The organism is Nocardia sp. NPDC006982, from assembly GCF_042869435.1.
Taxonomy (GTDB): Bacteria; Actinomycetota; Actinomycetes; order Mycobacteriales; family Mycobacteriaceae; genus Nocardia.
The window spans coordinates 1-461,373 of sequence record NZ_JBIAFV010000001.1; the positions used below are offsets into that span (position 1 = coordinate 1).

Here is a 461,373-nt window from a genome sequence, read left to right on the forward strand (position 1 = left end):
GTCAAGGATGCCGAGTGGATCGCCAAGCTGATCGAGCACGGACTGGTGCGGGCGAGTTTCGTTCCGCCACCACCGATCCGGCAGCTGCGGGATCTCACCCGCTACCGCACCGAGGTGGTGCGCGAACGCACCCGCGAGGCGCAACGGCTGCACAACCTGCTCGAGGACGCCGGAATCAAGCTCACCACAGTGGTTTCCGGCGTGCTCGGCAAATCCGGACGCGCGATGCTGGAGGCGTTGATCAGCGGCGAACGCGACCCGCTGGTCTTGGCCGAGCTGGCACTGGGCCGCCTACGCAGCAAGCATTCCACGCTGATCGAGGCGTTGACCGGCAGGTTCGACGACCATCACGCGTTCCTGGCGCGAGCCATGCTCGACCGCATCGACGCCGCCACCGCCATGCAGGCGCGGCTCACCGCGCGCGTCGACCGGTTGATCGATCCCTACCGCCGCCAGATCGAGCTGCTGGCAACGATTCCCGGCGTCAGTCCGACCACCGCGGAGGTGATCCTTGCTGAGATCGGCGCGGACATCACGCAGTTCCCTAGCGCCGGGCACCTGGCCTCCTGGGCGGGGATCTGTCCGGGTAACCACGAATCCGCCGGCAAGCACACCTCCGGAACCACCCGCCCGGGAGATCCCTGGCTCAAGGGCGTGCTCGGTCAAGCCGCGATCTCGGCCGCCCGCGGCAAGGACACCTACCTCGCCGCCCGCTACCGACGACTACTGGTTCGCCGCGGCCGCCGCAGAGCCCTTGTCGCGCTGCAGCATTCGATGCTCATCGCGATCTGGCACATGTTCACCGACGATCTGCCCTACCGCGACCTCGGTGGAACCTACTTCCTCGACCGCACCACCAAGACCACCGCCCCACCACCCTCGCGGCGCGGTCGATCCGCGAGAACGGCACGCTGGCGCTGCCGTTCGGGACCGGACGCACCTCGCCAGTCGCTGCCGACGACGTCGCCCAGGTGGTCGCAACCATCCTGCGCGATCCTCGGGAGCACGCCGGGAAGGTGTACGAGCTGACCGGACCACGGACGCTCGACATGACCGAAGTAGCCGAGGAATTCTCCAAGGCACTCGGCCGCAGTGTGACCTATCAGGACGTTCTCCTGCAATGGTGGCGCACAGAGGTACTCGCGAACGCGGGCCTGCCACAGCACACCGAGCAGCACATCGCGACCATGACGCAGCTGCACCGCGCGAACCGTTACGACAGGGCGACCATCGACGTCGAGCGCATCACCGGGAAGCGGCCCCTGACCGTCGAGGAGTTCGTCGCCGTCCGCAAGGACTTCTACCTCGGCTGACTGCCCGTCACCGACCTGCGAACAGCTCGGCGGCCGTCGGCGGGTCCGCTCCGCGGCGGCCGCAGGTCAGCGCTGCGACCATGGTGGCCTCGTCGAGAATGGCGGTGAGCACGTGCTTCGGGATGGCACGCAGGGCTTCTCGGTATGCGGCGCCGAGCAGATGGTGATCGCGCAGACCGGCGAGAATGCCTGCCGTGAATGCGTCTCCGGCGCCGACCGTGTCGATCACCTCGACGGGGCGGCCGGGGCGATGGATGGGAGTGGCGTCTGTAGCAGTGGCGGCAAGTGCGCCGTCGGGGCCCAGTGTCACGATCACGAGAGCAGGGCCGCGGGCGGACCAGTCGGCGACCACCTCCTCGGGGTTGCGGCCCGGGTACAGCCAGGACAGATCCTCGGCGCTAGCCTTCACGATGTCGGCACAGGCGATCATGGCGTGTACTCGGTCCAGGATGTTGTCGCGAATCATCAACTGCGGGCGGAAATTCGGGTCGTAGCTGATGGTGGCGGTAGACCGGGCACGGTCCACCAGGCGAGTCAAGGCGTCGGCGCCAGGGGGCACGGTCAGCGCCAGTGAGCCGGTGTGCAAGGCCAGCACGCTGCCGTCGAGAGCGGTGGACAGTTCGGAGTCGGTCCACTGCCAGTCGGCCGTGCCGTCGACGCGAAAGTCATAGTGCGCCATGCCATCCCGGTCGACATCGACGATCGCCAGTGAGGTCGGCTCGGTGGCTTCCACAACATGATCGAGGGCGACGGCGTTGTCCCGCAGGTGGTTTCGGATGCGATGGCCCAGCGGGTCGCCGCCCAAGCGGGCCAGCATCCGAACCGGCACGCCCAGCCGGGCCAAGCCGACGGCCACGTTCGCGGGGCTGCCGCCGGGCACCGCCTGGAAGCGATCGGGGGCGTCGGCGAGCACCAGGTCCACCAGCGCCTCCCCCGCGACCGCGATCAGGCCGCGCTCGGCCACGGCCTCAGTGGTGGACACGGTTGTTGTCGATCTCCGCACCGGCCATCGCGCCGGTCATGATCGCCACCGCATCGGACATGGAGAATTCGTGCGGGCGGATCACCGCGACTCGGCGGCCGAGCCGCTGGATGTGCACCCGGTCGGCGATCTCGAACACGTTCGGCATGTTGTGGCTGATCACAATGACGGCCAAGCCGCGGTCGCGAACCTCGCGGATCAGATCCAGCACCATACCGGTCTCCTTGACACCCAGCGCTGCCGTTGGCTCGTCCATGATTACCACGTGCCGCGCGAAGGCCGCGCCGCGCGCGACCGCGACACCCTGGCGCTGGCCGCCGGACAGTGTCTCCACCGCTTGCTTCATAGATCGGATCCCGATCTTCAGATTCGACATGTGCTGCTGCGATTCTCGCACCATGCGATCCTTGTCGATCATCCGGAACACCGAGCCGAGGATGCCGCGGCGCCGCAGTTCCCGGCCCAGGAACAGGTTGTCGGCGATATCGAGGGCCGGTGCCACCGCCAGCTCCTGATAGACGGTCTCGATACCGGCACGGCGGGCGTCGGTCGGGCGCCGGAAGCGCACCCGTTTGCCGTCGAGCAGGATCTCGCCCTCATCCGGGATCAGCGCCCCGGACAGCGCCTTGATCAGCGAGGATTTCCCGGCACCGTTGTCGCCGATGACCGCGAGGATCTCGTTCGGCAGCAGGTCGAAATCCGCGCCGTCGAGCGCAGTGACCTGACCGTAGCGTTTCACCAGACCCTTTGCCTGCAGCACCGGCTGTACCGCGGCCTGAGCTCCGTCGCCTGCGGTGGTGGCGTCGCCTGCGGTGGCTGTCTCGCTCATTTCTGCCTCCTGCGGTTGAGCTGGTCCACGGCCACCGCAGCAATCACCAGGATGCCGGTGATCAGCGTCTGGTAGATCGACGGCACCCCCGTCAGTTGCAGGCCGTTACGGATGATGCCGACGATGAGCGCGCCCAGTAGCGTGCCGATCACGCTGCCGCGTCCGCCGAACAGGCTGGTGCCGCCCAGTACCACGGCGGTAATCGAGTCCAGATTGTCGGTCTGGCCGGCATTCGGGTCACCGACGCCGGTGCGGGCCACCAGCAGCAGCGCCGCCAAGCCGTAGATCAGGCCCGCGACCGTGTAGACGGCGAGAAGCACACGGCGGGTGTCGATGCCGCTGAGCCGCGCCGCCTCCGGGTTATTGCCTACGGCGTAGACGTGCCGCCCTGCCGCTGTCAGCCGCAGCCCGTACCAGGTGATCGCGAACAGCACCAGCATCGCCACCGACCCGTAAGTGATGTCGGTCTCGCCCAGCGGAAATGTCTTGTCGAAGAACGTGAGTGCGTCCGGCAGACCCGAAATCGTCTGTTCCTGCGAGTAGATGTGGGTGAGCGCGAACGCGATGCCATACGTGCCGAGAGTGACGATGAACGGTGGCAACTTGATCAGGCTCACCAGCGTGCCGTTGAGCAACCCGAACGCGGCCGTCAGCGCCAGCCCGAGCAGAATCGCCAGTGGCACAGGCAAACCCGTGTCGACGGCTAGCTTGGTGATCGCGATGTTGCCCAGCGCCATCACCGCACCGTTGGACAGATCGATACCGGCGGTGAGGATGATCAGCGTCTGGCCGATCGCCAGGGTGCCGACCACCATCACCTGCTGCACGATCAGCGAGAAGTTGTCACCGGCCAGGAACCGGTCGGACTGGGCGGTGAAGTAGACCACCGCGATCAGGATCGCGATCACCGGTCCGACGTTCGGCACCGACAGAATCCGGTTCAGCGCTGAGTGTTTCGGCTCCGGCGGCGCGGGAGACGTTGTAGTTGCAGTCATGCGAATCCTCGCTCGTCGACGAAATCAGGTGGACCGGGCCGAGCGCACACCGGGACAACGAGGGCCGTCACCATCCCGGCATACGGCGCAGCTTCATTCGCCGTCCCGGCCTGCTTTCCGGCTGGGGACGGGGGTTCTCAGCCCCAGCAGTTGTCCAGGCCGTACTGCACGTCCTTGGAGTCGACGCCGGCCTGCGGCTTGGCGGTGATCAGCGTGACGCCGGTGTCGGTGTAGCCGCTGGTCTTGTTGCCGTTCTTGGCGTAATCGACGATCGCCTGCACGCCCGCACTGGCCATCTTCAACGGGTACTGCTGCGAGGTCGCCGCGATCTTGCCGTCGCGGACCGCCTGCACGCCGGTGCACCCACCGTCAACGGAGACGATCATCGCCTGGTTCTCCTTGCCGGCGGTCTTCAGCGCGGTGTAGACACCCAGCGCGGACGGCTCGTTGATGGTGTAGACCAGGTTGATGTCCGGATCCTTCTGCAGGCAGGTTTCCATCGCCGTCTGCGACTTCGCTTGGTCGCCCTGAGCGGGCTGCGCACAGACCACGTTCGGGGCGGTGACGTACTGCGCCAAGTCCTGAGTGGCCTGCGCGGCGCCGTAACCGGACAGGAATCCGTTGTGCCGCAATACGCCGACGGTCACGCCGGGGTTGAGGTCGATCATCGCGATCTTCACCGGCTTGTCACCCTGGACGGCCTTGGCATAGGTGCCGATCAATTGGCCTGCGGTGAAATTATTGGTGGCGAACAGCGCGTCGACCGCACTCTGGGGATCGGTCGGGGTGTCCAAAGCGATCACTTCGACACCCTTGGCACGGGCCTTCTCAACTGCGGGGACGATCGCCTTCGTATCGCTGGCAGTGAGCAGGATGCCCTTGGCTCCCGCATTGACCATGTTCTCGATCGCCGTCACCTGGCTGGCGTTGTCACCGTCGAACTTGCCTGCGGCGGTGAGCAATTTGACGCCAGCGGCATCGGCCTGCTTCTGGGCACCCTCCTTCATCTTCACGAAGAAGGGGTTGGTGTCGGTCTTGGTGATGAGCCCGACGACGACCTGCCCGTTGTTGCTGTTGCTCGACCCCTTGCCGCAGGCGGCGACGGAGAAGGCCAAGGAGGTGACCGCGAAACAGACGGCGGCGATGCGGACGACACGAGAGGACATCGGTGTACTCCTGCAGGTACTACTTAGACAACGTTGTCAGAGACCATATAACGTGATCTACGCCACGTCTAGAAGTTTCTTCTAGCATATTTGACGGTTCTCGGATCGAACACGAGCGAACGGAGAGGGCTGCTATGTCAGCGTTGTCAGAATCCCAGGCGCCACGCCGGGGCGCCACCATGCGCGATGTGGCGGCGCTGGCGAGGGTGAGTATCAAAACGGTGTCGCGCGTGGTCCGCGGCGAAGGCGGCGTTTCGCCGGAACTGGCCGCGCGGGTCACCGATGCGGCAACCATGCTCGACTATCGGCACAACCTGGCGGCCAGCACGTTGCGCGGGCACGGCCAGAAGACCGCCGCGATCGGTCTGGTACTGATGGATGTCGCGAACCCGTACGCCTCGGCGCTGCACCGGGCGGTCGAGGATTTCGCGCACAGCCGGGGCACCCTCGTCTTTGCGGTGAGCAGCGACGAGAACCCGGCCCGCCAGCGCGAGGTGCTGGACGCCCTGCTGTCCAGACGAGTGGATGGGCTGATCGTAATGCCGGTGGGCACCGATCACGGCTCTCTGCTGCACGAGCAGCGTCGCGGTACCCCGGTCGTATTCGTGGACCGCATGCCGGCCACCACCGAAATCGACAGCGTCACGGTCGACAACCGCACCGGCTCCCGCCTTGCCGTCGAACACCTGGCCGCCGCAGGCCACCGCCGTATCGCCTATCTCGGTGACCTGCATACGATCTGGACCGCTGCGGAACGTTACGCCGGCTACATCGAGGGCCTTGCCCACACCGGCATACCCCTGGATCCGGACCTGATCTGCGCCGACCTGCACTCCGCGGCGGCCGCCGAGGCCGCCGCTGGGGCGCTGCTCGACCGCCCGGACTGCCCCACCGCCCTGTTCGGCGCCCAGAATCTGGTGACCGTTGGTGTGCTGCAAGCGATCCGGAAGCGTGGCTTGCAAAACCGGATTGCCGTTGTCGGTTTCGATGATCTGCCGCTGGCCGAACTGCTGCAGCCAGCACTCACCGCCATCACCCAGGATCCGGCGACGATCGGCCGCGTCGCCGCCGAAATCCTTTTCGCCCGCCTGGATGGTGACGACGGCCTCCCCCGCCACGAGGTGATACCCACTCGCCTACTGGTCCGCGGTTCCGGCGAGATCTCTGCAGACCTTCGGTCACCTCACAGTCAATAGCCAGGACATGCTTCATACTCATTGCACAGCTGGTGTATATAACCGACGAATATGCGATTCCGGTAATCACCGCGCACGGGGACCAGATCGCAGCGCTGACACATTTCCCATCCGACCGGGCCCTCCCGGGGCTCGGCCTCCCAGCGATCCTGCCGCCGCTGACCACTAAGTATTTCACAAGCGCCTGAGCGCATTCCGACCGGTCCGATAACGGAGGTGTCGTGTAGCCGACCAGAATGGGACCTCATTCAACCCCGCCGTCGATTACACGGACTTCGCGCGAGTCCCCGAAGCCGATTACCTTCTCAATCGTCAACGTTCCCTAGGAAATTGCTGTTCAGCGCCGGGCATCGTGATACCGTCACGCCGCCGCAATTTGCCGATGACCAGCAGTTTTCGGTGTTGCAGGAGGTTGGCGTACTGGTCGATACCCCCTCCGGACACTTAACTGTGGCATTTATGCCCCCAAAATCGGGTCCGGGCATCGCCTGGACACTCTGTCCTGGTCGTACACCGCCACCTGCGGTTTTGCTTCGTTCGGTGGTGGTCGATGTGACCGATGACACAGTATTTCCGCTGATCCCTTCCTTCTCCTCCGTCGGGCTCGTCGGTGGCGATGGCTGCGGAATCGGTGCCGGTCTGCCGATGGCGATCGTGGAGCAACCACCAGCACACACTGCGGTGTACAGCGTGCGGCCGGTCGACACCAACGGGCGCGTGGTCGACAAAGCCGTTCTGCGAGTGCTGGATTGGCACCCCGGTGACCTGTTGTCCTGGCGGATCGCTGGGGGGTTGATCGTGATCACCCGGCCCGGCTACGGCCGCCGCGGGATCACCAAGCATGGGCATCTGTCCTTGCCCGCCCATGCCCGGCGCGCCGCGGGCATCCAGCATCACGACAGGGTCCTGTCGGCCGCCGATCCTGATCAACGCCTGCTGGTGGTTTTCCCACCGCATGTCCTCGACGAGATGGCCGCTCGCCGCTTCTGCGAGGGGGTGGGCCGGTGAGCGCGCGCAGCGACGCCGACGTCGCCGCTGTCCGGATGATGATGGACCGGCTCGATCTCACCGTCGCCGAGCTCGGCGACGACACCAGTGCGGCCACAAGCGTTCCGACCTTCGGGGATTACATCCCTGTCGTCCGGGACAGCATGCCCGCGAGCCGGACTCGCGACCACTACCAGACATATTGGACGAAGATTCTTGCCCAGCCGGGGTGGGCCGACCGGGCATTGAACGAGCCGACTGCCGTGGAGTTGCAGGGGCTGTGCGAGCTGATCAAGACCCAGCGACTGATCCGCCGCAACGGGCGAGACGGCCGTGAAGTCGTGCGCCACGTCATCGACGCGTTGCGCCGGGTCTACAAGCACGCCGAAGACAACCGGATCATCGACCTGACGGGACCCCGTGATTTGGTCCACCTGACCGAAATCATGGGGTCAGGTCAACACCACTCACGCAACGTAGGCGCCACACCTGTCGCGAACGGCTACAGTTTCGCGAAAGTCGTTGAATTGCAACAACTCTGCTTCAAACCAACGCGCAGCTGAGATCAACGGTTCGCTAACTACAGTTCCGGTCCCTCGACTCCGTGATCAGCTGCAATACGGTGCGCTCGAGGTAGTGGGCATCTGGGTGGAGCGTTAGCTGGACGAATCGCGAGCCCGGCGCGCACACTGGCGCAATGCAGGCTGCCTACAAGAGCGCACGTGGTCAGCACGCGGTCCAGCGGTGGTGCGCGGAGGCCATATCGCGAGCGAACTTTCCGCTGACCACTACGGCCATCGATACCAGCGTGGGACGGCTTCAGCTCACCTCTGCTGGAACCGGAAGACCACGAATCGTGGTAGTGCCGGGCACCGGATTCAATGCCGCAGTGGCCTTGCCTTGGCTCCAGGCGTTTTCGGCCCATTGGTCGACTGTGATCGTGGATCTTCCCGGTCAACCCGGTCTCAGCGACCCGCGCCGACCACGCCGAGACCGGCTGCCCTGGTACGGCCGGGTGCTCGATGAAATTCTGATCGTCGCACGGCTGGATGACGTTGTGCTGGTGGGTAATTCGCTGGGCGCGGCAGTGGCTCTAGCCGCTCGCTCGGCTCGTATCACAGCACGAGCATTGATCTCCCCTGCCGGCTACATCCGACTTACCGTGAACCCGAAAGTCGCTGTGGCTTCAGCCATTTGGATGCTACATCCGAGCACGGAACACACACGCGAGATGCTGCGGTGGTTCGTCGCTCCCGGCGAGGAACCACCCGAAACCGAGGTGGAATGGATGACTCTTATGGCCACCAACTGTCGCACCACTCTAGCCCCACCACCTCTGCCAGCAGATTTGCTGGCCGACCGCGCTAATAGGCCCTGCGTGGTCGCTGTCGGCGAGCACGATCGTTTCCTGCCACCTCGCCGGCTGGCACCGGCAGTCCAGCGCACCATGAACGTCGACCTGCACATCATCGCCGGCATGGGTCACCTGACCACCCCTGCCCACCTCGACGAGGTGGTGACACTAGTAGCCGAGGTTGCCGCCCCGCGGCCGGGCGGCGCATGAGCGGGCGGACTCGCTCGCCGTCCACTCCGGCAGGTTACCCAGCGGTTCGGCCGAAGAGTTTGGCCACGTCGGTGACCGTTTCCGGTTCGGCGAGCACCAGGATCTCGTCACCGGCGTGCAGCACGGTGTCGGCGGTGACGGTGACCAGCCGCCCATGCCGGATCAGCACGCTCACCCACAGATCATCCGATGGGAGGTCGTTGACGGTGCTGCCATCGGCCGTCGACCCCGGAGCAATGGTGAACCGGTGCAAGCTGTTCGGTTCCTCTTCGAAGCGGGCGTTCATACCCCAGGGGCGTGGGTTGACCGATACCAGGGGAATGCCCAGGCGGTGGGCCATGGCAGACACCGCGCCGCCCTGCACGACGACGGAGAACGCGACGACGACGAAAATGATGTCGTATGCGCGCGCAGCGTCGGGCACACCGGCCTGAAGGATGAACACGCCCAACAAAATCGGTACTGCGCCCTTGAGGCCGGTCCAGCAAATGAACAACCGCTCGCCACCGGTGAGATCGGTGCGCCACAGCAGGATTGCGACCAGCAGCGGGCGAATCACGATGGCCAGCAATGCCGCCAGGCCGAGCCCGACCCCCAACGCGTTGCCCTCGGTGATCCCGTGTGGGCCGGTGATCTGGATAGTCAAGCCCAGCATGACGAAAGCGATGATCTCGGCCAGATTCGCCAACGCGGAGTGAAACCGCTCGATCTCGACCTTGTACGGGGCACGTTGGTCGCCGACCACGACGCCCGCAACCAGCACCGCCAAAAATCCGGACCCATGGGCGATGGTGCTGAGCGCGTAGATGGCGAATACGCACATGAGCACGCGCACCGAATACAACCCGGCCGCGGGCAGCAGGATGCTGCGCATAAACCAGAGCAGCCCCAACCCGCCGATTACGCCGATCGCCGCGCCGATGACCAGCTGCGTTGTGAATGACCAGGCGACGGAAACAGCTGCGGCGCCGGTGAACTGACTGGTGCTAAGCAGCACGACCAGCAGCGCGATGCCGACCGGATCGTTGGCACCGGATTCACCCTGCAGCAGCACGCCGCTGCGTCCACCGATCTGCCTGCGACCGAGCACGGAGAACACCACGGCTGGGTCGGTTGGTGACAGCGCGGTGGCCAGCAGCAGCGCGATGCGCCAGTCCAGGCCGAACAGCAGATGCGCGGCCGCGGCAACCGCCAGCGCGGTAAGCAGGGTGCCGGTCGCGCCGAGCCATAGGATGGCTCCCGCGTTGGCACGTACTCTGCGCCAGCCGAGCTGCATACCGCCGTCGAAGAGGATGACCACCAACGCGATGGTGACCACCCGCTCCACCTGCAGGGTCGGTACCTCGGCCAGCGGTGTCCAGATATCGGAGGCCACGGCGGCTCCGATCAGGAACAACGCCGGCGCCGGTATGGGGAAGCGGTCGACGAAACGGTGCGAGAGCACGGCCGCGAGTCCAACCGCGGCGATGATGAGCAGCGCGATCGCGAAGGGCAGCACATCGTTCATCGGAGCCGACCGATGCCTTGCAGTGCCACCGAGTACTCCTTCTGGTTCCGGCGATGAAATATGCGTCGCCGACCAGACTTCCCGGCACACCCGTACCAACCTTAACGGTCCGGAATCGTGCTGTGGCAGCGAATTTCCGCCGGGACAGTGGATATGCTCGTGCCGCCCGGCTACGGGGCGCGATCAGCATTGCCTGCGTAGCGGATCAGCATGTCGACCGGGTCCAGCGTGACCAGGCCGTTGGTGACGATCTCGTCGATCTGCGGCAGGAACCGTTGGATGCTGTCCTCGGCATCGACGATGATGATCGCCACCGGGAGGTCCTTCGACGGGGCGAAGAAGCGGCGGCTGTGAATGCGGTAGGTGGTGCCGTAGCCCTCCATCCCGCGAAACACCGACGCCCCCGCCAGTCCGGCCGCGTGGGCACGCCGCACGATCTCCCGCCACACCGGCTCCCGGTGCCAGGTGTCACCGACGAAGATCGACAGCCGCAACGCCTTGCCCACAACCCGCATTCGCGCTCACCCTTCCCGGACACCCGATGGGCCCGCCGCAGCCCTGCGGACAACCCTTTACCGCGTGCTTCGATCCAACTCCCCGCTCCGGTGCGTAATCAAGGAATTCGAACCCCGGCCGCGAGTGCCATACGCCTTCTTCACAGGCCCTAGACCTCCACACCCGCGGTGATCAGAGCGCCATCCCGGACCACCATTCAGCACTGCTCCCGACGCATGGTGGTGCTCGGTCCCGGCGGCGGCCGCCCGCCAGGCCGATCCCCATCGACAGCTAGACCACCAGGAATGACGCACGTGCTGTCACCCACGGCGCCAACGGGAGTCCCCCGGTCGGGTGCGGGCTTTCTCCTACTCGACCACAAATGGACAGCGGGACAACGGAGATCATTTCATTCCCTTACCGACTTCCTTGCGGACAGATTCCTGATAGATGTCGGCATAGGTCCGCGAGTCTTTTATCAGGTCATCGCAGAAAGCCGCGACATCACTGCCGACGAGTTCCATGACTCCTTTGTCGGCTGCGACCCCTTCCTCGAAGAAATCGATAATCCCTGAGAGCAACCTCCCGTCGACCAGCTCGACTGGCCCGACCTTGAAAAAGTACTTCTGAATCTCCTTGTAGACAATTTGATAATCCGGTGGGAGCGCCTTGACCCGCGTCATGTGCGCCCGCCACTCCCTCTTACCTTCGATGATGTCGCGGATGCCCACTTTATCCTCCTAACCAGCCCAGTTTCTTCGCAACGTTCTTGTTCAGCTGCTCGCGCCATTTGTCGCGATAACTCTTGGCGCCTTCTTCGCCGGCAATCGCCGCACAGAAGCCTTTGATGTCGTCGCCCAGTGCCTCATGGACACTCTGACCATCCGACGCTGTTTCCTCGAGCAGCCCCAGAGTGCCGTCGAGAATCGGCATCAAGTTGCGACCCGTGAAGCCCGAGTAGGGGAAGAGATGGATCTTGATCTCTTCCCACGCCGCTTGATACTCGGCCGGGAGGGCCTCGGCCCGAGCTTCGAAGGCTTTGTATTCCCTGGTGAGATCGTTGCCTGTGATTGTCTCCCAGAAGTTCATTTCTCGTTTTCCTTGAGCTCATTGATGCGCGATGAGACGTATTCCCATTTCGCCCAGAATATCGCGAGTTCTTTGCGTCCCACGTCGTTGAGTGCGTAAAATTTGCGCGGCGGCCCGACTTCGGAAGGTCGTTTGGAAACATCGACCAATCCGTTTTTCTCCAACCGCAGCAGGATGGCGTAGATCGTCCCTTCGATGACGTCTGTGAAACCGAGTTCATTCAGTCGGCGCGTGATGGCGTAACCATATGTCTCCTCGGTGTCGATGATCTCGAGGACGCAGCCTTCGAGCGTTCCTTTCAGCATCTCCGTCAAATTGTCCGTAGCAACCCCTCCTTCGATGTAGATGCACTACTCAGCGTTACTTACTACCACTAGACTGTAACACAGAGTAGATGTCGAGACACTCCCCCGCCCCGCTCGGAGGGGTTCGTCGCGGAGCGGCCCTCGATCGCAGTGGAGGGTAGGCGGCGGTGCGCACGACGGTCTCGGGGAGCGCGCTCATCGGGCATCGGCGGCGAGTTCGATCCCGCACCTCGATCGGCGTGTCGGCCAAACACTTCCCAGCCTCCAAAGATTGGCCCGGAACAGCGCTTACTTGCGGTCACATATGTCCGAGACCGGCCACCTGTCGATCCCGGCGAGATCCCGACCCGTGGTTCCGCTTGGTCGAACCCTGGGCCCCGTGACGAATCATGAGGTGCTCACCGCGTAGGACTAGCCAGAGATCCGCGGTCCGCACCAGGCCGAGGGTATGTCGATCCGGGCCGTCGCCCGGGGCTCTGCAGATCTCGAAGAACACCGTGAATAGGGTCCCGGCAGTGCGCGAACCGCCGAAATATCGGCGCGGGCCGCGTGGTTCGGCGGTGGACGCGTTCGAGCCACAGACCATCTGTGGTTCATCCCCACCTTGGAAGTGTTTGCGGCCGTTGCGCTTTTCTCGCTCACCTATGCGCTCGACCGCGCCGTTTACCGAGGCACCTTCACCATTCCGTCTTGGATCATCGGCGGCACCCCCGACGCGGACCGGCAGATCCTCACCCGCCACCGCCGCGGCGATCATCACCGTCGTCGGTGTGGTCTTCTCGATCACGATCGTCGCCCTGACCCTGCCTCGACCCAGTACGGGCCGCGGATGCTGCGCAACTTCATTCGCGATCGCGGCACCCAGCTCACCCTCGGCACCTTCGTCGCGAGCTTCGTCTACGCGATCGCCGCGCTGGTGTCGATCGGACCACGATCCAGCGGAAATGGCCGGTACAGCTACACCTCGACTCGCGAACCCATGATCACTGTCCGCTCCCCCGGCAGGCCGAAGTACTCGGCGGCATCGGCGGTGATGTAGGAGGTGGCGATGAACAGGCCCTTGCGCCATTGCGCCATTGTGGGTTCGGTCCCCTTCTTCAGCTCGATCTTCGACAGGAAGTAGGAGGCGTCATCGACCGATATCCGGCCCTCGGTCTTCGTAGGGTCGAGCAGACGCAGCGTATTCGGGACGTTCGGTGTCTCCATGTATCCGAAATACGCGTTGACATGGATGATTCCGTCCTCGGTGTAGCCGAGCGGATCGATCTCGGTCCGCTCGGCGTCGGGCACCCGCGGCACCGGCAGCGTGATGATCGACAGGATCACCACGTGCTCGTGCAGCACGCGGTTGTGCTCGACATTGGCCCGCATCGCCAGCGGCGCGGTCTCCTTGCCACGGTTGAGGAATACCGCGGTACCGGGGATCCGTATCAGCGACGGCCGATAGTCCGGCAACTGGTCGATGAATTCGCGCAGCGGTCCCTCCGCCCTTTCCCGTGCGCGGGTGACGACTTCACGACCGCGTGCCCAGGTGGTCATCACCGTGAAGGCGGTGAGCCCGATCAGCAGCGGCAGCCACGCCCCATGCACCAACTTGGTCATGTTCGCGGCCAGGAACATCACGTCGACCACCAGCAAGGGGATGGCGCCGAGCAGGATGAGCCACAACGGTGTGTACCACTTGGTGCGGGCGATGTAGAAGAACAGCAGGGTGGTGATGGTGATCGTGGCGGTCACGGCCATGCCGAACGCGAATGCCAGCGCCGCCGAGCTGCGGAAGGCGAAAACCAGCGTGATCACCGAGACCATCAGCACCCAGTTGATCCAGGGCACGTAGATCTGACCGATCGTCGACTCCGAGGTGTGCGCCACCCGCAACCTCGGCAGATAACCGAGCTGCGCTGCTTGCGCGGCCACCGAGAACGCGCCGGTGATCACCGCTTGCGAGGCGATCACCGTCGCGGCGGTCGCCAACAGCACCAGCGGCAACCGCGCCCAGCCCGGAGCGAGCAGAAAGAACGGGCTGCCTACCGCACTCTCGTCGCCGAGCAGCAGCGCGCCCTGTCCGAGGTAACTCAACGTGCACGCGGGCAGCACCAGCCCCAACCAGCCGCGAGTGATCGCCTTGCGACCGAAGTGCCCCATATCCGCGTACAGCGCCTCGGCACCGGTCACCGACAATACGACCGCGGCCAACGCGAAGAAGGCAATCCCGAAGTGCCCGAACATGAAACTGATGGCATAGGTCGGCGACAGCGCCTTCAGGATTTGCGGATGATCGGCAATACCCACCACCCCCAACGCGCCGATCGCCACGAACCAGACGATCATCACCGGCCCGAAAAGTCGACCGACCGCCGCGGTGCCGCGTCGCTGCACAGCGAACAGCCCGACAATGATCACCACCGTGATCGGCACGACCAACTCTTCCAACCCCGGCTGGACGACCTTCAACCCCTCCACCGCGGATAGCACGGAGATCGCCGGGGTGATCATGGAGTCGCCGAAGAACAATGCGGCACCGAAGATACCGAGCCCGGCCAACAGCACGGCGACCCGACCACCCGCTCCCCCACCCAGTCGCCGCAGCAACGTTATCAGCGCCATGATGCCGCCCTCGCCGTCATTGTCGGCACGCATCACCAGCAGGACATAGGTCAGCGTGACGATGATCATCACCGACCAGAAGATCAGCGACACAACGCCGTACAGGTTGGCAGTACTGATCGGCACCGGATGTGGATCGTCCGGATTGAACACGGTCTGGATGGTGTAGATCGGGCTGGTGCCGATATCACCGAACACGACCCCCAGCGCACCGACCACGACGCCGGCCCGGACACTGCCACCACCCGATAGGTGATTCGACGGACTGACTTCAGTCGCTGTACTCATGGTGCGCTCCTCATTTGCTGGTCCGCACCATATCGTGCCGTGTTCGCCGCGGGGACGCGGTAACGACGCCGCGGCTCGACAACGGGCTATCGACACAGCTGGCGACCGCGTCTATGGCACGGCGATCACGCGCAGCGCAGCGCCAACTTGCCGCGTGCGCCGATGACGGCTGCGATCAGCTCGCTCGCACTCGGTCCGCGAGGGCGTCGCGGAGCGCCACGACGAAGCGGTGGCTGACCAGCGCGCGCAGGGAATCGAGATCGTCGGGCCGGTCGAGCATCAGATCGTCCCTTCGTGGGGCAGAGGACAGCAAACGACGCTAACTCGGTTGAATGGCCAGGTGAGACCGTCTTGATGCGCTTCTTCCGGTGTGTTGGCAATTTTTACGATATTCCTACGGCTTCGCCGGACTCGGCGTGTCGCGAGGGACTTACGCTCATTCATCGTGGTTTCACCGATCGACATCGCTAAGCGAGTTGTGCTGGGACGCCCGTTTCGCAGCGATCGGCTCGGTGAGACGTTGCTTCCGAAGCGACTGGCGCTACCCATCTTCGCCAGCGACCCGCTGTCCTCAGTCGCGTACGCGACACAAGAGATCCTGCTCATCCTCACCCTCGGCGGGCTCAGCTACCTGTATTTGACGCCGTGGGTGGCCGGTGGTGTCGTGGTGCTGCTCGCGGTGGTCGCGCTGTCGTATCGCCAAGTGGTGCAGGCCTACCCCTCCGGTGGCGGCTCCTATGAAGTGGTCGCCGAAAACCTCGGCCCGATCCCCGGTTTGGTGGTCGCGGCGGCGCTGCTGGTCGATTACGTGATGACCGTGGCGGTATCGGTCGCGGCGGGCGTGGACAACATAATCTCCGCGGTCCCCGACCTGAACCCGCACCGGGTATTGATCGATATCGGGTTCATCGTGGCGCTGACCGCGATGAACCTGCGCGGGGTCCGCGAATCCGGCCGCGCGTTCGCGGTGCCGACCTACGGATTCGTGGTGGGTGTGCTGGCGATGGTCGCCATCGGACTGGGTCAGGCGCTGCTAGGGCACGCACCGGTCGCCGAAAGCGCACATTACGAAATCCGTGCCGAGCATGTCGGTTTGAGTGCCGCCGCCGTGGCTTTCCTCGCGCTGCGGGCATTCTCGTCCGGCTGTACCGCACTGACCGGTGCGGAGGCTATCTCCAACGGAGTGCCCGCGTTCCGCAAACCCAAGGCCCTGAACGCGGCCCGCACCATGACCGCGATGGGTGTCATCGCCATCACCATGTTCTCCGGAGTGACCGCGCTGGCAATGATCTCCCACACCAGGGTCACCGAAAACACCTGCGACCTCATCGGATTCCCTGGCGACTGCCACACCGACGCCCAGAAGACCGTCATCGCGCAGATCGCCGCGGCCGTTTTCGGCAATAGCAGTATCGCCTTCTACTACTTGATGGTGACCACGGCGCTGATCTTGATCCTGGCGGCGAACACCGCCTACAACGGGTTTCCGCTGCTGAATTCGATTCTGGCCCAACACCGGTACATGCCACGCCAACTGCACACCCGCGGTGACCGCCTGGCCTACTCCAACGGCATCATCCTGCTCGCGGTCGTTGCGGCCGGACTCATCTATGCCTTCGACGGGCAGACCACCCGGCTCATCCAGCTCTACATCGTGGGCGTATTCACCTCGTTCACACTGTGCCAGACCGGCATGGTCCGGCACTGGAACCGCGAACTACGCAGCGCCACAACCTCGGCGGAGCGACTACGCATCCACCGCGGCAGGCTGATCAACGCGTTCGGGGCCTGCTTCACCGGTGTCGTCCTCGTCGTCGTCATGATCACCAAATTCAGCCACGGCGCCTACCTCGTCGTGATCGCGATGCCACTGCTGGTGCTGGCGATGTACCTCATCCATCGCCACTACACGAAAGTGCGCGCCGAACTCGACATCGACCCCGACGACACCCCCACCCTGCCGGGCCGGGTGCACGCCATCGTGCTCGTCTCCGGCTGGCACAAGGCAACCCAGCGCGCCGTGCAGTTCGCCCGCGCCACCCGCCCCGACACCATCACCGCCATCACCGTCAACGTCGACGACGCCGAAACCCGCGCCCTGGCCCAGGACTGGGAACGCCAAGACGTCGCCATCCCACTGACCGTGGTCGAATCGCCCTACCGCGAGATCACCCGCCCCGTCATCGACTACATCAAACGGGTGCGCCAATCCCGCCCCCGCGACGTCGTCAGCGTCTACATCCCCGAATACGTCGTCGGACACTGGTGGGAGAACCTGCTCCACAACCAGAGCTCACTGCGACTCAAAGCACGACTGCTGTTCGAACCCGCCGTCATGGTCACCAGCGTGCCCTACCAACTCCGCTCGTCCCGAACCCACGACACATCCAAGATCGCACACAGTCCCGGCGAAATCCGCCGCGGAATCACCCACCCGAACTGACAAAGGCACCCGCACACTATGCGCGGCGGTGAAACGGGCTCTGTCGGGACAGGTTCCAACGCAGCGCGAACCTCCGTGCTTGCCACGACACGGGGGTTCGGATCATGTCCTTCCAGCCTGTTCACCGGATGCGAGACTGCGGCATCAGTGCGTTGATGGCGGCGAAGTAACTCATCACGCGGCGTCGAGGGCTGCGCTGATCTTGTGGACCATCTCGACCATGGTGGGACCGGGCTTGCCCTGGTAGACGTGCTGGGCGGCTTCGATGGCGACGAGGACGGTGCTACGGAAGTTGTCGGCCTCTGCCGGAGCCTGCTCGGCGAGCAGGCTCATCGCTGCGGTCAGGGCGGGTAGGACCTGGTCGGCGAGTTCGGCTACAGACTTGCCGACCAGCTTCACAGGCTTCGACTTCTCGGCAAGCACGTGTCCGACCAGGCCGGTCGCGGAGCCCAGAGCGAGGGAGCCGTCGGTGGCGATCTTGTGGGGTTTGCCAGTGGCATCGGCGGCGACCAGCAACGAGACGGCGCCGTTGGCAGCGGTGCGCAGGGTCAGCTCGTCCTGGGCGGTGAGAGTGATGGACATGGTTGCGTGCTCCTGCAAATGTGTTGTGGTGCAACTCGATTGAATGGACCGACGGTGGAAATCGGTCGGGTTGGTCCGCGGGTATCTGGATCTGCTGAGGGCGGGGTAGGTCGTGGGCGCCGGGCGAAGGCCGCAGCCTGGCTGGTCGTGAACCCGCTGGTCATGCCCTCAGCGATCCGTGCGGTCGAGGTCGGCGACCTCACGCACGGCGTCAGCGACCGCGCGGAAGTCCTTGCGCAGGATGTGGTCGTGGTTGCTGGCAACCTTGGCGCTCACCTCGAGGTTGGGATTGCGGGCGCATACCGCATCGAGGCTGGCGCGGATCTTTTCCTGCTCGTCACCGTGGCTGCCGAACGACGCCCCGGACGCGAGCACGTATCGCGTCGGGACGGTGATGTTGTCCAACACGGGGGCCAGGTTGGCCTCGCGGGAGATCTTGCCGAGTTCGATGTTGCACTCGGCCTGCTGCGCGGCGCTCATCCGCGGGGTCAGACCGGTTGGGCGCAGTAACGGTGTGATCCAGCTCAGCCGCTTGAACAGCTTGCGGATCCGCGCCTCCATGGCGTCGTCGAGCCAGTCGTAGGGTTCGGCGCCCTCGACCAGGACCGCACCCAGCGCACGGTCGGGATTGCGGCGGGCCCAGTGCGCCGCGACGAACGCTCCGTAGGACCAGCCCACCACCAGCGCCCGGTCCACACCCCTGGCCGCGAGCACGGCGTCGACATCACGCACGCACGCCTCGAAGGAGTAGTCCGCCGACTTCCGCGATTTCTTGCCGCGGGCCCGCTCGTCGTAGGTGATGTGCCGAAACCCAGACCCGAGGTCGGCGAGGACCCGCCGCCAGTAACCTTGCGTGGCGAACTGGCCATTGCAGTAGATCACGGGGACACCGGGACCGCCGGTGTCGGTGACGGCCAGGGCCGTGTCGTCGACCGGCACCATGCCGGTCCAGGTCGAGTTGTTCGCTGTGCTGCTCATGTGAACTACTCTCGCCAGCCTGGCTGACACCGTCCTGACACCAACCTGACACCCCCACTGACACAGTATTCGACCTGGTCAGAGCAGCACTTTTGCAGACCGGCAGCGCTCGAAGGCTGCGGTACTCAAACAATTCCAGCGCCCGCGCACCCGCGCGGGACTGCGCCGCATCCGCCGCAAGCACGTCCGCAACACCTCGGTGCCACTCATGCTCGCCCGCGGTACCCCCACTCACATCGTCGCCGCCTGGCACGGCCACGATTCCGCCATCGCGCTATCTATTTACAGCGACCTCTACTCCCACCCCGACGTGGCCGCGTGATTCGCGACCATACTGTCAAACCGCCCGATGTGACACCGAGGGCCAATCCCCCTGTTGCAACTGCTCGCATAGAGGCTGTTGATCGAGCTTCGCACTGCCAATAGCTCTATCAGCGTCAAGGAAGTCGCAGGTCAGCGGCATACATCAGGTTGGGGATATGGGTCAGCTCCCCTTCCGGACACAGACAGTGCGCCAACGTGTGGCCGTGGGTTCGTCTCGGCCGTAACCGCGTGGTCGTGATGGTTGTAGGTCAGTTTCAGTCCGAGTTCTCGGTAAACTTCCAGCTTGTCGCCGGGGTCGGCTGCCCGCAGAATCGCCAGGAGCTCACCCAGTGCATCCACCAGTTGACGGATTTCGTCGCGGCTCATTCGTTGAGCAGGTATGGCGCGACTCGTCGCTGCCGTGAGTTGAGCGGCCAGGACCGCACGTTCGCGATGTATGTCGCTGCTCCACGCGGCGACCATCGCTGGGTCCGCACCGGCCTCGAGTGCGGCGCGGTGTCTGGCGAGTTTGCGGTCGCATTCGGCGATCGATCGGCGTAGTGGGTCCGATGTTGCCGTCGTATCGGGTTGCGTGGCCGCTAACTGAGTCAGCGTGTATTCGACCCTTGCGGGTTCGAAAACCTCTGCGAGCCAACGGTCGATGGGGTCGATCAGCATGTCTTCTTTCAAGAAGACATTGGTGGGGTGTTCGAGGCTGTTGGCGATGGCGTATTCCTGTGGATAACGGCACCGGTAGAAGGCCGCGCCGTGGAACCAGTTCCCCTGCATCTTCCGTCCGCAGGTCTCGTGGGTCATGAGGCCCTTGAACGTGTAGGGGTGGTTGTAGAACCGCGACTCGGTCAGCGATCGGGCGGCCCCGTCTCCCGCACGATCAGCACCACCCTCCTCACGGAACTCGCGATCGAATGTAGGTCTCTTCTCCGCCATCCGACCTTTCCTCAATGGTCCGGCCTCCATGATGCGAGGGGAATCGCCCACCAGCTCGTTGCCGGACACCATACCCAGCGCACCCCACGGATGCATCCACCTGACATGGCCGGGACTCCCTCGGATAGACGTGACCGTCCACCTGTTATGAGCAGACCAAACCGACTGGCCGACAGTATATTTCGCGCGCTCGTGATTGAAAAGGGTTTCAAAATTCCTGAAGCATAATAGAATTCGTGACCAAATGAACTTTGTCGCGCCCAAGTCTCCACACACAGCACCGGGGGTGCGGCAACCGCAGATAGGCAGCGACCTCGGCCCCCTCATCAGCCGAAAAGGTAGGGAGCCGGGGTCGTTGCGGCTGTTCGGAACGCACCGGTCATCGCGTACTGGTGAGATCGGGCACTGTGCCCTGGGTACGGCTTCGGGAATTCACTTTGCGGCTCGGGCTGGGGTCAGGAACCCCAGTGGCCCGTGGTGACCGAGCTCGACTGGGTGCGCCGCGCCGGCCCGGAAATCGAGCCCGCCGCGACTCGCGGCAATCATGTTGCACTACAGCCATTTCGAGGATGTGGGTTACTGTCCTGCGGACCCGTGTGCTTGCGATCCAGCTGCTCGGGCGGTCATGTCGTACTCCGGAATCGAGGCAAGCGAATGAACCACAAGCTCTGGTTGCTCGGACGGTCTGTCACGGTCGGCGCTCACATTCTCGGTGAGAAGTTGTTTCGGCCGAAAGCCCGTGACCTCGAGGACGTCCCGGTATCCGGTGAGACGCTGACCCCGCAGTGGCTGACGGCCGTCCTGTGCCGCGATATCCCCGATGCCGAGGTGCTGTCGTTCGAAACCTCGAGCGGCAGCCGCGGAACATCCACTCGTGTCGCGATTCGTGTCGAGTACAACGAGGCGGGCAAGCAGGCGAGCTTGCCGACCGATCTCTTCGCGAAGACCACGACGGCCTTCTCCCAACGCATCCTGCTCGGTGGCGGGAAGATGATCGACGGCGAGACCCGGTTCTTCAGGGATTTTCGGCCCCGGGCCGACATCGAGGCTCCGTTCGGCTATTGGGGCGCAGCCGATTCGGCGTCCTGGCGATCGATCGCCCTGATGGAAGACATCGTCTCGACCCGTGGTGCGCAGTTCATCGAGCCGACCGCCCCAATCGCCCGTGACCAGATCGAAGACCTGGTGCGCAATCTCGCTCGGCTCCACCGCACCTTCTGGAACCACCCGTCGATCACGGACCTCAAGACCACGACCGAGGCACTCCAGGCATACCTTGCCGCCATCGACATGAAAAAGCGTTGCGAGGTCGGTCTGCGCCGCGCCGGGGAGGTGGTTCCCCAGGTTCTGCACGGCCAGAGCGAACGCCTGTGGGCCGGTGTCGAGCGTGCGATCGACAAGGCGACGAACGAGCTGCCCCAGACCCTGCTGCACGGTGACCCGCACATCGGACAGACATACCGAACCGGCACGGGGCGAATGGGATTCGTCGACTGGCAGGTCGTGATGCGGGGAGGCTGGGCGCACGACTTCGCCTACACCGTCATCTCGGGATGCGAGCCCGAGGACCGGCGCGCCTGGGACCGGGAACTGTTGGCGGCCTACCTGGACGAACTCGGAACCCTCGGCGGCGAAGCGCCATCCTTCGACGACGCATGGCTGGCCTACCGGCAACAGTCCATGTTCGCTTACGCGGCCTGGGCGTTCACCATCGGCAGGGCAGCCTATCAACCCGAGATGCAGCCCGTGGAGACCTGCTTGACGCTTTTGAAGCGCATCACCACGGCCATCGACGATCACGATTCGCTGCACGCCCTCGGTGTCTGACACCGACTTGCCGCCAACCGATCTCGCGCCCGGGCGGCGGCCCGGCCGCGCATCGGAGGCGAAAAGCGAACTGTGGAGCCAATTTTCCCGTGCGTTGATGATTGCCGTCCATGGGCGCTATATCATCGACCGGTTCCGGCGCAGACCCGGTAACTCGCTCCAGTGCCGTGTCCGGGCAGAGAGCGGTAGTTCAGCAGTCAAGTAGTGCATACGAATCCGTTTGGAGTTTTGCCCTTGAGTTTGCCGCAATCCCAGGCCCCCGCTCAGTCGTGCCCGGTCGTCCACGGCTCGCCAACCGATTCCGACGACCCGCGGGTGCCCATGTACTCGCCCGAGTTCGCGGCCGATCCACATCATGCCTATCGCGAAATGCGTAGGCGCTATGGATCTTTGGCGCCGGTCGAGTTGGCGCCCGGCGTACCGGCCACCTTGGTGATCGGCTACGGCACCGCAGTGCGGATCCTCAATGATCCCGAACACTTCCCCGCCGACCCACGGGCCTGGCAGAAGGACATTCCCGCGGACTGCCCCATTCTTCCCCTGCTGGAGTGGCGGCCCATGGCCAGTCGCAGCACCGGGACCGAGTTCACCCGCTACCGAGGGGCGATCACCGCCAGCATCGACGAGATCGACCTGTACGCCCTGCACGCGGTCGTGGAGAGGCTCGCAATCCCGCTGATCAACTCCTTCTGCCAGGACGGGTCCGCCGACCTGATCCGCCAGTACCTGTACCCGTTGCTGTTCGAAGTGGTGAACTACCTGCTCGGCTGCCCGCCGGAGATCGGCGGACAGGTCGCCGCCGGTACGGCTGCACTGCTCGAGGGTGTCGACGCCGAGAAGGGCAATCAAATGCTCGGGGAGGCGCTGATGAGCCTGGTGGCACTCAAACGCGCCGACCCCCAACGCGACATCACCTCGGTGCTGCTCCAGCACCCCGCCCAGCTGGACGACGTCGAAGCCTCGCACCACGTATCACAGGTCTACGGCACCGGGATCGAATTCGAGCTGAACCTGATCGCGAACACCTTGCTGCTGATCCTCACCGACGAGCGCTTCGGCGAAAGCTTCCTCGGCGGCAACCTGTCCTCCCGCGATGCCCTCGACGAGGTCTTGTTCAACGACCCGCCACTGGCGAACCTGCTGATCACCTACCCACGCCACCCGATCCTCATCGACGACGTATGGCTACCCGCCCACCAGCCCGTCGTCATCAGCATGGCCGCCTGCAACAACGACCCCGCGATCCGCACCGGCGACCTGACCGGCAACCGCTCCCACCTTGCCTGGGGCCTGGGCCCGCACGCCTGCCCGGCGCGCACCCTGGCCTACCTGATCGCGCAGGAGGCCATCGACCAACTACTCGACGCACTGCCGGAGATCGAACTCGACCTGCCGAATCAGACACCCAACTGGCGACCAGGACCCTTCCACCGGGCGCTGACCGAATTGCCGGTCACCTTCCCACCCACCGCTCCGCTGAAATACCAAGGGCAGTCCCCTATCTAACAATGGGATAGCCGCGAAACGAGTCCTTACCGCTTTCCGGACCGAGCTGTCCGGTAGCCGGGTTGGGTTTTGATCTGTTGTTCCCGACAGGCACGCGACGCGGCGCACGCGGCCGGCGTGAGGGTCATGGGATCCCGTTCGCTTTCCCAGGTGTCGTCGAAGCGACCCCGATTGGTGAACTGTATTGCGCAGCAGGCACTATCGACCCATTGAGTGACCGACGAGATCCACCCGCCGAGCGCCGGTCTGCTGCCGGATGTCGGCAACCTTGTCGGCCACCGCCTGCGTCGACTCCGAGATCGCCTCTGTCCCACTGGGATTCCCGAGCAGCACCATCGCAAAGGCGTAGTAGCCCTGCGAACCGAGCCATGCCCGAGACTTTCCAGCGTCCCTGGTCCGCGGCGATCCCCCCGATCACCAGCACCGGATCCCGGTCGCCGCCGGACGCGACAGCCGCCGTGGTATGCGCTGCGACCAGTCCTACTGCCACGCGTTGCACATCGGATTGGCCATCCTCGGTGTAGGGATAGCCTGGGCCTATGCGGCACCTCATGTCGCCGGAACCGGGATCGGCGCTTGGGATCTGCCGTTGCCGTTGCCGTTGCTGGTGGCCGGTGCGGGAATGGGCATGATCTTCGTCCCACTGTTCGGCATCATCTCCGGCACCAGTATCGCCGGTCCGGTGCTGGCATATTGGCTTACCCGGCACGGCTTCTCGGTCACCGTCGTTGAGCGTGCGCCGACGCTGCGCAAGACCGGTGGCCACGCCGTCGACTTGTTCGCGCCCGCGATGAACATCTCGGAGCTGATGGGTGTGCTGTTCCGCTACATCTACAAGCATGGCCGCAACCACTGCGCCTCCCATGCCATCGACGATCACAGAATATCTGCCGAATCCCGGCAGGTTTGGCGCATGCGCCCGATGCCGTCGATCTCGAGATCGATCACATCGCCGGGGAGCAGGTAGGGGAAACGGCCGGAGAGGGCTACCCCTTCGGGGGTTCCGGTATTGATGAGGTCGCCGGGTTCTAGGACCGCGTACTGGGACAGGTGCCAGACCAGGTACGCGACGTCGAAGATGAGGTCGGCCGTCGAAGAGTCTTGGCGCGGTTCACCATTGACCCACGAGCGCAGGCGCAGGTCCTTCGGGTCGAGGCGATCGGCGGGGATCAGGGCGGGGCCGAGGGGGTTGAAGGTCGCGCAGCACTTGCCCTTCGACCATTGGCCGCCGGATTCCTCGAGCTGGAAGCGGCGTTCGGAGACGTCGTTCGAAATGGTGTAGCCCGCAATATGTTTCATGGCGGTGTCGGGGGACCCCAGATAGCTCGCCCGGCGGCTGATCACCACCGCCAGCTCGACCTCCCAGTCGGTCCGGTCGGACCCGCGCGGGATCATCACGTCGTCGTACGGCCCGACCACGGTATTGGGTGTCTTGAAGAAGACCACCGGTGTACGTGGCGGTTCCGCTCCCGATTCAGCGGCGTGCGCGGCATAGTTCATGCCGATGCACCAGACGGCCTGCGGGCGCGCGATCGGTGCGCCGATGCGTTGTCCGGTGAGGTCGATGGGCGACAGCAGGCCCTGTGACAGCGCCGCCGCGGTCTTCGATATGCCGTCCGCGGCGAGGAACGCGCCGTCGATATCCGGTGTCAGTGTGGACAGATCATAGGTTTGAACGCCGTCGACCACGACCGGTCGCTCCGCGCCGACCGCGCCGATCCGCTGCAATTTCACGCACTAGCTCCTTTATTGGTGGGTTCCGCCTCATCGGCGGACAGCCGGTATACGCGCCGCGCCGTCGTGGACAACACCTTGACGCGATCGTCCGGGGCAAGTCCGCCGAGGACCTGGACAGTGGCCCGCCAGACCTCCGCATAGGATGCGGCGGTCAGGGTGAACGGCCAGTCCCCGCCCACCATCAGCCGATCCGGCCCGAACACCGCCAGCGCGTGATCGACGTACGGCTGCCAATCGGCGGCTGTGAATCCGGGCTTGGACACCGTGGCCAGGCCGGAGATCTTCGCCACCACATTGGGTTGCTCGGCCGCGGCGGCCAGCAGATCCGCCCACGGCTGCCAGTCGCCGGACGCGATCGGCGGTTTGCCCAGATGGTCGAGAACCACTGTGAGCGTGGGATGTTCGGCCGCCACCGCCAGCACCTGCGCCAGCAGATCGGAACGCTCGGCCACCGCGTCGAAACTCAGACCGGCCTCGGCGAGCATGGCCAGGCTGTCCGAAACCTCGGCTCGCAGTAGCCAGGTCGGATCCGGGTCACGGTGGATCAGGTGCCGCACTCCGACGTACTCGGGCCGCCGCAGCCGGGCCAGCTCGAAGGCGGCCCGCCTGGGTTCGTGCAGCGGCAGCCAGCCGACCACGACCGCCGGGCGGGGGGCGTGCGCCGCCGCGTCCAATAGCGCACGATTCTCGGCCAGTGAATCGGACGCCTGCACCAGCACCAACCCCGCGATATCGTGCTCGGGCAGTTGCGGGTCGAGGTCGTCCAGCGTATAGGTGCGAAACAAGACATCGGATGTATTTGTCAGCCAGTCGTATTCGACATGGAATTTTCCACCTCGAACGTCCCAGACATGCACATGTGCGTCTACAGTCATCGGAGGCATGTGTTCACATTCTCGAAAGTGAAGGAACCGGTTTGTCGGTCACCGACGATGCGATTGCGAAGATCAAGGCGATGATCGTCTCGGGCGATCTGACGCCCGGATCGAGGTTGCCGCGTGAGGCCGATCTGGCCGCCGAGCTCGGGGTGTCGCGCAGTTCGCTGCGAGAGGCGGTGCGCGCCCTCTCGCTGGTGCGAATCCTGGACGTGCGCCAGGGCGACGGCACCTTCGTGGCGAGCCTGGAGCCGAATTCGCTGCTGGACGCCATGAGCTTCCTGCTGGAGTTTCATCAGGACGACTCCGTGCTCGACATCCTGGGCGTGCGGCGGATTCTGGAGCCCGCCGCGACCGCGCTGGCGGCGCAGCACATGACCGACGAGGAGATCACCCACCTGCGCACCCTGGTCGAGCCCGGCAGTGCGTCGGTGACCGATCTGGTCGCGCTCGACCTGAGCTTCCACGCCGCCATCGCCACTGCTTCCGGCAATAAAGTCCTTGCCTCGCTGCTGGATTCGCTGTCCATGCCGACCACGCGCGCACGGATCTGGCGTGGCGTCACCGAGGAGGGCGCGTTCGAGCGCACGGTCGCGGAGCATCGCGGCATCTGCGACGCGATCGCCGCGCATGACCCGCAACTGGCGCAGGCGCGGGCGCTGGCGCATGTGGCCGGGGTGATGGAATGGCTGGGCCGGGCGGTGGAGTGAGCGGCTCATCGCGGTGCTCGATTCACCACAGCGCCTGATCCTCTAGCTCGGACCAGAGTTCTTCCGGCACAGGCAGATCGAGCATGGCAATGCTGTCATCGATCTCCGCGCGAGTACCGGACCCGAGCACGATCGCCGTCACGGCGGGATGCCGCCGCGGGAACTGCATGGCCGCCGCCCGCAGTGGCACACTGTATTTCGTGCACCGCCGCTCCAGGTCCCGCGCGCGGGTGACGACGGCGGATTCCGCAGTGCGGTAGTCGAAGGTGGCCTGCCGGAAGGGATCCGCCAGCACTCCGCTATTGAGCACCCCGGCGACGAGCACCTGGATCCCACGTTCCGCACATTCGGGCAGCAGTTGCTGCTCGGCTCGGCGGTCCAGCAATGAGTACCGCCCGGCAATCATGACGGTGTCGATGGCCGACTCCCGCACGAACCGCAATGCGGTCTCGACGTGGTTGACGCCGATACCGATTCCAGCGGTCAGCCCTTCGTCCCGCATCCGTTCCAGCTCCGGCAGTGCCTCGCCCAGGGCTTGGTCCATATGCGCCTCGGGGTCGTGTACGAGCATCCGATCGACCCGATCCAGCCCGAGCCGAATCAGCGATTGCTCCAGCGACAGCCGTACGCCTTTCGCCGAATAGTCCAGCCGCCGTGACCGTTTGGGCGCACCGTAGAACTCATCGGCCCCGTCGGGCGCGTCCGGGTCGTCGTACAGCAACCGCCCCACCTTGGTGGAAACCGTAAACTCCGAACGGTTTCGCTCACGCAGGAACCGGCCGAGGCGCTCCTCGCCGAGCCCGCCGCCGTAGTGCGGTGCCGTATCGAAACTCCGAATCCCGGCCGCCCACGCCGCTTCCAGCGCCTCCTGCGCCGCGTCCTCGTCGACCGAACGGTACAGCCCGGCATACCCCGCACCACCGAGCACCACCTCGGCGCGCGGTCGCGGGTTCAGCTCCCAGATCACCGGCAAACCGGCCTCCGGCGCCGAATAGTCGTGGGGGACATCGGTGAACCCGCTCATGCGAGCCTGCCAGGCGATATTCACCGGCAAACCAGCCAGTTCGGCCAGTAGCTTGTCATAGCTGTCGCAGTCGATGACATGGAACAGATCCAACCCGCTGCGCCAGATGGTCCAGCCGGTCGCACCAGCGGCGCGAATGGCCGCGACGAGGTCGGCCGGTACCGCGCGATGGGCGGCCTCGTACTCGGCCCCCGCACCCGGTTTCAGTCTGGTGTGCAAGGCGATTCGCATGCTCACTCCTGCCGCCGTCCGCTGGCGATGCGAGTGATGACCAGGGCGACGAGGATGAGCGCCCCATTGATGAACTTCAGCGAATCCGCGCTTACCCCGCCGTAGGACAGCAGCTTCTGGATCAGCGTGAGAATCAGGATTCCGAAGAACGCGCCCACCACCGACCCGCGCCCGCCATTGAGTGACACGCCGCCGATAACGCAGGCGGCGAACACATTGAAGATCATCCCGTCGCCCTGGCTGACCTGGACGCTGGCGAACTGCCCGGAGTAGATGAGCCCGCCGACCGCGGCCAGCACCCCGGCGATCACCAGCACGGCGATGACCACCCGATCGGTGCGAATACCGGCGGCTCGCGCCGCGGCCTCATTGCCGCCGACCGCGTACAGTGCCCGCCCGGCCGTGGTGTAGTTCAGCACCAGATATCCGATCACGAACAATGCCAGGGCGATGAGCACGTTCGCCGGCAGGCCCAGAACTCGTGCATTGCCGAGCCATTCGACCGAGTCCGGAATCTTGGTCAAGGTGAACCCGGACGTGAGGAAGGTCAGCAGCCCGCGCAGGGCGATGAGCATCGCCAGCGTGACGATGAACCCGTTGAGGCCGAAGCGCACGATCAGCAGGCCGTTGACCACACCGACCGCCGCGCCCACCAGTAGTGCGATCGGAATGCTCATCCACGGCGACGCCCAGGTGAACGCGCCGACCTCGGTGGTGCCCATGGTCACCCAGATGGCCACCCCCGGCGCGAGGCCGAAGGTGGATTCCAGCGAGAGGTCCATCCGGCCGACCACCAGCACCAGCACCTCGGCCAGCACCAGCAGCGAAATACCGCTCATGGTGCTCAGCACATTGGTGAGATTGGCTGTCGAGACGAAGTTGGTATTGATGAAGTATCCGACCACCAGCGCCAGCAGAATCGGCGGCACCAGCAGCAGATCGCGGAATGCGCTCCAGCGCACGTGGATTCGCGCCCGGTGCGGCGGGGCCGCGGTGGGCGCACCGGGTTCGGTCGCGGTCCGGGTCATAGCAGTCCTTCCATGGCGGTGACGAGCTCGCGGTCGTTCCAGCCCTTGTCGAAGCGGGCGGTGAGCCGTCCCTGCACCAGGACCAGCACTCGGTCGGCATCGCGCAGATCGTCGAGTTCGTCGGAGACGACGAGGACGGCGGTGCCGCGATCGGCGGCGGCGCGCACCACCGCGCGCAGAGTTTCCTTGGAGCGCACGTCGACTCCCGCGGTGGGGGTGATCAGCACCAGCACTCGCGGTTCGGTGGCCAGGGCACGGGCGAACACCACCTTCTGCTGATTGCCGCCGGATAGTTCGGCGACGCTCTGTTGCGGGCTCTCGGTCTTGATATCGAGTTCCGCAATGGCGGTGCCCGCCAGCACATCTCGGCTGCGCCGTGACAGCAGGCCGAACGGGCCGAGCTTGTGCGGCACGGTGAGGGTGGCGTTGTCGGCCACGCTCATGGACAGGATCAGCCCTTCCTCGTGACGATCGCGCGGCACGAATCCGATCCCGGCCTCGCGCGCCGCCCGCACCCCGCCGCCGCGCAGCGGCCTGCCCGCCACCAGTACCGATCCGCCTGCCGCCCTGCGTAATCCGACAATGGTCTCGGCCATCTCGATGCGTCCGCTGCTGCCGCCGCCGGCCAGTCCGACGATCTCACCTGGGCGCACGTCGATGTCGATCTCGTCGAATTCGCCGACGCGCGTGAGCTTCTCCACCTTCAATGCCGGTGCGCGGGCGGCGTCGGGGACCTGTCGTGGCACCGCGGTTTCCAAATCCGTCGAATCGCCGGTCATGGCGGCGATGAGCGCAGGCTTGGCCAGTTCGGCGACCGGAGCCGTGACGATATGCCGGGCATCGCGGAAAACCGTGACGTCGGAGCAGATTTCGTAGGTCTCGTCGAGATGATGGGAGATGAACAGAAAGGTCACGCCCTGTTGCTGGAGGTCCCGAATCCTGGCGAACAGGCGCTTGATGGCGGGACCGTCCAGCTGTGCGGTCGGCTCGTCGAGAATGATGAACCGCGCGCCGTGCGAGAGCGAGCGCGCGATTTCCACCAGTTGCCGATGCTCCACCGACAGCTCGCGGGCGAGCGTATCCACCGAAACCGGCACCGACCAGGTATCCAGCAGCTCCCGCGCCCGCGTCCGCAGCGTGCGCCAATTGACCAGGCGCCCACCGAAACCCTGCCGATTGACGAACAGATTCTCCGCCACCGACAGGTCGGGAATGATCGTGGAGTGCTGGTAGACGCATGCCACGCGGGACCGCCAGGCATCCCGGTCGGCGGGCGCAGGCGCCGGGTGACCCTGGAAGCGCACCTCCCCCTCATCAAGAGCTGCGAGTCCGGTCAGAATCGACACCAGGGTCGACTTCCCGGCGCCGTTTCGCCCCACGAGCGCATGCGTGCGGCCAGCGGTGACGCGCAATCCGACGCGATCGAGCGCGATATTGCGGCCGAACCGCTTGGTCACCCCGATCGCCTCGGCCACCGGTGGACCATCCGGTTGTTGCTGTGAAACTATCTCGGGCACTGCGGTTTCCATCGCTAGGGTGTCGATCCGTTCAGCGCCCGCGGCCCCACAGCGCGGGATCGGTGCTCGCCACCGTGTCCATATCGCCGACCTTGCCGCCGGTGCGGGTCACGACCGGCGCCGGGAGCTGATCCTCGAGCTGGCCGCCGCCGGTGTCGACAATGGTCGAGCCGTGATCGGTCGGACCGGGAGTGAACTTCTTACCGTCCACGGCCGCTTTCGCGTACATCGCGGCGTACTGCGCGTACATATCGGCGGGTTGCGAGACGGTGGCGTCGATATCGCCCGCGTCGATGGCGTCGAGCTCGGCCTTGATGCCATCATTGGACACGATCGAAATATGACCCGGCTGACCGGCTTTCACGAGTTTGCCGGTACGCTTGAGCAATGCCAGCGTCGACTGCAGGAATGCGCCGCCGGCCTGCATGTAGATGCCGTTGATATCCGGATCGGTGAGCAGCTTGTCCTGCAGGCCCGAGGTGGCCTTGTCGGCCTTCCACTCGGTGGGGATTTCGATCACCTTGATATTCGGGTATTTCGTCCGCATGCAGTCGGCGAACGCCTGGGAGCGGTCGCGGCCGTTGATCGAGGCCAGATCACCCTGGAATTCCACGACTTTCCCGGTACCGTGCAGGGTTTCGCCGAGGTAGGTGCAGGCGTTCGCACCGTAGGCCCGGTTGTCGGCCCGCACCACCATGTACGCACCGCCGCTGTCGGGGCGAGTGTCGACACTGATCACCGGCACGTTCCTACTGGCGGCGGCGGTGAGCGCCGGTTTCGCGGCGGCGGTGTCCTGCGGCGCCATGATGATCGCCTTGACGTCCTTCGAAAGCAGCGTGTCCACGTTGGATTTCAACCGGTTGGAGTCATTGTCGGAGGAGGTGTTCTCGAGCCTCACCCCGGCCGCGGCGGCCTTCGGGCCGAGATACCCGGCGTACGCGCTCCAGAAGTCGGTGTCCGAGCGCGGCTGGTCCGCGCCGACCAGTACACCGTTGTCGGCGCCCTTCCCGACGGCCACGGCGGGACCGCCGCCGGAAGTCTGTTCGCGGGAACAGGCCGCCACGGCGACGACCAGTACGGCGGCTACTGCCGCGCCGATGATCCTGGTGTTCATGAAAGTTCGTGCTCCTTCGCCGAAACCTGGTGTACTGCTGAGAAGGTGGTCGTCTCCAGCCATGCCGCGCCGGTGGGAAAGGTGTAGTCGCGGAGCGAGTCCGGGAGCATCTCGGCGCTGAAACCTGGTGTGCGCGGGGTGAGATAGCGTCCGTCGGCCACCCGGACGGGATCGCGGAAATGCTCGTGCAAATGGTCGACGTATTCGATGGCGCGGCCCTGCATGGTGCCGGAGATGGCGATGTAGTCGATCATCGCCAGGTGCTGTACCAGCTCGCACAGCCCGACCCCGCCGGCGTGCGGGATGACCGGAACCCCGAACTTGGCCGCCAGCAACAGGATTGCGATATTCTCGTTGACACCGGCGACACGGGCGGCATCGATTTGCAGGATGTCGACCGCGCCCGCCTGCAGTAGCTGTTTGAACAGGATGCGGTTCTGGCCGTGTTCGCCGGTGGAGATCGGCACCCCCGCGACACGGCGGCGAATCTCGGCGTGGCCCAGGATGTCATCGGGACTGGTGGGTTCCTCGACCCAAGACAGCCCGGCGGGAGCCAGCCGCGAAATCCATTCTGCCGCTTCATCGACGCCCCAGCGTTGGTTGGCGTCGACGGCCAGGCCGATATCGGGTCCGATGGCGTGTCGCGCGAGCATGACCCGGCGCACGTCCTCGTCTGGATCGCGGCCGACCTTGATCTTGATGGTGCCGAATCCGTCGGCGACCGCTCGCTGGGCGAGGCGGGTCAGCTTGGCATCCGAGTAGCCGAGCCAGCCGGCGGAGGTAGTGTAGGCGGGATATCCGGTGGCCAGCAGGCGTTCGGTGCGTTCGGCCCGGCCCGGTTCGGCCTCGCGCAGGATGGTCAGGGCCTCGTCGGGGGTGAGGGCGTCGGTCAGGTAGCGGAAGTCCACCTGCGCCACCAGGTCTTCCGGACTCATCTCCGACACCAACTGCCACACAGGTTTTCCCGCGCGTTTGGCGGCGAGGTCCCAGGCGGCATTGACGACCGCGCCGATCGCCATGTGCATGGCGCCCTTCTCCGGGCCCAGCCAGCGCAGCTGCGAATCATCGGTCAGGCTACGCGCGAAACCGCCCAGATCGCCGGTGATCTCGTCGACCGAGCGGCCCACCACCAGATGATCGAGGGCCTGGATAGCGGCCTGCTGCACCTCATTGCCGCGCCCGATGGTGAACGCGAAGCCGTGGCCGTCCGGGACCGCCGCATCGTCGGTGCGCAGGATCACGTAGGCCGCTGAATAGTCGGGGTCGGGGTTCATGGCATCCGAGCCGTCCAGTTGGGTCGACGTCGGGAACCGAATATCCAGCGTGTCCAGCGCCGTAATGAAGGCCATGCGTGATCCTTGCTGTCAGAAGTGATCTGGGTCACGACTATACATCCGATGTCTCGGAACGCAAGGGTTGTTGATCCCGGCTAATTCCCAGGAAATAGGCCGAATGCAGGGTTCCGTTCGCCGAGTGGTGTTATCTTCCGAAGCTGTAAACATCGGATCAGTGCACGGATGAGGTCGGTATGACTTACGGGGAGTTGGACGGGTTGACCGCCGTGGTGACGGGCGGCGGATCCGGCATCGGCCGGGCGATCGCGACCGCATTCGGCCTCGCTGGTGCGCGGGTGGCCGTGCTGGATCTGCGGCCGGGCCCACCGGTCGGACGCGATGGCCTGGCGTTGGCATGCAATGTGTGCGAGGACGATTCGGTGCGCGCGGCCATCGAGACCGCCGCCGACGCATTCGGCCGCCTGGACATCGTGGTCAACAATGCGGGCATCGGTGCCCAGGGAACCGTCGAGGACAATACCGACGACGAGTGGCAACGCGTCTTGGACGTGAACGTGCTCGGTGCCGTGCGGGTTTCCCGTGCCGCTTTACCTCACCTGCGCCGCTCGCCCGCCGCCGCGATCGTGAACACCTGCTCGATCGCCGCCACCACCGGCCTGCCGAACCGCGCGGCCTACAGTGCCAGCAAGGGCGCGATCCTCGCACTGACGCGCGCCATGGCGGCCGATCACCTCTCCGAAGGAATTCGAGTCAACTGCGTGAATCCGGGCACGGTTGACACCCCTTGGGTGCAACGCCTGCTCGCCGCTGCCCCTGATCCTGCCGCGGAACTCGTTGCGCTCCAAGCGCGTCAGCCGCACGGCAGGCTGGTCAGCCCCGAAGAAGTCGCGGCCGCCGTGTTGTATCTCGCCGGACCACACGCGGCTTCGACCGCCGGCGTCATGCTGGAAGTAGACGGCGGCATGCACTCACTCCGGCTGCGTACGCCCAATGGCCGCCCGAATATCGCCGAGCAACAGGAGAATTCGATCCGGTGACCGAACGCCGCATCCCGAAATACCGTGACCTCGCGCCGTTGGTGAAGTTCGAGCGCCCCTTCGGTGGCCTCGACCACAAACTCGCTCGCGCCCAAACCATCTGGGACCTGCGCGAGTTGGCTCGCAAACGCACACCCAAGGTCGCCTTCGACTACACCGACGGCGCCGCCGACGCCGAAATCAGCCTCCAGCGGGCCCGACAAGCCTTCCAAGACATCGAATTCCGCCCAGCCATCCTCCGCGACGTCGCCGACATCGACACCAGCACGACCATCCTCGGCAAACCCTCCCAACTGCCCTTCGGCATCGCCCCCACCGGCTTCACCCGCATGATGCACACCGCAGGCGAAGTCGCCGGCGCCCGAGCCGCCGCCCGAGCCGGAATCCCCTTCACCCTCTCCACCATGGGCACCACAGCCATCGAAGACCTGGCCGCCGCCACCAATCCCCAGGCCCGTAACTGGTTTCAGCTCTACATGTGGAAAGACCGGGACCGCTCCCTGGCCTTGGTCGACCGCGCCGCCACGGCAGGCTTCGACACCCTGGTAGTCACAGTCGACGTCCCAGTAGCCGGCGCCCGCCTCCGCGACGCGCGCAACGGCATGACCGTCCCACCCTCGATAACCCTCACGGGCGCCTTCGACGCGATCCGAAAACCCCGCTGGTGGTTCGATTTCCTCACCACCGAACCCCTGGCCTTCGCCTCCCTGGACCGCTGGTCCGGCACCGTCGCCGACCTCCTGGACGCCATGTTCGACCCCACCGTCGACTTCGACGACCTGACCTGGATCCGCGACCGCTGGCCGGGGCGAATCCTCGTCAAGGGCGTCCAAACGGTCGACGATGCCAAACGCCTCGCCGCCCTGGGCGTAGACGGCATAGTCCTTTCCAACCACGGTGGCCGCCAACTGGATCGAGCCCCGGTCCCCCTACACCTCCTCCCCTCGGTGGTCCACGAGGTAGGCGACGACCTCGAAATCCACCTGGACACAGGCATAATGCACGGCGCCGATATAGTCACCGCGCTAGCCCTGGGCGCCCGTTTCACCCTGATCGGCCGCGCCTATCTCTATGGCCTGATGGCCGGAGGCGAATCAGGCGTAGATCGCGCCATCGACATCCTCCGCACTCAGCTCACACGCACGATGAAACTCCTGGGCGTCGGCTCCATACAAGAACTCGAACCCGCCCACGTCCGCCTGCTTTACCAGCGCCCGAGGTAATCGGCACCGCTCCGCGATGCCCGACGACTCCGGTGCTAGCGCGACGGCACGTTTGAGCGTGTAGACCGCAGTGGCATTGTGCGCGAGTTGCCCGTGCGTACGGGCTAGTTGCGGACTCGGAACTTCAGGTGAAGTACGCCCTCGCCATGGATGATCAAGTGCGGATCTTCCAGTCGGTGTTGACCGTCGATGCTGCCGAAATAGGGCTTGCCGGAACCGAATACGACCGGTACCACGTCCATCGCTACTTCGTCGACGAGGCCGGCGGCGAGGATCTGGCCGCCTACCTCGCCGGCGTTCACGGCGATGGTTCGGTCGCCGGACAGTTCGCGGGCCTTGGCTACCGCAGCGGTCACGTCGTCGACGAAATGGTAGGAGGCTTCGGGGTGCCAGCCTTCGGGTTTGGGACGGTGTGAGACGACAACCACGTGATCGCCTGCGGGCGGGCGGCCTTCCCAGCCGTTCACCAGGTCGAAGAGGGTGCGGCCCATGATGATGGTGCCGATCGATTCCCACATGGCGCGAACGTATTCGGCTGAGGCGGCGGAGACCTTGAAGCGGCTGCCGGTTCCGGAATGGTCGAACTTTTCGTCGATGCCGGCCGTGATGGGCGTGTCACCGTTGAAGTACCAGTCGTGCAGCGGGCCGACGTCGTCGTTCTTGTCGGCGATGAAACCGTCTACCGAGACGACGTTGTGCATGATTACGGTACCCACCGATGCTCCTCGAGGCTCGTGCGTTGTCCTATCCGATCTTGTCGGGCGCGGCGCGGCGCGGCTTGTAAAAAATCAATCGGCGGGCATCGGGCCGAGATCCGGCGGGAAGCCTCGATCGACAGGGAACCGGCGACGCAGGGCCAAGTATTCGGTCGGGGTACGGCCGGTGAAGGCCCTGAACTCACGACTGAAATGCGCCTGGTCGAAGTAGCCCGCCGAGTGCGCCACCTCCGCCCAGTCGACCGGGCGCTCGGCGTCGATGGACACGATGAGCTGCGCGAATCGGTAGATCCGCGCCATAGGCTTCGGGGTGATCCCGACATGTGACTTGAACTGTTCGGCAAGGTGATTGCCGCTCACGCCCATCGCGTCCGTCAACGCGCCGACCGGCACCGTGCCGTGCGAGGTCGCCAACCTGGTGCCGGTGTGCCGGACCAGGTCGAGGCCCCGCGGCCAATCCTCGGGCAGCCGCGAACGCAACTCCCGCTCCACCACCCCGAGCATCTCATCGGCAGACGTGCCATCACCGACCTGATTTCGGATTCGCTCCACCGACCGTTGCCAGACAGCATCGACCGGCACCCATCGGTCCCGCAGTTCGCTCGCGGGCATACCGATGAACGGCGAGAGCCCCCAGGGCTTGAAATGCACCCCCACAACCCGCACCCAGTCGGCATACTCGACCACGAACCGCCTGGTCCACACGCCCATGAACCATCCATCGACCAACAGGGCGGGCGCCACCGAGGAATCCGAATCCCACAGCCGAATCGGCCCACCCAGGTTGAGAAACAAATGCGCAGACGGCATCGGCGGCACGTTCATCCGTCGGTGCCGCGGCATCCCCGTCAGGCAGTAGATATCGTCGATGAACCGATCCACCGGCGGCGCAGGGACTCGGCCGACGTAGCGCATAGGGCCAGTTTTGTCGAAGTCCGCCCACGGCGCTATCCGGCTTGTGCCAGATGGACCCCTTTGGTGTCCGCAATCTTCCACGACTCGCGACCATCGAGTCGCCCATGGCCGCCGCCTCTCCACGACAAGCCGTTCACGATTGGCGACGAGGCTCAGCACTGGCTCGAAGTCTCGCGTTCTCCTGTAGACAATCGATTAGCTAATTAGCATAATGGCTAAGTGATCGAGACCGATGTCATCAAGGCGCTCGCCAATGACAAGCGCCTCCAGGTTCTGGAGTGGTTGCGTCATCCCGTGCGGCACTTCCCGCCGCAACGTGACGGTGACCTGGTCGAGGACGGGGTGTGCTCGTTGTTCATCGCCGAGAAGCTCGGGGTGAGTCAGCCGACGTGCGGCGAGCACCTGCGCGTGCTCTGCCAGGCGGGCTTGATCCGCGGCAAGAAGATCAAACAGTGGGTCTTCTACCAGCGTGACGAGGACCGTATCGCGGAGATCAAGGAGATGTTGAGCGGTGAGTGGTGAGCAGGGCGGCGGTCTGTACGCGCGGCTGATAGCCGAATTGGATTCCGGCGGTGCGCGATACCGCGTGCTGGAGCATCCGCCCGAAGGCCGCACCGATCTGGTCAGCGCGTTGCGTGGTCACGATGCGGGCCAAGCGGCCAAGTGTCTGGTGGTGATGGTCAAGGCGGGCAAGAAGAACACCCGCTACGTCCTGGCGGTGGTGCCCGGCGACGCCCAGCTCGACCTAGGGGCGATCAAGGCGCTGCACGACGGCACCTACGCCGGATTCGCGAGCAAGGATCGGGCCGAGGAGCTGGCCGGCTCGGTCAGTGGCACCGTTCTCCCGTTCAGCTATCACCCACACCTACACGTCGTCGCCGACACCGGACTCCTGGCACTTCCCGAATTGTATTTCAACGCAGCGCGGTTGGACCGTTCGATCGCCCTGGCCACCGACGACTACCTCCGCCTGGCCAACCCCCGGATCGCCGACATCGCCACCGCGAACTGAACAGTCAGGAGTTCCGTGTCCCGGCCCGATTTCGGCTACCAAATCAATTATGAGCCAATGTTTTCCGCGTTGCAGACGATGGATGTCCAACAACTCATCGAGCAAGTCGATCATCCCTGGTACAACCAGACGCTGATCCAAATCGGCGACGTGGTGGTGCGACTCGGAGTGATGCAAGCGAATTCCATTGGCACAAGCACGACGCGCAAGACGAGTTCTTCTTCGTCCTCGATGGCCTGTTCCGGATCGAGTTGGAGAACTCCGCGCCCGTCGACCTGCGACCGCGGCAAGGTTTCACCGTGCCAGCCGGGCTTCTGCACAAACCGATCGTCCCCGTCCGTAGCGCGGTTCTCAGGATCGAGCAGTCGGGCGTGAACGCGACTGGCGACTGAAACCTCTCCGCCAGACAGAGCACCCTGACAGCATCGGGAGTTACGTTTCGTCGAGGCCCGCCTTCATGGCCCCCATGCGGCGTGGACGTTATGCGACTCGCGGATCAGCGCCGCGATCCTGCGCCGCAGCCTTCGCAATGAACGCGCTCCATCCGGCGTACCCCCGCGAGGTGCCGTGCAGGTTCATCCCGCCCGCCGGATAGTTGGCGAAGGATTCTCAGCAGACGCCTCCGGCGGCGACGATGTTCTGTCCAGTCACCCACCGTGCACTCTCGCCGGCGAGGAACGCGATCACCTCGGCGACGTCCTCCGGCTGGCCGACTCGTTTGAACGCGGACATTCCTGCGGCTACCTCCCGGTCCCGGTCCGGCAGCAGGTCGGTGTCGGTGAATCCGGGAGAGACGGCGTTGACGGTGATCTGACGCTCACCGAGCTCGCGGGACAGCACCCGGACGAACTGCTCGATCGCGCCTTTGCTGCCGAGATACAACGACAACTGGTCGAACAACAGCCGGGTGCCGCTGGTCGAGGTGACGACGATTCGGCCGCCGTCAGGCAGCCGTCGGGCAGCTTCCTGCAGGCAGAAGAAGACGCTCTTGGTATTCGCGTCGAAGATCCGGTCGTAGTCCGCCTCGGTGCATTCGATGAGGGGCTTGATCAGTGCGTCGGCCGCGTTGGCCACCACGATGTCCAATGTTCCGAAGGCCGCTTCGGCCTCGTCGAACAGCCGGGTGACCTCAGCCGGTCGGGACAGGTCGGCGCCGACGGCGATCGCCTTACCGCCGCTGTCGACGATCCTGCCGACCACTTCCTTGGCCAGCCCCTCGTTGGTCCGGTAGCCGATCGCCACCACCGCACCCCGCGCGGCCAGCTCCAGAGCAGTCGCACGACCGATCCCGCGGGACGCCCCCGTCACCAAGGCCACTTTGTCCGCTAGAGAAGATGACACCGATTACTCCTGTCCATCGTCATGTGCTTCGCCGATTGTGCTGGTCATCGTCGAAGCTGAACAAGGCCTTCTTGCGCATCGGATGATGCGTTCCCGGCAACGATCGCACCGAATGCCTCGACCAGCGGGTTGGTGTCGGTACAGCGCCGCAGCAGGACACGTTCAACCGGTGGCAGATCGGCGATCGGAACCAAGTTCACCGCGTGGCCGACGGCTCGAACCCCGAATCCGGCGACCGTGATATGCACCGCCCGAGCCGTGCTGACGAGCAGCGCGGTGTGTTGGAAACCGACGGTGCTGACAGCGCGGTCGAGTTCCCGGCCGGACGGCGTCACCACCGGAACGATCGCGCGCCGCAACGTCGAATTCAACCCCGTCTCCATCCGAGGAATCGGCCAGTCGACCACCTCGTCGGTGAATATCTCGGCCCGCTCGGCAAACCGATGATGGCCCGCGACCGCCAGCATCCGCGCCTGTTCGTCGATCCGCGCCGCGACGGTCACACCGTGGACCTGCTCCGGCGGACGCCAGGTCACCAGCAGATCGACCGCGCCCCGCCGCAGCGGCTCGTAGGGATCGCTGAGCGGAACCTCCACCACGGTGACCGAGCACTCGGGAAACCGAAAAGCGAACTCGCGCATCCCCTGAGCGAACACTCCGTCAGCAGTGAAGGTGTGATACCCGATCCGCAATTCCTCCGTGCGCCGCGTGCCCCGCTGGAACTCCACCAGCAGATCGTTCAGCCGCGCATATGCAGGTCCCACATCAGCCAATACCTGCCGCCCCAGCGCCGTCAGCGTCACCTGCCGACTGGTCCGCTCGAACAACGCCCCACCGATCCGCCGCTCCAACGCCGCCACCAACCGGCTCACCCGCGACTGCGACAACCCCAACCTGGCCGCGGCCCGGCCGAAATGCAGCACCGCCGCCACCGCGAGGAAAGCCTCGAGTTGCTGCGGATCGAACCTGCGCCCCGCGGAAACCTGTAGATCATCCCGGTCCACGACATCGAGTATGTGGCCGCCCTTCGCGATCTCACCCTACGTGTTCCCACCCTGGGCAAATTCAGATCGTCCTCCCGTGGAGTGACCGGCCGATGTACGCACGGATCAACGCTCAATTCACCAACGACATCTTTGGTTGCAACGCAACCACCGCGACGAGGTGAGCAGAGCAGGAAATAATACCGTGGTGGAAACCTTGACGTCGCATCCTCTGCGACGTCTGCGCGGGCACTGCCGGGCCAGAGGCGATCAGGCCGTGACTGGCTGTATCTCCTGGGCGGACCGCGCGTCGTAGGCGTCGCGTGCGTTCAGGACGGCATTGATGTTCTCCTCGGACCAGGCGCGGATCGCGCGCATCAGCGAGGTGACGCTCTCGCCCAGCCCGGTAGCCGCATATTCGACCTTTGGTGGAATGGTCGGGTAGACCGTGCGGGTGACCAGGCCATCCCGCTCCAGGGTGCGGAGGGTCTGGGTGAGCATCTTCTGGGTGATGCCGTCCAGGCGACGCCGCAGTTCGCCGAAGCGCATCGGGCCGCCGGCCAGTGCGCCCATGACCAGCATGGTCCACTTGTTGGCGAGTACGTCCAGGATCTGGCGGGAAGGACAGGCAGCCAGGTAGGCATCTGCGCCGCCGTAGAAGCGCAGGTTGTCGGTAGTACCCATGAGGTACCTATATACCTTTGAAGTGCCTTCTGTTCAACGGTTACCGGCTTGCCGAGGATAGGGACATCCCGAACCACTATCCGAGCAGGAGTACGTGACGATGCGCGCGATCACCCAGAAGACCTTCGGCGGCCCCAAAGTTCTGGAGCTCGTCGACGACGCGCCCAAGCCGGCGCCTGGACCGACGCAGGTGCTGGTCCGAGTCAGGGCGACCAGCGTCAACCCCGTGGAACTGTTCGTCCGCTCCGGCGGCTTCCGATTGCTGGGCGAGCCGCCTTTCGTCCTGGGCTGGGACGTCTCCGGGGTGGTCGAGCAGGTCGATCCGGGTGTGCACCGGTTCAAAGTCGGCGACGAAGTCTACGGGATGCCGTACTTCCCAGCCGCGGCCGGGGCGAACGCCGAGTACCTGGTCGCCCCCGCGCGGCAGCTGGCTCGCAAACCCGCGGGGATCAGCCACGAGCAGGCCGCGGCGCTGCCGCTGGTCGGCCTGACCGCCTGGCACGCATTGGTGGAGATCGCGCAGCTGCGGCCAGGGCAACGGGTACTGATCCACGGTGCGGGCGGCGGGCTCGGGCACGTTGCGGTGCAGCTGGCCAAACACCTCGGCGCGCACGTGGTTGGCACAGCGAGCGCGGCCAAGCACGACTTCCTGCGCGAGTTGGGTGCGGACCAGCTCGTCGACTACCAGACGCAGGACTACACCGAGGTACTCCGCGACGCACCGGTGGACGTGGTGTTGGAGACTCTGGGCGGCGGGAACGCCGAGCGTTCCTTCGGCGTGATGCGGCAGGGTGGCGTGCTAGTGACGGCGGTGGAGCGGCTCAGCACCACCCTTCCCAAGCTGGCGGAACAGGCCGGCGTACGCTTCGCGGCGGTCGGCGTGGAGCCGGATCCGGCCGGCCTGGAGGCACTAACCGAGCTGGTCGAGGCGGGGAAGCTGCGGGTGCACTTGCAGCAGGTTTTCCCGCTGGAGAGGGTGGCCGAGGCGCACGAGGTGCTGGCCGCCGGCGGCGTGCAGGGCAAGCTTGCGATCGCGGTCTAAAAGGACCGCGTGAGGTGTGATCAGGCATCGGCGTCCTCTTCTCGATGACGGCATGTTCAGATCTCCCAGGCTCTCTACAGCATTCCCGGTGATCTCGTCGGGCAGCGGCTTTCCGCCCGCGCCGACTCGCAGACGGTGAAGCTCTACTTCCGTGGTGAACTGATCAAAGTCCACCCCAAGGTTGACCCCGGTCGCCGGCAGACCGATCCGGCTGACCTGCTCAGCGATCTCACCGTATATGCGATGCGTGATCTGAATACGTTGCAGCGCAAAGCATTCGGTCACGGTGCTTATGTCGGTGCCGCAGCCGCTTTACCTGGCAATCGACCGTCCCTGGTCCACTCGAGCCTGGCAATCACGCCAGTGCGTAAGGCGAGACGCCACGAATGGCGCTCGTGCTGAGAGCGGGTGGCGCCGCAACGGAAGACTGGCGCGCACCCTGGTGGGCGGCTTACGAGGCACGGCCCGTTCCGGTCGTTGTCACCAATCGATCATTCCACGCCGGTTCATACGAATGGGCGTACCGATGCCAGGTGGTGCTAGCCGGTGACAAGACCGGCTTTCTGAAGAAGGGCACTAAATCCGCTGGTGTGCAACGGCAGTACTAGCCCACGCACGTCACTACCTTCTGCAGCTTTGACATCCATAGGGGCATCGAACTCGCGGTCCGCTACCTCACCACTATCCACATCACCGCGATCAACCAATGGCTCCGATCCGCGTGAGGACGGGCCGACAGGCGCGCGCTCACATACTCCGACACAGGCCCTGGTACCGCCACATCATCCTGGACATGCTCGCCTACGCCTTCCTCGCCGTCACCGACCCAAAAGCCCATGCGGGCTGGGCCGGATCACAGTCGCCGAAATCCGCCGTCTCCTGGCGGTGATCATGCACCCACCCGCACACCCTCACTCTCACCCTGGCCGCCATGGTGAAATCCGCTCTGGTGCATGCCATGTCAAATCGACTCCGAATGCCTGCCGGACCTGGCGTCAATTGGCTACGGTGGAACACGTTTGCCGAGAAGATAATTGGCAAATTTAGATCGGCCACTCCCAGGGAGGGGCTCGACATCGGGTGCGGCTGGGGCAGCGAGTCTGGTACTGGAACTGTTATCCCGGACTGACCTGCGATGTACCGTCGAACCTCTACCAGTTCTCCTTCGCCCCGAAGCCGAACCGGCTCAGAATGTTCGCCACCGGAGCGCAGATCCAGCACTATCACCGCGACGTGGTACGGCGCTTCGGCCTGGAAGAGCACCTCGAGGTGAATGCTGAAGTCGTTGCCGCCGAATTCGTTTCGGATGTCTGGCGCGTCCGTCTCGCCGACGGACGAGAGCTCGCGGCCGACTTCCTCATTGCCGCAACCGGCGTGCTACACCACCCGAACACACCCGACATTCCGGGATTGGACCGGTTCGGCGGGAACGTCGTGCACACGGCCCGGTGGACGACTCGGTTAACACCACCGGAAAACGCATCGCCGTCATCGGATCCGGTTCCACCGGAGTACAGATCGTCTCCGCACTGCAATCCGCCGCCGCGCGACTCACCCAACTGTCCTGCACCCCGCAGTGGGTGCTGTGGGGCCCCGACGGACCTGCGGCAACCCGCAATCCTCAGCGCCGCGCTCGGTGCGGCACCGACCGTCAACCGCGCCCTCTACAACGGATTGCTCTGGGGCTCCGGCATTCTCGCCGATATCGCAACCAAACCGAGCTGGCGGCGCTCACTCGTGCAGTCCTACGCCACAAGCTCCCAACGCCGAACTGGTAACCGAGGCCATCACCGAAGTGACCCCGACCGGAATCCGCACCGCCGACGGCCGTCACCACGACCTCGACGTCATCGTCCTCGCCACAGGCTTCCACCCCCACAACTACATGCGCCCGATGAACCTGTGCGGCAGAGACGGCCTATCCATCGACGACGCCTGGAACAGAGGCCCCCGCGCCTACCGCATGACCGCAATCTCCGGCTTCCCCAACATGTTCACCGTCCTCGCCCCGAACTCCCCCACCGGCTCCATCTCCCTGCAATACTCCGCCGAACTCACCGCCCGTTACATCGTCGGATGGCTGAACCGATTCCGCGACCGCGAACTCACCACCTTCGAAGTCACCGAAGAAGCCACCGCCCGATTCAACGACCTAGTCGCCGCCGCCCTCGGCCCGACCGTCTGGAACTCCTGGTATTTCACCGCCGAAGGCACCATCGACCTGTGGCCCTTCGACCGCAAAATCATCGCCGCCGCCGCCGCCGCCGTCGCCGTCGCCGTCGCCGAAATGATCCAGGTGCTGCGCCCCGAAGGAAAACTCATCCTCGTCGACCACATTCCCGTTCATCGGCGGCCGCGAGGTGGGCGCAGCAAGTCAGCGCGGTGGCGTTGTCGGCGGCCAGCACCCGGGCCGAGTCGGCCACTGGCCGACGGAATCGCGCACCTGCAGGGACACGACTCGCGCGTTGCTGTGGTTCGTCGACGGGGTGGCGCGGAAACCCCGCAGCCGCAGGCTGTTGGACACCGCGAAAACTGGAGAAGGCCATCGCGGTTGCGGCTGTCAACGGGTTCAGCAGTCCGAGCGCGGCCAACGGAAGAGCGGCGGCCTCGCCACCTCATCGAGGATTGGGCGTCAGGCATTGCGGGGGTAGCGGAAACCAGCGCAGCGCTTCGAAGTGCGATGGGAGGCCGGTGAGACCATCGGGGACCTCCTCGGGGCGGGCCTCGACCAGAGTGCGGGCCTCGTGTAAGTGTTCGGCCAACGCGGCCTCGTCGAGGGTCTCGTCGTCCGTCGAGTAGTGCAGAGCGCCAGCACTGTCGTAGAAGAGATCTGTCAGGCGCAACGGGGGCTGGTGAGTCCCCCCACGGTGGCGCCACAGGCCGGTGTCCGGACTGAAGATGTAGTCGGTGAGGAGACGGTGGCCGAATGAGGCCAGTAACTCCACGGCCTCGATCAGATAGTCGCGCACGGTGTCGGAAATGAAGTAGTTGAAGTTGATCCGTGTCCAGCCGGGTTTGATGCCCTCGCAACCCAAGGCGATTTCGTCTCGGTAGGCGCGCGAATTCTGCGGATCAATGGCCAGGAGCCGATGCCCGTACGGGCCTGCGCAGGAGCAGCCGCCGCGAGCTTGGATGCCGAACAAGTCGTTGAGCAGGGCTACGACGTAGTTGTGGTGCAGGTAGCGATCCACGCCTGAACGGACTCGGAAGGACACGATGGACAGTCGTCGGGCATGAGGGTGGCCCAGGATTTCGATGTTCGGGTGATCGCGCCACCGGGCAAAGGCATGACGCCATAGCCGCTGTTCCCGTTGCTCGATGAGGTCGGTACCGACGGCGTCTTTAAGTGCGAAGACCAGCCCGGCGCGGATCGACTCGATGATCGCCGGGGTTCCGCCCTCTTCCCGGGCAACAGGATCATCGAGGTATCGGTGCCCGATCGGGTCCACAAACGCCACCGTGCCCCCTCCCGGCACGGTGGGCACGGCGTTGCGCACCAACTCACGACGGACCACGAGGACGCCAGGAGTCTGGGGCCCGCCGACGAACTTGTGCGGCGAGAGAAAGATCGCATCCTTATGGTCGCCCCGACCAGGAGCGCTCTCCCGCACCCGGATCGGAACATAGGGACCGGCAGCAGCGAAGTCCCAGAAGGACAACGCGCCGTGCTCATGAAGCAGGGTGGCGATCCGATCGGTGTCCGACAAGACGCCGGTGACGTTGGAGGCGGCAGAGAAGCTACCGATACGCAGAGGTCGGTCCGCGTAGTGGATCAGCCGGTCCGCGAGTTGTCCCTGGTCGATGTGACCGCCAGCGTCTTCGTCGATCACGACCAGGTCGGCGATGGACTCCCGCCATGGCAACTCGTTGGAGTGGTGTTCGTAGGGGCCGATGAACACCACCGGCCGCTGCGACTCGGGTACCCGCCCACCCCACCGGTAGTGCCCGGCCAGCCCTGACGGTACGCGGAGTTCGAGAATGCCAACCAATTTGTTCACCGCCGCCGTTGCCCCGGACCCGCAAAAGATCACCAGATCGTTCTCGGTGCCGCCAACCGCGTCGTGGATCATCTGGCGTGCGTCCTGCCGCAGCCGTGAGGTCTGCAATCCGGTACCAGAGCTTTCGGTGTGGGTGTTGGCGTATCGCGGTAAGACTTGCCTGCGGATGAAGTCCTCGAGAAAATCCAGTGACCGCCCGGAAGCGGTGTAGTCGGCGTAGGTGATCCGGCGTCGGCCATAGGGTCCGTCCAAGACCTCGCCTTCACCGATAACCCCTTGCCGAACCCGCTCGAGCAAGGGTGAGGTGGGGACCGGCGCCGCCCAGACGTCCGCGTTCCCGGTCACCGTATCCATGCGGTGCCTTCCTTCTGCCGCGGCTAGCCAGCGCCCCGGATACAGCCAGCGTGCCCCTGGGCCATGCGCCGCGCCAGGGCCATTGGTCTTCTAGGACACGCGAGCCGAAGAAGTGGCCCAGCGGTGGGAAGGTGCTTCGACGAATTCGCCGCCGTAACGATCTCATCGAGGACCCTGGATGCCCTCAAATGCGGGCCGCTACCGCCCGCCGCTCGGAGAGATCCACCACCACCTGGGTAGGTACCTCTCAGCCGTGGAGGCTTCCACGAACAGCGGATACCGCACAGTGCATCGCCGAATACGAGCCCCGGAACACCTGTACCTGACACACACCGTCGAGGGCGAACCGCGGGGGCTATTTTCGACGCGATTTATCAATTCGATGCCTGGCTCGGTGGTGGCGACATCTGAGGACGGCTATGCCACAGGCTCTGGCAGGCGCCGTCATCCACGCCCACCTCACCGAGCCCCCGCCCAGACCCACTGTCCAACGTCCAGAAATACCTCCGATCTCGATACCATCGTCGGCACTGCGCTGGCGAAGGCACCCCCGCCCGCTACCCGACCTGAACGAGCCTCGCCCACGCCGCGGAGGATCAGCTGAGTCCGGCGGCGCGGCCTGCGCGACCGGAGAGGACGGCGAACGCGTCGCGTAGTGACTGCGGGCCGATGACCTCGATCTCGGTGTCGAACCGTGCCAAGGTTGCGGCGAGGGCTGCCCAGGACCAGGAACCGGCGAGCAGTCTGGTTCGGGTGGGGGTGAGTTCCTCGACGATACCGTCGCCGGCGAACGGGATCACCTGTGCGGCAGGGATATCCAGGATCACCTCACCGCGGCACGGCCAGATGTTCACGGTTTCGGAACCCTTGAATCGGGCCGAGAGGAAGGCGGCGATATCACCGCCCGGCACCGTCCGGGGTGTGAAGCGCGGTCCGTTGGGGACGCGGAGGGTCATGCGGTCGGCGCGGTAGATCCGCCAGTCCCCGCGCTCCGGATTCCATCCGATTAGGTACCAGTGTCCGTTCCGGACGACGAGGTGGTGGGGCTGCACCCGTCGCGGCGGCCGGAGACCGGCGTCGTCCGTCCGCACCGGAGGCTCGTAGTCGAACCGTACCTCCTCGCCAGATCGGATGGCAGCGCTGAGGGCGAATAGCACGTGGGTATCGGCTTGGGGATCGGCTCCTCGCTCAGCGGATTCGACCGCGCTGATCTCGAGTGAGTCGACGCGCTGCCGCAAGCGGGACGGCAGGACCTGACGGACGGTAGCGAGGGCCCGCGCGGCGGACTCTTCGATACCCGCACCCGTCCCGGCCGCGATCCGCAACGCCACGGCCAGCGCGACCGCTTGATCGTCGTCGAACAGCAGCGGCGGCAGTTCGCTGCCCGCCTCGAGTCGATAACCACCCTCCGGTCCCTTGACCGCCCGGACGGGGTAACCGAGCCCGCGGAGGCGATCGACGTCGCGCCGCACCGTGCGTTCACTGACACCCAGCCGCCGAGCGAGCAGACCCCCTGGCCAATCGCGGCGGACCTGGAGCATCGACAGCAGCGAGAGCAGGCGGCGGGAGGTCGCCGTCGAAGAAGCGTTCGGCATGTCGGCCAGACTGCCATGAGAAGCGGACATTCCCTGACCGCTACCGATGCCAGAGTCGCCCTCGTCGCCGGAACCCTCCGGCGCGAACCAATTTCCGAAGGGACTGGATCACTATGTCGGTAAACGCTGTTGCCCACCTGAACTTCCACGGACAGGCCCGTGCGGCCCTGGAGTTCTACCAGTCGGTGTTCGGCGGTCAGATCACCATCGCCACCTACGGCGACTTCGGGATGCCCGCAGGGTTGCCCGACGCCGCCAAGGTGGTATTCGGACAGGTCATTGCGGACAACGGCTTCCGGGTCATGGCCTACGACGTGCCCGGCGAGAACGAACCGGCCGCACCGGCCGCTCCCACGACCCGCCGCGAGAACGGCGCCACCCTCACCTCGGAGCCGTTCTTCCTGTCGGTCCGCGGCGAGACCACCGACGAGGTCGGCGCGCTGTGGGAACGTCTCGCGGACGGTGCGACGGTCATCGAGGAATTCGGCCCGGCGCAGTGGGCACCCGCCTCCGGAATGCTGTGCGATCGCTTCGGCATCACCTGGATCCTCGACGTCGCGGCCGAGTACACCCCGGTCTGAGCGTCCACGCTGCTCGGGGTGCGAGCGGAATCCGGTCGCACCCCGGCTCCACTGTCCGGCGCGACACTCGACACAGGAGACACCCCACAACGCGCGGAAGATCTTGGTATCAGCCGATTTTCGACGGCGCCATCACAGCTGCAGCAGTTTCCCATTACCAAGCCCGCGACGACTGCACCGGCTACAAACCCGCCCTCACCCCCGGCCAGGTCCAGCAGCTACGTGTGCAGCCGCCGCCCAGGTATGGAACACAACGGTAACAGCGAGCGTGCGAGGGCGCAGACAACCTTCGCCAACCCACCCCCCGCCAATTTCATCGAACTGCACACACACGGCATCGAACTGCTGCGCCTGATCCTGGCCGGCGTATTCGACCTGAGCACGACAACTCGCCAGTTCCTGGAAAGTCACGTAGCGACGCCGGGCAGGAATCCGTTGTCGTCCACCCCGGTCGGGTGCTGCACCCCGGCTGTCATGCAGACCATCCGCGCATGTTCCAGCGCTACCGGGTCGACCCCGCGGGTGACGACGAGATAGTCACGCATGACGGTCCCGTGCCGGTTCTCCTCGGCGGTCCACCGCCCCACCCAGGTGTGCCCCAGGCGCCGTCGGGTCATCGCCACGCGCACCTCGCGCGGCGCGGTTGCGATTGTCGGTGAGGCATTCGATCAGCACCGCGACACCATTGGGGCCGTAGCCCTCGTACATGATGGTCTGCCAGTCGGCGCCGCCGGCCTCTTCACCGCCGCCGCGCTTGCGGGCACGCTCGATGTTGTCGTTCGGAACCGACGACTTCTTCGCCTTCTGGATGGCGTCGTACAACGTCGGATTGCCCGCCGGGTCACTGCCACCAGTGCGGGCCGCCACCTCGATGTTCTTGATCAACTTGGCGAAGAGCTTGCCGCGCTTCGGTGCGGCACCGACCGTCAACCGCGCGGTGACCACGGCCGCGATCGGTGCGGCGGCGGCCAGGAACACCAGTGGCGCGACCACGGCTCGCGGTCCTGACCCGCCGCGACGGCGACCGACGCATGGGGCCGCCGGACGCCTATCACCGCGGGTACGACACCTACGGCCCGAACTAGGGTGATGGAAATCCGTGATGAATCGCCAGATTTCCGTGGTACCCGCATGGGCGCGGCGACGGTGTTCGATACGACGTCACGTGGCGCGAGGTTGCCTCGCGGATGTAACCCGTTGGTCACCGAATTGCCTTCGGTCAACGAGTGTCGCTCACCCACCGCGAACGGCCTCGTTGATCGGCGGCCTGCGTCCGACGCTGCCGAGGGGGCGAGTCGGCCTGGTCAACCAGGATCGCTGGCGAATCCGTTGTTCTTGCTGGCGCATTCTGCCGACACCGGTAGCTGTCCCTTGACTGTGATCGGGTGTTCACGATATGTTCGTGAACATGAGTTCACGGATATCTCTGCAGTGCAGGGAACTGACCAAGGCCTATGGCGGGAAGGTCGTTGTCGATAGCGTCTCCTTCGAGGTCTTGCCGGGCATGATTACGGCTTTTGTCGGAGCGAATGGTGCAGGCAAGACGACCACGATGCGAATGCTGATGGGATTGGTTCATCCCACCAGCGGGCGTGCGCTGGTTGACGGGTGCGCATATCGCGACCTTGCTGAGCCGCGGCGACATGTCGGTGCGGTACTGGATGGGCCCGGCGCCCATCCGAATCATTCGGCACGCACTCATCTGCGGCTGATCGCGCGAGCTGCCTCCCTCCCCCTTGGTCGCGTCGACCAAGTTCTGGAGGAAGTCGATCTCACCGCCAGTGCAGGCCAGCGTTGCGGAACCTTCTCGTTGGGCATGCGACAGCGGCTTGCTCTTGCATCAGCATTGCTCGGTGACCCGTCCACGCTTGTGCTCGACGAGCCCCTCAACGGACTCGACCCGCCCGGGATCCTCTGGATGCGCGGCTTGCTGCGCGACATGGCGGCGCGTGGACGTGCGGTGCTCGTGTCCAGCCACCTGCTGAATGAGGTCGCGGAAATCGCGGACAAAGCTCTCGTTATCAGCGGCGGCAAGCTGGTTGCCGACGCGCCGATCACGGAGCTGTTGTCCAGAGGCGAAAAGGTTGTCGAGTTGCGCACAGGACGTCCGGACATTGTGCTCGATACGGTTCGTGCGCGCGGGCTGTCCGTCCAACAGGACGGAGACCTATTAACGCTCAAAGGCATGTCCGCTGAAGAGGTCGGGCAACTGGTTTCGGAGCTAGATGCCGGTCCGATCCGCTGGCTAGGCGAACGAGCCGGAAGTCTTGAAGACGCTTACTTCGATCTTGTCGCGGCCGACGGTAAGGGGTCCCGGTCATGAAGTCGGTTTTGAATGCCGAACTGCGGCGGGCCTGGACGAGTCCGTCGAACTGGTGGCTACTGCTGGCCACAGTCGCTGTGGGTGTCCTCGGAACTCTCGCTCCCCTGCTGACAACCGACCCACAACCAGCTGTCCTCCTGGCCGAGGCCAAGATCAGGGAAGCGATGCACGGTGCCGCAGGAGGCGCTGTGCTCGTCGCGATTGCCGGCATCATCGCCATGGCCGGGGACTGGCGCTTCGGCCAGGCTACGCAATCTTTCTTGACGACACCGCGACGGTCGATTGTCGTATGGGCGAGAGCGATCGTGTACAGCGTGGTCGGTATCGGGTATGGGGTTATCGCCAGCATCGGCGCAACCCTTACCGCATACATCTGGTATCAATCACACGACGTGGCGTTTCCCTTGGTTGGTTCTACCGTCTGGCTTACGATCACCGGCTGCATCGCGGTCGCCACGCTCTTCGGTGTCCTCGGTATCGGCATCGGTGCCGTCTCCCGTCAGCAAACAGTTGCCATAGTTGCGACCCTGGCATGGATGGTTTTGGTCGAACCAGCCCTTTTTCAAGCTTCACCAAAATTATTCCGCTGGTTGCCGGGAATGGCCGCACTGAGTCTGCGCGGTATGCCGAGCCCTGAACTCCTCCCAGTATTTCCTGCGACATTGGTGGTTGTCGGAATTGTCGTAGGATCTTTAGTGCTGGGAATGCGTCTCGTGAATCGTGATGATGTCAGTGCGTAAACGGTCGGCCGACGCTACCGCAGAACTTCGGGCAACACTGATCGAGCATGCGCGGGCTCTGGTCGTGCGCGGTGGCCCGCATGCGCTGACGTTACGTGCGTTGGCCAACGAAGCGAACTGTGCACTGGGACTGCCGTACAAATTGTTCACCGACCGCACCGAGATCGTCACTGAGGTCATCCGCTCGGATCTTTTTCGATTCGTCGCTGCTCACGAAGAACTGATTGATCGTGCTGACACTGCCACAGTCGCTGACAACATATTGTGGTTCACTGAGTTGATTATCGGCTCTCCATCGGTCGCCTTGGCCTCCGATGTTTTCACGGACGAGAAGTTGGCCGAGACCGTACAGGCTGTGGTCGCCGAAGTGGCGCCCAACTTGCGCGGCTTCGAAAAGCCCATCGCTGACTATTTGAGAGCCGAGCAACGTTGCGGTCGGGTCGATGCCGATGTCGATGTCGATGCCTTCGGGTTCCTTATAGCTGGTGCAATGCACAACTTGGTCGCGTCGGGGCCGATGTACCCGCGACCCACCCCCGCCCAATTGCAGCACTACATTCAAGCTGTTACCGACAAGCTAGGAAAAGGTGAGAAATGATGGGAAAATCGGATCCCCAGGAAAAGAGTCCGCAATCCAATAATGGCGAAATGCCGCTTCGGCAGAAGCTTGTTATTGCGCTTGCCATTGTGATACTCGTTGTCGTCGGAGTTGTCTTGCATCTTGTTGGTATCTTGCCTCCGGGGCAGTGACCGGGATGCGGTTGCCCAGGGGTCGGCAAAAATTATCTTCAGCAGCAGTGGATCAGGAGTATTAAGCCATGGCAGTAACTTTGATCAATCCGAAGGGGTTGCCGAAGCCGGTCGGATATCATCATGTTTCGATCGCTACCGGTTCGAAACTGATTTTCTTATCCGGCCAGGTTGCCCGCGACGCCGAAAATCGTCCAATCGGTGCCGGCGATCTCGGAGCGCAGGCCGAACAGGCCATTATCAATATTGCAGCAGCTCTTTCCGAAGTCGGCGCCTCATTCGATGATATAGTAAAGCTGACTATCTACGTAGTCGATTGGTCGCCGGACTTGATGCCCGCACTCGGTGGCGGCATAGCCCGAGCAGCGCAAAAGCTCGGCATCAACCCCTCCACACCCAGTACTTTGCTGGGTGTTACCGCGCTCGCCGAGCCCGACCTGCTGGTCGAGATCGAAGCCACCGCCGTAATCGAATGACAATGACGCCAGCATGCAGCGCCGCCGCGGCAAGGCGCCCCGCCAATCCGAATGCGATATTCCGGCTGATCGGGCCGAGGAATAGCACGAGTGCATCCAGGGCTGCTCGCAGCACTGCCGATGGCAGCTTTCCAAGGTAGGACGAGTGAAAGGACGCGGTGCGGGCGAGTGTTGGTGAACAACGCCGCGATCGACTTCATCGGAGCCTTGGAAGAACAGGAAGAAACCGATTACCGCAGGCTGTTCGAGGTCAATTTCTTCGGCGCCGTCGCCCTGACCCGCGAAGTCCTCCCCGGCATGCGTCGTCGTCGCACGGGTGTCATCGTCAACGTCTCCTCGATGGACGGCCTAGCCAGCTTGCCCGCGAATGGCTACTACTCGGCGAGCAAGTTCGCGCTGGAGGGCTTCACCGAGGCCCTCTGGCAGGAGATCGAACCGCTGGGACTACACGCCTTGGTGATCCAGCCCGGTTCCTTCCGCACCGGTATCGAGCACCGCACGAAAGCCTCGGGCCAGGCGATCGAGGACTACGCGGCCACAGCCGGCGCCTTCCGAGGCATCTTGGACCGCCTTACCCCCGAAATGTTTCCCGGAGACCCGGAGAAGGCCGCCGAAGCCATCTACGCGGTCGCGACGTCGTCCCAGCCCCGTCACTGGGTCGTCCTGGGCAGTGATGCCCAGCGCCGGATCGGAGCCAAGCTCGATCAACTTCGAGCTGAGTTCGACGCGGGCAAGGACCTCGCGCTCAGTACCGACTTCCCGGGGAGCGCCGACAACGCCGTGCTTTGAATTGGTGAACCCCGGGAACACACGCACAGTCGACTGCATAGCGCCGTTCGTCGCCGTCCAGGGACTGGGCTGCTGATACCTCGCCGCTTCAGCGGGGAGGTCCCGGGGAGCCTCGCGGCGGTCGTCTAGAGGATGCTGCGGCACTATAACGACAGCCCGGGACCGGCTATACGAGTTCATGGTTGAATCGTCCGCGCTGGCATACACGTTGGCGCGGGTAGGCGAGGGATTCCTCTACAACGACGCGGTTGCTGATATGCACGGTGATGTCGAGCACCTGCAGCAGGTGCAGCGAATTCTGCTCGGAACGCCGAGTTGACTACCGTGAATACAGTCGGCGCCGTACCCACGAGCGACTTGGCATACGCTGCCCCGGCCCTACACTCGACCACGCTCCCCCTGGCCAACATGATCGTCTCCAACGTGCCCGGACCGCAGATACCGTTGTACGCCGCAGGAATTCGAGTGGCCGGGACCTACCCCATCTCCGTACTCACCGACCTCTCGGGCCCACTCAACATCACCGTCATGTCCTACAACGGCCGCCTCGACTTCGGCATCCTCGCCAGCACCGGCACCATCCCGGACGTCTGGAACATCGCCACCTACCTACAAGAGGCACTCACCGAACTAGTTCAATAGCCGCTCCTGCTTCGATGTCGTCGCGGACTTGGTCGAGGTGGGCGAGGATGCCGTCGACGGCATCGGCGCCGAGCAACCATCCACGCGTGCTATCGGATGATGAGGGTTTGCCGAATCTCGTCCGAGCCGAACCAGTCCGCGCTGAACCGCAGCGCAAGTTCGGCGTCGAATCGTCGGCACGAGAAGATGTTCAGATAGGCCCGACCCAGCTTCTCGCTGAAATGCCCTACGACGCTGGAGGTCTCGATCAACTGCACCAGGGTGTAGCCGGAGGTGGCCGGATCGTTGTGGCCGAAGTGCTCGATTATCGGCTCACCGTAGGGATGCATCTCGATGAGCCTGACGAGTTCGCGGGCGTAGCCCCGAATTGTTTCGGCGTCACTGATCGCCTCCGGGGCGCAGCCGCCGAGGTCCAGGATCAGTTCCATCCCGAAGCTCATCGCGCCCGCGCTGTCGTGCCGCCACCGGCGGGCCATCAACGCTCCCCGAATTCGTAGGCGACGAACGTCTGGGTGTCGAGCGTGCGCATCCGCGGATCGCTGTAGCGCCCCAGAATTCGCAGTGAGGACGCCAGCACGGCCTTCTCGTCGACATTGAACGCGCAGTAATCCATGAGCGCGACGCCACCAGCGTGGCGCTGCGGGGCGGACATGGCCTCGAGCATGGCGGCGAAGCCACCGCGTAGGTCTGGCCGGACACCGATGAAACCGATGTACCACAACGTGCGGGCCGCATAGTGCTCCGGATAGTTGCATCGGAAATAGGCGGGCGAGATGAGCGGCCACGCGTCCAGGTCGTTCGTCGAAACACCGAGCCCGACAATGGTGTTGTCGTCGTCGAAAAGTAGGTATTTGGCGATCCGCTCATCACCCATAACGTCGACGAACTCGTCGCGGCGCATGAGATGGCGCTGCGCCGCCATTGTGTTGATCTCGGTGAACGTTTCACTGTAAAAGGTCCACGCCGCGTCGCGGTCGGGCGTCGGACCTATTGCTGGCGTCTCGATGATTTTCACAGTCTTGCTTTCGCCGAGATTTCGGACAGAAGTGCGCTTCCGCCCATTCAGGTAGGGCTGAACGCTATCGGCGGCGGGCTCGGCGGAAAAGAGCCAATATCGTCGAACTGCGCTGGGCCAGGCATGCGGTGCGCGGACCCCCGGCGCTGTTCCTATCAGGACTCGTGGAACCGCAGTTCACCGTCAAATCGCCGCTAGGCGTGGCAGTCCCAGCTTCGCTGCGCGGTCGCCCGGTTCCCCTGCAGCGCGGTGTGCAGCAGGTCGAGCGCGTGGTCGACGTCGGTCGCGGCGATGGCCCCGTATCCGACGATAAGGCCGTCGGGACCGTCGCCCATGCGATACCGGGAGATCGGGAAGATCCCGACGCCGTCCGCCCGCGCGTGAGCCGCGACGGCAGCCGCGTCGACACCGGGCTGGGTCCACGCCGACACGTGCAGGCCCACCGCCGACGGAATGACCGTCAGCAAGTCAGCGAAGCGCGTGGTCAACAGTTCGACTATCCGGTCGTGGCGGGCCTGGTACTCCCGGCGCATCCTCCGGATGTGTTTGGCCAGCATCCCTTCCTCGATGAACCCGAGAAGCGCGGCCTGCGCGGGCTGCGGCGAATGCCAGTCGGTCACGTACTTCGCGGCGCGCAATGCCGCGAAGAGCGGCGCGGGAGCGGCGAGGAAACCGATCCGCAGCACCGGAAGCATGACCTTGGAGAACGTTCCCACGTAGATGACCCGGCCTGCGGGGTCGATGCTGTGCAGCGGCTCGAGCGGACGGCCACCGTAACGGAACTCGGTGTCGTAGTCGTCCTCGATCACCACCACGTCGCGGCTACTCGCCCACTCCAGCAGCGCCCGCCTGCGCTGGGCCGACATCGGCATGCCGAGCGGAAACTGATGCGACGGGGTGACGTATACGATCCGCGTGTGATCGGGCAGCAGGTCGACCCGCATGCCCTCCGAGTCCACGTCGACCCCCACGACGTCGGCCCCGAGGCTGCGAAACAGCTCCCGCACAAGCGGATAGCACGGATTCTCGATCGCCACGCAGTCGCCCGGTCGCAGCAGCACCCGCCCCACCAGGTCCAGCGCCTGCTGGATGCCCTGCGTGATGATGATGTTGTCCGCGGTCACCTGCACGGCGCGCGAAACTCCGATGTGCCGGGCGATGGCCGCCCGCAGCGCGGGCAGCCCCGCCGGATCGATGGGCATTCCGGTGCCGATCGATGATGCCCGGAACGCCTGCGAGGTCAACCGCCGCCACGCCTCATACGGAAACAGCCGCACGTCCGGGATGCCGGGCCGTAGGTCGTACGGCGGCGCGTCGGTGAAGAAGCTGGGCGCGGGCACCCTGATGTCCGCCCACGACGGCGACGGGTGGACCACCGCGACCGATGTGGGCGCGGCCGGGTGACGCCGCTGCCGCGCGACCATGGCGCGCACGAAAATGCCTGCGCCGACCCGGCTTTCGGCCAGACCGTCGGCGACAAGTCGGTCGTAGGCGCCGGTCACGGTATTGCGCGATACCGCCAGCCTGCGCGCCAGTTCCCGGGAAGGCGGCAACGGTTGGCCCGGCACCAGCCGCCCGTCCAGCACGGCGTCCTTGATCTGCCGGTATATCTGCCCGCCGAGGTCGCCGCGGCCGGCGAGGCTCACGTGCAAGTCCACGGTCGGCCTCAGCAATGGGCCAACAACGGAACACGGGCCGGGCCGGGGGCCCGCCAAGCCTGCCCGACGTCGTGCGGGGCAAGCGACAGCCCCGCGATCACGGGTGAATCCAGCCGAGCATGCCTGAAGGTAATCAGGCGTGCGGGAACGGCGCAACTTCTCCGCTATGACGATAGTGCCGAATGTGAAATTCGACGATTCCCTAACGCCGCGGGTGGCGCGACCCGCCCGCTACCAACGGTGGTCGCGGAGTAGGTCCAGGTCCACGGGCGACCGCGGGCACCAGATACGGAGCTACGCTGCCCAACTTCTCACAGGTTTCCTCGAATTCCCGGTCCGGCCGCGACTGGGCCACGATACCGGCGCCCGCGCGCAGCCACGCCGCGTTCTCGTCCTGGTACACCGCCCGCAACACCAGGGTCGCCTCCAGTGCGCCGGTTTCCGAAAGTGTCACCACCGCACCGGAATACAGTCCGCGGGCAGCGTCGTGGCGGAACACGGCGTCGACGCCCGCCCGCTTCGGAATGCCGGACGCCGTGACCGCCGGGAACAGCGCGTCCAGCGCATCCCACCGGGTCCGGTGCCGGGCGAGCCTGCCGCGCACCGTGGAGGCCAGATGCTGGACGCTGCCGCGCTCGCGGACCGTCATGAAGTCGGTCACCGCCGCGGAACCCGGTTCGGCGATGGCGCCGATCTCAGTGAACGACGTTCGCACCGACACGGCGTGTTCCACGATCTCCTTGGGGTCCGACTCCAGCTCATTGCGGGCGGCCAGGTCTGCCGCGACGCCCTGCCCCAGCGCCCGGGTACCCGCCAGCGGTTCGGTGGTGACGACACCATCGTCGTCGACCGACGCCACCAACTCGGGGCTGAATCCAGCCGCGGCCAGCCCACCGAGCCGCAGCAGGAACGACCGGGCGGGTGTGTTGTGTGCCCGGCCCAGGCGGTAAGTGGCAGGCAGGTCGACCCGGAAGGGCAGCTCGACTCGGCGAGACAGGATCACCTTCTGGTAATCGCCCGCGGCGATCTCCGCGACAGCCGTCGCGACCCGTGCACGGTAGCCGCAGACGTCGATGCGCACGTCGACCGGATGCGGTGTGGGCAGCGGCTCGGCCGGTGAGCGCAGCAGTTGCTCGATCACCTCGACGTCGGCGGCGGCCGCGCCGTCGACGGTGACCTCCGATTCGGTGACCGTCACCTCGATTCGCGGAATGATCATGTGTGCCAAGCTGGTTCGCTCGGTGAGGTACCGTTGCGCGCCGAACGCATCGGCGCAGAACTCGAAGGCGATCCAGCCGTAGGCGGTGCCCGAGGCTCCTGCGCCGCAGGCCACCCGCAGCGAGTCGAACCCTCGCTCCAGCGCGTCCACGGGTCTGCCGGTCCAGCGTTCGCGAGTGGCCCCTCCGGCTGCGCTCACCCGCAGCTCGTCGGTGTCCAGCTCGACCCGGCCGAGCGGGTCGGCGGCGAACACCCATCGACCGGGCAGCTCATAGACGACGTGGTCACCGAAGCGGCCGGAGCCGGCCAGCCGCGACACCGCGGTCACGGGATCGACCGCGCTTGTTATTCGGACGGATTCCGGGGTGGTCACATGGTTCTCCATCTTCAGGAATTCGGGTCCGCACCGAGCATGCGGTCGACGAGTTCGCGGATATTCGCCAGTGATGTCAGCGAAGCGACCTCGGTCTCCGGAATCGCTATCCGGTAGCGCTCCTCGATGCGTGTCGCGAGCTCGAGTTCGAGCAGCGAATCGACGTTCCATTCGTCGACGAAGTTTGTGTGGTCACCGATTTCGGTCGCGGGCACTTCCAACACGCGCGCCACCAATTGCCGCAGGTCCTGCGGGTCCACCCGCTCGGGGATGCTTCTTGTCATCGTTGCTCCAGCTCGAAATCGCGGTTTCCGACGCTGCGTCCGACCGGAACGGATGCCGCCGCATGCGGTGCGCGCAGGTGTAGGGTCATGACCTCGCCGCCGTCCTGATCGCCACAGGTGGCGTACACCGGGTTCCGGTCGCCGCCGTCGAACTGCGCCACCGCCACCACGCACTGGAGCACTCCGAGCGCCCCCGAGCACTCCCCGAGCCGTCGGGTCAGATCCAGGACCCGAATCGGCGAACCGAATTCCGGCGACACATCCGCCGCTGTCAGCCACAATCGCGGCGGCCGGGCCGCCGTGCGGATGGCGGCGACCACCTGATCGACACCGTCGCTGTGGTAACCACCGCCGACCGACGCCCGGACGATTGCCTGCCGATTCGCCGCGTGCGCTACCGATTCGAGGACCACCGCTGCGGCTCCGTCGAGGACCCGCCGACCTGGTCCGAACAATCTGCGCACCGGTCCGGTGTCCGGTTCGACCCCGACGACGACCGCAGCGTCGGCCCGGCCGGCCCCGATGAGCGTCGCGGCCCACAACAGTGCGTCCAACCCGCTGGTCCGCCCGCTGCACAGGGTGATATTCGGTCCGCGCAGCCCGTGCCGGATCGCGATCCACCCGGCGATGGCATTGGACGACACGTGCGGCAGACCCAGCGGACTGAGTGCGGCACTGGACTGCTCGGCGATCCGGTCGGTGAACTCGCAGACGCTGTCGAGGTTGCCGAAGTTGGAGCTGACCACGGTGGCTGTCGTCGTGTCCGCGCGATCGGTCGAGTCGGTGGCCAGGCTCGCGTCGGCGAGCGCCTGCTCAACCGCACGCAGCGCCAGTCGCGAGGCGCGGTCCTTGTGTCGCATGTGCCGTCCCGTGAGGTCGGGTGCCGGCCCGGCTCCCGGCTCGATCGGATCGGTCGACAGCAGATCGGCAGCGGTCTGCAGGCCCGTCACGGCGAGGCCGACTCCGGTGACCACGGTTGCCCGGCTCGTCATCGCGTCCCCTTCCCGATCATGGCGACCGCATTGATGCCACCGAAACCGAACGCGTCGATCTGCGCGACGGCCGGGTCCGCCCGCACGACGTCGCGAGCCAGATGCAGCCCGGCCGCCTCGGCGATCGGATCGGTGAGACCCAGAATCGGTGGCACCATCCCGCGACGCATGGCAATGGCCGCGACGATCAGACTCAGCAGCCCGGACCCGCCGAGCGTGTGGCCGGTCATCGACTTGATCGCGGTCATCACCGGTGGCGCGGTGGGCCCGCCGAACACATCGGTCAGCACGGACGCCTCGACGGCATCGTTGAGTTGCGTTCCGCTGCCGTGCAACATCACCAGGTCTACATCGGCGGCGTCGATGCGGGCCCGTTCGTGGGCGTCGGCGATGACCGCGCGGATGCTCTCCCGGTCCGGCGCCGTGGCATGGCGGGCGTCGCAGTTCATGCCGACACCGAGCAGGCGTGCGTGTAGTGCGGTGTCGGTCCCGGCCCGGCGCACGACGACTGCCACCGCGCCTTCGCCCATGATCATGCCCGCGCGTGCGGCGTCGAACGGACGCAGCGCCTGCGGCGTCCTGGTCTGAACGCGGTCGATGGTGCCGAAGGCGCTCTCGGTGATCGAGTCGGTGCCCGCGACCACCACGGTCTCGGCGAGGCCCAGTTCGATCATGTCGGTCGCCATTCCCAGCGCATACAGCGAAGCGGCACAGGCACAGGCAACGGTGTGCACACGTCCGACCTGGGGAAGGTTCCGCAAGGCGGCAGAGAAGTCGAGTCGATCGGGATCGAGCACATCCCCGGTCTTTCCGCCGGTTTTTCGCCACCAGAGTTCGGCGGACCGCTGTTCCCGCAGGGTGGTTCCGACCACCACCGGATACCGCTCGGCAGCGGCCGCGAGGCCCGCGTCGGCCAGCGCCGCCTCGATCACGGCGCGCAGCCACTCGGTGGCGCGGAACGGCCGGTCGCCGTCTGCCGTGCGGTCGTCGACCTCGTACGCGTGGCACGTCCGGTATTTCGCCACGTCGAACGCGCGCAGCTTCGAGAGTCCGCTCCGCCGTGCGCACAGCGACTCGAAGATCGCTTCGGGCGTCTCACCGATGGACGCAATAGCCGCCATCCCGGTGACATCCCACGGCATCAGTTCGCTCCGATCGCCCGAAGCCGGTTTCGCGCGAGCTTGCCGGTCCACGTCGTCGGCAGCGCATTGACCAGCTCGATGCGGCCGGGCCGCTTGAACGACGCGAGTTCGGCACGCAGACATGCGATGACAGCGCGACGGACGGCACTGGGCTCCCGGTCGCCGTCCGCGACGACGAAAAGCACCGCCTGCTGCAGCCCGTGGTCGTCCGACACCCCGACCACGGCGCAATCGCGGACGCCTGCGACCGCGCGGGCGACACTCTCGATCTCGGCGGGTGCCACCTTGTAGCCGCCGAGATTCAGAAAGTCGTCGGCTCGACCGATGTAGTGGATCGGGCCGCCGCGGGCGCGCCGGACAATGTCGCCGGTGTACGCGCCGCCGTCGGCGAAGGTTTCCTGGGTCGCCTCCGCCCGGTCGAGATACCCGGCCGCGACGGATGGGCCCGCGATGTGCAGGCGGCCTTGCACCTCGTCCCCGTCGAGAATCTCGCCGTCCTGGTCGCGCACCGTGACCCGCACTCCGGGAACGGGCCCGCCGATGGTGCCGGGACCGGGTTCGGCGGGTGTCGTTGCCAGCATGATGTACAGCGCTTCGGTCGTCCCGAGACTGTTCACCAGCGGAACCCCGAGTCGCCGCATGACCCGTTCGCTCAGGTCCGCGGGCAGCGCTTCGCCCGCCGAGACCGCCAAGCGCAGCCTGCTGCCGGAGCCCTCGAACGATTCGGCCAGCGCGGCGTAGAGGCGCGGCACCGAGAACAGCACGGTCGGACGGTGGCGGCGCAGCGCGCTCGCCACGACCTGGGCGTCCACCCCGCCGTTGAGCAGCACGGTCGTCGCACCCGCGCGCCGCGGTAATAACAGGGAATTGCCGAACCCGTACGCGAACGAGAGTTTGGCCGTCGACAGCACGGTGTCGCTGGGAGCCAACGCGGCTATCCGCCCGAACCCGGAGGGCACCCACTGCAGCGCGCTCGCCCGATGCGCGACCCCCTTCGGCACGCCGGTGCTGCCCGAGGTGTACTGCAGCAGGGCTTCCTGATCGGGCAGCCACTGCTGCTGCGGCGGTAGCGCGGCCCGCTCGTCGGAGCGCCGTTGCCGCAACACCGACTCGCGGATGTGGTCCCCGTCGAGCTGCCCGATATCCGGCAGCACCGCGGCAAGTCTGTTGCGACGCGTCCTGGGGACGTCGACGTATCCGAACTCAACCCCGGCGTCGGCCGCGATGAACCCGATCTCCTTGTCCGACAGCGCCGGATTCACCGGGACCGCTGCGCACCCGTGCCACCACAGCCCGAGCACCGCCACCACCGTGGCAACCGAGTCGTCCGCCAACACCATGGCGCGGGTGCCCGGCACGACTCCATTGTCGGAAAGCAGATTCGCGAATGCGCCCGCAGCCTGGAACAGCTCGGTGTAACCCACCTCGCCGAGATCGGAATCGATATAGGCGGGCGCGTCTTTTCCGGGCGAATCGAGGTGCCTTCCGACGAAGAATTCGACGAGGTTCACCGGTGCACCCCACCCGAGCCCTCGACGACCGCCAACGCGTCGCCAAGTGAATCCAGGCGCGCGATCGAACCGTCCGAAAGCGTAACCGAGAATTCGCGTTCTATACGGGCGAGTATTTCGGCCTTTTCCAGCGAGGAAGCGCCCAGATCCTCGTAGAAATGCGCCCGCACGTAGACACCATCGACATTCATCTCGAGCACTTCGGCCGTAATGGCGCGAAGCCTGTCACAATTACTGCCGCCGTACCACTGTTCGGATCCGACCATATTGATATCCTGACGATTATTCTTTCCAGCATGGACGAGGCACTCAGAACTCGGTCGTGCACCGGGTCGGGCGGCGTTTTTTCCCGGGGCGGTGGACAAGAATTCGCCCGGCCGGTCCGTATTTCTTTCCTCGTACGGATGCACCATATATTTCCGAACCTGCAGGGAAAAGTGCCAATATCGACGAACCGCAGTGGTCCAGTCGCGTGCCGATGAACGCGAGGGCCCCGGTTGGAGGCGATGTCGCCGCGATCAACGCCGAGTAGTCGCAGCCGAGGTCACAGCAGCGAGCGGACACACTCCGCAGATCGTCCTGGCCGACCTGTCGCGACTCGCGGAGCTGCTTCCGCTGCTTGATGGCATCGGCTCCGGCGCGAGTGGTGGACGTAGCCTCCGCCGGGCAGCAGGAGATCGCCCTCGACGATCCGACCCCAAACCACGACTACGACGTGTACACCGTCTACTGCCGCGCCGAGCTGGCGATGATCATGGCGACCATCGAGTACGCCGAGGAACTCGCCGGGACCGGAGTCACGGTGAACGCCCTGCACCCGGCCACACTCGTGGCGACGACCATGGTGCTGGAATCTGGAGTCACGCCGATCAGCACGGTGGCCGAGGGCGCGGACACCACTCTCCGGCTGATCTGCGATCCGGGCCTGGCGCAGACGACGGGCCGGTATTTCAATGGCACGTTCCAGACCGATAACCGGTGTATTCCATCTATTCGTGGCGCGGATCAGCAGCCAACTCCGCCGTGACAGGCGTCATCGCCTCACGGCGCGTCCGCAGCGGATCGCCGTCATCGGTCATCGGCCGGGTGTGAGCCAAGAGCTCCGACTGTCGCACCGTTCACATCGCCCCTGGTATGCAACGACTCTGGACGGTGCGCATGCTTTCCATGACGCGAGGAACGCGTTGGCTCTCGGGCAAGTCGAATACGGGTGCGAGGACCTCGTAGGCACCCTCGAGCGCCACGTTCGATCCGGATAATCGCTGGGTCGGCTCGAGCTACTGCTTCATGGCCGTAGGAGGGTTCGTGGGCCGGGCCGGTGCGATACCCCTGCACGGCACCGAGCGCGAATAACTCGGCATTCGGTGATCGCCGAGGATTCGGCAGGTCGTGCCGATGTGGCACATCATCTTTCGTGGGTCGGAAGTGCGATGGTTATTCGCGGCGTGGGTGGTCGGGGTGTGGGTTGTTGATCACCTCCCGCGACCACGGCGTCGTCCCGCCCGGTGTTGGGCTCCGTGGGGTCTCGCCCGGTTCATGTGGTCTATTGCCGATCGAACCGCCCGGGATCCGGCTGCCCTGGCTCGGCTCCGAATCGCCGCTTCGCGCAGGTGGCTGATTCGGCTTCGCCCTCGGCGTGGTCCACGGTGTCAGCAGTACCAGGTCCTGCTCGCTCGCGATGACATCCGCGGATCCACGCTGAGCATCCGCCCGCGAATCGTGCTCATGTGGCCTGCTACCGATCAGGCCACGCCGACGTCCCGAAGCCGGTGGATCATCCTGCGGCGGGAGATCGACCTCGAGGTCGGGCGTGACCCGCGGTGGCCGCTTGGTGGTGACGTACTCATGAATCACCCACTGCGGCGAACCGACCGCCACCCCATGAATGTCCGCCTCCGCGAACCCGACAGCAAGCGCCTCCTCATCGTTGAATACGGTCTTGGCTTCATTACCGAAGGCGTACTCGGGCAGCCGGGCGAACCAGGTCCACCAGTGCTCGTCGACCAAGCCGAGCCTCGACAACTGTGAATAGGTCTGCCCCAGCACCTGTCGCAGGTTCTCCGAGAGCCCCTCCTTGGCATCGATCGCATGGATGAATTCGTGGACGGCATCGTGGTGGAATGGTCTGTCGCCGATCGGATTGATCCCGTCTTCACGCGATCGGATGCCCGAGATGGGACCCGGGTCGGTTGCCCGTGGCGCGATGTGCCACCGCAGTATGGATCCTCCTCGGCGGTGTACGGGTTGTTCCGACGCTGGCAGCTGGGTGGGGTGTGGCTGGTGATCTGGCAGTTTCCGTGTGCGTCAGCTGGTCGTTTTCAGCCGTAAGGCGTCGATCATGAGGTCCAGTAGCCGCTCGGTTTGCTCGGCGGAACCGCCCGTCGTGGTGAGAAGAATTCCGAGGAGCATCACCGTGATGTCCTCTGGTTCGACATCGGCACGCAGTGAGCCGGCTTCGGCTCCGCGGGCCAGCATGGTGGCAATGGCCGCGGTGATGCGTTCCCGGGTTGCCGGTACCGCGATCCGCCCTGAGGCCCAACCGGCACGAAGCGTGTCGGCCATGCCGCGCTTGGTCGCGACGAAGGCGGCGTATTTCCCCATCCACGCACGCAGTGCCGCATCCGGGGGCCGCTGCTGCAGCAGGACCGCGACGCTGTCGGTGACGTCGTCGAGTTCCGCGGCGTACACGGCTTCGGCCAGGGCTTCACGGGTGGGGAAATGGCGATACAGGGTGCCGATGCCGACACCGGCGTCGGCAGCGATGCTCTCCAGTGTCACGGTGTCGCCGGCATCGGCGAACGCAGCCCTGGCGACCTCGACGAGTTTGTTGCGATTGCGCTGTGCGTCGGCACGGGGAGCGCGAGCACCGCGAGGCTTGTTCGCGGGGGACGTCGGATCGACAGTACTCAATTCGGAGGCACCTCCGGTATAGTTGCAAAAGCGGAGTATCCTCCGCTTCACCTATCGTCTCATGCGGGGAGGACTCCCATGACCGCGAACACCACGCCCCTCACCAAGGTCGCTCCCTCCGGCGTGCCGCGCCCCGGAGGGGGCGCGACGCTCGGCGACCACACGGTCTCGCGCATCGGATACGGCGCGATGCAGCTCGAACGCCTGCACGCCGACCGCGACGCCGCGATCGCGGTGCTGCGCCGTGCGTGGGAACTCGGGGTCGACCACCTCGATACCGCCCAGTTCTACGGCGACGGCTTCGTCAACGGGCTCATCCGGGACGCATTCGGCCCCAAGGACGGTGTCGTGGTCGTCAGCAAGGTCGGTGCCGACCCCAACCCGGGTGGCGACATCGCGCTGCGACCGGCTCAGCGACCCGAACAACTGCGGGCCAGCGTCGAGGACAATCTCGCCTCCCTCGGCCTGGATCGGATCCCGGTGGTGAACCTGCGCCGCCTCGACGCCGGGCCCGGCCTGCGGGCCAGCGGCGACCAGGTCGTCGACCTCGACGATCAACTCGCGACCCTGATCACGCTGCGCGAGGAGGGCAAGATCGGCGCGATCGGGCTCAGCGGCATCACCCTCGATGGGCTACGCCAGGCCCTTCCCGCAAGGATCGCATGCGTCCAGAACGCCTACAGTCTCGTCTCCCGTGATGACGAGGACATGGTGAAATTCTGTGCGGCCGAACAGATCGCCTGGGTCCCGTTCTGCCCGCTCGGCGGCGCCTTCCCGACCATGCCGAAGGTCACCGACGATCCGGTCGCCGCCGCCGTGGCGCAATCCCTCGACTGCACCCCCGCACAGGTCGGCCTCGCGTGGCTGCTGCACCACGCCCCGAACATAATGCTCATCCCAGGCACCGCCCGCATCCGCCACCTCGAAGCCAATATCGCCGCCGCGACGATCACCCCGCATGACACTGTCATGGCCGCACTCGACGCGATCCCGTCGACCTCCGCCGATATTCCGCTCGGTTGAGCACGCCGGTTGGGATGCAGCCGGCCCCGGCCGCACGGGGACTGCCCCGGGCGGCGCCGACCCCGCGACGGTGACTCGGCCAACGACGCGTTCGACTGCGGTGAAAACGCTGCCGCCCCTGAACCTGACATCACGTAATCGGCGCGCAGGTCGGTGGCCGGCGCGCACACCGCTCGCGGACTCGCGCAGATAGGCATCACCGCCACCGACCTACTCACCACCGCCCCCGCAGTCCCCACCTTCGGTCACGTGATCCCGAAACTGCGGGCAACGCTCACCCCGGGCACCTGCAACATCCACATCAACTGGCTCGAAACCACCTGGCACACCCACCCATTGGACCAGATCTCCAAAGCCGCCCTCGACCAACGAGCCCACGCCAACAAAAGGCGACCGGCGCCACCCGCAGCAGCTTTCACCAACAAACCCATGCCACTACACATTTGAAGCAGACAACCCCGGCAGCCGAACCAACCGACAGAACCCCACGCCAGCCTCTACCGCTCAGCTACTAACACAGGATAAACGAACACTGTTGCAGCTCAATAGAATTGAGGCATAGCAACATGATCACGAAGTCCGTGCGGCGCTCTAGCGCCGCACAATAGAAATGCTCGTGCACACATCTGCACCAATATTGTTGCGGATCGGCGATGGATTCCCCTCTCGCGCATTACTCGAGCACCGCCGCTATCCCACGCACGGCGACGCGGCTTCTACCTCGGTGCCGCCGATGCGATGATCGGAACGTTCGTCTTCTTCGTACTGTCTCGGCAGCCCATCGAACGTCACCGTGTGCGGCGGCCTGTTCGATGGCCTCGGAGAAGAAACCTCCAGCCTGAAACCAACAGGCCCGAGGCATCCTGCTCGCCCGGACGAGGTGCGATTCCGTGGCTGTCAGCGTCTGCCGAGGCGGGTGATAAGCCCGTGCACATGCGCCTCGGCCGCCACGCGTGCGTCCTGGGCATGTCCGGATTCGAGGGCATCGACAATGCGTCGATGTTCGCGCAAGGCGACGCGGCGGTTGAGTTCGGAACACCAGAGATCGCCGTGGTAGAGGTGGGTCTTGGCTTCGAGGCGGGCGAGTTCGTCGGTGAGTTGGCGGTTGCCTGCGCAGTCCCGGATGAACGCGTGGAATTCCAGGTCGAGCTCAGTGTCGCGGGTCGGGTCGGCCGGGCAGCGCAGGTTGTCCTCCTGTGCGGTGAGGATGGTTGCGAGCTTCGCCAGACCGGATTCGGTGAGTGTGGCGGCGGCCGTCGCGGCGGCCAGACCGTCCAGCACCGCGCGGACCGCGAGTACGTCGCGCACCTGCTCGTCGTCGATGGCGGCGACCCGGGCCCCCGAATGCGGGACATTGACGGCCAGCCCCTCATAGATGAGCTGCTGGACGGCCTCGCGTACCGGGCTCCGGCTCACGCCGAGCCGGGCGGCCAAGGCCGGAACACTGAGCGGCGTGCCCGGCTCCAGCTCGCCGGATAGGACCAACTGCCTGACCTGCCGGTGTACGGATGCGCCGAGCAGCGCGGGGGTAGTCGCCGCGTCGTGGTCGGTCATCGCAGTCGGTCCTAATCAGTGAGCAGGACGGGTTCTCGGCCGGGCTCCTGGGGTCGGTCGTTCGTCTTCGATGGTGAAGTTACCTTGCGGCCGGTAGTTGGCATGCACGCGCTGGGCGAGGAAGTCGGCGGCGGTCGTCGGCGGGTACTTGTGGCACGGCCCCTGGATGACGGCGTCGCGGTTGGCCTGGGCGAAGTAGGCGATGCTGTAGCGGTCGCCCTGGTACTCGCCCGCATGGGGGCTGCGGACACGGTGGAAGTTCGACGGCAGTTCGTCATCGCTCCAGCGGGTGAGCATGTCGCCGATATTGCAGGTGATCAGCGCGGACGACGGGGTTATCGACGTCCATTGCTGCTCCTGCATCTCCTTGCCGGGGCAGACTTGCAGGCCACCCTGCCCGTCCCGCTGGAAAAGCAGTGTCAGACAGTCGAAGTCGGTGTGCGCGCCCGCACGCCACCGACCCGGCACGCCCTGGAGTTCTGCCGGAACAGCGAAGTAGTGCAGCAGCCGAAGCGTGCTCTGATACTGCGCGGATTCCGGATCATGCGCCTTGGTGAAGTGATTGCGGTCCAAGCCGAGGCGATCGGCGAAGCAGGAGAGTACGCGCATCGCGACTGTCCACGCCTCGTACTCGAAATCGAGCATGTCGGTGCGGAATCCGACCAACTCCGCCTCGCTCGGCCACAGCTCGGCCATATGCGGGCGGGTGATCTGGTAGGACTCCTTCTGATCGGGCACGCCGATGGACGGGCGCACCTGACTCAGGCTCTCCCAGCCAGCGTTGTTCGCCTTGACCAGTGGATATCGCGCCTTGGTCGACTCCGGGAGCGCGAAAAACGCTGCGGTGCGGGCGAATACATTGTCGATCTGGTGCTGCGGGATGCCGTGCCCGGAGAGCTGGAAGAAGCCGATCTCGGTGGCCGCGGCCCATAGCTGGTCGGTGATCTCGGCGCGGCGGTCCGCGAAATCAGTCAGGTCGATGACGCGGATATCGCGGGCGTGGGTCTCCACGCCGAGGCCGCCCATCTGCTGCTCGCGGGATACCTCGGACAGGTCGTAGCTGGGGGTCATTGTCAGTCCTTGTCTGCGTGGGGATCTCAGCTGCCGATGGTGATCGTCGGGTCGAGTAACTCCTTGGTGACGATGTCTTCGGCGCGACGGTTGCTCGGTACGTTCGCGCCGCCGCGGCGCAGGATGGGGGCGAATTCGTCGATCACCCGCTGCACCCTGGCCTCGTCGAAACTGCCGATCACACCGTCGGTGTGTTGCCGATGAGGCCGTCGTCGATGAGCGCCTCCGAGCCGTAGGCGGCGAGGCTCGGCACTATAGGGGCTGTACTTGGGATTCTTCGAAACTACGTCCACGACAACGTCATTCACGTGCGGCGGGTCGGCGCGGTACTGTGCGGTAGCCCGCTGGATCATCGGGACGAGCCGCTGTAGGCAGGGGCGCAGCTCGTTCAGCTTGTCGGCGCGGACGTTGACGGTCCGGGCGTAGCCCCCGTAGCTGACGTCGCGCAGCAGCTGATAGCCGACCGGTTTACCCCAGGCCCGGACCTCGGAGTTCACAAGGCCCTGCTGCGCGAAGGACGGGCCAGAGACGAAGCGCGACGGCGAGTTGCCGTAGGAGGCGTCGACCTGTTTCGCAGCGACGAGTCCGCGCGACACCACCCAATCTGGATAGAGCTGACCTTGCGAAACGACGATCGCACACCGGATTTCCCGATATCGGCGATGCCGTGCCAGTCGGGATGGGTCTTCGGATCACACATCAGCAGCTGTGGGCTGTTTCGCAGCAGGGTCGTCACGACGACGATCGGCTGCTGGCCGGCGGCGGCAATCGAGCGCTCGGAGTGGGCCGGGCCCAGGGGGATGCTCTGGTCGAGGTACATCTGTGAGGGCACGGTCTGGAGGCCGATGGCGGGTCCGCCGACGCATACCTCGAGCTTCACGCCGCTGTCCTTAGTCTGCGCGTTGGCGAAAGACGCCGCTATGCCCGAGAGCAGCGTCCGAGCATCGACGTCGCGCACCACGTCGTGCAATGTCTCAGAGAGTTTCACCGTTCTTGACCTTCTCCGTCGAGTAGTCACATTGCGTGCAACAAAGGCGCATCACCAGCATTGCGGAAACTGATTACATGCAATATGTCTCGAGTTTCGGGCTGATTAACTATGGCCGCATGGCACTGAGACGCCGCGTGAGCGAGCCGGTATCCACCCGCGTGCTGACGCCGTCGCGAATAACCGGTTCCCCGTCCACCCACACCGTGTCCACCACGCCCGGTGAGGCTGTGGTCAGCAAGGTGGCGCCGGGATCGAGCACCGGTAGGCAGGCGAAATCGCGGTCGAATCGGACCAGCGAGAAGTCGGCAGGGTCTCCCACCGCGAGTCCGGGCGCGGTCGACGAGCGCCCGAGTGCCCGGTTCGCTCCGCAGGTAGCCAGCCGCATCATTGTGTCGAAGTCCATGATGTCGGCGCGCTTGCGGGTGACGCGCTGCAGGTAGGAGCCCATACGCAGGGCGAGCAGCATGTCCTGGGTGTCGTTGCTCGCGGCGCCGTCCACGCCGAGGCCGACATCGATCCCGGCGTCGAGCATCTCCAGCACGGGTGCGGCGCCGCTGCCGAGTCGCATATTGCTCAGCGGATTGTAGGAAACGGCCACCCCGCGGTCGGCGAATACCGCGCGGCCGTTGGCGTCCAGATCGACGCAGTGCACCGCCAGGGTCCGGTCCCAGAGGAATCCGCCGACGTCGAGGTACTCCACCGCCGAGCGGCCTGCATGCAATCGGCACATATCTTCGTCGGTGGATGTCTCCAGTACATGTATCGAGACCGTCTTGCCGGTCCGCTGGGCGTACTCGCGCGCGGCGGCCATGCCATCGGGGGTCAGACAGCGCGGATTGGGGATCGCGAGCGCGGTGACGATGCGCGAGCCGGTCAGCCGAACGTCAAGGTCATCGATATGGGCGAAAACCTCTGGCAGCGGCTGCATCAGGCGCGGATCGATGCCCCATTTCCGGGTGACGTCGGCGCGGTCGGCGACACCGCGGCCGAGGATTACGCGGATACCCAGTTCATACAATGCCCGGATCATGGCGTCGTGCACGGCTTCCGAGCGATTCGGCCACATGTGCTCGACCACGGTGGTAACACCGCTGCGGAGTAACTCCAAGCCACCCGCGAGCGCGGAGAGATACGTCTGCTCGGCCGTGGCGGCGACGGTGCGCTCCCCCACGCACCGCAACCATTCCAGCAGCGGAAGCCCCTCGCCGATACCGCGAAGCGCAGCCTGCTGCAGATGGGTGTGGGTATTGACAAAACCCGGAATCAGATAGCCGCCATTGCCGTCGACACACGGCAGTTTACGGTGGTCGGCACCCGCGGCCGCTCCGATCGCGGTGATGGCTCCATCCAGCACGACGACGTCCTGACCGGACAGCCACTGAGCGCCCGTTCCGGCGCGCTGGTAGACGGTGACATTGCTGACGACAGACGAATAGGATCGATTGGGAACCACGCGACATTCCTCCTGGAAATGCGGCTGGTTCGCCCGCCTGGATTCGACGGCCCTGTCGTCCGTTTCAGCCATGAACGACGTGCGAGCCAATGTAGCGGCCCCGTATTTCCGAAGCGTTAACCCCGACCGAGCCCAACCTCGAGCCGCCCCGATCAGAGCCGCAGATCCGCCTCTACCTCGAGGATCTCGACCTGGGGCTCTTGTCGGCCTCCAAGAGCGCGACCAGCGCATTGGCTTCGGCCGCCACGGCCGCGCTACGCGGCCGCCACTGCATCAGCTATCGGCGGTGAGATTTGCGTTGCAGTGCTGAGTGTTTCGGACCGGCGGCAACTTCAATGACCCGGCGCGGACCCGAAGCCTGGTGCCAGAGTCCGGATATCTGCCTCGGACAGCCTCGTGGGCGTGCCGCGGTCGACGAGATCGGCGAAACCTCCGTCATCCGCCATCACAGTGATCGTGTACAGCCGCTCGGTGCCGGAGGTGTTCAGAATTCGGTGTTCGGATCCCGGTTGCAGGATCAGCACGTCGCCCGCGCCGAGGTCGACGGCGTGCGTGTCGCTGTGTGCGCGGGCGGTGCCGGCCAGCACGATGAAGATTTCGGCCGAATCCTCATGGGAGTTCAGTGGTTGCGCACCGCCTGGCTCCCAGACTTCGAGGAATACGCTTGCGCTGGAGCCGTGTTCGGGTCCAGCGAGCGTGCACAGCCGTACCGTGTCCCCGGGTGAGATGAGAGCTGCCGACAGGTCGGCGAGGTGTCGTACGACGGGAGGTGCCCCAGCCATATCGGATCCTTTCGGGTAGATGTCGCTATCGCCGCGGAACGCGATTCAGCCGACGAGTGGTGTGAGCAGGGCGACCGGGCCGCAGTCGTGGCGGGTTACCGGCTGGCCGAGCATGTCGCGGGCCGGCACGGCGATCGTTGTTCCCTCCAGCATCGCCGCCGCGGCGTGGGCGACCTCGGTGGCCGCACTGGCCGGTAGTTCGCAGATAAGGTTGTGGGCGGCCAGAATTCGGGTGATCGGGAGCTTCGACAGGCGATGCGTCGATTCGGCGAACCGGACGGGGTCGGCTCCGGCGCCGTGCAACCAGTGGGCGGCGCCGAGCACCGTGTCACCTGAGAGCAGCGTGCCGGTGGTGTGGTCGAACAGGCACAGGGTGTCGGGTGCATGGCCGGGCGTGTGCAGTACCTCGAAATGTCGTCCACCCAGGTCGATGATTTCGCCGTCGGCCAGCGCCCGGCTGATCGGGGTCGGCGGTATCGCCCACTGCGTCAGGTCCGGCAGCGGGCGTAACCGACCGACCCGCGCCAGGGTAAAGAAATACTGGGCATCCAGCAGGGCGAACCGGTCGAACTCCGCGACCACCCGCGACATCGCCGCGGCATATGTTCGTAGGAACGCTGGATCGGCGGCGGTGTGCAGACACCCGGAATTCGGGTCCGCAGCCGTGGGGTGCGCGGCGAAGTCGATAACGTCGACCTGCGCGGCGAGGTCGGCATTGCCGCCGCGGTGATCGATGTGGTGATGCGACGACACCACCAACACCGGCAGCGCCGTCAACGCCTGCACCACTTGGGATATCGGGGCGATGCCGAGCCCGGAATCGAATAGCAGCGCGGTGTGTTCGCCGATGACGAGGTAGCTGGCGACGTGCCCGGGTTCGTTGATCAGGTGGATACCCTCCCCGATGTCTCGAACGTGGAACCAGGACTCCGCTTCGGAACAGAAGGTGGGAGCTCGTGAGGCCACCGCAACTCCTCAAATGTTGATGACAGTTACATTTGCGAATGTAGCGGCGCCGCGTTTCCGGGAGGTAAAAGTTGCGGACCGACCATCGAACTGAGTGAAGGGCGCAGTCCACCAACCCGGTCGCGGCGAAAAGGTTCACAACAGTGTTACGCGAGCAATGTTCATCACATCAACATTCATGGCTACCGTCTGACCGGTGATCTCTCCCTTCGATGACCTCGACGCCGATCTACGTTCGGCATTCGCCCGGTATGAAAGGGCCTTGATGGCCAACGATCTCGCCGAACTGGACGCCATATTCGCCGACGGACCTCGGCCGATCCGCAGCGATCCGGCAACCGCGCTGGTCGGCCACGACGCGATCGCCGAGTTCCGGGCCGGGCGAGCCGGCGCACCGCCCCGCTCCCTCGTGCGGGTATATGTGCGCAGACTCGGCCCCGATGTCTCGGCGATCGTCGCGGAGACCCGCCGAGCGGACGGTTCACAGGGTGTCCAAACCCAAGTCTGGGAGCGCGGCAGCGGCGGTCGATGGGCCGTCACCGTGGCGCATGTGTCCGGCGGTCCCGCGCCCACCGACGGCGGCACGGTCAGCCCCGACTCATCTATTTGGCGTGTCGCTCCGGGCGAGGCGCCGCTCGTACGCGGCGGCCGAGGACCGCTCCGCGATGCGCGAGTGGCCGTCAAAGATCTGTTCGCGGTGGCCGGCCACGCGATCGGAGCGGGGAACCCGACCTGGCTGGCGGGAGCGCCGGTGGAGTCTCGCCACGCCGCGGCAGTATCAGCATTGCTGGCGGCAGGGGCCGATATCACGGGTATCGCGACCACCGACGAGCTGGCTTTCTCACTTGCGGGCTCCAATATTCATTACGGCGCGACACCGAATCCGGTTGCGGCGCACCGAGTCAGCGGCGGGTCGAGCAGCGGTCCGGCAGCTGCGGTCGCCGCCGGGTTCGCCGATATCGGCCTCGGCACCGACACCGCGGGCTCGATTCGCGTCCCGGCATCATATTGCGGGCTCTACGGTCTTCGCACGACCCACGGGGTGGTCGCGCGGACGGGTCTGGTGGGTTTGGCACCGAGCTTCGATGCCGTGGGCCTGCTCACCCGCGATGCCACGTTGCTCGCCAGGGTGGGCGGGGCGCTGCTGCCGAATCAAGAAGTACATCCGGTCACCAGGATAGTGGTGGCACCGGAACTGGTCGATCTGCTGGATCCTGCCGCACGCGAATCTTTTTGGGCTGCGGTGCAGGCGCTGACGCTGCGCGATGCGTCCACTGGAAACGTATTGCCACCGCCGGAGACGATCGCGCTCGACTACCCCGACGGCGCCGGGCTCGACACTGTGCTCATGGCATTCCGCACGGTTCAGGCCGCCGAGGCTTGGCGCTCGCACGGCACCTTCGTGTCCGCCCAGCCGACCGCGTTGGCGCCCGATGTCGCCGCTCGATTCCACGTCGGCCGCGAGATCGACGCCGCAACCGAGACCGAAGCACGTGGCCTACTCGACGACATGAGCACCCGGCTACGGCGGATACTTCCCCCCGGCGTCGTCCTCGCGCTGCCCGCCGCCTCGTCGGCGGCTCCACGCCGAGACGCCTCGTCGGCGGACGTGGAAGCGGTGCGGCAGCAGACATTGCGACTGACCTGTCTCGCGTCGCTGGCAGGACTGCCCGCGTTGTCGATGCCCCATCTCCGGGCGGGAAACCTGCCGGTCGGGTTGTGCCTGCTGGCCGGACCAGAACAGGACTCCACCCTGCTCACCTTCGCCATCCCCCCTTTCGACCGACAGGACCACACCTGATGTCTCGAAACTCCTGGTCGCTGTCCGGCGACCACGCGGATCTACGTCGCCCCATCCATCCGCCTCACTCGCTGACGCTCGATGCTCTGCCGCAACGGGTGAGCATCGATCTCGCGCGCACCGCGTTGATCGTCATCGACCTGCAGAACGACTTCTGTCATGTCGACGGGTGGCTTGCGCGCATCGGAGTGGACGTCTCGCCCGCACGTGCGGCCGTCGATACTCTGCGGACGGCGCTGCCGGTCATGCGCACAGCCGACATCCCGGTCGTGTGGGTGAATTGGGGCAACCGGCCCGACCGGGCCAACCTGCCGCCCGGTGTGCTGCACGTCTACGATCCTGCTGGCACTGGCGTCGGAATCGGCAGTGCGGCAACCGCTTCGAGCACCGCCGTGCTCGAAGCGGGCAGCTGGGGCGCGGACGTAGTCGACGATCTCGAGATCGCGCCAGCAGACATTCGCGTCGACAAGTACCGGATGAGTGGATTCGTCGATACGGTTCTGGATTCCGTGCTCCGCAACCTGCGGGTCGACACCCTGCTGTTCGCTGGCGTGAACGCCGATCAATGCGTGTTGTCGACATTGATGGACGCCGCGAACATCGGCTACGACGTAGTGCTACTCACCGATGCGGTGGCCACCACCTCGCCCGAATACTGTATGGAGGCAACGACGTACAACATCCGACAGTGTTTCGGGTTCACCGCGACCGCCGCGGACCTCGTCCGTGGACTCGCCTCCGCGTCCAGGTGAAGGCGGCGCCAGCGCACGGTGCGGCGAAGGCGGCCCCAACGTCTGGATAAGGGCGGCCCCGGTGTCCCGGTACCGCCGTTTCCTTCGTGCCGCCGGGGCCGCCGAATGAGATGCCGGACATTCAGCGCTTCACAGTTCGAGCACCAATCGTGTTCCAGCGCAGCGTGATACGCAGATCATCATGGACTCGCCCTCGGCGCGCTCCTCCGGCGACAGCACAGAGTCGCGGTGGTCCACCTCCCCGCTCACCACGCCCGTCTCGCAGGTACCGCAGGTCCCTTCCCGGCATGACGAGAGTGCGACCACGCCGCGTTCCTCGGCCACCTCGAGTATTGATCGGGTCGACGGAACCGTGAGCGTCAGCCCCGACATCGCGAGGGACACCTCGAACGGGACCGCGGCAGACTCCGCGATATCTCGCGCGACGAACCGCTCGGCGAACACATCGACCGCCTCGAGTCCCGCGCAAGCGTCTTCCGCGGCGGCGATCAAACCTGCTGGACCGCAGGCCAGTACCGCGGTTCCCGGCGTCGAATCGGCGAGCAGCGCCGCCACATCCAGGCGTCCCGCACGCGCTGAGTGATGCAAGAGGACCGCATCCCCGTAGTGGTCGCGTAGCTCACGCAGATAAGCCATGGCAGACTCGTCGCGGCCGGTGTATATCAGCCGCCACGGCCGCCCGCTGCGCTGCGCGGCGGCGGCGAGCGGGAGCATCGGCGTGATCCCGATACCTCCGGCGATCAGCACGTAGCCGAGCGCACGCACGAGCGGAAAGTGGTTGCGCGGCGGCCGGATCGAGGCCGTTGCGCCGATCGACAGGAGTTGGTGGACCCGGACCGAACCACCGCGCCCATGCGCCTCACGCAGTACCGCGATCCGATAGAGGACGGTGTCGCCGGGATCGGAAACCAGCGAGTACTGCCGGACGATCCCGTCGCCGAGCAGTAGGTCGATGTGTGCCCCCGCCTGCCATGGCGGTAGTCGGTCACCGTGCGGGTGGCCGAGGGTGAACTCGTCGATGTTCTCGGCCACTCGGCGGCGGTCGCGTACGACGACGGTGATGGAGTCGGAATCGTTCATCAGGGCCTCCAGAAAATACGGGCCCCGCCTAGTTATTGATCCCAGCCACGGGAATCCGCCTCGCGCCCAGCCGCTTTCACGACAATCAGCCTGGCATGCGGGCCGTCCACCACACGCCACCGATGCGGTGTGCCGCCAGTGTAATAGAGGCTGTCACCGTCGGCGAGTCGCGCGTGGCCATGGTCACCGAGGTCGACCACTATCGCCCCCTCGACGACGTACACCCACTCGTCCTCGTCGTGCTCGAAGTAGGGTCCGAATTCGGCGTGCACGTCGATGAATTCTTGCGGGTAGAACGATGCCCGCCCGTGCACCAACAGCCGGGTCGAGCCCTCCTCCTGCCCCGATCTGGCGATACCCCGCGGCAGCTGGACGCCCTCGTGGGAGCGGATCACCTGGCCCTCGGCGGTCCCTTCGGCGTCCTCGCCGCCGCGGGTGTCCGCCGCCAGCATCAGTTCGACCTGGGTGGTTCCCAGCGCTTCGGCGATGCGGGCCAGCGTCAGCATGCTCGGCCGTGCCAAACCACGTTCGAGCTGACTGAGGAACGGGTGCGAGATCTGCGCCTGCTCGGCCAGTCGGACCAGGGTGAGTCCGCGATCACGCCTGCGGCGGCGGATCTCGGCCCCGAGCATGGTTTGCGCGTCGTCGGGCGCCTTTTTGGTCACGTTCTCCACCTTTGTATCCCACCACCGATCGTCGAGGTGCGTCACGGACGGGCACCCGCACGCTAGACCACCCATTGTCGCGTCGGCGAATTAACAAGACCGTAGCTAACTCGTTTATCTGCCCGAAACAAGGCGGCTGAATAGTGCTAAATGTTGATCACATCAACATTAGCTCTATTCGTAACGTCTCGCCGACCAGCCACGGGCGCGCCACCACGACCTGTTTCTCTCTCGAAGGACCTCCATGGATCATCCACTACCGCAGCGTGTTTCGCGCCTGTGCGGGGCAACCTTGCCCGACGGCTCGGTGGTCGATCTCGACATCGGACGCGACGAGGGGCATTCGCTGGTGACCGCGGTTCGCCAGAGTGCACCGGACCGGATCGACGAAACCTCCGAAGCATCAATAGATCTGAGCGGTTTCGTGCTGTTGACCGCACCCGCCGAGCCACACGCCCACCTGGACAAGGCGCTGACCTGGGATGCGCTCACGCCGACCTTCGGCAATCTCGGAGCGGCGATCGACACGTGGCGCCAGGGCAGTGCCGAACTGACCGAGGAGTCTTTCCGCAGTCGGGCGACCGCGGCGACATCGGCCCTCTTGCGCAACGGCACGACCGCCATTCGGTCGCACGTCGACATCCTCAGTGGCCCGGACCCGTTGCGCGGTATCCGCGCGGTGCATAGCGTACGCAGGCGATTGTCCGGGCTCGTCGACATCGAGATCGTGGCGTTGACACCCCCGGCGGCCGATCCCGGACTGCTCCACGCGGCCCTGGACGCGGGCGCCGACTTGATCGGCGGCGCACCGCATATCGCGCCGGACCCGATCGCCGAACTCACCCGGCTACTCGACATTGCCGAGGCCCGCGGAGTCGGCGCCGACCTACACGTCGACGAGTTCTTGTGCGGCGACCACCACACACTCGCCCACTTCGCCGAGCGGGTCGCCGGGTGGCCCGCCGCTAGGACGCGCACCGCTGGGCACTGCTGCAGGCTCGGCACCATGGCCGCGGACGAACTGGACGCGCTGCTGGCCACGGTGGCGCGCAGCGGCGTGGGGATCATCAGCCTGCCCATCACCAATTTGTATCTGCAGGGCTGGGATGACCCGGTCGCTATGCCGCGCGGATTGACCGCGCTCGCCGCGCTGCTCGACGCGGGCATCCCCGTCGCGGCCGGTGCCGACAATGTCCGCGATCCGTTCAACCCGATCGGCCGCAGTGACGCACTCGAAACGGCCGCACTGCTGATCACGGCCGGTCATCTGGCGCCGGAAGTGGCCGTGCACTTGGTTACCGATGGTGCGCGCGCGGTGCTCGGCTTGCCCGAGGCCGGCGCGAAACCCGGTGCCCGCGCGGAATTTCTCGCCGTACGCGGCAGCAGTCTGCTCGATGTTATCGCGAACGCACCTGCCGACCGGATCGTCATTCGCGACGGCGCGATCGTATCCATCAGCCGAACCGACCATCGCACAGCCGATTTCGCAGTACTGGAGGTCTGATGTCCACCATGCCAACCATGAGCGCCGCCCCGCCCCGCCCCGGCAGTCAGGTGCTCGGATTCGAATCGACCGAACTCACCTATCCCAACGGCACGGTCGCGCTCTCCGGCGTCGATCTGACAGTCCGGGCCGGTGAATTCGTCAGCGTCGTCGGGCCCTCTGGATGCGGGAAGTCGACGCTGCTTCGAATCGCCTCCGGCCTGGAGTCCGCGACCGGGGGTTACACCCAGGTCGGCGCGAATCGGATCGGCTATGTATTCCAGGACGCCACCCTGCTGCCATGGCGCTCGGTGCGCGACAATGTTGCGCTACTGGCCGAACTCGATCACATGGCCAAGGCCGAACGCTATCGCCGTGCCGACGATGCCATCGAGTTGGTCGGTCTCGCGGGGTTCGCCGATCACCTGCCGCGCATGCTCTCCGGTGGTATGCGGATGCGGGTGTCGCTGGCTCGTTCGCTCACCGTCGATCCCGAGTTGTTCTTATTCGACGAACCTTTCGGCGCACTGGATGAGATCACGCGAGAGCGGCTCGGCGACGAGATAACCGAACTATTCGACGACCGCCGCTTCGCGGGCCTGTTCATCACGCATTCGGTGACCGAGGCCGTGTACCTCTCGACCCGCGTCGCGGTGATGTCGGGCAGGCCGGGCCGCATCGTCGAGGAGATCGACATTCCGTTCGACTTCCCGCGCCGACCGGATATCCGCTTCACCCCCGAGTTCACCGCACTCGCGAGTCGAGTCTCGCAGGCGCTGCGAGGAAGTCACGCATGAACGTCGAAACGCACACTGCCACAACAGTATCCGAATCAGTTGTGACCACCGCCGCGGCGCGCACGTTCAAACTGCGTACGGTGCTTGCTCCGCTCGCGGTCCTGGCCATGGTGATAGGCGCCTGGTACCTGGTGACCTACACGGTGCTGGCACCGTCGCGCCGGTTTCTGATGCCGCCGCCGCACGAAGTGGTGACCGAAGGCCTGCTGGGCCCCGGGGCGCCGGATATGTGGGAGGCGTTGCAGCGGACCGCGACCGTGGCGTGCACCGGTCTGGTGATCGCCGTGGTCCTCGGGATCGTCTGGGCGGTACTGATGGCGCAAGCTGGTTGGGCGGAGATTGCTCTGTTTCCGTATGCCGTTGTGCTGCAGTGTATTCCGATCCTGGCATTGGTTCCGCTGATCGGCTTCTGGTTCGGTTTCGGATTCACCGCGCGGGTGTTCGTCTGCGTGCTGATCGCCCTGTTCCCGGTGGTGTCGAACACGCTGTTCGGGCTGAAATCGGTGGACAAGGGCCTGCGGGAACTGTTCGCGCTGCGCGCCACTGGCCGGACGACGGTGCTGCGCAAGCTCGAGTTCCCGGCCGCGATGCCGGCCATTTTCGCCGGTGTCCGGATCTCGGCCGGGCTCGCGGTGGTCGGCGCGATCGTCGGCGACTTCTTCTTCAAGCAGGGCGATCCCGGCATCGGCATCCTGATCGACAACTACCGATCGCGGCTGCAGTCGCCCGAATTGTTCGCCTCGATCCTGCTGGCCTCCGGCCTCGGCGTCGTAGTTTTCGCGTTCTTCAGCTGGCTGTCTCGCCGGCTGGTCGGCGCTTGGTACGACTCCGCCCGCAACTGAAATCCCCCTGCCGCTGCGCCTCTTTGGGAGAAACATGAGAACACTTAGCCTGCCGCGTTCGGCCCGCCTGACCGTATGGGCGACCGTCATCGGCCTCGCCGTACTGACCGGCTGCGCCCAAACCGATAGCCCAACAGCAACTTCCGGTTACAGCGGCCCGATCGGCGCAATCGACTTGAAGCAGGTCTGCCCGACGAAAATCGTGGTGCAGAGCGATTGGAACCCGGAGGCCGAACATGGCGGCCTCTATCAACTACTCGGTCCGAACCCGGCGATCGACGCCGCGGGCAAGAAGGTCACCGGTCCGCTTTTCGCCCACGGCGAGTACACCGGGGTGGACCTGGAGATCCGCGCCGGTGGCCCCGCGATCGGATTCCAGACCGTGACATCGCAGATGTATCAGGACGACTCGATCATGCTCGGCTTCGTCGACACCGACCAGTCCATCCAGTCCGCGGCCGCCAAACCGACCACCGGCGTCTTCGCACCGCTGGAGATCAACCCGCAGATGATCATGTGGGATCCGGCGACCTATCCGAATGTGCACTCCATCAGCGACCTGAAGGCCGCGAAGGCGACCGTGTTGTACTTCCAGGGCTCCGCCTACATGGACTATCTGACCGGTGCCGGCATTCTCGACAAGAATCAGGTGGACGGCAGCTACGACGGCACACCGGCCAACTTCGTCGCTGCCGGCGGCGCCAAGGCGCAACAGGGGTTCATCAGCACCGAACCCTACCTCTACGAACAGAAGATCCCCCAATGGCACAAGCCGGTGGCCTACCAGTTGCTGCACGACACCGGATTCCCCGTCTACAAGTCCGCGCTCGCGGTCCGGTCCGGGCAGCTCGAGGCCGATTCGGCGTGCCTGCAACGCCTCGTTCCGGTGATGCAGCAAGCCCAGCTCGACTATTTCGCCGATCCGGCCACGGCCAACGATCTGATCGTGCAGGCAGTCGACAAGTACGACACCGGCTGGGTATACGACACGGGCAACGCGGCCTATGCGACCAAGCGGATGCGCGAGACCGGTGTGGTCGGCAACGGCGGCAATGCCACGGTCGGTGATTTCGACACCGCACGAGTTCAGCGGGTCATCGACATCACCCGGCCGATCTACACCGAGCAGAAAGTCTCGGTCCCACAAGGACTGACGACCGAACAGATCGCGACGAACCGATTCATCGATCCCAAGATCGGATTCGCGTCGTGACCGCCGCCATGATCGAGGCAGGTGATCGTCCCGACTTCGGGCCCGAGCAACTCGACGGTCTGGTCGATGACCTGCTCGCGCTGCTCGGCCCGCGCGGCGTGAGCACCCTCGACCGCGCCCTGGACCGCGCCTCCCGTGATGGGTCGGGGATGAGCCCGATCCTCTCGGCCCAGCAACCCCTCGGGCGGCCGGACGCGGTGTGTTATCCGAAGACGGCCGAACAGGTACCGGCGATTGTGCGGGCTGCGGTGCGTCGCGGCGTACCGATCACCGCGCGCGGCAAGGGCACCGGCAATTACGGCCAGGTGGTGCCGCGCTTCGGCGGCCTTGTCATGGACATGACCTCGCTGGCCGGTATCCAGGACCGCACCGACACCACCATCACCGCGGAGGCGGGCGCCAGGATGATCAACCTGGAGCAGGCCGCGTGGGATGCCGGACGGCAGCTCTGGATGTACCCGTCGACCGCGCAATCCACCCTCGGCGGATTTCTGGCCGGTGGCTCCGCCGGCACGGGCACCATCGTGCACGGTCGCAACCACATGGGTTTCGTGGAATCCGTCGATGTCGTCTACGGCCACGAGGACGCCGAACTTCTCCACCTCGAAGGTGCTGCGGCACAACCGATGGTGCACACCTACGGGGTGGCGGGAATCATCGTTTCGGCCACGGTCCGGTTGGAACCACTGCAAGACTGGAAGTGCGTGTACGCCAGTTTCGGGTCCCAGCACGAGGCCTTCCCTGCCGCCATGCGCGCCGCGTCCATCGAACCGAAGCCGCGGCTGTTGTCCGCCGATGGTGCGACGATCGTCGACACACTGCCGTCGGACCCCGCGTTGGTGCACGGCCGGGCCAGTGTCCGCGGCATCGTCGACGCCGCGGCGCTCGACGAGACGGTTGCGGTGCTGGAGGCCGGTGGCGGCCGGATCGAGGCGGTGCGCGAGGGGCTGGCGCAGACGATGCGGTTGAGCACCCTGTCTTACAACCACCCGACCTGGTGGCTGCAGAAAGCCGTGCCGGACACCTACTTTCACATGGAATGCCAAGGCGACGCGCTCGTCACCCGGCTGCGGGAGGTGGAGAACGTCTATGACGGCGGGATGCTGCACTTGGAAGTCGGGTATCAGACCATGTTCGGGATGATCAACGGCGTCTACCGCGATCCCGAACAGGTATTCGCCGGGGTGCCCGCGCTGGAGGCGCTCGGCGTCAGTGTGCATTCGCCGCACCAGTCCTATGTCGATCTCGACGCCGATCGGGTCCGGGCGCTGGCGCGCAGCACCGATCCGAAGGGTCTGCTCAATCCAGGAAGGTGGCAGCGGTGACCACATCCACCCGGCACTTCGCCGATCTGACCACGGCCGAAGTCCCCGAGGCGCTGAGCCGCGACTCCGTGCTCGTGTTGCCCACCGGAGCGATCGAACCGCACGGCCCACATCTGCCGCTGCGCACCGATCTGGTGCTGGCCGAGGCCGTTTCCGGCGCCGCGGTCGATCGCGCCGCCGCCGAGGGCAATGACGTATGGTTGCTGCCCGCATTGGGTTATACCAAGTCCGACGAGCATGCCAATCTGCCCGGCGCGATGTGGTTGCAGGCGGAGACGATGATGCGCGTCGTGGTCGATCTGGGGCGCAGCATCGCCGCGACTCCGGCGCGGCGGGTGTTGTTCGTCAATTGCCATGGCGGCAACTCGGCCCTGCTCGAGGTGGCGCTACGTGAATTGCGCCGCCGATTCGACCTGCAGACCTTCCTCTACGCATCGCCTGCCCGGCCTGGGCCGACCGAGGAGGGTTTCGGCATCCACGCCGGATGGGCCGAGACGTCGATGATGCTGCACCTGCGCCCCGATCTCGTCGATATGACCAAGGCGAAAGCCGCTGTACCGCACTCGATCGCGGGCTACAAGCACGTCGGATTCGGCAAACCGGTCCGATTCGGTTGGCTCGCCGACGATTTCGCCGAGTCCGGCGTGATCGGCGATCCCACCGGGGCAGATGCCGCGTTCGGCGCCGAACTATTCGAGGGCACAGTCGATTCCCTGGTGCAGGCCATCCCGGAGGTCAGCACCTTCGATCCCGGTCGCGTCGCATGACCCTACTGACCATCAAGAATGCGACACTGCTGCCCGTTGGTGGAGATCGCGAGTGGTTGCGCGGCTGGATGACCGTCGATGCCGGCGGCCGGATATCCGCTGTCGGAGAGGGAGATCCGCCCACTGCCGGTGGTGAGGTCCGCGACGTGGCGGGCGCCATGGTCGCGCCCGGCTTCGTCTCCGCGCACAGCCATATCTACACCGGCGGCATGCGCGGTGTCGCCGCCAACAGCACGCTCTACCCGTGGGTCACCCGCAACACCGAGATGCTGCTCGCCGCAGGCGCCGAGGACCTGTACTGGCTCACCCTGGCCGGGTCGTTCGACTTTCTCGCCAACGGCATCACCTCGGCCTACAACTTCACCCAGAGCCGTGTGCTTGCGCTGTTCGACTACGCCTCCTCGAGTATGAAAGCGGCCGCTGTTCGGCCGCTCGAGTTTCTGACCCGCCAGATCGATGCCACCAGCGACGCGGGCATCCGATTCGTCGCCAGCGTCCGGCTCGACGACGAGCAACTGCCCGAAGACGAAGCGCTCGGGGCCTTCGGTGAGGTGATGGATTACGCGAAAACGACTGTGCCGCCACATCTTTACCTGGGCGGCTCGGTCTACGGATCCGTACAGTGGTCGACCTCACCTGCCACCGCCGAGCGCGAACGCACCATGATGGACCGTCACGGGGTCACCAACCAAGCCCATTTCGTCGAGACCACGGAACAACTCGAGATCCAGCAAGCCAAGTTCGACTGGTACGACGAAGCCGAAGTCCTCGGCCCGGATTTCGCGTTCGGCCACTTCGTCCATCCCACCGACCGAATGATCGACCGCGCGGCTCAGACCGGATGCGCCATGGTGTGGCAACCGATGTCCAACGGCCGCCTCGGATCCGGGATCGCCGACATACCAAGGATCCTGGCCACTGGCACGCGTGTGGGGATCGGGCTGGACGATCAATCGTGCACCGACGTGTCCGACCCCTTCGAAAACATGCGCACTGGTCTGTACACCCAACGCGCGCTGCACAGCGACGCAGCCATCCTGACACCGGCACAGATGCTCCGACTGCACACACTCGGCGCGGCATCGGCCATCGGCGCAGCAGACCGAATCGGCTCGCTGGAGGTCGGAAAATACGCGGACTTCATCATCGTCGACCCGTTCGACCCCGACACTGGACCAGTCTGGGATCCGGTCGCCACCTACGTCTTGGCCTGCTCGACACGCAACTTGCGTGCGGTGTACGTCGGCGGGCACTGCGCATGGGCCGGTAGCCGCTCGACCCATCCACTCGCCGATCAGGCCACTCGCGAACTGCACCAACGAATGGTCCGAGTAGCAGCGGTCAATGGCTTTCACCCAGCCCTTCGGTCACAGACCCACCACTAGCCCGGCATTGGTCGCTGCCCACGGCGGCAGTGCGGACCTGACCGGCGAACCGCGGTGAGGTCGGCGCGGCCGAAAAGCTGCGTACCCGAGGCCGTGAGGTCGGCATCGACTGCACCATCCACACCACCCAGGGCGGCCACACCTGGCAATTCGCCTCGGCAGCCTGCACCTCGTCGTTCCCCTGGATAGTCGCCCGCCTCGGGCTCCCCGTACCCGAGGCGACCTGAGCGGACTCTACTGGGCCCGCAAACCGATTGCGGGGTCGATGAATTGGTTGGTAACCAGGTTGGCGGCGGTGACACCGTCGGGAACCTGCTGACCACGACCGCGCAGCGTATCGGTCACGGCGGTGATGACACGGTCGACTCGGGCGGTGTCGAAATTGCCTAGAGTGTCATCGGTTCCGTTTCCGACGATCTTCTCCGCGAGCTGAACCTTGACCGAGTTCGCATTGCCCGCGGCGGTGATCGGCGGACCGTCCGGAATGGTCTGCGCGATGCGCAGCAGTGCCTGATTCGTCGGCTCCGGGTTGGTCACGTAATCGACCTCGGCCTGTTGCAGTTTCGGGACCAGCTTGGTCAGGCATGGACTCAGTTCGGCGAGTTTGTCACTGCGGACCGACCATTGGTGCGGGTAGATCTCGTAGCCCGCCTTGTGCACGAGCAGGTAGCTCGTCGGCTCGAGCCAGCCCTTGACGTCATGTTCCCAGCGGTAGGGCTCATTGGAGACATAACCCTGCTGCATCACCTTGCCGCGTTCGGCGACGAACCGGCTCGGCGTCCCGTCGAAGGACGCGTCAGCTTGTTCGGGCCGGACGTAGCCCTTGGCGATCAGGTAGTCCATGTAGATCTTGCCCTCGCTGTACACGACGGGCGCCCCGGTCGCGGCCACGTCGTTCCAGGACTCGACATGATAAGTCGCGGGATCCCACATCACGATCTGCGGATTGATATCGAGAGAGGCGAAAACACCAGTGACATTGAACTTTCCACGCGCCTGCAGCGCCTCGTCGGTCGGGATCATGCCGAGGGTGATGCTGGGGTCCTGATACATCTGCGCCGGAACGGGCTGCCCACCGAGGAACGGACCGCCCAAGCGCACTTCGACATTGACGCCCGTATCGCCGAGTGGGCCGGAGTAGGCGCCCTTCTTGACGTCGACGGTACCGTTAGGTCCGACTAGCTGGAAGGCGGCGGCGCGTTCCGGTGTTGCATACCAGTCCGTTTGGATCACGACGGTCGAGGGACAGACGCCCGCGAGTTCGCCCTTGCCGGTCGGCGCGGGTGTCGAGGTGGCACCGCTACAGGCGGTGAGCAGTGTGGCGCCGGACAGCGCGGCAGCGGCGAGGAGGCATTTCTTCACGGGATTTCCTTGGGGTCGAGCGGGTTCGGAGCAGAGCGAAGCGAGTCGGCGTTACCTGCCGCGACGGACACCATGTGCGCGGTCGACACGCCCGGCGAGGAAGTCGAAGCACCAGAAGAGGATCAGACCCACCAGCGAGGACAGCAGCAGCGCCGTGAGCAACTCCTCGGTGGCCAGGCGCTGGCGGTAGACATCGATCATGCGGCCGATGCCCGGCTGGCCCTGGCGAAAGAAGAAGTCGGCGACGATCGAGCCGATCACCGCCATCCCACCGGAGATCTTGAACCCGGAGACCATGGCCGGAAGCGCCGCGGGCAGTTGCAGTTTCAGCAGGCGCTGCCAACGATTGGCGCCGTGCAGGGTGAACAGATCGTGTTCGGCCGCGGCCACCGATTTGAGGCCGAACAGCGTGTTGGTGATGATCGGGAACAACGCCACCATCACGCATACGATCACGCGGCTGCCGAATTCGTAGCCGAACCAGAAACCGAACAGCGGCACCACCGCGAGGATCGGAATGGTCTGCAGGATTACCGCATACGGGTACAGCGAATACTCGGCCCACCGCGCCTGGCTCATGAGCACCGCGAACCCAACGCCGAGCACGATGGCGATGCCGAGCCCGACCAGCGCCACCTGCACCGTCGACCACAGCGCGGTCAGAATCTCGGTGCGCGCCACCGAATCCAGCAGACCGTGCGACACGACGGCCTCGGGTGCGGGCAGCAGGAATCGCGACTCTTCGGCCAGCAGAAAGTGACTCGCGATCGACCACAGCGCGATGACCAGGACGAAGACGACGACCGGTGCGATGATGCGAATCGGTGCGATCGGCATGCGCCGGTAACGTTTTCCAGTGGCCGATTCGATCTGACTCGCGGTCGCCGCCGCGACCGGACCCGCAGTGGCAGCGGTCATGCGGCAACCGCCTGTACGGAGCCGCGCAGCGCGGCGGACACATCGGCGGCGATATCGGCGAACTCGGCCGTATACCGGAGCTCCGGTGCACGTGGAAAGCCCAGTGGTACCGGAATATCGGCGCACACCCGGCCCGGCTGCCCGGTCAGCACGACGATCCGGGTGGACATGAAGACCGCCTCGGCTACCGAATGGGTGACGAACACCCCGGCGAAACCATCACGACGGAACAGCGTCCCGACCTCCTCGTTGAGCCGCTGACGGGTGATCTCGTCCAGCGCGCCGAAGGGTTCGTCGAACAGGAACAGTTCGGGCCGCACGGTGAGGGCGCGCGCGATGGAGGCGCGCATCCGCATGCCGCCGGAAAGCTGTGCGGGCTTGTGCTTCTCGAACCCGGCGAGACCGACCCGCTCGATGGCGTCGCGGGCGGCAGCCCGCCGGGTCGCCTTGTCCACGCCCGCGAGTTCGGCGGGCAGTTCGACATTGCGCAGTACACTGCGCCACGGCAGCAGCGTCGACTCCTGGAATACATAGCCGAGTTGGGCCGTCGCGACGTCCACAGTGCCCGCGGTGGCCCGCTCGAAACCGGCGGCCAGCCGCAGCAGCGTGGACTTACCGCAGCCGGACGGGCCGACCAGTGACACGAATTCACCACCGCGAATAGCGATGTCGATGTCGGCGAGCGCCTGGGTGCCGTTCTCGAAGGTCAGGGATACGCCGCGAAACGCAAGGGCCGGTGCGGCATCCGCGGGACTGCGGTCGGCAGCGGTCGTATACGTGGATGTGCCCTGCCTCGTCGGCGCTGGAGAAGCCGTTGTGCTCATGAACTAGTTCTATCGGCGGGTGATTGCCGAACGCGGTCGCCACGATTACGCGCCTGTTTCGTATACAATCTATTTCTCGGTAACGACAACACCGTCGCGGACGACGATCCGGCCACGTTTGAGCACCAGTTTGCGAGTCGGCAGCGCGACCACCGCGGCCGCCGGTGTCGGTGCGTCGACGACCAGCAGATCGGCCGATGCTCCGGCCATGAGCCCGTAGTCATCGAGTCCGAGAACCCTTGCGCCACCGTAGGTTCCGGCGAGCAAGGCCAACTCGATCTCGGGATCGGCGACCAGCCGGTCCCGGTACGCGACGCTGTTGATCCGACGCAGCATGTCGCCGTCGCCGTACGGGGTCCACAGATCCCGCACACCGTCATTTCCCAGCGCCAGGGTGGCACCCGCGTCGTGCATGACCCGCACCGGCACGACGGGCGCCTCGCCGACCGCGCATGTCACCATGGAAACACCTGACTCGGCGAGGTTTTCGGCGACTCGCCGCTGCTCATCGGGTGCGAGGGCCCCCATCGCGTACGCGTGGCTGATCGTGACCCGCCCCGCCAGGCCGGTAGCGCGAGTGCGCTCGATGATGAGGTCGAATTCCCAAGCGCCGAGGGCGCCGTCGTCGTGCAGGTGGATGTCTATCTTCGCGCCGTGGCGTTCCGCGAGGCCGAAGATCACATCGAGCTGCCCCACCGGATCCCGGTCATAGCCCGCCGGATCGAGACCACCGACGACCTCGACACCGGCCGCGAGCGCCGACGCCATCAACTCGGCGGTCCCCGGCCGGGTCAGCAGCCCACCCTGGGGGAACGCGACCAACTCGACATCCACCCGATCCGCGTGCCGCGCGGCGGCTTCCCGCACCGCTTCCACACCACCCAGACCGACCTCCGGATCGATATCGATGTGGCTGCGCACCTGTGTGGTGCCCCCGCTGATCATGGCGCCCAACAGGTTTGCGGCGTAGTCCGCGCTGGGCAGGCCGAGTTCGGCCCGCCGACCCTCACCATTCGCGATGCGCCCGGGCAGGGTTCGGCCACCGGTGTTGGGTACCCATGGGCCACCGAACAGCGTCTTGTCCAGATGGCAGTGCGTATCGACCAGGCCAGGAAGTACCAGTGCGCCGGCCAGATCGATGATCTCGCCGTCCGGCGCTTCCAGAGCGGGCGCGATCTTCGCGATCCGTCCGTCGACGATGAGGATATCCGCAGTCTCGGTCGGCAGCCCAGGAATCCAGGGGCGTCCGCCTCGCAGCAGCAGGTTGTTCATTGAGCGTCCTCTCGGTATGCAGGGTGAGTAGTCAGCTGAGCAGCATCGTTGCCCCCGCACCCACGCCGAAGATGATGACCACGGCGCGGAAAGCGTTGGGGTGCAGCCGGTCGGCCAGCTTCGCGCCCACGACGCCGCCGACGAGGCAGGCCGGTGCGAGGACCGCCACCGAGAGCCAGTGCACGGGGCCGAACAATGCGACGGCGAACACGGCGGTCGTCGAAACCGTCAGGGTCAGTACGCTTTTCAGACCGTTCAGGCTGGTGATCGTGGCGTCGATGCCGAGGGCGAGTGTGGTGAGGACGACGATGCCCATACCGCCGTTGAAATACGCGCCATAGACACCGCCGAGGAATACGCCCAGGAACAGGGTTGTCCTGGAATCCCCTTGTCGCGCGGTCAACTTCCGCGATACCAACGGCTGGGCGGCGAACAATGCCGTCGCCGACAGAATCAGGTAGGGCACCAGCGCGGCGAAGATCTGCGGCGGCGCGGCGAGCAGGGCGATCACGCCGCCCACCGCACCGGCCGCCCCAGTCGCGACCAGACGCGGGACGAGCGCACGATAGTCGTCGAGTCGCCGCCGCAGCGCCGCCGCACCACCTAAATAGCCAGGCCAGACCGACACCGAATTGGTCACCGTGGCTGCGACCGGCGGCAGTCCCGTGGCGAGCAGTGCGGGAAATGAGAGCAGACTGCCACCCCCGGCAATGGCGTTGCATACCCCCGCGCCGAAACCCAACGATGAGCAGTAGGGCCAGATGTGGGAGATCCATCCATGAAGTCCTTCCAGCGGGTCCACGAAGACAGCCGCGGCCGAAATGGGCGGCGCGGCGCGAGACTCCGGCGATCAGCCGTTCACGGCGCCACCGCGCCGCGCTCGGGCGCGGAGAACCGGATGCACTCGCTCACAGCCCCTCCAAATGGCTCTTGCTGATACAGCAGTGCACGCCCTTCACCACATCCACCACCTGGGAGATGCGGAAATCCGCTGCGGCACTGAGGTACGCGAGCGCGACGGCCGGGGGTATCCGATAGCGCGCACCGAGGAACGTGATGGCATTGCGGGTGGCCTGTTTCACCGCCTCGTCCAGATCGGTGTCCAGGCCGAGCAGCAGGTGGTCGGTCGCGGTCTCCGCATACGGAAGAGCCAGGGCGGCAGCCATTTTCCGCGCCCCGGGATCGGCGTGCAGTGTCAGTCGCACGGTGGCGCGCAGCGGGGCCTCGAAGGCGGTGAGCGCGACTTCACCGTCGCCCATCGCGAAATGCGGGTCACCCGCGTAGAACATCGCGCCCGGCACCTGAACCGGAAGGTAAAGCCGTGCACCGACTCCCAGCATCCGCACGTCGATATTCCCGCCGTGCGGGCCAGGCGGCACCGAATGCACAGCCTGTTCGGTGGCCGCGGCCACGCCCATGATGCCGAGGAAAGGGTCGAGCGGAAAGCGCAGCGCACGACCGTCACCGATATCTATCACCCCGCGCTCGGCCGCATCGACGGTGGCGATCGTGCACACCGGCGGCACCGGACCATCCGGATCGTGGTCCCCGAGCTGCGGAAATTCGCCCGGCAGTGCACCTTTGCCATGCCGATTGCTGATGACGCCGTAGGGCGCGCGCCGCAGCAGTTCGAGCACCTCGACCTCGAGCACATCGCCGGGGCGCGCACCGCGCACCGCGATCGGGCCGGTCACCACGTGCGGCCCGTGCACGCTCGGGTCGTGTACGACCGAGCGCGCCACCTCCGCGGTGTCAGCCAGAATCTCCGTGATCCCACTCGCTGCGAAGAAGGCCGCCGGATCCCGGCCCTGATCCTCGAGTATGCCTTCGTGGCTGATGGTGTCCAAGCACACAGCCGTACCGGAGTCCACCGCGATCACCGGATCGGCGAGGGAATTCGGCAGCAGTCCCCAGGAGATCCGGTCGGGATCTGCGGGAAGGTATATGTCTGTGGAGCGGGCACCGGCACGCGACTGTAGTAAATTCATGGCATCCGATCCGACGGTTGAGGAGTGGATCGTATACAACCACTGCTCTCGGTCGTCCGCCACCGCTAGCGACCGCTTGCAGGGTCGCTCGAAAGAATCGGCCAGCGACTGCTTGCAGGTCGCTCGGAACAAGACCACCCAGCGCACTGTGGGAGCCATGTGAGCAACACCACCCGGCGAATGACTCCGCAACAAGTGTGCCGAGCCATCCGCGACGACATCATCCGCGGCGTCTTCGCGCCCGGCCAACGCCTCACCGAGGACACCCTCGCCGAGCGCTACGGAGTATCCCGAGTTCCGGTGCGTGAGGCGCTACGCAGCCTGGAGGCCGAGGGTTTCGCCTGGTCGCGCCCGTACGCCGGGACCTTCGTCGCCGAACTGACCGAGGCCGACGCCGCCGATCTGCTCGAAATTCGCGCCCTGCTCGAACCGCTGTGCGCGGGCCGCGCCGCCGTGCGCCGCACCCCGGAGCAACTCGGCAGGCTCAAGGAACTCACCGCACTCGGCCAGGACGCCGTGCGCGACGGACGATTCGACGAGCTCACCCGACTCAACAGCCGCTTCCACGAGGTACTCGCCGAGGCCTCGGGCAGCACCCTGCTCAGCCAGCTGATCACCCAGCTCAGCTGGAAGATCGCCTGGGTATACGCGGTCGAATTGCCCAGGCGCGCCGAGGATTCCTGGCACGAGCACGAGGAGATCTGTGCCGCACTCGACGCCGGCGATCCGGAGCGCGCAACCCAGGTGGTCGCCGCACATATCGCCCACGCCACCTCGGCATACCGGCGCCGCGACCGCGCCGCTGATCCAGCGGCGCAACAGGATCGGTAACCCAGACGTCGCATTTCTCGCCGCGGAACGAAACACAAGGGTCGTATACAACCTTTGTCCCGTTGTTCTCCCGGAGGTTGCCCATGGCGGATCTGCTGCTGCGCGACGCCCGCATCGCCGACGACGCGGCCCTGGTCGACATTGTCATCGACCAGGGCGTCATCATGCAGCTCGACCACCTACCGTCCGGGCGTGCCGACCACGAAATCGACTGCGCCGGACGCGTCGTCATCCCGGGACTTATCGAATCACACCTGCACCTGGACAAGGCTCTGCTCGACCGCGAACGACCGAACCTCGATGGCACCCTGGCCGGGGCGATCGCGGTCACCGGCGAACTCAAGCGCACCTTCACCCGCGCGTCGATCCGCGACCGGGCGCGGCGCGTTCTCGATCTGGCGATCATCAACGGCACCACCACGATTCGCGCCCATCCCGACGTCGACCCGATCATCGGGCTGCTCGGCGTCGAGGCACTACTCGACCTGCGCGAGGAGTATCGCGGCAGAATCGACCTGCAGATCGTCGCCTTTCCGCAGGAAGGCATCCTGCGTGCCCCCGGTACCATCGACCTGCTGCGCGAAAGCCTGCGTCGCGGCGCAGATGTCATCGGCGGCTGCGCCTACAACGAAGCGACCGTCGCCGACTGCCGTCGCCATATCGATCTCATCTTCGAACTGGCCGCCGAATTCGACGTCCCGATCGATATCCACGCCGATTTCGCCGACGACGCGACCGATCCCCGCTTCGCGCTCGCCGACTACATCGCCGAGGTCACCGAGCGCACCGGCATGCGAGGTCGAGTTGCGTTGGGCCACATGACTTCCCTGGCTGGACAGCCACCGAGGCAGCGACGCGAAACCCTGAACCGTCTGGCCGCAGCAGGCATCGCGGTCGTCCCGCTGCCCGCCACCGACATACATCTCGGCGGCCGCGCTGATACCACAAATGTCCGCCGTGGCATCGCCCCGATCCGTGAGCTCTGGGACGCGGGCATCACCACCGCGTACTCCTCCAACAACATTCGCAATGCGTTCACCCCCTACGGCAACGCCGACCTCCTCGACATCGGCCTTTTCCTGGCCCAGACCAGCCACCTTTCCACTCCCGCCGAGCTGACCCGGATCCTGACCATGGCCACCACCCAGGCCGCCGCCGTCATCGGAATCGCCGATCGCTACGGCATCCGCCCCGGCGCCGCCGCGGATCTCGTCGTCCTGTCCACCCATCGCGTCGCCGATGCCCTACTTGATCGTCCGGACCGCTGCTACGTCATCAAATCGGGCCGGATAGTCGCGCGCACCACGCGAACCCACGAACTGCTGCCCGCCGATCCACCCGCACGGCAGCCACTGGCCAGCTGACGTACGCCGAACAGCGATTCACACCTCAACACGGTCCTGACCCGACGGCGACGGTCCGCGCGTTATGCCTGGGCATTCGTGAACTCATGTTCACCACAACATCATGAATATCAGTTCACGCTCGCGAATTCGAGCTGATCGACCGAATGTGACAGCGAGCGAGACGAATTCGTAGCCAGGTGCCGCCATAGCGCGCGGCGGGCTCGGACCGCGGCCATCCATTCCGCGACCAGCGGGTCGGCTCCAGTCTCCAGAGCGGCTCGGTGTCTCCGTGCGGCTGCCCAGGTCAGTGGCGGATTATCGGAGAAGGCGGGCAGCCGTTTGAGCGATGGCCGCAGGGTCGGTGTGGATGCGGGTGTCGATGGTGAGACCTCGCTCGGTGGGGTCGAGCGCTTCTACGGTTGCCAGTTGCGAATCCAGCAGCGATGGAGGCATGTAGTGGCCGCGTCGTTGAGCGATTCGCTCGGCGAGTAGTTCACGGTCTGCTGTCAGGAGCAAGAAGAACAGGTGTGGCGCGGCGTCTCGCAGTCTGTCGCGGTACCGGCGTTTGAGCGCGGAGCATGCAACGACGCCGCCACGACCTTCGGCAAGCTGGTCATGCAGCCAGCGTCCGATCGAGTCGAGCCAGGGTTCGCGATCGGTGTCGTCCAGTGGGATTTCGGAGGACATTTTGGCGACGTTGGCGGGTGAGTGGAAATCGTCGCCTTCGGCGAAGGGGACGCCGAGCTGGCCGGCCAATATGCGTGCTGTGGTGGTTTTCCCCGTGCCCGAAACCCCGATCACGGCTACGCACGGAGGCTCGGGTATCACGGCGATCCAGTCGGTCGCGCGAACGAAGCAGCGCGCGGGCGATACAGGCCGGTGTCCGCCGAGTGCAGGCGGTTTCCGGCACCATGGCGCTGCGGGCCGAATTCCGATGACGCGTATCCCGCGATTACTACGGTGCTATTCACAGTGTCGGCGGGTTTCTGGATGGTGAGTAGTTCATGTGCGGCCAGGTTGGACGTAGGTGTGGACTGGTCCGGGTGAGCCCGCGGGGTATCCGTCGAGCGGGACGAGGTCGCGCGACCAGGCCGAGATCACCGGTGTGAGTACGCGCCATGCTTGTTCGGCTTCGTCGGCACGGATGGACAGTGCGGGGTTTCCGGTCAGCACGTCGAGCAGCAGCCTCCCGTAGGCCGGGAGGTCGGGTGGCTGGATTTGTGCGGTCAAGGTCAGCGGGGCGAGGGTGTCCACGCTGGCGCCGATGGCTGTCAGTGCGAGGGTCAGACTCTCGGGATCGAGTCCGAATTTCAACACGTTGGGCGATGCTGTCCCGTGATGGCCGAATGGAATATGAGGTACCGGCCGGAAATGGATCGCGACTTCTTTGCGGTCGGTTCCGAGTGCCTTGCCGCTGCGGAGCAGGAAGGTTGTTCCCGACCATCGCCAGCTGTCGAGTGTCAGTTCGACTTCGGCGAAGGTTTCGGTGCGCCGTCGCGGGTCCACGCCATCCTCGTCGACGTAGGAAGGTACGTGGCGATCGCCGATCACGCCTGCCAGATAGTGTGCCCGGCGGGTACAGCGGCAGATGTCGTCGTCGGTGAGCGGTCGTACCGACCGCAGCACATCGACTTTACGGTCGCGCAAATCGCGCTCGGACAGTGTGATCGGGGGTTCCATGGCGATGAGGCACAGCAGTTGCAGGAGATGGTTCTGCACCATGTCTTTGAGTGCGCCGACGTTGTCGTAATAACCGGCTCTGCCTTCGAGGGTGAGAGTTTCCTCCCATATGATCTCTACTTTGGCGATATGGGCGCTGTTCCAGATGGATTCGAGCACGCGATTCGCCAGCCTGCTGCCGAGTAGGTTCTGCACGGTGGTCATGGCAAGGAAATGGTCCACGCGGAAAACGGCTTGTTCGGGTACCAGGTCCACGAGCTGTCGGTTGAGGTTCTCCGCACTGGCGAGGTCTTCGCCGAACGGTTTCTCGAGCACGATCCGGCTGCCCGCAGGCAGGCCCGCGCGATGGAGAGCCCGGACCGCCGCGGGAAATAGGGCGGGAGCAAGAGCCAGGTAGACCGCGACTGGACCCTCGCCCGCGATCGCCGATGCCACATCGGCCGGATCGAGGATATCCGCCCGCCGATAGCGGGCCGAGGATGTGATCGCCTTTCTGGCGGCGGGGGGAAATTCCTCGCCATGACAGTCGAGTTGAGCGGCTACCCACCCCTGGAATTGCTGATCGTCCCAGCCTTTCAGATCGGCGCATACGAGGTCGAATTGATTGTTGACATGTCCGGCCGCGTGCAGGGCGGCCAGCCCGGGCAGCAGGTAGCGTCCGGTCAAGTCGCCGGTGCCGCCGAAGATGACCAGTCGCGTGATCACGCTGTCGCACCTGCCTTCGCACGCGCGAGGTTCACACCGGAGGCGATGACGCCGATGTGGCTGAACGCTTGCGGGAAGTTGCCCACGAATGCGCCGGTCGATGGATCGATCTGTTCCGGAAGCAGACCCAACGTGCTGGCACGGGCACACAGTGAGGCATAGAGCTGCTCGGCCTCCTCGACCCGGCCCTGTAGGGCGAGGTTGTCGACCAACCAGAAGCTGCACAAGACGAAAGCGCCCTCGTTGCCGGGCAGACCATCGGATGATTCGTCGTGCAGGTAGCGGTACAACAGTCCGCCGCCGGCGTTCAGACGTTCGGCGACGGCCGCAGTGGTCGCCACCATTCGTGGATGATCGACGGGGACAACCTGGCGTAACGGTAGCGCGAGCAGGCTGGCATCGACGGCACCGCCACCGTCGAGATGCGCACTCAACGTTCGTGCCTGTTCGTCCCAGGATCGCTTCAGGATCGATTCGCGCACATCGCCGGCCGTGAGACGCCATGCCGCGGTGGGCCCGGGCAGGCCGAACCGCTCACCGATCGATGCTGCTCGGTCCAGCGCGACATGGCACATTCCGGCGGAGTAGGTGAACACGCGGCCTGTGCTGCGCACCTCCCAGATTCCCTGATCCGGTTCTTGCCAGGACTGGCCGGCTGCTTCGGCCAGGCCTGCCAGGTTCGACCACAGCGCGGGTTGCAGTTCCCCGCCCGTGCGGAGCCATTGGTCCGCGCAGTCGAGGATCTCACCGTAGACGTCATGTTGACGTTGGTCGGCTGCTCCGTTGCCCCAACGCACGGGACCCGAGCACCGGTACCCATCCAGCTCGGTATCTTCCATCTCGTCGGGGACGGGGCCACCACTGAGGTCGTACATTATCCGCGGTTCACCACTGCGTTCGAATGCGTCGAGCACCCAGCCGAGAAATGCGTCGGCCTCGCCGCGAAACCCGATGCGGCGCATCGCGAACACAGCGAATGATGCGTCGCGGATCCAGGCATAGCGGTAATCCCAGTTGCGGACGCCACCGATCGGTGCAGGCAGCGACGAGGTCGGTGCCGCGACCACAGATCCGTTGGCCCAATGATCACACAGCTTGAGGGTGATCGCGGCACGCCGAACCAGCGGCTGCTGCGGACCCTCGTAGGTGCAACCGTCCATCCACGATCGCCATGCACCGGCTGTGTCGCGCAGCATCGACAAGACATCGAATCGATGGTGGCGATGAAACCGCCCCCAAGACAGCACCAGCTCGAGCCGATCCCCCTGTTCCAGGTCGTGAGTGGTGTGCAGCCCGGTCAGCGGCCGGTTGGAGCGCAGATGCAGCCGCAGGTCCGGTCGCGAGGAAACCCGTATCTCGAGTCCGCTCAGTACAGCCCGCATCTGGGCGCCGCCCCGGGGCGACATATCCACGTTCACACGGACACGCCCCGCGACCACCTGAACGGCACGGACGAGTTCGGCGCGGTCGGCTGGGGCGTCGTCGGACAGGTCGGCGCCGGAGCGCAACACCATCGCATCGGTCACCCGGATCACTCCGGTGGAGCTGAGCAACTCGGTTTCCAGCACACCGGTGTTGTGCTGGTACCACTGACGGCCTTCCAGCAGATCCACCGGTGTGACCGTGAAGGATCCACCTTTCGTGTGGTCGAGCAGACCGCAGAAGATCGGCTCGGCATCGAACCGAGGCAAACACAGCCACGGAATCGAACCGTCGACGCCGACCAGTGCGGCGGTCGCGCCGTCGCCGATCAGGCCGTAGTCCTCCAGCGGCAGGTACCCGTCACGCCTGCGAATCGGCCGGAACGGTGGATCGGGATCATGCATGCCGCCTCTCTTCCCCGAATCGGGCAGGCGAGTTGCCAGGTGGTCGAAACTAGAATCTGATCAGGACTTTCACGACATCGTCGAGTTTCTTGTCGGACACTTCGAACGCACGCTCCATGTCGTCGAAGGAGAATTCGTGCGTCGTCATCAGTGAGGGGTCGACCCGTTGGGTCCGCAACACACGCAGCAGGCGTTCCATGCGAAGTCTGCCGCCCGGGCACAGTCCTGTCGCGATTGTCTTGTCGGCCATTCCGACGCCCCACTCGACCCGGGGAATACGCACGAAATCACCGTCGCCGAAGTACCCGACATTGGATACGGTACCGCCCGGCTTGGTGATTTTTATTGCGGTTTGGAACGTGGCGTCCGCGCCAAGCGCTTCGATCGCGGTGTCGACCCCCGCACCGTCGGTGAGGTCGAGCACTCGGTCCACGACGTCCTCGCTCGTGAAATCTATTATTTCATCCGCGCCGTAGCGGCGCGCTAATTCCTGTCGATGCGCAACTGATTCCACGCCGATGACGAGCCCAGCACCGCGCTGCCGCGCACCCACCGTGGCCATGAGCCCTACCGGGCCTTGCGCCAAGACTGCAACAGTCCCGCCGATCGGGATGTTGCCTTTCTCCGCGCCCATGAACCCGGTGGAAAGCATGTCAGCGCAATAGACCGCCCATTCGTCGCGGATGCTGTCCGGAATTATCGCGAGATTGGCATCGGCGTCGTTGACATGGAAATACTCGGCGAAAACACCGTCTTTGGAATTCGCGAATTTGAAGCCGCCCAGCGGCCCTCCGGACTGCGACGGATACCCGTTCTGAGCGGCCGCATCGCCCCAGTCCGGGGTGATCGCGCCCGCCAGGACACGGTCGCCGGGCCGGATACGCTGCACCCCACTGCCCACGGTGTGAACGACACCCACGGCCTCGTGGCCCAACGTCAGGTCGGTCCGAGGCCCGATACCACCCTTGACCGTATGCGAGTCGGAGGTACAGATGAGAGCCGTGGTCGTCTGCACGACCGCGTCGAACGGGCCCGGTTCCGGAATGGGCTTCTCGGTGAAACCCACCGAACCGATTTCCTTCATTACGAAAGCCTTCATTTGCGCCTCTCCTCAGACCCAGGATCTCGACCGAACGACAACATGTCTACGGAGATAACGTCGCCAACATACAGGATGGAGTCACCGGCGTGAAGCGATATGGGATATGCGGTATCTATATGCATCCATCACAGGCTGGACTTCATCTCGGCACAACTGCGTGAATTCACCACGGCATTCGAGCCGGTGGCGGACCGTCGAGCTCGCCAGACGTCATACCAGCTGAGGTGCTCGAAAACTTTTCTACCGCAACATCTTACATCCATTTCTCGTCGACGCCGTTTTCCGAATCGCATTCCTGGCGTGGCGAATGCCGGGATTGCGTCGCTCGTATATGTCGGCAGAGAGTTTGACACGCGCCACATTTACGTGGCGAACTCCAATCGCGTTGCGTCACAGCGACAAACCCGCCCTGACGAAACGGCTAGAGGGCGTGGTGATCCGCAGCGGCGGCGCGCTGGAAAACCTCGGCCGCGCAACCACTCTCGTCATGGACAAGACCGGAACCTCACCGCTGGCCGACCCGTCGTGATCGAAGTGATCGCGGCACCCGGCCAGACGCCGCCGAGGACCTGCGGCTGGCAGCCTCGGTCGACCAACTGTCGCCGCACGTGCTCGCCGAAGCGATCGTCACCGAAGCGCTGACCCGCGGCCCAAACTCATCGGTCATGCGGCCACTTGGGTGCCGATGACTTTCGCTCTGCGATCGCCTCTATATGAGTAGGAGGTGGTCGCCATGACCAGAGCGGTCGTTGTGCACGAACAATCGTGGGAAACGTTCAGCCGCAACTGGCACGTCGACACCCGGCACGCTTTCCACTGGATCCGCGCGGCGCTGCGACGCCCATTGGCGCCCGACAGCCTGGCGGTGGCGATGTCCAGCGGCGCCGCCGGTATCGCCGCCTACGCACGGCGCCGGGGAATCGACATCGCCACATTCGCGACAGCACTCGAACCGCTGCTCACGCCGGCCATCGTCGGCGCCGAGATCGCGCGACTGCGCCGCGACACCGGCAACCGGGACGAGCTGCAGGTATACGAGCTCACCGGCCACGGACTTCACGCGCTGGCGTGAACAACGAGAAAGAGAAGGATATGTTGCTGGAAAACAAGAACGTGGTCGTCTACGGCGCAGGCGGCGCGGTCGGCAGCGCGGTCGCCCGCGGATTCGCCCACGAAGGCGCCAGGGTCTTCCTGACCGGGCGAAATCCCGACAACGTCAACACCGTCGCAAAGGAAATCTCAGCCGCGGGCGGAGCCGTCGAGACCGCTGTGGTCGACGCCCTGGACGAGAAATCCGTCACCGAACACCTCGACGCCGTCGTCGCCGACGTCGGCGGCATCGACGTGTCGTTCAACGCGATCGGAATCTCACCGCGGGGACTGCAGGGAATCCCGCTCACCGACCTACCGGTCGAGAATTTCATGCGACCGATCACGACATACGCCCAGGCTCACTTCGTGACCGCGAAATCCGCCGCACGGCACATGATCCCCCAAGGATCGGGAGTGATCATGATGCACACACCCGAACCGGCCCGCGTGAGCCTGCCCCTGGTCGGCGGCATGAGCGTCGGCTGGGCGGCGATGGAAGCCCTCAACCGCGCGCTGTCCGCCGAATGGGCCCAGCACGGCGTCCGCTCGATCTGCCTGCGCACCACAGGCATGGTCGAGACACCGGTCATCGACGTCGTGTACGGGCTCCACGCCGACGCGCTGGGCATCCCCAAAGACCAATTCACCGCCACCGTCAGCGCGATGACCCACCGCAAGCGCCCCACCACACTTGCCGAACTCACAGCGGTCGCAGTATTCCACGCATCCGACCAAGCATCCGCGATGACCGGAACCGTCGCCAACCTGACCGGCGGAATCATCGTCGACTGACCACAACACGCCCGGTCCCCACACACCACACCAGCGGCCGGGGCACCCCAACAAAGGAGCAAAGCAATGAACGATCTACTCGCGACCGCGGTCGCCGCGCACGGCGGTTTGGACCGGTGGAATCGGATCCGGACGATCCGCGTCGACGCCGCCATCACCGGGGCCTTCTGGCAGGTCAAGGGAAAGGCTGACGCGCTGAGGGACATCCGTTTCGAGGTGGACACCACACGTGAACGGCTGACCATGGACTTCGTCGGTCAAGACCGACGGTCGCTCTTCCAGCCCGACCGGGTCGTCCTGCAGCAATCCGACGGCACAGTTGTCGACGCGCGCAACGACCCGGAGCGGTCGTTCGACGGCCACCAGTTCCAAACGCCGTGGGACGACCTGCATCTCGCGTACTTCACCGGGGAAGCACTATGGACGTACTTGAATACGCCGTTCCTGTTGACGTGGCCGGGGTTCGTCTGCGAAGAGATCGCGCCCATCGAGGCCGACGGTGAAACATGGCGGCGGCTGAATGTGACCTTCCCCGACCACATCAAGAGCCACACCCGCACGCAGGTGTTCTGCTTCGGCCCAGACGGGCTGCTGCGCCGCCACGACTTCACCATCGACATCGTTGACCCGGGCACCGAGTCACAGCTTTACGCCGCCGACTACCGCGACATCGGCGGCATCATCATCCCAGCCACCCGACGGGCCTACACCGTGGGCGACGACCAGATCGTCCTGGTTGCCATCGACATGGCCGATATCACCGTCTGTTGATCCGAATTTCCTTCCACACCAGGACATCACGATGAACAACACCTACCCAGCTCCGGCCGTCACGCCAGCGGAACGGGAGGCCGCGCGCTTGCAGCTGTTGGCGAAGGAGAAAGACCTGACTCGCGCTCGGGACGCCCTGGCCGCTGATCGCAGGCGAATGCCGTGGCTGACGGCCGACCAGGTCGCCCATCTCGCGCATCTCAATGCCCGCGACACCACGCTCGCCTTCGCCTCACGCGCGCCCGACCGAGCCATGCAGCCACCCCGTCACCGTCGACCCGAACCGCGCCCGATAACGACCGACGCGCCAAAAGCCTCGATTATCGGCTCCTACGACGGCCGCAACACGACACCCACAACAGGACCGTCGGATCATGCACACTATGACTGAGACCAAGACCGGCAAAGAGGATTTCGGGCGGCTGAGCGAACCGTTCCGACGCGAGTTGCTCGCCTACTGCTACCGCATGCTCGGCTCGGTCGACGAGGCCGAAGAAGTGGTGCAGGACGTCTATCTCGACGCCTGGCGGGCATACGACGGGTTCGAGGGCCGATCGTCGTTGCGCACCTGGCTCTACCGCATCGCGACCCGGGCGTGTTTCAAAGCGCTGGAAAAAAGCAGACGTAGGCCGCTGCCCGCCGATCTCGGCGCCCCCGAGACAAACCTGGACGCCGGGCTAGTCGAGCGACCCCCGGAGATACCGTGGCTCCAGCCGATACCCGACTTCCTGTTCACCGCCGCATCGGTCGACCCGGCAACCATCGTGGTGCAACGACAGACCATGCGGCTCGCCCTGATGGGGGCACTCCAACAGCTACCACCGCGACAACGAGCCGTGCTGATCCTGCGCGACGTGCTGCAATGGCGGACCACCGAGGTCGCGGAACTACTGCAGACGACAACAGCGGCAGTCAACAGCGCACTGCAGCGAGCGCGAGCCCAGATTCCGCTCAGCGAGGACGGTCTGACCGAACCCGCCGAACCGCGGCAACGAGCCCTGCTCGACCGATACGTCACCGCATTCGAAACCGCGGATGTCGATCAACTCGTCGCGGTACTGACCGAAGACGCACGATGGGAAATGCCGCCAATCGCGACCTGGTTCGAAGGCCGCGACACCATCCTCGCCTTCCTGGCCAGACAGATGCGGATGATCGGTCCAGCCGAACTGGTCGCCACCTCCGCCAATGGACAGCCCGGCTTCGCGGTGTACGCCCGCGGCCACGACGGCGCGCAGCACCCACACGCACTGCATGTATTGACAATCACCGCCGAGGGCGTAAGCAGGATCGTCGCGTTCCACGGCTCCGGGCTGTTTCCGCTGTTCGGACTCTGACCAGGCAACGGCATGTCCGAACAGGAAAACATCGCCCAGCACGACGCCGCGCTGCACGCCCAGGTGCGGCTGTTCTGCCAACTCATGCTCGGTTCGGCCGACGCCGCCGACTGCATGATTCAGCAGATCTACCGTCGTGCACTCGATTACCACGACGAGCAAGAGAATCGGCCATCGGAACGCGTTCAACTGTTCCGTATTGCAGCTGACCTGTGCGGGGTCCGCCGATAAGGCCGGAACAGCACGAACAGGAGAGTCATGCAAATTGGAGTCATCGGTGCCACCGGCACTATCGGCAGCCGAATCGTCACAGAGGCGATCGACCGCGGGCACCAGGTCACGGCGTTCAGTCGCGACGTCTCTAGCGTTCAGGACAATCGTGAGAACATCCGATGGAAGAGCGTCGATGTCACCGATGCCGACAGTATCGCCGCGGTCCTACCTGGCCTCGACGTCCTGATCAGCGGATTCGGAGCCGGCAACGCCGCCAACGACCCCGCTGACGCCGTGGCGCGCGCCATCGCCGACCCCGGCATCTACGCCCGGGCAGCCGCCGCGTTGCTGACCGCACTGGAAAGCTATTCCCGGGTCCGGCTCATTGTCGTCGGCGGCGCCGCGAGTCTCGAGGTCAAGCCCGGACTGGTGTTCGCCGACTCCGACGAGCTTCTCAATGCCGCGATCGACGGCTTCGGCCTGCCCAGGGAATATGCCGCGGCGATGCGCGGCCACGGCGATGCGCTGAACCTCTTTCGCACCTCCAACCGGCTCTGGACCTACCTCAGTCCAGCCGTGGAAATCGCCCCCGGCGAACGCACCGGCCGTTTCCGGATCGGCGGCGACCAACCCGTCATGGACGCCGAGGGGCGCAGTCGCATATCCGCCGAGGACGCAGCCGTCGCCGTTCTCGACGAAGTGGAGCTTCCGCGTTTTGTCCAGCGGCGCTTCACCATCGGCTATTGAGCGCGGCACCAACGTGACGTCGACGACCGAACCAACGACCACCTGACACAGGTTCTAGCTTCTGGAAAAATCTCAATATTGCCGAAAAAGACTGGTAGACCGACTATTTCACGATCCAGGCACTCTCAACATGACCTGGAATATCCCATAGATTCCGGCTAAAAGTGTGAGATTTTGGTGAGATCGGCAAAATGCCCGCGATCGCCTCCCGACGATCCGCGCCCCGCGCTGGCCGCGGCAGTCGACGCATCGGGGTCCTCCAGTCGAGAGCCGATCCGGCCTACAGAGTTGACCAGCGTCTGCGTGTCAATCTTCCGACACACCGAGCAAAATCAGAGACAGTGAACATCTAGCAAAATGCCTCGACGGCTTGAGCCGATCAACGTTTAGGCACCATGCAGAGACTCCAGTACAGAACGTGCCCCAATATGACCGACGACCGTAGAGCCAACAATTTGCGCCGCAAAGGAAATCTACGGGGCAGCCGCCGACGGGCTTCGCATCGCAATCAAAGCCGACGGCTTCCAATGGTGGCAGCATTGGAGCTGGTAGAGCTGGAATGGGCCGCACTGATTCGAATATTGGCTGTCAAAAGGCGGGGTCGATCTGCCCACGTAACCGTGTGAGATCCGGATCCAACCGAAGGAGCGCCAGGAGATGACAACCATGCGGTCTCTCGTTGCCGACAGGTCAGGCGAACCGTCCGAGGTCCTGCACCTGCAAGCCCGCCCGATACCGGAGCCCGGTCCCGGCGAAGTCCGGATCCGGGTGGCCGCTGTCCCTGTCCATGCCAGCGATCTGCATACCATCCGCGGCAGATACGGTTTCACCCCGGAGTTCCCCACCGTTCCCGGAATCGAATCCGTGGGTGTGATCGACGAACTCGGTAGCGGCACAGATGGTCTGAGCGTCGGACAACGCGTCATCACGATCGGTGTCACGGGCACATGGCAGGAGTACATCGTCGCCGAGGCCGAACGAGTCCTACCTGTACCCGCAGGCATGAGCGATTCCACGGCCGCCCAGATTCTCGCCAATCCGCTCACCGCCGTGATATTGACCGGGGACGAGCTCGATGTTCGACCGGGTGAATGGCTCCTGCAGACCGCGGCCGGTTCGACCGTGGGCCAGTCGGTCATCCAACTCGGAGCCCACGTCGGCTTCAAGACCCTCAATGTGGTCCGCCGTCGATCCGCCGTCGACGGCATCCTCGCGCTGGGCGGCACCGCGGTGATCTGCACAGAGGACGAGGACCTGCGCGAACGGGTAGCGGACATAGCCGGCCACGATGGCGTGTCCAAAGCGATCGACTGTGTCGCCGGTCAGGTGGGTGCAGACGTATCCCGTGCGCTGGCACCACACGGTGAGATGGTCGTCTACGGTGCGCTGTCCACGCATCGTCAAACCGATCCCGACAAACTCGCAATCCCGATCTTCGCACGCTCAATGATCTACGAAACCAAGACCGTTCGGGGGTTCTGGCTGTTCCGCTGGATCACCGAGACCCCGAAGGAACGGAGGGCCGCAGCAATCGACCGGACGCTGCAGCTCGCCGACAACGGCGCACTACGCGTACCCGAAGGCCGGCCGATCCCCCTCGAAATGTTCAGCGAAGCCGTCTATTTGGCCGAAGCTCCCGCACACGGCGGCAAACCGCTGCTGGTATTCGAACAATAGGACATCGACACCGTAAACGTCTCGGACAAAGCGCAAGGCCCTACCTCAGATTGTGGTGACGAAGCCGCCGTCGATCCTCAGATCGGATCCGGTGATGTTGGCGGACCTGTCGCTGGCCAGGAACACGACCAGATCGGCAACCTGCTCCGGAGTGGTGAACCGCCCCGTGGCGGCAGCACCGGCGGTCGCGGACCGCACCTCTTCGGGGCTCTGACCGCCGGCTTCGGCGATCGTGTCGGCCACTCCACCTTCGTCGAGCCACAGCCCCGTCGCCACGGGCCCGGGGCTGATGGAGTTGACGCGAATGTTCTTCGACCCCAATTCCTTTGACAAAGCCTTGCCGAAATTGGTGACGGCGGCCTTGGTGGCACAGTAGTCGTAGATCCCGGGGTCCGGATAGTACGCGTTGACCGATCCGATGATGACGATCGATCCACCGCCACGGCGGTGCATCTGTGGCAGAGCGGCCCGGGTCGGCCGCACCGTCCCCATCACATTGAGATCCCAGGATGCCTGCCACTGGTCGTCGGTAATGCGCGCGATTCCACCCGGTTGCACGGTGACCGCGCCGACGTTGTTCACCAGTACGTCGATTCCACCGCGATCCGCTGCGGCCGCAACGAGGTCATCCGCGCCGCCGGGCTGCGACAAATCGGCGGCCACGAAGGTCACGGCGCCGGCCTCCACCAGCGTCCCGAGACCGGGCCCTCGGCTGCGTGATCCGGCCACGACGTGGGCTCCGGCGTCCACCAGCGCCTGGGTGATCGCGAGCCCGATACCTTTGCTGGCGCCGGTGACCACGGCGGTCTTGCCCGACAGATGAAGATCCATGCTGCTGCTCCCGTCGTCGACTGGTTCTCAGCACATGCCAGTGCGCTTCCCGGACGACCTGGGCGGTCCCGTTATGAGCGTTCTGCTGTTCCGGCGTCACCCTGGCGGGTTTCGATAGCCGTCACGGTTTTGTCGAGGGCTTGTTTCAAGACGCGTTTACCGACTGTCCCGACCACGACTCCGAGGACCCGGCCCCTGAGGTTCTTGCCCTCACGCACAACGACAATATCCACGTCGGTCTTCCCGTCGGGTCGGCGTGTGAACGAATAGGTGTGCCCCGAGTGCCCGCCCCACAGGTTCGAGTCGGTGGTGGTCATGACGACGCGGTCGGGGTTCGACCAGTCGTAGTGCAGGCGCTCCCAAATACCGCGTGAGCCCTCCGTGACGTCGGCGTCATGCTGGCCGCGCTCATGCACTTGGAGATAGTTGTCGGCGCTATTGCCGAACAATTGTGAGCGGCCCGGACCGAAATCGGTCAACGCCGCCACGAACTGTTCCGGTGTCGAACTCGTGGTCTCTTTGAAGTGGATGGTGGACATCGTTACTCCTTTCTCCAGAGTCGTAACTTTCTCGACGGTCGACGGGTCGCCGTTGCCATGTCGCATCCGCAAACGGAAGTCCTCCGCGGCCCACAGGCCGGTGCAGCTTCGGTCGCCATCAGCCGCGCGGCCCGATCCCGAAGGTGAGAACGATCCGAACCGGATATGACGCATGTCGTGGACCGCGGTGGTACCAACCGACGCCGACCGATTGAGCTGATTCGGACCGAATGATCGCTCTCACCATACGTAGCTCTCCTATTGAACAAGCATGATCCCGGGCCCGAACCAAGGCAAGAACGCAGACAGAACAACCCCTCATAGGCGCCGACGAGCGCGCGATCTTTCATCTGCCTGCGGCGATCACTGATCGATTTGTCATGCCGGCGGTACCCTATCTGCAGCTACCCCCGAACTCGGTCCAGTTGCTCGACAACAGTCGGCCCTGCTCTGCCGGCGTGCACAGCAGGACGAACCAATCGAAGGCGGAAGCCATGCCTCGCGAAATCGGAGTGGCATCGTCGGTATCGACCCAGGACGGTCGCACTCTCACATATATCGAAGTCGGTGATCCGCGCGGGTCGCTCGTCATCCACAATCACGGCGGCCCCAGCAGCCGTTTCGAGGCACGCCTCTTTGCGGATTCGGCATCGAAGAATCGGTTACGACTCATCTGCGTCGATCGACCCGGGATAGGACAGTCCAGTCCTCGAAAGCCACGCGCCTACCCGGGCTGGGCCGATGACTTGCTGACCATCGCAGATGCGTTGGAATACCGAGAATTCGGAGTGACAGGATGGTCGGAGGGCGGCCCGTGGGCACTTGCAGCAGCCGCATATATCGATCCGCTCCGATTGCGTCACGTCAGCTGCATCGCGGGTGGAAGCTACGGAGCGTTCGGCGATAACTGGGCAGCGGATCAGCTTTCGAAGGTCGACGCGTTCGGCGGATCCCTGGCACTACGCTTCCCACCCGCTTTGCGCCTGATGTACGCGACTCTCGGCATGGCCGCCAAACACTTCCGCGGGACATACGTCAAACAAGTGCTCAATATCGCCAATGATTACGACCGCCAGATCGTCCGCCACAAGGATGTCGAAACAATCTTCTGCGAAGCATCCGCCGAGTGCTTCGCACAGGGTTCCGACGGGCTCGTTCGAGACGCCGAACTCCTTTACCGGAGTTGGACCTTCGACGTGACGTCGATAGAACGCAGGGTTCATATGTGGCAAGGTACCGACGACCGTTTGGTGGCCTACTCCATCAACAAAGCGGTCTCTGACCGAATGCCCGGCGCGGTATGGCATCCAGTCGAGGGAGCGGGTCATTTTGTGGCTGTCGGTTCAGCCGACGATATATTCGCCACCGCCGCTGAGGAGCTGGGCGCCTGACTTTCTTTTGAATTTCTGCCAGCCGGTGGCATGTAATGCTCCGCAGCAGGCCTGGGCAGTGAGAAGTTGGCGGGCTCCACTGAACAGGCCACCCGCCGAATTCCCGCGACCGACTCGGCTGTAACCACGTGAGTCGAGGTGTCGGGGAAGATGGCGAATGTTCAATGGACACAACGGCATCCCGCAGTTCGGGGATACCGCCGCCCAGTTCTTCACCCGCCATCTGAAGTGGGATGAACAGTCCGCCTCCTTTCGTTCAGGCGATGTCGATGCACATCGATAGGGACGGGCTGCCACCACACCACCGAAGCCTGCGAATGACGGGTGCCGCTTGATATACACAACAGAAGCCTGCATCGACCCATTCGGTGGCCGACGGTATGCACTCAGCGATCGTGAAAGCCGTCAACCCCGCTGAGTAGAGGGTGTGCTCGGTCCATTACTCCTTCAGGCTGTCGTCATCGTTCTCGATTGGCGTGTCGGGACACACCACCACGTCATCCCGTTACCGTGCGGGGGTCGACCACAAAGGCCTGCCCGGCGGCCAGCGGGTATGAGTCCCATTGGCAGCCCGGTACTGGCGTAGACCGATTGAGAGGATCTGAATTTTGAGCGATCTTTCTCGCCGTGACCTGCTCAGGACGTCGGCGGCCGCTGGCGTCGGAGCAGTCGTTGTCTCGGGCCTTGCGGCCGCAGACACGCCGGACATTGCGGACGCAAGCGCCCCGGGAATTGTGGCCGCAGACCACCCGAGGAAAAGCCCGGGATGCCCGCCCGCGACGCTGACCGGCCACATCGTCCGCCCAGGTGACGTGTCGTACACGGATGCGCGACTCGGCTGGGACCAGCTCTTTTCTCACTATCCGCTGGTCATCGCCTTCGCACAGGAAACCCAGGACGTGGTGAACGCCCTGACGTGGGCGCGGCAGCACAACATAGCGCTGCGGGTGCGGAGCGGCCGCCACGCCCTCGAAGGCTGGTCGAATGTCGACAACGGCATCGTAATCGACGTCAGCCAGCTGAAGTCGGTCCAGATCGACCCTGGCGCTCGTATCGCGACGGTCGGTGCCGGGCTGAACCAACTGGAAGCGGTGACGACGCTCGCGAAGCAGAACTTTGCGGTCACAACCGGGAGCGAGGGCAGTGTGAGCTTGTGTGGTGCGACGCTCGGCGGTGGCCTCGGTCCCCTCAACCGCTGGCTCGGCATGGCCTGCGACAGCCTGATGGCGGCCGAGGTCGTCGTCCCGTCGGGTCACGACTGCGCCAAGGTGATCAACGCGGACTTGCAGCACCACGCGGACCTGCTCTGGGCGCTTCGCGGGGCGGGAAACGGCAACTTCGGGATCGTCACACAACTCACCTACAAGGTGTATCCGCTCGAGCGTCTCGCCTATGTGCAGGCGACATGGGATGGACTTGGGGACCTGTACGGGGTCTTTGAAGCGTGGCAGCGTACGGTGCCGTCCGCCGATAGCCGTCTGGGATCCGAGCTCGAGATCCACAAGTCCCAGATCCTGCTGTCCGCGTGGCTTGTTGACGGAGCAGCGGCACAGGCCAAAGAGATGCTGGCTCCGATCCTGTCGGTCGGCACGCCCGACGTCACGGTGCAGGTCGGTAACTGGGGCGACTTCTTTGCGGGAACCCAGGTCCCGCTCGCGCAGGAGCCCGCGAACTGGAAGTTCTTCTCGGAGTTCGTCAAAGAGCGGTTCCCGAAGCAGGCGATCGACATCATCGGCGACTTCATGCGAAACGCTCCCACAGAGGAGAGCAACTACTTCGTCGATGCCTTCGGTGGGGCGATCAAGCGGGAGCCCCCCGGCGGCACGGCGTTCGCACATCGCGACGCGCTTTTCTACGGCGAGATCGGCGCAGCCTGGGGGACTCGTTCAACACAACCAGGCGTCGGCGACCCGCTGACCTCGCAGGCCCAGGCCTGGACCGCTGAGTTCAGCCAGGCGCTGCAGCCCTACACGGACGGCGCCTACGTCAACGTGCCGAACGTCGGAATGCAAGAGTGGCAGACCGCCTACTGGGGGAGCCAGCACTTCGAGCGGCTGCGCAGGATCAAGGCGAAGTACGACCCCCACAACGTCTTCCAGTACGAACAGAGCATCCCGCCCGTCTCACACTGATCGACCACCGATAATCGGCTTCGATCACCAACCGCCCACCTGAAAACCGCAAGTCGTCCACGTTCCCGTGTTCGACGCGCCCCGCCGAAGGAACATCGAACATCGGAACGTAGCGGCCATGTTCGCGGCGTCGCTGCCGCGTGCGGATGATGGCAGTGCGCGCGGTGCGCTGCACGGCAGCCAGGGCCGCGCGGTCGTTATCCACGTTGCACCATGCGATTCGCTCGTGCCCAGCGTGGTTGCCGGCTGATCTTCTCCAACTCGTCACGCTCGGCCGGCGACAGACCCGACGCCGTCTGCTTGCCCGGCCGCGCCCTCGGCCAGGGCCTTCTTGATCCAGATCCGCAGCGTCTCGTAGTGCACATCGACCGTCGGCGCTATGGCCTGCGCGGCGGCATAAGGGGATCCGTACTCATCGATACGCTCGAGCGCCAGGCGCGCAGCCTTCTCACGAACCTCGGGCGGGTAACGCATCGACATGATGGGAACCATCTTCCTCTAGGAAGAAGCGGCCCCTACCAGATAGTTCAGTTGCTGTACCTACGAACGCAACGTGACGACGGCAACCACAGCGCGACGTTACGGCGCGGTAGCCACTAAGCCCGATGCCGCCCCATCCCGGGTCTGTACGAGTTCGTAAGCGGCGCTAGCTGGGTCGTGTCGGCTAGGGGATCGACGCGCAGGGTTGAGATGAAGTGTTCGATGGAGGTGAAACCAGCGGCGCGGATGTGCGAAAGGAGTGCTGCGGCTGGGCTCGTGGGTTGTGTCGGGTTCATCCTGTTCCCTTTGCCAGTTGAGACTCTGCACGGTGGCTGCACCGGGTGCAGGGGAAGCACGGTTTATCGCGAGCGTCGGACCTCGCCGCCCGGCGTACATCGATGGCGAACGCGTGGAACTTTGTACCGCTGTGGATGTTTCGTCATGCCAGAACGGCCATGAGCGTAGCGAACAGGTAGCAAGCGCGCCATAGTTTTGGGGGCAAGCGGCTGTGGCACAACCGATTTCGGAATGTTCATGTCGTTCTATATCGCCCGCCATCGAGTCCGGGTACCGTGCAGCACCCACGCGGCATCGGTGAAATAGGTGACCGCCTCCAGGGGATGTGTACGAATGGCGCCCGCCACGGGACCTCTGGTAGCAGGTCCACGTCCGCTGTGGCGTCAAGCAAGACAAGCGTACTGCCCACGCCTTCCGACACTCGCCGGTCGGTGGTTGATGCTCGGTGGTCGGCGCCGGTCCAACCCGAGGTCACTACCCCGAGCCCGACCGCAAGCAGCACTGCACCGACAGTGAAGGTCAGGTGTGCGGCCGCCCAAGTGCTCGCTTGTTCGGCGGCTTCGGAATGTTCCAATGGGTGCAACCCATTGCCCACCGCGAACAGCACGCCCCCGGCGATCAGTGCATAAGCTTGCCACCGGATGTGTCGATCGGTGGCGAGCGGTACTTCAGTCCTCGTCATGGAACGCACTCTCCGCCACCGGCATTCACCACGACTTGCCACCGACTTGCGAACACGGTGGCACCGCTTGCCACGAATCAGCGGCACAGACAGTCGTGCACTGCGGACCGTCCCATCCCCACCCGCTCGTGTACCCGGCGGTGGCACCCACACACGAACCCGAATCTCATACCGCTATGCGCGCCGGGTGTTCCGCACTTTCGAGCGGGTTCTGCGGCTTGTCTCGAATCATGAAGGTCACGATCGGAATGCACAGTCGGAAGAAGCCCGCACCCAAGTAGAACGCCACGTCGTAGCGACTGAGCTTCCAACCGAAGAGATGAGCACAGCCTGGCCCACCACACCGGCCACGATCCCACTGCACCGGACGACGGCGGTCTCGGCGATATTACGAACCGAGCTTGCCCAGTGCAGGTGCCCCGAGCGCACCCAACCACTGCGCAAGCGCTACGAGCGGCCTATTCGCCGACGACTCGGCACCCGCGACCGCGGTGACCGCCTGAGCGATCCGGATCAGCCGCGCGGAGATGGCCTCGCGGTCCGGCTGAGGCTTCTCCGGCTCGTGTCGCACCGCATCCGCGTCGGTGGCGGCTCGATCCATTCCCATGCGAAGTAACGAGGCGACGGCGAACTCAATCTCCTGGGTCGCCACGAACTTGCCGTGTCGACCGCCGTATATCCGTCTGGTAGCCAGCGGTAAGCTGTTGTTGACGCCTTCCACAGTACCGAATGACGTCTTGTCCGGTCCGGTCGCTGCTACAGCTGTCGGCTGGCCTGAATGCGCGTTCCAATCGGGACGCAACATGTACTTCACCAAGTAGCGAATCACGTGTCGCAAAGTCGATTCGGCACGTAACGCATTCGCAGCAGCCCCAGTCCGGTAGCTCGGCAGCGCGGCCCACTACGCGGACTCATAAAGCTCGTTGTAAGGAAGCAAAATGTCTAGCAAGATCGTGAAAACCCTAGCCGCGACTGTTATTGCCGCGCCCCTGCTCGTCCTCGCGGCACCGGCAGCCACTGCCGATCCGACCGCCGCGGCGCCTCCGGCGTCCTCCACCGCTCCGGTCGACGGATCATTCGGATCAGCTACGTGGTGTATCCCCCTCGGCAGTGTCGTCTGGTGCATCTGAGTGAGCCCCTGAACTCGTCCGAGAACCCGGGCTACCTTTCGTCGCGGGCCTGCATGCGGCCGATGGCGGCGCAGTGGATCGTGACCCCCGGGCAGCCCGGGTCGCTGGCATCTCAACGGTCAGCAGGCTGATCGGGTGGGTATTTGCAGCGGTCGTGTCGAGGTGACGGTTTTCAGGCCTGCGGGGGTGTCGAAGGTTATCGGGTCGCCGGAGGTGAGGGTGAGCGTCGTGGTGTCCGGGGTGATGCGGACGGTGACGGTGCCGGCGCCCACCGAGAGCCCGTGGATGGTAATGCCGTGTGGGAATCCGTCGGGCAGCATGGGGTTCAGTCGCGGATTCGTATCGGTCCAGCGCAGACCGGTCGGGGCGTAGAGCAGTCCCTGCAGGAAACCCGCCGCGCCGGTAGCGAAGATCCAGGCCGCCTGGCCGATTACGTTGGCACCGGAGCGGTCACCGCGGGCTTCGGACTGGAAGTTGTAGGGACCGCGCACGTATGGCTGCACCGATTGGTCCAGGTAGTGCTGGGTACGGCAGGGGTCGTATTCGGCGCTGAGGATCGCGCCGACGGCATTACTCATATTCGGGCCGTCGGGGTCGGTCCGGTCGAAGTAGTAGTGCAGGGTGTCGACCGGCGAGTACCCAGGTGTGGCGTAGGAGAACGGGTAGCTGAGCAGGACGGTATCCGCCTGCTTGATCGGTGCGCCCGCGTACCCGAGGTATTCGGCGGGTACGCCGGGGGTGATGTCGGGTGGCATGGCCATGTTGGCAGCGATGTCGGCCCAGCGTGGATCGACCGGCAGCCCAGCCAACCATGCGGCCTGGGCAGCGATGCGCATCGTGTTCATCACCCCGCCGTTGGTGAGAGCATTGTCGATAGTGAGGGCGACGTACTCGTCGGCGCCGGCTGCGGGCACGTAATGGTATTTCCCGTCGGGCATTTTCGGGCCTACCCGGGCGGTGAGATAGTCGGCGATCGCGGTGATCACCGGGGCACCGCTGCTGTGCAGCCATTGCCGATCGCCGGTAGCGGTGTAGTACTGCCACTGAGCCAGGGCGATTTCGTTGTGCAGGTGTTCCTCGGTGAGCCCGCACACCCACGGTGAGGCGCACCGCTGGGCAGGGCCGTCGTTCCACGGATACAACGCACCCGGGAACCCGTAACCGCGAGCGTTGGCCCGCGCGGACGGCAGGGCCTGGCTACGGAAGTCGACTATCGTGCGCGCCAGGTCCGGGTACAGCGCCAGCAGTGTCGGGAAGATCCAGGTGTCGGCATCCCAGAACGTCAGGCCTCCGTAGTCGTCGGACGACAGTCCGGCGGGCTGCACGGCCCACCGGTCGCCTGCGCGGACGCTGGCCAGCACCGAATACATGGCCGCGTGAATCCACCGGGTGTAGTCGTCGCGCCCGGCGATCTCGATCCCCTTCTGCCACAACTGGTCCCACGCGGCGGCATGCGCGCCGTGTGCGGTGTTGTAACCCTCCGTACGGCCGGACTCGGCCGCGGTGGTGGCAGCGGCCTGCGGATCGGGACCGTAGTTGGTCGAGGAGATCCCCACGTACTTGGTGAAGGTGTAACTGCCGCCCTCGGTCACCGGCGTGGTGTAGCGGATCCCGCAGGTGGCGGGCAGCGCTGCGGCCGCGGTGTGCTGGGGTGTATCGACGGCCGAAACCACGAACGCGGTGTCCGGCGAGCCGTCCGCGCGCACCCCTGCGACACTCTGCTTGCGGGCCGGATCGGCGAAGGCGGTCACCGGGGACGCCCGCCGCGTGGCGGCGGTGTCGATCAGATCGGTGACATCGAGATCGCCCGAGAAGTCCGGGGCGACGGTCAACCGCTGCACCGCCAGATCGGGTCGCGATCGGGACACGAACGTGTCGTAACGCAGCCGTACCCGATGCTCGGGATCCGGGGTCCAGGTGACTTGCGTTGTCGCTGTGGCGGTCCGGTAATCCAGCGTCTGCCTGTAGTCGTGTACGTCCGCCGGATCCACGTCGGCTCGATATTGCTGACCGGCGACCCCGACGGTGAGCCCTGACCAGGCCGGTAACGCCGCGATCACCTGCGTGTACTGCGGCGAGGGACCCCCTTGAGCATAGAAACCCGCCAGATACGTGCCGGTATACCGAGGCTGCTGCAACGGAAACGCGGTGCGTGCCGTGTCGCCGTAATCGTGATACCCACCGCCGCTGGGGGGCAGCATCGTGCCGATCCGCCCATTGCCCAGATATGGGGCGGCTCGAAAATCGTTCGGCTCGAACGTATCCGAGGTGGCCGACCACTCCGCATCCGCGCCGTCGTTCGCGCCTCCCGGACCGGGCACCAGCGTCACCGGGACTACCACACCGGCCAGTACGACCAACACCATCCACAGCCACCCACCCCGCGCCCGCACGGCGCTCCCGATCCAGGTCACGCCGCCCATCCTCAGAACCGGACACGTGTCGGTCAACACGACACGCACAAGTAGGTGTCTTGCGTCAACCTCTTGCCAGGATTTGGCTGCTCACGCGGTTGACGCCACGGCCGGCCGGATCATCCGAGGATTGTGTTCTCTACCTTCGCTTTTCGATGCCGGCGCGATGCCGGCCTGCTGGTCCTACGGGCTCGGTATTCAGCCGGTTTCGAGTTGTTGCTGGGTCGATGTTGCGAGAGTGCGGCTGTCCGACTATTAGAATCATGATGTGCAGCGCGCTGCAGTGACCGATCCTTCGCGTGTCATGGTTCTCGGGTCCGGGTTCGCGGGTCTGTGGGCGGCGCTCGCGGCAGCCCGGCGGCTCGACGAGCTCGGTGTCGCGGTCGGAACCGTCGATATCGCGATGATCAGTTCCACGCCGTACCACGACATCCGCGTGCGCGCCTATGAGACCGATCTGAGCACATCCCGCATCCCATTGAGCGATCTTCTCGATCCGGTCGGAATCGAGCATGTCCTCGGCGAAGTGACGGCGATCGACGCGTCGGCGCGAGTCGTGGAATCCACCGCGGGCGCTCACCGCTACGACCGGCTCGTGCTCGCGGTGGGCAGCCAGGTGGTCAAGCCCGATATCCCTGGCCTGCGGGAGTTCGGTTTCGACATCGACACCCATGACGCAGCGACCAGACTGCAAGCCCACTTGTGCCGGCTTGCCGAGGGCCCCGCTGACCCGGCGGCCGCCACAGTAGTCGTCGTCGGGGCAGGTTTGACGGGAATCGAAGAGGCGACTGGGCTGCCCGCGATGCTCGCCGAGGCCTTTGCGTCGCGTGCCGTCGCACCGCGGGTCATCCTGATCGACCGCAACCCGCTCGTCGGCTCGGACATGGGCGCATCGGCGCGACCGGTCATCGAGGCGGCGCTGGCCCACAGCGGGATCGAGACCAAGTTGGGTGTCGGGGTTGTCGCCATCGATGAGCGCGGGGTGACGCTGTCTTCGGGGGAAGTGGTGACCACCGCCACCGTCGTCTGGTGTGCCGGCATGCGAGCCAACCCGCTGACCGCAGACTTCGGGGTCGACCGTGACCGGCTGGGGCGACTCCCCGTCGACGACTATCTGCGGGTCCGCGGTGTGCCCGGGGTATTCGCCGCCGGTGACGTCGCCGCGGCAAAAATGGACGACGAGCATATGTCGGTGATGTCCTGCCAGCACAGCCGCCCGATGGGTCGATGGGCCGGATACAACGTCATCGGCGATCTTCTGGGCAAGCCTGTGAAGCCGTTGCGGATCCCTTGGTATGTAACGGTTCTCGATCTGGGACCGGCAGGCGCGGTGTACACCGAGGGCTGGGATCGCCACGTGGTCGCGTGCGGCGAGGAGGCTAAAGACACCAAGCGTGCCATCAACACCCGGCGCATCTATCCTCCGTTGAGCCGCGACCGCGACGCATTGCTGGCCGCCGCCGCGCCCGAACTGCAGGCCGCGCCTGAGCACGGACCCGAGTCCACCATTGACTACCAACGATCTCGGTGGTGACAGGTATCTCCGAAATGAGTTGAAGGCAAACCGGTTTGCTCCTCAGCGGGTGTGGTGGCAGGCGATTCCCAAGGCGTCGGGTAAGCGTCGGCTCCTAGGGATCACCCTGACAACCGTGGTGTCGTCAGCGGTCGCCCAAGGCATCGATGGCGGCCCGGAGTTTGGTGGCGGCCTCCGCCGCGATCGGTTCCAGGCCTGATTCGGCCGTAACCTGAACCATCATTTCGGGATCCATGGCTTCGACGATGACGGTGGCGTCATCGGCCGGGTCGCGACGGACGATGACATTGCAGGGCAACAACAATCCGATCCGGCGGTCGACGCCGACCGCGCGGTGGGCCAGGGATGGATTGCAGGCACCGAGGATGCGGTAGTCCTCCATGTCCTCGCCGAGTTTGGCCTTCAGCGTCGCGGTCATGTCGATCTCGGTCAGGACACCGAAACCCTGTTCGGCCAGAGCGACACGAGTCCGCTCGACGGCCTCGTCGAATCGATCGGTGCGCACTGTGGTGGAGATGGCCAGGTTCATATTCACCCATACTTCCTGTGGACGTCGGTCCGGGCTACGGTCGGTAATCTGGTCCGGGACACGGCGCAGCCGGTCGTAGCGGGCAGCCCCAGCCGCCGCAAGAGCAGGGTCATCGGACACCAGCCCGCGATGCCATACAGCAGCAGATTCGCGCCCACCAGCCCAGTGAAGACCAGCCACCAGGTCGACCACACCGCGGCTGAAGCCACGCTGATCACGATGAAGGTTCCCGCCAGCAGCGGAACCACGCGGGCGATCGACCAGCCCTGGTGGCGAGGTAGGTTCGTCATTATCCGTCCTTGGAATCCGTTGTGCCTCCCAGCGTTCAGGCGAGAGTGAGGAAAACCCTCCCGAGTCCGTCTTCGCTCATCGGTTCGGCGCTCTTCGCGATCAGGCATTCGTGCAAACCGGTCGCGACGATCTTGAATCCGGCCCGATCCAGGGCCGGTGACACTGCCGCGAGTTGGACAACCTCTTTGCGGTCGCGCCCCTGCCCGGTCATCGCGATCACACCACCGAGTTGCCCCTGTGCGCGGCGCACCGGTTGAGCCTGTGCGTGACCGTCTCTTCGTTGCCCACCATGCCTGTTGTCCTCTCGCCACCTACAGTGTATACCCCCTGGGGTATATCGGAGCTGTTGTGTCAGGCACACGCGAAGCTGATCGACGGCGGCAGCTGAGGATCCGAGCGAGATCGGGTATCCGTCAGGAGTACAGGCGCGTCCCTGGCAAAGCACACGGAAAACACACCGAAATTCGAATGGATCGTTTGTGAAGCGAATGTCGGGGCTGGATCTCACAGTCGGGTGTAGTTCGCCTGGTCCTGCTCGAACGCCGTCAGAATCTCCGGTGTCAGCGTCAGGCGAGTGTTGGCGACGGCGACCAGGTAGTCCTCGACGTCGGCGGGTTCGCTCGTTTCTTCGCGCATCGCGCGTTCGAACGCCGACTGCGCGCCGGCACGAGCGGCGTACTCGATGTCCGCAGGGGTGAAATGAGCTGTGGCGCGCACCAGGTGGTCGAGGTCGATGGATTCGGCCGCAGGGCCGAGGTAGCGCTCCCAGATCGCTTTGCGCGCGGGCTCATCCGGCGGGCCGACCGGTATCACGTAGTCGAAGCGGCCGGGCCGCAGGAATGCCGAATCCAGCGATCGGACCGAGTTGGTGGCGCAGATCAGCAATCGGCTGTAGTCCTCCCGGAAAACCGGAATCAGCTTGAGCAGTTCGTTCGTCACACCATGCGCCGGACTGGTCGCCGTCCCCTCACGCACACTGGCGATCTCCTCCACCTCATCGATGAACAACAGCAGTTCGTCGAGTTCACCCAAATCCGCGAACACCTCACGCAGTGACGCCGCGAGCCCGCCGCTCGCCGCCGCGGCCAGTCGAGACGGGAACAACTCCACGAACGGCCACCCGAGCCGTGAGGCGACCGCTTTCGCAAAGCTGGTCTTACCGGTGCCCGGCGGCCCGAACAAAATCACGCTCTTGGGCGGACGAACCCGATAGCGCTCGGCGACATCCGGGTTCGCCAACGGCAACACGATCCGCCGTTCGATGATCTCTTTTTCCCGATCCATCCCCGCCATCGACTGCCACAACCCGGGTGGCAGCAGCCGCCCGCCCAGCTCGGACAGCAAACTGGCCTGCGCGGGTGCCAGCGGCTCGACCAGTTCGTAGTAGACGAGACCGGTCCTGTGTACGTATCCGGAATTCTCGAACGCGACCGACCCGGTGGCACCCTCGGGAACGAGCGCGCAGATCCGCCGCACGCCGTCCGCGCGCAGCCGCCGCTCCAGTTCGGTCAGCAACGCACTACCGATACCACGCCGCCGCCAATGCGCCCCCAGCGCCACCAGCAGAACCCACGCACGCTCGCCCTGGATCTGCGCGACCGCCATGCCGACGAGCTCATCGCCCACCTCGGCCACCACCGTCGGCTGCCCCGCCCGCGCCGACGCCAACACCTCCGCCAACGCGAACACCGGCTCATCCGCGGTCGTTATACGGCTCTGCTCCCAGATCTGAATCGCCTGATCCAGATCAGCGTCACGAAATTCGCGCAGTCGCCATACCGGCATACACACTTCCAACCAGGATCGAAGGGTGGGTGAACCGAAGCGCTTCTCCCAGTAAACACCGGCAGCACCTGTGAGCAAGCCATTCTCCGAACTCCGCCGGGCACTGACCGCGACAGAGGAGCCCGATTTCCGGACGGGCCTCTGGTCACAGGGTTACCTGCCGTTTATCCGGCCATGCTCGGGGCAACCGGGAGACGACACGTCGTCTACCCCGGAGGAGTCGCCATGGTTGATATAGCTGCCACCGTCGTGCGAAGCGCATTCGCGGCCGGCGCCCGGCTCCGGCACGCGCGGGTCTTCCATCCCAACGGGGTGTACCTGTCGGGCCGGTTGCACGCCGAATACGAATTCGAGCACCTGTTCGGCAGCGGTGAACGAGCCGTCATCGCTCGCCTGTCCAAGGGCACCGGCCTGCCCGGACCGGTGCCGGACGTGCTCGGCTTCGCGTTCCGCGTGCTCGATCGCGACGACAACCCGTGGGACTTCGCACTCGCGACCACGGGCCGCAGCACCCTCGGCCGGTTCGTGTTCACCGTCGCGACCGGCTGGTCGCGCGCCAGGTACGGCGGTCTCACGCCGTACCGCTTCGGCGATTCGATGCCGACCTGGGTGTTCGCCGAACCCGATGCGGCGCAACCGAAAACGGCGTCCATCGACGCACTCGAGGAGTACCTGCTCGCACACGAAGTGCACTTCGACCTGGTCGGCAGCCCCATCACCGGCCCGACCCGCAAACTCGCCGGGATCACCCTGCGCTCGGCTCAGGCTGCCGAGCACCGGACCGACTACTTCGACCCGATGCTCAACCACCCCGCCGAGGTCGAAATGGTCCCGAAGGCGGCGCGGCAACTGCGCGAGTTCGCCTACGCGGGTAGCCGCCAAGGGCGTGGTGAGGCCGATTGACCGGCGTCAGTGGTGATCACGATCACCTCGTGACCAGTGAGTCGATTTCGTCGACTCGGACCTCGTGCACCACGCAGCTCAGATTGAGCGCAGGTGCGCGCCCGGACGCCGGAGCTCTACCCGCGGCTCGGCTCGCGTCGGCACCTTTACCGCTGCCCCGGATCCGGTGCTGATCTCCTCGTCGAGATCCGCGACCACATCATCCGGCCGCCCCGCGCAGCAGCCTGTCGATCTCGAACGGCGCCATACCGGTGAGCTCGGTGAGCTTCGTATCGTGCGGCCCGGTCCGCTGTAGCACCGGCGTCGAGCACAGCACCGATGCCGCCGAGTGAATCGATCATCTTCTCGATCTGGCGGCTGTCAGCGCGACCTTCTCCGCGAGCTGCTCTAATTCGCTTTGGGGCCTTGCTTTTCCGGTTCGCGCGGTGTTCATGACCCGCCACCGGAGCCGCCGTATTGCTGCTCGTTGACCAGCTTTGCCCATGCAGGTGCCCGATTTCGATACCACGGTGATTTCGATCGGTATGGCATCCGATAGATATCGCGAAATAGGTTACTGCGCTGGTATACCCAAACCGTTGAGCGCGGTGGCGATGCGGCTGAAGCCGGTGGTGTTGCCGGCATCCATGGTTTGCAAAGTTTGCGCGGCGGCCACGATCTTCTGACCTGATGTTGTTCCGCGTCCTGCTCGGCGCGATCATCAGAGCGGGGATCCTGCGCGCCCGCCGCGCAGGCGTACCGTCGCTACCGCCATTCCCCGGCGTGGCAAATTTCCGACAGCACTGGGGCTTCCGACCGAGCGACGCATCCCCGAGCTGATCGCACTCGGCTCGGGCCCCTCCGCTGGAGGGTTTCACCCCGCGGCCGGTCTCTGGTGGAGTGAATTCCGCTGTGGTAGTCGATTCATGGAGGATTTCCGCTGTAGCGGTGTGCTGGAATGACCGAGCTCGCCATGATCGCTACGTTGGCGAGCATGCGCACCGATGGAGACTCCTGGGACATCAATACCAGCGTGGGATCTACGGCGTTGTTCGTCGCGGCTGCTCGCGCGCTTGGCGGCCGCGCGGCCGACGCGCCTGCGGAAGACCCGTTCGCCGAGCTTTTCGTGCGGGCCGCGGGCGGCGAGTGGGCCGACCTGCTCGACGGTCGAGTGCCTGCCCATCCGTTGCTGACCCCTGCATTCGGCATTCAGTTCCAGCAGCACCAGGTCGCCCGCACCCGGTACTTCGACGACTACGTACACGCGGCCGCGGCCGCGGGCATCCGGCAGGTGGTCATCCTCGCGGCCGGCCTCGACGCCCGCGCGTACCGGTTGCCGTGGCCCGACGGCACGGTCGTCTACGAGCTGGACCGGCCGCAGGTGCTTGAGTTCAAGCACGAAACTCTCGAGCGTGCTGGTCGAGAACCGATCGCCGAGCGCCATGAGGTGCCGGTGGACCTGCGTGAAGATTGGCCGAAAGCGTTGTGCGACAGCGGCTTCGATCCTGCCCTTCCGACCGCGTGGCTGGTGGAGGGTCTGCTGATCTATCTGTCGTCGGCTGCGCAGGATCAGCTGTTCGACGCCATCGTCTCGCTCAGCGCGCCCGGCAGCCGGGTCGCGATCGAGCAGATGGATCCGCTGCCCGCGGAGGCCGTCGCCGAGATGACCGAGCACGACGACGCGGGCTCGGACTGGGTGCGGTTGATCTACAACGAGCCCCGCGGTGAGGTCACCGAGTGGTTCACCGACCGCGGCTGGACCGGCGAGCGCGTCTACCTCACCGACTACATCCGCGGCATCGGCCGCACACCGACCGCCGATCGGTCATCGATCAGCCTGGTCACCGTCGTGCGGCCCTGAGCTGGCTTTTCGGCTGACCGTTGCGCGCCGCCGGACCGTGACCGGCGCGGGTTTCGCCGACGACCGAGGTAGGAGAACCCGGATCCGATCGAGGAACGGTATCGGTTGAGCGACGGATCGGTGGAGATCCTGGTCGTCGGTGTCACGGCCGGCGCGTGGCTGCCGCATGCTGACGGACAGAGGTCGGCCCAGCACCCCGGAGAAGGGAGATGCACGGTGGCATTGGGACGTCGTCGGTTGCTGATCGGTTTCGGCGGTGCGGGTGGCCTCGCCCTGGCCGGATGCGGGTGGGTGCGAGAACCCGCGCCGCCACCCAAAGCCGCCACAATCGGATTCGATCCCCCACCTGGCACCCACGATGTCGATGCGCGCCGCATCGCCACGATCACCGTCACGGACGGCACGCTGCGGTCGGTCGAGTGGATCGATGAAACGGGCAGATCACTGCCGGGCGCATCGGCACCCGATCTTCGAAGCTGGACCAGTGCCGAGCCACTCGGCTACGGACACACCTTCACGGTGAAAGCCGTGGCTCACGGCGAATCCGGCGACGTCACCGCCACGACAACCTGCACCACGGTGCGACCGCAACAGCTCGTCGACGTCTGTCTGCGCTCCGCCAATCTCGTCGATCTGGCCGAAAACGACACCTACGGAGTAGGTTTCGTGCTCGTCGCCCACTTCGATGAACCCGTCGATCGGGCAGCCGTGGAACGTCACCTGGAGGTCACCACCGAGCCGGCCGTCGCCGGTGCCTGGTACTGGCTCGACGATCAGAACGCACACTGGCGGCCGGAGCACTATCACGCACCGGGAACCAGGATCACGATCGCGGCCGAACTGTTCGGCGTCGCGCTCGGCGAGGGCCGCTACGGCCTGCGCAACCAACGGGTTTCGGTGATCATCGGACCCGCGCATGTCGCGATCGCCGACGACGACACCAAACAGATCGAGGTCTTCGAAAACGGAAACCTGGTGCGCACCATGCCCACATCGATGGGCAAGGGCGGCACCACCGTCGTCAGTGGCAGAGCCATGTCGTTCTGGACCCGCCCGGGCATCTACACCGTGCTGGACCGAAATGACCCGGTGATCATGGACTCCGCCAGTTATGGCCTGCCCACCAACTCCGGGGGCTACCGCACCAGCATCAACCATGCGGTCCGCATCAGCCACGACGGAATCTTCGTGCACGAATTGGCCGCAACCATGTGGGCCCAAGGCAACACCAACGTCTCACACGGCTGCCTCAACATCTCCCCCAACGACGCCGCATGGTTCTACGACTTCGTCATCCCCGGCGATGTAGTCGAGGTCCGCAACACCGGCGGTGACCCCCTCGACATCTGGCAGAACGGCGACTGGAGCATGCCCTGGTCGGACTGGCTTCGCGGCAGCGCCCACACATGACACGAACGAGAAGAGGGGGCTATCCCCCCGCGGACCTGTCGTGACCGTTACAGGGGCGTCGCCGCGGGTTGGACCGGACTCCATCGGCGGAACCCACCCGAAGCCGATTCGAGCCGCCACCACGCCAGCCGCTCGGCGAGTTCGGGCAACCAACTGGTCGGCGCATCGCAGAGATCGTGTCGCGCGCGGGCAGCCGCGGCGTGCAGAACGTCGGCGGCGACAGCGGGAAAGTCGTGTCGGAGGTGCTCGATCGCATCGGCGACAACGACGTCTGGCTTGGCTCTATCCGATCTCACCGATGTCATCTCGTACCCTTCTTGCCGGCTCGTTCGTGGATGACCTTGTCGGCCGACAGTATTTGCTTCGATCGTGGCGGGGACAGGGCCACTGGTCCCACTCTCGTGGGCCGATAGGCACCGATGGTCCCTGCCGCGGTGGGACCACCAGGGAAGAGGGTGGACTGACGGGTTACCGATGGCCGGGTCGGATCGAATGCGGGCCACGAACTGCTCGATGGCGGTCCACATCTGGGGGTTGAGTTGCGTGTGCTTTGGCGGTCCCAAGGGCGGTGTAAAAGTCGACCCCGTGAGCGGCGAGGAGGCCGTGCCGTGGGGACGGGACGGTGGTGTCGGTGATGTTGATGCACAACAGGATCGGGACGTTGTAGCCGCTCGTCGGCACGATCATGTAGGCGTCGGCGGCAGCGGGCATGGGCGCGACGGACAGCGGCTTCGCCAGCAACTCGCCGATGCTGAGGCCGCGGTCGATGATCTGGGGTGTGCACATCGCGCCTGCCGAGCACGGACCGCCCCTCGGGGGTGAGGTATTCGTCGACGTTCACCTGGGTCCGGGCGGCGCGCAGCCCGGCCAAGATGCCGAGGTCCGACACCGTCACAATCGTGAACGCGGCTATAGATCAGAACGAGGCAACTTGCTGCAACACGCTGCTCAGCAGAAATCAGGATCTACGGTGGAGTTATGACCGCCTTGGAGTATCGGCATTTGCTGGTTGCGCGGGATGGCGACACCGTGCGCATCACCATGAACCGGCCGGAGCGACGCAATGCGCTGTCAGGCGAGCATCTGGCCGAACTGCTCGCCTGCTTCCGGGCCGCCGGCGAGACCGACGCCACCGGGATAGTGCTCGGAGCGCACGGTCCGGTGTTCTCCGCGGGACATGATTTCGCCGACGTGGCCGCCCGCGACCTGCTCGGCGTGCGGGAACTGCTCACACTGTGCACCGAGCTCATGTCGACCATCGAGTCGGTGCCGCAGGTGGTGATCGCCCGGGTGCACGGTCTGGCCACGGCCGCCGGCTGCCAACTGGTGGCCTCATGCGATCTGGCCGTCGCCGCCGAATCGGCCGGGTTCGCGCTCCCCGGCGGCAAGGGCGGCTGGTTCTGCCATACCCCCGCGGTGCCGGTGGCGCGCGCCGTCGGCCGTAAACGCCTGATGGAACTGGCTCTCACCGGCGACCCGATCGATGCCCGCACCGCCGAACAATGGGGCTTGATCAACCGCGCGGTGCCAGACGCCGAACTGGACACCGCCGTCGAAGAGTTGCTCGCCCGCGCCACCCGGGGCAGCCGTGCCAGCAAGGCACTCGGCAAACGCACTCTCTACAGCCAACTCGACCGTCCCGAAGCAGATGCCTATGCCCTCGCGCTGGAAGTCATGGCCGCCGCCGCCCAACTTCCCGGCGCCCGCGAAGGGATGGCGGCCTTCCTGGCGAAGCGCCCGCCCGTCTGGCGCGATTAGCGCCCGGCAGGGGACTCTTTCAACAGGGACTGGACCGTCATTCCCGATTCTGGGAATGACCGATACTCGAATCGCATCGGTCCCTGTGAGTAGAGGATTACGGATGTCGCGATTCGTCGGACCACAGCCGAGCGGCAATGGGGCGCTGCGATGAGCCCGACCGTCGACCACTATCGGATAATTCCGGAGCTGACCGTTCCCAAGTACGCATCGGATGTGCTCAAAGCCATCGTCGTTGCCACCCACGCGGCGGTCCAAGCCAACGTCGACAACCTGGGCGCGGGCACGCCGTCGAGGGCTCCGAAATTCGTGAAACTGCTGCGGGACAAGCAGATTGTCGACGACAAGAATCAGTCGATCGCGACCACCAACCACAACGAAACCGTCTCCGCACTGCGGGGCATCGAAGCCTCGATGGACGCGAACGACGAAGGCGTCGACAGCTCGACCTATGGAACCTACTCCGCGGCGGGCGACGCATATGTCGACATCGAGACAGCGGTCAACCGACTCCAAGGCACCATCAACGACGCCGAGAACGCACCCGGAGCGAGCTTCGACGCGGCGGGCAGAAAATACTGGCCGGAAACGGTGGAGGGCCCACTGCGGACCGCATGCGCCACCACCGCCGCGACAGTAGAGCAGCGGATGTGGGGCGCCGCGACCGACATCCAGCGCCATGCCGACCACATCAACAACTCCGCCCCCGATAACCCGACGAGCAGTGGCTACGGCGGAACCACGGCGCCGTTGACGACTGCGTGGTCCGGCCACAGCTATGTGCCACCCGCCGACGCCGGCACCATCGACAAGATCAAGGGATTCGCCGCGAACGAACTCGGTGTCGCCGAAACCGGAACCAATCATGTGAACCGCCCGTACAACATCGACGACGCATGGTGCGCGTCTTTTGCCACCTGGGTCTGGAAACAGTCCGGGATAGACGTCGACTGGAGCAACAAGAACTACGTGCCCAGCGTCTGGTCCGACGCCGCCCATAAGGGCTTGGCCGATAGCGACATGTCGAGCGCCCGCCCCGGGGACCTCGTCGTATTCGGCGGCCAACACCACATCGGTGTAGTGGTGGCCCGCAACGGCAACAGCATCACCACCATCGAAGGCAACTCCGGCGACGCCGTACGCCAGCACACCTACAACCTCGCTGGCGGAAACTTCACCGGAGTCATACACCCGCCGGCCAAGTCCCTGGTCAACGCGTAACCGACTTGCGCGGCGAACTATCGGGAGGGGACTGCCGGAGTCGATAGGGTGGGATCGATGTCCAGAATCGACGAGCGTGCGAGCCGAGTGGCCGCAGCCGCCCTGCGGTCGAGACGGACGGTGGCGGTCGCGGAGTCGTTGACCTGCGGGCAGTTGTCGTCGGCATTGGGTGCTGCCCCGGACTCGGCGCAGTGGTTGCGGGGTGCGGTGATTGCCTACGGTGCGGATGTCAAACGGCAGGTGCTGGGCGTTCCCGAGGTTCCTGTGGTGTCGGAGACCGCGGCCCGAGCCATGGCGGCCGGCGTGCGGGCACTGCTCGGCGCGGACGTGGCTGTGGCGGTGACCGGAGTGGGCGGCCCCGATCCCCAGGACGGTGAACCGGCGGGATCGGTCTGGCTCGCGGTCCACGCCGAGGATGGGACCCGGGCACGGCATGAGCTCTTCGATGGCGACCCCGAAGACGTGCTGAGGCGGACGGTTGAAGTCGCGCTCGACATGGTGTGCGAGGCGATAGGCGAAACCCCGAGCTGACCGCTACCGATATCTACGCGGCAGACGGGTAGCCCCCCGATATCCACCGCCGAGCGAAGGAGCGACAGTGACCCGATTCGGATACACACTGATGACCGAGCAGAGCGGCCCGCGCGAACTCGTCCGCTATGCGGTCGCCGCCGAGAAGGCAGGATTCGACTTCCTGGTCAGCAGCGACCACTACGCACCTTGGCTCGAGGAGCAGGGACACGCACCGAACGCGTGGACCACCCTCGGGGCCGTCGCACAGGCGACACGGCGTATCCCGTTGATGACCTACGTGACGTGCCCGACCATGCGCTACCACCCGGCGATTGTGGCGCAGCAGGCGGCGACGTTGCAGATCCTGGCAGAAGGACGGTTCACTCTCGGGCTCGGAAGCGGCGAGAGCCTGAACGAGCACGTCATCGGTGCGGGCTGGCCCGGGCTCGAGGAACGGCTGGAGCGACTCGCGGAGGCCATCGGCATCATTCGTGACCTGCACGCGGGCGGGACGGTCAGCCGACTCGGCCGGTGGTATCGAGTCGACGCCGCAAAGGTCTGGGACCTGCCGGATCAGCCGGTACCGATCGCGGTCGCGGTATCCGGACCACGATCGGTGCAGCGATTCGCCCCTCTGGCCGACGAAATGGTCAGCACCAGTCCCGACGCCGAACTCGTTCGGTCATGGCATCGCATCCGCGCGAACGACTCCGCCGCGGCGCGGTCCCGCGTGACCGGGCAACTGCCGATCAGCTGGGATACCAACCGCGACAAAGCAATTCAGCGCGCCCATGAACAGTTCCGGTGGTCGGCGGGCGGCTGGGATGTCAACTCGAACCTGCCGACGCCGGCCAGTTTCGCGGCCGCGACGCAGTTCGTGCGTCCGCAAGATGTCGCCGAGACGATCCAGTGCGGCCCTGATCTCGACGCCATGGTGGCGGCGGTGCGGCCCTACCAGGATGCTGGCTTCACCGACATCGCTGTCGTCGAGATCGGCGACGAACAGCAGGACCTGTTCCTCGCCGAGGCCGCCGAACCGCTACTGGCGAAACTGCGTGCGGCCGATACCGGTTAGGCCATCGACACTGGCTGTCTTCTGCTCGAGCGGTCTGCTTCAGGTAGCCGGATCCGGTTCGGAGCGTTCGGCGAGTTCGGCGATCAGCGGTTGTACTGCGTCGGGGATCTGCATGTCGGTCCAGTGATAGGTGCTGGTCCGATGGCCGTCGGTGACGGTGAGTTCGTAGTCGAACTGATCCGGTATCGGCGGACGATGTGCTGGCGTGTCCTGCTCTAGCAATGTGTCGTTGAGCAGGTCTGTGATGACCGGCGCCTGCTCGGGGGGCAGGTCGCGCGCGTCGACCGAGGTTGTCATCTCTATTCCGGCGAGGCCGCCGCTTCGCCGGAATTCGAGATGTACGTCGGATGTGGCCATAGACACGATGGTATTCGTGGCCGTGCGGTTCAACGCAGTGGAACTTTCACAGCATCCCATGCAGATTCCACCGCGTGTGCTTCGGTGCTGACCCTTCCGAAACGGTAGCGGGCCTGTTTCAACGTCAATGCGGCGAAGTTGCTGAAGGTGGCGTTGGGCTTGAGCCCAGGGTCGACGAGCGCGTCGTACCAAACTGTTCCCGGCGTCTTCCACGCTTCCCCGCCCAGCGTGGTGGCTAGCACATAAAAGGCGTGGTTCGGGATGCCCGAATTGATGTGGACGCCGCCGTTGTCCCTGGTGGTCTGTAGGTATTTGGACATATCGGCGGGTTGGTTGTCGTGGGGGTTGGCTGTGCCGGGGGCTTTCAGCGATCGCAATGCAGGTGACAACAGCGGTCCGACGATGTCCGCGCCGATCAACCAGTCGGCTTGATCGGCGGTTTGGGCCAGGTGGTACTGCTTCACCAATGATCCGAACACGTCGGAGATGGATTCGTTGAGTGCGCCGGACTGGTTGGAATAGGTGAGATTCGCCTCGAACTGGGTGACGCCATGGGTCAACTCGTGCGCGACCACGTCGAGGCTGCGGGTGGTGTCGGTGAATACCTGGCTGCCTCCGTCACCGAAGAACATGTGTCCCTGTCCATCCCAGAACGCGTTGTCGTACTTCGTACCGAAATGGACCATCGCGGCAATCGGCATGCCCTGGTCGTCGATGGAGTCGCGTTGGAAGACGTTCCAGTAGAAATCATAGGTTTCGCCGAAGTTGTCGTAGGCGGCGTTGATCGACGGATCGGCAACCGGCGGCTGACCTTCGGCTCGAACAAGCGTGCCCGGCACCGTCGCAGTGGAATGCCGCTGGTCGAAGATCGATCGCTGCGGTACCCCGTTCGATACCGCGCCGACCGTTTGTTGCGGTTGTGGTCCCTGTCGGCCGACGGCTTCGGCCCGCAGCATTCGGATGCTGTTGTCCAGATCCATGGATGCAAGCAGTTCTGCTCGCTGTTTCGGCGGGAGTTCACGTGCGACCGACTGCAGTAGGTCGGGTGGGAGTATGCACGCTGTTGGGTATCGCATTTTCTGCTCCGTTTCGGGTGCTGAGCGGTGGCTGATTCTGGATGCGGGCGGGGCCGGTTGGGGCGCGGCAATGGCTCGCTAACGCTTGTGGCGCTGTCGATTTATATAGTTGCCGCACGATTCAGCGGAACAGATGAGCGGCTTGTGCCTTACCGCCGAGACCAGCATCGACCTGCGCATTAATTTTCCAGCAACGCATAGTCCCGGGCACGGGTAAGCGACTACTCCTTATTTGCTGTCGAAGCGATCAACCGGGTCGAGTAGCGCCCGACAGAATAACCGTGATCGGGCTGATCATTTGGCGTCAGCCCACTTTGCCAGCCAACTTTCGTTTTCGATGGAGATGGCGTTCTCACAGTCGTCGACGAATTGCGACCATCGCGGTGGATCGGTGGGAGATCCTGCTGTTCGCCAGTGGTCGAGCAGTCGCTGCAGCCGGTTTGCCGTCGCGAGATAGCTGACGACCAAGAAGTCGTATCGCTTGCTTGCGAGGAAGGTGACGAGCGAACCGCTGAGTGTGGTCAGGACGGCGATCCATGGTGCGATTCGGGTGGCGGCGTCGGCGCTTGCCGCGGTATTGACCGATGCCGCGATCGTGGCGACAAGGCCCAGTCCGAGGGCGACCCGGCGCAGGAATTGTGCTCGCGCGGAATAACATAGGGCGGACGGGCGGTAGTAGTTGGTGATCTGGCCTTCCACGCGTTTGCTCGCATACTGCTCCGGGGTCAGCGGCCCGGGTGCGGGTCCTGCGGTCGGCGCCTCGTCGAGGAAGCATAGGAGATCCTCGGCGGACTGTTCGAGCTCTTCGACTTCGGCCCGAAGCTGCGCGACCGTTCCCGGAATCGCGCGAAACCTGAAGATCTGGTGCCGCATTCCCTCCGACACCGCCCGGGCGCGGGTCCACCGCCGCACCGCTTCCGAGGTCAGGAATTGGGCTCCCACGAAGGTGGCACCGGCCAGCGCCGCCGCACCGGTGGCCGCGACGATGCGCGAGGGCAGTCCGGACTGCCGTAGCACCGTGGCCGTCAACGCGGCCGCGATCGCTCCCCAGCAGCTCAGGTAGAGCACCGTCAGCCGGAGCCGGTCGATCCGCAGTTTCATCCGGGTGGCGGTATGCGACCAGCGAATTCGCTTCTGCCACAAGGCATTCACCAGATCATCGTCGGAGGCCACGGTCATTTGCCCTCCTCACCCTCGATCGGCAGATTCGGGCACAGTTTGTGGTAGCCGATGTGCGGCGAGACCCAGGAGTTCCAGGTTTCCCGGCTCATGTTGGATGTCATCTTGTCGCACAAGATGTCTGGTGAGGCGGTTGGGACCGGCCAAACACGGATGGTTCCGTCGTAGCTCGTCGACACGACGTCCTTGCCGTCGGGGCTGAACTCCACATGCGTTACCGGTTGGGTATGTCCCTTGAGAGGGGTACCGATCTGGCTGCGCTTCTGGACATCCCACAAACGCACGTTGCTGTCCCAACCCCCGGTAACCATGGTTCGGCCATCGGGGCTGAACGCCAGGTCGCTTGCCCAGCCGTCGGTCCGCATGGGATCGCCGATGGGATCTCCGGTCTGCGCATTCCACAGCCGAACTGTCTTGTCCTGGTATGCGACGGCTAGCGTGTGGCCATCGTGACTGAACTGTATGTCGCTAACCCAGCCTTGACCTCTCAGGGCTTTGCCGATCTGCTGGCCCGAACTCGTATCCCAGAGGTGCACACTCCAGTCCCGGCCGCCGGTGGCGAGTTGTCGACCGTCGGGGCTGAATTTGAAGGCGTTCAACGCTGGCTGTCGAATCGGTACCCCGATGGGCTGCATCGTGTCGATGTCGCGGATCTGGGTTTCGGTACCGTTGTCCGTTGCAAGCTTTCGGTTGGCGACGTCGGCTGTGAGGCGCTTGGTATCTGCCGGTATGGCGATCGAGTTCCCAATCGGAGCACCGCTGGCCACGTCCCAGTGTTGCAGCGTGGTGGAAGTGATCGTGATGATCTGCGTGCCGTCGGGGCGCAAGTACCATCCGGGCGCCTCCTCGGTCCGAATCACTGGAGCTAGACTTGCACCGGTACGGGAATCCCATTGCCGTACCGTCGCATCGACACCACTGGATATGATCCGAGTGCCGTCCGGGCTGAATCCTGCGGCGAGAACTCCCCCACCATGCCCACGCAGAACCTGTCCGCCAACGGGATCCCATTCGCGCAGAGTGTCGTCGAAGCCGCTGGAAACTAGACGCTGCCCGTCGGGGTGGAAGGCGACCGCGCTGACCGCGAATTTATGGCCTACCAACGGTTCCCCGACCGGCTGGCCTGTCGCGGTATCCCACAGCCGCACCGTCTTGTCGTCGCTTGCCGAGGCGAGCCGGGAGCCGTCGCGGCTGAACACGACTCGCTCGATTGCGGCTTCGTGGCCGCGTAACGGATCGCCGATCTGCTGGCGGGTGTGGGCATCCCACAACCAGATTGTGGTATCGGAACCACCCGCTGCGATTCGGGTGCCGTCCTGGCTGAAGGCGACACTGCTGAGCGTTACTCCTGGTACACGCAGCAGCTCGCCGATCTGCTGGAGGGATTCGATATCCCACAGCCGAACTGTGCCATCTAAACCTGTTGACGCAACTGTGTTATCCGCGCCGACCGCGACGCTCATCACCTCTTGCTCGTGCCCGCGCATCGGCTCACCGATCGGCTGGCGGGTCTCGACATCCCAAACTCGCAGCGTCTTGTCCGCACTGCCCGACACGAGTCTGCGGCCGTCACGGCTGAATTCGACGCTGGTGACCTGTGCTTCATGCCCTCGCATGGGCTCACCGATCGGTTGTCGGGTCTCGACATCCCACAGCCGCACTGTGCGGTCGAGGCTCGCAGTCACGATGCGTTTGCCGTCGGGACTGAAGGCGACCTGCATCACCTCCCGGTCGTGCCCGGTCATGAAGTCACCGATCGGCTTCCAGGTCTCGGCGTCCCACAGCTGGATGTGGTCCCCGTGGCTGGACACGATGCGCGTGCCGTCGGGACTGAAGTTGAGACTGCGAACGTAGCCGCCGCCGGTGCGGATGATCTTGCGTAGGTTGCGTAGCTGATTCACGGCACTGAGCAATGGGAGATCGCCGTTGTTGCGGTTCGGAAAACTGCGCGCGGCCAGCACATTCTGCATGGCGAGAACGTCGTCGTTGACGCCTGGATACGAATCGGACAGCATCAGTTGTGAATTCGCGATCAATGCCAACGCGGTCGCATCCCTGCTGCGCGCGGTCGCATCCTTCTCCGCTTTCGATGCTTCGACGAACAAGAACCCGGCGGCCAACGCCGCGACTACCGCCAACGCCAACGCAACCCGCAGGATTCGCGACCGCCGCCGCAACACCCGCGTGTACTCCTGCGCCTTCTCCTTGGCTCGAGTTTCCGCCGCCGCCAACGCTTCCGCGGATTCCTGACGCTCCCGCGCCGCCCGCAGGTCCGCTTCGACACGTTCGTCTTCATGACGTCGGGAGGCGAGCAGGAACTCCCGCGTCGGGTTGAGCCGTTCCCGGAATCCCGGTTCGGCGGAGAGGGATTCGGCATCGGCGAGTCGGCTGCCAGGAAGCAGCCATTCGTCCCTGCGCGCGTTGGCTTTCCAGGCGTGCGCCGCGCGTTCCAACTCGTCGGCGCCCTTCAAGTCGGTGGCCTGTTCGCGTAGCCACCCCGCGAGCGTATCCCATTGTCGCAGTAGGCTTTCCAAAGCGACTTCGACGACAACCTCGCCGTCGCGCTCGTCACGGACCAGTAGCCGCCTGGCGATGAACGCCTCGAGCAGCGGGTGGCTCTCCGATGGCAGATCGAACCAGCGCGCCGCGCGGCGCATCGGTTGGTCGTTATCGGGATTGATCGTCGCCAGCCACGGCACGAATGCGGACCGCAGCACCGCCAATTGCCGTTGCCTGACTTGGGAATCCACGGCGAGTATCTCATCGATCTCGCACTGCACGACGCGGCGCAGCCCACCCATCGCGTCGTACTCCGCGAGCGTGATCTCTGCGTCGCCGTAGTCCTGGTAGAGCCGGGCAAGGGTGAGCGAGAGCAGCGGTAGCGTATCCGCGCCGCGCGACCAGTCGTCGAGCAGTCGGTCGACCAGGTCGGGCGCGAACGAGAGTTTGCTCCCTGCTTCCCGTGCCCGACGAGCGGGCCCGCAGATCACCTCTTTGAATTGGGCCTGCGGCATGGGTTTCAGATCGTCGAACGGGCGAACCTCCAGGGCAGCCAACTGCGGCGCGGTCTGCAGTGGCTCGTACCGGTCGGAGCGAATTGTCGCCATCGCGATCATGGGCAGCGCGTCGTCCGCGCCGAGTAGGTCGGCAAGTACACCGAGGAAGGCGCCCGCCTGCTCACCGGCGTCGACGCCGAATAGTTCCTCGGCCTGATCGATCGGCAGTACAAGGGTGGGTGGCACGTCGTCGGTCGGGTCGATGATGCGATCTGTGGCGGTCCGCTGCGCCTCGGTCAGCCACGCGCGAATACGGGTGACATCACGAATTCCTTCCTTGATCACACCGAGGCTCGGCGTATGCAACCCAACGCTGTCGTGTAGGTCGTGAATCGAGCGCGCAAATCCGCTGCCGCCAGTGAGCGCGTTTCGCTGCGGTCGGACGATGCCCATCGGCAGGAAATGCCGGTCATCGCGATGCAGGCGCGGCAGCAAGCCCGCCCGCAGGAACGACGATTTACCGACGCCCGACGGCCCGAGTACGACGAACATTCGACCATCGCCGGAATTACGCATTCCCCGTATCGCATTCAGCGCGCGGCCGATCTGGGTGTCGCGCCCGAAATACACGGCGGCGTCCACCTGTTCCAGCGGCTGCCAGCCACGATATGGTGCGCGGTCCGGTTCGTCGGGCGGCGGCCACGCAAAGGTGTCCGCCCCGATTCCGGCTGCACGCAAGCCGTCCCGGAGTCGCAACAGGCCATCGGTGAGGAATTGCACCGGCGGCGATTCACCGTCCACGGTGATATCCGTTTTCGGACCGTCACCGAACAGGTCGCAGCGTTGCCATTCGGTGGTGATATCGCGGCCGGTCAAAGGCTGCAACCGAGCCGCAAAGATCGGCTTGTTCTGGTCCTCGGCGTGGCGGTATTCGACCTTGCATTCGTGCGATGCGTCCCAATTATCGGACACCAGACAGATAACCGCTTCGCACCGATCGCTCGCGCGGCGCAGCGCGTCTTTCCACCGAACGCCTACCGGAATTCCGGTCTGCCGGTCCAGATCGAGAAATATCTCGCCGGTGAGGCCGGGATCGGCCTCGGTCAACCATGCCTCGAGTGCGATCGCTTCACGATCGTCCCGGCTGGAGTGACTCAGAAATACCCTGGACATCGCTCTACACCACCGTGCATAGACCCCGATGGAAGCCCACGTCGAATACCGCATGCGTCATACGAAAATCCTGCGCTCGAACAAACCGCCGCACGCGAGTATCGCCCTACTCGATACCGCCGCGGTCCGCCACACTGACATCCGTGAAGCGGAGCCTGATATTCACGGCGGCGGTACTAATCGTCGGGCTGGCGATCGAGTACGGTCGCGCCGACGGCCATTCGGACGTGGCGGTGCTACTCGCGGTGGCAGCGGCTGTTTTGCTGCTCGATGTGGTCATCCGCCTGGGGCGCCACTCGCAGTGATGCGGTCAGCGCGGCGACGGGTCGATGCCGTGCGATCATTTCATCGCGTCACAGGCATGATGCGGGCCGGAATCGACTATGAGGAGGGCTAGTGACGAACAACGGGGTTCGCCGGGCTACCGGCGTGTGTGCCGAGCTGGGTTTCATCGGTGCAATGGTGAGTGCGCTGGTGCTGGGGCAGCACACCGTCGCCAGCGCCGCGGAGACGACCACGTTCCAGCTCCCGCTCGTGAAAATTTCCCAAACATGGGGTATTCCAACGCAATTCAACATCTACTTGACGGCGACCGTCGGCGACCAACCCGGAGTCACCACCTTCGGTGTCGCCAATCCCGGCCCCTTCGGCGGTAGCACCATGCTCGACTCCCACGCCCGGATCCAATGGTCGAACCTGACGACCGGAGCGGTCGGTGTGGTCGACGTGGCAGATCGGGAAACGGCGCAGCAGCCCTGCGCCTGCGCCCCGGCGCCGGTGCCGGTGCTCACCGGAGCAGGCCAGATCGTCGCACTCGCCACCGCAGGAGGCCTCGCCATCACCATTTCCTCGGGGTTCGGTAGGTTCACGGCGCTTTGAGCCGTCTCAGGGACCATCGGGCAACGGCTCTTCATTTCCGTTGACCGACCGCAGAGCGAGGGTCTGTTTCGGTGTCCAGTAGATCCGGCCGTTTTCGAATTCCTGGTAGCTCCCGGTGTCGAAGGGGGTTTCGTCGGATGTCGGCCAGCCGAGGGGCCCGTTTTCGAATCCGCTCCGATTCCATCGGTCACGGATTTCGCCGTGCACCCAGTACACCGGTCGGCCGTTGCGGTGGTAGAGCGCCCCGTTCTGGAAACCCTCCACCTCGCCCCATTCCACGTCCTTCGGATCGCGCAGCACTGTGTTGTCGGTGATCGGATACCCCAAAGGCCCTGCTTCCCAACCAGTTTCGGCAAACTTGTCGAACAACGACGACGGGATCGGATGTGCTCCGGTGGAGGGATGCCAGTAGATGTATCCATTCTTGAATTGAGCGAATCGACCGACGCCGTCGGCTGTCTTCATTTCGCCGTTGGTACCGAGCCGCGGCCCCAGCCATGCCGAAGCCGCCGCCTTCGCATCGATTTCGCCGGCCGGCGCGGCACCGGAGAACTCTCGGACGTGGCTTTCGAAGACGTCCCACGGGAAATTCGGGCCGACATCGGTATGGGTGCCGATCCCCAGGCACTCCGTCACATATTTGTGGTCGGAGATGCCGTCGCGCCGCGTATATGGCGGAGCGATGACATCGGTGGCGAAGCCGTACTTCTTCGCGTCCTGAACAGCCAGCCAGGCGGCTATCCGGAGGTCTTCATCGATGGCCATCCATTCGTCCCTCGACCATGCCGCCCGGCTGCCCGCGAAGCAGAGATTGATCGTCTGCGCGTTGGCATCCAGGACCGACCACGACGCGTAACCCGTATCGACGACATCGCAGACGATTCCGTTGCGCAGCGTGTAGTGATACGAGGCGCCGTTGGCCGAATTGTTGAGGTACGCCGCCAGCGATTCGGCCGTGCCGTCGCCTTCCTGGGTATGCAGCAAGAAGTTCGTGATGCGAGCCCCCCAGCGCTCCGACCGGGAGTTTCCCATTCTGTCTAGTTCGGTGAATACGGGGGCGTTCACGGCGTGTTCTCCTTGTGCCTGGGTGCGTTGGATGGACCACTGTCCGAAGTCGGTAGCCAAGATGTCGTTGACGTCGACCGAGCTACCGTCGATGACGGGGCCGGGATTGGATGCGGTATCGATGACGCGCTGATAGAGGACGGCCTCGGGTGTGTCGAGCCGATTGCCGGACCACGCGCGCGTCTGCCAGGCCCAGAACCGGCCTTCGGAAGTTCGGCCGAGTACACCGTCCTGGATGGCCCAGGCGCATACCTTGGACGAACCGTAGACTCCGGTCCACTTCCGCCCGATGGCGTCGTTGACGCCACGGAAAAAGTTGACCGCCGCGTCGTTCCATTGGTCCAGCGAAATGTCCTCGTCCACCGCGAAGAAGATCGGGCACCGGTCGTGCCCGCCGACGGCGGTATGGATTTCCCTGGCCTGAAGGCCCATCCGATGCCCGCCTTCGTAACCGGTGGTCCAGTCCGAAGGCGCCTGCGGATTACCGGGCTTTCCGTACTGCCAAATCGAAACGATGTCGAGCCCGGCTGCCTGCACACTATCGGCATATTCCCTGGTTACCGGCTTGGCGCCGAAACTGGATCCGGGTCTGCTCGGCGACACGTAGACCAGGACAGCACTGTGTCCGGCTGCCTTGATGGCGTCGGGATCGATGAAACGCGCGGCGAAATCAACTGCGGTGGACATACGGGGAGCTCCATTGGTCGAGGGTGGCGGATCTGCGGCTGCGGCCAGCAGCGGCAGCGGGTCGAGCCGGTCCGATCCGGGTGGCACCCAGACATGCCGATGCCACTCGAGGTGCAGGTGCGGGGCGACGCCGCCGTTGGATGCGGAGTCGGGGTTGATGCGGGCGATCCGCTGCCCTGCTTCGACCCGGTCACCGACCGCGACTTCGCGAATCACGTGTCCGTACACGGTCGTGCCGCCGCCGTCTTCGGCGGGATGGTCCAGGACGACCCAGCCGGCCGGGTCGGGTCCGCCGAACCCGGAGGCCGGACCCGCGAATACCACCGTGCCGGCTTGGACCGCGTAGACGGGTAATCCGCCGCTGCCGCCCGGCCAGCCGAGATCGACACCCCAGTGGAAGCCGTCGTCGCGGGGACCGAATGGGGAAGTGATGATGCGGCCACGCGCCAAGGGCCAGTACCTGGTCATGTCGTTCCCCTCCCGAGAAGTCGTAGCCGACCGGCTGCGAAGCAGTTGCCCAAACGAGTAGAACAGGGCTCGTGGCGCGGTTCGTCATCCAAACCGATGAAAAAGCGGTCCCCGTCGACGACATTCGAGACAATAGAATCGAGTGTCGGACTACTCGTGTGAAGCACCTCCCGAAGACCTATGATCCACCCCAGGATGATTGCCGTTTCTCTTGTGTCGCAGGTCATTTCATATGCCGATGACAGTCGAGAGGTTCTCCGCGATCGTCGCGCGAATCAACCGTGCGGCGCTGCATCCGGTTGAGTGGCCGCAGGCGGTGCACGATATCGTCACGGCATTGGGCGCGCACCGCGGCGGCTTGGTCGTCTCGGCATCGGGTAGCCGGCGGATGACCGCTTGTTCACTCGGCGCGGACGATCTGCGCCACAGCTACAACACCCGATACTGGCGTATCGATCCGATCGCGAATGCGCTCGAACAGCAACCGGCCGGTGTGATTACGACGTGCGAAGAGCTGCTGGGGCCGGACTACCTGCACCGGCATCCGTTCTTCTGCGACTGGATGGTGCCGCACCGGCTGGGCAACGGGATACTCACGCTTCTCACCAGTGGCGCAAGCACATCCTGGATCGGGGTGTATCCCGATGGCAGCCGCAACCTCGACCGATCACAGGCGACATCGACAATGCGCCTGCTGCTCCCGCATCTGCGGAACGCACTGAACGTGCAGTCCTGTTTGATGGACGCCCACAACGAATACGGCCTGGCAATCGCCGTGCTCGACGCGCATCGGAACGGGCTTGTGATCGTGTCCAGTTGCGGCGCAATCAGCTACGCGAACCCGGCGGCATTGTCGATCCTGGAATCGCGAGACGGTCTCGGTATAGGACGCCGCGGGCACCTCGAATCATCGGACAGCCGAATGGCAGTCGGCATGCGTGCGATGATCGATTCGGCAGTCCGCAAGTATGGGCCCTACGTCGGCGGGCGCACCCTCATTCCCCGGGACAGCGGTCGCAGCTCGTACGCACTGTTGGTGTTGCCGCTGGATCCGAAGATCGGCTGCCTGGAGGATTACACATCGGCGGCGCTCGTCGTCATCGTCGACCCGGATCACGAAATTCCGGGTGGACCGAAGGCACTGCGGCAACTGTACGGGTTGACCGGAGCCGAAGCGCGCGTTGCGGCGGCGGCATTACGCGGCGAAGGCCTGCGATCGATCGCGGAAGAACTGGCGGTTTCGGCGAATACCGTGCGCACGCATCTGCAACGCGTCTTCGAGAAGACCGGTACGCATCGACAGGCCGAACTGGTTCGGGTGCTGACTGCTGTGCTGTCCGGAACCGGTCAGTTCGTCGAGTACCGCGAGGATTAGGCCGCGCCGGCGGAACGACCGACCTTGTGCAAGTGACGCAGCGCTTGGCTGTATGAGCCCAGAAGGCTGGTCTGGCAATAGGGAACACCGATTTCAGCGCAGAATGCGGCGACCATCGGTTGGGCTCGGCGCAGGTTGGGCCGGGGCATGGACGGGAAAAGGTGGTGCTCGATCTGGTAGTTCAGGCCACCGAGGGCGGCATCGGTCAGCCACCCGCCGTGGACATTGCGGGACGTGAGCACTTGACGGCGCAGGAAGTCGGTTGAACCGGGCGTCGGCAGTACCGCCATACCCTTGTGGTTGGGTGCGAAGGTGCACCCCATGTAGAACCCGAACAGGCCTTGCTGCACCGCGATGAAGACAATTGCCTTGGCCGGAGACAGCACGAGGAACACCGCGGACAGATACAAGGCCACGTGGGCGCCCAGCAGCGCGGCCTCCCGGCCCCAGTACGGGGTCGACCGCCGCACAAGGGCTCGAACACTGGCGGTGTGCAGGCTGCCCGCCTCCAGGAACAGCATCGGGAAGAACAGCCATCCCTGGTATCGGAATATCAGCCGCCGGATGCCACGGCCGGCCCGCGCCCGCACACTGGAATGCGCCAGCACGCCCATGATGTCGGGGTCGGCGCCCTCGGTGTTGGGGTTCGCGTGGTGCCGATTGTGATTGCCGACCCACCAGCCGATGCTCAACCCGATGCCGAGATTTCCGCAGATCATGCCGAACAGCTGGTTGGCCCGCCGGGTGCGAAAGATCTGCTGGTGCCCAGCATCGTGGCCGAGGAAAGCGAACTGAGCGAAGATCACTGCCAGAAACACCGCAGTGCCCAGCTGCCACCACGAGTCGCCGATGAGAACGAACGCCGTCCATCCCGCAGTCAGCGCCGCCACCGTGACCGCGATCCGCCAGCCGTAGTACCGCAGCCGCCGGTTCAGTAGTCCCGCTTGTCGCACTCGGCGAGACAGCCTGGCGTAGTCGCTGCCCCGGCCCGCCATCCGGTCGGGCTCGACACGCGGGTCGGTCTCGGTCAATGTCACGCGTTGGGCCCCTATCGATATATCACCGGCTGCGAAGGTTGTCCGCAAACCTACCGGTGTCAACCGAACAACAGCCTCACACCACCCGAACGCTCGGGGTCGATATCGCTGTCAGACTCCGGAACGGATCATGCCTTTCGTGCGCATCAGGAATTCGGCGAGGTAGCTGTCATGGGGTACGCCCGGGCGCAGCCAGGTGGTCGGGTTGTCGCCGAGGTACAGGTTGGTGATCGTCGGCTCGTCGAGGAGCGCTTCGATCAACTGCCGTCGCTGCGTCATCGCGGTCAATACCAGTGAGTTCTTCAGCGGCGCAACGCCATCCGACGCCGACCAGGGGCCAACCCAGACGCAAGGGAACGGGAGTTCGACGTTGAGTTGTGCTGCGGCGCTGTCCGCGACGAGGTGTATCGAGGGGCGCAGGACCGCGCCGCCGGTATCGAGTTCGTCGACGATCGTGTCGCCGCCGAGGATCGGGTGCGCGTCGCCCGCCACCTTGTGCAGGTAGGCGTCGATCGCTATCACGGCATCGGTGGGCTGCACGGTCAGGATCGCGGCCGGATCGTCGGCGGGCAAGCTCGGAATCCGGTCGAGCACTTCGGCCAGCGCTCGAGCCAGGGGTGCCGGGTCGCCCTCGACGAGTACCGCGGTCGTGCACGTGCATGCGGTGCCGCCGAGGTGGCTCACCGAGTCGGCGATCAACTCGACATGGTCGCGCCAATCCACGTCCGAGGTGACCAGGATCTTGGATCGTCCGGGGCCCTGAGTCAGCACTCGCGGGTTGGTGCCGTACTTGTCGACCACATCGTCCCCGCCGTAGACGATAGAGAAGTCCGCTTCGGCCAAGATGACGTCGGCGGCCGCGTAGTCGGTCGGAAGCAACGTGACGACGTCCGGCGGGAACCCGGCCGCACGTAAGGCGCTGACAAGACGAAAGGCCGTGAACGGTTCACGGGTGGATGGTCGTACCGCGACCTTGTATCCGAGCGTGAGCGCCTCGGGCCAAAGTCCGTGTACCGCAGGCGTATTGCCCGCGGCGTGCACGGCGAACAGGTCTCCTTTGCGAGTCCAGACGGCCGAGCCCGCGCTGGTCTGTTCATCGTGCCAGTCGCGCACGGCTCCTCTGGGCATGGCGAGTTCGACGGTTGCGGGCTGCTCGCGCAGCACGTCGGCGACCCAGTGCACCGCCTGATGCACGACGGCCAGCGGCACACCGGAGGTGACCGAGACCAGACGTGTGTAATCGACGGGGTCCAGACCGTCGATGACGCCGTGCAGGAAGAGGTCGGCGGCGCGCAGCAGTGCCCGCGAGCGCGCGGTTGCGGGCATGATCGGTGCTCTGCGCATTGCCGCCATGGTGCGCCGCACGTAGAGGGGCGGAACCTGGCTGATCTCACCGATCTGGTCGCCGGACACGGTGATCAGCGGCTTGCGGGCGTGTGCGCGGTAGGCGCCGTCCGGGCCGAGCGCGTCGATCTGGATGAACTCGCTCATCAGTACACCCCCTCGATGACCTCGACGTCGTCGAAAGTTCGTACCGGTCCGACATCGGCGACCGAACAACCGAGTGTGTCCGCGGGCGGCTCGACCTTCAATGCGATGTCGCGTTCGAGGTTGTTCGGCAGTAGTGCGTATTTGGTGAGATGGTTCATCACGACCTGTCCGCGCTCGCCGTAGTTCACTTCGGCGCCGGTTGCCGCGTCGACGACACGGAACGCGATATAGGGGCTGGGTGTGTCGAATACCGCCAGCCCGTCTGGCCGCTCCTCGTCACGTTCGCGCGACATGCCCAGGATTGTGGTACTGCCGTAGAGACCTTTGAGTGGAATGCCGGGAAAGATGTCGTGGCGGAACATATTCCGTGAATCCGCGTCCATGTGGGCACCGCTCCAGCAGATGAATCCGATCTTCTCGCGTACGAGGTCGACCAATTCATCGCGCTGCGCGATCCGTTCGAGGATCGGCGGTGTGGTGATGAGGATGCCGATCGATTGGGTCGCCAGCAGGTGGGCTGCCTGGTCGACGATGTGATCGGCGTAGCGTTCGGTGCTGGCCGTGTCGCCCCGGCCGATCATCTGCTTGATCCACCGTGGGTCGAGATCGACAGTGAACTTCACGCCGTTGTGCCTGCGTGCCCGGCGCTCGGCGAACTCTCCGAACATATGCGGCCCACTCGGCGTCACCGCGAGCACATTCGCGTCGCCGATTCCGGTGTAGTGGTGCTCGTCCCAGCCCAGCGCGAAGTCCATCCACCGGTCGAACATCACGAAACGCTTCGGATCGCCGGTGGTGCCGCCACTTTCGTAGATCCCGGCGATGACTCGATCCGCGCCGGTCAGCCCGCGCGGAATCATATCCTCGACGGGCACCTCGCGGAATTCGTTGACGACATTGGGAAAAAGGCTCAGATCGGTGAATGTCCGCACATCGGAGAGCGGATCGAAATCGAGTGTCTGCGCACGCCGCAGCCAGAACGGACTGCCCGTATATTCGCTGAAATGCCACTGCATGAGGGCACGGATATAGTCGTCCGCGTTGCTTGCCGCGAGTTCGCGGCGGGAGAGGTCCAAAACTTCAGGGAGCACTTAGCGGCCTCCAGATAAAGCCCGAATCGGGGCAATTCGCTCGAATGGGGCAATCTTCCCGTGCCTGACCGCGGTCAAACCGGCGACCGACCCGGTTCGATCCCCCGATCGAAACCGCCTGTCGGGCTTGCGGGAACCACGACGGATACCGCAGGGGCGACCGCGTGCTCCCCTAGCAGCATCCGCAGTCGGGGCTGGGCTGCGTCAATGCTGAATTGGGTTGTGGGACAGCAGGTGTCGCCGTGCGAGGCGTTGACGCCTTCCTTGACTGCGATGGCGGCGATTATGAGGGCGGCGGCGGGTCGCGACCGGCGAATTGCCAGGCGAGTGCCGCGGCCGAGGACACCTCGATCACCGAGTCCAGTCCGAATCAGATCAGCGCGGTCGAGGAGACACGGGTGCCCTCGGTGCGGGCGATGCCCGCCTCGATCACGTTGTAGGAGGTGGTCGCGGCGACGAACCAGCGGATCCACCGCGACAGCGCCGCCTTCCGCTGCAACGAACCCGAGAACGAGACTGCCGAGGGAACGGACGGCATGCCCAACGATTGCGACATCAGCACTGCTCGTCGGCGGAGGCTGGGCAGCAGGCCGGATCCACCGCGAGAACCAGGCCGAGGAGATCGTCGAGGGTGTGTCCGATGCGGCGATCAGCCAGTTCGTAGCGGCTGCGCCGCCCCTCGGGGACCGCGACGACCAGGCCGCAGCCGCGCAGGCAGGCCAGATGGTTGCACAGGATCTGCCGCGAAACCCCGATCCGGTCGGCCAACTCCGACGGATAGGGCCGGACCGGTGCGCAGGCTCAACAGGATCTGGGTGCGGGTCGGATCAGACCACGCATGACCGAAGCGGGCCAGCGCCTCACGATGCAGCAAGTGTGAGAAGTTTTGCCTGACCGGCCATTAACAGGATAGTTATCTTCTAAATGTTCTCGTTCCGGCTGATTTGTCGGATAGCCAGCGGTAAGCTGTGCTCGACGCCTTTCAGCGGTACCAGGAGGTGTCCTGTCCGGTTCGGTCGATGGCGCAGCTGTCGGCCGGTCGGAATACGCACTCCGGTCGGGGGTAAATCGTGCGCGCTTCACCGAGCAACGAATCGGGTCACAGCAGCCGATTCGGCAGGTGACATTCACAATTCACAACCGAATCCAGCGGCTCGGCAGCGTGGCCGGGCGTGCGGACCTCACATAGCTCGGTCCTTGCCGACATCACCGAATCCAGTGGCCCCCGTCTAACAGACCGCGGGTACGCATCAGCCCAACAGGGCTATTTCGGAGATGTCGAGAACAATTCCTCGATTCAGCATTTAGTTAAAGGATGCAAAATGTCCAAGAAAATAAAGACCGCTGCCGCGACTGTTATGGCCTTGCCCCTGCTCGTCCTCGCAGCTCCCGCAGCTTCTGCCGACTCGACTTCCGCAGCCACTCCGGCCGGAGGAGGATCTGTCGCAATATGTTTCCCTCTGGGTAGTGTCGTCTGGTGCATCTGAGACCGCTTCAGGCTTCCGGTGCGTCGCGCGCGACGCACCGGAAGCCGATGTGGCAGGTAGCGGTGTCCTCGGTCTGCCCCTGCCGGGCAGCGGGCCGGTACCTCAGGCAGTAGTCGGCCGCGCACAGATATGATCCGCCCTTGATGACGCGGCGTGGAAAACGTTGCGGCGCTGTTGGTTCGGGGGTGGCCACGCGTGGGTTGCGTGGGGCACAGCAGGTCGGTGTGGGATGCTGAGTGCGGAAGCAGTCCACGGTCCACTCCCACACGTTGCCGGTCATATCGTGCAGACCGTAGCCGTTCGGTGAATAGGTGCCGACCTTCGTGGTGCCGGGCGTCCCGGCCTGCCCTCGCCCGGGGTGGAATTGCCACGGAAATGCGCCGACCCAGATGTTGGCCATACGACGGCCGGTGGGTTCGAACTCGTTTCCCCAGGCGTAGGGGGCCCCATCCAGTCCGCCGCGAGCGGCGTACTCCCATTCGGCCTCGGTCGGCAGCTGTTTGCCGACCCAGGCCGCGTATGCCGCCGCATCCTCGAAGGCAACCTGGGTGACCGGGTGGCGGTCGAGTCCGTCGAGTGAGCTGCCGGGCCCGTGTGGATGGCGCCAGCACGCGCCCGGGACATACCGCCACCATCGGCGCCAGTTGTCCAATGGCACCGGTCCCCCGGTTGGCCGGAATACCAGTGCGCCCGGAATCAGGTTCTCCGGCTCCGCATCCGGATAGTCCTCGGCTGCGGGACTACGTTCGGCGACGGTGACGTATCCGGTCTGCTTCACGAAGCGTCGGAACGCGGCATTGGTCACCGGGTGCGGGTCGATCCAGAACTCATCGATCCGCACCCGGTGCACCGGACGTTCCTCGGGGAAGAAGTCCTCCGATCCCATCGCGAAGCTGCCGCCGGATATCCGGACCATGCCTCGCCGGATATCGTCACCGATCGCGGTCACCGAATTCCGCCTCAATCGCGCGAAAATGCCGCAGCCGCCGCCATTTCCAGGTCCTGGTAGGGCTTTCCGCTCACGTCTTCGATGACCTGGTGCATGGTTCCCCCGGTGAACGGGAACGGTGAGCGGTAGCTCGCGGATACGGACTGGCCGCTGTCGCGGCCGACGCGGATTCCTTCTCCGACGCCGGAGAAGACGATGGGCTGGGTGCGCATGTCCTCCAGTGAGCCGACCGGGTTCTCATCGATGTACAGGACGGCCTCACCGGTGGGTGTGAAGTTGTCCGGGCGGGTGCCGCGGCGTTCGTACCGGATCCCGAGGATGTGGTCGCCCAGCGGTACCGTTCGATCGGAGACGATGGTCTGCTCTTCCTCACCGAGGAAGTTGTAGGTGTAACAAAGGTGGCCGTCCTTGACGTACAGGGTGTGTCCACCGAGTCGGCCGCCGTGGGCGAAAAGCACCCCCTCGGCATCGGAACTGTCGATCGTCGTCTCCGCGAGCAGCGCGAACGACCGTCCCTGAATCTCCAGCGCCGCACCGGGTCCCACCTCCGCGACGTCCGGATAGTAGACGGCACTGTCTCGCCGCGAGCCGTACGTCGGGCGTTGGCGGGTCATCATGGAGATGACGTCGAGATCGTTGAGCGGCAAACCGTTGTATTTCTCGGCCTCCGAGAACCACAGCGCCTTCAGCTCCTCCAGCTTCTCGGGATGAACCTCGGCCAGGTCGTGCATCTGGCTGCGGTCCTGCTCGATATGGAACAGTTCCCAGCGGTCCTGGTCGAAATGCCCCCAGCCGGACGGGCATGCCGCGTGAATGGTGTCGGCGAACCACCCGCGATGCCAGATTCCGCGCGTGCCGAGCATCGAGTAGAACTGCGTGTGCTTGCCGACGTCCGCGTTCGCGTCATCGAACAGCACACGGAAACTGATCCCTTCCAAGGGACGCTGCCGCACGTTCTTCACCGTGTCCGGCGGTGTGATGCCGAGCAGGTCGTAGACGGTCGGGGTGATATCGCAGACATTGAGGTACTGGTGGCGCACCTCGCCACGGGCCGCCACCCCGGCGGGCCACGCCATGAGGCACGGGTCGGCGATGCCGCCTTCGTGCGAGGCATAGCGCTTGTACAGCTTGTACGGGGTGTTGAACGCCATCGCCCACCCGATGCTGTAATGGCTGTAGGTGGTCGGCGAACCCAGCTCGTCGAGCTTGGCCAGGCTGTCCTCGACAGTGTCGATGTAGCCGTTGAAGAACTTCATCTCGTTGGCGGTGCCGTTCGGACCGCCCTCGCCGCTGGCGCCGTTGTCGGAAAAGGCGACGATGATGGTGTTGTCCAGTTGGCCGCTCTCTTCGAGATAGTCCAGCAGTCGGCCGATCTGGGCGTCGGTATAGGACAGGAACCCGGCGAACACCTCCGCCTGCCGTCGGAACAGCCGCTTCTCGTCCTCCGACAGCGAATCCCACGCTCGCACCGTGTCCAGCATCGGCCACGGCTTGCCGTCGGCACTGGTGACATTCGCATACGGGTTCATCGGCGACAGCTCGGTGTTCTCCGGCACCAGACCCATGCGCTTCTGATTCTCCAGCACAATCTCGCGATACTTCTCATAGCCCATGTCGAACCGGCCGCGGTACTTGTCGGCCCATTCCCGCGGCACGTGGTGCGGCGCGTGCCCGGCCCCTGGGCACAGGTAGGTGAACCACGGCTTGTCGGGGGCGACCACCTTCGAGTCGCGGATGAACTCGATCGCCTTGTCGGCCAGATCCTTCGACAGGTGATATCCGTCTTCCGGTGGGTACGGCTGCGAGATCGGATGATTGTCGTACACCAGATTCGGATACCACTGGTCGGCCTCGCCCCCGAGGAAACCGTAGAACCGCTCGAACCCGCGTCCAAGCGGCCAATGCCGCTTGGACGCGGCCAGATTCTCCTCTTCCAGTGGTGTCATATGCCATTTACCGACCGCGTAGGTGTTCCACCCGCGCTCGGCGAGAACCTCCGAGCACAGCGCGGTTTCGGCCGGGATCCGACCACACATACTCGGGAAACCATCGGTGAACTCTTCGATGGTCGCCATACCTACCGAGGTCGCGTTCCGGCCGGTCATCAAGGAGGCACGAGTCGGCGAGCACAGGGCGGTGGTGTGGAACTGCGTGAACTGCACACCGAGATCGGCGATACGCTTCATGTTCGGCATCTCGACCAGACCGCCGTAGCAGTCCCAGGTGCCGATACCGATGTCGTCCCACACCAGGTACAGCACATTCGGTGCGCCCCGCGGGGCCGTCGGCTCCGCGTAAGGCCCCCAATCGGGGACCGAATCACGGATATCCAGCGCGACCTCCCCCTCGAACTTCCTGGCCATCATCCACCTCCGGTAGGAGAGCTGTTCGTTTGCCATTCGTCCTGTTGTCCGGGCTGCGGACCGCATGCCGAGCTCACGCGCGAACGCCGATCGATGCGGCTGTCGTGTTGGGATGTGCCTTCCCAGCTCCGGCGATACCGCGGAGACGGGCCCGGATATTCGATTCGACGTGTGCTGGTCGTGCTCTCCCGGACATGATGTCGGGAAGTTCGCTGATCAACGCCTTCCGTACAGAGGGTACGGCGGCCCACCGCGATGTGTCATGAGTTCGGTGGCAAGGCGGCCGAGTTCGGAACAGGTTGAGAATCCGGGAAGGCGGTGGCCAGTCGCCGCAACAGGGCGAGCCTCGGATTCGGACTGCCGAAGAGTTGAGGTTCAGTCGACGCCGAGGGCGACTTCGGTTGATTTGATGAGGACGGTGACTCGGGAGCCGTCGCTGAGTTCGAGGTCGTCGGCGGCGTCCCGGGTGATGGAGGACGTGATTTCGTCGCCGCCGGCTAGCCGGACGCGCACGACGGCCATCGCTTCGCCGCGGGTGACCGAGACGACCGTTCCATCGAGTTGGTTACGTGTGGATAGTCGCATGTCAGTGATCCTACGCAGTGCGGGCGCCGATACATCGGATGTTCGTCCACGTCGGACGGGGTTGTGTTTGCCCGCGCAAATGCCACCGGGTCGCGCCGATTCTGCGCGGAGGTGGCATCTGAACGGTGCCCATCCCCCGTCATCCAGCTATCGGTGGTTCGTGTGGTGGGGGCTGATATGGGCGGTCGATGAGTAGGGGGATGAGTACTTCGGCGGATTCGGGCGCGGCGGTGCGGAAATAGTGTTGCTGGCATCGGTTCTCGAAGTTTCGGAAGGACAGCGACGATGACAAATCCCGGATTCTCGTCTTGGCAGGCGAGTCAGAATGCGAATCGGAACGTGGCCCGGCATATGGATTGGGCGCGCCAGTCCACGGCGGATGCACATCGGCTGTCGCGCCGCTATTCCGCCTCGCGTGGTTGGCGTATCGCGAATGTGATTGCGGCGCTGGTGGTAATCGGAGTGCTCATTGTCGCCGCACCCTTCGTGCTGGCGATTCTCAACACGGTCGGGTCCTAGCTTCAGGTGGTGCCCGCGCTCATGCCGCCGGAGATGGTGATCGCTTCGCCGTTGAAGTGGCGTCCGGATTCGCCGACCAGAAGCAGGATGGCTTGGGAAACCTCTTGTGGCACAATCAGATCGCCATTCGGCGGACCGGCGGCCAACATCGCCTCGACATCCTCGAGGGTGGGATTCTCGATATCGGGCACCATCGCCGAATACATTGCCGGGTTCATGATCATATCGGTGCGCACACCGGCCGGTAGTACCGCGTTGACGGTGATGCCGTGCGGAATTACTTCGTGGGCGAGTGATTTCACCAAACCGATGACACCCCATTTCGCCGCCGCGTAGTGGCCGGAGTTCGCCGCTCCCATGCGGCCGACAATGGACGAGGTGGCAACGATTCTGCCCCACCGGCGTTCGATCATATGCGGCAAGACCGCGCGGAAACTGTGGAAGACGCCGGTGAGGTTGACATCGATCATGTCCTGCCACATCTGCTCGTCCATCTCGGCGACCGCCGCGCCCGAGGCGATACCCGCGTTGGCGAGCAGGATGTCGATCCGTCCGAACTCGGCGATGGCTCGTTCGGCCAACCCGTCCATCGCCGAGCGGCTGCGCACATCGGCCTGCACCGCGACGCAACGCCGCCCGGTCTCCTCGACGAGCTTGACGGTGTGGGCGAGATCGTCTTCGGAACTCAGCGGATACGGCACGCTGCCGATAGGTTCGCTGATGTCGCACAGCACGATGTCGGCGCCTTCGGCCGCCAAAGTGACCGCATGCGAGCGCCCTTGACCGCGAGCGCCGCCGGTGATCACCGCGACCCTGCCCTCCAACTGCCCCACGCGCGTCCCCTTTCGACTGGTTAGCCCATGCTGTCACGACCCGTAGCATCGGTGCATCCGAAAAACGAGTTGTAACAGCCGCGGTCACACCGCGCGGGTCAACTCGCGGACCACCCCGACCAGCGGGTGACATCGATGGCGAGCACCGGACCGGGTGGCGGCTGGGTGCGGTACACGGGATAACGCGCGGTCAGCAGGTCCAGGGCCTGCTGGGCTTCGGAGTCGTCGAGGATTCGTGCGGTGCCGTCGGCCCTGGCCCACCACAGGTGCGTCCAGTCGTCGCTGTAGCGGTCGGCGAGTACGGCAACGGCGGGGTTCGCGGCGATATTCGCCAAGCGGCGTAGGGCGGTTGTCGTCTTGGGCTTCGCGTCGACGGCGCTATAGATGGTGTCGTCGACGACCGCGAATACGATCGGCACGATATGTGGACGCAGGTCGGTGGATACGGTGGCGAGTCGGGCTACCGGTTCTGCCAGGAACCGTTCCCGCGCCACTTTCGCATTCAGTCGCACCGCACCTCCGCATTACGATCGGCAACGGCTTCATTCTCGCCTGATCGGTGACTAGACGCGGACGAACAACGGCCGCGCGGGGTCCACGGGTATCGGTATGGCAGGGCCGATTCCGAACAGGATGAAGACGGCGGGCTCCGGACTGTCGCGCAAAGTGCCGTCGTAGTGTGGCGTACCCGCTGTGCGCGTGGCTAATTCGCCCGGGTACATGGGCAGAGTGGAAGTCAGGTCGATGGTGGATCCCGCGCCGACGGTCCAGATGCCCGAGAGCATGACCGCGTGGCGGTCGAAGGTGTAGGCATGCGGGGCGCTCATCCAGCCGGGGTGCCAGCGGGCATAGCTCGCGTAGAAGCCGGGGGCTCGATACGAACCGAGCACGTCGGCGGTTTCGAAGCTCTGCGGTGGTGCGCCGGGAGCGGGCTGCCAGTTCAGGTCGGCCATGCCGTGAATCGTGGTGCCCGGACCCGGGGACCGGTCTTGGACGGTCGGGAATTCGACGGACGACGGCTCGGCCGCGTCACCGTTCGAGCCCTTCCAGACCACGGGCAGCGCCAGCCCCAGTGCGGGTAGCGCCAGCGCGATTCTGCGGCGCATTTCGCGCGCCGTTTCGTCTTCGTCCTCGACCAGGTATCGGTTGTCTTCCACGCGCATGACCTCCTGGACGTCATCGCAGCAGGGCAAACCGAATTCTTGACGCATCATACGGTGGTGTGCCGATCATTTGCTGGATATCGGGCAAGATCAACTCGCCCGCCCGCTCATCGCATGGCCACGATTGGTCCGCCCGTTGTTCGACCGTACGATGCGAACCGATCCCGTCATTCGAGTTATGAAGGGGGCGTCATCGATGCCGACCGACCAGCTCGTCCAGAAATTCCGGGTCGTCGATACGACGGCGATCTGCGATGCCGATAAGTCGATTCGGGTGCTGGACAGCGCCATTCGCCTGCGTTCGGCCGAACCGCGGATTCTCGGCCCCGCCTTCACCGTGCGCTGTCGGGGCGACTTCCTTGCCGTGCTGCGCGCCGTCGAGACCGCCGCGCCTGGCGACGTCATTGTCGTCGATGGCGGCGGTGCCGAAATCGCGCTCGCCGGAGAACTATTCGCCCGCGGCGCGCTGGTGCGCAATCTCGGCGGCATCATCGTCGACGGCGGGTATCGCGATATCGCCTATATCCGAGGGTGTGCACTTCCGGTGTACAGCCGCTTCGTCACGCCCATGGCGGGCACCACCGCACAGCTCGGTGAACTGCAGATACCGGTGACCTGTGGTGGTGTCGAGGTATCCCCGGGTGACCTGATCCTCGCCGACGAGGAGGGCGTCATCGTTGTCGAACCTGACCGCATCGACTGGCTCCTCGATGCGGCGGCAGCGGTCAAAGACGCGGAGGCCGAACTGGTCGCTCTGCTCGATGCCGGGTCGACACTCAGCGATGGACTCAACCTCGCCGAGCACACCGCAGCTCTGAATCGCGGTGAACCCTCGACATTGCGGTTTCTGTCCTGATCCTGAAATGCCTTGCACTGCAGGTAGATTCAGCCTTTACCACGTCGCATGATCCGGTGCCACCAACGGGGTTCGGCAGGCGCGGGCCGAGGACTCGATACGCTCGATTCGGGCTGAGTCACTCGACGTGTGGCTGCACGGTCGGCGCGCCACTGCGTGACGACCTCCTCGGTATTCACCGGTCCGACCGGTACAAACGGCCCGTGCGGCATTCGCAACCACTCGACGATGCGCTCGTTCAGCTCCGATACCGTTTTGCGGACCTCGCGTTCGGAGGTCATATCCCGCACCGTTTCCGGAAGTTCCTCGATATCGCGGCGCAATATGAGGGACGGGGGCAGCAGGCCGTCGCCACGCACGCCCTCGCGGCGCAGGTAGTTCCGCAACCACCAGTTCTCGTCGTCGACGGAGTTCGGGATCGGTTTGCCCGTGCCGCGGAGGTTCTCGAATTCGCCGCGTTCGCCGGCCTCGCGGACCTGTTTGTCGATCCACGATTCGAAGGTCACACCGAGGGGTTTGCGCTCGGTCATGGCAACAGCCTCGACGGAACGTCCATAACTCCAGTCTACGGACGGTAAAGATATTCCCATGACCAGCCATGTCCTCGCGATCGATCTCGGCAAGACCGGCTGTCGCGGTTCGCTGCGCATCGATCGAAGCCAGGTGGGCTATGCGGAAGCGCCGGGCGCGCCGGGGCTGGCGGACAGTGTGGGTGTCGATGCGGCTGAGCGAGCGATCCGCGCGGTGATCGATCAGATCGCGGCGCTACCGACAACGTTCACGCTCTCGATAGGTGCGGCGGGCGCCGCATCGGCACCGGACGCGGCTGCGGCACTCGCCCGGCGGCTGGCCGAGATCCCCGGCGCCGCCGCGGTCGCCGTGACGTCCGACGCCGTCACCGCACACGCCGGGGCGCTGGGAGGATCGCCCGGAGTGGTGCTGGCCATCGGGACCGGAGCCGTCGCGACGGCCGTCGACGAGGCGGGCCGGTTCACTCGGGTCGACGGCTGGGGGCCGCAACTCGGCGATGAGGGCAGTGGTGGCTGGATCGGCCTCGAAGGTCTGCGTGCCGCACTGCGTGCCCATGACGGCCGCGGGCCACGCACCATCCTGACCGAGAGGGTCCGCGAACACTACGGCATCGAACTGGACGCACTGCCGAAATACCTTGGTGAACACGATAACCCGGCCCTCGTCGCCGCCGAATTCGCGCCCGTTGTTGCCGCTGCCGTCGACGATACCGCGGCCGCGATCATGGTGGCCGCCGCACGTGCGCTCGCCCGCACCGTCCTTGCCGTGATCGAACGATCCGGAATTCGCCCACCGGTCCCCTATGCCATCACCGGCGGCCTGGCCAAGCTCGGCGCACCGCTCCTCGAGCCGCTCGACAACCAGATCGTGCACGCGATCGACCGTCGTGACCCGCTCGGCGATCCGATCGACGGCGCGGCGCTACTCGCCCTCGACCCGACCACCGCGCTCGAAGCGCTGGTCACTCGAATCTCTGACACTTATTGACAGAGCCACCCTGACATCTGACACTTAGTTGCATTCAGTCCATCGCGTCACCGGGGAGCTGCGTTGAACGCACTCGATCTCGCCGTCATCGTCGTCTATCTGGTCACCGTCGCGTGGATCGGCTTGCGGTTGTCCGGAAAACAGAAGTCCAGCAGCGACTATTTCGTCGGTGAGGGCCGAATGCCGTGGTGGACAGTGTGTTTCTCGGTGGTGGCCACCGAAACCAGTGTGCTCACCGTCATCTCGATTCCGGGCGGAGCGTACACCGATCAGGCCTTCGGAAATGTCGAACTGGCCATCGGGTACATCATCGGACGCACGGTCGTGGCGATCGTGCTGATCCCGCTGTACAAGCGCGGTGGTTTCGTGAGCGCCTATCAGTACCTCGAGCTGCGCTTCGGTCGCTATCTGCAGGGTGTGGCCGCGGTGACCTTCGTGTTCACCCGGCTGCTCGCCGAGGGCGTGCGACTGTTCGCCTCCGCCATTCCGATCAAGTTGCTGTTGAGCGAACTGGGGCTCGACTTCGGCTACGACGCGATCATCGTAGCGCTGACGCTGCTCACCGTCGTGTACACCTACCTGGGTGGCATCAAGGCGGTGATCTGGACCGATGCACTACAGATGGGTCTCTACCTCACCGGCGCGCTCATCGCGATCTGTGTGCTCACCGGTCACGTCGGCGCCTCCGGCTGGTCGGATGCGTTGCATGCCGGTAAGTTCGGTGTCTTCGATACCGATTTCGGTCTCGCCCACATTCTCACCAGCACCTTCGCCCTCCCGACCGCGATTATCGGTGGGGCGATCTTCGCGATGGCCTCGCACGGCTCGGATCAACTGATCGTGCAGCGCATTCTGGCGACGCGGTCGCTGCGCGACAGTCAGAAGGCGATGATCGGTTCGGGCATCTTCGTGGCCATCCAGTTCGCCGCATTCTCCCTGGTCGGTGTGCTGCTGTGGTCCTACAACGGCGGCAAGACGGCCAAGGAACTCGGATTGGCCAGCGCGGACAGCCTGTATCCCAACTTCATTCTGCACGGGTTGCCGGTGGTGGTCTCCGGACTGCTGGTCGCCGGAATCCTCGGCGCGGCAATGGGTTCACTGTCCTCGGCGTTGAATTCCATGGCCAATTCGACGGTCGCCGATATCATTCGCAGCTTCTCCCGGCGCACGCTCGCCGACCACACGCTGTTGCGCCTGGCGCGCGTGATGACACTGGTGTGGGCGGCACTGATGGCGCTGTTCGCAATGGGTTTCAGCGCCACGACCGGCAATGTGTACCTGACGGCACTCACTATCGCGGGGTACACCTACGGTGCGCTGCTGGGTGCGTTCCTGCTCGGGCGACTGGTCGCGCGCGCCAACCAATTCGACGCGATCGTCGCCTTCATCGCCACGGTGATCGTGATGACGTTCGTGGTGCGGGTGGTCAAGATCGATGTGACCGTCGCGGGGAAGGTGGTGGAAAAGGGTATCGCGGCACAGTGGTTGGTGCCGATCGGCGTGCTCGTCACCTTGATCGTCGGCGGTATCGCAAGCCTGTTCCATCCCGCGTCCGCACCGGATGAGCCCGAACCCGTTGCGGCGGTGGCGTAGTGCGCGTCATCGGGTTGATGTCGGGGACCTCGCACGATGCGATCGATGCCGTCGGCGCGGATATCGCATTGCAGGACGCGACGATTCAGGTGCATCTCGTCGGACAGCTCAGCCGACCGTATTCGGATGAACTGCGTTCGGAACTCATTGCCGCCTTGCCACCCGGTGCCGTGGATATGGCCACCGTGTGCAGTCTGGATACCGCGATCGGGCAAGCCTTCGCCGATGCCGCCGATGCGGTACAGCACGAGTTCTTCGGTGGCACAGCTGATCTCGTCGCCTCACATGGACAGACCGTCTATCACTGGGTGAGCGACGGCGCGGTGAAAGGCACGCTGCAGCTGGGGCAGCCTGCGTGGATCGCCGAGCGCACCGGGTTGCCGGTCGTCAGCGACTTTCGTTCGCGCGATATCGCCGCGGGCGGACAGGGCGCACCGCTGGTGGGACTGTTCGACCTGCTGTGGCTGGCGGGACGTCCTGAACGCGCGGCCGCGCTGAACATCGGCGGAATCGCGAATGTCACGGTCACCGGCGACAAGCCGGCCGCCTTCGATACCGGACCCGGCAACGCCCTCATCGATGCGGCTGTCGAACTGTGCACCGGCGCTGCCGAGCATTTCGACCGTGCCGGAGTGCGGGCCGCCCGTGGCGACATCGACACCGATCTGCTGGAAACCCTTCTCGCGGAACCTTATTACCGCGCTCGGGCACCCAAGAGCACCGGGAAGGAGCTGTTCAACCGCACCTACTTGGAGCGCGTGTTGGACGGCCGTTCGGCCTCCCCCGACGATATTGTCGCCACTGTGACCGCGCTGACCGCCCGTACCATTGCCGATGCCCTCGCACCGCTGCGCCCGACCGAGGTCATCGCGTCGGGCGGCGGGACACACAATCCCACCCTGATGGCAATGCTCGGTGCACATCTCGGTGTCACGAAGTTGCGCACGTCCGATGAACTCGGCCTACCGTCGGCGGCGAAGGAGGCGACCGCATTCGCGGTGCTCGGCTTCCTCACCGCACATGCTCTGGCGGGTAGCCATCCCGCCTGTACCGGAGCGAGTCGCGCGGCGGTGCTCGGTGCGATCACCCCGGGTGCGGCCGGATTCGCGCTGCCCAATGTGCCGACTTCCATGCCCCGACGACTTACGGTGACGAGGTGAACCATGCCCGAGGCTGATGACGTACGCACTCGCCTGCTGGCGGCACTGCCGCGACTCACCCCGACCGCACTGCGCGTCGCGCAGGTGATCCGGCACGACCCGGCCGCCGCCGCACAGCTCACCGTGAGCCAACTCGCCGACCGGTCGGCGACCAGCACCTCCGCCGTCGTCCGGCTGGCGAAAACCCTCGGCTACGAAGGCTATCCGCAGCTGCGACTCGCAATGGCCGCAGTCGGCGGCGATGACGGCTCGCCGGTATTCGCCACCGATATCGACGCCGACGACGCGTTGTCGAAGGTGCTGCACAAACTCACCGCCTTCGAAACCGAGGGCATGATGGCGACCGCCGAACTCGCCGATCCGGCGACCATGGAGGCCGTCGTCGACGCATTGGTGGGCGCGCGGCGGGTGCACCTGGTGGGTATCGGCGCGTCCGGACTCGTCGCGATGGATATGGCGCAGAAGTTGACCCGCATCGGAATGTGGTGCGGCGCATGCACATCCGAGGATGACGCACTGGTCCAGGCCAGCCTGCTCCAAGCCGGCGATGTCACCGTCGCGTTCTCGCATTCGGGCGAAACCGCCGCGATCGTCGAGGCCGTGCGCCGGGCCGCGGACGCGGGCGTGACCACGGTCGCCGTGACCGCCGGAGCGCGATCCGGACTCGCGAATGCCGCCGCGCACACGGTGCTCGTGGCCGGACGTGAGGACGGATTCCGTTCCGCGGCCATGGCGAGTCGCATGAGTCAACTCCTCATCGTCGACGCACTTTATGTCGGCGTCCTGCAACGCACGCCGTCGGCGGCCAGGGCGCTGCGGCGAACATACGAGGCCGTTGCCGATCGCCGAACCAAGGAGGCCGAATGAATCACCCGGTGCCGCGGTGACCGAGATCGGTTCGCTGACCACCGAAGCGTCGAATCCACGCACCACCACCCTGGATTCGGTGCCGATCGATGAGCTGCTCCGCACCATGAACGCCGAGGATATGGGTGTGGCTTCCGCTGTGGCACAGGCGATTCCGGAGATCGCGCGGGCGGTCGAGCTGATCGTCGCGGCGCGGCGGCGCGGCGGTCGACTGATCTACATCGGCGCGGGCACCAGCGGCCGTCTCGGCATGCTCGACGCGGTCGAATGCCCACCGACCTTCGGGACCGATCCCGGCGAGGTCCTCGGCATAATCGCGGGCGGACCGGACGCCTTCCTGCGGGCTGTAGAAGGTGCCGAGGACGATCCCGCGCTGGCCGTCGCCGACCTGTCCGCCATCACACTCTCCGGCGACGATGTGGTCGTCGCACTGGCCGCCAGTGGCCGAACCCCGTACGTCGTCGGTGCGCTGCGATATGGCCACTCGATCGGTGCCGCGACGGTCGCGATTTCGTGCAACCGCAACGCCGAAGCCAGCGCACATGCCGACGTCGGCATCGAAATCGACACGGGCCCAGAGGTTTTGACCGGATCCACCCGGTTGAAGGCGGGCACGGCACAGAAGATGGTGTGCAATATGCTCTCCACCGCCGCCATGGTGCGGGCGGGCAAGGTCTACGGCAACCTGATGGTGGATGTGAAGCCCACCAATGCCAAACTCGTCGACCGCGCACGCCGCATCATCGCCGAGGCGACCGGAGCCGACCCCGCCACCGCCGCGGCACTACTGGACGCAGCCGATGGTCACGTGAAAACCGCGATCGTCATGCGCCTGGCCGGAGTCGACGCGTCGGCGGCCCGCACACTGCTCCACGATGCGGACGGATGGGTGCGCGACGCCGTGCGTCACTGATATTCCGTTCGCCGAATGCGCGCGCGGCCAACCGCTACCCTGACCCACAGTTCCGCGCCCCGGCGGAACGATGTGTCGGCAATTCGGAGGCGCCATGCTGTCCCTGCAGGAGATTTCCGACCGCCTGGAGATCGAGGACCTCATGGTCCGGTACTCACATGCGGTCGACACCCGACAGTGGGATCTGCTCGACGAGATTTTCACCGCGGATGCGCATATCGACTATTCGGCCATGGGCGGCGCGGTCGGTGATCTCGAATCCACCAAGAAGTTCCTCGCCAACGTGATGCCGAACTTCCTTGCGTTCCAACATCTGATCAGCAATTCGTCCATCACCGTCGACGGTGACAGCGCCACCGGCCGCACCATGTGTCACAACCCGATGCTGGTCTCGACCGGCGAAGGGCAGCAGAGTCTGATGCTGTGCGGGCTCTGGTATCTGGACACCTTCACTCGCGTCGATGGCCGATGGCGGATCAAGCAGCGTGTCGAGGAGAAGAGTTTCATGTTCGTCGCGCCGGGCACCGCCTGAATACGAATCGAGGCTCCCGGATTCGGGAGCCTCGCTCGGTCATTCGTGTCCGCATTTATCTCCGCACGAGCACGGGCCGCCATCCTGGCAACCGCACCCACAGTCCGGACCGCAAGCACAGGGAAGAACGCTGGAAACCATCGCAAACCTCTCCGACATAGGGATTGGCGCCTGAGCTATAGCCGGGAAGTATAACCAGGCGCTCAGCCGGTCTTGTGTGCCACAGCGAAGACTCGTCGGAACGGTAGCCAGGTGGTGCCGTCGAGTTGGCGCGGGTAGGCCGCACGCAAGAGTGGCGCCAACTGTGCGGTGAACTCCTGCCAGGCGGTGTCGTCGAGTGCGTTGCGGACAGGACGCAGCGCGGTTCCGGTGACCCATTCGAGTACCGGATCCTCCCCCGACAGCCGTTGCAGGTAAGTCGCTTCCCACGCGTCGACCGCACAGCCCGCGAGGGTGAGCACCTGGGCATACCCGCTGGGGTCGAGGACATCGCGCGGCTGCAGGATGCCCGCCGGTGCGAGCCGGTCGCGCCATTCGTCGCGGCCCGCGAGCTCGCGAATCGCAAGGTGCGACGGAGCGTCGAAATTGCCGGCCACCTGGAATGCGAGCCAGGCGCCCGCAGGTAGCGCATGTACCCATTGGGGCAGCAGCGTCGTGTGCGTCGGCACCCAGTGCAGTACCGCGTTGCTGATCACGACATCGGTATCCGGTGCCAGTCGCCAATCCTGCACCGTGCCGAGTTGTGCATCGATGCCGAGACTCCTTGCCGCGGCGACCATTTCAGGCGATGAATCCGAAGCCTCGACAACCGCTCCCGGCCAGCGCTCGGCCAGCGACGCGGTGAGATGTCCTGGGCCGCAGCCGAGATCGACGACGCGACGCGGATTCTCGGCTCCGATTCGACCGAGTAGTTCGAAGAATGGACGCGAGCGGTGGTCATCGAAGGCCAGATACTTCTTGGGATCCCACATCGGCCGCTCCAAGTCGACTCAACCAAACCGTACGTACGTACTGTATTCCGCAGCGGCTGGTCCGGCAAGAAGCGGCCGGAATTTCCGGCGCGCCGCGTGGGTTGGTGCGGAAAACAACCGATGGGAGTGCAGTGAACGACTTCAATGCGCAGGTGATCAATGAGTTCCGCGCCAATGCGGGCAAGGTCGGCGGGATGTTCGACGGTGCGGCGATGGTGCTGATCACGACGACGGGCGCCAAATCCGGCCGCCAGGTCACCAGCCCGCTGGTCTACCTCCCGGACGGCGATCGGATCGTGCTCATCGCCTCGAACGGTGGTGCCGATAAGCATCCGGCCTGGTACCACAACCTGCGCGCGAATCCGGAATTCACCGTGGAGCTCGGCACCGAGACCTATCCGGCGAAGGCCGAGGTGGTGACGGGCGCCGAACGCGACGAACTGTATGCGCGGATGGTCGAGATCATGCCGGGATTCGGTGAGTACCAAGCCAAGACTTCCCGGGTGATTCCGGTTGTCGCGGTGTATCGCCGAGAGGCCTGATGCTGCCGGCCCGGTCGATGGTGGCCGGACCGGCACCAGCCGATCAGGATTTGTCGCCGAACCAGCGCCGCAGAGCCTCGGCAAGTCCACCGCGCTCGCCGGAATCCGCAGCCCAGGCCACATAGCCGTCCGGTCGGATCAGCATCGCGGAAAGATCGCGTGGTGCAACGGGTTTCGCGGTCACCACGCCCACTCGATCCGACCACGGTGCGGCGATCGTCCGCAACTCAGCGGAATCGGCCAGATCCAACAGGATTGCCCGGCCATCGGCGAAATGCGCACCGAGCCGACTGCCGTCGGACAGTTCGATATCCGGTGCGACGGCGCCGATCAGGTGGTGGTCACCGCCGAGGTCGTAGCGGTGCAGCACGCCGGCGATCCGCTTGAAGATCGCCGTGCTGCCGTCGCGGGTGCCGAGCAGATCGGTCACTACCTCACGTAATGCCTTGCTGCGCTGGTCGAGTCGCATCAGCGCGACCTGTGCGCGGGTCCACTTCAGCACCCAGGCGCCGACGGGATGACGTTCAGCGTTGTAGGTATCGAGCAGGGTTTCGCTCGCATCGCCGCGCACCACCGCCGCCAATTTCCAGCCGAGGTTGACCGCATCGCCGATGCCGAGATTGAGACCCTGCCCGCCGAACGGCGAATGCACATGGGCCGCATCGCCGGCGAGCAGCACCCGGCCCATGCGATAGTCGGTGACCTGGCGGGTGTTATCGGTGAACCGCGTTGCCGAATGTACGGCGGTGATCTCGACCGGCACGCCCGATACCGTGCGAAGGCTGGTCTGCAATTCGGCCGCGGTGATCGGCGTCGTCCGGTCGGCGGGCGGGCCGTCGAGTTCCACGGTCAGGATCCGGCCGGGTGTCGGACCATTGGTGTAGATCCCGGTCTCGGTGGTGTTCCAGCCCGGCTGCAAGCCCTCCGCGCCGGTCATTTCGACGACCGCCTGATGGCCGGTGATTTCGGGGTCCAATCCTGGGAATTCGAATCCGGCCAGCTTACGGACGATGCTGCGGCCGCCGTCGCAGCCGACCAGCCAATCCGCGCGGACGGTGCTGTCGCCGAGGGAGACGGTGACACCGGCTCCGTCATCATCGAATTCGGTCAACTCCACACCGCGCCGGACCTCGATGCCGAGTTCGGCGGTGCGACGAGCCAGGATCGCCTCGATGGCCTGCTGGGCCACCAGCAGCGCGTCGGCGCTCGGGCCGAGTTCGGTGAAAGCCGGGTCGCCGAAATCGATTGCGTCGGTGCGGAGCACGATGCCCGCGAAATGACCGGCGGTCGGCAGGCGTTCACCCGAGCCCTTCGCGACGAGACCCGCCGCGCGGATGCGCTGCACTGTCGCGTTCTGCTGTTCGAGCAGGTCGGGCAGCATGCCACGGCGGTAGAACGCCTGCGCGGCCGCCACATTGATGCCACCGGCCTTGATGGTCATATCGGGTTCGGTCAGCCGTTCGACCACCAGCACCTCGGCGCCGCCGAGGCGGAGTTCGCAGGCCAGCATCAGTCCGACCGGTCCGGCACCGGCGACGATCACATCGAATGTCTCGTTCATGAACTCGACTCTGCCGATGGGCGGTTGCGGCGGGCTTACGTCGCCTTGCATGCGCCTTGCATCGCGCCGGAACCCGGCTCAGTCGAGCTGATCGATTGCGGCCACACCGATCTCGTGGTCGGTCTGCGACGAGGCCGCGCCGGACACGCCCAACGCGCCGATGACAGTCTCGCCCGAGCGAATGAGCACACCGCCGCCGTAGGGAACCAGCGAGCGAGCGCCGGCGAGGCCGAGTCCGATACCGAACAGGGGCTGGCCCGGTTGGATGGCGGGGGTCAGGTTGATGGTGTCCGCGCCGATCGAGACGGCGGTGAAAGCCTTGCCGATTGCGGTATCGATGGTGATGAGGGTGGCGCCGTCGGTGCGCGCGAACGCGACCAGATTGCCGCCCTGGTCGACGACCGCGAGTGCCACCGTCTCGGATCGCTCGGCGGCCGTGGTGCGTGCGGCGGCGAGAACGGTCTGTGCCTGGTCCAGGGTGATCGTCATGGCTTTACGCAACCACAGCGTATGTGCGGCTATTCCGGAAGTTCTGCGAGGTGCTCGAAACCCTGTTCCGAGGCAGGGGGCTGCGTAGAGAATCGAGTCGAGCGAAGGAGACTCATGGAACCGATTGTTTCCGTCACCGGCGGCAAGATTCGCGGCCGGACGGCTGCCGGGGTCAGCGCATTTCTCGGAGTGCCGTACGCGGCGGCGCCGGTTGGGCCCGCGCGCTTCCGGCTGCCGACGCGAGTGCCGGACTGGCAGGGGGTTCGTGATGCGCTCACTCACGGCGCAACCTGCGTGCAGACCCCCTATCCCCCGCCGATCCACGCGCTGATCGGCAGTGACGGGATACCGGGCGACGAATACCTGAATGTCAATGTGTGGACACCGGATGCAGGTGGTGCCGGACTGCCGGTCATGGTGTGGATTCATGGCGGCGCATTCACCCGGGGATCCAATGCCAGGGCGATCTACGACGGTTCGGCGTTCGCGCGCGACGGGGTCGTGCTGGTCTCGATCAACTACCGGCTCGGCATATCGGGCTTCGCGGCGGTGCCGGATGCACCGCTCAACCGTGGATTACACGATCAGCTGTTCGCGCTGCGGTGGGTGCAGGAGAACATCGCGGCCTTCGGTGGGGACCCGGACCGGGTCACCGTATTCGGTGAGTCGGCGGGCGGAATGAGCGTGGCGACGCTGATGGCCTCGCCGCTTTCGCGCGGGTTGTTCCGGCAGGCGATCATGCAGAGCGGCAACGGATCCGCCGCGGTGGCCGTCGAGGATGCGCGCAAACTCGCCGGAGAATTGGCCACGAGTATCGGACTCAGCCCCACCGCGGCGGATTTCGGTGAACTCGGGCCCGATGAGTTGCGCGCGGCGCAGGACGAGCTCGCACTGGCGCTGATGAACGATCCGGATCCGGCGCGATGGGGATCGTCGATCATCGCCAACGGGATGGGGATCATGAGTCTGCTCCCGGTGATCGATGGTGAGGTTGTCGAAGGTCAGCCCGTCAAAGTGCTTGCCGCGCAACCGGAGCGGGCTGTACCGCTCATTGCGGGGTGCACCGCAGAGGAGTTCCGCTTCTTCACGGTTCCGACCGGTATTGCCGCCGGAATCACCGCGGACACGTTGCCTTTCGTTCTTACCCGCTACGGACTCGATCCCGGGCTCGGGGATATCTATGGTGCGAATCGTCCGGGGGCCACGCCGGCGGATGTCTTCGCCGCGATCATTACCGATCGGGCCTTCCGCTCGGACACCCTGCGGATCGCACGGTCGAACGCCGCCGCGGGTGCGCCGAGCTACGCCTATGAGTTCGCCTGGTCATCCGGCATCGAGGGACTCGGTGCCTGTCACGTCCTGGAGGTGCCGTTCGTCTTCGACGCACTCGCGGGCGCGCACACCTTGACCGGCCCCAATCCGCCGCAGCCGCTCGCCGATGAAATCCATTCGGCGTGGGTGGCTTTCGCCGAGTCCGGTGATCCGGGGTGGGCGCGCTTCGAGGAGGATTCGCGGCGGGTGCAGATCTTCGACAGTCCGGCCTCGGGTGTCGTGAGTGATCCGCGCGGGGACGAATTGGCGGCGCTGCGGAAGTCGGTCGCTTAGCGGATATCAGGTGGAGTTGGCGGTGGGCTCGGGCCAGGCGGCCACTGGCTCCTACTTGTCGAGTGCGCTGGAAATCGTTGTGGCGGAGGCGCGTAGGGCCGCGCGGGCCGCGACTACAGCTGGGTGTCGGCCGGTGCCGCGACGGTAGGCCAAATGGGTTTTGCGTCGGGTGGGTAAGGCGGTGAGCACCACGTTGGGTGGTGGGGTGAGTGCACCGAGTTCGGGGACGAGGGCGACGCCCTGGCCTGCCGCGACCAGTGCGAGGACGGTACTGAAATCGTCCACGTGATGGCGGACCCGCGGCGTGAATCCGGCCGCCTGGCAGGCCCGGATCGCCATGGTGTGACAGAGCGTGCCGGGGGTGCCGACGATCCACGAGTCGTCTCGGTGGTCTTCGAGCGGTGTGGCGATCCGGGCGGCCAGGTAGATGGTCTCCTCGAGGAGCGGCTCGGTGTCCAGGGCGGGATCGGTTTCGTCGGGTACATAGTCGTACTCCTGGACCAGCGCGATGTCCAGGGTGTCGGTGCGCAGTGCGTCAGGGACGGTGGCCGGATCCAGTTCTGTCACAAGCAACTCCAGTCGCGGATGGTCGCGGCTCAGTGCGACCAGTGCCGGGGAAAGGATTGTGGCGACCGCCGTCGGGAACGCACCGATGCGCAGCGTTCCGGTGAGTGTCGCGCGGGAGGCGGCGAGGTCGGCGGTGGCCTGTTCGAGGGCCGCGAGGATCGTCTCCGCGTGTTCGACCAGAGTGAGTGCGGCCGGGGTGAGAGTGACGCGTCGCCCGGTCCGTTCGAGCAGCGGCACGCCTGCCGTACGCTCCAGTGCGGTCAACTGCTGGGAGACCGCCGACGGCGTGTAGCTCATCGCCTCCGCGACCGCCGCGATCGTCTTGCGATGAGCCAGTTCGCGCAGCAGGCGCAGCTTTCGGACATCGAGCATCAGTTCAGCTTATGCTCAACGGAAGAAATGTGAACTGGACCTGAAGTATCGCTGCGGGTCAGTCTGGAAACCATGACGCTCACCGGCCTCTTCGTCCCCCTGATCACGCCATTCGCCGCCAATGGTGAACTGGCCGCCGAGGCACTGGCGGGCCTGGCCCACGAGGTACTCGACGACGGCGCAACCGGCATCGTCGCTCTCGGCACCACGGCCGAAACCGCCACTCTGAGCCCCGAAGAGCGCCACCGTATCCTCGATATCTGCGGCTCCGTCTGTCGAGAACGCAACGCCCCCTTGATCGCCGGTGCGGGCACGAACTCCACTACGGATTCGGCCCGGGCACTCACCGCCCTCGACCCCACCGTTACTGCCGCACTCACCGTCGTCCCCTACTACACCCGGCCCTCCGAAGCAGGCGTCGTCGCCCACTTCCGGCACTTGGCCGCCACCAGCCCGGTCCCCCTCGTCGTCTACAACATCCCCTACCGCACCGGCCGCACCCTCGGCCCCGACACCCTCCGCGAACTCGCCCGCATTCCGAACATCATCGGCTTCAAACACGCCGTCGGCGGCATCGACGACACCACAACCACTTTCATGGCCACCCTCCCGTCCGACGTCACTGTCCTGGCCGGTGACGACCTGCACGCCGCCGCCCTTTTGGCCCTCGGGGCTCCCGGCGCCATCCTCGCCAGCGCCCACCTGGCCACCTCCGCCTTCGTCGGCATGATCCATTTTTGGCGCGACGGCCCCATCCGAGAAGCCCGCACCCTCACTCACCGCCTCACCCCTCTCTCCGCAGCTCTGTTCGCCGAACCCAACCCGGTAGTCATCAAATCCGTCCTGGCCGCCCAAGGTCGCATCCCCACCCCCTTCGTTCGCCTGCCCCTCCTCCCCGCCACTTCCGAAACAACCTCTGCCGCCCTCGAAGCCCTGAACCACCTGCCCGCCACGGTCCCCGACTGACCGTCTGATCCGCCAGCGCCCCAATCGGATTCACGCCCCGCGACGGCGGCCCGCTCAGCCGGGTTCCTCCGTACAACGCTGACCACCTGCAGGCAGGTGCGCTGACGCCGTCGGAAGAACTGGTGCTGCGGTCGTTTCGATCTCGGCGGCGAGGCTGGCAGTATCGGTCGGCCTCGTGGTGTCGACACGAATAACCGGGGTCAGTTCCAGCGGTCGGCCATGCGTGGCCCAGGTGTCCCAATCGTGCTCGAGGCGAGGCCGATCGTTGTGCACCACGGCCCGCTGCCGCTGGGCATACCTGTTCCGCGCGGTGTCCGCCGAAGCGCCACACCAGACCTCGACCACGCGATCCGCGCCGACTCGGTGAATCCCCGCTCGCGCGAACTCGAGGTCACGCGGACGGAACCACCATGAGTCGATCACCGCCGTCTGTGGTACCGCCGCGGCCATCGCCCAGACAGCCTCCATCGCGATCGCGCCGAGCGTCGGCACGGCATCGGGGCGGGAAATACATTCCGCCAAGGCTTCTTTCACAGTGTCCTTGGACAGCAGTTGCGCATCCAGTTCGCGGGCGAGCGGCGCCGCCAGGGTCGACTTACCCGAGCCGGGCAGCCCGTTGACCAGCACCAGGAGTTTGTCCTTCGCTCGTTGCGTCACCCCGACATTCTTGCTGGCCTCATGGATGATTCAGCACCGGCTCGGACGGGGTTTTGCGCCAGGTGGGACGGTGGGCGTTGGTGATCCAGCGGAGGGTCCATTCGGCGGGGCCGTAGCGGAACCAGTGCAGCCAGAGTGCGCTCAGGGCTAGTTGGAGGGGAAGACGAGCAGGGCAGTGGACATGGTGGCGAGCGGGAAGAAGGTGCCGGCGGCGGCCAGGCCTATGCCGGTGAAGATCAGTAGGCCGATTGCTGACTGAGCGAGGTAGTTGGTGAGGGCTATGCGGCCCGCGGGGGCCAGTGCTGTGCGGATGAAGGACGTGCGGGGGCTGTGCATCGCTCGGAGCAGGGTTGCGACATAGGCGGCGGTGAGGAATGGGGCGGTGGCGACGCTGATTGCTACCGAGAGGGTGTGGCCGGTTCCGCCGCCGATGGTGAACAGGACGCTGCCTGCGAGGCCGATGGGGAAACCGATGAGTTGGATTCGGCGCAGGACGGGTTCGTCGCCGTGAACATCGGTGAGCAGTTTGCGTCGACCCGCGACCAAGCCGAGTAGGAACATGGCCAGAGCAGTCGGTCCCTGCAGTGTAAGAGCTTGCAGGACAAGGAGTCCGAGGCCGTCGAGGTGTTCGCCGATAATGTCGCCCCAGCCGCCGAGCATGGCCTGGGTGGCGTGCTCGGCATCGGCTTGTGCCTCGGCGGTGGAGGGCAGCAGGGCCGACGCATCCATGAATACAGTGCCGAGCAGCAGGCTCGCCACGACCAAGCCGTACAGAATTGCCGTGACGCGCAATGCGGTTCGGTCGCTCACCCGCCGCATCCAGAACAACACCAAGCACGCCACCGCGTAGGTGGTGAGTACGTCGCCCGCGTACAGCAACACGATGTGCAGCACGCCGAGGACGAAAAGGCCGCCGATGCGACGCAGCATCCGCGGTTCGAAGGCGGCTCGCGCGGCAGCCGCCGATTCCATCTGCAGGGTGAAGCTGTAGCCGAACAGGAATGAGAACAGCAGATAGAACTTCATATCGACGAACACCTCGGACAGTGCGCGCACGGCATCGTCGAGGGTCGAAGTGTAGTCGGGGTCGATCACCAGGTTGCCGGGATAACCCGAGGCCATGAAGGTGATATTGACGATGAAGATGCCCAACAGGGCGAAGCCGCGCAGGGCGTCGACGTCGTGTACCCGGGATCTGGAGGCGACCATCTGATCGGTCATCGGCATTCTCCGCAATCGATAGTATCCGAGGGATACTATCCAAGATATACTATCTCTCGGGCTAATATCCGCCAAAACCGGCGATTCCGAGGAGGTAAGGCCATGGCCGACGAGGCAGTGCCCGCCGACCTGGGCAGGCTCTGGCGACTCCCGACACCCGCACGACTGGGCCGACCGGCGGAACTGGACGTCGACCGGGTGGTACGCGCCGCGGTGGATCTCGCCGATCACTCCGGGCTGGGCGCGGTCACGCTGGTGAAGGTCGCGCAGACGCTGGGTTTCACGAAAATGGCGCTGTACCGCCACGTCGGTTCCAAGGACGAACTCTTCGAGCTGATGGCCGATTTCGCCACCGGCCCGGCACCGGATCTCGGTACCGAGCCCCTCGAGTGGCGTGCCGGACTGCGGCAGTGGGCACACGCGATGCGCGCGGTCTACGCCGAGCATCCGTGGTTGCCGCAGTTACCGATTTCCGGGCCGCCGCGCGGTCCGAACACGATCGGCTGGGTGGATGCCGCGCTGCGCGCACTCGCCGACACCGGACTCGACTGGGCCACCAAGGTCGGCATCCTGATGCTGGTGAGCGGGCATGTGCGGCAAGCGAGTCTGCTCACCCAGCAGGTCAGCGAGGCACGACGCGGCACGGGGCTCGACGAGGTGCAGGCCAATCGGAACTACCGCCGCACTCTCGCCGTCCTCGTCGATCCGGACCGCTTCCCCGAGGCGGCCGCACTATTCGCCAGCCCGCTGTTCGAATCACCGCCGGATGGGGATACCGATGCCGCCGACCAGGACTTCGTATTCGCGCTGGAATTGATCCTCGACGGCGTGGCCGCCGAGATCGACGGCGCATAGAACTCAGTCGAGCAGACGCCAGGCCCAGGTGGTGGACAGTTCCAACGGGTCACTCGCGGTGACCGGCCGCGGGTGGGTGTTGATGCCGTTGGGCGGACCGGATTGTGGCTCGACACAGGCGGCTTCGGGTTGTTGGTCGAAGACGACGACCCATTCGGCGGGACTGGTGATGGTCAGCTGCAGGGCATCGGGCCAGGTCAGTGTGACAGTGGTGCCATGGGGCATGCCGAAACAGTCGTCCCAGGGTCCGGGTTGCGGGGCAATGCGGCGTCCGGTCGGGAGGTAGTCGGGACCGCGCTCCTCCTGCCAAGCCGGGGTGAAGTCGAGCTCGATGTCCTTGCCGGAGCCCAGATTTCGCAGAAACCACGGATGCCAACCGACCTGCGCCGGAAACGGCTCGCCCGCTGTTTCGACCCGCATGGTCAGGGTGATCGAGTGCTCGGAGAGCTGGAACTCCTGGGTGACTCGCCCGCGATACGGCCACGGGTCGGTGAGCTCGCAGCTCAGCGCCGCAGTGGATTCCGTGGCGCTGAGGACGTGCCAGGCCCTATCGCGCGCGGTGCCGTGGATAGCGTGCGGATCGGCGTTGATCGGCATCTGATGCAAAGTGCCGCCATACCGGAACTGTCCCGATCCCATCCGACCACACCAGGGCGCCATCGGAAACGCGCCGTACCGTGCGCCCTGCCGCAACAGTTCCAGCTCACCGACCCGCAAACTGGTCAGCCGCCCGCCATTCTCCGGTGCGATGCTCACCTGCGCGTTCCCTGCGGTCAGCACAACACTGGAATTGCCTGCATCGGTCATGAGCGCTCCTCCTCCGACAATGGGTCCGGTAAGACACATGACACAGTGCCATGACCAGCCCGGGCGCGCTGACCGACGCGGCGCGCCGAATAGCGCAGGTGACTTACCTGGCGCGACGGGCGAGGGCATGCTTGGGTTAGGGCGGCATCGGCGGTCGGAAACGTGAGGTGACGGATTTGCTGGATATAGTGCGGGGCGTGTCCTTCGTCCAGCTTGCGCTCGACCGGATTCCGGAGCCGTACCGGTCGTATCTGATCCAGCGGCGTGAGCTGCTCAAGTTCGCCGTCGTAGGCGGGATCACCTGGTTCATCGATACCGGGATCGTCTATGCGCTGAAATTGACGGTGCTCGGCGAGAAGCCGCTCACCGCGCGCGTGCTCGGTGTGCTGATCGCGACGATCGTGTCGTATGTGCTCAATCGCGAGTGGTCGTTCCGGACCAGGGGCGGTCGGGAGCGGCACCACGAGGCGGCGCTGTTCTTCGCGATCAGTGCGCTCGGGATCGGTGTCACGCTGTTGCCGCAGGCGGTCGCGCTGTATGTGCTCGATATCCGGGTGCCGCACGTCAGTCCGGTCACCCAGGCCGTCTCGAACTTCATCACCGGCCAGATTCTGGGCGTGCTGCTCGCGATGGCGTTCCGGTACTGGGCATTTCGGCGGTACGCCTTCCCCGACGATCTCGTCCAATCGGAACTCGAACCGCGATAGGTCGCTTACCTGCGAGGTAATTGCCCCGAATCGGCGACCGGGGCGAAGATCGCCGGTATGACACAGATCGGCCTGCTCCTCCCCAGCCGCGAGACCTCGATGACCGGTGAACACGATGCCGCCGGATTGGTCCGGTTCGCGCGCGCCGCCGAGGATGCCGGTTTCGATTCGGTGTGGATCGGTGATTCCCCGCTGGCGCGAACCCGAGTCGATCCGCTGCCACTGCTCGCCGCCGTCGCCGCGACTACCACGCGCGTCCAACTCGGCACCGCCGCACTCACTGCGACATTGCGCCATCCACTGCTCGGCGCCCACACCGCCGCCACCGTCGACCAACTCGGCAACGGTCGATTGATTCTCGGCCTGGGTGCCGGATTTCCACTACCCGAGAGTCGGGACGAATTCGACGCCGTCGGTGTGCCTTTCGACCAACGTGTCGGCCGACTCGACGAAACGGTGACCATCTGGCGCCGGAGTTGGTCCGGCGGAACCGAATTCGACGGCCGCTACTGGCAACTCGACGATCTGACCCGCACCCTCCCCGCCGCGAGCCCGGCCGGTCCCCCGCTATGGCTGGCCGGCAGTGACACACCTCGGGTGCTCGAACGGGTGGCCCGGCACTACGACGGCTGGCTGCCGTTCCTACCGGACCCGGACGCCTACGCCCGCGCATGGCACACCCTGCGCGAAAAGACCACCCGCAGCATCACCCCCGCCCTCTACGCCACCATCAACATCAACCCGGACACCGCCGCCGCACGCACCGAACTCGACGGCTATGTCCGCCGGTACTACCGCCGCTCCCTGGACGAAATGTCCACGATCCAAGCCTATTTCGGCGGTTCTGCCGACGAATGCGTCCACTGGCTCGGACGGTACCGCGATGCGGGTGCACAGCATCTGATACTGCGCATCGGCTCACTGCAGGCCCGCCGCCAACTGGATCTGCTCGCCGACGCCCTACTCCAAACGGCTTGAGTTTCAGCTCTTCATCTGGGCGATCTGAATCAGGTTGCCGCAGGTGTCGTCGAGCACCGCGGTGACAACCGGCCCCTGATCGAGCGGTTCCTGAGTGAATCGCACGCCGAGCCCGCGTAACCGCTCGTACTCGGCGTACAGATCGTCCACCGCGAACGACGTGAACGGAATTCCGTCCTCGACCAGCGCTTCCTTGAACGGCCGGACCGCCGGATGCCCATCGGGCTCCAGCAGCAGTTCGACGCCGTCCGGTTCCTGTTGCGACACGACCGTCAGCCAGCGCGCCTCGCCGAGTGGAACCTCGGTCTTCTTCACGAAGCCGAGCACCTCGGTGTAGAAGCGCAATGCTTTGTCCTGGTCGTCGACCAGAACACTGGTGATATTGATGCGGATCATTGAAACTCCTGGAGCCAGCGGTGGGTGAGCCGCCGCAGTGGTTCTCGGTTCAGATGGTGGAATTTGTACCGGCCGTCCCGGCGCGTGGTCACCAGACCGGCGGCCGCCAGGACATCCAGATGCTGCGAAATCGCCTGCCTGCTCGATGTGAGCTGGTGGCCCATGGTGAGCCGGGTGCAGAGCTCGAACAAGGTCTGGCCGTCGCGATCGGCCAGTTCGTCGAGGATCGCCCGACGGGTGGGGTCGGCCAGCGCCTTGAAGACATCGCCGCTCACACCCTTCACTATAGGCAAGTAGCTACTTGCCTATCAAGTGGAATTCAGATCGAAAACAGGGCGGGCGAATGTGCCGGGGGCCGAGTTAAATTGGGTTGATGAGCTATGAGTTCGTGGTGCTGCCCGCGGGCGCGGCGGCATCGCCGGGGGACGTACTTCCTTATTTTCGATCCAGACGCGGGCAACCCGCCGATGACCACCTCTACCAGACCGTCATCGCGGGACTGCACGGCTGGAACAGCCGAATTCCGGCCGCAGCCCGGCATGCCAGGCTGCGGATCGAGGCGGCCGGAGATTCGGTGCGGGTGACCGCCGCCGACAGTGTGGATCGCCGCAGGACTCGCGGCTCCGCGATGGACTACGCCGCGCCGCGGGTACGCGAACTCATCGAAGCCCTCATCGCGGGTTTCGCATATGACATCTACGATGCGCGGACCAACACTTTGACCAGCCCCGAAATTCGCCGCTACGCCTCGATCGATATCGGCGGTGAACACAAATTTTCCTCACTCACCCAGCGCGAAGTTTTCGACTGGGTCCGCCAACTCCATCTGCTGGCCGCCACCCCATACCTGATCGCCGAAAAGCGAAACGACGCACTGAGTTTCATCCGTGCCCACCGCAACTTCCCGACCGACTACACCCTCGAAATCCACCACCCGATCCGCGACCAACGCCTCCGCGCCACAATGACCGACGGCGCTACCGTCGCCCAACTCATCTGGGACTGGGCCTGCGACGAGTGGAGCCGGCTGGACGGCATGGATTGGGCACCGTTGGACTGAATCCGTCAGCACCACTGGGTAATTCGTGCTGCCGCCGCTCGCCGGTTGCGGTCCTCCACGGTCGGATCCTCGGCCATGCCGCGGATGCGCTCCCGCACCTCCGAGATACTGGCGCAATTCGGTCACCGCGCCGGGAATGCCGCGCCAACTGCGCGAAAACACCGATGGCGAGTCATGCTTCGGTGTCGCCACCGCCATCCACCGGCCCCGCATATGCCGCGCGCAACCGTGCGAGCTCGATCCCCAACTCGGCGACAAGCGCGGCATAGCGCCAATCGCGCTGTTCGACCTGGTGATCCCAACCGCGGATCACCAACGATGCAGTCGACGACGTGGTCACGAGCCAGCGCGGGCTGTGTGAGCGCCGCCCCGAAACCAGCGCCGCGGCCGCGCTGGATCAGCCCCAGTAGCGTGCTCGGCTCGGCGGACGACACGTTACGACCCTCAGACGCCACGGTCGCGCCGGAAACCTATTTATCTCTGGGACAAAGACATTCGCCTACGACGAATGCCCGGGCAATACACATACCGTGTCCAGCCCGAGCACATGGTTGAGCCGCCCGAAGGCCAGCCACGATCCGATGCTCATGCTCAATTCGACGATTTCGGTCTGGCTGTACTGCGCGCGCATCCGATCCCAGAACTCGTCATCGAGATTGTGGTGATCGGTGGCGTAGCGTTCGGCGTATTCGGCGGCCAGCCGGGTGCGTTCGTCGAACAACTCGGTGGTGCGCCAGTTGGTCACCGCGTCCGCGAACTCCGGCTCCACCTTCTGACCGTCGCGTTCGGTGCGCCAATCCAGGCAGAAGATGCAGCCGTTGACCTGGGCGATCTTCAGTCGTGCCGCCTCGAATTCGCGCAGTCCGAGGGTCGAATGCGAATACACCGACAGCGAGAAGTTCGAGGCGGCCACGCCGATGCCGGGCACCATCTCGCCCCACACGTAACCGATCGGGTCCTTGCCCTCGGGGATGTCGATGATCATGGATGCTTCCTTCCGAGCTTGCCGACTGCGGGACGCAGTGGGATATCGAGTGCGTCATAGAGTCCTGGTTCGGCGGCGACGAGCCAGTCGATGGCATTCACCAATCGGCCGACCGCGGTGGCATTGCCACCCGCGGAACGGTTTCCGTCCTCGTCGGCGGCCTCGATGGTGATTTCGATGCGCGGGTGGCCCTCGATGAGCACACGGTGCGCGCCCTCGCCGTCCGGCGGCGTCGGCCAGTCGGGGGCGCAGGACGGGTGGATCCGGGTGACGTGCTCGATGACGATGCGCGGCTCGCCCTCGACGATCCCCTGCACCTCGAATCGCAACGCGCCCTGCGTACCCGACGCGAACTCACCCATGCGCTCGGTGGTCACGGTGGCGTCGAGCGCGCGGCGGTCCAGGGTTTCGCGGATCTCCTCGAGTTCGGCGCCAAGTGCCCGCGCCATCAACCGAATCTGCCCGCCCCACACCATGGTCGGGATGCCCGGCGCCACCATCGGCGGCAGATAGTCCATCGGCTGGCCCATACCGACCAGATAGCGCACCGAATCGGGCTGGTCGTAGGTGGTGTAGTCGAAGATCTCCTGACAGCGGATCACATCAACGGTGCTGCCGAGTCCGCTCATCAGCAGCGGCAGCACATCATTGCCCCAGCCGGGATCGACACCGGAGACGAACAATGACCCACTGCCCCGCGCGATCGCCGCCAGCACCGGATCGCGCATTTCGGGTGGGGCGCTGCACGGATCGTAGAGCGCGTACAGCGCCGGGGTGACGACGACCGCGCCGGACTCGATGGCCTGGACGATATCGGCGAGCGCGTCGTCGGGGCGGATATCACCGGAGGCCGCGTACACCACAGCCCGGGGTCTGACGGCCATGGCCGCGTCGATATCGGCGGTCGCCGGGACGCCGAGGTCGTAGTCGAGTCCCGCGAGCCGTCCCGCATCGCGGCCGACCTTATCCGGATTGTGGACGAGCACGCCCGTGAGTTCCAGCGCCGGGTGTGCGTCGACAGCGCGGATGGCGGCGCGGCCGACATTGCCGGTGCCCCAGACAATCGTCGGGATCATCGAGTGAGCGTAGCAAGCGCTTGGTTCGGTAACCGGGATTATGGGAATTACACAGTGGGGCTAGGGAATTCGCACGGCTATTTCGCGGCGTTGTAGCGGGCCAGATATTCGGCGAACCGCCCGATGTCGGCGTCGTCCCACGCCGTCAAGCGCTCGGCGAACTCCTGATGGCGACGCCGCTCGGCCACCCCCGCGACCCGCCGACCCTCCGGCGTCGGACGCAGGATGTGGTTGCGGCGGTTGTCCGGATCAATCTCCCGGGTCAGGTAGCCCAAGCGCTCCAGTGCGCCAACCTGCCGACTGACCGTGGACTTGTCGAGCACGAAGTGGTCCGCGAGATCGGTCGCCTGACAGCCGACGCGCTCGATGACCAAATCCAGAATGCTCGACGCCACCAGCGATAACTCCGGATGCAACTCCGAGGCGCGGCCACGGGCGCGCCGAGCGAAGGCGGTCAGTTCGCGCTGGATGACGTGGATCGCCGCGGTGCGCGGTTCGATGGACATGGTTGCACTATACATCAGTTGTATGATACAACGGTGATGGTTGTATTTACCAACTATTAGGAGTTGACCTTCATGCGTTCGCACCAGCTACGGCATGTCGCCGGACATCTGCTGACCCCACTGCTGATGTGTCTGGGCATGGCACTGGCGTATCTGGGCGCATTCCATCAGCCCGAGCCGAACCATCTGAAGGTGGCCGTGGTCGGCACATCTGCGCGGGACATGGTGCTGGCGCAGACCATGAAGGACAAGGCCGGTGACGCACTCGAGGTCGTCACGCTGCCCACCCGCGACGACGCCATCGCACAACTGCGCGACCGCACGCTCTCCGGCGCGTACGTTCCCGACGCGCAACATCCCGAACTGCTTGCGGCCAAGGCCAATTCCGACACCACGGCGATGGCGGTCGAGTTGGTGTTCCGGCAGGTCGCCGGGACGCAAGGCGTGCCGATGACGGTCACCGATATCACTCGGACTGCCAGTGGTGACCCCACCGGACAAGGCCTGTTCTTCCTACTGGTCGCCCTGAGTATCGGCTCCTACGGCAGCGTCGCCGCGATAGGTGCGGCGGATGCCGGACTGTCCATGCGGGTGCGCGCGGTGATCGGCCTGGCGACCTCGCTGGTGGTCAGCATCATCGGAATCGTGGTGGCCGCGCCGGTCTTCCATATCGTCGACCACGATTACGCGGCGATCTGGGCGATGGGCTGGCTGTACTCGGCGGGCATCATCACCGTCGGTATCGGCCTGCATACCTTCCTGAAGCGCTGGACCACGCTCGCGCTGATGGTGCTGTTCGTCATGCTCAACTTCACCACCTCCGGCGGCATCTACCGCCCCGAACTGCAGAACGGCTTCTTCGGTTCGCTGCACGCCTTCTGGAACGGTGCGGGTTTCGTGGAGGGTGCGCGCAGCCTGCTGTACTTCGACGCGGGTGCGGGTTTCGCCGGCCGCATCGCTAGCCTGTTCGTGTGGCTGGCCGTCGGCGCGATACTGCTGGTGGTGGCCGCGCGACACGAACGCCGCCACTCCCCCGCACCGGCCGCTCCCGTGCCTGCGCAGCGCTCCGCCGAGGCCGAGGAGGAAATGGAAGAGGCGGTTGGCGTCTGATACCTCATCTTTCGCGGTCGCGTCGCATCGCAATCCAGGACGGGTACGATGACCGCATCGCCGCTCTGGCATTCGAATTCCGCAGAACCCGATTTATATGTAACCGCGAGTTACATATAAATGCATGACCGCCGCAGGATCGGGCATGAACTGCAATTTCGCATGGCGCGCAACGTCTTCGAACACGCCGAGTTGATCGGCGGCCCCTATCAGGTGCAAGATCGTGGATGTGTCGCGTGGCGGCGCCGGGTGGACGGCGATCGGCATGGAGGCACCGTGATCGAGGAGTCCGCCGTGCGTCCACATTCGCGCTCGCACTGAGGTCGAGCGGGGCATCGAGGCCCCACGCATTCCAGCCCCCTTCGCGGAGCCGCACGGCCCGTGCGTCTTCCTCGAACGAGAGATGATCCATGGCATCAACCGACCTCGACGCAAGCCGGGCGCGCGCCCTCGGACAGGAACTGGTGGCGATACACGACTCGCTGCGAACCGAACTCACCCGAATCCGCGCGGATGTCACCGCCTATGCGGCAGCTTCTGAGCTGCGGCCGACGCAACTTCGCGCGCACTGCACGGCATTCTGCGCCGCGCTGACCCGGCACCACACCGGCGAGGACATCGCAGGGTTCCCGGCACTTGCCGGCCAATTCCCCGAACTGGCCCCGGTATTGGCCGAACTGCGCACCGACCACCAGCTCGTCGCCGATATCCTGCGCAGACTGACCGAACTGCTCGACTCGATCGGGCCGGACAATGCCGATACCGTACGGCGGGAACTCGATGGATTGGCCGCCATCTTGGAATCGCACTTCCACTGGGAGGAACGCAGGCTCGTGCAGGCTTTCGACGAACTCGAAATGGGTACCAGGACGGGCGAGGAACTTCTCGGCGTCACGGTCGCGGTGGATCGCATGCGGTCCGCTCGGGACTGAAGCAGCCACCACATCAGGGCCGGGTACGGTATTACCGGCCGGACCGCGTAGACAGGGGCGAGGAAGCATCGGTGAAAGGTCGGGGCGCGATATGAATCAACCGTATTCGCACTGGTATGCCCAGAATTCGCCGGAGAACCTACCGCTGGCCGCCCGCTACCACTCCGCCGACCCGATCACCTGGAATGGCAGCCTGATCTACCCGATGTACACCGAACAGGTCGGATCCGCGCCGATCCTGGTCACCATGAAGCTGCTGTCCGCGGCACCGCCGGCGGGTCTGCGCGGACACGGAATCGGGCTGTCGGTGGTCGACGGGCACATCGGCCTCGATGGGCGACGGCTGGCCGGGGTCGACGTGTGGAGCGATGCCCTCGCCGATGGCGTCACCTTCGAGCTGGTCCCGACCGATCCGGGCGCACTGTTCTCGCTGACCCCGGTCTGGGTCGACGGATTCGGCGCACAGAAATCCTGGTCGGGTAACTACGGCATCCTCATCGAACAACCACCGACGGGCCGAATCATCCTCTGGTGCAGTGTCGGCGAGGGCCCGCCGAATTTCGCCAACCTGGTGGTCGAGGTGGAAACCGCGAATCTGCCCGCCATCTCCGCATCGGCGCCCGCCGCCGCGCCCCAAGCGCCGCAGCCTGCGCAACTCCCACCAGAGAGATCCGTGCAGCCGACGCCACCGACTCAGCCGCAGCGCGCCGCCTCCGTCTCCCCTGAGCAGCCTCGATTCCATGGGCCGCAGCCGACACCCCCTGACCTCGAATTGGTGCGGTTCCCGGAACCACTGCAAACGACATTCGCCCGCCCCGAGCTCCCGGCGGCCGAGCAGACCACACCGTTGCAACCCGCGCGCGCCCGGTTGGCGGAACCGTCAGTACCCGAGCAGGTTCCGGTGATGCAGGAACGGGCAGCGGATACCGACCACACCCCGCTCCCGGAACCACCGAAGCCCGCGCAATCCAAATCGCAAGAGCGCAGCAAGGATGGCGAACGCGGCTATCGCGCCGCCCTCTACGATCTCGGCGTCGCCATGTTCGGCCGCGGCGAGGAGGAACAAGCCTGCGGTCTGTGGGCACAGGCTGCCGAGGCTGGGCACGCCGGCGCGGCCTATGACCTGGGCGTCGTTCTGTTCAATCGTGGTGAGCTCGGCGATGCCGAGCGCTGGTGGCGCACCGCGGCCGAGCGCCGCGAATCACGCGCCATGACCGGACTCGCTGAGCTCCTCGAACGCCAGGGCAATCACGCCGAAGCCGAGATCTGGCGCGCACGCATTGCCGAGGAAAAGACCGACGAACACGATCAATCGGTGAATTCGGCCTGAGTGGCAGCAGGATTCGCCGCCAGTTGGGCCTTGGCGGGCAGCACCCCGGCCCTGGCGACCGGCGCGATAAATCAGTCGCGAACAACTCCTGCGTGCTCTAGGTTTGCCCGTATGGCAGGTAGTCCTGGCTCGAACGGAGCGTGCGTGGTCCCCGCGTACTACATGCGGCCCCGCGCGGCAGCCCGGCCTCTGCCAACGCACTGCGCTGCTCCCGTTCCTCGATCGATCTGATCGATTGACTCCAGTTCCGACCGAACTGAGATGGGCTGCGCCCCATAGTGTTCCGGCACGGTCCGGGCGAATCACACCTTCCTGATTCGACCACTCCGTTCGGAGGACACCCATGTCCCGCAATCGTTCGCTGCCGCATGCCCGGATCCGCTCCGGCAGCACCCGCAAGCAGCTGTCACAGAACTTCCTCACCGATACCGGCATCGCGGGCAGGCTGGTACGCACGGCCGGTATCGCCGCCGACGACCTCGTCGTGGAGATCGGCCCCGGCGACGGCATGCTCACCAGGCATCTCCTGAGCACCGCACGTCACGTCCTGGCCTACGAAAAGGACCGCCATTACGCTGAGAGACTGCGTGCACGATATGCAAGCGACCGTCGAATTCAAGTGCACCATGCGGATATTCGCGATATCACTCCGCCCCGGGAACCATTCACGGTCGTCGCCAATATCCCGTTCGCCGCGAGCACCGATATCTTGCGCTGGTGTCTCGCGGCACCGAGGCTCAGCTCGGCGACCTTACTGACCCAACGCGAGTTCGCCCGCAAATATGCCGGGGACCACGGCCGCTGGACCAAACTCACCATCACCCAATGGCCCACCGTGACAATGGAATTGGGCACCCGAGTCGAACGCCACCACTTCCATCCGATACCACGGGTCGATGCCGCCGTCCTGCGGCTGCGCAGACGTGAGCAACCACTGCTCGCACGAAAGAGACTCCGTGGCTACCACCAACTCGTGGAATTCGGCTTCTCCGGCCTCGGCGGCTCCCTCGCGGCCACACTGCGCCGGGTCCATCCCACCCACAGGGTTCGAACAGCCTGCACCATGGCCGGAATCGCCCTCGACGAACCCGTCGGACTCGTCTCTCCGGACCGCTGGCTCACCCTCTACCAGGCATTGAGCTAGCGAATCAGTTGCCCCAACTCGGCCACCATCGAGGTATCGGCGGAGCTACGATGCGCAGATGGCGCACTCCGCTCCGCCGGTTCCGGGGGCGACGGTCGCTCCGGACCGCTCGCCGGGCGGTCCGCGCGGCACCGGGGTCGCCGAGGTCGTCGAGCGATTCGCGCAGGCCTGGCGGACAGCCGATAGGCCCCCGGATCTGCCCGCCTACCTACCGGACTCCCCAGCCATCCGCCGCGTGTCGTTGATCGAGCTGATCAAGGTCGACTTGGCGAACCGGTGGATGCGCGGCAACGAGCCGAAGCGTCTCGCCGAATACGTCGCGGACCTGCCGGAATTGCGCACCTGGCCACTGCCGCCGGATCTCATCTACGAAGAGTTCCACGTCCGCAGGCGCGCGGGCAGTTCGGTGGATGTCGAGGAATACACCGCGGCCTATCCCGAACAGGCCGAGCAACTCTCGGAGATGCTGGCCACCGACGATTACCGCAGCACGCTGCTGGCCGTCTACACCGATCCGGTGAACCTCGACGAGATCGATGTCGGCCGGCAGATCGACGACTTCGACCTGATGACCGGGCTGGGGCGTGGCGCGTTCGCGCGAGTGTTCCTGGCCAGACAGCGCTCCATGCAGCGGCTCGTCGCGGTTAAGATCTCCCAGGACAAGAGCCCAGAACCGCAGACCCTAGCTCAGCTCGATCACGACTACATCGTGCGGGTCTTCGACCAGCGGGTGCTGGAGAGTCCCCGCCTGCGCCTGCTGTACATGCAGTACGTGCCGGGCGGGACGCTGTTCACGGTGCTCGAGCGGGTGCGCAACACACCGGCGGCCGAACGCTCGGGCGCACTGCTGGTCGATGTCATCGACTCCGTACTCGCCGACAAGGGCGAGATCCGCCCCAGCGAATCCCCCGTGCGCGCCGAACTGGCCGAACTGTCCTGGCCGGAGACCATTGCCTGGCTCGGGCGCAGACTGGCCCAGGCACTGGACTACGCCGGACGCTGCGGAGTGCTGCACCGCGATATCAAACCGGCCAATGTGCTGCTGACCGCCGAGGGCATTCCGAAACTCGCCGATTTCAATATCAGTTTCAGCGGCAATGTCTCCGGTGACAGCCCGGTCGCCTACTTCGGTGGCTCGCTGGCCTACATGTCACCGGAGCAACTGGCCGCCGTGCACCCGGACAAAACGACGACAGCCGCCAACCTCGATACCCGCAGCGATCTCTACGCGTTGGCCGTCATGCTGTGGGAATTGCTCACCGGCCGTAAGCCTTTCGATGACGACAAGGTGACCGGCGGCGATCGCACCGCACTCGATGGCATGTTGGAGCGCCGCTCGGGCAGTCCGCAATCGCTGCCGTATCAGGATCTTCCGGCCGATTGCCCGGCCGCGCTGCGCCGCGCACTGGTCCGCGCCCTCGACCCGGATCCGGATAAGCGGTGGGCGCGCGGGGCGGATATGGCCCAACAGTTCGATGTCTGCCTGGACGCGCGCGCCCGCGACCTGGTCGACCCGCCGCCGCACAGTTGGCGGTTGCGGGCCCGAGTGCTCATGCACCCCATCATGGCGCTGGCCATCGGCGGTCCGAATGCGCTGGCAATCCTGTACAGCTACAACCACAATCGCACGCTCATCATCGCCAAACTGGACGAGCAGGCCCAGCTCCGCTTCGACCAGATCGCGGTGGCCACCTACGGCATCTGCTTCCTGATCGGGATCGTCGTCACCAATGTGCTGCTGGTCGATGTGTGGTCCATTTCGCGCGGGCTACGCAAGGGCAAGTCCTACGACGCGCCGACCCTGGCGCGCGCCCGCAGCGAGGCCCTGCAACTCGGTCGCCGAAATGTGTTGACCTGCTTCGCATTATGGGTACTGGCCGGCGTCGCCGTCCCGGTGTCGGTGCAGGTCTCGGGCAATCACCTCACCGCCGAGGCCTATGTGCACTTCTTCATCACCCAGATCGTTTGCGGCGCGATCGCCATGGCCTACCCGTATTTCCTGGTCAGCTTCTATGCGGTGCGTAGCATCTACCCGATGTTCCTGCCGCACGGCGGACTCGGCGCCGCCGACGGCGTCCAACTGCGCCGGCTCGACCGCAGCAGCACCTACTTCCTCGCCATCGCCGCCGCGGTACCGCTGCTCGGTGTCGCGGGCGCGACGTTCATTCCCGCCGAGGATATTCCGGCGGTCATCGTGCCGCTGCGTGTGCTGTGCGTGGGCAGCGCGCTGGCCTTCATCGCCATCTACTGGTTGTTCCGGATGCTCGAACAAGACCTCGCCGCTCTGCAACGTATTGTCGCCCGGTGATCAGCCGGGCTGGATGAGCATGCGCTCGAGGATCTTGCCGGTCGCATTGCGCGGTAGTTTCGCTGACCTGCGGCAGATACGACAGCGCCTCCTCCGCCGGGCTGCGGGAAAACATTCGCGCCACCGGAGATGATCATCTCGTCATCGCGGCCCATGACGAACAGACGCCGTGCGACATCGAGATGACCGAGATCGCCGGTATCGAGCATGCCCGCCGATTCGGTCGGCGGCTTGGCGTCGGAAAAGCATGTGGCTGCTTGCAAAGATCCGCCCGGTCACGCTGCGCGGCACCGGACGCAGATTCTGGTCCAGCACCGCGCGTTTGGTGCCGAGCGGCGGCCGTCCCGCGGTGGTCGCCCAGGACACCTTGGTGGAGCCGTAGACGTTGTAGAGGACATCGCCGTAATTATCGAGGAAATCGCTGCACCGTCGCCCCTGCCAGCGGCGCACCGCAACGAGACGGCGCTGTCTGGCATTTGGACCCAGAGGTAACAGTTAGGTCAGGAGCCCGGCGATTGCCAGACGATTGCCTCGCGGCGCGTCACAAGCGAACCGAGCCCGCAGGCCAGGTGGCACTGCACAATGTGATCTAGAGGTGCTTCGTGCACTGTCATTGCGCGAGGACTGGGGAACCGGGAGCGAATATGACCGCCAGAACAGATCTCGAACAAGAACTGGGCGGCGCCGTCGCGGCCCTCGATCAACTCTCCGAGGCGGAAACCGCCGAACTGCTGACCCTGTTCCGCGACGCGCGCAGGGCCGAGACGGCCGGACTCGCCGAGGCCGTCGACGGACTGCTCGGTGCACTGCCCTGGCCACTTAGCACCGCGGCGAAGAAGGTCATGTTCGGGAATCGGCTCGGCTGATGGCCGATCTGGTGACCAGGGCGCAGCTGGTCCTGCTGGCCCGCACTCTGCATGTCCCCGCCGAACGCCTGGCCCACTTGGAGAAACTCGGCGCCGAGCAACTGCACGAACTGCAACAACGCATGGCGCGCACCCTTTTCGACGACCACTCCGCGACGTTCGGACGGCTCAGCAAGCTGGTGCCGATAATTCCGCTGAGCATTTCGATACCGCTGGTGCAGCGAGTCGTGCCGCCGATGATGGGCGGTCGCGCCGCGGGAGCGGTCGGCGTCGAACATCCCAAGAAGGCCGCGGAAGCCCTCGGGATGCTGGATCCGAAATATGCCGCCGATTGCGCGCCGTATATCGACCCGCATACCGTCGGCCGGCTCGCCGAGGTCGCGCCGCCGGAACCGGTCGTGCGGGTGGCCAACGAGCTGATGCGCCGCAAGGACTATGTCACCGCGGGTCCGTTCCTCGGCTTCGCAACGACGCAATTGGTCCGTGCCATCGAAGCGGGCGTCCCTGACGACGAGGGCCTGATCCTCTCGGCCGCCTACGCCTACTCCAGCCCGAATATCAGCGCGGGCGCTCGGCGACATCCTGCTCGATATCGGCCCGCCCGAAGCGATTACCGAACTCGCCGCCACCTTCATCGAGCACGGCGCGATCAACGACATGCTCCGCTTCGCCGCATACCTGAGCCCATCGGCGCTGGACACCTTGGCGGCCAATCCGATCACCGCGGATCCGGCGGCGATGGCGGCACTGGTCGCCGCGCTCGCGGAGCAGAGCGATCCGATACTGTGGCGCGGGCTACTCGACCTGGTCGAGCGCACCGATGCCGAGATCCAACGCCGAGTCGGTACCCGACTACTGGAATTGCCCGAATCAACCGTGACCTCGATACCCGGCATCGCGACAAAAGGCCGGTTGTGGTCGACACTGCTACGAGTCCTCTCCGAGGCTGATGCCGATACTCAGGCCCTCCTCGGCGAGCTGTGGGCCAAGCTGCCCGCTGACGATCGCACGGATATCCAGGGACGGGCCCGCGATCTCGGACTCGCGACGCGCTTGGCGACATTGACTGTCACACTGGACATCTACGGCTGACACCCGGTGCACATGCGCAGTCAATGCACCAAATGCGTACGCGCGCAGCCGGTCTGGGGTGAGGTGCCCCGAGACCGGCTGCGTCGCAGGCGGATTATACCGGCGTGAAGTCCCGGCTCGCGATATACGTCGGTCGCGGGGCCGGGGCGGCGAACGGCTCCACCAGCGTGTTCTCCACGCTGTTGAACACCAGGAAGATATTCGACCGCGGGAACGGCGTGATGTTGTTCGACGAACCGTGCATGATATTCGAATCGAACAGCAGGGCCGATCCGGCGCTGCCGGTGAACTGGGTAATGCCGTATCGGTTCGCCAGCGCATTGATATCCGCGTGCGTCGGTACGCCGATCTCCTGCTCCTGCAACGACTCCCGATAGTGCTCGGCCGGCGTGCTGCCGGTGCACGGCACGAAGGTGCGGTGCGAGCCGGGCATCACCATCAGGCTGCCGTTGATCGGATAGTTGTTGGTCAGTGCGATGGACAGGCTGACCGCACGTGGTGCGGGCATGCCGTCCTCGGCATGCCAGGTCTCGAAATCCGAATGCCAGTAGAAGCCGGTGCCGCGGAAGCCGGGCATGTAGTTCACCCGGCTCTGATGGATGTAGACGTCCGAGCCGAGCACCTGCCTGGCCAATCCGGCCACCCGGGATTCGCGCACCAGATCGGCGATCGCGCCGCTGAGCCGGTGCACCTCGAAGACCGAGCGCACCCGGTTCGAGGACTTCTCCACGATCACCCGGTCGTCGCCCTGCAGCGCCGGATCACCGGCGAGACGGTCGATTTCGGCGCTGAACTCCGCGACCTCGGCGGGGGTCAACAACTCTTCGACGATCCCGAAACCATTGGCATCGAAGGAGGCCAGTTCCTCGGAATCGACCGCGCCCCACACGGTGGGATCGGTCCGATCCCGGTGCTCGCCTGCCGTGACGAGCCGAGTCGGGTAGCGATCGTCGGTGTGCACCAACGTCATTGCGCCTCCTATCCGCTTACCTGGGCCGCGACGAGCGGGTAGACGCCGTCGCTGTCGTGGACCTCCTGCCCGGTGACCGGCGGATTGAACACGCACATCATCCGCATATCGGTGCGTACCTCGAGGCGGTGACGCTCGTGTCCGTCGAGCAGGTACATCGAGCCCGGCGCCAATTCGTAGCTGATGCCGTGGTCCAGATCCGTCAGTGTGCCCTCACCTTCGATGAGCCACACCGCCTCCACGTGGTAGCGGTAGTGGAACTCGTGCACGGTGCCGGCTTCGATGCTGGTCTCGTGGAAGGAGAATCCGACGCCGTCGCCACCGAGCACGATGCGCTTACTGCGCCAGCCCTGCCCCGCGACATCGCGTTCGGTGCCGGTGATCTCCGCGGTGCTGCGCACGATCATCTCAACGCTCCTGTCCGCAAACGGTGCCGATCGCGCCGGTCAGCACTCGCAGACCATGCTCGACCTCCTCGTCGGTGACCGTCAATGGCGGCAGCAACTTCACCACTTCGTCCAGCGAACCGGAGGTCTCCACCAGCAGCCCACGCTCGAAGGCGACCTGGCAGACCTTGCCGGCCTGGGAGGGGTCGTCGAAGACCACACCGTGCACCAGTCCGCGACCGCGCGTCGAGATGCCCGGGAAGTACTCGGCCGCCTGGGTCAGGGCCGCACCGATCCGCTGTCCCTTGGCCTCGGTCGAGGCCTGCAGGGTGCCGTCGGACCAGAAGTGCTCGAGCGCGGCCTGTGCGGTGATGAAGGCCGGGTTGTTACCACGGAAGGTGCCGTTGTGCTCACCCGGGGACCACACGTCGTGCTCCGGCTTGAACAGCACCAGCGCCAGCGGCAAACCATAGCCGCCGATGGATTTCGAGAGCGTCACGATATCGGGGGTGATACCGGCGATCTCGAAGGAGAAGAACGGTCCGGTCCGGCCGCAGCCCATCTGCACATCGTCGACGATCAGCAGAATGCCACGCGCGGTGCACAATTCGGACAGATGCCGTAGCCATTCGGGCCGCGCGATATTCACACCGCCCTCACCCTGCACCGTCTCCACGATCACCGCCGCGGGCCGGTCGAAACCGGACGAAGTGTCGTCGAGCACCCGCTCCATCCACTGGAAGTCGGCGGTCGTGTTGTCGAAGTAGCCGTCATAGGGCATATGCGCGGCATGCACCAGCGGCACACCGGCGCCGGCCCGCTTGGCGGCATTGCCGGTCACCGACAGCGCACCCAGCGACATGCCGTGGAAGGCGTTGGTGAAGCTGATGATCGTCTCGCGCCCGGTGACCTTGCGGGCCAACTTCAGCGCGGCCTCGACGGCATTCGCACCGGTCGGGCCGGGGAACTGGACCTTGTAGTCCAGGCCGCGCGGCGTGAAGACGGTATCGCGCAAGGTTTCCAGCAGTCCGCGCTTGGCCGCGGTCGACATATCCAGGCCGTGGGTTATCCCGTCACCGGCGATGTAGTCCAGCAGCGGCTGCTTGAGCACCGGATTGTTGTGACCGTAGTTCAACGCACCCGCTCCGGCGAAGAAGTCGAGGTACTCCTTCCCGTCCTCGGCGCGCAACCAACTCCCGGACGCGGTGGTGAACACCGTCGGCCAGGCGCGGCAATAGCCACGGACATTGGATTCGAGCTCCTCGAAAATGGTCGTCTCGGCGGTAATCATCGTCGATCCTCCTGCTTTCGGGCGGTAGGGGCGATCAAATAGAGGTCTTCGGCAGCGTGGCTGTCCGGGAAGAGTTCGGAATCGAACAAGGGGTGTTTGGTCAGCTCGGCCGACCGGCGACGCGCCACCGAGGCGAACATCGCGATCGAGGCCGGATTGTCCGGGGCGATCGTGGTCTCCAGTGCCGAAACACCGGCGCCGGCGACGGTGTCGAGCAACGTGTCCAGCAGCGCCGCGCCGAGGCCCCGCCCCCGCTGTTCGTGCTCGACCGCGACCTGCCACACGAACACCGTCTCCGGCGCCTGCGGACGCAGGTAGCCGATCACGAATCCGACAACCCGGCCACCGACTTCGGCAACCACCGAGGTGCTCGCGAAATCACGACACCACAGCAGGTAGGCGTAGCTGGAGTTGGTGTCGAGGACCTGCGAATCCCTGGCGATACGCCAGATCTGAGCCGCGTCGCCGACTCTCGGCGGGCGCAGCACCGGCTGCGTGTGCGGTCCGGAAATCGGTACGGCCGAAGGGTATTCGGTGACCGACGGTTCGATCGTCTTGGTGGACAAGGTGTGCAGTGACATACGTCTCCCTGGTCGGGTCTGCAGTACTTATCCAGGCTTACGAAGCAACTTTGAGGTGAACCTGTCGATCTCTTTGCGGTTGTATTACGAAAAGATCACAACCGCAGGCAGCGTCATACTTCGGTACCACTGCGGTGTTGGTCACAGGCTCAGCGCTGGAGATCGAGTCGGTAGCCGAGACCTCGCACGGTGACCACGATGCGCGGCTCGGAGGCGTCGAGCTCGATTTTGGTGCGCAGGCGGCGCATATGGACATCGACGATCCGCTCATCGCCGAAAAAGCCGTCGTCCCATACTCTTTCGAGCAGGACGGTGCGGCTGAGCACCCGTCCCGGCGATTCCGCGAGTTCGCAGAGCAATTTGAATTCGGTGATGGTGAGCCGGATTTCGTCTTCGCCGCGGCGTACCGCGCCACCGTCGCGATCCAGCACCAGAGGTCCGTCGGGGTGCGCGTCGAGTACGGCCTCGCGCGGCGCTTCGCGCTCCATGGTCAGGCGCGCGCGGCGGCGCAACGCCCGCATGCGCGCGGAGATCTCCTTGATCTCGAACGGCTTGGTGACGTAGTCGTCGGCCCCCGCTTCCAGCGCGGCCACCACATCGTGGGTGTCATCGCGCGAGCTGACCACGATGATCGGCACGTCGTGCTCGCGGCGGATCTCCCTGATGCAATCGAAACCGTCCATATCGCCGAGCATCAGCTCGACGATCATCACATCGGGAGCGCCATTGCTGCGCAGATACGTCAGAGCGTCCTCGGCCTCATGTGCCTCGGCAACGTCGTAACCCTCGTCTTCCATGGCCGTGCGCAGTGCGCCACGTACCACTTCGTCGTCGTCAACGATCATCAGGTTTGCGGTCAAGCCCTCATCCCTTGCAGCCACGCGGACGCGACGCGACGCGGGGACTCGCGTACCCAGAACCGACGCGAAAGTCCGCACTTCGAGCACCTTTGCCAACTGCTTGAATACCCGGACCGACCAAATGGTAAACGGCAGGTCACGGGCAGTCGGTTAGCGTCCGGCTACTCCACCCTGCGCATGAAGACCCGCTTTGTGCAAATTGCACGTGACATGCGACACATTTCGGCCAGTGTCACCATTCGTCCCGATTGGACTGTTCCAGCCGGTTGAAGTTGCTCGGTCCGCCGTCGGCCCTGCGCTCCTGATAGCGGAACATCAGCTGCCGCGCGTCGAAGGTGGCGAACCATTCGTCCCAGCCCACCGCGCGCAGCACCGCGCCGCCGTACCCGGGGAAATCGAAGCGCAGGACGCCGAGGCGACCGTCGTATTCACTGCCGGGCATGGTGGCCGGCCGCGCACCGCGCTGCTCGGCCCACCGCCGGATCACTTCGTGATTGCGGGTGACGAGGAAGCGGCCGGGCTGCTGCGGACCCTCGCCGCGAACGACTGATTCCGGCGGTTTTTTCAGCGACCTGAAAGCCCCCGGTCCGGCGTACGGATCTCGGGTGGCCGGTCGTCGCTGATCGTTCATGACGACCTCCTTGCGCGTCGGCATCAATAGTCCGTTCCTCTTCGCGTACCCGCGTGCAACGCCGGGCAAACAGTGGATCCGATCACTTCGAAACCTATTGCGCGACAATGTATTCACCCGCTGATCAGTCGCGTAGCGCGGCGTCGCGCAACTTGCCGAGCGTTCTGGACAGTATGCGAGAGACATGCATCTGCGAAACGCCGAGCTGTTCGGCGATCTGGGACTGGGTCATGGACTCGAAGAAACGCATGACCAGCACCTCGCGTTCCCGGTCGGGCAGCTCCTCGATCAGCGGCCGGACCGCCAGATAGTCCTCCACATACTGGTAGCTGGGCTCGTCTTCACCGAGACTATCCAGCAGCGGTTGCGGCGCATTCTCGATATCGTCGCCGGCCACCGCGTCGATCGAACTCGACTGATATGCATTGCCCGCGATGAGTGCCTGGGTGACCTCGACCAGATCCACATCCAACTCGGCGGCGATCTCGCGCGCCCTGGGCAACCGGCCCAGCCGCTGCGATAGCGCCTCGATGGTCGGACCGATGCTGAGCTGGATCTCCTTGGTGCGCCGGGGCACCCGCACCGCCCAGGTGTTGTCCCGGAAATGCCTGCGCACCTCGCCCATGATCGTCGGCACCGCGAAAGACAGGAATGAGGAACCGCGCGACACGTCGAAGCGGTCGACGGCCTGCACCAGACCCAATCGGGCCACCTGCAACAGATCGTCGAAGTTCTCGCCGCGCCCGGAGAATTTGCGCGCAATATGTTCGGCCAGCGGCAGGCACCGGCCGATCAGCTCCTCGCGCAACAGTTCTCGACGGTGATCGGCTGGGTCGATGGCGGCGATCTTTTCGAAGAGCGGCTCGATATTGTCGTAACTGTCGCGGTGCGCTCTCGAATCAGCCGCCATCACCACTCCGTGCCCAGCTGAAGTCGACGACAGTCGGATATCCGGAAACCACGCTGTCGAACGGCTCCTGCGCCGCCGAGATCGACTGTGTCAGCGTGCGGACGATATGCCAGCCGAATCCGGCTTGGCCGACCACCTTCTCCGACACCGCGACCGCGGCCACGCGCACGAACATCTCGTGATCGTTGTAGGTGAAATCACAGTCCAAGGTCGAGCCCGGTGTCGCCTCCAGGATCAACGAGGTGGCTACCTCATCGAGCGCAAGCCGGATGTCGACCACTTCATCGATCGCGAAATCCGCGATGAGCGCGACTGTTTCGGCGAGCGCGCGCAGCATGGTCAGCTGCTCCAACTCGGCGGGGATGCGAACCCCTATCGTCGTCGTCGTCTCCGCCGCGGACTGGGAACTCCACTCCCCCATGCCCATCACCACCTCTTTTCCTCCGAGCCGACCGGAACCTGCCTTCGAGTCGGGGGCCATTCGCGACTTACCCGGCCGGTCATCATCGAAACATCGCAACCGGTGTGGATTCGACTCAGTCGGCCTCGATCCGTTCATGCGCAGTCAACAGCAGATGGTCGAACCGCGTGCGCAGTTCGGCCATCGAATCGGTCAGCGCGCCCAGATCGGCGACCAACCGGGCAGCCAGTGCCCGCAGTTTGATATTGGTCTCCTGCGAGCGCCAGCTCAGCACCCGGAACGCCTGTTCGGCGTTTACGCCGTAGACCAGCATCAACGCGCCCTTCGCCTGCTCGATCACCGCGCGGGCCGCATACAGCTCGGGCAGCGCGTCGTCGAGGGTCTCCTGCTGGCGTTCCTCGAGTGCGTCGGTGACATCGATGTAGTAGCCCGACGTCCCGATCACCGTTTCCGCCTCGTCGAGCATCTGATCGGCCACCACGATCACGTGGTGCACACGACCGGTCGTATCGATGATCCGGTGCCGGCTGGAGAACGGCTGCGCGTTTTCGATGGTGTTGGCCAGGGTGTCGGCGACCTGCGCGCGATCCTCGGGGTGCTTATGCGATAACAGCAGTTCGGTGGTCGGTGTCACTGTTCCCGGTTCGTATCCATGCAACAGCGCGACCTCGTCGGACCACTCCCACCGCTGGTCGGCAAACCAGAAGTAGAACGTGCCGACGTTCTGCGCCTTACCCATGCCGATGACCCGACCCAACACCTGCGCCTGCTCGGGCGAAACAGATCCACTCTCCGTCACAGCGCAAGTATGGGGTGCGATCATGCTCGGTGCCGGGATATCGGCCCGACCAGGGACTTAAGGCCTCATTATGTGTCGAGCGCGGCGCGCATCGTCGGGAAATCACAACACACGGCACGTACTCCGGTAATGGCGAGCACCCGGTCGATCTCACGGCGACCCGAGACGATGCGTACATCGGGGCCGCCGTGCGCGGCCCGCTGGGTGATCGCTCCGATGGTGGCCGCGACCCGAATGCTCAGGAATTTGGTGGCGCGCAGATCGAGGACGACCGCATGGCATCGGGTCGTGACGGCGTGTTCGAGCATCGCGCGGAACTCCGGGAGTGCGGCCGCATCGAGTTCACCTTCGGCGCGCACCACCACACACTGTTTACGGCGATCGACGCGTTGCGCCCAGAAGCGGTTGCGTGGTCGTTCACCGGCCGGGTGCTGCCCGTTTGAGCGGTGCTGAAGTACGGCAGACATCTAAACCTCCCAGAGGGGATTCCGGTCCTGCGCGGCAGGATCGGATCGGCGGGAGGGCGGCGGTATCGGTGGTAGATAGGACGCATCGGTTGTTGCCAACGCTGGGTGAGGTGTCGCTACGCGCTCCCGCTGGCCGAGTCCTGCGTGGTATGTCGTCACGTCGGACCCAGGGTCGGCTGTAGTCTCAACCTGGTTTTAGTCTGGCACGTCGGCTCGGTCCGATTCAACTATCGAATCTGTCACGACCGTCGCGCCAGCGCCACGGCGCCACCACCCAGACCACCGCGAACAGCAGCGCGACCACCACACCCGCCGCCGCACCGGCGATGGTCCCCGCCACGGTTGCCATCACCAGAATCGTCGCACCGGTCAGCGCGAGGCCGAGCAGCGCGATCCCTGCCATCGCGCAGCGATGGGCCGCCGCCACGACACTGCCCAACCGATGGCGCCGGAACAGGATCCTATGCCACGACACCGGCGCGACCAGGAACACCGTGGCACCCATCGCCGCGGAGACGGTACCCAGATACAACACCCGCATCAGCTGCGACAAGGTGGTGAATCCGGCCTGGAACGGGAGGATCAGCAGCGCGCTGATCAAGAACTGCACACCGGTCTGCACGACCCGCAGTTCCTGCACAAGGTTGGACCAATTGCGGTCCAGCCGTTGGGTTTCGGTCTCGTGCCTGACCTTGCGATCCCATTCCTGATCATCTTTGGTCACGGCTGGGTCATCGCCTTTCGACGTCGTCGCCATGGCTGCTCCTGGGTTCGCGCTCCGTGTTGGCGGCGTACCCGAGCCGGGCCGGCATACACCCCCGCGATCGTTGATCGCAGCGCCGCTGATTCGGTGTTCGACGGGCGGGTATGCGCGTGATGACGCCGATGCGCTCGGCGGCATCGTTTCGAGGAGGAGCGATCCATCATGAGAAACACCGGAACCTGCCGAGGTCGCATCGCCGCGGTGGCCGCCGCGGCCACACTGGCGGTCTTGGCGAGCGGCTGCCAGGAGGCCCAGAAGGCGGTGAACAAGGGCGGTGACACGCCCTGTAGCGAATTCGTCGCGCAGGACAAGGATAAACAGCGCATCACGGTGACCAAATTCCTCGAGCAGGAACGTAACGGCAATGCGCCGGCGACCAATGATCAGACCGTCGACGCCTCGATCGCCGCAATCGAATTGATGTGCCGGGCACAGGCCAATCCGGACACCCCTATCCGCAAAGCGGACTTGACCGGCATCCTGGTTCCGAAGTAATCCCGGTGCCGAAAGTAATGGGTTGCCGGACATATTGTCCGGCAACCCATTACTTGTCATACGCAGCGATTATCGATAATCACTGCCCCTGCTGGTAAGCGCGCTGGCGCTGTTCGTCGAGCTTGGCTTCGGCACGCTGCTTCTCGGCGGCCGCTTCCTTGCTGGCTGCTTCACGCTGTGATTCCGCCTTGTCCTGCTGGGCTTTGCCTTCAGCCCGCAGGTCGTCGTTTCCGAAGACTGCGCCGGCGGCCTCCTTGATCTTGCCCTTGGCGTCTTCGACGACGCCTTCGACACCTTCGCGGGGACCACTCTTGTGCTCGGACACGATATCTACCTCCGAATTATCGGTTTTCAGGTGGACATTCGCCGCATACCCGGGATCTGCCCGTTGAACCCGAACTCCGAATTTTTATCGTGGATTCCGTGAATTCCTGCCGCATATCGGGATGTTTCGGTGGTGCGGCAGCGGTTATCGCCGAAGCATGAGGTCCCTGTGGTTGAACGATGCCGAGGTGCCGGCGCGACTGCGGCTCACGCCGGGGCTGCGTTTCGACACCGTTGTGATCGGCGCCGGGCTCACCGGCCTGGTGACCGCCCTGCTGCTGGCCGAGAGCGGTGTCGACGTGGCGGTGCTGGAGAGTAGGCGAGTCGGGGCGGGTACCACCGGTGCCAGTACGGCGAAGGTTAGTCTGCTGCAAGGGGTTCGAGCGCAGCGGATCCGCGGTCGCCACGGCGATCGAGCGGTGACCGACTATGTCGAGGCCAATCGCGAGGGGCAGCAGTGGCTGTTGCGCTACTGCGCGGAGCATTCGGTGCCCGTCCAGCGCGTCCCGGCACTCACTTACGCTCAGTCCGAGTCTGAAATATCCGCTGTGCGAAGGGAGTACGAGGCGACGCGGGCTGCCGGGCTGGCCACCACGCTCGTCGAGGCGATGGATGTGCCGTTCCCGGCGCACGGTGCTGTCCGGCTCGATAACCAGGCTCAACTCGACCCGATGGCACTGCTTGCCAGTTTGGCCGCCGATATCGAATCGCGCGGCGCGTCGATCTTCGAATCCACCCGGGCCAAGGGCGTGCACAGTGGCGAACACGACCAGTTGGTCATCGAAACCGAGCACGGCGATCTGGTCGCGCGCACGATCATCCTGGCAACCGGCACGCCGATACTCGACCGCGGCGGCTTCTTCGCCCGACTCACCGCCGAGCGCTCCTATCTGAGCGCCTTCCGGGTCGCCGAGCCGATCCCGCACGAAATGTTCATCAGCGCGGGCGAGCCCACTCGGTCACTGCGGTATACGCCCGGACCCGATGGCGGCGAGCTACTGCTGGTCGGCGGCAACGGCCACGTGGTCGGGCGCACGAATGCCGCGAGCCACCGGGTCGAGGAGTTGATCGCCTGGACACGCCGGTGTTTCCCCACCGCCGAACCGCTGCAGAGCTGGTCCGCGCAGGATTACCACCCCGTCGACGAACTGCCCTACGTCGGTCCGCTGCTGCCCGGGCAGCAGCGCATCCTGCTCGCCACCGGCTACGCCAAATGGGGCTTGACCAACGGCATTGCCGCAGCCTTGGCGCTCGTCGGCCGGGTCAATGGGAAACCACCCCGGTGGGCCGACACCTTCGCCAGCTGGCGCCCGAGCGAACTGAAGTCCATACCTGCCGCCGTATTCGCCAATAGCTCTGTGGCCCAACAACTTTCCTTCGGTTGGCTGCGCATGCTCGGCACCGGTCTCGGTGCAGCGCCTGCCGAGGGCAGCGGCCGCGTCGAACGTCACGGGCTGCGACCGACCGCCGTATGCACTGTCGACGGCGCCACCACCGAGGTTTCTGCGGTCTGCCCGCATCTGGGCGGCATGGTGTGCTGGAACGATGCAGAGCAATCCTGGGACTGCCCGCTACACGGCTCCCGATTCGCCGCCGACGGCACGCTGCTGGAGGGTCCGGCAACCGACTCGCTGACGCCGATTTCCGGCCCGTTCCCCGGTCCCGAATCCCGTGAGTTGTGACGTGGGCCTGGTTGTTCGGGAACACCTCTGGTCAGTAGGTTTTCGCAGCCCGGACCGGAGAGCGTTCGATCACGGGGGAACCGCTGCTGATGATCATGGGGCTCAGCTCCCAGCTGATCCACTGGCCCCTGGAAATCGTCGACCACCTCGGCGAGCGCGGCTACCGGGTGATCCGTCCGGACAACCGCGACAGCAGTCTGACCGAGTGGAAGACCACCCCGAGCCAGTACTACCTGCGAGCGGTCGCCCGAGACGCGGTCGAACTGCTCGATCATCTCGGCATCGAGCGGACACACGTCGTCGGCGCCTCGATGGGCGGGATGGTCGCCCAGCTACTCGCGATCGAGCACACCCCGCGGGTGCTGTCACTGTGCTCGATCATGAGCACGCCGCACTTTCTCATCGGCATGGCCGACGGGAACGTGCTCGAACTGGTGAAACCGATGCCGCCAGATCGTGCGGCCGCGATCGAGCAGATCACCGACCTGCGGATGCCGAGGACACGCTCATCAAGATCGCCGGCGGCCAGGCCACCCACGCCGCGATCCCCAACTCGACCTACCTGCCATTCGACGCGATGGGCCACGACTTGCCGAGCCGCTGTTCGATCAGATCGCCACGACAATCGCCGAAAACGCGGCCCGGCGTCCTGCGGTCGTGTGACGGGTGTCGGAGTCAGCTCTCGATAGCTCGGACGCGATGGACCGCGGAAAGTGACCGCTTTCGAACCGGGTCGTCGACCGGTCCGGCGGTCACGATCCGCCGTCCGTATCGCGGTGAGCGCGGCTAGGAATTTGATCGATGGCGGGGCACAATATTTGCAGGGATGTTGCAGGGTGTCCTTTCGTGTTCGACAAACCACTTCGCCCACCGATCGAGCGGCGAAAACTGACGACATGCACCGAAACGGCGAACGCCCGAAAGGGCTCAGTGTTTCCGCGCTGGCGGCGGTAGCGAACCCGTCGTACTCGCGAATCGACACATGGAATCTGCTCGACGACGCGTGCCGTCGGCTCGCCGATGTCAACAGTGCCGGGCTGGACACCACCCACGAAGCCGCCCGGGTGCGGCGCCTCCTCGATCGTCTCGGCGCCTACGAGCGGTACTGGTTGTACCCGGGCGCGGCGAGACTGGCGGCATTTCGCGGATATCTCGCCGATCTTGCAACTGTGCGGCTCACCGAGGAGGTGTCGCTGGCTGTGCGCCTGCTCTCCGAGTACGGCGACGGTACAGCTGTGTTCGACACGTCTGCGCCGCTGGCCGATCAAGAACTCGTGGCGCGGGCCAGACGGCAGCAGTTCTTCACCGTCCTACTCGGCGACGATTCTCCGCCTGAGGCTCCCGAGAGCCTGGCACAGAGCGTGCGCGCGCTTCGCGACCCGTCCGACGATGTGCAATTCGAGTTGCTTGTCGTGTCGAGCATCGAGGACGCCATCACCGCGGTCGCGTTGAACGGCGAGATTCAGGCGGCGATCATCCGGCATGACCTGCCGCTTCGTTCACACGACCGGGTGCCGTTGATGACCACATTGCTCGGTGTCAACGACGACGTGGTCGTGACCGAGCGCACCCAGAACTGGGTCGAATGTGGCGAGTGGATCAGGCAGTTGCGGCCTCATATCGATCTGTACCTGCTCACCGACGAATCGATCGCCGCGGAGAGCGAAGACGAGCCGAACGTCTACGACCGCACGTTCTATCGGCTCAACGATGTCACCGACCTGTACAGCACGGTGCTCGCCGGCTTCCGGAGCCGGTTCGCCACACCGTTTTTCGACGCCCTGCGTGCCTATGCGGCCGCCCCGGTCGGCCAATTCCACGCACTTCCCGTCGCGCGTGGCGCCAGCATCTTCAACTCCAAGTCGCTGCAGGATATGGGCGAGTTCTACGGACGCAACATCTTCATGGCCGAGACGTCGTCCACCTCCGGCGGGCTGGACTCACTGCTGGACCCGCACGGCACGATCAGGGTGGCGATGGACAAAGCCGCGAAGACATGGTGTGCCAATCAGACGTACTTCGTCACCAACGGGACTTCCACCGCGAACAAGATTGTCGTGCAGGCCCTGACCCGGCCGGGCGACATCGTTCTGATCGACCGCAATTGCCATAAGTCGCACCACTACGGCCTGGTGCTCGCTGGGGCGTACCCGAGGTACCTGGACGCCTATCCGCTCGAGCCGTTCGCGATCTATGGAGCCGTGTCGCTGCACACCATCAAGAAGGCCCTGCTGGACCTCGAGGCGGCCGGACAACTGGACCGAGTGCGCATGCTGCTGCTCACCAACTGCACTTTCGACGGTGTCGTCTACAACCCACGGCGCGTGATGGAGGAGGTCCTGGCGATCAAGCCGGACATTTGCTTCCTGTGGGACGAGGCGTGGTATGCGTTCGCCACCGCGGTGCCGTGGGCACGGCAGCGGACCGCCATGGTTGCCGCCGAGCAACTCGAATCGACATTGTCCTCGCCCGGGTACGCCGCGGAGTACCGCACGTGGCGTGCGTCGATGCAGGGAGTCGACCGCGCCGAGTGGAGCAACCACCGGCTGCTTCCGGACCCCGGGCGCGCGCGTGTACGCGTGTACGCGACGCATTCCACGCACAAGTCGCTGTCGGCGCTTCGGCAGGCGTCGATGATCCATGTCCGCGACCAGGATTTCAAAGCTCTCGTCCGAGAGTCGTTCGGTGAGGCGTTTTTGACCCACACCTCGACGTCGCCGAACCAGCAACTGCTGGCGTCGTTGGACTTGGCGCGCCGGCAGGTCGACATCGAGGGCTTCCAGCTGGTCCGCAACGTCTACGACATGGCGCTGGTCTTCCGTCACCGCGTTCGCAAAGACCGGCTGATCGGCAAGTGGTTCCGCATCCTCGACGAGGACGACCTGGTGCCCGACGAGTTCCGTCCCTCCGAAGTCAGCTCGTACCGGCAGGTCAGGCAGGGTGGATTGGCAGAGTGGAACGAGGCGTGGCGGTCCGATCAGTTCGTGCTCGACCCGACTCGGGTCACCCTGTTCATCGGCAAGACCGGCATGAACGGCTTCGAATTCCGCGAGAAGATCCTGATGGATCGGTTCGGTATCCAGATCAACAAGACCTCGATCAACAGTGTGCTCTTGATCTTCACGATCGGCGTGACCTGGTCGAGCGTGCACTACCTGCTCGACGTGCTACGTCGGGTGGCTACCGACTTCGAGCGCAGCCGGGGCGCGGGCGGCAAGGCCGATCACGCCTTGCAACAGCGCCGGGTCGACGAGATCACCAAGGATCTGCCGGCACTGCCCGACTTCAGCGAGTTCGACAGCGTGTTTCGTCCCGACGGCACCAGCGTGTTCGGCGACATGCGATCGGCCTTCTACGCCGGATATGAGGAGTCCGACCGCGAACACATCCTGCTCGGCGACGCCGGGCGACGGATCGCCAAGGGAAAGACCCTGGTGTCCACCACCTTCGTCGTCCCCTACCCGCCCGGCTTCCCGGTGCTGGTACCGGGTCAGGTGATCTCGACCGAAATCCTGTATTTCCTGGCCGAGCTCGACGTCAAGGAAATTCACGGATACAACCCCGACCTCGGGTTGTCGGTCTTCACCGAGTCCGCGCTGGCACGGCTGGCCGCAACTCGGCACGCGATTGCCACGGCGTCCGACGATGCGCCACAGGCAGCGACGGCGCTGGAGTCAGCTCACGCGCTGGATCGGATGCGGTTCACCGCGCAGTGACTTCGCTGTCGAGTGGCCGCGCCTGCTCGAGAATCTCGTCAACGGTCTGGTCCACGGTGAGATCGGAAGTGTCCAACCACAATCCGATCCGCGGGGTCTGCGCCCGCAGCACCTCGTCCAGGCTGTCGACGGTGAAGCCGTCGTAGGCGACCTTATCCCGGCCCGCCTCGCGGGCGGCGACCGCGGCCGGTTTCGGCGCGAGCACCACCACATACCGCGGCCTGGTCCGGATGCGGTCGAGGGTGTAGGGCAGGAACTCCCCGAGCACGACATCCTGGATGATCGCGGTGAATCCGGCCGAGGCGTAGGTATCGGCGGTATGCGCGGCCAGCGCGTGTCGCAGCCGCAATTGGTCGAGTGCCTCCGTCGACGGTTCTGGACTCATGTCCGCCCGGCCACCGATGATGAAGCGCCGGAACGCATCTCCGCGCACATGCGCCGAGCGCGGCAACCGCTCCGCCAGCGCCTGCGCGACCGTGGACTTCCCTGCGGCCTGGATACCGGTGATCAGATAGACGGCGGATTCCATATCCGCCATGATCGCAGCCGAGCGCCACTCATTTTCGTCGCCGTTCCCCCGAGTCAGCTCGCGCGGTGGATGGGATGCAGTCGCGAGAGCGCGCGCACCGCATCGGCGCGCGAAATGAGCTGATCGCCATCGAGTTCGGCGATGGCCGCCTCCATCCATTCTCGGATCAGCGTCGACATGCCGATGCCGCGGCTGTCGGCGAGTTGCTTGACCCGGGTGTGCAGCTCCAGCGGCATGCGAATGGAGCTGGTCACCATGATGTCGTCACCTGGGGCGAGTGGCGGCGGCGCCTTTTCCGGCGGGACCGGTTCGTCGCTGAAGGTCAGCCGATCCATGAACGACGCCACTTCGTCCGGGGTGGACGGGAAATCCTTTTCACGCATCACCGGTTCTCCTGTTCCCACTCCTCGAACATTTTCAGTTCGTCGGCGCGCATTTCCCGGGCGCCGATGATCAGCCAGGTCCACTGGTCCTGTTGGCGCGTCGCCACGATCAGCGGCCGCCCGGTACCCGTTCGACCCCAGACCGACAACACCGTCACGTGCCCGTCATCGGCGATCCGCGGCCAGCGCCGTGCGCCTTCGAGGACTTGGCGTACTTCCCGGGGTCCGATGCCGATCAGGTGTGCGAACGCCCAGTCCGGCCACTCGTACCCCATGACCACATACTACGCGCATAGTAACCGACCAATCGGTCCCGGTTTCATCTCTTGACGCGTAGGATTTTTCCTACCTATAGTCGGGATCGTGAACAAAACCGAAGGGCGGGTCTTCGCGGCACTGGCCAGTCCGGTTCGGCGCGAAGTATTGCGGCTGCTGCGCGAGGGCGGACCGCAGCCGGTGACCGATCTGGCCGCGCATTTCGAGATGGCGCGGCCGAGCTTCTCCGAACATCTGCGGGTGCTGCGGGAGGCCGAGTTGGTCAGTGAGAACAAGGTGGGGCGGCAACGGCTGTATCGGCTCGAGGCGGCCCCGCTGTACGAGATCCAGGAATGGTTGCACCCGTTCGAGCAGTTCTGGCGTGAGAAGTTGGCCGGGCTGCGTGAACTGCTGGACACCATGGAAGAGGAGTAACGATGACCGATGATCCGACCACCATTCACGTGGACGAATTCCTGGCGCACCCGCCGGCGAAGGTGTGGCGCGCGCTGACCGAACCGGAGTTGCTCGCGCGGTGGTTCATGCCGTCCGACTTCCGGCTCGAGGTCGGGCATCGCTACACCATCGATGCGAAAGCCGTTCCGGCGACCGGCTTTTCCGGTGCGATCGCGGCCGAGGTGCTGTCCTTCGAATCGGAGCGGATGCTGCGCGTCGGTTGGCGCGACGTCGACCCGAATGCCGAGCACGGCGCCGACTGGACGATCACCTGGACGCTGGAGCCCGAGGGCAAGGGCACCCGATTGTTCTTGGAACACGCCGGATTCGATCTAGACCATCCGCTCCAGCAGAAGGCCCGCACGATCATGGACGCCGGCTGGCGCTCCCATGTCATGCGGCGCATCGATGAGGTGTTGCGAGAATTGGAGTCGTCACCGAACCCGGGGCGCTGAGTCGCGCCGCATTTCCCCGCTGGTGCACTGTCGCAGCTATCGGATGTCGATCAGGCGATCTCGGCGAGGTTCAGCACCGCCGAACGCCGGATGCATCGTGCGGTGTCTGCCCCTGCGACAGCGGCCGAGATGGTATCGGCGACCTTCATCGAACCGGTTGCCGATACCATTGTCGTCAGGACAGCGACGTCGATTCGGTCGTGTCCCGGTCCTCCGTTACGTCCTGTACCGGAACAGGATTCGACCGCGGGTGAGGTCGTACGGGCTGAGCTCCACAAGCACCCGATCCTGCGGCAAGATCTTGATGTAGTTCTTCCGTATCTTCCCGCTGATATGTGCGAGCACCTTGTGCCCGTTCGCGAGTTCCACTGTGAAAGTGGCGTTGCGCAGACACTCGACGACGGTGCCTTCGATTTCGATGCCCCTGCCGTTGTTCGCCGTGGTCGTCATCGCAGCACCAACTCCAGGTTGCTGCCTGCGCGGCGGCTGCTGCTGACGCCGTCGAACAGCTTTACGGCGGCGGTGTTGGCGTCGTTCACATACGCCGATACCGTTTCGATCCCGGACTGGTGCAGCGAGCCAAGTACCGGGCCGAGCAGTGCTCGGGCGACACCTCGGCGGCGTTGGTCGGCTCGAACGACGATGAGTTCGATACGTGCGTGCCGACGTCGCGATGCGACTCGGAGCAGTCCGACATACTCGTCGGACCGGGTTGCGACCGCATACTGTGCCGGATCGACCGGGACGATCCCGTCCGGGCAAGTAGTTATCTCGGCAGGCATGGAGTCCCAGCCGACGGTAGCGTCGATCTCGGCACGGATCCTGGTGTAGGCCTCGAGGAGCGGTACTTCTTGCGCCGCGCCGACCGGCAGTATCGTCACGCCCCCGACAGCCGGCACCGAATCGAGCCCGGTGTAGTGCGGGTCGGTGGATACGAGGTATTCCCACTCACGGCGGCGGGTCGCGAAACCAGCCCGCTCCCAAGCAGACCTCAGGTCCACGTCGACCTCATCGACCACCGTGTAAAGCGGCCTCGAAAGCTCTGGCAGCATCGCACCAGCGAGTTGCTCGAAGACCGTGTCGTGCCATGAGTCGATGCTGAGGAAGATTCGGCCGTCGGGCCGCCGCGAAGCGTCGCCGCGGCCGACCACTCGGTCGTCGGCCACCGCGTGCCATTGCGTCTCCGCAACCCGTGTGATCACTACGGTGGGCTCACCCATGCCCGAAGTGAAATTCATAGAATTCATTGGTTGTCGCCTTTCGGGATTGCCTTGTTACTCAGGCGCTCCCGGCGACACCTACATCGTTCGCCCGACCGTGACGACGAGAGGGAGCCCCCACATCGATACAGTGTTCATGGGTCTCACCTCCTCGCTTGATGCCACGGTGCCCCGGAGGCTATCAGCTCGAACATCATGTTGCCCAACTCTTTTTCGCCAACCGACTCGACTGGCTACCGGTGCACTACGCATCTGCCGCATGGCGTGGACCATTCGGGGCGAAAACGACAACGCGATGAGGGGGTGCAGTATTCGCTCAGAGGTTTTCCGCGGTCACGATGATTGTGGTCCAGCCGCCGAGGTGAATGCGGTCACCGCTCTGGAGCGGGACGGGCACCTTGCCGGGGATCAGGTCTTCGCTGCCATTGAGGCTTGTGCCGTTGGTGGAGCCCAGATCGGTAATGGTTATGCCGGTTTCGGCGAGGCGGAGGATCGCGTGGGCGCGGGAGACCCCCGCGTCGGCGGGGGCGATGCCCAGATCGATCTCGGGTTGCAGGCCTTGGGAGATGCTGTGTTTGCCGATCAGGATGTCGGTGCCGCGCAGGGTGATTCGGCGCTCGGGATAGAACGCCGGGAACTCGACCTGATCTGCGTCTGGGCCCTTGCGAGCCTGCACGCGGTCGTAGAATTCACGATCGGCGGTGATCGTGGCGACCCATGTCACCGCTCCGGCGCTCGCGACCTCGGCGGCGGAAACCGCGGTGGCGGTGACGATTTCGGTCGGCGCGGCCGCACGTGGCTCCGGCGTCGGCAGTGCCGAATCAGCGCCGCAGACTTCACAGAAGCGGCCGGTGCTCGGCGACCCACATGACGGGCACAGCGCGGCCGCGATCGTCGGTGCGGGCGCGCCGATCGGTGAACCGCAGACATCGCAGTAATCCGTCGCGACGGACTGATGCCCGTCCGGACAGGTGGCAATCGCCATCACCCCTCCTTGCGTACCCGCGCCGTCTTGGTCGAGCGTGCGTCCAAAGCCATCTCGTCCGCGGCCTCGACCCTGGCGCGCAACCGCACCGTGCCATTGCGCTCGTCCACCTCGACCACACCGCGCAACAGCTTCGCGGTGCCCTCGTTCCCGGATTCGGCGGCGAGCTCGACCGCACGCCGCAGTTTCGCCGTCGCGGTCTCCACATCACCGTTTTTACGCGCGCTCAACCCCTCCTGCACGACCTGGGCGAGTTCGGCCTGTCCGGTGTAATGCGCAACCCGCCTGCTGATCCGGGCCGAGAGCTCGGTCTCGGTGGTCCACACCGCGCGCACCAATCCCTGCCCGACCACCTCGTCGCCTGCGACCACACTGATACGGGCCGCGAGCTTCTCCCTTCCCGGTGCGGCGGGCTCGACCCGCACCTGCACGTGATAGTCGCGGTCCTCCGCGCCCCAGGCACCGAGCGGGTACTCCCCCAACTGTGGTCCGGCATCGGTGCGTCGCGTCGTGAGGTCCGCGATGCTCGGCGCGACCTGCTTGACGAACTGAACGGTGGCGCCCGCCGGTGTCCACACCCGCAGGGTCAGTTCCGGAATCGCCTTGGCCATCGACGTCTGCGTCATGGCGGCGAAGTCCGCGGCCAGATTCGCCGGATCCGCGACGATATCCACCGTGCCGTGCAGCGCCGAGGCGATGGTGCGCAATTCGTCCACCTGCCAGTCGGTTCCGACCCCGCGGCAGTCGCAGGTGAAGATCCCCTCGGACTGTTCGATCTCGGCGGCCAACTCCGCGGGTTCCTCGTGTTCGTTCTTGCCGTCGGTGAGCAGAATGGCGTGCACCATGGCATCCGGATGTTTCTTGGCCAGTTGCCGGGTGAGCCCGAGCCAGGTTCCCATTGCGGTGCCGCCGTTGGGACGCAACTTGTCCAGCGCACGCCGGGCCGCGGCCCTGGTATCGCGGTTGACGGGCACCGATGGTTTATCGCTCGGATATGTCAGCCGCGCCATCGATGTGCCCTCGATGATCGCGAACCGGGTGCCGTCCTTCAATACATCGAGTGCGGCAAGGGTGGCTCGGCGCGCCCCCTCGAACTTCTTACCCGTGGCCATCGATCCGGAGCAGTCGATGATCAACACCTCCAGTCGCTCCGGCTCCGGTCCAGCCGCCACGAAATCCGCGCCGGTCTCCACGGTCACCACCGCGTCGACCGTGTCCGCGCCCTCGGCCAGGTATTCGTTCTGATCTATCGCTACCGAAATACCGTTATTCGCAATGGAACTCACTGCGCTACTCCTGCATCGACCGATGGCCCGATCGGCACCAGCGCGACGGTGATGTTGTCGCTCCCCCCGGACCGTAGTGCAAATTCGACAAGTGCCCGCGCCGCGTCCTCGCGCGGTAACCCGCTGACCATCCGCGCCAGCGCCGCCGGATCCGACACGTAGTTCCAGAGTCCGTCGCTGCACAGCAACAGCACCCCGGGACCCGTCGTGTGAAAGGTCTTCACACAGCGGTCCGACCACGCTTTGTCCTCGCTGTCGGCACCGAGCCAGCGCAGCAAGGTATGCGCCCGCGGATCCTGCATCGCGGACTGCTCGTCCATGGCGCCGGCATCGACGAGCGCCTGCGCCCACGAGTCGTCCACGGTCAGCCGCGTCGACGGAAGATTCCCGCCGGCGATCGGCTCGATGCCGACGCCCTGCAACCAATATGCCCGGCTGTCACCGACATTCGCGACGGTGATCTCCACGCCGTCGCCGCCGTATCCGCGCACGATGGCCGAAACGTAGGTGCACGAGGGAGCGTGACCCTCGTGCGTCGCGATATCGCGCACGGCCTGCGACGCGGCCGTCAGACCGGCCATGACCACGGCCGTGCCCGAGCGGGCTTCGGCCAATGCGGTGAGGCAGGCATCGACGCCCGCACGCGCCGCCGCTCCCGAGGCCGCCTGCGGATCGTCGGAGGTGGAAACGCCGTCGCTGACCGCGATCACCGTGACGACCGGGCGCTTGGCCCCGTCTTCCAGTACCGCGGCAGCGACCGCATCCTCGTTGCGCGCGTGCGCGATACCGCGATCGGTCATGACATAGACCGCGCCGAGATCGGCCTCGAATCGATCCGGCTGCGGCCGCAATTGACCGCAGCCGCCGCAGTAACCGTCGGCGTCGTAGCGGGTGCCGCCACAGCCCTCACACGTCGGTGCCGCATCCGGATCCGGCCGCGGCAGCGCGATTCTGCGCGCGCCGAGTTCGCGGCCGCAGGCCTCACAGAACCGGTCGGCCACCCCGACCCGCGCCGAGCATTCCGGGCACCGCGGCTGCACCGTGGTATCAGGTCCGGTCATAGGTTCGTCCTCGGCCGGATCGCATTGGCACGATCCACCAGCTCGAATCGGGCCCACATATCTTCGGTTTCGCGGGCGAGGTCGCGATAGCAGCGCTCCAAACCGGTTCGTACTCCGTCCTGATCGAGGTTGGCGCCGAGCAGCGCCCCATGTGTCGTCGGTGCTTTACCCGCGCGCAGCCAGTTCAATGCGGCATCCAGCACGCGCATCCGCACCTGTGCGCCACGGCTTTTCGATTCGATCCGCAATGCTTCGACCCGTCCGGCCGCATCGCGCAGCAGTGGTTCCGACAGTTCGTCGATTTTACGGTCGGCCAGCATGGTCTCCACGGCCGTCAGCCGCGCCTCGGTGTAGAGCGCCGAGGCCGAGTCCACCTGATCGAGTACGGCCACCGCGCCGTCGCGATCGCCGTCGGCATTGCGCAGCCGGGCCAGTCCGAAGGCGGCGCTGACGAAGCCGTGGTCGGTGCGCCAGACCGAGTCGTAGTAGCGCGCGGCCTGTTGCCGATCCGACTGCGCGCCCGCGAGTTCGGCGACAGCCGCCTGTGCGACCTTCGGTGCGGCCTCACCGGGCAATGCGGCGTACACGGCATCGAATTCGGCATATGCCGAATTCGTATTGCCCGCGAGAAGCTCGGCTTGACCGCGATACCAGGCCAGCCGCCAGTCACCGGGCAGGGTGTCGGCGAGTGCGTCGAGTCGGCGCAGCGCGTCGGCCGGATCGCCGACCTCCAACGCGGCGCGCACCAGCCGCAATGGAATCTCCACGGACGCACCGCGGGTCGTGAGCACCGAGCGCAGTCCCGCCTCGAAGGCCGGTTCCAGTTCGGCGGGTGAAGTTCCGCCGGTGGTGGCGAGCAGAGCGGCACCGCTGTCATTCGGATCGACCAGCGGAACCGGTAGTGCCGCAACGATACTCGTCGGCGTCGGTGCTTCCTGAATGCCGAATACGCCACGCGCCGGCCCGAAGTAGCCCGACATTCCGGGACGTGGCACACCGTCATCGATGCTCAGCACCTCGCGCAGCACGCCGGTCAGCTGATCGGCCATCTCCTCCATCGAGGAGAAGCGTGCCTCCGGATCCGCGTCGGTGGCGCGCAGGATGAATCGGTGCAGCGAATCGTATTTCGCCAGTAGCGGTTCGGCATCCGGATCGGGCAGCGCGCCGAAGTGTCCACCCTCCTGCGGCACATTCATCAGCAACACGGCCAGGGTGCGGCCGACGGTGTAGACCTCGGTGGCGACGGTCGGTCCGGTTTCGGAGATTTCGGGCGCCTGATAGCCGATGGTGCCGTAGATGGGGCTGTCCTGATCGTCCATCGCGATCACCGCGCCCATGTCGATGAGCTTGAGCTGCTCATCGGTCTGCATCACATTGTCCGGCTTGAAATCGCAGTAGGCCAGGCCGAGCGAATGCAGATAGCCGAGCGCGGGCAGCATCTCCAGAATGTAGGCGATGGCCTGCGGCGGCGGCAGATAGCTGCCGCCGGCATCGCGGCGGGCGCGCAGGATCTGTTTGAGCGACGTCCCGCCGACGTACTCCATGACGATGTAGCCGACCGCGACACCGTCGGCGCCGCGGTGCTCGACGAAGTTGTAGATCTTGACGATGCTGGGATGTTCGACTTCGGCGAGGAATCGCTTTTCGGCGACCGCTGCGGCCATCGCGTCCAGATCCCCGGAATTGAGCAGGCCTTTCAGCACCACCCAGCGGTTCGCGACATTGCGGTCGGTGGCCAGATAGATCCAGCCGAGCCCGCCGTGCGCCAAACAGCCGACCACGTCGTACTGTCCGCCGACCAGATCGCCCTTGTTCAGCTTCGGCGTGAACGAGAACCGGGTGCCGCAGTTGGGGCAGAAGCCCTCGGTGCGGCCGGGCGTACCGTCATGGCCGCGGCCGACCGGTCGTTCACATTTGCCGCAGAACCGCTTTCCCTCGGCGACCTGTGGATCGGCCAGGACCGCGGTGGCCGGGTCGATGCGTGGCATCCGCGGCACTTCCACCATGCCCGCGCCGAGGCGGCCGCGGGCGCTGGATTTCGACGAGGATCGGCCGGTGCGAACCGAACGTCCCGAGGCGCGGGTGCTTCCGGAGCGCGCCGACAGTGCGGAAGTTCCGTAGTTTCCGGCCGGAGCTGTGCCGCAAGCATCGCAGTAGCCGTCGACGATTGTTCCGCCACAGCCCGGCTCGGCACAGGTAGCCTGCTGCGATTCAGCCGGAGCCGCACCGCATGCGTCGCAATATCCACCGACAATGGTTCCGGTGCAGCCGGGTTCGGTGCAGGCGCGATGCTCAGTCGAAACCCCATGCGGGATGGGCATTTCCGCGGCGACCGTGGTCGCCTCGGCGGGTGCGGTGCCGCACACCACGCAGTATCCGTCTTCGATCGTGCCGTTGCATCCCGGCTCATTACAGGTCATCTGCCCCGCCCCGATTTCTCCCCGATGATCTGCTGGAAGTCGGCGACCGCCCGGGTGACCGCCGCCAGATCGCACGGTCGCCGCGCGAGCAGACCTGCCGCGATCTGGTTGGACGCCAGGACATCTCGGTCCTCGCTGACGCCGAGACGAGCCGCCTTCGCCTGATAGGCAGCCAGTCGTCCACGCAATTCGCCACGCCGATCGAGCAGGCCCTGAGCCAATTCCTCCACGGTGGCCGCTCCCGCGGTCGCGTCCGCGATCCGCGTGCGCAACCGGACCAACTCCGCTGCCGTACCCGATTTCGCGGATAACGTATCGAGTTCGGCCTCGAGCGCGGCTGTGTTGTCCTGGTACACCGGCAGCGGGCCGGCCAGGATCTTCGCCTCGACTTGCGTCCGTGCCTGCGCCGCGCGGGCTCGGGTGGCTCGCAGCAGCGCCAAGCGCCTGCGCGTTTCGGCGACCGCCTCGGCCCAATCCGCAGCGACCGCATCGAGTTCGGCGAGGATGGTGGCCACCTGCCGCAACTCCCCCGACAACTCCGCGATGCGCGCATCGATCGCCGGCACCGTCAACGCGAGCGGATCGGTCGCCGACCGGCTCAGCAATGCGGCGATGCCGTCGCCGATCGCGCGCAACTGTGTTGTCTCGCCCCCGGCCGCAGCTGCTTTGTCCAGGGTGTCCTGCAGTGGCGCAAGGCCCGACATCACCCTCGTGTTCACCGCGTCGATCGCGTCGAGGAATTCGGCGATTTCCGGGAAGGTGGCCCGCATGCGATCAACGGTATCGGCGAGTCCGACGAACAGAACCTCTTCGGCGGGTCCGGTGAGCGAACGTTGCGCCATCGGTATCGGCGTGCGCGCGGCCTCGTAGGGACGCCCACGCAGCAGCCGGGTGAGTTCGGCGCGCTCAGCGTCGTCGAGGCGAGCCCGAGTGCCGCGCACCTTGCGCGCCGATTCCAGGATGATCTGCAGACGGCTGTAGTCCTCCCACATCAGGGCGAGTGCGGCGCGGACCGGCAGCCAGCGCTGTTCGGTCACTCCGGTCGGCGGATACCGCTGCAGCAGCGTGTGGCCCGGATGTTTGTCCAGTTCCAGCAGGGTGGCGGTGATGGCATCGAATTCGATTGTGCGGGTGGTCAATTCGGCGTCGATTTCGGCGAGAGTGAGTAGCTGCATGGTTTCACTCTTTGTAGCGGAGGTCTGGTGGACCGGGCGAGGGGCCGAGGGCGCTGAGTCTGGCGTTGTAGAGCTGCTGCCAGGTGCCGTCGCTGCGGATGCGTTCCAGCACGCCGTTGACGAAGCGGACCAGATCCGGATGCCCCTGCGCGATGCCGACCGCGTACGCCCCGGTGCCGATCACCTCGCCGACGATCTCCAGATTCCGGTCCTGGGCCACCAGACCGACCAGGATCGGGTCGTCACCGCTGATCGCGTCCACGTGCCCCTGTTGCAGCGCGGCCAGACAGTCGGTCCAGTTCGACGCGCCCAAGACGACGGGCCGCTTGGGCAGGCTGAACAGCGGGCCCGGTGAGGTGGTGCCCCGGGTGACGCACACCCGCTTACCGCCCAGATCCGCGCCCGTCCGAATGCCGGAGTTGCGGGTGGCCAGAAGGCGTTGGGTCGCACGGTAATACACGCCCGAGAAATCGACATCGCGGCGCCGCTCACAGGTCGCCGAGAAGGTGCGCACGATCACGTCGACCTGTTTGTTCTGCAGGGCGGGTATCCGCTCGGCAGCGGTGACCGAACGCAATTCGATCCGGTCCGGATCACCGAAGAGGGATCGGGCGATTTCGCGCGCGATATCGATGTCGAAACCCTCGAGCTGTCCGGTGCTGGGATTGCGGAAGCCGAACAGGTAGGTGTTCTGATCCACCCCGACCCGCAGTTTGCCATTGGCGACAATGGCCGCCATGGCCGAACCCGATGGCATCGCACCGGGACTCGGCAACGGCCCGGGACGCAGGGTGGCCTCCGGATCGCAATTGCTGCCGGATTCGGTCTGCGGTGGCGTGGTGATCTCGACGAGATCGGGCTTTGGGTTGACCGCGGCCACATTCGTGGAGGCGGGGGCATGGATGCCGGAACCGCATGCGGTCACCAGCGCGCTCACCGCGATCAGCGCCATCCATCCGAAGCGATACTGCCGCAGGGGGTTTCGCTGTCTCACAGGAACTCCTTCAGCCGTGGCCACAGGCCGGTGACGGTCGAGGCCGCGGCGCCGAAAAGCAACACCAGTGTCCCCGCGGGGCTGAGCGTCAATGTCGCACCCGCCGAGTCGACCCCGTCGCGCAACGCACCGCGTTCCTGGATGAGGTTGTCGCGCAACAGCTGATCGAGATGGGCGAACAACGTCGCCGAGGTGTCCGGCCCGGTGCCGATGGCCTGCGTCACGGCCGCAGGATAGTTCGCCGCCTCGTAGGTCTCACGCTGTTTGGCATGTCCGGCGGTCCAGCCGAGCACGCCCCGCGAGGCCGCCGAATCGGGTCCGGTTGCCGTTGCCAACCGATCCGCAAGTTCGGTGGTGTGCTTGCGGTAATCGGTTTCGCTCGTGGTGATATCGCCGCGGGTGATCAACTCCAGGGTTTCGTCGGTGCGCGCTTGCTGGGCCAGGATCCTGGCCTGGGTGAGGGTCTCGAAGCGACTGGTCGCGCCGGATCTGCCGGTATCGAGTGCGGCCGCGGCGATGATCGTCGCGGCGACCACCCAGAACAGCGCGAGCGCGGTCGCGCCCGCGGCGACCGCGAGACCGAGGTTCATCCGGCGATTGGTGCGACGCAGCAGGACGAAAGTGCCACCGCCACAACCGATGAGCACCAGCATCAGCAGCACGATGGTCGTCCACGGCAGCGCGCCGATATCGTGCTGATCCTGGCGCACCGCGGCCATGCGGTCCTTGCTCAGCGTTTCGGCGTTGGGCAGCAAGGAATTCTGCATCAGCAGTGAGGCCTCGCGCAGATACGACGAACCGACGGGGAAGCCCTGCCGGTTGTTCGCCCGCGCGGTTTCGACCAGGCCGGTGTACGCGGGCAGATCGGCGGCGATCTTGGCGACGATATTCCTGGTCTGCTGATCGGCGGCCCCGGCGGTCGCCTCCGCGAGTGCGGAAGCCGCTTCGGCGAGCGCCTGCTGATACTGCCCGCGCACCTCCGGTGATTCGATGCCGCCGGACAGGAAGGCCGTGGCCGCGGACGCGTCTGCGGCCGACAGTGCGACGTACAGGGTCTGGGCGGCGTAGGCCAGCGGTTCGGTGTGCTCCAGCACGGCATCGCGCCGAGCGATCTTGCCGCTCAATTGATCGGCCGAGGTCAACCCGGCGAGCAGACACAACACCACGGTGACGACGGCGACCGCGCCGATGGCACCCGGAGTCGTCCCGGCGAAGCGCCGTAACCACGCACCCCCGTTGCGCATGGTCGCCGGTAGGCGAATCTCCAACACCGTCCCCCTTCATCTACCCGGCCGGTGTTCCCGATCGCGATAGTACGGGAGGGAATTCGGGTTTGCCGCCCATCGCCTCGGGGGCATCGAAATCCGAAGTCAATCCGAGGTCACATCGAGCAGCGGTGCGAGGTTGGGCGTCCAGCGCGGGTACTGGGTGAAGATCTCCCCGAAGGACTTCACGGGTTTGCCGAGCGGCAGGCCGGCCGAGCTGTCTTCGCGCAGTTCGTGCTGCAGCGACTCCACCGAGCGCATCAAACCGGTGTGCAGACTGCGCTGTTCGATAACGGCACTGCGGCCGGTGATGCCGATCGCACCGATGAACGCACCCGAGCCGTCGCGCACGGCCGATGCCACACAGCTCCATCCGACCAGGGTTTGCTCGCGCTCGTGCACGAATCCGGTATCGCGGGCCTCGTCGAGCAATGCCCGTAGTTTGCGCGCATCGGTGATCGAATAACGGGTCAGCGGTGCCCAGCCCATGGCGAAGATTTGTTCGGCCTGTTCGTCGTGTGCGGCGATCTGCAGTCGTCCCGCGGCGGTGAGGACCATACTGGGCCCGAACGAGGCCAGGCTCGGCCAGTTCTGCCGCTTCATCACCGCGGCGTAGTTGCGGCCGAACGCCGAACCGTTGAGGGTCAGCTCCCCGCCGTACAGGCTTGCGCACCAGACGATTTCGCCGCGTGTGCGCAGATACAGGTCCTGGATGTAGGGCTGTGCGGTGAGCACGAAACCGTGCTGCTGGGCCGCGCGCAGACCGTGGTAGATCAGCAGCGTGCCCGCGCGGTAGCCGTCCGGGGTCAGTTCGAGCATGCCGCGCCGGGCCAGATCGTTGGCGATGCGGCGGACGGTGGGCTTCGGAATGCCGGTGCGCTTGGTCAAGGTGGCCAGCGTGACCGGATCCCGGGAATCGGCGACCGCCTCGATTATCGCGACGGCGCGTCCGACCACGGTTTTGTCATCGGGCATATCGCACCGCCGAGGCGACCGGAGCACAGCGGCGACACATCATGTCGACCTTCTCGGGAAGTGGGAACCGGCCGCGCGAGAAATGCGCGGTCGCGATGAGTGTGCGACCGCATCGCCACGGGTGTCAAACCGACATCTCGTTGGACGGCCGTTGGTTATTCGTTGGTCGGTGCCGCGAATCTGAGGGGGCCCGAAACGTACCGACCCGTGTTCGGTACCGACCCCCAACGCACCCCTGACCAACCCTAAAGCGTCGCACCCCGAGGCGACCGTAATCAATGCATGCACAGCCGATTTCGATGAACGTGTCACTCAGTGATACAGCGGGGATGTTTCCGCACCGGATTTGCCGGACGCTGATTCCAGGTCCCGTCCACCGGGCTTGGCGAGCAGGAAAGTGAACCCAGTGAAGTACCTACTCACCGCCGTTCTCGCGGTGGTCGCGGCGGCCGCGGTTTTCTTCGCGGTCGGCAGGTCGAATCTCGATATTCACCTACCGCAGGTGGATCAGTCCTCGAATCAGGATCAGCCCACCGGCAAAGGCGCCGGATCCTCTGGCGGGAACGGTGATTCGAACGGAAACAACAATTCCGGTTCCATCGGACCCACGGGCCCGACCGGTCCCACCGGAACGTCGGACAAGACCAAGAAGCACACCGTCGTCTTCGACGTGACCGGCAACGGCAAGGTCCGCGATCTGAGCTGGAGTGACGGCGCGAGCAGCTATCTCGGTGCGGGCGCCACGACACTGCCCTATTCGCACACCCTGGTCAGCAACCGGACCGGTGGATTCGTCGTCTTCGTCGAGGGCACACCCGATCCTGCCGGTGCGGCCCACTGCAAGATCACCGTCGACGGCAAGGTCGTCGCCGACCAACAGGCCACCGCTCGCGGAGTGTATTGCCGCGCAGAAATTTCCAACTAATCGGAGCCAGGAATGCGTGAGGATACTCGTTTCCAACTCACCCAGGCCGGAGTGAGCTCCAGCCGGGTGTTCCCGTTCTATGTCGTCTGCGATGTCTCCCGGTCGATGTGGGATCCCGCGTGGACCAACCAGAAGATCACGCCACTGGAGACGGTGGAGCAGGCGCTGCCGGATATGCTCAATGTGCTCGAGGAAGATCCGACCACCTATGACACCGCGCATCTTTCGGTCGTTGCTTTCGGTGATTCCGCCGTCGCGGTGTTGCCGCTGACTCCGCTGCGCATCGATCCGTCCATTCCGGCGCTGCCACGCCAGGGCGCGACCGACTACGCGGACGTATTCCGCTATCTGGACCGGCAATTGCGCTCCGACCACAAGCGCTTCGCCAGCGCCCGACTGGACACCTACACGCCGGTGATCTTCTTCCTCACCGACGGAAATCCCCAGGTGCGCGGCAAATTCCAGCCCGACGAGGTCTGGGTGCCGGTACGCGCCGGACTGGAGGCGCCCAGCCACCCGTTCCGCCCGGTGGTGGTGGCCCTGGGCATCGGTGACGTGCGCGAGGACACGGTACGGCAGTTGCGCTCCCGCAATCCGGTCGGCGTCGCCTGTGTCGCCCAGGGCAGTGTGGCGCCGGGAGATCTGTTGCGCGCCATCATCAACAGCATCAAGTTCTCGATCAGCAGCAGTGTCGGGCAGGGCAGGTTTCTGTTCCGCACCCCCCTCGGTATGCGGGAACTGGACTGAATAGCCATGACGCTGGATACGTTTCGCCGCCGACCTATTCTGTTGGTGGCCGGGATCGCACTGCTGGGTGCGCTGCTGTCGATCATTGTGCAAGTGCTGGGTGACAACGAGCCCGACAGCTGGACAACGGCCGCGGCCGTCAATCTGGTCGACGCCGGTGTCTCCGGCTGCCCACCGGCGGCTCCTGAGCCGAAACCCGCTGTTGCCGTGTTGGATTCGCCGGTGAGGGCGCAACTGGTCAACAAGGCGGGCGACACCTGTGATTTGATCTCGGGTGCTCCCATCAAGCTCCCGAAGAGGGACAAGCCGCCGTCGGGGCGGCAGACGGTGCGGGATGTCGACGGTAACGAAGTCAGCGTCCTCCCCGCCGGTACTGCGGGTGATCTGCTGATGGTTTCGATCGTTCCACCCGCACACAAGGGGTTCGGCTCATGGCTGCCAGCGGCCCTCATTTGTTTCCTTGCCGCGACGGCCACCGGCGCGGCGGTCCTGCTGGTGCGCCCCCGAGCTGACGTCCCCGCCCCCGAACGCGGCGAGGAGACCATGCGCCGAGAGCATGTCGAGCACACCGAATCCGCCCGTCCGGTGGAACTGCCCGCCCTGACCACCTCGGGCGTGAGCGGACTCACGGTCGATCGCGGCCGCAGCGGCCGCTACGACGTGTATGCCGCCACGCAGGTGGGACTTTCGCACGCGAAGGACGGCACCACCCGCGAGGACGCCTACGCCATCGGCGGTGATCCGGATCGCGGCTGGGTCTACCTCGCGGTCGCCGACGGGCTCGGTTCGGCCGCCAATTCCCATGCCGCCGCCCAGCGCGCGACCCGCACCTGCCTGACGCTGCTGCACCGATACGCGAGTGCGCTCGATCGCATCGGCTATCCGTCCACCTGGGAGCCGCTCGCCGCCGAGATCACCGCGAAGGTCGCCGCCCAACTCGACGCGGGATCGGTCGACGTGCTGGCCGCCGAGCTCGATTACCGCAGCCCGCACGGCGCAGGCGACAACAAGCGCACCTCGATCCCGGCCTGCACCTTGGCCTTCGCCGCACTCGGCCCGGTATCGGCGGACGGCTATCCGCTGGCCTGGGCGACCGTCGGCGATTGCGATCTGCTGCTGGTGGATCTGAATTCCGGTGCCACCAAATGGCTTACCCAGCACGCGACCAAGCGCGGAATGATCAGCAATGCCACGCCGTCGCTGCCCCGAGATGTCGATCGCGTGATCGCCGGATTCACGTTCGTGCCGTCGAATCTGATGGTGGTGCTGGCCAGTGACGGTATGGCGGATGCGATCCGGCTGGTGCCAGAACAATTCGCCACACTGCTGCCGCAGGTCGCCGGGCCGCGGCCCGCCGAGCACGTTTTCGGTCAGCTCGTCGGCTTCGACCTGCCCGGCCTGCACGATGACCGCACCATCGTCGCGGCCTGGCCGACACGCGGGCGCGGGCCCGCCCGGGAAAGACGGTAGGTGGGGGCAATGACAATGCCGGGATGGTCGGCAGCCGGTCGTACCGAGTACCGCGTGGACGAACTGCGCATCGTGGGCGACTTCCCATTGGGTGAGGGCGGTTCCGCGCAAGTGTGGCGGTGTACGACACCGGATGAGGTGTCGGTCGCCTTCAAGCGCTACGACCGGGATACGGTGCGCCAACTGCAGCCGGAGGTGCTGCGCGAGTTGGTCGGCTGGCCGCACCGGCTGGATCAGGACGACCGGAAGCGGATGCTGGAGCTGTGTGCGTGGCCGCATGCCGTGGTCGTCGAAGACCGAACGATGGTAGGCATTCTCATGCCGCTGGCACCGCGCGAATTCTTCTTCGAATCGCACAGCGGGCCACAGCCGCGCGCCTTCACCCGGGTCGCGGTGCGGGTGTCGGATGCGCAGAAGCGTCGGCACACCTATTTCGACTTCCCGCACAAGATCGCACGGCTCGGGCAGTTGCTGGTGGATCTGCAGTTCCTGCACGACAACGACATCGTGGTCGGGGATCTACAGCCCAACAACATTCTGACCACCGACGCCCGCCCGGTCGACGGTGTCGTTTCGGCGCACAACTACTTCCTGGACTGCGATTCCTTCCTCATCGGCGGTCGCGGCGCGACCCCGCGACTTGATCCGCTGCCGTGGCGGCCGCCGTATCCGGTGCAGCAGTTCACCGCGACCACCGATCTGTTCAAATTCGCGCTGCTGATGATTCGTTGCCTCGCCGAGGATCTGGCCGCGAATCAGCTCGACTATCGGCAGTATGCCCAGTTGCTGCCCAGCGGGGATTTCCAGAAGGTCGACCGGCTGCTGACCACCCCGCACCCGGATCTGACCTCCGCCGACCTGCGGGCGCTTGCGTTGGCCTGGCAGTCGGTGGTGCGGCCGGACGGCCGGGTGTATCGGCGGACCGACTTCGCGCTGCGCGAACCCTGGACCGAGCAAACTCGCGCCGTGCACTTCGCCGGGTTCGCCGTACCGCCGCCGGCGAGTAGTGCACCGTCCCAAGGTATTTCACCCATTGTGGTCGTCGCGTGGATCGCGCTGTTCATCGTGTTGCTCACCATCGTTATCGCGCTCGCCTGATCAGGAACGAACCGATGCCCGAACCCGCACTCCTGCTTACTACCGGTGCGATCCGTCACCGGATCTCTGGGCGTACCCATTCCCTCGGCTCCGGGTCCGGCGCCGATATTTCGGTCAGCGATGACGGTCCGGCAGGCCAGTGGCTTCGGTTCCGACATATCAATGGATGGGCCGTCCGCGCCGTGGATCCGACGATCGAGGCGACCCTCGACGATGTGCCGATCGGCCCACGGAACTGGACGGCGATCGAGGGTGCGGGCGTACACGAACTGCGGATCGTGGTGCGCGGTCGGATATTTCGCCTCGTAGTGGCGAATACGGACGATGTTGCGAATGTCACGCCGCCGACCGTTGTCGGGCGGGCGGGGCAGCAACCGCGGCCATCGGCCCCGGCGAGACCACCACAATCGAAACGCACGCCACCGCAGCCGCCTGCTCGGCGAGCGCGCGTCGTCAATGGCGCCGACCGGACGATCATCGATGCGCCGCCGCAATCACCGCCGGCTGTCGATCGGACTCCCCCGCGACAAACCGTCCCACCATCCCCGGGAGGCCCTGGATCCTGGTCGGTGCCGAGCGATCGGGTCCTCGCGATCGGCCGTGAGGGCGGTGACGCGGAAATCGCCCTGCCCGGACTGGATCTGGCGCATCGGCATGCGACAGTGCGCTGGACCGGGCGCGCTGTGGAGTTGCGCGGACTCGCTACCAATGCGCGTCCGTTCGTCGACGGCAAGCCCGTACTGCACGCTCGGCTGCGGGTGGGCGAGCAATTCATGTTGGCGCACCACATCTTCGAAGTATCGGGCCCGGCGCAGCTGACACTGGTGCCTGCCGCCGTGATCGCGCGGGAGCCGCTGCTGCGCTTCGACGGGGTGAGCCTGCGGTATCGGGGTCGCACCGAACCCACTTTGCGTGATCTGACCTTCGAACTCGGGCGCGGTGAGGTTCTTGCCGTGATCGGACCGTCCGGGGCCGGGAAGTCCACCATGTGTGCGGGGCTGCTCGGTGAGGTCGCGCTGGCAGCGGGCTCGTTGCGGCTGGGGCAAGTCGACCTGGTCGCCTCCCGCATGCAGGCCAGTCATCTGGTTTCCTTTGTGCCGCAACAGCCCGCCATGTTCGGCGACCTCGCGGTGCGCGACGCACTGCTGTGGGTTGCGGGTCTGCGCACGGCCAGCGATACCACCCGAACCGAGCGGGCGGCCCGGGTCGACACTGTGATCGCCGAGATGGAGCTGGCGGGTGAGGTAGGCAAGCGGATCGACACGCTGTCGGGCGGTCAGCGCAAGCGCGTCTCGACCGCCATGGAATTGCTGAGTGATCCGCAGCTGCTTGTCCTGGACGAGCCGACCTCCGGCTTGGACGAGGGCTTGGACCGCGCCATGATGCAGCGGTTGCGGGTCGTCGCCGAAACCGGTTGCGCGGTCATTGTCGTCACCCACTCGATGGTCAATGTCGACTGCGCCGACAAGGTGCTCGCGGTGACCGGTCGCGGACGACTCGGATTCTTCGGACCACCCCGCGAGTTGCTGCGCGCCTTCGGCGTCGACAGCTACGCGGAGGTGATGGACCGGTTGCGCGCCGACCGGCAGGCCGGGCAGCCCGCCGCACCCTCGACCCCGCAACCGGCCGAGCACGCGGTGCCCGCGCCCATGCGTGGTTCCCTGCATCGGCATCTGCCGCGACTGATCGGCCGGGAATGGGCCCGTCAGCGCAATGGATTCCAAACGCTCGCGCTGGGTTCGGCGGCGGGCATCGGCTTGACCGCCTTGCTAGGTGCGGCCGCCTCGGACAACGGGCTAGGCGGTGATCCGCGTGCGATCAGTTCGGTCATGATCGCCTTGATCGTCTGTCTCACCTTCTTCTCGATGGCGCAATCCTTCGCCGCCATCGTCGATGATCGCGTGGTCATCGAACGCGAAGCGCGCTGGGGCATTTCGGCGGCGTCGGTGGTGTTGGCGCGCGCGATCACCTGTACACCGCTCGCGGTGCTGCTGGGTGTGGCGTCGACCATCGGATATCTCGGCATCAAGTCCGGGCCCACGAAACCGGTGCTGCCGGAACCATACGGACTGCTGCTGTTCGCGATTACGCTGCCACTGGCCGCGATGGCGCTCGGACTGCTGGTGTCGGCATGTTCGAAATCATTGCGCCAGGCGGTTTTCGTGCTGATGGGCGTGCTGGCGCTGCAGGTGGTGATGACCGGGCTCGCACCGCCGTTCGAAGGCACGCCCGGTGCGGTACTGCGGACGTTCGCCTATGCCGCGCCGTCGCGGTGGGCGGCGGCCGGTATCGGTGCCGATATCGGACTCACCGATGGGGCCGATCCGCCACAGGGGCAGCAGAAGCCGTTCGCCGATTTGATCTGGACCCACGATCTGCCTCATGTCGCGACGGCCGCCGCGGTGCTGGTCGTGATCGCGATCGTCGCCACCGCATTCACCATTCGGGTGCTGCGGCGGCAGCTGATGGCCCTGAAATAGGAGCTCGGTATGACATCACGAATCCGCTTGCTGCTGAGCGTGTTTGCTATGGTGAGTCTCGGTGTGGCCGGATGCTCGTCCGTCGCACCGCGTCAGGTCCAGCAGTCGCCGGAGCCGGGCGCAACGCGTCCGACGACGGTGCGTACCGGACGGATTCCAGGCGGGACCATTACATCGCGAACGAATCAACAGGTGACCTTCGAACCGAATTCGCTGCGGTACTGCGCGACCGATGGTGCCGGATTCAAGTTGCGCACCGGAGAAACCGTGTGGCTGAGCGGAATCTCATCCCTGGAATTCGGTACGCAGGAGGGTGCGGAGTTGTCGGTGACCTACCGGCCTTTGCCCGCGAAAGGCGGTGGCATCCAGATCTTTCCGGGTGCCGCGAATGCGCAACCCGGCTCCGGCCGCATGTCTTCGGTCTGTGAATTCTTCGTGACGAATCTGAACCGTCGATATATGCCCGGCGAGCTGATCAGTATCACCTTCAATTCGGAGACCGAATTACATAACTGATCCGCGTGCGGCGAATCATCACTGCAGTGTGCTCAGCCGGAATGCGACCACGAGCGCCACGACGGATATCACGATGGCAATCCAGCCGAGCCGGATCCAGCGTGCGGCCGATGCGGGCGGTGCGACGAATGCGCGGCGGGCATGAATTCGTTCGCTGAATCCGCGCATGATCGCGACCGGTCCCAGTACGAGGCCGAATCCAGCGAGCGACAGAAGAGTTATGACCACGACCATTGATGTTCGGAGATCCGGATCGCGTTTGGGGGCCGGCGGACCTGGCGGCAGCTGGTTGACGACAGGCCGATCGGCTGGGGTAACCACAATATTGCGCGGCGACGTGGAGCGCCTATGTTGCGGCTCGGCGGACCGCACCAGCCTTTCCTCGGCCGCGACGAGTTCGGTGACCTCATTCGATGCGGGCACACTGTCATACCGGCGCGCGGTGACTTCGTCGGCCGCAGTGATCGCGTGCACCTCTTCGTTCGGTGCGGTGACCTCGTCGGCCGGTTCCGCAACAGTTTGTTTGCGCCGGTTGCTGCGCTCGTCCTTGGCTTGTGCCGCAAGGAAATTCACCAATTCACGGGCCGTCGGCCTGGCATCGGGATCCTTGGTCATCGCCGCGAGGACCATGCGCCGGTATCGGCCGGGTACGTCGGTGAGATCCGGATCGTCCCGAATGATCCGCGCTATCACCGCCGCCTGGGTATCGGCATGGAACGGTGGCCGACCGGTCGCCGCGAAGGCGACCAGTGTGCCCCATGCGAAGATATCCGCGGGCGGTCCTACCTCCTGGTTGCCGAGCATTTCCGGCGGCATCCACGCCAGTGTCCCGATGATGCGTCCCGGTTCGGTGAGGCGGGTGGCATCGACAATCCGGGCGATACCGAAATCGATGACCCGCGGGCCGTCCCACGTCAGAATGATGTTGTCCGGCTTCAAATCCCGATGAATGACATCCGCGCCGTGTATGCACTCGAGCGCTTCGGCGAGCCCGCTCGCGAAATCGTAGAGTTGTGCCGACGACATCGCGCCGCGTTCCCGAATGGCCTCTGCCATCGACTCCCCGGATACGAAGGAATTCGCCAGCCACGGCCGCTCCGCTTCGATATCGGCGTCCACTACCTCCGCGATGCGCCGTCCGTGCACCCGCTGAGCCGCGGTGACCTCCTGCCGAAATCTGGCCCGGAACTCGGGATCCCGCGCCAATTGGGTATGCGGCATCTTTATCGCGACCACAGTGCCGTCCGGGCCGAATCCCTGGAATACGACACCCATTCCCCCCTCGCCGAGGCGGCCGTGTAACACGAACGTACCGATAGCCGTCGGATCCTCCGGCAACAATGGTCTCAGCATTCTCCCTCGCCGATTACGCTGAGCTGTCGTAGTTTTCGGAGTTTAGCACTGTCCGAGGGTATTGTCCGACCACATTGGTTCCCCGTTGGTATTTCATTGGTCGCCGCCGCGAATCTCATGGGCATGAGCCCATCGAAACACCCGATCCGCCGCCCCGCCGCAGCCTTGCTGGCCGCCATCGCGGGCGTGACGATCGCAGTAGTCCCCCTCACCGAACTGCCTACGGCCGCAGCGGCTCCCGACTGCGCACACGCCGACGATCCGGTAATCCCGCCGGACAAGGCGCCATCCGGCAACTCCGGCTCACGCAGCCGCCTGCGGGATCTGTTCCCCGACCTCGCCTACCGCCACGAGATCGAAAAGGCGGTCCTGTGCCTGACCAATGCCGAACGCACCCAACGCGGCATCCCCGCCCTCGAATGGAACATGCTTCTCGTCGACTCGGCGGAGAAGTACGGCACCGAAGCCGACCGCCTCGACTGGTGGGTCGGCAGCACCAAGCAGGAAACGGTGAAATGGCACATCCACCCTGAGACCCCACGCGCCACCGCCGATGACAATCAGGAGGCCACGGTGCAGATCGGCAAGCGCATCGCCGCCGCCCAACCCTGCGCCCCCGGTAAGACTTTGGCGCACTGGGCGGAGAACACCGCCTGGGGCACCGGCAACCGATCCACTGCCCGCGCCATCGTGGACTCCTGGATGCACTCCGACACCCACCGAGCCAACGTCCTCGACAAAGACTCGACGTTGCTCGGCCCAGGCGCGGTCTATGGCCTCGCCCAACCCGGCACAGCCCCCGACCAGGCAGGTCTGTACGTCCAGCACTTCGCGTCGTGCAAGTGATCGCCCTACCGCTGCTTCGCGTCGTAGTCCAGCCGTGCCTGTTCGACCTTGTCCAGGTTGACCGACCATTCGGCGAGCGAGGCGAACAGCGGTGCCAGGCTGCGTCCGAGGTCGCTGATCTCGTACTCCACCCGGGGCGGTACCTCGGGGTAGTAGGTGCGCACGACGATCCCATCGCGTTCGAGTTGGCGTAGCCGCTGTGTCAGTACCTTGGGCGTGATCGTGACGATGCGGCGTTCCAGTTCACCGAATCGTTGTCGCCCGAACTCGTTGAGTGTCCACAGGATCGGGGTGGTCCACCGACTGAATACGATGTCGACCACCGGAGTGATCGGGCACGCGAGTTCCGGCGGGGGCTCGGTTGTGGTCTCGGCCACTTCCACCGTCACTTTCCTCTAGGTACCTACTACCTCCACGACAGTACCGTGACCGGGTCCGCAGCGAAATCGGCGATAGGAGAACGGAAATGATCGTGGTGACGGGAGCGACCGGGAATGTCGGGCGACCGCTCGTACAGGCCCTCGTCGAGGCAGGCGAGGAAGTGACGGCCGTCTCCAGGGGCGTGACCGAAGTGCCTGCGGGAGTCCGGTCGCACCAGGCCGATCTGGCCGAGCCCGCGAGCCTGGAACGCGCTCTCGAGGTAGCCAAGGCGGTGTTCCTCCTGACCTCCCCCGACTTCATGGCGAACGGCAACCTCGGTGATGTCGTGCACGTGGTGCGAGCGGCCGGGGTCCAGCGGGTCGTGTTGCTGTCCTCGCAAGGTGTTGGCACACGACGTCATTCATCGCGACTGGAAGATGTCATCGAGCAGTCGGGTCTGGAATGGACGATGTTGCGCCCGGGCAACTTCGACTCCAACTCGCTGCAGTGGGCCGATTCGGTGCGCACCCGGCGAGTGGTCGAGGCGCCGTTCGGCGACGTCGCGGTCCCGGCCATCGACCCGGCAGACATCGCCGAGGTCGCCGCCGTCACGTTGCGCGAGCCGGACCACGGCGGCCACATCTACACCCTGACCGGTCCGGTTCCGATCTCCCCCCGACAGCAGGCCGCGGCAATCGGGGACGCCATCGGCGAGCCGGTACGGTTCATCGAGCAGAGCCGCACTGACGCCCGGAACCAAATGCTGGCCTATCTGCCCGAGCCGGTCGTGGAGGCGACTCTCGGTGCCCTCGGCTCCCCATCGGCCGCCGAGCAACAAGTAAGCCCCGATGTCGAGCGACTCCTCGGCCGCCCACCCCGCACCTTCGCCGCCTGGACCGCACGCAACGCCGCAGCCTTCAAATAGCGCTGCCCCCCAACACATTTGGTCAAGGTATCACCTATGCGCCGGTGGCGGCATCGACCGAGACCGCCAACACCAGCGCATGGTGATCATGGGTCCAACTATTCCCCCGCGGCGGGCAGCGGTTTCGGCTGAGACGTGGTCGGCTACACCTCGGTCGGCGCGGATGCCTTGTCGATATAGCGGCTCATCGCCCAGTTCAGCCCGCGCATCGCGAGGTTGTAGGACGGCGGGAAGTAGCGCTGCGCGAGATAGCCGACTCGGATATCCGGGGAGGTGAAGACCATGTACTTATCGCGCTCGACCCCGCGCACGATCGATCGGGCCGCCTGCTCCGGCGTGACCGCATGCCGCATGAACAGCGAAACCGCCTGCTGCACCGCCGCGCCCTGCCGATCGACGCCCGCGATATCGACACTGTCCACCATCGGTGTCGCCATCGCGCCGGGGCAGACCAGGCTGACACCGATCCGGTGCTGGCGCAGATCGAAGCGCAGCACCTCCGAAACGCCACGCAATCCGAACTTGCCCGCACTGTAGGGCGCATGCCAGGGGAGTCCGAAGAGGCCCGCGGCCGAGGCCACATTGACCAGATGTCCACCTCGCCCGGCCTCGATCATGCGGGGCACGAACTCCTCGATCACATGAATCGGGCCCATCAGATCGATATCGATGGTGCGCCGCCACTGCGTGTGCGTGAGCCGATCGACGGTTCCCCAGGTGGCAATGCCTGCCACATTCATCACGATGTCGACACTGTCCACCTCGGCGTGCGCCTTCGCGGCCAACGCCACCACGGCGTCGTAGTCGCTGACATCGGCGGGCGCGGCCAAGTGCACGACGCCACCCCGCGCGCGCACTTCATCGGCGGTGTTCTGCAGTCCGGCATCATCGATATCGGTCAGGATGACCGAGGCGCCCCTGGCGACAACCGCCAGCGCCGTACTGCGCCCCAATCCACTCGCCGCTCCGGTGATCAGGCAGCTCTTACCGTGGAACTTCGTCATGAACCAAACGATAGACAATTACGAACACTATTGTCTATAGATCCGATACCCGTCTCGGACGCAATAGTCGGCCACAGGTCGACAGATACCGAGATGCGATTGAGACACGGCTCGCTGAACGATAGCTGTCGACCATCAATCCTGCTCATCTCCGACCCGTCGGAGCGTCGCCGCCGTTCACACAGACCGGAATCGAGGCGATATACAAGCGGTGAGGCTGATGTCATGGCATCGACACCAGGGCCGATGGTCGGGAATATGGCCACGTAAAGGCTCTTGTCCAGGTGCACTGTGGTGCCATACTCGATTGGAGTGGCCAGCGGCGCGCTCGCCCCGGTCCGATCGGTACCGGCGCACCAGCCTCGGCATGGCATGGTTGCCGGGCGAACACTCGCGGACTCCAATGATCTTGGTGCCCCAGGAATGTTCGAGCACTCATCCCATGTTCCCAATATTGTTGCGTGTACAGGATTATCGGGAGGACCACATGGGGAACCTGTTCGGACCCACCGGCCCAATGGGGGGCAGACGTGGCTGAGGGACGCGAAACGACGGCACGGAATTCCACGCTCGCCGGGTATCGCGACGCCTCGATCACCACCACACCGGCCGTCCGCCCGGTGATCTCCATCGCCCTGTTGCTGATGAGTGTCGCGCTGGTCTACGAGGCCGGTCGCGCCGCCCCCGGGCAGGACCACGGCTGGTTCGTCGCCGTGTCGATCGCCGGACTCTTCGTGGTGCGCGGCTTGCATCTGCGCCGCCCGATCACCCTGCCGCATTTCACCATCGCGGTTTTCGTGCTTGCGGCGGCCAATGCCGCCTATCGCGCCTCGCATCCGGGCTTCGGCTTCGTCTTCCTGGCCGCGACCGGATTCATCCTGATGCTGCCGCAGTCGAGTCGGCCCCAGCCCGAGCAGTTGTACCGGATCGCCGAACTGGTCGGCCGAACCCAGCGCGATCCACTCGCCGCCTTCGCGCTGCATTCGTCGAAGTCCTACTACTTCAACGCGAATTCGACCGCGGCGATCGGCTATCGGGCCCGCTTCGGGATCGCGGTGGTAGCCGGTGATCCGATCGGCGATCGCGTCGACTATCCGGCACTGCTCACGGACTTCTCCGAATTCGCGGCGAATCACGGCTGGCGGGTCGCAGTGCTCGGTGCCAGTCCGGATATGGCCGAGATGTGGCGGCATCGGGCGATCGAGCATCGGGGGTTGCGCGCGATTCCGGTCGGCCGCGATGTGATCATCGATGTCGCGACATTCGCCATGGTCGGGCGTTCCTTCCGCAATCTGCGCCAGGGCGTGAGCCGCACCCGGAATTTCGGGGTGACCACCGAGGTCATCACTGAGACCGACCTGACCGAACCGTTGCGGGCAGAACTGCTGGATATCGTCGACGAGTGGCGTACCGGTCGGCAGAATCGCGGCTTCTCGATGATCCTCGACCACCTGCTGGACGGGCGGAATCCGGGCATGCTGCTTGTGTTGGCCCGCGATGAGGACGGGCGCGTGGCGGGCTTCCAGCGCTATGGCGTCTCCGGGCGGGGCCGCGAGCTCAGCCTGGATGTGCCGTGGCGGCGCAAGGATGCCCCGAACGGGCTGGACGAGCGGATGATCATCGATCTCGTCGACCACGCCCGTACCCAGGGGATCGAACGGATCTCGCTGGCATTCGCCCCTTTCCCGGAATTGTTCGCCGAGAAGGAGCGGACGCGGACCGGGAAGCTGATCTATGCGCTCGTGCACCTGGGCGATCCGTTGATCCGGCTGGAATCGCTGTACCGGTTCCTGCGCAAATTCCAAGCGATGTCGGATCAGCGCTTCGTGCTGATCCGCTGGCGCGAGGTGCTGCTGGCTGCCGCGGCCCTGCTCACCTTGGAGTTCGTGCCGCACCGCAAGCAGTACTAGTCGCGGACGGTAATACCGATCGCCTTCGCGAATTCGGGTGCCAGATCGATCAGCTGCAGCGGGGTGATGGTCGCACCGCGCAAGGCATCGAGGCCCTCGGCGACATCGAGGTGCGCCGCACCGCGCAGGTCGACCTGTTGCAGTCGGGCACGGTTGATCAGCAGGCCTTCCACGGTGGTGCCGGGAAAGGTGACCTTGGTCAGTTCGGCATCACCGAAGTCGGTGTGGCGCAGCACGCAATCGACGAATTGCACCTCGCGCAGTTTGGTCTTGCGGAAGTTCACGGAGTCGAATTTGCAGCCCTCGAAGCGCACTCGACGCAAGTTGGCACCGCCCGCATCGACGCCCGACAGTGCACCGGCGATCAATTCGACGTCCTGCCAGGAGGTATCGGACAGGTCGGTGCCGACCCAGCGCACGCTGCGCTGCCAGACATCGGTGAAGCGGGAGAACCGCAGGCTGCCGCGGTTGATCGCGAGCGAGGTGAAGACGGTTTCGGAGAACCTGGAATTGCCTGCCTCGATGTCATCGAGGTCGTCGCCGGTGATGTGCACACAGTCGTAGTCGCCCTCGGGTTCGAGATCGCTCTCCAGCGGCGTGAGATAGCGCGCGTAGGGCAATTCCTCGAGTTCATTGGGCACAGTTGACCTCCGGGTTCGGCGACGGTCTTCCTTGTCTACCAGTCGGATCCGACAGGTCAGGGGTCGATTCGGTCCAGCAGCCAGCGTGGGCCGACCGATTCGGCGCCGAGGGCTTGGATTCGCTCGCGGAGTCCACGATCGGCGGTTACGACGGTGATCCTGTCCTCCGCGGTGGCCGCGGCTACGACGTCGACGATCGCGTCGTCTCCCGAACCGTCCGCAAGCACCACGCATACGCCTTCGAATTCCTCCGATCCCGCGGCCTTCGCCGCACCCTCCAGTACGACGACCACTTGGGCGGGTTGTGTGAGGTCCAGCGTGCTCAACCGCATGAGCAGTCGCCGAGCCGCACCCGCACGATCGCGCCACCAGCCATCGGGACACGAGCCCACGACATTCGCGGCATCGACGACGATCAGCATCGCTTCCTTTCTACCCATCGGTGCTGAGTCGGCCCGCGCGGGTGTGCAGGTAACGCTGTTGCGGGAGGCTCATCGTCTGTTGTGCGGCAAGCAGATATGCCTCGCGGGCACCGGCCCGGTCCCCCATCGATTCCAACAGATGGGCACGGACCGCTGCCAGGCGGTGATCCCCCGCCAACTTGCCGCCGTCGGCCAGGTCGTCGACGAGCTGCAAACCGGCCAGCGGTCCGCGAGCCATGGCTACGGCCACGGCGTGGTTGAGGGCAATGATCGGATTGTCGACCAAGGCCAGCAGCCGTTCATAGAGCAACATGATCTGCGGCCAATCGGTGGCCTCGTATGTCCGCGCCTCATCGTGCAGCGCTGCAATGGCCGCTTGTAGCTGATACGGGCCGGGCACGCCGCTGGGGAGCGCCTCGGTGATCAGCGCGATGCCTTCGGTGATGGCTTCGGTGTGCCAGAGTGCGCGGTTCTGGTCTTCCATCGGAATAAGTTCGCCGGTGGGTCCGGTGCGGGCGGGTCGGCGGGCATCGGTGAGCAGCATCAGCGCGAGCAGGCCGGTGACTTCGGCATCGTCGGGCAGCAGGCGGTGCAGCAGACGGGTCAGGCGGATGGCCTCGGCGCAGAGTTCGACGCGATGCAGGCTCGGTCCCGAGGTGCTGGCATAGCCCTCGGTGAAGATCAGATACAGCACGTGCAGCACGGCGGCCAGGCGCGCGTCGCGGTGGGCGACGGCGGGTGGAGCGAAGCCGGTGCCGCTGTCCTTGATCGTTTTCTTGGCGCGGCCGATGCGTTTGGTCATGGTCGCCTCGGACACCAGGAAGGCGCGGGCTATTTCGGTGGTGGTCAGGCCGCCGACCGCGCGCAACGTCAGCGCCACCTGTGCGGTGGGCGAGAGCGACGGGTGACAGCACAGGAACAGCAGGACGAGGGTGTCGTCGGAGTCGGTGGGGTCGCGATCAGCGGGCGGGGTGAGCCAGTCCTCGGGCAGTGCCCAGCGGGCCACGGAGTCCTCGCGCTTGCGGCGGGCCTGTTCGTTGCGGAGCAGGTCGGCCAGGCGGCGCGAGGCGACGGTGATCAGCCACGCACGCGGGTTGTCCGGAATGCCGGCTTCGGGCCACTGGGTCGCGGCGGTGAGCAGTGCCTCCTGCACCGCATCCTCCGCGGTGTCGAAATGACCGTAGCGCCGAACCAGCGCGCCGAGGACCTGCGGTGCGCAGGTGCGCAGCAGGTCCTCGACCTCGGTATCCGACATCGGAAGGGGCTCAGCCGAATTCGGAGGCGGACTCCGCGATGGGCCGGACATCGGTGTAAGCCGTATCGGCGATATGCGCCGGGGCCGGGCATTTGCTGAGTTCGGCCGCGATTTCGGTGGCGCGGTCGAAGCTCTCGCATTCGACAATCCAGTATCCGGCGAGCACCTCCTGCGTCTCGGCGTAGGGACCGTCGGTCACGAACGGTGCGCCGTTCTTGGTGGTGATGCGGCGGGTGTGCACCGGTTCGACCAGACCGCGCGTCTCGACCAGTTCCCCGGATTCCTCCAACTTCTTGTTGAGGTTGCCCATGAACTCGGCCATGGCCGCGAAATCCTCGGGACTCCATGTGGGTTTGCCGGTGTCCTTGCCGACCATGCCGTCGTAGTCCTGTTGCGAGCCGTAGCTCAGGATCATGTATTTCACGACAACTCCTCCGCTCCGGCGGCGTCCTGGTGGCGCCGCTCATAGATACGTCGCAGCCGCTGACCATTCTCGGACATGTCCGCCGAAAAAACTTCCGACCGCAGCAGTTGGGTGTGCGCGGGGCGCGGGCAGGTCTCTGCCGCAGTCGACGGCGCGACGCGTGACATGCTGGGGGACATGGTGATCGATGGAGTTGTCGCGTCCGGGTTCGAGGCGGTACGAGAGGTATTCGCGGCGAATTTCGCCGAGCAGGGGGATGTCGGAGCGGCGGTCGCGGTGTATCGGGACGGGCAGCCGGTGGTGGATTTGTGGGGTGGGCTCGCCGATCCGGTGGGTGAACGGGCGTGGGAGCGCGACACACTGCAGCTGGTCTACTCGGCGACCAAGGGCGTCACCGCGACCGTCGCACATCTGCTCGCCCAGCGTGGCGAGCTCGACCTGGACGCGCCGGTCGCGCAGTACTGGCCGGAATTCGCAGCGGCGGGTAAGGGCGATATCCCGGTGCGATGGTTACTGACCCATCAGGCGGGGCTGGCTGCGCTGGATAAGCCGGTACCGCTGGCGGATGCACTGGCCTGGGGGCCGATGGTGGAGGCGCTCGCCGCGCAGACCCCGAACTGGCCGCCCGGCACCGCGCACGGATACCACGGGCGGACCTTCGCCTGGCTCGTCGGTGAGGTCATCCAGCGCGCGACCGGGCGAACCGTCGGGCGGATCCTGGCCGAGGATGTCGCCGGACCGTTCGATGTCGACTTCTTCATCGGTTTGCCCAAGTCCGAACGGCATCGCGTCAGCCGACTTGTGTTCGCGCCCAAGATCGATCTGGCGACGGTTCCGGACGAATTCGTCCCGGAGGAGTTCCGGCCGATGGTCGTAGCGATGCGCGATCCGGAGGCGTTGGTCAACCGTGCATTCCAGGTCACCGATCCGGCCGATATCGATTTCAACGATCCCGCGGTGCATGCCGCCGAGATTCCGTCGAGCAACGGCATCGGTACCGCGCGCGGCCTCGCCCGGCTCTACGCGGCAACCATCGGCGAGGTCGACGGCGCCCGACTGCTGACCCCCGAAATTCTCACCGCGGCAACCAGCGAACAAGCCGCAGGCATCGACCGCGTCATGATGTTGCCCGACCGCTACGCCTCCGGATACATGCTCCCCACCGAAGGTTTCGCACTGGGAGGCCCCCAGTCCTTCGGGCATCCGGGCCGTGGCGGCTCCCTCGCCTTCGCCGATCCGGACACCGGCATCGCCTTCGCCTACGTCACCAACTACATCATCGAAGGCGCTCCGGACCTGCGTGCCCGCAGTCTGGTCCACGCGGTGACCAACGCCATCGCCTAGCACTGGACCGACGCGGGCTTCAGCGCAGGGTGCGGATCCAACGCCGGGTGTCGGCCGGGTCGATGACGTCGTCGAGTTCCAGGACGGTGGCGGCGGTCAGGGCCTTGCCGTTGGCATAGGCGAGCTGTACGAGGTTGTCGAAGGCTTCCTGGCGCTTATCGGGGTCTTCGATGGCCGCCAGTTCCTTGGCGAAGCCGAGGCGGACCGCACCCTCCAGGCCCATGCCGCCGATTTCGCCGGTGGGCCAAGCGATTACGAAGCGCGGGGCACGGAAGGAGCCCGCGGCCATGGCCTGTGCGCCGAGACCGTAGCCCTTGCGGATGATGACAGTGCCCAGTGGAACGGTGAGCGCTGCGGAGTCGATGAACAGCTTGCTGAACTTGGTGACGGTCGCTTCCTTCTCCGCCTCCGGACCGACCATGAAACCCGGTGTGTCGCAGAGGGATACGATCGGCAGGCGGTGTGCGTTGCAGAGTTGCAGGAATGCGCTGAGTTTGTCGGCGGCGGGGGCATCGATCGCACCGCCGAGGTGGTGGCAGTCGTTGGCGATGAGACCGAAGGGACGGCCTTCGACGCGAATGAGTGCAGTGACCACACCGACGCCCCAGTCCCGGCGCAGTTCCAGGACCGAGTCGACGTCGGCTACCGCGGCGATGACTTCGCGGATATCGAAAGCGCGCAGCCGATTCTCGGGCACCACGTGACGGGCGATGCGCGGATCCGGTGCGGTCCAATCATCTAGTGGCCCTTGGAAATACGAGAGATAACGGCGGGCCGCAGCGACCGCCTCAGCCTCGTCGGCGGCAACGATGTGCACGACACCGTTACGGCGTTGGATGTCGATGGGGCCGATGTCCTCGGGTGCGTAGACCCCGAGTCCGCCGCCCTCGATCATTGCCGGCCCGCCCATGCCGATGTTGGCATCCGGGGTCGCGATGACCACATCGCACATGCCGAGCAGCGCCGCGTTGCCCGCGAAGCAGCGTCCGGAGACGATGCCTACCAACGCGACTCGACCCGACAGTGCGCCCATCGCACGAAAGGTGGTCACGTCGAGGCCCGAGATGCCCGAATAGTCGGTATCCCCCGGTCGCCCGCCGCCGCCCTCGGTGAAGAACACCACGGGTATGCGCTGTTCGTGCGCCAGTTCGAGCATGCGATCGGTTTTGGCGTGATTGCGCATGCCCTGGGTGCCGGCCAGCACGGTGTAGTCGTAGGACATGACCAGTGCGCGCGCGACTTCCGCGCCGAATCGGTCGGCGTTGATGGTGGCGATGCCGCCGATCAGCCCGTCCGCGGGCGTGTTGGCGATCAGATCTTCGGGGCTGCGGCGCAGTCGCTGTGCGGCAACGGCGAGCGCGCCGTATTCGAGGAAGCTGTCCTCGTCGACCAGGTCGGCGATGTTCTCCCGGGCGGTACGGCGGCCCAGCTCATGCCTTTTCGCGACGGCGGCCGGACGGCCCGCATCGAGTCCGATTCGATGCCGCTCGCGCACTTCAGCCAGATCGGCACGCACGGCATCCAGGTCGATCGACTCGATATCGGCGGCCGGACCGTCATGATCGGTCGCGACCCAGGTCAATAGCAGTGCATGCGGATCGACCGTCGCACCCGGTGTCACGAGGTGGCGCGATACCCGCAGCGGCTGCTCGGCGCGCAGCACGTGCTGCATCTTCATTGCCTCGAGCACAACGACTTCCGCGCCTGCTGGAACAATGCTGCCCGGCACCGCCAAGCTCACGACGGTACCGCCCATCGGCGATCGCATACCCTGCTCATCGGCTTCGAGCGCTACCTGGAGATCGGCTGCTGTCGCCGCCGGGTTTCGATGCTCGGTGGGCACATGCGCCGGATCTTCTGCCGCCGAGTCGACCGCGCGCCGGCCCCTGGTAGGCGTGTAATCGCCTGCCCGACCGATAAGTTCGCCGATACCGTCCTCGAACCACGACGTGGAAACACCGCTCCCATCGGCGAGCTGATCCAACACCGCACGCAGCAAACTCGTGTTGGTATCGATACCGGCAATCACGGTTTCCGCCAACGCATCCGAGCACCGCCGCACCGCAGCCGAATATGTCGGCCCCTGCGCGACAACCTTCGCCAGCAACGAATCGAACTGCGCCCCCTGCCGCATGCCCGTGGCCGCCGCGGTATCCACCCGAACACCCACCCCGGTCGGCGCGGCGAATTCCGTCAGCACACCGGTACTCGGCAGAACCTCCCCACTCGCCGTGACCAGCTCGGCATTGACGCGCGCCTGCACCGCGAACCCCCGCACAATGCCATTCACTCGCACATCACCACCCGTCGTGTCCGGCGCAAGGTCGCCGAGAGCGAGGTCGTGCAGGGCAGCGCCGCGGGCGAGATCGAGTTGTACTGCTACCAGGTCCACACCGGTTACCGCCTCGGTGACGGTGTGTTCGACCTGGAGGCGCGGGTTGACCTCGAGGAACCAGGCGTCGGTCGCGGTGACCAGGAATTCGACGGTGATCACGCCGCGACAGGAGACCGATTCGGCGATGCGGACGGCGTCGCGGTGGAGTCGTTCGCGAAGGGCGGTAGGCAGATTCGGGGCCGGGGCGATTTCGACGAGTTTCTGGTGGCGGCGTTGGATGCTGCAGTCGCGGTCGCCGAGGGTGATGGCTCGCTGTCCGTCCGCGATGACCTGGACCTCGATATGGCGCGCTTCGGCGGCCAATGCCTCGGCGTATACGGTGTCATCGCCGAAACCGGCGCGGGCTTCGGCTCGGCAGCGGTCGAGCGATTCGGCGAGTGTGTCCGCAGCACGGACCGCACGCATGCCACGTCCGCCGCCACCGGCTACGGCCTTCAACATCACACCGCTCGGGTGCTCGGCGAAGAACGCGGAAATCTCGGCCAGGTCCACGCCGACGGACGTTGCGGGCAGGACCGCGACTCCGACCTGTTGTGCGGCCTCGCGGGCCGACAGCTTATTGCCGAAAATGTGCAGCACTTCGGGTGAGGGCCCGACGAATACCAGACCGGCGGCCGCGCATGCTGCCGCGAAATCGGCACTCTCACTGAGGAATCCGTAGCCGGGATGCACCAGCGCATCGGCACCGGCACCCTTGGCCGCGGCGATTACAGCGGCGATGTCGAGATAGGCGGCGGCGCCGATGCCCGGCAGTTGGACCGCGTCATCAGCCAAACGCACCGGCAGGGCCGTCGCCTCTGCACCGGTATAGAGCGCAAGGGTGGAGTAATTCCGCTCGCGCGCAGTCCGGATTACCCGGACCGCCACCTCACCCCTGTTCGCCACAACCACACGCATGCCGACAGTCTGCTTTGACATTGACGTCAATGTCAACGACGATGAATCCATGACACAGGCGGGCTGGTCGGTGCGTGCGGCGCGGGAACGATCCGATACCGATCGCCATCGCGCGCTGCTCGATGCCGCCGCCCGCGTCTTCGCCGAGCGCGGCTACGACAAGACCACCGTCGCCGATATCACCACCGCCGCAGGCGTTTCCCGCGCGACGATGTATGTCTACTTTGCTTCCAAGGACGAAATCTTCCTCGCCCTCGCCGCCCGGGTCCGCGACGATTTCCTCGCCGCCCAGGAACCCGATATTGACACCGACGATCCCCGAGTGATGCTGGCCGCCACCATCGATTCCTTCGCCGCCGCGGTCCGCAATGCCGGACCCATGCTGCGGCTGATCGATGAACGCGGTGCCGTCGACGACCGAGTCGCCGTACTCGCCCGGGAAATCGCCGACCGCCCCATCCGCCGGTTCACCCGCTACCTCGAACGCCTGCACACCGGAGGCCGCATCTCCCCCACTGTCCCGCCGCGAATCATCGCCGAAACCATCGGTTACGCCCTGACCCGCGGCACCCTCACCCGCGCAGACGCCACCCCACGCGCCCGCGCCACCTACCTGGCCCAAATGCGGACGGTCGCCGAAACTCTCTTGTCCCCAACCTGATTCACCCGGATCCCGGATGCGCCGTCACGGCCGGATCCACAGCACTCGCGGCGATTCCTGCAAGAATTGTTGCCGAAACGCGTTGGAACTCAACCTGATCCATTTGGATCGACTCGCGCCACCCGGGTTCAACGGCAATGGGGTCCCGGACTGGTGAGCTCGCCTATTCGACTGTCGCGAGGTCGAAGGAGTCAGCCGCTGGGTGACAGGAATCGTGGTGCGGTGACCTAGCGACTCCAGGTGGCTGCTGCTTCGGTGGCGAGTTTCGTGGTGGTGACGCAGTGGTAGCCGAGTGCGTCGGCGACGACAAGGGCGGGCATCTGCTGGAGTGTTGCCGCATGGCCGATGTGCGGCCCGGAACGTTGAGGACGCCAAGAGCTTTCAGCAGGCCGCCCAGCGTCTCGGGGTGCATCGGTTGCTCGGTTCGTCGACCGGGAAACAACCAGCGTGAATCACGATTGGGTGGCGGTGTTCATGTTGGTGCGGTTCTCGATCAAGGTGAGCAGAATGTCGGCGACTGGCTCCGGAACCGGCGATGGAGGGTCCCCGAGCCACAGCAATACGTGATCGCCGTCGCCGATGAGGTCGTCGATAGTGAGGCGGACGACGCGAGTCAGCGGCTGGGCGTAGAGCAGCACGATCACAGCCGCGGCGCGTGAACGCAACGGCTGGTCGGCGGCGGTAAGAATGCGTCCGAGCAGTCCGATGCGCTCCGGAGGCGGCATCGGTGGTCTTCGATTCGGCTCCGCGGTGGGCAGGCGGAAACGCCGTGAGCTTGCTGTTCATCCACCACAACAAGAAAGTTCGAAGGCAACCACGGTTGTGGGTGCCGTGCGTCGATGGTGGATTGGCTGCATGTGACGAGCGTGAGCCCTTGGCCCCGATGCGGCGTCGGCTGTCGTCGTCCCTGGTCCGGGTGTCGCGGTGCGGCGCCCGTCGCGGATCAACGGTGTGCTGACCGCAGTGCGGGGCCTGCACGCGGTAGCGACCGGCGCAGGTCCGGGAGGCCTGGTGGCGATGCTCGTGGGCAGAGCGTGAGTGAGTTCATAGAGCACACGCCACATTCGCAAGTAGGTTCTTGAAATATGGAGAACGACGGACCCAGCCGGACAGCGCTCATCACCGCGTACGCCCGCGCTTATCACCAGATCGCTGACCGACCACTGATCTTCACCGACCCCCTGGCGGCACGTCTGCTCGGCGTCACCGCCGAGGAACTGGCCGAATTGGGCACGCCCACAACCAATCACCTCGGTGCCGGAGCCAGCGATCGGTCCCGCCGCCTGTTCTTCGCCGCACGGGCACGCTTCGCCGAGGACGCCGCGGCCGCGGCCATCGCCGCTGGTGTGCGGCAGGTCGTGATCCTCGGCGCGGGCCTGGACACCTTCGCCTATCGCAATCCGCGCCCGGACGTGCGTGTCTTCGAGGTCGACCACCCCGCCACCCAAGCGTGGAAACGCGAACGCCTTACTACCGCCGGAATCGACCGCCCTGAGACGTTGACCTTCGTGCCGGTCGATTTCGAAACCCAGACGCTGGCAACGGGATTGGCATCCACCGGATTCAAACGGACGGAGCCGGCCGTATTCGTGTGGCTCGGCGTCGTCTTCTATCTGACTCCGAACGCCGCCCACGCCACTCTCGAATACATCGCTGGTCAGGCCCAGCCGGTCGAGGTGGTCTTCGACTACCTGCAGCCCGCCAACAGCGACAAGGAACGTGCGCACCAGCAGGAACGCGCCGATCGGCTGGCTGGCGTCGGCGAACCCGTGTTCAGCTACTTCACCCCCGACGACATCGCCGCACAGCTGCGCGCCCTCGGCTTCACCCACATCGAAGACCACTCCGCCCCCGACCTCGTCACCGGCTACCTCGACGGATCCGCAAGCTTCGGAGATGAACCGCCCCGCGCACTGCGCGCGATCCGCATACTGCGCGCGAGTCGCTGAGGACCGCCCGCCACGTCGACTCGCGCCACATCTGTCGCGCCGGCCCCCATCTCCGGCATCAGCCTCTGAACTGCACAAACTCAGAGAAAAGGGGGAACGCACGTGGGCGGAGCCCTGGCGAACAGCCCGTAGGCGTAGGCGGTCTTGAACAAGGTGGCGTCCCCGGACGCAGGCAACCACCCCTTGCGGCCGAAGGCCCGGATGCGAGCAACTTCGTCTCGCAGTGGGCGAAGAAGGTCTGCAACTCGGCCTTCGTGAACGCCCGCTTCTTTGAATCGGACTCACCCACCTGGACGTGAGCCGCGGTGTTCCATTCGTGCACCACTGCCGCGGCATCCGAAATCCACTGACAGAAACCGTAATTGCCGCCCCGAACCGGTCGATGTGCACACTGTCGCGAGTTCGCATCCGATGCAATTGGCGGCGAAAGTAGTAATCGCCGAAAACCCAACGGGTTTGGCGGAGCCGTCGGTCAACTCACTTGCGTCCGCCACGGCCAGCGCATCGAGCCCCTCGCCCGAGTTCGGTTCGGAGTGCAGCGAGAACGGCGGTCCCACCGCTCGACGGCCGGATTCGAGTCATTGCCCGCTCGTGTCGATAGGTGCAAAGAGTCCTTGCGAACTCTCTTTGTAAGCCGTCGTAGCCATGCCCACTTTTGCGTGTAACGCAAGTACTCCTTACCGATATTGCACTGGAAATCACGCCTTGGTGGATCGATACTGATCCTCAGGAGTTCTCGGCAGCGGATGCGCCGCTCTCGACGAGACAACCGATCGGTCGCGCCGCCCCTTCGCCGGGCAGTGGCGACTGCCACCCCGCAGGACAGGAGCTAAGTCATGCCCAGAATCGTGCGTCCGACCGCCTACGGCACACCCGATGTGCTCGCCGTGACCGAGGTACCGACTCCGCACGCGGCCGCCGACGGCGTGGTCGTCGAGGTCCGGGCCGCCGGGGTCAACCCAATCGACTGGAAGCTCTACAGTGGGGCTTTCCACGCCGTGGACGACGACCACAAGGACGCCGCCGGGGTCGCCGCCTCGATGCCCTCGATCGGTCTGGAGTGCGCGGGCGTCGTCACCGAGGTAGGTGCGGATGTGACGGGTGTAGAGGTCGGGGACGAGGTCATCGTGTACCCCGTGACGGCCGCCTACGCCGACTACGTCACGGCCCCGGCCACCTCGATCTTCACCAAGCCCGCCGAGATCGGGTGGGCCCAGGCAGGGGCGCTGATGCTGACCGGCACCACCGCCGTCCACGCACTGCATGCCGCCGGCGTAGGTGCCGGCGACACGGTACTCGTCCACGGCGGGGCCGGCGGGGTCGGTCTGATGGGGGTGCAGCTGGCCACCGCTCAGGGTGCGACGGTGATCGCCACCGCCGCCGAGCGCAACCACGCACTGTTGCGCGAGCTCGGTGCCATCCCCGTCGTCTACGGCCCCGGACTCGCCGGCCGGGTGCGCGCTGCCGCACCGCAGGGCATCACCGCCGCAGTCGACTTCGCCGGTACCGACGAGGCCCTCGACGTCTCGCTGGAGCTGGTGGCCGACCGCACCCGGATCGCCTCGATCGCCGGGTCGCCACGACGCGCCGAAGCCGGCATCAAGCTGCTCGGCTACGGGCCGGGGCAGGACGCGGGCACCGAAGTACGCGGCGCCGCGCGCCGTGGGCTCGTCGAGCGCGCCGGGTCCGGCGCGCTGCGCGTCATCGTCGATACCACCTTCCCGCTCGCCGAAGCCGCGAAGGCCCATGAGGTCGGCATCGCCGGACACGCACCCGGCAAGCTCGTGCTGATCCCCTGACCGGCCCCTCGGCTGGCCGCGCCTAGGCGATCCGCTTGCGCGCCTGGCTTCTCGGCTTGTGGCTGGGCTGGGCGGCACCTGCTGCGCCGTCGAAGGTGAGTACCCCGTCCTCCAACGGCGCCTTGCGTAGTAGCGCGCGGTCACGGAAATAGTTGTTGATGACCTGCCAGGGGCCGCGGGCGCCCTGGCGGGGCATGACGCCGTCGCCGCGTTGGATGTAGCCAGAGGTCAAGGCGCCGCCCATCAGTGACGTATCGGAGCGGTCCGCGTCTTCGGCGATCGCGACGACCTTGGTGTAGCCGTTGGCCTTCATGTGGTTCAGGAGGCGGCAGAAGTATTCGGCGGCCAGATCTGCTTTCAGCGTCCACGATGCGTTCGTGTAGCCGAGGACCAGCATTGCGTTGGGGATGCCGTCGAGCAGGGTGCCCTTGTAGACCACGTGTTCGCGGGTCGACACCGGTTCGCCGTCCACGTCGAGTGCCGCGCCGCCGAGGATCTGCACGGTGAGACCGGTTGCGCTGATGACGATATCGGCGGGTAGTTCTTCCCCGGATGCGAGTCGAATGCCGGTTTCGGTGAAGCGGTCGATGTGATCGGTGACGATCGATGCCTTGCCGCTGCGCAGCACCTTGAACAGGTCACCGTTCGGGACGACGCAGAGTCGCTGGTCCCACGGGTTGTACGACGGCGTGAAATGCCGCATATCGATCTGCTTGCCGAGCTGCATCCGCACCGCGGCCAGCAATAGCTTCTTCGACAACTCGGGATTGGTGCGCGAGAGCTGGAAGCTGGCCCGCTGTAACGCGATATTGCGTGCCCGTCCGGCCCGATAGGCGATCTTCTCCGGCACCCGCGCGTACTTCATGCCGACCGCGACCGGGTCATCGGCGGGCAGTGCGGTGATGTAGGTGGGCGAGCGCTGCAGCATCGTGATGTGCGCGGTGTCGTCGGCCATCGCCGGAACCAGCGTGATCGCGGTCGCGCCGCTGCCGATCACCACGACGCGTTTGCCGCGGTAGTCCAGATCTTCCGGCCAGTGCTGTGGGTGCACGATCTGCCCGCGGAAGTCCGCCTCGCCCGGGAACTGCGGGCGGTATCCGTTGTCGTAGTCGTAGTAGCCGGTGCAGCCGACGAGGAAGTTGCTGGTGTAGGTCTCGGTCTCGCCGGTCTGCTCGTCGAGTGCCTCGACGGTCCACAGCTCGGCTTCGCTCGACCAGCTGGCCTTGGTCATCTTGCGCCCGAACCGTATGTGCTCGGTGACGCCGTATTCGGCGGCGGTTTCCTCGATGTATTGCCGGATGTGCGGCCCGTCGGCGAGCACCTTGGTGCCGATCCACGGACGGAAGCCGAAGCCGAAGGTCAACATGTCGGAGTCGGAGCGGATGCCCGGGTACCGGAACAGATCCCAGGTCCCGCCGATGGCGGTACGGCGTTCCAGGATCGTATAGCTGCGTCCGGTCTGCTCGCGGGTGAGATGGCATGCCATCCCGATGCCGGACAGGCCCGCGCCGATGATCAGTACGTCGACATGCCGCGTCATTGAGGTAATCCGTTTCGTTCTGCTCTCACCCGAGCACCCTTGCCCGACCGTCCCCCAAGATTACCTGTTATCTCCAGTAACGTCTAGCCGTCTGCTTTCGAGAATGCACTGGCAGTGGGCTTCTCTCGATGTTTGTCGCCCTGGTTACATGGTGATCAACCGTCCAAGTGGCGCTTGCCCGGTGATTGCGGCGGAGCGGGTTGCGGGCGTTGTAGCAGTGCGCACGGCGCGCAACTGCATGCCACGCATTCGCGGCCATGGATTGCTTGCTGATCGCCCCGGCGTCAACCCCGCCGACTCCGCCGACCACAATGGATAGCCGACTCCGCCGGTCGGCCGGAGCCAGAGCATGCATCGAGGGAGTTCATGACCAGCCCAACCCGGTGGCGCCGCCGCCTGCCCGACACCGCGACGAGCCCCGCAGCAGGGTCGCCGACCCTGAAGCGCAGCCTGGGGCGGATCGACCTCACGGCCATGGGTGTGGGCACGATCGTCGGGGCAGGCATCTTCGTCATCACCGGTGTCGCGGCCGCCGAGAAGGCCGGGCCGTCGATCGTGCTGTCGTTCCTGCTGGCCGGAACCGTCTGCGTGCTGGTCGCGCTCTGTTACAGCGAACTCGCGGCCATGGTGCCGGTCTCCGGTAGCGCCTACACCTACACCTACGCCACCCTCGGCGAAGGTCCGGCGTTCCTGGTCGGCTGGAATCTGCTGCTCGAATTCGTCATCGCGGGCGCGGCCGTGGCGATCGGCTGGTCCGGCAGCGTCGTCTCTGCGTTGGACTCCATGTTCGGTATCACTCTGCCCACTGCGATCACGGCGGGCCCATCCGAGGGCGGCATCGTCAACCTGCCCGCAGTGCTCATCATCGGCGTTATCGTCGCGGTCCTCGCCGGCGAGGTGACGCTGACGGCCCGGATCACCAAGGCACTGGTCGCGGTGACGATCGGCGTGCTGGTCCTGGTCGTCGCGATCGGCGCACCGCATATCGCTATCGGCAACTGGACCCCGTTCGCGCCGTTCGGGTTCGGCGGCATTGTCGGCGGCGCCGCGATCGCCTTCTTCGCCTTTCTCGGATTCGACGTCGTCGCCGCATCCGCCGAAGAGGCGCGCAACCCCCGCCGCGATATCCCGTTCGCGATCATCGGCACGGTTCTGATCGCCACCCTGCTCTACGCACTTGTCAGCGCCGTACTCACCGGCATCGCACCGTTCGCCAGCCTGAACAACGCCTCGCCGATCGCGACCGCCTTCGGCAATCTGCACGTCGGCTGGATCGGCAATGTCATCGTGATCGCCTCGATCATCGCGCTCACGAAGGGCCTGTTGCTGATCGTCTACGCACAAGTCCGGCTGATGTTCGCGATGTGCCGCGACCGCCTGCTACCGCGCGGTCTCGCCGAAACCGGTAAGCGCGCCACTCCGGTCCGGCTGACACTGCTGCTCGGCGTTGTCTGCGCGACCATTGCCGGTCTGCTGCCGATCGATATCGTCGTGGAATTGGTGAATATCGGCGCGCTGTCGGCTTTCGCGGTTGTTTGCGTCGGAGTGCTGGTGCTGCGAAAGCTGGAGCCGAACCGGGAACGGCCGTTCCGCACCCCATTGGTGCCGCTGGTGCCGATTCTCGCGTTGATCGGCTGCGTACTGCTGGCAACCACTTTGGACGGGCTGACCTGGGTGCGTTTCGCGGTTTGGGTGCTCGTCGGCATTGCGGTCTACCTGGGCTACGGCCGTAAACGCTCCACCCTGGCCGCCCCGACCATAACTAACTCAACGGTTTCTGCCGAGCGGTAACCGGGGCGAAATTCGCCATTGGGATCTTGCACGAATGCATTCCGAGTCATTGCGTCTCAGAGGCGAATTCGGCACGCTCTCTGGGTAAGAGCCACGGCGCACACCCGGCGGCCGGGCCGGAGAGGACGACGACCCGATATGTCCGATGACGAGAAGCAGATCCGAATACTGATCGAGCGATGGGCAGCGGCGGTGCATACCGGCGACTTGGCCGGCGTAGTCACCGATCATGCCGACGATATCGTGATGTTCGATGTGCCCCCGCCGAATGAAGGTGTGCGCGGCATCGACGCCTATCGGGATACCTGGCCCGGATTCTTCGAATGGCAGGCATCGGGTGCGACATTCGACATCGTTTCGCTGGAGGTAGAGGCGGGCGCAGACGTGGCATTCGCGCATGCGCTGCTGCTGTGCGGCACCGCGGAGGATTTCGCCCGCGATCCGGCCAAGCGCCTGCGGATCACCTTCGGCCTGCGCAAGCAGTACGGACGCTGGGTCGTGGTGCACGAACACCACTCCTTCCCCGACGACACTGCGGCACCCGAGGCCTGAACTCGAGCCGGTTCGCTACGGTGGCACCGAGCGCAACGATGCAGCGACCGCCGGTGGCGTGGTGCACCGTTGCCGCGAATACGGCATCGAGTGCACCGGGAGTTCCACGTGAATCAGCCTGATAGCGAAGCCTTTTCGAGCCATGCGGGCACCCGCCCCGCGGCCTGGTACGAGAACTGGACGGAGGTACCCGATTCGCCGTGGCGGGATCGGCCCGAGCCCGCCGGCGAACGCGAGTACCGCACGCTCACCTACGAGCGCGACGGGCGCATCGCGCGCATTACCTTCAACCGCCCGGAGAAGGGCAATACGATCACCCCGGACACCCCAATCGATCTCGCGCACGCGGTCGAGCGGGCCGATCTGGATCCGCGGGTGCACGTCATCCTGGTATCCGGGCGCGGCAAGGGTTTCTGCGGCGGCTACGACCTGGATATGTTCGCCGAACAGGGCAGCCACGGTGTCGACGGCTCGATCGACACCACCGGTACCGTGGCCGATCCGGTGGTGCAGGCGGTCAATCACAATCCCTGGGGGACTTGGGATCCGATGATCGACTACGCGATGATGAGCCGGTTCAACCGCGGTTTCGCCAGCCTGATGAATGCGAATAAGCCGACCGTGGCGAAACTGCACGGCTTCGCCATCGCGGGCGGCACCGATATCGCGCTCTACTCCGACCAGATCATCTGCGCCGACGACACCAAAATCGGCTACCCGCCCACCCGCGTATGGGGCATTCCGGCGGCAGGCATGTGGGCGCATCGCCTGGGCGACCAGCGCGCCAAACGGCTGCTGTTCACCGGTGACTGCATCAGCGGGAAGCAAGCCGAGGAATGGGGGCTCGCGGTCGAATCGTGTCCGGCCGATGAACTCGACGAGCGCGCCGAGGCATTGGTGGCACGTATCGCGCGCATGCCGATCAACCAGCTGATGATGGCCAAACTGGCCCTGAATTCGGCGCTGCATTCGCAGGGCGTGACGAATTCCGCGATGATCAGCACGGTATTCGACGGGATCTCCCGGCACACGCGCGAGGGTTACGCCTTCCAACTGCGTTCGGCCACCGTCGGTTTCCGTGAGGCCGTCCGCGAACGCGACGAACCGTATGGCGACTACAAGCGCGCCCAGTTCCGCGCCGAGGAATAGCGCGCTCAGCGTGTATAGCGGTGCTTCACCCCGATCGGGAAGTAGTCCGGATCACCGGTGGGGCGCAGCTCGACGTGCGGCAACTGACGTTCGGGCGGAACGTAATGCGCGTATTCGCTATTGCGGCGCAGCAATTCGTCGCGAATCGATTCGGCGACGCGTCGGGTCCGTTCGGGGGTATTCGGTTCGTCCGGGACCAGTTCCACGGTGACGCGCAGTGTCCGGTCGTGATCGGCGTTCTCCCACACCTCCAGCACGAACTTGCCGGTCACCCATTTGCTGACACCCGGCTGTTCCAGCCCGATCGTCACCGTCTCCGGAAAGACGTTCGCCCCGAATATCGATACCGCGTGCAGCGACCGCCCGAAGACATAGACGAACGGCAGTTCGGGTCCGGTTTCGGCACCGAGATCGAGGCCGTGGGCGGCACAGAACGCGAGCATATCCGCGTGCGAGACCACGCCACCGTCGTCGGCGATGTGATAGCGGATCAGCGGTACCCCGGAATCGGCGGTGAATGCCAGTGTGCCGTCGATGGATTCGAAATACCGATCCGCCGGATCGTATTGCAGCAGCGTGGGCAATCGCCGACTCCCGAACAGTTCTTCTCCGGCGCGATGTTCGCCGAGAAACCGCCGGATTCGCACGCTCAACGGCGTCTCGTTGCCGAGCACTCCCCCGTCTGCGGTGCCGTACAGCGAGGCCACATCCCGCACCGGATCCAGCCCGGTCCGCTGTGCCATCAGATCACGCCACTGCTCACTGATCACCTCACCGGCCAGTACGAGTTTCACCGAGTAACCCGACCACTCGACCCCCGCGCGCAGTCCGGTATCGATGACGTCCTTGAGGAACGGCGGATATCCCAGCAGCACAACCTGATCGACGTGCGAGCCCAGCTCGGGGATCACCCGCAGGATCTCCGCCTTGTTGTTGCCCGGCGCGACGATCGTCAACGGCAGTTCCGCCGCCAATGCCCGCAGGCAGGAGAGCGTGTACAGCCCGCCGACCCAGGTACCCAGCGGGAAGCACACCACCGCGAGGGTGCGCGTCGTCGCGGCACCGAAGCCGTCGACGAGCACCTGCGCGAACCGGCGGGTGGAGGCCGCCTCGTCCGCGGCGGTGCGCGGCCAGAAGGTCGGCGTACCGGTCGATCCCGATGACACCGCGATCAGATCGCAGTTGGTGAGATCGCCGCCGCGGCAGCGTTCGGGTAGCGGATAGCGGTGGTGGTAGTTCGCCTTGGTCGTCAATGGCAGCTGCTGGAAGGCCGCGGCATCTGTGATCTTCTCCGGATCGATGCCGTGCGCGTCCAGAAATGCCCGATACGCGGGCACGGTGGCCGCGGTCCGCGCGACCGAGTCGAGAATGTGCTGATCCGGATCGACTGACATCTGGCGACCTCTCTCCCCATGCGCCGCTTCAACGCTACCGGTCGGATGCGCGACATGCGTGATCGTCTGATACTTCTTCCACGGTCCCCGAACGCGGCACCCGCTGCCACGATGGAAACGGCGGGGTCGTGGCGCTCGATAGCTGTTTCGAGAATGGGAGGACTGGGGGATGTCGGAAATGCGGGCGGGTTTCGGGATGCTCGGGCCGGTGCAGTTGACGATCGATGGAGTCGCGCAACCTCTCGGCGGTGTCAAACAGCGTGCGGTATTGGCGTATCTGGTGGTCAATGCGAACCGGCCGGTGTCGACGGAGGCGCTGGCACAGGCGGTATGGGAGGAGAATCCGCCGCCGGATATCCGGATCAGCCTGCACACCATCGTGTCGAATCTGCGAAAGCCGTTGCGGGATGCCGGACTCGACGCGCGCACGATCCTTTCGCGCGCCGGCACGGGCTACCGGATCACGGTGCCCGCGGACAGCTGCGATATCCAGCGGTTCCGTACGCGCAAGGAATCCGGATTGCGGGCCATGGCCGCGGGCCGGTTCTCGGTGGCCGGCGAGGTGCTTTCCAGCGCGCTCGCGCAGTGGCGCGGCACCGCGCTGGCGGACCTGCAGGGCCTCGGCTTCGCCGATGCCTTCGCCACCGCCCTCGACGACGAACGGATCGGTGTCATCGAAGCCCGCGGCCAGGCCGAGATCGCGCAGGGCCGGGCCGACGGCGTGATCGCCGAGCTGGCCGAACTGGCCGACAGGTATCCGCTGCGCGAACCGCTGTGGGAGCAGCTGATCACCGCGCTGTATGTGAGCGGTCGACAGAGCGACGCACTCGAGGCGCTGCGCCGATTGCGGGTGACCCTCGCCGATGAACTCGGCATCGATCCGGTGGCCTCGATACGCGAACTCGAAGCCAAGATGCTGCGCCAGGAACCGCTCACCCCGCCCGCCGATGCCGTCGCATCGGCACTGCGCGCTACCACCGTCGTCGACCTGATAGCGCCCGGATCCCAAGCGTACCTGCGGGATTCGACCGGGCAGACGTTCCCGATCACCGGCCCGTTCACCCGCATCGGCCGACTGCCCGATAACGACATCGTGCTCGACGACGGCAAGGTCAGCCGCCATCACGCGGTGATCGTCAGCAATGGGGTGACGTGCGTGCTGAAGGATCTGCTGTCCTCCAACGGTGTGTTCGTCGGTGGGGTTCGGGTCATCGACGGCGCCGCGCTCATCGATGGTGTGACGATCCGTATCGGCGATACCGAATTCACCTTCGGCATCATGCCGCACAACTAGGTGGTGTGCTTATCGAACCAGTCCCGCAGTTGGGCTTCGGTTTTCGGTCCGGGGAGCGGGTTCTCCGGCACCAGTGTGCAGAACTGGGCGATCAGGTGGGCATCGGAGTGCACGGCGATCAGGCAGGTCCGGGTGCCGATATCCGGATCGTTGTCCAGGAAGCAGAAGAATCGGCCGATGTCCTTGCCCCCGCTGCGCCACACCTCGTCGGCGCCCCCGCCACCGCAGGCATGTCCGTTGAGCACCCCGACGTCGGCCCGGTACAAGGTGTCTGCCGACTGGGCGTCCGGGAATCCGAAGAACTGTGCGGACGGATAGTCGGACGGGGTACTGCATGCGATGGCGGCGTTCACCGTGCCGCCGGGCGGCGGCACGTGCCGACAGTTCGCCGTACTGAAGGCATTGCCGAGATGCCCGAGGACGACGCGGTCTTCGGGGGTGAAAAAGTCCGGGTCACGGGCGGCTTCGGCGGTCAGGAACTGGCTGGCGGCGAACTTGGACAGGTAGTCGCGCAGCGGCTGGTCGCTCGGCGACGGCCAGATGAAGAAGGCCAGTGCGAGCTGAGGCTCGTCGGTCAGCAGCAGGGATGGCTTCGGCGCGTTGGGGTCATCGGCGCGGTTGGCAAGGCACGCCTTGCGGCCGATCTCCTTGCCCTCGTACACCACCGGGCCGTCCGGCCCGGCGGGATCGCCCGGGCAGTTGGTGGCCTGGAAGGTGCGGATCAGGAGGTTGTAATAGTCGCGCAGTGCGGAGAGATTGCGGAACCGCATGTATCGGGCCGCCGACTCACTGGCCGCCGGGTGGTCCGGGCAGAAGATGACCGCGACGGTGGTGGAGGTATCGGGCTGCTCGTGCTGGCAGGTGGATCGTTTGCGGCCGGTCTGGGCGACGATCTTCAGCAGATCGATATCGGCGTCGCGCAGTGCGGTGGCGTCGGCGACCGCGGTGCCCTTGCGATCGCCGAGCAAGGTCCAGGCTCCGAATCCGGCCCCGGCGGCGATCACGGCCGCGAGTACCAGGACGAGCGCGGTCAGCCTGCGGCGTCGGCGGCGCGGTTCGGCCACCGGGACACCCTGCGTGTCGCGTGTCTCGGCTTCGGGCTGCTCGTTATCGGGCTTCCGAGCAACGGATAACAGCTCGTCACTGGTCACGGAATCGGGCGAGCTGCCTTGTCGGGCTTCATGCTTCGAGGTTCGTTCATCGTGCATCCCGATCGCGGACACCGCCGTGTGCCCCTCGGTGACCGCACCTGCACTCGTCAGCGCCGCCTCCGCCGCATACGCGAGGTCCCCCGCCGCCCGGTAACGCTCGCGCACGTTTTTGGCCATACCGCGCTCGATCACGGTATCGAGTGCGGGCGACACATCCGGCCGGTTCGTGCTCGGTCGCGGCACCGGCCCGAACAGATGCGCGCTGATGATCTCGGCGTCGGTGGTACCCCCATACGGCCGTGCCCCGGTGAGGCATTCGTAGAGCACGCACGCCAACGAGTAGACATCGACCGCGGGCGTGGTGTGCTCGGCACGGAACCGTTCCGGCGCCATATAGCTGAACGAACCGATCACCGCACCGTGGGTCGTCAGCCCCTGATCGGCATCGGAATGCGCGATACCGAAGTCGACCAGATAGGCGAAACCCTCCGGCGTGAGCAGGATGTTGTCCGGCTTCACGTCACGATGGACCAGACCTTCGGCGTGCGCGGCATCCAACGCCGACGCTATCTGGCGGATCACCGCCACCGCCTGCTGCGCAGGCATCGGCCCGTTGCTCTGCAACACCGACGGCAGGCTGACACCGTCCACCAGACGCATATCGATGTAGAGGTGGCCGTCGATCTCGCCGTAATCATGAATCGGGATGACATGCGGTTCGCGCAGTCGCGCGGCGGCGTCGGCCTCGCGCTGGAACCGCTCGCGGTACCCCTCGTCCTGCGCAAGCCGTTCGAGGAGCACCTTGATCGCCACACTGCGGCGCTTGCGCATGTCGTAGGCCTGGTAGACCTCGCCCATACCTCCGCGCCCGAGCAGCCGATCCAACCGGTAGTGCCCGAATATCGAGCCCACGGTCGGTGGCTGGCGCTGGCTCGTCATCTCGTCCTCCGCGATGCAGACCGGAGCCCTTCGCTGTCGGTCGACTGTAAGGTCGGCGACCTGCTTTTCGCGCCGCCTGCGGAAATGTTCCCCCTGTTTGATCTTCGCCGTGCCCTGTTTGGTTAACGGCACGTGAGGTCCAGCGACGTGAAAAGTCACGCTCAGCGGTCCGGCCCGCCCTGGGGCGGAGTCTGGGTCCGCGAAGCCTTGCGCCGCCGCTGTCGGCGCGGGCGTGGCATCACTGACATCCCCGGCCGATGCCGCGCGCTGTTGACATCTGGCGACGAACTCCTGGGCCCCAACCTCACCTACGCCGGATCGCTGGCCACCTGGTGGCCTCGCGTATGGCGAGGGTGAACTGCCTCAACCACAGGTGCTGTCGCGCCCGATCGAGTGCCGACGATAGAGTCCTGGGATGACCTGGACCGTCGGTTTCGACCTCGATATGACGCTGATCGATTCCCGGCCGGGTGTTTGCAAGGCGATCGAGCAGTTGGCCACCGAGTTCGGTCTGCCGTTGCGTGCTGCCGAACTGGCCGACCGGCTCGGGCCGCCGCTGGCGATGCTGCTGGCAGACGCCGGTGCGCCCGAGGAACTCGTTCCGGCACTCGTGACCCGCTACCGCGAGATCTATCCGTCGATCGTGCCCTACGTTCCGGCCATGCCCGGTGCCGATGCCGCAGTGGATGCCGTCCGTGCGCGCGGCGGACGGGTGCTCATCGTGACCGGTAAGCACGAACCGCTGGCCCGGCTGCACGTCGCCGAACTCGGCTGGCGGATCGATGAGGTGGTCGGCGATCTGTGGTCGGACGGCAAGGCGGCGGCATTGCGCGAGCACGGCGCGGATCTGTTCGTCGGCGATCACGAGGGCGATATGCGCGGGGCGCGGGCGGCGGACGTCTTTGCGCTCGGGGTCACCACCGGACCCTGCAATGCCGACGAATTGCGCACGGCGGGCGCGGATTTCGTCCTCGGCGAGCTGACCGAATTCCCGGACTGGCTGACCGCGCGCTAGCGTCCGCCCGCCGCACCCTCCAGCGTCGCGAACCGCAACGACAACCCGTCCAGCAACGCGCGCAACCCGGTCTCGAAGGCGGCGTCATCGATATCGCGCTGCCGCCCCGACAGCAGATGCGCCTCGTCCAGATGCGGATAGTTTCCGCGATAGACCGCCGCGTCCTCCGGGAACCCGCCCGCGAACGACCCCAGCGTCGACCCGGTGACGAAGAACCGCATGAGCGCACCCACCTGGGTGGCCTCGCGGCGCGGCCAGCCCGCCGCCACCAGCCCACCGAAAACCGCATCGGCCTGCCGCAACGCATTCGGCCGTCGACCCATGCCCTGATTCAAGGCAGGCACCAGCTTCGGATGCGCCGCCAGGGCCGCCCGATACGACCTGGCCCAATCGCGCAGTGCCACCCGCCAATCCGAGATATCGGTGAACATGGACAGATCGATCTTGCCGAGTACGGCATCGACCATCGCGTCCAGCAGATCGTCCTTGGTCGCGACATGGTTGTAGAGCGATGGGCCCTGCACGCCGAGTTCGGTGGCGAGTCGACGCATCGAAACCGCTTCCAGTCCTTCGGCATCCACCAGATCCAGCGCGGCCGACACGATGCGATCGCGGCTGAGCAAGGGGTGGCGCGGCCTTCCCACGAAAACCTCCTGGTCGATCAATCCAGTGTCACACGGGCGGGTACCCACAACATCAAACTTGCATCGCTAGTTTATCGATGATTAGCATACGAGAAACTTCCGCCGTTAGTTTTCTTGCCCCCGGAGTCGCGATGAACCTGGAACTGTCCGATGAACAGGCCGCCGCCAAGCGCCTCGCCGCCGAATTCGTCGACCGCGAGATTGCGCCGCATGCGACTGAGTGGGACCGGACCGAATCCGTCGATACCGCGATCGTGGCCGAACTGGGTGAAGTCGGTTTCCTGGGTCTGACCATTCCCGAGGAGTACGGCGGCAGCGGCGGTGATCATCTCACCTACTGTCTGGTACTCGAGGAACTTGGGCGCGGCGACTCCGCATTGCGTGGAATCGTCTCGGTCTCTTTGGGTTTGGTCGCCAGGTCGATCAACCACTACGGCACCGAGGAGCAGAAGCGCACCTGGCTGCCGCGCCTGACGTCGGGTGGTGCACTCGGTTGCTTCGGCCTCACCGAACCCGGGACCGGTTCGGATGCGGCGCAATTGCGCACCCGTGCGGTCCGCGACGGTTACGACTGGGTGTTGTCCGGGACCAAGATGTTCATCACCAACGGCACCTGGGCCGATGTCGCCCTCGTCTTCGCGCGCACCGGCGGCGAAGGACATCGCGGTATCACCGCATTCCTGGTGCCGACCGACTCCTCCGGCTTCACCGCCCGCACCATCCACGGCAAGCTGGGACTGCGCGGGCAGGCCACCGCCGAACTCGTACTCGACGGCGTCCGGGTTCCCGACAGCGCCCGATTGCACGATGAGGGCAAGGGTTTCACCGTCGCTATGGCGGCGCTGGCCAAGGGCAGGATGTCGGTGGCCGCCGGTTGCGTCGGTATCGCGCAGGCCTGCTTGGACGCCGCGGTCGGATATGCCACCGAGCGCGAACAATTCGGCAAACCGATCGCCGGGCATCAGCTGGTGCAGGAGCTGCTCGCCGATATCGCTCTCGATGTGGACGCGGCTCGGCTGCTGGTGTGGCGGGTGGCCGATCTGATCGACCGTGGTGCCGAATTCGCCGTCGAGTCGTCGAAGGCCAAATTGTTCGCGAGTGAGGCCGCGGTGCGCGCCGCCGATCGGGCGCTGCAGGTGTTCGGCGGTTATGGCTATATCGATGAATTCCCGATCGGCAAATATCTGCGCGACGCCAAGGTGATGACCCTCTACGAAGGCACAAGCCAGATCCAGAAGCTGCTGATCGGTCGTGCGCTGACCGGAGTCAGCGCATTCTGATGACCGCCGTATCAACTCCCGAGCAGGATGTTCGATGACCAGATTCACCGACCGGGTCGCCGTGGTCACCGGCGCGGCACAGGGTATCGGCGCGGCCACCGCGCAACTGCTCGCCGCCCAGGGCGCACAGGTCGCGGTGCTCGACCGCAATGCACCCGAGGACACCGCCGAGCAAATCCTCGCGGCGGGCGGCGCGGCCCGCAGTTATGTCTGCGATGTCACCGACCGCGCCTCGGTGGAATCCGTATTCGCCGATATCGCAACCGATCTCGGCGGTCCGCACATTCTGGTCAACAATGCGGGCATCACCCGCGACGATCTGTTCTTCCGGCTCTCCGAGGACGACTGGAATGCGGTGCTCTCGGTCAATCTGACCGGCGTTTTCCACTGCACCCAGGCGGCCCAGGAGTACATGGTCGCCCAGCGGTACGGCAAGATCGTCTCGCTGTCCAGCCGCTCGGCGCTCGGCAATCGCGGTCAGGCGAATTATTCCGCCGCGAAGGCCGGCATCCAGGGCCTGACCGCGACGCTGGCCATCGAGCTCGGGCCCTACAACATCAATGTCAATGCCGTCGCGCCCGGCTACATCGCCACCGCGATGACAGCCGCGACCGCGAACCGGGTCGGGGTGACGGCCGAAGACCATCAGAAGGCTGTGGCCGAGCGGACCCCCCTGGGCCGCGTGGGACAGCCCGAAGAGGTTGCCGCGGTGATCGCGTTCCTGGCCAGTGATGAGGCGTCCTATGTCAGCGGCCAGACGTTGTACGTCAACGGCGGAGCACGCTGAATGCGCCGCTAGCAACCGGTTGGCATGCGAGAAGGGTAGGTGTTCGGCGTGGCCGAACCGTCGCCGTCGGAGCGGACGCAGGACTGCCAGGTCGGGGACGCTCGAGTCCAAGGACCCTACCTGTGTATCTGCGGCGAAGACGGGCAGTGGGTGTGTCACGTACGAAATAAGTGAGATCGCCGGTCCCGGTGCTCACCAGGGCACCCGACCGACGCGGTTGAAGAAGCCGCCGGTGGGGCCGTCGGCACCGATGGTCGCCAAGTGCACGATGGCGTCGGCGCCCTCGGTGACCGTTTGATGGCCCGAATTCCCGTTCAAATCGGTTGCGGTGTAACCGGGATCGGCGGCATTGACCCGCATCTGCGGCAGTTCGCGGGAGTACTGCGTGGTGATCATGTTCAGTGCGGTCTTGGAGGAGGGGTAGACCAGTCCGAGGATCTGCGATTCGATCCGGCTCGGATCGGAGGTGATGGCGATCGAGCCGATGCCGCTGGACACCATCACGATGCGCGGGTTCGTGGCCGCGCGCAGTAGCGGGAGAAAGGCGTGGGTCACCTGCACAGGCCCGAAAACGTTGGTCTCGAAGACATTTCGGAAATCGGCAGCCACGGTATCGGCGGGTGTGGCGCGCGTACCGCCGATACCCGCATTGTTGATCAGAACATCCAGGTGCGGCGTCCGGCCCGCGATGGTCTGAGCGGCGGCCGCGATCGATTCGACGGACGTCACATCCAACTGGACGAACTCGACGTCCAAACCCTGTTCGGCGAGTTCGAACGCGGCCACCTTGCCCCGCTCCGCGTCGCGGGCACCGAGGAATACCCGCCAGCCGAGTTCGGCCAGCCGGCGGACCGTTTCGCGACCGATTCCCTTGTTCGCCCCGGTCACCAGGGCTGTTGTCGTGTTGGTCATGACTCGACCTTGGCCCGCCACCCGAATCTCGCTCCAGGGCTGACAACTCCTGGGACCGGCAGTACCACCCCGGGGTCCGTGCCCTGCGGCATCATCGAGGCATGGATCGCGCCGAACTCGCCAAGCTGCTGCGGCAGGCCCGGGCCCGGGTGCGGCCGCGCGATGTCGGGCTGCCCAGCGGTTCGCGCCGCCAAGTGCCCGGACTGCGGCGGGAGGAGGTCGCGCAACTGGCCGGTGTCAGCGTCGACTATGTGGTCCGGCTCGAACAGGGGCGCGGACCGCGACCGTCGGTGGCGGTGCTCGGCGCGCTCGCCCGCGCTCTGCGCCTCGCCGATCCCGAACGCGATCTGCTGTTTCGGCTGGCCGGTTCGGCGCCACCGCAGGAAGGCCGCATCAACATGGTGGTGCGACCGAGCGTGCTGCGCCTGCTCGACCGGATGGCAGATCTACCCGCGCTGGTGATCTCCGCGAAAGCCGATGTGCTGGCCTGGAATCCGATGGCTGCGGCATTGCTCGGGGACTTCTCCGCGTGGTCGCCCGCCCGGCGCAACATCATCTGGCAGTCCTTCCTCGGGACCGAACCATCCCGCGTGGTCTTCACCCCCACCGAGGCCGAGGCGGCCGCCGAATCCTGGGTCAGCTCGCTGCGCACCGCGAAGGCGGCCTATCCCGACGATCCGGACCTGGGTCGACTCATCACCGAACTACGCTCGCGCAGTACGCGATTCGACCGGCTGTGGCGCGAAGGGAGCACCGGCAACTGGCGCAGCGCCACCAAGACCATCGATCATCCCGAGGTCGGACGGTTGGTCCTGGATTGCGACGCTCTGTTCGTCCCCGACAGCGACCAGGCCGTGGTCGTGTACTCCGCGGCACCCGACACCCCCGCCGCCTCGGCACTCGAACTGCTCCGAATCACGGGGACGCAGCAGCTGAGCGAGCGGCGATAGCGCCTCGATGGTCGATCGCGCGATTTGAACTCGACGGTTGAGAAGCTCTCGCCCGCATGGCTTTTGAGAAGCTCGCACAAGGTATAGGTTCGCGACGTAGCCACTGGATGTGCGACGTTCACGAAGTTGCGTTGAGGGGTGAGCACGATCCACGTGGTGCGGGGCCGGGCCGACTACGGGCCGCGGCTGTTGCGCGCGACGGCTATGAGTGCCATGGCACGGCACCGGGGCGACACCGCAATCGATGCATTCGTCAGCTGCGGTACTGGCTGCCGATTCACCGCCGACGACTGAGCCGCAATCAGCCGGTATCGGCCGGACTGTACGCTGGCATTCGCCATAGGGGTTCGATCAGGTGCAACCGCAATGGATTTCGATGTCGCTCATAGGTCGGTCGCAGTATGAAGAATCCGTTCAGAGGTGCCGTGATGGCTGCCGTGGCCATTGCCGCGGGTGCGCTTCTCACACAGTCGGAGCTGCCTTCGCCGGGTGGTGGCAGCAACGAGAAGGAATGGGCTCAGTTGACAGACTCTCGATCAACCCCGCCTGAGCAGTTGGTCGATGATGACTATGAAGCCAACCTGGAAGAACCCGTCATCGACGACCACAAGCCGACGAGCCTGCAGGAATTCGCCGAGGACGCCCGCGCGGGTGGCTCCAGCAATACCGAGCCAATTGTCCTCGGCCCGATGGGCGAACTCGAGCCCGCTCAGCCGGGGCAATCTGTTATCGAACAGATGAGTCCTCGGTGACCGCTTCCCGGAATAGCTGTTCAGCGACGCATGAACCAAGCGATAACGGGCAGCCGCATCGGGATCAGCGACCCATATGGTGCGGGGCGCCAGCCGTCGTCACCGCCGAGGGTGCAGCTGCAGTTCGGCGATGGCTTGCACGCGGGCGAGGGTGATGCCCGTTCTCTGTTCCAGTTCCAGGGTCGGACGTACACCGACGGGCTGGCTGTGCAACTTGGCCTTCAAGTTCAGAGCCGTAGTGCCAGCACGCTCGGTCACCGTCTTGGCAAGATAGCGGCATGGAACGAGTGCTCGGAATCGGCGGATACTTCATGCGGGCCGCCGACCCGGCGGCCCTGAGCGCGTGGTATCGCGATTGCCTGGGCCTGGACGCAGATGAGAACGGCCTGTGGCATCACGGAGCCGGGCCGACCGTGTTCGCGACGTTCGAGTCCGAGACCGACTACTTCGGGTCCCGCGCTCAGCGAACCATGCTCAACTTCCGGGTCCGCGATCTGGATGCGATGCTCACGCAATTGCGCGCCAAGGGAGCGGACGTGGCCGAAGAAACGCAGGACATGGCGGGTGTCGGTCGATTCGGCTGGGTCACCGATCCTGAGGGCAATCGGGTCGAACTGTGGCAGCCCGCCTGAGGCCCTCCGGTCGCGGTGCTATCCGGAGAACTCGTCGGCGAGGGTGTTCCAGAACATGAGTTCGTAGTTCTGGAAGAGTCTGGCGTACAAGTGTGCGTCGTTCGGATTCAAGCGTCCGCTGTCGATTCCGGCCTGGATTGCGGCGTGGGCCCGCTGTTCGGCTTCGGGAGTGTCGGCGGCGAAGAAGTCGAAGAATGCGCAGGCGGGGTCGTCGAACTCGTAGTGCGCGCGCATGCCTTCGGCGACGGCCCGGCAGTAGCGGCCGAATGCGGCGACATTCGCGTAGATACCCGCCGCGGCGGCGGAAGGCTCGGCGTTCAGTGCCAACCAGGCCACATAGGCCGGGTAGGCCTGGCAACCCGCTCTGGGTAGCTCCATGCCCTGGTCGGGTCCGGCCGCCGCCATGAGGGCGTCCAACAGCGCGAGTGCCTGCCGCTCGCTGGGAGGGAGGCCGTCGAGGAACGCTCTGACGTGCGGTTCGTCCGTCTTCGCCGCCAAGGCGTGGAAGCTGCGCCAGTCGCTGCTGACGATGCGCTGTTCCTCGGCGGCGATCGCGGCGAAGACCGCGCGTGGTGCTTTGCCCACCGAGATGAGCGGAACCATGCGGTTGTCGTCGTCGTGCGGGGCCAGCTCGGCTTGGATCCCGTCGAGCAGGTCACGAGCGGTAAGGGTCATCGGAACCTCCCTGTGGCGCCACTTCCATTCAAGCGCTGTTCGCCCGCGCGCGACAGGTGCTCAGTCGGCGTGCTCGGCATCCCAGTGTCGGCGGGCGTCGGCGATGCGGTCCTTGTGATCGCGTGACCAGTCGGCGAGTGCGCCGACGGCCTCGGCCAGGCTCTGGCCGGTCTCGGTGAGCTGGTATTCGACCTGCGGTGGAATCGTCGGATACGCGATGCGCTCGACCATGCCGTCACGGCACAGCCGCTTGGTGGTCAGTGTCAGCATCCGCTGTGAGATCCCGGGAATCGCCCGCTCCAATTCGCGGAAACGCCGCACTCCTTTACTCAGTTCGACGATCACCAATACCGTCCACCGATCCCCCAGCCGGTCGAGCACATCGCGGATGCCGCAGTCGTCGTCGCCACAGGGCCCGTCGGGAATAGTGCCCGTGACCTGCGCGGTGATCGCCGTGTTCGTGACCGACATGAAAGTGCCTCCTTATGCCGCGCGCCGCGGCCGCCGATGCTGGTGACGAATTCAGCAACTACAACAATCGGGAGCGTTGCGATGATCCTGGTAACCGGCATCTCCGGATCCCTCGGCGGCCTCGTCCACCGCGGCCTGTCCACCCTCGACGGCCTGACAGTAGCGGCGGGCAGCCGCTCCGGTGACGACACCACCACGCGCCGAATCGATTTCGACGATCCGGCAACGCTGTCCGCGGGACTGCGGGATGTCGATGTCCTGGTACTGATTTCGGCCGGATATGCCGAAGACGATGTGGTATTGGCCCGGCACGGTGCGGTGATCGACGCCGCCGCGGCCGCCGGGGTCCGGCACGTGATCTACACCAGCCTCGCGCGTTCCGGCGATCTGATGACCATTGCCCTGCCGCATCGGTGGACCGAAAAGCGGCTGGCTGCAGCACCATTCGACGTGACCGTCCTGCGCAACGGCCTCTATGCGCAGGTGCCGGTCGGGCTTGCCGTCGCCGGTGCCGCCTCCTCGGCCGAATCAGGGGTATTCACCGCGGCATTCGGCGCCGGCCGGATCTCGGTGGTGGCGCGCGAGGATCTGGCCGAGGTTGCCGTGCGGGTGGCCGCGGAGACCGAGCGTGATCTGGCCGCGCGTCGGCGGAGCAGGCATGCGGGCAAGGTGTACGAGCTGGAGGGTGTGACCGCGGTCGGCGGTGCCGATATCGCCGAGATCCTGAGCGAATCCCTCGGTCGCCCGGTGCGATACGCGCCCGTCTCGCTCGGCGAAATGCGGAATATGTTGCAGGGCAGTGGATTGGAGCCGTATCAGATCACGCACACACTCTCGTTGTTCGCCAATCTCGGTGCCGGACTCCTCGAAGCATCGAGCACGGACTTGCTCGAGCTGCTGTCGAGTGCACCGCGCGATGTCCGGGCCCTCATCACCAGCGCGGTGCAGTCGGGCGGGTATCAGTCGGTATCGGTGAACGCGGCGGGCTGAGCAAGCCGCGGCGGTGTGCCATCGAGTTGATCGAATCGGATGCTTCGGGCACGATGGGCGGTTCTTGGGCCGCGCGGTCGCCGCAGTGAACTACGCCAGCCCCGCCGAGGCCGGTCGCGCCGCCGATGCCCGCTGCGGCGGGGCCTCGACTGCTCGGCCTACGTCTATTTCGTCAATGCCTGCGCCGCGGTCGCCGAAGCACCGGACGGCAGCCTGGCCTGGGCCTGGGGCGTCGATCTCGCCGACGCCGAACAATCCGCCGTCAACGGCCTCGGCCTGCGTGCACCGAAATTCCCGAGCACCGGACTGACATCGCCGGGACCCGCGCATGTCGCCCTCTCGGTGTGCACGGACCGAGAGGGCGCTCCGCGCCGGGCGGATGCACGCTCCCCCGGCCCTAGTGACTCCCAATTCGGTGGCCGCGCGCTTCGGCCCTGAATAGGCTCGGTGGATGCGCTTGCTCGTGCCGTACCACCTCGATGAATACCGGCCGGAGATCGATGCTCCGATCACCCCGGATGCGGTGGTCACGGCCGATCTGCCGGATGTCGATGATCCTTGGGCGCGGATGGCCGTGCTCTATGACGCAGTCGCGGATCGGGTTGCGGAGTCCGCGATTCGCGGTGAACGCGCGATCGTCGCCTCCGGAGATTGCACGACCGCGCTCGGCACTGTGGCCGGATTGCAAAGGGCCGGACTGGATCCCGCGCTCGTCTGGTTCGACGCGCACGGCGACGTCCAAACTCTCGAGACCTCCGCGTCCGGCTACCTCGGCGGCTTTCCGTTGCGCATGCTCGTCGGCTACGGCCGTCACCTCATGGCCGACCGAATCGGCTTGCGCGACATCCCCGAAGACCGCGCCATCCTGGTCGGCGGCCGCGACCTCGACCGACCGGAGGTCGAATACCTGCGCACCGCGCAGATCCGGCACCGCCCGGTCGACGACATCGGCGACCTCCCGGACGGCCCGCTCTACCTTCATGTCGATTTCGACGTGGTCACCCCGGATGACCTCCCGGGCCTGCTCTTCCCCGCGCCCGACGGCCCCACCCTGGCCGAGGTCTCAGCCGCCGTACGAGCCGTTCTCGCCACCGGCCGAGTAGCCGCCTTCGGCCTAGCCTGCACGTGGCGCGACGACGCCACCGCCGCAGCGCATGTCCGCCCCCTCGTCGACTCCGCCTGATTCGGGGATCCGTACTGGTAGGGCCTCGTATTCGAGTGATCCCCGGTGGAGACGGTGGCGGGCTCGCCGATCTCGGTCTGCGAGCCCGGAGTATCAGCCGCGCCGCGGCTCCGCTGCCCGATCGGACGGGATGCATGACATCGCCAGCATGGTGGGAATGGTGCTGAACCACCTCTGGTACTCGGTCCACTCGGCGGACGGAATATCGTTGTGCGGCAGGGAGAGTGGTTCGTGGATTCCGGTGATGGCCAGCCCGTGGGCGGTCAACCGTTCGGCATACCACGACAGCGGGCGGTGGTAATGACGGTGTCCGCCGAAGGACTCGATCCACCGGGTTTCGGGCTCCAGATAGCCGGTGACCTTGCGGTAGCGCCCTCCGTCGGGTCCTTCGTCGACGATGTCGTGGCTGAAGAATGCCGGATGCAGGATCGAGAAGACGAACACGCCGCCGTCCCGCAACGCTGCCGCGACATCGGTGAGCAGGCGGTCCAGCAATCGATCAACTGGTTATGCCGCGATGTCGACCCGACCGCACCGAAACGCCCATAACCGGGCGGGCACCCGCACCCCTTCGGATCGGGTGCGGGTGCGACGGCCCATCGTGCCGCGGTTCAGGAACTTGGCTCGCTTATCGGCTCGAACCGAGCAACGAGCCACACTCTCTTGATCGAACCCTCGGGATTGGAGAACTGCGGCTGCACGTCCCCCTGACCCCCGTGGTCCCGGAAACCGCTGATCGTCACCTGATATTCGGCACCGTCGACCCGCACGATGTCGTCCTCGTGGACGATCGGCAGCCTGACCACATCGTCCACGTCCCCGGGCTGGTTGGGCGTCTCGTCGTGGCGGAAACGCAAGGTGAACGTATGGTCGAACCCTTCGTCCTGGAAGTCCACCGTGACCTTCAAGAACACCGAGAACTGACTGTGTTTCAGGACAATTCGATGGTTGTAGTGGGTGAAGATGCCCAGATTGAAATCCTTGCCGTCCAGGCGAGCTTCGACGTCGGTGAGGCCGGTGAAGTCGTAACCGCTCTTCCCGCCGTCTTGGCCGCTGCCCCATCTGATGCTGGATCTGATGCCACTACTCGATCTGACGCCGGGCTGCCTCAAACCCTCGAACTGCGACTCCTCCACGCTGACGCGCGTCCACACGCCCCTTGTGTCGACCTTTCCCATGACAGATTGCCCCCTTGCTCCGGACGCACCGGCGAACTGCCGATGTGCGACTCCATCATTCCCCTTCGAGCCGCGTTCTGTCGCCGAAATCGATTGCGCGCCAGACGACTCCGATGAAAGAGCTATCCGGCCGACTCCTGCTCGGATCGGCTGGCCGACCACGTTGCCCTACCCGGCGGCCTTGTACTTGCGCAGGTATTCGCCGGTGAGTGAGGTGGGGTGGGTCAGCAATTCGGCGGGGGTTCCGGTGAAGACGATTTCGCCGCCGTCCTTGCCGCCGTCGGGGCCGAGATCGATCACCCAGTCGGAGTGGGCCACCACGTCGAGGTTGTGTTCGATCACCACCACCGTGTTGCCGCGGTCGACCAGGCCGTCCATCAGGGCGAGCAGAGTGTCCACATCCGACATGTGCAGACCGGTGGTCGGTTCGTCGAGGACGTAGACGGTACCGGTGTTCTGGAGTTGGGTCGCCAGTTTGATGCGTTGGCGTTCGCCGCCGGACAGGGTGCTCATGGCTTGGCCGAGGCTCAGATAGTCCAGGCCCACTTCGTTCATCGTGCGCAGCTTTGTGGACAGCGCCTTTTCGGTGAAGAAACCGAGGGCTTCTTCGGCCGACATCGCCAGCACATCGGCAATCGACTTGTCACGCAGAGTCAGTGCCAGCACCTCGTCGGAGAACCGTCGTCCGTCACAGGCATCGCAGTGGGTGGTCACCGGGTCCATGTACGCGACTTCGGTGATGATCACGCCTCGCCCCTCGCACTGTTTACAGGCTCCGGTCGAATTGAAACTGAACAGGCCGGGCGACTCGCCCGTCGCCTTGGCGAACAACTTCCTGATCGGGTCCATCAGGCCCAGATACGTTGCGGGTGTGGACCGCGACGATGCCCCGATCGCCGACTGGTCGACGAAGATCGCATCCGGATGCTCCCGGACGAACACATCGCGGATGAGGCTGCTCTTACCGGAACCGGCGACGCCGGTGATCGAGGTGAGAATGCCGGTCGGCACCGCGACGGTCACATCTTTGAGGTTGTGTACATTCGCATGCTCGATCAGCAACGCGCCGTTCGACTTACGGAAGGTTTCCTTCACCGTGAACGGCCTGCGCAATCCCGCACCCGTCGGCGTATCCGCGGCCCGCAGTTCGGCGAAGCTGCCCTCGAACACCACCTCCCCGCCGTGCAGACCGGCACGCGGCCCGACATCGACGATATGGTCGGCGATCTGGATGACGTCCGGATCGTGCTCGACCACCAGCACGGTATTTCCTTTGTCCCGCAATGCTTTCAGCAGGTTGTTCAACCGGCCGACGTCACGCGGATGCAATCCGACGCTCGGTTCGTCGAAGACATAGGTCATTCCGATCAGCGTGCTCGACAGATGTTTGATCATCTTGAGCCGCTGTCCCTCACCGCCGGACAGGGTCGAGGTCGGCCGATCCAGGCTCAGATAGCCGAGTCCGATATCGGTCACCCGCTGCAGCGCGGTCCGGATCGCGGCGGCCAGTCCGAGTGCGGCCGGATCGGTGATCTCATCGAGTACCGCCATCAGATCGGTGATCTGCAGTCCGGACCAGTCGGCGATATTGCGGCCACCGATCTTCGTCGCCAATGCCGCTTCGTTGAGCCGTGCACCACGACAGGTAGCGCAGACACCCTCGGTGAGGAACTTCTGCATCTGTTCGCGTGTCTTCTCGCTGAGCGTCGAGGTGTCGCGCTGCAACCGGGTGCGGGTGAATTTGGCTGCCAGCCCTTCGTAATTCGCCTTCCAGGTGCCCTTGGCGAAGGTCAGTTCCACCTTGCCGCCGGTGCCGTAGAGCAGGTCGGTGAACTCGTCCTGGGTGTAATCGGCCAGTTTCTTGTCCGGGTCGAAACGCCCGGATTTGCCGTACATCTGCCACTCGCCACTGTCCACCGCATAACCGGGCAGCAGAATCGCGCCCTCGTTCAGCGATTTGCTCCGGTCGACCAACCGATCCGGATCGGCCCGCACCGTGACTCCGAGTCCATCGCAGTCCGGGCACATGCCCTGCGGCACATTGAACGAGTAGTTGTAGACGAATCCGGCTGAGGGCGAACCGAATCGGGCGAACATCGCCCGCACCATCGAGTAGATATCGGTCATCGTCCCGACGGTCGAGCGCGGCCCGCCGCCGACGGGCTGCTGGTCGATGATGACCGGAGCCGTCAGGTTCTCGATCGCCTCGGCGTGCGGCCGCTCATAGCGCGGCAGGAAGTTGAGAATGAACGCGGGGAACGTCGCATACAGCTGACGCTGCGACTCCACGGCAATGGTGTCGAAGACGATCGAGGATTTGCCCGACCCGGAGACGCCGGTAAAGACAGTGATCTTGTTCTTGGGGATTTCCAACGACACATTGCGCAGATTGTGCTCACTGGCACCGAGCACACGGATGACATCCGTGGCGACGACGGAATCGGCAAAAGGCATGTCGCCCACCATGCCATGCACCACCGACAAAATGCCCGGCGGAATGTGACACAGATCACATTAATGTGCTATGCGCATAGCATGCCTAGCATGCCGTGACCAGCACTTTCTTCGACTGCCGCCGGAAAGGTCCAACAGCACGGCGGATTCCGTTGACGCTCTTGAATTTCGCCCTCCGTCTCATCTCATGAGCCGAGGAAGAGGCGTTCGCACGGCAGGCGCGGATAGCGACTGGTGTCGCCGAGATCGATTGTGACCGCGTCGGCGTAGTGCCGCCTCTGGTGCTCACGCGTGAATATCAACGCCGCGGTAAGGCAGGCGGCGTAGTCGAGGCGCACGCCGTGCAGGAACACGCTGAGATGTACATCCGGTTCGTTGGGACGAGGCGAAACATCTTCGAGGTCTTGAGGTTTCGAGCTCACGATTCCTCGATGTCGCGAACATCGGTGAGCTGGACGGTGATTGCGTCGGCCTGATCGAGATCGGCGTCCGAGTCGGAAATCCATCCGTCCTCGTCGACCAGCAGCAACGAGCCGTCCGCACCCTCGAATATCGGACGGCTGTCGATGGGAGCGAGGTCGAATTTGTGCTGTGTCTCCCTGTGGAAGTCTTCGAGCAGGCGACGCACGGATGGAGCTATCGCCGGGCCAGCCCACTCCCGGACTGCGAGCGCGACCCTCTCGACCAACTCGGGCGGTGCACCGGTGTACGCGGTTGGTGGCCCGGTGAATGGATCTCGTTGTGGAAGCTTTCGTTTCGGCGTGGACATGTGGCAAAGGGTCTGCCAAGTGCCATCGTTCGGACAGGCGCAATGGCGAACTGGCGAAACTCGAGTGAAAGCGCAGTACTCCTTCCGCTGACACAGTTACGCTCCTTCCGCCACGGAAGGAAGCTGCGCCGCAAGCCGGAAGGGGATCGCAAGGGGTGACCGAAAACGATGACGGGCCAGAGGACAACGGAACCACCTTGCCGCGTAGGCAACTGGGTCGTTTACTGCGAGAAGCGCGGACGCGGGCGGGCCTGAGCTTGGAGGTCGCCGCGCGGACACTCGGCTGGGGTAACGCAACGATTAGCAGACTGGAGAACGGCCGCAACAAAACTGTAAGGGCGACAGATCTTGACGCCCTGGGCGGACTTTACGGGGCTGATGCGGAAGACCTCGCGGCGTGGAAGGAACTGGCAGGACAGGCCCCGGTCCGGTCGTGGCTGCGAACCTATAGCGACGTACTGAGTCCGAATTTCAACACGTACGTCGAACTTGAATCCGCCGCAAGCGAATTGGCTGTATTTCAGCCGCTCATCATCCCCGGCCTTCTCCAAACCAACGACTACGCGCAGGCCATGAACCGAGCCGTGCAGCCGCGAGTCTCGGAGGCGGATTTGGAACGATTGGCAGCCGTTCGGGCTCGACGTCAGCATCTGCTCACGCGGCCCCGGAACCCATGCAAACTCACGGCCGTGATTCATGAGAACGCGCTGCGGACCATCATCGGCAATCTGCAGGTTATGGCTGACCAGTGCCGACATGCAGCGGACATGAGTACGCTCGACAACATCGAGCTACGCATACTCAGGCAAGAGGCTGGCTTGCCAATCGGCAGGCTGGTCACCCCGTTCATTGTGATCACCTTCCCGAAGGACGCACAAGGCAAACCGGTGGAACCGTCTGTCATCTACGCAGAGAGCTACACGGGGGATGCGTATCTCGAGAAGCGCGACGACGTACAACGCTGTCGGCACACGTTCCGTACGCTGGTTGGGGCGACGATGGATGCTAGGTCGAGCCGTGTCCTATTGAGAGAGATAGCAAGGAGTTATAGCGGTGAACGCTGAAGTCGACCTGACGGGGGCGAAGTGGTTCAAATCACGCCACAGTTCGGGGGGCACAGGCGAATGCGTGGAGGTCGCACACCTTGACGGAGGCATGGTCGGAGTGCGGGACTCCAAGAACCCGACCGGCCCCGCGCTGGTATTCACGCCCGGCGAGTGGGACGCCTTCACCGCTGGCGTCACCGACGGCGAGTTCGACCGGGCATAGTCCCGAAATCACAAAGCGGCCCTAAGTTTCGGTTTGCTGAGGGCCGCTTTGCGTGTCCGCGTTCCGCGTATTCGGACTACTTGTTGAGGAAAATGCCTGCGATATCGGCTTTTTTGATCGGGGTGTCCTGATTGACCTGCGCACCGCACAGCAGGTCCACCTGAAGCATCGTGGCATCTACCGCCGTGCCCGCGGGCTCGTGATCATCGTTGGTCTGCTGCTTGATGAATTTGGTGATCGTCGTGCGCTTCGTGTCCTGATCTTGTTTGACGTAATCGCGGCAGGTGGTGTCGCCACCCTGGTTGAGCGCCCGCTCGATATCGGTGCAACCGGCCAGCAGTGCCGCGATCGCCGCGACCCCGAGTCCGGTGCGTAAGAGCGTGGCGTTCATAGAGATCCTCCTGGGCGGTTCAGCGAGCGACCATGCCCGCGACGACGCGTAACAGCCTAGGGCAACGGACGGTTACGGTCGGAACGTGCACAGCGGCACATTCATCTCCGCGGGCGTCAGCGAACCGTGGTGGCCGATCAGCATCGATTCCAGCGGTTCGGCGCCGGTGCGCACGACACCGCGCAGACCACGGGCCGCTACCACGAGATCACCGATGCGCTCGGCGATATGCGGTGCCACGGTGGGGCCGAACCAGCCGCGTTCAATCGCCTCGGCGCGAGAGATGACATCGAAGTCGGCGCCGAGGTATTCCTGCCAGGTCGCCGCCACATCGGCGGTCGCGCCGTCGACGGTGAAGACATGGCGGGCGCGCGGTTCGCCGCCGAGTAGGCGTACACCCTCGCGTAGTATCTCGGTCTTGTCGAAGTCGACGCGGTCGGCGAGTTCCACCATGCCGTGGTCGGCGGTCACGACGAGCGCGGCATCGGGTGGCAGATGTTCGGCGATGGTCGCGGCCAACCGGTCGACGTGCGCGAGCTCCAAAAGCCAAGCGTCCGAGGATGGTCCGCGCACGTGACCGGTCGTGTCGAGGTTGCCGTGGTAGGCGTAGACCAGCGAGCGCGAGCCCGCGCGCAATGCGGTGGCGACGCCGTCGACGAAATCTCCGACGGAAACATAGGGCCGGAATTCGCAGCCGCGCAGCACCGCCCTGGTCAGCCCGGACCCCGCCTGTAGCCGGGGGGCGACTTGGGCCACCGCGATACCGTCGGCCGCGGCGCGCTCGAAAACCGTGGCGGTGGGCTGGAACTGCTCCGGCACCAGATCGTGCAGCAGGTCGATCTTCGGTCCCGCGCCGTGCAGCCGCCAGGTCAGCGCATTCACCAAGCGGTCGTAGCCGGGCACGTGTATCAAGTATCCGGTGAACCCGTGTTCGCCGGGCGGCACACCGACGCCGAGTGAACTCAGACTGACCGTCGTCGTGCTCGGGAAGCCCGCTGTCAGCGTGCGCTGCGCCAGCGCCGACAGGAACGGCGCCGCATCGGAATTCGCGGCGAGTGCGTCCGCGCCGAGACCGTCGATCAGCAGCACACAGATCCGGTCGGCGGCAAGCTCGAGGCCGAGCCGGTCGACCTCGCCGGGTACACCGAGCCCGGCGAGGATGGAAGGGAACAAATCAGCAAGAGAGCCTGTGCCGTAGTGAGGGATCACAGCGTCCCGAAGCGACTCCGTGGGGGGTGGCGGTCGGGTGGCGGGTGGGCTGAACACGAACTCAGGCTACTCAGGCCTGGCCGGTCTCGAATCGACTGATTTTGCCGTCGCGGACGATGAAGCGCCACGCGGTGCGCATCGAACCCCAGCGGGAATTCGTGTAGTCGGCAACCAGTTCGGTGCCGTTGTCGCCGACCGATTCGACATTCATGCGCCCATTGCTGCCGAAGATCTCGGAGTCGGTCCACTGGACGAGGTTGCGCTCCACACCGTCGTCGGACATGGTCGCGTCGTCGGTGAGGATGGCGTAGAAGCGGTCCTGATCGCAGTCGTTGAGCGCGGTGACGAATTCCTGGACCGTGGGATCGAGCTGCTGTGTCATCGGAACATCCCTCTCGAAGTGTGCGGGTGCATCGGAGGAGCAAACGTTCGGCTTCACTCTAGTGTCGGGTGCGCTCGCGCGGGTGTCACGCGCCGGGGCCGACCAGCGCGGTGAACGTGCGCATGATGTCCCCGACCAGTGTGGGCGCGGTGGTGCCGAGTTGGATGCTGCGCTTTTCGAGCTGACCGTCCAGCCACAAAGAGGCCATGCCGTGCGCCAGGCTCCACCACATGACGGCCAGGGTGTCGGCTTTGTCGGCTGGCAGCAATCCTGCGGCGACGGCTTCGGCGATGGTGTCGGCGAGGACATCGAAGGCCGCGTCGCCCGCCGCCTGCGCATCCGGATGCTTATCGGGTTGCGAGAGTTCCGGGCGGAACATGAGGCGGAAGTAGCCGGGATTTTCCTGGGAGAACCGCACATAGGTTTCGGCCATCGCGGTCAACGCTTGCAGTGGTGTGCCGGCGGCGGCGCGTGCGTCGGCCAAGTCGCTGCCGAGCTGTCGGAATCCCTGGGTCGACAGAGCGGCCAGCAGGGCCGAGCGATCAGCGAAATGGTGGTACGGCGCGCCGGTGCTCACGCCCGCCTCGCGGGCCACCCGCCGCAGGCTCACCGCGCCGAGGCCCTCGGTTTCGATCAGCCGCAGGCAGGCGGCGAGGAGCGTGTCGCGCAGCGCGCCGTGGTGGTAACTGGTCCGCGTCACCAATCGAGCGTATTCGACGCCTGCTGGACAGCCTAACTATGCAGTGCTTAGATAATCTGAGCGGCGCTCAGATGGGCTGGCCGCATTCCCTCCTTCGAAGCGGGTAAGCATATGAGCTCACGGGTACTCGTCACCGGCGCAACAGGATTCGTCGCCGGACACGTCATCGCCGAACTGCTCGAGCACGGATACGCCGTGCGCGGCACGGTTCGCGACCTCGGAAAAGCGGATAAACGCGCACATCTGGTGGCACTTGCCGATCGGCTCGGCGGCGAGTTGGAGTTCGTCGCGGCAGATCTCGACGACGATGCGGGGTGGGCGGCGGCCGTTTCGGGCTGCACCTCCGTCCTACACGTGGCATCACCGTTTCCGGCGACGCCACCGGACGACGAACGAGAATTGATCGATACCGCGGTCGACGGGACCTTGCGGGTCTTGCGGGCGTGTGCCGACGGCGGCATTCAGCGGGTCGTGCTCACCTCCTCGATCGCCGCGATCACCTATGGCCACGAGACCGATGCGGTGCGCACCGAGGCCGATTGGTCGGTGGTCGAACGCAGTGCGGCCTATCAGAAGAGCAAGACGCTGGCCGAACGGGCGGCATGGGATTTCGCCGCGAAGTCGGATCTCGAGCTGGTGGTAGTGAATCCCGGAATGGTGTTGGGGCCATTGCAATCCACGGCGACGAGCACCTCGCACGAACCGGTGCGCCGGCTACTCGCCCGTGATGCGCCGGGTTCGCCTCGGGTCGGATGGGCGGTGGTGGACGTGCGGGATCTCGCGGTGGCCCATCGGCTAGCTCTGGAAGCTCCCGGAGCGGTCGGAAATCGGTACATCTGCGCGGGCGAACATGTCTGGATGGCGGATATGGGGCGGACATTGGCCGAGGAGTTCGGGCCGCGTGGATACCGGGTACCGACACGGGTGATCCCGAATATTCTCGTGCGGACGATTGCCCTGTTCGACAAGGGGATTCGATTGACGGTGCCGACGTTGGGTCGCACCGAGCAGCTCAGCTCCGAGAAGGCGCGGCGCGAGCTCGGATGGTCGATGCGGCCGGTGCGGGAAACTGTCCTGGATACCGCGGAGAGTTTGATCGAATTCGGCGTCGTGCCACGAGCTGCCGGTGCGTCGTCGCGTCGGACAGCGGTGCATGCGTAGGGCGGGGCCATGCTGATCGCGACACTCATCATCGGCACCATCGGGTTGGTGCGACGCAGGTTTGGCAGGCGGACACCGGAGACGAAATCCGATGCGCCGCAATGGCGAAATGCGGTGCGACGGATCATCGGATCGGCCAGGTTGCGGCGACCGGGCCCGGTATTGGCGGCGGTGGTGACCTTGGCCGGAATGATTTGGGTGGGACTGGCGCTCGCGCCGTGCTGATCGGTTCGGCCTGGTAGACAGGAAGGGTGACGGCTGCGCGAGGCAAGTTCCGGTTCGGTGTCACTCTGCTCGCTCCCACTTCGCGGGCGGAGTGGATACGAAAGTGTCGCAGGGCCGAGGAACTCGGGTACGACGTGATCGGTGTGGCCGACCATCTGGGGTTGCCCGCACCGTTTCCGGCAATGATGCTGGCGGCCGAGGCGACCGAGCGGGTTCGGCTGACGACGTTCGTATTGAATACGCCGTTCTACAACGCGGCGCTCCTGGCGCGCGAGGCCGCGACGGCCGATCAACTCACCGATGGACGGGTCGAGTTGGGCCTCGGAGCCGGATATGTCCGGCAGGAATTCGAAACGGCCGGAATCACTTTCGAGAGCGCGCGCAAGCGGGTCGAGCAGTTGGCGGCGACGGCGGCGACATTGCGGCGGTTGTTCGCCGATCCCGAGTATCAGCCCCGGCCCGCGCAGCCCTCGGGTCCGCCGCTGGTCATCGCCGGTTGGGGCGATCGGCTGCTGCGGGTCGCGGCCGAATATGCCGATATCGTCGCGCTGCCCGGTGCCGCTCCGGCGTACAACGGTGGACCGCTGCAGTTCGTCGGACCCGCCGCCACCGATGCGCGGATGGCCTACCTGCGGGAGTTGCTCGGGGCACGGGCCGAGGAGGTCGAGCTGAATATCCTGCTGCAGCGCGTAATTCCACCGGAGGAACGGTCGAGCGCACTGGAACTGTATGGGCCGCATCTGCCCACCGATGTCGCCGACCAGCCAGAGGAGTTGCCCGCATTGCTGATCGGCACGCCGAAGGAAATGGCGCGGCAGTTGGAAGAGCGCAGGGAACGGTTCGGATTCAGCTATGTCTCTGTGCTGGAGAGCAGCATGGAGCCGATGGGCGCGGTCATCGAACTGCTGCGCTGAATGCAGGACACGCAACGGCAGGTCAGTCCGCGACATTATGCGCGGCCAGCCAGTCGGCCGCCCGTTTCCGGGAGGCCCGGCTCAGCCACGCGTCCTGAATGACCTCGGCCAACTCCTGCTTGCTGAGTTCACCGATGCGACTGCCGCGCACCAGGACCGATAGATGCCCGTCGAAATGCGGCGTGGTGAAGAACGGTGAATTCGGATCCTGTACCAGCGCGAGTTTGTCCGACTCCGAGGGCACCCAGATCACGATCACATCGGCATAGCGCTCACCGGTATCCGGGTCGAAAGCGTCGGGGCGCGGATTGCGGAAGAAGACGAAGGATTTGCCGCCGACCTGGTACACCGCGTTGCCGTGCGGTCCATCCACCCGATTGACGAACGGCATGCCGGTGGCCAGTTCGTGCACGTCGGCCACCTTGGCTCGTCCCGAAACTCTCGCCATATCAGCAGCGTAGACCGCGATCGCAGATCGGAGTTGAATCTTCAATGGAGGACGGTCGGTTTGCCGTCGGACCCTCGACTCGAGCTAATGCGTACGCCATCATGAGATAGCGAATGTGAGCTCACACTGACGATGGGGTTATCGAGGTGGCACAATTCCGCACCCTCACCCGACAACGGGCCGCACTGGAAAAAGAATGGGCGCGTTGGGCGACGGCTCCGAGTAGCACTCTCGGCATACCCGCAGGTTCGACCTCGCTACGCAATGAGGTCTTCCAATCCTGGCAGCGGTCGCTGACGACCGTCGATCCGAGTTGTACCGAGGCGCCCGGCCTGGGCGATGTCCGCGATCGCTGGACCGAATCCCCACTGCGCCAACCGATTACCGAGCTGGCCGGTGATCTGCGCGACATCTCCGAGGACGCCGGCTATCTCGCGGTCGTCACCGATGCCGCGGGCACCATCCTATGGTCGTGCGGCGATCGCGCGCTGCGCCGCCAAGCCGAGGCGGTGAACTTCGCGCCGGGCGGCTGCTGGGACGAAAGCCATATGGGCACCAACGGTTTGTCGCTCGCCCTGCACAGCGACCGCCCGACCACCGTGTTCTCCGCCGAACATCTGGTCGCCGCGCTGCACGGCTGGGTCTGCTATTCCGCGCCGATCCACGCACCCGACGGCCGCCAGATCGGTGTGCTCGATCTGTCCAGTTCCTGGGAGCGTTCGCATCCGATGGTGCTGACCTCGGTCCGCGCCCTGGTCACCGCGGTCGAAACGATGCTGCGGGCGGCCGCACCGACACCGGCGCGCGGTGTGCGGCTCGAATGTCTAGGCGGTGCACGGCTGATTCGCGACGGCAGGCCGGTGCCATTGCCGCCGCGCCACTTGGAAATCCTGGCGCTGCTCGCGCTCGAGCCCGACGGGTTCACCCCGGAACAACTGCAGGCCGCGGTCTACGGCGATCGTCCGGTGTCCTCGAGCACGCTCAAGGCCGATGTCTCACATCTGCGGCGCACGACCGGCGGTGAGATCAGCAACCGCCGCTACATGCTCACCGGTCCGGTCTCCTGCGATGCGGTCGATCTGCTCGCCGCCATCCAGGCGGGCGACACCACCTCGGCGGTCTGGCTCTACCGCGGACCGCTGCTGCCCGGTTCGGACACCCCGGGTGTGCTGCAGTGGCGCAACCATCTCGATGTCGGGGTGCGCACTGCGGTGCTGGCGAGCGACCGCGCCGATCACGCCGTCGCTTTCGGCGAGCGCGCCCCCGGCGATATCGAGGTCCACGAACACGCGCTGCGGTTGCTGCCCGCCGACGATGTGCGCCGGGCCGTGGTCGTCGCCCGGTTGTACACCGCGCTGCGCTCCTGAGTCACCCCTCGCTCCTGAGTCACCCCTGTCACAACGGCACCAACCTCGCACCAACCTTCTCCGGACATTGTGGCCCGGCAGGCAAGATTCGCGAGGAGCGTCCACAGATGATCTACGCCAAACCCGGGTCCGCCACCGGCATCGTCACCTACGCCAGTCGTTACGACAACTTCATCGGTGGTGACTGGTCGGCTCCGATCGAGGGCAGGTACTTCGAGAATCCATCCCCGGTCGACGGCGAAACCTTCTGCTCGGTGGCGCGCTCCTCCGCGGCCGACATCGATATGGCCCTCGAAGCCGCGCACCTCGCCGCCGGGAATTGGGCCGCCACCTCGCCCGCCGAGCGCGCGAATATCCTCAACAAGATCGCCGACCGGATCGAGCACAGCCTCGAACCCCTCGCCATCGCCGAAACCTGGGACAACGGCAAACCCGTTCGCGAAACCCTCGCCGCCGACCTGCCTTTGGCGGTCGATCACTTCCGCTACTTCGCCGGCGCCATCCGCGCCCAAGAGGGCAGCATCGCCGAAATCGATGTCGATACCATCGCCTACCACTTCCACGAACCGCTCGGGGTGGTCGGTCAGATCATCCCGTGGAACTTCCCGATTCTGATGGCCGCGTGGAAGTTGGCCCCGGCCCTGGCGGCGGGCAACTGCGTGGTGCTCAAACCCGCCGAGCAGACCCCGGCATCGATTCTGCTCGTGATCGAGCTCATCGCCGATCTCCTGCCGCCCGGAGTCCTCAACGTGGTCAACGGTTTCGGTGTCGAGGCGGGTAAGCCACTGGCGGCGAGTCCGCGCGTGGCCAAGGTCGCCTTCACCGGTGAGACCACCACCGGACGGCTCATCATGCAGTACGCGAGCGAGAACATCATCCCGGTCAGCCTGGAGTTGGGCGGTAAGAGCCCCAATATCTTCCTGCCCGATGTCATGGCCGCCGACGACGAATTCCTGGACAAGGCCGTCGAGGGTTTCGTGATGTTCGCGCTCAACCAGGGCGAGGTGTGCACCTGTCCCTCGCGCGCACTGATCCATTCGTCGATCTACGACGAATTCCTGGCCCGCTGCATCGAGCGGACCAGAGCCATCAGGGGCGGTAATCCGCTCGACGACACCACCATGATCGGAGCCCAAGCCAGTAACGACCAATTCGAAAAGATCCTGTCCTATATCGACATCGGCAGGCGGGAAGGCGCCCGTGTACTCACCGGAGGGGAAGCACGCAAGGTGGACGGACTGCCGGGTGGCTACTACATCCAGCCGACGATTTTCGAGGGCACCAATACGATGCGGATCTTCCAGGAGGAGATCTTCGGCCCGGTGGTGGCGGTAACCAGGTTCGACACCGTCGAAGAGGCGACCATGATCGCCAACGACACCCTCTACGGCCTCGGCGCCGGGGTGTGGACCAGGGATATCACCACGGCTTACCGGATGGGCCGAGCAATCAAGGCAGGGCGAGTGTGGACCAACTGTTTCCACGCGTACCCCGCACACGCCGCCTTCGGCGGGTACAAGAAGTCCGGCATCGGCCGGGAAAACCACAAAATGATGCTCGAGCACTATCAGCAGACCAAGAATCTGCTGGTCAGTTATTCACCGACAAAACTCGGATTTTTCTGATGCATGGCAGAGTAGCCCGCGTCGCGATCACCGAGCGGGCGCGAGAAGTGTTGCGCCGGTTGATAGAACAGCACGGACCGGTGCTGTTCCACCAATCCGGCGGCTGCTGCGACGGCAGTTCACCGATGTGTTTCGGGGTGCGCGAATTCCGGGTCGGCGGTGCGGATGTGCTGCTGGGCCGGCTGCCGTGGCATACCGAATTCTGGATCAGCGGCGATCAATTCGAACTGTGGAAGCACACCCATCTCACCGTGGATGTGGTGACCGGGCGCGGCAGCGGATTCTCGCTGGAGGCGCCCGAGGGCGTGCGGTTCATCATCAGATCGCGACTGCTGACCGATGAGGAGACGGCGGTGTTGGCGGCGGGACCGCCACCGCGGACGGGAGCCGATCGGATGAGTTGACTGCCGAAAAAGCAGTCGCCGGTACCTGATTCACGCCCGCGGGTGCGTCCGCGGGCGGCCAACGGGTGATCGGCTCGGGGGTCCGCAGCCCTGGGCCGACACCACGAAGCCCCGCCGTCCCGCTGCAGACCGGGACGGCGGGGTCGGTGTCTTACCGGCCGGGCAGGAAACGGAAGCCGCGGGTGAGCGTCATCAGCAACCGCCGCCATTTGTCCTGCGAAATCACCGGTGGTGCATCGAGATTCATGAATCGGGTGACCACCACGGTCTGCGGTTCGGTGAACTTCAGCAGTCCGTCCGGGCCGTGCCTGCGCCCGACACCGGAGATGCCCATACCGCCCATCGGGGCGGCCGTGGTGCCCCAGGCCGGGGCGTAACCCTCATCGACGCAGACGGTGCCCGCGTGCAGCCGCTCGGCGATCCGCTCCCCCGCGTCCTTGCTCGCCGCCCAGACGCTCGCGTTCAGGCCGTATTCGGTGTCGTTGGCCAGCCCGATCGCCTCCTCGACGCTGTCGACCGGGTAGATCGAGACCAGCGGGCCGAAGGTTTCGTTACGGCCGCATTCCATCTCGTCGGTGACATCGGCGAGCACGGTGGGTTCGAAGAACAGCGGTCCCAGATCCGGGCGCGCCTTGCCGCCCGCGAGCACCTGGGCGCCCTTGGAGGTCGCGTCGGCGACATGCTTGGAGACGGTCTCCAATTGCGCCTCGGAGATGAGGCTGCCGATATCGGCCGAATAGTCATAGGCCGCACCGAGTTTCGCTGCGTGCACGGCGGCGACGAACTTTTCGGTGAACTCCGCGGCGACCGCCTTCTCCACATACAGCCGTTCGATCGAAATACACAGCTGACCCGCATTGGAGAAGCAGGCGCGCACCGCGGCCTTGGCCGCCTTGTCGAGCTTCGCGCCGCGGGTGACGATCATCGGGTTCTTGCCGCCGAGTTCGGCGGAGAAGCCGATGAGCCTGCGCCCGCACTGTTCGGCCAGGGTGCGCCCCGTCGCGGAGGAGCCGGTGAACATCAGGTAGTCGCAGTTGTCCACGATGGCGGTACCGACTACGGTGCCCGGTCCGGGAACGACGGCGAGCAGGTCGCGGGGCAGTCCGGCCTGGTAGAGCAATTCGGCGCTGGCCAATGCGGAGAACGGGGTCTGGCTGTCGGGTTTGACGATCACCGCATTACCCGCGAGCAGCGCCGGGATCGAATCGCCGATGGACAGCAGCATCGGATAATTCCACGGCGCGACCACACCGACGACGCCCTTGGGGTGGTGGCGCACGGTCGCCCGGTTGAGCACCGGGAAGGCGCCGGGCACGCGGTGCGCGTCGAGCAGATCGGGTGCGACCCTGGCGAAATAGCGGGCCGCGAACATCAGGCCCATGATCTCTTCCTGGGCGGCCCAGCGCGCTTTACCGGTTTCGGCCTGGATCACGTCCATCAGGAATTCGCGCTGTTCGACGACCAATTCGCGGTATCGCTCGAGTACCGCGGCACGGTCCTTGGCCGAGCGCACGGCCCATCGAGCCTGCGCGGCCTTGGCTTTGTCGAGTGCGGCGGCCACATCATCGGCGGTGCCCACGGGTACGCTGCCGAGTGCGGTGCCGGTGAAGGTTTCGGCGATGGTTTTGCGCGCACGGGTGTCCGGATCAGCGATCGCGGCGAGCGCACTCAGACGGTCGAAGACTTCGGCATTCGGCGCGGGCATCGGTGCCTCCTACTTGTGAGTGACCCCGGGATACACACAACATACGCCGCCTGAGGTAGCCATAGCAGCCACTACCCGGGTTTGGCGGATGACAACGCCTTTTCGGCCGAAACTGTCACGTTCGCGAGAACCGATTTGTCTCATGGGCACCTGAACCCAATCGAGGGAGGAATCATGAATATCGCACTGTGGATCGGACAGATCGTGCTGGCCGTCGTGTTCACCGCATCCGGGATCGCGAAAGCCACGCAATCCAAGGAGAAGTTGGTCGAGATGGGCCAGACGGGCGTCGCGGTGTTCCCGAAGCCGGTGGTGCGCTTGACCGCCTACGCCGAATTGCTCGGTGTCATCGGCATTATCGTGCCGTGGTGGACCGGGGTCGCGCCGGTGCTCACCCCATTGGCGGCCGTCGGTTTCGCCGTGGTGATGATCGGTGCGATCAGCTCGCACATCCGGCTGCGCGAACCCCGCAATATCGCTATCACCACGACGATCCTGATCATTGCCGTCTTGGTCGCCATCGGCCGTTTCGCGGGCCTGTGACCTGCGGTGGGCTCGCGCTCGCCGTTCAGGCTTTGAACGAGTGCAGGCCGGCCAGGCACAGGGTCTGCTCGGCGTCGAACCATTCGAAGGTACTGACCGGCCGGAATCCCAGGCGGGCTGCGAGTCTGAGCGAGCGCTTGTTGGCAGTCCGGGTCGCGATGAGGACCGGCTGGTCGGGGAGCTCGTCTGCGGCAGCGCGCAATGCGGCGGTGGCGGCCTCGCACGCCAGGCCTGCGCCCCAGGCGTCGCGCCGCATCAGATAACCCAATTCCAGTTCCTCGCCGTCGTCGGTGACGTGGCCGGGATGGTCGGCGGTGCGCCGTTTGAGCTCGAATGTTCCGATGAGGTCGTTGGTGGTCTTGTCGGCGATGACGAAGTGGCCGGGAGTGGCGGTCGCGTTGGCCGTGCCGCCGATCGCATCGAGGCGCTGCTCGACATCCTCCCGCAGCCGCGGGACTCCGATATAGGCCCAGACCTCCGGATCGGTCTGTAGCTCGATGAGCCTTTCCCGATCAGCGTCGCGCGCCTTGCGCAGCAGGACCCGCTCCGTTTCGATCCGGACGGCGGACAGCATCGGCAACTGGTTCATGTGGCCCTCCCCTTGCTGGACATTGATCCATCAGATCTTGTCACCGCCCCACGGCCGCCTTCGAAGATGCGGTCGATGCCGGGCGGAAGGGCTGTCGCTGCCGGTGCTATCCGTCGCTTTTGCGACGTCTTCGACTGCACCCCAACGGATCTGATCGCCACCAAGGCCGAGAACCAGGCACGCAACACTCGGCGAGTCCTGCAAGAACGCCCTGCTGACGCTGGTTCAGCACATCATCGAACGGCCCAGCGCAAGTGCTATAGGTATGTCAACTCGAGTCCCGCTCAGCGGGACTTGAGCAACGAAATGGTCACAACTGGTTTAGGTTATGGCGATGTTCAGAGCGAGGCTCGGGGTCCGAACGCGGATTCTGGCGATCGCGCTCGTGCCGAGCCTGACTCTGCTCGTGGTCGGCGTGGGCGCGGCGGGATATCTGGTTGCCGAGGGAAATAAAGCGAAGGACTGGGCGTCGCAGAATCAGCAGGCGATACCCTCGACCCGCGAATTGCTGGAGGCGGTCCAGGGCGAACGTCAGCTTACGGTGGCCGCGCTGACCGGCGACGATACGGCCACCCCCGCGCTCGGTGTGGCCCGGATGCGCCTCGACGGCGCGCTGAAGGGCCTGATCGATGCCTCCGCCGGACTACGGGCGGTGGATGATTCGAAGATCGGTGACAACGCCGCGAACTTCATGACACTGTCGACGTCGATGAGCCAGGTCCGCACGCTCACCGATGCCGGGACGCTCCCGGTCGCCGACGCCTACAACTTCTACAACCGACTGCTCGACATCATCACCTTCGGCACCGAACTCGCCGAACAGTCGGCGCCGGATGCCGAGATCGGTGTGCATATCGCCGACGGTATGCGGATCTTTCTGGTGGCCGAAGCGATGTCGCGCAGCACCGCACTCGCGGGCATGATCGTCAATGCGAACGGGCCGACCCCCATTCCGGTGGAGGAGTTCCTGCGCCAGATCGGCTTCTATCACGCCGAGGCCGCCAATCTGGCCGGCGAACTGGATCCGAAGCAGCAGGAGAGCCTGCACACGCTGATGGCGAGCCAGGCCTGGCAGCAGATCAGCGCCATGGAAAACGCGCTGGCCCAACGCACTACGACGACGAGCACCACCTCCAGCTCGTCGAGTTCATCCAGCTCGTCGAGCAGCACCAAACAGGCGACGCCGCCCGCCCTGCCGTTGAGCACCCAGGAGTGGCACAGCGCGGCCGCCGAGGTGAACCGCGGGCTGATCGATGTGTGGATCGCCCAGAACAAATACTCACAGAAGTTGGCGGAGGACAAGGCCGCCGATGCCACCGCGCGATCCGCGTGGGCCGGTGGCGGCGTCGTCGTGGTCAGCCTGCTGGCGTTCTTGATCGCGATCGTGCTGGCCAACCGAGTCATCAACCGGCTCAAGCGGCTTCGCGGTGAGACCCTCGCCTTGGCCGACGAGCGGCTGCCCGAGCTGATGCGCCGGCTCGGCGAGGGTGAGCTCATCGATCCGGAGACCGAATCCGCGGAACTGAATTACGGTGACGATGAGATCGGCCAGGTGGCCAAGGCATTCCAGCACGCGCACGCGGCGGCCGTGGCGGGCGCGGTGACCGAGGCCCGTACCCGTGAGGGTGTGAAGGCGGTCTTCTTGAATATCGCGCACCGCAGCCAGATCGTGGTGCACCGGCAGCTGGAAATTCTCGACAAGGCCGAGGACCGCCAGGAGGATCCAGCCCTGCTGGACACCCTGTTCCGGCTCGATCACCTCGCCACCCGCGAACGTCGCAATGCCGAGAATCTGATCATTCTCGGTGGTGGTCAGCCGGGTCGGCAGTGGCGCAACCCGGTGCCGCTGATCGATCTGGTGCGCAGCGCGGTCGGCGAAACCCTGGACTATGCCAGGGTGCGCGTATCGCGACTGCCCGAAACCCACGTGCTCGGCACCGTCGTGGCCGACCTTATCCACCTGATCGCCGAGTTGGTGGACAATGCGACCTCGTTCTCGCCGCCGCAGTCGCGGGTGGAGGTGAGCGGCAATGTGGTCGGCAAGGGCGTGGTCGTCGAGATCAGCGATCAGGGCATGGGCATGACCGAGTCCGAGATCGCCCGGGTCAACGAGATGTTGCGCAATCCACCGGATTTCGGTGTCGCGGCATTGTCCTCGGACTCCCGGCTCGGACTGTTCGTGGTCGCGCAACTGGCCGCGCGGCACGGGGTTTCGATTCGGCTCTCGGAGTCCGATTACGGTGGCATCCGCGCTATCGTGCTCATCCCGTCGGCCCTGCTGGCCAATGAAGCACCCGCTCTGACAACGGATTCCGAACCGCTGGAGTCGGCGCGCAGGCGACGGCATCCGGTCCCCTTCGTCGATTCCTCCCCCTACGGTGGCGCGGAAGCCGAGTCCGCCGTGCTCACCGCGCCGCCGGTGGCACCACCTGCCATCGAGGCACCGGCGCCGCGCCCCTCGTTCGAGGCGCCGCAGCCGACCGCCGCGGATACCAGGCCCGCGCTGCCGCGCCGGAACCGGCAGGCCAGCATCGCACCGCAATTGGCGCAGCCGACCCAGGCCGAGCCCGAAGCGGAGCAGCCGCCGGAGCGGGAGCGCTCCGCGGAGCAGGCCCGAGACCTCATGTCCGCCATCGAAAACGGGACCAGGCAGGGCCGCCGCGCCGTTCCCGATGCCGTAGTGCCCGAGGTGGCGGCCGCCGAGCAATTCGGCACCTATCAGGGACCGAGCGGTAAACACTCCGATGAACAGGAAGGCAACGGTGACTTCTTCCAGCCCCGGTGATCTCAACTGGCTCCTCGACGACCTCGTCGACCGACTGGCCGGCGTACGCTACGCGGTGGTCCTGTCCACCGACGGCCTGCTCCTCGGTCGCTCCACCACCATGACCCGCGAAGACGCCGAACACTTCGCCGCCATGTCCTCCACCCTCTACGGCCTCGCCCGCAGCGCAGGCAGCCGCTTCGACGGCGGCGCAGTCCGCCAAGCCGTCATCGAACTCGACCGCGCAGTCCTGTTCGTCACCTCCGCCGGCGACAACGCCTGCCTAGCACTGCAAGCCGCCGAATCCGCCAATCTCGGCATGGTCGCCTACGAAATGAACGTCACTGTCCAACGCGTCGGCACCTACCTATCCACCCCAGCGCGCTTGCCATGACACACAGCGGTGGGCAATGGTACGACGACGAGGCCGGACCCCTGGTCCGGCCATATGCGGTCACCCGCGGGCGGGTGATGGGAGCAGGCCATGACCTGGACATGCTCACCGTGGTCGTCATGGCCGATCCGCCGCCCACCCTGCGGCGGACAGATCCGGAATACGCGGATATCGTAAGACTCTGCCGCGCACCGCAGTCGGTCGCCGAGGTGGCGGCGTATCTGAAACTCCCCTTGGCGGTGACCAAGATTCTCGTCGGCGATCTGATCGGCGAGGGCCACTTGATCTTCCGGGCGCCGGTGCAGCCGGACGCGGGTCCCGGCGATCTCAACATATTGCGAGCGGTACTGGATGGCATCCGAAAGCTTTGATCCGACCCGGTCGGCTGCGACTCCGCAGCTGGCGGCTTCGGTCAAAATTCTCATCGCCGGTGGATTCGGCGTCGGCAAAACGACCATGGTGTCCTCGATCAGCGAGGTCGCACCACTACGCACCGAAGAACTGATCACCGAGGTCAGCACCGGGGTCGACGACCTATCCGGCGTCGAACAGAAAACCACAACCACAGTGGCGCTGGATTTCGGCCGTATCACCATCGACCGCGACCTCGTGCTCTACCTATTCGGCACACCCGGCCAAGACCGATTCTGGTTCCTGTGGGACGAACTCTCACGCGGCGCACTCGGCGCAGTCGTCATCGCCGACACCCGACGACTCGGCAACTCCTTCGCCGCCGTCGACTTCTTCGAACGACGCGGACTCGCATTCCTCGTCGCGGTCAACTGCTTCGAAGGCGCACCCCTCTACACCGTCGACGAAGTGCGCGACGCACTCGACCTCGACGACCACATCCCCGTCATGCTCTGCGACGCCCGCGACCGCACCTCCTGCAAAGACGTACTACTCAACCTGGTGCAACACCTCATCGAACGGGCCGGGCGGGCTCCGGTCGTCACGTGATCGCGGCTACCGGTATTCCAGCCGGGGGCTGATGTGGTGGCCGGTGATGGCGTCGACCTTCCAGTCGTCGAGGCAGCCGACGAGTCGGCGTTCGGTGTGTTCACCGAGCGCCGGTTCGAGTGGTGACGAGCAAAGTGCCCGCACGCTCCACCGGCCCCGCCGCGATCCGGACATGATTCACGGTGCTCGCGCATTCCTGCCACAGGGTCAGCGCCGGATCCTCATCGGGATCGACCTCGCGGGTCACGGCGTCGAAACGGACTGCGGCACGGGTGTTCTCGGCATCGCGGTCGGTATGGAACTTCATGCTCGAAGCCAACGCCATGACTCGGCGACCGCGGTCACAGTGAGCACGGTTGAATGGACCCAGTTCGGTACCGATGCGGGCTACTTTGAAAAGTTGTGCCGCATTCAGGCTTGATGCAACCACGCGACGAAGAGCAGCGCGCCACCGATGGCCAGCAGCAGCGATGCCGGAATCGGCCACCAGGGACCGTGTCGACCGAGCAGCCGGCGGGTCAGGCGCACCTGCACTGCACCGAGTCCGGCCAGCGCCAGACCCCATACAGGCAGTAGCCCGATCCCGAGCAGTGCGTGTACCGCCCAGGCCCCGGCCAGCGTCGGACCGCCCCACGAGTGCTCGAGATCGTTGTCCGCGACGAGCGGATAGAAGATTCCGCGCACCACCGCGATTGCCGCCAGGAAGGCGAGAAACCAGGTCAGCAGGCCGACCACGCCGGCCAGCACCGAATGCGCGACCGCACGCACCGCCAGGGAATCTCGCGGCGCGATGAAAATGCCCAGCAACCGGCGCGGGACCCGAAACCGGCTCGCTATGGGGCCGAGACCGATCACCGGCGCAACCAACGCATATGCGGCCCAACGCAACAGTGAGCGAACCGTGGTCATGCCATCGACCGTATCCCGCGCCGCGGATGCGTGGGCACCTCAGGTCAATCGGCCCGCATCGATGAGGTCGTCGAACAGCAGTTGATCGACCGGCGGTACCAGCGCGCGATCCGCATAGGAGAACCAGGCGACCTCTTCGATCTCACTGCTTGCCGCGAGGGTGCCGCGGTAGTCGGCGGTGTAGCAGCTCATCCGGACGACCACATCGCTGGCCGGTCCGTGCAGTGCGGCCTCGTAGGTGCCGACGTGGGCGACGGTTTCCGGAAGCAGCACGACGGTGAGTTCCTCTTCGATCTCGCGCAGCAGCGTCTGCAGATCAGACTCCGCGCCTTCGCGTTTGCCGCCCGGAATGTAGAAGATGTCCTTGCCTTTCGGACGCGCGCACAGGATGCGGCCGTCTTCGATGCGTACCCACGCGACCGTGTCGATCAGCTTCCGCACTCGCCCATCCACCACCGCCGCAGCCTAATGGACGTATCGATCAGTGGGCGTGCTGGAGGTCGGCGGGCAGGATGGAGCGCCCGCCCGCCGCTCCGGGGCCGTCGACGGGGCGCAGGTCCCGCCCGCGTACCCGCTCGCCGCATTCGGCGCAGACCGGTTCGATCACCGTGGTCTTACCGCAGGATTCGTGCACGGCCTGCACGGGTGGCCCGTCGGGTGCGGCCCACTCGTCACCCCATTGCCGCATGGCATCGACGACCAGCCATAGTGAGCGGCCCTTGTGGGTCAGCCGGTAGTCGTAGCGGACCGGATTCTCCTGATAGGGCACCTTGACCATGATGTCGTGCGCGACAAGGTGTTCCAGGCGCTGGGTGAGCACGTTGCGGGCGATGCCGAGGCGCGCGCGGAAGTCGTCGAAGCGGGTCACGCCGAAGAGTGCGTCGCGCACGATCAGCAGCGTCCACCATTCGCCGACCACCTCCAGACACTGGGCGACCGAGCAGTTCATCTCATCGAAACTGGTCCTGCGCATGAGCCTCAGCCTAGTTGGTTGCTTCAAAGAACTCACTGAAATCCGACCGGCAGACGCACTGCCGCCCGGCTTCTTCTTCCCACCCTGACCTGACCATGCCGGTAGCGGAACGAGCCCGCCACAGTATGAGCTCAGGCTCTGTAGGTATATAGGCGGGCAGTCGCCAGGGTCTGCTGCTCGCCGAAGGCTTCGAAGGTGCTGATCGGCTGGAAACCAAGGCGGGCAACGAGTTTCAGAGAGCGCTGGTTGGCCGTCTGGGTGATGATCAGGACCGGCTGGTCCGGGAGCTCGGCGGCAGCTGCGTGTAGTGCGGCTGTCGCCGCTTCGAATGCCAGACCCGCGCCCCAGGAATCGCGGCGCAATCGGTCTGCAACTCCATGAAACCCTTACGGTCGCCGTCATGCGCCTTACGCAGCAGGAGACGATCCGCGCTGATTTCGGAGGTGGACAGTGTTGACAACGGGCTCATCCGGACATTCTGGCTGAATCCTCGCCTCCCCCATGGTGACCACGACCAGGTGTGGTCGCTACGCTACGTGGACGGTGAATCCGGTGTGGCCCATGGCTGCGGCGACGTGGTCTGCGGCGGCTTTGAGGTCGCGAGTCGGGGGGAATGTGCCGTCGAAGGTTGTGACCGACAGATCGTCGGCGGTGGTCTCCCAGGTGCCCGCGATACGGCCGTCGATGACCAGGATGGGAGAGATCCAGCCCGCTGCCCGACTCACCCGCGCGCGATGTTCGGTGCGGAGCAATTCGGTGTCGCCGGTGCCCGGTCCGAGGACGTATTGGTCGAAGGCGCCCAACAGGTGTACCGAGGTGCCGGTCGGTTTCGTGGCGGCCAGTTCGTCGGCGTGTTCGGTGAGTATGTAGGCGCGCCGGCCCGCGATATCGACCTCGGTGAGCGCGTCCCCGAGTTCGGAGAACCACCGGCGCACCGTCGTTTTCTTCAGACTGTTGCGGCTGAGCCAGGCATCGAAGGTTTCCGGGGTCGCCGGGCCGTACGCGCCGAGGTAGCCGGTAATAGCCAAGGGCGCGGCGGCATCGGGTTCGGGTAGGCCGCGCCAACCGTTGATCAGATGGGCCGGGCTGGTGAAGGTGACCCGATTACCTTGTGCCGGACCATGACACAGTGCCCCCTGCCAGGCCAGCGGCTTGAGCAGCGCACCCCAGCCGGAGCGCAATTCCTCGCCGAGCCGATGGAATGCGGGTTCGGCGACCAGCGCTTCGACCAGTTCGTCCCGGCTGAGCACCACGCCGTCGAGCACCTGCGCCACCGCATCGGCCAGCGCCGCGACCTCCGCCGGCGACGCCCCGAAGGTGCGCTGCCAAGCGGGCTTTTCCCAGGTCCGGGCGGAGCCGATCAAGGACAGGATTGCGGCCGCCATATCGGGGGCGAGCGCGTGCAATGTTCCGCGCATGGCCCAGGTCTTCATCAGCGTGCCCGCCGCCAATTCCGGTAGTAGCGCACCAGGATCGGGTTTACTGCGGCGCAGCGCCACCGCGAGATCCGCGGCCGCGGTCACTTGGGCCTGCACACCGCACAGCCGCTCGACGATCTGGGTGACCCCGACATCATCGGGTGACGCGACGAATTGCCTGCGCAGCCGCCAAGCGAAAACCTGATCCCAGGTGACGTGCACCTATGCCCCTCCTCTGTTCAGCCGACCGACCGGACCCAACCCCTTACCGGGCCCGGTGCAGTACCGGATTCATCCCAGCACTGTGCTGCAGAACAGTACTCCGACCGCGATCTCGAGAAGACCCACTACGGTCGCCGCCATCACGGCGAGCAATGCGGTCCGGTTCGTCGCGCGATGCACCGCGCCGACCGGTGCGACCAAGCGCTCGGCCCGATCCAGTACGGCGGTGGCCGCGGCGCTCAATGCGCCGGCCGGAAGCGGTTCGGTCGCGCCGACGATCGCGAGCAGGCCCCCGAGCAGCGGCTCCCGGCCGTGCGTGCGCGCCGCCGTATCGTCGGCGCACATCTCGAGTAGTCGGCCGATTTCGTGCACCCCGTCGGTCACCAGACGCATCCCGGGCAGCGTGATCGCGATGCCGCGCAGGAATCGGAGCAGTCCGGCATGCCGCTCGCTCAGATGTGCGTGCTCATGGGCGAGCACTGCGGCGAGCTGCTTCTCGGTCAGCGCGTCGACGGCCGCGCTGGTGACGACGATGGTGTCGGGCCGTCCGGCCACGCAATAGGCTTGGCGCTCCGGCGAATCCAGCACGACCGCACCGACGCCGGGCACGCGACGACCGACCATGCGAACGGCGCGTCCGTGTGCGATGGTTTTGCGTCGCATGTACAGCATCGCCTGTGCGGCGTGTGCCAGGACGCCGAGGAGCGCGACGGCGACCAGCGCCGCGCAGGTCAGGGTGCCCAATTGGACCAGCAGACCACTGTGCAGGCGCATTGGTGTCGCCAGCGCGTTATAGCAGTCGCGCAGCGTATCGGTGGGATACCAGTAGGTGGCGAATTCGACGATCAGCATGGCGGCCGCGATCGCCCACGCACCCAATGCGCCCGCGATCGCGACCAGCCAGGCGAGCACCCCGAGCCGGGGCGCGACGCCGCGCCGGGTCAGTCTGCGCAGCACGGTCGGGCCGAAGGTGGCCACCAAGCTGCCGTAGATCATCAGGCTGACGGCTACGTTCACGGCGCCTCTGGGGTTTTGCGCGAGGTCAGCCGACGCAGCGCGGCACGCAGTCCGGCCGACTCCTCCTCACTGATCCGATCGACGAAATGGCTGAGCACCAGATCCGAGCGCCCGCCGGAGCCGAGCGCCTCGAGCATGAGCCGCGCGCTGTGTTCCTCACGGGTCAGCGTCGGCCAATATCGATATGCCTTGCCCGCGCGTTCGCGCGCCAACCAGCCCTTGCGGTGCAGATTGTCCATGGTCGACATGACCGTGGTGTAGGCAATACCGCGCTCGGCGGCCAGTTCGTCGAAGATTTCGCGCACCGTTGTGGTCTCCGCGTCCCGATCCCAAATGCGGTCCATGATCACCGCCTCCAAATCCCCGAATCCACGCACGATGCCGTCTCCCTCATCAACTACTGGACATCTCTGACGTCTCAGGGTAGCTGGCTCGGCCGATTGCTACGTAGTCATACCGTAGATTCCCTCGATAGCGACACGCTCTGCTCAAAGCTGAACACCTTATGCGGGTCGTATCGGGCCTTCACCTGACGTAGCCGTTCGCAGTTGGCGCCGTAGTACTAAGCCGCTGTCTCGACAGAAACTGTCGGCTGACTCAGCGCGCGTCGGAGCTTCCGCCACCTCAAACACCTCACCTTCCATTGGGGGGCGCCAACTTCAGGCCATGCGGGTGCGCCAACTTCAGGGCGGCACCACTTGCGCAGCGGCATACAGCGAACGCCGCAATGCACTGCGCGCACCTTGGCCTCGACCGGGCATAGAGTGCTGCCGTGGACGTGGTGGTCGCGGTGGGAATCGTCGTCGGTGCGGTAATCGTCGTTGTGGGAGTGGTCGGCGTGCACTGGTATCTGTGGCGGCGGCTCGTGCGGGACACCACCGAGCCCGGATCGCTCGGACGCCGTGCGGGGTCGGGGGTGATCATTGCCGGGACAGCGCTGTTGATCGGCGCGTTTGCATCTGAATCGGCCGGGGTTCCGTTCCTGCTCACCCAGATCATCGCCTGGCCCGGCTATATGTGGGGCGCGCTGTTCCTGTATCTCGTGCTCTGGCTCTTGGTGGGTGAGCTGGTCCGGCCGCTATTCCGGCGCTGGATCGCGCGCTCGTCCGAGGAGGCGGTCGAGGTTCCGGAAATCGGGGACGCGTTGCAAGGCCGTCCCACGCCGGTTTCGCGGCGGCTCTTCGTTTCTCGTTCGGTGGGCGCTGCGACGACGCTGGCGGCAGTGTCCACAGTCGGATACGGCACCCACAGCGTGCTGGCCGGCCCGCGGGTAAAGCAGTTGACGGTGCCGCTGGCCAATCTGCCGCGCGCCGCGCACGGCTTCCGGATCACGGTGGTCAGCGATATTCATCTCGGTCCGATTCTGGGCCGCGGATTCGCCGAGCGAGTGGTCGAGACGATCAACGGCACACAACCGGATCTCGTTGCCGTGGTCGGCGATCTGGTCGACGGCAGCGTCGAGCACCTGCGCTCGGCGGTCGAGCCGCTATCGCGGTTGCATGCGCGTCACGGCGCCTATTTCGTCACCGGCAATCACGAGTACTTCTCCGGTGCCGAGCAGTGGATCGAGCATGTGCAGGAACTCGGACTGCGACTGCTGGCGAACAGCCGCACCGAGCTGCCGTATTTCGACCTCGCCGGTGTCAACGATATTCAGGGTGGACGCATCGGGCAGGGGCCGGATTTCGCCGCCGCGCTCGGCGACCGTGACCTCGCGCGTACCGCTGTACTGCTGGCGCATCAGCCGGTGCAGATCCACGATGCGGTCGAGTTCGGCGTCGACCTGCAACTGTCCGGCCACACCCACGGCGGTCAGCTTTGGCCCGGCAATTTCCTTGCGGCACTTGCCAATCCGACCGTCGCGGGCCTGGAACGCTACGGTGACACCCAGCTCTACGTGACCCGTGGCGCGGGCGCGTGGGGACCCCCGGTGCGCGTCGGCGCACCCTCCGATATCACCGTGATCGAGCTCGCGGCGAAACAGGCCTGACGCGCTACGTGGCCGCCCCACCATCGCCGAACGAGACGAGATCAGGCGAGGTCGAACCGGTCGTTGTCGACCACCTTGACCCACGCGGCGACAAAGTCGTTCACGAACCTCTCTGCTGCGTCCTGCTGCGCATAAACCTCGGCTATCGCGCGCAGCACCGAATGCGAACCGAAGATGAGGTCGTTGGCGGTGGCCGTCCACTTGGGCCGGCCGGAGGACCGGTCGAAACCTTCGTAGACGTTTTCCGCGGACTCGGACGCCTTCCATTCCGTGCGCATGTCGAGCATGTTGACGAAGAAGTCATTCGTCAACAGGCCCGGACGCTCGGTGAGCACACCGTGCTTGCTGCCGTTGTAATTGGCGCCCAGGGCGCGCAGGCCGCCGACCAGGACTGTCATCTCCGGAGCTGTCACGTCGAGCATGTACGCGCGGTCGAGCAGCAGACGCTCCAGCGGAGCCTTCTCGCCGGACCGCACGTAGTTGCGGAATCCGTCCGCCCGCGGTTCGAGCACCGCGAACGATTCCACGTCGGTGTTGTCCTGTGTGGTGTCGGTCCGGCCGGGGGTGAACGGCACCGTGATGTCGTGGCCGGCGTCCTTGGCCGCCTTCTCGACCGCCGCTGACCCGGCGAGGATGATCAGGTCGGCCAGCGAGACCTTCTTGCCGCCGGCGGCCGAACCGTTGAACTCCTGCTGGATCTGTTCGAGCACGGGAAGTACCTTCGCCAACTCGGCGGGTTCGTTGACCTCCCAATCCTTTTGGGGCGCGAGTCGAATCCGGGCGCCGTTGGCGCCGCCGCGCTTGTCAGTGCTGCGGTAGCTCGCCGCCGCCGCCCACGCGGTCTTGACCAGCTGCGTGACCGAGAGGCCGGAGTCGAGGACCTTGCGCCCTAGCGCCGCGATGTCCTGTTCATCGATCAGTTCGTGATCGACGGACGGAACCGGGTCCTGCCACAGCTGCGGCTCGGGAACCCATGGCCCGAGATAGCGGCTGAGCGGGCCCATATCACGGTGCAGCAGCTTGTACCACGCCTTGGCGAACGCCTCGGACAATTCCTCGGGGTGATCCAGCCAGCGGCGGGTGATCTCCCGATAGATCGGATCTTCCCGCAGAGACAGGTCCGTGGTCAGCATGGTCGGGGTTCGGGCAGGCCCGCCGAATGGATCCGGAATCGCGCCCTCCCCCGCATTGTCCTTGGGCTTCCACTGCCACGCCCCGGCCGGGCTCTTGGTCAGATCCCACTCGTAGCCGTACAGATTCTGTAGGAAGCCGTTGTCCCACTTGGTCGGGGTGGCGGTCCAGACGACCTCGAGACCGCTGGTTATGGCGTCCTTGCCCTTGCCGGTGCCGTAGGAACTCTTCCAGCCCAGGCCCTGCTGCTCGAGCGGGGCCGCTTCGGGTTCGGGACCGACCAGGTCGGCATCGCCGGCCCCGTGGGTCTTGCCGAAGGTGTGGCCGCCGACGATCAGTGCGGCGGTCTCCTCGTCGTTCATCGCCATCCGGCCGAATGTTTCTCGGATGTCCCGCGCGGCGGCCACCGGATCCGGGCGGCCGTTGGGCCCTTCCGGATTCACATAGATCAGACCCATCTGGACAGCGCCGAAAGGTTTCGCCAGATCTCGGTCACCGCTGTAGCGCTCATCGCCGAGCCAGGTGTCCTCCGGGCCCCAGTACACCTCTTCCGGCTCCCAGATATCAGGGCGGCCGAAACCGAAGCCGAAGGTCTGGAAACCCATCGATTCGAGAGCGACATTGCCGGCGAAAACCAACAGGTCGGCCCAGGAGATCTTGTTGCCGTACTTCTGTTTGACCGGCCACAGCAGCCGACGCGCCTTGTCCAGACTGGCGTTGTCCGGCCAGCTGTTCAGCGGCGCGAAGCGCTGTGCGCCCTGACCGCCGCCGCCGCGCCCGTCGGCTATCCGGTACGTGCCTGCCGCATGCCAGCTCATCCGGATGAACAGGCCACCGTAGTTGCCGTAGTCCGCAGGCCACCAGTCCTGCGAGTCGGTCAGGACCGCGGCGACATCGGCCTTCAGCGCGTCGACATCGAGCTTCTCGAACTCTTCGGCGTAATTGAAATCGTCGCCCAGCGGGTTGGACTTGGACGAATGTGCGTGCAGCATCGAGACATCGATCTGCTCGGGCCACCAGTCCTTGTTGGTGCGAGGGCGATGGTCGGTCTTCGGAGTCGGGGACGGGATGGCCGGGTTCTCGCTCTCGCTTGCGCTTCGAGTTCCGGTCTCAGGAGCGGGTGGGCGGCTGTCGGATGTCATGACATTCCTTCCTGAAATGGGTACGCGGGCTGCGGTCAGGATGTGATCAATGGGCGTGCGACGCGGCGCAATCGGGACACTGCCCCCAGTAGATGACCTCGGCCTCGTCGATCGAGAAGCCGCGGTCGTCGGTCGCGGTCAAGCACGGAGCCTCACCGAGCGCGCAGTCGACATCGGCAATCGATCCGCACGATCGGCATACGACGTGATGGTGATTGTCACCGACCCGTGTTTCGTACCGCGCGACCGAGCCGGACGGCTGAATGCATCGAAGCAGGCCGGCGGCGGTGAGCACGCGCAACGAGTCGTACACCGCCTGGTGCGACACCGCTGACAGGCGAGCTCTCACGGCGCGGATGATCGAATCCGTGTCGGCGTGCGGATGGTCGTGCACCGCACTCAAAATCGCAATACGCGGAGCGGTCACGCGAAGCGAAACTCCCCGCAGCATCTGCTGGAATTCCGTGTCCGTGGGCACGCCCAGGAGTCTCGTCCGTTTTCTGGAACGAGTCAAGCATCCTACCGATGCTCCGAGTTTCGGTGGGCAGGTAGTAGGTCACCGCTGCGACGCCTGATCGAGCATGGCGAGGTAGGTATCGAGCTGGGCCGCGCCGGTGAGAAGATTGCGACTGCGCGCGAGCAGCCGGTCCTGCCAGGAGTCGAGGAAGGCGCTCAACGCGTCCGCCCCGCCCGCCGCGCTCAGCGATTCGATGAACTGCGCGATCCGATACAGCCTCGGCGCAGCTGTCGGGCAATCTCGACGTCGCGCACGTAGGCCGGTCCGTACTGGCGGTAACCCGTTGCCCGGTCGCGTTCCAGGCTCAGGATGCCCTCGGTCTCCCAGGTACGCAGCGTGGCCGGGTGCACGCCGAGTCGGCGTGCGAGTTCGCCCACGGTCAGCGGTCGACCGTAAACCGGGGCCGGTGCCGTGGTGGACAGGGTGCCCAGAGCCGCTGCGACTTCGGTGCGGGTGTCGCGTTCGGTGAGCAGCGCGACGTGTGCGGCGTCGATGAGCCGTGGGCGGACTCGGTGTCGCCGCGGTTGGTCGCGCGCATGATTTCCATTGCCTGCTGATGTCCATGGCCACCGCGCAATGCGAGGAAGGCGTGCAGCGCCTGTGCGTGCAGGGGCGTGTACCGCAGCCATGCAGGCGAACAGCCCATAATGCCGATATGCGGGCGCGGGGCGAGCCAGTTGTGCTCGCCCCGCGATGGTGTGAGGTGTTATGGCGCCTGGCCGATCTGGTGCAGGAAGGTGAGGTTGTCTTCGATGTGCCAGTCTTCGCTGATCAGTCCGTGGTCCCTTCCGACGTGCTGTAGATCGATCGCGTTGAATTCGACCGGTTGACCGGTGCCATGAATGGCGTTGTAGATGCCAGTGAAGTGGCCTCGGAAGATCAGCCGTGCGGTGAGGGTGTCTCCGGTGACGTACAGATCCGCCAGCTCGCAGGTTAGGTCGGGAACCGCTGCACGGAAGTTCTTGGACGCCGCCGCGGGGCCGGTCGGACCCTGTGGTCGACCCGGCGGCAGTGTGTTGTCGCGGAACGACGGAGTGATCGCCCGGTCGAGGTAGTCGACGTTGCCGGTGTTCCAAAATGTGTACAGCAGTTGCGCCACATGGACTTCCTGAGCGGCCTGTGCCGCGCTGAGCCCGCCGTCGATGTGTACGGTCTGCGGGATGATCAGGTCGTCGGAGCGGTCGACGGGGTCGACCGGCGGCTGGGCCTGCGTCGAGCAGGCCGCGAGAATCACCGCGGCACAAGCGAAAAGCGCGACTTTCATGCCAGCCTCCCGCCGCCGTCGACGTGCAGGGTGGTGCCGGTGAGGAACGGGTTGGTCAGCGCCACGAGCGCCGCAGCGGAGATGTCGGCCGGGGCGCCCACCCGGCGGGCCGGGTTGCGCTCGGCGACGGTGCGGAAGAACGCGTCCTTGCCGGGGCCGTCCCAGGCGCCGGAATCGATGATGCCGGGCGAGATCGCGTTGACCCGCAGTGGAGCCAGTTCGACCGCAAGGGCTTCGGCCAAGGTCGCGGCGGCCGCATTGGTGGCGGCCATCACCGCGCGCCCTGGCACCGGTCGCCAAGCGGCGACACCGGAGAACAGCAGGATCGCACCGCCCGCTCGGAACCGGGGTGCGAAGTGTTTGGCGAGCAGGATCGGTCCGATCACCTTGGCATCGAAGGCGCGATACACGAGTTCGCGGTCCAGGTCGGTGACCGGGCCATTGGCGTGGTCGGCGGCCAGCGACACCAGGTAGTCGAGTTGACCGACACGGTCGGCCAGGGCGCGGATCGTCGCCTCGTCGGTCAGATCCACTTCCGGTCGACCGACCGAAATCACTTGTGCGCCTTGGGCTGTTGCATCTTCCGCAATGCGGCGGCCGATGCCCGACCCGGCGCCGATGATGACCATTGTCTTGTCTTGCAGTGTTGTCATGCCCGGTTCAGCGTCTCGTCAGCGATGGATCATCCCTTCGAGAACTGAATATTTTCGATCTATTCCATAGAATTTACGAATGCCAACCTTGCGCGCTCTGGAATGTCTGATCGCCGTCCTGGATGCCGGGTCGATCACCGGTGCCGCAGCGGTGCTGCACATGTCGCAGCCGGCGCTGTCGCATCAGCTCTCGGCGCTCGAACGCGAGATCGGCGCGCCGGTGGTGGAACGGCTGCCGCGCGGGGTGCGTGCCACCGTCGTCGGCCGCGCCGTCGAAGCCGACGCCCGCGCGGCCTTGACCGCGGCCGCACGGGCGGTCGGCGGTGGACGAGCCGCAGCCCGTGGCGATGGCGGACAATTGCGGCTGGCCTGCGCGGAAAGCCTGACCGCGAGCCTGCTCGCGCCGGTGCTGCGCACCTGGCTGCGACACAAGCCCGCCTTGGAGGTGGTACTTACCGAGGCCGCCAGCGCCGACGAGCTCGCCCGTCAGGTCGAATCCGGTCAGGCTGACCTCGCTCTCGGTCCGAAACCCAGTCGCTGGACGGGCATGTCCGAGCTCATCGGCACCGAGGAAATCGTGGCAGTCCTGCCCGCCGGCCACCCTTTGGCCGAGCGCGACCTACTCGGCTTCGACGACCTTCGCCACCAACCACTGGTGCATTACCACCGCGACAACGGCCTCGGCGGCTGGCTCGACGCCGAAGCCGCCCAACACGGCGTGGCCCTCACCGCCGTCATGCGAACCCGTCAGGCAACCACCGCGGCCCAGCTCGCAGCCGCTGGACTCGGCATTGCACTGGTCCCCACCACCGCCCTCACCAGCGGCCTGTCCGGCGCGCTGAAACACCTGCACCCCATCCTGTCTCGCGATCTGGTCTGCCTCATCGGCACCCCTGGCGACGCTCTCGTCCTGCGCTTCGTCTCCGACATCATCAAGCGCGGCATACCCCGAAATCCCTCGGCCGGAGCAAAACTCGCCTAGCCCCGAACATGGCAACATCACGCGCCCGGCAACACGCTGTCATGGCCGCATGTCAGGTGTTCGGCCGCGCCGACTGCCGCATACGCCCACGGTCGGCCAGAAGGACTCAGCCCCAGCAAGTTGCAGGCGTTGAACAGCGCCGGTCGAATCTTTCTGCTCCTGGGGCTGCTTACATTTACACCGTCGAGGAGAGTGTGGTGACCAGCCGCCGACCACGGTCGGTGAGGCGATACACCACATTTTTTCCCGCCCGTGTGCCCGCGACGATGTCGGCGTCGCGGAGCACCGACAGGTGGGCACCGACCGTGCCCAGCGAGACATCCAGGACGGCGGCGAGCTGGCTGCTCGTGGCCGGCTGAACCAGCTCGCGCACCACCCGAGCTCGACCCGAGCCGAGAAGCGTTGCCAGTATGTCCGATTCGGCCGATTCGAGAGCGGCCGCTGCGCCACGCGCCGGATATACCAGCGCGTATCGGGGTGGCTGCTCGCAGGTCCACCACCCACCGTTGGTGGTGCGTGGCACGAAAATCAGTCCCTCGTCGGCGATCTCGCGATCGGGCAAGGAACGGTCGCTGAACCGGATCGCGATATCGGCCGAGGACCATACCCGCCTCGACCGCAGCGAATCGATTGCATACTGCCAGCCATGGTCGGCGACCAGGCCCGTCCGGTAGGCAATGTCGCGTTCGAGAATCGCCCGGCGCCGCGGCCAATCCGGTGCCACGAAATGATCCCAGCCATACCGCAGCAAGTCGGCGACACGGGGAGCCAGGCCGTCCAGCGCCAGCCAGGCGGTGTCCTGCGACTCCCAGCTCTCACCGATCGACGCCATCACCGACGTACGCACCTGCGTATCGGAATATGCTGCAACAGTAGCTAATTCGTCGTCGATACGGGTGCGCGTCCCGGCGCCGGGCGGCTGGGCAACGAGGTCGGGGAACAGCTTCGTGGCGGCCAGCAGCGGCAGCAGCCCGGCAGCCACCGGATCCCGCGCAAGCCAGCCGTCGTAGTCCGCGCGGAATCGGCCGTGCCATGCCTCCTGCCCTGGATCGGTATGTCGGCGCTGCAGCGCGATCAGTGCCCCGATCGTCTCCGCGAGCGGTGAGAGGCCGAACCGGCAACGCGTCAGGGCGCCCGCGCTCAACTTGAGAAGAGTCATCGTTTCGTCTTTCTGCGAAACGTTGGTGTATTGGTTGGCCGTATCGGCACCATCGCGGCGTGCACGACACCTCCACGCGCCGCCTGACCCCGCTGTTCCACCGGTTTCTCCTGATTCGGCTGATCTCGCTGCTGGGCAGCGCCATGACACCGGTGGCGCTGGCGCTCGCGGTGCTCGCTGCGTCCGGCCAGCTCGGCGATCTGGGCTTCGTCCTGACCGCCCAGCTTGCCCCGCATCTGGCATTGCTGCTGGTGGGGGGTGTGCTTGCGGACCGATTCCCCCGTCGCATCGTACTCACCACCGCCAACCTCGGTGCCGGTCTGACCCAGGCGGCGGTGGCGGCGGTGCTGCTCACCGGGCACTACAGCCTGCCGGTCGTGGTCGGCTTGGAGCTGGTCAACGGTGCGCTCGAAGCGTTTGCCGCACCGGCGTTGCGCGGAATCGTGCCGGAACTGGTCTCCGCTGATGCCCTGCAGCGGGCGAACTCGCTGCTGAGCGGCACCAAGAATGCCACCAAAATCCTCGGACCGACCACGGCCGGGATCCTGGTCGCCTCGGTGGGCGGCGGCTGGGCCATCGCCATGGACGCACTGACCTTTCTGATCGCTGCCGGATTGCTGTCACGCCTGCCGATGAACACCCCGACACCCGCAGCCAAGGCAGGTGGCTTGCTGGCCGACATGCGGGACGGGTGGCACGCTTTTCGCAGCATCCGATGGGTGTGGACCACGACCCTGTCGTTCTGCTTGATCAACCTGTTCGCCACCGGCGTGTGGCAGATTGTCGGGCCCGCGCTGACCAAGCATCGTGAGGGCCCCGCTGCCTGGGGCCTGGTGCTCGGTGTGCGCGCTCTCGGCCTGGTCGCGATGAGCGCACTGATGTACCGATATGCGCCGCGGCATCTGCTGCGTGCCGGGCATCTGGTCGCCGCGTTCGGCGGAAGCGCGCTGCTGGCACTGGGCCTAGGCGCGGGACTACCGTGGCTGTTGATATGCGCCTTCGTGACCGGCATGGGATTCACCGCGGTGGGCACGGCCTGGGACGTTTCGGTGCAGAAGCATGTGCCCCGCCACCTGCTCTCCAGGGTCGCCTCCTACAGCGATCTATTCTCGTTCGCGGCGATTCCGCTCGGGCAGTTGCTCGCCGGACCCGCAGCCGGGCGATGGGGCGCAGAACACATCGCACTATGTAGCGGCGTCGGATTCGCCGTCGCGGCCCTCGCCCCGCTGGCGTCGTCCGCGGTCCGCGACCTCCGCAACGATACGTCTGTTGGGGCGATCCGCAGCCTGTGACGGTGAAATTCGACGTTGCTCGGCGAATGTGTCACCCGTTCGGGGTGAGGTCCCCAGCCTTGGCGGGCAGGCTCTGGACGGAGCAGAGTAATCGCATGGCCGGTGTTGTCGAGCCTGTCGACGGCACTGCGGTGTCGATCTTCATGGCGCGCTGGCTGTATCCGGAGAACCGGCGACGCACGATTGCGCTGCGCTGGCTCGACCGCCATTTCTACGGTTCTGCAACCGATCTGATAGCGATTGCGCTCGGGCGAACCGGTCGAGACCATATCCGCGCCGAAGCCGCCTTACCCATCTTGGCCGAGGCCGGATACCGTGATGCGCTCGCCATTGCGGCATCCGCCTATCATCCAAAGGCTCCCGCAGCGGTCACAGCCATTCTGGATGCCGACCCCTGCCTGCTGTTGCCGCAACGAATCCCCAAGCCGCGCCGTTGGATCGCACTCGATCGGCTGCCGAGACTACTGCTGCAACAGGCAAACAGTCCTGCCGTTACCGGCTGTCCTCGACTTGATCACGATGCTCATGATGTGCAAACCGGGCCGCGACTACGCCGGTGTGCAAATTGTCACGGATGCCGTGGACTCTGCCTCGGCAACAGCGTTCGCTCGAGCGTTGCTCGACAACTGGGCGGAGGCCGAGTATCCCATCGGCGATGGTTGGGTGCTGCACGCACAGACTGTTCTCGGTTGTGGACGCGACGCGCAGGAAACGCAACGATTCGTCGCTTTGAGCCGACAGTGGCAGCGATTCCGGGCCGCTCGCCGAGCTCGCCAAGCGGTCGAGTCGGCGGCCGAGGTTGTCAGGTCTGCTCGGGCCCCGGCGGATCCCGGTTCGCACTGGTACAACCCCTATCGCGATCTGCTGGATCTTTCCGAACTCGATGGTGAGTGATTTTCGCAAGACCGATGGGTCAGCGCGGCGGGCCGATCAGTGCGCGCAGCAGCGGCTCGTTCCACTCTCCCGAATCCTGGTCGAACATTGCGAAAGCGGGGCCGAACGACCAAGCGCCCCAGGAGAATCCGTGTTCCTCGGCGAGTCGGCGGTTGTAGCTGGTCCAGTTCACCCGCGAGCGGAGGTCGGCATGGTGGGTGGTGCCGAACTCGCCGACGAACACCGGGCGCTTTGCCGCGGCGGCCCAGGCAGCGACGGCGCCGAAACCCGCGGCCAGTTCCTGACGCTGCTGATCGGTGCCGTCCCAGGTGGTGCCCAACCAGGACATCGGATCGCCGAAGGGGGTGTCTGCGCCGAGCCACTGCTCGCCCTGCATGGTGAAAGTGATCGGCCAGTACTGATGCACGGTGACGATGAGATTCCGGTCGTGCTCGGGCAGTACCAGGTCGGGCAGGGTGCGCAGGTTGTTGTACGCCGCAGGGCCGACCACGGTGGCGCGGGTCGCGTCCACCTCACGCGACACGGTGAGTATCCGGTTCAGGTAGTCGTTCCACAGCGGATCGAGCGCACCCCTGGGCTCGGCAAACGGTTCCAGCACAACGGAATCGGGCCGATCCGCGAAGCGCATGGTCACCTGCCGGGTGATGTGCAGTAGGCGATCCAGGTGGCGTGAGGGTTCGTCGATCAACTCCGGATCGAGGAAGTTGGTGAACACGACGGCCAGTCCCCGCTCGGCTGCCAGGTCCGCTAGTTCCGCCACCGCGGCAAGCATCATCGGGTCGATTTCGTAATCCGGTGCGGGCCCGGTATGCGCGGACCAGCACAGTCCGATCCGGACGGCGCTGAAGCCCGCCGCTTCGATCAGGTCGAGTTCCCGCTCGCCGAGCGCCACGGTCCAACCCTTTTCGATATCGGCGCCGAAGTCCGCCCCGATATTGATGGTGCGGGCGAGGCGGCGGTTGATGTCGTCAATCGACATGGGAATGTCCCTTCGGCCAGGTGAGGCGGTGGTGTCGGAGGTCGTCGGCGAAGCCGCGCAGCCAGTCGCGTTCGGCACAGCGCAGGGCTTGGCCATAGAACTGATCGGTCAGAAAGATGGCGGGCACTTCGCCGAATTCGGCTATCGCCGAATCCAATTCGGCGATTCGGGTGTCGATTCGCTCCGCCCGCTCGGTCACCAGGTCGATGACCTCGGCGCGGGGCAGCGCGAACATGAACAGCAGCGCGGTGGTGAACGCGATGTGATCGTGCGCCGGGTCGCTCAGCATGTCGCGCAGCCATTCGGTCAGGCGGGTCAGGCCGGCGGGGGTGATCCGATAGACGGTCCGCTCCGGACGGTTGCCCGTGCGGGTGGTCTCGGCCTCTTCGATCAATCGTTCGGTCAGCAAGCGGGGCAGCGCGTCGTACATCGACGCGTTCTTCAGCCGCAGCACTTGATCGTGTCCGCGTTCCCGCATGACCGCACGCATGTCGTAGACGTGCCGCGGCTGTTCGGCGAGCAACCCGAGCACAGCGATGGCGACCGGGGTGCGCAGCGCGCGTGGTGACATCGGCATCCTTAGTCGAATTCGTCTAGTCGAAACCGACTATATTCGAGTAGCTGCGAGATGTCCACGGCAATAGAACCGCCGTGACACCAAGGGATTCCAGGAGGCACAAGTGGAAACGACCGTGGAGCTGACCCGATTCAAGATGGCGCCGGAGCAGGTGAGCGCCATGCTGACGGCACGGCCGGCGATGGTGGCCGACTTCGAATCCGACCGCGGCGGCTTCCTCGGCGCCCGACTCATCCGGCTGCCGAACGACGAGTGGCTCGATGTCGTCGAACGGCGCTCAGCCGAGGACTTCGCGGCATCCCACGCCAAGGGGGCAAGCCTCCCCGGAATCGCGGCATTCTTCGCGACGCTCGGGGGTCTCGTCAGCGACGAGACCGGAACCCTGGCTCAGGTGAGAGGCGCAGCCCGCTGACCATATCCATTCACGGGATGAGGTAGTCGATTTCGACATCACCGAAGTCGCGCGGCCTACTGCACCGCGGGATATCCTGAGCCGCAGCGCATCTCACTTCCGTGGGCAATTGGGTTGTTGCCCTGCGGCTCGCGACGGCGGCAGTACGAACATTTACTCGAGCCGAGTTGAGCGAGCCCGGTATTGCCTGCCAACTACTCCTGGGTGATCCAGTTACCGTGGAATCCGATCGGCACCCGCCGGGGCAGGCGCACGGCGGCTACCGGCCCGGCTTCGAGGGCTGTGGCGTCGAGGATCCGCAGCTGCGAGGACACGTTCGGGTCGTCGTGGATCACGAGGGACATCAGCCAGCCCTCGTCCTCGCTGCGCGCGTCGGCCGCAGGGACGAATGCCGCTTCGCCCGCGTTCCAGCCCGAACCGAGCTGGTGCACAGTGGATTTGCCGGTGTCGACGTCGTATTTGACGATGGTTTCCCGGTCGACCGCGTAGAGGTACCGGTTCGGGTGGCCGACGTGGCGGGCGTGGATGGTCGGGAACTCCACCGACCGATCGTCGAGCGGCTGTTCGGCGACCCGGCCGCTCACAGGGTCGAGTGTCCAGCGGTAGAGCTGCTGACCGCGGCCGGTACTCGGCGAGGGGGTTTCTCCCGAGAGCGCGAACCACGTGGAAGTCCACGCCGTCGCGTCGTACCGGACCGCATCCAGGATGATGCGGCCCGAGCCGTCTTCACAGGCGTTGCCGACGTGGAAGACGTAGCAGGGTTCCACCTCGAACCAGCGCACCGGGCCGCCGTTCTTACTCATCACACCGAGGCGCGCGCCATAGTCGTCGCTCCATCCGAATGGCAGGCCCTTTCCCGAGAACTGAAGGGTGACAGGGAGATCCAGCCAGATCACGTGGTTCTCGGTGATCGCGAAGTCGTGCATCATGGTCAGCCCTGGCACATCGATCGGGGTGCTGAACACCAACTCGCCCGCGGCGGAAAGCCGGTGGTAGGTGACGAAGGGTGGCCGCATGTCGCAGCCGAAGAAGTGCAATTCCCCGGTGATCGGGTCTTGCTTGGGATGCGCGGTCATGGCGGTGGTCAATCCGCCGGCGAAGTCGCACGCGCCGACGGTATCCAACTCTGGCGTGACTTCGATCGGAAAGCTGCCTTCCACCAGCGCGAACAGTCGTCCGCCATGGCGAATGATCGACGTGTTGGCCGTGCTGTAGGCCCGATTGATGCCGCCGTCCTCGCGCAGCGGCGAACCCCCGTCGAACTTCACCGTGCGCACCCACCGGTTGCGGTACCACTGCGCACGTCCGTTGCGCAGCCGCACCCCGTGCAGCATGCCGTCGCCGACGAACAAGTGCGGGCTTATCTCGCCCGGCAACGGATTCGGCCCGTTGCGGACGTACCGTCCATCCAGTTCGGCGGGCAGCGCACCGGTCACTTCCAATTCGATCGCATCGATCTCGTCATCAACCGGTGCGTATGGACCGGTCATGTAGCTCGGGAGGGGTGTTTCACTGTCGGCCTCGGGTGAATGTTGTCGCGGGTCCTCGGCTTTGCCGGATTGCTTCATTACTGTTCCTGCGATGCTCTAAGGGTTGACCAGTCGGCGGACCGCGGCGGCGACTTGTTCGGGTTGTTCGGCGGGGATGATGTGCCCGGATACGGCGTCCTCGTAGTCCGCGCCGACCTGTTCGGCGTATCGGCGCTGGTATTCGCGCATGAGGTCGAGATTGCGGGCCTGGTAGCGGGCGGCGTGGATCGCGGAGATGACGATGACGCCGGATTTCGGCGGTTGCGGTGGGCGGCGGCGGAATTCGTCGATCGCCGCCGCGACGGCGGTTATTTCATGCCGGGTGGTGGCGAGCCCGGCGGGGGTGAAGTCCTCGGCCAGCATGGTCGCGTAGCTGTCGGCGGGGAACTTGCGCCCGTAGGAGCTGGTCAGTATCCGCATGACCGGCGGGACGTGGCTCAGTGCCTGCTGTACGGCGAGGATGCGGTCGGTCTTCTTGACGGTCGGCGCCCAATTGTCGTAGTTCGGAGCGGCTTCCGGTGTCGGGTCGATGAGGACGAGCCCGACCGGTGACAGCGTTTCCGCGGCGCGGCGCACGATCAGCCCACCCATGCTGTGCCCTACCAGGATCACGCGCCCCGATGTGAGCGCCTGGACCAACGCGACCAGGGTGGCCGCCATGTCGTCGATTGTCTGCGGCTCGGCGGGGCGGCCGCTGCGTCCGCGCCCGGCCCGGTCGTAGGCGACGGTATGCGCGATTTCCCCCAGCAACGGTACGACCCGATCCCAGAGGGTCCGGCTGGCGCCTCCACCGGATTCGAACACCACCCAAGTGTCCCCGGTGCCGGACTCTTCGACGTAGATCTCGGTGCCGTTCAGCATCATTCGACGCCCAGCAACATTCCGCATCGCGGTCATCCTCCCAACTAGTACCAACTTTGGGAACGGTACCAGATATGGGATAGTTGCGATATGGATCCGACCGAGTTGCTGCTCCACCCGGTGCGATTGCGCATCATCCACGCACTGTCCGGCGGCCGGTTGCGCACGGCCGGCGAGTTGTGCGACCGCATGCCCGATGTGCCCCGGACCAGCGTCTACCGGCAACTCGGCCTGCTCACCGACGGCGGAATGCTCGAGGTCGGTGACGAGCGGCGTGTGCGCGGCGCGGTGGAACGCTCCTACCGATTGCGGCCCGACCGCCCGACCGTCTCCCCCGAGGCGAGCAGCGCGATGACCCCCGACGATCACCGACAAGGGTTCGCGGCGGCCATGGCCGTCCTGATCGCCGAGTTCAACGCCTACCTCGATCGAGCCGACGCCGACCCCGTCGCCGACGCGGTCGGCTACCGCCAAGCCACGCTCTGGCTCAACCCCGAGGAACTCGACACCATGCGCACCGGCTTCCGCGACCTCGTCGCGCCCCTCGCGGCGAATCAGCCCGGGCCAGGCCGCAGACCGTACCTGATCAGCCCGATCCTTTTCCCAGGCGAGAAACCAGAATCGCCGAGTTGACAGCACGACCGCACGTTCGCCGCACCCGGGACGCCGACAGCTTCAGGAGTCCCGGTCCCAGCCTCGGACAGGCCACGGCATCCGCGCCTCGGGCGGCGACGGTCACTGCCAGACAGTGTTTCGTGGCGTAGTCGATCACCGCGCAGATCCGCCAGATCCCGCCATTGACCTTTTTCTCCAAACCCAACCGCCGCTGCTCCGGCGACCCCTGCGCTCCAGCCGGACCACTGGCACCTCATCGAGAGCGTCGGTCCCCGCCTCCAGGAACGCTTGCTTCCATTTACCCGACCGACGCCGTACTCACCCCGCGCCGACGCGCGGCCTCCGCAGCGCTCATCTCACCGCCGAGCACCGACAGCGCTACTCGCACCTTGTCCTCGACCGGGATTGTCTTGCGTCAAGGAACTGGCAGGTTCTCGATGGCCAGAAGGTTATCGCCACGGTCGTGAGGTCACATGAGAGTGCTCGGTGATGCCGACGGTAGTGCGGATCCATTTGCTTCAGCGGGTAGTCGAGGTGCGCTCGCCTCATCGCACGGTTGCCCACCGCTGGTCACCGGGCCGAAGTATCGAGACCACCGCACCGAGTCTGCCGTTGGCGACCGCGAGGAGGACCTGTGGGCCAGGGCATCTGAAACGGGCGAGGATTGTGCAAGAGGGAGCGAGTATCGTTCTAACGAATTCGCAGGTCAGCTTGTTTGAATGGTTCGTCTCTGTGCGTCGCGTCCCGCACCACCGTGGACGTTCGTCGAAAGGCTTGAACCATGACTCCTCGTCTCGAAGGAACCGTCGCCCTGATCACCGGGGCCTCCAGCGGCATCGGCCGCGCCGCCGCATCGGAGCTCGCCCGCGAGGGCGCATCCGTGGCCTTGGTCGGCCGACGCAAGGATCGACTCACCGATCTCGCCGCGGAAATCACCGACGCCGGCGGGCGTGCCCTGGTCGTGCCCGCCGACATCACCGACGCTCGAGCCGCCGCGGAAGCGGTGGAGCAGACCGTCGAGGGCCTGGGCCGTCTGGACACCCTGGTCAACAATGCCGGTCTGATGCTGCTCGGGCCCGCCCCCGGCGCGGACCTGAACGACTGGCGTCGCATGATCGACATCAATCTCATGGGCCTGATGTACTGCGCTCACGCCGCCACCCCGCATCTGGTCCAGGCGGCCACCCAGGGACCACGCCAGGTTGCCGACATCGTCAACATCGGCTCGCTGGCCGGGCGTGGCGCATTCGCCATGTCCGCGGTGTACTGCGCCACGAAGTTCGGCGTCGGCGCCTTCAGCGAGGCGCTGCGCCAGGAACTGGCTAGTCAACATGTTCGGGTTTCCGTCATCGAGCCCGGCAGCGTCGATACCGAACTGCGGGACCATAATTCGGCGGCCGTCCAGCAGCAGCTCGCCGCCGCCTTCGGCGACATCGAGCGGCTGCAAGCCTGTGACATCGCCGATTCCGTGAGCTACATCGTCACCCGCCCGCGGCACGTGGCCATCGCTGAACTACTCGTCCGCCCCACTGAGCAGATCTGAACGCCGGTCCGTTGATGATCATCTCGGCGAACCGGCCTGCGGCCTCACTGCTCGAGGAGCTCTGCGTGCTGCTGGCCCGCCACGCCCGAGCCGACGCGACAACCGCGATCGCGGATCTGCTGATCGGTCGGGAGGAGACGGACATGGCGCCACCGCCGTCCATGGCCGGTACTCGCATGACGCTGATCGCCCAGGGCGCAAAACGTCTCGCGTACGGCGAGCAGATATACGACTACCGTGCCGGGCAATGCCTCGTGGCATCCGTCGCCGTACCCCTCAAGTGCCACTTCATCGAAGCCACCCCCGAACGTCCGGTACTAGGTCTGTGCTTGCGCCTGCAGCCCTCAGAGGTCGCCGAAATGATGGTGCAAGCCCCTCGCGGCACCTTCCCCGAAGACGATGACATCGCCCCGCCCGCAGTCGTTTTCGCCGACGCTTCCACCGAACTCCTCGACGCCACAGTGCGGTTGGTGCGAATGCTCGACCAGCCACGCGACCGGGACGTGCTGGTCCCCCTCATCAAACGAGAGATACTGTGGCGCTTGATAACCGGCGAGCACGGCCCGACGGTCCGCCGGATCGGCCTCACCGACCCCCGATTCTCCCCGATCGCCGAAGCAGTGCAGTGGATTCGGCAAAACTATCGTCAGCCGTTTCGGGTCGAGGATCTGGCGGAGCGCACCGGTATGAGCCCCTCGGCCTTCTACCGAAACTTTCAGGCCGTCACCCGAACCACGCCTATCCAGTACCAGAAGAAGATCAGACTCCAAGAAGCGCGCCTGCTGCTGGCCGCAAATCCCACCGACGTGGCCCACATCGGATACCTCGTGGGATACGACAGCCCCTCCCAGTTCAGCCGCGAATACCGCCGCCTCTTCGGCACGCCACCCAGCCAAGACGCAATCCGGTTCGCGACACGCACCGACGACGAAACAGATTGATCGTCCCGCAAGATCATCCACACCCCGCGGGGCAGCACGACCAGGAGCGAGATATGACATGGAGCGAGATCAGCGCAGGCAAATACGCGATGCTGACTACCTACAAGATGGATGGAAGCCCGGTCGGGTCACCGGTATGGCTGGCTCCGCAGGACGACCGAATCGTGGTGGCCGCCAACGGTGATAGCTGGAAGATCAAGCGCATCCTGCGCAACCCGAACGTGACGCTGCAACTCTGCAATGCCAGGGGCACAACAACAAGAGGCGACGTGGTCGACGGCCACGCCGAGATCATCGACACTGCCGGGACCCGGCATGCGCGTGCATTGATCCGCAAGAAATACGGCATTGTCGGCGCACTCGTCGCCTGGTCGGGCAAACTCCGGGGTCCGGACAATACCGTCGGCATCTCCATCACGCCTGCCGCACCGCGGGTCTAGCACGATCACCGGGCTCGAGTACATACGGGAGCCGCATATCCCATTCGCGGCCGGGCCGCTGGGAATCTCGTCCAACGCCGTGGTCCCGGCCTCCAGGACCGCTTGCTTCCACTTGCCCACCGATGCCGTACTCACGTCTCGCCGCCCCGCGGCCTCCGCGGCGCTCATCTCGCCGGACAGCACCGACACAACCACTCGCACCTTGTCCTCGACGGGAATCTTCAACCGCCGTGATCTCGCCACAGAGCGGCTCCTCCCTGACTCGATGTGCTCGGAGCCTGAACCGAGCAACCCTGCCGGAAAGTTTGACGCGCTAGAGGGCGATCTATGCGAACATATGTTCGTGTCCGAGTCTGCACATCTGCCGATTGCGCCGCGTTCCCGGCGGTCGCGGATCCAGGCGCGGGCCGAGGCGTCGATCTTGCATGCGGATCTCGACTCGTTCTACGCGTCGGTGGAGCAGCGTGATAATCCGTGGTTGCGGGGGCGGCCGGTAATTGTGGGCGGCGGGGTGGTGCTGGCGGCCAGCTATGAGGCGAAGGCATTGGGGGTGCGCACGCCGATGAATGGTGGTGCGGCGCTGCGGCTTTGCCCGGATGCGATAGTGGTGCCGCCGCGCATGTCGGCCTATGCCGAGGCGAGCAAGGCCGTCTTCGAGATCTTCCACGACACGACGCCGGTGGTCGAAGGTATTTCGATCGATGAGGCATTTCTCGATGTAGCTGGGCTGCGGCGGATCGCGGGCGAACCCGTCGAGATCGGGCGGCGATTGCGGGATGTCGTGCGCCAGCAGGTCGGGCTGCCGATTTCGGTCGGTATCGCGCGCACGAAATTCCTGGCCAAGGTGGCCAGCGCGGTCGCCAAACCCGACGGTTTGCGTCTGGTGCCGCCGGAATTCGAACTCGATTTCCTGCATCCGCTGCCGGTCGAACGACTATGGGGCGTCGGCGAAGTCACCTCCCGCACCCTGCACGAACACGGCATCACCCGCATCGGTCAACTCGCCGAACTCGGCGAATCACCGTTGCGCGCCATCCTCGGTCCGGCCGCGGCGCGGCACCTGTACGCACTGTCCTGGGCCCGCGACCCGCGTCGCGTCGAAACCGGCGTCCGCCGCCGCTCCATCGGCGCGCAACGCGCACTCGGTCGTCGGCATCGACCGCCCGACGAGATCGAGGGTTACCTGCACGGCCTCACCGACCGCCTCGGCCGCCGGTTGCGCGCGGCGGAGCGGGTGACCCGAACCGTGGTGCTGCGCATGCGTTTCGACGATTTCACCCGGGCCACCCGTTCACACACCCTGCCCGAGGCCACCGATCACACCGAAACCATCCTGTACGCCGCACGCACCCTGCTCGCTACCGCGATGCCCATGATCCAGGAACGAGGCCTCACCCTCATCGGGTTGGCGCTGACCAATCTCGACAACGCCGATGCCGTCCAACTCACCCTGCCGTTCGAATCTCGCGCCACCAACACCCTCGATGCCACCCTCGACGACCTGCGTCGCCGCTTCGGCTCATCCGCGGTCACCCGAGCCGCTCTCATCGGCCGCGGCGAAGGCCTGTCGGTCCCGCTACTGCCGGACTGATCCGCGCGAACGCGGCGTGCATCCTCCATGCAGTCCGGTTCGGCGGGGGACCATCGAACTTTCGGAAACCGCGGATGAGCAGGCCATGGCAATTGCCGTGCCGATCAGCGAGAACGCTTGGGGCGCTTATCCATCAGTCGCAGGATCAAGGGGGTGAAGATGAGTTGCATGGCCAGATCCATCTTGCCGCCGGGGACGACGATGCAGTTGGGGCGAGACATGAAGGAGTCGTGCAGCATCGATAGCAAGTAGGGGAAGTCGATGACCTTGGGATCCGCGAAGCGGATGACGACGAAACTCTCATCGGCGGTGGGGATGGTGCGGGCGATGAAGGGATTGGAGGTATCCACGGTGGGGACGCGCTGGAAGTTGACGTACGTGTGGGAGAACTGCGGGCAGATGTATTTCACGTAGTCGGGCATGCGGCGCAGGATCGTATCGATCACGGCCTCACTGGAATAGCCGCGTTCGGTCTTGTCCCGGATCACCTTCTGGATCCATTCGAGGTTGACGATCGGCACCACACCGACCAGCAGATCCGAGTATTGCGCGACATTCACCGAATCAGTGACGGCGGCACCGTGTAGTCCCTCGTAGAACAGCAGATCGCTGCCCGGCGTCAGATCCTCCCACGGCGTGAAGGTGCCCGAGGGTTGTCCATAGGGTTTGGCTTCCAACTCGTCGTGCAGATATTTGCGTACCGAACCGACGCCGGTCTCCCCGTAGTCGCGGAACAGCGTCTCGAGCTCTTTCAGCAGATTCGCCTCCTCACCGAAATGCGAGAAGGTGCGATTGTTGTTCTGCTCCGCCTCGGCCATGGCGAGCTTCATCTCGTTGCGGTCGTAGCGGTGGAACGAATCTCCCTCCACGATCGCCGCACTGATCCCTTCGCGACGGAATATCTCCTGAAAGGTGCGCGTGACGCTGGTCGTGCCCGCCCCGGACGAGCCGGTGATGGCGACGACGGGATGTTTGACCGACATGACATCTCCTCAGGGGATTTCAGCGCCCAGCCGGACGAAACAGCGACCGCGACCCGAACAGTGAACTGTCGAAGCTGGGCCCTTCCTCGGGCTCGCTGTGATAGCGCTCGATCCGCGCGACCTCATTGCGCGAACCGAAGATCAGTGGCACCTGCTGATGCACCTGTTCGGGCGCCACCTGCAGCACCCGATCACCACCGGTGGTCGCCCAGCCCCCGGCCTGTTCGACGATGTAGGCGATCGGATTCGCGCCGTACAGCAATGACACCCGCCCCGGTCGCCGAGTGTCGTGCGGATAGAGGTAGACCCCGCCGCGAGTCAGGATGTGAAAGGTATCCGCGACCAAGGACGCGACCCAGCGCATATTGAAATCCCGCCCGCGCGGCCCGTCCACACCGTCGAGACATTCGTGGACATACCGGCGCACCGGCCGTTCCCAGAACCGCTCATTGGCGGCATTGATCGCGAATCCCGAAGTATCCTCCGGGATTCGCATCCGCGGGTGGGTCAATACGAAAGCACCGATCTCCCGATCCAGGGTGAATCCGTCGACGCCACTGCCGGTGGTGAGCACCAGCATGGTCGCCGGCCCGTACAGCGTGAATCCCGCGCACACCTGCTGGACCCCCGGCTGCAAGAAGTCCGCCGTAGTCGGGGCACTGTTGTCCGGTGCCCGCAGCACACTGAAAATCGTTCCGACGGGCAGATTTACATCGATATTCGAGGAGCCGTCCAACGGATCGAAGGCGAGCAGATATTTGCCGCGCCGGTGCACGTCGGGCACCGGATGGATATCGGTCATCTGCTCCGACAGCAGCGCCGACAGATGCCCCGTCCATTGGGTCTCGGCCACCATGATGTCATTGGCGATGGCGTCGAGTTTGCGGTGCACCGTCGGCGGCAGGTTATCGGGTTCGGAGGCGCCCAGCGAGCCGACGATGGCACCCCTGGTCACCTGGTTGGCGATGATTTTCGTCGCGGTCGCAACGACATTCACCAGAGCGGAGAATTCACCGGACGATCCGGGATGCCGGTGCTCCTCCTCGATCGTGTAACGGGTGAGGGTCTTCAGTCCTTCTGGCATGTGTTCTCGATCTCGTCACGCGGGCGCCCTCGCGGTCGGCCCATCCGGCTGCTGTCCTGTCCCGAAAACACTGCTGCCGTATACATCTCGGTCGGTCAGTGTGATCAGGTCGGTCTTGGTGAGCGGTCGCCGCAGCTCGACCAGCCGTTTGGCCTGCCGTAACCGGCAGCGGTCCAGGGCATTGCGCACGCTGCGTGCATTGGAGAATCGGGGGCGGCTCATTCGCAGCGTCAGATATTCACCGAAGGCGGCGTATCCGGTGTCGTCGAACCGGAAGTTGTCCCGTGCCACCATGAGTTCGGCGATGCGAACCAACTCGTCGTGGGTGTAGTCGCTGAATTCCAGATGATGGGCCACCCGCGAAGACAATCCCGGATTCGCCGAGAAGAACTTGTCCATCCGGTCCGGATAACCCGCGAAGATCACCACCAGGCTGGTGCGCTCGCTCTCCATCTCCTGCAGCAGGATTTCGATGACTTCCTGTCCGTAATCGCGTTCGTTCTCCGGGCGGAACAGGTAGTAGGCCTCGTCGATGAACAGCACTCCCCCGGCCGCCTTGGCCAGGGCCTCCTTGGTTTTGGGTGCGGTGTGTCCGATGAACTGGCCGACCAGATCATCACGAGTTACCGTGTGCACCTTGGGTTTACGGATATAGCCGAGCGCGTGCAGCATCTCGGCCATCCGCAACGCGACGGTGGTTTTGCCGGTGCCGGGGCCGCCGGTGAAACTCATATGCATGGTCGGCCGAGACGCTTGCAGGCCGAAGCGCTGCCTGGCCCGATCGATCAGCAGCAGCGCCGCGATCTCGCGCACCCGCCGCTTCACATTCGCCAAACCGACGAGTTCGGCATCGAGCCTGGTCAATACGTCCGCGACGTCATTGCCCGCGATATCGGTGGACAGATCCAGCACCGCATCCTCAGCCAGCAGCTCCGCCGGCGGTGCCTCCGCCGCCACCGCCCGCACCGGCCTGCCGTCGTCCACACCGGGCCGGTGCAATCGGAAACCGTTTGCCGCGCTCGACCTTTCAGCCGCCATACCGGGTACCGGGCCTTTCGTCGGTGGCATACGAGTGCAGACCGTAGGTCTGGCGCCGGTCCGGTCCCTCGGTGCGGGTCAACACGAATCCGGGCTCGTCGACGGGACGCTGCACCAGAAAGCTCAATGCGGTGGTCTGCCTGCCGTAGCGGGCGTCGTAGGCGAGAACCCGAATGTAGTGTCGCGGGAAGGTATTGCGGCATGCGTCGACCTCGGCGAGCACACCGTCGGGTTCGTCGAGATCGAACAGCGGCAGCCCCCACATCTCCCAGTAGGCGTTGCGGGGGTGCGGATCATCGGTGTATTCGATGGACACCGGCCAGTTGTTGAGCAGGGCGTAACGCACCTGAGCCGCGATTTCGGCGTCGGTGAGTTCGGGCAGATACGAGAAGGTTCCGTGGCGCAGATACATGTGCGGAGTCCTGTCGTTCAGTGGCTGGCCGTCGGCACGGCATCCGGCGCGTCGGTGGAGGTGTAGTCGAAGGTGACATCGCCCCAGGTCGAGAGCGCGACATCGAGCGGACGGCAGATCTCGGCGGCCTTGCGCAGCACATCCGGACCTTCCTTCAGCAAATCGCGACCCTCGTTGCGGGCCTTCACCACTGCCTCCAACGCCACCCGATTCGCCTCCGCTCCAGCGGCGATGCCGAGCGGATGGCCGATGGTGCCGCCGCCGAATTGCAAGATCACGTCATCGCCGAAAAGGTCGAGCAGCTGGTGCATCTGACCGGCGTGGATGCCGCCGGAGGCGACCGGCATGACACCGCCGAGGCTGGCCCAATACTGGTCGAAGAAGATGCCGTTGCCCGGGTTGGTGGGAATGTGGTTCTCCCGCAACGTGTCGTAGAAGCCCCGGGTGGTCGCGGGATCGCCCTCGAGCTTGCCGACCACGGTGCCCGCGTGCAGGTGATCGACGCCGATCAGCCGGCACCATTTGGCCAGTACCCGGAAGCTCACGCCATGCGTCTTCTGCCGCGTATAGGTGGAGTGCCCGGCCCGATGCAGATGCAGCAGCACGCCGTTACGCCGCGCCCAGTGCGACATCGACTGCATGGCGGTGAATCCCACCGTCAGGTCCATCATGATCACGACGCTGCCCAGTTGCTTGGCGAACTCGGCGCGCTCGTACATATCCTCCATGGTCGCCGCGGTGACGTTGAGGTAGTGGCCTTTGATCTCACCGGTTTCGGCCGTGGCGCGGTTGACGCCCTCCATGGCGAACAGATACCGGTCGCGCCAACGCATGAACGGCTGGGAGTTGATGTTCTCGTCGTCCTTGGTGAAATCCAGGCCACCCTTGCACGCCTCGTAGATCACCCGACCGTAATTTCGCGCGGACAGGCCGAGTTTCGGCTTCACCGTCGCACCGAGCAGCGGCCTGCCGTATTTGTTCAGGTACTCGCGCTCCATCACGGTGCCATGCGGCGGGCCCTGGAAGGTTTTGACGTAGGCCACCGGAATCCGCATATCCTCCAGGCGCAGTGCCAGCAGCGGCTTGAAGCCGAAGACATTGCCGATGATCGAGGAGGTGAGATTGGTGATCGACCCCTCTTCGAAGAGGTCGAGATCGTAGGCGATGTAGGCGAAGTACTCGCCGGGGCGGCCGGGAACCTCATCGATGCGGTAGCACTTGGCCTGATAGCGGTCGTGTGCGGTGAGACGGTCGGTCCAAACGACAGTCCATGTGGCAGTGGATGATTCGCCCGCGACGGCGGCCGCGGCTTCGATCGGATCCACGCCCTTCTGCGGGGTCACCCGGAAGACGGCGAGGACATCGGTATCTTTGGGTACATAGTCCGGGGCGTAGTAACCCATCGAGGCGTAGGAGTGGACACCCTGATCCCAGCGATTGGGTTCGGTTTCGTCGGTCATCATTGCTCCGCTCGGTTTTGCGGGTGATCCGCGCTCGGGAACTGTCGCGCGAGGCACCCGCGCCCGGATATCGGGCAGGACACCTCGGCTCGGGTGTTGTGCGGGATGCTGCGCCTGAGACGTGGGGTGAACGCCTACTGAGTTCAAGGATGACGGCGTTGTCGATGACAAACAATTTGATTGTTCCTCGGAATACTCAACGGATTCATTGAGTTTGATACCGTCGAATTGTGGGTATGGTGAGTGCGGCAAGGATGGAAACATTCCTGGCCGTGGCTCGCCACGGCAGCATTCGCCGCGCCGCCACCCAGCTGCACATCACCGAGGCCGCCGTCTCCGCGGCGGTCGCGCACATCGAAAAGCAGCTCGGGGCAAAGCTCGTCGCGAAGGCCGGGCGCGGTATCGCGCTCACCGAGGCCGGGCGCATCTACTCCGAATACTGCCGCACCATCCTCGGCCTGATGAAGGAGGCCAATGCCGCGGTGCGCCGGGCCGAAACCGGCAAGCTGCGGATCGGTGTGGTCGCCACCGCGGGTGAGTATGTGCTGCTGGGGCCGCTGGCGTCATTCCGGAACCGTTATCCCGATATCGAACTGAGCCTGTCGGTGCATCCGCGCGATGTGCTGTTCCTCGAATTGCACCACCACGAAACGGATCTCGTCATCGCGGGCCGCCCACCACGCGACACCGGGCTGGTGATCCGAGCCCGTCGCCCCAGTCAGCTCGTGGTCGTCGGGGGGCCCGATTGTCCCGATCCGCTGCGCAGCACCTGGCTGCTACGCGGTCGCGGCTCCGGAACTCGCGACGCCACCCTCAGCCTCATCGACCGCCTCGAAATCTCCCCGCCCACCCTCACCCTGGGCAGCCACGGTGCGGTACTGGCCGCCGCCCGCGAAGGTCTGGGCGTGACCCTCATCCACACCGACGCCCTGGCCCAGGACCTGGAATCAGGCCTGCTGCAGGTACTTCCGGTCGACGGCACCCCCATGGACCGTCCGTGGCACGCCGTCACCACCCGCACCCCCACCCCCACAACCCGCCTTTTCCTCGCCCACATCCTCGATCCAGCCGAAGTAGGCGCCCACGCCTTCCACCCCGGCTAGAACCCCGGGCGGTGGAGCCCGGGGGGCACGACACCCGGACTCCACCCGACTGGCGATCGAAATGATCGCGCAGGTGATCGGCGATGAATTCGCCATTGGGTTGATTGTGGACCGAATAGCCGCTCAGCAGCACGTTTCGCTGTTACGAACCCGTGAAATATCGCGTTCCACGTGACCCGATTCCCGCCTGGATTCTATCGGATAGCATCGCCACGCCAGCGGTGCACCCTGCCCTGACAAGGGGGCAACGCTGTGCCAGACTGGCGCGCATGGCTGGTGGGGAAGCGTTGATTTCGAATGTGTCCGATACCGCGCGCTGGGTCGCGACCTACCGCGCAATCGAGACCGCGCGCGAAGATGCGCTGTTCCACGATCCGCTCGCCGAACGTCTGGCCGGAGAGCGCGGATATGCCATGGTTGCGGCCGCATCGCGGTTAATGCGCAACGGCTGGCCGGTCGTCACCCGAACCAGAATCATCGATGACCTCATCGCGACCGCCATCGCCGAGGGCTGCGACCGTGTGCTCAACCTCGCCGCCGGACTCGACACCCGCCCCTACCGCCTGGGCTTGCCCGCCGATTTCGTCTGGGTGGAGGCCGATCTGCCCGCACTCACCGCGGAGAAGGAGGCCGCTCTCGCGGATGAGAAGCCGCACTGCACGCTGATCCGCCGTGGTGTCGACTTGGCCGATCCGGCCGCGCCGGCGAAGTTCCTGGACTGGGCACTCGGCCCGCTCGGTCACGAAAATTCCCCCGCCACAAAGGCTTTGGTGCTCACCGAGGGGCTGCTGATGTACCTGGAGGAGGAGACGGTTCGGACCATCGCCGCCGCCCTGTCCCAGCCGCAGATCCGCTGGTGGGTCATGGACGTCACCGTGTCGATGAATCGCATGCGCTCGAGTTCGATGTTCGAGAACGCGCCACTCAAATTCGAACCCGGCAACGGCATCGCCTACTTCGAAGATCTCGGCTGGCACCCCCTCGAAGTCGAACACCTCCTCGTGCACGCCCGCAAACTCCACCGCGCACCCTGGTACCTGCGCCCGTTCACCTATCTCCCCCAGCCCAACCCGCGCAAACCAGGCCGCAACCCTTGGTCCGGCATCGTCCGTTTCGAACGCGACTAGTGCAGTTACGGCGCCTCATTCTGGACCACACCGGGCTCGCATCTCGGTAACGGCGCAGCACGCCGCGAGCTATGCGTCGGGGCATAGACGCAGCCGCAACGGCATTTCCGCGAGCTCTGCGGACTCCCTAGTGTCTAGGTAGGACCTGGATCAGCCATTTTCGACGACACCGGCCGCGACTACCACCCGATAGGAGCTCTGCAATACCCCTCGTGCGTATCGACATGATCCGTGGACGCCGGCCCGAGGACGTCCGGACCATCGCGGACGCCGTCCAGCAATCCCTCATCGATGTCCTGAAGATTCCCGAGCGCGACCGGTTCCAGATCGTCACCCAGCACGACGCGGACGAGATCATCGCCCTCGATGCCGGGCTCGGCTTCCAACGTACTCAGGTCACCGTGATCATCCGCATTTTCACCCAGCGTGGGCGCAGCACCGAGGAGAAGCAACGCCTGTACAAGACGTTGGCGGGCCAACTCGGCCAAATCGGTGTGGACGGCAAGGATCTGTTCATCAGCTACTTCGAGAACGGACCCGACGACTGGTCGTTCGGCGACGGCCGCGCCCAGTACGTCGAGGGTGACCTGCCGGTTCCGGGACACTGACGGTCCGCGCCGAAGTCGTCGTGGAGCTTTCCGACCTGCGGAGCGGAAAGGTGACCGCACGGGGACCGCATACCGTGCATCTGTTCGACGAGATGCGCGTAGCCGCCTGCTCGACTCGGTCGCCGCTGGCCGGGCACGAAAGACTGGAGTGGACCGAACTGGCCGACTGGCCGCTGGTCGTCGACATCGTCAGGTGGTCGCGCTGGATTACAACCATCGCCGCCGCCGACAACTACTGGCGGAGCTGAACCGCAGCTGCACTGAGAAGCGCATGGGTTCCGCGCGGTTTCAGAACTGGCTGTGTTGGGAATCGAAGGTCAGGATGCGGCCCCCGAGCAGGATCTGGGCACCGGCGGCCAAGGTGGTCAGCCGGTTCGGCATGGCACGGAGCCATTCCTGGTGGCCGGGCATCCGGATGTAGGTGCCGTTGGCCGAGCCCTGGTCGACCACCGCGACATCCCATTCGACCAGCCGAACCTCCATGTGCGCCCGCGACATCGCGCCCGAGCTGTCCGGCAACCGGATCGGCCGCGCACCGCGCCGTACCGCCTCGGCAAGTTCGGGTTCCCGCCCGAGGACGATGTCGTTGTCGAGTACGAACGACGTCCCGTCATCGAGCATGAGCAACCCAAGCGGTGGCCGCACTCCTTCGGTCAACACGCAGGTCAGCTGATCCATCCGAATCCCGCACACCGCGCAGAACGACACCCGCGGATCGTTCAAATGCTGCCGCGAACACATGAACCCCCGAACAACGGCCCTACCGCTGCCGGCCGCCCCATTTTCCAACTGCTTCGGCGGCGCTGCCGCCACACCGTTCTCAGACTGCGCACCCTTCTGCAGGCCGACGCGTCGCCGTTCCCCGACGCTGGACACCGCATTCCTCGGCGGCAGGTTTCCCATGCCCATCGCGGACGCGCGCTCCCATGGTGCCGCCTTCCCCGCCGATCCGCCCCCGATCGGCGGGCGCACCGCACCGCCTTCGGGCTGTGGCTCGACCTCGTCTTCCGAAAGAACCGTCACCGGGTCGATGACTTCGACCGGCTGCCTCGGAAACTCGCGCCGTTCGACATCCTCGACCTCCGGCGCTGCTGCCACACCTTCCGCCGATGCCACGACCTGAAGCACCCCACCTCGCACCGACTCGACGCCAGGAGACCTCCGCACTGCCGGTGCGCTATCCGACACAGGCACCCCCGACCACAACACCGCTCCGGCGCCGGGCACCGTTCCCGCACCGAGTCCCGCGATACCGCGACCAGGTAGTGCCGACTCGGTCATCCCGTCCTCGTCCACGAACAGCCCGATCCCGATCTCGGGTGCTGGGATCACCACGCGATCGACCGTGAATCCGGCATCCTTGCCGCGCAATACTTCTGTGCGATCCGAGCTCTCCAGCACCGCCGTCACACCGCCGTGCAGAAATAACGCCACCCCCGTCGCGCCAGGGGTGATCACGCCGAATTCCACTTGGTCCTCGTCGTCCAGGCTCATCAACCAGGTGGTGGCAAGTCGTGCAAACATGCGTCCGCTGCGCGGCATCTCCGAGGCACCCGCTTCTCGCACCAGCTCGAGCAACGCCGTCATCGTCTGCGCCGCAGGCGATTCGGCATCGGCCGCAATATCCGAACGGTGCGCGACGACCAGCACGACGCCGCCACTGTTCGCGATCAGATGCGTACCACCCGGCAGCACCTCGAGCTGCCGACTCACAGGAATCGCCCACCCTGGAACCGCCAGCGATGGAATACCACGCGCATCGGCCCGTTCACGACGAGCCAGAACACGATCCACGTCATGATGAACTGGATGAGGAATGCTGTCAGTGACGGATGCAACGCGCGCGGCAGCACAATGGTCGTATGGTCTACGAGGACCCACATCAGCGCCGCCTCGTTGATCACGGTCCAGAAGCCGAACAGCGTGGGCCAGTCCTTCTCCCACCGGAATTGCTGCAGAAAATGGTAGAGCAATTCCCACAGTACGCCGACGAGCACGGTCGCCAGCAGCACCGACAACGTCACCCGATAGGCATTGCCGAGTGACAGCGATCCGGTCGGCAAGACCGGCGTAATGATCACCGCCACCAGCAAACCGATAACGCCGAGCACGAGTATGCGGGTCTGAATCCGCCCGTTCAAGGTAAGCAGCATCGATCAGATCTTCTTGTTCGTCGCCCACAACCACCATTGCCGAGTCGACCGCAGCGGCCCCATCCGCCGGCAGAAACCCAGCGCCGCAAGATCGTCCGCGATCTCCTGCGCCGCGATCTGCAATCCCAGGAAGGTGTCCACTCCCGGAAACGGTCCACCCAGCGTCGCGCTCCCTGATGCATAGATGCGTCCGCTGCCACTTCGCGTGCCGATCAACTCGAAGGTGGTCGCCACATCCATGCGCCCCACCGGATTACGACCGGCACCGGCGTGATCCAGCAGATCCGCCAGCAACCGATGTTCGCGCACATCGGCCTCCAACCCGGTGCAGTCGATTACGTAATCGGCCGAGATGTCGAAGGGCTGGGTAGGCGGCGGAAACGGCAGCGCCGCCGTGGGATCCGGCACGATCGTCGTGATCACCCCGCCCTGCCCCCGCACGGGCCGCAGATCGCGCGCACTGCCCGCCATCACCTGGTACCACCCCTCCTTACGCCCACGCCGCAGCTGCTCCTGCCAATTCGAGCGCACCGGGGTGTTGGTTCCGCCCATCTCCTGGTAGGCCTGCGCGCGCTGTTCCCCTTGCAGCGTGCGCATTTTCGCTTTGAGTTGCCCGCCCCATACCGACTTCGGATAGTTGAATCCCTGATATGACCATCCGTCGCCGCCCTTGCGTCGACTGAAAATATTCGGTCCGTGCGCGGCGGCCACATAGTGCCGAAACAGATGCAGGATCTGGGTATTCAGCCGCAGTTTGTCCCGGTCATCGATGAGCCGTTGCAGCACCCGACTGGCCACGATCCCGCTGCCGCGGATCATCACCATCCCCGGCCTGCGCTGTAGTGCCTGATAGACGTGCTCATGCGGTTCATACGCATTGACCACGCGCGTCGGATCCCGGTACTTCTCCCGATATTCCTGCAGATCCGGCAACAACTTCAGCCCCGGATAACCCACGCCCACATGGACGTACGTACTGCGAAAGGCGATCCGCTTGGTCGGGGCCGCACCGGCGGGCGGAGTCAGGACGCTGAAATACCCGCCGCCATAGCGTTTGCGCACCATGCGCACATGCCCTTTGTGCAACGAACCCGCATATCCGATCCGATGGAACTCCCGTTCCATCGCGACGAACGCCTGCCCCGCCCTGGGCGTGTAGTAATTGCTGAAGATCGGTTCGGTGAACACATTCCACAGCGGTCGGATCGTTTTCTCCGCCAGCGCCTCGCGCACCGCATAGGACGGAAAGCCCCAGATATTGTCCGGCATCGAAGCCGAGTCGCTGCGCAATCGCTCCCCGCGCGGAATCTGCGACACCCGCGTCAGATACTCATAGGACGACCACGGCACCTCCTGCGGCCCGAGCACCGCCATCGCTGCCGCCGCAACGCCGTAGATCCGCAAGGTGTCGTAGGTGACGAAGGATCCGATCCCGCTGCCGATGGTCACGAACGGAACATCCACCACCGGAATGCCCGCCCGGCCCACCATCTCGTCGGTCCACACGTCGGTTTCGACGAGTTCGCGCGTGATATCTCCCCGCATTTTCGGGATGCTACCGGCCGAAACTTAGCAACCGCTTTCGATTACCTTGCCCCCGCACGCATTCCACGCCGCCGACCGGCGACAACGCGACGCGCGCGGAGCAATCTGCGCCAACCTGCCACGCCGCACCCCCGCCCCGACGTACCATCCCTGCGTGGCCGACGCGATTCGTTCCACCCCACTGCGGGTCCTGGTCTACAGCAACGACGCCGATACCCGGCGCCAAGTCATGCTGGCACTGGGCAGGCACCCGCACCCCGAGCTGCCCGCTTTCGAATACCTCGAGGTGGCGACCGCGCCCGTGGTCATCCAGCAGATGGATGCGGGCGGTATCGATCTGGCCATCCTGGACGGGGAATCCGCCCCGGCGGGTGGGCTCGGTATTGCCAAACAGCTCAAGGACGAGATCGACCAGTGCCCACCGGTTCTGGTGCTCACCGGTCGCCCCGACGATGCCTGGCTCGCGAACTGGTCGCGCGCCGAGGCCGCCGTGGCCCATCCGATCGATCCGATCCGGCTCACCGAGGCCGTCGTCGCGGTTTTACACAACCGACCGGCAGCCTGACCTCATCTTCCCCATTCGTCACATCGTGCCCGCACCCCCAGGGACGCGGGCACTTCGATGTCACGTGACAGCGCTATCACTTAGCGATCCGACGGGGCGGATTACCCCCGATTCAGTCATAAATAGCAGTCCCGTTTTCGATCAAAGACCCCAATCGAATAAACGGTCGAACCGTCGCGTCAGTTGTAGGCTGTGCCGTAGCTCACATGAGCGCGGGCCTCGATATGACAGACCCGCGCGGTGCGAGCAGGCCATGAGGCGAGTCTGACCGAGGCGGACAACGACGTCAGCCCGCCTCGGAAGCTGCCGTCATGATTCCGACGCCGACCATCACATCCCCGGGCCGCTGTCGGGGGACATGACGCCCAACCGCCAGCTACAGCTCGCAAGGAGGGGAAGTGCAGTCGTGAATATCGAGATGCCCACTCTGGTCCTCGGCGCGGTCGCCGCCGCGTTCGCGGTGTTCTCCGTCATTCTCTCGGCCCTGGTCGGCCCCAAGCGCTACAACCGGGCCAAACAGGAGGCCTACGAGTGCGGCATCGAACCGACACCGCACGCCGTCGCGGGTGGGCCGGGAAACGTTACCGGACAACGATTTCCGGTGAAGTACTACCTCACCGCGATGCTGTTCATCATCTTCGATATCGAGATCGTGTTCCTCTACCCGTGGGCTGTCCACTTCGATGCGCTCGGTCTCTTCGGTCTCGCCGCGATGGCGTTGTTCATCTTCAACGTCTCGGTGGCCTACGCCTACGAATGGCGCCGCGGCGGTCTCAGCTGGGACTGATCGCCCATACGCACTGGCCCACAAGGCATTTCGCCGCGTCGGGCCGTACGCACAGTGGAAGTGAGAGTTAGTCGAACATGGGTCTCGAGGAAAAACTGCCCAGCGGCTTTCTGCTGAGCACGGTAGAAGATTTCGCCGGATATCTGCGCAAGGGCTCGCTGTGGCCGGCCACCTTCGGGCTGGCCTGCTGCGCCATCGAGATGATGGCCACCGGCGCAGGACGTTTCGATATCGCCCGCTTCGGAATGGAGGCGTTCCGCGCCTCACCGCGGCAAGCCGACCTGATGATCGTCGCGGGCCGGGTCAGCCAGAAGATGGCACCGGTGCTGCGTCAGGTATACGACCAGATGACCGAACCGAAATGGGTGCTGGCCATGGGCGTTTGCGCGTCCTCGGGCGGCATGTTCAACAACTACGCCATCGTGCAGGGTGTGGACCATGTGGTACCGGTCGATATCTATCTGCCCGGCTGTCCGCCGCGGCCGGAGATGCTGTTGAACGCGATCCTGACGCTGCACGCGAAGATTCAGCAGATGCCACTGGGCGTCAACCGCGAGGAGGCCATCCGTGCCGCCGAAGCGGCGGCGCTGGCGTCCACGCCGACCATCCGGATGGAGGGTCTGCTGCGATGACCTTCGACTCCCCCGAAAATACCGAATCCACGACGCCGCAGGAGTTCGTCGACGCCGCGGCCACCGCGGGCCCGGAAGGCACACCGCCGGAAGCGGATTCGCCGTCAGCCGAGGTGATCGGCGTGCGCCGCGGCATGTTCGGTGTCACCGGCTCCGGCGACACCTCCGGTTACGGCCGTCTGGTCCGTCCAGTGACATTGCCCGGCAGCACCCCGGCCCCGTACGGCGGCTACTTCGACGAGGTCGTCGCCGAATTGCAGGCCGCGCTCAGCGCGGTCCGCGCGAGCTGGGAGACCGTCATCGAGAAGGTGATCGTCTTCCGCGGCGAACTCACCCTGCACGTGCGGCGCGAGCATCTGGTGACGGTCGCCAAGGTGTTACGCGACTACGCCGCATTGCGGTTCGAACTCTGCCTCGGCGTGAACGGCGTGCACTACCCGGACGACGAGGGCCGCGAATTGCACGCGGTCTATCACCTCATGTCCATCACCCACAACCGGCGCCTGCGCGTCGAGGTCTCCGCACCGGACGCCGACCCGCATATCCCGTCGCTGTTCAGCGTTTATCCGACCACCGACTGGCACGAGCGGGAAACCTACGACTTTTTCGGCATCATCTTCGACGGCCACCCATCGCTGACGCGCATCACGATGCCCGACGACTGGCGTGGCCACCCCCAGCGCAAGGACTACCCGCTCGGCGGGATCCCGGTCGAGTACAAGGGCGCGCGTATCCCGCCGCCCGACGAGCGGAGGGCGTACAAGTAATGAACGACATCGACACCCGGCCCGGCGTCCACAACGACACCGGGCGCGAACCCGCTGTGGTCACGGTGGCGGGTCAGGACTGGGACGCGGTCACCGAAACCCTCGACGGCGCGAGTGAGGAACGCATCGTCGTCAATATGGGCCCGCAGCATCCGTCCACGCACGGCGTGCTGCGGCTGATCCTGGAAATCGAGGGCGAGACGGTCACCGAGGCCCGCTGCGGCATCGGCTATCTGCACACCGGCATCGAGAAAAATCTCGAATTCCGGAACTGGGCGCAGGGCACCACCTTCGTCACCCGGATGGACTATCTGTCCCCGTTCTTCAACGAGACGGCGTACTGCCTCGGCGTCGAGCGGCTGCTCGATATCGAGGACCAGATTCCCGAGCGCGCCACCATCGTGCGCGTCATGCTCATGGAGCTCAATCGGATCTCCTCCCATCTGGTCGCGCTGGCGACCGGTGGTATGGAATTGGGCGCTCTGACCCCGATGCTGTTCGGCTTCCGGGAACGCGAGCTGATTCTGGATGTCTTCGAGACCATCACCGGTCTGCGCATGAATCACGCGTACATCCGGCCCGGCGGTCTGGCCCAGGATCTGCCCGACGACGGCGTCACCAAGGTCCGTGAGCTGCTGAAGCTGTTGCCCAAGCGGCTGCGCGATATGGATCATCTGCTCACCCAGAATCCGATCTGGAAGGCACGCACCCAGAACATCGGCTACCTCGATCTCGCAGGCTGCATGGCCCTCGGCATCACCGGTCCGGTGCTGCGTTCGACCGGGCTGCCGCACGATCTGCGCAAGGCAGCGCCGTATTGCGGTTACGAGAACTACGAATTCGATGTGCCCACGACCACCGGCTGTGACTGCTACGGCCGCTACTGGATTCGGGTCGCGGAGATGAAGGAGTCACTCAAGATCGTCGAGCAGTGCCTGGACAAGTTGCGGCCGGGTCCGGTGATGGTGGACGACAAGAAGCTCGCCTGGCCCGCGGACCTGCAGCTGGGGCCGGACGGGCTCGGCAACTCCCCCAAGCACATCGGCCGCATCATGGGCACGTCCATGGAGGGGCTCATCCACCATTTCAAACTCGTCACCGAGGGCATCCGGGTCCCGGCGGGACAGGTGTATGTGGCGGTGGAGTCGCCGCGCGGCGAACTCGGTGTACATATGGTCAGCGACGGCGGCACCCGCCCCTATCGGGTGCACTATCGCGACCCCTCGTTCACGAATCTGCAAGCGGTGGCAGCGATGTGCGAGGGCGGGATGGTCGCCGACGTCATCGCCTCCGTCGCCAGCATCGACCCGGTGATGGGCGGAGTTGACCGATGACCGAGATCCTGTTGAAGCTGTCCACCCGGCCGCAACCTTTCTTGCCGTTCGTGCGCGAGCGATTGGACGTCGATGCCAAGGAGATCATCGCCCGCTATCCGGAGCCGCGCTCGGCGCTGCTACCGCTGCTGCATCTGGTGCAGTCCGAGGAGGGCTGCGTAACCGGAACCGGCATCGAATTCTGCGCCGAACAGCTGGGGCTGACCGGCGCGGAGGTCACCGCGGTGGCGACCTTCTATTCGATGTATCGGCGCACCCCCACCGGCGACTATCACGTCGGTGTCTGCACCAACACGCTCTGCGCGGTGATGGGTGGCGATGCCATTCTCGAAACCCTGCAGCGCCGGCTCGGCATCGGGCACGGCGAGACCTCGGCGGACGGGTCGATCACCCTCGAGCACATCGAATGCAATGCGGCCTGCGATTTCGCGCCGGTGGTAATGGTCAATTGGGAGTTCTTCGACAACCAGACGCCGGAATCGGCTGCCGCACTGGTGGATTCGCTGCGCCGCGGCGAGCAGGTGACACCGACGCGCGGTGCGCCGCTGTGCACGTTCAAACAGACCGCGCGCATCCTCGCGGGCTTCCCGGACGAGCGCCCCGGGGTGCTCGACGGTGCGGCGGGCGAGGCGACGCTGGCCGGTCTGCAGGTTGCACAGGAACAGAATATGCAAGCGCCGGAACCGAAGCCGGGCGAGGAGTGAACATGGCACTGACTCCCGTACTCACCCGGTATTGGGACGACCCGCGGTCGTGGACCATCGAGCACTACCGCGGCCATGACGGCTATCAGGCCATTCGCACGGCCTTGCGGATGGAACCCGACGAGGTCATTCAGACCATCAAGGACGCCGGTCTGCGCGGCCGCGGCGGCGCGGGCTTCCCGACCGGGATGAAATGGAGCTTCATCCCGCAGGGAACTGGCCCGGACGGCGTCACCAAACCGCACTATCTCGTGGTCAATGCCGACGAGTCGGAACCGGGTACCTGCAAGGACATTCCGCTCATGCTGGCCACTCCGCACACCCTCATCGAGGGCGTCATCATCGCGGCGTATGCGATTCGGGCGGCACACGCGTTCATCTATGTGCGCGGCGAGGTCGTGCCGGTGCTGCGGCGGCTGCAGGCCGCGGTCGCGCAGGCATACGCCGCCGGATTCCTCGGGAAGAACATTCTCGGCTCCGGCTACGACCTGGAACTCATCGTGCACGCGGGCGCCGGCGCCTACATCTGCGGTGAGGAAACCGCGCTGCTGGATTCGCTGGAGGGGCGGCGCGGTCAGCCGCGACTGCGGCCACCGTTCCCGGCCGTCGCGGGTCTGTATGCCTGCCCGACGGTGGTCAACAATGTGGAATCCATTGCGAGCGTGCCGCCGATCATCCTGAACGGTACGGCCTGGTTCCGGTCCATGGGCAGTGAGAAGTCACCGGGCTTCACGCTGTACTCGCTGTCGGGGCACGTGGCCCGGCCGGGGCAATACGAAGCGCCACTGGGCATTACGCTGCGCGAACTGCTCGGCTATGCCGGTGGTGTGCGCGCCGGACATCAGGTGAAGTTCTGGACGCCGGGCGGTTCGTCGACGCCGCTGTTCACCGACGAGCATCTCGACGTGCCACTGGACTACGAGGGTGTGGCCGGAGCGGGATCCATGTTGGGCACCAAGGCATTACAGATCTTCGACGACACCACCTGTGTGGTGCGTGCGGTGCTGCGCTGGACCGAGTTCTACGCCCACGAATCCTGTGGCAAGTGCACGCCCTGTCGCGAGGGCACCTACTGGCTCGTCCAACTGCTGAAGCGAATCGAGGCGGGCCGCGGCACCGAATCGGATCTGGAGAAGCTCCTCGATATCAGCGACACCATCAACGGCAAATCGTTCTGCGCACTCGGCGACGGTGCGGCCAGCCCGATCATCTCCTCGCTGAAGTACTTCCGCGAGGAATACGTCGACCATCTGCGGCTCGACGGCTGCCCGTTCGATCCCGCGCGATCCACCGCCTGGGCCGAAGGAGTCCGATGACTGCCACAGTGAACACGAATACCAGCGGACTTGTACCCGCTGACCTGGTCACCGTCACCATCGATGACACCCAGGTGAGTGTGCCCGCGGGCACACTGCTGATCCGGGCCGCCGAACTCATCGGCATCCAGATCCCGCGCTTCTGCGACCACCCGCTGCTGGACCCGGTCGGCGCGTGCCGCCAGTGTCTGGTCGAGGTGGAGGGGCAGCGCAAGCCGGTCGCGTCCTGCACCATGGCCGTCGCCGACGGCATGATCGTGCGCACTCAGCTGACCTCACCTCCGACCGCCAAGACCCAGGAGGGGGTGATGGAGTTGCTGCTCATCAATCACCCCCTCGACTGTCCGGTCTGCGATAAGGGCGGTGAATGCCCGCTGCAGAACCAGGCGATGTCGAGTGGTCGGCCCGAAACCCGGTTCGACGGCGTGAAACGCACTTATCCCAAGCCGATTCCGCTGTCCACGGCGGTGCTGCTGGACCGGGAGCGCTGTGTGCTGTGTGCCCGCTGCACCCGTTTCTCGCAGCAGGTCGCCGGGGATCCGTTCATCGAACTCATGGATCGCGGTGCGCTCGAACAGGTCGGCACCGCACAGGCCGAACCGTTCGACTCCTACTTCTCCGGCAATACCGTGCAGATCTGCCCGGTGGGTGCGCTCACCGGCACCAGCTACCGGTTCCGGGCCCGCCCGTTCGATCTGGTGTCCAGCCCGAGCGTCTGCGAGCACTGCGCATCGGGCTGCGCACAGCGCACCGACCATCGGCGCGGAAAAGTGTTGCGCCGCTTGGCGGGTGATGATCCGCAGGTCAACGAGGAATGGAACTGCGACAAGGGGCGGTGGGCATTCACCTACGCGACCGAACGTGACCGGCTCACCACACCACTGGTGCGCGGCTGGGACGGCAACCTCGCCCCCGCGTCCTGGTCCGAGGCATTGGCCGCCGCAGCCGAGGGTCTGGCGTCGGCCTTCGGCAGTGCGGGCGTACTGGTCGGCGGTCGCGTCACCGAGGAAGACGCCTACGCCTACGCCAAATTCGCCCGAGTTGCCTTGGGCACCAATGACATCGACTTCCGCGCCCGAGTGCATTCGGCCGAAGAGGCGGACTTCCTGGCCGCCCGTATCGCCGGACAGGGGGTCACCGTCGACTACGACGCCCTGGAGAACGCGCCCGTCGTACTTCTGGCCGGACTCGAGCCGGAAGAGGAGTCGCCGATCATCTACCTCCGCCTGCGCAAGGCGGCACGCAAGCGCGGTCTGCCGATCTTCTCGCTCGCCGCTTACTGCTCGCGCGGGCTGGACCGGATGTCGGGCACGCTGTTGCAAGCCGTTCCCGGGGCCGAACCTCATCTGCTCGATGCCATTCGCACCGGCGAGACCGACGACGCCGCTTTGGCGACGGCCGCACAGCTGTTGCGTCAGCCGGGTGCGGTGGTGCTGGTCGGTGAGCGGATGGCCGGAATCCCCGGCGCACTGTCCGCTACGGTCCGGCTCGCCGAAGAAACCGGCGCCGCGTTGGCTTGGGTGCCGCGGCGTGCCGGTGAACGCGGTGCGGTCGAGGCGGGTGCGCTGCCCGGGCTGCTGCCCGGTGGCCGACCGGTCGTGGATCCCCGTGCGCGCCAAGAGGTTCGCACGATCTGGAATGTCGCGGAATTGCCGGTCACCGCCGGCCGCGATACCGCGGCCATTCTGGAGGCCGCCCCGACCTTGGGCGCACTGGTCATCGGCGGCGTCGAGATCGCCGACATGCCGGACCCCAAGGCGGCGCTCGAGGCCATCGATGCCGCTCGCTTCGTGGTCAGCCTGGAGCTGCGGCACAGCGCGGTCACCGAACGCGCCGATGTCGTCTTCCCGGTGGCCTCGGCGATGCAGAAATCCGGCACCTTCCGCACCTGGGAGGGCAGGCCGCGGCAATTCGATGCGGCACTCGGCGATTCGATGGTGCTCCGCGAACCCGCACCACTGTCGGATCAGCGGGTGCTGCAAGCCATCGCGACCGAGATGGCGGTGGCGCTCGGCCTCCCCGATGCCGAATCCGCGCGCGCCGAACTCGCCGAACTCGGGACCTGGGACGGTCCGCCGGTGCCCGCGCCCGCGCATCGGCCGCATCTGGTGACCCAACCCAATCCCGGCACGGCCATCCTGTCCGGCTGGCGCATGCTGCTGGATCAGGGGCGCATGCAGGACGGCGAGCCGAATCTGGCGGGTGTCGCGCGGCCGCCGGTGGTGCGGCTGTCCCCCGTCACCGCTGCCGAAATCGGTGCCGCCGATGACGATCCGATCATCGTCGCCACCGATCGCGGCGCCATCACGCTGCCACTGCTGATCACTGATCTGCCCGATCGGGTGGTGTGGCTGCCGCTGAACTCGCCGGGCTGCTCGGTCAACGAACAGCTCGCCACCCAGCCGGGCGGTGTGGTGCAGCTGCACCGCGCCGACGAGAGGATGAAGGAACACCGCCATGAGTGATCTCTCTCTTTTCGGCCACGACCCGCTGTGGCTCGTCATCGGGAAATCCCTGGCGATCTTCGCCTTCCTGCTGCTCACGCCGATGATGGCGGTGTATCTGGAGCGCAAGATCGTGGCCTGGATGCAGATGCGCATCGGCCCGAACCGGGTCGGCCCCAAGGGCACGCTGCAGGCCGTCGCCGACGGCGTGAAGATGGCGCTGAAGGAAGATATCGTCCCGGCCATCGTCGACAAGCCGATTTTCATTCTGGCGCCGGTCATTTCGGTGGTGCCCGCGTTCATGGCGTTCGCGGTCATCCCGATCGGGCCGGAGGTGTCGATCCTCGGCCACCGGACCGCACTGCAGCTCACCGATCTGCCGGTGGCGGTGCTCTACATCCTGGCCATCACCTCGATCGGCGTGTACGGCATCGTGCTGGCGGGTTGGTCGTCGGGTTCGACATATCCGCTGCTGGGCGGGTTGCGCTCGACCGCGCAGGTGATCTCCTACGAGATCGCGATGGCGTTGTGCTTCGCGACGGTGTTCCTACTCGGCGGCACCATGGCCACCTCCGGGATCGTGAAGGCGCAGGAGGGCACCTGGTACGTGTTCCTGCTGCTGCCGTCGTTCCTGATCTACTGCGTATCGATGGTCGGTGAGACCAACCGTGCGCCGTTCGACCTGCCCGAGGCCGAGGGCGAGCTGGTCGGCGGCTTCCACACCGAATACTCCTCGCTCAAATTCGCCATGTTCATGATGGCCGAATACATCAATATGGCAACGGTTTCCGCGCTCGCCACCACGCTGTTCCTCGGTGGCTGGCACGCACCGTTCCCGATCAACCTGTGGGACGGCGCGAATTCCGGTTGGTGGCCGGCGTTGTGGTTCATCGCCAAGATGTGGACGTTCCTGTTCGTGTTCATCTGGTTGCGCGGCACGCTGCCCCGCCTGCGCTACGACCAGTTCATGAATCTCGGCTGGAAGCTGCTGATTCCGACCTCGCTGCTGTGGGTGATGCTGGTCGCCACCGCCCGGGTGCTGCAGAACGAGGGCTACGAGATCCAGACGCCGCTACTGGTGATCAGCGGAATCATCATTTCCGGACTGATCGTGCTGATGTTCCTGCGGGCCGGACGCAAACAGAGCGCGCCGCCGACAGCCGAGGAACCCGCCTCGGCAGAATCGGGCACCGCGGTCTTCCTGGGCTTCCCGACGCCACCGATGCCGGATCCATCGACGCGGCGCCCGGAACCCAAGGCGGGACTGCTGGAACCGTTGACCGGCTTCGCCGTCACCTTCCTGACCATGTTCAAGAAGCCCAATACCGAATCCTATCCGGAACAGAAGGTGCCGACCGCGCCTCGCTATCACGGCCGCCACCAGCTCAATCGGCATCCGGATGGTCTGGAGAAGTGCATCGGCTGCGAGTTGTGCGCGTGGGCCTGCCCCGCGGACGCGATCTACGTCGAGGGCGCGGACAACACCGAGACCGAACGCTTTTCGCCGGGCGAGCGCTACGGACAGGTCTACCAGATCAACTATCTGCGCTGCATCGGCTGCGGATTGTGCATCGAGGCCTGCCCGACCAGGGCGCTGACCATGACCAACGAGTACGAGATGGCCGATGACAATCGCGCCGATCTGATCTACGAGAAGGACCGGCTGCTCGCCCCGTTGCAGCCCGGTATGACCGCACCGCCGCACGCGATGTATCCCGGTGCGACGGAAGGCGATTACTACCGCGGCAATGTCCCCGGCGGTGACAGCGGTGCGGATCCCAGGGAGCCCGCCGCCGCGGGCGCGGAAGGAGGCGCGCGGTGACCGAATTCATTGTGGCCGCCCAAACATTGGCGGCAGAGCCACTGACCCACACCTCCACCGGCGAGGCCGTGCAATTCTGGATCCTCGGCCCGCTCGCCGTGATCGGCGCGCTCGGCATGGTTTTCGCGGGCAAGGCCGTGCATTCGGCGATCTGCCTGGCCGCCACCATGATCGTGCTCGCGACCTTCTATATGGCACAGGACGCGCTGTTCCTCGGCGTCGTGCAGATCGTCGTCTACACCGGCGCGGTCATGATGCTGTTCCTGTTCGTGCTCATGCTGGTCGGCGTCGACTCCCCCGAATCGCTCGGGGAAACACTGCGCGGGCAGCGGCTCGCCGCGGCCGCGGTCGGTCTCGGCTTCGGGCTGCTGCTGATCAGTGGTATCGCCAACGGCATCCGCAACTCCGGAATCACCTATCCGGCAAAGGGATTCGCATATCAAGACGTGATCGGCCGACTCGCCGAACTGATCTTCGTCCGCTATGTGTGGGCCTTCGAACTCACCGGCGCACTGCTCATCACCGCCACCATCGGCGCGATGATTCTGGCGCACCGGGAGAATTTCGGGCCGCGCTTGGATCAGCGGGAGCTCTCGCGCCGCCGCTTCCGCAGCGCCTACGACCCGGCCCGGCCCTCCGATCGCGCGACCCCGCTGCCGACGCCCGGTGTGTACGCCAGGCACAACGCGGTCGATATTCCGGCGCGGCTGCCGGACGGATCCTTCGAGGAGCTGTCGGTCAGCACCATCCTGCGGCATCGCCGCACCAGGGCGCTCACCGAGGCGGCGGTCATCTCGGTCGGCACCACCCCGACCTTCGCCTCGGAGGTCGAGGAGCCCGAAACCCCCGCCCGTGAGGCAGACGAGGAAGGCAAGCGGTGAATCCTGAGAACTACCTGTTCCTGTCCGCCCTGCTGTTCACCATCGGCGCGGCCGGTGTGCTGCTGCGGCGCAACGCCATTGTGGTGTTCATGTGCATCGAGCTGATGCTCAATGCGGTCAATCTCACCTTCGTCACCTTCGCCAGGCTGCATTCGAATCTGGATGGTCAGGTGTTCGCGTTCTTCACCATGGTGGTGGCCGCGGCCGAAGTCGTTGTCGGACTGGCCATCATCATGACCATCTTCCGCACCCGCCGTTCGACCTCGGTCGACGACGCCAACCTGCTGAAGTTCTGACGTGGATACCGCAACGCTCTGGGTGCTGCCCGCACTGCCGCTGGCCGGTGCCGTCGTGCTGCTGCTGATCGGGCGCTACAGCGATAGGTGGGGGCATCTGCTCGGCTGTGCCACCGCGCTGGCCTCGTTCGGCTTCGCCGTCGTCGCGTTCTTCCACATGCTCGACCGTGATGATGCCGCCCGCGCAATCCACAAGGACTTTTTCAGCTGGGTGCCGGTCGACGGGTTGCAGGTGGACTTCAGCCTCCAGTTGGACCAGCTGTCGGTGTGTTTCGCGCTGCTGATCACCGGCGTCGGATCGCTGATCCACATCTATTCCGTCGGCTATATGAACCACGATCCGGGGCGGCGGCGGTTCTTCGCTTACCTGAATCTGTTCCTGGCGGCCATGCTGCTGCTCGTGCTGGCGGACAACTACCTGGTGCTGTACCTCGGCTGGGAAGGCGTCGGTCTGGCCTCCTACCTGCTGATCGGTTTCTGGTACCACAAGCCGACGGCGGCGACCGCGGCCAAGAAGGCGTTCGTGGTCAACCGGGTCGGTGATATGGGGTTGGCGATCGCCATGTTCACCATGTTCGCGACCTTCGGTTCGATCGACTTCGGCTCGGTGTTCGCGACCGCGCCGCAGGCGGGTGAGGGAACGCTCACCGCGATCGGGTTGTTGCTGCTGCTGGCCGCGTGCGGTAAGTCCGCGCAGGTGCCGCTGCAGTCCTGGCTCGGTGACGCGATGGAGGGTCCGACCCCGGTTTCCGCGCTCATCCACGCGGCCACCATGGTGACAGCGGGTGTGTATCTGATCGCGCGCTCCGGGCCGATCTTCGATCTCGCACCCGATGCACGGCTCGGAGTCGTGCTCGTGGGTGCGGTGACGCTGCTGTTCGGTGCCATCGTCGGTTGCGCGAAGGACGACATCAAGAAGGCACTCGCGGCGTCCACCATGAGCCAGATCGGTTATATGGTGCTGGCCGCGGGCCTCGGCCCGGCCGGATACGCGATCGCCATCATGCATCTGCTCACCCACGGCTTCTTCAAGGCCGGGCTGTTCCTCGGTGCCGGATCGGTCATGCACGCGATGGACGACGAGACCGATATGCGCCGCTACGGCGGACTGCGCAAACTGCTGCCGGTCACCTACGTCACCTTCGGGCTCGGCTATCTGGCGATCATCGGCGTGCCGCCGTTCGCCGGATTCTTCTCCAAGGATCGGATCATCGAGGCGGCGTTCAACCAGGGCGGCGCAAGCGGTTTGGCACTGGGTGCGGTGACGCTGTTCGGTGCCGGGCTGACCGCGTTCTACATGACGCGCGTGATGATGCTGACGTTCTTCGGCGAGCGTCGCTGGAAGCCTGATACTCATCCGCACGAGGCACCCGCGGTGATGACCGGTCCGATGATTCTGCTCGCGATCGGTTCGGTGGCAGCCGGTGGGCTGTTCGTCTTCGGGTCGTCGCTGCAGAACTGGCTCGAACCCGTGGTCGGGGCGCATCACGGCGAGGAGGTCGTGCCCGCGGGCGTGGTGACCGTGCTGGCGCTGCTGGTGGTCGCCGTCGGAATCGGTTTGGCCTACAACCAGTTCGCGCAGCGTGAGATTCCCGAGACCGCACCGGAAGCGGTGTCGGCGTTGACGATCGCGGCTCGCAAGGATCTCTACGGCGACGCGGTCAACGAGGGCGTATTCATGCGTCCCGGCGCGTATCTGACCCGGTCGCTGGTCTTCCTCGACAATCGCGGCATCGACGGCATCGTCAACGGGACCGCCGCACTGATCGGCGGGCTGTCCGGGCGAATCCGGAAAGTGCAGTCCGGCTTCGTCCGGTCGTATGCCCTGTCCATGTTCACCGGCGCGGCACTGGTGGCCGCCGCCCTGCTGGCAGTGAGGCTCTGGTGAGTGACTTTCCCTGGTTGACCACGCTGTGGTTATTGCCGGTTGTCGGCGCGGTGGTGGTGCTGCTGTTGCCCGCGTCGCAGCGCACCCTGGCGCGCGGGCTGGCATTCGTTGTCGCATTGGCGGTGCTGGTGCTCGGCATCGTATTGGCCGTGCGCTTCGAACCCGGTGGGGCGCAATATCAGTTCGTCGAATCGCACGAGTGGATTCCGGCCTTCGGCGCGGGCTACACCCTCGGGCTGGACGGGATCGCGCTGGTGCTGGTGCTGCTCACCGCGGCGCTGGTGCCGCTGCTGATCCTGGCCGGCTGGAACGATGAGCGCGAGGTCGGCAGCGGGCGGCGGGTGTCGCACACCTATGTCGCGTTGACGTTGCTCGTCGAGGCGATGGTGCTGATTTCCTTTGTCTCGCTCGACATTCTGCTGTTCTACGTGTTCTTCGAGGCGATGCTCGTCCCGATGTACTTCCTCATCGGCGGATTCGGCCCGCGCAGTGCCGATCTGGCCCATCGCCAGCAGCGCTCGCGTGCGGCGGTGAAATTCCTGCTGTACAACCTGTTCGGCGGTCTGATCATGTTGGCCGCGGTGATCGGGTTGTATGTGCTCACCGCGCGGCAGGGGCTCGGATCCGGATCGTCGGGCACCTTCGATTTCCGCACCGTGGTGGCGGCGGCCAATGCCGGACAGCTCGGCGCCGGTCCGGCGGTACTGAATGCGCTGTTCCTCGGATTCATGTTCGCCTTCGCGGTGAAGGCGCCACTGTGGCCGTTGCACACCTGGCTGCCGGATGCGGCGGTGGCGGCGACGCCGTCGAGTGCGGTGTTGATGATGGCGGTGGTCGACAAGGTCGGCACCTTCGGCATGTTGCGCTACTGCCTGCTGTTGTTCCCGGATGCCTCGGGAACCTTTGCGCCCCTGGTGATCACGCTCGCGGTGATCGGCATCATCTACGGCGCGCTGCTGGCCATCGGACAGACCGATGTGATGCGGCTGATCGCCTACACCTCGATCTCGCACTTCGGATTCATCATTCTGGGCATCTTCGCGATGACCAGTCAGGGGCAGACCGGGGCCACGCTGTACATGGTCAATCACGGGATCTCGACCGCGGCGCTGTTCCTGATCGCGGGATTCCTGGTGTCGCGCAGGGGAACTCGGGCCATCGCTGCCTACGGCGGGGTGCAGAAGGTGGCGCCGGTGCTGGCGGGCACCTTCTTCATCGCCGGTCTCGCCACCCTGTCGTTGCCGGGACTGGCACCGTTCATCAGCGAATTCCTGGTGCTGCTCGGCACATTCAGCCGGTACGGATTCGCGGCGGTGATCGCGACCGGTGCGCTGGTGTTGGCCGCGCTGTATGTGCTGTGGATGTACCAGCGGATGATGACCGGACCGGTCAAGGAGGGCAACGAGCGCCTCTATGATCTGGTGCCGCGCGAGTTGGCGGTGGTGGTGCCGTTGATCGCGGCGCTGCTGTTCCTCGGCATCTATCCGAAACCGGTGCTGGACTTCATCAATCCCGCGGTGGGTCAGACGCTCACCACCATCGGCGTCCACGATCCCGCGCCGAAGACGCCCGCGATCCCCGCAGCGGGGGCCGATCACGGAGGTGCCCACAAATGAGCAGTCTGCTCGCGGCGAGCATGCCCGCGCCGAGCATCGAATACGCCAAGTTGTCGCCGATGCTGATCGTGTTCGGGGTGGCGGTGGTCGGGGTGCTCGTCGAGGCGTTCGCGCCGCGCCGCCACCGGTATGCCATCCAGGTGCCGCTCGGGCTGGCCGGGTTGGTCGCGGCGCTGGTTGCGGTGCTGCGATTGTCCGGGACCAAGGCGACCGTGATGGTCGGCGCGGTGGCGATCGACGGTGTGACGCTGTTCTTGCAGGGCACGATTCTGGTCGTGTCGATTCTGGCGCTGCTGTTCATGGCCGAACGCGGTGCCGAGCCGCGGCCGCAGGTGCCTTCCGGTCCCGGGACGTGGAGTGTTGCCGCGGCCGCTGTCGGCGGCGGCGTGGACGCGTTCACCCCGCAGGCCTCCGCGGTGCCCGGTAGCGCGGGTGAAATGGCCGCAGTCCGTGCGGGTGTCGCGACCACCGAGGTGTTCCCGCTGACCATGCTCGCGATCGGTGGGCTGCTGCTGTTTCCGGCGTCGAACGATCTGCTGACCATGTTCGTGGCGTTGGAGGTGTTGTCGCTGCCGCTGTATCTGCTGTGCGGGCTGGCACGGCGCAAGCGGTTGCTCTCGCAGGAAGCCACGCTGAAATACTTTCTGCTCGGAGCGTTTTCGTCCGCGTTCTTCCTCTATGGCGTTGCGCTGCTGTACGGGCAGGCGGGCACGGTCAAGCTCGGTGGGATCGCCGATGCGATAACCCAGCATCCGCAGAACACCACCCTGGCGTTGCTCGGTGTGGCGATGCTGGCGGTGGGTCTGCTGTTCAAGATCGGCGCGGTGCCGTTCCAGTCCTGGGTGCCGGATGTGTATCAGGGTGCGCCCAGTTCGGTTACCGGATTCATGGCCGCGGCCACGAAAATCGCCGCAGTCGGTGCGCTGCTGCGGGTGCTGCAGATCGCCGTGCCCGGTCTGCGTGACGACTGGCGTCCGGTGCTCGCCGCCATCGCCATCGCGACCATGGTGATCGGCGCGGTCATGGCGATCACCCAGACCGATGTCAAACGCATGCTCGCCTACTCCTCGGTCGCGCATGCCGGATTCATCCTGACCGGTCTCGTTGCGGCGAACGAGGCCGGTACCTCGGCGATCCTGTTCTATCTGTTGGCGTACGGCCTTGGCACGCTCGGTGCGTTCGCGGTTGTCAGCCTGGTCCGCGATGCCGACGGTGACGAGGCCACCGCCATGTCTCAATGGGCCGGCCTCGGCCGCCGGTCCCCCTGGCTGGCAACGGTTTTCGCCCTGTTCCTGCTGTCCTTCGCAGGGCTGCCCCTGACCGGTGGTTTCGTCGCCAAGTTCGCGGTCTTCCAAGCCGCCGCCTCCGGCAGCGCCGGCTACCTGGTGATCGTCGGTGTCATCTCCAGCGCCATCGCCGCCTTCTTCTACATCCGCGTTATCGTCCTGATGTTCTTCACCGATCCGCCCACCGACGCCCCGACCGTCGCGGCACCATTCCTCACCACCACAGTCGTCGCATTCACCGCGGGCGCCACTGTCCTGCTCGGCATCATCCCGCAAATGCTGCTCGACTTGTCCGACCGCGCATCAACTTTCGTCCGCTGAGTCCGTTACGACGCCGCCGCACCCTGCTCGGATGCGGCGGCGTCGTGTTTCAGGGTGTGCCCGTGTTGCGCGTGATGGCGTAGAGGAGCATGTCGCGTCGCGTGCCGCCGATCTCCTCGTAGCGGTGCAGCAGGCCTTCGCGGAGGTATCCGCCGGATTCCGCGACGCGGATCGAGCCGGTATTCCATGGCTCGATATAGAGTTCGATGCGGTGCAGAGTGGGGATGGTCCAGGCGAAAGTTGTCAGGGCTTGTAGTGCGGCCCCAGCGAATCCGCGGCCGCGATGTGCCGGAGAGACCGAATAGCCCACTGCCGCTCGGCCTTTCGCCAAGTTTTGCAGCCAAAGACCGATCCCGCCCACAGCGTCACCGTTTTCGGCGTCGGCTATGGCGAAGGAGAAACCGATTCCTTCGGCGTGCCTGCCGCGTTGTCGGTGCACCCAGCCCAGTGCCTCGGTGGCGGTTGGGAAAGCGGGCAAACTCCCGATCAACGGGATGTACGGATCCGCGCCCATCTCGATCGCGAGGTGGGTGTCGGCGTCGGTGTACTCCCGCAGGATGACCGGGCCGCAGGTCGGTGGCGAGCCCGGCCAAGGTGGTAGCTGCTGTGTCATGTGTCCCCCTAGCGGTTCAGTGCAGGTATGAGGCTCCGTTGACGTTCAGGACTGCGCCGGAGCTCCATGTCGCTTCCGGTGAGGCGAGATAGCGGACGGCGGAGGCGATTTCCCCGGGTTGGGCGACGCGGTCGAAGGGGCTCTGAGCGCGGACCTCGTCGGTGACGCGGGACGCGACGCGTTCGGTCGCGACGAAGCCCGGTGCCACGGAGGCAACTGCGATTCCGTAGGGAGCCAAATACACCGCGAGCGATTGGCCCAGCGCGTGGACGCCTGCCTTCGTGGCACCGTAGGCGGGATAGTCGGGTTCGCCGCGGAATGCGCCGCGGGAGCCGAGATTGATGATGCGACCGGGCACCTCGTTATCGATCATGTGACGGGCGGCGCAATAGGAGACATTGGCCGTGCCGAAGAGGTTGACGTCCATGGTCTTGCGCCATACCTGCTGCCATTGCGCGTACGAGGTTTTCGCGAGGGGATGCGGAAGGTTCACCGCCGCGTTGTTGACCAGCACGTGCACGGTGCCGAGTCCCTCGACCGCCGCCGCGACGATCGCTTCGGCCGCTTCCGGCGAAGCGATATCGCCTTCGACGAGGACATGCCCGTCACCTGGCAACCGCCGCAGCGTCTCCTCGGCATCGGCCCGCCCGGAGGAGTAGTGCACCGCCACCCGGTCGCCGTTCTCGGCGAATGCCACCGCAACCGCCCGCCCGATCCCCCGCGAAGCCCCCGTCACCAACACACCACGACTCATACCCTCACCCTGCCATGAGCATTTCGCTGTTCTCACGATTGGGGCGAAGTAGCGGGCCGGTCCCGGAACCAGCTCGGAGCCGGATGAGCTTGTGTCCGGCTCCGATCGTGCTCAGTTGCCGTACTGTTTGGTTTCGGGCCGTTCGATCATGATCCCGTGCGCCGGTTCCTCGGCCACCGGCCGATGCTCGACTCCGCGCGGAACGACGAAAATCTCACCGGGACCGAGCGTCACCGGCTCGCGGTCCCGCAACTCGATGCGGAAGGTGCCGTTCCAGCACAGAAACAGCTCGTCCTCGTCGTGGTGGTGCCATGGGAATGCGCCGTGGAAGCGAGCCATGCGGACCACGGCGTCGTTGGCGATGGCCAGGTCCCGCGGCTGCCATGGTCCGGTCAGGTCGTCGATGACATCGGTGATGGAGATCTTGCTCATGACTTCATCCTCGCGACGACACGGGTCGCGCCCCTAGAGCCAATCGGGCAGAATTGGTTTGCGTATGAAGCCAATTGAACTTGCCGACCGGCTCGGCCGCTGGTCCGCCGACCGGGGGCCACTCTATTTGCTGTTGGCCAGGCGATTGCGGACGCTGATCGATGACGGTGAACTGCGCCCGGGTATGCCGTTGCCGCCCGACCGCGCGCTCGCGAAAGTACTTGCGGTAGGCCGCAGTACGGTCGTGGCCGCCTATGACTTGCTCAGCGTGGAAGGCCGGGTGGTGCGCAGGCAGGGCAGCGGCACCCGGGTCGCGGGACCCGCAGCAGTTCCGGCGCGCGAGAGCACCCATTCGCCGGCCTTCCTGCAACTGCTCGAACCGGACGCCGATGTCATCGCGCTCGCCTGTGCCGCCCCTGCGACACCGCCGCCTGAGGTGGCCCAGGCGTATCGGCACATCGTGCCCGAACTCGCTGCGGTCGAGGGCGATATAGGTTATCGGCCGACCGGACATCCGCTGTTGCGCAACGCGATCGCCGATCGATATCGGGCACGCGGCGTGCCGACCGATCCGGAACAGATTCTCGTCACCGGGGGCGGGCAGCAGGCGCTGTCGCTGCTCGCCCGCGCACTGCTGCGGTCCGGCGACCGGATACTGGTGGAGGCGCCGACGTATCCCGGTGCGCTGGAGGCGTTTCGGGAGGTCGCGGCGATACCGCAGACAGGTCCGGTGGGCCTCGGCGCGGTGACCGCGACGGCGCTCGCGTATGTCGTCGCGACCTACCAGAACCCCACGGGCGCGGTACTTCCCGCGCTGGCCCGGCGGAGACTGGTCGAGTCGGCGAGAAAGGCCGGGGTGCCGCTGATCGACGACGAGGTGCTGACCGATCTCGGATTTCCTGGCACCGATGCGCCACCACCGCCGCTGGCAGCCCTGGACGAGTCGGTGATATCCGTTGGTTCGCTCAGCAAGATCGTCTGGGGCGGACTGCGTGTCGGCTGGGTGCGTGCACCGATCCCGGTCATCGCCCGGTTGGCCCGGCTGCGCGCCGTGCACGATCTCGGCGGCAATATCCCAGCGCAGTTGGCCGCCGCCTGGCTGCTGCGTGACCTCGACCGGTTGCGGGAGCGAATCACGCAGCAGCGCAAGGAAAGCCACGACGTTCTGGTGACCGAGCTGGGCGAGCGCCTGCCGGAATGGGAGGTCCCTCCGGTGTCCGGCGGCCAGACACTGTGGATCCGGCTATCCCACGGGGATGGCACCTCGTTCGCCCAGCGCGCCCTGCGACACGGCGTCGCGATCCTGCCCGGCGCCGGTCTCGACGCCTCCGGCGGCAGCATCGATTACGTCCGAATCAGCTTTGTCGCCGATCCCGACAGCCTGCGCGAGGCCGCACGCCGCTTGGCTGAGGCATGGCGGGCCTACGAACCTCCTCCCCAGCCCGGCCCGGCGTCACCGCCACTGGCTGTTTAGCATGACATGTCCGAGACGTGAACATCGTCTCAGCGTGGAAACATCACTGTGCGTGCGAGATACGGTGCTGGCCGCAGCCGGTCCCGCACAGCCTGACCTGAGCTGAGGCTCTCGATGTGACCGCACGGCCTGCTCGAATATGGCCGCGCTAAACGGCACCTCCGAGGACCTCACGCAATCGCATCGCGAAACCGGCTGGGTCCTCGACGAATCCGGTGTGTCCGCCGGGGAATACGGTCGGAGTCACCCCGATGGCTTCGCCGAGTGCCCGCGACGTGCGGTCGCACTGCTGGCCGGTCGATTCGGAGCCTATGCCGATTACGATGCGGGCCGGAGTCGATTGCAGCACAGCGATATTCGGCTCCCAAGTGGTGGTGCCACGCAGCTCATGATCGAACCAGTAGCGTTCGCTGGCCAGCTGGCGCGGGTCGCGTTCACCGCCGAACACCTGCTGCAGCACCGGTTCGGGCATCATGATGTTCGCGTTGGCCATGAACTTGCGCCATGCGCCGAGCCCATCCCCGCTGCGGTAGGTGGCGATCACGTCTTCGGTTCCGGCGCGCACCTGGTCGCGGTCGTCCAGGAGTTCACCCAGCGGCGGTTCGTGGGCGATTACGGTGGTGACCAGGTCCGGCTGGGATTGGACCAGGGCCAATGCGCTCACAGCGCCGCCACTGGAGCCGAATACCACAGCGGTCCCGATGCCGAGGTGGGTGATGAGGCAGGCCAGGTCGTCGGCGCGCAGCTGCGGTGTCGAGTCCTGCTCCGGGTCGTCGAGCACGCTGCCCTGATGGCCGCGCGGGTCGGTGGTGAGCACGGTGCGGTCGGTGGCGAGCAGTTCCGCCAGCGGCGCGAAGGCCGCCGCATCCATCGGCGCGCCGACCAATACGATCAGCGGTCCCGTACCGCGCACCTCGTAGTGCAGCCGCGCCCCGGGCACATCCAGGCTGTGCGTGGTGGCGGTCGAAGTCGGGGTCATCAAGATCTCCTCGAACAAGTAGTCATGGATCTGCCGAGAATGTTGACCGGACTTACCGCACGAATTAATCGGTCCGCCACCAACTTTTATTTCCAAGGTTGCTGGAGATGTCCCTGTGCTGGATTGGCCGGGCAACGGCTGGAGGAGCTGGCCGCGCGACTGGCGACGGTGCGGACGTTCCTGCCGCTTATGATGGCGACCAGGAGCAGTTCCAGCGACATCTCGAGCAGCGCAACACCTTCGCCGTCACCTTGTCGAGGTGGCGTGAACCGCGGGCGCAGGTGAGGTGTGCGAGGCCGCCCGCGACTCCGGCATGAACGCGGTGGACCTCCCGGTGGAACCTGGCGCGTAGCTGTCCGAGCACGCGGCCAGGCTGGACGAGATGTACCTGGGAGTCGCCTCCCGGTTGGATTCCGATCTCCGGAAACGGTGCCCGCGTCACCGATCTCGGGCTGTCGGTCCCTCAGCTACTGCCATATTTACTTCAGGGGGTTTGCGCGCCACAGGATGGTGCTGAAAGACATTCTGATCAAACCTGTCTCGGGGTTCGCGTGCCGAGCGAACGCCTCTCGGTAATGTCGATCGTTCTGATCGGCAAGATCCGGATCGCCGAGATGCTCGAAATATGAATGATACAATGACATCACTTCGCCGAGATTGAACTCGTCACTCCAAGGGTAAGCCCCGCGATAAAAGTCGGTGAACAGCGGCGAGCTCCAACCCTCGCCTTCAGGTCCCTTATTCACCGTCTCGAACGTTCTCGACGGTTCCGGCCCAGAATTGAGATCTTGCATAGTGACGTCATTAACGGTCCTGTTCCAGAGACTTACTACTCGCCCGCCAGATTTCAGGACTCGATGTATCTGCGGGTTCACCGTTTCCAGATCCAACCAATGGAGAGCCTCCGCCGAAATCACGAGATCGAATGTGTCCGGTTCGAAGTGGTCGGCGATCTCCTCGGCCAAGCAATGGACCACCGTTACCGAGTCACCGAGATTGTGGACAAGTACCTCGAGCATAGCGGCATCGGGCTCCAACACGGTGATATCGGCACCCGGCATCCGCCTTTTCAGTTCATTGGTATTCAGGCCGGTTCCGGCGCCGATTTCCAATATCCGCGAATTACTGGGAAGTCCACTCAGTGCCCGTTCCCACGCAGCTTCCGCAAAAGGTTTATGTCGGCGACCCAGATGATATGACCAGGCGTCCGTGCCGAACACATGTTTCAGTGGCACATCGCCTGTATCATCCCGGGGACCGACGTTACGTCCGTCAGATCCCTTCTGTTGATCGCCGCGCGGAACCGCTGTGGCCGAAGTAGATCCGAACCCCTGCGGTCGCACTCCCGAATCCTCCGAAAGCCCCGTCGATGACAAGAAATCCGAGAACGCAGTCCGATATCGGGCGGCGAGGTGGGCAGAGAGCCGTCCTATCGGAAAGTCTTTTGCACGGACGGTGCGATGTATTATTTGCCGGAAATATTCTTCGAGATCGGCCTTCGAGATGCGTGAACTGTGCCGCTCTCGCGCGAATTGCCGTGCCATGAAGTCGTATTCGGCGGCTATTGTTCGTTGCATATCATCATCTTCCGATGAACCCGGTACGGTGGCGGCCCACTTCGAGAATCTGAGGTCGAAGTCATTTCCAGCGTCGAGGTGTGGATACAGATCCCAATCCAGCGCATACGGGGAAATCTTCAACGCGTTTGCCCATCGCTGGATGAAATCGAACGTGATAACGCCGCCGTTCTCAGCTGAATCTACCGTAACGACCTCGATACCCATTGCAATGGCGAGTTGCGCTCGAGTCAATCCGCGCTGTTCCCGGACTGCGCCGAGCCATGCCCCCACGGTATCGCGTACAAGATTCGAAACAGGCGGATACCCATCGACCGCGGTGGCCGGTTGCTTCGCCGCCGTCTTCGATTCGTCCCGCTGCTCGAACGTTCCGGCGCTCGGCGATCGCATCGCGGACGAACGGCTCCAAGGTGTCGGCGATGGCGAATCCGGACTCGACACAGCAGCACTCCCCGGCACAGCGGCAACAGGATCGTTGTTTCGGGAACGTGCCGGTTTTCTCCGGTAATAGAGACTCGTGGCCTCCTTCCATTCGGGTATCGACGCGAAATCGCTGGGGACCGGAGCCGATTCACCGAGCCGATCCATGCGATAGGAGTAGCCCCACGCCGCGGCGAAATCGTTCCAAGGACCGGCCTGCCACAGGAATCGGTCGTACGTCCGGAGCGCGGCGTCCACGCTCACCGGCGGACGACCCGGACTCCATCCGAACAAACGTCTTGTGTCGTTATCGGTGAGCCTGTTCACCCGCTGGAATTCATTTTTGTACTCGGCCGGAGATCGAGTCTTGCCCGGATCGGGGAATAGGAATATTTCCGTCGAGCAGTGGGGGAGGTTCCGTTTGACCACGGCGGGTTCCACAGCTTGATCGATCGACGGAAATGCTTCGATGATATTGCTCCGGATAGCAAGATCGGCAGCGCTGTCGTCGAGATACGCGTCCACCATCTCGGTCGACAGCGGAACCCATACTGTCTCGCGTCTTCTGACCATGGCTTCCGTCATGCCCGTCTCGGTCGCCACTTGCGACAAGCGAACACCCGCCTGCTCGCGGCGATATCGGAGATAGCTGCCCGCGTAGGGATGGCCTTCCGGGAAATGCGGCGTACCGGGCATTATCGACCGGAGGTAGGCCTCGGCGAATTCTTTCGACGGCGGAGAACCACCCGCCTCGATATCGGCGATAGCGTCCTCCGCCATCCCCATCTTCGCGGCGAGATGGCGACGCGGGAGACCGGTGCGCAACCGCAATACCCGAAGGCAGGCGCCCATGGGCGCATCGTCACCGATGCCATCCGACAACCGGACGGCCAGGGCGCGTACATGCGCCGCCCACACTCTGGGCACCAGATGATCCGCGGCCTCACGGTTATCAATCGTCAGGGGAATTACGCCGAGTACAACCGCGAGTCGATCCGGGCTCGAACCGGTGTATTCGCGGAACCGCCGAAGGCTCCTGCCAACGGTAGCGGGCGGACCGGCCACCAGATTCGGACAGAAGGCTTGGGCGAGCGGAGCGTAGAGGTGACGGGCATCGGGAACACGGCGCAACAGTGCGCGCACCTCGTCGGTGGGCAGTTCCTCGGTGTCGTCGTCCTCGATACTCTGCCAGGTCCCGGGCTCCCCATCGGTCAGCAGATCCATCTCCTCGGGTGTCAGTGCGAGGTATCTGCGAACATCACGCGCCCAGTCACGGGGGAGGTCGTAGGCATGCGGATGCGGAACGGGTTCGTCAGGGGCCGGGTCGGATTCCGCGCCGATCTCGGCAAGCAACCGCCTGATCCGGCGGCCTTCGACAGTGTGCATCCGCGCGTACTGCCCGAGACTTTGTGTGACGAACCCGGCCTCCCGATTCCGCGCCCGAGTCTCGTACCAGCGCCGGAATCCCTCCGCGTCCGGCGTTTCGGCCACCGTGGGCCCGCCGTCGCGACCATCGGCACCTGCGTCCGGTGACGCGCTCAGGAGGGAGAGATCGAGCTCGTCGGCATGCGGCATCGACTCGTAACCACCGGAATGCGCGACCGCGTGCGCACCAGCCGACAGACCGACCTGCACCGCACGGTCGATAGGCAGCCCGGCCGCCAACGCCACCGCCAACGCGGCGGTGAACGCGTCGCTCCCGCCGGTCGTGTCGACGACTGAAGTGCTGTGCGCCTCGAACCGCGCACTGCGACCCTGATGATGCACGGCACATCCAGACGCACCGAGCGTCACCACAATCGTTGGGACACCCAGTAACTCGAACAAACGCTCGGGCAGCAACGCCGCGTCGATCGACGCGGCATCGATCGACGCGGCGGACAGTAGCGCCCGCGCCTCGATCTCGTTCGGCACGAGAATGTCCGCCATACGCACCGTGTCGAAGGAAACCTGTTCGCGTGGCGGAGCCGGTTGCAGAACGACCTTCGTACCATTCTCCCGGGCAACAGCGGCGGCATGAGCGATAACCGCGTCGGATGTGGTGAATGTCAGCAGCACGGCCTCGGCGTTCTCGATCGCGCCGCGGTTACGTTGAATGTCCTCGTTGGTCAGTCCCAATTCGCCAGGGTCGTGGTAAATGAACGACACTTCTCCGTCCGCCCCGACGAGACACGCGGTCTTCGCAGTCGAAGTCTCATCCTCGATGCGCACGCCAGCACTGCCGACTCCCTCACGGTGCAGAACGGCTCGAATATCGCTGCCGAACCTATCGCGCCCGATCGCGGACACGACCTGCACCGTTGCGCCGAGTCGCGCGGCGGCTACAGCCTGGTTGAGAGCCTTACCGCCCGGAACCTCACGAAAGGATCGCGCGTCGCGATATTCCTGCGCCTCTGGAAGTTCGTCGTAACCGACGATGACATCAATAACAGCGTCACCGACCGCCACCACCCTTCGACCACTCAGCGCGGTCTGTCCTGGACGGTTTCCTGATGACGAGGCGGGCTGGGTCGACGATGAGTCCGTATCAACCGCCGCACTGGATCCTGGTTCGACATCCGAACGAGTTTCGTCGAAATAACGCGCCAAATTACGTGGTGCGGCAGCGCGAAGCATCTCGTCCGAAACATCGCAGACACGACCGAAATTGCGCAGATAACTTATGGATACACGAACATCAGATTCCGCCTTTTTTACCGTATCCACGTGGACACCAATGGCGTCGGCGAGTTGCCGCTGAGTCATCTTACGGAAGTTCCGGACGGCCCTGTGCCAGTCACCGAAGGTAACGAAGGCGGAGTCCCTGGGATCGGGGAGAGCATTATCGAAAAAATGTCGCAATTCACGCGGAGCAGCAGTACGAAGGACGTCGTCCGAAATACCCAGAACGCGACCGAAGCCACGCAGATAGTCAACGGTTATGCGCGCTCCTGCCTCGGCCGTCATGACCGTTTTCCTACTGAGTCCCATGGCGTCGGCAAGTTGTTGTTGTGTCCGTTTATGCAAGATCCGGACGGCCCGCAGCCATTCGCCGACCATGCGCATTCTTTCGCCGCGACTGCGCTCCGGCATCGGCTCCGCGACATCCCTGGCCCGACTTTCAGGCCTTGAACCTCTGTCGTCAGAACCGATCCGGAAATCGGGTGGCGGGAAGGCGATATCGGTGCCGGGCAGCAGTAGCGAATGACCGTCTCTATCGAAGGCCATCACCCAGATGCCTTTCAACTCGGCCGCGGTCGTCTGGTCGTCCCACACCCCGAACAGCCCTTTACCGGGATCCTGCAGTTCGAGCCACCCGTCCCCCACCTGCTCGTCGTACCGGTATTCCAGCCGGTAGGTGTGGCCGCTGACCCCGTGCTCGTCGACCGCGTGGGTCCCGTCGATCACCACGATCGACACCCCGTCGCGCTCCTCGGCAGGCAATTCCGCCACCAGCTCGCGTATCGATTCCTCGACCTGTCGGTGGGGTTTGACCGGATCGATCGCGACCCGTCCCAAACGCCCGTGCAGATCCGACACATAGGTTCGCACCGACAAGCCATCCAGGCCAACATTTTCCGAAACACCGACATCAGGCCTGCCGGTCCGATCCTGATGCAATTGCTCGGTCAACGGTGCGCATCGACCCGCGGTATGTCCATCGGTTCGGACATACGCCACCGTGCCGTCACCGGCGGCGGTTTCCGCGACCGCGGGTGGCGCGACTTCCAGCGCCGTCGTCAATTGGGCGTCGAAATCGATCTCTAGTCCGTCCAGCTCAGCGGTCCGGATCTGCACCGCGTCGGCCTGATTGACCATTTCGCACAGTGCGGAGCACCGGTCGGCCAGCGGCCACACCTGCTCACGAAGGAGCGGATCTCGCAATCGCCGCACCGATTCGGTGACGGCCTCGTCCACCTCGACCGGATCCAGTTCCTCGGCCCGCACTTCGGACAGGGTGTGCAACTGGATCGATGCTTTCGTGCCGAGCACCGTCATTGTCTGCTCCAGCGCTTGTGCTACCAGACGACGCAAACCCGCGAGTTGCTCCAGGGGCGAACCCATTCGGCCGAGGTCCACACCGGCGCGGTCGGCGAGCCGGAGCAGTTCGTCGGACGCTTCCGCACGGCTCGATTCGGCGTCGACTGCGCGGGAAACGATGGCCTGAAGCGGCACCGCCGCAGCCTGCAGGCGGTGCCACCACCCCTCCCACTCGCCAGCATCGTCGTCGACAGCGGTCATCCGGCGCAACGCGCGATACCGCTGAGCCACAGCGGACATGCGGCCGGATTCGGCACCCGCCCGCACGAGGTCGGGCGGACGCGCCGCACCGTCTTGCGATATGTCCCAGCCCGCATCGCGCAGCCAGGTTTCGCACGTGGTCGCGGCGAGACGCAGCGACGACCAATCCGTGCCGAGTCCACCCCGAAAAATATTGCGGTCCAGCGGGAACTGTCGAAGATGGGCCGCTATCATGCTGGCGAGCCGCTCGTTGGCGACCTGCGTCCGATTGCGGGTTTCGGCGAATGCCGCTGCCACGGTATCGATCCGGCCGAGCCGTTCGGTCGCGTGGATGATCCGGCGAACGAGGTCTACCGCGCGGTCGAGCCGATCTGCCCGCTGCGCGAGCGCTAGTACCTCGGCACGGGTGGACTGATCGGCCTGCCTGCGGATAGATCCAGGCATCGACGTGGCCGGGTCCAGCTCCAGCATCTCCGCGAGCTCCGCGGTCATCCGCTCCCGCAGTCCGGTCAACCGAGCCAATTCCTCGGCACTGGTGGTATCCAGGTCGGTCGGATCGATGCCGAACTCCTGGTGTTCCGCATCCAGAGCGAAGAGATCACGGCGACGCCCAGCCACCACCCTGTCACGTGCCGGGGCCAGATGAGGCTCCAGCCACCCGAGATTCGGCAGCTCGGGTCCGGGAACGCGCACCGCGACGGGCACACCCGCGAGTTCCGCCGTGGCCCACGTCAGCCATACATCCAGGTCGGTGCGCAGCCGATGCGCCTTATCGTCGAGATCAGCGAGCGTGTCCGCGTCCCGGACCAGCCCGCGTAGCCGCGCGCCCCGCGCCGACTCCTGCGCGTCGATGGGCATGCGCCGCAAGCGATCTCGCAGTACCACCGATACGATGCGAGTGCTCTGATGCGCCAGTCCGTGTTCGCGAGCCGCGGCGCGAAGCAGTTGCCGCATCCGCTCGCGGGAGCGCCACTGTTCCTCGACATCCCATAGCGCCGTGCCGAGCCGGTACAGGGTCCGAGCTCGGCGCTCCAGCCGCTGCAGTGCCTCTGCCTGCTCAGCCGCCGACGCGAGCGTTGTCCCGAGCACGCCGAGCAGCACGTCTACACGACCGAAACCGGCACCCACCAGGGCGAGTACCCGCGCCATCATTCGGTGTGATGCCGCGCGGCGCCGGGACAGCTCCTCTTCCACCGCATCGATCGCCCGAGCCCACCGATCCAGGCGATGGATATCGTCGACCAGCTTCGCGACCGGCTGGTATTCGGCGAATTGGTGTGCGGCGGTGGCGAATTCCGGTGTCGCGGGCCCGTAGGACCGCACCCGGGTCACCGCCCGCAGGATCCACTCGTCAGCCGCCTGGCCGTCCCCGATTCTGAGCAACCGGGTCAGATCGCCGCGGACCCTGCTGTGCCGGGCGAACCAGCCCTCCCACGCGGGCGAGCCCATCCGCAGCAGTTCGGCTGGGTCGACGGCGTGGTCACGCAGCGCTTGGGCGAGTTCCCGGCGTAGCCGCGCGGACTCCTCGTCCGCACGACGTGCGAGCGCCAGCCGGGCGGTGGGGTCACCTTCGCGCACTTGTTGAGGTGGCAGACCGTCGCCGGGATCGGTGGGGTCCAGCGGATCGGCAGTCGACGCTGGAAGAGCGACACCAGTGGCGGGCTCTTCCGGAGAAGCCGCCCGCGAGGACCACGGCGGCGGAGCTGACGAATTATCCTGCCGATCCTGTCCATCGGTGGGCCTGGCGAGTCCCGACCATGGTGTGGCCCTGGTGGATTCGGGGTGCGGGGGCGATGACTGCGGGCTCAACCGCTCGTCGGCCGTCCGTGACTTTGTTTTCGCGAACAGCGTGGGATTGATCTCGGCGGGCGGACGCCACACCTGCGCCGCCTGCTCGAAGTCATACGCAAAGGCCAGCAGAGACGCCTCGGCGAACGGGGCGCCGACCCACATCCACGATTCCGGCTTATCGTCAGGTTTGCGGTATCCGATCGGCTGTGCGACGGCCGGATACCCTGCCCTGGCGCTCAGCTGGGCTCCGGTGTCCCTGGCGAACAGCAACGCGTCCAATCGGTGATCGAATGCGGAATCGAGCCGCTCCCGTGCGGTCGCCACAACGTGGGCGCGATGAACGTGGTATTTCTCGAGTACCGCTGGATCGTCCAGGTCTATTCTGCTGGCCTGGATCAACCTGCCCTGCCCGTACAGGGTTGTGCCCAATGTGTAGGCGTTGGCTCGGTTGAAACGTATCAGGTCGTCCAGCGTTTTGATCGGCGCGCTCGCAGGCAGCCCGGCCAGGTAGCGATTGAAATCCCGCTTGAGCTCGTGGGGGAAGAGGGCGCTGGGCAGGCCGGTCAGAGGCACCTCGACCGGGATCAGAGTCGCGCCTCGCGCTATGAGTACCGCTTGCGCCGCAATGAACGCGGGGGATGCGGCCACCCCCGCCACGAAAGCCACACCAATTCGGCTGCCACGCAGGGCATCGACGGACAGTGCGGCGGTGTAATCCGTGTCGGCGCTGCCCGCGATGACCGCCGTCGCCGGATCCTGTGGGTCGGTTCCGGCCAACACGGTGAGCAGCGCTGCCGCGCCGTACACCGTCCGGGCGATGGGGCCCGCGGTGTCCAAGGTGCCCGCGCCCGGCACAATTCCGGTTTTGGGCAGCAACCCGCCCGTTGGTTTGACCCCGACCACCGAGTTGGCCACCGCCGGACTGTTGATCGACCCCGAGGTCTCGGTGCCGATGGCTACCGTGGCCTCGGCGGCCGCGACGGCAACTGCCAACCCGGTAGAGGATCCGGATGCTGGGAACTCCCGGTTGTACGGATTGAGTACGGTCCCGCCGAGAGTGCTATAGCCGGCCTCCATACGATCGCTGACGAAATTCGCCAGTTCGGTCATATTGCCTTCACCGAGCAGTATGGCTCCGGCCGCCCGCGCTCGCTGCACCACGACGGCATCGAGGAAGGGATACGAATTGCGCAGCGCCACCGCGCCGGCGCTCGTCGGCAGTCCGGCTACATCGATATTCGGCTTGATCAAAAGGGGAATTCCGTGCAGCGGTCCCCGCACACGTCCCCGTCGGCGTTCGGCATCCATCCGCTCGGCCTCATCGAGAGCGTTCGGATGCAGCACATGAATCGCATGCAGATCCGGGTCCACCAACCGGATCCGGTGCAGATACGCCCGGACGAGCTCGACCGAGGTCAGCACCCCATCCGCCATCGCGCGCTGCAGCGTGTCGATATCGGCCCGGTCCAGATCGACAGGGGGTGTTGCGGGGTCCCGAGCTCCGGTCAACGGAAACTCCTCGGGTGCCTCGTTCTCGACGAAATAGTCGACGACCGCTCGCCAGTCACCGAGCGCTCGAGCGCTCGTCTCGGCGCCGATCGGACACCCCAGCCACGAGGCCACCGTGAGCACCCGCCGCTGCATGTCGGTCCTGGCCGGGTGGCTGCCATCCACCAGCGCGGGAACGATGTCCGCGTCCGCACCGGTCAATCGCGCCACCGTTTCCGGGCCGGGCCGCAGGTCCACGCCGACCCCATCCAGTGCCAGGAACGACTCCGCGTCCGCGAGCAGCTTCAGCATCCGAGAAGCGTCGGTTCGCCCACTCAGCCGCCGGAGCTCGGTGACCGGGTCGGTGGTGACCGACTCCGCGCCGCCGACCATCTCGGTCAGCTCCCTTTCGATCCGATCAGCCCTGCGCTGCAAGCGATCCCACACCGCGGGATCAGGTGGTCCCCACCAGGCCATCTGCGTCATCGCGACGGCGACGTCTCGCTGCCACCGCACCGTGTCCTTGATCCAGGACAGTAGGCGCAACAGCAGGCCCGCCTCGACCGCATCCCGCCACTGCCCGGAAGCCAAGTCCCGCAACCGATCCAGCGCCTGGTCCAGCGCCCATTGCAGCGGTGCGGCCCGCACCTCGTCCGGGTCGATCTCGATCAGTTCGGCCAGCGACGTGCGCAGAGCGTGCCACCGCTCGGCGGCCTCGCGCGCGGCGACCGACGCGACGGAAGGCTCGGCGGTCGACACCGCACCGATCGGGTCCGCAGCGGTGACCGGGCTTGGAACCGGCCCGAGCCCACCCGGGTCGAGGAACCGTGCGAGCGCCACGATCAATCTCGACAGTTCCCTGGATCGCATCTCGGCGGCGACTCGCCGCAATGCGACCAGCGGGTCGACGGTGACCGGTGGTCCGGTCAACCACGCCTTGCCTGCCAGTCCGACCACATGGCGCAGATCGTTATCGAGATCTTTTCTCCGGCCGGCCAATTCGGCTCTTGTGCGGTCCAGTTCGGCTTTTCGGGCCGGATCTCCTTCGTGTTGGATCCGGTCGACCGACGCGGCCCGGAAATCCGCGTCCAGCCGCAACCACTCCCCGATCCAGCGGCCGATCCGGGTCAGCTCACCCGCCTGCTTCGCTCGTTCCCAGCTCGCGGGATCGAAATGCCGCAGCCGCGTCAACACCACGTTCAATCCCTCGCGTAGCGGCGCGTGCCGCACCAGGTCCGGATCCACCTGCAGCGATTCGGCCAGCTCCGCCCGCAGCGCCGATCTATCGACCGGCGACGGTTCGGCTTGGTCGGGCGCCGTGATGACCGGCGGGCGCAGCGTGGTGACGTACTGGTGCACGACCGACCGCGCCTTGTGCGCGGTGACGCCGTTCGTCTCCCCGTCGGCGAACCCGGCGGCGATCGTTTCCTCCGGGTCCAGAATCTTTTTGTCTCGGTCTTTGAAGGCGACTGCCGGTAGGTCATTCCACCACTGCTCGCAGGACTCGTTGATCAGGCCCTGCGCATGCCAGTGCGCCCACGTGTCGCGCAGCACGGTCTCGACGTTGCGGCTCAGTTTCCCCTTCGTGGCGTTATCGATGGCGTGCGCGAATTCGTGGATGACGTAGTCGCGCAGGGGGTTCCCCGTGCTCGGGTGTATTCCGGCGGCGGCGTCACTACGGGTGCGTTCGAACGCGTCCATACCGTCGGCGAGCCGGCGCAGGTTGATTGTCATCCAGGCTGTCCGGTCGCTGTTGAGCGCGCCCTCTACTGAGCTATCGAGGTCCGGATCGCTCATGACATCGATCCGCAGCCCCCGAATATTGGTCATCAGTCGGGTGAAGCCGGGCGCATAGCGGTATTTCGTGAGCAGCTCGTCCAGTGTCGCGAGGATCTGCTGCGCGGCATGAGCGGTGACCTCGGGACGGTCGAGACCGACGATCGTGAAGTACGGGTGTGCAAGGGCGAAGTCCGTCACCGCCCGGGCCTTGACCTGTGCGTCGGCACTGAGCCCGGCGATATGCGACACCTGCTCGGGGCTGTGCTCCGCGTACCGCTCAGCCTGGGCGAGCGCGGCCAGGAACCGCTCGTGCATATCGAGCAGCATTATCTGGTGCATGGGCGGCACGCTGGGGTTTGCGATCAGCGCCCCGAGGTAGGCCACCTCCACCCGCATGTCGGTGATGTCGTTGCGAGCGAAGCTGTGGTTGTGCCACAGGTCCCGGCCATCGACGCGCCGGACGAACGCGGCCGCGAACGGACTGTCATCCTCGTCCACCGAAGTGCCGGCCCCGCGCCCGGCCACCACCTCGCCGGTCGGGCGGATGCCCCAGTGTGCGGACGTGCGCGCGGTTGCGGTGACCGCGTCGAACAAACCGAGACGTAGACCGGAAGGGGAGTCGAGATACCGGGGATCCACCGCCGCGCCCGCGGGGAGCACAGTGTGCGCCGATCGTGCGGTCGGGAGCTCGCGGTAGAGCTCACGGCCGCCGAAGACGGGCAAGCTGACGCTGGCGACCGGCGCGCGCATCTTCCTGGCTACCTGGTAGTTCAGCCACTCCTTCGACGCGTCGAACGGATCAGCGTAGGTCTCCCTGATCATCTGAGCGCCGTTCGCGAAGGTCAGGACCTCGATCAGCACCCGCGGCGTGTCCTCGACCACCTCGACCCGCACGATTTCTTGTCGTAGGAGGCGGGCGGCGGCGGTGTCGAACGGCGTGGGCGACAGAGCGTCCGCTCGCTCTCCGGGATAGCGCCGACCGCCACTGCGATGTTCGGCGATCTCCGGATCGGGCGGAATATACGGGGAGGTGCCCTCGGCGGAGGCGGGCACCCCGACCTCGGTCTCCGGCATTACCTCCAGCGCCGAATCCAGCCACCGATCCAGATCGGCGTCGAATCGGTCGATTTCCGCGGTCGGGTCGGTGATCTTGTCGGCGGCATCGACCACTCTGCTGAGGTGGAAACAATGTTCTGCGCGCGCCCGCACCACGTTGTCTCTCGGATCATCCTCAGCCAGTTGAGGGAACACCTCGAACATCGCCGGAATCACGGATTGAATCAGCAGTGCCTCAGCGGGCACTCGGGCCAACTGGCGCAACCGGTTCGGAGCAGTCGATCCCAACTCCAGCGCCAGCCAGTCCAGGTCCTGTTTCACCATGTAGCGCAGCGCTTCCCGCAACTCCGACAGCGTGCCCCACCGGCCCATGTCCACACCGGCGGACGTGGCGGCACGCCATAGCTGACGGTGGGCCAGCGCGCGCTTCTCGTCGGCGTCACGTCGGCTCAGCAGTAGCCCTTTGAGTTGCGGCCCGGGCTTGCGCAGGCGGTAACCCCATTGACTCCACAGTGTTTCGTCGTCATGGGCTTCGATCAGCCGACGCAGCCCGAGATAGCGCTGCGCAACGTATTGCTGCGCGCTCGGCTCGTTACTCGGCCGCAGCTCCTGGACGCGCCTGTGCACCTCGGCGACGGTCGACTCCGCCCATCCCTCGCCGGGCAACCGGGCCGCACACCGGCGGGCTGCGTCGAGCAGCGACGTCGAATCGTGCCCAAGTCCTCCCCTGCGTCTATCCAACGGGTACTCCCGAAGGTGATCGGCCGTCAGGCGAGCGACCCGCGCGCGTGCCAGATTCCGCTGGTGGTGGGATTCGTCCATCGCGGCTGTCACGGCATCGATACGGGTGAGTTGGGTGTTGGCGCGGACGATTCCACGAACGAGGTCGATGGCGGTGTCGAGCCGCGCCGCGCCCGCATGCCCGAGTACGTCTGGATGCGCCGACTGCAGACTCGTCAGCCGCATCAGGTCATACGCACCCGCCCCCCGTTCGTCGAGTGCGGGCATATCGATGTCGAATTCTTTGCCCAACCCGTCCAGCAGGGCTACGAGCATGCTGCGACGTCGGGACATGACGTCATCGCGCACAGCGGCCAGACACTTGCTCAACGATGATAGGGGGCGCAGGTGATCGGAGGTTCCGTGCACAGCGGCCAGATAATCGCCCAACGATGCGGAGGCGGTCAGGCGGCGCAGCTGATCGGGGGTCCCGGGCACCGCCACCGGTATGCCGGTCAACGTCCGAGTCAGGTGCTCGACCGCGGCGGCCGCATCGGCATTCAGTAGATATGTGGTGTCGTAGAGTTCCGCGGCCGCAGTAGCTCGCTCCGCCAGCGGATGCAGATCCGCCGTGTGGCCCGTGGCCGTCGCGGACCCCTGGGCAGCCGCCAGCAGATGTCGCAGGCGGACGCGCAGCAACAGCATCCCCGGCCGCGCATGCGCGGCTGCGGGCAGGTAGTGCCGCGCCGCCGAGAGCATCCGCTCATGCGCGGGCTCGAGCGACCGCAGCGTTCGCTCGTAATCCATTGCAGCCGTGCCGAGTTCATAGATCTCGTCAGCTTGTGCCGCCAGCCGGCGCAGAGCCTCGGCCTGCCCGACCCCCGCCGGGAGCATCGAGCCGATTACTCTAACCAGCGCACCGACCGGCCGGAAGTCGGCGACCACGCGCATCAGACCGTGCACGCGTGTGGTCAGCCGACGCAATTCACCGGCGCGACGTGTCAGCTCGGCCTCGACCGCGTCGACCGTCCGGGCCCATGTGCTCAGACGCTGGATTTCATCGATAAGCCTTGCGGCGGAGGAGTATTCGGCGAATACCTGACCAGCGGCAGCGACCTCGGGTGTCAGGTAACCCCGCGCCTGCCATTCCCGCAGCACATGATGTATCCATTCGTCGTCCACCGCTTGGCCGCGCCCGATGGCGAGCATTCCGGCCAGATCACCGCGGACCTGCCGATACCTGGTGAACCAGCTCTCCCAGGCAGCCGATCCGGTGCGCAGCAGTTCGTCGGGATCGATGCCGCGCGGCCGGAGCAGCTCGACCAATTCCTGCCGCAGCTCCGCGGCTCGGGCGTCGGCACGACGCGCTGCCGCCCACCGGTCATTCGGCTCGGCGTCTCCGCGACCAGGCGCGGGGTCATCGGGACCCGTGCCTGCTATGGGAAACATCGGCAGCGCGGGATCCCCTGGGGTGGTGGCGGGCTGCCTGGAACGGTTCGCCACACGATCGGCGAGGTCTTCGATCAACCGATCCAATTTCAAACAGCTGGTGGCGTGATGTACCACCGTGGAGGTTTCGAGGTATTCCACGATTGCTTCGGCCAGCCGGGCGGTCTCAGTGCCGAACACCGCGGTCGAACGCTTCAGTTCGGCAAGCGGATCGCTGCCCTCGGTCGCGGATTGCACCATGGGTTTCGGCACGCCCATCAACTCGGCTAACCGCGCGGTCTCAGCGGCGCGTCGACCGGGCAGCGAATCGGCCAAGGCGGTGTCGCCCTCGATGGCACGGGCGGTCGCGATCTGCGCGTCGTTTTCCAAGCGCATCGCGTCGACGATCCACGATCCGAGACCCGCCGGGTTGGTCCCGGCCAGCCGCGACCAACCCGCGTCGTCGAGCGCGCGCAGATGGTCCTGCAGTCGTCTGACCGGTGCCTCGAGATATTGGCGCACCGTCAGATCCGACGCGGCGATCCCGAGCAGGCTGGCCAGGGTCTCGTGGGCATGCTGAGCCCGAGTCTGCTGCGGTTCGAGTGACGCGGCGCTGGGCTCGAACGGTTCGATCCCCAGCCAAAGTGCCGCAGCGCGAAGCTTATTCGCGGTCCTGACACGTTCTCGTCGGGCGTCGCTGAGATCCTTATCCAGATCATCTGGTGGGGCAACAGCGCGATCCGCAAACTGAGCGCGCACCTGCATCTCGGCGCGCGCCTCCCGCACGACCACGACACGTTCGCCCGGTGCCGACACCGCCCCCGCCACGACCTCGGCGTGGCGCGTTGCGGCCGGTTCGGCATGCGACGAAGCGGGAAGCCTCGCCGATTGATGGATGTCCTGCTCGACTCTTCCGGCGAACGCGACTCGGAGTGCGGCGCGGGACTCCGCGATGATCTCGCCCGCAGTGGCGGCGTCGATCCGCAACCGCGCGGCGGCGTCCCGCACCGAAATGCCCTGAATGAAATGCAAGTTGACCAATTGAACCGCGATCTCGGGGTCGGGCAACTCCACCAGAGCGGCTCGCAAAGCCGCCGTGAGCTCCTCAACGCCCAGGTTCGACGCCGCCTGCGCTTCGGTATCGGCAGTCGGATCTGCCAGTTGCGCTTGCCGACCATCGTCGTTCAGCGTTTCCGATCTGAAGGGGTCCTCGATGATTTCCCACGCTTCAGCCACCTCAGCCAGCGACAAGCCGACTGCCCGCGCGATCTCCGTATTGTCAGGAGCCACCGTGGTCCGTGCGCGCAGCTTGCTGACATAGGAAGCAACCGCGATCACTTTTCTCAGCTTCTTCCGGTCCAGACCCGGGAACTTCGACTCGAAGTACAGCCACCGCGCCACGCCGCGGCAAGTCGCCCAGGCATGAGCATCGAAAGGCACCCCCCACGGCACATGCCGGACGATCGCACGCATAATTGCCATTGCGAAAATCTGCGCTACGTCGTCCACGGACATTGCGGCGTCGTTCACCGATGTCGCCAGCGACCGATATCTCCATGCCGCGGCCCGCGCGATCCAGTCGTACCGTCCATAGAGATTGTTGGCTATCGCCGCTTCGTCCGACGATCCCGGCTTGGTGTCGATCAGCTTCCAGAACGCCCCATCGTCCGGCTGCGGCGTCTCCGAATCACCGGGGCTGCGGATCAACCGCACGACTGTGCGCATCGTGTCGTGGGGGACATCGAGCGCATCCCGCCATCTACGCAAGAAATCAAGGCTGGCATACCCGGACTTCTCCAACTTCGACACAGTTCGTGTATCGCGACCCATGCGTTGGGCGAGATCGGATTGCGTCAGCCCCCGGGCCTGCCGAGTAGCCACGAGCCAATCCCTGACCGGCTTACGTTCGGCCAGTGCCGGGATCACTCTCGTGAGGCGGATCCGGCGCTGCTCCGCGCCTTGCCGAAGTTCGTCGGGAATACCCAGCGCCGCACAGAAGTCCGCTAAATAGCCAGCCGTTATGTCATGGCCGCGTTCAGCGGCGCGCACTGCCGCAAGACTGCGCCCCATACGGTCGGCGAGGTCCTGTTGGGTGAGAAGATAGTGCAGGCGGGTCGCTTCGTACCACTGCGCGATCGGCCGATCCGGCGCGTCCTCAGGTTCGGGAATCGAATCATCGAAATATTGTGCGAACTCGGGCCCGAGGTGCTGCGCTGCAGAATGCAGCACATCACGCGAGATACCCAGAGCCACACCGAAATCCCCTAGGTAACTCATTGTTATCGCAGCACCGTTTTCGGCACTGCTCACGGCTTTCTGATGTGTTCCCATGAGGTCGGCGAGCTGTTCCTGGGTCATGCCCGCACGCTTGCGGACCACTCTGAACCAGTCGGCTATCCGACCACCGCCATGGTTGCCCGCGATGCCGTGCGATAGGAATGCTCGGGCGAATGCGGGATTTCCGAGATGGGCGAATCGCGGGTTGTAGATCGGCTCGCCGACCCGTGCGCCGAGCACCCGGCCGTCGGGCGAGTACGACACCTCTCGCGGCCACAACCGGAAGACGGTCTCACCGAGAAGTCCACCGGGAGCGAGGATTTCGGCTTGGTCGTGGCTGAGGTTCGAGATCGGGCCGCCACCGGAAATGTCCTGGAGGGTGGCGTCGACGTCGATGCCGTAGGGATGGTAGATCTCGAGCATGTGGCGCGTGTACACGTAGGTGCCGTCGGGCTCGCGACGCATCTTGCCCTGGGCCGCCATCTCGGCGACCCACGTCGCGTCGGGGATGTGCTGGAGACCCCGAACGATGACATGCTCCGGGCTCCGCGACAGCGAGACGAACCCATCTGGTTTCGCACGGCCGGTCGAGCCCACGTGCGAACTGATACCGAGAGCGCCGATATCGCGTGCAGCACAACCGCTTTCGAAGATCTCCTGGCCGCGGTCGTCCATCCGATAGAGCGCGTTGCGCGGCTCGAGGTAAGCCCCGCCCGCACTACAGTCGCGCCACACCGGGCGCAGACCGTCGCCGCGGGTGCTGACGAATATCGCGCTCGGGTCGACCGGTGCGACGGCGTCGGACATCGCATGGACCGGCACGTCACGGGTGAGATACCGCGGCAGCGTCCCCCCAGGGACGAAGCTGGGCGGTTGGGCGCTGGTGTAATGCCGTCCGGACGGTGCCGCGAGTTCGCTGTCGACGACCTCGGTGAGATACCGCTGACCGATCGTGTCCGGCGTGGCCAGGGTATTCGTGCGGACCCGCTCGATAATGGAATCGATGGCGACCACCAGCCGACCGTCGGCGATCCGTGCCAGCACGTCGGCGCGGCTCAAACCGTGTGCGGCGGCGTATGTTTCGATCAATTGCTCCCGGCGTGGATCCACTGGTACCACGCCGCGCGGTGCGGCTCGGGTGCCGACTCCCGCCGCGCCCAGGACGAGGGTGTCGTTGGCGGCGAAATCCGACATCTCCCGCGCACCCAGTATCGGATCGAAATGATCGATACCGAACACCATGCAGACCGCCGCGCCTTGCGCGCGGTGCCGGGCAGCCAGATCCGCGGCGTATTCCTCGACTCGGTCGGCGACGGCCGCGGTCACGCTCGCGACGATGCTTCTCGGCCGATCGGGGGCGGGTCGCCGCACCGCCTCCGCCCGCAGCCACTCGAGGTCCGATGGCTCGAAGCTACGAGGAAATCCCTTGTCCGGGTACACCAGCTGCATCAGCTGTTGGAACTTGGTGTGCGGATCGTCGACGCCGGTGCGGATGAAACTGTAGGCGTCGATCGTATCGCGCAGGTACTCGTCGACATCCGGCCCGTCGTGCGCGGGCAGGTGCAGCACCTGCGCCATCTCGCGCAGGACGTAGTACAGGAAAACCGCTTCGGGCTCGTGTCTTTCGAGCAGGCCCGCTAGCTGTTCGGACAGCTCCTCGTCCGCGGATTCGATGGGGATGCCGTACCCGAGCGCGATGTAGGCGAGCACCGCCATTTCGGCGTCCGGAGTACCGAAGCAGTCCGCGATCGATGAACCAGGTCCGGCGACAGGGCCTTCGACGAGGACGACACGGTTCTGCCCCGCGGTCCGCGCGACCCATTCCTCCAGCAGCGCCACGAGCGCCGTCGATTGCGGGAGCTCCGGGGCTGGAAAGTGTCGGGTTCCGACGAACAGGCTCTCGCCCGACCACACCGCCAGGTGCGAATCTGCTTGTGCGGCAGCGATCGTGGGGTCGGGCGGCCCCCGGCCCGGTGGACGATCGCCCATCGGGCGAACCGGGATTTCCCGGCCACGGCGACCGATGGGTTCGCCGTTGGTCGACAGCGGAAGTTCCGGTGTGCCATCGGATTTGAAAGCCAGACCGTGAAACTTAGCACCTACGCCGGCTGACTTTGTCAGATGGGCGGCCCATGCGTCCACCGCCTTGTCTCCGCGCACCGTCCGCACGGAGGCGTGCACCACGCCACCGGGTTCGACACGGGTGGCCTGCTCTACGACTACGACCATCCCATCCTCATGTTTCACCGTGAACGCGGACGCGCCGGTCTCCCCGAAATCCACCGCGCCGACCACGGTTCCGCCGGACCGTCGCGCATGCGCGATGATCGCCGCCGCATCCGGGAATCCGCCCGGGTGCCAATTCGCGAGGGTCCACCGGGACGCGTCCTTCCCGTCGACCCCTGCCAGCGGGATCTGATCCAGACGCTCCGGCGGAATATCGAACCGAGGCCGCGGGCCCGCACCATGCACTGCCGCTTCGGCGGCCACCAGGAAACAGGTCTTCGGCACCGAAGCGAGCCAGTGTTCACCGGGAGGGCCAGCCGGTGTGTCCTCCCGTAGGAATTCCTCGATCCGTTCGACCAATTCGCCCGGTGTGGCAGCGGTCAGGTCGGGGAAATGCCGCGCGAGTACGTCACCGATTTCGGATCCGCTGCCCGACGACAGCCGCCATCGCCCTTGATCCTGCTCGAGTGGTATCAGTAGCGCCATGGTTGCGCCGAGGTTCGTCGCCCACATCACCCGCTCCGAGTCTGCCGGGAGGTCGCGATGGGTTTCGACCAGCGGTGGCAGCTGCCGCGTGTACAGCCGATGGAGAAGGTGCGCGGGGTGGGACCATTCGAGCGTCGGCTCGGCTTTCATCTTGTAGTAGCCCACCGACATCAGATCAACGGGATCACGGAGCGGATAAGCGACCGTGGACGAAGGCGACACATCGCTCGCGACGACTTGTGTCTGCGTATCGAATGTCGCCGAGCCGAGCCGGCTGAGCCACTGGCGGAATGCGTCACTCGTCAGGCCCGCTTCCCGGCAGGTCAAGTAGTGGTCGAGCAGGCGGGCACGAACCTCGGCCGCCGTCTGCCGACGCCGCGGTCCCTCTGCCTCCGCTGCGGGAACCGTCCGAATCTCGACTCGACCGTCGGGTCCCGGTGTCACCGCGAGGTACCGCTTTTCCAGCTCATCGCGCCACAGTGCGTCGGCGAACCCCGGGCGCTCCACCGCCAGTGCCAGCAGACTCGTCATATGCCGGCCGGGCGGCGTGGCGACAACCAGCAGACCGCCCGCCGCGTCCGGTATGTACCCGATGCGGTCGTCCAACGCCTGTCCATGCCCGCGGCCGCGCAATTCCGCCGCGATGACCCGGCTGGTCAAGAAGTCGTCACGCTGCAGCTCGCTGCGCGATACGGCAGCGGACAATCCGGCCAGCTGCTCGCGCAAGTCGACATACTCCTGGATGTCGGATTCGCGGCGCAGGATCTTCGCCCGGCGAGCGGCGAGCCCAGCGTCCGAGAGTGGGATCGATGCCAACTCCAACGGGTCGACGCGCAGTTCATCGGCCAGCACGTCCCTATCGCGAGTCACCCACTCCCACAGCACCTCTGACACCGGCCGACCTGCTTGCTCATCCCGCTCCGACACCCCGAGTCGGCTCGCGACGGCATCGCGTGCCGCAGTCCATGCCCGGAGCTGTTCGGCGGCCTCGGCGGCGGCGCGGACCAAATCCTCGTATCGGCGAACCTCATCTGGGGACAGCCGGACGTCGAGTTGCCGTGGCACGCGGTCGACCGAATCCAGCTTCGTTTCGCGAAGCTTCTCGGCCACCCGCCGGACCAGCGACCGCAGGTCGGGGTCCCGGATAGGATCCAGCACTGCTCCGCCCCCGGTGTCCGGTACTTGCCGTGCCCGCCAGTCATCATCACCAAGGCTGACGTCAACGGTGATGTGCTGATGACCGTCCGTCGCGAGCAGTTGCCAAGACTCGCGCAAGCGGTAGAAGCGCGTGCCCGCCCCACGTATCGGAGATACCGCCTCCGTGAGCCGGTAGAGCAGTCCTTCCGCCGTTTTGGACGACATGCCCTGGAACCGACGATTCAGGATGTCACCCGCGTCGCCATGCCCGCGTGGTGGCGCGACCCGCCAATTCAGGCCGTCGACCTCGATATCGACCACGGCGTTCAGGACGCCGAGCTCGATATCGCCGCGAAGGACGGCGCGCCAGGACCGGTCGGCACCCTGATCGGCCGCGACCGGCAACGCGAACTTCCGGGTGGCAATCCTGATCAGCACGGCCGTGGGATGCGGCAGATCCATATCCACCCAGGGCTGCTCCTCGGCCGCCATGTAGGCGAATGCCTGCACCGTGCCATCCCGCTTGAGTCGGCCAGCGACGACTTCGGTTCCGGCAGCTGCCTTTCGGACATCTTTCTTGCTGTAGAGGCAATCTTTGCCCAACGCGCCGATCCAGTCGCCGAACGTCCCGGCGACCAGGTCGAGCTGCCGAAATCGCAAGTACTCGTCGAGCAGAATGCCCTCGACCTCGGCATCCGTCGCCGCACGGTACTCCCCCTCCGCGGTGCCCGCGGAAATCTTTGTCACGACTGGGCCGTCCGGACCTGGTGCCACTTGTCGGTATTGCCTGTCGAATCGCGGGTGCCACCCCGCGTCGACGAATCTCGAATCGGTCGTCACCACGTCGAGCATCACCCGACGGTGCATGCCTTCCGGTGCCGCGACGACCAATGTTCCGCCACTACCCAACGGGAGAAACGCGACGTAGTCGGTGAGTCGCTCGCCGGTGCGGCCCTCGCTCTGCCAGGAATTGAGCTGGTCCTCGATTGCGCTGCGTGCCGCGTCCCATACCGCGTCACGTCCCTCGTCAACGGCCGCCTGAGTGGGACCGGGCGGCGATGCGGATTCGGATGGCGACGCGACCGGCGGGTCGATCGGTGACGCGACCAGCGGGTCCGGATCAGTCGGCGACGCGACCAACCGGTCCGGATTAGACGGCGAGGCGGCCAGCGGGTCGGGATCGGGCTGATCGGCCGCCCCCACGGGTTCAGCGATGGATCGAACGTCGCGAAGCGACACCCTGCCGTTCTCGTCGACTGTCACCTCGCAGTAGTGGTACCGGGCCATGCGCTCCGATAGCTCGGCGCGCACCTCGGGTGCGACCGCGTCCATCGCGTGATCCAGCCCCGCAACGGATCCGGCGACGAATACCTCGGGTGCCTCGGCACCGCTTTCGACGACCGCTACCTGCGGCGCCAGCCAGCGCCCGCCCCCTGCGCTGATCACATTCTGTGCGAGCACATCTCGTGCTGCGGCCGCGGCGGCCTCGGCTCGAGCGCTGCGCTCCCGAACGAGCGCATACTCGTACAGCGCGAGGTAGTCGCGGACGATCTCACCGGAGGACGCGAGATGAGCGGCCTCGGCTAGCTCGGCTGCCATCCCCGGCGGGTGCGGCCGATCGTCTCGGAAGGTATGCGCCCATTCGATGAGCTCGTCCAAGGACCGAGCAAGCTCCCGCGGACTCGACTCGTCCGCGTTCGGCAGCCCGAGCCGATGGGCTCGCCGCCTGACCTCGTCCAAGGCGCGCCGTCGTACGCCCGCGGCCTCCGCGATCCATTCGCCCCACCCGCGCAGTGACGCCTCGACCTGCCCAGACGGCTCATACACCCGCGGATCGTCCACCGGCACCCAGCCGGAGCGGCGGTGCGAGCCCTCCAGCCCGAGCTGGGCGGCCAGGTACTCGCGAACACCACGAAGTCGCTCGAACTCGGTGTCGAGAATGTCCTCCAAGCGTTCACATTCGGCGACATAGCCGAGCAGATGGGTGAGTCTTCGATACCGCGTGGCGCGGCTGCCCAGGTGTGGAATTTCGGCAAGCTTCCCGCTGGCTCGTGCGCCTATCGGCGCTTGTCGCTGCTCGAATCCAGCCTGGGTTTCGGCGCGCCGCACCACGCCGACGGTGAGCTCAGCCCCCAGCGGGAGGATGTCTGCTGCCCGCAGATCCGTACGCAGAGTTGCGGTCAGTTTCTCGAATTCCCGGCGCAAGCCGGCGATCGAGAAACTCGGATCCGAGCGGTCCGCGACACACAGTTCCAGCCATTTGTCACGCAGGGCGCGTACCCGGACCAGCGTATCGAGCTGCCGCGACAGCAAATCCACTTCCTGGCGCACTCCAGGACGTTCAGTGGCGGGTGCTCGACCTGTCTCGAGTTCGTCCGCCGTGGCACGGAACCGAGCGACCAGCAACCTTTCCTCGTCCAGTTCGCCCGCACTTTCGACCAGGCGAGCGAGATCGAGATACTCGGTCACTATTTCGATCAGGTGCCCGACGACGGAGGATTGCCCGATCGCCTCGCCGAGAACCCGCCATTCTGCCGCCGGGTCCGAAATCTCGACCCGTTCGGCTGCCTGCTCGAAGCCCAGTTCCGGCAGCCAGGCGATGGCGGACAGGTTCATCGGCTGGTCGGCATCGAGGATTCCGCGCTTCAGCCACTCGGGGAGGGCGGAGAACTCGCCGCCCGCCGCCTGCCGCGTGAACCGCTGCCAGTACCGGTGATCCACGGTGCGCAGCCCCTGCTGGAAATGCTCGATGACACGCAGAACTCGCTGCCGTCCGTCACCGAGCTGAGTGAGGATCTCCGGTAGCCGCGCCTGATCAGGGTGGTCGGGTCGTGCGTTCGCCAACAGGTCGGCTAGCTCACGAGCCTTCGACTCGAACGCGCCGAACCATCGCGCCAGATACGCCGAACCGAGCCGCATGCGGGTGGCGTTGGCTCCGCACAGGGCGGCCAGGCGATCCAGCTCGCCGGACAACCTTTCGCACCGCGCGACCGCGGCACGCAACGCCCTTCCCAGGTCCCCGTCAACCGCGCGGCCATCATTGTCCTGCGATGGGTCGGGTGATTCCTCGGCACCCCCCGCTGCAGCATCGAGCGTCAACCGCTCCGGCTCGTGCGCCGTGAGGGGCTCATGTGGACGGTCGCCGATTTGCGCCGGGCTCGTTGGGTTCGGTGGCGACTCGTTGTCGTCCAGTCCTGTCGCATCGACTTCGTCGGTACCCGCGACCTGGAGCATTGGCGCGCGCAGTGGAGCGAGCGCGATCCCCGTCCACGGTGTGCTGGTGCTCGGCCGCAGTTGCGCGTCGCCCTCCCTGAATTTGATGACAATCGCGTATATATGCAGGTTATTCGGCAGTTTGCCCGGTTCGAACAGTTGCTTGGCACCGTTGTCGACCAGCGGGTCGCGCCATTTGATGACGCCCGGTTGGGCCTTGTCGTGGAACAGCAAGCGGGCATGGCCCTGGCCCGACATCGCGCGGGCACGATCACTCTCGGTGACGACGTAGGCGGCGGCCCCCGGTGCCATTTCGCGCAACAGGTCCGCCAATTGCTCCCAGGTCTCCACGGGTTCCCACGGCTTGTTGAGCAGTACGGGGGGCAGTCGTTCGGGGGAGACACCGCCGAGCTGAGGATCGGGGGGCAACGGCGCGGCCGCGAGATTCTGTGCGAGCGTGACACTTTCGGTCTCCTCGGCGGCATAACCCGCGACCAGATGCGCACAGTCGATCGGCGTCGGCGCACTGGGCGGGGTGGACGGACGGAATTCGCTGTTTCCCTCCAGGGGCGCATCGGCCCCGGCGACCGGCAGCAGGGGCCGGTCCGAGTTCGGTCGGGTCGCCGGGGCCCCGGTGCCGAGTTGCCGCCACATTCCCACCGGCAGACTGTGCAGCGGTACCCCAATATCTCGCCTAGGTGGAGCGGATACCGTTGGCCTCGTAGGGAACTCGGGAGAAGCGGGCTTCGGCGCAGCCCCTGACCGCCGGTCGACCGCGTAGCGGCTCGATATACCCGGTACCCGGGCACGGCCCGTCGGGATGGACTGCAGCGCCTCCCATCGCTTGCTCAGCCCCTCTGGCCCCATCTGAACCAGTCTGCTCAACCACTTCTGGCCCGAGTCGCCGCGGACCGCGGCGATGGCTGTTGCCTCGGCGAACACTCGGTTGAACCCCACCGCGGTCTCGGACAGTGCCGCCAAGAGCAGGCACAGCCGCGCGACATCGATCACGCGGTCCGCATGACCTGGGTCCGCTCCAGTCCCAGCCGACGGTGCCTCCCCTGATGTGGCCTCCGCGAGGACCCGCTCGATCCGCTGGGTGCTCAGTTCGTCCGGCTCCACTCCGAGCAGCCGCGCCAGTTCCGCTGTCGCCGTGGCAAGTTCGTCGTTCAGCCGCGCGAGTTCTGGCGACCGCGGTGCCAGTGCCCAGTGATCGATCTCGATACCGTGTTCGCGGGCCAGTTCCCGAGAAAGTTCGCCGCGGCGCAAACCCAACCGGATCCACTCCGGACGCAACGGCGACGAGAACCACCACGACTCGCCCAATGACTGCCGGGGTCTGCTGACCGGTCGGGGTGAGACATCCGGGGGAGAGACGTCTGTCGCGGACGGCAGATCGGTGTCCTTCGGAATCGGCGGCAGCGCGGCGAGTTCGGCGTCGATCCTCAGATATCCGGCGAGTATCTCTACCAGTCGGTGCACAGCCGACCCGGGCGCGTCCTGCGCGGCCAGGCGCTGCAATTCCGCCGTCCGTTGCCCCGATAGCGCCGTACCGTCCGGTTCCAGTCCGGCATCCCGCAGCCACTGCAGCACCTCGGCCGCTTCGCGGTTCGCCTCCGCAATATCGCGCAGTTGCCGCCCGAACATCTCGCCGAGATTCGCCAACAACCCCGTCCGCACAACGGGATCCAGCTGCGACCACCCGAGCTCACCCAGCGATCGGGACCAGCTCTCGAAACTGTCGATCACCCGCTCGAGCGCCTGCCGCCCCCACCACCTCAACTCCTGCGGAGTGACCTGCAATAGCTCCGCCGCCCGCGCGGCGGCATCGGCATGCCGGCGCACGAGCTGCTGTGGATCGGGAGCGGTCGCGCCCGCCTCCGGCAATTCGGCTCCGGTCGACTGTACGCTCGAATCCCCTTGTGGCGCATCATCATCAGTCGTGTCGACTCTGTTCACGGTCGACGATACCGATCCGAGCATCGCGGCACCGGGCACCAGAGATTGCGCCCTGCCATCGGAGGCCGATCGCGGCGCGGAGGTCTCCTGCGGGGCCTCTCGCGTGGACATCTCCTGCGAGGGGGGCGACGCGGTTGGATCAGCACGGGGAGTCGCGGCCGATCCGGTGCCCCCGGGCTCGCCGGACCGCGGCGCAGAGGTCTCGTGCGCGGTCCGCGACGCAGCTGAATCACCACCGGGAGCCACTGCCGAGTCGGCGCTTCCGGGCTCATCGGACGGCGGCGATTGGGCGGCCGCGCTGTCTCGACGCGCCTGCTCGGTCTCGGCCAATTCCTGGTCACGCAACCCCCGAGCGCGGTCCAGTGCCGCCTCTCGTACCGGATTCGGCAACTGGACACCGACACCGTCTCGCTCCAGTACCGCTACCCCGGGTGCACCTTTACCCGCTGTCTCCGCGGGCTGGGCGGGCGGGGACTTCGGAGCCGAGTATGGGCCCGTACCATCGCTTTTCGAACCGGCTGGAGCCGCGGAGCCGGCCGATCGAGCCGACGTCGAGGCATCATCGGATCCGCCGACAGGCACCGATGCCCGCGCCGCGTCCGCACCCGCCCTGGCACCGTACTCACGAATCGCCCCCTCCAGCAGGGCATCGCGATCGGCACCGGACACCACACCAACCGGTTCGGGGGAGGCCGAAGGCCGCAACCCAGCGGCCACGAGCGCGTCCCTCGCCGCCGGTGTCAGCGCCGTCCCGTCACGATCTGGCGTCTCGGCCAATTCCTGCTCACGCAGCACGCGCGCATGCTCCAGGGCGGCCGATTCCAGCGGCCGCAACCCAGCGGCCACGAGCGCGTCCCTCGCCGCCGGTGTCAGCGCCGTCCCGTCACGATCTGGCGTCTCGGCCAATTCCTGCTCACGCAGCACGCGCGCATGCTCCAGGGCGGCCGATTCCAGCGGCCGCAACCCAGCGGCCACGAGCGCGTCCCTCGCCGCCGGCGTCAACGCGGTCTCGTCACCAGCCAGTGTCTCGGCCAATTCCCGCTCATACAGCACGCGCGCATCATCAAGCGCCACCGCCGAATTGGCGTTACCCTCCTCGGCCCCGAGCCGCAACACCAACTCCGGAGACTTCATCAACCGATCGGAGGTCGCGTGCACATCCGTCCACTGCTCCAAAACCGCCGCATCCGCACCAATCCACTCCCGCAACCTCCCCCGCAGATCCCCAGCCATCACCTCGGACGGATGCAACGACTCACCCGGCATCAGGTAACGGCCGCTCTGCTTATCGGCGACAACGCCCCGACGCACCTCGTTGCCGATCAACCCACCCGCATGCGCCCGCGCCTGCTCTGCCCATTCCGGCAATCGCTCCGCTGTCCCGACCCAATGCTCGACGGCCGCACGCAACCGCGATGGTGTCATCGAATAGAACTCGGTATCCGACAACCCGAGCCATTTTGTCAATCCCGACCCAGCCCGCGCCGACTCCCGCTGCAGCACTTTGAAATCCGCCGCCCGTGCCTTCGCCGCGGCCGCTTTCCCCTCCGCAGCACCATAATCACGAATCGCCGCCTCCAACACGGCTTCTCGATCAACACCAGATACCGCGTCGTCGGCAGCGGCACGGCCACGACCGGGCTCCGCCGGTCCGGAAGGTTCGCCGACCACCACTGCTTCGCGTCCGGCATCGGCTGACGTAGCAGTGGACTGGTGCGCGTTCCCGACCACATCCGCCACCGGCTCGGATTCAACCGGCTTATACCGCGGATGATCAGGGTTCCAAGTCCCATCCGCCGAACGGCCATCCGCCACATCGACCTGCGCGTCGGCCGCCTTGTACTGCTCCAAGTGGTCCAGCATTCGAATAACCGGTGCCGCCCCTGCCGCCTCAGCGACGCGCCGCACCGCCGACCCGGTCCCGCCAGCGACATCTGTCGGTTCTCCCGCAAGCCCGGCGTCTCCCAGCCACCGCTGCACCGAGACCGCACCGCGGTTGTCCGCAGCGATTTCCCTGGCCCGGTCCACCAGTCGCGGCCCAACATCGTCCAGCGCTCTGCCGCGGACCACCGGATCCATCCGGTCTCCCACCGCGGCCAGCACCGCGTCGGACCCGCCGATGGCCTGTTCCACCACCCGCCGCCCCCACCACCGCACCTCTTGCGGCGTCACGCCCAGCGCTGCCGCCAGGTCGGCGCGCGCCGCATCGCGCGCCGCCACCCGCCGAGCCAGCTCGGCCGCGTCGACGCTGTGCGCGGTCGGGCGGTTCACGGGTCCCTCGTTGTGCCGCATACCATCTGGGAGCGCACCCGCTTCGGGAGGTTGCCCACCGCGCGGGGATTCGGTCGCGGGCGCATCACTGGAAGCCGCCCGGGTTTCCGCCAACTCCTGGTTCCGCAGCTCGTTCAAGTGCCGATACAGCGCCGCATCCGGATCACTCGCGACCACAGAGTCAGCTGCCGCGTGCTCCCCGACGATCTCGCCGACCGGAGTGTCGGCACCCGCGGTGTTTCCGGTGTCCGCCGGACCCCGTTCCGCTGGCGGAACACCCGGCCGCTCGGGCCGAACCACCCCATCGCCACCGGGCACCAGCCCCTCGACCCCGGCCGGAACCGGTGATGCCAAGTTCTTATGTATCCGGGCCTGCGCATGCGCCGCCGCCATACCAACGGCACCCCCGCTGGCCAGCGCCGACAACGACAGTTCGAACTGACCGGTCACCGCGGCGGCCGCGGCGGCACCGCCGACCACACCCGAGATGCCCGCGGTCGCGGCGACCACCGCGCGCCCGAGCATGACCGGGGTGGCGTGCGGAACGACCGCCTGGGCCAGATGGCCGCCGAGCGCTCCACCGAGCCCGGCACCGGCACCGGCGACCGCGGCCGTCAGGACCGACTTCCCATCGATGCTGTCGCGATCCCCACTCAGGATCCCCAGCATTTGGCCGACCTGGACGCCGAAATCGACACCGGCGGTCAGCGCCGCGAACCCGCCCGCGTGCACGACCAGCAAACCGACTCGCTCGGCCGCCGCGGCGGCACCGGCGCCCGCGCGCTCGGCGACGAACGCCGCGAACCGAGCCAGATGTTCGGCTCTCGCCTCCGAGAGCACCTGCAACGCCCGGATCGGATGCCAGCCGCCCGCCACGAGGAGCTGATACACCGTCATCGCCCCGAAGGCGTACATGGTGTACACCTCTTTGTCGGTATCGGCGGCGCTGCGGTCGGTGTGGCTCGCCATCGTCTTGCAGAACTGACCCGAGCGAGCGACCGCCGTGTTCAGCGGCTTCGCGGCGGCGACGATCTGATCACCGAGGCTGTCGCGCACCGCTTCCGGCAAGGCCGCGATCTCCGCGTCGAGCCGCTGTCCGATCTGCGCGAGTTCCTCACTCGCCCGTTGCCACGCGGCACTGACCCGTCTACCGGCATCGGTATCCATCCGAGGGACCTCGGCACCGAAGACAACAGCCTGAATCGGCGCGGGCAACTCGGACAACAGCCGCAACGCGGTCGTCACGACCCATTCCCTTCGCGTCTCGGTACGGCAGCCATCTTGTTGGTCGGGATCAGACGAGTGCCCCCTGGCGTCGCCGGTAGCGCTGTTCGAAACCGGTTACATACGTGGAGGGCGCGATCGACGAGGTGGAATGTTCCACCACACCGTCATCGGCGACATAGAAGATCGCCCGTCCGATCGCGATCTCACCGGGCGGCACCGGAACGTACACCATCCAACCGACTTCGACGCGCTCCGCGGTCAGCTCCGCGAGCGGATAGCCAGTCGTATCCAGCCCCTGATCGAGGATGTAGGTCCGGACCCGATCGGCGGCGTCCGCGCCCGATATCGCCTGCTGTACTTCTCGGGCCGCGACACCCGCGATCGAAAACTGGTACTGGGCGGCGTCGATGTCGAAACGCTCAGGATCGCCGAAAATGTCGGTCACCGCCTTCCGGGTGACGACACCCGCCTGCGCGGCCGACACCAGCACCTCAACCATGCCACGCACCCCCGCATCCGGCTGATCGGGCAGCAGACCGGTCACGATGTCGACGACGGTGCCCGCGGTCCACACCCCGGGAACAGCCGACGCACACTGCTCGACCGATGCGGACTCGCCCCGCCACCACTGCCCCTGCTCCCACCAGTAGCAGAACGACAGCAGCCCGGCCGCCGCCCGCGGATTCAGCACCGAGTCCGCCACCCAATCCGGCGCTCCGGCATAGAAATTCGGCATCGGCTCAGCCCCGTTGTACACCGCATCCAACTCCGGCGGATTCCATATCCCCCCGGACAGCACCGCACGCCCGCCGGGCAACACATAGAGGGTGGAACCGGCCCGCCGAGAACTCTCGAACCAGCCCACCGACGGCAGTATTCGCGGTCCCAACTGCGATCCCACCGCCACGAATGCCGCCGATAACACGGCCCACCTCGCCCACAGCACCGGCAGATCGGGCAATTGATCCGTCAGTGGCACCGGCCGCACCCCAGCCGCGTGGTCGGCGCGCACAGCGGCCACCGCCGACCGGGGGCTACGCGTCTGCCGGTCACCGTGGCCGAGATACGCCGCCAGCCACACCGGCAGCCGATCCCGCGGATATTCCGCCAGATCGGCGATATAGGCCTGCGGGGCGAACAGCTGATCGTCCGGAAATGGCTCATCGCCGTAGTCGTACCCGACCTCGGTTGCGCCTCCGTCGGACGACCACATCAGCAGACGCCACCAGGGACCCCACTCGAGCCGCGCGGACAGCTCGCGAAGCCGACGCACCGACGCGAGCACAGACGCGGATGGATCCAATCGGGTCGACCGGTCCTCCTCGGTGAAGACGACCGCTACCGACTCCTCGGCAACGGTCAGCGCGAAGACCGCCGACATGGATTGCCACCCGGACGGACCGGCCGCGATGATATCCGCCGCGATCTGTTGGGCCGACCGCGTCATCTCGTCATGGAGCGAATCGCTGGCCTGCCCGCTCTCGATATCGGGATCGCCCGTGTCCGAATTCGTCATACAACAGCCCCTCAGAGCTCCAGATTGTTTCTGTCCCAACCGATCACGGCTCGCGCATACCGCCCCGGGCTGCGGCGGTGTCGGTGAGCAGGCCGCATAGTGTCTTCGCCGGTTCGGTGGCTTTGTCCCCGTTGAGCATCACGTCGGTGAAAGCATCGGCCAGCGCTTCGCCCGCGTCGAACCGCCCCTTGTCGAAACTCGCACCGCTCAACTGATCACGCCAGCGCTTGTAACCGGCCACCACGCGAGCAAGACCGGCATCGCGGTAGCCCCTGTCGCCGCGCAAATACTCCTCGATCAAGATTCGCTGCGCTCGGCGCCGTGACTGCCCGCCGCCGGCGAGGTCGAAGGCGCGACCGAATTCCCGAACCGTCGCCGCGTACACGGGTCGCGTATCCGCCTGCGCGACAGCGGCACCCGGCCGACGCCGGTCGCGCAGGATCTCGTCGAGCCGCCTGGGATCAGCGGCCGACGCACCATCGAGAGTGACCGACCACGAGTCCGCATCGCCAGCCTCCGTTCGACCAACGCAGACGACCCCGCCCTCGGCGACAGCCGCGATCGCGATGGCGCGGACATCGATTACTCGATGCCTGGTGAGCACGTCATCGGTTGCCGCGAGAAACTCCGCCACCACGGTCGCGTCGAGATCGGTGGCCTCGAAACCGGACACCTCGACGCCGTGTCGCTCGGCCAGCGCGCGAGCTAGTCGCGCGATCGCATTCCCCGGTCGAGCCGCCGGACCGGCAACCACGGCGGGCCGCTCGCCCGGACTGTGCGGTCGAACAGTCGCGGATTTCTTGTCCGGCGTCGGCTTCCCGTCGCGCGCGCGGGCGGGCCCCGCGACCGGAGACGATCGACCAGGCGGGTTGCCACTGCCCTGCCAGGGCGTGGCCGACGGCTTCCGATCCCCGGGTGCGCTCACCGCGGGCGGTCCCGTACCGGTCGAGCCCGACGGGACGGCGGCGCGCGGCAACGGCTCGCGCGCGGGCGGTACCGTCGTCGGCGCGTCTGGGCGAACAATTCGACCGGCATCCGGAACGCCGCGCGCGGAAGCATTGGCAGGCTCCGGCCACCGCTGTCCCCCGCCTCCTTCGTCACGGCCGACACCGGCTGCGGAGTCAGGAGAATCCGGCTGCGGACCAGCGCCAACGGACGGATCGGTACCCGACGGCCGCACACCCTCTTGACCACCAGCGGCCTCGTGCGCATTCGGTTCCGTGTGCGCACGAACACCTCGCGCCGACGGCGCGGAACCTGAATCCGCAGCGATCGGCCGTGGTGCTGCGGCGGCCGATTCCCGAGGTGCTCCGGCGGCCGATTCCCGAGGCGTTCCGGCGGGTGACTCTCGAGGTGCTGCGGCGGCCGATTTCTGATCGGCATCGGGCACCATCTGATCTTCGGACACCCGCGGAACCGGTTCGGCGGCCGCAGCGGTGACGGAGTCGCCCGTAGCCTGGTCGGCCGCCTCCAGCGAGCCCGCGACGCCGGTCACCTGCCCGCCGAAACCGCGCAACGCCCGCGCTATATCGCGGAGGGCCGCAATCGCCTGCCGCGCATCCGGCTGGTAGGTCTTCTCGAACGCCGCCCCTGCTTCGTCGTCACCCCACCACTGCCCCTCCTCGGACAGGACAGCGTCCAACCGTTGCATCACTTGCTGGACCTCATCGCCGATCTCTTCGAACGCGGTCCCCCTGGCGCGCAGCACTTGCAGATCGGCCCACAGCGATCGACTCACCCCACGCTCCCAAGCTCGGACAGATCGAATAAGCATGACCGGATAGGTAGGTGCACAACATCGGTAGGCGAAAACCTCGTTAGATGCGAGCTGGTGTGCATAGCCGGGTCACTGGTGGCCGTCCGCGCGAATCCGATGGTCACCGCGGTGTCACCTTGCGCTGTGCGCGTTTCGGTCGACGGGCGGCCGCGTCGGTGACCTCGACCCGCCGGTCGTCGGGAACGAAGGTGATGATGTCGGCTCGCGACCGCGAGCATGGCCACACCTGTTCGGCGGTCGATAGTTCATGCCAGGCGGATGGGCGGTCGCGCCGTACAGCGGGAAGCCGCCCGGCTCGGTCAGTAGAGCACTTCATCTGCGAGCACACATCGGTCGACTACGTCACCGATCCGACCGAGACGATGTTCGCGCGGTCACCAGCGATGAGCTCGACTGGAGTCGATCAGCGGCGAGCGGCGCACCGTCGGCCCGGCAGATGGTGTCGTACATATGCAGAATCGAACCGACGGTGCTCGGCGATGTGCGATCGCGCGCGAGATGGTCGAGGATATCTCCTGCGCGGAGGTACATGTGATCGTACGGATCCAGGTAGCGGTCGTCGGCCCATCGTCTCGCGACAGTGGCGTATCGCCGCAGCAGCACGATGTCCACGCTGGGTCGACCGCCAGTGACGGGACGCCCGTTCGGCAGTTTCAGCCATTGCATCTCGGCCAGCAGGAGCTCCGGCAGCAGCACCTCGGTCATGATCTCGTCCGAGCCGACCCGGCCGCGGCGACTGTATTCGTCGATCACCGTCAACGAATGGGCGATCGCCGACAATTCCTCGTAGGTGGCGCTGGACATCCACGGCTGTATGCCCAGCCGTGTTGTGCGGCTTCGAAGTTCGGCGTAATTCGGCAGGCCGGCGGCGCGCCCGGAAAGCATGCGTCGCCACCGCGGCGTGTAGACCGTTCGAGCGATGTCGATCAGAATCGACCACCACAGATCGAAATTCTGTCGAACATGCCCCTCCGGCTCAACCGGGCCGTGACCGACCGGAAGCGGCATCTCGATGATCTTGCGGCGCAATCCGGGTGATGTCAGCGTGTCGAAGTCCGCCCGAATCCCGTTGTCCCGCAGGAAGGTCAGTGACCACCAGATAACGTGCGGTTGCAGCCACTGTCGCCCCTGCGAGGTCGCGTAGGAGTTACGCAACAACCGGATGAGGCGGTGCGGGTTACTCAGCTCGTCGCCGATGAGGGTGACCGCCCGGCCCGGCTGTATAGACGACTCGCCAGGAAAATCGGCCGGCACGCCGTCGTCGGCGGTCATGTTCGAGTGCGCTGCTCGCGCGCGGAAACCTTGTTGTCCCAGCGAGATTGCCGATACCAGGGCCCATGTGCCTTCGAGTAGGAGAAAGCCCCAATTCCGGTCGGTATAGGCGATGACGGCGAGGATGCCGCTGCCGACCGCGTTGCACGCGAGGTAGGAGATTTTCGTGTCATCGACCAGACCCGCCTGAGCGGCGACAAAGGCCGCGAGCAACAGAAGCGCGCCCAGAACCTGCGGAATCTGGCTCATCGGCGGGCCCACTGTGCCATGAACGTCCATGCCATTCGGGGCCACGCATGTTCACCGGCATCGTGCTCGAAGCCGCCGAATTGTGCGGCGAGCACCAGAGATATCCCGGCGAGCTGCACAATCGTCAGGCTTTGGCCCGCGAAGGTCCAGCCGAGTATCACCGCGACGACCGGACCGAGCAGCATGAGCCGAGAACCGGCGGTCGCCTCGACACCGCGCAGCAGGCCGCCGAAGAACAGCGCGAAAGCCGCCGCGGTCGCCGCCAGCGCCAGCCATCCGGTCGCCACGAGTTGGTACCAGCTCAGGCTGGGTGGTTCCCCCTCGAGCAGAGTGGCCAGCGGCAGCAGCACCAGCCCGCCCGCCAGCATCTGCCACGCGATCGCGCTCAGCGGCGGTGTCGACGGCGGTACGCCCCAGCGCCGGGTGAGCACCATCCCAACGCCCGACAGCAGTGCCAACGCGGCCGCCGCACCGACACCGATCAGGTCCAGTCGAGCTGTGCCGCGCAGCACGACGAGCCCGACTCCGAACAGGCCCAGCAGTGGCGCCCAGAACTGACGCGGCGTCAACCGTTGGCCGGTCATCATCACCACCAGCGGAACGACAATGCACTGCGCCGCGGAAATCGTCGAGACGACCGCACCGGGTATTCGGTGCGCGGCGACCGCTTGCAGACCGAAAAAGCCGCCGAAATTCAGCATGCCCAGCAGCGTGGCGCGCGCCCACCAAATTCCCTCGGGGCGTGCGGGCCGCAGTGCGATCAATACGAGCCCAGCAGGCAATATGCGGAGCACCGCGTTCCACAGCGGCGCGTCGGGCAGGGATTGGATGGCCAGAAATGCGGTTCCGAAAAGACAGGGGCCCATTGCACAGGAAAGTAACGCGTAAGTGTTGACCGGCGCTACCTGCCGAAATGTGGTCGTCGCGCGATTTTCCAGGCCGGTCACCGCGCACCGCCCTGCTCGGTCAAAAGAGCCCGCCCAGCATTTCCGCGTTCCAGCAATTCGGTCAGCTCGCCGGATTCCACGCACAGCGCGGCCGCGGCCGTTGTCAAATCGCTGGCAACCTCCGCCAGCACCTTGGCGATTTCGGTCGCGTTCGCCCGCAAGATGTCGGTCCACAGCCCCGCGTCGCCCGCGGCGATTCGCGTGGCATCTCGAAGACCCGCGCCACACAAACGCAATGTCGGATCATCGGCGTCGGCCAGAGTCGCGGCCAGCGCGGCCGCGACCAGATGCGGCGCGTGGGAGGTGCGCGCCACGATCCGGTCGTGCTCGTCGTGCGCCATCATCACCGGACGCGCGCCGGTCGAACCGACGAACTCGACCACGGCTTCGATTGCGTCCGAACATGTTTCGGCCAGCGGGGTAAGCGCCCAGATCCGGCCGTCGAACAGCTGCGCCGAAGCGGCGTGCGGCCCGGATCGTTCGCTACCCGCCATCGGATGCCCGCCGACATAGGAGGTGAGATCGCAGCCGATCGCCTTCGCCTCGGCCAGCGGAGCGGCCTTCGCGCTGCCGACATCGGTATAGAAACGGCCCAGCCCGCGGGCCTGGCATTCGGCGAGAACCGTGGCGATTCCCTCCGGGGGACAGCGATCACCACCAGATCGACGGCGGGCTCGGGCAACCCCGCCACACCTGCCCCGAGCGCGGCCGCCGCCGCGGCAACCACGGGATCTCGATCATGCAAATAAGTGAATACGCCATGCCTACGTAAGGCGAGGCCCACCGATGTCCCGATCATCCCGGCGCCGATAACCGCAACCGTGCGAGCCGACCGTTCCCGGAGCGCATTCACGAAGGTCTGCCTATTCTGCTCGGAGCCCACAGAGCACAGCAGACCGGTGCGATGACATTCATTACCCGACCTCATCCGAATTATTCCATGCGGGTACAAATGAATGTCACCGCAGGAGAGTCATCTCGATTCGGCAAAGATACTCGCGTCATCACGAGCGTTCAATCGGTAATTAAAATAGGTAGATCAGATCAGAATTACCTATAGACGAAACATACCGATAATATCTGTGCGGCGGTCCGCCGGTGCGGCACGACCGACACCGCCACGCACCGGCATCACCACCCCGCAACCGCGCCACCCAGCGCGAACGAGTGCGATCCGTCGAAGTCGGTGTCATTTGCCTTCGCCCTGGCCGCCGCCATGGCCGGAGCAGCCGGCACAGGCCGACGATCCCGCGCCCGGTGCGCCCGACCAGATCATCTCGATCAATGTCAACCTGCTGGGCTGTCCCCTCCGGACCACATCGGCATCGGCCTTCCACCTGCTACCGGCACCCCAGACACCCTTGCAAAACCTAGTACAATTAGGATATGAACTAGGTACCCTAGCCCAGGAGAGGAGATGCAATGTCGCCACGCGCCGGGTTGACCGCCGAGCGGATCACGCTGGCGGCGGCGGAGCTCGCCGATGAGGTCGGTTTCGACAACATCACCGTCGCCGCGCTGGCCAGGAAGTTCGGTGTCAAGGACGCGAGCCTGTACTCGCACATCAAGAACCTCGAACAACTGCGCAACCGGGTGGCCATGCTGGCAAGCGACGAGAAGACCGACCGCATCGCCGCGGCAGTGGCCGGGCGCGCCGGACGGGATGCGCTCGCGGCATTTGCCGACGAATGGCGCCGCTATGCCCTGGAGCATCCCGGCCGCTATGCCGCCACCCAGATGCCGATGGACCCCGCCGTTGCCGCAGATTGGAGCGGCGGTTGGCGGGCCATCGATCTGACCTACGGGATGCTGCGTGCCTATGGCCTCGACGAACCCGATATCACCGATGCGGTTCGCCTGTTGCGCAGCACTTTTCACGGTTATGCCAACCTGGAGGCGAGCGGCGGTTTCGGCCACGCCCGCTCCACCGCCGCCTCCTGGGACCGCATTGTCGATGCCCTGCACATCACCCTCACCCACTGGCCGACCGACGAGAAAGCGAAATCGCAATGAGATCCGAAACCCTGCAAGTGCCCGGCGCCACCCTGTATTTCGAGGTGCGCGGCACCGGCCCGGTGCTGCTCCTGCTGCCGGGCAGCGGCGGCGACGCCGGGATCTTCGACCCGATCGCCGATGCCCTCGCCGAGCACTTCACGGTTGTGGCCGCTGACCCGCGCGGGTATTCACGCAGCGTTCTGGACGCTCCCGAACCCGTGGATCAGCGGATGGATGTGCTCAGCGACGATGCGTACCGGCTGCTCGAACACCTCACGCCCGCAGGCGAATTCGCCTACGTCGCCGGTGTCAGCGGCGGCGCGGTCGTTGCGCTCGACCTGCTCGCTCGCCATCCGGAACGGCTGCGCCTGGTCGTTGCCCACGAGCCGCCGTGCTTCGCGGTCCTGCCCGATGCGGACGTGCACCGGGCGATGGTCGAGGAGGTCGTAGAACTCGCCCGGGACCAGGGACCCGCCGTCGCGGGCGGGCGGTTCATGCAGGCGGTCGGCGTCACCTCCAAGCCGCTGCCCAATGCAGCCGAGGTCCCGGCCCGTACCGCCGAAATGCTCGGCCGTCTCATGGGCAACACGTCGCTGATGTTCGCTCATGAACTGCGCGCGGTCACCGATTACCGGCCAGATACGGCCGCACTCACGGCCGTGGTGGACCGCCTCGTCCTGGCCGCGGGTCGGGAAACCCGTGGTCAACTCCCTTATCGGACCGCCGAAACCCTCGCGTCCGAGTTGGAGCGGCCGCTGGTCGAGTTCCCGGGTGGGCATAGTGGTGTACGGGAAACTCCGACCGAATTCGCTCGTGCGCTCTTGGCGGCGCTGACGGCGACTGCTGATCGCTGACCCACGCGGCAGCGGCCCGCAGGTGTTTCAAACGATGCTGAACGTGCACTATTCGTAGCGCTCGGCGGAAAACGAAAGTGCACGCTCAGCCTCGCCGAACCCGCTGCACCGGAACGTATTCCGACCGCCGCCTTCCCGGAACCGACAGATATGTCGCAGCGCGCAGCACCCATTCGATCGGCCCATACGCGTGACCGCGCAACCACCAGTGACTGAGTGCGAGCTGCGCGCCATAGGTCACCAACGCGATCCCGATGACGCCCGCGGGTGGCACTTCATCGGCCAGGGCGAACCCGTAGCCGGTGTAGATCACCATCAACACCACCGATTGCATGATGTAGTTGGAGGCCGCGGCCGGCCGGCCGGGGCGAGCAGCGCCATATACCGTGCGGTGCGGGCTGATCGGGTCAGCATGACGACCCCGCGATGCAGGCGAACGTCATCAGCGGATTGGCCACTTCTTGGATCCCGTCCCAGTACGACGGCGGTTCCAGCCAACCCATCCCGTAGGAGAATGTCACCGCCGATACAAGGCAGTCCGACGGGCCGTCGAAACCGAGTCGCGGATCGTCAGCGGTGCCGCCGAACGACCAGAGCAGCGTGGCAACGGCGACGTTCACGATGAGGATTCCGAGAAGCGCGAATCCCGGCAGTATGTCGACTTCGGCTATCCGCAGTGATGTGGTTGCGGGCAGGACCGATTCGGACATGTTCCGTAGGTAGCGGCCGCGCCGCGAGCGGTCGTCCTCCCATCACCGATTCGCGCCCCGATCGGGTCCGTCTCGAACAGCTACCTCCGGCGTATTGACATCACACCAGGTCGGCGACCTCCAGGTAGAGCTGTCGCTCGATGGCGATGTCGACGAGGAAGCCTTGCCGACCGCCCGCGGTGTCGGTCGCATGGAACGCCGCGACCGCGATCTCGCCGATCCGCAGTCGCTGGCCGGCGAAATCGCGCTGTCCCAGGATGATCGGCTGCGCCTGGTCGAACACCAACTCGGTGACATCGACGGACAGCGGGGCGCCGAGCAGGTCGGTGACGGTGCCGGGGATGAGCCGGGCGGAGACGATTTGATCGAAGCTCGGCCGCCGCACGATCCGGTGCGCCACATACATTTTGCCCTCCCTGCCGAAGCACAGATGGGTCAGCAGTTCCGCAGTGCGCAGGGGATGCGGATCGAGTTGGGTGAAAGACACGATGTTGCGCACGGTGGCCATGACGTCACGTGCGATCACGATGCCGCCGCGCTCCAGATGACCGCGGATAAGGTTGCCCCGGAACGTGGTTCGCGGATGACCCGTGCGCGGATCCAGGTCGGCGAGTGCGAGGTCCGCCGGTTCGAAGGCGTGGCCGCCGCGGAATCCGGCGCGTCGATCGGCGCCGAGCGCCCGACTGCCGCGCTGGTCCAACTCGATATCGAGCAGCACCTGAAAGTCGAACGGCGAGAAGAACATCGGCCGATGCGAGAAATAACAGTCGGTGCCGGTCCCGAAGACCACCATCCCGTGTGTCCCGACCGTCGGCGCCGACCGATATGGACCCGCATATCTGGCCGTATATCTCGCCGTTCTGGTGAACATCCCGCTCATGAGGACGCTCCTTTCTTCTTCCCCTCCCCTAGCCTGGCCCGAGTACATCCCCGTGCCACGAGTGTCCGGCTACTCGAATCCCCGACCCCCGCTACTCGGCCTCCCCGATCCGATATGCCCGCTTTATGCTCCACGATCCTCCGATCGCGCCGCGTCGGCAATCGGTCATGACCTGGACATACCGGTCGCCGGTAGATGCCCTCGCGAAAAGGCGGCGCAAACCGGCTCAGCACCGAGGCACGCGGCGGCCGTGAGGCTGCGGATAAGACCGGGGCTGCGACGTCAGTTGTAGGACTTGGTGACGCTGTCGATCAGGTGTTCGAGGGTGTCGATCGTGGGTGTGTCGATCACATCGATCACGTCGGCGGGCACCGGGGCGTAGTTGTCGGCGGCGACCTTGGCGAATTGGCTGGGGTCGCTGGTGCGGAAACCGTGTTCGGCGGCGAGGCGCTGCAGGTCCGGGTCGGTGGCCAGCAGGCGGCCGATGCGATCGCCGGGCGCGGTGAGGGGCACCAGGGTGTGCTGGGAGAGCACGGTCGGGGACGGGTAGGCCAGCACCATGCCGGGTTTGATCTGGCCGCGGACGGTCGCCTCGACGAACTGGGCCTCATAGATCCAGACCATGGGTGTCGGGCCCATACCCGCCGCAAGGTACTCCCGGAACGGGCCGTCGGTGGAGTTCTCGGTGTAGCCCTGGCGCACGAACAGCCGCGACACCGTGGGCAGCACGGCCTGCTCGGCGGCGGGGCCCTGCACGATGGTGTTGTCATTGGCGACGTGGCTCGCGATGGCCAGGTACATGGCGGCGGAGTTGGAGGTCCGCGGGTCCGTCGTGGCGACCAGGATGTTCTTGTGCACCGGGTAGGCGGTGTTGTCGCGGAGTTTGTCCCATTCGACATCGGTGCGCACGAGTTCGAGGTACCGGGCCATATCGAAGGTCGGGACCGGCCCCGGCCGCACCACACCTGCCGCGGTCAGCAGATCGGCGATGGGCTGGAAGGTCGCGATCGCCATGGGCGAGGAGAACGGCGTGTACTTCGTGCTGATATTGCGTGCCCGCTGAATCCGTTCCGCCGCAGGCGCACTCGACGGAAACGCGAAGTCGTACTTCCCGAGATCGACGGAGGTCGCGATCTGCCGCGATCCGGCCGGATCGACCTCCGCTCTGACACCCTTGCGGGCCAAGGCTTCCACGACGCGCGGGTCTTCGAAGAAGGCCAGCTTCTCCGAGCCGACGACACCGTGCACCGTGGTCAGCGCTGCTGTCGCGCCGGCCGCAGTGGGCTGGTCGGGCTGGCGCACCGCGAAGCCGACCACCAAGGCGAGGACGACGACCACGACCGCCGCCGCGAGTGCCAAGAGCCGCTTGTCCAGCTTGCCGCCGGACGCCACGATTCGGCTGATCCCCCGCGCCGGATCGGGCTCCTGACTCGGGTTCGGTTGCGCGACAACGCTTTCGGACTCGGCCTCTTTTGTCGATGCCGCCAGTTCCCGGCGCGCGATCCGCTCGATGAGAATCGGGACGAATTCCCGCACCGGATGGCCTTCGAACCGCTGCCGCGCGGTGCCCACCACGCTCTGGACCTGATCGGCCGGGTAGTCGTCGACCAGGCGGTCGGTCAACCGCTGAATTGCCTGCTCTTCGCGGACAGTAACGACACCCACCACGGTCTCCTCGGCGTCACATCGATCTCCGGTCGCGACAGCACCCAGCCCCTGCCTGCGCCGCCGAACCCTACCGAAATTTTCGGTCGGCATTACACCGGTGAAACCCCCCATTGCTGGCGGGTGAGTCCCATTTCGACTGTGCCCCTGCACATCTGCCGTCACTGCTATCCCCAGCGTCTTCCCAGGTCAGGGCAGGACTGGCAGCCCGAGCGCCATCTCATCGATGGTCCGGGCCGCCGCAGGGCCGGTGCCGAATTCGCGTTGAAAGTTCAACGTGCCATTCACCTTTCGCCACCCAGCGTTGTCCGCAAGTTTCCCCGACCCGCGCACCGCCGCGAACCGACAAGTCATTCCACACAGCCCCGCGCGCCCCGACGCACACCTTTGGAGGGAAAGCCCGATGTGTCGCGCGGTGCGTCCTTATGTGCGAGGCCCGGACGGTGTGCGAGAACCCGGTCGGTCGGCGCGTGGCACGATCGTTCCTGCGCGTCGAACCGACGCGACCGCGGGTTCACGGTGCGATCATGGCCTGGATGTCGGGCAGGTTGCCGATCCGCTGCGCCACGGGGCGGCCCGGGGCGTCGACCTGGGGGGAACCGGTTGCGCGGAGTCGGGCCCGTACCTCCGACGGTGTCTTGCGGCCGGCGGCCGCGGCGGCCAAGCCTTGGTAGCTGGCGATAGAGCCGACGACGATCGGGGATGCGCTGGAGGTTCCGCTGAAAGTGTCTGTGTACCAGTAGTCTTCGTCGGCGCCGCCCTGCAGGTCGCCGTATCCGGTGGTGGTGACTTCGAGGCCCCAGCCCTGGGCATCCACGCGGGATCCGTAGTTGGAGAAGGCGAGTCGCGAGCGTGCGGGCCCGTGATCGCGGCCGTGGAATCCGGGTGGCGGGGCGCCCGCGCCGACCAGGATGGCGCCGGAGTCGGCGGCGCCGCCGCGGAACGGGTTGCGCCATGAGGTCGGGAAGTCGGCGGGTCGGGTGTCGTACAGGGCGCTGTCGAGGTCTTCCGAACCGTTGCCTGCCGCGCCCACCACGATGACGCCACGTCCGATCGCGTATCGGATGGCCGCCCAGTCGTCCGGCCACCATTCGATCGCGATGTATCCGGCCTGGTCGTCACGGTTCTGGAAGTTGTTGCGGGGTCCGGGCCGGTGCAGTTCGAGCAGGATGATGTCGCCCGCGCTCAGCGCGTCGGCCGCGGTGCGGATGGCGGCCGCGGAGCCCGCGTCGAATACCGAGACCGCGCGGATGGCGGCATCGGCGGCAATGCCGGTGATGCCGAAGGTGTTCACATCACCGCTGATCTCCCCGGCCACAGCGGTGCCGTGATTGCGCCAGCCCGCATCCGCCGACGGGGCACCGCCGATCACACCGCCCTGGTTCGCCAGCAGGTCTTCGTGGGTGAACCGCCAGGCGCCCTCCACGTCCACGATGCGCACCCCCGCGCCGCGACCGCCGGGTCGAGTCCAGGCCCAGCGTGCGTTCACACCTTGTGGCGCGGCGTCCAGATAACCCTGTCGGGCTTCGAAATTCGGTGACACGGGCGGCGCGTCCTCGAGCCGACGTGCCGCGATATCGGCCAGCACGACCGGTGGCGCGATCGGCGGTTCCGCGGGCGGTTTGACGTAGGCCGCCTCGACCGCGTCGTCGGCGCGCAGTCGGTCCGCGATCGCCTCGAGTTCATCGCCGACCCCGCGCACGGCAAAGTAGTTCAGGTATTCCGCGCCCACATCCTCTCGAGCGGTACCCGCGATCCGCTGCGGCAGACGATTGGGCGGCCCGAAGATGCGCACCGGCGCACCGCCTTCCGGCAGCAACTCGACCAGCCGCGATTGTGCCGCGAGACTCTCACGCACCGCATGGGGATCGATGCCCGCTCGGGCACCGTGGGTGACGACGATCAGTTCCGAACCACTATCGGTGCGTGCCATGACCGACAGTTAACCCGTCCCATGATCATCGCGCCAGGCGATCGCACGCCAACTCGGATGTGCGCCAGCTCAGTTCGGCGCTGCCGGAATGCGCCTGGCCGCCCCGACCGGGTCGACCTCACCGCGTCCGCGCGCGACCGTGAGAATCTCCAGCATGCCGATCACGATCGCGCAGCCACCTGCCGTCATGCCGAGTACGTCCAGCGAATCGAACGGCAGCGCGATCATGATGAATCCCACCATCATGGTCAGCAGCCCGAATATCTCTTGCCAGCCACCCTCGGGCAACTCATCGGCCCAGACCGCCACGGTCGCCTGCGCGATTCCGCGTACAGACCAGCCGAGGCCGATCCACACTGCGAGCAGCAGGATCGAATTCGCGCTGTGGAACGCCATCACGGCCAATGCCAAAGAGGTGACGCCGCTGAAGAATACGAACATCCGCAGTGCCGTCCCGAACCGGACGCCTATCGCGATGATCAGCTGTATCGCACCGCTCACTAGTAGGTATAGGCCGAACAACAACTCCGCCATCCGCTCGGTCTTGTCCGGCCACACGGCTATCAGGACTCCGAGAACCACCGAGCCGATACCGGCGACCAATACCGCCGGCCGCGCCCCGTCGGCAAGCGAACCCCCAAGACCCGCACTCTCGTTTTCGGGCATAGCTCCATAGTATGGGCCCTGGACGCAGATAACCGGGTGTTTGCTTTCGGGTCGCGATATTTCTACGCCGACTCAGCGTGTCGTGGTGCATTGCGACGGTTCCGCTCGACGAGCCAACCGCCGAACCCGAGCAGCGCACAGCCGAATCCCATGAGCGAGGCACCGATCGCAGTGCCGAAATCCGCCGTCGGCGCGTCGACGGTTTCGGCGCGGATGTCGTTCCAGCGCACCGCGACGACTTGATCGCGCCAAATCTCCAGTTCGACAGCCGATCCGGGTGTTGCTGCCGCGAGGATCGTGTTGTCGGAGGGGAAGTCGAGGTGCCGCTCGATGCCGGTGTCGACCTCGAGTCGGTAGATCGCCGCCCGCCTCACTCCTCCCTGGACAACAGCATCAGTGACGCGGGCTGGGTTCAGAGCGTGGTCTTCGCGCTCGTAGGCCGACCGGTCGGCCGCGGTCCGCGTCGCGTCGACGACTCCGATGGTGGTGGCCGCGAGCGCGATCAGCCCGAATGCGAGGAGTAGTCGAGGACGGATGACCGTCCAGGACCACCACCGCTGCTCGGGTCCGGTCATGTGCTGATCGCCAGGACCACACCGCGCACGGTGGAACCGTTGCCGATCTGCCATGGCACGGATACTCGGACGGCATCGGTCTGGTCGGAAGCCGGTGTGGCGGGCTCGGGACGCAGCACCCGCTCGACCCGAACGCTTCGACCACTGCCGACGGAGATAGCGGTGTTGGTCGGTGTATCCGCAGCGGAGCGGAATTGCGTTGCAGTGGAAGGGAACTCGCCGACCGAGACAACGGAGGGATCAGGTGTGTCACTCATGCCCTGCGCTTGCGGCTGCGCCTGCCCGGCCAGCAGTGCGACGATCTGAGCGATCGCCACCGGATCCCGGGTCGCGTCGTAGATCCAGCGCTGTCCGAGCACACCGTGCATCGAGGTGCCGACGAGAGCGTCATCGGCACCGTCGAGTGGTGCGCCGCGGTAGGTCAACGGCACGTGGTAGGTGATGGGTTCGGGTCCAGCGTCATCGTTCACGAGCACGAATTCGATGCCGACCGCACCCGCCGGATCGTCGAGCCGGAAGCCACCGGCCTTGCTCAGCCGCGGGCGGGCCCGCCGTCTCGATACCACGGCCGAGTCGGCAACCAGGCGGTAAGCAGTTCGAGCTTGCTGGGGCGACATGGTCGTGCGGTGAATAACAGCCATGGGGCACCCTATCCTTCAACGGCGAGTACAGGTTTCACGCGGCTCGGAGTGTGGGCGCACCGAAGGCGGACCCAGGACCTGGAACTCAGCATGGTTCCGAGTGTCGAGAATGTGGCGCCGACTCCGTCCCAGGGACACCAGCGGCCACGATGGGCCGCTGGGCCGACCGAGAAGACGACAATGAGAGGGATAACCATGCAACCAAACGAGATCACCGAAGTTCTGCACCGACCGATCAGTCGAGAACTGTTGACTCGCGACCTGACCCGTTTGGCCTACGTCGCCAAGGACGGCACACCCCGCAATGTCCCGATCGCGTTCACCTGGAATGGTTCGCAGATCGTCATGTGCACTTCGAAGAACGCCCCGAAGCTCCCCGCCCTGCGCGAGAATCCGATGGTTGCCATGACGATCGACACCGAAGTGCACCCGCCAAAGATCTTGCTCATCCGCGGCCGGGCCGAGCTGGACGTCGTCGATGGCATCCCGGACGAGTATCTCCAGATGAACGGCACCTACGAGATGACGCCCGAGCAACGGGTTCATTGGGAGGCGGAGGTGCGTTCGCTCTACGACGGCATGGTCCGGATCATGGTGACCCCGACGTGGGCGAAGCTGATCGACTTCGAGACGACTCTGCCGAGCGCGGTCGAGGAGTTGGTGCAGCAGCGGGACGAGCGTCAGCGCGCCTGAGCGCAGTTTTCGAAATCCGCCGGAAAATCTCGCGGTGGGATGTCGAGAATCCGCCCGCCGCCGCGTCCCCGAAGTGAACACGGCCAGAATGGGCCGTACCGTACCAAGGAGAACACCATGGCCAAATACCTGCTGCTCAAGCATTACCGGGGTGCGCCGGCGTCGGCTAACGACGTGCCGATGGAGCAGTGGACGCCGGAGGAGCTTTCGGCCCACGTGCAGTACATGCAGGACTTCGCCGCGCGGCTCGAGGCCACCGGCGAGTTCGTCGAACATCAGGCGCTCTCGCCGGAGGGCGCATTCGTCCGCTTCGACGGCGAGGGGCGCCCGCCGGTCACCGACGGCCCGTTCGCGGAGACCAAGGACCTGATCGCCGGTTGGACGGTGATCGATGTCGAGACCTACGAGCGGGCGCTCGAGCTGGCCGGCGAGTTGTCCGCGGCGCCTGGGGCGGGTGGTAAGCCGATCCACGAGTGGCTCGAGTTGCGCCCGTTCCTGACCGCGCCTCCGACCATCACGGAGTGACGGACGGTGGATGAGGCCCTGGTTCGGACCCTCACTCCCACGGTGATCGGGATTCTCGTCCGTCGCGGAGCCGACTTCGCGGCGGCCGAGGATGCCGTGCAGGACGCCATGATCGAAGCGGTGCGGGTGTGGCCGGATGATCCACCGCGGGATCCCAAGGGCTGGTTGGTCACCGTGGCCTGGCGCAAGTTCCTCGACGCTGCCCGCGCCGATACCTCCAGGCAGCGGCGCGAGGCGCTCGTCGAGGTCGAGCCCGTGCCCGGCCCGGGTGAGGCGGTGGACGACACGTTGCAGCTGTACTTCCTGTGCGCACACCCGTCGCTGACACCGGCTTCGGCCGTCGCGCTCACGCTGCGTGCGGTCGGCGGCCTGACCACGCGTCAGATCGCGCAGGCCTACCTCGTGCCCGAGGCGACCATGGCCCAGCGGATCAGCAGGGCCAAGCGGACCGTATCGGGCGTCCGGTTCAACCAGCCCGGTGATGTCGCCACTGTGCTGCGCGTGCTCTACCTGGTCTTCAACGAGGGCTATTCCGGCGACGTCGATCTCGCCGGCGAGGCGATCCGGCTGACTCGCCAGCTGGCGGCCAAGACCCACCATGAGGAGGTCGCGGGCCTGCTCGCGCTGATGCTGCTGCACCACGCACGGCGCCCGGCGCGGATCGGCCCCGACGGCAGGCTCGTACCTCTTGCCGAGCAGGACCGCAGCCTGTGGAACACCCGCCTGATCGCCGAGGGAGTCGAGGTGCTCCAGGCAGCCCTCACGCGCGACCGTCTCGGCGAGTTCCAGGCCCAAGCCGCCATCGCCGCGCTGCACGCCGATGCCCGGATGGCCGAGGAAACCGACTGGGTGCAGATCGTCGAGTGGTACGACGAACTGGTGCGCCTCACCGACAGCCCGGTGGCCCGCCTGAACCGGGCCGTCGCGGTCGGTGAGGCCGACGGCCCGCGGGCCGGCTTGGCCGCCCTGGCCGAGCTCGATCCCGCTCTTCCCCGCTACGCGGCCGTCGCGGCGTACCTGCACGAACGTGACGGTGACCCGGTGACCGCGGCACGGCTCTACAGCGAAGCTGCCCGCTCGGCGTCCAGCGTTCCCGAACGCGACCACCTCACGCGACAGGCCGCACGGCTCAACGTGCAGCTGCGCGGTTGAACGCGGTGCGTGAGCCGGAACACCTGTCGATCCGAATCGGTACCCGGACAACGGGTGCCCGTTTGATTGCCCCTATCCGGGAGCGCCGTCGGTCGCCGATCCGGTTCGGCTGTGGCGGGATTCGGCGACCATATGGTCGAGCTGGCGTTCGGCGCGTTCGGCGCGGGCCAGGGTTTGGGCGCGGGCGTCGTCCAGCGTGGCCAACCGTTCCGCGGCTTCGCGCCGTGCCTGATCGAGTGCGGCCACCGATTCGGCACGCACCGCAGCGACCTCCGCACTTGCCGTGCGGCGCACCTCGACGAGTTCACTGCGCGTGCGATCCAGTTCCTCGCGCAGTCGGTGCAGTTCCTCGCGCGCCTCCGCGACGGCCTGATTGCGTTCGGCCACGGCCTGTTCGGCGCGTTCGATGGCGCGCTCGGCATCGGCCGCCCGCTGTACTGCCAGATCGCGTTCGGCACCGGCCGCGGTGATCTGTTGGGCGGACTCGCGGCGTATCTGTTCGATTTCGGTTGTCGCCTTCCGGCGCGCCAGTTCCACATCCTCACTGGCCTGCTGCCGCGCGCGTTCCACATCGTCGGCCGCTTCGCGGCGGATGGTGCGGATTTCGGCCTCGGCTTCGCTGCGTGCCGCGAAGACATCGTCGGCGGCCTGTTTGGTGACCCGTTCGACCTCACGCAACGCATCCGACCGCGCCGTATCCGCTTCGGCCACCAGTGATTCCGCATGTTCGGCCGCGCCGGCCGCATCGTCGGCGGCCGATTCCGCGGCCGCGCGCGCCTCCTCCGCTTCGCGGCGCGCCTGATCCGCGGCCACCGTGGCGACCTCGGCCTCGGCGATGCGCCGTGCCGCATCGGCCTGCACGGCCTGCACCTGCGCCTCGGCGATCGCCGGATCGGCAAGCGTGGACAGCTCGGCCACCGCCGCATTGAGCGTGTTCCCCAATTGATCGGCCAGTCCACGGAATTGGGTGAGCAGCTCATCGGCGCGCAACCGAGCCACCGTCACCGGACCCTGTTGCGTCACTGTGACGGCAGTCGCCGGTGTCTGCGATTCCTGTTGTTGCCGTTGCCGTTCTCGCCAAGCGCGCCATCGGGTGTGCTCCGGGTGATCACAGTATTCCGAGGGCCGCCCCGGCCCGCCCCCGCGCGTAATCGGTCGAGCACATCCCGGGTAGTTGCATACGTTGGACACCGCAGAATCGTAGCGTTGGTTTCGTGTGATTCCAACGTATTCACACGAAACGAAACCCGTGTCGCCCCAAGAACTTCGAGCCCCAACCCGTTGGATCTGACCCCCGATAAGTGAACATTATCGGGGGTCAGGTATCGCTGAACCCTAGCAATCCGGCTGTCAGAGTTTCGTTTTCGTTTGGTTTGTACATACGAAACGAATTACCAACGGAATCAATGAAAAACTGGGTACCCTGGCCCACCTCGCGAACGAGTCAGTTCGGATTCTCGAACCAGGGTGCCGGACACGGTGTTCGACGAGACCGCGCCAGCTGCTGGCCATGCCATGAGCGCCTCATGCCGCTCGAGGACCCGAACCCGGCGAGTGGATCGCAGTCGATGTCGCCAACGGTGCGGTAGGCCGACCGGTGACCCTGTTCGCCCGCCAGTGCGGCGTCCACCTGCTCAACGTGCTCCGCAGCGAGGCAGCCGCGAAGACGTTGCGGGAGCTGGGATTCGAGCCGGTCTTCGCCACCGAGGCCTACCACTGGCGCGAGCGGTCGCACAGGCCACCGGACCAAGCTGGTGACGCCATGGTGCATTGCCTTGTGCTGCACCCATCTTGGCGATGGTCGCGGCTTACGAGTTCTCCACGTCCGGCATCGTTGCACCGGCCGACAGCAGTCGCTGCGCCAGCACGCGACAGCGCCTCCCGAGCTCTGGTGGGTCCAGTACCTCGAAGTCGTGCCCCAGTAGAAGTACGTGCATGAGCACGGCGTCGAGGTTTTCAGCGCCACTGAGTACCTCGCAGCGCTCATTTCCTCGCGGTCGTACGACGGCCGCTGACGCTGGAATCTGCACACGCACGGTGTCGGCCGAGGCGTGCACGAGGAAGCGCGCCTGGTGCGGGTAGACCCGGCTCGCCACACTCTCCTGCACGTATGTCGCCGCGTCGGGCGCCGGGCGCGGGCGGAAGCGCCAGGTCCGTGCCGACACCTCGGTCATCTTGTCGACGCGGAAGCTGCGCCAGTCGTCGCGATCGACGTCATAGGCGAGCAGGTACCAGCGCCGGTCGGAGGCGACCAGACGGTAGGGCTCGACCTGCCGCCGCCGCACCTCGCTTCCGGACGGGTAGTCGAAGCCTGCCTCGACCTCGTCGCGGCAGGCTCTGGCCAGCAACATGAGCACCGCGGGGTCGACCGGCGTGCGGCCGCCGCCGAAGGATTCGACCGAGCCGGAGAGCGCGCGCACCTCGTGCCGCAACCGGGTGGGCAGCACCCGGTCGAGCTTGGTCAGCGCCCGCAGTGCTGCGTCGCCTGCGCTGGCGACCGCGCCACCCGCGCCGACGAGTAGCGAGACCGCGGTGACGATCGCCTCCTGGTCGTCGAGCAGTAGCGGCGGCAGGTCCTGCCCCGCGCCGAGCTGGTAGCCGCCGCCGACACCCTGGCTGGCATGCACCGGATAGCCGAGCGTACGCAGCCGCTCGACATCGCGCCGTACCGTGCGCGGCGTGACCCCGAGCCGGTCGGCGAGTTCGGGGCCGGTCCAGATCTGACGTTGCTGCAGCAGCCCGAGCAGGGTGAGCACCCGCTCCGTCGTACGCCGCTCCACGTCCATGTCGCCCACCTTGTCAGACATAGCGGACCGATTCTGTCCGCTAGCCGTGTCAGGGTAACTCCATGGATGCAGACGAACTCGACTGGAACCGGACGCTGCGCGAGCAGTGGGAGTTCCATTGGAACCATCAGATCCGAGCCCGGCTCGACGGCCTCACCGACGACGAGTACTTCTGGTCGCCGGTGCCAGACGCCTGGAGCGTGCGCCCACGCGGCAGCTCGACGGCGCCCGTGCAGGTCGGTGCCGGGGACTTCACGATCGACTACGCCTTCCCCCAGCCGGTCCCCGCGGCCTTCACCACGATCGCCTGGCGACTTGGTCATGTCATCGTCGGCGTGCTCGCGGCGCGTAACGCAGCACATTTCGGCGCGCCGGCGGCGTCGTACGAGACGTGGGAGTACGCGCCCGGTGCGGCCACTGCGCTCGACCAACTCGAGGCCCAGCTCGACGTCTGGCTGGCCGGGGTGCGCGGCCTCGGCGAGGCCGGGCTCCGGGTCCCGGTCGGCGCGAAGGAGCCCTTCCCCGAGTTGCCCATGGCCGATCTGGTGCTGCACATCCACCGCGAGCTGATCCACCACCTGTCCGAGGTCTGCCTGCTGCGCGACCTCTACCTGCACATGAAATCCGCCACGAACGGAGCAACCCGATGAGCCGGCACATCCAGATCACCTTCGACGCCCACGACCCGAAGGCACTGTCCACCTTCTGGCGCGAGGTACTGGGCTACGTCCACCCCGGCCCGCCCGGAGTCGACCTGCCCGCCGATGCCGACCCGCTTGCCGCATGGGAGGAGTTCCTCGCTCGTATCGGTGTACCGCCGGAACAGCGCAATACGAGATCGGCCATCGAGGACCCGCACGGGCACGGCCCACGACTGTTCTTCCAGCAGGTGCCGGAGGACAAAGTCGCCAAGAACCGCGTCCACCTCGACGTCCGTGCGGCTCCCGGACTACAGGGCGAGGAACGGATGGCGGCGCTGGAGACCGAGTGCGACCGGCTGGTCGCGCTGGGAGCGACACGGGTGCATCGCTACGAGCCCGGTCCCCCGATGAATGCCGGCCACATCGTGATGACCGACCCCGAGGGCAACGAGTTCTGTCTGGACTGACCCGGCTCGACTGTAGGCGCTACTCGACACCCCGAGCCCGCTCCTATCGCCGCACGATGAGGGTGCGGAGTTGGAACGCACTCTTCCGACGTGAAGGCTTTGTCGAATGAAGGATCGGGCAGCAGCCTGATCCTTCTCCGATGCGAGCCATGCTCGAAAGCTCGTCGGGTCGAATGGAATCGAGATATGTTCGTACATGATCGACCACTTGCCGTTCGACCGTCGGCAGCAATGGCTGACGAACATTCGGGCGCGGCGCCTCGCGACATCGAGTTTTGTTGTCTTCCACGCCGTTTCGATCCAAACCTTATCCGTGTGTGCTGAATGCTATTGAGAGTCAATCGGATTCAAGACCGAAGGTGCAGACTGATGGGTTCGGCCTGTGTTCGTGGCTGCGGGCGGGGTTGGGCGACGAGTGAGGTGGAGCAGGGGCTAGAGCGCTCGTCGACGACTGCGAGCCACGCAGCAGATGACCTATCGAGGGAAGTGAGTACGCCGAGTGAATATCGAACCTGAAATCCGCACGGCTGCAGGAGTTGTGCGTGGCAGGTGGGACAATACCCTCGCAGTGTTCCGCGGTATCCCCTACGCCGAGCCACCGGTCGGCTCACGTCGGTTCGGCGCTCCCGTTGCGGCACAGCGGTGGGATGGCATCCGTGACGCGCTCGAATTCGGTCCACCGGTTCCCCAAGTGGCCCATACGGGTTCGGTGATGTCGTCGCTGTCCGGCAGCGTCGATGACGGTTCCGCCGACTGTTTGTCGCTCAACGTCTGGTCCCCTGACCTCGGTGCCGCGGGACTGCCGGTGATGGTGTGGATCCAGGGAGGCACCTTCCTGGAGAACAACTCCGCAAATCCGCACTGCGACGGTGCGACTCTGGCCCGGTCCGGTGTGGTGCTGGTCAGCATGAACTATCGCGTCGGCGCGGACGGCTTCGCCCACATAGCCGACGCTCCGGACAACCGAGGCATTCTCGACCAGATCGCCGCACTGCGGTGGGTCCAGGAAAATATCGCCGCGTTCGGTGGCGATCCGGACAACGTCACCGTCTTCGGCCAGTCCGCCGGGGCAGCGTGCATTGCTGCTCTGCTGGTTATGCCGATGGCGGCCGGGTTGTTTCGCCGTGCGATAAGTCAGAGCATGCCGGGCACGTACTTCTCCGAAAGGCTCGCCACCGCGATCTCCACGACGATCGCCGCGCAACTCGGCGTGCGGGCCACCGTCGGTGAGCTGGCCCGTATCACACCGCGCGCACTGACCGACGCGACGGAGGTGGTGATCCAGAAGATGCCGGAATTCGTCGAATCGTGGGGTCCCATGGCGCTCACACCCACACCGTTCTCACCTGTCGTCGACGGCACCCTGCTCCCGGATGCGCCATGGCGTGCACTCGCCCGCGGCGCGGCACACGATATCGACCTGCTCATCGGCCACACCCGCGACGAATACCGGCTGTACACGTCCCGGCCAGGCGGCGAGCCGACCGATGCGCGAATGACCGCAGCCTTCGACCATCTCGCACCTACCACGGACACCGACAGCATCTACCGCGCCGCCTACCCGGACGCCACACCCGGGCAACGCTACGAAATCCTCAACACCGACTGGCTGTTTCGGATGCCCAGCCTGCACTTGGCCGATGCCGCGCACGCCGGAGGCGGACGGGTGCGGCTCTACGAACTGTGCTGGAGCTTCAACCGGGAACAGAGAGCCTCACACTGCCTCGACTTCCTCCTCATATTCGGCACCCTCGGTAGCGACGAGGTACGCGCCCACCGATCCGCCCACCCGAACGCCGCGAACGAGATCACCCACGTTGCCCATCGCATGCGCACCGACTGGGTGACCTTCGCGACCACGGGCGAACCGGACTGGGCACCCTACGATCCGCACACCCGAACCACCCGCGTCTACAACGCCGAGCCGACGACCCAGCCCTACCCCGAGGAACACTCGCGTCGCATCTGGTCCACGCACCAGTTCGACACCCTGGACCTACTGCATACCGAGTAACAGATGTCATGTCGTTCGGCGGACAGCACGAACCGCCGGAATCCGACACGACAAATCAGACGGCCGCCGCCCTCGAACACGCTGGGGGCGAACCGATTCGGGTCGACATGGATTCCGGCAAGCCGGTGCGGCGCCCGGAGCAGGACAAATGATCGCCGCGTACACCAGCACCGCCGAGCAGCAGGGCAGCATCCGATGCGGTCTAGTCCTCGGGGAATTCGATCTCGGGTATCTGGTCGGCTTCGAGTAGGAAGTACCCGAGAAATATCACGCCTTCGTGCTGGGCGTCGAAGCGGGCGATGAGGTTGCACGTCCCCGATGGATCACTGAAAAGAAAGGCAAGGAGGTAATTCACTCCCCATCCCTTTCAACATATATCGCACCCCGGGTCTTGCGGCAAGACCCCGGTCGTGCTGCAGAATGTCCAGCCGAAGCCAGTACCTGCGGAAATGAGGACAGTGCGGGTGGGGGTCTCGCGGCATGTCGAAAGAGGGGTTCCATGATTGATGTGATCGTTGCCGGCGGCGGACCGACCGGCGTGATGCTGGCCAGTGAGCTGCGCATGCGCGGCGTGGACGCGCTGGTACTGGAGAAGGATGCGGAGCCGACCAAGGTGGTGCGTGCGCTCGGCATACACGCGCGCACCGTCGAATTGATGGATCAGCGCGGTCTGCTGGATCAGGTGCTCGCGCTCGGGAAGCAGTACCCGCTCGGCGGTTTCTTCGCGGGCATCAGGAAACCCCAGCCGGAAGGGTTGGACACCACGTATCGGTTCGTGCTGTCCATTCCGCAGACCGTCACCGAGCGCCTGCTGATCGAGCGTGCCACCGAACTCGGCGTCGAAATTCGCCGCAGCTGTGAGGTGGTAGGGCTGAGCCAGGACGATGACGGGGTGAGCGTCGAGCTGGCCGACGGCACGCAATTGCGTTCGCGCTACGTCGTCGGCTGCGACGGCGGCCGCAGTACGGTGCGCAAACTGCTCGGCGTCGATTTCCCCGGCGAGCCCACCCGTAACGAGACGCTGCTGGGCGAGGTGGAGCTGACCGCGCCGCCGGAAGAGATAGCCGCTGTGGTGGACGAAGTCCGCAAAACCCAGCTGCGCTTCGGCGCCGTGCCCCTCGGAGACGGGGTGTACCGTATCGGCGCACCCGCTGCGGGCCTGGCCGAAAACCCAAGGGTCCCACCGACTCTGGACGAGCTCAAGCATCAGTTCCGAGAGCTCGCCGGCACCGACTTCGGTGCGCACTCCGCGCGCTGGCTCTCGCGTTTCGGCGACGCGACCCGCTTGGCCGAGCGCTACCGGGTCGGCCGGGTGCTGCTGGCCGGCGATGCGGCGCACATCCACCCGCCGATGGGTGGGCAGGGTCTCAATCTCGGTATCCAGGACGCATTCAATCTCGGCTGGAAACTGGCCGCCGAGGTCGGCGGCTGGGCGCCGGTGGGGTTATTGGACAGCTATGAGACCGAACGGCGTCCGGTGGCCGCCGACGTGCTCGAAAACACCCGGGCGCAGGCGGAGCTGATCTCGCTCGAGCCGGGTGCCCAGGCAGTGCGCCGGCTGGTGGCGAAACTGATGGACTTCGACGAGGTGAACCGGTATCTGCTGGAGCAGATCATTGCGATCGGGGTCCGCTACGACTTCGGCGAGGGGCATGAACTGCTCGGTCGGCGGCTGCGGGATGTGAAGCTGAATCGGGGTCGCCTCTACGAGCTGATGCGCGGCGGCCGCGGACTACTGCTCGACCAGACCGGCCGGCTCTCGGTGGCAGGCTGGGCGGATCGGATCGACCACGTCGTCGATGTCAGCGAGGAACTGGAGGTGCCCGCGGTGCTGCTGCGCCCGGACGGGCATGTGGCGTGGGTCGGTGACGATCAGCAGGATCTGATCGGCGTGCTGCCGAAGTGGTTCGGTGCTGCCGTCAGCTGAGCGCACAGTTGTGGGCCGAAAAGTTCATTGCCCTCGGTCCACGCCGGGCTCGGATGCTTGTGCACCAGCCGCAGCGCTCGGCTGCCGCACGAATAAAGCTCTGCCGCACCAACATTCGCACCCCAACCGAAGCCGCCGGTCCGTCGTCATGCGGACCGGTGGCTTCGGGCTCGAACTGCGGTCGGATGGCCGCGTCACCGGGTGACGAACTGGGGCTCCACGTCGCCGATTGCCATGAGGTGGCGCCGACGGCTGGGCAGCATCAGGGTCGGGTGGGAGATGCTCCATGCCGCGGACGCGCAGATGAGCTCCTTGATGCGGGCGCCCATCCGGCCCGTGGCCACCTTGGACGTCGGTTGATCGTCGGGGGTCACCTTCTGGACGATGCCATCGCGGCGGCCGAGGCTGATGCACTGACTGGCGTAGCCGATCGGGGCGTCGGGAACCTTGCGGCCGGTCAAGCGCGCCGCGATGGCGTCGGCGCCCTGCCATGCCATCGGGGTTGCGGTGGCGCAGCCCATCCGCAGCGGTTTGCCGCCGACCCCTTCGGCGTACGCGGCGTCGCCGACGGCGTACACGTTCGGATGCGAGACCGAGCGCAATGTGGCGTCGACGACGATTCGTCCGGAGTCGGACACCGCCAAGGTGGTCGCGGCCGCGATCGGGTGTACGGCGAAACCCGCTGTCCACACGGTCATTTGGGCCGAGATGTCCTGACCCGACCTCGTGACCACACCGTTCCCGGTGACCTGTGTGACGTCGGCGTGTTCGTGGACGGTGATGCCCAACCGCGCGAAAGCGTGGCGCAGATGGCGTTGAGCCTTCTCGTCGAGCCAGTCGCCGACGCCGCCGCGCGCGGCGATCGCGACCTCGAGGTCCGGGCGTGCCTCGGCGATTTCGGCGGCCACTTCGATGCTGGTCAGACCGCCACCCACGATCAGCGCGGTCTCGCCCGCCCGCAACTGGTTCAGGCGTGCCCGCAGCCGCAGCGCCGCCTGCTTCCCGGCCACGTTGTAGGCGTGCTCGGCGACACCGGGGACACCGTAGTCGGCGATGGTGCTGCCGAGGGCGTACACGAGGGTGTCGTAGCCGATGTTCTCCCCGGTCAGCTCGACGGTCTTGCGGTCCACATCGACCGCGGTGACCCGCGCGATCCGGACCTGCACGCCGGTGCCCGCGAAGACGTCGCGCAGTGGCCGGACCGGGAGATCCTGCCCGCTCGCGAGCTGGTGCATGCGCACCCGTTCGACGAATTCGGGGTCGGCATTGACCAGGGTGATCTCGGCGTCGTCGCGGTGCAGCCGCTTGGCGAGACGTCCGGCGGTGATGGCTCCGGCGTATCCGGCTCCGAGGACGACGATGCGGTGCTTCATGGTCTTACTCCTGTCTCGGTGGGTTCGCTTCCTGAACCGGACAGCGGCACGAATACTGACAGGAGTGGACTGTGATGTGGGTCACCAAGATTCGAGGAGGGGTGCTCCGTGTTCGGAAGTCGCCCACCTGCGGGTGGCGCGCTCGAGCTTTTCCGGGTTGGCCTGGGCGTGGATGGCCGCAATGCCGTCGGAGGTCACCTGCAAGGACACGATGCCGACGATCCGGTCACCGACCACCATCACCAGCGCGGGCCCGCCGTTGGCGACCGCGGCGAACATGGCAGGGCTGCCGCCCAGCATGTTCCGTTTGGCATCGGTCGGCTTGATGGCCAGACGCAGGAACCGCACGACGCGCGTCGCACCGACGATCGGCCTGTTGAGGGTCGCGATGAAGCCGCCGCCGTCGCCGATGCTGATGGCGTCATCGGTCAACAGGCTGATCAGCGTCTCGGGCCGGCCGCTGACCGCCGCGGCGAGGAATTCCTCGACGATCCTGCGCGCCGCGGCCTCGTCGACCTCCACGCGAACCCGATCGGTGGCCAGATGCTGCTTGGCGCGCCGATAGATCTGCTGGCAGTTCGACTCGGTGATATCGAGCATCTCGGCAATCTCGTTGTGCGCGTACCCGAACGCCTCGCGCAGGACGTACACCACCCGCTCCTTGGCCGATAGCCGCTCCATCAGCGTGAGCATCGCGATCGATACCGATTCACGCTGCTCGACGGTATCGGCCGGGCCGAGCATCGGGTCCCCGGCGAATACGGGTTCGGGCAACCACTGGCCCACATACGTCTCCCGCCTGGCCCGTGCCGAGGTGAGCTGGTTGAGGCACAGATTGGTGAGCACCTTGGTCAGCCACGCCTCGGGCGTCTCGACATAGTCGCGGTCGGCGGCCTGCCACCGGAGAAACGTCTCCTGCACCGCGTCCTCGGCATCACCGGCCGACCCAAGCAGCCGGTAGGCGATCGCCTCCAAACGGTCCCTGGTGCTCTCGAACAGATCGACCTCATGCGTACCGAGCGACATCCGCCCATCGTCGGGCATGTGCGCAGGCCGCGTCCACTCGCACCGTGATCGGCCGGATTTCCGGCCCCGTCAGGAAACACTTGCGCAGATAGGGAATGGTGGGACGGTGCCGAACATCAGTCTGGATCGGGTCAGTGCGAGCCACGGCGAAACCTCGATACTCATCGACACCTCCGCGACGTTTCCGGGAGGTCGGTGCACCGCGGTGGTCGGGCCGAGCGGGACCGGCAAAACCACGCTGCTGCGGCTGCTCAACCGGCTCGACGAACCGAGTAGCGGCACCATTCTGCTCGGTGACGTCCCGATCACCGGGTTCCCCGCGCCGGACCTGCGCCGCCGCGTCGGGTTGGTGCCACAGCGACCGACACTGCTCACCGATATCGTCGCCGATGAGATCCGGGTCGGCCGTGGCGATCTCGCATCCGATCGCATCGACACGCTGCTCGCTCGGGTGGGCTTACCGGACTTCCGTGAGCGGCGCTGTCTCGAATTGTCCGGCGGTCAAGCGCAGCGGGTGTGCCTGGCGCGGGCGCTGGCCGTAGAACCCGAGGTGTTGTTGCTGGACGAACCGACCTCCGCACTGGACGCGGACTCCGCTGCTGCGGTGGCATTTCTCATTCGCGAGCACACCGCCTCCGGCGGCGGTGTCATCCTGGTCAGCCACGACACCGCCTTCGTGGCCGAGGTGGCCGACGACACCTGGACACTGCAACACGGGCACCTGTCTCCTAGCGATGAACGGAAACCCCAGTGACAGAACAGCTTTCCGTACCCGGGTGGCCGGGTGTGGCGACCTCGCTGGTGCTCGTCGCAGTAGCCGCCGCGATCGCCTACCGTCAGCGATTGCATCTGACCCGCGAGCTGCTCATCGCCGCAACCCGCGCCGGAGCCCAGTTGGTCGCGGTCGGCGCCATTTTGCTTATCCTGTTCCGGCACACCGGATTACCGGGTGCGCTCGCCTGGGTCGTATTGATGGTGCTGATCGCCGGGCAGGTGGCGGGACGCCGTGGCCGAGGTGTGCCGCGAGCGCGCCGAGCTGCGACCATCGGGGTCGGCACCGGGTCGGCCATCACCCTGGGCGCTCTCATTCTGCTCGGGGTGATCTCCACGCACGCTCGTGTGGTCGTCCCGGTCGGCGGCATGATCGTCTCGGCCGCCATGCAGGCCACCGGTATCGCACTGCGTCGACTGCACGAGGACGCGCGCAATGCGCGCCCCGCCATCGAAGCCCGCCTGTGCCTGGGTCTTTCGGCGCGCGAGGCTTTCCTGCCGCACCGCCGGTCCGCACTGCGCACCGCAATGATCCCTACGATCGACGCGACGAAGGTCGTCGGGCTGATCAGCCTACCCGGCGCCATGACCGGCCTCATCCTCGCCGGTGTCGATCCGCTCACCGCTATTCGCTACCAGATCGTGGTCATGTACATGCTGCTCGCGGCCACCGCTCTGGCCGCGCTCACCGCGGCACGGGTCGCCGAGTCCTATCTGTTCGACGATGCCCAGCGACTGGTGCCACTTCCCGACTGATCACTGTTGCGACCACAGCGGAATCGCCGAGTCGCTGCGGCGGCTCGGAAATCGCCGCAGAGCGCATAGTGTTGGTCGTCGAAGCTCGGCCGGTCCGGGCCGGATGGATGGGAGCGAGCGCGTGGGCGATGCGGTGGTCGCGGTGCCGGAGTCGGTGCGCACGGAGTTGCGGCGCGGCGTGCGCAGTGTGCTGGTCGATACCGTGGCGCTGCGGTTGGTGCGCGAACGGTTCGACGATGAGCAGGCCGGGGCGTTGCGGCGCTATCTGGAAGCCTCGCAGTCGGCGAATACATTGCGGGCGTATCGAACCGATTGGATCGCATGGGCCGGATGGTGTGCGGCCGAGGGGCGCCAGGCGTTGCCAGCGGATCCGCTCGACGTCGCGGTATACCTGGCAGCGGCAGCGGATGCGTTGCGTCACGGTGACGATCGTTCGCAGCGGTGGGCGTTCAGTGCGGCCACGCTCGAGCGCAAGTCGGCGGCCATCGCGGCGGTGCACGCCGCCAACGGATTACCGTCGCCCACCCGCTCCGATGTCGTTCGACTGACATTGCGCGGTATCCGCCGAACCCGCCGCACGCAGCCCAAACGCAAACGCCCCGTGCTCTTGCACACCCTCGAACAACTGCTCGCAGGGCTGCCGGAACCTGGCTGGCCCACCGAGCCCGCGCGCCGCCGCGACGCGCTGGCCCTGCTCGTCGGATTCGCGGGGGCATTGCGCCGCAGCGAACTCGCCGGATTGCGGATCGCCGATGTGCGAGTCGATCTCGACCACGGCACCGGTGAACCGCTGCTGCTCGTGCAACTTCCGACCACCAAAACCGACCCCACCGGCATCGCGGAACAGCGCGTCGCACTCCCCCGCGGCCGGCGCCCGCACACCTGCCCGGTCTGCGCCTTCGCCGATTGGATCCAGTTGCTCGAGGTGCATCGCGAGCACGGCGACGTCCGTGCCTGGCTCGCCGAAACGACTTCCCCATCTCCGGACATCCACCGCTGCCACGGTTATCAGGGCACCGCGCTCACCGAAAACGACACCCTCCCACTGTTTCCCACCATTACCCGCCACGGCGGCATCGGCACCGACGCCATGTCCGGGCGCGCCATCGCCGAACTGGTCAAACGCTATGCCGCACGCGCCGGACTCGACCCCGACCTCTTCTCCGGACACTCACTGCGCGCCGGATTCGCCACCCAAGCCGCCCTCGGCGGCGCCAGCGACCGCGAGATCATGCGCCAGGGCCGCTGGTCCAACCCGCGCACCGTGCACAACTACATTCGCACCGCAAACCCCTTGGAAGACAACGCCGTCACCAAACTCGGTCTCTAGACCCGTACTCCCGCAACCGATGACAGGCAAATTCCCGGCCGCATTGGGATGACGCCTACGCGGTGCTGACTTGGTCGGCCGAGCATGCCGCCGAACTTGGCATCGACCCGGGCCGGATCGCGGTCGGAGGTCACAGCGCCGGCGGAAACCGCGCGCCCCATTCGGGGAACAGCGCAAAGGGTGTGCAGGACACTCGGTGACCTAGGCTGGCACGGTGACGCCTTTCGCTGTCGGTCGGACGATTGTTGTGCGGGACATGATCTTTGGACGGGCATTCACCGAGTGGCCGCAGCGAGTGGTGGCCGATCGCGGCGACGAATTGCGGGTGTTGTTGACGCCCGGGACGCACGGGGCGGGTCCGGAGCTGTGGATCAGGTCGATGCGGGAGGACGATCGGGGCGCGCGGGGGCGCTTGCTGGAGGCGTATGCGCGCCGGGAGTGGGAGATGGGGACGTGGGTGTGGCAGCACACCACGCGGCTGGCCATCATGTACTCCGATCGCTATTTCGCCATTGCCCCGATGTGGAATGAGAAAGGCGAATTCCTGTGGTGGTACGTCAATTTCCAGTTGCCGTTCACCCGGACCGCCGACGGCGTCGATACCAGTGATCTGCATCTGGATCTCATTGTCGAACCGGATCTGAGCTATCGGTGGAAGGACGAGGACGAATACGCACTCGCCATTCGGCTGGGGCTGGTGCCCGAGCAGTGGCAGCGCGCGATCGAGGGCGCGTGTGAAGAGGCCTTGGATATGGTGGCACGCCGTGCCGGGCCCTTCGGCGAGGATTGGCGCGCGATTCCCGGGTAGCCGAGGTCAGTCCTGGATGCGCCGCCACGGGCGTTCGGATTCGAGGGCGAAGGCGATTTCGAGCAGCGTGCGTTCGTCGCCGTGGGCGGCCGAGAATTGCATGCCGATGGGGAGGCCTTCGGTGGAGGCGCCCATGGGCAGCGAGATCGCGGGTGTGCCTGCCACATTGTTCAACGGGGTGAAGGCGACCCAGCAGATCAGGCGCGCGAACAGTTCGTCGAAGGGGACGGTCGGGTTCAGGTGGCCGAGTTGCGGAGTGGTGTGGACCAGGACCGGCGACAGGATCAGTTCGTGGTCGCGGAACATGCCCGCGTAGGCGCGACGCACCTGTGAAAGGCGGTAGAGGATCGCCGGTGTGCGTGCCATGGACTTGCGATACAGCGCGCCGAGTCCGTGTGTGAACGCATCCAGATCGCCCGGCCGGAACCGCGGATCGATCGCGAATTTCCCGCCCGCCTCGATCAGGAACGCCAAAAGCCCCCAGTAGGTGGTGAAATCGTCGACGAAACGTTGCGAGACCGGCAAGGCGATCGGAAATACCTCATGACCCATCTTCTCCAGCAGCGCGACGGTATCGTCGACTACGGCCCGGGTCTGCGGGCAGGTTTCGGTGCCGGTGATCGAATCGGCGATCACTCCGATCCGCAGCCGTCGCCGCGCCGGCCCCTCGACCAGACCGACCGGCGGCAACTTCGGATTGCGCCAATGACGTTCGGCCGCAGCGAAATACGTCGCGGTATCGCGCACCGATCGGGTGAGCACACCTTCGGAAACCAGATTGATCGGCATCGACCGCGCCTGCGGACCATCGATATGCCGCCCTCGGCTCGGCTTCAACCCGACCAGACCGCAACACGCGGCCGGAATTCGAATCGACCCGCCACCGTCATTGCCGTGCGCGATCGGCACCACACCCGCAGCCACCAGTGCGGCCGCACCACCGGATGACGCACCCGGCGAATAGTCGGTATGCCAGGGATTGCGCGTCGGTTCGGCCGCGGCGAATTCGGTGCTCGCGTTCAAACCGAACTCCGGTAGCCGACTCTTGCCCAGCACCGACATCCCGGTGCTCAGAAACTGTTTCGCATACGGCCCGTCCTCGGCGGCAGGCCGCCCGACGAATGCCGCGGTACCGTGATTGGTCGGCAGACCGCGCACATCGGTGTTGTCCTTGACATACGTCGGCACACCGAACAGCGGCGCATCCGGATCACCCGCCGACAGCGCGGATTCCGCCGAGACCACAAGGGCGCGCAATGTCGGATCGACCTGCGCGGCCCGCGCTCGCGCCGCCTCGGCGACCTCGGCTGCGCCGATTTCGCCCCGACGCACCAGTTTCGCAATCGTCACCGCATCGTGGTCGGCAAGCACATCGTCGCTGAAGGCATGGAATCGCATATCCGGATTCTGCGCGCTGTGATACCGACCACGCATCGTTTTGGACGAGCGACCTGTCGACGGAGGTGCCGCACGGCGTCGGATATCGTTCGACTGCAACGTAAGCGAGGAGATCGACAATATGAATAGCTCGACCGGCGTCCCGCTATGTCTACTGGCCGCGGGGGTGCTGAGTTTCGTTCCAGCACAATCGGCTTCGGCCGATGCACTGCCGGATCAGTCCCGCACGGTCACCACCGAGGACGGCTGGCAGCTCGCGGTCACGAAAACCGCCGAAAACCTCGATCGGGTTCCCAATCTTGCCGAGACCGCTTTCACTCGAGAGGGCTTCGTCAGTGTGCGCGCGGCCGCCGATATCACCGGTGCGGGCAGTGTATCGGTCAACTCGGGCACGCTCACCCTGGGTTACCAAATCGGTTGCCAGATCGATGTTTCCAATGGCATCTCGCTCGGGCTCGCGGCGTCGGTCGGGCCGAATGTCAATGTGATGGTCGCCCCGACTCCCGGTCTGAGCGTCGGCATCGGGGCCGCGGCACTGCCCAGCGTATCCACCACCTTCAAACCGGGCACGATCACCACCATCCCGTTCGGCACCAAAGCCCTGGCCGGACCCCATGGTTCGATCACCACCGATCAGGTACAGATCAAAATCGACGCCTGCATGGGGCCGGTCAGCCTGCGCTCGTATGTGATCGCGACCATTTCCACCGATACCGCCGACAATTCGGTCGCGGTGTACGGCGATCCGATCTGGTTGTGATCGCCATGGCCCTCGCATCCCGCCGAGCCGTCCTGATCGCGGCCGGAGTCCTGGCGATCGCCACGAGCGCGCTGTCGACCGTCACCCATGCGGCCCCGATCGTGCCCGCCACCTGCGCCGAATCCGATGCCCCCGACTGCCCCGAACCGACCCCCGACAAGCCTCGGGCCGTCGTTCCCGCACCCGCCGCCCCGCCACTGCTCACACCGGCCCTACCGCCACCACCCGCCAAGCCGGGTTCACCCGCCGCCGCATTGACCCCACCAGTACCGGTCCCACATCCCGGCCCGCCGATCGTGCCTGCCGCGCAGTGAATTCAGCTGCGGCGCAACTCGAAAATGCGGAAGATCCGCCCACCGGACAGCTCGCATTCCATTTCGTAGCCCGGCCAGAACTCGACCGCCAGATCCCAGGCACGTTTGCGATCCATACCGGTGACCTCGCTGACGGTCACCTCGAACCGCTCGCCTTTCAGCCCGACAATGGCGGTGTCGGCCGCCCGCAGGTTTGCCGACCAGCCCGGATGCTTGGGACTGCCCCAGTTGGAACCCACGAGCAGCAAGTCGTCACCGCGCGGCACATACAGCAGCGATGTGGTGCGCGGGATCCCGGTTTTGCGGCCCGCGACGGTGAGCTCGATCGACGGCAAACCCGCCAGATCGAGCACACCGCGCCGACCACGACTGACCCGCCGCACAAACCGTTCCAGCCGCATCACGATCGGCGCCGTGCGCATGACCCAGCGTTTCTGCGCGATCCGGCGAGCTACCGCGGGCAACGGATTCGACACCATAATTCGAAATCCTGACAGAAATCCGACACCGGACCACAGCCGGGACCGCCCGTTGAGACCAGCCTCACCCGCGCCATCACGAAATGCCCTCGACCGTGGCCGGTGGCCGAACAACGGCCACATCCGGTAACTCACCCTTGTAGAGCTCGATCTCGACCAGCGCCAATTGTCCGGCGCAACTCTGACTCAGGGTCGATGCGGGACGGTCCGCGGTGAGCACATTCGGGTTGCCGTGCCGACAGAAGGTGGGATCGGCCGGATCCGGATCGTACCAGGCCCCCGTCGACAGCTGCGCGACCTGCGGCCGGACCGCGTCGTCGACGACCAGCCCGGCCAGGCAGCTTCCACGATCGTTGAAGATCCGCACGATATCCCCGTCGCGCAGCCCTCGTGCCTCGGCATCGTCGGGATGTAACCGCACCGGTTCTCGCCCACCGATTTTCACCGACCGACTGTGCGCGCCGACATCGAGCTGACTGTGCAGTTTGGTGCGCGGCTGATTCGCGACGAGCTGCAGCGGGAACCGTGTCGCGGCACCCAGCCATTCCTGCGGTTCCAACCAGACCGGGTGACCCGGGGTATCGGCATATCCGAACCCGTCGATCGTTTCGGAGAAGATCTCGATCTTGCCGCTGGGAGTGGTGAGCGGGAAGCGCTCCGGATCCGCGCGGAAATCTGCGAACAGCACCTGTTCCGGATCGGGCACCTCGACTGTGAACGACTCGCTGTCCCAGAATTCGTCGAACTCCGGCACCGTCGGATCGTCGAGCCCAGCGCGCCATTGCTCGTACAGGTGCCGCAACCACTCCTCGACGGTGCGTCCCTCGGTGAATTCCTTACCGACACCGATACTTTCGGCCAGTTCGGCGAAAATTGCGTAGTCGTCGCGGGAGGCACCGTGCGGCCGGGTGAGCGCCTTCATCGGGAAGAACTCGCGATCGTTCTGCCCGGAGCCGAAGTCGTCGCGTTCGATGCTCATGGTCGCCGGGAGGACGACATCGGCGTGGCGCGCGGTGGCGGTCCAGAACGCATCGTGCACGACCACCGTCTGCGGCCGGGTGAACGCCGTGTGCAGCCGGGCCAGATCCTGGTGGTGGTGAAAGGGGTTCCCGCCGCACCAGTACACCAACTTGATATCCGGATAAACCAACCGCATACCGTTGAAATCGAACGGCTCCCCTGGATTCAGCAGCATATCGGCGATTCTGGCCACCGGAATGAACGTCGAAACACCGTTGCCGCCCTGCGGAAACCTCGGCACCGACTGCCCGCGCGCTGGTTCACCGACGTGCGCGCAAGATCCGTAACTGTGTCCGAATCCTCCACCTGGCAGACCGATCTGGCCCAGCATCGCCGCAAGCACCACCCCGAGCCACAGCGGTTGCACACCGTGCTCGGCACGCTGCAACGACCAGCTCACATTGATCATCGTGCGCGCGGCAGCCATCTCCCGTGCCAGAGACCGGATCCGCGAGGCCGCCAGCCCGGTGATCGCTTCCGCCCACGCGGGGTCCTTGACGACGCCATCGGTTTCGCCACGCACATAACCGATGAACGGTTCGTACCCGACCGTGTACCGATCGAGAAAATCGTTGTCCGCCAACCCCTCCGCATCCAACACCTGGGCCAACGCCAGCATCAGCGCCGCATCGCTACCTGGCCGCAGCGCGATCCACTCGGCCGCGGCCTCCGCCGGAATGTCATCGCGCAGTGGGCTGATCGATACGAATCGGCAGCCGCGCGCTCGCGCGGCCGCGATCCAGGTTCTCGTGTTGTGCCGCGACACACCACCCGGCGACACCGCGGAGTTCTTCGGCGACAGCCCACCGAAGGCCACCACCAAATCGGTGTTTTCGACGAGCACGCTCTTCGCGGTCGCGTGCCCATCGAACAGCCCCATAGAGCCGATCACATGCGGCAACAACACCTGTGAGGTTCCCAGACTGTAGCTGTGCACACTCCGGACATAACCGCCGAGACAGTTCAGAAACCGATGAACCTGACTCTGCGCGTGATGAAACCGCCCCGCACTCGACCACCCGTACGATCCGCCGTACACCGACTCCGCGCCGTACTCGCCGTACACCCGGTTCAACTCACCGGACACCAACTCCACCGCGGTTTCCCACGACACCGGGACAAACGACTCATCGCCGCGGCCCGGTGCACCCGGCCCGTGCTCCAACCACCCCTGTCGCACGTAAGGCTGATCGATGCGCGTCGGATGATGTTGTGCCGAGGCCACATTCTCGATCAATGCCGTCGGTTCCGGATCCCCGCGCCACGGACGCACCGCGGTCAACCGCTGCCCATCGCTCTCGGCTTCGAACACTCCCCAGTGCGTCAGATGCGCGGCCATCACTCCACGGTAGCCCGGCCCACCGACAGGTTCACTTTGTTATGAATGCCGCGCTGGTTCGCGACTTTTGCCCCGCCCGGCGATCTCAGACGCAGATGCTGAAGCTGAAGAAAGGACCCAGCGGGACGTTGAAGCAGAAAACGACCGAACCGAGCGTAGGTGTAACCGGTTCCGCCGATGCCGCGGGAGCGGCGAGAGCGCCAACAGACACGGTAATGGCGATCGCGACGATCGCCGAGGCAATTCTGGTGGTCATGACAACGTTTCCTGACTGATCGACGATGATGATGCCCCCGACCAGAAATCGTTACGTCTACGATCATCCGCTGATCCCCTAGCAGGCACAAGACTGCGCATCGACTCGTCAAGTGAACCCGTGGTCGGGCGGTGCACCACCCGACCACGATCCGGCCGGACTCAGGATTCGGATTCGATCGGCAGGCCCGCTTCGGTCCAGTCCTGGATGCCGGCGCGGTAGGCACGGACGTTCGTATATCCGAGGGCTCGCAGTTTGACCGCGACGACCTCGCTGTTCTGGCAGGCGTTGTTCGAGCAGTAGGTCACGATGGGTGCGTGCCGGTCCGGAAGCAAACGCGCAGCTCGGGATTCCACATCAGCTTCGACCAAGGTGAGCGCGCCGGGCAGATGCGCTTTCTCGTAGTAGCCCGCACCGAGGGTGTCCAGGACCGTCACCGTACCGGCCTCGATCGCGGTGGCCAGTTCGTCACGGGCGATGACTGTGGTCATGAGATTTCCTTCCTGATGGCATACACAATTTTATGTGCGTGCGCACGCTATTATATGCGTGCGGGTGCACGCAAGTTGTTAGAATCGGCACGTGACGCAATCGGAGAAGCATCGCGAGGCGGCCGGCACCGCATGGTCGGCACTGCTGCGGGTGCACGCGAACCTCGTCCCACGCTTGGATGCCGAACTGCGCAGGGACTTCGGACTCCCACTCGCGTGGTACGACCTACTGCTCGAACTCGACGGCGTCGAACCACTGCGCATGACCGATCTCGGCGAACGCGTCGTGCTCAGCCGCACTCGGGTCAGCAGGCTCGTCACGGAGATGACCGCCGCGGGTCTGGTCGCGCGCGAATCCAATCCCGACGACGGCCGATCCGCATTCGTCGCCATCACCGATGCGGGCACGAAGCGTCTACGCGCGGCCGCGCCCGGCTACCTCGCGAGCATCGAGCGATGCTTCGCCGACAAGCTCGATCCGGACGAATTGCACACGCTCGCCGCAACTCTCGGCAGAATCCTCGGCCCGACCGACCTCGCCATCACGCCCCGGCGAACTTCATAACACGCACGTCCGCATCGACTGCCAGTCGGCACGAATCAAACACTTTGGCAGTCAATGCAATCCGCGTCACATCCACGCACAACTCGGCATCATTTCTGAAACACTAACACTTCACACTGGCCTGTACCTTTGATTACAGGCACATCGAGCGTGCACCCCGGAAAGGATGCAGCCCCTTGGCGATCGGCGCGGCACAGCAAGCAGCACACCAATTTTCCTGCTGGCAAGGAGCGCGCTGATGTTCACGCGCTGGGGAAAACTCGTCTACCGGCTGCGCTTCGCCGTACTCGCCGTCGTGGTGGGCGCACTCCTTGCATTCGGTGCATACGGCTTCGGACTCGAGGACCACCTCAGCTCCGGCGGTATGGACGATCCCACTTCCGAATCCGCACAGGCCGCACGCCTGGCCGACGCCGCATTCGGACGCAATCACGACTTCGACGTCGTCGTGCTCTACACCGCACCGGACGACAAGACTGTCGACGATCCGGAATTCAGCCAACCGATCATCGACAATCTCAACAGCCTGCCGCACAGGTACCCGAACGAGATCACCGGCGTCAACGCGTCCTACTGGCGCGTCGACGGCGCGAAGATCAGCGGCGCGAAGGCGGCCACCGAAGACAAGAAGCGCGCCGTGGCCGCGATCGCCATCGCGGGCGACAACGACACCGACTCCGTGCGCAACTTCCGGAAAGTCAAGGACGCCTTCACGATCCCCGGCATCGACGTGCAGGTCAGCGGCCTGCAGGCGGTGGCGGGCACACTCAACGACACGATGGCCGACGATGTGCACCGCATGGAAGTCCTGGCCATCCCCGCCGTCGCGGTGCTGCTGTTCTTCATCTTCGGTGGCCTCGTCGCGGCCGCCCTGCCGCTGTTCGTCGGTGGACTCACCGTGATCGGCGCCTCCGGCATCATCATGTTCCTGACCCGCTTCACCGAGGTCAATTCCTTTGTCTCCTCGGTCCTCTCGATGATCGGCCTCGGCCTGGCCATCGACTACGGCCTGTTCATCGTGAGCCGATTCCGCGAGGAACTCGCCGCGGGCTACGACACTCGCGCCGCGGTGCGACGCACCGTCGTCACCGCCGGACGCACCGTCGTGTTCTCGGCGACCATGATCATCGCGAGCCTCGGCAGCATGCTGCTGTTCCCCCAGGGCTTCCTCAAATCAATGGCCTACGGCGCCATCGCGACCGTCCTGCTGGCCGCCTTCACCGCCATCACAATCCTGCCCGCCAGCCTGGCCGTCCTCGGTCCGCGCGTGGATATGTTGGGGTTCAACCGGTTCCGAAGAACCAAGACCGCCGAACAAATCGAAGGCGGTTTCTGGGGCAAGACCACACGCTGGGTGATGCAGCGCCCGCTCACCGTCGCAATCCCACTGGTCATCGTGCTCTTCCTGCTGATCATCCCGGTCAAGAACCTCATCTTCGGCGGCTTCAGCGAGCGATATCTGCCACCCGACAACCCGACTCGCGTCGCACAGGAACAGATCGACACCTTCTTCCCACAGCGCCGATCCGATCCCATCGAACTCGTCTTCGTCGCCGACAACAGCACGCCGGTCGGCGAGGCCTGGCGCGCGGCCGGGCACGCCCCCGGGTTGGCCAGTCAGTTCGAGATGCCGTCCAAATCCTCGACCCAGGACAACGTGTACCGCTCCAAAGCGACACTGGTCAACCCGAACGAAGGCGGGGAAACCATCGAATACCTGCGCAAGATGGAACTCCCCGACGGCGTAAGCATGTACGTCGGCGGCATACCGGCCATGCAGAAGGACAGCATCGACGCACTGCTGTACCGCATCCCGGTCATGATCGTCCTGGTCCTGTTCGTGACCACCCTGCTGATGTTCCTCACCTTCGGCTCGCTGGTGCTGCCGATCAAGGCCGCATTGATGAGCGCGCTCGGCCTCGGTTCCACCCTCGGCATCCTGACCTGGATCTTCGTCGACGGCCACGCCGCAGAACTATTGAACTTCACCCCGCAGCCGATTCAGTCGAATGTGCTCGTGCTGATCATCGCGATCATCTACGGCCTGTCCACCGATTACGAAGTCTTCCTGCTCTCCCGCATGGTCGAGGCCAGGGCCAAAGGGGCGAGCACCAGCGACGCGGTGCACACCGGCACCGCCCACACCGGCCGCATCATCACCGCCGCGGCGCTGATCCTGCTCGTGGTGACCGGTGCGTTCGCCTTCTCCGATCTGGTGATGATGCAGTACATCGCCTACGGCATGATCGCCGCACTATTCATCGATGCGACCGTGCTGCGCATGCTGCTGGTACCCGCGGTCATGAAACTGCTCGGCGACGACTGCTGGTGGGCGCCGGCCTGGATGAAGCGTCTCCAGGAGAAAATCGGGCTCGGCGAACCTATTCTGGACGATGAACGCCCGGGCACCGAGGATATGCACGAGCCGATCGAGACCACACCGATCACGCCGCGGCTCCCCACCGTCACCGCTGGACGGTCGAACGGTTCGTAGTCGCCCCCCCAAAGGGAACGCCGCGCGCCGCCTCGGGAGGTACGCTCACCGCCGGAAAGCCCGCGGACCCGATCGCCGAACCGGCGACCTGGTCAACCACCGGCCAACTGGACCGAAGGACGACCGCGATGTGCAGCTACCGTCTCGATGCCGAATACGCCGATCCGACACCGTTGAAGGTGCGGATCGATACCCATGAGCGCTATTCGGAGCGTCCCGACGACCCCACCGCGAATGTGCTGACCGCGCTGGCACTCACCGGAGCCGAACATCTAGCCGATATCGGCTGCGGCGACGCCCGGTTCCTCGCCCACCTCGCCAACAACGGTCACCAGGGTCCGCTGGTCGGTATCGACACCTCCCCCGCGATGGTCGCCGCCGCCAATGCTGTGCCCGGGGTGCGCGGCGTATTCGGCAGTGCCGACCGGATCCCGTTCGACGACAACAGCTTCGATGCGCTCAGCGCACGACATATGCTGTACCACCTCGCGAATCCGCTGGCCGCGCTCAGGGAGTTCCGGCGCACGACCAAACCCGGCGGGACGGTTGCCGTGGCCGTCAATCATCCCAGAACCTACCCGCACACCACCGAACTCGTGGCCGCCCACGCCGCGACCTACGGCCTCGGCGTGGGCGAGGCGATGACCGTCGACTCCGACACCTTGCCGGAGTTGATGTCCGAGGTTTTCGGTGAGGTGCGGATCCAGCGATCGGATAATGCGCTCGTCTTCGATACTCCTGATCCGCTGGTGCGCTTCGCCGAGGCACTGTTCACGTTCTACGGCGTCACGCCGAACCACCCACGACGGCAGGCGATTCTGAACGATCTGCGCGAGGACGTCGAGGATTGGTTCACCCACCATCCGGGGCAGACGTGGCGCGATCCCAAGGGGTACATCGTCGCCACGGCCGTCGTCGATCACCAGGGCAGCGCACCTTCGGCATCGACGTAGCTTCCGGTGGGCCCATCGGGGCCGAGCTGCGCCATGCGCACGATGATCTCGGCACCTTGCTCTACCGTCTGGGTGCCGGTATTCCCGTTGAGATCGGTCTTCGTGAAACCGGGCTCCACCGCATTGATCCGAATACCCGGGAAGGCCTTCGCGTACTGCACGGTGAGCATATTGACCACCGTCTTCGACGCCGGATATGCGACGCCCGGGTAGGCGTACGCCGGGGTGCCCGGGGTCGAGACCCTGGTCAGCGACGCAAGACCGCTGCTGACATTGACCACGACCGGCGCCACCGAGCGCTGCAGCAGCGGCAGGAAGGCGTGCAGGACGCGTACCGTGCCGAAAACGTTCGTGTCGAAGGTCTTTCGCATCACATCCGCGGTGAGGTCCGCAGCGCCGACGACGTTGTTCCGGTCGGTCATCTCCGCTTGGATACCGGCATTGTTGACCAGGACATCCAGACCGCCGTCGGCCTCGATGGTCTGCACCGCGGCCGCGACAGACGCATCGTCGGTGATATCGAGCTGAACTGCCCGCGCGCCCAACTCCTCGGCCGCCTGACGACCGCGTTCAGCGTCGCGGCTGCCGAGGTAGACGGTGTGACCCGCCGCGACGAGTTGGCGGGCGGTCTCGAAGCCGAGACCCTTGTTCGCTCCGGTAATCAATATTGCTGCCATGCCACCCACGCTAGGTTTTAGAGCGCGCTCGAAGTCAAGGACCTTCCTGGTAGCGCAACGTAGTCCAGTCGCTCCTCTCCTGGCTGACTGTTGTCGCTGGGGGGGCCGAGTGTCGCTCTGTAGGTGATTTGTGGTGGGATTCGAGAGGTGAGATTACATGTATAGATGCGCATATCTACCTACCTGAATGTAATATTGGTCTTGCGGTCGCCCTCAACTCCTTCACCATGGCCCCGGTCTTCGCATCTAGGACGCCGACATGAACCGATTCCCCTGTGCCTCAATTTGTTTCCCACTGCCCCTACCCTGCGTAGCCCAACACCCCGCTCCCCCAGTCAGTTTCACCACGGTAAATGTTGCAGTTGAGACCGGTGCACAACACCGATAACCGCATCCTCCCCGATAGAAGACGACCGACCAGTTACTCTCGTCGCGTGGTCCCGCCCGACTCGGCCTGCGCCGAAGGTCCACGAGCGCCCGTCACCGCCCAGGAAGCAGGAGTTCGATGCGATCGCTGCGTAGCCGCCATATCTTGATCACGCTGGTAGCCGGCACTGCCGCCGTAATATCCGGTGGTCCAACGCCCGCGATGGCACAGCCGGCGCCGCCTGCGCAGGTCCAACCGCTCGGCTCGGACTTTCTCTGGGGCGTGGCCGCATCGGGATATCAGTCCGAAGGGTATGCGCCGGATAGCAATTGGTCCCGGTACGTGGCCGCGGGCAAGACGGACGACGCTTATCTGGAGTCCGTCGACTTCTACCATCGCTACCGGTCCGATATCGATCTGGCCGCGCAGCTCGGCGTCAAAGTCTATCGGATCGGCATCGAGTGGGCGCGCGTCCAGCCGCGGCCGGGCGAATGGGATGAGGCAGGACTTCGCTTCTACGACAATGTGATCGCCGCGATCACGGCTGCCGGGATGCGCCCGATGCTCACCATCGATCACTGGGTGTATCCGGGCTGGGAGGTCGACCGCGGCGGCTGGTCGAATCCGAATATCGTCGGGGACTGGCTCGCCAACGCACGCACCGTCGTCGACCGATATGCCGCGTCCGGCCCGCTGTGGGTCACCTTCAACGAACCCACGGCCTACATCATGAACGAGACCTCGCACGGCGGCCTCTCCCCCGCCGCCATTCCGATGATGCAGGACCGAATCGCCCAGGCGCACAATGCCATCTACGACTACATCCACGCCGTGCAGCCGGGCGCCATGGTCACCAGCAATGTCGCCTACATTCCGGCCGGTGAGGATGCGGTCAACGGCTCGTTCATCAATGCGGTCGCCGCGAAACTCGACTACATCGGCATCGACTACTACTACGGCGCGTCCCCCGACACCGTAACCGAGCTGAGCTTCAGCCAGCTGTGGAACAACCCCTTGGAGCCGGAGGGCATTTACTATGCCCTGCAACACTATTCACGCAAGTTCCCAGGCCGCCCGCTCTACATCGTCGAGAACGGCATGCCCACCGAAAACGGCATGCCCCGAGCCGACGGCTACACCCGCGCCGACGACCTCCGCGATACCGTCTACTGGCTGCAGCGCGCCAAGGCCGACGGCATGAACCTCATCGGCTACAACTACTGGAGTCTCACAGACAACTACGAATGGGGTTCCTACACACCGCGTTTCGGCCTCTACACGGTCGACGTACGCACCGACTCCACCCTCACCCGCAAGCCCACCGACGCAGTACCCGCATACACCGTCATCACCCACCAGGGCGGCGTCACCCCCGACTACCGCCCGACCCGCACCCCCAAACCCTGCTCCTTCGTCGACGCCGCCGCGAGCTGCGCCGACCCGGTCACTGTCCCCCGCTAGCCGGATCAAGGGTCGGCACCCGTGGGTGCCGACCCACCCCATGTCAGGATCCGGTGAACTGATCACCCGAGATCGAGCGCGACCGCTCGCCGTCCACGCCGACCGGGATGTCGCCCTCGAGGGTGGTGCGGTACAGCACGCGAGTGACATCGAGGTGGTTGAGGTCGCCCGGGGCCAGGTGGGCGGTGGCGCGGTTGTCCCAGAATGCCAGGCTGCCCTTTTCCCAACGGAATCGGACGGTGTAGGCCGGGTTCGACAGTTCGTCGAACAGCAGCCGGAGTACGGCGTCGCTCTGGGCCGGGCTCAGCCCGACGATGTGGGTGGTGAAGCCGGGGTTGACGAAGAGCACCTTCTCGCCGGTCACCGGGTGCACGCGCACGACGGGATGTTCGGTCACCAGCGGGGCATCGGCGACCTTCTTCGCGTAGTCACTCTCTTCGTTCCATGCCGGACGGCTGCCGCCGAACCGGTGCACGGCCCGCAGCCCCTCGACGAACGTGCGCAGCGACTCGGGCAGGTTCGCGTAGGCGGCGGCGAGATTCGTCCAGCTGGTGTCCCCACCGCGTTCCGGCGCGATCTCGGCCCGCAGCAGTGAGGCGGCGGGCGGGTTGATCAGTGCGGAGACATCGGTGTGCCAGTGGTTGGTGTAGGTGAATTTCTTGATGCCGAAACGCTTTTCGTAGAGTCGGCTGTCGACGGCCAGAATTTCGGGGAATTCCGTCGGCGCGTCATCGTCGTAGGGATGAGACGGCGTGACGGCGCCGAATCGCCGGGAGAAGGCGATGTGTTCGGCGTGACCGATGTGCTGGTCGCGGAAGAACAGCACCTTGTATTCGTAAAGGGCCGCGGTGATGTCGGCGACCTCCTGATCGGTGAGTTCGGCCCGCAGGTCGACGCCCGCGATCTCGGCGCCGATATGTCCGGCGACGGGCGTGATCCGGAGGGTGGTGATGGGCTCGCTGACAGTGGTCATGGTCGTACCTTCTTCGGCAATGGTTGGGGATGGTCGGCGGAGCTCGGGCGACAACCGCTGCTGCCCATTCGCATGAAGTCGACGACGCGCCGCCTGGTCAGTCGGGGACTCATGCGCCGAGTTCGGTTCGTACCTGGGCGAATTGGCTTTCCACCGGCGCCAGCCCGTAGTGCCCGCGCAGCGTCGTCGCGGTGTAGTCGGTGCGGAACAGGCCACGCTCCTGCAGGATCGGGACCACCCGGTCCACGAAGTCCTCGAGGCCGCCCGGCAGGTACGGCGGCATGATGTTGAAGCCGTCGGCGGCGCCGTTGTCGAACCAGGACTGCAGTTCGTCGGCGATATCGGCGGGTGTGCCCGCGAAGGTCCGGTGCCCGCGCCCGCCGCCCAGTTTGCCGATGAGCTGGCGCACAGTGAGGTTCTCGCGCTCGGCGAGTTCCTTGACCAGCGTGAATCTGCTCTTCCCGCCCTCGATTTCGCTCTCCGCGGGCAGCGGCGGCAGTGGTGCGTCGAGTGCGTGTTCGGTGAGATCGACACCGAGCAGCGCGGACAGCTGCCGCAGGGCGTAATCCGGTGAGATGAGGTCGGTGAATTCCTGTTCGAGGGCCAGCGCTTCTTCGCGGGTGTCGGCGATGAACGGCACCAGACCGGGCAGCACCTTCAGTTCATCGGCCGAGCGACCGTACTTCGCCAGCCGCGCCTTCAGATCCCGGTAGAACGCCTGTCCCTCCGCGAGCGAGCGCTGTGCGGTGAACACGGCCTCGGCGTAGCGCGCGGCGAAATCCTTACCGCTCTCCGACGATCCGGCCTGAACCAGCAGTGGCCGCCCCTGCGGGCTGCGCGGCGAATTCAGCGGGCCGCGCACTCGGAACCGATCGCTGGCGTAGTCGATGGTGTGCACCTTGTCCGGGTCGGCGAAGGTGCCCTCGTCCGGATCGAGCACGATCGCCGAGGACTCCCAGCTGTCCCAGAGCCGCACGGTGACATCCACGAACTCCTGTGCCCGCTCGTAGCGTCTGGCATGTTCGGGAATGGCGTCGAAGCCGAAGTTGAAGGCCTCGTCCTCGTTGCCCGAGGTGACGATATTCCAGCCCGCTCGACCGCTGCTGATGTGATCGAGGGAGGCGAATTTGCGGGCCAGGTTGAACGGTTCGTTGTAGGTGGTCGACGCCGTCGCGATGAGCCCGACCCGTTCGGTCGCCGCGGCGATCGCGGCAAGCAAGGTGACGGGCTCGAATACGGCGAGGGTATTGCGCTTGATCCGAGGTCCGACGGCCAATCCGTCGGCGAAGAAGACCGAATCGAGTTTGCCGCGTTCGGCGATCCGGCCGAGCTCCTGGAAGTGCCGCACATCCAGTACCCGTCGCTGCTCGGTCCGGGGATGGCGCCAGGCCGCCTCGTGATGGCCGACGCCCATCAGGAAGGCGTTGAGGTGGAATTGCTTGCGGGGTAACGACATCGGAGTCCTTAACGGGAGGGTTCAGCGCGCCACCGGGACAGGCGGCGTTCGAGAGCGACGAGTAGGCCGTTGAAACTCAGCCCGAGTAGCGAGATGGCGATGATGCCCGCATACATATTCGGGATTTGGAAGTTCTGCTGGGCGGCGGTGATCAGATAGCCGAGTCCGGCACGGGCGCCGACCATTTCGGCGGCGATGAGCACCAGGATCGAGGACGCCGCCGCCATTCGCACGCCGGTGAAGATCGATGGCACGGCGGCGGGCAGGATCACCTTTTGGAACAGCCGAATCGGCGAGAAGCCGAGCGAAACGGCGGATTTGATCAGCAGCGGGTCCACGGTGCGCACACCGGTGATGGTGTTCAACAGGATCGGGAAGAAGCTCGCGTACACCACGAGTGCGATCTTGGAGGTCTCCCCGATGCCCAGGATCAGGATGAACACCGGCAACAGCGCCAGTGCCGCGGTGTTGCGGAACAATTCGAGGATCGGGTTCAGAAAGTCGGCCACCGGTCGATACCAGGCGATGGCGACACCGACCGGAATGGCCACCGCGAGCGCGAGCGAGAATCCGGTCGCAGACCGGGTCAGGCTGGTCGAGACGTGCTCCCACATCTCACCGCTCTGTACCAGATCGATGAAGGCCTGCGCGACGGTCGAAAACGGCGGCAGGAAGACCTCGTCCACCAAACCGAGCCGCGGCGCCGCCTCCCACACCGCGATCAGCAGACCGATGGCGAAGGTGGGCTTGAAGATGCGCCACGCCAGCCGCGCGACCGCCCGCAATATCCGCGACACGTCGACTGTCGGCACGGACTCCGCACGGCTGCGGACGACAACCGGCCGTGACTTCTCGACGACTTGTACTGCGCTAGACATGAACCGGCTTCCTCTCGGTGCTCGTGGCCGACAGGGACTCGCGCTCGAGTCCCTGCGCCCGGGTGACTTCGCTCTGCAACTGCGACCAGATCTGGTGCCGTGCCTCCCGGAAGGGTTCGCTGGAGCGCACATCCGCACCTGAGTTCCGATCGATATCGATATCGATCACGGACTTGACCCGCCCGGGACGTGAGGTCAGCACGGCGACTCGCTGACCGAGGTAGACGGCCTCGTCGATGCCGTGGGTGATGAACAGAATCGTCTTACCGGTTGCCCGCCAGATCCGTAACAGCTCGTCCTGCAACGACTCCCGGGTCTGGGCGTCGAGTGCGGCGAACGGCTCGTCCATCAGCAGCACCTCCGGATCGAAGGCGAGGCTGCGGGCGATGGCGACTCGCTGTTTCATGCCGCCGGACAGCTCATGTGGGTACCGGTCGCCGAATCCGGCCAGACCCACCAGTTCCAGGTATTCGTCGGCGATCTTGCGGCGTTCCCGACGCCGGACACCCTTCGCTTCCAAACCGAATTCGATATTTGCCCGGGCGGTGCGCCACGGCAGCAGCGCGTACTGCTGGAAGACGATGCCGCGATCCAGACCGGGCCCGCTGATCGGCTTGCCGTCCAACAGGATTCGCCCGGCACTCGGCTTGCTGAGCCCGCCGAGCAGATCGAGCAGCGTCGACTTTCCGGAACCGCTCGGGCCCACGAGTACCAGGAACTCGCCATCGTGCAGTTCCAGCGAAATATCCTCGATCGCGGTGAACTCCTCGTTCGACCCGCGGACCGGGAACTGTTTGCGCACTCCGGTGAGTGCGAGTTTCACCTGACTCATTTCGCCGCGACCACCTCTCCGGTCGGACCGGTGGTCGGACCGTAGGTCCCGTTGGCGTACGGGTTGTCCTTGTTTGTGTACAGATCCTTCGCCGTCAGCTTTCCTGCGGGCACATCACCGTTGCGGACGAGCCAATCGATCCAGATCTGCAGTTCCTTCTCGGCGATCACCGCACCGGGGACCGGCAGGCCCGGGCTGCGCCAGAATTTCAGCAGATCGGTGTTCTCATTGCGTCCGCGCTTGTTGATGATCGAGGCGAAGCGCGCGACCACCTCGTCGCGCGGGGTCACCTGCAGCCAGCGCGTCGCCCGCGCGGTCCCCTGGACGAAGTCCTTGACGGCCTCCGGGTTCTGGGCGATGTAGTCCTTGCGGAAAACATAAGTGCCGTAGTCGAATTGGCCGAACAGGTCCTTATCGGTGTAGAGCGCGTGGATACCGCCGCGCCCGACCGCGCTGTCCCGGAAGACTCCGCCCAGCGCGCCGACATCGATCTGGCCCTTGCGCAGGGCGTCCTCGGTATTGGCAGGCGGCACCACGATCAACTCGACCTGTTTGATCTCCTGGTCGGTCAGCCCTTGCTGGTGCAGCCATTCCCGGGTGATGAATTCATGATGTGCGCCAAGGGTATTGATGCCGACCTTCTTGCCGATCAGATCCCGGGGCGAGTTGATGCCCGAATCGTCACGGACGAAGTAACCGGTGAACGACTGCGCATCCGCGCCATACGAGCTGAGCACCGACGTGACGGGCGCGCCACCCGCGGCCAACTTGACGACCGCGCCGTTGAAGGCGCTGCCGAACTCGATCTGACGGGTCGCGGCGGCCTGGATATTCGCCGGTCCGCTGGTGGTGTCCCCCTCCCAGTGCAGCGCGATCTTGCTGAAGTAGCCGAGGTCGTCCGCCAGTTCGTAGGCCGAGACCTGGCCGGTCGATCCCTGGTAGCGCAGTACGGCCTTGCCGTCGGCGTTGGTGCCCGGCTCGGATTTGCCGCAGCCGGCGAGCACCGCGACCGCGGTGGGAATGGTGAGTACGGCGGCCACCGCACGGACGAACCGTGGCCTGGTTTTGCGGGACAACGTCATGGCAGTTCTTTCACGGAATGCGCACTGCCGCAGCGCAATAGGGCACGCCACAACGGCAGGTAAAGCGCGGAGGATTACCTGATTCGACCAATGCGGCGACCGATTTCGGCGACCGCGGATTCAGGCGCGACAGACTCCATGGGGCAGGCGCATGAAATCCACCGTGCGACGGCGGATCAGCGCAATGGATTCGATCATGTCAACGACCTTCGTGGGATTCGGATAGAAGCGGCGACCCCGCGGCTTTGTATCCATGGTGGGGGTCGCCCGCCAGCGACGACAATGCCGATTTCACATTGTGAAAATCACCGTGAGTACAACTCCACCGGCGCATCGGTGATGGCGGCGGTGGACTGGAACAGTGGCCCGATCCGGCCCGCGATCTGCCGCATAGCAGGCACGATGCCGCGCACCAGCTCCTCGTTCAGCCGCGCGGAACGGGCCTGCACGCCGAGCGCACCCCACACCTGCTTATCCGGGCCGAGGACCGGCACCGCCACCGAGCGGACCGGATCCTCGCGCTCGATCAGCTCTACGGCGAAACCGCTGCGCCGCACGCGATCCAGCTCCGTGAGTGGCGCAGGCCGTCGATCGAGTCCGTCGACAACGGGCGAGAAGGCCAGCAGTGCCTGGCCGACGGCACTGGAGCGCAATGGCTGGCGGGCCTGCGGCAACTGGTTGGGGCAGAAGTACACCGGCGGCCGCGCCTGAAAGACCGTGACCGCGTCCCGGTCGTCGGCGATGCTCAGGCTTACGGTGATCTTGATGCCCGCGGCCAGCGCATAGAGGTGCGGTGCGGCTGCGTCGATGCCCAGCCGCGAGAGCGCGGGCCGGGCCAGCGAAGCGAGCCCGTGCCCGATGCGATAGCGATCGGTCGCCGGATCCTGCTCCAGCAACCGACCCCGCACCAATGCCTGGGCCAGCCGGTAAGTCGTGCTGACCGGAAGTCCGGCCCGATGCGCCAATTCGCTCACCGACAGTTCGGGATCATCGCCCTCGAAGCAGTTCAGTACGTGAATCGCGCGGTCGACCGCTTGGGCACCCGAACGGGGTTGATCGGCGGCAGTCATGGTTCCTCCCTAAGTTTGTAGGTGTCTGGGGTTGGTGCCCTGGATGCCCAGGGCGGTGGGGTGTAGCTGATGGTTTCTTGCCTTGTTCGAGGCTTGACAGGACTGGCTGCCCCACCGTGCTGGACGCTCCGGCTGCTGATTGAGAGCTTGTTGCGGTCGTCGCTGGTTAGGGATCTGACGGCGGGGTTGTCCACGGGCTGAAACTGCGAGGTCAGGAGCACGTGGGTGACAACTCGCCCTCAGATCTGGGTCGGGATCGATGTCGGCAAGGACGCCCATCACGCGTGCGGGATCGACGACACCGGCAAAACGGTGTTCAGCCAGCGCCTCGGCAATGACCAGGCCGCGATCGAGGCGTTGATCGCCCGCGCCGGCCAGGCCGCCGACCGGGTGCGGTGGGCGATCGATCTGACTTCCCCGATGGCGTTGCTGCTGATCACGGTGCTGCTGGCCGCCGACCAGGCGGTGACCTATGTGCCGGGCCGGGTGGTGAACTCGATGACCGGCAGCTTCCCCGGCGAAGGCAAAACCGACGCCAAAGACGCGAAGGTGATCGCCCAGAGCGCCCGCCTGCGCGAGGACCTGAACCAGGTCGTGATGCCCGACGAACTCGTGGTCGGGCTGACCCAGCTCACCAGCTACCGCACCGACCTGATGGGCGATTGGGTCGCCGGGATCAACCGGCTGCGCGCCCTGCTCGGGTCCATCTTCCCCGCGCTGGAGGCCGCGTTCGACTACTCGAACCGGACCCCACTGATACTCGTCGCCGGACTGTGCACCCCCGCCGAAATACGAACCGCCGGAATCGACGGTGTCACAACACATCTCACCGACAACGGGGCTTGGAAACCGGGCATCGTCAAGGCCTCTGCCGCCGCGGTCGATGCCGCCGGACGCCAGAGCCTGGCCCTGCCCGGGGAGGCCGATACCGCGATGCTGGTCAAACGCATCGCGCGCAAACTCCTGGACCTGGATCGTGAGATCAAGGACACCGACAAACTCATCACGACCCGATTCCGGGAACACCCGTGGGCGGGGATCATCGAGTCCTTGCCCGGCATGGGGCCCGGGCTCGGCGCGGAATTCCTCGTCGGCACCGGCGGTGACCTCACGAATTTCGCCAGCGCGGGCCGGTTGGCCTCCTACGCCGGCCTCGTTCCCGTGCCCCGTGATTCGGGCCGGGTCAGCGGCAACCTGCACCGCCCGAAACGCTACAACCGGCGCCTGCGGCGCGTGTTCTACATGGCAGCCCTGTCGAGCCTGCGCTACCAGAACGGGCCCTCGCGGCGGTTCTACGACCGCAAACGCGGTGAACGCCTCATCCACACCCAAGCCCTCCTAGCGTTGGCCCGTCGCCTGGTCGACGTGCTGTGGGCACTGCTGCGCGACGGCCGCGAATTCAGCATGGAAAACCCGACACCGGTGCCTGCTGCGGCTTGACACAGTCATTGAGAGTCCTGATATTTCTACCGATCGGGATGTGGCAGGAACTATCGCCGGATGATCCGGGTGCGGCAATGGTTCTGCGCCCGCTGCGCCGATTCCTCGCGCAAGAATGTCGGCACCGTCAAAATCGCGCTGATTCGAAGGGTTTTGCGATCCCGACGACGCACACAGAATTGAATTCCCCGCGCTGACCCCGCATTCCGCCGACGATTGCCGCTTTGTCGCCGCAATCCCGACGTATCAGGAGCAGACGCATGAGTGAACTCTGGCAGACCAGCACCGATGTACTGGTGATCGGCGGCGGTCCGGCCGCCGCATGGGCGGCCATCCACGCACGGGAGGCCGGCGCCGAGGTAACCCTGGTGGACAAGGGCTACTGCGGAACCAGCGGCGCGACAGCACCTTCCGGCACCGGCGTCTGGTACGTCGCCCCGGAGGCGACCGCCCGTGCGAATGCCAAGGCCAGCCGGGAGGCGCTCGGCGGCCATCTCGCCGATCACTATTGGATGGATCGGGTCCTCGATCAGACCTACACCAACATGAATCGGCTTGCTGTGGAGGGCAAGTACCCGTTCCCCACCGATCCGGCGACCGGCGAACAGCTGCGCACCGGGGTGCAGGGCCCGGAGTACATGCGCCGGATGCGCGCGTGGGTCAAGCGGCTCGGCGTCCGAATCCTCGACCATTCACCGGCTCTCGAACTGCTCGTCGACGATGCGGGCACAGTCGGCGGCGCGGCCGGATATCAGCGTCAACTCGACCGCGACTACCGCATCTCGGCGGGTGCGGTGGTGCTGGCCAGTGGCGGGTGTGCATTCCTGTCGCGCGCGTTGGGCACCAACGTCGATACCGGTGACGGCGCACTGATGGCCGCCGAGGTGGGTGCGCGCTTCTCCGGCATGGAATTCTCCAATGCCTACGCGATCGTGCCTAAGGGTTCGACCATCACCAAGACCGCCTACTACGGCTACGCGACGTTCTTCCACGAGGACGGACAGGTACTCGAGGGCGCGGGCTCCACGAAAGGCCGATCGGCGATCGCCCGAACCCTGTTGTCGGAGAAGGTATTCGCCCAACTCGACCGCGCCGACCGGACGGTGCAGACGCAGATGCGGCTCGGGCAGCCCAACTTCTTTCTGCAGTTCGATCGGCGCGGCATCAATCCGTTCACCGATCGCTTCGAGGTCGATCTGCTCGCCGAGGGCACGGTGCGCGGCACCGGCGGTATCGATGTCGTGGACGACGACTGCGCGACCACGGTGCCCGGTCTGTTCGCGGCGGGCGATGCGGCGACCAGGGAACGCATCTGCGGTGGTTTCACCGGTGGCGGCAGCCACAATTCGGCATGGGCGATGTCGTCGGGGAGTTGGGCCGGTGCGGGTGCGGCACGATTCGCGCTCGCCTCGTCTCGGCCCGACGATGCCGCTCTGCGCGGCGCGGGACGAACCGGCTTGCGGCCCGGCGAGTCCCCCACGCTCGATGCCGCCGAGGTCGTCGAGGCGGCGCAGGCCGAGCTGATTCCGTTCCAGAAGAACTACCTGCGCCACGGCGAGCGACTGCGGCCCGCACTCGACGCACTCGACACGGTCTGGGAGCGCGCAGCTAACGAGCTCGGTGGCCGCACCGGCGACGATCGCATCCGGGCCAGGCAGGCCGCCGCCATCACCGCGGTCGGTCGGCTCATGTACGAATCGACTCTGGCGCGCACCGAGACTCGCGGTATGAGCAAGCGCGCCGACCATCCGGAACAGGATCCGGCGCAGCGCCATCACATTCTGTCCGGCGGCCTCGACGCCGTGTGGACCAAGACTGCCGCAGTCGCGTCATGATCGAGGTCGTACTCGCAGAGGCGTGCATCGGCTGCGATAAATGTGTGGACGCCTGCCCCACCAACGTATTCGACCGCACCGAATCCGGTATCCCGATCATCGCAAGGCAATCCGACTGCCAGACCTGCTTCATGTGCGAGGCCTACTGCCCCGCCGACGCCCTCTACGTCGACCCCGAATCGACCCCACTGCCTCCCGACAGCCCGATCGCACAGGACCAGATCGGCCGCTACCGCGAGAAGATCGGCTGGGGTAAAGGCCGAACCGCGGGCAGTCTGCTCGCCATCGGCCCCCGGCTGCCCCACGGCGCACCGCCGCCCCGCCTGCGGCACTAACCGCGGTAGCCGAGTTGTTCGAGGAGACCGTCGAGTTGGAGTTCGAACAGCTCGGCACGGTCGGTGAAAGTGTCTGTGCCGTACTGATCGAAGACGTCGAAGGTTACGGCGCCGAACAGGCCGACCCACATGGTGATGCCGCGGGCGACGAGCCAGTCCGGGAGGTCGTGGTCGAAGGCGGCCCTGATATCCGTGAAATTGGCTGCGAGCGCCGAGGATAACGGGCGTTCCTTGACCGGAGCGGTGAGCATGTCTGCGCGGTACGCGCGGGCGAAGAGGGTTTGCATTGTCGCGATCACCCGCGTGCCAGGCACAGTAGTCTCCTCGGCGGGGGCGTCGTAGCCCGGCACCGGTGTGCCGAACAAGAGTCCGTAGCGGGCCGGTTCGGCCAGCGCCCAGCCGCGGACGGTACGGCCGACGATGCGCAGGCCCTCGATCGGATCGTCGGGGGCATCGGCCAGCGCCGCATCGACCGCGTCGCCGAGTGCGTTGTAGCCGTCGATCACCAGCAGGGTCAGCAGTTCATCGCGGCTGCGCACATAGCGGTATACCGCCGACGACACCACACCGAGATCGCGGGCAACCGCGCGCAGCGAGAGGGCCGCCGCGCCATCGGTGGCCAGATGTTCGCGGCCGATCCGGACGATATCGTTCATGGTCTGGGCCCTGGCCCGGGCACGTGGTGTCGTCGCCATACCGATCACCATGCGCGCTCCAGAGAGCGATGTCAACTAATGCGAGCACTGCTCTTGACTTTGTCCGGTATCGACCGCATGCTTGTGCACAACAGAGAGCGCCGCTCGCCAAAGTAGACTAGGACGCACCATGTCGGAGCTGCACATCGTCACCGGAGCCGGGCCCACCGGAACCACCATTGCCGAGCAATTGGCCGCGGCCGGCAAACAGGTCCGGGTGCTCACTCGTTCCGGGAGCGGTCCCGACCATCCACTCGTCGAGCGACGGAAGGTCGATGTGACACTGCCCGAACAGCTTTCGGGCGAATTCGATGGCGCGACGGCCGTTTACCACTGCCTGGGCGGCTCGGAATATACGGCGAAGGCCTGGCGCGCGGAGCTGCCGCCGGCCGAGCGCACCGTGCTCGACGAGGCCGAAAACGCTGGCGTGGTCGTGGTTTTCGCGGAAAACATCTACTCCTACGGCAAGGTGGACGGTCCGATCACCGAAGACCTGCCCCGCAATGCAGATTTCGGCAAGCCCAGCGTCCGCACCCAGTTGGTGCGCGCTCGCGAGGCACACGCCGCCGCGACGGTAAGCGTCGCCGCCGCGGACTTCCTCGGCCCATATGTGCGGGCGTCGCTGGCCGGGGAGCAGGTCTTCGTCCCGATTCTCACAGGCAAGCGGGTGCAGGCATTCGGCAAGCTGAACCTGCCGCACTCCTATACCTATATGCCCGACCTCGCCGCCGCCATGATCCGCGCGGCCGCCGACGAATCGATCTGGAATTCCTTCCTGCACGCCCCGACCGCGCCTCCGATCACCCAGCAGCAACTCTTCGATGCGATCGCCGCCGCCGCTGGCCTCGCAGCCCCCAAGGTGTTCGCGGCACCGGCCGCCCTGCTGCGCATGATGGGCTTCACCAATGAGACGATGCGCGAGCTCGCCGAGATGAGTTACCAGGTCACGCGGCCGTTCGTGCTGGACTCCTCCGCCAGCGAGCAGCGCCTCGGCCTGCATCCGACGCCGATCGACGAGGCCATCGCGGCCACCGTCGCCTGGTGGCAGACCCAGCTCTGAGTCTTTGCTACTCGGTAGTAGTGTTACCGGTGTCACTGGCGACACGGATCGAGGAGCACCACAATGGACCAGCGAGAAACGGATTTCGACGTCCTCGTGGTCGGTTCGGGATTCGGCGGCAGCGTCACGGCGCTGCGGCTGATCGAGAAGGGCTACCGGGTCGGTGTGCTCGAGGCCGGTCGACGCTATACCGATGACGAGCTGCCCGAAACCAGCTGGGACCTGCGCAAATTCCTGTGGGCGCCCAAGCTCGGCTGCTACGGCATCCAGCGCATCCACCCGCTGCGCAATGTGTTGATCCTCGGCGGTGCGGGTGTCGGCGGCGGTTCGCTCAACTACGCCAATACCCTCTACGTGCCGCCGGAGCCGTTCTTCCAGGACCAGCAGTGGCGAGATATCACCGACTGGCGCGCCGAACTCACCCCGTACTACGAGCGCGCGAAGAAGATGCTCGGCGTGGTGCAGAACCCGCATCTGACACCGGCGGACGAGGTGTTCAAAAAGGTCGCCGACGATATGGGCTGCGGCGAAACCTTCGTGCAGACCCCGGTCGGCGTCTTCTTCGGCGAGCCGGGAAAGACCGTGGCGGATCCGTACTTCGGTGGTGTCGGACCGGACCGCACCGGCTGCCTCGAATGCGGTGAATGCATGACCGGCTGCCGCCACGGCGCGAAGAACACCCTGGTGAAGAATTACCTTTACCTCGCGGAAAAGGCTGGCGCGCAGGTGATTCCGATGACGACGGTGACCTCTATCCGGCCGCTGCCCGACGGCACCTGGGAAGTCTCGACCGAACGCACCGGCGCATGGTTCCGCAAGCGCCCGCACACCTACACCGCGGGCCAGGTCGTACTCGCCGCAGGCACCCTCGGCACCCAGAAGTTGTTGCACGCCATGCGGGATCGGGGCGTGCTCCCCGAGTTGTCCGACCGACTCGGCCAACTCACACGCACCAACTCCGAATCCATTGTGGGCGCGGCGACCCGCAAGGTGAATCCGGATGTCGACTTCACCCGTGGCGTCGCGATCACGTCATCGATCCACCCGACCCACGACACCCATATCGAGCCGGTCCGCTACGGCAAGGGCTCGAATGCGATGGGGCTGTTGCAGACCCTGATGGTCGACGGCGGCGGCCGGATGCCGCGCTGGCTGCGCTTCCTCGGTCTGGTCGTGCGAAATCCGTTCACGCTCATCAGTTTCCTGAGCGTGAAGAACTGGAGTGAGCGCACCATCATCTCGCTGGTGATGCAGCACCTAGACAATTCGATCACCACCTACACCAAGCGCACCCTGTTCGGCCGCAAGCTCACCAGCAAACAGGGTCACGGCGAACCCAATCCGACCTGGATTCCGGCGGGCAACGAGGTGACCCGCAAGGTCGCGGAGGAAATCGGCGGTGTCGCGGGCGGCAGCTGGGGCGAAGTCTTCAATATCCCGCTCACCGCCCACTTCCTCGGAGGCGCACCCATCGGCGCGGACCGCGGCACCGGCGTAATCGACGCCTTCCACCGAGTTTTCGGCTACCCGACGCTCAGCATCGTCGATGGCGCCGCCGTCTCCGCGAACCTGGGCGTCAACCCTTCACTCACCATCACCGCCCAAGCCGAACGCTGCGCCGCCTACTGGCCCAACAAGGGCGAACAGGACCTGCGTCCCGCGCAGGGCGTTGCCTACCAACGGATTCAGCCCATCGCGCCCAATAACCCCGTCGTCCCAGCCGACGCCCCGGCCGCCCTGGTCCTGCCGATAGTCGAAATCCGCACCCCCAAGTCCGCCGCCGGCTGAGGGCTGCGTTCCATCTGCCCCCGAGCGGCACACACATCGCCGGATCGGTCGCCGCCCCCTCTTAGAGCCGGGGCACCCGGTGACCAGTCACCGCCGAGTTCGGCGTCGCCCGCCCCACTATCTACCGACACCTCGACAAGACGACCCCGCAGCCTCACCACCGTGACCACCTGCGGCTACGCCAACGGCAAGCACCAGGGGCACGCACACGGATGATGTCGTCCCCAATTTCCCGTGGGACTACGTGAACTCGAAGCTGGCCGAGTGCAGCGCGGGCTGACCGAGATCTGCGAGGAGGCTATTTTAGGGCAAATGCCCGTTTCCTGCGCGACGGCACATCTCGTTACGGTCGACCACCGGGTACAGGGAAGTGGGTCTGGTGCGCACTGAATCGAGCGTGCTCGTTTAGGGTGTGGGGGCGGCCCGGCCGCATCGTCAGTAATGCGTGAACAGCGGTACGTTCCGTGGTTGGTTCCACCGAATCGAAAGGCGCTGCATGACAGAGGACTTGACGCAACTTGAACTGCTGACGGAGCTGGAACCAGTTGTCGGTGCCAACATCGACCAGCATCTGGCCACGGTCAAGGACTGGTATCCGCACGATTATGTGCCCTGGGACGAGGCTCGCAACTTTGCAGCAATGGGTGGGCAGGATTGGGATCCGGCGCAGTCACGGCTCTCGGAAGTCGCCAAAGTCGCGATGATCACGAATCTGCTGACCGAAGACAATTTGCCTTCTTACCACCGCGTGATCTCCGACAACTTCACCAACGACGGTGCGTGGGGCACCTGGGTCGGCCGCTGGACCGCCGAGGAAAACCGCCACGCCATCGCCATGCGCGACTACCTCGTATGCACCCGCGCTGTCGATCCCGTCGCCCTGGAGAACGACCGGATGGTGCATTTGACGCGCGGCGTGCACGCGCCGGAGAACTTCGCCGGTGTGCTCGATCAAGTCGCATACGTGACGTTCCAGGAGCTGGCTACCCGAATCAGTCACCGCACCACTGCACGAGTCTGCGACGACCCGATCGCCGATCGGATGTTGCAACGCATCGCCGCCGACGAGAATCTGCACATGATGTTCTATCGCAACATCACCGGCGCCGCCTTCGACCTCGCTCCTGACCAGACGATCGAGGCGGTGACCAAGATCCTGAAAACGTTTTCCATGCCGGGCACCGGAATGCCGAACTGGCGTCGCAATGGCGTGCTGATGGTCAAGCACGGGATCTACGACCTGCGTCAGCACTTGGACGAGGTCGTATTGCCAGTCCTGCGGATCTGGAAAGTCTTCAACCGCACGGATTTCACCGCACGCGGCGAACGCAGCCGCGAAGAACTCGGCGAGTACCTCGAGAAACTCACTCGCGACGTCATGAAGTTCGAAGAACAGCGCGAGCGCATCCTCGCCCGCGAGGCCGCGCGCGTCGGGTAGTGCACCCCTGGATGTCACAGTCGCGCAGGAACATTCACGCGACTGTGACATCCGGTGCCCGGCACTCTGCCAGTGGGTCTACCCCGATTGATCCCGTCAGTTGCGGGCGATCAGGACCGCGCCCGCAACTACCAGGGCCAGCACGATGGCGGCAATGCCGAAGACGAGGCGGTGGTTGCGCAGAGCCGGGATCATACGGTCGACGGCGTAGCGGCCCGGACCGGTGAGGGCGAGCGAGGCGGCGGCAAGGGTGAGGACCAGTTCGTATTCGATGCCCTTCGGGGCGAAGAAGCCACCGCCCCATTTGACGGCGATCGCATTGAGCAGGGTTCCGACCAGTGCGGCGGCGGCGAGCGGGGTGAGCAGGCCGACGGCAAGGGCGAGTCCGCCGAGGGTTTCACTCAGGCCGGCGACCACGGCCATCGCCTTGCCCGACGGGTAGCCGCTCATCGTGAAGAATGCGCCGGTGCCATCGAGGCCGCCACCGTTGAACCAGCCGAACAGTTTCTGCGCGCCGTGTGCGGCCATGGTGAGTCCGACGGCCAGCCGCAGGACGAGTAGACCGAGATCATAAGTGTGTGTGCGCGTTGCGGTTTCGGTGTTCGCGGCGGGGGCGGTGATGGTCGCGGTCATGAGATACCTTTCGATGTGGGGTGGATCAGCCGAGCTGGATGGAGCGCCGGGCCATGCCTAGCCAGAAGCCGTCGATTACGGTGCGATGGCTGGTGAAATCGTCGGCACCCGCACCGAGGGCGACGAACAGCGGTGCGAAATGGTCGGTGCGCGGATGTGCGAGATGTGCTGCGGGGGCCTTGTTTTCGAAGTCGAGCAGGGCGTCGAGATCGTGCGCGGCGAGGGTTTCGCGGCCCCAGTCGTCGAATTCGGCGGTGAAGGTGTAGACGTGCTCGTCATCAGCGGTGATGGCGTTCAGGTTGTGGGTGAAGAAACCGCTGCCGACGATCAGCACGCCCTCGTCGCGCAGCGGCGCGAGCCGACGGCCCAATTCCATCAGCCGCTGGGGGTCCAGCGTCGGCATAGACAGCTGCAACACCGGGACATCGGCGTCGGGATACATCTCCTTCAGCGGCACGTAGGCCCCGTGGTCCAGCCCGCGATCCGGCACATCGACGACACCGCCGCCGAGCAATTTGCGCACCTCGGCCGCCAGTCCCGGCGCTCCCGGTGCGGCATATTGCACGTGGTAGTAGCGCTCCGGAAAGCCGCCGAAGTCATAGACGAGCGGCACTGTCGTGGTGGCGCCGAGCGCGATCGGCGCAGCCTCCCAGTGCGCGGAAATCATCACAATCGCTGTGGGACGCGGTAATTCGCGCGACCATGCGGCCAGCTCACCGGGCCACCGCGGGTGATCGGCCAGGGGCGGGGCGCCGTGTGAGAGGTAGAGCACCGGCATCTGTCCGGCCATCGCCGTCCTCCATCCAACTAGTTCAAATTTGAACTCGAATCGACTATAGCCTGTTGTTCAAATTTGAACAACCCCGGTAGGATGGCAGTCGTGGCTGACGCGAAATGGCTGAACGAGCGGGAGATGCGCACCTGGCAGGGTTTCCTCGCGGCGGGGGCGCTCGTCGGCCGACAGGTCGAACAGCACCTCAAACACGAGGGGCTTTCGCACACCCAGTACGAGGTCCTGGTCCGCCTCGCCGCGGCACCCGACGGCCAACTGCGCATGACCGAATTGGCCGATGCTCTCTACACCTCGAAAAGCGGTCTGAACTACCAGGTCACCCAAATGGAGAAGGCCGGTCTGGTACGCCGCGCAGCGTGCCTCACCGATGTCCGCGGCGTCATCGCCAACCTCACCGCAGCCGGCCGCGACCGACTCGAGCAAATCGCCCCCGGGCACGTGGAAACGGTGCGCCGCGTCCTCATCGGTGTGCTCACCCCCGAACAGCAGGAGGCCATCGCCACCGGCCTCGGCGAGGTCGCGCGCCGGCTCGGCTGACCGGCACCGGACCTGTTTCGCACACGTCGGACTGCGCAGGCAATTCCGTGGTTTGCCCGAACGACTCGGCATGCGGGTACGACCAAAGGACGACAGCGGCCGCGACCTCGGGGTGATGTCACCGGCATTGGGAACGCCGCACAATCAGGGCCGTAAGAAATCTGTTGGGAAACTCTAAGCCCGAACAGATTTGATGCCCAGGTACGGATGTGACGCTGATGGTCGCAGATTTGAGCCGAGAACGGAGAAGATAGTGCCGACAACGTTTCCGAGTTCCGTCACCGAGGCCACATCGGATACGGTGCAGGACTGCCGCCGACGTGGTTGGACGGTCGCGGAAACGACCAATGGTGTCTGTCTGATCACCGACGCGCAGATTTCGGCCATCGAACTCACCGGGACACTGGCCGCCACCGTGCGCCGGTACCTCCGGGCCAACAACCTGTCCGGTCCGGTGATCGAAATCCCAGGCCCGCAGCGCCGCGAGATCCACCTCGTCGTCGGCGCGGCCAACGCGGCCATGGCGATCGGCGCACTGCGCGCCGTCGGCGCCACCGTACACACCGACGGTGCGAGCATCCCGCTCCCGCCGACCCGTCTGTCGGCCGGTTCGGCCTGCTGGGGGATTTCGCCGAGTGAGGCCCGCTGGGTTCCGCCGGTGGTCGCGATCGCCGCCGCAGTCCGGGCCGCCGAATCCGGCCGTAAGCGGCATGTCGCCGATCTGGCGAGCTGAGACGCGTCAGACCGAGGTCGGATCCGATTCCGATCGACGGGACGTCGGCATCGCATCTGCGCTGTCGGTAACTGGTTCACGGACAACGACTTTCCGCTGGATGCGCCGCAGCCAGGCCGGAGCCCACCAGCACGCGTCACCGAGCAGCTTCATGGTCGCGGGGACCAGCAGCATGCGCAGCACGGTGGCATCGATGAACAGCGCGGTGACCATGCCGAGCGCGATGTACTGCATCATCACCAGATCGGACAGGGCGAAGACGCCGGTCACCACCATCAAGATCAGCGCGGCGGCCGAGATGATCCGGCCCGTCCGCGCTACTCCGGTGCGGACCGCCTCGGTCGTGGACGCGCCCGCCCTGCGCGCCTCGACGATACGGGCGAGCAGGAACACCTCGTAATCGGTGGACAGACCGTAGATCACCGACACGATCAGCATCAACACCAGCGACATGATCGGCTGCGGTGTGAAACCCAGCAGACCGGCCCCGTGACCCTGGACGAAGATCCACGTCAGCACGCCGATGGTGGCCCCTAGGCCGAGCAGGTTCAGCACAGCCGCTTTGAGCGGCAACACGATTGAGCCGAAGGTCAACAACAGCAGTGCGGAGGTGACGATGAACACGAGCGCGAGCATCAGCGGTAGCCGGTGCAACAGCGCGTCGATGCTGTCGCGCTGCGCTGCCGGTTCGCCGCCGACCATCACCGTTGTCCCCTTGGGCAGTTCCATGGAGCGCAGATAGTCGATGGTCGCATCGGCGTCCGCGGGACTGGCCAGCACCGTCTCGGTGGTGTAGACGAACGGTTGCGCCGGGCGCTGTGTGGGTTTGGGGAACGGTGCGGCCAGGCCGGGGGCCTGATCCGCGCGCGCCACTACCGTCTCGATATCCGGACTGTTGTAGGTGATCATGACCAGGTAGATCGGATCGATCCGCCGCAGCGGAAAGAGTTCGTCGAAGTGCTGCTGCGCCGATCGAGTCGGGTGATCCGGCGGGAGAAACCGCTCGGTGATCCCACCGAATGCCAGATGTTGCACCGGCGCGATGAGCAGCAAGAGCCCGGCACACACCGGAATCGCCACGGCCAGCGGTCTTTTCATCACGCCTGCGGCGATGCGGCCCCAGAAATTCTCCCGCACCTCGTCGGCGGATCCGGTCTTGCGGAACCAGTCGAATCCGAGAAGGTCCACGCGGTGGCCGAGCACGGCGAGCAGCGCGGGCAACAACGTGACGGCGGTCAGTGCGGCCAATGCGATAGTGACGATCGCACCGTAGGCGAACGACCGCAGAAACCCCTGCGGGAACAGCAGGATGCCGCCCGCCGCCGCGACCACGACGGTCGCGGAGAACACCACCGTGCGGCCCGCGGTCGAGACCGACCGCCGCACCGCCACCGGTACCTCCTGGCCGTCGGCGAGTTCGTCGCGGAATCGGCTCACGATGAACAGCCCGTAGTCGATGGCCAAGCCGAGACCGATCATCGAAACCACCGGGGAGACGAAGGAGTTCACCTCGGTGAGGGTAGTAATGGCGCGAATGATCCCCCAGGCCGCGAGCACAGTGAGCCCGCCGACGATCAGCGGGAGGGCGGCGGCGACAACCCCGCCGAAGAGGAAGAACAGCAACACCGCGACAGCCGGGATGGCGAACACTTCCATCCGCGCCTGATCGTGGACCATGGTGTCGTTGAGTGCGCCGGCGACCGGCTGCCCACCGGCGACCTCCATATCGATGCCGGGGATATCGAAACCGTCCGCAACCTCGCGGAAGTTGCGCATCAGCTCGGTCTCGTCATGGCCTTTGACGGCAATGGAGGCGAAGGCATACTTGCGGTCCTCGGAGCCGAACAGATCCGGCACCGCCACACCGGTTTCGGTGGGCCAGTATGTTCCGTTGATCTTCGCGATTTCATTCGGGAAGCGCCGCGGCAGCTCATCGAGACTGTCGACGATGACGCCGGCGAATGCCGGATCGTCGATCGTCTCTCCCTCGGGCGCATGGAACAGCAGGATGACGTCACCGCTGTGATCGCGTCCGAACACTTCGTCGCGCAACCGCGCCGCCTGCGCGGATTCCGAGGTCGGATCGTCCCATCCGCTCGAACTCAGATCATCGCCGAGTCCGAGTCCATAAACGCCCAGTCCCAGCATTGCGACCACTATCACGCCGATCACCGTGAATCGTCGCCGAACGATGATATCTGCCCACTGCGCGAAATCGGCGAACAATCGCCGCCTCCTAATGCGTGCGTGAATCGGTCGACCGGGCCGACCGGCTAGATCGTAACAATGCCGACGCCATGCACACAGGAATCGACATGAATTCTGAAACCACACAAGAAACTGGGTGCCGCGATTGTGAGTCGAGCCGAAAGCCCCGGTGGCACAACGTTCTTCAGCCCTCGAATTGGGCTACTTCACAGTCCGCGGGCCGTGAATTCGACGTGATCTACAGAATGTCACGGGTCCTCGTCGCCACCTCGATAGACTCGGGCCCGGTTTGCCCACCGTGGTGGACTTCGTTATGCATATCGCTCTATTCGCGCGGCGACGAGTAGCCGTATTCGGGAGGAACTGCGTGTCGGATATCGCTATTGTTGGTATCGGTTGTCGATACGCGGGCGGGATAGATTCGCCCGATACATTCTGGGAATTCGTGGTCGATAAGCGCGACGGTGTCGTCGAGATTCCGCGGGACCGGTGGGATTACCGCCGGTATTACGATCCGGATCCGCGCACGCCGGGCCGCAGTTACACCAAGCACGGCGCCTTCATGACGATCGATCCATGGGAGTTCGACCCGGACTTCTTCGGCATCTCGCCGCGTGAGGCGACGGTGCTGGATCCACAGCAACGCCTGATGCTCGAGGTGAGCTGGGAAGCCCTGGACGACGCCGGCATGGCGGGCCGGGCCGCCGGTGCACCGGTCGGCGTGTACGTCGGCGGATTCGTGGTGGACCAGTCGGTGATCGGCGTGGTGGGTCCGGCGCTGTTCCACACCGATATGCACACACCGGCCAGCGCGTCCTACACCATGCTGTCCAATCGAATCGCCTACGCGCTCAACCTGACCGGCCCAGCACTCACCGTCGATACCGCGTGCTCGTCGTCGCTGGTCGCATTACATCTGGCCTGCCAGGCACTCGACAATGGCGACTGCACGGTGGCGTTGGCCGGCGGCGTGAATGTGATGCTGCAGCCGGAAACGTTCGTACTGATGTGCAAGGGCAGCTTCCTGGCCGCCGACGGCCGCTGCAAATCCTTCGATGCCGCCGCCGACGGTTACGGCCGCGGCGAGGGCGCGGGCATGGTGGTGCTGAAGAAGCTCGACGATGCGGTGCGCGACGGTGATCGCATCTACGCGGTGGTCAAGGCGACGGGCTCCAACCAGGACGGGCGGACGACGGCAATCACGGTGCCGAACGCCGATTCCCAAGAGGCACTCGCACGTTCGGTGCGCACGCGCGCCGGTCTGTCCCCGGACGACATCACCTACGTGGAGGCGCACGGCACCGGAACCCTGGTCGGGGACCCGGTCGAGTTGCGTGCCCTGGGGCGCGCCTTCGGTGCTCCGGCAGGACGTTCGAGCATTCTCGGCGTCGGGTCGGTCAAGGCGACACTCGGTCATACCGAGGCCGCAGCCGGAGTCGCGAGTGTGATCAAGGCGGCGTTGGCGATTCGGCATCGCACGATTCCGCCACAGGGCTGGCTGGACAAGGCCAATCCGGATATTCCGTTCGACGAGCTGGGCTTGCGCGTGCAGGTGGACGCCGAACCGCTGACCCCGGATGCCGCTCCAATGACAATCGCGGTCAATGGTTTCGGATACGGCGGCACCAACGCGCACGCGATTCTGCAGGAGTATCGGGCGCAACGGGTGCTGCCGAAACCGGGACACCATCACGGCATCCTGCCCATTTCGGCCCGCAGCACCGGTGCTGCCCGAGCCCTCGCCGGGCGCTTCGCCGACCTGATCAGCGCGGGTGCCGATCCGGATCACCTGGCCGAGGCCGCGTGGACACGGTTGGCCCATCATCACTACCGCACCGGCGTCCTCGTCGGCGAAACCGACGACCTGGTCGGGGATCTGCGGCAGTTCGCCGCGGGCGAGGGCCGGGACGCGGTGCGCACCGTCGTCTCCCGCAACAGCGAGCCGGTGTTCGTATTCTCCGGTATGGGCCCGCAGTGGTGGGGTATGGCGCGCGAATCGCTTTCCGCCGGTGGCATATTCGCCGAGACTGCGGCGCGGATCGATGCGGAGTTCTGTGCGGTCTCGGGTTGGTCCATTATCGACGAGTTGCTGCGGGCCGAGGAAAAGTCGCGTGTGACCAGCACCGAGGTGGCGCAACCGGCCAACTTCCTGGTGCAGGTCGCTTTGGTGGATGAACTTGCACAATTCGGGATTTCGCCCGCCGCCGTGGTCGGTCACAGCGTGGGCGAAGTGTCGGCGGCGTATGTGAGCGGGATGCTGACGCTGCCGGAGGCCGTCCGGGTCGCCTATCACCGAGCCCGATTGCAGGCGACCACCGCCGGATCGGGCGGCATGCTCGCGGTCGGGTTGACGCACGAGCGAGCCCGCGAACTCGTCGGCGACGATCCGCGCGTGGATATCGCCGCGATCAACAGCGGGAACTCCCTCACCCTGTCCGGCGACGTCGACCGGCTCGACGAGATCGCCGAAAAGCTCACCGAGGACGCGGCTTTCGCGCGTCGGCTGCGTGTGGAGGTGCCCTATCACAGCCGATTGATGGATCCGATCCTGGACGAGCTGCGCACGGAACTGGCGGATCTGTCGCCGCGGCCGCCGCGCGTACCGCTGTATTCCACCGTGACCGGTGACCTCGTCACCGACGCCGACTGGGATGCCGAGTACTGGTGTGCGAATGTCCGGCAGCCGGTGCGGTTCTTCGATGCCATCACCAAGGTGATCGCCGCGGGCAGTCGGGTATTCCTGGAGGTCGGGCCGCATCCCGTGCTGTCGGGCAATATTCGAGAGGCGCTGCTGGACGCGGATGTACACGGCACCACAGTTGCGACGCTCGATCGTAAGGAGCCGGATTCGGCCAGCATCCGTCGCACGCTGATCGGTCTCTACGGGGCCGGTGTGCTGAATCATGAGGTGCTCTTCCCGGCCGACCGTCCGGCCGCCGAACACGTGCCGCTGCCCCGCTATCCGTGGCAGCGGACTCGGTTGCATTCGACGCTCCCGCTTTTCGAGCAGGCCAGGCTCGGTACTCCGAACAGCTACGCCATGCTCGGCGATCCGGATGTGGAGGGCCGCTCGGACTGGCTGTTGCAGGTAGGTTCGGAATTGCTGCCCTGGCTGGCCGATCACGTTGTCAACGGGGTGCGGATCATGCCGGGCGCGGCATATCTGGATGCCGCGCTCAGTGCGACGGCTACCAGGCTGGGCGTCGAACGGGTTGCACTGGAACAGGTTCGGTTCGTCGCGCCACTGATCATGGGCGCACCGGATGTGCCGCTCATGGCATTGAGCCTCGAGGAGTCCAGCGGACGGTTCCTGATCAGATCGCGCAATGCCACCGGGACGGCTTGGACCGTGCACTCGTTCGGCCGGACGCTGACCGGCAGCCACGGGCCGACGAAAGCGACCGTCCCCACTATCGATGTCGGCATCGATGTCGATCCGGAGATGTTCTACTCCGGACTTGCGGCGGCGGGCCTGCAGTACGGTCCAGCCTTCCAGCGCGTGACCTCGGTGCGGGTCGGCAAGGACGCCGTGGTCGCTACGGTCGACGGCACGATCGCCGCGGACTCCGGACATCTCGCGCATCCGGCGGTGGTCGATGCCGCGATGCAGACCGCGGCGCTGCTTTTCGCCGATGAGCGGATCAACGAGGGCGTCATGGTGCCCGTCGGGGTGGCGGCGGTCCGGCTGCTCGCGCCGATTCCCGACCAGATCACGGTTGTCGCGCGCCGCGATCCGCGGGCGCGGCTGCGCGCCGATGTGGATCTACTCGACGGCGAGGAGAATCTGGTGCTGCGGTTGACCGGGCTGCAGATCGGTGCGCTGAAGCCGGGCGACGATCCGCTGCACCGCATGGCGGATTTCTATTACGCCGACACCATGGAACAGCGCGACCCCATCGATCCGGCCGCATTGGGCGATACCGGTTCGGTTGCCACGGTGGTCGTCGCTCTCGGAACGAGCAGCCGCGCTGAGCAATTGGTGGCAGCGATCCCGGAATCGCGGCTCCATTTGGCCGATCCGGCCGGGCCGGAGTCTGCGGCGGAACTGGTCACGCACCTGCTGGCCGCGCGGACGGCGGAAGTGCAGCGGCTGCATGTCTGTGTGGTCGTCGGCGCCGTCGAGGACGATCTCGCGCACCTGTGGACGCTGAAGCGGATCGCGGTCGCCGTGCACGAATTCGCCAACCCACCGTCGTCCGACGGCACGCCACAGACCGTCTTCGGCAACGGTTCGACCCACGTCACCCTGGTGACCGAGCGCGCATTCACATTGCCGGACAGTACGACCGCGCCGGATTCCCGACAGGCCGCGCTGGCCGGGGCGCGACGGGTGCTATTGAACGAGCAGACACCATTGCGGTGGCGGCTCATCGATGTCGAGCCCGATACCACCATCGCCGAGCTGCTCGCGGAATTGGCGGTGCCTGGGGCATTTTCGCACGACAATGCCGATGAGGTGCTGCTGCGCGACGGCAAACGCTGGGTGCCCGTGGTGACCAAACCGCTGTCCGAGCGTCTCGAGGTGCTCGATACCCCGGTGCCGCTCACCGATTCGGAGGCCAATTTCCAGCTCGAACTCCCGCGAACCCGGCTGCTGTCGGCGCTGGCCTGGCGGCAGTGCCCGCGCCCGGAACCGGGGCCCGATCAGGTCGAGGTCCGCATGCAGGTCATCGGGTTGAACTACAAGGATCCACTCAAGGTCATCGGTTTGCTCGGCGAAAGAGAGCTGGCACCAACATATTTCGGTACCGTGCCCGGTATGGAGGGCGTCGGTACCGTGGTGCGGGTCGGCGCCGAGGTCGCGGGCATATCCGTCGGCGACCTGGTCGCCGTCGCGGCCAAGGGCATGATGCGACGCTTCGCGATCGTCGATCGGCAGCTGGCCATTCCGCTGCCGCCCGATGCCGACCCCGGATACTGCACCAGCACCATCGCCTTCGGCACCGCCGAATACGCACTGCTGGATCTGGCCCGACTGGAGCCGGGTGAGACGGTGCTGATCCACGGAGCCGCTGGTGGCGTCGGGACGGCCGCCATTCAGGTCGCCAAGGCGGTGGGTGCGCGGATCATCGGTGCAGCGAGTTCCGATGAGCGGCGGGCACATATCCTCGCCCTGGGCGCCGATCACGCGGTGAACTCGCGGTCGCTCGACTTCGTCGACGATGTGTTGGCCCTGACCGACGGCAAGGGGGCCGAGGTGGTGCTCAGCAGCGCGCCCGGGGAGATCCTGCGCCAGAACTTCAATGCCGTCGCCGAATTCGGGCGCATCGTCGAAGTCGGCAAGGCCGATATCTACACCGGCGGCCTGCTGGAGCTGGCCAATTTCGACAAGAACGTGGCCTATTACTCGATGGATCTGGACCGCCTCGTCGCGGTCCGCCCACAGCGGCTGGCAAGGCTGCTGCAGCGGGTGTATGAGAAGGTCCTCGCAGAGATCTATCGGCCGTTGCCGTACCAGATGTTCGAGACCGACGAGGTGGGCAAGGCCTTCGAGGAGGTCATCCGATCGACCCGGCCGGCCCGGATCGCACTGCGCATGGATTCGCCGGAGCCGCCCGTCCGGCCGTACCTGCCCGAGATCGAGATATGCTCCGACGCAACATATCTCGTTACCGGCGGCTTCGGCGGATTCGGGATGGCGACCGGTCGCTGGCTGGTACTGCGCGGCGCGCGCCGACTGGTTCTGCTCGGCCGGGGCGGTGCGAGTACCGAGGAGGCGCGTCGACAGCTCGAGGCTTGGCGCACGGTCGGCATCGAGGTGATCGAGGAACTGGTCGATGTGACCGACGCCGACGCGGTCGCCGATGTGGTGGCCCGTGCCCACAGCATCGAGCACCCGCTGCGCGGCATCTTCCACGCGGCAGGCTCGGTCGCAGACAACCGCCTCGAACAGATGGAACACGAACAACTGGCCAAGGTGTACCTGCCGAAGGTGCACGGTGCGCGCGCCCTGCATCGTGCGGTCACCGAGGCGGGTATTCGGCTGGATATGTTCGTGCTGTATTCCTCCGGCGGTTCGATGTACGGGATCTACGGCCAATACAACTACTGCGCGGCCAACGTGGCGGTCGAGGCGCTGGCCGAAGCGTGGTCCAGGGCCGGCGAGCGGGCGCTGTGCATCGGCTGGGGCCACCTTTCGGGGGCGACCGGCGGGATGGCGGCCGACGAAACGGCCGTCAAATACCTCGACCTGGTCGGCTTCGGACCGATCGATATGGCCGATGCCACCGCCTATTTGGAGCAGACACTGCGCCTGGGCGAAACGCGGGCGGCGATCATCCCCACCGACTGGGCCAAGCTCACCGGCACCTTCCCCCAGCTGACCCGCACCGGTCGGACCATCGAACTGGCCAAGGCTTCCGCCAAGGACACCTCCGAATTGGCCCAGCTGCGCTCCGAACTCGTCGAGATGGACGAAACCAAGCGCGGGCAGTTCATTGCCCGCAAGATGGCCGAGGAACTCGCCGTGGTCATGGGCGTGCCGGTGGATTCGATCGATATGACGGTGCCGGTGCCCGAACTCGGACTGGACTCGCTGATGGCGGTGGAACTGGGCGCCCGCGTCACCAAAGCCCTCGGCATCGACCTGATGTCGCTGCAGATGGGTCGATCGTTCAGCCTGGAACAGGCCGGTCCGAAAGTGGCCGAGTTGATACTGGCCGCCGAACCCGGTCAGCCACAGCCGATTCCGGATCTGCGGGCGACCGATGGGGCCGCACAGGACACCGCGGCCGCGAACGGATCGAGCACCGTGGCGGCGATGGCCGTACCGCAGCACTGACCACCCTTATCGACGAATCGAGGTATCGCTGTGGTCGATTTCGGGCTCATCGACGAATGGAACCCGGCCCCCGGTCGGCTGGTCACCTGGGTTGCCGCACCGGAATCGGTGGCGCGGGCCGCGCAGGCGCCCGTCCATCCCGCGCCGCCGTCACATCAGCAGGAGCAGTATCTGCGCCTGGCCGATCGGCACGCCGCCGCCGACTTCCGCTACTCCGGATTGTGTCTGGTCACGGCCGAAATACCGATGGGTGATCTCGACCGGGATGCGATGACGCGCGTCATCAACGCATTCCTCCTGCGCCACGACACCTTTCGGACCTGGTTCGCCATCGATTCCGATGGGACGGTGCGGCGACGCCTGGTCGCACCGGATGTAGTCGACTTCGTACCGATCGACTACGGCCGCCTCGATGACGCCGAAGCCATCCGCGAACATGTGCAGAAGACCACACCCGGTCCGTTCCAATGGGATTGCTTCACCTTCGGCGTCATCGAACACGGTGAGTCCACCACGGTCTACCTGGCCGTCGACCATCTGCACACCGACGGGCTCGGACAATACCTGTCCTGTTTCGACCTGGCCCACCTCTACGCCCAGCAGGTCTGGTCGGCCGTCGAGGACTTGCCTCCGGCCGCAAGCTATCTCGACTACTGCGTCGTGGAACGCCAATACACCGCCGCGATGACCCTCGCTTCGCACGGCGTTCGAAAATGGCTCGAGCTGATCCGCGGCAATGACGGCGAATTGCCGTCCTTCCCTTTGGGTCTCGGTAAGCGAACCGATGGCTACAACCGCAGTGTCCATCGCAGTATCACTTTGATGGACGAGCACGACGCACGGCGGTTCGAGAAGATCTGCCGCCAGAACGATGCCGAATTCGTCGGTGGCGTCTTCGCTGCGGCGGCATTGGCCGAACGCGAACTCGTCGACAGCGACTATTACTTCGGCATGACACCGATCAGCACCCGCACCTCCCCGGCGGAACGCGCCTCGGTCGGCTGGTATGTATCCCTCGTTCCGGTGGCATTCCCGATCGGCACCACCACCTTCGCCCGCGCCGTGACCATTGCGCAGCGGGCCTATGAAAACGGTATTCGGTTGGCACCCACGTCATTTCACCGTGTGCTGGAGTTATTACCCGCCGATACCGATATCAAGGCGCGCCCCGGCTGGTCGACTCCGATGATCTCGTATGTGGACGCGCGCGACTTCGTCGGGCACGAATTCTTCGGCGAGGTGCGCGCGGGCGTGTACGCCAATCGCGCTGCGTCCGAAGAGGTTCTGGTGTGGATCAACCGGCTGCCGACGGGGACGTCGTTGAGCGTCATCTATCCCGATACCCCGGTGGCGCACGAATCGGTGGCTCGCTACGTGTCCGCGATGCACGCGGTATTCGCGTCGGTCGTCGGTACTACGTGACCAACTCCATCAGCCCGCGTGGATCGGATGGCATCGCCTCGGTCGGGAAGCTGAACCGCACCAGCCGATGTGGCGGGGCCGCGTCGAAGTGTGCGATGGATGACGGTATGAGGCCTCCGATCACCTTGTCCAAGAAGCTGTTCACATGTGCGAAGCCGGGCCGCAGGTGAACGGGCCAGCTGCTCAGACGTCCGGCGGGCACATCGACGGTCGTCTGCTTCGCCACCCGCGCCGCCAGCGGCCAATGCACCGAGAAAGCCAGCCACAAATCCAGGGATTCCACCACGCCCTCGGTGAAATCCAGTCCGCGTAGCAGCGTCAGACCGCCGATGAGCGGCATGATATTCGACGGGAACGGCGCTATGCCGCTGCCGAATTGCAGGTGCGTGGTGTCGACGAAATGCGCCTCCTCGCGCGAGACCACCGTATTGCCGGAGCGCGTTTCGGCGCGATAGTCTGCCGCGTGCAGCCAGCCGCCGACTCGTCGGAAGCGCTGTTCGATCCGGATCGTCGGATCCCCGTCACCCGGGCGCATTTCGACGGTCGAGCGATAGCCGTCGTCCTCGTGCGCCACCTCACTGGTCACCTCGAATCGGTGCGGCTGATCCGCCATACCGACGGTGTACACGGATTTCTCGCCATCGGGAATCCCGGGATCACGAAAAGCGGTGCGCACAAGTCCTCCTGTCGGCGACGATATGGAGGGTATTCAAATCGATTGCGACAGTTACTGATTATCGAAATCGATATCCCTGCGACTGTTCACAAAATATCCTGACCGCGGACAGTGGTCCGCACACATCCCCCACCGCCGCGCTATTCAATGCCTCAGCGCCGCACTGAGTACCGGCCACGAATTGTGCAGGTCCTCCTGCCAATACCCCCAGGAATGCGTGCCGGCGGGCCGGAAGTCGACGGTGGCCGGAATATCCAACTCCCGGAGTCGTTCGCGCAGTTGCTCGGTGCAGACCGCGGTAATGGCATCCAGCGCGCCACCAATGAGCAGTTGGTCCAGGAGTTTCACCGGATTCGCATTGATACCTGGTCCGTCCAGGGTGTCGAGCGGTCCCGGTTGCCCGGTGCCGGTGGATACGTAGACGGTCGTACCACGCAGTTCGTCTGCATGTAGATAGGGATCGTTGGCGGCCCATGCAGGATCGGTGGGCGGTCCCCACATATTGAGCGGATTGCCGCGACGAGCGGTCACAATGGCATTCACCATCGCCTGTCCCGCCAGGTCACTGGTGCGCACGCAACCACTGTAGGAACCGATGGCCCGGTAGAGGCCGGGTGCGGCGATGGCGAGTCGGAATACCGCCGAACTCGCCATCGAAAGCCCCGCAATGGCATTCGCACCGGTACCGCGAAATGCCGAGTCGACGATCGACGGTAGTTCTCCGGTGAGAAAGGTAGTCCAGCGCTGTCTTCCGATCACCGGATCGTCCACCTGCCAATCGGCGAAGAAGGTGCCACCGCCGCCGACCGGCATCACCACGGTGACCTGCTTATCGGCGAAGAATCGCTCGACGTCGGTCTTGGTGAGCCAATTGCTGCCCTCGCTCCAGACCCCGGTATCGGTGCCGCCGTCGACACCATTGAGCAGGTACATGACCGGTGCGGGTTTCGAATTGTCCAGCGCAGGAAGGACTTCGATGGGAATGGTCCGCCCCATCGCCTCGGAATACACGGTCAGATCGAGTACTCGCCCCGGACCTTGCGCCGCGGCGAGCATTCGTGACCCATTGGGCGCCTGCCGCGCGGCCGCCAAGGCACGCACCGAAATCGGCGCGTCCGAATCCGATGCGGAATCCGCGAGCGCGGTGCCGCCCGAACATGCGAGGACGGCGGCCGTACACAGCGCGGCCAAACGCGGGCCACCGCACACCTCGCACCTCCGATCAGCAAGCAGCACTGTTCGGCCCGAAGGTAAGCCGGGATCACGCTGCGCGGAACCGCTCGGCCAGAATTTGGGTGATCTCGTCAGCCGCCGCCGAAGCACCTGGTATCCACCACAAATGCGGCGCGGACCGGAATCGACTCGGCGGGCACCCTGTGCCCGGTGCCGTCTGACCATCCCCTCCGCGGTCAGACGGCGGCAACTGACGCGCGAGGACATCGGCAGTCGAGATGTTGTTACCATTTGGATGATAGACGCATCCGAATGTGCATGACAACGCCGAACAGGGCACGATCGCCGCGCCACCAGCTACATCTCGGCCATTCGTAGCGCCGCGCGCGAGTATCGAACCGGTACGCTGCGCGGTGCCGCAGGAAGCAAGGGAACAGCGAAGGGACCGATGGTTCGTCTGACGAGGGCACAGCAGCAGGACGCCACCCGCAGAAAGGTGTTGGCCGCGGCCAAGTCCGAGTTCGCGCAGCGCGGATTCCGCGGCGCGACGGTCGACGGCATCGCCGAGCGCGCGGATATGACGCGGGGTGCGGTCTACTCCAATTTTCCGGGCAAGCGGGCGCTATATCTCGCGGTGCTCGCACACGAAGCCGAACAGGCTCCCGCGCCCCCAGGCGGCGCGAAGGCCAGCACACCGGCCGCTGCGCTCGGCGCGTTCGCCAGCACCTGGCTCGAACAGCTGCCGCAGTCGAGCCAGTATGAATACGGCGAGGACGAGCAGTTCACCTCCCCCGCGCTCAGCGTCGATTTCGTACCCGAAGTCCTGATGAGCGAACAGATCCGGCGACCGTTCGCACAGCTGCTCGCGCTCGACGCGCTGCTGCTCGCCGTATCGCTGCGGGCTATCAGCCAGCCGACGTCCGCGCCGCTGGAAAGTTTCATCGCCAGCGCCGAATCCGTGCTGACGATCCTGTACGGGACGACCCAGCTGTCCTACGTCGCGCCCGAATTCACCGATCCGGCACGGGCCATCGCGCTGTGCGAACAGGTCGCATTACTCGGCGGCGTGAAAACGCCGAGCCCGCCGTCCCCGACCGACGCCCGCGTCACTCGGGTCGACGAGCCTTGGGAACCGCCGAGTTGCATCGATCGCGTACGCGCCGACTCGGCCCGGCTCGACGGCGACGGCCTGATCGCCGTCGTCGGCATGCACCGGATAGCCACCATCGAAGCGGCGCTGTCGATCTGGCCCGAGCACACCGATATCACGCTGGCGCTGGTGAGCGATCGTCCCGCGGAACTCGCACCGTTGGCGCGGCTGGCGATCGCGGATATCTGCCGGTCATTGCGCCATGCGTTTCCGACCGCGGCGCTACCTCGGCTACAGGTGGTCGTCGATGATGCCGGAACACTAGCGGCCGCATGCGGATTCGACCGGGTCGACGACAATTCCGAGTTCGCGGTCCTCGTCGAGAACGGCCGCATCACGACGCGGGCCGAGGGGCGGGGCGCGGGCAAGGCCGCCGCAACCGAATACGCGAGTTCATCGGCTCCGGACCGAGCGTAGGTCTTCCAGGGTGCCGAGCGTTTTCGCCAGCGCCTGACAGGCACCCGCGCCCGTCGCCCGCGCCACCACCCGTTCGCCGTCGACGAAGACCGCGCTCTCGGTGTCGTCATCGACGGTATCGACCCCGCACGCCCGTGCGAGTTTGCCGGATTCGTCGAGAACCACCTGCATACCGGGAACCGCGGGGCACGGAAATGCGGCGCGCAGCGACCGGCTGATGTCGCTGACCGCCAGTCGAGCCAGCTGTGCCACCTCCGTCCCGTCGGCGGTGGCCATCGCGATCGTGGTGCGACCTCCGCTGGGCTGGTCACGCAGGATATCCGCGACGGCGCCGAGCTTGTTCATCCCGAGTACGGCAACCACGTTCGCGCCCGAGAGATCCGCAGCCACCGTGTGGACCAGGTCGCGGCACGGTGGTGGCGTCCACGGTTCGTCGACGCCGGTCACCGCGACGGTGTCCGCCATAGCCCGGGTGGTGTCGTCGATCCGATGGTGCACCATCTGCTCGCATGCGGCGATTACTTTTGCTCGGTCCACGAATTCCGGTGCGACGAAAGATAATTGGGTCGCGCCGTAGAGCAGGGTGATCACCGATTCGGCGATGCCGAGCCAACGGCCGGGCAGCACGGACTCACCACCGCCGTCCAGGCCCGCCAGCGCCAGGCCGAGGAGGATGGCGTCCAGTTTGATCAGCTGCACGAACGAGCCGCGCAGACATTCGTCGACGACGAGTTCGGGAATGAGGTCGTGCGCCAGCATCGGTGAGTGCAGCTGCGAGACCCCGGACACCGGATTTGCCGAACCGGGGAGCCGGTCGACCCAGGTCCGGGCGAATCGGCCGACGGCCGCTACCGGGGTGCGCGCCGGGCGACCATCCAGCAGTTCCGGCGCCGCCTCGGCCTCCGCGGCCAGCACCGCCAGGTACAACGCCCGCTTACCAGCGAAGTTGGAGTACACCGCGCCGCGCGTGAGATCCGCGCGCTCGGCGATGTCATCCACCGTCGCGCCCCGAAAACCGCGTTCGGCGAATTCCGCCTTGGCCGCCGCTAGGACCCGGTCGCGATTGCGTTGCTGCAATGCGGCTCTGCTCTGACGACTCATCGGTTCTCCACCAACCGTTCTGTTCGTTTACAGATGCGCATACCATCCAAATGTTGATATCATCTCAATGCTACGTGCGACTGAGTACGAGCGAGGCGGGCATCGAAGGACGGGTAGTGGGCATCACCAGGTACGAATCCGGGTCGCGAACCGCGGCCACGGTGCTCGACGAGGCCAGGCGTCTGGTCGAGCCCGCATACCGCTCCTCCCTGGACCGCATTGCCCCACCGATCCGGATGATCGTCGGCTACCACGCCGGCTGGCTGGACGCCACGGGAAGGCCCAGCAAACAGGTCGGCAAATCGATACGTCCGGCGCTGGTACTCGCTTCCGCCAAAGCCGTAGCGTCCGCGGAGCCACCGCAGGGCGTCACCGAGGCCGTCGCGGTCGAGCTCGTGCACGATTTCTCATTACTCCACGACGACCTGACCGACGGCGACGAGCAGCGACGCAACCGCCGATCGGCCTGGTCGGTCTATGGCGAACGCGGCGCCCAGCTGGCCGGAGATGCGCTACTGGCCATGGCGATCAACGAGATGGTCGGCCGCCCCGGCATCACGCTGCTGTCGAAAGCCCTCGACGCGCTATGCAACGAAAAATCCGCGGATATCGAGGCCGAACAACGCGAGACCGTCGACGAATCCCTCGCCATGATCGAGTCGAAGACCGCGGCGCTGTTGTCCTGCGCCTGCGAGATGGGCGCGATCGCCGGTGGCGCCGACCAGGAACAAGCCAGAGCGCTGGCCGAATTCGGACACCATCTCGGCATCGCATTCCAATTGATCGATGACATGCTCGGCATCTGGGGCAATCCGAGCGTTACCGGTAAGCCGGTGTACCCCGACCTCGCCAACCGGAAGAAATCCCCGCCGATCGCGCGCGCACTGGATTCGACCGGACCCACCGCGGATGCGCTGCGCGAGTTGTATCGAGATGTCGGCCGAGATACCGAAACGCTGCACCGGATCGCCTGCCTGATCGAACTCACCGGAGCGCGCGAGTGGGCGGAACGGGAAGCCCGCCGGGAGCTCGATGCCGCGTTGGACTGCCTCGCCGGCATATCCGCCGACGGTGCCACCGAGGATCTTCGACTACTCGCCGCGATGATGACGAGCAGGCCCGCATGAAGAACCCGATCGAGTCGATCCCGCTAGCTCCGAACACGGTCCCGATTCTCGGCCACGGCATCCGTTTTCTCACCGACCCGATCGGATTTCTATCCTCACTTCCCACGCACGGCCGCCTCAGCCGAGTCCAATTGGGCCCGCTGCCGGTAGTGGTGGTTTGCGATCCCGAGTTGGCCCGGGTGGTACTCCTCGACGACCGCACCTTCGATCGCGGCGGACCACTCTACGATCGCTCCCGCGAAGTCGCGGGCGATGGCATCGGAACCTGCCCGCACAGCAGGCACCGCCGACAGCGCCGCCTGAGCCAACCCGCCTTCCAACCGGGACGTATGCCCGGATACTCCGAGGCCATGGTCGACTCGATCGGAGAGGTGATCGGTTCCTGGCAGGACGGACAGCAAATCCAGCTCGGCGCGGAAATGTCGAAACTCACTGTCCGGGTGGCGGTTCGGACAATGTTCTCCTCGTCGTTTCCAGAGACCTCGGTGCAGCAGGTCGCCGACGATTTCGCGACCATTGCCGGGAGCATATTCCGGCGGATGGTGCTGCCACCGGCCGTCAATCGACTGCCCACACCGGCCAACCGGCGCTATTACCAGGCGCGAAACCGGCTGCGGGCGGTGGCCGCCGAACTCATCGACCAGCGGCGGGCCGATAATCGCGACCACGGTGATCTGCTGTCCTCCCTCATGCGTGCCCGCGATCCGGACTCCACCGGCGCGCAGGTCGCGATGAGCGACGAGGAACTGATCGACCAGGTCTTCACCTTTCTGTTCGCCGGTGCGGAAACCACCGCGAGCACATTGACCTGGGCGCTGTATCTGCTCGGACGAAATCCGGAGCTACGAAGGCAGGTTCAGCACGAGGTCGATACCGTGCTCAGCGATCGAACCGCTCGCTACCAGGACCTGGCGAATCTGCCGGTCGTCAATCGGGTGGTGACCGAAACGCTACGGTTGTATCCGGCCGGATGGTTGCTCACGAGGGTGGTTTCTGCGGACACCACCCTCGACGGCGTCCCGCTTCCGGCGGGTACGACCGTCGCGGTCAGTCCGCACGTCATTCATCGGCGCGATGAAAACTATGAGCGAGCAGGCGAATTCGTGCCCGATCGGTGGATCGGCGCGGAGCCGGACCGAACACTGTTCATATCCTTCGGCGCTGGTGCGCGACGCTGCATCGGCGACCAGTTCGGACTGGTCGAGGCCAGTTTGGCATTGGCGACGATCGCGGCACGCTGGCGCGTCGATCCGCTGTCGACTCGGCCCGTGCCCGTATCGCTCGCGCACCTGCCCGCACCGACGAAACTCGGTATGCGGGTGTGGCGTCGAGATCCGGTGGCCGTCAATGCATCCGCATCGGAGCCGGGTAGATAGATATGGCCGCACCCCCCGAATCGGCCGCGCGCCGCAGGGTCGGCGTGCTCACCAGCGGCCTACTGCGTGAGTTCCACATCTGCTGGTCGTTCAGCGCAGGCGACCTGACGGCAACCGTTGTACCCGCGACGACCTTCGCGGTCGCCGCATGGGCGAGCACCCATGCAGGTGTCGCTGCACTACCGCTGGTGTTGGCCGAATGTCTGGTCTATTTCTGGCTTTACATCTACACGTTCAACCTGTCCAACCAGCTGACCGGCATCGAGGAGGATCGCCACAACAAGCCGCACCGGCCGCTCGTCGTCGGACTCCTCACCCCGGACGGCGCCAAGTGGCGGCTGGTCTGGGTCACTGCCGCCTTCCTCGCACTGGGTGCGGTGCTGCAGGTCCTGGAATGGACGGTGCTCTGGATCGTGGCGTGGGTCTTGCACAATCACTTCGGCGGTGCCCGCGCACTGTGGGGTAAGAATGCCGCCATGGTCGCGGGCACGATCGCCCAACTCGCGGCCGCCTGGCAAATCGTGACTCCGCTGACCCCGGCGGCCTGGACCTGGATCGCGGCGATCGCCATACCCCTGGGTGTGTTGGTATCCCTGCAAGATCTGCGCGATATCGACGGTGATGTGGCGGTCGGAAGACGCACCGCCGTAGTGGTTTTCGGTGAGTCGGCCTGCCGCCGGTTCTTGGCGGCGGCATTCATGATCTATCCGGTTGCCATGCACTTCCTCGTCTATCGGGACGCACCGGCCCCCGCGGCACTGCTCGCAGTGGCCGCGGCGCTGCTGTCCTTCGTCATCGCCTACCGCGTGCTCCGGCGGCGCGACCGCCGTGCCGACCACACCACCTACCTGCTCTATACCTACTGGTACTGCCTGACTCTGGCCAGCGCGGTCCTCGCTTTCGCAACGTAATCCTCGGCAGGACGCGCCCACGCAGATCCGGGGAGGGATCGGATTACCCGAACCGGATGAGCGCGGCCTGCCCTCGAACACTGCTACGCCTGCGGCACCGACTGCGGCCTCGGTGTCGCACCTGCGAGTATTCGAGACACGGTGTAGGCGACGGTGCCCGGTGATCACCATGTGTTCCCAGCTTAGGTTTGCCTGAACATTCGGGCAATCCGATTGGAGCACAACATTATTGGGCCGCATATGCATTGTGATCGATCCCAGGGCGGGTGCGCGAGGCCCGGCGGGGTGGATTCCGCCGATTGTTGGGGTCATTCACATGGGTCCCGGCCGCCGGTTGGGCACGGACCCAACATCGCAGTGAATGGTGGGCAACACGGGTGCGGCCTCGCATACTTGCGTTTATAGGGGTTTCCCGCCGACCCGAGCTGTTCGAACCGGCCGACGAGAAGTGCATGAGTTGGTTACCGACATCATCGATGTGGGCGCGGAATTCGCGATCGCCCGGCGAGCGCTCTGGGATCTGCTGCTCGAACCTCAGACCTATCCACGGTTATTCGCCGGCATCGGCGGCTGCGAACGCGTGGAATCCCGTACCGACAACGGCATTCTGGAGGTGCGGGTCGGTACCCCGGAATCCGGAATCCGCAATCACCAGGTGCGGTTCCGGGTGTGTCGCTGGTATGAGAGCTTCGAATTGGAGTGCCTGGGCACCGGCAGTTTCGCCTCGGTACGCCTGCGCGGTGACGAGGAGCGCACCAAGATCGTCATCACGCTGTTCGCACCGGGCCGGATGCATCCGCTGCTGCCGGACCAGTCCAACGCCGCAGTGGTGGCGTGGGTCGACAGCGGATTGCGGCACGCGGTCGAGGTCATTCGCGGCGCGCACACCTCGGTCGCGGTCAATGCCGAGAATTCACCGCTGCGGCGGCAGGTGGGTGTGGCCAAGCAGATCATGAATACCGGGGTCGCGCGGCCCACCAACCCCGCGACCAGCATCAAACAGGTTCGCTCCCTGGCGAAATGGGGTTTCAATCTGGCGGGCGGATACGCGGCGGGAGCCGCGCATTCGCCGGATCGGATCGCTGTCATCGACGACTCCGGTACCCGCACCTTCGCGCAGATGCATGAGCGCACGAATGCGCTGGCCGGGGCCATGGCCACCCTGGGGCTCGCGTCCGGTGACGCGGTGGGGTTGTTGTCGCGCAACCATGCGGGCATGGTCGAAACCATGGTCGCCGCCGGGAAACTCGGGGTCGACGCCGCGCTGTTGAACGCGGGGCTGTCCGGGCGGCGCATCGAGGAAATCGTGCAGCGCCACCGGCTTTCGGCGCTGTTCGTCGACGGTGATCTGGAACAACTGGTCCGCTATCTGCATACCGATCTGCCGCGGTTCAATACCGACGGTCGCCCGCCGGTGCCGGGGCGCTCCACCATCGACGACCTGATCGCCATGGGGCAGTCCGAATTTCGCATCCCGGCGCAGCCCGGCAGGCTGATCGTGCTGACCTCGGGAACCAGCGGCACACCGAAGGGTGCGCGTCGCCCCCATCCGAAGGGTTTCGGCACCATCGCCGCCCTGCTGTCGCGGATTCCGTTGACAATGGACGCCGCGATGCTCATCCCTGCCCCACTGTTCCACACGTGGGGCCTGGCCGGACTCCAGCTCAGTACGGCACTGCGTGCAACAGTGGTGTTGCCGGAGCGGTTCGACGCGCAGGACTGTCTGCGCCTGGTCGCCGAACACCAGGTCGAGAGCATGATCGTGGTGCCGACGATGGTGAATCGCATCCTCGATCTGCCCACCGCCGTGCGTGCTCGCTACGACACATCCAGTCTGCGCACCGTGATCAGCTGCGGCGCACCGCTGGCCGGGGCGACCGTGCTTCGATTCATGGACACCTACGGCGAGATCCTCTACAACGTCTACGGTTCCACCGAGGTGTCCTGGGCCACCATCGCGACTCCCGACGATCTGCGCACCGCACCGACCACCGCGGGCCGACCGCCGCTCGGCACCAGAGTCGCGGTGCTCGGTCCGGATCAGCGTCCGGTTCCGATCGGCGTCACCGGGCATATTTTCGTCGGCAACCACATGCTCTTCGACGGCTATGTCAATTCCGCGCCACCCGCCGAGTCCGACGGCATGCTCGACACCGGTGACCTCGGCTATCTCGATGTCGCGGGTCGATTGTTCATTGCCGGCCGCGATGACGAGATGATCATCTCGGGCGGTGAGAATGTGTTCCCGCGTCCGGTCGAGGAGGCTCTGGCGCATCTGCCGCAGGTCAGTGAGGTCGCTGTGGTCGGCGTGCCGGATACCGAGTTCGGGCAGCGTCTGGCTGCCTTCGTGGTGAAACGCGAAGGCGCGGGGCTGGATTCGGATATGATCCGGTCCTACATTCGCAATCGGCTCAGCCGTTTCTCCGTACCGCGCGATGTCACCTTCCTCAATGCACTCCCCCGCGGCGAAACCGGAAAGATTCTCAAGCGGCTGCTCATCGGATCCGAGCCCGGCGAACCGTCTCCACTGGGCACCACCGGCACTGCCTGACCTTATGTCGGTTCCTGCGACGGTGCGGGCAACGCCAGAGTCGGCACCGCCATGGCGATGGCGATGACCGCGATGGCCGTCAGCATGACAATGCTGCCGTCCAGTGTGTGGGTGCGGAAGAACACGACGCTGAGCAGTGCGAGCCCGACCGCATTACCGATCTGCTCAATGGTGGGCAGTTGCCCGGATGCTTCGGCCATTTGGCGCTGCTCCAAGCCCGCCAGCATCAGCGGTTGCACTTGCACACCGAACAGGCCGACCCCGAATCCGGCGATGAAGACCGGGCCGAGCGCCAACGCGAGATTCACCTCGCCCGCGGTGAGCCGCAGATATGCCGCGCCGATCGCCACGCAGCAGCCATACATCGCAATGCCGAATGCGAGAGCTCTTACCCCCCAACGCTTTACCAGCCACATCGAGGCAAAGGCGCCGGTGCCCGCGCCGAGTGCGAATGGTGTCATCGCCACACCGGTACGCAGTGCGGACCAATGCAATTCTTCCTGCAGGGTGATCGATACGGTGAAGACGAATGCGGTGAACAGGCCGAAGAAACTCGCCACCAGCGCCGCACCGATCGCGAAGCCGCGATCGGCGAACAGATCCAGACGCACCAGTGGACTGCCGCCGCGCCGGACCAGCCGGCGCTCGTAGGCGAAGAACACCGCGCCCAGCGCGAAGGCCGCGGCGATAACGCCGAACGGCCATGGCCGCCAACCATTTTGCTGGATGTCCGCGAGAGCGGCGAGTAAGGCGAACAGGCTCACGGTGGACAATGCCACGCCGCCCAGGTCGACGCGATCGTGTTCCAGCGGCCTGCCGAGGTGCAGATATTTGAAGCCGAGAACGAAGGCGAGCACACCGATGGGCAGATTCATCAGGAATATCGAAGGCCAACCGAGTCCGCCGATATCGGCGGTGACCAGCACACCGCCGAGGATCGGTCCGAGCATGCCGGCGAATCCGGCGGTCGCACCGTAGAGCGCGAAGACCTGTTGATGTCGATTCGGCGGGAAGCTTGCGATGAGGATGGCAATGGTCTGTGCCGCCATCCCAGCACCCGCCACCCCCTGTCCAATCCTTGCGATTACCAATTCGGTTGCGCTGGAGGATATTCCGCACCACACCGAGGCGGCGGTGAATGCCGTGACCGACACCAGGAATACGGTGCGGCGGCCGAAGATTGCGCCGATGCGCGCCGCGGTCAGCAGGGTGCACGCGAAGGCCAGCGAATAGCCGGAAACAACCAGCACCTGCGCTGATTGCGCGGCCCGCAGGTCTGCGGTGAGATTCGGCAGTGCGGTGTTGACGATGGTCACGTCGATCATCTGCATGAATACCGCGATGAGGCAGCCGGTGAAGGCGAGCCAGGCGCCGAATTCACCGCCCGCCCGCTCGTCAGATCGTTGTGTTTCGATCTCCGTCACAGCTGATCCTCCCGAACGCGGGCAATCGAACGCAGTGACGGTAACGAACCAATCCGGTGGCTACCGAGGGTCTGCGACCAAGACTCCCTCAACACACAAGCCCACCGTCACCCATCTTGTGAACCAGCCCAAGTCGAGATTCACGCCTGGCCCTGATCACGCCGACAGGTCGGTCGACTCGGCTCTCGCCATCTTCACCAGCATGTCGTGCAACTCCTTCGCCAACTTCCCCGCCCGATCCCCGTGCAGCGCGACATCGGTGAACGCATCGAGCAGGGCGAGGCTCGGATCCAGCGGATTGTAGGTGAGATCCGCACTGCCACGTAGTGATTCGGTGATGAGTCGGCGCTGCGCCTCGTGCCGGGCCCGGAAGTCCCCCGCAACATCGAGCGCACAACCGAACTCACGCACGACCGCTGCGTACACCGGCCTCTCGGCGTTGCGCCGCCGCCGCAACCACCTACGCGGCTGCGCACTCCCGGCCGCCGGGACCAAGGTCGCCAAGGCACCCCCATCGAGCACCATCCAAATCGCCGACGCATCCGATTGCGGCAAGGCCGGAGACGGCCCATGCGCAGCGGGCGCACTATCGTCCGGGTCGGTAATCCGTATGCCGCGCAAGGCAATCGGATATCTGGTCAGCATGTCGTCCACTGCTGCCGTCACCTCCCCGACAACGTAGGTGTCGACATTCGGCCCATCGAACCCAACGATGTCCAGACCGTGCTGCGCCGCCAACTCGACAGCGGTCGTTGGTGTCGCAGAATCGACGGAATCTCCACGGGAGCGCGGCATCTCGATGTCAGGATAGGTCGGAAGTCGAACCGTCTCGGATTCCTGAACATAGACCGGAAGCGGTACCGTCTGCGGCTCCAGGTCTTCCGCGGGCGGCCACACCACCTCGGGCTCTCGCACGTAGACCGGCGGCGGTACCGACTCCGGTCGTTGCACATATACCGGCAGCGATGCCACGTAGGGCTGCTGAACGTCCCCCGGTACCGACACTCCCTCCGGAACCCGAACATCCGCCGGTAGCGCCCCTGCCAGGGGCTCGGCAACAACCGCTGATAGCGGCACCCCCTCGGGCGCCCCAGAATCCACCAGCGGGCGTGCCATCTTGGGGTCCGACATGTGGGCCGCGAGCGACAGAGCCTCAGGCTCCCGAACATCTGCCGGCAACGGCACCGCCCCGGGCACCTCGATTTCCACTGGGGCACGTCCCGGCTCGGGAACCGATACGTCGGCTGGTGGCGGCACTTCGTCCGCCCGAGTGGGGTCCACCAGGAGCGACCGAGCCTCGGGTTCGCGAACGCCCGCGGGTAGTGCCTCCGCCCCGGGCTCCGCGATATCCGCCGGTAACGCCGCAGCCTCAGGCTCGGCAACCTCCGCTGACAGCGGCACTGTCCCGAGCGCCTCGGTATCCGCCTGCGGTCTTCCCAACCCTGGTTCCTGAGCACGGACCGGCACAGGCGGATCATGGACGTCCCCAGGTAGCTCTGGAGTCCCCGGCTCCCGAGTGTCCGCCGGTAGCGGCACCACTGCGGGCCCGGCAGCATTCGCGGGCAAGGGCGCTCCCTCCGGCACCCCGAGATCCATCGGCGACAGCACTGCCTCGGGCGCCTCAGTATCCAGCGGCGAGCAGCGCACCGCCTCGGGATCCGAAACATCGACCGGCAGAGGTGGAGCCGGGTCCGTCCCGACCTCCATCGGCACGCGTTCCGTAATATCCACTGACAGCGGCAGAAGATCCGGCGGCCGACCATCCCCAGCCGACGAAACTGCCTCCGGCACTTGAACATCCGTAGACGGTCGAATCGCGTCCGGGTTTGCGGTCTCACCAAGCGGACCACTCGGTGCCGACACGGCTTCCGGCTCCCGAATATCTCCCGGTGACGCCATAGCCGCAGGCAGTGCAGCACCTGCCAGGAACGGCACAGCCGAAGGTGCCTCGATATCCTGCACCGGCGCGGGTACCGACTCGCGTTCCGAAACATCCACCAGTAACGACAGAGCCTCGGGTTCGCGAACGTCCGCTAGTAGTGCATCGGCCGCAGGCGTCGCAACATCCGTGGGTAGCGGCACTGCCTCCAACTCGCGATCATCTGCCGGTAGCGCCCGCGCGACATCAGCCGGCAACGGCGCCCGGTCTGGCGCCCCGACATCCACCGGCGGGTGGACCGTCTCGGGTTCCGATACATCATACGGCCGCGGACCTGCCTCCCGCTCCCGAACGTCGGCCAATAGCGCTTCGGCCGCAGGCTCGTCAGCATTCACCATCTGCGACGTACCGTCCGGCCCGCCAACATCCACAGGCAGCGGTCGTGCCATCTCAGGTTCTCGAACCTCGATTGGCAGAGGTGGAGTTGGGCGTGCCCCGACATCCACCGACGGCGGCAGAGGATCTGGCGGCCGGATATTCACCGGTGGCGAAACCACCTTCGGCGCTTGGACATCCGTCGACGGTCGAATCGCTTCCAGGTTCGCGGTCTCCCGCAGTGAACCAGTCGGTGCCGATACGGCGGGCTCGGAGCCCGTGTGGACCGTGGTGGGTTGTCGGGGCGGGGTTCGCTGGACTATCGGTGGGGCTGGGGCTGCGAGTGGGATCGGTTCCAGTGCAGGGGATGTGGAGAGTTCGGTGGGTGCTTTCGGTCTCGCCGGGCGCGGACGGACGGTGCGTTGCGACCACGGGGTGTCCACTGTCCGACGGGACCACGGAGTTGGTGCGGGCTTGCGTTCGAGTGGGCGATGCCGACTTGCTGTGGGTTGATCTGTCGTCGGTCGACCTGATGCGGTTTCCGACCGCATTGCCGCAGTCGCGAAATCCGAGTGCACCGCAACAGGCGGAACATCCGAAAGCGCCGTAGCAGGTGCGGCGACCGCCGGCACCTCCAGGGATGCCGCATCCGAACGCACCTCGTCGGACACCGCAACCGACTCAACCTCAGCGAATTCGATCGCGGCCTTCAGCTCGACGACGGTTCGGTTGGCTTCGACGATGAGGCGTTCCAACCTCGTCACCATCGCCCGCAGTTCGCCCGGATCGAACCGCGACCGCTGCATCACCGAGGTCTCCTGTTGTGTCGTCACCGCGGTCAGGTGCAACCGGGTGTGCTGACCCGTAACCACGGTCCGATTCGCATGGACCCGAGTACGGACAGTGGCACAGTCAATTTTCACTCAGGTCGTCAAACCTCCCGAGCGTGGGAAGTCCACACCTTGCCCGACTCGGCTGGTTCGGGCAGGGTTCATCGGTCGAACTCAGAGGGCGCCGCCACCTCCGATCAACCATGGGTTGAAGCTGCAGTCCAAATTCGAATGGTGCGCGGGATCCAAGGCCTCGAGCGCGATGGAAGCCGAACGCGGTGAATACATCATGGTCAGGTGGTCGGACAGATCCTGTTCGCAGCCGTCCTGCAGCGTGATGTTGTCGACCGTGGCATCCGGCCCGGCCTGCAGGAATGTCCAGTTGTAGGGGTTTGTGACCTCGTCGTACCGCGACCCGACGACCGTGTAATCGACACCGGACACGGTATCGCCGTTCGCGTTGAGCCGCGCATAGAACGAAGACCCCACCGCCTGTTCGATATTCGACAGCCCGACGATCGGCTCGTAGAAGCCGAGGATATTCACACCGAGGTTATTGATGGCCCGCCCCAGCAACGCGATGCCCATCAACGACGTGCCGTGGTGGGTGGCACCGAAAGTGACCAGCTTGCCGACTTTATCGGCGCCCCCGTCGAATTTCAGATACTGATTCGCCACCGTCCCACCCTGTGAATGGCCGACCATGTCGACCTTCTCCGCGCCCGTGGCGGCGCGCACCCGCTCCACGAAATCCGCCAGCTGGCGCGAGGATTCGGCCATCGGCCCGACCCCGTAGCGACCGGGCAGCACCGCCCCGATCCCACCGCCCTCCATCAGCCCGGATCGCCCGAAATTGAAGGCGAACACACAGAATCCCGCCCGCGCCAACTGCGGCGAGAGATAGGCAAAAGTGTCGAACGCATTGAGCCAGGTGCCGTGCAACAGCACCACCGGGTTCGGATGTTCGGCACTCGGCTTGCAGTCCCACCGGTTCGCGCCTGCGGGCGCGGCATCCGGCTGCGCGAGACCGTACGCGAAAGCCGCGAGAGCCGTGGTCATTTCGGGCCCTTCGCCGATGGTATTGGAGGCGATGCTCTTCGCCCAGCCCGATCCACTTCCGGTATCCACGATCGCCTGTGGCTGTCGCCCGTCCGGAGCCGGGGCCAGCCCCGCGTTGATCTGTTCGACGAGGAATTGCTGATCGGATTCGGCGGGCGCCGCGCCCGCCGCACCGATTCCGAGCCCATGCGCCACGGACAGTCCAGCGATGAGGGCGGCACCCGCGAAGGCGCGACAGCCGCGTTGCTTCATTGCAAACATTTCGTACTTCCCATTCCGATCGGTTCCGCCCCACGCCGGTCGCTATGCCACAGGTCACAGATCGCACGAAATGTGATGGCCGCCATTGTGATTCCGCGGTATTCGAAATCTAGAACGGTCATCAACTGACGTCACTACACGCCATGACGAATAACTCCGCACTCGTTTGTCGTCGACGACAAAGTTCTGGTTGATAAAACCGAAACGTTGAACCGCCCACTGTCGTCGGCAACAATCGGCGCATGGCAATCGCTACGACCTCGGCTATCCGAGACGCTCCATTGGTGACCCGGCTACTGATCCGGTGGCCGCAGATCTCCGAGCGCATGCTCGCCGAGGGCCTCGGCGCGACGCCGCCCGCGACCGATCTGCCCGAGGGACATTTCACCGCGGAGGTGCTGCCCGCCATCTACGCCTGCGGCCGCGCCGTACTGCACGCCATCGGCGAAGACCGCGAATTCACCGGAGCCGAGGTCGCGACCTTCGTGGCACCGGTCGCCGAGCGGCATGCCGAAGACCGCTTTCCGCTGTCGATCCTGATCGAAGCAATCCACGGTTCGGCGCAATCGGTGCTCGCCGAGGCCGCCGCACTCGCGACGCCCGAAGAAATGGCCGATCTGGTCCAGGTCGGCTCCCGTCTGCTCGATCTGCTCAAGCACATCAATATCATCGTCGTCGAGACCTACACGGCGGTCGAACAATCCATCTACAACGCCGAGCGGGAAGCCCGCCGCGAACTGTGCTCGGCACTGCTGCGCGGCCAACCCGCCGATGAACAGGCCGCCCGCGCCGACACCCCGCTCAGCGACCGCTACACAGTGCTCGGCATCCATATCGATTCCGACGACCAGCCCACCTCCGTCGCCGATCTACTGGCCCGGCGACGGATACGGATCCTGCACCGCACCCTGGACACGATCAGCAATGGCACCGCCCTGGTGACCTTCGACGGATCCACCGGAATCGCCCTGCTCCCAAGGTATTCCGACGAACCAGAGTCGACCCGTTACGCCGGGCTGGCGGCCGAGCTGGCTGAACAATTCGGCGCGTCGGCACATCTGGCCGAATGTCCGGCGGTCCCGCGGGCCGAACTGCCCGATGCCGCGGCGGAGGTCGCCGAACTCGCGACGCTCGCACGCCTGCTCGGCCGCCCGACCGGAACCTACCGACTCGACGATCTGCTGCTCGAATACCAACTCACCCGACCGGGCCACGCCCACGACCGGCTGGCCGAGCGGATCACCCCACTGCTGAGCAACCCCCATCTTCTGGAGGCGTTGGAGGCACACCTGCGCTACGGCTCCGACCGCAAAGCCGCGGCGGCACGACTTCATGTGCACCCCAACACCTTCAGCTATCGACTGCGCCGCATCGCCGAACTCACCGGTGTCGATCCCGCCGATCCGAACAACTCACGCCTGCTCGCCGCATCACTCACGATCCAGCGCACCTACCAGCCACCCGAACCGCGACGGTAGGTCGCTCAGGCGCCGATGCGGGCGACCGTTTCGGCGACTCGCTCGAGGTGATCGGTCATCGCCGCACGCGCGGCTTCCGGCGCACCGGCCTCGATGGCCCGCACGATGGCCTCGTGCTCGCGGTCGGAATCGGTGCGGCGGTCCTGGGTCAGGTTCAAGAACTCTGATTGCAGGTCCAGCGCGCGGCGGGTGTCGGCGACCATGGAGGTCAGCATCGTATTGCCGCTCGCGGCCGCGATTGCGGTATGCAATTCGCCGTCGTAGCGCACCCATTCGTGTGCGTCCGGGGCCGACGCCAGTTTGTCCAGGATCTCGAACAGCTGCCGCACCTGTTCCGGCGTGCGGCGCTCGGCGGCGAATCCGGCGGCCGGTATTTCGACGAGCCTGCGCGCCTCGATCAGATCACCGGCACCGACACCCGCGAAGGTCGGCTGGGTATCGGCATTCTTGGAGACAATGAAAGTGCCTCGGCCGGTGTGGGTTTCGGTGAGTCCGAGGATGGCGCAGGCATGTAGCGCCTCGCGGACCACCGGCCGACTCACCCCGAACTGCTTGGCCAGTGCCAATTCCGCGGGCAGGCGATCGCCGACCGCGTAATCCTCGCTCTGGATGAGGCTCTTCAGCCGACGAAAGACCGCTTCGGTGGCGCCGATGCGCTGCACGTACCCTTCCTCCACAGTCACGCGACCCAGTATGGCATTGACAGCCGCTGTGACCCCCATTACAGTCAACCTGTCTTACAGCCTGACAGCCTTACTTCTTCAGGGCTGGATCCGGCCCATGGAAGGTTTTCGATGCAACATCACGACCAACAGTCGACCACCGCCACCACGCCCGCACCGCGGATCGATATCGGGGACCTCGGCTACCAGAAGCGGCTACGCAAGCGCCACATGCAGATGATCGCGATCGGCGGATCGATCGGCACGGGGTTGTTCCTCGGCGCCAGCGGTCGGATGTCGCTCGCCGGACCGTCCCTCGCCCTCGTCTACATCGTGTGCGGAATCTTCACGTTCATGGTCGTGCGCGCACTCGGCGAACTGGTCATGTACCGGCCTTCGTCCGGGGCGTTCGTGTCCTATGCCCGCGAATTCCTCGGTGAGCGCGGCGCGTATTCGGTGGGCTGGCTGTACTTCCTGAACTGGTCGACGACCCTCGTCGCCGACATCACGGCGGTCGCGCTCTACGCGCACTTCTGGTCGTTCTTCGTGCCCGTGCCGCAGTGGGTACTGGCGCTCATCGCGCTGACGGTCGTCGTCGCGCTCAATGTGATGTCGGTGCGACTGTTCGGCGAGCTCGAATTCTGGTTCGCGCTGGTCAAGGTCGGGACCATCGTCGTATTCATGGTGCTGGCCATCGGATTCATCGTCACCGGCACCTCGGTCGGCGGGCACGAACCCGGCATCTCGACGATCACCGATCACGGCGGACTGTTCCCCCGCGGCCTTGCGCCCATGCTCACCATCGCGCTCGGTGTGGTGTTCGCCTTCGGCGGCACCGAGATGATCGGCGTCGCCGCGGGTGAAGCCGACAATCCTCGGCTCGTGGTGCCGCGCGCGGTGAACTCCATCATGTGGCGGATCATCCTGTTCTACGCGGGCTCGGTAGTCCTGTTCACACTGCTGCTGCCGTGGACGGCCTACTCCCCCAGTGAAAGTCCGTTCGTCACGGTGATGAGTTCGATCGGCATCCCGCACGCCGCCGACGTCATGAATCTGGTGGTCCTCACCGCCGCGATGTCGAGCCTGAATGCCGGGCTATACGCGACCGGTCGCACCCTGCGCTCGATGGCGGTGGCCGGTGCGGCACCACGTTTCGCCCAGCGCATGAACCGCAACGGCGCACCGTACGGCGGCATTCTGATCACGAGTGTGGTCGGCATCGCGGGCGTGGTACTCAATCTGGTCATGCCGCAGAAGGCCTTCGAGATCGTGCTGAATCTGGCCGGGCTCGGCATTGTCGGCACCTGGGCGTCGATCATGATCTGCCACTGGATCTTCGTGCGCCGAGCCGAGCAGGGGCACTACCGCAGACCCGCCTTCCGGCTGCCCTTCGCGCCGGTGCTCAATATCCTCACCCTCGGCTTCCTACTCGCCGTCATTCTGCTGATGTTCTTCGACGACGAGATCGGGCGCATCACGCTGGCGGCATTTCTGCTGGTCGTCGTCGCGATGGTGGTGGGTTGGTTCCGAGTGCGAGGTCGACTGGATCCGGACGTGCTCGCTCCGATGCCGGAAGCCGGAGCGGAGCACTCGTGACTTCGATCGCCACGGTGTCGCACCGCCTTTCGCAGATCAGTGTCGACATCCTCTACACCGGTGGCACATTCGGGATGGCCGATCACGGTGACGGACTGCGGCCCCGCCGCGGACTCGGCAGCGAAATCGCAGACACCATTGCACGATTCGAGTGTGAGTACGGCATCGCGGTTCGGTTCGACTACACCGAACTCGAGCAGGTCATCGATAGTTCCGATGCCGGGCCCGATACCGCCTGCCGGATCGCCGCACGCGTCCGGTCCGGTATAGCGGAGCGGCAACCGGATGGGGTCGTCGTTGTGCACGGCACCGACACGATGGCTTATGTGGGCGCTCGGATGGCATTCGAGCTGCGCGGTATCGAGGTGCCCGTCGTGCTGACAGGAGCGCAGATCCCGCTGGGCCTGCCCGGTAGCGACGCGCGGAGCAACCTGACGCTTGCGCTGAACAGCATTGCCGCCCAGACAGTTCCGGGAACGTTTATCGCCTTCGGCGAGTCGCTGCATCCGGCCGTGCGGGCCAGTAAACGCGCCTGCGACGACTACGACGGATTTACCACGGTCCGGGAATGCACACCGCCGCCCGCACCACCGCGACTGCCCGAGCCGCGACCACGCAGCGACAGCCCACCCGTAGGCCTGTTCACCGTCTTTCCTGGAATGCATCCGGGCCTGCTCGATACGGCACTGCGCCACTACCAGGGCGGGCTGATACTCGAGTGCTACGGCTCAGGCACGCTGCCACTGCACGGTTCGGCAACGGTCGAGGCCATCCGCGCGGCCACCACTCGGGGCACGCCGGTAGTCGTCATCACCCACTGTGACAGCGGCACAGTCGATCTCGACCGCTACCAACCGGGCCGGGCCATGCGCGATGCCGGTGCCATCGGTGGTGGCGATATGACCAGGGAGGCCGCACTCGCGAAGCTCGGCTACCTGGTCGACCTCGGCCTGTCCGGTAGCGAACTGCGCCGGTGGATGACGACGAACCTGCTCGGCGAACTCTCGAATCACCCCGCGACACAGCCGCTCCCGCACACATCCAACTGAACAGGAATCCGATGACCGAAAGCACTCGTACCGAACGCGATTCCCTCGGCACCCGCGCGGTACCGCGCGAGGCCTACTGGGGCGTCCACACCGCCCGCGCGCTGGACAATTTCGCCATTACGGGCGACCGCCTCGGCAATTACCCGGCCCTGATCACCGCGCTCGCCGCGGTCAAACAGGCCGCCTGCCGGGCCAACCGGGACCTCGGCCTGCTCGATTCGCGCCGTGCCGACGCTATCGATGCGGCCTGCGACGAGATCCGCGGTGGCGCACTGCACGACCAGTTCCCCATCGATCCCGTCCAGGGCGGGGCCGGTACGTCGACGAATATGAATGCCAACGAGGTCATCGCCAACCGGGCGCTGGAGTTGCTCGGCCACGACCGCGGCAGCTACACCGAACTGGACCCGCTCGACCATGTGAATCTGGGCCAGTCCACCAACGACGTCTACCCGACCGCGGTGAAACTCGCCATCGTGCACCACATCCAGGATCTGGTTGCCGCACTGGGTCGGCTGGCGACCGAATTCGACAGCAAGGCAATCGAATTCGCCGACGTCATCAAGATGGGCCGCACTCAGCTCCAGGATGCCGTACCCATGACGCTCGGGCAGGAGTTCGGTACCTTCGCGATCATGGTGCGCGAGGACTGCGCCCGCCTCGACGAGGGCACCGCACTGCTGCGCGAATGCAATCTCGGTGGCACCGCGATCGGCACCGGGATCAACGGCCATCCGGCTTATCCGGCGCTGGCCTGCACCCACCTCGCCGAAATCACTCGGATCCCGGTGACCTCGGCCGCCGACCTCATCGAAGCCACCCAGGACTGCGGCGCGTTCGTACAGATCTCCGGCATCGTCAAGCGCGTCGCGGTCAAACTGTCCAAGATCTGCAACGACCTGCGGCTCATGTCCTCGGGACCGACGACCGGTCTGGGTGAAATCTCGCTTCCCCCAATGCAAGCCGGATCATCGATCATGCCCGGCAAGGTCAATCCGGTCATCCCGGAGGTCGTCAATCAGGTCGCATTCGCGGCAGTCGGCAACGATATGACCGTCACCATGGCCGCTGAGGCGGGCCAGCTACAGCTCAACGCCTTCGAGCCGATCATCGCCTACAGTCTGCTCCGCACCACCGCCCACCTCACCGCCGCAATCAATGCCCTGGCAACCAGATGTGTCGCGGGCATCACCCCACACCGCGACCATCTGGAACAGGGCGTCCGCCGTTCCATCGGCATCGTCACCGCCCTCACTCCTCACATCGGTTACGCCGCTAGCGCCCGAATCGCAAAGCAGGCCTTGCACACCGGCCGCCCCGTCGAGGAAGTCGCCATCGAGCTCGGCCTGCTGCCCGCCGAAACCGTGAAATCCCTACTGGCGCCGCACCGACTCGCCGGACTGCCTGCCCCGGCGACCGAACCCGCTGCGGCGCAGTAGTTACCGCGGTCGCGCTGCACTGCGACGCCGTGCTTCATGCCTCGGTCGGTCGGCGGCCTCGTGCGTCGAAGTGCGCACGCTTCGGCTTCGAACACGCCGACGTCGGCGTGGCGACATAGATGTGCGGGCCGGTTGGGCTAGCATGGCAGCGCTGTGCGACGTGGCGGCGTTTGCGCAGCGAACGGGGAAGGAACCCGCCCGGCGGCACACTGTGTCGCCGGGCGGGTCGAAAACTTCTCGTGTATGGATCCCGGTGCCGATCCCAGAGGCCAAGGCGCGCACTGAATCGCCGAATTCCTTGTGAGTATCGCTGCACGGTAGTCGAAACCTTCTCTCCCCGAGGGCGCCTCGCTCCACGACGTCGTCGACGAAGTTCGCTCGATGCTCGCCGACGAATTGCTGGACATCGCGGGTCTTTCCGCGCACGACGCCGCCAGCCGGGCTCGAGTATCACGACACAGCAGACTCCAGCCGCGACCACCGGCGGCGGAACAGCGCTTATCTCGGCGAACGCCGCGGGAAGTTGTCGGTCGGCAACACACTCACGAAAGATGCTGCGAGAACCGGTATTCGGACAAATCGGAGTGTGCTACTCCCAGC

417 protein-coding genes and 15 pseudogenes are annotated in these 461,373 nt (G+C 65.5%); 204 read left to right on the plus strand and 228 right to left on the minus strand.

The window, feature by feature from the left end; all coding sequences use genetic code 11:
• Together ACFYOW_RS00005 and ACFYOW_RS00010 are read left to right on the plus strand one after the other, a co-directional pair.
• A partial coding sequence (locus tag ACFYOW_RS00005) for an IS110 family transposase (protein WP_387282884.1) occupies positions 1-1,029 on the plus strand: 1,029 nt, incomplete at its 5' end.
• The gene (locus tag ACFYOW_RS00010) at positions 918-1,313 is read left to right on the plus strand and encodes an NmrA family NAD(P)-binding protein (RefSeq protein ID WP_387285927.1); all 396 of its coding nucleotides are present in this window, start codon (positions 918-920) and stop codon (positions 1,311-1,313) included. The genes ACFYOW_RS00005 and ACFYOW_RS00010, both read left to right, overlap by 112 nt.
• A gap of 7 nt (positions 1,314-1,320) precedes the next feature.
• Here the strand turns inward: ACFYOW_RS00010 and ACFYOW_RS00015 are convergent, their stop codons facing one another.
• The 4 genes from ACFYOW_RS00015 to ACFYOW_RS00030 form a co-directional block, all read right to left on the minus strand.
• The gene (locus tag ACFYOW_RS00015) at positions 1,321-2,295 is read right to left on the minus strand and encodes a carbohydrate kinase (RefSeq protein WP_387282885.1); all 975 of its coding nucleotides are present in this window, start codon (positions 2,293-2,295) and stop codon (positions 1,321-1,323) included.
• Positions 2,282-3,124 (minus strand): ATP-binding cassette domain-containing protein, encoded by an 843-nt coding sequence (locus tag ACFYOW_RS00020; RefSeq protein ID WP_387282887.1) that lies wholly within the window; start codon positions 3,122-3,124, stop codon positions 2,282-2,284. Before ACFYOW_RS00020 ends, ACFYOW_RS00015 begins: the two co-directional genes overlap by 14 nt.
• Positions 3,121-4,032, minus strand: coding sequence for an ABC transporter permease (locus ACFYOW_RS00025; protein WP_387282888.1), 912 nt, complete (start codon positions 4,030-4,032; stop codon positions 3,121-3,123). The genes ACFYOW_RS00020 and ACFYOW_RS00025 overlap by 4 nt, the downstream gene beginning before the upstream one ends.
• A 224-nt stretch (positions 4,033-4,256) precedes the next feature.
• Positions 4,257-5,285: a sugar ABC transporter substrate-binding protein gene (locus tag ACFYOW_RS00030; RefSeq protein WP_387282890.1), complete on the minus strand. Its 1,029-nt coding sequence runs from the start codon at positions 5,283-5,285 to the stop codon at positions 4,257-4,259.
• Between the two features lie 134 nt (positions 5,286-5,419).
• Here ACFYOW_RS00030 and ACFYOW_RS00035 point away from each other — a divergent pair, with 134 nt between their 5' ends.
• The 4 genes from ACFYOW_RS00035 to ACFYOW_RS00050 all read left to right on the plus strand — a co-directional run bounded on the left by ACFYOW_RS00035 (position 5,420) and on the right by ACFYOW_RS00050 (position 9,032).
• On the plus strand, positions 5,420-6,481 hold the full coding sequence (locus ACFYOW_RS00035; RefSeq protein ID WP_387282891.1) for a LacI family DNA-binding transcriptional regulator: 1,062 nt from the start codon (positions 5,420-5,422) through the stop codon (positions 6,479-6,481).
• A gap of 330 nt (positions 6,482-6,811) precedes the next feature.
• Positions 6,812-7,489, plus strand: a complete 678-nt coding sequence (locus tag ACFYOW_RS00040) for a hypothetical protein (protein WP_387282893.1) — start codon at positions 6,812-6,814, stop codon at positions 7,487-7,489.
• The gene (locus tag ACFYOW_RS00045; protein ID WP_387282895.1) at positions 7,486-8,031 is read left to right on the plus strand and encodes a hypothetical protein; all 546 of its coding nucleotides are present in this window, start codon (positions 7,486-7,488) and stop codon (positions 8,029-8,031) included. The genes ACFYOW_RS00040 and ACFYOW_RS00045 overlap by 4 nt, the downstream gene beginning before the upstream one ends.
• A 134-nt stretch (positions 8,032-8,165) precedes the next feature.
• Entirely contained in the window at positions 8,166-9,032 is an 867-nt protein-coding gene (locus tag ACFYOW_RS00050; RefSeq protein ID WP_387282897.1) for an alpha/beta fold hydrolase, read from the plus strand.
• A gap of 34 nt (positions 9,033-9,066) precedes the next feature.
• Here ACFYOW_RS00050 and ACFYOW_RS00055 read toward each other — a convergent pair whose 3' ends face one another.
• The 5 genes from ACFYOW_RS00055 to ACFYOW_RS00075 form a co-directional block, all read right to left on the minus strand.
• Complete coding sequence (locus tag ACFYOW_RS00055) at positions 9,067-10,539, minus strand: cation:proton antiporter (protein ID WP_387282899.1); 1,473 nt, start codon at positions 10,537-10,539, stop codon at positions 9,067-9,069.
• Positions 10,540-10,709: 170 nt separating this feature from the next.
• Entirely contained in the window at positions 10,710-11,054 is a 345-nt protein-coding gene (locus ACFYOW_RS00060; RefSeq protein ID WP_387282901.1) for a DUF190 domain-containing protein, read from the minus strand.
• A 384-nt stretch (positions 11,055-11,438) separates the two neighbouring features.
• Positions 11,439-11,765, minus strand: a complete 327-nt coding sequence (locus ACFYOW_RS00065) for a DUF1048 domain-containing protein (protein ID WP_387282903.1) — start codon at positions 11,763-11,765, stop codon at positions 11,439-11,441.
• Position 11,766: 1 nt separating this feature from the next.
• On the minus strand, positions 11,767-12,123 hold the full coding sequence (locus ACFYOW_RS00070) for a DUF1048 domain-containing protein (RefSeq protein ID WP_387282905.1): 357 nt from the start codon (positions 12,121-12,123) through the stop codon (positions 11,767-11,769).
• Complete coding sequence (locus ACFYOW_RS00075; protein WP_387282907.1) at positions 12,120-12,428, minus strand: PadR family transcriptional regulator; 309 nt, start codon at positions 12,426-12,428, stop codon at positions 12,120-12,122. The genes ACFYOW_RS00070 and ACFYOW_RS00075 overlap by 4 nt, the downstream gene beginning before the upstream one ends.
• Before the next feature lie 610 nt (positions 12,429-13,038).
• Between ACFYOW_RS00075 and ACFYOW_RS00080 the strand changes: the two genes are divergently transcribed.
• Entirely contained in the window at positions 13,039-13,467 is a 429-nt protein-coding gene (locus ACFYOW_RS00080; RefSeq protein WP_387285929.1) for a DUF2254 family protein, read from the plus strand.
• On the opposite strand, the gene ACFYOW_RS00085 is transcribed toward ACFYOW_RS00080, so the two are convergent.
• Complete coding sequence (locus ACFYOW_RS00085) at positions 13,386-15,323, minus strand: potassium transporter Kup (protein WP_387282909.1); 1,938 nt, start codon at positions 15,321-15,323, stop codon at positions 13,386-13,388. The genes ACFYOW_RS00080 and ACFYOW_RS00085 overlap by 82 nt on opposite strands.
• Before the next feature lie 445 nt (positions 15,324-15,768).
• Here ACFYOW_RS00085 and ACFYOW_RS00090 point away from each other — a divergent pair, with 445 nt between their 5' ends.
• A complete protein-coding gene (locus tag ACFYOW_RS00090; RefSeq protein ID WP_387282911.1) occupies positions 15,769-17,766 on the plus strand; it encodes an APC family permease in 1,998 nt (665 codons plus the stop codon).
• A gap of 174 nt (positions 17,767-17,940) precedes the next feature.
• On the opposite strand, the gene ACFYOW_RS00095 is transcribed toward ACFYOW_RS00090, so the two are convergent.
• The 3 genes from ACFYOW_RS00095 to ACFYOW_RS00105 form a co-directional block, all read right to left on the minus strand.
• Positions 17,941-18,348, minus strand: coding sequence for a hypothetical protein (locus tag ACFYOW_RS00095; protein ID WP_387282913.1), 408 nt, complete (start codon positions 18,346-18,348; stop codon positions 17,941-17,943).
• 168 nt (positions 18,349-18,516) lie between these two features.
• Entirely contained in the window at positions 18,517-19,326 is an 810-nt protein-coding gene (locus ACFYOW_RS00100) for an alpha/beta fold hydrolase (RefSeq protein WP_387282915.1), read from the minus strand.
• A 453-nt stretch (positions 19,327-19,779) separates the two neighbouring features.
• Positions 19,780-20,841 carry a hypothetical protein gene (locus ACFYOW_RS00105; protein ID WP_387282917.1) on the minus strand — a complete coding sequence of 354 codons (1,062 nt, stop codon included), beginning with the start codon at positions 20,839-20,841 and terminating at the stop codon, positions 19,780-19,782.
• Between the two features lie 390 nt (positions 20,842-21,231).
• Here ACFYOW_RS00105 and ACFYOW_RS00110 point away from each other — a divergent pair, with 390 nt between their 5' ends.
• From ACFYOW_RS00110 to ACFYOW_RS00120, 3 genes and pseudogenes are all read left to right on the plus strand, one after another.
• Positions 21,232-22,404, plus strand: coding sequence for an aminoglycoside phosphotransferase family protein (locus tag ACFYOW_RS00110; RefSeq protein ID WP_387282919.1), 1,173 nt, complete (start codon positions 21,232-21,234; stop codon positions 22,402-22,404).
• A 234-nt stretch (positions 22,405-22,638) separates the two neighbouring features.
• Positions 22,639-23,910: a cytochrome P450 gene (locus ACFYOW_RS00115; RefSeq protein ID WP_387282921.1), complete on the plus strand. Its 1,272-nt coding sequence runs from the start codon at positions 22,639-22,641 to the stop codon at positions 23,908-23,910.
• Between the two features lie 628 nt (positions 23,911-24,538).
• Positions 24,539-24,736: pseudogene (locus tag ACFYOW_RS00120) on the plus strand (hypothetical protein); the annotation flags it as partial.
• Between the two features lie 50 nt (positions 24,737-24,786).
• Here the strand turns inward: ACFYOW_RS00120 and ACFYOW_RS00125 are convergent.
• Both ACFYOW_RS00125 and ACFYOW_RS00130 read right to left on the minus strand, forming a co-directional pair.
• The gene (locus ACFYOW_RS00125; RefSeq protein WP_387282923.1) at positions 24,787-25,644 is read right to left on the minus strand and encodes a fumarylacetoacetate hydrolase family protein; all 858 of its coding nucleotides are present in this window, start codon (positions 25,642-25,644) and stop codon (positions 24,787-24,789) included.
• Positions 25,641-26,522 (minus strand): amidohydrolase family protein, encoded by an 882-nt coding sequence (locus tag ACFYOW_RS00130; RefSeq protein ID WP_387282925.1) that lies wholly within the window; start codon positions 26,520-26,522, stop codon positions 25,641-25,643. The genes ACFYOW_RS00125 and ACFYOW_RS00130 overlap by 4 nt, the downstream gene beginning before the upstream one ends.
• Before the next feature lie 41 nt (positions 26,523-26,563).
• Between ACFYOW_RS00130 and ACFYOW_RS00135 the strand changes: the two genes are divergently transcribed.
• Positions 26,564-27,232, plus strand: coding sequence for a FadR/GntR family transcriptional regulator (locus ACFYOW_RS00135; RefSeq protein WP_355187316.1), 669 nt, complete (start codon positions 26,564-26,566; stop codon positions 27,230-27,232).
• A gap of 22 nt (positions 27,233-27,254) precedes the next feature.
• Here the strand turns inward: ACFYOW_RS00135 and ACFYOW_RS00140 are convergent, their stop codons facing one another.
• From ACFYOW_RS00140 to ACFYOW_RS00160, 5 genes are all read right to left on the minus strand, one after another.
• The gene (locus ACFYOW_RS00140; RefSeq protein WP_387282928.1) at positions 27,255-28,487 is read right to left on the minus strand and encodes an aldo/keto reductase; all 1,233 of its coding nucleotides are present in this window, start codon (positions 28,485-28,487) and stop codon (positions 27,255-27,257) included.
• A gap of 2 nt (positions 28,488-28,489) precedes the next feature.
• A complete protein-coding gene (locus ACFYOW_RS00145) occupies positions 28,490-29,515 on the minus strand; it encodes an ABC transporter permease (protein ID WP_387282930.1) in 1,026 nt (341 codons plus the stop codon).
• On the minus strand, positions 29,512-30,990 hold the full coding sequence (locus ACFYOW_RS00150) for a sugar ABC transporter ATP-binding protein (RefSeq protein WP_387282932.1): 1,479 nt from the start codon (positions 30,988-30,990) through the stop codon (positions 29,512-29,514). The genes ACFYOW_RS00145 and ACFYOW_RS00150 overlap by 4 nt, the downstream gene beginning before the upstream one ends.
• Positions 30,991-31,063: 73 nt before the next feature.
• Entirely contained in the window at positions 31,064-32,146 is a 1,083-nt protein-coding gene (locus ACFYOW_RS00155; RefSeq protein WP_387282934.1) for a sugar ABC transporter substrate-binding protein, read from the minus strand.
• Positions 32,143-33,495, minus strand: coding sequence for an enolase C-terminal domain-like protein (locus ACFYOW_RS00160; RefSeq protein ID WP_387282936.1), 1,353 nt, complete (start codon positions 33,493-33,495; stop codon positions 32,143-32,145). The genes ACFYOW_RS00155 and ACFYOW_RS00160 overlap by 4 nt, the downstream gene beginning before the upstream one ends.
• A 179-nt stretch (positions 33,496-33,674) precedes the next feature.
• On the opposite strand from ACFYOW_RS00160, the gene ACFYOW_RS00165 reads away from it, so the two are divergent.
• Both ACFYOW_RS00165 and ACFYOW_RS00170 read left to right on the plus strand, forming a co-directional pair.
• Positions 33,675-34,478 carry an SDR family NAD(P)-dependent oxidoreductase gene (locus ACFYOW_RS00165; RefSeq protein ID WP_387282938.1) on the plus strand — a complete coding sequence of 268 codons (804 nt, stop codon included), beginning with the start codon at positions 33,675-33,677 and terminating at the stop codon, positions 34,476-34,478.
• Positions 34,475-35,701, plus strand: coding sequence for an alpha-hydroxy-acid oxidizing protein (locus tag ACFYOW_RS00170; protein WP_387282940.1), 1,227 nt, complete (start codon positions 34,475-34,477; stop codon positions 35,699-35,701). Before ACFYOW_RS00165 ends, ACFYOW_RS00170 begins: the two co-directional genes overlap by 4 nt.
• A gap of 104 nt (positions 35,702-35,805) precedes the next feature.
• On the opposite strand, the gene ACFYOW_RS00175 is transcribed toward ACFYOW_RS00170, so the two are convergent.
• Positions 35,806-36,417, minus strand: a complete 612-nt coding sequence (locus tag ACFYOW_RS00175) for a dihydrofolate reductase family protein (RefSeq protein ID WP_387282942.1) — start codon at positions 36,415-36,417, stop codon at positions 35,806-35,808.
• A 72-nt stretch (positions 36,418-36,489) separates the two neighbouring features.
• Positions 36,490-37,332, minus strand: coding sequence for a helix-turn-helix domain-containing protein (locus ACFYOW_RS00180; protein ID WP_387282943.1), 843 nt, complete (start codon positions 37,330-37,332; stop codon positions 36,490-36,492).
• 219 nt (positions 37,333-37,551) lie between these two features.
• Between ACFYOW_RS00180 and ACFYOW_RS00185 the strand changes: the two genes are divergently transcribed.
• From ACFYOW_RS00185 to ACFYOW_RS00195, 3 genes are all read left to right on the plus strand, one after another.
• Positions 37,552-37,854, plus strand: a complete 303-nt coding sequence (locus ACFYOW_RS00185) for an ArsR/SmtB family transcription factor (RefSeq protein ID WP_387282946.1) — start codon at positions 37,552-37,554, stop codon at positions 37,852-37,854.
• Positions 37,844-38,344, plus strand: coding sequence for a YbaK/EbsC family protein (locus ACFYOW_RS00190; RefSeq protein WP_387282948.1), 501 nt, complete (start codon positions 37,844-37,846; stop codon positions 38,342-38,344). Before ACFYOW_RS00185 ends, ACFYOW_RS00190 begins: the two co-directional genes overlap by 11 nt.
• Before the next feature lie 236 nt (positions 38,345-38,580).
• The gene (locus tag ACFYOW_RS00195; RefSeq protein ID WP_387285931.1) at positions 38,581-38,736 is read left to right on the plus strand and encodes a hypothetical protein; all 156 of its coding nucleotides are present in this window, start codon (positions 38,581-38,583) and stop codon (positions 38,734-38,736) included.
• A 217-nt stretch (positions 38,737-38,953) separates the two neighbouring features.
• Here the strand turns inward: ACFYOW_RS00195 and ACFYOW_RS00200 are convergent, their stop codons facing one another.
• The 3 genes from ACFYOW_RS00200 to ACFYOW_RS00210 form a co-directional block, all read right to left on the minus strand.
• Entirely contained in the window at positions 38,954-39,685 is a 732-nt protein-coding gene (locus tag ACFYOW_RS00200; RefSeq protein ID WP_387282950.1) for an SDR family oxidoreductase, read from the minus strand.
• A gap of 44 nt (positions 39,686-39,729) precedes the next feature.
• Positions 39,730-40,689 carry a LysR family transcriptional regulator gene (locus ACFYOW_RS00205; RefSeq protein ID WP_387282952.1) on the minus strand — a complete coding sequence of 320 codons (960 nt, stop codon included), beginning with the start codon at positions 40,687-40,689 and terminating at the stop codon, positions 39,730-39,732.
• A gap of 249 nt (positions 40,690-40,938) precedes the next feature.
• Positions 40,939-41,352 (minus strand): winged helix-turn-helix transcriptional regulator, encoded by a 414-nt coding sequence (locus tag ACFYOW_RS00210; RefSeq protein WP_387282953.1) that lies wholly within the window; start codon positions 41,350-41,352, stop codon positions 40,939-40,941.
• A 100-nt stretch (positions 41,353-41,452) separates the two neighbouring features.
• On the opposite strand from ACFYOW_RS00210, the gene ACFYOW_RS00215 reads away from it, so the two are divergent.
• The 4 genes and pseudogenes from ACFYOW_RS00215 to ACFYOW_RS00230 all read left to right on the plus strand — a co-directional run.
• Positions 41,453-42,394 (plus strand): NADP-dependent oxidoreductase, encoded by a 942-nt coding sequence (locus ACFYOW_RS00215; protein ID WP_387282955.1) that lies wholly within the window; start codon positions 41,453-41,455, stop codon positions 42,392-42,394.
• 81 nt (positions 42,395-42,475) lie between these two features.
• A pseudogene (locus ACFYOW_RS00220) lies at positions 42,476-42,520 on the plus strand (hypothetical protein); the annotation flags it as partial.
• 9 nt (positions 42,521-42,529) lie between these two features.
• Positions 42,530-42,796 carry a hypothetical protein gene (locus tag ACFYOW_RS00225; RefSeq protein WP_387282957.1) on the plus strand — a complete coding sequence of 89 codons (267 nt, stop codon included), beginning with the start codon at positions 42,530-42,532 and terminating at the stop codon, positions 42,794-42,796.
• Positions 42,797-43,492: 696 nt separating this feature from the next.
• A pseudogene (locus ACFYOW_RS00230) lies at positions 43,493-44,648 on the plus strand (flavin-containing monooxygenase); the annotation flags it as partial.
• Between the two features lie 120 nt (positions 44,649-44,768).
• Here the strand turns inward: ACFYOW_RS00230 and ACFYOW_RS00235 are convergent.
• The 3 genes and pseudogenes from ACFYOW_RS00235 to ACFYOW_RS00245 all read right to left on the minus strand — a co-directional run.
• A pseudogene (locus tag ACFYOW_RS00235) lies at positions 44,769-44,997 on the minus strand (hypothetical protein); the annotation flags it as partial.
• Positions 44,998-45,009: 12 nt separating this feature from the next.
• Positions 45,010-46,746, minus strand: a complete 1,737-nt coding sequence (locus tag ACFYOW_RS00240; protein ID WP_387282959.1) for an aminotransferase class V-fold PLP-dependent enzyme — start codon at positions 46,744-46,746, stop codon at positions 45,010-45,012.
• Between the two features lie 596 nt (positions 46,747-47,342).
• Positions 47,343-48,341, minus strand: a complete 999-nt coding sequence (locus tag ACFYOW_RS00245) for a helix-turn-helix transcriptional regulator (protein ID WP_387282961.1) — start codon at positions 48,339-48,341, stop codon at positions 47,343-47,345.
• Between the two features lie 113 nt (positions 48,342-48,454).
• On the opposite strand from ACFYOW_RS00245, the gene ACFYOW_RS00250 reads away from it, so the two are divergent.
• A complete protein-coding gene (locus ACFYOW_RS00250) occupies positions 48,455-48,922 on the plus strand; it encodes a VOC family protein (RefSeq protein ID WP_387282963.1) in 468 nt (155 codons plus the stop codon).
• A 387-nt stretch (positions 48,923-49,309) separates the two neighbouring features.
• Here ACFYOW_RS00250 and ACFYOW_RS00255 read toward each other — a convergent pair.
• Positions 49,310-49,532, minus strand: a pseudogene (locus tag ACFYOW_RS00255) (acyl-ACP desaturase); the annotation flags it as partial.
• Positions 49,531-49,876, minus strand: a pseudogene (locus ACFYOW_RS00260) (YebC/PmpR family DNA-binding transcriptional regulator); the annotation flags it as partial. The pseudogenes ACFYOW_RS00255 and ACFYOW_RS00260, both read right to left, overlap by 2 nt.
• A 454-nt stretch (positions 49,877-50,330) precedes the next feature.
• Here ACFYOW_RS00260 and ACFYOW_RS00265 point away from each other — a divergent pair.
• The 7 genes from ACFYOW_RS00265 to ACFYOW_RS00295 all read left to right on the plus strand — a co-directional run bounded on the left by ACFYOW_RS00265 (position 50,331) and on the right by ACFYOW_RS00295 (position 54,642).
• Positions 50,331-51,245, plus strand: a complete 915-nt coding sequence (locus tag ACFYOW_RS00265) for an ABC transporter ATP-binding protein (RefSeq protein ID WP_387282965.1) — start codon at positions 50,331-50,333, stop codon at positions 51,243-51,245.
• Positions 51,242-51,985, plus strand: coding sequence for a hypothetical protein (locus tag ACFYOW_RS00270; RefSeq protein WP_387282967.1), 744 nt, complete (start codon positions 51,242-51,244; stop codon positions 51,983-51,985). Before ACFYOW_RS00265 ends, ACFYOW_RS00270 begins: the two co-directional genes overlap by 4 nt.
• Positions 51,969-52,583 (plus strand): hypothetical protein, encoded by a 615-nt coding sequence (locus ACFYOW_RS00275; RefSeq protein WP_387282969.1) that lies wholly within the window; start codon positions 51,969-51,971, stop codon positions 52,581-52,583. The genes ACFYOW_RS00270 and ACFYOW_RS00275 overlap by 17 nt, the downstream gene beginning before the upstream one ends.
• A 220-nt stretch (positions 52,584-52,803) precedes the next feature.
• Positions 52,804-53,211: a RidA family protein gene (locus ACFYOW_RS00280; protein WP_387282971.1), complete on the plus strand. Its 408-nt coding sequence runs from the start codon at positions 52,804-52,806 to the stop codon at positions 53,209-53,211.
• Between the two features lie 174 nt (positions 53,212-53,385).
• A complete protein-coding gene (locus ACFYOW_RS00285; RefSeq protein WP_387282973.1) occupies positions 53,386-54,000 on the plus strand; it encodes an SDR family NAD(P)-dependent oxidoreductase in 615 nt (204 codons plus the stop codon).
• Between the two features lie 178 nt (positions 54,001-54,178).
• A complete protein-coding gene (locus tag ACFYOW_RS00290; RefSeq protein ID WP_387282975.1) occupies positions 54,179-54,319 on the plus strand; it encodes a hypothetical protein in 141 nt (46 codons plus the stop codon).
• A gap of 5 nt (positions 54,320-54,324) precedes the next feature.
• The gene (locus ACFYOW_RS00295) at positions 54,325-54,642 is read left to right on the plus strand and encodes a WS/DGAT domain-containing protein (RefSeq protein ID WP_387282977.1); all 318 of its coding nucleotides are present in this window, start codon (positions 54,325-54,327) and stop codon (positions 54,640-54,642) included.
• 89 nt (positions 54,643-54,731) lie between these two features.
• On the opposite strand, the gene ACFYOW_RS00300 is transcribed toward ACFYOW_RS00295, so the two are convergent.
• The 9 genes from ACFYOW_RS00300 to ACFYOW_RS00340 all read right to left on the minus strand — a co-directional run bounded on the left by ACFYOW_RS00300 (position 54,732) and on the right by ACFYOW_RS00340 (position 63,101).
• Positions 54,732-55,118: an S-adenosylmethionine decarboxylase family protein gene (locus ACFYOW_RS00300; RefSeq protein WP_387282979.1), complete on the minus strand. Its 387-nt coding sequence runs from the start codon at positions 55,116-55,118 to the stop codon at positions 54,732-54,734.
• Positions 55,118-55,657: a hypothetical protein gene (locus tag ACFYOW_RS00305; RefSeq protein WP_387282980.1), complete on the minus strand. Its 540-nt coding sequence runs from the start codon at positions 55,655-55,657 to the stop codon at positions 55,118-55,120. The genes ACFYOW_RS00300 and ACFYOW_RS00305 overlap by 1 nt, the downstream gene beginning before the upstream one ends.
• 194 nt (positions 55,658-55,851) lie before the next feature.
• Positions 55,852-57,303, minus strand: a complete 1,452-nt coding sequence (locus tag ACFYOW_RS00310; protein WP_387282982.1) for a PLP-dependent aminotransferase family protein — start codon at positions 57,301-57,303, stop codon at positions 55,852-55,854.
• Positions 57,304-57,517: 214 nt separating this feature from the next.
• Complete coding sequence (locus ACFYOW_RS00315) at positions 57,518-58,918, minus strand: salicylate synthase (RefSeq protein ID WP_387282984.1); 1,401 nt, start codon at positions 58,916-58,918, stop codon at positions 57,518-57,520.
• A gap of 2 nt (positions 58,919-58,920) precedes the next feature.
• Positions 58,921-59,190 carry an acyl carrier protein gene (locus ACFYOW_RS00320; protein ID WP_387282986.1) on the minus strand — a complete coding sequence of 90 codons (270 nt, stop codon included), beginning with the start codon at positions 59,188-59,190 and terminating at the stop codon, positions 58,921-58,923.
• Complete coding sequence (locus ACFYOW_RS00325; RefSeq protein WP_387282988.1) at positions 59,187-60,182, minus strand: beta-ketoacyl synthase N-terminal-like domain-containing protein; 996 nt, start codon at positions 60,180-60,182, stop codon at positions 59,187-59,189. Before ACFYOW_RS00325 ends, ACFYOW_RS00320 begins: the two co-directional genes overlap by 4 nt.
• Entirely contained in the window at positions 60,179-61,324 is a 1,146-nt protein-coding gene (locus ACFYOW_RS00330) for a beta-ketoacyl synthase N-terminal-like domain-containing protein (RefSeq protein WP_387282990.1), read from the minus strand. The genes ACFYOW_RS00325 and ACFYOW_RS00330 overlap by 4 nt, the downstream gene beginning before the upstream one ends.
• Positions 61,324-62,835, minus strand: coding sequence for an AMP-binding protein (locus ACFYOW_RS00335; RefSeq protein ID WP_387282992.1), 1,512 nt, complete (start codon positions 62,833-62,835; stop codon positions 61,324-61,326). Before ACFYOW_RS00335 ends, ACFYOW_RS00330 begins: the two co-directional genes overlap by 1 nt.
• Positions 62,832-63,101: an acyl carrier protein gene (locus ACFYOW_RS00340; RefSeq protein ID WP_387282994.1), complete on the minus strand. Its 270-nt coding sequence runs from the start codon at positions 63,099-63,101 to the stop codon at positions 62,832-62,834. Before ACFYOW_RS00340 ends, ACFYOW_RS00335 begins: the two co-directional genes overlap by 4 nt.
• Before the next feature lie 380 nt (positions 63,102-63,481).
• Between ACFYOW_RS00340 and ACFYOW_RS00345 the strand changes: the two genes are divergently transcribed.
• Positions 63,482-63,862: a hypothetical protein gene (locus ACFYOW_RS00345; RefSeq protein WP_387282996.1), complete on the plus strand. Its 381-nt coding sequence runs from the start codon at positions 63,482-63,484 to the stop codon at positions 63,860-63,862.
• Between the two features lie 407 nt (positions 63,863-64,269).
• On the opposite strand, the gene ACFYOW_RS00350 is transcribed toward ACFYOW_RS00345, so the two are convergent.
• Positions 64,270-64,881, minus strand: coding sequence for a hypothetical protein (locus ACFYOW_RS00350; RefSeq protein WP_387282998.1), 612 nt, complete (start codon positions 64,879-64,881; stop codon positions 64,270-64,272).
• 42 nt (positions 64,882-64,923) lie between these two features.
• Between ACFYOW_RS00350 and ACFYOW_RS00355 the strand changes: the two genes are divergently transcribed.
• Positions 64,924-65,163, plus strand: a complete 240-nt coding sequence (locus tag ACFYOW_RS00355) for a transposase (protein ID WP_387283000.1) — start codon at positions 64,924-64,926, stop codon at positions 65,161-65,163.
• Here the strand turns inward: ACFYOW_RS00355 and ACFYOW_RS00360 are convergent.
• Positions 65,140-65,745, minus strand: coding sequence for a TetR/AcrR family transcriptional regulator (locus ACFYOW_RS00360; RefSeq protein WP_387283002.1), 606 nt, complete (start codon positions 65,743-65,745; stop codon positions 65,140-65,142). The genes ACFYOW_RS00355 and ACFYOW_RS00360 overlap by 24 nt on opposite strands.
• Positions 65,746-65,823: 78 nt before the next feature.
• On the opposite strand from ACFYOW_RS00360, the gene ACFYOW_RS00365 reads away from it, so the two are divergent.
• Positions 65,824-66,768 carry an aldo/keto reductase gene (locus ACFYOW_RS00365; protein ID WP_387283004.1) on the plus strand — a complete coding sequence of 315 codons (945 nt, stop codon included), beginning with the start codon at positions 65,824-65,826 and terminating at the stop codon, positions 66,766-66,768.
• A 153-nt stretch (positions 66,769-66,921) separates the two neighbouring features.
• Complete coding sequence (locus ACFYOW_RS00370; RefSeq protein ID WP_387283007.1) at positions 66,922-67,215, plus strand: hypothetical protein; 294 nt, start codon at positions 66,922-66,924, stop codon at positions 67,213-67,215.
• Positions 67,216-67,665: 450 nt separating this feature from the next.
• Here the strand turns inward: ACFYOW_RS00370 and ACFYOW_RS00375 are convergent, their stop codons facing one another.
• The 7 genes from ACFYOW_RS00375 to ACFYOW_RS00405 all read right to left on the minus strand — a co-directional run bounded on the left by ACFYOW_RS00375 (position 67,666) and on the right by ACFYOW_RS00405 (position 73,585).
• Positions 67,666-68,322 (minus strand): GntR family transcriptional regulator, encoded by a 657-nt coding sequence (locus ACFYOW_RS00375; protein ID WP_387283009.1) that lies wholly within the window; start codon positions 68,320-68,322, stop codon positions 67,666-67,668.
• 15 nt (positions 68,323-68,337) lie between these two features.
• Positions 68,338-69,393 (minus strand): isopenicillin N synthase family dioxygenase, encoded by a 1,056-nt coding sequence (locus ACFYOW_RS00380; protein ID WP_387283011.1) that lies wholly within the window; start codon positions 69,391-69,393, stop codon positions 68,338-68,340.
• Positions 69,394-69,419: 26 nt separating this feature from the next.
• Positions 69,420-69,890 (minus strand): hypothetical protein, encoded by a 471-nt coding sequence (locus ACFYOW_RS00385; protein WP_387283013.1) that lies wholly within the window; start codon positions 69,888-69,890, stop codon positions 69,420-69,422.
• Positions 69,887-70,354, minus strand: a complete 468-nt coding sequence (locus ACFYOW_RS00390) for a hypothetical protein (protein WP_387283015.1) — start codon at positions 70,352-70,354, stop codon at positions 69,887-69,889. The genes ACFYOW_RS00385 and ACFYOW_RS00390 overlap by 4 nt, the downstream gene beginning before the upstream one ends.
• Before the next feature lie 136 nt (positions 70,355-70,490).
• The gene (locus ACFYOW_RS00395) at positions 70,491-71,837 is read right to left on the minus strand and encodes an amidohydrolase family protein (protein ID WP_387283017.1); all 1,347 of its coding nucleotides are present in this window, start codon (positions 71,835-71,837) and stop codon (positions 70,491-70,493) included.
• A 332-nt stretch (positions 71,838-72,169) separates the two neighbouring features.
• Positions 72,170-72,619: a cupin domain-containing protein gene (locus ACFYOW_RS00400; RefSeq protein ID WP_387283019.1), complete on the minus strand. Its 450-nt coding sequence runs from the start codon at positions 72,617-72,619 to the stop codon at positions 72,170-72,172.
• Positions 72,620-72,664: 45 nt separating this feature from the next.
• A complete protein-coding gene (locus tag ACFYOW_RS00405) occupies positions 72,665-73,585 on the minus strand; it encodes an MBL fold metallo-hydrolase (RefSeq protein WP_387283021.1) in 921 nt (306 codons plus the stop codon).
• A 196-nt stretch (positions 73,586-73,781) separates the two neighbouring features.
• Here ACFYOW_RS00405 and ACFYOW_RS00410 point away from each other — a divergent pair, with 196 nt between their 5' ends.
• Both ACFYOW_RS00410 and ACFYOW_RS00415 read left to right on the plus strand, forming a co-directional pair.
• A complete protein-coding gene (locus ACFYOW_RS00410; RefSeq protein ID WP_387283023.1) occupies positions 73,782-75,386 on the plus strand; it encodes an AtzH-like domain-containing protein in 1,605 nt (534 codons plus the stop codon).
• Positions 75,386-76,138: a cysteine hydrolase family protein gene (locus ACFYOW_RS00415; protein ID WP_387283025.1), complete on the plus strand. Its 753-nt coding sequence runs from the start codon at positions 75,386-75,388 to the stop codon at positions 76,136-76,138. Before ACFYOW_RS00410 ends, ACFYOW_RS00415 begins: the two co-directional genes overlap by 1 nt.
• Before the next feature lie 129 nt (positions 76,139-76,267).
• On the opposite strand, the gene ACFYOW_RS00420 is transcribed toward ACFYOW_RS00415, so the two are convergent.
• Positions 76,268-77,218, minus strand: coding sequence for a PDR/VanB family oxidoreductase (locus ACFYOW_RS00420; RefSeq protein ID WP_387283026.1), 951 nt, complete (start codon positions 77,216-77,218; stop codon positions 76,268-76,270).
• A 32-nt stretch (positions 77,219-77,250) separates the two neighbouring features.
• Positions 77,251-77,883: a helix-turn-helix domain-containing protein gene (locus ACFYOW_RS00425; RefSeq protein WP_387283028.1), complete on the minus strand. Its 633-nt coding sequence runs from the start codon at positions 77,881-77,883 to the stop codon at positions 77,251-77,253.
• A 244-nt stretch (positions 77,884-78,127) separates the two neighbouring features.
• Between ACFYOW_RS00425 and ACFYOW_RS00430 the strand changes: the two genes are divergently transcribed.
• From ACFYOW_RS00430 to ACFYOW_RS00460, 7 genes are all read left to right on the plus strand, one after another.
• Positions 78,128-79,387, plus strand: coding sequence for an amidohydrolase family protein (locus ACFYOW_RS00430; protein WP_387283030.1), 1,260 nt, complete (start codon positions 78,128-78,130; stop codon positions 79,385-79,387).
• Between the two features lie 8 nt (positions 79,388-79,395).
• Entirely contained in the window at positions 79,396-80,163 is a 768-nt protein-coding gene (locus ACFYOW_RS00435) for an ABC transporter ATP-binding protein (protein ID WP_387285933.1), read from the plus strand.
• Between the two features lie 107 nt (positions 80,164-80,270).
• Positions 80,271-81,005 carry an ABC transporter permease gene (locus ACFYOW_RS00440; RefSeq protein ID WP_387285935.1) on the plus strand — a complete coding sequence of 245 codons (735 nt, stop codon included), beginning with the start codon at positions 80,271-80,273 and terminating at the stop codon, positions 81,003-81,005.
• A 34-nt stretch (positions 81,006-81,039) separates the two neighbouring features.
• Complete coding sequence (locus tag ACFYOW_RS00445; RefSeq protein ID WP_387283032.1) at positions 81,040-82,218, plus strand: ABC transporter substrate-binding protein; 1,179 nt, start codon at positions 81,040-81,042, stop codon at positions 82,216-82,218.
• Between the two features lie 8 nt (positions 82,219-82,226).
• Positions 82,227-83,543, plus strand: coding sequence for an FAD-binding oxidoreductase (locus ACFYOW_RS00450; protein WP_387285937.1), 1,317 nt, complete (start codon positions 82,227-82,229; stop codon positions 83,541-83,543).
• The gene (locus tag ACFYOW_RS00455; protein ID WP_387283034.1) at positions 83,540-84,310 is read left to right on the plus strand and encodes a creatininase family protein; all 771 of its coding nucleotides are present in this window, start codon (positions 83,540-83,542) and stop codon (positions 84,308-84,310) included. The genes ACFYOW_RS00450 and ACFYOW_RS00455 overlap by 4 nt, the downstream gene beginning before the upstream one ends.
• On the plus strand, positions 84,307-85,695 hold the full coding sequence (locus ACFYOW_RS00460) for an amidohydrolase family protein (RefSeq protein WP_387283036.1): 1,389 nt from the start codon (positions 84,307-84,309) through the stop codon (positions 85,693-85,695). The genes ACFYOW_RS00455 and ACFYOW_RS00460 overlap by 4 nt, the downstream gene beginning before the upstream one ends.
• Before the next feature lie 234 nt (positions 85,696-85,929).
• On the opposite strand, the gene ACFYOW_RS00465 is transcribed toward ACFYOW_RS00460, so the two are convergent.
• From ACFYOW_RS00465 to ACFYOW_RS00490, 6 genes are all read right to left on the minus strand, one after another.
• Positions 85,930-87,057: an ABC transporter substrate-binding protein gene (locus tag ACFYOW_RS00465; protein WP_387283038.1), complete on the minus strand. Its 1,128-nt coding sequence runs from the start codon at positions 87,055-87,057 to the stop codon at positions 85,930-85,932.
• Between the two features lie 51 nt (positions 87,058-87,108).
• Positions 87,109-87,975, minus strand: a complete 867-nt coding sequence (locus tag ACFYOW_RS00470) for an ABC transporter permease (RefSeq protein WP_387283040.1) — start codon at positions 87,973-87,975, stop codon at positions 87,109-87,111.
• Positions 87,972-88,799 (minus strand): ABC transporter ATP-binding protein, encoded by an 828-nt coding sequence (locus ACFYOW_RS00475; protein WP_387283042.1) that lies wholly within the window; start codon positions 88,797-88,799, stop codon positions 87,972-87,974. The genes ACFYOW_RS00470 and ACFYOW_RS00475 overlap by 4 nt, the downstream gene beginning before the upstream one ends.
• 69 nt (positions 88,800-88,868) lie before the next feature.
• Positions 88,869-90,071, minus strand: coding sequence for an amidohydrolase (locus ACFYOW_RS00480; RefSeq protein WP_387283043.1), 1,203 nt, complete (start codon positions 90,069-90,071; stop codon positions 88,869-88,871).
• 31 nt (positions 90,072-90,102) lie between these two features.
• On the minus strand, positions 90,103-90,873 hold the full coding sequence (locus tag ACFYOW_RS00485) for a sulfite exporter TauE/SafE family protein (RefSeq protein ID WP_387283045.1): 771 nt from the start codon (positions 90,871-90,873) through the stop codon (positions 90,103-90,105).
• A 106-nt stretch (positions 90,874-90,979) separates the two neighbouring features.
• On the minus strand, positions 90,980-92,059 hold the full coding sequence (locus tag ACFYOW_RS00490; RefSeq protein WP_387283047.1) for an acetamidase/formamidase family protein: 1,080 nt from the start codon (positions 92,057-92,059) through the stop codon (positions 90,980-90,982).
• 180 nt (positions 92,060-92,239) lie between these two features.
• Here ACFYOW_RS00490 and ACFYOW_RS00495 point away from each other — a divergent pair, with 180 nt between their 5' ends.
• Both ACFYOW_RS00495 and ACFYOW_RS00500 read left to right on the plus strand, forming a co-directional pair.
• The gene (locus ACFYOW_RS00495) at positions 92,240-92,890 is read left to right on the plus strand and encodes a GntR family transcriptional regulator (RefSeq protein ID WP_387283049.1); all 651 of its coding nucleotides are present in this window, start codon (positions 92,240-92,242) and stop codon (positions 92,888-92,890) included.
• A gap of 83 nt (positions 92,891-92,973) precedes the next feature.
• A complete protein-coding gene (locus ACFYOW_RS00500) occupies positions 92,974-94,254 on the plus strand; it encodes an amidohydrolase family protein (protein ID WP_387283050.1) in 1,281 nt (426 codons plus the stop codon).
• Positions 94,255-94,551: 297 nt separating this feature from the next.
• Here ACFYOW_RS00500 and ACFYOW_RS00505 read toward each other — a convergent pair whose 3' ends face one another.
• The 4 genes from ACFYOW_RS00505 to ACFYOW_RS00520 all read right to left on the minus strand — a co-directional run bounded on the left by ACFYOW_RS00505 (position 94,552) and on the right by ACFYOW_RS00520 (position 99,546).
• On the minus strand, positions 94,552-95,034 hold the full coding sequence (locus ACFYOW_RS00505; protein WP_387285939.1) for a gluconokinase: 483 nt from the start codon (positions 95,032-95,034) through the stop codon (positions 94,552-94,554).
• A 204-nt stretch (positions 95,035-95,238) separates the two neighbouring features.
• Positions 95,239-96,621: a glucose-6-phosphate dehydrogenase gene (locus ACFYOW_RS00510; RefSeq protein ID WP_387283052.1), complete on the minus strand. Its 1,383-nt coding sequence runs from the start codon at positions 96,619-96,621 to the stop codon at positions 95,239-95,241.
• Positions 96,618-98,447: a glycoside hydrolase family 15 protein gene (locus ACFYOW_RS00515; protein WP_387283054.1), complete on the minus strand. Its 1,830-nt coding sequence runs from the start codon at positions 98,445-98,447 to the stop codon at positions 96,618-96,620. Before ACFYOW_RS00515 ends, ACFYOW_RS00510 begins: the two co-directional genes overlap by 4 nt.
• A 49-nt stretch (positions 98,448-98,496) precedes the next feature.
• Positions 98,497-99,546: an NAD(P)-dependent alcohol dehydrogenase gene (locus tag ACFYOW_RS00520; protein WP_387283056.1), complete on the minus strand. Its 1,050-nt coding sequence runs from the start codon at positions 99,544-99,546 to the stop codon at positions 98,497-98,499.
• A gap of 430 nt (positions 99,547-99,976) precedes the next feature.
• Here ACFYOW_RS00520 and ACFYOW_RS00525 point away from each other — a divergent pair.
• The 9 genes and pseudogenes from ACFYOW_RS00525 to ACFYOW_RS00565 all read left to right on the plus strand — a co-directional run.
• Positions 99,977-100,199, plus strand: a pseudogene (locus tag ACFYOW_RS00525) (heavy metal translocating P-type ATPase); the annotation flags it as partial.
• Between the two features lie 83 nt (positions 100,200-100,282).
• Positions 100,283-100,621, plus strand: a complete 339-nt coding sequence (locus ACFYOW_RS00530) for a hypothetical protein (protein WP_387283057.1) — start codon at positions 100,283-100,285, stop codon at positions 100,619-100,621.
• A complete protein-coding gene (locus ACFYOW_RS00535; protein ID WP_387283059.1) occupies positions 100,618-101,433 on the plus strand; it encodes an SDR family NAD(P)-dependent oxidoreductase in 816 nt (271 codons plus the stop codon). Before ACFYOW_RS00530 ends, ACFYOW_RS00535 begins: the two co-directional genes overlap by 4 nt.
• Before the next feature lie 66 nt (positions 101,434-101,499).
• Complete coding sequence (locus ACFYOW_RS00540) at positions 101,500-102,204, plus strand: hypothetical protein (RefSeq protein WP_387283061.1); 705 nt, start codon at positions 101,500-101,502, stop codon at positions 102,202-102,204.
• 31 nt (positions 102,205-102,235) lie between these two features.
• Positions 102,236-102,448, plus strand: a pseudogene (locus tag ACFYOW_RS00545) (DUF899 family protein); the annotation flags it as partial.
• 139 nt (positions 102,449-102,587) lie between these two features.
• Positions 102,588-103,541, plus strand: a complete 954-nt coding sequence (locus ACFYOW_RS00550; protein ID WP_387283063.1) for a sigma-70 family RNA polymerase sigma factor — start codon at positions 102,588-102,590, stop codon at positions 103,539-103,541.
• A 12-nt stretch (positions 103,542-103,553) separates the two neighbouring features.
• A complete protein-coding gene (locus ACFYOW_RS00555) occupies positions 103,554-103,772 on the plus strand; it encodes a hypothetical protein (RefSeq protein WP_387283065.1) in 219 nt (72 codons plus the stop codon).
• A 27-nt stretch (positions 103,773-103,799) separates the two neighbouring features.
• Entirely contained in the window at positions 103,800-104,501 is a 702-nt protein-coding gene (locus ACFYOW_RS00560) for an NAD(P)-dependent oxidoreductase (RefSeq protein ID WP_387283066.1), read from the plus strand.
• Positions 104,502-105,158: 657 nt separating this feature from the next.
• The gene (locus ACFYOW_RS00565) at positions 105,159-106,178 is read left to right on the plus strand and encodes a zinc-dependent alcohol dehydrogenase family protein (protein WP_387283068.1); all 1,020 of its coding nucleotides are present in this window, start codon (positions 105,159-105,161) and stop codon (positions 106,176-106,178) included.
• 45 nt (positions 106,179-106,223) lie between these two features.
• Here ACFYOW_RS00565 and ACFYOW_RS00570 read toward each other — a convergent pair whose 3' ends face one another.
• Both ACFYOW_RS00570 and ACFYOW_RS00575 read right to left on the minus strand, forming a co-directional pair.
• Positions 106,224-107,009, minus strand: a complete 786-nt coding sequence (locus ACFYOW_RS00570) for an SDR family NAD(P)-dependent oxidoreductase (RefSeq protein WP_387283070.1) — start codon at positions 107,007-107,009, stop codon at positions 106,224-106,226.
• A gap of 71 nt (positions 107,010-107,080) precedes the next feature.
• Positions 107,081-107,548: a hypothetical protein gene (locus ACFYOW_RS00575; protein ID WP_387283072.1), complete on the minus strand. Its 468-nt coding sequence runs from the start codon at positions 107,546-107,548 to the stop codon at positions 107,081-107,083.
• A 494-nt stretch (positions 107,549-108,042) separates the two neighbouring features.
• Here ACFYOW_RS00575 and ACFYOW_RS00580 point away from each other — a divergent pair, with 494 nt between their 5' ends.
• Positions 108,043-108,939: an alpha/beta fold hydrolase gene (locus ACFYOW_RS00580; RefSeq protein WP_387283074.1), complete on the plus strand. Its 897-nt coding sequence runs from the start codon at positions 108,043-108,045 to the stop codon at positions 108,937-108,939.
• A 608-nt stretch (positions 108,940-109,547) separates the two neighbouring features.
• Entirely contained in the window at positions 109,548-111,071 is a 1,524-nt protein-coding gene (locus ACFYOW_RS00585) for an FAD-binding oxidoreductase (RefSeq protein WP_387283076.1), read from the plus strand.
• A gap of 264 nt (positions 111,072-111,335) precedes the next feature.
• Here ACFYOW_RS00585 and ACFYOW_RS00590 read toward each other — a convergent pair whose 3' ends face one another.
• Both ACFYOW_RS00590 and ACFYOW_RS00595 read right to left on the minus strand, forming a co-directional pair.
• A complete protein-coding gene (locus ACFYOW_RS00590; RefSeq protein ID WP_387283078.1) occupies positions 111,336-111,551 on the minus strand; it encodes a hypothetical protein in 216 nt (71 codons plus the stop codon).
• A 1,367-nt stretch (positions 111,552-112,918) separates the two neighbouring features.
• The gene (locus tag ACFYOW_RS00595; protein WP_387283080.1) at positions 112,919-113,137 is read right to left on the minus strand and encodes a hypothetical protein; all 219 of its coding nucleotides are present in this window, start codon (positions 113,135-113,137) and stop codon (positions 112,919-112,921) included.
• A 331-nt stretch (positions 113,138-113,468) separates the two neighbouring features.
• Between ACFYOW_RS00595 and ACFYOW_RS00600 the strand changes: the two genes are divergently transcribed.
• A complete protein-coding gene (locus ACFYOW_RS00600) occupies positions 113,469-113,660 on the plus strand; it encodes a hypothetical protein (RefSeq protein ID WP_387283083.1) in 192 nt (63 codons plus the stop codon).
• Positions 113,661-113,779: 119 nt separating this feature from the next.
• Here the strand turns inward: ACFYOW_RS00600 and ACFYOW_RS00605 are convergent, their stop codons facing one another.
• Complete coding sequence (locus ACFYOW_RS00605) at positions 113,780-116,074, minus strand: hypothetical protein (protein WP_387283084.1); 2,295 nt, start codon at positions 116,072-116,074, stop codon at positions 113,780-113,782.
• A gap of 304 nt (positions 116,075-116,378) precedes the next feature.
• Here ACFYOW_RS00605 and ACFYOW_RS00610 point away from each other — a divergent pair, with 304 nt between their 5' ends.
• On the plus strand, positions 116,379-117,608 hold the full coding sequence (locus ACFYOW_RS00610; protein ID WP_387285941.1) for an NAD(P)/FAD-dependent oxidoreductase: 1,230 nt from the start codon (positions 116,379-116,381) through the stop codon (positions 117,606-117,608).
• A gap of 124 nt (positions 117,609-117,732) precedes the next feature.
• On the opposite strand, the gene ACFYOW_RS00615 is transcribed toward ACFYOW_RS00610, so the two are convergent.
• The 4 genes and pseudogenes from ACFYOW_RS00615 to ACFYOW_RS00630 form a co-directional block, all read right to left on the minus strand.
• Positions 117,733-118,137: a DUF302 domain-containing protein gene (locus ACFYOW_RS00615; RefSeq protein ID WP_387285943.1), complete on the minus strand. Its 405-nt coding sequence runs from the start codon at positions 118,135-118,137 to the stop codon at positions 117,733-117,735.
• A gap of 2 nt (positions 118,138-118,139) precedes the next feature.
• Positions 118,140-118,427, minus strand: coding sequence for a DUF2892 domain-containing protein (locus tag ACFYOW_RS00620; RefSeq protein ID WP_387283087.1), 288 nt, complete (start codon positions 118,425-118,427; stop codon positions 118,140-118,142).
• Positions 118,428-118,462: 35 nt separating this feature from the next.
• A pseudogene (locus ACFYOW_RS00625) lies at positions 118,463-118,719 on the minus strand (metal-sensitive transcriptional regulator).
• Positions 118,720-118,932: 213 nt separating this feature from the next.
• Positions 118,933-120,213, minus strand: a complete 1,281-nt coding sequence (locus ACFYOW_RS00630; protein WP_387283090.1) for an ATP-binding protein — start codon at positions 120,211-120,213, stop codon at positions 118,933-118,935.
• A gap of 225 nt (positions 120,214-120,438) precedes the next feature.
• Between ACFYOW_RS00630 and ACFYOW_RS00635 the strand changes: the two genes are divergently transcribed.
• The 3 genes from ACFYOW_RS00635 (at position 120,439) to ACFYOW_RS00645 (ending at position 124,366) form a co-directional block, all read left to right on the plus strand.
• Positions 120,439-121,116: a phosphodiesterase gene (locus ACFYOW_RS00635; RefSeq protein ID WP_387283092.1), complete on the plus strand. Its 678-nt coding sequence runs from the start codon at positions 120,439-120,441 to the stop codon at positions 121,114-121,116.
• A 973-nt stretch (positions 121,117-122,089) separates the two neighbouring features.
• A complete protein-coding gene (locus ACFYOW_RS00640) occupies positions 122,090-122,956 on the plus strand; it encodes an SAM-dependent methyltransferase (RefSeq protein WP_387285944.1) in 867 nt (288 codons plus the stop codon).
• 105 nt (positions 122,957-123,061) lie between these two features.
• Complete coding sequence (locus ACFYOW_RS00645) at positions 123,062-124,366, plus strand: Ig-like domain-containing protein (protein ID WP_387283094.1); 1,305 nt, start codon at positions 123,062-123,064, stop codon at positions 124,364-124,366.
• A gap of 47 nt (positions 124,367-124,413) precedes the next feature.
• On the opposite strand, the gene ACFYOW_RS00650 is transcribed toward ACFYOW_RS00645, so the two are convergent.
• On the minus strand, positions 124,414-124,671 hold the full coding sequence (locus tag ACFYOW_RS00650; protein ID WP_387283096.1) for a hypothetical protein: 258 nt from the start codon (positions 124,669-124,671) through the stop codon (positions 124,414-124,416).
• Between the two features lie 163 nt (positions 124,672-124,834).
• Positions 124,835-125,152: a hypothetical protein gene (locus ACFYOW_RS00655; protein WP_387283099.1), complete on the minus strand. Its 318-nt coding sequence runs from the start codon at positions 125,150-125,152 to the stop codon at positions 124,835-124,837.
• A 192-nt stretch (positions 125,153-125,344) separates the two neighbouring features.
• Between ACFYOW_RS00655 and ACFYOW_RS00660 the strand changes: the two genes are divergently transcribed.
• The 4 genes from ACFYOW_RS00660 (at position 125,345) to ACFYOW_RS00675 (ending at position 128,933) form a co-directional block, all read left to right on the plus strand.
• Positions 125,345-126,124 carry an enoyl-CoA hydratase-related protein gene (locus ACFYOW_RS00660; RefSeq protein ID WP_387283101.1) on the plus strand — a complete coding sequence of 260 codons (780 nt, stop codon included), beginning with the start codon at positions 125,345-125,347 and terminating at the stop codon, positions 126,122-126,124.
• Positions 126,125-126,274: 150 nt separating this feature from the next.
• The gene (locus ACFYOW_RS00665) at positions 126,275-127,345 is read left to right on the plus strand and encodes a CHAP domain-containing protein (protein WP_387283103.1); all 1,071 of its coding nucleotides are present in this window, start codon (positions 126,275-126,277) and stop codon (positions 127,343-127,345) included.
• A gap of 57 nt (positions 127,346-127,402) precedes the next feature.
• Positions 127,403-127,876: a CinA family protein gene (locus tag ACFYOW_RS00670; RefSeq protein ID WP_387283105.1), complete on the plus strand. Its 474-nt coding sequence runs from the start codon at positions 127,403-127,405 to the stop codon at positions 127,874-127,876.
• A gap of 67 nt (positions 127,877-127,943) precedes the next feature.
• Positions 127,944-128,933, plus strand: coding sequence for a TIGR03557 family F420-dependent LLM class oxidoreductase (locus ACFYOW_RS00675; protein ID WP_387283107.1), 990 nt, complete (start codon positions 127,944-127,946; stop codon positions 128,931-128,933).
• A 39-nt stretch (positions 128,934-128,972) separates the two neighbouring features.
• Here the strand turns inward: ACFYOW_RS00675 and ACFYOW_RS00680 are convergent, their stop codons facing one another.
• The 4 genes from ACFYOW_RS00680 to ACFYOW_RS00695 form a co-directional block, all read right to left on the minus strand.
• Positions 128,973-129,290, minus strand: coding sequence for a protealysin inhibitor emfourin (locus ACFYOW_RS00680; RefSeq protein WP_387283109.1), 318 nt, complete (start codon positions 129,288-129,290; stop codon positions 128,973-128,975).
• Positions 129,291-129,319: 29 nt separating this feature from the next.
• On the minus strand, positions 129,320-130,366 hold the full coding sequence (locus tag ACFYOW_RS00685; protein WP_387283110.1) for a M4 family metallopeptidase: 1,047 nt from the start codon (positions 130,364-130,366) through the stop codon (positions 129,320-129,322).
• Between the two features lie 294 nt (positions 130,367-130,660).
• Positions 130,661-131,545 carry a DUF4231 domain-containing protein gene (locus ACFYOW_RS00690; protein ID WP_387283112.1) on the minus strand — a complete coding sequence of 295 codons (885 nt, stop codon included), beginning with the start codon at positions 131,543-131,545 and terminating at the stop codon, positions 130,661-130,663.
• Positions 131,542-135,714 carry a TIR domain-containing protein gene (locus tag ACFYOW_RS00695; protein ID WP_387283114.1) on the minus strand — a complete coding sequence of 1,391 codons (4,173 nt, stop codon included), beginning with the start codon at positions 135,712-135,714 and terminating at the stop codon, positions 131,542-131,544. The genes ACFYOW_RS00690 and ACFYOW_RS00695 overlap by 4 nt, the downstream gene beginning before the upstream one ends.
• Before the next feature lie 143 nt (positions 135,715-135,857).
• On the opposite strand from ACFYOW_RS00695, the gene ACFYOW_RS00700 reads away from it, so the two are divergent.
• Together ACFYOW_RS00700 and ACFYOW_RS00705 are read left to right on the plus strand one after the other, a co-directional pair.
• Complete coding sequence (locus tag ACFYOW_RS00700) at positions 135,858-136,019, plus strand: hypothetical protein (RefSeq protein ID WP_387283116.1); 162 nt, start codon at positions 135,858-135,860, stop codon at positions 136,017-136,019.
• Between the two features lie 91 nt (positions 136,020-136,110).
• Positions 136,111-136,593, plus strand: a complete 483-nt coding sequence (locus tag ACFYOW_RS00705) for a hypothetical protein (RefSeq protein WP_387283118.1) — start codon at positions 136,111-136,113, stop codon at positions 136,591-136,593.
• Positions 136,594-136,599: 6 nt separating this feature from the next.
• Here the strand turns inward: ACFYOW_RS00705 and ACFYOW_RS00710 are convergent, their stop codons facing one another.
• A complete protein-coding gene (locus ACFYOW_RS00710) occupies positions 136,600-138,813 on the minus strand; it encodes a glycoside hydrolase domain-containing protein (RefSeq protein ID WP_387283120.1) in 2,214 nt (737 codons plus the stop codon).
• A 238-nt stretch (positions 138,814-139,051) separates the two neighbouring features.
• Between ACFYOW_RS00710 and ACFYOW_RS00715 the strand changes: the two genes are divergently transcribed.
• Complete coding sequence (locus tag ACFYOW_RS00715) at positions 139,052-140,188, plus strand: helix-turn-helix transcriptional regulator (protein WP_387283122.1); 1,137 nt, start codon at positions 139,052-139,054, stop codon at positions 140,186-140,188.
• Here ACFYOW_RS00715 and ACFYOW_RS00720 read toward each other — a convergent pair.
• The 8 genes and pseudogenes from ACFYOW_RS00720 to ACFYOW_RS00755 form a co-directional block, all read right to left on the minus strand.
• Positions 140,185-141,183 carry a fatty acid desaturase family protein gene (locus tag ACFYOW_RS00720; protein WP_387285945.1) on the minus strand — a complete coding sequence of 333 codons (999 nt, stop codon included), beginning with the start codon at positions 141,181-141,183 and terminating at the stop codon, positions 140,185-140,187. The two genes, ACFYOW_RS00715 and ACFYOW_RS00720, sit on opposite strands and share 4 nt — an antisense overlap.
• Before the next feature lie 153 nt (positions 141,184-141,336).
• Positions 141,337-142,716 carry an aldehyde dehydrogenase family protein gene (locus tag ACFYOW_RS00725; RefSeq protein ID WP_387283124.1) on the minus strand — a complete coding sequence of 460 codons (1,380 nt, stop codon included), beginning with the start codon at positions 142,714-142,716 and terminating at the stop codon, positions 141,337-141,339.
• Entirely contained in the window at positions 142,716-143,807 is a 1,092-nt protein-coding gene (locus tag ACFYOW_RS00730; protein ID WP_387283126.1) for a phenazine antibiotic biosynthesis protein, read from the minus strand. The genes ACFYOW_RS00725 and ACFYOW_RS00730 overlap by 1 nt, the downstream gene beginning before the upstream one ends.
• Before the next feature lie 298 nt (positions 143,808-144,105).
• Positions 144,106-144,345: pseudogene (locus ACFYOW_RS00735) on the minus strand (hypothetical protein); the annotation flags it as partial.
• Positions 144,346-144,362: 17 nt separating this feature from the next.
• Positions 144,363-144,678: pseudogene (locus ACFYOW_RS00740) on the minus strand (ArsR/SmtB family transcription factor).
• A gap of 623 nt (positions 144,679-145,301) precedes the next feature.
• Positions 145,302-146,210 (minus strand): formylglycine-generating enzyme family protein, encoded by a 909-nt coding sequence (locus ACFYOW_RS00745; RefSeq protein ID WP_387285946.1) that lies wholly within the window; start codon positions 146,208-146,210, stop codon positions 145,302-145,304.
• Between the two features lie 44 nt (positions 146,211-146,254).
• Positions 146,255-148,606 carry a sulfatase-like hydrolase/transferase gene (locus ACFYOW_RS00750; protein WP_387285948.1) on the minus strand — a complete coding sequence of 784 codons (2,352 nt, stop codon included), beginning with the start codon at positions 148,604-148,606 and terminating at the stop codon, positions 146,255-146,257.
• 375 nt (positions 148,607-148,981) lie between these two features.
• Entirely contained in the window at positions 148,982-149,191 is a 210-nt protein-coding gene (locus ACFYOW_RS00755) for a molybdopterin-binding protein (protein ID WP_040690806.1), read from the minus strand.
• 285 nt (positions 149,192-149,476) lie between these two features.
• On the opposite strand from ACFYOW_RS00755, the gene ACFYOW_RS00760 reads away from it, so the two are divergent.
• A complete protein-coding gene (locus ACFYOW_RS00760; RefSeq protein ID WP_364484523.1) occupies positions 149,477-149,710 on the plus strand; it encodes a hypothetical protein in 234 nt (77 codons plus the stop codon).
• A 2-nt stretch (positions 149,711-149,712) separates the two neighbouring features.
• Here ACFYOW_RS00760 and ACFYOW_RS00765 read toward each other — a convergent pair whose 3' ends face one another.
• From ACFYOW_RS00765 to ACFYOW_RS00775, 3 genes are all read right to left on the minus strand, one after another.
• Positions 149,713-150,543: a mycofactocin-coupled SDR family oxidoreductase gene (locus ACFYOW_RS00765; protein WP_387283128.1), complete on the minus strand. Its 831-nt coding sequence runs from the start codon at positions 150,541-150,543 to the stop codon at positions 149,713-149,715.
• 98 nt (positions 150,544-150,641) lie between these two features.
• Positions 150,642-151,055 carry a TIGR03668 family PPOX class F420-dependent oxidoreductase gene (locus ACFYOW_RS00770; RefSeq protein WP_387283130.1) on the minus strand — a complete coding sequence of 138 codons (414 nt, stop codon included), beginning with the start codon at positions 151,053-151,055 and terminating at the stop codon, positions 150,642-150,644.
• Positions 151,056-151,106: 51 nt separating this feature from the next.
• Entirely contained in the window at positions 151,107-151,700 is a 594-nt protein-coding gene (locus ACFYOW_RS00775; protein WP_387283132.1) for a hypothetical protein, read from the minus strand.
• Between the two features lie 202 nt (positions 151,701-151,902).
• On the opposite strand from ACFYOW_RS00775, the gene ACFYOW_RS00780 reads away from it, so the two are divergent.
• Positions 151,903-152,562 carry an RraA family protein gene (locus tag ACFYOW_RS00780; protein WP_387283133.1) on the plus strand — a complete coding sequence of 220 codons (660 nt, stop codon included), beginning with the start codon at positions 151,903-151,905 and terminating at the stop codon, positions 152,560-152,562.
• A gap of 29 nt (positions 152,563-152,591) precedes the next feature.
• Here ACFYOW_RS00780 and ACFYOW_RS00785 read toward each other — a convergent pair whose 3' ends face one another.
• Complete coding sequence (locus ACFYOW_RS00785; RefSeq protein ID WP_387283135.1) at positions 152,592-153,092, minus strand: DUF1992 domain-containing protein; 501 nt, start codon at positions 153,090-153,092, stop codon at positions 152,592-152,594.
• Between the two features lie 58 nt (positions 153,093-153,150).
• Between ACFYOW_RS00785 and ACFYOW_RS00790 the strand changes: the two genes are divergently transcribed.
• From ACFYOW_RS00790 to ACFYOW_RS00815, 6 genes are all read left to right on the plus strand, one after another.
• A complete protein-coding gene (locus tag ACFYOW_RS00790) occupies positions 153,151-154,080 on the plus strand; it encodes an N-acetylglucosamine kinase (RefSeq protein WP_387283137.1) in 930 nt (309 codons plus the stop codon).
• Positions 154,081-154,143: 63 nt separating this feature from the next.
• The gene (locus tag ACFYOW_RS00795) at positions 154,144-155,673 is read left to right on the plus strand and encodes a sodium:solute symporter (RefSeq protein ID WP_387283139.1); all 1,530 of its coding nucleotides are present in this window, start codon (positions 154,144-154,146) and stop codon (positions 155,671-155,673) included.
• Positions 155,673-156,833: an anhydro-N-acetylmuramic acid kinase gene (locus tag ACFYOW_RS00800; RefSeq protein ID WP_387283141.1), complete on the plus strand. Its 1,161-nt coding sequence runs from the start codon at positions 155,673-155,675 to the stop codon at positions 156,831-156,833. Before ACFYOW_RS00795 ends, ACFYOW_RS00800 begins: the two co-directional genes overlap by 1 nt.
• Before the next feature lie 3 nt (positions 156,834-156,836).
• A complete protein-coding gene (locus tag ACFYOW_RS00805) occupies positions 156,837-157,700 on the plus strand; it encodes a MurR/RpiR family transcriptional regulator (protein WP_040690695.1) in 864 nt (287 codons plus the stop codon).
• A gap of 16 nt (positions 157,701-157,716) precedes the next feature.
• Entirely contained in the window at positions 157,717-158,613 is an 897-nt protein-coding gene (gene murQ, locus ACFYOW_RS00810) for an N-acetylmuramic acid 6-phosphate etherase (protein WP_387283144.1), read from the plus strand.
• A 94-nt stretch (positions 158,614-158,707) separates the two neighbouring features.
• The gene (locus ACFYOW_RS00815) at positions 158,708-159,145 is read left to right on the plus strand and encodes a nuclear transport factor 2 family protein (RefSeq protein ID WP_387283146.1); all 438 of its coding nucleotides are present in this window, start codon (positions 158,708-158,710) and stop codon (positions 159,143-159,145) included.
• Between the two features lie 203 nt (positions 159,146-159,348).
• On the opposite strand, the gene ACFYOW_RS00820 is transcribed toward ACFYOW_RS00815, so the two are convergent.
• The gene (locus ACFYOW_RS00820; RefSeq protein WP_387283148.1) at positions 159,349-160,116 is read right to left on the minus strand and encodes a trans-aconitate 2-methyltransferase; all 768 of its coding nucleotides are present in this window, start codon (positions 160,114-160,116) and stop codon (positions 159,349-159,351) included.
• 131 nt (positions 160,117-160,247) lie between these two features.
• On the opposite strand from ACFYOW_RS00820, the gene ACFYOW_RS00825 reads away from it, so the two are divergent.
• The gene (locus tag ACFYOW_RS00825) at positions 160,248-160,658 is read left to right on the plus strand and encodes a nitroreductase family deazaflavin-dependent oxidoreductase (protein WP_387283150.1); all 411 of its coding nucleotides are present in this window, start codon (positions 160,248-160,250) and stop codon (positions 160,656-160,658) included.
• Between the two features lie 43 nt (positions 160,659-160,701).
• On the opposite strand, the gene ACFYOW_RS00830 is transcribed toward ACFYOW_RS00825, so the two are convergent.
• Together ACFYOW_RS00830 and ACFYOW_RS00835 are read right to left on the minus strand one after the other, a co-directional pair.
• Positions 160,702-162,219 carry an FAD-dependent monooxygenase gene (locus tag ACFYOW_RS00830; protein WP_387283152.1) on the minus strand — a complete coding sequence of 506 codons (1,518 nt, stop codon included), beginning with the start codon at positions 162,217-162,219 and terminating at the stop codon, positions 160,702-160,704.
• A 78-nt stretch (positions 162,220-162,297) separates the two neighbouring features.
• Positions 162,298-162,708 carry a heme-binding protein gene (locus ACFYOW_RS00835; protein ID WP_387283153.1) on the minus strand — a complete coding sequence of 137 codons (411 nt, stop codon included), beginning with the start codon at positions 162,706-162,708 and terminating at the stop codon, positions 162,298-162,300.
• A 114-nt stretch (positions 162,709-162,822) separates the two neighbouring features.
• Here ACFYOW_RS00835 and ACFYOW_RS00840 point away from each other — a divergent pair, with 114 nt between their 5' ends.
• A complete protein-coding gene (locus ACFYOW_RS00840; protein ID WP_387283156.1) occupies positions 162,823-164,313 on the plus strand; it encodes a carboxylesterase/lipase family protein in 1,491 nt (496 codons plus the stop codon).
• A 51-nt stretch (positions 164,314-164,364) separates the two neighbouring features.
• On the opposite strand, the gene ACFYOW_RS00845 is transcribed toward ACFYOW_RS00840, so the two are convergent.
• Positions 164,365-165,252, minus strand: coding sequence for a LysR family transcriptional regulator (locus tag ACFYOW_RS00845; protein WP_387283158.1), 888 nt, complete (start codon positions 165,250-165,252; stop codon positions 164,365-164,367).
• A gap of 72 nt (positions 165,253-165,324) precedes the next feature.
• On the opposite strand from ACFYOW_RS00845, the gene dapA reads away from it, so the two are divergent.
• Positions 165,325-166,218: a 4-hydroxy-tetrahydrodipicolinate synthase gene (gene dapA / locus ACFYOW_RS00850; RefSeq protein WP_387283160.1), complete on the plus strand. Its 894-nt coding sequence runs from the start codon at positions 165,325-165,327 to the stop codon at positions 166,216-166,218.
• 54 nt (positions 166,219-166,272) lie between these two features.
• Here dapA and ACFYOW_RS00855 read toward each other — a convergent pair whose 3' ends face one another.
• A complete protein-coding gene (locus tag ACFYOW_RS00855; RefSeq protein WP_387283162.1) occupies positions 166,273-166,875 on the minus strand; it encodes an AAA family ATPase in 603 nt (200 codons plus the stop codon).
• 19 nt (positions 166,876-166,894) lie between these two features.
• Positions 166,895-168,102 (minus strand): annotated as a pseudogene (locus tag ACFYOW_RS00860) (DUF418 domain-containing protein).
• A 96-nt stretch (positions 168,103-168,198) separates the two neighbouring features.
• On the opposite strand from ACFYOW_RS00860, the gene ACFYOW_RS00865 reads away from it, so the two are divergent.
• On the plus strand, positions 168,199-168,951 hold the full coding sequence (locus tag ACFYOW_RS00865; protein WP_387283164.1) for a TetR/AcrR family transcriptional regulator: 753 nt from the start codon (positions 168,199-168,201) through the stop codon (positions 168,949-168,951).
• A gap of 3 nt (positions 168,952-168,954) precedes the next feature.
• On the opposite strand, the gene ACFYOW_RS00870 is transcribed toward ACFYOW_RS00865, so the two are convergent.
• Positions 168,955-169,758: an aldose 1-epimerase gene (locus ACFYOW_RS00870; protein ID WP_387283166.1), complete on the minus strand. Its 804-nt coding sequence runs from the start codon at positions 169,756-169,758 to the stop codon at positions 168,955-168,957.
• A gap of 197 nt (positions 169,759-169,955) precedes the next feature.
• Between ACFYOW_RS00870 and ACFYOW_RS00875 the strand changes: the two genes are divergently transcribed.
• Positions 169,956-170,465 carry a GtrA family protein gene (locus ACFYOW_RS00875; RefSeq protein WP_040690789.1) on the plus strand — a complete coding sequence of 170 codons (510 nt, stop codon included), beginning with the start codon at positions 169,956-169,958 and terminating at the stop codon, positions 170,463-170,465.
• A gap of 57 nt (positions 170,466-170,522) precedes the next feature.
• Complete coding sequence (locus ACFYOW_RS00880) at positions 170,523-171,443, plus strand: LLM class flavin-dependent oxidoreductase (protein WP_387283168.1); 921 nt, start codon at positions 170,523-170,525, stop codon at positions 171,441-171,443.
• Between the two features lie 3 nt (positions 171,444-171,446).
• Here ACFYOW_RS00880 and ACFYOW_RS00885 read toward each other — a convergent pair whose 3' ends face one another.
• Positions 171,447-171,836, minus strand: a complete 390-nt coding sequence (locus ACFYOW_RS00885) for a VOC family protein (protein WP_387285950.1) — start codon at positions 171,834-171,836, stop codon at positions 171,447-171,449.
• A complete protein-coding gene (locus ACFYOW_RS00890) occupies positions 171,836-172,126 on the minus strand; it encodes an ArsR/SmtB family transcription factor (RefSeq protein ID WP_387285952.1) in 291 nt (96 codons plus the stop codon). Before ACFYOW_RS00890 ends, ACFYOW_RS00885 begins: the two co-directional genes overlap by 1 nt.
• A gap of 86 nt (positions 172,127-172,212) precedes the next feature.
• On the opposite strand from ACFYOW_RS00890, the gene ACFYOW_RS00895 reads away from it, so the two are divergent.
• On the plus strand, positions 172,213-172,899 hold the full coding sequence (locus ACFYOW_RS00895) for a hypothetical protein (RefSeq protein ID WP_387283170.1): 687 nt from the start codon (positions 172,213-172,215) through the stop codon (positions 172,897-172,899).
• Positions 172,900-173,071: 172 nt separating this feature from the next.
• Here the strand turns inward: ACFYOW_RS00895 and ACFYOW_RS00900 are convergent, their stop codons facing one another.
• The 4 genes from ACFYOW_RS00900 to ACFYOW_RS00915 all read right to left on the minus strand — a co-directional run bounded on the left by ACFYOW_RS00900 (position 173,072) and on the right by ACFYOW_RS00915 (position 175,466).
• Positions 173,072-173,215 carry a hypothetical protein gene (locus ACFYOW_RS00900; RefSeq protein ID WP_387283172.1) on the minus strand — a complete coding sequence of 48 codons (144 nt, stop codon included), beginning with the start codon at positions 173,213-173,215 and terminating at the stop codon, positions 173,072-173,074.
• Positions 173,216-173,398: 183 nt separating this feature from the next.
• Positions 173,399-173,884: a carboxymuconolactone decarboxylase family protein gene (locus ACFYOW_RS00905; protein WP_387283173.1), complete on the minus strand. Its 486-nt coding sequence runs from the start codon at positions 173,882-173,884 to the stop codon at positions 173,399-173,401.
• Positions 173,881-174,960 (minus strand): dihydrodipicolinate reductase, encoded by a 1,080-nt coding sequence (locus ACFYOW_RS00910; protein WP_387283175.1) that lies wholly within the window; start codon positions 174,958-174,960, stop codon positions 173,881-173,883. The genes ACFYOW_RS00905 and ACFYOW_RS00910 overlap by 4 nt, the downstream gene beginning before the upstream one ends.
• A 77-nt stretch (positions 174,961-175,037) precedes the next feature.
• Positions 175,038-175,466, minus strand: a complete 429-nt coding sequence (locus tag ACFYOW_RS00915) for a MarR family winged helix-turn-helix transcriptional regulator (protein WP_387283177.1) — start codon at positions 175,464-175,466, stop codon at positions 175,038-175,040.
• 72 nt (positions 175,467-175,538) lie between these two features.
• Between ACFYOW_RS00915 and ACFYOW_RS00920 the strand changes: the two genes are divergently transcribed.
• Positions 175,539-176,576, plus strand: a complete 1,038-nt coding sequence (locus ACFYOW_RS00920; RefSeq protein ID WP_387283178.1) for a hypothetical protein — start codon at positions 175,539-175,541, stop codon at positions 176,574-176,576.
• A gap of 93 nt (positions 176,577-176,669) precedes the next feature.
• On the opposite strand, the gene ACFYOW_RS00925 is transcribed toward ACFYOW_RS00920, so the two are convergent.
• The gene (locus ACFYOW_RS00925) at positions 176,670-176,843 is read right to left on the minus strand and encodes a hypothetical protein (protein ID WP_387283181.1); all 174 of its coding nucleotides are present in this window, start codon (positions 176,841-176,843) and stop codon (positions 176,670-176,672) included.
• A 143-nt stretch (positions 176,844-176,986) separates the two neighbouring features.
• Between ACFYOW_RS00925 and ACFYOW_RS00930 the strand changes: the two genes are divergently transcribed.
• From ACFYOW_RS00930 to ACFYOW_RS00960, 7 genes are all read left to right on the plus strand, one after another.
• Positions 176,987-177,508, plus strand: a complete 522-nt coding sequence (locus ACFYOW_RS00930; RefSeq protein WP_387283183.1) for a hemerythrin domain-containing protein — start codon at positions 176,987-176,989, stop codon at positions 177,506-177,508.
• Between the two features lie 91 nt (positions 177,509-177,599).
• A complete protein-coding gene (locus tag ACFYOW_RS00935; RefSeq protein WP_387283185.1) occupies positions 177,600-178,838 on the plus strand; it encodes a hypothetical protein in 1,239 nt (412 codons plus the stop codon).
• Between the two features lie 343 nt (positions 178,839-179,181).
• A complete protein-coding gene (gene erm / locus ACFYOW_RS00940) occupies positions 179,182-179,982 on the plus strand; it encodes a 23S ribosomal RNA methyltransferase Erm (protein ID WP_387283187.1) in 801 nt (266 codons plus the stop codon).
• Positions 179,983-180,040: 58 nt separating this feature from the next.
• Positions 180,041-182,290 carry a serine/threonine-protein kinase gene (locus ACFYOW_RS00945; RefSeq protein WP_387283188.1) on the plus strand — a complete coding sequence of 750 codons (2,250 nt, stop codon included), beginning with the start codon at positions 180,041-180,043 and terminating at the stop codon, positions 182,288-182,290.
• Between the two features lie 247 nt (positions 182,291-182,537).
• The gene (locus ACFYOW_RS00950; RefSeq protein ID WP_387283190.1) at positions 182,538-182,672 is read left to right on the plus strand and encodes a hypothetical protein; all 135 of its coding nucleotides are present in this window, start codon (positions 182,538-182,540) and stop codon (positions 182,670-182,672) included.
• Positions 182,673-182,934: 262 nt separating this feature from the next.
• Entirely contained in the window at positions 182,935-183,156 is a 222-nt protein-coding gene (locus ACFYOW_RS00955; RefSeq protein WP_387283192.1) for a hypothetical protein, read from the plus strand.
• A gap of 657 nt (positions 183,157-183,813) precedes the next feature.
• A complete protein-coding gene (locus tag ACFYOW_RS00960; RefSeq protein WP_387283194.1) occupies positions 183,814-184,248 on the plus strand; it encodes a hypothetical protein in 435 nt (144 codons plus the stop codon).
• A 94-nt stretch (positions 184,249-184,342) separates the two neighbouring features.
• On the opposite strand, the gene thpD is transcribed toward ACFYOW_RS00960, so the two are convergent.
• From thpD to ACFYOW_RS01015, 11 genes are all read right to left on the minus strand, one after another.
• Entirely contained in the window at positions 184,343-185,218 is an 876-nt protein-coding gene (thpD, locus tag ACFYOW_RS00965) for an ectoine hydroxylase (RefSeq protein ID WP_387283196.1), read from the minus strand.
• A gap of 8 nt (positions 185,219-185,226) precedes the next feature.
• Entirely contained in the window at positions 185,227-185,625 is a 399-nt protein-coding gene (locus tag ACFYOW_RS00970) for an ectoine synthase (protein ID WP_387283198.1), read from the minus strand.
• 1 nt (position 185,626) lies between these two features.
• Positions 185,627-186,895 (minus strand): diaminobutyrate--2-oxoglutarate transaminase, encoded by a 1,269-nt coding sequence (ectB, locus tag ACFYOW_RS00975; protein WP_387283200.1) that lies wholly within the window; start codon positions 186,893-186,895, stop codon positions 185,627-185,629.
• Positions 186,892-187,476 carry a diaminobutyrate acetyltransferase gene (ectA, locus tag ACFYOW_RS00980; protein WP_387283202.1) on the minus strand — a complete coding sequence of 195 codons (585 nt, stop codon included), beginning with the start codon at positions 187,474-187,476 and terminating at the stop codon, positions 186,892-186,894. Before ectA ends, ectB begins: the two co-directional genes overlap by 4 nt.
• 149 nt (positions 187,477-187,625) lie before the next feature.
• Positions 187,626-188,336: a response regulator transcription factor gene (locus ACFYOW_RS00985; RefSeq protein WP_040690646.1), complete on the minus strand. Its 711-nt coding sequence runs from the start codon at positions 188,334-188,336 to the stop codon at positions 187,626-187,628.
• A gap of 232 nt (positions 188,337-188,568) precedes the next feature.
• On the minus strand, positions 188,569-188,967 hold the full coding sequence (locus ACFYOW_RS00990; RefSeq protein WP_387283205.1) for a hypothetical protein: 399 nt from the start codon (positions 188,965-188,967) through the stop codon (positions 188,569-188,571).
• A 124-nt stretch (positions 188,968-189,091) separates the two neighbouring features.
• Positions 189,092-189,877 carry an RNA polymerase sigma factor SigF gene (locus ACFYOW_RS00995; RefSeq protein ID WP_387283207.1) on the minus strand — a complete coding sequence of 262 codons (786 nt, stop codon included), beginning with the start codon at positions 189,875-189,877 and terminating at the stop codon, positions 189,092-189,094.
• Positions 189,867-190,358: an ATP-binding protein gene (locus ACFYOW_RS01000; RefSeq protein WP_387283209.1), complete on the minus strand. Its 492-nt coding sequence runs from the start codon at positions 190,356-190,358 to the stop codon at positions 189,867-189,869. Before ACFYOW_RS01000 ends, ACFYOW_RS00995 begins: the two co-directional genes overlap by 11 nt.
• A 55-nt stretch (positions 190,359-190,413) precedes the next feature.
• Complete coding sequence (locus ACFYOW_RS01005) at positions 190,414-191,097, minus strand: PAS and ANTAR domain-containing protein (RefSeq protein WP_387283211.1); 684 nt, start codon at positions 191,095-191,097, stop codon at positions 190,414-190,416.
• A 68-nt stretch (positions 191,098-191,165) separates the two neighbouring features.
• Positions 191,166-191,564, minus strand: coding sequence for an STAS domain-containing protein (locus tag ACFYOW_RS01010; protein WP_063045702.1), 399 nt, complete (start codon positions 191,562-191,564; stop codon positions 191,166-191,168).
• 223 nt (positions 191,565-191,787) lie between these two features.
• A complete protein-coding gene (locus ACFYOW_RS01015; protein ID WP_387283213.1) occupies positions 191,788-192,321 on the minus strand; it encodes a DUF6328 family protein in 534 nt (177 codons plus the stop codon).
• A gap of 168 nt (positions 192,322-192,489) precedes the next feature.
• Here ACFYOW_RS01015 and ACFYOW_RS01020 point away from each other — a divergent pair, with 168 nt between their 5' ends.
• Positions 192,490-192,822: a hypothetical protein gene (locus tag ACFYOW_RS01020; protein ID WP_387283215.1), complete on the plus strand. Its 333-nt coding sequence runs from the start codon at positions 192,490-192,492 to the stop codon at positions 192,820-192,822.
• Positions 192,823-192,901: 79 nt separating this feature from the next.
• Here the strand turns inward: ACFYOW_RS01020 and ACFYOW_RS01025 are convergent, their stop codons facing one another.
• Positions 192,902-193,147 carry a CsbD family protein gene (locus ACFYOW_RS01025; protein WP_387283217.1) on the minus strand — a complete coding sequence of 82 codons (246 nt, stop codon included), beginning with the start codon at positions 193,145-193,147 and terminating at the stop codon, positions 192,902-192,904.
• A gap of 157 nt (positions 193,148-193,304) precedes the next feature.
• Here ACFYOW_RS01025 and ACFYOW_RS01030 point away from each other — a divergent pair, with 157 nt between their 5' ends.
• The 3 genes from ACFYOW_RS01030 to ACFYOW_RS01040 all read left to right on the plus strand — a co-directional run bounded on the left by ACFYOW_RS01030 (position 193,305) and on the right by ACFYOW_RS01040 (position 198,544).
• A complete protein-coding gene (locus ACFYOW_RS01030) occupies positions 193,305-194,828 on the plus strand; it encodes an FAD-dependent oxidoreductase (protein WP_387283219.1) in 1,524 nt (507 codons plus the stop codon).
• A 95-nt stretch (positions 194,829-194,923) separates the two neighbouring features.
• The gene (locus ACFYOW_RS01035) at positions 194,924-195,517 is read left to right on the plus strand and encodes an alpha/beta fold hydrolase (protein WP_387283221.1); all 594 of its coding nucleotides are present in this window, start codon (positions 194,924-194,926) and stop codon (positions 195,515-195,517) included.
• Positions 195,518-195,724: 207 nt separating this feature from the next.
• Complete coding sequence (locus tag ACFYOW_RS01040) at positions 195,725-198,544, plus strand: aminotransferase class I/II-fold pyridoxal phosphate-dependent enzyme (RefSeq protein WP_387283223.1); 2,820 nt, start codon at positions 195,725-195,727, stop codon at positions 198,542-198,544.
• Here ACFYOW_RS01040 and ACFYOW_RS01045 read toward each other — a convergent pair.
• From ACFYOW_RS01045 to ACFYOW_RS01055, 3 genes are read right to left on the minus strand one after another with little or no spacing between them, the layout of a single operon-like run.
• Positions 198,531-199,082, minus strand: a complete 552-nt coding sequence (locus ACFYOW_RS01045) for an AAA family ATPase (protein WP_387283225.1) — start codon at positions 199,080-199,082, stop codon at positions 198,531-198,533. The two genes, ACFYOW_RS01040 and ACFYOW_RS01045, sit on opposite strands and share 14 nt — an antisense overlap.
• Before the next feature lie 44 nt (positions 199,083-199,126).
• Positions 199,127-199,456 (minus strand): hypothetical protein, encoded by a 330-nt coding sequence (locus ACFYOW_RS01050; RefSeq protein ID WP_387283228.1) that lies wholly within the window; start codon positions 199,454-199,456, stop codon positions 199,127-199,129.
• Entirely contained in the window at positions 199,456-199,731 is a 276-nt protein-coding gene (locus tag ACFYOW_RS01055) for a hypothetical protein (RefSeq protein ID WP_387283230.1), read from the minus strand. Before ACFYOW_RS01055 ends, ACFYOW_RS01050 begins: the two co-directional genes overlap by 1 nt.
• Before the next feature lie 88 nt (positions 199,732-199,819).
• On the opposite strand from ACFYOW_RS01055, the gene ACFYOW_RS01060 reads away from it, so the two are divergent.
• Both ACFYOW_RS01060 and ACFYOW_RS01065 read left to right on the plus strand, forming a co-directional pair.
• Positions 199,820-200,146, plus strand: a complete 327-nt coding sequence (locus ACFYOW_RS01060) for an ArsR/SmtB family transcription factor (RefSeq protein ID WP_387283232.1) — start codon at positions 199,820-199,822, stop codon at positions 200,144-200,146.
• Positions 200,147-200,148: 2 nt separating this feature from the next.
• Complete coding sequence (locus tag ACFYOW_RS01065) at positions 200,149-200,622, plus strand: SRPBCC domain-containing protein (RefSeq protein WP_387283234.1); 474 nt, start codon at positions 200,149-200,151, stop codon at positions 200,620-200,622.
• Positions 200,623-200,838: 216 nt separating this feature from the next.
• Here ACFYOW_RS01065 and infA read toward each other — a convergent pair whose 3' ends face one another.
• The 10 genes from infA to ACFYOW_RS01115 form a co-directional block, all read right to left on the minus strand.
• On the minus strand, positions 200,839-201,072 hold the full coding sequence (infA, locus tag ACFYOW_RS01070) for a translation initiation factor IF-1 (RefSeq protein WP_387283237.1): 234 nt from the start codon (positions 201,070-201,072) through the stop codon (positions 200,839-200,841).
• On the minus strand, positions 201,069-201,860 hold the full coding sequence (locus ACFYOW_RS01075; RefSeq protein ID WP_387283239.1) for a GNAT family N-acetyltransferase: 792 nt from the start codon (positions 201,858-201,860) through the stop codon (positions 201,069-201,071). Before ACFYOW_RS01075 ends, infA begins: the two co-directional genes overlap by 4 nt.
• Positions 201,861-202,158: 298 nt before the next feature.
• Positions 202,159-202,827, minus strand: a complete 669-nt coding sequence (locus ACFYOW_RS01080; RefSeq protein ID WP_387283241.1) for an FHA domain-containing protein — start codon at positions 202,825-202,827, stop codon at positions 202,159-202,161.
• Positions 202,827-204,113, minus strand: coding sequence for a VWA domain-containing protein (locus ACFYOW_RS01085; RefSeq protein ID WP_387283243.1), 1,287 nt, complete (start codon positions 204,111-204,113; stop codon positions 202,827-202,829). The genes ACFYOW_RS01080 and ACFYOW_RS01085 overlap by 1 nt, the downstream gene beginning before the upstream one ends.
• A complete protein-coding gene (locus tag ACFYOW_RS01090) occupies positions 204,110-205,174 on the minus strand; it encodes a PP2C family protein-serine/threonine phosphatase (protein ID WP_387283244.1) in 1,065 nt (354 codons plus the stop codon). Before ACFYOW_RS01090 ends, ACFYOW_RS01085 begins: the two co-directional genes overlap by 4 nt.
• A complete protein-coding gene (locus ACFYOW_RS01095) occupies positions 205,171-207,594 on the minus strand; it encodes a tetratricopeptide repeat protein (protein WP_387283246.1) in 2,424 nt (807 codons plus the stop codon). Before ACFYOW_RS01095 ends, ACFYOW_RS01090 begins: the two co-directional genes overlap by 4 nt.
• Positions 207,591-208,769: a hypothetical protein gene (locus ACFYOW_RS01100; RefSeq protein ID WP_387283248.1), complete on the minus strand. Its 1,179-nt coding sequence runs from the start codon at positions 208,767-208,769 to the stop codon at positions 207,591-207,593. The genes ACFYOW_RS01095 and ACFYOW_RS01100 overlap by 4 nt, the downstream gene beginning before the upstream one ends.
• Before the next feature lie 4 nt (positions 208,770-208,773).
• Entirely contained in the window at positions 208,774-209,763 is a 990-nt protein-coding gene (locus tag ACFYOW_RS01105; RefSeq protein WP_387283250.1) for a glutamate ABC transporter substrate-binding protein, read from the minus strand.
• Positions 209,760-211,034: a hypothetical protein gene (locus tag ACFYOW_RS01110; RefSeq protein ID WP_387283252.1), complete on the minus strand. Its 1,275-nt coding sequence runs from the start codon at positions 211,032-211,034 to the stop codon at positions 209,760-209,762. Before ACFYOW_RS01110 ends, ACFYOW_RS01105 begins: the two co-directional genes overlap by 4 nt.
• A 99-nt stretch (positions 211,035-211,133) precedes the next feature.
• The gene (locus tag ACFYOW_RS01115) at positions 211,134-212,003 is read right to left on the minus strand and encodes an IclR family transcriptional regulator (RefSeq protein WP_387283254.1); all 870 of its coding nucleotides are present in this window, start codon (positions 212,001-212,003) and stop codon (positions 211,134-211,136) included.
• 406 nt (positions 212,004-212,409) lie between these two features.
• On the opposite strand from ACFYOW_RS01115, the gene ACFYOW_RS01120 reads away from it, so the two are divergent.
• Genes ACFYOW_RS01120 through ACFYOW_RS01145 form a run of 6 tightly spaced genes read left to right on the plus strand, consistent with a single transcriptional unit; the run spans position 212,410 to position 219,239 of the window.
• On the plus strand, positions 212,410-212,928 hold the full coding sequence (locus ACFYOW_RS01120; RefSeq protein WP_387283257.1) for a hypothetical protein: 519 nt from the start codon (positions 212,410-212,412) through the stop codon (positions 212,926-212,928).
• Between the two features lie 12 nt (positions 212,929-212,940).
• A complete protein-coding gene (locus ACFYOW_RS01125) occupies positions 212,941-213,675 on the plus strand; it encodes a VWA domain-containing protein (RefSeq protein ID WP_387283259.1) in 735 nt (244 codons plus the stop codon).
• Between the two features lie 6 nt (positions 213,676-213,681).
• Positions 213,682-215,145 (plus strand): protein phosphatase 2C domain-containing protein, encoded by a 1,464-nt coding sequence (locus ACFYOW_RS01130; protein WP_387283262.1) that lies wholly within the window; start codon positions 213,682-213,684, stop codon positions 215,143-215,145.
• A gap of 9 nt (positions 215,146-215,154) precedes the next feature.
• Positions 215,155-216,243 (plus strand): hypothetical protein, encoded by a 1,089-nt coding sequence (locus ACFYOW_RS01135; RefSeq protein WP_387283264.1) that lies wholly within the window; start codon positions 215,155-215,157, stop codon positions 216,241-216,243.
• Between the two features lie 14 nt (positions 216,244-216,257).
• Positions 216,258-218,723 carry an ATP-binding cassette domain-containing protein gene (locus tag ACFYOW_RS01140; RefSeq protein ID WP_387283266.1) on the plus strand — a complete coding sequence of 822 codons (2,466 nt, stop codon included), beginning with the start codon at positions 216,258-216,260 and terminating at the stop codon, positions 218,721-218,723.
• A 9-nt stretch (positions 218,724-218,732) separates the two neighbouring features.
• Positions 218,733-219,239, plus strand: a complete 507-nt coding sequence (locus tag ACFYOW_RS01145; protein ID WP_387283268.1) for a hypothetical protein — start codon at positions 218,733-218,735, stop codon at positions 219,237-219,239.
• A gap of 18 nt (positions 219,240-219,257) precedes the next feature.
• Here ACFYOW_RS01145 and ACFYOW_RS01150 read toward each other — a convergent pair whose 3' ends face one another.
• Positions 219,258-220,592: a serine/threonine-protein kinase gene (locus ACFYOW_RS01150; protein WP_387283270.1), complete on the minus strand. Its 1,335-nt coding sequence runs from the start codon at positions 220,590-220,592 to the stop codon at positions 219,258-219,260.
• Between the two features lie 123 nt (positions 220,593-220,715).
• On the opposite strand from ACFYOW_RS01150, the gene ACFYOW_RS01155 reads away from it, so the two are divergent.
• Positions 220,716-221,438 (plus strand): CAP domain-containing protein, encoded by a 723-nt coding sequence (locus ACFYOW_RS01155; protein WP_387283272.1) that lies wholly within the window; start codon positions 220,716-220,718, stop codon positions 221,436-221,438.
• 5 nt (positions 221,439-221,443) lie between these two features.
• On the opposite strand, the gene ACFYOW_RS01160 is transcribed toward ACFYOW_RS01155, so the two are convergent.
• Complete coding sequence (locus ACFYOW_RS01160) at positions 221,444-221,827, minus strand: winged helix-turn-helix transcriptional regulator (protein WP_387283274.1); 384 nt, start codon at positions 221,825-221,827, stop codon at positions 221,444-221,446.
• A 77-nt stretch (positions 221,828-221,904) separates the two neighbouring features.
• On the opposite strand from ACFYOW_RS01160, the gene ACFYOW_RS01165 reads away from it, so the two are divergent.
• Positions 221,905-222,723, plus strand: coding sequence for an NAD(P)H-binding protein (locus ACFYOW_RS01165; protein WP_387283276.1), 819 nt, complete (start codon positions 221,905-221,907; stop codon positions 222,721-222,723).
• A gap of 143 nt (positions 222,724-222,866) precedes the next feature.
• On the opposite strand, the gene ACFYOW_RS01170 is transcribed toward ACFYOW_RS01165, so the two are convergent.
• Positions 222,867-223,727 (minus strand): SDR family oxidoreductase, encoded by an 861-nt coding sequence (locus tag ACFYOW_RS01170; RefSeq protein ID WP_387283278.1) that lies wholly within the window; start codon positions 223,725-223,727, stop codon positions 222,867-222,869.
• A 530-nt stretch (positions 223,728-224,257) separates the two neighbouring features.
• Here ACFYOW_RS01170 and ACFYOW_RS01175 point away from each other — a divergent pair.
• The gene (locus ACFYOW_RS01175; protein WP_387283281.1) at positions 224,258-225,637 is read left to right on the plus strand and encodes a bifunctional lysylphosphatidylglycerol flippase/synthetase MprF; all 1,380 of its coding nucleotides are present in this window, start codon (positions 224,258-224,260) and stop codon (positions 225,635-225,637) included.
• Here ACFYOW_RS01175 and ACFYOW_RS01180 read toward each other — a convergent pair.
• From ACFYOW_RS01180 to ACFYOW_RS01195, 4 genes are read right to left on the minus strand one after another with little or no spacing between them, the layout of a single operon-like run.
• Positions 225,634-226,278, minus strand: a complete 645-nt coding sequence (locus tag ACFYOW_RS01180; RefSeq protein WP_387283283.1) for a pentapeptide repeat-containing protein — start codon at positions 226,276-226,278, stop codon at positions 225,634-225,636. The two genes, ACFYOW_RS01175 and ACFYOW_RS01180, sit on opposite strands and share 4 nt — an antisense overlap.
• 56 nt (positions 226,279-226,334) lie before the next feature.
• Positions 226,335-226,718: an NYN domain-containing protein gene (locus tag ACFYOW_RS01185; protein ID WP_387283285.1), complete on the minus strand. Its 384-nt coding sequence runs from the start codon at positions 226,716-226,718 to the stop codon at positions 226,335-226,337.
• Entirely contained in the window at positions 226,711-227,955 is a 1,245-nt protein-coding gene (locus ACFYOW_RS01190) for an RNA polymerase sigma factor (protein WP_387283287.1), read from the minus strand. The genes ACFYOW_RS01185 and ACFYOW_RS01190 overlap by 8 nt, the downstream gene beginning before the upstream one ends.
• A 10-nt stretch (positions 227,956-227,965) precedes the next feature.
• A complete protein-coding gene (locus ACFYOW_RS01195) occupies positions 227,966-228,370 on the minus strand; it encodes a YciI family protein (RefSeq protein WP_387285954.1) in 405 nt (134 codons plus the stop codon).
• 84 nt (positions 228,371-228,454) lie between these two features.
• On the opposite strand from ACFYOW_RS01195, the gene ACFYOW_RS01200 reads away from it, so the two are divergent.
• Positions 228,455-229,723 carry a serine hydrolase domain-containing protein gene (locus ACFYOW_RS01200; protein WP_387283290.1) on the plus strand — a complete coding sequence of 423 codons (1,269 nt, stop codon included), beginning with the start codon at positions 228,455-228,457 and terminating at the stop codon, positions 229,721-229,723.
• 19 nt (positions 229,724-229,742) lie between these two features.
• Here ACFYOW_RS01200 and ACFYOW_RS01205 read toward each other — a convergent pair whose 3' ends face one another.
• Positions 229,743-233,015: a carboxyl transferase domain-containing protein gene (locus ACFYOW_RS01205; protein ID WP_387283293.1), complete on the minus strand. Its 3,273-nt coding sequence runs from the start codon at positions 233,013-233,015 to the stop codon at positions 229,743-229,745.
• A gap of 49 nt (positions 233,016-233,064) precedes the next feature.
• On the opposite strand from ACFYOW_RS01205, the gene ACFYOW_RS01210 reads away from it, so the two are divergent.
• A complete protein-coding gene (locus ACFYOW_RS01210; protein WP_387283295.1) occupies positions 233,065-233,676 on the plus strand; it encodes a TetR/AcrR family transcriptional regulator in 612 nt (203 codons plus the stop codon).
• A 452-nt stretch (positions 233,677-234,128) separates the two neighbouring features.
• Here the strand turns inward: ACFYOW_RS01210 and ACFYOW_RS01215 are convergent, their stop codons facing one another.
• Positions 234,129-234,401, minus strand: coding sequence for a hypothetical protein (locus ACFYOW_RS01215; protein WP_387283298.1), 273 nt, complete (start codon positions 234,399-234,401; stop codon positions 234,129-234,131).
• Between the two features lie 360 nt (positions 234,402-234,761).
• On the opposite strand from ACFYOW_RS01215, the gene ACFYOW_RS01220 reads away from it, so the two are divergent.
• Together ACFYOW_RS01220 and ACFYOW_RS01225 are read left to right on the plus strand one after the other, a co-directional pair.
• Positions 234,762-235,625, plus strand: coding sequence for a class I SAM-dependent methyltransferase (locus ACFYOW_RS01220; protein ID WP_387283300.1), 864 nt, complete (start codon positions 234,762-234,764; stop codon positions 235,623-235,625).
• A gap of 836 nt (positions 235,626-236,461) precedes the next feature.
• Positions 236,462-237,424 (plus strand): NADP-dependent oxidoreductase, encoded by a 963-nt coding sequence (locus ACFYOW_RS01225; RefSeq protein WP_387283302.1) that lies wholly within the window; start codon positions 236,462-236,464, stop codon positions 237,422-237,424.
• A 22-nt stretch (positions 237,425-237,446) separates the two neighbouring features.
• Here ACFYOW_RS01225 and ACFYOW_RS01230 read toward each other — a convergent pair whose 3' ends face one another.
• Positions 237,447-238,964: a flavin-containing monooxygenase gene (locus tag ACFYOW_RS01230; protein ID WP_387283304.1), complete on the minus strand. Its 1,518-nt coding sequence runs from the start codon at positions 238,962-238,964 to the stop codon at positions 237,447-237,449.
• Between the two features lie 366 nt (positions 238,965-239,330).
• Here ACFYOW_RS01230 and ACFYOW_RS01235 point away from each other — a divergent pair, with 366 nt between their 5' ends.
• From ACFYOW_RS01235 to ACFYOW_RS01245, 3 genes are all read left to right on the plus strand, one after another.
• On the plus strand, positions 239,331-240,755 hold the full coding sequence (locus tag ACFYOW_RS01235) for an APC family permease (protein ID WP_387283306.1): 1,425 nt from the start codon (positions 239,331-239,333) through the stop codon (positions 240,753-240,755).
• 138 nt (positions 240,756-240,893) lie between these two features.
• Positions 240,894-241,307 carry a YybH family protein gene (locus tag ACFYOW_RS01240; protein ID WP_387283308.1) on the plus strand — a complete coding sequence of 138 codons (414 nt, stop codon included), beginning with the start codon at positions 240,894-240,896 and terminating at the stop codon, positions 241,305-241,307.
• Positions 241,308-241,415: 108 nt separating this feature from the next.
• Positions 241,416-242,456, plus strand: coding sequence for a crotonase/enoyl-CoA hydratase family protein (locus ACFYOW_RS01245; RefSeq protein WP_387283310.1), 1,041 nt, complete (start codon positions 241,416-241,418; stop codon positions 242,454-242,456).
• A 5-nt stretch (positions 242,457-242,461) separates the two neighbouring features.
• Here ACFYOW_RS01245 and ACFYOW_RS01250 read toward each other — a convergent pair whose 3' ends face one another.
• A complete protein-coding gene (locus tag ACFYOW_RS01250; RefSeq protein WP_387283313.1) occupies positions 242,462-243,850 on the minus strand; it encodes a phenylacetate--CoA ligase family protein in 1,389 nt (462 codons plus the stop codon).
• 169 nt (positions 243,851-244,019) lie between these two features.
• On the opposite strand from ACFYOW_RS01250, the gene ACFYOW_RS01255 reads away from it, so the two are divergent.
• Positions 244,020-245,144: a BTAD domain-containing putative transcriptional regulator gene (locus ACFYOW_RS01255; RefSeq protein WP_387283316.1), complete on the plus strand. Its 1,125-nt coding sequence runs from the start codon at positions 244,020-244,022 to the stop codon at positions 245,142-245,144.
• On the opposite strand, the gene ACFYOW_RS01260 is transcribed toward ACFYOW_RS01255, so the two are convergent.
• Positions 245,141-247,234, minus strand: a complete 2,094-nt coding sequence (locus ACFYOW_RS01260) for a serine/threonine-protein kinase (RefSeq protein WP_387283319.1) — start codon at positions 247,232-247,234, stop codon at positions 245,141-245,143. The genes ACFYOW_RS01255 and ACFYOW_RS01260 overlap by 4 nt on opposite strands.
• 415 nt (positions 247,235-247,649) lie before the next feature.
• Between ACFYOW_RS01260 and ACFYOW_RS01265 the strand changes: the two genes are divergently transcribed.
• A complete protein-coding gene (locus ACFYOW_RS01265) occupies positions 247,650-248,249 on the plus strand; it encodes an HAD family hydrolase (RefSeq protein WP_387283321.1) in 600 nt (199 codons plus the stop codon).
• Here the strand turns inward: ACFYOW_RS01265 and ACFYOW_RS01270 are convergent.
• A complete protein-coding gene (locus tag ACFYOW_RS01270; RefSeq protein WP_387283323.1) occupies positions 248,246-248,893 on the minus strand; it encodes a TetR/AcrR family transcriptional regulator in 648 nt (215 codons plus the stop codon). The genes ACFYOW_RS01265 and ACFYOW_RS01270 overlap by 4 nt on opposite strands.
• 131 nt (positions 248,894-249,024) lie before the next feature.
• Between ACFYOW_RS01270 and ACFYOW_RS01275 the strand changes: the two genes are divergently transcribed.
• Positions 249,025-250,173 (plus strand): acyl-CoA dehydrogenase family protein, encoded by a 1,149-nt coding sequence (locus tag ACFYOW_RS01275; RefSeq protein WP_387283325.1) that lies wholly within the window; start codon positions 249,025-249,027, stop codon positions 250,171-250,173.
• Positions 250,174-250,207: 34 nt separating this feature from the next.
• Positions 250,208-250,960 (plus strand): 3-oxoacyl-ACP reductase FabG, encoded by a 753-nt coding sequence (fabG, locus tag ACFYOW_RS01280; protein WP_387283328.1) that lies wholly within the window; start codon positions 250,208-250,210, stop codon positions 250,958-250,960.
• A gap of 192 nt (positions 250,961-251,152) precedes the next feature.
• Here the strand turns inward: fabG and ACFYOW_RS01285 are convergent, their stop codons facing one another.
• Positions 251,153-251,872 (minus strand): SDR family oxidoreductase, encoded by a 720-nt coding sequence (locus ACFYOW_RS01285; RefSeq protein WP_387283330.1) that lies wholly within the window; start codon positions 251,870-251,872, stop codon positions 251,153-251,155.
• A gap of 101 nt (positions 251,873-251,973) precedes the next feature.
• On the opposite strand from ACFYOW_RS01285, the gene ACFYOW_RS01290 reads away from it, so the two are divergent.
• Positions 251,974-252,822, plus strand: coding sequence for a helix-turn-helix transcriptional regulator (locus ACFYOW_RS01290; protein WP_387283333.1), 849 nt, complete (start codon positions 251,974-251,976; stop codon positions 252,820-252,822).
• A gap of 401 nt (positions 252,823-253,223) precedes the next feature.
• On the plus strand, positions 253,224-253,574 hold the full coding sequence (locus tag ACFYOW_RS01295; protein ID WP_387283336.1) for a hypothetical protein: 351 nt from the start codon (positions 253,224-253,226) through the stop codon (positions 253,572-253,574).
• Positions 253,575-253,673: 99 nt separating this feature from the next.
• On the opposite strand, the gene ACFYOW_RS01300 is transcribed toward ACFYOW_RS01295, so the two are convergent.
• On the minus strand, positions 253,674-253,832 hold the full coding sequence (locus ACFYOW_RS01300) for a hypothetical protein (protein ID WP_387283338.1): 159 nt from the start codon (positions 253,830-253,832) through the stop codon (positions 253,674-253,676).
• 20 nt (positions 253,833-253,852) lie between these two features.
• Between ACFYOW_RS01300 and ACFYOW_RS01305 the strand changes: the two genes are divergently transcribed.
• Positions 253,853-254,206, plus strand: coding sequence for a VOC family protein (locus ACFYOW_RS01305; protein ID WP_387283340.1), 354 nt, complete (start codon positions 253,853-253,855; stop codon positions 254,204-254,206).
• An 18-nt stretch (positions 254,207-254,224) separates the two neighbouring features.
• On the opposite strand, the gene ACFYOW_RS01310 is transcribed toward ACFYOW_RS01305, so the two are convergent.
• Both ACFYOW_RS01310 and ACFYOW_RS01315 read right to left on the minus strand, forming a co-directional pair.
• Positions 254,225-254,881 (minus strand): hypothetical protein, encoded by a 657-nt coding sequence (locus ACFYOW_RS01310; protein WP_387283343.1) that lies wholly within the window; start codon positions 254,879-254,881, stop codon positions 254,225-254,227.
• 60 nt (positions 254,882-254,941) lie between these two features.
• Positions 254,942-255,352, minus strand: a complete 411-nt coding sequence (locus ACFYOW_RS01315; protein WP_387283345.1) for a winged helix-turn-helix transcriptional regulator — start codon at positions 255,350-255,352, stop codon at positions 254,942-254,944.
• 81 nt (positions 255,353-255,433) lie between these two features.
• On the opposite strand from ACFYOW_RS01315, the gene ACFYOW_RS01320 reads away from it, so the two are divergent.
• From ACFYOW_RS01320 to ACFYOW_RS01330, 3 genes are read left to right on the plus strand one after another with little or no spacing between them, the layout of a single operon-like run.
• A complete protein-coding gene (locus tag ACFYOW_RS01320; RefSeq protein ID WP_387283348.1) occupies positions 255,434-256,342 on the plus strand; it encodes an NmrA family NAD(P)-binding protein in 909 nt (302 codons plus the stop codon).
• Positions 256,343-256,381: 39 nt separating this feature from the next.
• Positions 256,382-256,780, plus strand: a complete 399-nt coding sequence (locus ACFYOW_RS01325) for a DUF4189 domain-containing protein (RefSeq protein WP_387283350.1) — start codon at positions 256,382-256,384, stop codon at positions 256,778-256,780.
• Positions 256,781-256,793: 13 nt separating this feature from the next.
• Entirely contained in the window at positions 256,794-257,525 is a 732-nt protein-coding gene (locus ACFYOW_RS01330; protein WP_387283353.1) for an arginase family protein, read from the plus strand.
• A gap of 93 nt (positions 257,526-257,618) precedes the next feature.
• Here the strand turns inward: ACFYOW_RS01330 and ACFYOW_RS01335 are convergent, their stop codons facing one another.
• The 5 genes from ACFYOW_RS01335 to ACFYOW_RS01355 all read right to left on the minus strand — a co-directional run bounded on the left by ACFYOW_RS01335 (position 257,619) and on the right by ACFYOW_RS01355 (position 261,926).
• Complete coding sequence (locus ACFYOW_RS01335) at positions 257,619-258,020, minus strand: hypothetical protein (protein WP_387283355.1); 402 nt, start codon at positions 258,018-258,020, stop codon at positions 257,619-257,621.
• Between the two features lie 116 nt (positions 258,021-258,136).
• On the minus strand, positions 258,137-258,703 hold the full coding sequence (locus ACFYOW_RS01340; RefSeq protein WP_387283357.1) for a choice-of-anchor K domain-containing protein: 567 nt from the start codon (positions 258,701-258,703) through the stop codon (positions 258,137-258,139).
• A gap of 168 nt (positions 258,704-258,871) precedes the next feature.
• Positions 258,872-261,157: an ATP-binding cassette domain-containing protein gene (locus ACFYOW_RS01345; RefSeq protein ID WP_387283360.1), complete on the minus strand. Its 2,286-nt coding sequence runs from the start codon at positions 261,155-261,157 to the stop codon at positions 258,872-258,874.
• A 185-nt stretch (positions 261,158-261,342) separates the two neighbouring features.
• The gene (locus ACFYOW_RS01350; RefSeq protein WP_387283362.1) at positions 261,343-261,579 is read right to left on the minus strand and encodes a hypothetical protein; all 237 of its coding nucleotides are present in this window, start codon (positions 261,577-261,579) and stop codon (positions 261,343-261,345) included.
• Complete coding sequence (locus tag ACFYOW_RS01355) at positions 261,576-261,926, minus strand: hypothetical protein (protein WP_387283365.1); 351 nt, start codon at positions 261,924-261,926, stop codon at positions 261,576-261,578. The genes ACFYOW_RS01350 and ACFYOW_RS01355 overlap by 4 nt, the downstream gene beginning before the upstream one ends.
• A gap of 155 nt (positions 261,927-262,081) precedes the next feature.
• Here ACFYOW_RS01355 and ACFYOW_RS01360 point away from each other — a divergent pair, with 155 nt between their 5' ends.
• A complete protein-coding gene (locus ACFYOW_RS01360) occupies positions 262,082-262,990 on the plus strand; it encodes a helix-turn-helix domain-containing protein (RefSeq protein WP_387283368.1) in 909 nt (302 codons plus the stop codon).
• On the plus strand, positions 262,980-263,195 hold the full coding sequence (locus tag ACFYOW_RS01365; RefSeq protein ID WP_387283371.1) for a DUF397 domain-containing protein: 216 nt from the start codon (positions 262,980-262,982) through the stop codon (positions 263,193-263,195). The genes ACFYOW_RS01360 and ACFYOW_RS01365 overlap by 11 nt, the downstream gene beginning before the upstream one ends.
• A gap of 76 nt (positions 263,196-263,271) precedes the next feature.
• Here the strand turns inward: ACFYOW_RS01365 and ACFYOW_RS01370 are convergent, their stop codons facing one another.
• The 4 genes from ACFYOW_RS01370 to ACFYOW_RS01385 form a co-directional block, all read right to left on the minus strand.
• The gene (locus tag ACFYOW_RS01370; protein WP_387283374.1) at positions 263,272-263,586 is read right to left on the minus strand and encodes a hypothetical protein; all 315 of its coding nucleotides are present in this window, start codon (positions 263,584-263,586) and stop codon (positions 263,272-263,274) included.
• A 72-nt stretch (positions 263,587-263,658) separates the two neighbouring features.
• On the minus strand, positions 263,659-264,759 hold the full coding sequence (locus ACFYOW_RS01375; protein WP_387283376.1) for an alkaline phosphatase family protein: 1,101 nt from the start codon (positions 264,757-264,759) through the stop codon (positions 263,659-263,661).
• A 106-nt stretch (positions 264,760-264,865) separates the two neighbouring features.
• The gene (locus ACFYOW_RS01380; protein WP_387283379.1) at positions 264,866-265,177 is read right to left on the minus strand and encodes a nuclear transport factor 2 family protein; all 312 of its coding nucleotides are present in this window, start codon (positions 265,175-265,177) and stop codon (positions 264,866-264,868) included.
• Between the two features lie 85 nt (positions 265,178-265,262).
• Positions 265,263-265,877, minus strand: coding sequence for a TetR/AcrR family transcriptional regulator (locus ACFYOW_RS01385; RefSeq protein WP_387283382.1), 615 nt, complete (start codon positions 265,875-265,877; stop codon positions 265,263-265,265).
• Between the two features lie 111 nt (positions 265,878-265,988).
• Between ACFYOW_RS01385 and ACFYOW_RS01390 the strand changes: the two genes are divergently transcribed.
• The 3 genes from ACFYOW_RS01390 to ACFYOW_RS01400 are packed head-to-tail and all read left to right on the plus strand — an operon-like array spanning position 265,989 to position 268,177.
• Positions 265,989-267,038 carry an SDR family oxidoreductase gene (locus ACFYOW_RS01390; protein ID WP_387283384.1) on the plus strand — a complete coding sequence of 350 codons (1,050 nt, stop codon included), beginning with the start codon at positions 265,989-265,991 and terminating at the stop codon, positions 267,036-267,038.
• A 9-nt stretch (positions 267,039-267,047) separates the two neighbouring features.
• Positions 267,048-267,263, plus strand: a complete 216-nt coding sequence (locus ACFYOW_RS01395) for a hypothetical protein (RefSeq protein ID WP_387283387.1) — start codon at positions 267,048-267,050, stop codon at positions 267,261-267,263.
• A 26-nt stretch (positions 267,264-267,289) separates the two neighbouring features.
• Positions 267,290-268,177, plus strand: coding sequence for a TIGR03621 family F420-dependent LLM class oxidoreductase (locus ACFYOW_RS01400; RefSeq protein ID WP_387283389.1), 888 nt, complete (start codon positions 267,290-267,292; stop codon positions 268,175-268,177).
• A gap of 22 nt (positions 268,178-268,199) precedes the next feature.
• On the opposite strand, the gene ACFYOW_RS01405 is transcribed toward ACFYOW_RS01400, so the two are convergent.
• Positions 268,200-268,625, minus strand: coding sequence for an MmcQ/YjbR family DNA-binding protein (locus ACFYOW_RS01405; protein WP_387283392.1), 426 nt, complete (start codon positions 268,623-268,625; stop codon positions 268,200-268,202).
• 146 nt (positions 268,626-268,771) lie between these two features.
• Between ACFYOW_RS01405 and ACFYOW_RS01410 the strand changes: the two genes are divergently transcribed.
• The 3 genes from ACFYOW_RS01410 to ACFYOW_RS01420 all read left to right on the plus strand — a co-directional run bounded on the left by ACFYOW_RS01410 (position 268,772) and on the right by ACFYOW_RS01420 (position 272,021).
• Positions 268,772-269,992 carry a transcriptional regulator gene (locus tag ACFYOW_RS01410; protein WP_387283393.1) on the plus strand — a complete coding sequence of 407 codons (1,221 nt, stop codon included), beginning with the start codon at positions 268,772-268,774 and terminating at the stop codon, positions 269,990-269,992.
• Positions 269,993-270,099: 107 nt separating this feature from the next.
• On the plus strand, positions 270,100-271,617 hold the full coding sequence (locus ACFYOW_RS01415) for an aldehyde dehydrogenase family protein (protein WP_387283396.1): 1,518 nt from the start codon (positions 270,100-270,102) through the stop codon (positions 271,615-271,617).
• Positions 271,617-272,021, plus strand: coding sequence for a DUF779 domain-containing protein (locus ACFYOW_RS01420; protein ID WP_040690510.1), 405 nt, complete (start codon positions 271,617-271,619; stop codon positions 272,019-272,021). The genes ACFYOW_RS01415 and ACFYOW_RS01420 overlap by 1 nt, the downstream gene beginning before the upstream one ends.
• 151 nt (positions 272,022-272,172) lie before the next feature.
• Here the strand turns inward: ACFYOW_RS01420 and ACFYOW_RS01425 are convergent, their stop codons facing one another.
• On the minus strand, positions 272,173-273,726 hold the full coding sequence (locus tag ACFYOW_RS01425; protein WP_387283400.1) for a succinic semialdehyde dehydrogenase: 1,554 nt from the start codon (positions 273,724-273,726) through the stop codon (positions 272,173-272,175).
• Positions 273,727-273,900: 174 nt separating this feature from the next.
• Here ACFYOW_RS01425 and ACFYOW_RS01430 point away from each other — a divergent pair, with 174 nt between their 5' ends.
• Positions 273,901-274,269, plus strand: coding sequence for a DoxX family protein (locus tag ACFYOW_RS01430; RefSeq protein ID WP_387283403.1), 369 nt, complete (start codon positions 273,901-273,903; stop codon positions 274,267-274,269).
• Between the two features lie 25 nt (positions 274,270-274,294).
• Here the strand turns inward: ACFYOW_RS01430 and ACFYOW_RS01435 are convergent, their stop codons facing one another.
• Positions 274,295-274,858, minus strand: a complete 564-nt coding sequence (locus tag ACFYOW_RS01435) for a GNAT family N-acetyltransferase (RefSeq protein ID WP_387283404.1) — start codon at positions 274,856-274,858, stop codon at positions 274,295-274,297.
• Between the two features lie 334 nt (positions 274,859-275,192).
• On the opposite strand from ACFYOW_RS01435, the gene ACFYOW_RS01440 reads away from it, so the two are divergent.
• The 4 genes from ACFYOW_RS01440 to ACFYOW_RS01455 are packed head-to-tail and all read left to right on the plus strand — an operon-like array spanning position 275,193 to position 278,976.
• Entirely contained in the window at positions 275,193-277,643 is a 2,451-nt protein-coding gene (locus ACFYOW_RS01440) for a nitrate- and nitrite sensing domain-containing protein (protein ID WP_387283407.1), read from the plus strand.
• The gene (locus ACFYOW_RS01445) at positions 277,621-278,016 is read left to right on the plus strand and encodes a roadblock/LC7 domain-containing protein (protein ID WP_387283410.1); all 396 of its coding nucleotides are present in this window, start codon (positions 277,621-277,623) and stop codon (positions 278,014-278,016) included. The genes ACFYOW_RS01440 and ACFYOW_RS01445 overlap by 23 nt, the downstream gene beginning before the upstream one ends.
• Positions 278,013-278,387 (plus strand): DUF742 domain-containing protein, encoded by a 375-nt coding sequence (locus tag ACFYOW_RS01450; RefSeq protein WP_387283413.1) that lies wholly within the window; start codon positions 278,013-278,015, stop codon positions 278,385-278,387. The genes ACFYOW_RS01445 and ACFYOW_RS01450 overlap by 4 nt, the downstream gene beginning before the upstream one ends.
• Positions 278,368-278,976 carry an ATP/GTP-binding protein gene (locus tag ACFYOW_RS01455; protein WP_387283415.1) on the plus strand — a complete coding sequence of 203 codons (609 nt, stop codon included), beginning with the start codon at positions 278,368-278,370 and terminating at the stop codon, positions 278,974-278,976. The genes ACFYOW_RS01450 and ACFYOW_RS01455 overlap by 20 nt, the downstream gene beginning before the upstream one ends.
• Positions 278,977-279,076: 100 nt before the next feature.
• Here the strand turns inward: ACFYOW_RS01455 and ACFYOW_RS01460 are convergent, their stop codons facing one another.
• The 9 genes and pseudogenes from ACFYOW_RS01460 to ACFYOW_RS01500 all read right to left on the minus strand — a co-directional run.
• Entirely contained in the window at positions 279,077-279,283 is a 207-nt protein-coding gene (locus tag ACFYOW_RS01460) for a hypothetical protein (protein ID WP_387283418.1), read from the minus strand.
• Positions 279,284-279,387: 104 nt separating this feature from the next.
• On the minus strand, positions 279,388-279,885 hold the full coding sequence (locus ACFYOW_RS01465; RefSeq protein ID WP_387283420.1) for a hypothetical protein: 498 nt from the start codon (positions 279,883-279,885) through the stop codon (positions 279,388-279,390).
• Between the two features lie 39 nt (positions 279,886-279,924).
• On the minus strand, positions 279,925-280,326 hold the full coding sequence (locus ACFYOW_RS01470; protein WP_387283423.1) for an NUDIX domain-containing protein: 402 nt from the start codon (positions 280,324-280,326) through the stop codon (positions 279,925-279,927).
• Between the two features lie 40 nt (positions 280,327-280,366).
• A complete protein-coding gene (locus ACFYOW_RS01475) occupies positions 280,367-280,858 on the minus strand; it encodes a winged helix-turn-helix transcriptional regulator (protein ID WP_387283425.1) in 492 nt (163 codons plus the stop codon).
• Positions 280,859-280,989: 131 nt separating this feature from the next.
• Positions 280,990-281,220, minus strand: coding sequence for a GNAT family N-acetyltransferase (locus tag ACFYOW_RS01480; RefSeq protein ID WP_387283428.1), 231 nt, complete (start codon positions 281,218-281,220; stop codon positions 280,990-280,992).
• 165 nt (positions 281,221-281,385) lie between these two features.
• The gene (locus ACFYOW_RS01485; protein WP_387283431.1) at positions 281,386-282,498 is read right to left on the minus strand and encodes a winged helix DNA-binding domain-containing protein; all 1,113 of its coding nucleotides are present in this window, start codon (positions 282,496-282,498) and stop codon (positions 281,386-281,388) included.
• A 69-nt stretch (positions 282,499-282,567) separates the two neighbouring features.
• Positions 282,568-283,515 (minus strand): M56 family metallopeptidase, encoded by a 948-nt coding sequence (locus ACFYOW_RS01490; protein ID WP_387283434.1) that lies wholly within the window; start codon positions 283,513-283,515, stop codon positions 282,568-282,570.
• Entirely contained in the window at positions 283,512-283,892 is a 381-nt protein-coding gene (locus ACFYOW_RS01495; protein WP_040690485.1) for a BlaI/MecI/CopY family transcriptional regulator, read from the minus strand. Before ACFYOW_RS01495 ends, ACFYOW_RS01490 begins: the two co-directional genes overlap by 4 nt.
• Positions 283,893-283,966: 74 nt before the next feature.
• Positions 283,967-284,065: pseudogene (locus tag ACFYOW_RS01500) on the minus strand (BBE domain-containing protein); the annotation flags it as partial.
• Positions 284,066-284,287: 222 nt separating this feature from the next.
• On the opposite strand from ACFYOW_RS01500, the gene ACFYOW_RS01505 reads away from it, so the two are divergent.
• The gene (locus tag ACFYOW_RS01505) at positions 284,288-285,505 is read left to right on the plus strand and encodes a metallophosphoesterase (protein ID WP_387283435.1); all 1,218 of its coding nucleotides are present in this window, start codon (positions 284,288-284,290) and stop codon (positions 285,503-285,505) included.
• 41 nt (positions 285,506-285,546) lie between these two features.
• Here the strand turns inward: ACFYOW_RS01505 and katG are convergent, their stop codons facing one another.
• The 5 genes and pseudogenes from katG to ACFYOW_RS01530 all read right to left on the minus strand — a co-directional run bounded on the left by katG (position 285,547) and on the right by ACFYOW_RS01530 (position 290,212).
• Positions 285,547-287,778 (minus strand): catalase/peroxidase HPI, encoded by a 2,232-nt coding sequence (katG, locus tag ACFYOW_RS01510; RefSeq protein WP_387283437.1) that lies wholly within the window; start codon positions 287,776-287,778, stop codon positions 285,547-285,549.
• A gap of 46 nt (positions 287,779-287,824) precedes the next feature.
• On the minus strand, positions 287,825-288,229 hold the full coding sequence (locus ACFYOW_RS01515; RefSeq protein WP_387285956.1) for a Fur family transcriptional regulator: 405 nt from the start codon (positions 288,227-288,229) through the stop codon (positions 287,825-287,827).
• 105 nt (positions 288,230-288,334) lie between these two features.
• A pseudogene (locus ACFYOW_RS01520) lies at positions 288,335-288,917 on the minus strand (MerR family transcriptional regulator); the annotation flags it as partial.
• 84 nt (positions 288,918-289,001) lie between these two features.
• Positions 289,002-289,559: an ester cyclase gene (locus ACFYOW_RS01525; protein WP_387283438.1), complete on the minus strand. Its 558-nt coding sequence runs from the start codon at positions 289,557-289,559 to the stop codon at positions 289,002-289,004.
• Positions 289,556-290,212: an SDR family oxidoreductase gene (locus ACFYOW_RS01530; protein ID WP_387283440.1), complete on the minus strand. Its 657-nt coding sequence runs from the start codon at positions 290,210-290,212 to the stop codon at positions 289,556-289,558. The genes ACFYOW_RS01525 and ACFYOW_RS01530 overlap by 4 nt, the downstream gene beginning before the upstream one ends.
• Positions 290,213-290,291: 79 nt before the next feature.
• On the opposite strand from ACFYOW_RS01530, the gene ACFYOW_RS01535 reads away from it, so the two are divergent.
• Positions 290,292-291,194 carry a LysR family transcriptional regulator gene (locus tag ACFYOW_RS01535; RefSeq protein WP_387283442.1) on the plus strand — a complete coding sequence of 301 codons (903 nt, stop codon included), beginning with the start codon at positions 290,292-290,294 and terminating at the stop codon, positions 291,192-291,194.
• 175 nt (positions 291,195-291,369) lie between these two features.
• Here the strand turns inward: ACFYOW_RS01535 and ACFYOW_RS01540 are convergent, their stop codons facing one another.
• On the minus strand, positions 291,370-292,353 hold the full coding sequence (locus ACFYOW_RS01540; protein WP_387283445.1) for an ArsR/SmtB family transcription factor: 984 nt from the start codon (positions 292,351-292,353) through the stop codon (positions 291,370-291,372).
• Between the two features lie 59 nt (positions 292,354-292,412).
• On the opposite strand from ACFYOW_RS01540, the gene ACFYOW_RS01545 reads away from it, so the two are divergent.
• Together ACFYOW_RS01545 and ACFYOW_RS01550 are read left to right on the plus strand one after the other, a co-directional pair.
• Positions 292,413-293,645, plus strand: coding sequence for an MFS transporter (locus ACFYOW_RS01545; protein WP_387283448.1), 1,233 nt, complete (start codon positions 292,413-292,415; stop codon positions 293,643-293,645).
• A gap of 525 nt (positions 293,646-294,170) precedes the next feature.
• On the plus strand, positions 294,171-294,539 hold the full coding sequence (locus ACFYOW_RS01550; protein ID WP_387283450.1) for a hypothetical protein: 369 nt from the start codon (positions 294,171-294,173) through the stop codon (positions 294,537-294,539).
• Positions 294,540-294,558: 19 nt separating this feature from the next.
• Here ACFYOW_RS01550 and ACFYOW_RS01555 read toward each other — a convergent pair whose 3' ends face one another.
• Entirely contained in the window at positions 294,559-295,518 is a 960-nt protein-coding gene (locus ACFYOW_RS01555; protein WP_387283453.1) for a glycoside hydrolase family 5 protein, read from the minus strand.
• A complete protein-coding gene (locus ACFYOW_RS01560; RefSeq protein ID WP_387283456.1) occupies positions 295,508-296,089 on the minus strand; it encodes a PadR family transcriptional regulator in 582 nt (193 codons plus the stop codon). Before ACFYOW_RS01560 ends, ACFYOW_RS01555 begins: the two co-directional genes overlap by 11 nt.
• A gap of 109 nt (positions 296,090-296,198) precedes the next feature.
• Between ACFYOW_RS01560 and ACFYOW_RS01565 the strand changes: the two genes are divergently transcribed.
• Positions 296,199-296,507: a hypothetical protein gene (locus ACFYOW_RS01565; protein WP_387283459.1), complete on the plus strand. Its 309-nt coding sequence runs from the start codon at positions 296,199-296,201 to the stop codon at positions 296,505-296,507.
• A 194-nt stretch (positions 296,508-296,701) separates the two neighbouring features.
• On the opposite strand, the gene ACFYOW_RS01570 is transcribed toward ACFYOW_RS01565, so the two are convergent.
• Both ACFYOW_RS01570 and ACFYOW_RS01575 read right to left on the minus strand, forming a co-directional pair.
• Positions 296,702-297,997, minus strand: coding sequence for a carotenoid oxygenase family protein (locus tag ACFYOW_RS01570; protein WP_387285958.1), 1,296 nt, complete (start codon positions 297,995-297,997; stop codon positions 296,702-296,704).
• Positions 297,998-298,093: 96 nt separating this feature from the next.
• Positions 298,094-298,924, minus strand: a complete 831-nt coding sequence (locus tag ACFYOW_RS01575) for an alpha/beta fold hydrolase (protein ID WP_387283462.1) — start codon at positions 298,922-298,924, stop codon at positions 298,094-298,096.
• A gap of 63 nt (positions 298,925-298,987) precedes the next feature.
• Between ACFYOW_RS01575 and ACFYOW_RS01580 the strand changes: the two genes are divergently transcribed.
• From ACFYOW_RS01580 to dinB, 5 genes are all read left to right on the plus strand, one after another.
• Positions 298,988-299,530: a helix-turn-helix domain-containing protein gene (locus ACFYOW_RS01580; protein WP_387283465.1), complete on the plus strand. Its 543-nt coding sequence runs from the start codon at positions 298,988-298,990 to the stop codon at positions 299,528-299,530.
• Between the two features lie 763 nt (positions 299,531-300,293).
• Positions 300,294-301,055, plus strand: a complete 762-nt coding sequence (locus tag ACFYOW_RS01585) for an SDR family NAD(P)-dependent oxidoreductase (RefSeq protein ID WP_387283467.1) — start codon at positions 300,294-300,296, stop codon at positions 301,053-301,055.
• A 14-nt stretch (positions 301,056-301,069) separates the two neighbouring features.
• Positions 301,070-301,996, plus strand: coding sequence for an AraC family transcriptional regulator N-terminal domain-containing protein (locus ACFYOW_RS01590; RefSeq protein ID WP_387283470.1), 927 nt, complete (start codon positions 301,070-301,072; stop codon positions 301,994-301,996).
• A gap of 53 nt (positions 301,997-302,049) precedes the next feature.
• Positions 302,050-302,436, plus strand: a complete 387-nt coding sequence (locus ACFYOW_RS01595; RefSeq protein WP_387283473.1) for a PPOX class F420-dependent oxidoreductase — start codon at positions 302,050-302,052, stop codon at positions 302,434-302,436.
• A 337-nt stretch (positions 302,437-302,773) separates the two neighbouring features.
• On the plus strand, positions 302,774-304,027 hold the full coding sequence (gene dinB / locus ACFYOW_RS01600; protein ID WP_387283476.1) for a DNA polymerase IV: 1,254 nt from the start codon (positions 302,774-302,776) through the stop codon (positions 304,025-304,027).
• Positions 304,028-304,131: 104 nt separating this feature from the next.
• Here dinB and ACFYOW_RS01605 read toward each other — a convergent pair whose 3' ends face one another.
• Genes ACFYOW_RS01605 through ACFYOW_RS01625 form a run of 5 tightly spaced genes read right to left on the minus strand, consistent with a single transcriptional unit; the run spans position 304,132 to position 309,004 of the window.
• Positions 304,132-305,010 carry a phosphoribulokinase gene (locus tag ACFYOW_RS01605; RefSeq protein WP_387283479.1) on the minus strand — a complete coding sequence of 293 codons (879 nt, stop codon included), beginning with the start codon at positions 305,008-305,010 and terminating at the stop codon, positions 304,132-304,134.
• Positions 305,011-305,029: 19 nt separating this feature from the next.
• Positions 305,030-306,094, minus strand: coding sequence for a class 1 fructose-bisphosphatase (locus ACFYOW_RS01610; RefSeq protein WP_387283482.1), 1,065 nt, complete (start codon positions 306,092-306,094; stop codon positions 305,030-305,032).
• Positions 306,095-306,109: 15 nt separating this feature from the next.
• Positions 306,110-307,093, minus strand: coding sequence for an AAA family ATPase (locus ACFYOW_RS01615; protein WP_387283484.1), 984 nt, complete (start codon positions 307,091-307,093; stop codon positions 306,110-306,112).
• 28 nt (positions 307,094-307,121) lie between these two features.
• A complete protein-coding gene (locus tag ACFYOW_RS01620; protein WP_387283486.1) occupies positions 307,122-307,544 on the minus strand; it encodes a ribulose bisphosphate carboxylase small subunit in 423 nt (140 codons plus the stop codon).
• Between the two features lie 17 nt (positions 307,545-307,561).
• On the minus strand, positions 307,562-309,004 hold the full coding sequence (locus ACFYOW_RS01625; RefSeq protein WP_387285960.1) for a form I ribulose bisphosphate carboxylase large subunit: 1,443 nt from the start codon (positions 309,002-309,004) through the stop codon (positions 307,562-307,564).
• A 236-nt stretch (positions 309,005-309,240) separates the two neighbouring features.
• Here ACFYOW_RS01625 and ACFYOW_RS01630 point away from each other — a divergent pair, with 236 nt between their 5' ends.
• From ACFYOW_RS01630 to ACFYOW_RS01645, 4 genes are all read left to right on the plus strand, one after another.
• Positions 309,241-310,107 carry a LysR family transcriptional regulator gene (locus ACFYOW_RS01630; protein WP_387285962.1) on the plus strand — a complete coding sequence of 289 codons (867 nt, stop codon included), beginning with the start codon at positions 309,241-309,243 and terminating at the stop codon, positions 310,105-310,107.
• Positions 310,108-310,376: 269 nt separating this feature from the next.
• The gene (locus ACFYOW_RS01635; RefSeq protein ID WP_387283489.1) at positions 310,377-311,234 is read left to right on the plus strand and encodes a class I SAM-dependent methyltransferase; all 858 of its coding nucleotides are present in this window, start codon (positions 310,377-310,379) and stop codon (positions 311,232-311,234) included.
• A 203-nt stretch (positions 311,235-311,437) separates the two neighbouring features.
• Positions 311,438-311,842, plus strand: coding sequence for a tautomerase family protein (locus ACFYOW_RS01640; protein WP_387285964.1), 405 nt, complete (start codon positions 311,438-311,440; stop codon positions 311,840-311,842).
• A 50-nt stretch (positions 311,843-311,892) separates the two neighbouring features.
• Complete coding sequence (locus tag ACFYOW_RS01645; protein WP_387283492.1) at positions 311,893-312,090, plus strand: hypothetical protein; 198 nt, start codon at positions 311,893-311,895, stop codon at positions 312,088-312,090.
• A 40-nt stretch (positions 312,091-312,130) separates the two neighbouring features.
• Here ACFYOW_RS01645 and ACFYOW_RS01650 read toward each other — a convergent pair whose 3' ends face one another.
• The 3 genes from ACFYOW_RS01650 to ACFYOW_RS01660 are packed head-to-tail and all read right to left on the minus strand — an operon-like array spanning position 312,131 to position 315,540.
• Positions 312,131-313,555 carry a hypothetical protein gene (locus ACFYOW_RS01650; protein ID WP_387283495.1) on the minus strand — a complete coding sequence of 475 codons (1,425 nt, stop codon included), beginning with the start codon at positions 313,553-313,555 and terminating at the stop codon, positions 312,131-312,133.
• Positions 313,552-313,995: a hypothetical protein gene (locus ACFYOW_RS01655; protein WP_387283497.1), complete on the minus strand. Its 444-nt coding sequence runs from the start codon at positions 313,993-313,995 to the stop codon at positions 313,552-313,554. The genes ACFYOW_RS01650 and ACFYOW_RS01655 overlap by 4 nt, the downstream gene beginning before the upstream one ends.
• Before the next feature lie 3 nt (positions 313,996-313,998).
• The gene (locus tag ACFYOW_RS01660; RefSeq protein WP_387283500.1) at positions 313,999-315,540 is read right to left on the minus strand and encodes a hypothetical protein; all 1,542 of its coding nucleotides are present in this window, start codon (positions 315,538-315,540) and stop codon (positions 313,999-314,001) included.
• A 229-nt stretch (positions 315,541-315,769) separates the two neighbouring features.
• Here ACFYOW_RS01660 and ACFYOW_RS01665 point away from each other — a divergent pair, with 229 nt between their 5' ends.
• From ACFYOW_RS01665 to nuoN, 14 genes are all read left to right on the plus strand, one after another.
• Entirely contained in the window at positions 315,770-316,105 is a 336-nt protein-coding gene (locus tag ACFYOW_RS01665) for a hypothetical protein (protein ID WP_387285966.1), read from the plus strand.
• A 418-nt stretch (positions 316,106-316,523) separates the two neighbouring features.
• Positions 316,524-316,892 (plus strand): NADH-quinone oxidoreductase subunit A, encoded by a 369-nt coding sequence (locus ACFYOW_RS01670; protein ID WP_371856371.1) that lies wholly within the window; start codon positions 316,524-316,526, stop codon positions 316,890-316,892.
• A gap of 77 nt (positions 316,893-316,969) precedes the next feature.
• Entirely contained in the window at positions 316,970-317,524 is a 555-nt protein-coding gene (locus ACFYOW_RS01675; RefSeq protein WP_040690435.1) for an NADH-quinone oxidoreductase subunit B family protein, read from the plus strand.
• Positions 317,521-318,291 (plus strand): NADH-quinone oxidoreductase subunit C, encoded by a 771-nt coding sequence (locus ACFYOW_RS01680; RefSeq protein WP_387283504.1) that lies wholly within the window; start codon positions 317,521-317,523, stop codon positions 318,289-318,291. The genes ACFYOW_RS01675 and ACFYOW_RS01680 overlap by 4 nt, the downstream gene beginning before the upstream one ends.
• Positions 318,291-319,625: an NADH-quinone oxidoreductase subunit D gene (locus ACFYOW_RS01685; protein ID WP_387283507.1), complete on the plus strand. Its 1,335-nt coding sequence runs from the start codon at positions 318,291-318,293 to the stop codon at positions 319,623-319,625. Before ACFYOW_RS01680 ends, ACFYOW_RS01685 begins: the two co-directional genes overlap by 1 nt.
• Positions 319,622-320,329, plus strand: coding sequence for an NADH-quinone oxidoreductase subunit NuoE (gene nuoE, locus ACFYOW_RS01690; protein ID WP_387283509.1), 708 nt, complete (start codon positions 319,622-319,624; stop codon positions 320,327-320,329). Before ACFYOW_RS01685 ends, nuoE begins: the two co-directional genes overlap by 4 nt.
• 2 nt (positions 320,330-320,331) lie before the next feature.
• Positions 320,332-321,645 (plus strand): NADH-quinone oxidoreductase subunit NuoF, encoded by a 1,314-nt coding sequence (gene nuoF / locus ACFYOW_RS01695; RefSeq protein WP_387283510.1) that lies wholly within the window; start codon positions 320,332-320,334, stop codon positions 321,643-321,645.
• Positions 321,642-324,110 carry an NADH-quinone oxidoreductase subunit G gene (locus ACFYOW_RS01700; protein WP_387283513.1) on the plus strand — a complete coding sequence of 823 codons (2,469 nt, stop codon included), beginning with the start codon at positions 321,642-321,644 and terminating at the stop codon, positions 324,108-324,110. The genes nuoF and ACFYOW_RS01700 overlap by 4 nt, the downstream gene beginning before the upstream one ends.
• Entirely contained in the window at positions 324,103-325,911 is a 1,809-nt protein-coding gene (gene nuoH, locus ACFYOW_RS01705; protein WP_387283516.1) for an NADH-quinone oxidoreductase subunit NuoH, read from the plus strand. Before ACFYOW_RS01700 ends, nuoH begins: the two co-directional genes overlap by 8 nt.
• The gene (locus ACFYOW_RS01710) at positions 325,908-326,792 is read left to right on the plus strand and encodes an NADH-quinone oxidoreductase subunit J (RefSeq protein ID WP_387283519.1); all 885 of its coding nucleotides are present in this window, start codon (positions 325,908-325,910) and stop codon (positions 326,790-326,792) included. The genes nuoH and ACFYOW_RS01710 overlap by 4 nt, the downstream gene beginning before the upstream one ends.
• Positions 326,789-327,088: an NADH-quinone oxidoreductase subunit NuoK gene (gene nuoK, locus ACFYOW_RS01715; protein ID WP_387283521.1), complete on the plus strand. Its 300-nt coding sequence runs from the start codon at positions 326,789-326,791 to the stop codon at positions 327,086-327,088. The genes ACFYOW_RS01710 and nuoK overlap by 4 nt, the downstream gene beginning before the upstream one ends.
• 1 nt (position 327,089) lies before the next feature.
• A complete protein-coding gene (nuoL, locus tag ACFYOW_RS01720) occupies positions 327,090-328,976 on the plus strand; it encodes an NADH-quinone oxidoreductase subunit L (protein WP_387283523.1) in 1,887 nt (628 codons plus the stop codon).
• Positions 328,973-330,592 carry an NADH-quinone oxidoreductase subunit M gene (locus tag ACFYOW_RS01725; RefSeq protein ID WP_387283525.1) on the plus strand — a complete coding sequence of 540 codons (1,620 nt, stop codon included), beginning with the start codon at positions 328,973-328,975 and terminating at the stop codon, positions 330,590-330,592. The genes nuoL and ACFYOW_RS01725 overlap by 4 nt, the downstream gene beginning before the upstream one ends.
• Positions 330,589-332,199, plus strand: a complete 1,611-nt coding sequence (nuoN, locus tag ACFYOW_RS01730) for an NADH-quinone oxidoreductase subunit NuoN (RefSeq protein WP_387283527.1) — start codon at positions 330,589-330,591, stop codon at positions 332,197-332,199. Before ACFYOW_RS01725 ends, nuoN begins: the two co-directional genes overlap by 4 nt.
• A 49-nt stretch (positions 332,200-332,248) precedes the next feature.
• Here nuoN and ACFYOW_RS01735 read toward each other — a convergent pair whose 3' ends face one another.
• From ACFYOW_RS01735 to ACFYOW_RS01745, 3 genes are all read right to left on the minus strand, one after another.
• Positions 332,249-332,812 carry a GNAT family N-acetyltransferase gene (locus tag ACFYOW_RS01735; RefSeq protein WP_387283528.1) on the minus strand — a complete coding sequence of 188 codons (564 nt, stop codon included), beginning with the start codon at positions 332,810-332,812 and terminating at the stop codon, positions 332,249-332,251.
• Positions 332,813-332,828: 16 nt separating this feature from the next.
• Positions 332,829-333,566: an SDR family NAD(P)-dependent oxidoreductase gene (locus tag ACFYOW_RS01740; RefSeq protein WP_387283530.1), complete on the minus strand. Its 738-nt coding sequence runs from the start codon at positions 333,564-333,566 to the stop codon at positions 332,829-332,831.
• A gap of 111 nt (positions 333,567-333,677) precedes the next feature.
• Complete coding sequence (locus ACFYOW_RS01745) at positions 333,678-333,998, minus strand: cupin domain-containing protein (RefSeq protein ID WP_387283532.1); 321 nt, start codon at positions 333,996-333,998, stop codon at positions 333,678-333,680.
• 64 nt (positions 333,999-334,062) lie between these two features.
• Here ACFYOW_RS01745 and ACFYOW_RS01750 point away from each other — a divergent pair, with 64 nt between their 5' ends.
• On the plus strand, positions 334,063-335,472 hold the full coding sequence (locus tag ACFYOW_RS01750) for a PLP-dependent aminotransferase family protein (protein ID WP_387283534.1): 1,410 nt from the start codon (positions 334,063-334,065) through the stop codon (positions 335,470-335,472).
• Positions 335,473-335,620: 148 nt separating this feature from the next.
• Here the strand turns inward: ACFYOW_RS01750 and ACFYOW_RS01755 are convergent, their stop codons facing one another.
• From ACFYOW_RS01755 to ACFYOW_RS01785, 7 genes are all read right to left on the minus strand, one after another.
• Entirely contained in the window at positions 335,621-336,451 is an 831-nt protein-coding gene (locus tag ACFYOW_RS01755) for an alpha/beta fold hydrolase (RefSeq protein WP_387283536.1), read from the minus strand.
• A gap of 479 nt (positions 336,452-336,930) precedes the next feature.
• On the minus strand, positions 336,931-365,745 hold the full coding sequence (locus ACFYOW_RS01760; protein WP_387283538.1) for a PfkB family carbohydrate kinase: 28,815 nt from the start codon (positions 365,743-365,745) through the stop codon (positions 336,931-336,933).
• 49 nt (positions 365,746-365,794) lie between these two features.
• Complete coding sequence (locus ACFYOW_RS01765; RefSeq protein WP_387283540.1) at positions 365,795-367,243, minus strand: hypothetical protein; 1,449 nt, start codon at positions 367,241-367,243, stop codon at positions 365,795-365,797.
• 43 nt (positions 367,244-367,286) lie between these two features.
• The gene (locus ACFYOW_RS01770) at positions 367,287-368,981 is read right to left on the minus strand and encodes a hypothetical protein (protein ID WP_387283542.1); all 1,695 of its coding nucleotides are present in this window, start codon (positions 368,979-368,981) and stop codon (positions 367,287-367,289) included.
• A 381-nt stretch (positions 368,982-369,362) separates the two neighbouring features.
• The gene (locus ACFYOW_RS01775) at positions 369,363-370,541 is read right to left on the minus strand and encodes a hypothetical protein (protein WP_387283544.1); all 1,179 of its coding nucleotides are present in this window, start codon (positions 370,539-370,541) and stop codon (positions 369,363-369,365) included.
• Positions 370,538-371,407 carry an EamA family transporter gene (locus ACFYOW_RS01780; protein WP_387283546.1) on the minus strand — a complete coding sequence of 290 codons (870 nt, stop codon included), beginning with the start codon at positions 371,405-371,407 and terminating at the stop codon, positions 370,538-370,540. The genes ACFYOW_RS01775 and ACFYOW_RS01780 overlap by 4 nt, the downstream gene beginning before the upstream one ends.
• 77 nt (positions 371,408-371,484) lie before the next feature.
• Positions 371,485-372,120, minus strand: a complete 636-nt coding sequence (locus tag ACFYOW_RS01785) for a prephenate dehydrogenase/arogenate dehydrogenase family protein (protein ID WP_387285968.1) — start codon at positions 372,118-372,120, stop codon at positions 371,485-371,487.
• A gap of 790 nt (positions 372,121-372,910) precedes the next feature.
• Between ACFYOW_RS01785 and ACFYOW_RS01790 the strand changes: the two genes are divergently transcribed.
• Together ACFYOW_RS01790 and ACFYOW_RS01795 are read left to right on the plus strand one after the other, a co-directional pair.
• Positions 372,911-373,501: a TetR/AcrR family transcriptional regulator gene (locus ACFYOW_RS01790; RefSeq protein WP_387283548.1), complete on the plus strand. Its 591-nt coding sequence runs from the start codon at positions 372,911-372,913 to the stop codon at positions 373,499-373,501.
• On the plus strand, positions 373,498-374,337 hold the full coding sequence (locus ACFYOW_RS01795; protein WP_387283550.1) for an alpha/beta hydrolase: 840 nt from the start codon (positions 373,498-373,500) through the stop codon (positions 374,335-374,337). Before ACFYOW_RS01790 ends, ACFYOW_RS01795 begins: the two co-directional genes overlap by 4 nt.
• Before the next feature lie 85 nt (positions 374,338-374,422).
• On the opposite strand, the gene ACFYOW_RS01800 is transcribed toward ACFYOW_RS01795, so the two are convergent.
• The 8 genes from ACFYOW_RS01800 to ACFYOW_RS01835 form a co-directional block, all read right to left on the minus strand.
• Positions 374,423-374,653 (minus strand): DUF418 domain-containing protein, encoded by a 231-nt coding sequence (locus ACFYOW_RS01800; RefSeq protein WP_387285970.1) that lies wholly within the window; start codon positions 374,651-374,653, stop codon positions 374,423-374,425.
• A 91-nt stretch (positions 374,654-374,744) separates the two neighbouring features.
• Entirely contained in the window at positions 374,745-375,047 is a 303-nt protein-coding gene (locus ACFYOW_RS01805; protein WP_387283552.1) for a hypothetical protein, read from the minus strand.
• A 100-nt stretch (positions 375,048-375,147) separates the two neighbouring features.
• On the minus strand, positions 375,148-375,927 hold the full coding sequence (locus ACFYOW_RS01810; RefSeq protein WP_387283554.1) for a hypothetical protein: 780 nt from the start codon (positions 375,925-375,927) through the stop codon (positions 375,148-375,150).
• A gap of 282 nt (positions 375,928-376,209) precedes the next feature.
• A complete protein-coding gene (locus tag ACFYOW_RS01815) occupies positions 376,210-377,592 on the minus strand; it encodes a three-helix bundle dimerization domain-containing protein (RefSeq protein WP_387283556.1) in 1,383 nt (460 codons plus the stop codon).
• 514 nt (positions 377,593-378,106) lie between these two features.
• Entirely contained in the window at positions 378,107-379,525 is a 1,419-nt protein-coding gene (locus ACFYOW_RS01820; RefSeq protein ID WP_387283558.1) for a S8 family serine peptidase, read from the minus strand.
• Between the two features lie 69 nt (positions 379,526-379,594).
• Complete coding sequence (locus ACFYOW_RS01825; RefSeq protein ID WP_387283560.1) at positions 379,595-380,191, minus strand: HdeD family acid-resistance protein; 597 nt, start codon at positions 380,189-380,191, stop codon at positions 379,595-379,597.
• Positions 380,192-380,253: 62 nt separating this feature from the next.
• A complete protein-coding gene (locus ACFYOW_RS01830) occupies positions 380,254-380,766 on the minus strand; it encodes a hypothetical protein (protein WP_387283562.1) in 513 nt (170 codons plus the stop codon).
• A complete protein-coding gene (locus tag ACFYOW_RS01835) occupies positions 380,763-381,407 on the minus strand; it encodes a 1,4-alpha-glucan branching protein (RefSeq protein ID WP_387283564.1) in 645 nt (214 codons plus the stop codon). The genes ACFYOW_RS01830 and ACFYOW_RS01835 overlap by 4 nt, the downstream gene beginning before the upstream one ends.
• 195 nt (positions 381,408-381,602) lie before the next feature.
• Between ACFYOW_RS01835 and ACFYOW_RS01840 the strand changes: the two genes are divergently transcribed.
• The 3 genes from ACFYOW_RS01840 to ACFYOW_RS01850 all read left to right on the plus strand — a co-directional run bounded on the left by ACFYOW_RS01840 (position 381,603) and on the right by ACFYOW_RS01850 (position 383,777).
• Positions 381,603-382,100, plus strand: coding sequence for a pyridoxamine 5'-phosphate oxidase family protein (locus ACFYOW_RS01840; RefSeq protein ID WP_387283565.1), 498 nt, complete (start codon positions 381,603-381,605; stop codon positions 382,098-382,100).
• A gap of 117 nt (positions 382,101-382,217) precedes the next feature.
• On the plus strand, positions 382,218-382,625 hold the full coding sequence (locus ACFYOW_RS01845) for a YciI family protein (protein ID WP_387283567.1): 408 nt from the start codon (positions 382,218-382,220) through the stop codon (positions 382,623-382,625).
• Positions 382,626-382,631: 6 nt separating this feature from the next.
• A complete protein-coding gene (locus tag ACFYOW_RS01850) occupies positions 382,632-383,777 on the plus strand; it encodes an RNA polymerase sigma factor (protein ID WP_387283569.1) in 1,146 nt (381 codons plus the stop codon).
• 72 nt (positions 383,778-383,849) lie between these two features.
• Here ACFYOW_RS01850 and ACFYOW_RS01855 read toward each other — a convergent pair whose 3' ends face one another.
• Both ACFYOW_RS01855 and ACFYOW_RS01860 read right to left on the minus strand, forming a co-directional pair.
• Positions 383,850-384,800, minus strand: coding sequence for a hypothetical protein (locus ACFYOW_RS01855; protein WP_387283571.1), 951 nt, complete (start codon positions 384,798-384,800; stop codon positions 383,850-383,852).
• Between the two features lie 785 nt (positions 384,801-385,585).
• Positions 385,586-386,563, minus strand: coding sequence for a helix-turn-helix transcriptional regulator (locus ACFYOW_RS01860; RefSeq protein ID WP_387285972.1), 978 nt, complete (start codon positions 386,561-386,563; stop codon positions 385,586-385,588).
• Between the two features lie 62 nt (positions 386,564-386,625).
• Between ACFYOW_RS01860 and ACFYOW_RS01865 the strand changes: the two genes are divergently transcribed.
• From ACFYOW_RS01865 to ACFYOW_RS01875, 3 genes are all read left to right on the plus strand, one after another.
• Entirely contained in the window at positions 386,626-387,213 is a 588-nt protein-coding gene (locus ACFYOW_RS01865; protein WP_387283573.1) for a DinB family protein, read from the plus strand.
• On the plus strand, positions 387,210-387,671 hold the full coding sequence (locus ACFYOW_RS01870; RefSeq protein ID WP_387283575.1) for a VOC family protein: 462 nt from the start codon (positions 387,210-387,212) through the stop codon (positions 387,669-387,671). Before ACFYOW_RS01865 ends, ACFYOW_RS01870 begins: the two co-directional genes overlap by 4 nt.
• 499 nt (positions 387,672-388,170) lie before the next feature.
• Positions 388,171-389,685, plus strand: coding sequence for a carboxylesterase/lipase family protein (locus ACFYOW_RS01875; RefSeq protein ID WP_387283577.1), 1,515 nt, complete (start codon positions 388,171-388,173; stop codon positions 389,683-389,685).
• A gap of 202 nt (positions 389,686-389,887) precedes the next feature.
• Here ACFYOW_RS01875 and ACFYOW_RS01880 read toward each other — a convergent pair whose 3' ends face one another.
• On the minus strand, positions 389,888-390,040 hold the full coding sequence (locus tag ACFYOW_RS01880) for a hypothetical protein (protein WP_387283579.1): 153 nt from the start codon (positions 390,038-390,040) through the stop codon (positions 389,888-389,890).
• Positions 390,041-390,184: 144 nt separating this feature from the next.
• Here ACFYOW_RS01880 and rox point away from each other — a divergent pair, with 144 nt between their 5' ends.
• Positions 390,185-391,612: a rifampin monooxygenase gene (gene rox, locus ACFYOW_RS01885; protein WP_387283580.1), complete on the plus strand. Its 1,428-nt coding sequence runs from the start codon at positions 390,185-390,187 to the stop codon at positions 391,610-391,612.
• A gap of 194 nt (positions 391,613-391,806) precedes the next feature.
• Here the strand turns inward: rox and ACFYOW_RS01890 are convergent, their stop codons facing one another.
• Both ACFYOW_RS01890 and sigJ read right to left on the minus strand, forming a co-directional pair.
• The gene (locus ACFYOW_RS01890) at positions 391,807-392,985 is read right to left on the minus strand and encodes an NAD(P)/FAD-dependent oxidoreductase (RefSeq protein ID WP_387283582.1); all 1,179 of its coding nucleotides are present in this window, start codon (positions 392,983-392,985) and stop codon (positions 391,807-391,809) included.
• An 81-nt stretch (positions 392,986-393,066) separates the two neighbouring features.
• Positions 393,067-394,011, minus strand: coding sequence for an RNA polymerase sigma factor SigJ (gene sigJ, locus ACFYOW_RS01895; protein WP_387283584.1), 945 nt, complete (start codon positions 394,009-394,011; stop codon positions 393,067-393,069).
• A 106-nt stretch (positions 394,012-394,117) separates the two neighbouring features.
• Here sigJ and ACFYOW_RS01900 point away from each other — a divergent pair, with 106 nt between their 5' ends.
• The 5 genes and pseudogenes from ACFYOW_RS01900 (at position 394,118) to ACFYOW_RS01920 (ending at position 397,676) form a co-directional block, all read left to right on the plus strand.
• Positions 394,118-394,765 carry an ATP-binding cassette domain-containing protein gene (locus ACFYOW_RS01900; RefSeq protein ID WP_387283586.1) on the plus strand — a complete coding sequence of 216 codons (648 nt, stop codon included), beginning with the start codon at positions 394,118-394,120 and terminating at the stop codon, positions 394,763-394,765.
• A complete protein-coding gene (locus ACFYOW_RS01905; protein WP_387283588.1) occupies positions 394,762-395,538 on the plus strand; it encodes an ABC transporter permease in 777 nt (258 codons plus the stop codon). The genes ACFYOW_RS01900 and ACFYOW_RS01905 overlap by 4 nt, the downstream gene beginning before the upstream one ends.
• Positions 395,539-395,659: 121 nt before the next feature.
• The gene (locus ACFYOW_RS01910) at positions 395,660-396,868 is read left to right on the plus strand and encodes a site-specific integrase (protein WP_387283590.1); all 1,209 of its coding nucleotides are present in this window, start codon (positions 395,660-395,662) and stop codon (positions 396,866-396,868) included.
• 47 nt (positions 396,869-396,915) lie between these two features.
• A pseudogene (locus tag ACFYOW_RS01915) lies at positions 396,916-397,023 on the plus strand (alpha/beta hydrolase); the annotation flags it as partial.
• A gap of 59 nt (positions 397,024-397,082) precedes the next feature.
• Entirely contained in the window at positions 397,083-397,676 is a 594-nt protein-coding gene (locus tag ACFYOW_RS01920) for a DUF402 domain-containing protein (protein ID WP_387283592.1), read from the plus strand.
• Positions 397,677-397,682: 6 nt separating this feature from the next.
• Here the strand turns inward: ACFYOW_RS01920 and ACFYOW_RS01925 are convergent, their stop codons facing one another.
• Complete coding sequence (locus ACFYOW_RS01925; RefSeq protein WP_387283594.1) at positions 397,683-399,074, minus strand: amidase; 1,392 nt, start codon at positions 399,072-399,074, stop codon at positions 397,683-397,685.
• 121 nt (positions 399,075-399,195) lie between these two features.
• Here ACFYOW_RS01925 and ACFYOW_RS01930 point away from each other — a divergent pair, with 121 nt between their 5' ends.
• On the plus strand, positions 399,196-399,834 hold the full coding sequence (locus tag ACFYOW_RS01930; RefSeq protein ID WP_387283596.1) for an MspA family porin: 639 nt from the start codon (positions 399,196-399,198) through the stop codon (positions 399,832-399,834).
• A 5-nt stretch (positions 399,835-399,839) separates the two neighbouring features.
• Positions 399,840-400,148, plus strand: a complete 309-nt coding sequence (locus tag ACFYOW_RS01935) for a hypothetical protein (protein WP_387283598.1) — start codon at positions 399,840-399,842, stop codon at positions 400,146-400,148.
• 2 nt (positions 400,149-400,150) lie between these two features.
• Here the strand turns inward: ACFYOW_RS01935 and ACFYOW_RS01940 are convergent, their stop codons facing one another.
• Both ACFYOW_RS01940 and ACFYOW_RS01945 read right to left on the minus strand, forming a co-directional pair.
• Complete coding sequence (locus ACFYOW_RS01940) at positions 400,151-400,627, minus strand: nitroreductase family deazaflavin-dependent oxidoreductase (protein WP_387283600.1); 477 nt, start codon at positions 400,625-400,627, stop codon at positions 400,151-400,153.
• A gap of 76 nt (positions 400,628-400,703) precedes the next feature.
• Positions 400,704-402,986, minus strand: coding sequence for a molybdopterin guanine dinucleotide-containing S/N-oxide reductase (locus ACFYOW_RS01945; RefSeq protein WP_387283602.1), 2,283 nt, complete (start codon positions 402,984-402,986; stop codon positions 400,704-400,706).
• A 41-nt stretch (positions 402,987-403,027) separates the two neighbouring features.
• On the opposite strand from ACFYOW_RS01945, the gene ACFYOW_RS01950 reads away from it, so the two are divergent.
• Positions 403,028-403,261, plus strand: coding sequence for a hypothetical protein (locus tag ACFYOW_RS01950; protein WP_387283604.1), 234 nt, complete (start codon positions 403,028-403,030; stop codon positions 403,259-403,261).
• A gap of 142 nt (positions 403,262-403,403) precedes the next feature.
• Here the strand turns inward: ACFYOW_RS01950 and ACFYOW_RS01955 are convergent, their stop codons facing one another.
• Positions 403,404-403,733: a rhodanese-like domain-containing protein gene (locus tag ACFYOW_RS01955; RefSeq protein ID WP_387283606.1), complete on the minus strand. Its 330-nt coding sequence runs from the start codon at positions 403,731-403,733 to the stop codon at positions 403,404-403,406.
• 91 nt (positions 403,734-403,824) lie between these two features.
• Between ACFYOW_RS01955 and ACFYOW_RS01960 the strand changes: the two genes are divergently transcribed.
• The 3 genes from ACFYOW_RS01960 to ACFYOW_RS01970 all read left to right on the plus strand — a co-directional run bounded on the left by ACFYOW_RS01960 (position 403,825) and on the right by ACFYOW_RS01970 (position 407,745).
• On the plus strand, positions 403,825-404,298 hold the full coding sequence (locus ACFYOW_RS01960; RefSeq protein WP_387283608.1) for a MarR family winged helix-turn-helix transcriptional regulator: 474 nt from the start codon (positions 403,825-403,827) through the stop codon (positions 404,296-404,298).
• A gap of 238 nt (positions 404,299-404,536) precedes the next feature.
• Positions 404,537-406,792, plus strand: a complete 2,256-nt coding sequence (locus ACFYOW_RS01965; protein WP_387283610.1) for an MMPL family transporter — start codon at positions 404,537-404,539, stop codon at positions 406,790-406,792.
• Between the two features lie 128 nt (positions 406,793-406,920).
• A complete protein-coding gene (locus ACFYOW_RS01970) occupies positions 406,921-407,745 on the plus strand; it encodes a class I SAM-dependent methyltransferase (protein ID WP_387283612.1) in 825 nt (274 codons plus the stop codon).
• Here the strand turns inward: ACFYOW_RS01970 and ACFYOW_RS01975 are convergent.
• Positions 407,712-408,422: an SDR family oxidoreductase gene (locus ACFYOW_RS01975; protein ID WP_387283614.1), complete on the minus strand. Its 711-nt coding sequence runs from the start codon at positions 408,420-408,422 to the stop codon at positions 407,712-407,714. The two genes, ACFYOW_RS01970 and ACFYOW_RS01975, sit on opposite strands and share 34 nt — an antisense overlap.
• A 505-nt stretch (positions 408,423-408,927) precedes the next feature.
• Here ACFYOW_RS01975 and ACFYOW_RS01980 point away from each other — a divergent pair.
• Complete coding sequence (locus tag ACFYOW_RS01980; protein WP_387283616.1) at positions 408,928-410,250, plus strand: glycoside hydrolase family 1 protein; 1,323 nt, start codon at positions 408,928-408,930, stop codon at positions 410,248-410,250.
• A 43-nt stretch (positions 410,251-410,293) separates the two neighbouring features.
• On the opposite strand, the gene ACFYOW_RS01985 is transcribed toward ACFYOW_RS01980, so the two are convergent.
• The 6 genes from ACFYOW_RS01985 to ACFYOW_RS02010 all read right to left on the minus strand — a co-directional run bounded on the left by ACFYOW_RS01985 (position 410,294) and on the right by ACFYOW_RS02010 (position 416,541).
• A complete protein-coding gene (locus tag ACFYOW_RS01985) occupies positions 410,294-411,223 on the minus strand; it encodes a TauD/TfdA dioxygenase family protein (protein WP_387283618.1) in 930 nt (309 codons plus the stop codon).
• Between the two features lie 109 nt (positions 411,224-411,332).
• Positions 411,333-412,679 (minus strand): LLM class flavin-dependent oxidoreductase, encoded by a 1,347-nt coding sequence (locus ACFYOW_RS01990; protein WP_387283620.1) that lies wholly within the window; start codon positions 412,677-412,679, stop codon positions 411,333-411,335.
• Positions 412,680-412,687: 8 nt separating this feature from the next.
• On the minus strand, positions 412,688-413,557 hold the full coding sequence (locus ACFYOW_RS01995) for an ABC transporter permease (RefSeq protein WP_387283622.1): 870 nt from the start codon (positions 413,555-413,557) through the stop codon (positions 412,688-412,690).
• A complete protein-coding gene (locus ACFYOW_RS02000; protein WP_387283624.1) occupies positions 413,550-414,389 on the minus strand; it encodes an ABC transporter ATP-binding protein in 840 nt (279 codons plus the stop codon). Before ACFYOW_RS02000 ends, ACFYOW_RS01995 begins: the two co-directional genes overlap by 8 nt.
• Positions 414,386-415,471 carry an ABC transporter substrate-binding protein gene (locus tag ACFYOW_RS02005; RefSeq protein WP_387283626.1) on the minus strand — a complete coding sequence of 362 codons (1,086 nt, stop codon included), beginning with the start codon at positions 415,469-415,471 and terminating at the stop codon, positions 414,386-414,388. Before ACFYOW_RS02005 ends, ACFYOW_RS02000 begins: the two co-directional genes overlap by 4 nt.
• Positions 415,472-415,776: 305 nt before the next feature.
• Complete coding sequence (locus ACFYOW_RS02010; protein WP_387283628.1) at positions 415,777-416,541, minus strand: IclR family transcriptional regulator; 765 nt, start codon at positions 416,539-416,541, stop codon at positions 415,777-415,779.
• A 225-nt stretch (positions 416,542-416,766) separates the two neighbouring features.
• Between ACFYOW_RS02010 and ACFYOW_RS02015 the strand changes: the two genes are divergently transcribed.
• The 3 genes from ACFYOW_RS02015 (at position 416,767) to ACFYOW_RS02025 (ending at position 420,151) form a co-directional block, all read left to right on the plus strand.
• Complete coding sequence (locus ACFYOW_RS02015; RefSeq protein WP_387283630.1) at positions 416,767-417,981, plus strand: IS110 family transposase; 1,215 nt, start codon at positions 416,767-416,769, stop codon at positions 417,979-417,981.
• 260 nt (positions 417,982-418,241) lie between these two features.
• Positions 418,242-419,816 carry an FAD-binding protein gene (locus tag ACFYOW_RS02020; RefSeq protein WP_387283631.1) on the plus strand — a complete coding sequence of 525 codons (1,575 nt, stop codon included), beginning with the start codon at positions 418,242-418,244 and terminating at the stop codon, positions 419,814-419,816.
• Complete coding sequence (locus ACFYOW_RS02025) at positions 419,813-420,151, plus strand: 4Fe-4S dicluster domain-containing protein (protein WP_387283633.1); 339 nt, start codon at positions 419,813-419,815, stop codon at positions 420,149-420,151. Before ACFYOW_RS02020 ends, ACFYOW_RS02025 begins: the two co-directional genes overlap by 4 nt.
• Here the strand turns inward: ACFYOW_RS02025 and ACFYOW_RS02030 are convergent.
• Complete coding sequence (locus tag ACFYOW_RS02030; RefSeq protein WP_387285973.1) at positions 420,148-420,846, minus strand: TetR/AcrR family transcriptional regulator; 699 nt, start codon at positions 420,844-420,846, stop codon at positions 420,148-420,150. The genes ACFYOW_RS02025 and ACFYOW_RS02030 overlap by 4 nt on opposite strands.
• Positions 420,847-420,976: 130 nt before the next feature.
• Here ACFYOW_RS02030 and ACFYOW_RS02035 point away from each other — a divergent pair, with 130 nt between their 5' ends.
• The 3 genes from ACFYOW_RS02035 to ACFYOW_RS02045 all read left to right on the plus strand — a co-directional run bounded on the left by ACFYOW_RS02035 (position 420,977) and on the right by ACFYOW_RS02045 (position 425,132).
• A complete protein-coding gene (locus ACFYOW_RS02035) occupies positions 420,977-421,906 on the plus strand; it encodes an NAD-dependent epimerase/dehydratase family protein (RefSeq protein ID WP_387283635.1) in 930 nt (309 codons plus the stop codon).
• Positions 421,907-421,969: 63 nt separating this feature from the next.
• Positions 421,970-423,694 (plus strand): GMC family oxidoreductase N-terminal domain-containing protein, encoded by a 1,725-nt coding sequence (locus ACFYOW_RS02040; RefSeq protein WP_387283637.1) that lies wholly within the window; start codon positions 421,970-421,972, stop codon positions 423,692-423,694.
• Between the two features lie 496 nt (positions 423,695-424,190).
• Positions 424,191-425,132: an acyl-ACP desaturase gene (locus ACFYOW_RS02045; protein WP_387283639.1), complete on the plus strand. Its 942-nt coding sequence runs from the start codon at positions 424,191-424,193 to the stop codon at positions 425,130-425,132.
• A 96-nt stretch (positions 425,133-425,228) separates the two neighbouring features.
• On the opposite strand, the gene ACFYOW_RS02050 is transcribed toward ACFYOW_RS02045, so the two are convergent.
• Together ACFYOW_RS02050 and ACFYOW_RS02055 are read right to left on the minus strand one after the other, a co-directional pair.
• Positions 425,229-425,765: a DoxX family protein gene (locus ACFYOW_RS02050; protein ID WP_387283641.1), complete on the minus strand. Its 537-nt coding sequence runs from the start codon at positions 425,763-425,765 to the stop codon at positions 425,229-425,231.
• 25 nt (positions 425,766-425,790) lie between these two features.
• Positions 425,791-426,555, minus strand: a complete 765-nt coding sequence (locus tag ACFYOW_RS02055; RefSeq protein ID WP_387283643.1) for a dioxygenase — start codon at positions 426,553-426,555, stop codon at positions 425,791-425,793.
• A 90-nt stretch (positions 426,556-426,645) separates the two neighbouring features.
• Here ACFYOW_RS02055 and ACFYOW_RS02060 point away from each other — a divergent pair, with 90 nt between their 5' ends.
• A complete protein-coding gene (locus tag ACFYOW_RS02060; RefSeq protein WP_387283645.1) occupies positions 426,646-427,095 on the plus strand; it encodes a MarR family winged helix-turn-helix transcriptional regulator in 450 nt (149 codons plus the stop codon).
• A 253-nt stretch (positions 427,096-427,348) separates the two neighbouring features.
• Complete coding sequence (locus ACFYOW_RS02065; protein ID WP_387283647.1) at positions 427,349-427,828, plus strand: hypothetical protein; 480 nt, start codon at positions 427,349-427,351, stop codon at positions 427,826-427,828.
• A gap of 6 nt (positions 427,829-427,834) precedes the next feature.
• Here the strand turns inward: ACFYOW_RS02065 and ACFYOW_RS02070 are convergent, their stop codons facing one another.
• Complete coding sequence (locus ACFYOW_RS02070) at positions 427,835-430,054, minus strand: MMPL family transporter (protein ID WP_387283648.1); 2,220 nt, start codon at positions 430,052-430,054, stop codon at positions 427,835-427,837.
• Between the two features lie 349 nt (positions 430,055-430,403).
• On the opposite strand from ACFYOW_RS02070, the gene ACFYOW_RS02075 reads away from it, so the two are divergent.
• Together ACFYOW_RS02075 and ACFYOW_RS02080 are read left to right on the plus strand one after the other, a co-directional pair.
• Positions 430,404-436,817 carry an SDR family NAD(P)-dependent oxidoreductase gene (locus ACFYOW_RS02075; protein ID WP_387283650.1) on the plus strand — a complete coding sequence of 2,138 codons (6,414 nt, stop codon included), beginning with the start codon at positions 430,404-430,406 and terminating at the stop codon, positions 436,815-436,817.
• 30 nt (positions 436,818-436,847) lie between these two features.
• The gene (locus tag ACFYOW_RS02080) at positions 436,848-438,239 is read left to right on the plus strand and encodes a condensation domain-containing protein (protein ID WP_387283652.1); all 1,392 of its coding nucleotides are present in this window, start codon (positions 436,848-436,850) and stop codon (positions 438,237-438,239) included.
• Here ACFYOW_RS02080 and ACFYOW_RS02085 read toward each other — a convergent pair.
• Both ACFYOW_RS02085 and ACFYOW_RS02090 read right to left on the minus strand, forming a co-directional pair.
• Complete coding sequence (locus tag ACFYOW_RS02085; RefSeq protein WP_387283654.1) at positions 438,232-438,915, minus strand: hypothetical protein; 684 nt, start codon at positions 438,913-438,915, stop codon at positions 438,232-438,234. The genes ACFYOW_RS02080 and ACFYOW_RS02085 overlap by 8 nt on opposite strands.
• A gap of 144 nt (positions 438,916-439,059) precedes the next feature.
• Positions 439,060-440,124: an alpha/beta hydrolase gene (locus tag ACFYOW_RS02090; protein ID WP_387283656.1), complete on the minus strand. Its 1,065-nt coding sequence runs from the start codon at positions 440,122-440,124 to the stop codon at positions 439,060-439,062.
• A 412-nt stretch (positions 440,125-440,536) separates the two neighbouring features.
• On the opposite strand from ACFYOW_RS02090, the gene ACFYOW_RS02095 reads away from it, so the two are divergent.
• A complete protein-coding gene (locus ACFYOW_RS02095; RefSeq protein WP_387283657.1) occupies positions 440,537-441,655 on the plus strand; it encodes a TetR/AcrR family transcriptional regulator in 1,119 nt (372 codons plus the stop codon).
• Here ACFYOW_RS02095 and ACFYOW_RS02100 read toward each other — a convergent pair.
• A complete protein-coding gene (locus tag ACFYOW_RS02100) occupies positions 441,632-442,756 on the minus strand; it encodes a TetR/AcrR family transcriptional regulator (protein WP_387283658.1) in 1,125 nt (374 codons plus the stop codon). The genes ACFYOW_RS02095 and ACFYOW_RS02100 overlap by 24 nt on opposite strands.
• 116 nt (positions 442,757-442,872) lie before the next feature.
• Here ACFYOW_RS02100 and ACFYOW_RS02105 point away from each other — a divergent pair, with 116 nt between their 5' ends.
• The 4 genes from ACFYOW_RS02105 (at position 442,873) to ACFYOW_RS02120 (ending at position 448,721) form a co-directional block, all read left to right on the plus strand.
• The gene (locus tag ACFYOW_RS02105) at positions 442,873-443,883 is read left to right on the plus strand and encodes a polyprenyl synthetase family protein (RefSeq protein ID WP_387283660.1); all 1,011 of its coding nucleotides are present in this window, start codon (positions 442,873-442,875) and stop codon (positions 443,881-443,883) included.
• On the plus strand, positions 443,880-445,259 hold the full coding sequence (locus tag ACFYOW_RS02110; protein WP_387283661.1) for a cytochrome P450: 1,380 nt from the start codon (positions 443,880-443,882) through the stop codon (positions 445,257-445,259). Before ACFYOW_RS02105 ends, ACFYOW_RS02110 begins: the two co-directional genes overlap by 4 nt.
• A 2-nt stretch (positions 445,260-445,261) precedes the next feature.
• A complete protein-coding gene (locus ACFYOW_RS02115; protein ID WP_387283662.1) occupies positions 445,262-446,170 on the plus strand; it encodes a UbiA family prenyltransferase in 909 nt (302 codons plus the stop codon).
• A 457-nt stretch (positions 446,171-446,627) separates the two neighbouring features.
• Entirely contained in the window at positions 446,628-448,721 is a 2,094-nt protein-coding gene (locus ACFYOW_RS02120) for an AMP-binding protein (protein ID WP_387285975.1), read from the plus strand.
• A 2-nt stretch (positions 448,722-448,723) separates the two neighbouring features.
• Here ACFYOW_RS02120 and ACFYOW_RS02125 read toward each other — a convergent pair whose 3' ends face one another.
• The 3 genes from ACFYOW_RS02125 to ACFYOW_RS02135 all read right to left on the minus strand — a co-directional run bounded on the left by ACFYOW_RS02125 (position 448,724) and on the right by ACFYOW_RS02135 (position 454,540).
• A complete protein-coding gene (locus tag ACFYOW_RS02125) occupies positions 448,724-450,145 on the minus strand; it encodes an MFS transporter (RefSeq protein ID WP_387283664.1) in 1,422 nt (473 codons plus the stop codon).
• A 156-nt stretch (positions 450,146-450,301) separates the two neighbouring features.
• Positions 450,302-451,585 carry a hypothetical protein gene (locus ACFYOW_RS02130; protein WP_387283666.1) on the minus strand — a complete coding sequence of 428 codons (1,284 nt, stop codon included), beginning with the start codon at positions 451,583-451,585 and terminating at the stop codon, positions 450,302-450,304.
• Positions 451,586-453,403: 1,818 nt separating this feature from the next.
• Positions 453,404-454,540, minus strand: a complete 1,137-nt coding sequence (locus tag ACFYOW_RS02135) for an esterase/lipase family protein (RefSeq protein WP_387285977.1) — start codon at positions 454,538-454,540, stop codon at positions 453,404-453,406.
• A gap of 251 nt (positions 454,541-454,791) precedes the next feature.
• Between ACFYOW_RS02135 and ACFYOW_RS02140 the strand changes: the two genes are divergently transcribed.
• Entirely contained in the window at positions 454,792-456,027 is a 1,236-nt protein-coding gene (locus ACFYOW_RS02140; protein WP_387283668.1) for a PucR family transcriptional regulator, read from the plus strand.
• A gap of 5 nt (positions 456,028-456,032) precedes the next feature.
• On the opposite strand, the gene ACFYOW_RS02145 is transcribed toward ACFYOW_RS02140, so the two are convergent.
• The gene (locus tag ACFYOW_RS02145) at positions 456,033-456,710 is read right to left on the minus strand and encodes a FadR/GntR family transcriptional regulator (RefSeq protein ID WP_387283670.1); all 678 of its coding nucleotides are present in this window, start codon (positions 456,708-456,710) and stop codon (positions 456,033-456,035) included.
• A gap of 111 nt (positions 456,711-456,821) precedes the next feature.
• On the opposite strand from ACFYOW_RS02145, the gene ACFYOW_RS02150 reads away from it, so the two are divergent.
• From ACFYOW_RS02150 to ACFYOW_RS02160, 3 genes are read left to right on the plus strand one after another with little or no spacing between them, the layout of a single operon-like run.
• Positions 456,822-458,285 (plus strand): amino acid permease, encoded by a 1,464-nt coding sequence (locus tag ACFYOW_RS02150; protein WP_387283672.1) that lies wholly within the window; start codon positions 456,822-456,824, stop codon positions 458,283-458,285.
• On the plus strand, positions 458,282-459,334 hold the full coding sequence (locus tag ACFYOW_RS02155; RefSeq protein WP_387283674.1) for an asparaginase domain-containing protein: 1,053 nt from the start codon (positions 458,282-458,284) through the stop codon (positions 459,332-459,334). Before ACFYOW_RS02150 ends, ACFYOW_RS02155 begins: the two co-directional genes overlap by 4 nt.
• A gap of 11 nt (positions 459,335-459,345) precedes the next feature.
• Entirely contained in the window at positions 459,346-460,773 is a 1,428-nt protein-coding gene (locus tag ACFYOW_RS02160; protein WP_387283676.1) for an aspartate ammonia-lyase, read from the plus strand.
• Positions 460,774-461,373 lie beyond the last annotated feature (600 nt).

Excerpts from the sequence above, each read along its gene's own strand:
- ACFYOW_RS01195 (WP_387285954.1), bottom strand. The coding sequence starts at position 228,370 with ATGATCCTGAGCTACGGCTCGCAACAGGACTACGACGGCATGGTCGGC.
- ACFYOW_RS01415 (WP_387283396.1), top strand. The coding sequence starts at position 270,100 with ATGATCTACGCCAAACCCGGGTCCGCCACCGGCATCGTCACCTACGCC.
- ACFYOW_RS01870 (WP_387283575.1), top strand. The coding sequence starts at position 387,210 with ATGAGCCGGCACATCCAGATCACCTTCGACGCCCACGACCCGAAGGCA.
- ACFYOW_RS00320 (WP_387282986.1), bottom strand. The coding sequence starts at position 59,190 with ATGACAAGAAGCATCCCCGAGCGGGTGGACCCGCAGGACCTGCGGCAA.
- ACFYOW_RS00640 (WP_387285944.1), top strand. The coding sequence starts at position 122,090 with ATGCGCACCGATGGAGACTCCTGGGACATCAATACCAGCGTGGGATCT.
- sigJ (WP_387283584.1), bottom strand. The coding sequence starts at position 394,011 with ATGTCGCTCGGTACGCATGAGGTCGATCTGTTCGAGAGCACCAGGGAC.
- ACFYOW_RS01235 (WP_387283306.1), top strand. The coding sequence starts at position 239,331 with ATGACCAGCCCAACCCGGTGGCGCCGCCGCCTGCCCGACACCGCGACG.
- ACFYOW_RS00265 (WP_387282965.1), top strand. The coding sequence starts at position 50,331 with ATGAGTTCACGGATATCTCTGCAGTGCAGGGAACTGACCAAGGCCTAT.
- ACFYOW_RS00690 (WP_387283112.1), bottom strand. The coding sequence starts at position 131,545 with ATGACCGTGGCCTCCGACGATGATCTGGTGAATGCCTTGTGGCAGAAG.
- ACFYOW_RS01055 (WP_387283230.1), bottom strand. The coding sequence starts at position 199,731 with ATGGGGTACGAGTGGCCGGACTGGGCGTTCGCACACCTGATCGGCATC.
- ACFYOW_RS00325 (WP_387282988.1), bottom strand. The coding sequence starts at position 60,182 with ATGACGAGCCGGGCAACCGTGGTCACCGGAGTCGGCCTCGCCGTGACG.
- ACFYOW_RS01965 (WP_387283610.1), top strand. The coding sequence starts at position 404,537 with ATGTTCACGCGCTGGGGAAAACTCGTCTACCGGCTGCGCTTCGCCGTA.
- ACFYOW_RS01075 (WP_387283239.1), bottom strand. The coding sequence starts at position 201,860 with ATGAATTTCACTTCGGGCATGGGTGAGCCCACCGTAGTGATCACACGG.
- ACFYOW_RS00590 (WP_387283078.1), bottom strand. The coding sequence starts at position 111,551 with ATGTCGATGCGTTACCCGCCCGAGGTTCGTGAGAAGGCTGCGCGCCTG.
- ACFYOW_RS00970 (WP_387283198.1), bottom strand. The coding sequence starts at position 185,625 with ATGATCGTGCGCAGCACCGCGGAGATCACCGGCACCGAACGCGATGTC.
- ACFYOW_RS01395 (WP_387283387.1), top strand. The coding sequence starts at position 267,048 with ATGCTGATCGCGACACTCATCATCGGCACCATCGGGTTGGTGCGACGC.
- ACFYOW_RS01165 (WP_387283276.1), top strand. The coding sequence starts at position 221,905 with ATGATCGTGGTGACGGGAGCGACCGGGAATGTCGGGCGACCGCTCGTA.
- ACFYOW_RS01955 (WP_387283606.1), bottom strand. The coding sequence starts at position 403,733 with ATGACCACAGTCATCGCCCGTGACGAACTGGCCACCGCGATCGAGGCC.
- ACFYOW_RS00650 (WP_387283096.1), bottom strand. The coding sequence starts at position 124,671 with ATGACATCGGTGAGATCGGATAGAGCCAAGCCAGACGTCGTTGTCGCC.
- ACFYOW_RS01805 (WP_387283552.1), bottom strand. The coding sequence starts at position 375,047 with ATGTCCGAATCGGTCCTGCCCGCAACCACATCACTGCGGATAGCCGAA.
- dinB (WP_387283476.1), top strand. The coding sequence starts at position 302,774 with ATGTTCGTGTCCGAGTCTGCACATCTGCCGATTGCGCCGCGTTCCCGG.
- ACFYOW_RS01200 (WP_387283290.1), top strand. The coding sequence starts at position 228,455 with ATGTCCGCCGAAAAAACTTCCGACCGCAGCAGTTGGGTGTGCGCGGGG.
- nuoN (WP_387283527.1), top strand. The coding sequence starts at position 330,589 with ATGAGCAGTCTGCTCGCGGCGAGCATGCCCGCGCCGAGCATCGAATAC.
- ACFYOW_RS01030 (WP_387283219.1), top strand. The coding sequence starts at position 193,305 with ATGAGGTCCCTGTGGTTGAACGATGCCGAGGTGCCGGCGCGACTGCGG.
- thpD (WP_387283196.1), bottom strand. The coding sequence starts at position 185,218 with ATGACGTTGGTGCACACCGACGATCGCTACCCGACTCGGCTCGTCACG.
- ACFYOW_RS01240 (WP_387283308.1), top strand. The coding sequence starts at position 240,894 with ATGTCCGATGACGAGAAGCAGATCCGAATACTGATCGAGCGATGGGCA.
- ACFYOW_RS01035 (WP_387283221.1), top strand. The coding sequence starts at position 194,924 with ATGGGGCTCAGCTCCCAGCTGATCCACTGGCCCCTGGAAATCGTCGAC.
- ACFYOW_RS00845 (WP_387283158.1), bottom strand. The coding sequence starts at position 165,252 with ATGCTCGATGTCCGAAAGCTGCGCCTGCTGCGCGAACTGGCTCATCGC.
- ACFYOW_RS01020 (WP_387283215.1), top strand. The coding sequence starts at position 192,490 with ATGAGAAACACCGGAACCTGCCGAGGTCGCATCGCCGCGGTGGCCGCC.
- ACFYOW_RS01140 (WP_387283266.1), top strand. The coding sequence starts at position 216,258 with ATGCCCGAACCCGCACTCCTGCTTACTACCGGTGCGATCCGTCACCGG.
- ACFYOW_RS01065 (WP_387283234.1), top strand. The coding sequence starts at position 200,149 with ATGACCGATGATCCGACCACCATTCACGTGGACGAATTCCTGGCGCAC.
- ACFYOW_RS01305 (WP_387283340.1), top strand. The coding sequence starts at position 253,853 with ATGGAACGAGTGCTCGGAATCGGCGGATACTTCATGCGGGCCGCCGAC.
- ACFYOW_RS01590 (WP_387283470.1), top strand. The coding sequence starts at position 301,070 with ATGATCATCTCGGCGAACCGGCCTGCGGCCTCACTGCTCGAGGAGCTC.
- ACFYOW_RS01945 (WP_387283602.1), bottom strand. The coding sequence starts at position 402,986 with ATGGCCGCGCATCTGACGCACTGGGGAGTGTTCGAAGCCGAGAGCGAT.
- ACFYOW_RS00560 (WP_387283066.1), top strand. The coding sequence starts at position 103,800 with ATGCAAATTGGAGTCATCGGTGCCACCGGCACTATCGGCAGCCGAATC.
- ACFYOW_RS01040 (WP_387283223.1), top strand. The coding sequence starts at position 195,725 with ATGCACCGAAACGGCGAACGCCCGAAAGGGCTCAGTGTTTCCGCGCTG.
- ACFYOW_RS02160 (WP_387283676.1), top strand. The coding sequence starts at position 459,346 with ATGACCGAAAGCACTCGTACCGAACGCGATTCCCTCGGCACCCGCGCG.
- ACFYOW_RS01560 (WP_387283456.1), bottom strand. The coding sequence starts at position 296,089 with ATGTCACCACGCGCGCTGCGCACCCCGGTCGCCATCGCTGTGCTCGGG.
- ACFYOW_RS01995 (WP_387283622.1), bottom strand. The coding sequence starts at position 413,557 with ATGTCTAGCGCAGTACAAGTCGTCGAGAAGTCACGGCCGGTTGTCGTC.
- ACFYOW_RS00805 (WP_040690695.1), top strand. The coding sequence starts at position 156,837 with ATGCCCGAGGCTGATGACGTACGCACTCGCCTGCTGGCGGCACTGCCG.
- ACFYOW_RS01115 (WP_387283254.1), bottom strand. The coding sequence starts at position 212,003 with ATGCCCGATGACAAAACCGTGGTCGGACGCGCCGTCGCGATAATCGAG.
- ACFYOW_RS01460 (WP_387283418.1), bottom strand. The coding sequence starts at position 279,283 with ATGAAGTTCCATACCGACCGCGATGCCGAGAACACCCGTGCCGCAGTC.
- ACFYOW_RS00750 (WP_387285948.1), bottom strand. The coding sequence starts at position 148,606 with ATGGCCAGGAAGTTCGAGGGGGAGGTCGCGCTGGATATCCGTGATTCG.
- ACFYOW_RS00035 (WP_387282891.1), top strand. The coding sequence starts at position 5,420 with ATGTCAGCGTTGTCAGAATCCCAGGCGCCACGCCGGGGCGCCACCATG.
- ACFYOW_RS02115 (WP_387283662.1), top strand. The coding sequence starts at position 445,262 with ATGGCCGCACCCCCCGAATCGGCCGCGCGCCGCAGGGTCGGCGTGCTC.
- ACFYOW_RS01190 (WP_387283287.1), bottom strand. The coding sequence starts at position 227,955 with ATGTCGGATACCGAGGTCGAGGACCTGCTGCGCACCTGCGCACCGCAG.
- ACFYOW_RS01630 (WP_387285962.1), top strand. The coding sequence starts at position 309,241 with ATGGTGAGTGCGGCAAGGATGGAAACATTCCTGGCCGTGGCTCGCCAC.
- ACFYOW_RS01465 (WP_387283420.1), bottom strand. The coding sequence starts at position 279,885 with ATGACCACGGTTCGCTCACTGTTGCGTTGGGCCGCATATGCGTTGGTT.
- ACFYOW_RS00600 (WP_387283083.1), top strand. The coding sequence starts at position 113,469 with ATGTCTAGCAAGATCGTGAAAACCCTAGCCGCGACTGTTATTGCCGCG.
- ACFYOW_RS01285 (WP_387283330.1), bottom strand. The coding sequence starts at position 251,872 with ATGACCAACACGACAACAGCCCTGGTGACCGGGGCGAACAAGGGAATC.
- ACFYOW_RS00095 (WP_387282913.1), bottom strand. The coding sequence starts at position 18,348 with ATGTCCATCACTCTCACCGCCCAGGACGAGCTGACCCTGCGCACCGCT.
- erm (WP_387283187.1), top strand. The coding sequence starts at position 179,182 with ATGTCCCGCAATCGTTCGCTGCCGCATGCCCGGATCCGCTCCGGCAGC.
- ACFYOW_RS01315 (WP_387283345.1), bottom strand. The coding sequence starts at position 255,352 with ATGTCGGTCACGAACACGGCGATCACCGCGCAGGTCACGGGCACTATT.
- ACFYOW_RS01685 (WP_387283507.1), top strand. The coding sequence starts at position 318,291 with ATGAACGACATCGACACCCGGCCCGGCGTCCACAACGACACCGGGCGC.
- ACFYOW_RS02000 (WP_387283624.1), bottom strand. The coding sequence starts at position 414,389 with ATGAGTCAGGTGAAACTCGCACTCACCGGAGTGCGCAAACAGTTCCCG.
- ACFYOW_RS00430 (WP_387283030.1), top strand. The coding sequence starts at position 78,128 with ATGGATCATCCACTACCGCAGCGTGTTTCGCGCCTGTGCGGGGCAACC.
- ACFYOW_RS01765 (WP_387283540.1), bottom strand. The coding sequence starts at position 367,243 with ATGACGAATTCGGACACGGGCGATCCCGATATCGAGAGCGGGCAGGCC.
- ACFYOW_RS01435 (WP_387283404.1), bottom strand. The coding sequence starts at position 274,858 with ATGAACCAGTTGCCGATGCTGTCCGCCGTCCGGATCGAAACGGAGCGG.
- ACFYOW_RS01330 (WP_387283353.1), top strand. The coding sequence starts at position 256,794 with ATGCGCTTGCTCGTGCCGTACCACCTCGATGAATACCGGCCGGAGATC.
- ACFYOW_RS01655 (WP_387283497.1), bottom strand. The coding sequence starts at position 313,995 with ATGCTGCTTACCTTGAACGGGCGGATTCAGACCCGCATACTCGTGCTC.
- ACFYOW_RS01230 (WP_387283304.1), bottom strand. The coding sequence starts at position 238,964 with ATGACGCGGCATGTCGACGTACTGATCATCGGCGCGGGCCTGTCCGGC.
- ACFYOW_RS00070 (WP_387282905.1), bottom strand. The coding sequence starts at position 12,123 with ATGAACTTCTGGGAGACAATCACAGGCAACGATCTCACCAGGGAATAC.
- ACFYOW_RS01145 (WP_387283268.1), top strand. The coding sequence starts at position 218,733 with ATGACATCACGAATCCGCTTGCTGCTGAGCGTGTTTGCTATGGTGAGT.
- ACFYOW_RS02005 (WP_387283626.1), bottom strand. The coding sequence starts at position 415,471 with ATGACGTTGTCCCGCAAAACCAGGCCACGGTTCGTCCGTGCGGTGGCC.
- ACFYOW_RS00055 (WP_387282899.1), bottom strand. The coding sequence starts at position 10,539 with ATGAACGATGTGCTGCCCTTCGCGATCGCGCTGCTCATCATCGCCGCG.
- ACFYOW_RS00415 (WP_387283025.1), top strand. The coding sequence starts at position 75,386 with ATGTCTCGAAACTCCTGGTCGCTGTCCGGCGACCACGCGGATCTACGT.
- ACFYOW_RS01605 (WP_387283479.1), bottom strand. The coding sequence starts at position 305,010 with ATGTCGGTCAAACATCCCGTCGTCGCCATCACCGGCTCGTCCGGGGCG.
- ACFYOW_RS01800 (WP_387285970.1), bottom strand. The coding sequence starts at position 374,653 with ATGGTGATCTACACCGGCTACGGGTTCGCCCTGGCCGATGAAGTGCCA.
- ACFYOW_RS01420 (WP_040690510.1), top strand. The coding sequence starts at position 271,617 with ATGCATGGCAGAGTAGCCCGCGTCGCGATCACCGAGCGGGCGCGAGAA.
- ACFYOW_RS00355 (WP_387283000.1), top strand. The coding sequence starts at position 64,924 with ATGGATGAATTCGTGGACGGCATCGTGGTGGAATGGTCTGTCGCCGAT.
- ACFYOW_RS01580 (WP_387283465.1), top strand. The coding sequence starts at position 298,988 with ATGGATCCGACCGAGTTGCTGCTCCACCCGGTGCGATTGCGCATCATC.
- ACFYOW_RS00935 (WP_387283185.1), top strand. The coding sequence starts at position 177,600 with ATGAATCAACCGTATTCGCACTGGTATGCCCAGAATTCGCCGGAGAAC.
- ACFYOW_RS00300 (WP_387282979.1), bottom strand. The coding sequence starts at position 55,118 with ATGGCCCGCCGGTGGCGGCACGACAGCGCGGGCGCGATGAGCTTCGGG.
- ACFYOW_RS01390 (WP_387283384.1), top strand. The coding sequence starts at position 265,989 with ATGAGCTCACGGGTACTCGTCACCGGCGCAACAGGATTCGTCGCCGGA.
- ACFYOW_RS00140 (WP_387282928.1), bottom strand. The coding sequence starts at position 28,487 with ATGCGAATCGCCTTGCACACCAGACTGAAACCGGGTGCGGGGGCCGAG.
- ACFYOW_RS02135 (WP_387285977.1), bottom strand. The coding sequence starts at position 454,540 with ATGAAGCAACGCGGCTGTCGCGCCTTCGCGGGTGCCGCCCTCATCGCT.
- ACFYOW_RS00905 (WP_387283173.1), bottom strand. The coding sequence starts at position 173,884 with ATGATCATCGACATCCCCGAGGGCAAGGACCCGATCGGTTACGTGTGG.
- ACFYOW_RS02055 (WP_387283643.1), bottom strand. The coding sequence starts at position 426,555 with ATGGCCGGACAGATGCCGGTGCTCTACCTCTCACACGGCGCCCCGCCC.
- ACFYOW_RS00960 (WP_387283194.1), top strand. The coding sequence starts at position 183,814 with ATGCTCCGCTTCGCCGCATACCTGAGCCCATCGGCGCTGGACACCTTG.
- ACFYOW_RS02100 (WP_387283658.1), bottom strand. The coding sequence starts at position 442,756 with ATGAGTCGTCAGAGCAGAGCCGCATTGCAGCAACGCAATCGCGACCGG.
- ACFYOW_RS01985 (WP_387283618.1), bottom strand. The coding sequence starts at position 411,223 with ATGACCACTGTCAGCGAGCCCATCACCACCCTCCGGATCACGCCCGTC.
- ACFYOW_RS00720 (WP_387285945.1), bottom strand. The coding sequence starts at position 141,183 with ATGGCGGGCCGGGGCAGCGACTACGCCAGGCTGTCTCGCCGAGTGCGA.
- ACFYOW_RS00495 (WP_387283049.1), top strand. The coding sequence starts at position 92,240 with ATGACTCCGCAACAAGTGTGCCGAGCCATCCGCGACGACATCATCCGC.
- ACFYOW_RS01100 (WP_387283248.1), bottom strand. The coding sequence starts at position 208,769 with ATGCAGCTACTCACTCTCGCCGAAATCGACGCCGAATTGACCACCCGC.
- ectB (WP_387283200.1), bottom strand. The coding sequence starts at position 186,895 with ATGATTACCGCCGAGACGACCATTTTCGAGGAGCTCGAATCCAATGTC.
- ACFYOW_RS01225 (WP_387283302.1), top strand. The coding sequence starts at position 236,462 with ATGCCCAGAATCGTGCGTCCGACCGCCTACGGCACACCCGATGTGCTC.
- ACFYOW_RS01865 (WP_387283573.1), top strand. The coding sequence starts at position 386,626 with ATGGATGCAGACGAACTCGACTGGAACCGGACGCTGCGCGAGCAGTGG.
- ACFYOW_RS01310 (WP_387283343.1), bottom strand. The coding sequence starts at position 254,881 with ATGACCCTTACCGCTCGTGACCTGCTCGACGGGATCCAAGCCGAGCTG.
- ACFYOW_RS00570 (WP_387283070.1), bottom strand. The coding sequence starts at position 107,009 with ATGGATCTTCATCTGTCGGGCAAGACCGCCGTGGTCACCGGCGCCAGC.
- ACFYOW_RS00610 (WP_387285941.1), top strand. The coding sequence starts at position 116,379 with ATGGTTCTCGGGTCCGGGTTCGCGGGTCTGTGGGCGGCGCTCGCGGCA.
- ACFYOW_RS02095 (WP_387283657.1), top strand. The coding sequence starts at position 440,537 with ATGGTTCGTCTGACGAGGGCACAGCAGCAGGACGCCACCCGCAGAAAG.
- ACFYOW_RS01940 (WP_387283600.1), bottom strand. The coding sequence starts at position 400,627 with ATGGTGTCGAATCCGTTGCCCGCGGTAGCTCGCCGGATCGCGCAGAAA.
- ACFYOW_RS00995 (WP_387283207.1), bottom strand. The coding sequence starts at position 189,877 with ATGGCGGCTGATTCGAGAGCGCACCGCGACAGTTACGACAATATCGAG.
- ACFYOW_RS01185 (WP_387283285.1), bottom strand. The coding sequence starts at position 226,718 with ATGGGTAGAAAGGAAGCGATGCTGATCGTCGTCGATGCCGCGAATGTC.
- ACFYOW_RS00450 (WP_387285937.1), top strand. The coding sequence starts at position 82,227 with ATGATCGAGGCAGGTGATCGTCCCGACTTCGGGCCCGAGCAACTCGAC.
- ACFYOW_RS00710 (WP_387283120.1), bottom strand. The coding sequence starts at position 138,813 with ATGACCAGGTACTGGCCCTTGGCGCGTGGCCGCATCATCACTTCCCCA.
- ACFYOW_RS00400 (WP_387283019.1), bottom strand. The coding sequence starts at position 72,619 with ATGGCTGGGGCACCTCCCGTCGTACGACACCTCGCCGACCTGTCGGCA.
- ACFYOW_RS00955 (WP_387283192.1), top strand. The coding sequence starts at position 182,935 with ATGACCGCCAGAACAGATCTCGAACAAGAACTGGGCGGCGCCGTCGCG.
- ACFYOW_RS01475 (WP_387283425.1), bottom strand. The coding sequence starts at position 280,858 with ATGCGCAGGACCAGTTTCGATGAGATGAACTGCTCGGTCGCCCAGTGT.
- nuoE (WP_387283509.1), top strand. The coding sequence starts at position 319,622 with ATGACCGAGATCCTGTTGAAGCTGTCCACCCGGCCGCAACCTTTCTTG.
- ACFYOW_RS00945 (WP_387283188.1), top strand. The coding sequence starts at position 180,041 with ATGGCGCACTCCGCTCCGCCGGTTCCGGGGGCGACGGTCGCTCCGGAC.
- ACFYOW_RS00060 (WP_387282901.1), bottom strand. The coding sequence starts at position 11,054 with ATGCGGGTTGTGGGCAAGGCGTTGCGGCTGTCGATCTTCGTCGGTGAC.
- fabG (WP_387283328.1), top strand. The coding sequence starts at position 250,208 with ATGACCAGATTCACCGACCGGGTCGCCGTGGTCACCGGCGCGGCACAG.
- ACFYOW_RS00435 (WP_387285933.1), top strand. The coding sequence starts at position 79,396 with ATGCCAACCATGAGCGCCGCCCCGCCCCGCCCCGGCAGTCAGGTGCTC.
- ACFYOW_RS00110 (WP_387282919.1), top strand. The coding sequence starts at position 21,232 with ATGAACCACAAGCTCTGGTTGCTCGGACGGTCTGTCACGGTCGGCGCT.
- rox (WP_387283580.1), top strand. The coding sequence starts at position 390,185 with ATGATTGATGTGATCGTTGCCGGCGGCGGACCGACCGGCGTGATGCTG.
- ACFYOW_RS01925 (WP_387283594.1), bottom strand. The coding sequence starts at position 399,074 with ATGCGATTCCATGCCTTCAGCGACGATGTGCTTGCCGACCACGATGCG.
- ACFYOW_RS02140 (WP_387283668.1), top strand. The coding sequence starts at position 454,792 with ATGGCAATCGCTACGACCTCGGCTATCCGAGACGCTCCATTGGTGACC.
- infA (WP_387283237.1), bottom strand. The coding sequence starts at position 201,072 with ATGACGACCACGGCGAACAACGGCAGGGGCATCGAAATCGAAGGCACC.
- ACFYOW_RS01215 (WP_387283298.1), bottom strand. The coding sequence starts at position 234,401 with ATGCCGCCTCCGGAGCGCATCGGACTGCTCGGACGCATTCTTACCGCC.
- ACFYOW_RS00685 (WP_387283110.1), bottom strand. The coding sequence starts at position 130,366 with ATGCGATACCCAACAGCGTGCATACTCCCACCCGACCTACTGCAGTCG.
- ACFYOW_RS01680 (WP_387283504.1), top strand. The coding sequence starts at position 317,521 with ATGACCTTCGACTCCCCCGAAAATACCGAATCCACGACGCCGCAGGAG.
- ACFYOW_RS00670 (WP_387283105.1), top strand. The coding sequence starts at position 127,403 with ATGTCCAGAATCGACGAGCGTGCGAGCCGAGTGGCCGCAGCCGCCCTG.
- ACFYOW_RS00655 (WP_387283099.1), bottom strand. The coding sequence starts at position 125,152 with ATGTGCACACCCCAGATCATCGACCGCGGCCTCAGCATCGGCGAGTTG.
- ACFYOW_RS01295 (WP_387283336.1), top strand. The coding sequence starts at position 253,224 with ATGAAGAATCCGTTCAGAGGTGCCGTGATGGCTGCCGTGGCCATTGCC.
- ACFYOW_RS00380 (WP_387283011.1), bottom strand. The coding sequence starts at position 69,393 with ATGACCCCCAGCTACGACCTGTCCGAGGTATCCCGCGAGCAGCAGATG.
- ACFYOW_RS02010 (WP_387283628.1), bottom strand. The coding sequence starts at position 416,541 with ATGACTGCCGCCGATCAACCCCGTTCGGGTGCCCAAGCGGTCGACCGC.
- ACFYOW_RS01735 (WP_387283528.1), bottom strand. The coding sequence starts at position 332,812 with ATGACACAGCAGCTACCACCTTGGCCGGGCTCGCCACCGACCTGCGGC.
- ACFYOW_RS01425 (WP_387283400.1), bottom strand. The coding sequence starts at position 273,726 with ATGCCCGCGCCGAATGCCGAAGTCTTCGACCGTCTGAGTGCGCTCGCC.
- ACFYOW_RS02110 (WP_387283661.1), top strand. The coding sequence starts at position 443,880 with ATGAAGAACCCGATCGAGTCGATCCCGCTAGCTCCGAACACGGTCCCG.
- ACFYOW_RS00615 (WP_387285943.1), bottom strand. The coding sequence starts at position 118,137 with ATGAACCTGGCCATCTCCACCACAGTGCGCACCGATCGATTCGACGAG.
- ACFYOW_RS00680 (WP_387283109.1), bottom strand. The coding sequence starts at position 129,290 with ATGGCCACATCCGACGTACATCTCGAATTCCGGCGAAGCGGCGGCCTC.
- ACFYOW_RS01405 (WP_387283392.1), bottom strand. The coding sequence starts at position 268,625 with ATGGCGAGAGTTTCGGGACGAGCCAAGGTGGCCGACGTGCACGAACTG.
- ACFYOW_RS00565 (WP_387283068.1), top strand. The coding sequence starts at position 105,159 with ATGACAACCATGCGGTCTCTCGTTGCCGACAGGTCAGGCGAACCGTCC.
- ACFYOW_RS00315 (WP_387282984.1), bottom strand. The coding sequence starts at position 58,918 with ATGGAGAACCATGTGACCACCCCGGAATCCGTCCGAATAACAAGCGCG.
- ACFYOW_RS00555 (WP_387283065.1), top strand. The coding sequence starts at position 103,554 with ATGTCCGAACAGGAAAACATCGCCCAGCACGACGCCGCGCTGCACGCC.
- ACFYOW_RS01750 (WP_387283534.1), top strand. The coding sequence starts at position 334,063 with ATGAAGCCAATTGAACTTGCCGACCGGCTCGGCCGCTGGTCCGCCGAC.
- ACFYOW_RS00790 (WP_387283137.1), top strand. The coding sequence starts at position 153,151 with ATGACCAGCCATGTCCTCGCGATCGATCTCGGCAAGACCGGCTGTCGC.
- ACFYOW_RS01265 (WP_387283321.1), top strand. The coding sequence starts at position 247,650 with ATGACCTGGACCGTCGGTTTCGACCTCGATATGACGCTGATCGATTCC.
- ACFYOW_RS01555 (WP_387283453.1), bottom strand. The coding sequence starts at position 295,518 with ATGTCGATTGACGACATCAACCGCCGCCTCGCCCGCACCATCAATATC.
- katG (WP_387283437.1), bottom strand. The coding sequence starts at position 287,778 with ATGACATCCGACAGCCGCCCACCCGCTCCTGAGACCGGAACTCGAAGC.
- ACFYOW_RS00865 (WP_387283164.1), top strand. The coding sequence starts at position 168,199 with ATGGCCGACGAGGCAGTGCCCGCCGACCTGGGCAGGCTCTGGCGACTC.
- ACFYOW_RS01050 (WP_387283228.1), bottom strand. The coding sequence starts at position 199,456 with ATGCGTGAAAAGGATTTCCCGTCCACCCCGGACGAAGTGGCGTCGTTC.
- ACFYOW_RS00245 (WP_387282961.1), bottom strand. The coding sequence starts at position 48,341 with ATGCCGAACGCTTCTTCGACGGCGACCTCCCGCCGCCTGCTCTCGCTG.
- ACFYOW_RS00830 (WP_387283152.1), bottom strand. The coding sequence starts at position 162,219 with ATGAACGAGACATTCGATGTGATCGTCGCCGGTGCCGGACCGGTCGGA.
- ACFYOW_RS00745 (WP_387285946.1), bottom strand. The coding sequence starts at position 146,210 with ATGGTCCGGATATCCGGCGGCAGCTTCGCGATGGGATCGGAGGACTTC.
- ACFYOW_RS00280 (WP_387282971.1), top strand. The coding sequence starts at position 52,804 with ATGGCAGTAACTTTGATCAATCCGAAGGGGTTGCCGAAGCCGGTCGGA.
- ACFYOW_RS01045 (WP_387283225.1), bottom strand. The coding sequence starts at position 199,082 with ATGGCGGATATGGAATCCGCCGTCTATCTGATCACCGGTATCCAGGCC.
- ACFYOW_RS00665 (WP_387283103.1), top strand. The coding sequence starts at position 126,275 with ATGAGCCCGACCGTCGACCACTATCGGATAATTCCGGAGCTGACCGTT.
- ACFYOW_RS01570 (WP_387285958.1), bottom strand. The coding sequence starts at position 297,997 with ATGACCGGTCCATACGCACCGGTTGATGACGAGATCGATGCGATCGAA.
- ACFYOW_RS00020 (WP_387282887.1), bottom strand. The coding sequence starts at position 3,124 with ATGAGCGAGACAGCCACCGCAGGCGACGCCACCACCGCAGGCGACGGA.
- ACFYOW_RS01135 (WP_387283264.1), top strand. The coding sequence starts at position 215,155 with ATGACAATGCCGGGATGGTCGGCAGCCGGTCGTACCGAGTACCGCGTG.
- ACFYOW_RS01660 (WP_387283500.1), bottom strand. The coding sequence starts at position 315,540 with ATGCGGGGAGATATCACGCGCGAACTCGTCGAAACCGACGTGTGGACC.
- ACFYOW_RS00075 (WP_387282907.1), bottom strand. The coding sequence starts at position 12,428 with ATGCTGAAAGGAACGCTCGAAGGCTGCGTCCTCGAGATCATCGACACC.
- ACFYOW_RS01000 (WP_387283209.1), bottom strand. The coding sequence starts at position 190,358 with ATGGCCCCCGACTCGAAGGCAGGTTCCGGTCGGCTCGGAGGAAAAGAG.
- ACFYOW_RS00895 (WP_387283170.1), top strand. The coding sequence starts at position 172,213 with ATGAGCTATGAGTTCGTGGTGCTGCCCGCGGGCGCGGCGGCATCGCCG.
- ACFYOW_RS02040 (WP_387283637.1), top strand. The coding sequence starts at position 421,970 with ATGGACCAGCGAGAAACGGATTTCGACGTCCTCGTGGTCGGTTCGGGA.
- ACFYOW_RS01130 (WP_387283262.1), top strand. The coding sequence starts at position 213,682 with ATGACGCTGGATACGTTTCGCCGCCGACCTATTCTGTTGGTGGCCGGG.
- ACFYOW_RS01980 (WP_387283616.1), top strand. The coding sequence starts at position 408,928 with ATGCGATCGCTGCGTAGCCGCCATATCTTGATCACGCTGGTAGCCGGC.
- ACFYOW_RS01455 (WP_387283415.1), top strand. The coding sequence starts at position 278,368 with ATGGCATCCGAAAGCTTTGATCCGACCCGGTCGGCTGCGACTCCGCAG.
- ACFYOW_RS01620 (WP_387283486.1), bottom strand. The coding sequence starts at position 307,544 with ATGTATCTGCGCCACGGAACCTTCTCGTATCTGCCCGAACTCACCGAC.
- ACFYOW_RS01775 (WP_387283544.1), bottom strand. The coding sequence starts at position 370,541 with ATGAGCCAGATTCCGCAGGTTCTGGGCGCGCTTCTGTTGCTCGCGGCC.
- ACFYOW_RS00635 (WP_387283092.1), top strand. The coding sequence starts at position 120,439 with ATGGTTGATATAGCTGCCACCGTCGTGCGAAGCGCATTCGCGGCCGGC.
- ACFYOW_RS00520 (WP_387283056.1), bottom strand. The coding sequence starts at position 99,546 with ATGAAGGCTTTCGTAATGAAGGAAATCGGTTCGGTGGGTTTCACCGAG.
- ACFYOW_RS00240 (WP_387282959.1), bottom strand. The coding sequence starts at position 46,746 with ATGGATACGGTGACCGGGAACGCGGACGTCTGGGCGGCGCCGGTCCCC.
- ACFYOW_RS01550 (WP_387283450.1), top strand. The coding sequence starts at position 294,171 with ATGATGTGCAAACCGGGCCGCGACTACGCCGGTGTGCAAATTGTCACG.
- ACFYOW_RS01155 (WP_387283272.1), top strand. The coding sequence starts at position 220,716 with ATGAGCCCATCGAAACACCCGATCCGCCGCCCCGCCGCAGCCTTGCTG.
- ACFYOW_RS00950 (WP_387283190.1), top strand. The coding sequence starts at position 182,538 with ATGTGGCTGCTTGCAAAGATCCGCCCGGTCACGCTGCGCGGCACCGGA.
- ACFYOW_RS01355 (WP_387283365.1), bottom strand. The coding sequence starts at position 261,926 with ATGTCCACGCCGAAACGAAAGCTTCCACAACGAGATCCATTCACCGGG.
- ACFYOW_RS01585 (WP_387283467.1), top strand. The coding sequence starts at position 300,294 with ATGACTCCTCGTCTCGAAGGAACCGTCGCCCTGATCACCGGGGCCTCC.
- ACFYOW_RS01840 (WP_387283565.1), top strand. The coding sequence starts at position 381,603 with ATGCAACCAAACGAGATCACCGAAGTTCTGCACCGACCGATCAGTCGA.
- ACFYOW_RS00575 (WP_387283072.1), bottom strand. The coding sequence starts at position 107,548 with ATGTCCACCATCCACTTCAAAGAGACCACGAGTTCGACACCGGAACAG.
- ACFYOW_RS01820 (WP_387283558.1), bottom strand. The coding sequence starts at position 379,525 with ATGGCACGCACCGATAGTGGTTCGGAACTGATCGTCGTCACCCACGGT.
- ACFYOW_RS00470 (WP_387283040.1), bottom strand. The coding sequence starts at position 87,975 with ATGACCGCTGCCACTGCGGGTCCGGTCGCGGCGGCGACCGCGAGTCAG.
- ACFYOW_RS00835 (WP_387283153.1), bottom strand. The coding sequence starts at position 162,708 with ATGACGATCACCCTGGACCAGGCACAGACCGTTCTCGCCGCCGCACGC.
- ACFYOW_RS02025 (WP_387283633.1), top strand. The coding sequence starts at position 419,813 with ATGATCGAGGTCGTACTCGCAGAGGCGTGCATCGGCTGCGATAAATGT.
- ACFYOW_RS00445 (WP_387283032.1), top strand. The coding sequence starts at position 81,040 with ATGAGAACACTTAGCCTGCCGCGTTCGGCCCGCCTGACCGTATGGGCG.
- ACFYOW_RS01205 (WP_387283293.1), bottom strand. The coding sequence starts at position 233,015 with ATGCGTGTGGTTGTGGCGAACAGGGGTGAGGTGGCGGTCCGGGTAATC.
- ACFYOW_RS00030 (WP_387282890.1), bottom strand. The coding sequence starts at position 5,285 with ATGTCCTCTCGTGTCGTCCGCATCGCCGCCGTCTGTTTCGCGGTCACC.
- ACFYOW_RS01625 (WP_387285960.1), bottom strand. The coding sequence starts at position 309,004 with ATGACCGACGAAACCGAACCCAATCGCTGGGATCAGGGTGTCCACTCC.
- ACFYOW_RS01530 (WP_387283440.1), bottom strand. The coding sequence starts at position 290,212 with ATGACAACACTGCAAGACAAGACAATGGTCATCATCGGCGCCGGGTCG.
- ACFYOW_RS00460 (WP_387283036.1), top strand. The coding sequence starts at position 84,307 with ATGACCCTACTGACCATCAAGAATGCGACACTGCTGCCCGTTGGTGGA.
- ACFYOW_RS00620 (WP_387283087.1), bottom strand. The coding sequence starts at position 118,427 with ATGACGAACCTACCTCGCCACCAGGGCTGGTCGATCGCCCGCGTGGTT.
- ACFYOW_RS01095 (WP_387283246.1), bottom strand. The coding sequence starts at position 207,594 with ATGACCTGTAATGAGCCGGGATGCAACGGCACGATCGAAGACGGATAC.
- ACFYOW_RS01575 (WP_387283462.1), bottom strand. The coding sequence starts at position 298,924 with ATGCGGAATGTTGCTGGGCGTCGAATGATGCTGAACGGCACCGAGATC.
- ACFYOW_RS00500 (WP_387283050.1), top strand. The coding sequence starts at position 92,974 with ATGGCGGATCTGCTGCTGCGCGACGCCCGCATCGCCGACGACGCGGCC.
- ACFYOW_RS00155 (WP_387282934.1), bottom strand. The coding sequence starts at position 32,146 with ATGAACACCAGGATCATCGGCGCGGCAGTAGCCGCCGTACTGGTCGTC.
- ACFYOW_RS01275 (WP_387283325.1), top strand. The coding sequence starts at position 249,025 with ATGAACCTGGAACTGTCCGATGAACAGGCCGCCGCCAAGCGCCTCGCC.
- ACFYOW_RS01380 (WP_387283379.1), bottom strand. The coding sequence starts at position 265,177 with ATGACACAGCAGCTCGATCCCACGGTCCAGGAATTCGTCACCGCGCTC.
- ACFYOW_RS01170 (WP_387283278.1), bottom strand. The coding sequence starts at position 223,727 with ATGACGAAGTTCCACGGTAAGAGCTGCCTGATCACCGGAGCGGCGAGT.
- ACFYOW_RS00165 (WP_387282938.1), top strand. The coding sequence starts at position 33,675 with ATGACTTACGGGGAGTTGGACGGGTTGACCGCCGTGGTGACGGGCGGC.
- ACFYOW_RS01255 (WP_387283316.1), top strand. The coding sequence starts at position 244,020 with ATGTCGGAAATGCGGGCGGGTTTCGGGATGCTCGGGCCGGTGCAGTTG.
- ACFYOW_RS00290 (WP_387282975.1), top strand. The coding sequence starts at position 54,179 with ATGGTTGAATCGTCCGCGCTGGCATACACGTTGGCGCGGGTAGGCGAG.
- ACFYOW_RS00725 (WP_387283124.1), bottom strand. The coding sequence starts at position 142,716 with ATGAGCGAGTTCATCCAGATCGACGCGCTCGGCCCGGACGGCGCCTAC.
- ACFYOW_RS01340 (WP_387283357.1), bottom strand. The coding sequence starts at position 258,703 with ATGGGAAAGGTCGACACAAGGGGCGTGTGGACGCGCGTCAGCGTGGAG.
- ACFYOW_RS01990 (WP_387283620.1), bottom strand. The coding sequence starts at position 412,679 with ATGTCGTTACCCCGCAAGCAATTCCACCTCAACGCCTTCCTGATGGGC.
- ACFYOW_RS00815 (WP_387283146.1), top strand. The coding sequence starts at position 158,708 with ATGCTGTCCCTGCAGGAGATTTCCGACCGCCTGGAGATCGAGGACCTC.
- ACFYOW_RS00050 (WP_387282897.1), top strand. The coding sequence starts at position 8,166 with ATGCAGGCTGCCTACAAGAGCGCACGTGGTCAGCACGCGGTCCAGCGG.
- ACFYOW_RS00840 (WP_387283156.1), top strand. The coding sequence starts at position 162,823 with ATGGAACCGATTGTTTCCGTCACCGGCGGCAAGATTCGCGGCCGGACG.
- ACFYOW_RS01930 (WP_387283596.1), top strand. The coding sequence starts at position 399,196 with ATGAATAGCTCGACCGGCGTCCCGCTATGTCTACTGGCCGCGGGGGTG.
- ACFYOW_RS02030 (WP_387285973.1), bottom strand. The coding sequence starts at position 420,846 with ATGGCGACGACACCACGTGCCCGGGCCAGGGCCCAGACCATGAACGAT.
- ACFYOW_RS00340 (WP_387282994.1), bottom strand. The coding sequence starts at position 63,101 with ATGGTCGGATCCGAACAGTGGTACGGCGGCAGTAATTGTGACAGGCTT.
- ACFYOW_RS00515 (WP_387283054.1), bottom strand. The coding sequence starts at position 98,447 with ATGCATGATCCCGATCCACCGTTCCGGCCGATTCGCAGGCGTGACGGG.
- ACFYOW_RS01745 (WP_387283532.1), bottom strand. The coding sequence starts at position 333,998 with ATGAGCAAGATCTCCATCACCGATGTCATCGACGACCTGACCGGACCA.
- ACFYOW_RS00365 (WP_387283004.1), top strand. The coding sequence starts at position 65,824 with ATGACCGCGAACACCACGCCCCTCACCAAGGTCGCTCCCTCCGGCGTG.
- ACFYOW_RS01010 (WP_063045702.1), bottom strand. The coding sequence starts at position 191,564 with ATGTCTGCCGTACTTCAGCACCGCTCAAACGGGCAGCACCCGGCCGGT.
- ACFYOW_RS01250 (WP_387283313.1), bottom strand. The coding sequence starts at position 243,850 with ATGTCAGTCGATCCGGATCAGCACATTCTCGACTCGGTCGCGCGGACC.
- ACFYOW_RS00755 (WP_040690806.1), bottom strand. The coding sequence starts at position 149,191 with ATGCGACTATCCACACGTAACCAACTCGATGGAACGGTCGTCTCGGTC.
- ACFYOW_RS00580 (WP_387283074.1), top strand. The coding sequence starts at position 108,043 with ATGCCTCGCGAAATCGGAGTGGCATCGTCGGTATCGACCCAGGACGGT.
- ACFYOW_RS01970 (WP_387283612.1), top strand. The coding sequence starts at position 406,921 with ATGTGCAGCTACCGTCTCGATGCCGAATACGCCGATCCGACACCGTTG.
- ACFYOW_RS00880 (WP_387283168.1), top strand. The coding sequence starts at position 170,523 with ATGACACAGATCGGCCTGCTCCTCCCCAGCCGCGAGACCTCGATGACC.
- ACFYOW_RS00820 (WP_387283148.1), bottom strand. The coding sequence starts at position 160,116 with ATGTGGGATCCCAAGAAGTATCTGGCCTTCGATGACCACCGCTCGCGT.
- ACFYOW_RS01790 (WP_387283548.1), top strand. The coding sequence starts at position 372,911 with ATGTCGCCACGCGCCGGGTTGACCGCCGAGCGGATCACGCTGGCGGCG.
- ACFYOW_RS01540 (WP_387283445.1), bottom strand. The coding sequence starts at position 292,353 with ATGACTCTTCTCAAGTTGAGCGCGGGCGCCCTGACGCGTTGCCGGTTC.
- nuoH (WP_387283516.1), top strand. The coding sequence starts at position 324,103 with ATGAGTGATCTCTCTCTTTTCGGCCACGACCCGCTGTGGCTCGTCATC.
- ACFYOW_RS01635 (WP_387283489.1), top strand. The coding sequence starts at position 310,377 with ATGGCTGGTGGGGAAGCGTTGATTTCGAATGTGTCCGATACCGCGCGC.
- ectA (WP_387283202.1), bottom strand. The coding sequence starts at position 187,476 with ATGTCACTGCACACCTTGTCCACCAAGACGATCGAACCGTCGGTCACC.
- ACFYOW_RS00785 (WP_387283135.1), bottom strand. The coding sequence starts at position 153,092 with ATGACCGAGCGCAAACCCCTCGGTGTGACCTTCGAATCGTGGATCGAC.
- ACFYOW_RS00130 (WP_387282925.1), bottom strand. The coding sequence starts at position 26,522 with ATGACTGTAGACGCACATGTGCATGTCTGGGACGTTCGAGGTGGAAAA.
- ACFYOW_RS00490 (WP_387283047.1), bottom strand. The coding sequence starts at position 92,059 with ATGAATTTACTACAGTCGCGTGCCGGTGCCCGCTCCACAGACATATAC.
- ACFYOW_RS01610 (WP_387283482.1), bottom strand. The coding sequence starts at position 306,094 with ATGCCAGAAGGACTGAAGACCCTCACCCGTTACACGATCGAGGAGGAG.
- ACFYOW_RS01430 (WP_387283403.1), top strand. The coding sequence starts at position 273,901 with ATGAATATCGCACTGTGGATCGGACAGATCGTGCTGGCCGTCGTGTTC.
- ACFYOW_RS00660 (WP_387283101.1), top strand. The coding sequence starts at position 125,345 with ATGACCGCCTTGGAGTATCGGCATTTGCTGGTTGCGCGGGATGGCGAC.
- ACFYOW_RS00160 (WP_387282936.1), bottom strand. The coding sequence starts at position 33,495 with ATGGCCTTCATTACGGCGCTGGACACGCTGGATATTCGGTTCCCGACG.
- ACFYOW_RS01370 (WP_387283374.1), bottom strand. The coding sequence starts at position 263,586 with ATGAACGCCACGCTCTTACGCACCGGACTCGGGGTCGCGGCGATCGCG.
- ACFYOW_RS00595 (WP_387283080.1), bottom strand. The coding sequence starts at position 113,137 with ATGGGAATGGATCGAGCCGCCACCGACGCGGATGCGGTGCGACACGAG.
- ACFYOW_RS00925 (WP_387283181.1), bottom strand. The coding sequence starts at position 176,843 with ATGCCGATCGCCGTCCACCCGGCGCCGCCACGCGACACATCCACGATC.
- ACFYOW_RS00330 (WP_387282990.1), bottom strand. The coding sequence starts at position 61,324 with ATGCCGTGGGATGTCACCGGGATGGCGGCTATTGCGTCCATCGGTGAG.
- ACFYOW_RS01515 (WP_387285956.1), bottom strand. The coding sequence starts at position 288,229 with ATGCTGCGGGGAGTTTCGCTTCGCGTGACCGCTCCGCGTATTGCGATT.
- ACFYOW_RS01450 (WP_387283413.1), top strand. The coding sequence starts at position 278,013 with ATGACACACAGCGGTGGGCAATGGTACGACGACGAGGCCGGACCCCTG.
- ACFYOW_RS00085 (WP_387282909.1), bottom strand. The coding sequence starts at position 15,323 with ATGAGTACAGCGACTGAAGTCAGTCCGTCGAATCACCTATCGGGTGGT.
- ACFYOW_RS00375 (WP_387283009.1), bottom strand. The coding sequence starts at position 68,322 with ATGACCGACCACGACGCGGCGACTACCCCCGCGCTGCTCGGCGCATCC.
- ACFYOW_RS00920 (WP_387283178.1), top strand. The coding sequence starts at position 175,539 with ATGCGTTCGCACCAGCTACGGCATGTCGCCGGACATCTGCTGACCCCA.
- ACFYOW_RS01830 (WP_387283562.1), bottom strand. The coding sequence starts at position 380,766 with ATGACCGGACCCGAGCAGCGGTGGTGGTCCTGGACGGTCATCCGTCCT.
- ACFYOW_RS00250 (WP_387282963.1), top strand. The coding sequence starts at position 48,455 with ATGTCGGTAAACGCTGTTGCCCACCTGAACTTCCACGGACAGGCCCGT.
- ACFYOW_RS00870 (WP_387283166.1), bottom strand. The coding sequence starts at position 169,758 with ATGACCGATGCAGGCAATTCCAGTGTTGTGCTGACCGCAGGGAACGCG.
- ACFYOW_RS01150 (WP_387283270.1), bottom strand. The coding sequence starts at position 220,592 with ATGCTGAGACCATTGTTGCCGGAGGATCCGACGGCTATCGGTACGTTC.
- ACFYOW_RS02050 (WP_387283641.1), bottom strand. The coding sequence starts at position 425,765 with ATGACCGCGACCATCACCGCCCCCGCCGCGAACACCGAAACCGCAACG.
- ACFYOW_RS01825 (WP_387283560.1), bottom strand. The coding sequence starts at position 380,191 with ATGCCCGAAAACGAGAGTGCGGGTCTTGGGGGTTCGCTTGCCGACGGG.
- ACFYOW_RS01090 (WP_387283244.1), bottom strand. The coding sequence starts at position 205,174 with ATGACCGGACCTGATACCACGGTGCAGCCGCGGTGCCCGGAATGCTCG.
- ACFYOW_RS00210 (WP_387282953.1), bottom strand. The coding sequence starts at position 41,352 with ATGGGTACTACCGACAACCTGCGCTTCTACGGCGGCGCAGATGCCTAC.
- ACFYOW_RS00215 (WP_387282955.1), top strand. The coding sequence starts at position 41,453 with ATGCGCGCGATCACCCAGAAGACCTTCGGCGGCCCCAAAGTTCTGGAG.
- ACFYOW_RS00915 (WP_387283177.1), bottom strand. The coding sequence starts at position 175,466 with ATGTCCATCGAACCGCGCACCGCGGCGATCCACGTCATCCAGCGCGAA.
- ACFYOW_RS00990 (WP_387283205.1), bottom strand. The coding sequence starts at position 188,967 with ATGAACGATCAGCGACGACCGGCCACCCGAGATCCGTACGCCGGACCG.
- ACFYOW_RS00695 (WP_387283114.1), bottom strand. The coding sequence starts at position 135,714 with ATGTCCAGGGTATTTCTGAGTCACTCCAGCCGGGACGATCGTGAAGCG.
- ACFYOW_RS01675 (WP_040690435.1), top strand. The coding sequence starts at position 316,970 with ATGGGTCTCGAGGAAAAACTGCCCAGCGGCTTTCTGCTGAGCACGGTA.
- ACFYOW_RS01535 (WP_387283442.1), top strand. The coding sequence starts at position 290,292 with ATGCCAACCTTGCGCGCTCTGGAATGTCTGATCGCCGTCCTGGATGCC.
- ACFYOW_RS00275 (WP_387282969.1), top strand. The coding sequence starts at position 51,969 with ATGATGTCAGTGCGTAAACGGTCGGCCGACGCTACCGCAGAACTTCGG.
- ACFYOW_RS00780 (WP_387283133.1), top strand. The coding sequence starts at position 151,903 with ATGCCGACCGACCAGCTCGTCCAGAAATTCCGGGTCGTCGATACGACG.
- ACFYOW_RS00100 (WP_387282915.1), bottom strand. The coding sequence starts at position 19,326 with ATGAGCAGCACAGCGAACAACTCGACCTGGACCGGCATGGTGCCGGTC.
- ACFYOW_RS02045 (WP_387283639.1), top strand. The coding sequence starts at position 424,191 with ATGACAGAGGACTTGACGCAACTTGAACTGCTGACGGAGCTGGAACCA.
- ACFYOW_RS02150 (WP_387283672.1), top strand. The coding sequence starts at position 456,822 with ATGCAACATCACGACCAACAGTCGACCACCGCCACCACGCCCGCACCG.
- ACFYOW_RS00715 (WP_387283122.1), top strand. The coding sequence starts at position 139,052 with ATGACAGTCGAGAGGTTCTCCGCGATCGTCGCGCGAATCAACCGTGCG.
- ACFYOW_RS01290 (WP_387283333.1), top strand. The coding sequence starts at position 251,974 with ATGGATCGCGCCGAACTCGCCAAGCTGCTGCGGCAGGCCCGGGCCCGG.
- ACFYOW_RS01670 (WP_371856371.1), top strand. The coding sequence starts at position 316,524 with ATGCCCACTCTGGTCCTCGGCGCGGTCGCCGCCGCGTTCGCGGTGTTC.
- ACFYOW_RS00475 (WP_387283042.1), bottom strand. The coding sequence starts at position 88,799 with ATGAGCACAACGGCTTCTCCAGCGCCGACGAGGCAGGGCACATCCACG.
- ACFYOW_RS01755 (WP_387283536.1), bottom strand. The coding sequence starts at position 336,451 with ATGACCCCGACTTCGACCGCCACCACGCACAGCCTGGATGTGCCCGGG.
- ACFYOW_RS02035 (WP_387283635.1), top strand. The coding sequence starts at position 420,977 with ATGTCGGAGCTGCACATCGTCACCGGAGCCGGGCCCACCGGAACCACC.
- ACFYOW_RS01890 (WP_387283582.1), bottom strand. The coding sequence starts at position 392,985 with ATGAAGCACCGCATCGTCGTCCTCGGAGCCGGATACGCCGGAGCCATC.
- ACFYOW_RS01320 (WP_387283348.1), top strand. The coding sequence starts at position 255,434 with ATGATCCTGGTAACCGGCATCTCCGGATCCCTCGGCGGCCTCGTCCAC.
- ACFYOW_RS01740 (WP_387283530.1), bottom strand. The coding sequence starts at position 333,566 with ATGAGTCGTGGTGTGTTGGTGACGGGGGCTTCGCGGGGGATCGGGCGG.
- ACFYOW_RS01345 (WP_387283360.1), bottom strand. The coding sequence starts at position 261,157 with ATGCCTTTTGCCGATTCCGTCGTCGCCACGGATGTCATCCGTGTGCTC.
- ACFYOW_RS01795 (WP_387283550.1), top strand. The coding sequence starts at position 373,498 with ATGAGATCCGAAACCCTGCAAGTGCCCGGCGCCACCCTGTATTTCGAG.
- ACFYOW_RS01700 (WP_387283513.1), top strand. The coding sequence starts at position 321,642 with ATGACTGCCACAGTGAACACGAATACCAGCGGACTTGTACCCGCTGAC.
- ACFYOW_RS00550 (WP_387283063.1), top strand. The coding sequence starts at position 102,588 with ATGACTGAGACCAAGACCGGCAAAGAGGATTTCGGGCGGCTGAGCGAA.
- ACFYOW_RS01845 (WP_387283567.1), top strand. The coding sequence starts at position 382,218 with ATGGCCAAATACCTGCTGCTCAAGCATTACCGGGGTGCGCCGGCGTCG.
- ACFYOW_RS01220 (WP_387283300.1), top strand. The coding sequence starts at position 234,762 with ATGGAGAACGACGGACCCAGCCGGACAGCGCTCATCACCGCGTACGCC.
- dapA (WP_387283160.1), top strand. The coding sequence starts at position 165,325 with ATGACGCTCACCGGCCTCTTCGTCCCCCTGATCACGCCATTCGCCGCC.
- ACFYOW_RS00910 (WP_387283175.1), bottom strand. The coding sequence starts at position 174,960 with ATGATCCCGACGATTGTCTGGGGCACCGGCAATGTCGGCCGCGCCGCC.
- ACFYOW_RS00440 (WP_387285935.1), top strand. The coding sequence starts at position 80,271 with ATGGTGATAGGCGCCTGGTACCTGGTGACCTACACGGTGCTGGCACCG.
- ACFYOW_RS00540 (WP_387283061.1), top strand. The coding sequence starts at position 101,500 with ATGAACGATCTACTCGCGACCGCGGTCGCCGCGCACGGCGGTTTGGAC.
- ACFYOW_RS01015 (WP_387283213.1), bottom strand. The coding sequence starts at position 192,321 with ATGGCGACGACGTCGAAAGGCGATGACCCAGCCGTGACCAAAGATGAT.
- ACFYOW_RS00480 (WP_387283043.1), bottom strand. The coding sequence starts at position 90,071 with ATGAACAACCTGCTGCTGCGAGGCGGACGCCCCTGGATTCCTGGGCTG.
- ACFYOW_RS01210 (WP_387283295.1), top strand. The coding sequence starts at position 233,065 with ATGACACAGGCGGGCTGGTCGGTGCGTGCGGCGCGGGAACGATCCGAT.
- ACFYOW_RS00760 (WP_364484523.1), top strand. The coding sequence starts at position 149,477 with ATGACAAATCCCGGATTCTCGTCTTGGCAGGCGAGTCAGAATGCGAAT.
- ACFYOW_RS01440 (WP_387283407.1), top strand. The coding sequence starts at position 275,193 with ATGTTCAGAGCGAGGCTCGGGGTCCGAACGCGGATTCTGGCGATCGCG.
- ACFYOW_RS00145 (WP_387282930.1), bottom strand. The coding sequence starts at position 29,515 with ATGACCCGGACCGCGACCGAACCCGGTGCGCCCACCGCGGCCCCGCCG.
- ACFYOW_RS01780 (WP_387283546.1), bottom strand. The coding sequence starts at position 371,407 with ATGGGCCCCTGTCTTTTCGGAACCGCATTTCTGGCCATCCAATCCCTG.
- ACFYOW_RS01260 (WP_387283319.1), bottom strand. The coding sequence starts at position 247,234 with ATGACGAGCCAGCGCCAGCCACCGACCGTGGGCTCGATATTCGGGCAC.
- ACFYOW_RS01810 (WP_387283554.1), bottom strand. The coding sequence starts at position 375,927 with ATGAGCGGGATGTTCACCAGAACGGCGAGATATACGGCCAGATATGCG.
- ACFYOW_RS01125 (WP_387283259.1), top strand. The coding sequence starts at position 212,941 with ATGCGTGAGGATACTCGTTTCCAACTCACCCAGGCCGGAGTGAGCTCC.
- ACFYOW_RS01860 (WP_387285972.1), bottom strand. The coding sequence starts at position 386,563 with ATGGACGTGGAGCGGCGTACGACGGAGCGGGTGCTCACCCTGCTCGGG.
- ACFYOW_RS00530 (WP_387283057.1), top strand. The coding sequence starts at position 100,283 with ATGACCAGAGCGGTCGTTGTGCACGAACAATCGTGGGAAACGTTCAGC.
- ACFYOW_RS01975 (WP_387283614.1), bottom strand. The coding sequence starts at position 408,422 with ATGGCAGCAATATTGATTACCGGAGCGAACAAGGGTCTCGGCTTCGAG.
- ACFYOW_RS00930 (WP_387283183.1), top strand. The coding sequence starts at position 176,987 with ATGGCATCAACCGACCTCGACGCAAGCCGGGCGCGCGCCCTCGGACAG.
- ACFYOW_RS01595 (WP_387283473.1), top strand. The coding sequence starts at position 302,050 with ATGACATGGAGCGAGATCAGCGCAGGCAAATACGCGATGCTGACTACC.
- ACFYOW_RS01835 (WP_387283564.1), bottom strand. The coding sequence starts at position 381,407 with ATGGCTGTTATTCACCGCACGACCATGTCGCCCCAGCAAGCTCGAACT.
- ACFYOW_RS01080 (WP_387283241.1), bottom strand. The coding sequence starts at position 202,827 with ATGGCGATTGCCACCTGTCCGGACGGGCATCAGTCCGTCGCGACGGAT.
- ACFYOW_RS00630 (WP_387283090.1), bottom strand. The coding sequence starts at position 120,213 with ATGCCGGTATGGCGACTGCGCGAATTTCGTGACGCTGATCTGGATCAG.
- ACFYOW_RS01525 (WP_387283438.1), bottom strand. The coding sequence starts at position 289,559 with ATGAAAGTCGCGCTTTTCGCTTGTGCCGCGGTGATTCTCGCGGCCTGC.
- ACFYOW_RS01665 (WP_387285966.1), top strand. The coding sequence starts at position 315,770 with ATGCTGGCACTGGGCAGGCACCCGCACCCCGAGCTGCCCGCTTTCGAA.
- ACFYOW_RS01935 (WP_387283598.1), top strand. The coding sequence starts at position 399,840 with ATGGCCCTCGCATCCCGCCGAGCCGTCCTGATCGCGGCCGGAGTCCTG.
- ACFYOW_RS00420 (WP_387283026.1), bottom strand. The coding sequence starts at position 77,218 with ATGAACGATTCCGACTCCATCACCGTCGTCGTACGCGACCGCCGCCGA.
- ACFYOW_RS01950 (WP_387283604.1), top strand. The coding sequence starts at position 403,028 with ATGAATGCCGCGCTGGTTCGCGACTTTTGCCCCGCCCGGCGATCTCAG.
- ACFYOW_RS00180 (WP_387282943.1), bottom strand. The coding sequence starts at position 37,332 with ATGCGCTACGTCGGCCGAGTCCCTGCGCCGCCGGTGGATCGGTTCATC.
- ACFYOW_RS02020 (WP_387283631.1), top strand. The coding sequence starts at position 418,242 with ATGAGTGAACTCTGGCAGACCAGCACCGATGTACTGGTGATCGGCGGC.
- ACFYOW_RS00270 (WP_387282967.1), top strand. The coding sequence starts at position 51,242 with ATGAAGTCGGTTTTGAATGCCGAACTGCGGCGGGCCTGGACGAGTCCG.
- ACFYOW_RS01325 (WP_387283350.1), top strand. The coding sequence starts at position 256,382 with ATGCTTCGGGCACGATGGGCGGTTCTTGGGCCGCGCGGTCGCCGCAGT.
- nuoF (WP_387283510.1), top strand. The coding sequence starts at position 320,332 with ATGGCACTGACTCCCGTACTCACCCGGTATTGGGACGACCCGCGGTCG.